The organism is Paenibacillus sp. J22P218, assembly GCF_056269195.1.
The window spans coordinates 57,672-519,044 of record NZ_JBWDNL010000006.1; the positions used below are offsets into that span (position 1 = coordinate 57,672).

At 50.0% G+C, this 461,373-nt stretch carries 401 protein-coding genes, 8 tRNA genes, 3 riboswitches and 1 other annotated feature (2 of these 413 running past the window's edge); of the genes, 106 read left to right on the top strand and 303 right to left on the bottom strand.

Annotation, left to right across the window (positions count from 1 at the left end):
• The 9 genes from aroF to liaF form a co-directional block, all read right to left on the bottom strand.
• A protein-coding gene (gene aroF, locus AC0YN0_RS23880) for a 3-deoxy-7-phosphoheptulonate synthase (RefSeq protein ID WP_475823523.1) crosses the window boundary here: on the bottom strand, positions 1-116 show its 5' portion. 946 nt of this gene lie to the left of the window's left edge; the window shows 116 of its 1,062 coding nt (coding positions 1-116); the start codon lies at positions 114-116; its stop codon lies off the left edge, out of view.
• 533 nt (positions 117-649) lie between these two features.
• Complete coding sequence (locus AC0YN0_RS23885) at positions 650-1,609, bottom strand: 4-hydroxy-3-methylbut-2-enyl diphosphate reductase (protein ID WP_475823524.1); 960 nt, start codon at positions 1,607-1,609, stop codon at positions 650-652.
• Between the two features lie 40 nt (positions 1,610-1,649).
• Positions 1,650-3,179 carry a sensor histidine kinase gene (locus AC0YN0_RS23890; RefSeq protein ID WP_475823525.1) on the bottom strand — a complete coding sequence of 510 codons (1,530 nt, stop codon included), beginning with the start codon at positions 3,177-3,179 and terminating at the stop codon, positions 1,650-1,652.
• Between the two features lie 5 nt (positions 3,180-3,184).
• Positions 3,185-3,877: a response regulator transcription factor gene (locus AC0YN0_RS23895; protein WP_442050331.1), complete on the bottom strand. Its 693-nt coding sequence runs from the start codon at positions 3,875-3,877 to the stop codon at positions 3,185-3,187.
• A 76-nt stretch (positions 3,878-3,953) separates the two neighbouring features.
• On the bottom strand, positions 3,954-5,618 hold the full coding sequence (locus AC0YN0_RS23900; RefSeq protein WP_475823526.1) for a S1C family serine protease: 1,665 nt from the start codon (positions 5,616-5,618) through the stop codon (positions 3,954-3,956).
• A 263-nt stretch (positions 5,619-5,881) separates the two neighbouring features.
• The gene (locus AC0YN0_RS23905; RefSeq protein ID WP_475823527.1) at positions 5,882-6,289 is read right to left on the bottom strand and encodes a YugN family protein; all 408 of its coding nucleotides are present in this window, start codon (positions 6,287-6,289) and stop codon (positions 5,882-5,884) included.
• Positions 6,290-6,384: 95 nt separating this feature from the next.
• Positions 6,385-7,050: a response regulator gene (locus AC0YN0_RS23910; RefSeq protein WP_475823528.1), complete on the bottom strand. Its 666-nt coding sequence runs from the start codon at positions 7,048-7,050 to the stop codon at positions 6,385-6,387.
• Complete coding sequence (locus tag AC0YN0_RS23915; protein WP_475823529.1) at positions 7,047-8,081, bottom strand: sensor histidine kinase; 1,035 nt, start codon at positions 8,079-8,081, stop codon at positions 7,047-7,049. Before AC0YN0_RS23915 ends, AC0YN0_RS23910 begins: the two co-directional genes overlap by 4 nt.
• A 5-nt stretch (positions 8,082-8,086) precedes the next feature.
• Positions 8,087-9,121, bottom strand: a complete 1,035-nt coding sequence (gene liaF, locus AC0YN0_RS23920; RefSeq protein ID WP_475823530.1) for a cell wall-active antibiotics response protein LiaF — start codon at positions 9,119-9,121, stop codon at positions 8,087-8,089.
• A 346-nt stretch (positions 9,122-9,467) separates the two neighbouring features.
• Here liaF and AC0YN0_RS23925 point away from each other — a divergent pair, with 346 nt between their 5' ends.
• Entirely contained in the window at positions 9,468-10,760 is a 1,293-nt protein-coding gene (locus AC0YN0_RS23925; RefSeq protein ID WP_475823531.1) for an ammonium transporter, read from the top strand.
• A 61-nt stretch (positions 10,761-10,821) separates the two neighbouring features.
• Here AC0YN0_RS23925 and AC0YN0_RS23930 read toward each other — a convergent pair whose 3' ends face one another.
• From AC0YN0_RS23930 to metA, 10 genes are all read right to left on the bottom strand, one after another.
• Entirely contained in the window at positions 10,822-11,205 is a 384-nt protein-coding gene (locus AC0YN0_RS23930) for a hypothetical protein (RefSeq protein WP_475823532.1), read from the bottom strand.
• Positions 11,206-11,338: 133 nt separating this feature from the next.
• A complete protein-coding gene (locus AC0YN0_RS23935; protein ID WP_475823533.1) occupies positions 11,339-12,730 on the bottom strand; it encodes a methyl-accepting chemotaxis protein in 1,392 nt (463 codons plus the stop codon).
• A gap of 180 nt (positions 12,731-12,910) precedes the next feature.
• Positions 12,911-13,042 (bottom strand): hypothetical protein, encoded by a 132-nt coding sequence (locus AC0YN0_RS23940; RefSeq protein WP_442050322.1) that lies wholly within the window; start codon positions 13,040-13,042, stop codon positions 12,911-12,913.
• 63 nt (positions 13,043-13,105) lie between these two features.
• Positions 13,106-13,696: a 3D domain-containing protein gene (locus AC0YN0_RS23945; RefSeq protein ID WP_337098030.1), complete on the bottom strand. Its 591-nt coding sequence runs from the start codon at positions 13,694-13,696 to the stop codon at positions 13,106-13,108.
• Between the two features lie 74 nt (positions 13,697-13,770).
• Complete coding sequence (gene thrS / locus AC0YN0_RS23950; protein WP_475823534.1) at positions 13,771-15,708, bottom strand: threonine--tRNA ligase; 1,938 nt, start codon at positions 15,706-15,708, stop codon at positions 13,771-13,773.
• A 414-nt stretch (positions 15,709-16,122) separates the two neighbouring features.
• Positions 16,123-17,055, bottom strand: coding sequence for a putative sporulation protein YtxC (locus AC0YN0_RS23955; protein ID WP_337098032.1), 933 nt, complete (start codon positions 17,053-17,055; stop codon positions 16,123-16,125).
• 183 nt (positions 17,056-17,238) lie between these two features.
• Positions 17,239-18,375: a cyclic dehypoxanthinyl futalosine synthase gene (gene mqnC, locus AC0YN0_RS23960; RefSeq protein WP_475823535.1), complete on the bottom strand. Its 1,137-nt coding sequence runs from the start codon at positions 18,373-18,375 to the stop codon at positions 17,239-17,241.
• 240 nt (positions 18,376-18,615) lie between these two features.
• Positions 18,616-19,776: an aminotransferase class I/II-fold pyridoxal phosphate-dependent enzyme gene (locus AC0YN0_RS23965; RefSeq protein WP_475823536.1), complete on the bottom strand. Its 1,161-nt coding sequence runs from the start codon at positions 19,774-19,776 to the stop codon at positions 18,616-18,618.
• 4 nt (positions 19,777-19,780) lie between these two features.
• Entirely contained in the window at positions 19,781-20,944 is a 1,164-nt protein-coding gene (locus AC0YN0_RS23970; protein ID WP_475823537.1) for an aminotransferase class I/II-fold pyridoxal phosphate-dependent enzyme, read from the bottom strand.
• Between the two features lie 26 nt (positions 20,945-20,970).
• Positions 20,971-21,894: a homoserine O-acetyltransferase MetA gene (gene metA, locus AC0YN0_RS23975; RefSeq protein ID WP_475823538.1), complete on the bottom strand. Its 924-nt coding sequence runs from the start codon at positions 21,892-21,894 to the stop codon at positions 20,971-20,973.
• A 105-nt stretch (positions 21,895-21,999) separates the two neighbouring features.
• Positions 22,000-22,104, bottom strand: a riboswitch (SAM riboswitch).
• A gap of 404 nt (positions 22,105-22,508) precedes the next feature.
• On the opposite strand from metA, the gene corA reads away from it, so the two are divergent.
• From corA to AC0YN0_RS23995, 4 genes are all read left to right on the top strand, one after another.
• Positions 22,509-23,444: a magnesium/cobalt transporter CorA gene (gene corA, locus AC0YN0_RS23980; protein WP_337098037.1), complete on the top strand. Its 936-nt coding sequence runs from the start codon at positions 22,509-22,511 to the stop codon at positions 23,442-23,444.
• Positions 23,445-23,591: 147 nt separating this feature from the next.
• Entirely contained in the window at positions 23,592-24,494 is a 903-nt protein-coding gene (locus AC0YN0_RS23985; protein ID WP_442050314.1) for a LysR family transcriptional regulator, read from the top strand.
• 64 nt (positions 24,495-24,558) lie between these two features.
• A complete protein-coding gene (locus AC0YN0_RS23990; protein ID WP_475823539.1) occupies positions 24,559-25,368 on the top strand; it encodes a histidinol-phosphatase in 810 nt (269 codons plus the stop codon).
• A gap of 153 nt (positions 25,369-25,521) precedes the next feature.
• Positions 25,522-26,367 carry an EamA family transporter gene (locus AC0YN0_RS23995; RefSeq protein ID WP_475823540.1) on the top strand — a complete coding sequence of 282 codons (846 nt, stop codon included), beginning with the start codon at positions 25,522-25,524 and terminating at the stop codon, positions 26,365-26,367.
• A 7-nt stretch (positions 26,368-26,374) separates the two neighbouring features.
• On the opposite strand, the gene AC0YN0_RS24000 is transcribed toward AC0YN0_RS23995, so the two are convergent.
• Positions 26,375-27,088 carry a pirin family protein gene (locus AC0YN0_RS24000; RefSeq protein WP_475823541.1) on the bottom strand — a complete coding sequence of 238 codons (714 nt, stop codon included), beginning with the start codon at positions 27,086-27,088 and terminating at the stop codon, positions 26,375-26,377.
• A gap of 28 nt (positions 27,089-27,116) precedes the next feature.
• On the bottom strand, positions 27,117-27,515 hold the full coding sequence (locus AC0YN0_RS24005) for a DoxX family protein (protein ID WP_475823542.1): 399 nt from the start codon (positions 27,513-27,515) through the stop codon (positions 27,117-27,119).
• A gap of 205 nt (positions 27,516-27,720) precedes the next feature.
• Between AC0YN0_RS24005 and AC0YN0_RS24010 the strand changes: the two genes are divergently transcribed.
• Both AC0YN0_RS24010 and AC0YN0_RS24015 read left to right on the top strand, forming a co-directional pair.
• Entirely contained in the window at positions 27,721-28,014 is a 294-nt protein-coding gene (locus tag AC0YN0_RS24010) for a winged helix-turn-helix transcriptional regulator (RefSeq protein WP_475823543.1), read from the top strand.
• Positions 28,015-28,164: 150 nt separating this feature from the next.
• Positions 28,165-28,842, top strand: a complete 678-nt coding sequence (locus tag AC0YN0_RS24015) for a DUF559 domain-containing protein (RefSeq protein WP_475823544.1) — start codon at positions 28,165-28,167, stop codon at positions 28,840-28,842.
• A 675-nt stretch (positions 28,843-29,517) separates the two neighbouring features.
• Here the strand turns inward: AC0YN0_RS24015 and sdhB are convergent.
• From sdhB to AC0YN0_RS24030, 3 genes are read right to left on the bottom strand one after another with little or no spacing between them, the layout of a single operon-like run.
• Positions 29,518-30,282: a succinate dehydrogenase iron-sulfur subunit gene (gene sdhB / locus AC0YN0_RS24020; RefSeq protein WP_442051757.1), complete on the bottom strand. Its 765-nt coding sequence runs from the start codon at positions 30,280-30,282 to the stop codon at positions 29,518-29,520.
• A 6-nt stretch (positions 30,283-30,288) separates the two neighbouring features.
• Positions 30,289-32,046 (bottom strand): succinate dehydrogenase flavoprotein subunit, encoded by a 1,758-nt coding sequence (gene sdhA, locus AC0YN0_RS24025; RefSeq protein WP_475823545.1) that lies wholly within the window; start codon positions 32,044-32,046, stop codon positions 30,289-30,291.
• 42 nt (positions 32,047-32,088) lie between these two features.
• Entirely contained in the window at positions 32,089-32,760 is a 672-nt protein-coding gene (locus tag AC0YN0_RS24030; protein ID WP_442051755.1) for a succinate dehydrogenase cytochrome b558 subunit, read from the bottom strand.
• 302 nt (positions 32,761-33,062) lie between these two features.
• Between AC0YN0_RS24030 and AC0YN0_RS24035 the strand changes: the two genes are divergently transcribed.
• A complete protein-coding gene (locus tag AC0YN0_RS24035; RefSeq protein WP_442051754.1) occupies positions 33,063-33,962 on the top strand; it encodes a LysR family transcriptional regulator in 900 nt (299 codons plus the stop codon).
• Between the two features lie 93 nt (positions 33,963-34,055).
• Here AC0YN0_RS24035 and AC0YN0_RS24040 read toward each other — a convergent pair whose 3' ends face one another.
• A complete protein-coding gene (locus AC0YN0_RS24040) occupies positions 34,056-34,718 on the bottom strand; it encodes a potassium channel family protein (RefSeq protein WP_337098427.1) in 663 nt (220 codons plus the stop codon).
• Positions 34,719-34,735: 17 nt separating this feature from the next.
• On the bottom strand, positions 34,736-36,082 hold the full coding sequence (locus tag AC0YN0_RS24045) for a TrkH family potassium uptake protein (protein WP_475823546.1): 1,347 nt from the start codon (positions 36,080-36,082) through the stop codon (positions 34,736-34,738).
• A gap of 94 nt (positions 36,083-36,176) precedes the next feature.
• Positions 36,177-36,351: riboswitch (cyclic di-AMP (ydaO/yuaA leader) on the bottom strand.
• A gap of 247 nt (positions 36,352-36,598) precedes the next feature.
• On the opposite strand from AC0YN0_RS24045, the gene AC0YN0_RS24050 reads away from it, so the two are divergent.
• A complete protein-coding gene (locus tag AC0YN0_RS24050) occupies positions 36,599-38,233 on the top strand; it encodes a lysostaphin resistance A-like protein (protein WP_475823547.1) in 1,635 nt (544 codons plus the stop codon).
• On the opposite strand, the gene uvrC is transcribed toward AC0YN0_RS24050, so the two are convergent.
• Positions 38,199-40,094, bottom strand: a complete 1,896-nt coding sequence (uvrC, locus tag AC0YN0_RS24055; RefSeq protein ID WP_475823548.1) for an excinuclease ABC subunit UvrC — start codon at positions 40,092-40,094, stop codon at positions 38,199-38,201. The genes AC0YN0_RS24050 and uvrC overlap by 35 nt on opposite strands.
• Positions 40,095-40,298: 204 nt before the next feature.
• Here uvrC and AC0YN0_RS24060 point away from each other — a divergent pair, with 204 nt between their 5' ends.
• Positions 40,299-40,445 (top strand): YqzM family protein, encoded by a 147-nt coding sequence (locus tag AC0YN0_RS24060; protein WP_337098051.1) that lies wholly within the window; start codon positions 40,299-40,301, stop codon positions 40,443-40,445.
• Positions 40,446-40,574: 129 nt separating this feature from the next.
• Here AC0YN0_RS24060 and AC0YN0_RS24065 read toward each other — a convergent pair whose 3' ends face one another.
• The 7 genes from AC0YN0_RS24065 to AC0YN0_RS24095 form a co-directional block, all read right to left on the bottom strand.
• Positions 40,575-40,814 carry a YezD family protein gene (locus AC0YN0_RS24065; RefSeq protein ID WP_475823549.1) on the bottom strand — a complete coding sequence of 80 codons (240 nt, stop codon included), beginning with the start codon at positions 40,812-40,814 and terminating at the stop codon, positions 40,575-40,577.
• A gap of 52 nt (positions 40,815-40,866) precedes the next feature.
• Positions 40,867-41,733 (bottom strand): sulfate ABC transporter permease subunit CysW, encoded by an 867-nt coding sequence (gene cysW, locus AC0YN0_RS24070; protein ID WP_475823550.1) that lies wholly within the window; start codon positions 41,731-41,733, stop codon positions 40,867-40,869.
• A 63-nt stretch (positions 41,734-41,796) separates the two neighbouring features.
• Complete coding sequence (gene cysT, locus AC0YN0_RS24075; RefSeq protein ID WP_442051749.1) at positions 41,797-42,630, bottom strand: sulfate ABC transporter permease subunit CysT; 834 nt, start codon at positions 42,628-42,630, stop codon at positions 41,797-41,799.
• A 34-nt stretch (positions 42,631-42,664) separates the two neighbouring features.
• A complete protein-coding gene (locus AC0YN0_RS24080; protein ID WP_337098055.1) occupies positions 42,665-43,789 on the bottom strand; it encodes a sulfate ABC transporter substrate-binding protein in 1,125 nt (374 codons plus the stop codon).
• A gap of 636 nt (positions 43,790-44,425) precedes the next feature.
• Positions 44,426-45,382, bottom strand: a complete 957-nt coding sequence (dnaI, locus tag AC0YN0_RS24085) for a primosomal protein DnaI (RefSeq protein ID WP_475823551.1) — start codon at positions 45,380-45,382, stop codon at positions 44,426-44,428.
• Between the two features lie 17 nt (positions 45,383-45,399).
• Entirely contained in the window at positions 45,400-46,926 is a 1,527-nt protein-coding gene (locus AC0YN0_RS24090; protein ID WP_475823552.1) for a replication initiation and membrane attachment family protein, read from the bottom strand.
• A 115-nt stretch (positions 46,927-47,041) separates the two neighbouring features.
• Positions 47,042-47,332 carry a YuiB family protein gene (locus AC0YN0_RS24095; protein ID WP_337098059.1) on the bottom strand — a complete coding sequence of 97 codons (291 nt, stop codon included), beginning with the start codon at positions 47,330-47,332 and terminating at the stop codon, positions 47,042-47,044.
• A gap of 164 nt (positions 47,333-47,496) precedes the next feature.
• On the opposite strand from AC0YN0_RS24095, the gene hemQ reads away from it, so the two are divergent.
• Entirely contained in the window at positions 47,497-48,243 is a 747-nt protein-coding gene (hemQ, locus tag AC0YN0_RS24100) for a hydrogen peroxide-dependent heme synthase (RefSeq protein ID WP_442051746.1), read from the top strand.
• Between the two features lie 83 nt (positions 48,244-48,326).
• Here hemQ and AC0YN0_RS24105 read toward each other — a convergent pair whose 3' ends face one another.
• From AC0YN0_RS24105 to AC0YN0_RS24115, 3 genes are all read right to left on the bottom strand, one after another.
• Entirely contained in the window at positions 48,327-49,310 is a 984-nt protein-coding gene (locus tag AC0YN0_RS24105; protein ID WP_475823553.1) for a phosphotransferase, read from the bottom strand.
• Positions 49,311-49,541: 231 nt separating this feature from the next.
• Positions 49,542-49,808, bottom strand: a complete 267-nt coding sequence (locus tag AC0YN0_RS24110) for a hypothetical protein (protein ID WP_475823554.1) — start codon at positions 49,806-49,808, stop codon at positions 49,542-49,544.
• Positions 49,808-51,001 carry an NAD(P)/FAD-dependent oxidoreductase gene (locus AC0YN0_RS24115; protein WP_337098063.1) on the bottom strand — a complete coding sequence of 398 codons (1,194 nt, stop codon included), beginning with the start codon at positions 50,999-51,001 and terminating at the stop codon, positions 49,808-49,810. Before AC0YN0_RS24115 ends, AC0YN0_RS24110 begins: the two co-directional genes overlap by 1 nt.
• 389 nt (positions 51,002-51,390) lie before the next feature.
• Here AC0YN0_RS24115 and AC0YN0_RS24120 point away from each other — a divergent pair, with 389 nt between their 5' ends.
• Positions 51,391-52,392, top strand: a complete 1,002-nt coding sequence (locus AC0YN0_RS24120) for an NAD(P)/FAD-dependent oxidoreductase (protein ID WP_442051743.1) — start codon at positions 51,391-51,393, stop codon at positions 52,390-52,392.
• A gap of 99 nt (positions 52,393-52,491) precedes the next feature.
• Positions 52,492-52,740 (top strand): hypothetical protein, encoded by a 249-nt coding sequence (locus AC0YN0_RS24125; protein ID WP_475823555.1) that lies wholly within the window; start codon positions 52,492-52,494, stop codon positions 52,738-52,740.
• A 34-nt stretch (positions 52,741-52,774) separates the two neighbouring features.
• Here AC0YN0_RS24125 and sda read toward each other — a convergent pair whose 3' ends face one another.
• The 6 genes from sda to AC0YN0_RS24155 all read right to left on the bottom strand — a co-directional run bounded on the left by sda (position 52,775) and on the right by AC0YN0_RS24155 (position 58,490).
• Positions 52,775-52,918, bottom strand: a complete 144-nt coding sequence (sda, locus tag AC0YN0_RS24130; RefSeq protein WP_337098066.1) for a sporulation histidine kinase inhibitor Sda — start codon at positions 52,916-52,918, stop codon at positions 52,775-52,777.
• A 390-nt stretch (positions 52,919-53,308) separates the two neighbouring features.
• Positions 53,309-53,980 carry a YheC/YheD family protein gene (locus AC0YN0_RS24135; protein WP_475823556.1) on the bottom strand — a complete coding sequence of 224 codons (672 nt, stop codon included), beginning with the start codon at positions 53,978-53,980 and terminating at the stop codon, positions 53,309-53,311.
• Positions 53,981-54,099: 119 nt separating this feature from the next.
• Complete coding sequence (locus AC0YN0_RS24140) at positions 54,100-54,561, bottom strand: DUF2269 family protein (protein ID WP_475823557.1); 462 nt, start codon at positions 54,559-54,561, stop codon at positions 54,100-54,102.
• Positions 54,562-54,577: 16 nt separating this feature from the next.
• On the bottom strand, positions 54,578-55,174 hold the full coding sequence (locus AC0YN0_RS24145; RefSeq protein ID WP_475823558.1) for a TetR/AcrR family transcriptional regulator: 597 nt from the start codon (positions 55,172-55,174) through the stop codon (positions 54,578-54,580).
• Positions 55,175-55,359: 185 nt separating this feature from the next.
• Positions 55,360-57,528, bottom strand: coding sequence for a DNA topoisomerase III (locus tag AC0YN0_RS24150; protein ID WP_475823559.1), 2,169 nt, complete (start codon positions 57,526-57,528; stop codon positions 55,360-55,362).
• A 50-nt stretch (positions 57,529-57,578) separates the two neighbouring features.
• Positions 57,579-58,490, bottom strand: a complete 912-nt coding sequence (locus tag AC0YN0_RS24155; protein ID WP_475823560.1) for a hypothetical protein — start codon at positions 58,488-58,490, stop codon at positions 57,579-57,581.
• Positions 58,491-58,707: 217 nt separating this feature from the next.
• Between AC0YN0_RS24155 and AC0YN0_RS24160 the strand changes: the two genes are divergently transcribed.
• Complete coding sequence (locus AC0YN0_RS24160) at positions 58,708-59,862, top strand: metallophosphoesterase (RefSeq protein ID WP_475823561.1); 1,155 nt, start codon at positions 58,708-58,710, stop codon at positions 59,860-59,862.
• Positions 59,863-59,939: 77 nt separating this feature from the next.
• Here AC0YN0_RS24160 and AC0YN0_RS24165 read toward each other — a convergent pair whose 3' ends face one another.
• The 4 genes from AC0YN0_RS24165 to AC0YN0_RS24180 form a co-directional block, all read right to left on the bottom strand.
• Positions 59,940-60,383, bottom strand: coding sequence for a hypothetical protein (locus AC0YN0_RS24165; protein WP_475823562.1), 444 nt, complete (start codon positions 60,381-60,383; stop codon positions 59,940-59,942).
• 121 nt (positions 60,384-60,504) lie between these two features.
• Positions 60,505-61,011, bottom strand: a complete 507-nt coding sequence (locus AC0YN0_RS24170; RefSeq protein WP_475823563.1) for a GNAT family N-acetyltransferase — start codon at positions 61,009-61,011, stop codon at positions 60,505-60,507.
• Positions 61,012-61,097: 86 nt separating this feature from the next.
• A complete protein-coding gene (locus AC0YN0_RS24175) occupies positions 61,098-61,448 on the bottom strand; it encodes a low molecular weight protein tyrosine phosphatase family protein (RefSeq protein WP_475823564.1) in 351 nt (116 codons plus the stop codon).
• Positions 61,449-61,569: 121 nt separating this feature from the next.
• A complete protein-coding gene (locus AC0YN0_RS24180) occupies positions 61,570-66,432 on the bottom strand; it encodes a hemoblobin-interacting domain-containing protein (RefSeq protein ID WP_475823565.1) in 4,863 nt (1,620 codons plus the stop codon).
• Between the two features lie 83 nt (positions 66,433-66,515).
• A riboswitch (cyclic di-GMP riboswitch) is annotated at positions 66,516-66,599 on the bottom strand.
• Between the two features lie 400 nt (positions 66,600-66,999).
• Between AC0YN0_RS24180 and AC0YN0_RS24185 the strand changes: the two genes are divergently transcribed.
• Positions 67,000-67,758: an MBL fold metallo-hydrolase gene (locus tag AC0YN0_RS24185; RefSeq protein ID WP_475823566.1), complete on the top strand. Its 759-nt coding sequence runs from the start codon at positions 67,000-67,002 to the stop codon at positions 67,756-67,758.
• Positions 67,759-67,907: 149 nt separating this feature from the next.
• On the opposite strand, the gene AC0YN0_RS24190 is transcribed toward AC0YN0_RS24185, so the two are convergent.
• From AC0YN0_RS24190 to AC0YN0_RS24220, 7 genes are all read right to left on the bottom strand, one after another.
• Entirely contained in the window at positions 67,908-69,026 is a 1,119-nt protein-coding gene (locus AC0YN0_RS24190; protein WP_475823567.1) for a hypothetical protein, read from the bottom strand.
• A gap of 119 nt (positions 69,027-69,145) precedes the next feature.
• Positions 69,146-69,721 carry a helix-turn-helix domain-containing protein gene (locus AC0YN0_RS24195; RefSeq protein WP_475823568.1) on the bottom strand — a complete coding sequence of 192 codons (576 nt, stop codon included), beginning with the start codon at positions 69,719-69,721 and terminating at the stop codon, positions 69,146-69,148.
• 122 nt (positions 69,722-69,843) lie between these two features.
• On the bottom strand, positions 69,844-70,863 hold the full coding sequence (locus AC0YN0_RS24200) for an S-layer homology domain-containing protein (protein WP_475823569.1): 1,020 nt from the start codon (positions 70,861-70,863) through the stop codon (positions 69,844-69,846).
• 200 nt (positions 70,864-71,063) lie between these two features.
• Positions 71,064-72,206 (bottom strand): response regulator, encoded by a 1,143-nt coding sequence (locus AC0YN0_RS24205; RefSeq protein WP_475823570.1) that lies wholly within the window; start codon positions 72,204-72,206, stop codon positions 71,064-71,066.
• Positions 72,178-75,360 (bottom strand): hybrid sensor histidine kinase/response regulator, encoded by a 3,183-nt coding sequence (locus AC0YN0_RS24210; protein ID WP_475823571.1) that lies wholly within the window; start codon positions 75,358-75,360, stop codon positions 72,178-72,180. Before AC0YN0_RS24210 ends, AC0YN0_RS24205 begins: the two co-directional genes overlap by 29 nt.
• A gap of 82 nt (positions 75,361-75,442) precedes the next feature.
• The gene (locus tag AC0YN0_RS24215) at positions 75,443-76,282 is read right to left on the bottom strand and encodes an SDR family oxidoreductase (RefSeq protein WP_475823845.1); all 840 of its coding nucleotides are present in this window, start codon (positions 76,280-76,282) and stop codon (positions 75,443-75,445) included.
• A gap of 38 nt (positions 76,283-76,320) precedes the next feature.
• Positions 76,321-77,223, bottom strand: coding sequence for a LysR substrate-binding domain-containing protein (locus tag AC0YN0_RS24220; RefSeq protein ID WP_475823572.1), 903 nt, complete (start codon positions 77,221-77,223; stop codon positions 76,321-76,323).
• A 180-nt stretch (positions 77,224-77,403) separates the two neighbouring features.
• Between AC0YN0_RS24220 and AC0YN0_RS24225 the strand changes: the two genes are divergently transcribed.
• From AC0YN0_RS24225 to AC0YN0_RS24240, 4 genes are read left to right on the top strand one after another with little or no spacing between them, the layout of a single operon-like run.
• The gene (locus AC0YN0_RS24225) at positions 77,404-78,519 is read left to right on the top strand and encodes an extracellular solute-binding protein (protein ID WP_475823573.1); all 1,116 of its coding nucleotides are present in this window, start codon (positions 77,404-77,406) and stop codon (positions 78,517-78,519) included.
• Positions 78,492-80,204, top strand: a complete 1,713-nt coding sequence (locus AC0YN0_RS24230) for an ABC transporter permease (protein ID WP_475823574.1) — start codon at positions 78,492-78,494, stop codon at positions 80,202-80,204. The genes AC0YN0_RS24225 and AC0YN0_RS24230 overlap by 28 nt, the downstream gene beginning before the upstream one ends.
• Positions 80,201-81,370 (top strand): ABC transporter ATP-binding protein, encoded by a 1,170-nt coding sequence (locus tag AC0YN0_RS24235; protein ID WP_475823575.1) that lies wholly within the window; start codon positions 80,201-80,203, stop codon positions 81,368-81,370. Before AC0YN0_RS24230 ends, AC0YN0_RS24235 begins: the two co-directional genes overlap by 4 nt.
• Before the next feature lie 10 nt (positions 81,371-81,380).
• On the top strand, positions 81,381-81,992 hold the full coding sequence (locus AC0YN0_RS24240) for a metallophosphoesterase (protein ID WP_475823576.1): 612 nt from the start codon (positions 81,381-81,383) through the stop codon (positions 81,990-81,992).
• Between the two features lie 78 nt (positions 81,993-82,070).
• On the opposite strand, the gene AC0YN0_RS24245 is transcribed toward AC0YN0_RS24240, so the two are convergent.
• The 10 genes from AC0YN0_RS24245 to AC0YN0_RS24290 all read right to left on the bottom strand — a co-directional run bounded on the left by AC0YN0_RS24245 (position 82,071) and on the right by AC0YN0_RS24290 (position 91,903).
• The gene (locus tag AC0YN0_RS24245) at positions 82,071-83,198 is read right to left on the bottom strand and encodes a Ger(x)C family spore germination protein (RefSeq protein ID WP_475823577.1); all 1,128 of its coding nucleotides are present in this window, start codon (positions 83,196-83,198) and stop codon (positions 82,071-82,073) included.
• The gene (locus tag AC0YN0_RS24250; protein WP_475823578.1) at positions 83,195-84,271 is read right to left on the bottom strand and encodes a GerAB/ArcD/ProY family transporter; all 1,077 of its coding nucleotides are present in this window, start codon (positions 84,269-84,271) and stop codon (positions 83,195-83,197) included. Before AC0YN0_RS24250 ends, AC0YN0_RS24245 begins: the two co-directional genes overlap by 4 nt.
• Before the next feature lie 14 nt (positions 84,272-84,285).
• The gene (locus AC0YN0_RS24255; protein ID WP_475823579.1) at positions 84,286-85,725 is read right to left on the bottom strand and encodes a spore germination protein; all 1,440 of its coding nucleotides are present in this window, start codon (positions 85,723-85,725) and stop codon (positions 84,286-84,288) included.
• A gap of 127 nt (positions 85,726-85,852) precedes the next feature.
• On the bottom strand, positions 85,853-87,808 hold the full coding sequence (locus tag AC0YN0_RS24260) for an ABC transporter permease (RefSeq protein ID WP_475823580.1): 1,956 nt from the start codon (positions 87,806-87,808) through the stop codon (positions 85,853-85,855).
• Positions 87,783-88,559, bottom strand: a complete 777-nt coding sequence (locus tag AC0YN0_RS24265; protein ID WP_442051532.1) for an ABC transporter ATP-binding protein — start codon at positions 88,557-88,559, stop codon at positions 87,783-87,785. Before AC0YN0_RS24265 ends, AC0YN0_RS24260 begins: the two co-directional genes overlap by 26 nt.
• Before the next feature lie 130 nt (positions 88,560-88,689).
• Positions 88,690-89,787 (bottom strand): sensor histidine kinase, encoded by a 1,098-nt coding sequence (locus AC0YN0_RS24270; RefSeq protein WP_475823581.1) that lies wholly within the window; start codon positions 89,785-89,787, stop codon positions 88,690-88,692.
• Positions 89,784-90,530: a response regulator transcription factor gene (locus tag AC0YN0_RS24275; RefSeq protein ID WP_475823582.1), complete on the bottom strand. Its 747-nt coding sequence runs from the start codon at positions 90,528-90,530 to the stop codon at positions 89,784-89,786. Before AC0YN0_RS24275 ends, AC0YN0_RS24270 begins: the two co-directional genes overlap by 4 nt.
• Before the next feature lie 66 nt (positions 90,531-90,596).
• The gene (locus tag AC0YN0_RS24280; RefSeq protein WP_475823583.1) at positions 90,597-90,812 is read right to left on the bottom strand and encodes a hypothetical protein; all 216 of its coding nucleotides are present in this window, start codon (positions 90,810-90,812) and stop codon (positions 90,597-90,599) included.
• Between the two features lie 202 nt (positions 90,813-91,014).
• Entirely contained in the window at positions 91,015-91,401 is a 387-nt protein-coding gene (locus AC0YN0_RS24285; protein ID WP_442051528.1) for a hypothetical protein, read from the bottom strand.
• Positions 91,402-91,540: 139 nt separating this feature from the next.
• Positions 91,541-91,903 carry a HesB/IscA family protein gene (locus tag AC0YN0_RS24290; RefSeq protein WP_442051527.1) on the bottom strand — a complete coding sequence of 121 codons (363 nt, stop codon included), beginning with the start codon at positions 91,901-91,903 and terminating at the stop codon, positions 91,541-91,543.
• A 219-nt stretch (positions 91,904-92,122) separates the two neighbouring features.
• On the opposite strand from AC0YN0_RS24290, the gene mqnE reads away from it, so the two are divergent.
• Entirely contained in the window at positions 92,123-93,226 is a 1,104-nt protein-coding gene (gene mqnE, locus AC0YN0_RS24295; protein ID WP_475823584.1) for an aminofutalosine synthase MqnE, read from the top strand.
• A gap of 62 nt (positions 93,227-93,288) precedes the next feature.
• Entirely contained in the window at positions 93,289-94,359 is a 1,071-nt protein-coding gene (locus AC0YN0_RS24300) for an NAD(P)/FAD-dependent oxidoreductase (RefSeq protein ID WP_475823585.1), read from the top strand.
• 12 nt (positions 94,360-94,371) lie between these two features.
• On the opposite strand, the gene AC0YN0_RS24305 is transcribed toward AC0YN0_RS24300, so the two are convergent.
• Positions 94,372-94,644, bottom strand: a complete 273-nt coding sequence (locus tag AC0YN0_RS24305; protein ID WP_337098102.1) for a YuzB family protein — start codon at positions 94,642-94,644, stop codon at positions 94,372-94,374.
• An 85-nt stretch (positions 94,645-94,729) separates the two neighbouring features.
• Here AC0YN0_RS24305 and AC0YN0_RS24310 point away from each other — a divergent pair, with 85 nt between their 5' ends.
• Positions 94,730-94,975: a NifU family protein gene (locus AC0YN0_RS24310; protein ID WP_442051524.1), complete on the top strand. Its 246-nt coding sequence runs from the start codon at positions 94,730-94,732 to the stop codon at positions 94,973-94,975.
• Between the two features lie 114 nt (positions 94,976-95,089).
• Here AC0YN0_RS24310 and AC0YN0_RS24315 read toward each other — a convergent pair whose 3' ends face one another.
• From AC0YN0_RS24315 to AC0YN0_RS24390, 16 genes are all read right to left on the bottom strand, one after another.
• Positions 95,090-95,866 carry an SDR family oxidoreductase gene (locus AC0YN0_RS24315; protein ID WP_475823846.1) on the bottom strand — a complete coding sequence of 259 codons (777 nt, stop codon included), beginning with the start codon at positions 95,864-95,866 and terminating at the stop codon, positions 95,090-95,092.
• 34 nt (positions 95,867-95,900) lie between these two features.
• Entirely contained in the window at positions 95,901-96,605 is a 705-nt protein-coding gene (locus AC0YN0_RS24320; RefSeq protein WP_475823586.1) for a Cthe_2314 family HEPN domain-containing protein, read from the bottom strand.
• Between the two features lie 49 nt (positions 96,606-96,654).
• Positions 96,655-97,590, bottom strand: coding sequence for a COX15/CtaA family protein (locus AC0YN0_RS24325; RefSeq protein ID WP_475823587.1), 936 nt, complete (start codon positions 97,588-97,590; stop codon positions 96,655-96,657).
• Positions 97,591-97,748: 158 nt separating this feature from the next.
• Positions 97,749-98,096: a thioredoxin family protein gene (locus tag AC0YN0_RS24330; RefSeq protein ID WP_475823588.1), complete on the bottom strand. Its 348-nt coding sequence runs from the start codon at positions 98,094-98,096 to the stop codon at positions 97,749-97,751.
• A gap of 58 nt (positions 98,097-98,154) precedes the next feature.
• On the bottom strand, positions 98,155-99,756 hold the full coding sequence (locus AC0YN0_RS24335; protein ID WP_475823589.1) for a copper amine oxidase N-terminal domain-containing protein: 1,602 nt from the start codon (positions 99,754-99,756) through the stop codon (positions 98,155-98,157).
• Positions 99,757-99,921: 165 nt separating this feature from the next.
• On the bottom strand, positions 99,922-101,586 hold the full coding sequence (locus AC0YN0_RS24340) for a putative polysaccharide biosynthesis protein (RefSeq protein WP_475823590.1): 1,665 nt from the start codon (positions 101,584-101,586) through the stop codon (positions 99,922-99,924).
• A gap of 38 nt (positions 101,587-101,624) precedes the next feature.
• Positions 101,625-102,107: a DUF456 domain-containing protein gene (locus AC0YN0_RS24345; protein WP_442051518.1), complete on the bottom strand. Its 483-nt coding sequence runs from the start codon at positions 102,105-102,107 to the stop codon at positions 101,625-101,627.
• Positions 102,108-102,113: 6 nt separating this feature from the next.
• Entirely contained in the window at positions 102,114-102,866 is a 753-nt protein-coding gene (locus tag AC0YN0_RS24350; protein ID WP_475823591.1) for a Cof-type HAD-IIB family hydrolase, read from the bottom strand.
• Between the two features lie 185 nt (positions 102,867-103,051).
• A complete protein-coding gene (locus AC0YN0_RS24355) occupies positions 103,052-104,551 on the bottom strand; it encodes an ABC transporter substrate-binding protein (RefSeq protein WP_475823592.1) in 1,500 nt (499 codons plus the stop codon).
• 173 nt (positions 104,552-104,724) lie between these two features.
• Positions 104,725-105,597, bottom strand: coding sequence for a metal ABC transporter permease (locus tag AC0YN0_RS24360; protein ID WP_475823593.1), 873 nt, complete (start codon positions 105,595-105,597; stop codon positions 104,725-104,727).
• On the bottom strand, positions 105,594-106,535 hold the full coding sequence (locus AC0YN0_RS24365; RefSeq protein ID WP_475823594.1) for a metal ABC transporter permease: 942 nt from the start codon (positions 106,533-106,535) through the stop codon (positions 105,594-105,596). The genes AC0YN0_RS24360 and AC0YN0_RS24365 overlap by 4 nt, the downstream gene beginning before the upstream one ends.
• 3 nt (positions 106,536-106,538) lie before the next feature.
• Entirely contained in the window at positions 106,539-107,333 is a 795-nt protein-coding gene (locus AC0YN0_RS24370; protein WP_475823595.1) for a metal ABC transporter ATP-binding protein, read from the bottom strand.
• A 55-nt stretch (positions 107,334-107,388) separates the two neighbouring features.
• A complete protein-coding gene (locus tag AC0YN0_RS24375; protein WP_475823596.1) occupies positions 107,389-108,357 on the bottom strand; it encodes a metal ABC transporter solute-binding protein, Zn/Mn family in 969 nt (322 codons plus the stop codon).
• 590 nt (positions 108,358-108,947) lie between these two features.
• On the bottom strand, positions 108,948-111,038 hold the full coding sequence (locus tag AC0YN0_RS24380) for a peptidoglycan D,D-transpeptidase FtsI family protein (protein ID WP_475823597.1): 2,091 nt from the start codon (positions 111,036-111,038) through the stop codon (positions 108,948-108,950).
• Between the two features lie 33 nt (positions 111,039-111,071).
• The gene (locus AC0YN0_RS24385) at positions 111,072-112,241 is read right to left on the bottom strand and encodes a transglutaminase domain-containing protein (RefSeq protein WP_475823598.1); all 1,170 of its coding nucleotides are present in this window, start codon (positions 112,239-112,241) and stop codon (positions 111,072-111,074) included.
• 69 nt (positions 112,242-112,310) lie between these two features.
• Positions 112,311-112,760, bottom strand: coding sequence for a hypothetical protein (locus AC0YN0_RS24390; protein ID WP_337098117.1), 450 nt, complete (start codon positions 112,758-112,760; stop codon positions 112,311-112,313).
• Between the two features lie 160 nt (positions 112,761-112,920).
• Here AC0YN0_RS24390 and AC0YN0_RS24395 point away from each other — a divergent pair, with 160 nt between their 5' ends.
• Both AC0YN0_RS24395 and AC0YN0_RS24400 read left to right on the top strand, forming a co-directional pair.
• Positions 112,921-114,099, top strand: a complete 1,179-nt coding sequence (locus AC0YN0_RS24395) for an MFS transporter (RefSeq protein ID WP_475823599.1) — start codon at positions 112,921-112,923, stop codon at positions 114,097-114,099.
• A gap of 385 nt (positions 114,100-114,484) precedes the next feature.
• Entirely contained in the window at positions 114,485-114,856 is a 372-nt protein-coding gene (locus AC0YN0_RS24400; RefSeq protein WP_442051539.1) for a ribonuclease M5, read from the top strand.
• Between the two features lie 20 nt (positions 114,857-114,876).
• On the opposite strand, the gene AC0YN0_RS24405 is transcribed toward AC0YN0_RS24400, so the two are convergent.
• Both AC0YN0_RS24405 and cyoE read right to left on the bottom strand, forming a co-directional pair.
• Entirely contained in the window at positions 114,877-115,479 is a 603-nt protein-coding gene (locus AC0YN0_RS24405) for an SCO family protein (RefSeq protein WP_475823600.1), read from the bottom strand.
• A 39-nt stretch (positions 115,480-115,518) separates the two neighbouring features.
• Positions 115,519-116,385, bottom strand: a complete 867-nt coding sequence (gene cyoE, locus AC0YN0_RS24410; protein WP_337098122.1) for a heme o synthase — start codon at positions 116,383-116,385, stop codon at positions 115,519-115,521.
• Between the two features lie 273 nt (positions 116,386-116,658).
• Between cyoE and AC0YN0_RS24415 the strand changes: the two genes are divergently transcribed.
• Positions 116,659-117,081, top strand: coding sequence for a cell wall hydrolase (locus tag AC0YN0_RS24415; RefSeq protein ID WP_442051505.1), 423 nt, complete (start codon positions 116,659-116,661; stop codon positions 117,079-117,081).
• A 130-nt stretch (positions 117,082-117,211) separates the two neighbouring features.
• The gene (gene gerQ, locus AC0YN0_RS24420; protein ID WP_475823601.1) at positions 117,212-117,811 is read left to right on the top strand and encodes a spore coat protein GerQ; all 600 of its coding nucleotides are present in this window, start codon (positions 117,212-117,214) and stop codon (positions 117,809-117,811) included.
• On the opposite strand, the gene AC0YN0_RS24425 is transcribed toward gerQ, so the two are convergent.
• On the bottom strand, positions 117,808-118,104 hold the full coding sequence (locus AC0YN0_RS24425) for a hypothetical protein (protein WP_475823602.1): 297 nt from the start codon (positions 118,102-118,104) through the stop codon (positions 117,808-117,810). The two genes, gerQ and AC0YN0_RS24425, sit on opposite strands and share 4 nt — an antisense overlap.
• An 83-nt stretch (positions 118,105-118,187) precedes the next feature.
• Between AC0YN0_RS24425 and AC0YN0_RS24430 the strand changes: the two genes are divergently transcribed.
• Positions 118,188-119,174, top strand: coding sequence for a metal-dependent hydrolase (locus AC0YN0_RS24430; RefSeq protein ID WP_475823603.1), 987 nt, complete (start codon positions 118,188-118,190; stop codon positions 119,172-119,174).
• Between the two features lie 126 nt (positions 119,175-119,300).
• Here the strand turns inward: AC0YN0_RS24430 and AC0YN0_RS24435 are convergent, their stop codons facing one another.
• Positions 119,301-119,516, bottom strand: coding sequence for an alpha/beta-type small acid-soluble spore protein (locus tag AC0YN0_RS24435; protein WP_337098126.1), 216 nt, complete (start codon positions 119,514-119,516; stop codon positions 119,301-119,303).
• 128 nt (positions 119,517-119,644) lie between these two features.
• On the opposite strand from AC0YN0_RS24435, the gene AC0YN0_RS24440 reads away from it, so the two are divergent.
• On the top strand, positions 119,645-119,824 hold the full coding sequence (locus AC0YN0_RS24440; protein ID WP_442051500.1) for a DUF5325 family protein: 180 nt from the start codon (positions 119,645-119,647) through the stop codon (positions 119,822-119,824).
• A gap of 45 nt (positions 119,825-119,869) precedes the next feature.
• Here AC0YN0_RS24440 and trpS read toward each other — a convergent pair whose 3' ends face one another.
• Positions 119,870-120,859, bottom strand: coding sequence for a tryptophan--tRNA ligase (gene trpS, locus AC0YN0_RS24445; RefSeq protein ID WP_337098128.1), 990 nt, complete (start codon positions 120,857-120,859; stop codon positions 119,870-119,872).
• Positions 120,860-120,933: 74 nt separating this feature from the next.
• Positions 120,934-121,193, bottom strand: a binding site (T-box leader).
• Between the two features lie 180 nt (positions 121,194-121,373).
• Between trpS and AC0YN0_RS24450 the strand changes: the two genes are divergently transcribed.
• A complete protein-coding gene (locus AC0YN0_RS24450; RefSeq protein WP_475823604.1) occupies positions 121,374-122,438 on the top strand; it encodes a permease in 1,065 nt (354 codons plus the stop codon).
• Positions 122,435-123,322: a TIGR03943 family putative permease subunit gene (locus tag AC0YN0_RS24455; RefSeq protein ID WP_475823605.1), complete on the top strand. Its 888-nt coding sequence runs from the start codon at positions 122,435-122,437 to the stop codon at positions 123,320-123,322. The genes AC0YN0_RS24450 and AC0YN0_RS24455 overlap by 4 nt, the downstream gene beginning before the upstream one ends.
• Here the strand turns inward: AC0YN0_RS24455 and AC0YN0_RS24460 are convergent.
• From AC0YN0_RS24460 to AC0YN0_RS24485, 6 genes are all read right to left on the bottom strand, one after another.
• The gene (locus tag AC0YN0_RS24460; RefSeq protein ID WP_475823606.1) at positions 123,319-124,044 is read right to left on the bottom strand and encodes an ABC transporter permease; all 726 of its coding nucleotides are present in this window, start codon (positions 124,042-124,044) and stop codon (positions 123,319-123,321) included. The genes AC0YN0_RS24455 and AC0YN0_RS24460 overlap by 4 nt on opposite strands.
• Entirely contained in the window at positions 124,044-124,760 is a 717-nt protein-coding gene (locus AC0YN0_RS24465) for an ABC transporter permease (RefSeq protein WP_475823607.1), read from the bottom strand. Before AC0YN0_RS24465 ends, AC0YN0_RS24460 begins: the two co-directional genes overlap by 1 nt.
• On the bottom strand, positions 124,757-125,680 hold the full coding sequence (locus AC0YN0_RS24470; protein WP_475823608.1) for an ABC transporter ATP-binding protein: 924 nt from the start codon (positions 125,678-125,680) through the stop codon (positions 124,757-124,759). Before AC0YN0_RS24470 ends, AC0YN0_RS24465 begins: the two co-directional genes overlap by 4 nt.
• 92 nt (positions 125,681-125,772) lie before the next feature.
• Entirely contained in the window at positions 125,773-127,194 is a 1,422-nt protein-coding gene (locus AC0YN0_RS24475; RefSeq protein WP_475823609.1) for a HAMP domain-containing sensor histidine kinase, read from the bottom strand.
• Positions 127,191-127,862, bottom strand: coding sequence for a response regulator transcription factor (locus tag AC0YN0_RS24480; RefSeq protein WP_475823610.1), 672 nt, complete (start codon positions 127,860-127,862; stop codon positions 127,191-127,193). The genes AC0YN0_RS24475 and AC0YN0_RS24480 overlap by 4 nt, the downstream gene beginning before the upstream one ends.
• A gap of 129 nt (positions 127,863-127,991) precedes the next feature.
• Positions 127,992-128,396, bottom strand: coding sequence for an O-methyltransferase (locus AC0YN0_RS24485; protein ID WP_475823611.1), 405 nt, complete (start codon positions 128,394-128,396; stop codon positions 127,992-127,994).
• Positions 128,397-128,845: 449 nt separating this feature from the next.
• Here AC0YN0_RS24485 and AC0YN0_RS24490 point away from each other — a divergent pair, with 449 nt between their 5' ends.
• Positions 128,846-130,111: a methyl-accepting chemotaxis protein gene (locus AC0YN0_RS24490; protein WP_475823612.1), complete on the top strand. Its 1,266-nt coding sequence runs from the start codon at positions 128,846-128,848 to the stop codon at positions 130,109-130,111.
• A gap of 80 nt (positions 130,112-130,191) precedes the next feature.
• Here the strand turns inward: AC0YN0_RS24490 and AC0YN0_RS24495 are convergent, their stop codons facing one another.
• Positions 130,192-131,007 (bottom strand): (2Fe-2S)-binding protein, encoded by an 816-nt coding sequence (locus tag AC0YN0_RS24495; protein ID WP_475823847.1) that lies wholly within the window; start codon positions 131,005-131,007, stop codon positions 130,192-130,194.
• Positions 131,008-131,199: 192 nt separating this feature from the next.
• On the opposite strand from AC0YN0_RS24495, the gene AC0YN0_RS24500 reads away from it, so the two are divergent.
• Complete coding sequence (locus AC0YN0_RS24500) at positions 131,200-132,024, top strand: polysaccharide deacetylase family protein (RefSeq protein ID WP_475823613.1); 825 nt, start codon at positions 131,200-131,202, stop codon at positions 132,022-132,024.
• Between the two features lie 45 nt (positions 132,025-132,069).
• Here AC0YN0_RS24500 and AC0YN0_RS24505 read toward each other — a convergent pair whose 3' ends face one another.
• The 8 genes from AC0YN0_RS24505 to yicI form a co-directional block, all read right to left on the bottom strand.
• Positions 132,070-132,711 carry a 3D domain-containing protein gene (locus AC0YN0_RS24505; protein ID WP_475823614.1) on the bottom strand — a complete coding sequence of 214 codons (642 nt, stop codon included), beginning with the start codon at positions 132,709-132,711 and terminating at the stop codon, positions 132,070-132,072.
• Between the two features lie 143 nt (positions 132,712-132,854).
• Entirely contained in the window at positions 132,855-133,649 is a 795-nt protein-coding gene (locus tag AC0YN0_RS24510; protein WP_475823615.1) for a CAP domain-containing protein, read from the bottom strand.
• A 312-nt stretch (positions 133,650-133,961) separates the two neighbouring features.
• Positions 133,962-134,912: a DUF4097 family beta strand repeat-containing protein gene (locus AC0YN0_RS24515; RefSeq protein WP_475823616.1), complete on the bottom strand. Its 951-nt coding sequence runs from the start codon at positions 134,910-134,912 to the stop codon at positions 133,962-133,964.
• Positions 134,909-135,466 (bottom strand): HAAS signaling domain-containing protein, encoded by a 558-nt coding sequence (locus AC0YN0_RS24520; RefSeq protein ID WP_442052336.1) that lies wholly within the window; start codon positions 135,464-135,466, stop codon positions 134,909-134,911. The genes AC0YN0_RS24515 and AC0YN0_RS24520 overlap by 4 nt, the downstream gene beginning before the upstream one ends.
• A complete protein-coding gene (locus AC0YN0_RS24525) occupies positions 135,463-135,783 on the bottom strand; it encodes a PadR family transcriptional regulator (protein ID WP_475823617.1) in 321 nt (106 codons plus the stop codon). Before AC0YN0_RS24525 ends, AC0YN0_RS24520 begins: the two co-directional genes overlap by 4 nt.
• Positions 135,784-135,994: 211 nt before the next feature.
• Complete coding sequence (locus AC0YN0_RS24530) at positions 135,995-137,014, bottom strand: Gfo/Idh/MocA family protein (RefSeq protein ID WP_442052335.1); 1,020 nt, start codon at positions 137,012-137,014, stop codon at positions 135,995-135,997.
• A gap of 46 nt (positions 137,015-137,060) precedes the next feature.
• On the bottom strand, positions 137,061-137,828 hold the full coding sequence (locus AC0YN0_RS24535; protein WP_442052334.1) for a sugar phosphate isomerase/epimerase family protein: 768 nt from the start codon (positions 137,826-137,828) through the stop codon (positions 137,061-137,063).
• A gap of 225 nt (positions 137,829-138,053) precedes the next feature.
• Positions 138,054-140,378 (bottom strand): alpha-xylosidase, encoded by a 2,325-nt coding sequence (gene yicI / locus AC0YN0_RS24540; protein ID WP_475823618.1) that lies wholly within the window; start codon positions 140,376-140,378, stop codon positions 138,054-138,056.
• A gap of 168 nt (positions 140,379-140,546) precedes the next feature.
• Here yicI and AC0YN0_RS24545 point away from each other — a divergent pair, with 168 nt between their 5' ends.
• The 3 genes from AC0YN0_RS24545 to AC0YN0_RS24555 all read left to right on the top strand — a co-directional run bounded on the left by AC0YN0_RS24545 (position 140,547) and on the right by AC0YN0_RS24555 (position 142,878).
• A complete protein-coding gene (locus AC0YN0_RS24545; RefSeq protein WP_475823619.1) occupies positions 140,547-141,449 on the top strand; it encodes an AraC family transcriptional regulator in 903 nt (300 codons plus the stop codon).
• Between the two features lie 148 nt (positions 141,450-141,597).
• Complete coding sequence (locus AC0YN0_RS24550) at positions 141,598-141,825, top strand: 3-dehydroquinate dehydratase (RefSeq protein WP_307206793.1); 228 nt, start codon at positions 141,598-141,600, stop codon at positions 141,823-141,825.
• A gap of 150 nt (positions 141,826-141,975) precedes the next feature.
• A complete protein-coding gene (locus tag AC0YN0_RS24555) occupies positions 141,976-142,878 on the top strand; it encodes an ArsR/SmtB family transcription factor (RefSeq protein ID WP_475823620.1) in 903 nt (300 codons plus the stop codon).
• Positions 142,879-142,887: 9 nt separating this feature from the next.
• On the opposite strand, the gene AC0YN0_RS24560 is transcribed toward AC0YN0_RS24555, so the two are convergent.
• Positions 142,888-143,511, bottom strand: a complete 624-nt coding sequence (locus tag AC0YN0_RS24560; RefSeq protein WP_475823621.1) for a hypothetical protein — start codon at positions 143,509-143,511, stop codon at positions 142,888-142,890.
• A 97-nt stretch (positions 143,512-143,608) separates the two neighbouring features.
• Positions 143,609-144,877 (bottom strand): MFS transporter, encoded by a 1,269-nt coding sequence (locus tag AC0YN0_RS24565; RefSeq protein ID WP_475823622.1) that lies wholly within the window; start codon positions 144,875-144,877, stop codon positions 143,609-143,611.
• A gap of 276 nt (positions 144,878-145,153) precedes the next feature.
• Here AC0YN0_RS24565 and AC0YN0_RS24570 point away from each other — a divergent pair, with 276 nt between their 5' ends.
• Complete coding sequence (locus AC0YN0_RS24570; protein ID WP_442052327.1) at positions 145,154-146,068, top strand: ROK family protein; 915 nt, start codon at positions 145,154-145,156, stop codon at positions 146,066-146,068.
• A 68-nt stretch (positions 146,069-146,136) separates the two neighbouring features.
• On the opposite strand, the gene rbsK is transcribed toward AC0YN0_RS24570, so the two are convergent.
• A complete protein-coding gene (gene rbsK / locus AC0YN0_RS24575) occupies positions 146,137-147,069 on the bottom strand; it encodes a ribokinase (protein ID WP_475823623.1) in 933 nt (310 codons plus the stop codon).
• A gap of 56 nt (positions 147,070-147,125) precedes the next feature.
• Here rbsK and AC0YN0_RS24580 point away from each other — a divergent pair, with 56 nt between their 5' ends.
• Positions 147,126-147,671 (top strand): hypothetical protein, encoded by a 546-nt coding sequence (locus AC0YN0_RS24580; protein WP_475823624.1) that lies wholly within the window; start codon positions 147,126-147,128, stop codon positions 147,669-147,671.
• 57 nt (positions 147,672-147,728) lie between these two features.
• On the opposite strand, the gene AC0YN0_RS24585 is transcribed toward AC0YN0_RS24580, so the two are convergent.
• Complete coding sequence (locus AC0YN0_RS24585; protein ID WP_475823625.1) at positions 147,729-148,097, bottom strand: DoxX family protein; 369 nt, start codon at positions 148,095-148,097, stop codon at positions 147,729-147,731.
• A gap of 155 nt (positions 148,098-148,252) precedes the next feature.
• Between AC0YN0_RS24585 and AC0YN0_RS24590 the strand changes: the two genes are divergently transcribed.
• Positions 148,253-148,609, top strand: a complete 357-nt coding sequence (locus AC0YN0_RS24590) for a winged helix-turn-helix transcriptional regulator (protein WP_475823626.1) — start codon at positions 148,253-148,255, stop codon at positions 148,607-148,609.
• 102 nt (positions 148,610-148,711) lie between these two features.
• Here the strand turns inward: AC0YN0_RS24590 and AC0YN0_RS24595 are convergent, their stop codons facing one another.
• From AC0YN0_RS24595 to AC0YN0_RS24635, 9 genes are all read right to left on the bottom strand, one after another.
• On the bottom strand, positions 148,712-149,488 hold the full coding sequence (locus AC0YN0_RS24595) for a YheC/YheD family protein (RefSeq protein WP_475823627.1): 777 nt from the start codon (positions 149,486-149,488) through the stop codon (positions 148,712-148,714).
• A gap of 96 nt (positions 149,489-149,584) precedes the next feature.
• Complete coding sequence (locus AC0YN0_RS24600; RefSeq protein WP_475823628.1) at positions 149,585-153,040, bottom strand: glycosyl hydrolase 53 family protein; 3,456 nt, start codon at positions 153,038-153,040, stop codon at positions 149,585-149,587.
• 173 nt (positions 153,041-153,213) lie between these two features.
• Positions 153,214-154,770, bottom strand: a complete 1,557-nt coding sequence (locus AC0YN0_RS24605) for a response regulator (RefSeq protein WP_475823629.1) — start codon at positions 154,768-154,770, stop codon at positions 153,214-153,216.
• 170 nt (positions 154,771-154,940) lie between these two features.
• The gene (gene hflC, locus AC0YN0_RS24610) at positions 154,941-155,807 is read right to left on the bottom strand and encodes a protease modulator HflC (RefSeq protein ID WP_442052319.1); all 867 of its coding nucleotides are present in this window, start codon (positions 155,805-155,807) and stop codon (positions 154,941-154,943) included.
• Positions 155,804-156,835, bottom strand: coding sequence for an FtsH protease activity modulator HflK (gene hflK, locus AC0YN0_RS24615; protein ID WP_475823630.1), 1,032 nt, complete (start codon positions 156,833-156,835; stop codon positions 155,804-155,806). The genes hflC and hflK overlap by 4 nt, the downstream gene beginning before the upstream one ends.
• A 103-nt stretch (positions 156,836-156,938) precedes the next feature.
• On the bottom strand, positions 156,939-157,592 hold the full coding sequence (locus tag AC0YN0_RS24620) for an SGNH/GDSL hydrolase family protein (RefSeq protein ID WP_475823631.1): 654 nt from the start codon (positions 157,590-157,592) through the stop codon (positions 156,939-156,941).
• 140 nt (positions 157,593-157,732) lie between these two features.
• Complete coding sequence (locus tag AC0YN0_RS24625; protein WP_442052316.1) at positions 157,733-158,359, bottom strand: FMN-dependent NADH-azoreductase; 627 nt, start codon at positions 158,357-158,359, stop codon at positions 157,733-157,735.
• Between the two features lie 177 nt (positions 158,360-158,536).
• Complete coding sequence (locus tag AC0YN0_RS24630; protein WP_475823632.1) at positions 158,537-159,250, bottom strand: response regulator; 714 nt, start codon at positions 159,248-159,250, stop codon at positions 158,537-158,539.
• Between the two features lie 29 nt (positions 159,251-159,279).
• Positions 159,280-160,920: a GAF domain-containing sensor histidine kinase gene (locus AC0YN0_RS24635; RefSeq protein WP_475823633.1), complete on the bottom strand. Its 1,641-nt coding sequence runs from the start codon at positions 160,918-160,920 to the stop codon at positions 159,280-159,282.
• A 292-nt stretch (positions 160,921-161,212) separates the two neighbouring features.
• Between AC0YN0_RS24635 and uraA the strand changes: the two genes are divergently transcribed.
• Both uraA and AC0YN0_RS24645 read left to right on the top strand, forming a co-directional pair.
• Positions 161,213-162,523: a uracil permease gene (gene uraA / locus AC0YN0_RS24640; RefSeq protein WP_475823634.1), complete on the top strand. Its 1,311-nt coding sequence runs from the start codon at positions 161,213-161,215 to the stop codon at positions 162,521-162,523.
• A gap of 145 nt (positions 162,524-162,668) precedes the next feature.
• Positions 162,669-163,007 (top strand): L,D-transpeptidase, encoded by a 339-nt coding sequence (locus AC0YN0_RS24645; protein WP_442052313.1) that lies wholly within the window; start codon positions 162,669-162,671, stop codon positions 163,005-163,007.
• A gap of 51 nt (positions 163,008-163,058) precedes the next feature.
• Here the strand turns inward: AC0YN0_RS24645 and AC0YN0_RS24650 are convergent.
• The 14 genes from AC0YN0_RS24650 to AC0YN0_RS24715 all read right to left on the bottom strand — a co-directional run bounded on the left by AC0YN0_RS24650 (position 163,059) and on the right by AC0YN0_RS24715 (position 170,282).
• Positions 163,059-163,143, bottom strand: a tRNA-Leu gene (locus AC0YN0_RS24650).
• A gap of 49 nt (positions 163,144-163,192) precedes the next feature.
• Positions 163,193-163,268: transfer RNA gene (locus AC0YN0_RS24655), tRNA-Lys, on the bottom strand.
• A 5-nt stretch (positions 163,269-163,273) separates the two neighbouring features.
• A tRNA-Glu gene (locus AC0YN0_RS24660) sits at positions 163,274-163,348 on the bottom strand.
• 639 nt (positions 163,349-163,987) lie between these two features.
• Positions 163,988-164,428: a dTDP-4-dehydrorhamnose 3,5-epimerase family protein gene (locus AC0YN0_RS24665; protein WP_475823635.1), complete on the bottom strand. Its 441-nt coding sequence runs from the start codon at positions 164,426-164,428 to the stop codon at positions 163,988-163,990.
• Positions 164,429-164,559: 131 nt separating this feature from the next.
• Positions 164,560-166,197, bottom strand: a complete 1,638-nt coding sequence (locus AC0YN0_RS24670; protein WP_475823636.1) for a glycosyltransferase family 2 protein — start codon at positions 166,195-166,197, stop codon at positions 164,560-164,562.
• Positions 166,198-166,205: 8 nt separating this feature from the next.
• Positions 166,206-167,150, bottom strand: coding sequence for a transketolase family protein (locus tag AC0YN0_RS24675; protein ID WP_475823637.1), 945 nt, complete (start codon positions 167,148-167,150; stop codon positions 166,206-166,208).
• Complete coding sequence (locus tag AC0YN0_RS24680; RefSeq protein ID WP_475823638.1) at positions 167,140-167,952, bottom strand: transketolase; 813 nt, start codon at positions 167,950-167,952, stop codon at positions 167,140-167,142. Before AC0YN0_RS24680 ends, AC0YN0_RS24675 begins: the two co-directional genes overlap by 11 nt.
• A 96-nt stretch (positions 167,953-168,048) precedes the next feature.
• On the bottom strand, positions 168,049-168,831 hold the full coding sequence (locus tag AC0YN0_RS24685) for an aldolase/citrate lyase family protein (protein ID WP_475823639.1): 783 nt from the start codon (positions 168,829-168,831) through the stop codon (positions 168,049-168,051).
• A 346-nt stretch (positions 168,832-169,177) separates the two neighbouring features.
• Positions 169,178-169,262: transfer RNA gene (locus tag AC0YN0_RS24690), tRNA-Leu, on the bottom strand.
• A gap of 62 nt (positions 169,263-169,324) precedes the next feature.
• Positions 169,325-169,400 (bottom strand) — tRNA-Lys (locus AC0YN0_RS24695).
• Between the two features lie 53 nt (positions 169,401-169,453).
• Positions 169,454-169,528, bottom strand: a tRNA-Glu gene (locus AC0YN0_RS24700).
• Between the two features lie 75 nt (positions 169,529-169,603).
• A tRNA-Ser gene (locus AC0YN0_RS24705) sits at positions 169,604-169,694 on the bottom strand.
• Positions 169,695-169,699: 5 nt separating this feature from the next.
• Positions 169,700-169,775, bottom strand: a tRNA-Asn gene (locus AC0YN0_RS24710).
• A gap of 27 nt (positions 169,776-169,802) precedes the next feature.
• Entirely contained in the window at positions 169,803-170,282 is a 480-nt protein-coding gene (locus tag AC0YN0_RS24715; protein ID WP_475823640.1) for a SprT family protein, read from the bottom strand.
• A gap of 93 nt (positions 170,283-170,375) precedes the next feature.
• Between AC0YN0_RS24715 and AC0YN0_RS24720 the strand changes: the two genes are divergently transcribed.
• Together AC0YN0_RS24720 and cmpA are read left to right on the top strand one after the other, a co-directional pair.
• Positions 170,376-170,738 carry a hydrolase/acyltransferase gene (locus AC0YN0_RS24720; protein WP_475823641.1) on the top strand — a complete coding sequence of 121 codons (363 nt, stop codon included), beginning with the start codon at positions 170,376-170,378 and terminating at the stop codon, positions 170,736-170,738.
• A 78-nt stretch (positions 170,739-170,816) separates the two neighbouring features.
• Positions 170,817-170,957, top strand: coding sequence for a cortex morphogenetic protein CmpA (gene cmpA / locus AC0YN0_RS24725; RefSeq protein ID WP_475823642.1), 141 nt, complete (start codon positions 170,817-170,819; stop codon positions 170,955-170,957).
• A gap of 96 nt (positions 170,958-171,053) precedes the next feature.
• On the opposite strand, the gene AC0YN0_RS24730 is transcribed toward cmpA, so the two are convergent.
• The 6 genes from AC0YN0_RS24730 to uptA all read right to left on the bottom strand — a co-directional run bounded on the left by AC0YN0_RS24730 (position 171,054) and on the right by uptA (position 176,701).
• Positions 171,054-171,728, bottom strand: a complete 675-nt coding sequence (locus tag AC0YN0_RS24730; RefSeq protein ID WP_475823643.1) for a nitroreductase family protein — start codon at positions 171,726-171,728, stop codon at positions 171,054-171,056.
• Positions 171,729-171,923: 195 nt separating this feature from the next.
• Complete coding sequence (locus tag AC0YN0_RS24735) at positions 171,924-172,394, bottom strand: Rrf2 family transcriptional regulator (RefSeq protein ID WP_475823644.1); 471 nt, start codon at positions 172,392-172,394, stop codon at positions 171,924-171,926.
• 94 nt (positions 172,395-172,488) lie between these two features.
• Positions 172,489-174,744, bottom strand: coding sequence for a Tex family protein (locus tag AC0YN0_RS24740; RefSeq protein WP_475823645.1), 2,256 nt, complete (start codon positions 174,742-174,744; stop codon positions 172,489-172,491).
• A gap of 63 nt (positions 174,745-174,807) precedes the next feature.
• Positions 174,808-175,440: an MBL fold metallo-hydrolase gene (locus tag AC0YN0_RS24745; RefSeq protein WP_475823646.1), complete on the bottom strand. Its 633-nt coding sequence runs from the start codon at positions 175,438-175,440 to the stop codon at positions 174,808-174,810.
• A 24-nt stretch (positions 175,441-175,464) separates the two neighbouring features.
• Entirely contained in the window at positions 175,465-176,031 is a 567-nt protein-coding gene (locus AC0YN0_RS24750; protein WP_475823647.1) for a thioredoxin family protein, read from the bottom strand.
• Positions 176,032-176,092: 61 nt separating this feature from the next.
• The gene (gene uptA, locus AC0YN0_RS24755) at positions 176,093-176,701 is read right to left on the bottom strand and encodes an undecaprenyl phosphate transporter UptA (protein ID WP_442051307.1); all 609 of its coding nucleotides are present in this window, start codon (positions 176,699-176,701) and stop codon (positions 176,093-176,095) included.
• A 167-nt stretch (positions 176,702-176,868) separates the two neighbouring features.
• Between uptA and AC0YN0_RS24760 the strand changes: the two genes are divergently transcribed.
• Complete coding sequence (locus tag AC0YN0_RS24760; protein ID WP_442051297.1) at positions 176,869-177,315, top strand: cupredoxin domain-containing protein; 447 nt, start codon at positions 176,869-176,871, stop codon at positions 177,313-177,315.
• Positions 177,316-177,394: 79 nt separating this feature from the next.
• Complete coding sequence (locus AC0YN0_RS24765) at positions 177,395-177,706, top strand: dehydrogenase (RefSeq protein ID WP_442051296.1); 312 nt, start codon at positions 177,395-177,397, stop codon at positions 177,704-177,706.
• 94 nt (positions 177,707-177,800) lie between these two features.
• On the opposite strand, the gene AC0YN0_RS24770 is transcribed toward AC0YN0_RS24765, so the two are convergent.
• The 19 genes from AC0YN0_RS24770 to AC0YN0_RS24860 form a co-directional block, all read right to left on the bottom strand.
• Positions 177,801-180,140 carry a YcdB/YcdC domain-containing protein gene (locus tag AC0YN0_RS24770; RefSeq protein ID WP_475823648.1) on the bottom strand — a complete coding sequence of 780 codons (2,340 nt, stop codon included), beginning with the start codon at positions 180,138-180,140 and terminating at the stop codon, positions 177,801-177,803.
• Between the two features lie 156 nt (positions 180,141-180,296).
• The gene (locus AC0YN0_RS24775) at positions 180,297-180,482 is read right to left on the bottom strand and encodes an H-type small acid-soluble spore protein (protein ID WP_475823649.1); all 186 of its coding nucleotides are present in this window, start codon (positions 180,480-180,482) and stop codon (positions 180,297-180,299) included.
• Between the two features lie 2 nt (positions 180,483-180,484).
• Positions 180,485-180,673, bottom strand: a complete 189-nt coding sequence (locus AC0YN0_RS24780; RefSeq protein ID WP_475823650.1) for a hypothetical protein — start codon at positions 180,671-180,673, stop codon at positions 180,485-180,487.
• A gap of 75 nt (positions 180,674-180,748) precedes the next feature.
• The gene (gene cls / locus AC0YN0_RS24785) at positions 180,749-182,191 is read right to left on the bottom strand and encodes a cardiolipin synthase (protein WP_475823651.1); all 1,443 of its coding nucleotides are present in this window, start codon (positions 182,189-182,191) and stop codon (positions 180,749-180,751) included.
• A gap of 122 nt (positions 182,192-182,313) precedes the next feature.
• Complete coding sequence (locus AC0YN0_RS24790; protein ID WP_475823652.1) at positions 182,314-183,240, bottom strand: glycosyltransferase family 2 protein; 927 nt, start codon at positions 183,238-183,240, stop codon at positions 182,314-182,316.
• A 19-nt stretch (positions 183,241-183,259) separates the two neighbouring features.
• On the bottom strand, positions 183,260-184,666 hold the full coding sequence (locus AC0YN0_RS24795) for an undecaprenyl-phosphate glucose phosphotransferase (protein WP_475823653.1): 1,407 nt from the start codon (positions 184,664-184,666) through the stop codon (positions 183,260-183,262).
• Between the two features lie 168 nt (positions 184,667-184,834).
• A complete protein-coding gene (gene rfbD, locus AC0YN0_RS24800) occupies positions 184,835-185,689 on the bottom strand; it encodes a dTDP-4-dehydrorhamnose reductase (RefSeq protein ID WP_475823654.1) in 855 nt (284 codons plus the stop codon).
• The gene (gene rfbB, locus AC0YN0_RS24805; RefSeq protein ID WP_475823655.1) at positions 185,686-186,708 is read right to left on the bottom strand and encodes a dTDP-glucose 4,6-dehydratase; all 1,023 of its coding nucleotides are present in this window, start codon (positions 186,706-186,708) and stop codon (positions 185,686-185,688) included. Before rfbB ends, rfbD begins: the two co-directional genes overlap by 4 nt.
• Before the next feature lie 99 nt (positions 186,709-186,807).
• Complete coding sequence (locus AC0YN0_RS24810) at positions 186,808-188,259, bottom strand: alginate O-acetyltransferase AlgX-related protein (RefSeq protein WP_475823656.1); 1,452 nt, start codon at positions 188,257-188,259, stop codon at positions 186,808-186,810.
• Between the two features lie 14 nt (positions 188,260-188,273).
• Positions 188,274-189,668 (bottom strand): MBOAT family O-acyltransferase, encoded by a 1,395-nt coding sequence (locus tag AC0YN0_RS24815; protein ID WP_475823657.1) that lies wholly within the window; start codon positions 189,666-189,668, stop codon positions 188,274-188,276.
• 25 nt (positions 189,669-189,693) lie between these two features.
• Positions 189,694-192,423, bottom strand: coding sequence for a rhamnosyltransferase WsaF family glycosyltransferase (locus AC0YN0_RS24820; protein ID WP_475823658.1), 2,730 nt, complete (start codon positions 192,421-192,423; stop codon positions 189,694-189,696).
• 67 nt (positions 192,424-192,490) lie between these two features.
• A complete protein-coding gene (gene rfbC, locus AC0YN0_RS24825; RefSeq protein WP_475823659.1) occupies positions 192,491-193,048 on the bottom strand; it encodes a dTDP-4-dehydrorhamnose 3,5-epimerase in 558 nt (185 codons plus the stop codon).
• 15 nt (positions 193,049-193,063) lie between these two features.
• Positions 193,064-193,807, bottom strand: coding sequence for a sugar phosphate nucleotidyltransferase (locus AC0YN0_RS24830; RefSeq protein ID WP_475823848.1), 744 nt, complete (start codon positions 193,805-193,807; stop codon positions 193,064-193,066).
• Positions 193,808-193,860: 53 nt separating this feature from the next.
• Complete coding sequence (locus AC0YN0_RS24835) at positions 193,861-195,018, bottom strand: polysaccharide pyruvyl transferase family protein (RefSeq protein ID WP_475823660.1); 1,158 nt, start codon at positions 195,016-195,018, stop codon at positions 193,861-193,863.
• An 85-nt stretch (positions 195,019-195,103) separates the two neighbouring features.
• Positions 195,104-198,055: a glycosyltransferase gene (locus AC0YN0_RS24840; RefSeq protein WP_475823661.1), complete on the bottom strand. Its 2,952-nt coding sequence runs from the start codon at positions 198,053-198,055 to the stop codon at positions 195,104-195,106.
• A gap of 73 nt (positions 198,056-198,128) precedes the next feature.
• On the bottom strand, positions 198,129-199,649 hold the full coding sequence (locus AC0YN0_RS24845; RefSeq protein WP_475823662.1) for a sulfotransferase family protein: 1,521 nt from the start codon (positions 199,647-199,649) through the stop codon (positions 198,129-198,131).
• Between the two features lie 22 nt (positions 199,650-199,671).
• The gene (locus AC0YN0_RS24850; RefSeq protein ID WP_475823663.1) at positions 199,672-200,448 is read right to left on the bottom strand and encodes an ABC transporter ATP-binding protein; all 777 of its coding nucleotides are present in this window, start codon (positions 200,446-200,448) and stop codon (positions 199,672-199,674) included.
• Positions 200,449-200,463: 15 nt separating this feature from the next.
• Complete coding sequence (locus tag AC0YN0_RS24855; protein ID WP_475823664.1) at positions 200,464-201,261, bottom strand: ABC transporter permease; 798 nt, start codon at positions 201,259-201,261, stop codon at positions 200,464-200,466.
• A 29-nt stretch (positions 201,262-201,290) separates the two neighbouring features.
• Entirely contained in the window at positions 201,291-202,259 is a 969-nt protein-coding gene (locus tag AC0YN0_RS24860) for a glycosyltransferase family 2 protein (RefSeq protein ID WP_475823665.1), read from the bottom strand.
• Between the two features lie 375 nt (positions 202,260-202,634).
• Here AC0YN0_RS24860 and AC0YN0_RS24865 point away from each other — a divergent pair, with 375 nt between their 5' ends.
• Genes AC0YN0_RS24865 through AC0YN0_RS24875 form a run of 3 tightly spaced genes read left to right on the top strand, consistent with a single transcriptional unit; the run spans position 202,635 to position 205,001 of the window.
• Positions 202,635-203,195, top strand: coding sequence for a dTDP-4-dehydrorhamnose 3,5-epimerase family protein (locus tag AC0YN0_RS24865; RefSeq protein ID WP_475823666.1), 561 nt, complete (start codon positions 202,635-202,637; stop codon positions 203,193-203,195).
• A 19-nt stretch (positions 203,196-203,214) separates the two neighbouring features.
• On the top strand, positions 203,215-204,147 hold the full coding sequence (locus AC0YN0_RS24870) for a Gfo/Idh/MocA family protein (RefSeq protein ID WP_475823667.1): 933 nt from the start codon (positions 203,215-203,217) through the stop codon (positions 204,145-204,147).
• Positions 204,144-205,001 (top strand): glycosyltransferase family 2 protein, encoded by an 858-nt coding sequence (locus tag AC0YN0_RS24875; RefSeq protein WP_475823668.1) that lies wholly within the window; start codon positions 204,144-204,146, stop codon positions 204,999-205,001. The genes AC0YN0_RS24870 and AC0YN0_RS24875 overlap by 4 nt, the downstream gene beginning before the upstream one ends.
• A 350-nt stretch (positions 205,002-205,351) precedes the next feature.
• Here the strand turns inward: AC0YN0_RS24875 and cysC are convergent, their stop codons facing one another.
• Positions 205,352-205,954 (bottom strand): adenylyl-sulfate kinase, encoded by a 603-nt coding sequence (gene cysC / locus AC0YN0_RS24880; RefSeq protein WP_475823849.1) that lies wholly within the window; start codon positions 205,952-205,954, stop codon positions 205,352-205,354.
• A 182-nt stretch (positions 205,955-206,136) separates the two neighbouring features.
• Between cysC and AC0YN0_RS24885 the strand changes: the two genes are divergently transcribed.
• The 3 genes from AC0YN0_RS24885 (at position 206,137) to AC0YN0_RS24895 (ending at position 210,040) form a co-directional block, all read left to right on the top strand.
• The gene (locus AC0YN0_RS24885) at positions 206,137-208,395 is read left to right on the top strand and encodes an O-antigen ligase family protein (RefSeq protein ID WP_475823669.1); all 2,259 of its coding nucleotides are present in this window, start codon (positions 206,137-206,139) and stop codon (positions 208,393-208,395) included.
• 155 nt (positions 208,396-208,550) lie between these two features.
• Positions 208,551-209,585 carry a peptidoglycan DD-metalloendopeptidase family protein gene (locus AC0YN0_RS24890; protein ID WP_475823670.1) on the top strand — a complete coding sequence of 345 codons (1,035 nt, stop codon included), beginning with the start codon at positions 208,551-208,553 and terminating at the stop codon, positions 209,583-209,585.
• A gap of 5 nt (positions 209,586-209,590) precedes the next feature.
• Positions 209,591-210,040: a bactofilin family protein gene (locus AC0YN0_RS24895; RefSeq protein ID WP_475823671.1), complete on the top strand. Its 450-nt coding sequence runs from the start codon at positions 209,591-209,593 to the stop codon at positions 210,038-210,040.
• Positions 210,041-210,141: 101 nt separating this feature from the next.
• On the opposite strand, the gene AC0YN0_RS24900 is transcribed toward AC0YN0_RS24895, so the two are convergent.
• From AC0YN0_RS24900 to AC0YN0_RS24925, 6 genes are all read right to left on the bottom strand, one after another.
• The gene (locus AC0YN0_RS24900) at positions 210,142-210,942 is read right to left on the bottom strand and encodes an ABC transporter permease (protein WP_475823672.1); all 801 of its coding nucleotides are present in this window, start codon (positions 210,940-210,942) and stop codon (positions 210,142-210,144) included.
• Entirely contained in the window at positions 210,935-211,855 is a 921-nt protein-coding gene (locus AC0YN0_RS24905) for an ABC transporter ATP-binding protein (RefSeq protein WP_475823673.1), read from the bottom strand. Before AC0YN0_RS24905 ends, AC0YN0_RS24900 begins: the two co-directional genes overlap by 8 nt.
• A 144-nt stretch (positions 211,856-211,999) precedes the next feature.
• Positions 212,000-212,245: a hypothetical protein gene (locus AC0YN0_RS24910; protein WP_337098211.1), complete on the bottom strand. Its 246-nt coding sequence runs from the start codon at positions 212,243-212,245 to the stop codon at positions 212,000-212,002.
• A gap of 91 nt (positions 212,246-212,336) precedes the next feature.
• Positions 212,337-212,807, bottom strand: a complete 471-nt coding sequence (locus AC0YN0_RS24915) for a hypothetical protein (protein ID WP_475823674.1) — start codon at positions 212,805-212,807, stop codon at positions 212,337-212,339.
• 10 nt (positions 212,808-212,817) lie between these two features.
• Entirely contained in the window at positions 212,818-214,080 is a 1,263-nt protein-coding gene (locus AC0YN0_RS24920) for a sugar phosphate nucleotidyltransferase (RefSeq protein ID WP_475823675.1), read from the bottom strand.
• Positions 214,077-214,565 (bottom strand): PilZ domain-containing protein, encoded by a 489-nt coding sequence (locus tag AC0YN0_RS24925; RefSeq protein WP_475823676.1) that lies wholly within the window; start codon positions 214,563-214,565, stop codon positions 214,077-214,079. The genes AC0YN0_RS24920 and AC0YN0_RS24925 overlap by 4 nt, the downstream gene beginning before the upstream one ends.
• A gap of 132 nt (positions 214,566-214,697) precedes the next feature.
• On the opposite strand from AC0YN0_RS24925, the gene AC0YN0_RS24930 reads away from it, so the two are divergent.
• Entirely contained in the window at positions 214,698-215,066 is a 369-nt protein-coding gene (locus tag AC0YN0_RS24930) for a helix-turn-helix domain-containing protein (RefSeq protein WP_475823677.1), read from the top strand.
• On the opposite strand, the gene AC0YN0_RS24935 is transcribed toward AC0YN0_RS24930, so the two are convergent.
• Positions 215,055-215,195, bottom strand: coding sequence for a hypothetical protein (locus AC0YN0_RS24935; protein ID WP_475823678.1), 141 nt, complete (start codon positions 215,193-215,195; stop codon positions 215,055-215,057). The genes AC0YN0_RS24930 and AC0YN0_RS24935 overlap by 12 nt on opposite strands.
• Positions 215,196-215,647: 452 nt before the next feature.
• Complete coding sequence (gene gltB, locus AC0YN0_RS24940; RefSeq protein WP_475823679.1) at positions 215,648-220,258, bottom strand: glutamate synthase large subunit; 4,611 nt, start codon at positions 220,256-220,258, stop codon at positions 215,648-215,650.
• 391 nt (positions 220,259-220,649) lie between these two features.
• On the opposite strand from gltB, the gene AC0YN0_RS24945 reads away from it, so the two are divergent.
• Entirely contained in the window at positions 220,650-221,966 is a 1,317-nt protein-coding gene (locus AC0YN0_RS24945) for a stalk domain-containing protein (RefSeq protein WP_475823680.1), read from the top strand.
• A 47-nt stretch (positions 221,967-222,013) separates the two neighbouring features.
• Here AC0YN0_RS24945 and kapB read toward each other — a convergent pair whose 3' ends face one another.
• Entirely contained in the window at positions 222,014-222,415 is a 402-nt protein-coding gene (gene kapB / locus AC0YN0_RS24950) for a sporulation phosphorelay system protein KapB (RefSeq protein WP_475823681.1), read from the bottom strand.
• A 199-nt stretch (positions 222,416-222,614) separates the two neighbouring features.
• Between kapB and AC0YN0_RS24955 the strand changes: the two genes are divergently transcribed.
• The 3 genes from AC0YN0_RS24955 (at position 222,615) to AC0YN0_RS24965 (ending at position 226,171) form a co-directional block, all read left to right on the top strand.
• Positions 222,615-223,730: an MGDG synthase family glycosyltransferase gene (locus tag AC0YN0_RS24955; RefSeq protein ID WP_442051280.1), complete on the top strand. Its 1,116-nt coding sequence runs from the start codon at positions 222,615-222,617 to the stop codon at positions 223,728-223,730.
• Between the two features lie 89 nt (positions 223,731-223,819).
• On the top strand, positions 223,820-225,235 hold the full coding sequence (locus AC0YN0_RS24960; protein ID WP_475823682.1) for an NAD-dependent malic enzyme: 1,416 nt from the start codon (positions 223,820-223,822) through the stop codon (positions 225,233-225,235).
• 333 nt (positions 225,236-225,568) lie between these two features.
• Entirely contained in the window at positions 225,569-226,171 is a 603-nt protein-coding gene (locus tag AC0YN0_RS24965; protein ID WP_475823683.1) for a YqaA family protein, read from the top strand.
• Between the two features lie 63 nt (positions 226,172-226,234).
• Here the strand turns inward: AC0YN0_RS24965 and AC0YN0_RS24970 are convergent, their stop codons facing one another.
• Positions 226,235-227,104: a cation diffusion facilitator family transporter gene (locus AC0YN0_RS24970; RefSeq protein ID WP_475823684.1), complete on the bottom strand. Its 870-nt coding sequence runs from the start codon at positions 227,102-227,104 to the stop codon at positions 226,235-226,237.
• Between the two features lie 191 nt (positions 227,105-227,295).
• Positions 227,296-228,534 (bottom strand): beta-ketoacyl-ACP synthase II, encoded by a 1,239-nt coding sequence (fabF, locus tag AC0YN0_RS24975; RefSeq protein WP_475823685.1) that lies wholly within the window; start codon positions 228,532-228,534, stop codon positions 227,296-227,298.
• A gap of 142 nt (positions 228,535-228,676) precedes the next feature.
• Here fabF and AC0YN0_RS24980 point away from each other — a divergent pair, with 142 nt between their 5' ends.
• Positions 228,677-229,519 carry a helix-turn-helix transcriptional regulator gene (locus tag AC0YN0_RS24980; RefSeq protein ID WP_475823686.1) on the top strand — a complete coding sequence of 281 codons (843 nt, stop codon included), beginning with the start codon at positions 228,677-228,679 and terminating at the stop codon, positions 229,517-229,519.
• 59 nt (positions 229,520-229,578) lie between these two features.
• On the opposite strand, the gene AC0YN0_RS24985 is transcribed toward AC0YN0_RS24980, so the two are convergent.
• Positions 229,579-230,577, bottom strand: coding sequence for an ABC transporter substrate-binding protein (locus tag AC0YN0_RS24985; RefSeq protein ID WP_475823687.1), 999 nt, complete (start codon positions 230,575-230,577; stop codon positions 229,579-229,581).
• Between the two features lie 189 nt (positions 230,578-230,766).
• Here AC0YN0_RS24985 and AC0YN0_RS24990 point away from each other — a divergent pair, with 189 nt between their 5' ends.
• From AC0YN0_RS24990 to AC0YN0_RS25000, 3 genes are read left to right on the top strand one after another with little or no spacing between them, the layout of a single operon-like run.
• Entirely contained in the window at positions 230,767-231,777 is a 1,011-nt protein-coding gene (locus AC0YN0_RS24990; protein WP_475823688.1) for a FecCD family ABC transporter permease, read from the top strand.
• Between the two features lies 1 nt (position 231,778).
• Complete coding sequence (locus AC0YN0_RS24995; RefSeq protein WP_475823689.1) at positions 231,779-232,825, top strand: FecCD family ABC transporter permease; 1,047 nt, start codon at positions 231,779-231,781, stop codon at positions 232,823-232,825.
• Between the two features lie 34 nt (positions 232,826-232,859).
• Positions 232,860-233,660 (top strand): ABC transporter ATP-binding protein, encoded by an 801-nt coding sequence (locus AC0YN0_RS25000; protein WP_475823690.1) that lies wholly within the window; start codon positions 232,860-232,862, stop codon positions 233,658-233,660.
• A gap of 57 nt (positions 233,661-233,717) precedes the next feature.
• On the opposite strand, the gene AC0YN0_RS25005 is transcribed toward AC0YN0_RS25000, so the two are convergent.
• The 5 genes from AC0YN0_RS25005 to AC0YN0_RS25025 form a co-directional block, all read right to left on the bottom strand.
• Positions 233,718-235,340 (bottom strand): ABC-F family ATP-binding cassette domain-containing protein, encoded by a 1,623-nt coding sequence (locus AC0YN0_RS25005; RefSeq protein WP_475823691.1) that lies wholly within the window; start codon positions 235,338-235,340, stop codon positions 233,718-233,720.
• Positions 235,341-235,465: 125 nt separating this feature from the next.
• Positions 235,466-236,065: an MFS transporter gene (locus AC0YN0_RS25010; RefSeq protein ID WP_475823850.1), complete on the bottom strand. Its 600-nt coding sequence runs from the start codon at positions 236,063-236,065 to the stop codon at positions 235,466-235,468.
• 2 nt (positions 236,066-236,067) lie between these two features.
• The gene (locus AC0YN0_RS25015) at positions 236,068-237,525 is read right to left on the bottom strand and encodes an FAD-binding oxidoreductase (RefSeq protein WP_475823692.1); all 1,458 of its coding nucleotides are present in this window, start codon (positions 237,523-237,525) and stop codon (positions 236,068-236,070) included.
• 124 nt (positions 237,526-237,649) lie between these two features.
• Complete coding sequence (locus AC0YN0_RS25020; protein ID WP_475823693.1) at positions 237,650-238,717, bottom strand: Gfo/Idh/MocA family protein; 1,068 nt, start codon at positions 238,715-238,717, stop codon at positions 237,650-237,652.
• Positions 238,718-238,831: 114 nt separating this feature from the next.
• Positions 238,832-240,022 carry an MBL fold metallo-hydrolase gene (locus AC0YN0_RS25025; RefSeq protein ID WP_475823694.1) on the bottom strand — a complete coding sequence of 397 codons (1,191 nt, stop codon included), beginning with the start codon at positions 240,020-240,022 and terminating at the stop codon, positions 238,832-238,834.
• A gap of 161 nt (positions 240,023-240,183) precedes the next feature.
• Here AC0YN0_RS25025 and AC0YN0_RS25030 point away from each other — a divergent pair, with 161 nt between their 5' ends.
• A complete protein-coding gene (locus AC0YN0_RS25030; protein WP_475823695.1) occupies positions 240,184-241,338 on the top strand; it encodes a conserved virulence factor C family protein in 1,155 nt (384 codons plus the stop codon).
• A gap of 87 nt (positions 241,339-241,425) precedes the next feature.
• Here the strand turns inward: AC0YN0_RS25030 and AC0YN0_RS25035 are convergent, their stop codons facing one another.
• Positions 241,426-242,589 carry a transglutaminase domain-containing protein gene (locus AC0YN0_RS25035; protein WP_475823696.1) on the bottom strand — a complete coding sequence of 388 codons (1,164 nt, stop codon included), beginning with the start codon at positions 242,587-242,589 and terminating at the stop codon, positions 241,426-241,428.
• Positions 242,590-243,024: 435 nt separating this feature from the next.
• A complete protein-coding gene (locus AC0YN0_RS25040; protein ID WP_475823697.1) occupies positions 243,025-244,386 on the bottom strand; it encodes an FAD-dependent oxidoreductase in 1,362 nt (453 codons plus the stop codon).
• A gap of 126 nt (positions 244,387-244,512) precedes the next feature.
• Between AC0YN0_RS25040 and AC0YN0_RS25045 the strand changes: the two genes are divergently transcribed.
• Entirely contained in the window at positions 244,513-245,562 is a 1,050-nt protein-coding gene (locus tag AC0YN0_RS25045; RefSeq protein ID WP_475823698.1) for a LacI family DNA-binding transcriptional regulator, read from the top strand.
• Positions 245,563-245,638: 76 nt separating this feature from the next.
• Here the strand turns inward: AC0YN0_RS25045 and dgoD are convergent, their stop codons facing one another.
• From dgoD to AC0YN0_RS25090, 9 genes are all read right to left on the bottom strand, one after another.
• A complete protein-coding gene (gene dgoD, locus AC0YN0_RS25050; RefSeq protein ID WP_475823699.1) occupies positions 245,639-246,787 on the bottom strand; it encodes a galactonate dehydratase in 1,149 nt (382 codons plus the stop codon).
• 146 nt (positions 246,788-246,933) lie between these two features.
• Complete coding sequence (locus AC0YN0_RS25055; RefSeq protein ID WP_475823700.1) at positions 246,934-247,788, bottom strand: SDR family oxidoreductase; 855 nt, start codon at positions 247,786-247,788, stop codon at positions 246,934-246,936.
• A 98-nt stretch (positions 247,789-247,886) separates the two neighbouring features.
• Positions 247,887-248,303, bottom strand: a complete 417-nt coding sequence (locus AC0YN0_RS25060; RefSeq protein WP_475823701.1) for an Rrf2 family transcriptional regulator — start codon at positions 248,301-248,303, stop codon at positions 247,887-247,889.
• Positions 248,304-248,400: 97 nt separating this feature from the next.
• Entirely contained in the window at positions 248,401-250,113 is a 1,713-nt protein-coding gene (locus AC0YN0_RS25065) for an S-layer homology domain-containing protein (protein WP_475823702.1), read from the bottom strand.
• A gap of 27 nt (positions 250,114-250,140) precedes the next feature.
• The gene (locus AC0YN0_RS25070) at positions 250,141-256,707 is read right to left on the bottom strand and encodes a chitobiase/beta-hexosaminidase C-terminal domain-containing protein (protein ID WP_475823703.1); all 6,567 of its coding nucleotides are present in this window, start codon (positions 256,705-256,707) and stop codon (positions 250,141-250,143) included.
• 716 nt (positions 256,708-257,423) lie between these two features.
• Entirely contained in the window at positions 257,424-258,368 is a 945-nt protein-coding gene (locus AC0YN0_RS25075) for an alpha/beta hydrolase (RefSeq protein ID WP_475823704.1), read from the bottom strand.
• 15 nt (positions 258,369-258,383) lie between these two features.
• A complete protein-coding gene (locus tag AC0YN0_RS25080; protein WP_475823705.1) occupies positions 258,384-259,022 on the bottom strand; it encodes a bifunctional 4-hydroxy-2-oxoglutarate aldolase/2-dehydro-3-deoxy-phosphogluconate aldolase in 639 nt (212 codons plus the stop codon).
• 25 nt (positions 259,023-259,047) lie between these two features.
• A complete protein-coding gene (gene mutY / locus AC0YN0_RS25085; protein ID WP_475823851.1) occupies positions 259,048-260,331 on the bottom strand; it encodes an A/G-specific adenine glycosylase in 1,284 nt (427 codons plus the stop codon).
• An 8-nt stretch (positions 260,332-260,339) separates the two neighbouring features.
• Positions 260,340-261,233 carry an AraC family transcriptional regulator gene (locus AC0YN0_RS25090; RefSeq protein WP_475823706.1) on the bottom strand — a complete coding sequence of 298 codons (894 nt, stop codon included), beginning with the start codon at positions 261,231-261,233 and terminating at the stop codon, positions 260,340-260,342.
• Between the two features lie 211 nt (positions 261,234-261,444).
• Between AC0YN0_RS25090 and AC0YN0_RS25095 the strand changes: the two genes are divergently transcribed.
• The gene (locus tag AC0YN0_RS25095) at positions 261,445-261,795 is read left to right on the top strand and encodes a c-type cytochrome (RefSeq protein ID WP_475823707.1); all 351 of its coding nucleotides are present in this window, start codon (positions 261,445-261,447) and stop codon (positions 261,793-261,795) included.
• Between the two features lie 297 nt (positions 261,796-262,092).
• Here the strand turns inward: AC0YN0_RS25095 and AC0YN0_RS25100 are convergent, their stop codons facing one another.
• The 5 genes from AC0YN0_RS25100 to AC0YN0_RS25120 all read right to left on the bottom strand — a co-directional run bounded on the left by AC0YN0_RS25100 (position 262,093) and on the right by AC0YN0_RS25120 (position 269,173).
• Positions 262,093-262,323, bottom strand: a complete 231-nt coding sequence (locus AC0YN0_RS25100) for a hypothetical protein (RefSeq protein WP_475823708.1) — start codon at positions 262,321-262,323, stop codon at positions 262,093-262,095.
• Positions 262,324-262,391: 68 nt separating this feature from the next.
• Positions 262,392-262,784, bottom strand: coding sequence for a holo-ACP synthase (gene acpS / locus AC0YN0_RS25105; RefSeq protein ID WP_475823709.1), 393 nt, complete (start codon positions 262,782-262,784; stop codon positions 262,392-262,394).
• A 52-nt stretch (positions 262,785-262,836) separates the two neighbouring features.
• Positions 262,837-264,936, bottom strand: coding sequence for a copper resistance CopC/CopD family protein (locus AC0YN0_RS25110; protein ID WP_475823710.1), 2,100 nt, complete (start codon positions 264,934-264,936; stop codon positions 262,837-262,839).
• A gap of 14 nt (positions 264,937-264,950) precedes the next feature.
• Entirely contained in the window at positions 264,951-266,036 is a 1,086-nt protein-coding gene (locus tag AC0YN0_RS25115) for a DUF4198 domain-containing protein (RefSeq protein ID WP_475823711.1), read from the bottom strand.
• A 128-nt stretch (positions 266,037-266,164) separates the two neighbouring features.
• Positions 266,165-269,173 carry an EAL domain-containing protein gene (locus tag AC0YN0_RS25120; protein WP_475823712.1) on the bottom strand — a complete coding sequence of 1,003 codons (3,009 nt, stop codon included), beginning with the start codon at positions 269,171-269,173 and terminating at the stop codon, positions 266,165-266,167.
• Positions 269,174-269,349: 176 nt separating this feature from the next.
• On the opposite strand from AC0YN0_RS25120, the gene AC0YN0_RS25125 reads away from it, so the two are divergent.
• Positions 269,350-270,489, top strand: coding sequence for an SGNH/GDSL hydrolase family protein (locus tag AC0YN0_RS25125; RefSeq protein WP_475823713.1), 1,140 nt, complete (start codon positions 269,350-269,352; stop codon positions 270,487-270,489).
• Between the two features lie 78 nt (positions 270,490-270,567).
• On the opposite strand, the gene nadE is transcribed toward AC0YN0_RS25125, so the two are convergent.
• From nadE to AC0YN0_RS25155, 6 genes are all read right to left on the bottom strand, one after another.
• A complete protein-coding gene (nadE, locus tag AC0YN0_RS25130) occupies positions 270,568-271,377 on the bottom strand; it encodes an ammonia-dependent NAD(+) synthetase (RefSeq protein ID WP_337098285.1) in 810 nt (269 codons plus the stop codon).
• A gap of 18 nt (positions 271,378-271,395) precedes the next feature.
• On the bottom strand, positions 271,396-271,830 hold the full coding sequence (locus AC0YN0_RS25135; RefSeq protein ID WP_337098286.1) for a BrxA/BrxB family bacilliredoxin: 435 nt from the start codon (positions 271,828-271,830) through the stop codon (positions 271,396-271,398).
• A 78-nt stretch (positions 271,831-271,908) separates the two neighbouring features.
• Positions 271,909-272,316 carry a DUF3905 domain-containing protein gene (locus AC0YN0_RS25140; protein WP_475823714.1) on the bottom strand — a complete coding sequence of 136 codons (408 nt, stop codon included), beginning with the start codon at positions 272,314-272,316 and terminating at the stop codon, positions 271,909-271,911.
• Positions 272,317-272,333: 17 nt separating this feature from the next.
• A complete protein-coding gene (locus AC0YN0_RS25145; RefSeq protein WP_442048266.1) occupies positions 272,334-272,477 on the bottom strand; it encodes a hypothetical protein in 144 nt (47 codons plus the stop codon).
• A gap of 89 nt (positions 272,478-272,566) precedes the next feature.
• Positions 272,567-274,243 (bottom strand): ATP-binding protein, encoded by a 1,677-nt coding sequence (locus tag AC0YN0_RS25150; RefSeq protein ID WP_475823852.1) that lies wholly within the window; start codon positions 274,241-274,243, stop codon positions 272,567-272,569.
• Positions 274,244-274,357: 114 nt separating this feature from the next.
• Entirely contained in the window at positions 274,358-275,212 is an 855-nt protein-coding gene (locus AC0YN0_RS25155) for a lysophospholipase (RefSeq protein ID WP_475823715.1), read from the bottom strand.
• Between the two features lie 225 nt (positions 275,213-275,437).
• On the opposite strand from AC0YN0_RS25155, the gene AC0YN0_RS25160 reads away from it, so the two are divergent.
• Positions 275,438-276,736 (top strand): BaiN/RdsA family NAD(P)/FAD-dependent oxidoreductase, encoded by a 1,299-nt coding sequence (locus AC0YN0_RS25160; protein WP_475823716.1) that lies wholly within the window; start codon positions 275,438-275,440, stop codon positions 276,734-276,736.
• On the opposite strand, the gene AC0YN0_RS25165 is transcribed toward AC0YN0_RS25160, so the two are convergent.
• A complete protein-coding gene (locus AC0YN0_RS25165; protein ID WP_475823717.1) occupies positions 276,737-277,180 on the bottom strand; it encodes a hypothetical protein in 444 nt (147 codons plus the stop codon). It lies immediately after the preceding gene.
• Between the two features lie 156 nt (positions 277,181-277,336).
• On the opposite strand from AC0YN0_RS25165, the gene AC0YN0_RS25170 reads away from it, so the two are divergent.
• Complete coding sequence (locus AC0YN0_RS25170) at positions 277,337-278,242, top strand: helix-turn-helix domain-containing protein (protein ID WP_475823718.1); 906 nt, start codon at positions 277,337-277,339, stop codon at positions 278,240-278,242.
• Here the strand turns inward: AC0YN0_RS25170 and AC0YN0_RS25175 are convergent, their stop codons facing one another.
• From AC0YN0_RS25175 to xylA, 3 genes are all read right to left on the bottom strand, one after another.
• Positions 278,243-279,985, bottom strand: coding sequence for a methyl-accepting chemotaxis protein (locus AC0YN0_RS25175; protein WP_475823719.1), 1,743 nt, complete (start codon positions 279,983-279,985; stop codon positions 278,243-278,245).
• Between the two features lie 271 nt (positions 279,986-280,256).
• The gene (gene xylB / locus AC0YN0_RS25180) at positions 280,257-281,756 is read right to left on the bottom strand and encodes a xylulokinase (RefSeq protein WP_475823720.1); all 1,500 of its coding nucleotides are present in this window, start codon (positions 281,754-281,756) and stop codon (positions 280,257-280,259) included.
• A 21-nt stretch (positions 281,757-281,777) separates the two neighbouring features.
• Positions 281,778-283,091 carry a xylose isomerase gene (xylA, locus tag AC0YN0_RS25185; protein WP_442048273.1) on the bottom strand — a complete coding sequence of 438 codons (1,314 nt, stop codon included), beginning with the start codon at positions 283,089-283,091 and terminating at the stop codon, positions 281,778-281,780.
• A gap of 243 nt (positions 283,092-283,334) precedes the next feature.
• Here xylA and AC0YN0_RS25190 point away from each other — a divergent pair, with 243 nt between their 5' ends.
• On the top strand, positions 283,335-284,495 hold the full coding sequence (locus AC0YN0_RS25190; protein ID WP_442956387.1) for an ROK family transcriptional regulator: 1,161 nt from the start codon (positions 283,335-283,337) through the stop codon (positions 284,493-284,495).
• Positions 284,496-284,812: 317 nt separating this feature from the next.
• On the opposite strand, the gene AC0YN0_RS25195 is transcribed toward AC0YN0_RS25190, so the two are convergent.
• The 7 genes from AC0YN0_RS25195 to AC0YN0_RS25225 form a co-directional block, all read right to left on the bottom strand.
• Positions 284,813-290,500: an Athe_2463 domain-containing protein gene (locus tag AC0YN0_RS25195; protein WP_475823853.1), complete on the bottom strand. Its 5,688-nt coding sequence runs from the start codon at positions 290,498-290,500 to the stop codon at positions 284,813-284,815.
• A 60-nt stretch (positions 290,501-290,560) separates the two neighbouring features.
• On the bottom strand, positions 290,561-291,835 hold the full coding sequence (locus tag AC0YN0_RS25200) for an S-layer homology domain-containing protein (protein ID WP_475823721.1): 1,275 nt from the start codon (positions 291,833-291,835) through the stop codon (positions 290,561-290,563).
• A gap of 12 nt (positions 291,836-291,847) precedes the next feature.
• Entirely contained in the window at positions 291,848-292,708 is an 861-nt protein-coding gene (locus tag AC0YN0_RS25205; protein ID WP_475823722.1) for an S-layer homology domain-containing protein, read from the bottom strand.
• A gap of 350 nt (positions 292,709-293,058) precedes the next feature.
• A complete protein-coding gene (locus AC0YN0_RS25210; protein WP_475823723.1) occupies positions 293,059-293,487 on the bottom strand; it encodes a GIY-YIG nuclease family protein in 429 nt (142 codons plus the stop codon).
• A gap of 27 nt (positions 293,488-293,514) precedes the next feature.
• Positions 293,515-294,285, bottom strand: coding sequence for a DUF2087 domain-containing protein (locus AC0YN0_RS25215; protein ID WP_475823724.1), 771 nt, complete (start codon positions 294,283-294,285; stop codon positions 293,515-293,517).
• Between the two features lie 189 nt (positions 294,286-294,474).
• Positions 294,475-295,713 (bottom strand): MFS transporter, encoded by a 1,239-nt coding sequence (locus AC0YN0_RS25220; protein ID WP_475823725.1) that lies wholly within the window; start codon positions 295,711-295,713, stop codon positions 294,475-294,477.
• A 38-nt stretch (positions 295,714-295,751) separates the two neighbouring features.
• Complete coding sequence (locus AC0YN0_RS25225; protein WP_475823726.1) at positions 295,752-296,852, bottom strand: lactonase family protein; 1,101 nt, start codon at positions 296,850-296,852, stop codon at positions 295,752-295,754.
• Between the two features lie 163 nt (positions 296,853-297,015).
• Between AC0YN0_RS25225 and AC0YN0_RS25230 the strand changes: the two genes are divergently transcribed.
• Entirely contained in the window at positions 297,016-297,378 is a 363-nt protein-coding gene (locus AC0YN0_RS25230; protein WP_442048282.1) for a LytTR family transcriptional regulator DNA-binding domain-containing protein, read from the top strand.
• 130 nt (positions 297,379-297,508) lie between these two features.
• Positions 297,509-298,507, top strand: a complete 999-nt coding sequence (locus AC0YN0_RS25235; RefSeq protein WP_475823727.1) for an aldose epimerase family protein — start codon at positions 297,509-297,511, stop codon at positions 298,505-298,507.
• 65 nt (positions 298,508-298,572) lie between these two features.
• Here AC0YN0_RS25235 and AC0YN0_RS25240 read toward each other — a convergent pair whose 3' ends face one another.
• A complete protein-coding gene (locus tag AC0YN0_RS25240; protein ID WP_475823728.1) occupies positions 298,573-299,115 on the bottom strand; it encodes a GNAT family N-acetyltransferase in 543 nt (180 codons plus the stop codon).
• Positions 299,096-299,704, bottom strand: coding sequence for a GNAT family N-acetyltransferase (locus AC0YN0_RS25245; RefSeq protein ID WP_475823729.1), 609 nt, complete (start codon positions 299,702-299,704; stop codon positions 299,096-299,098). The genes AC0YN0_RS25240 and AC0YN0_RS25245 overlap by 20 nt, the downstream gene beginning before the upstream one ends.
• A 180-nt stretch (positions 299,705-299,884) precedes the next feature.
• On the opposite strand from AC0YN0_RS25245, the gene AC0YN0_RS25250 reads away from it, so the two are divergent.
• Complete coding sequence (locus tag AC0YN0_RS25250; protein ID WP_475823730.1) at positions 299,885-300,370, top strand: hypothetical protein; 486 nt, start codon at positions 299,885-299,887, stop codon at positions 300,368-300,370.
• Positions 300,367-301,059, top strand: coding sequence for an AIM24 family protein (locus AC0YN0_RS25255; protein WP_475823731.1), 693 nt, complete (start codon positions 300,367-300,369; stop codon positions 301,057-301,059). Before AC0YN0_RS25250 ends, AC0YN0_RS25255 begins: the two co-directional genes overlap by 4 nt.
• A gap of 43 nt (positions 301,060-301,102) precedes the next feature.
• On the opposite strand, the gene lacZ is transcribed toward AC0YN0_RS25255, so the two are convergent.
• Positions 301,103-304,210: a beta-galactosidase, LacZ type gene (gene lacZ / locus AC0YN0_RS25260; protein ID WP_475823732.1), complete on the bottom strand. Its 3,108-nt coding sequence runs from the start codon at positions 304,208-304,210 to the stop codon at positions 301,103-301,105.
• A 230-nt stretch (positions 304,211-304,440) separates the two neighbouring features.
• Between lacZ and AC0YN0_RS25265 the strand changes: the two genes are divergently transcribed.
• The gene (locus tag AC0YN0_RS25265; RefSeq protein WP_475823733.1) at positions 304,441-305,280 is read left to right on the top strand and encodes a LysM peptidoglycan-binding domain-containing protein; all 840 of its coding nucleotides are present in this window, start codon (positions 304,441-304,443) and stop codon (positions 305,278-305,280) included.
• Between the two features lie 220 nt (positions 305,281-305,500).
• Here the strand turns inward: AC0YN0_RS25265 and AC0YN0_RS25270 are convergent, their stop codons facing one another.
• From AC0YN0_RS25270 to AC0YN0_RS25290, 5 genes are all read right to left on the bottom strand, one after another.
• Positions 305,501-307,300 (bottom strand): ABC transporter ATP-binding protein, encoded by a 1,800-nt coding sequence (locus AC0YN0_RS25270; RefSeq protein ID WP_475823734.1) that lies wholly within the window; start codon positions 307,298-307,300, stop codon positions 305,501-305,503.
• A gap of 138 nt (positions 307,301-307,438) precedes the next feature.
• Positions 307,439-308,203, bottom strand: a complete 765-nt coding sequence (locus tag AC0YN0_RS25275) for a response regulator transcription factor (RefSeq protein WP_475823735.1) — start codon at positions 308,201-308,203, stop codon at positions 307,439-307,441.
• Positions 308,204-308,295: 92 nt separating this feature from the next.
• The gene (locus tag AC0YN0_RS25280) at positions 308,296-309,126 is read right to left on the bottom strand and encodes a carbohydrate ABC transporter permease (protein ID WP_442048292.1); all 831 of its coding nucleotides are present in this window, start codon (positions 309,124-309,126) and stop codon (positions 308,296-308,298) included.
• A gap of 3 nt (positions 309,127-309,129) precedes the next feature.
• Positions 309,130-310,020, bottom strand: a complete 891-nt coding sequence (locus AC0YN0_RS25285) for a carbohydrate ABC transporter permease (protein ID WP_337098313.1) — start codon at positions 310,018-310,020, stop codon at positions 309,130-309,132.
• A gap of 93 nt (positions 310,021-310,113) precedes the next feature.
• Positions 310,114-311,436, bottom strand: coding sequence for an ABC transporter substrate-binding protein (locus tag AC0YN0_RS25290; RefSeq protein ID WP_475823736.1), 1,323 nt, complete (start codon positions 311,434-311,436; stop codon positions 310,114-310,116).
• 326 nt (positions 311,437-311,762) lie between these two features.
• Between AC0YN0_RS25290 and AC0YN0_RS25295 the strand changes: the two genes are divergently transcribed.
• The 6 genes from AC0YN0_RS25295 to AC0YN0_RS25320 all read left to right on the top strand — a co-directional run bounded on the left by AC0YN0_RS25295 (position 311,763) and on the right by AC0YN0_RS25320 (position 321,754).
• Positions 311,763-312,746, top strand: coding sequence for a glycoside hydrolase family 113 (locus AC0YN0_RS25295; RefSeq protein WP_475823737.1), 984 nt, complete (start codon positions 311,763-311,765; stop codon positions 312,744-312,746).
• Complete coding sequence (locus AC0YN0_RS25300) at positions 312,743-313,939, top strand: AGE family epimerase/isomerase (protein WP_475823738.1); 1,197 nt, start codon at positions 312,743-312,745, stop codon at positions 313,937-313,939. The genes AC0YN0_RS25295 and AC0YN0_RS25300 overlap by 4 nt, the downstream gene beginning before the upstream one ends.
• 271 nt (positions 313,940-314,210) lie before the next feature.
• Positions 314,211-315,389: a glycoside hydrolase family 130 protein gene (locus tag AC0YN0_RS25305; protein WP_475823739.1), complete on the top strand. Its 1,179-nt coding sequence runs from the start codon at positions 314,211-314,213 to the stop codon at positions 315,387-315,389.
• Positions 315,390-315,612: 223 nt separating this feature from the next.
• A complete protein-coding gene (locus tag AC0YN0_RS25310) occupies positions 315,613-317,391 on the top strand; it encodes an ABC transporter ATP-binding protein (protein ID WP_475823740.1) in 1,779 nt (592 codons plus the stop codon).
• Positions 317,391-319,208 carry an ABC transporter ATP-binding protein gene (locus tag AC0YN0_RS25315; protein ID WP_475823741.1) on the top strand — a complete coding sequence of 606 codons (1,818 nt, stop codon included), beginning with the start codon at positions 317,391-317,393 and terminating at the stop codon, positions 319,206-319,208. Before AC0YN0_RS25310 ends, AC0YN0_RS25315 begins: the two co-directional genes overlap by 1 nt.
• Positions 319,209-319,681: 473 nt before the next feature.
• A complete protein-coding gene (locus tag AC0YN0_RS25320; protein ID WP_475823742.1) occupies positions 319,682-321,754 on the top strand; it encodes a transglycosylase domain-containing protein in 2,073 nt (690 codons plus the stop codon).
• Between the two features lie 122 nt (positions 321,755-321,876).
• Here the strand turns inward: AC0YN0_RS25320 and AC0YN0_RS25325 are convergent, their stop codons facing one another.
• The 4 genes from AC0YN0_RS25325 to AC0YN0_RS25340 are packed head-to-tail and all read right to left on the bottom strand — an operon-like array spanning position 321,877 to position 326,923.
• Positions 321,877-322,956, bottom strand: a complete 1,080-nt coding sequence (locus AC0YN0_RS25325; RefSeq protein ID WP_475823743.1) for a LacI family DNA-binding transcriptional regulator — start codon at positions 322,954-322,956, stop codon at positions 321,877-321,879.
• 14 nt (positions 322,957-322,970) lie between these two features.
• Positions 322,971-324,257 carry an ABC transporter substrate-binding protein gene (locus tag AC0YN0_RS25330; protein WP_475823744.1) on the bottom strand — a complete coding sequence of 429 codons (1,287 nt, stop codon included), beginning with the start codon at positions 324,255-324,257 and terminating at the stop codon, positions 322,971-322,973.
• Positions 324,254-326,125 (bottom strand): cache domain-containing sensor histidine kinase, encoded by a 1,872-nt coding sequence (locus AC0YN0_RS25335; protein WP_475823745.1) that lies wholly within the window; start codon positions 326,123-326,125, stop codon positions 324,254-324,256. Before AC0YN0_RS25335 ends, AC0YN0_RS25330 begins: the two co-directional genes overlap by 4 nt.
• A gap of 36 nt (positions 326,126-326,161) precedes the next feature.
• The gene (locus AC0YN0_RS25340) at positions 326,162-326,923 is read right to left on the bottom strand and encodes an SDR family NAD(P)-dependent oxidoreductase (RefSeq protein ID WP_475823746.1); all 762 of its coding nucleotides are present in this window, start codon (positions 326,921-326,923) and stop codon (positions 326,162-326,164) included.
• A gap of 208 nt (positions 326,924-327,131) precedes the next feature.
• Between AC0YN0_RS25340 and AC0YN0_RS25345 the strand changes: the two genes are divergently transcribed.
• On the top strand, positions 327,132-328,082 hold the full coding sequence (locus AC0YN0_RS25345; protein ID WP_442048305.1) for an ArsR/SmtB family transcription factor: 951 nt from the start codon (positions 327,132-327,134) through the stop codon (positions 328,080-328,082).
• Positions 328,083-328,146: 64 nt separating this feature from the next.
• On the opposite strand, the gene AC0YN0_RS25350 is transcribed toward AC0YN0_RS25345, so the two are convergent.
• From AC0YN0_RS25350 to AC0YN0_RS25370, 5 genes are all read right to left on the bottom strand, one after another.
• Positions 328,147-329,031 carry an ABC transporter ATP-binding protein gene (locus AC0YN0_RS25350; RefSeq protein WP_475823747.1) on the bottom strand — a complete coding sequence of 295 codons (885 nt, stop codon included), beginning with the start codon at positions 329,029-329,031 and terminating at the stop codon, positions 328,147-328,149.
• 3 nt (positions 329,032-329,034) lie between these two features.
• Complete coding sequence (locus AC0YN0_RS25355) at positions 329,035-331,920, bottom strand: ABC transporter permease (protein ID WP_475823748.1); 2,886 nt, start codon at positions 331,918-331,920, stop codon at positions 329,035-329,037.
• 93 nt (positions 331,921-332,013) lie between these two features.
• On the bottom strand, positions 332,014-333,039 hold the full coding sequence (locus AC0YN0_RS25360) for an efflux RND transporter periplasmic adaptor subunit (RefSeq protein ID WP_475823749.1): 1,026 nt from the start codon (positions 333,037-333,039) through the stop codon (positions 332,014-332,016).
• The gene (locus tag AC0YN0_RS25365; protein ID WP_475823750.1) at positions 333,023-333,715 is read right to left on the bottom strand and encodes an ABC transporter ATP-binding protein; all 693 of its coding nucleotides are present in this window, start codon (positions 333,713-333,715) and stop codon (positions 333,023-333,025) included. The genes AC0YN0_RS25360 and AC0YN0_RS25365 overlap by 17 nt, the downstream gene beginning before the upstream one ends.
• A gap of 366 nt (positions 333,716-334,081) precedes the next feature.
• The gene (locus tag AC0YN0_RS25370; protein ID WP_442048310.1) at positions 334,082-335,032 is read right to left on the bottom strand and encodes an AEC family transporter; all 951 of its coding nucleotides are present in this window, start codon (positions 335,030-335,032) and stop codon (positions 334,082-334,084) included.
• Between the two features lie 288 nt (positions 335,033-335,320).
• Between AC0YN0_RS25370 and AC0YN0_RS25375 the strand changes: the two genes are divergently transcribed.
• Entirely contained in the window at positions 335,321-336,124 is an 804-nt protein-coding gene (locus AC0YN0_RS25375; RefSeq protein ID WP_475823751.1) for an AAC(3) family N-acetyltransferase, read from the top strand.
• A gap of 30 nt (positions 336,125-336,154) precedes the next feature.
• Here the strand turns inward: AC0YN0_RS25375 and AC0YN0_RS25380 are convergent, their stop codons facing one another.
• The 15 genes from AC0YN0_RS25380 to AC0YN0_RS25450 form a co-directional block, all read right to left on the bottom strand.
• Positions 336,155-336,445: a hypothetical protein gene (locus AC0YN0_RS25380; RefSeq protein ID WP_475823752.1), complete on the bottom strand. Its 291-nt coding sequence runs from the start codon at positions 336,443-336,445 to the stop codon at positions 336,155-336,157.
• A gap of 67 nt (positions 336,446-336,512) precedes the next feature.
• Complete coding sequence (cysK, locus tag AC0YN0_RS25385; protein ID WP_337098336.1) at positions 336,513-337,457, bottom strand: cysteine synthase A; 945 nt, start codon at positions 337,455-337,457, stop codon at positions 336,513-336,515.
• A 30-nt stretch (positions 337,458-337,487) separates the two neighbouring features.
• Positions 337,488-339,314: an ABC transporter ATP-binding protein gene (locus AC0YN0_RS25390; RefSeq protein ID WP_475823753.1), complete on the bottom strand. Its 1,827-nt coding sequence runs from the start codon at positions 339,312-339,314 to the stop codon at positions 337,488-337,490.
• Positions 339,298-341,052 (bottom strand): ABC transporter ATP-binding protein, encoded by a 1,755-nt coding sequence (locus AC0YN0_RS25395; RefSeq protein WP_475823754.1) that lies wholly within the window; start codon positions 341,050-341,052, stop codon positions 339,298-339,300. The genes AC0YN0_RS25390 and AC0YN0_RS25395 overlap by 17 nt, the downstream gene beginning before the upstream one ends.
• A gap of 25 nt (positions 341,053-341,077) precedes the next feature.
• Positions 341,078-341,992 (bottom strand): carbohydrate ABC transporter permease, encoded by a 915-nt coding sequence (locus tag AC0YN0_RS25400; RefSeq protein WP_307471201.1) that lies wholly within the window; start codon positions 341,990-341,992, stop codon positions 341,078-341,080.
• 167 nt (positions 341,993-342,159) lie between these two features.
• On the bottom strand, positions 342,160-343,026 hold the full coding sequence (locus AC0YN0_RS25405; protein ID WP_337098341.1) for a carbohydrate ABC transporter permease: 867 nt from the start codon (positions 343,024-343,026) through the stop codon (positions 342,160-342,162).
• The gene (locus AC0YN0_RS25410) at positions 343,027-345,309 is read right to left on the bottom strand and encodes a DUF5696 domain-containing protein (RefSeq protein WP_475823755.1); all 2,283 of its coding nucleotides are present in this window, start codon (positions 345,307-345,309) and stop codon (positions 343,027-343,029) included.
• Positions 345,306-347,462: a YIP1 family protein gene (locus AC0YN0_RS25415; RefSeq protein WP_475823756.1), complete on the bottom strand. Its 2,157-nt coding sequence runs from the start codon at positions 347,460-347,462 to the stop codon at positions 345,306-345,308. The genes AC0YN0_RS25410 and AC0YN0_RS25415 overlap by 4 nt, the downstream gene beginning before the upstream one ends.
• Before the next feature lie 37 nt (positions 347,463-347,499).
• On the bottom strand, positions 347,500-348,387 hold the full coding sequence (locus AC0YN0_RS25420; RefSeq protein ID WP_442048318.1) for a carbohydrate ABC transporter permease: 888 nt from the start codon (positions 348,385-348,387) through the stop codon (positions 347,500-347,502).
• Positions 348,387-349,526 carry a carbohydrate ABC transporter permease gene (locus tag AC0YN0_RS25425; protein ID WP_475823757.1) on the bottom strand — a complete coding sequence of 380 codons (1,140 nt, stop codon included), beginning with the start codon at positions 349,524-349,526 and terminating at the stop codon, positions 348,387-348,389. The genes AC0YN0_RS25420 and AC0YN0_RS25425 overlap by 1 nt, the downstream gene beginning before the upstream one ends.
• Positions 349,516-352,503: an extracellular solute-binding protein gene (locus AC0YN0_RS25430; RefSeq protein ID WP_475823758.1), complete on the bottom strand. Its 2,988-nt coding sequence runs from the start codon at positions 352,501-352,503 to the stop codon at positions 349,516-349,518. The genes AC0YN0_RS25425 and AC0YN0_RS25430 overlap by 11 nt, the downstream gene beginning before the upstream one ends.
• 27 nt (positions 352,504-352,530) lie before the next feature.
• Positions 352,531-353,646: an ABC transporter ATP-binding protein gene (locus AC0YN0_RS25435; protein WP_442048321.1), complete on the bottom strand. Its 1,116-nt coding sequence runs from the start codon at positions 353,644-353,646 to the stop codon at positions 352,531-352,533.
• A 77-nt stretch (positions 353,647-353,723) separates the two neighbouring features.
• Positions 353,724-355,097: an ABC transporter substrate-binding protein gene (locus tag AC0YN0_RS25440; protein ID WP_442048322.1), complete on the bottom strand. Its 1,374-nt coding sequence runs from the start codon at positions 355,095-355,097 to the stop codon at positions 353,724-353,726.
• 257 nt (positions 355,098-355,354) lie between these two features.
• Positions 355,355-355,942: a thioredoxin family protein gene (locus tag AC0YN0_RS25445; protein ID WP_475823759.1), complete on the bottom strand. Its 588-nt coding sequence runs from the start codon at positions 355,940-355,942 to the stop codon at positions 355,355-355,357.
• Positions 355,943-356,102: 160 nt separating this feature from the next.
• The gene (locus tag AC0YN0_RS25450; protein WP_475823760.1) at positions 356,103-357,428 is read right to left on the bottom strand and encodes an ABC transporter substrate-binding protein; all 1,326 of its coding nucleotides are present in this window, start codon (positions 357,426-357,428) and stop codon (positions 356,103-356,105) included.
• Positions 357,429-357,765: 337 nt separating this feature from the next.
• Here AC0YN0_RS25450 and AC0YN0_RS25455 point away from each other — a divergent pair, with 337 nt between their 5' ends.
• Genes AC0YN0_RS25455 through AC0YN0_RS25465 form a run of 3 tightly spaced genes read left to right on the top strand, consistent with a single transcriptional unit; the run spans position 357,766 to position 361,193 of the window.
• The gene (locus AC0YN0_RS25455) at positions 357,766-358,116 is read left to right on the top strand and encodes a ferredoxin family protein (protein WP_337098351.1); all 351 of its coding nucleotides are present in this window, start codon (positions 357,766-357,768) and stop codon (positions 358,114-358,116) included.
• Positions 358,117-358,169: 53 nt separating this feature from the next.
• Positions 358,170-359,534 (top strand): ABC transporter substrate-binding protein, encoded by a 1,365-nt coding sequence (locus AC0YN0_RS25460; protein ID WP_475823761.1) that lies wholly within the window; start codon positions 358,170-358,172, stop codon positions 359,532-359,534.
• 18 nt (positions 359,535-359,552) lie between these two features.
• Positions 359,553-361,193: an FAD-dependent oxidoreductase gene (locus tag AC0YN0_RS25465; protein WP_475823762.1), complete on the top strand. Its 1,641-nt coding sequence runs from the start codon at positions 359,553-359,555 to the stop codon at positions 361,191-361,193.
• An 823-nt stretch (positions 361,194-362,016) separates the two neighbouring features.
• Here the strand turns inward: AC0YN0_RS25465 and AC0YN0_RS25470 are convergent.
• From AC0YN0_RS25470 to AC0YN0_RS25505, 8 genes are all read right to left on the bottom strand, one after another.
• The gene (locus AC0YN0_RS25470; RefSeq protein ID WP_337098354.1) at positions 362,017-362,202 is read right to left on the bottom strand and encodes a YezD family protein; all 186 of its coding nucleotides are present in this window, start codon (positions 362,200-362,202) and stop codon (positions 362,017-362,019) included.
• Between the two features lie 51 nt (positions 362,203-362,253).
• On the bottom strand, positions 362,254-362,604 hold the full coding sequence (locus AC0YN0_RS25475; protein ID WP_475823763.1) for a 4Fe-4S binding protein: 351 nt from the start codon (positions 362,602-362,604) through the stop codon (positions 362,254-362,256).
• Positions 362,601-364,235 (bottom strand): FAD-dependent oxidoreductase, encoded by a 1,635-nt coding sequence (locus tag AC0YN0_RS25480; protein ID WP_475823764.1) that lies wholly within the window; start codon positions 364,233-364,235, stop codon positions 362,601-362,603. Before AC0YN0_RS25480 ends, AC0YN0_RS25475 begins: the two co-directional genes overlap by 4 nt.
• A 50-nt stretch (positions 364,236-364,285) precedes the next feature.
• Positions 364,286-364,939 (bottom strand): nitroreductase family protein, encoded by a 654-nt coding sequence (locus tag AC0YN0_RS25485; protein WP_475823765.1) that lies wholly within the window; start codon positions 364,937-364,939, stop codon positions 364,286-364,288.
• A 195-nt stretch (positions 364,940-365,134) separates the two neighbouring features.
• Positions 365,135-366,625, bottom strand: a complete 1,491-nt coding sequence (locus tag AC0YN0_RS25490) for a methyl-accepting chemotaxis protein (RefSeq protein ID WP_475823766.1) — start codon at positions 366,623-366,625, stop codon at positions 365,135-365,137.
• 36 nt (positions 366,626-366,661) lie between these two features.
• Positions 366,662-367,228, bottom strand: a complete 567-nt coding sequence (locus AC0YN0_RS25495) for a GNAT family N-acetyltransferase (protein ID WP_442048332.1) — start codon at positions 367,226-367,228, stop codon at positions 366,662-366,664.
• A 185-nt stretch (positions 367,229-367,413) separates the two neighbouring features.
• Positions 367,414-367,794, bottom strand: coding sequence for a 4Fe-4S binding protein (locus AC0YN0_RS25500; RefSeq protein ID WP_475823767.1), 381 nt, complete (start codon positions 367,792-367,794; stop codon positions 367,414-367,416).
• On the bottom strand, positions 367,791-369,458 hold the full coding sequence (locus AC0YN0_RS25505; RefSeq protein ID WP_475823768.1) for an FAD-dependent oxidoreductase: 1,668 nt from the start codon (positions 369,456-369,458) through the stop codon (positions 367,791-367,793). The genes AC0YN0_RS25500 and AC0YN0_RS25505 overlap by 4 nt, the downstream gene beginning before the upstream one ends.
• A gap of 396 nt (positions 369,459-369,854) precedes the next feature.
• On the opposite strand from AC0YN0_RS25505, the gene AC0YN0_RS25510 reads away from it, so the two are divergent.
• Positions 369,855-370,178 carry a YtxH domain-containing protein gene (locus AC0YN0_RS25510; RefSeq protein WP_475823769.1) on the top strand — a complete coding sequence of 108 codons (324 nt, stop codon included), beginning with the start codon at positions 369,855-369,857 and terminating at the stop codon, positions 370,176-370,178.
• 4 nt (positions 370,179-370,182) lie between these two features.
• On the top strand, positions 370,183-370,383 hold the full coding sequence (locus AC0YN0_RS25515) for a hypothetical protein (protein WP_442048336.1): 201 nt from the start codon (positions 370,183-370,185) through the stop codon (positions 370,381-370,383).
• Positions 370,384-370,465: 82 nt separating this feature from the next.
• Here the strand turns inward: AC0YN0_RS25515 and AC0YN0_RS25520 are convergent, their stop codons facing one another.
• Genes AC0YN0_RS25520 through AC0YN0_RS25530 form a run of 3 tightly spaced genes read right to left on the bottom strand, consistent with a single transcriptional unit; the run spans position 370,466 to position 371,981 of the window.
• The gene (locus AC0YN0_RS25520; RefSeq protein WP_475823770.1) at positions 370,466-371,251 is read right to left on the bottom strand and encodes a sigma-70 family RNA polymerase sigma factor; all 786 of its coding nucleotides are present in this window, start codon (positions 371,249-371,251) and stop codon (positions 370,466-370,468) included.
• Complete coding sequence (gene rsbW, locus AC0YN0_RS25525; protein ID WP_475823771.1) at positions 371,248-371,697, bottom strand: anti-sigma B factor RsbW; 450 nt, start codon at positions 371,695-371,697, stop codon at positions 371,248-371,250. The genes AC0YN0_RS25520 and rsbW (AC0YN0_RS25525) overlap by 4 nt, the downstream gene beginning before the upstream one ends.
• A 35-nt stretch (positions 371,698-371,732) precedes the next feature.
• Positions 371,733-371,981 carry a hypothetical protein gene (locus tag AC0YN0_RS25530; RefSeq protein WP_475823772.1) on the bottom strand — a complete coding sequence of 83 codons (249 nt, stop codon included), beginning with the start codon at positions 371,979-371,981 and terminating at the stop codon, positions 371,733-371,735.
• A 126-nt stretch (positions 371,982-372,107) separates the two neighbouring features.
• Between AC0YN0_RS25530 and AC0YN0_RS25535 the strand changes: the two genes are divergently transcribed.
• From AC0YN0_RS25535 to AC0YN0_RS25545, 3 genes are all read left to right on the top strand, one after another.
• On the top strand, positions 372,108-374,831 hold the full coding sequence (locus AC0YN0_RS25535) for a response regulator (protein WP_475823854.1): 2,724 nt from the start codon (positions 372,108-372,110) through the stop codon (positions 374,829-374,831).
• A complete protein-coding gene (locus AC0YN0_RS25540; protein WP_475823773.1) occupies positions 374,828-375,697 on the top strand; it encodes a CheR family methyltransferase in 870 nt (289 codons plus the stop codon). The genes AC0YN0_RS25535 and AC0YN0_RS25540 overlap by 4 nt, the downstream gene beginning before the upstream one ends.
• Before the next feature lie 160 nt (positions 375,698-375,857).
• On the top strand, positions 375,858-376,931 hold the full coding sequence (locus AC0YN0_RS25545; protein WP_475823774.1) for an SDR family oxidoreductase: 1,074 nt from the start codon (positions 375,858-375,860) through the stop codon (positions 376,929-376,931).
• A gap of 81 nt (positions 376,932-377,012) precedes the next feature.
• Here the strand turns inward: AC0YN0_RS25545 and AC0YN0_RS25550 are convergent, their stop codons facing one another.
• From AC0YN0_RS25550 to AC0YN0_RS25560, 3 genes are all read right to left on the bottom strand, one after another.
• Positions 377,013-377,399 (bottom strand): winged helix-turn-helix transcriptional regulator, encoded by a 387-nt coding sequence (locus AC0YN0_RS25550; protein ID WP_475823775.1) that lies wholly within the window; start codon positions 377,397-377,399, stop codon positions 377,013-377,015.
• Between the two features lie 20 nt (positions 377,400-377,419).
• A complete protein-coding gene (locus tag AC0YN0_RS25555) occupies positions 377,420-378,229 on the bottom strand; it encodes a sugar phosphate isomerase/epimerase family protein (RefSeq protein ID WP_475823855.1) in 810 nt (269 codons plus the stop codon).
• A gap of 184 nt (positions 378,230-378,413) precedes the next feature.
• Positions 378,414-379,889: a HEAT repeat domain-containing protein gene (locus tag AC0YN0_RS25560; protein ID WP_475823776.1), complete on the bottom strand. Its 1,476-nt coding sequence runs from the start codon at positions 379,887-379,889 to the stop codon at positions 378,414-378,416.
• A 141-nt stretch (positions 379,890-380,030) separates the two neighbouring features.
• Between AC0YN0_RS25560 and AC0YN0_RS25565 the strand changes: the two genes are divergently transcribed.
• Together AC0YN0_RS25565 and AC0YN0_RS25570 are read left to right on the top strand one after the other, a co-directional pair.
• Positions 380,031-380,900, top strand: a complete 870-nt coding sequence (locus AC0YN0_RS25565; RefSeq protein ID WP_475823777.1) for an AraC family transcriptional regulator — start codon at positions 380,031-380,033, stop codon at positions 380,898-380,900.
• A 115-nt stretch (positions 380,901-381,015) separates the two neighbouring features.
• On the top strand, positions 381,016-381,819 hold the full coding sequence (locus tag AC0YN0_RS25570) for an acyltransferase domain-containing protein (RefSeq protein WP_475823778.1): 804 nt from the start codon (positions 381,016-381,018) through the stop codon (positions 381,817-381,819).
• An 85-nt stretch (positions 381,820-381,904) separates the two neighbouring features.
• Here the strand turns inward: AC0YN0_RS25570 and rsbW (AC0YN0_RS25575) are convergent, their stop codons facing one another.
• The 6 genes from rsbW (AC0YN0_RS25575) to AC0YN0_RS25600 all read right to left on the bottom strand — a co-directional run bounded on the left by rsbW (AC0YN0_RS25575) (position 381,905) and on the right by AC0YN0_RS25600 (position 385,338).
• Positions 381,905-382,345 (bottom strand): anti-sigma B factor RsbW, encoded by a 441-nt coding sequence (rsbW, locus tag AC0YN0_RS25575; protein ID WP_475823779.1) that lies wholly within the window; start codon positions 382,343-382,345, stop codon positions 381,905-381,907.
• On the bottom strand, positions 382,342-382,674 hold the full coding sequence (locus AC0YN0_RS25580) for an STAS domain-containing protein (RefSeq protein WP_475823780.1): 333 nt from the start codon (positions 382,672-382,674) through the stop codon (positions 382,342-382,344). The genes rsbW (AC0YN0_RS25575) and AC0YN0_RS25580 overlap by 4 nt, the downstream gene beginning before the upstream one ends.
• A 40-nt stretch (positions 382,675-382,714) precedes the next feature.
• Positions 382,715-383,296, bottom strand: coding sequence for a hypothetical protein (locus AC0YN0_RS25585; RefSeq protein WP_475823781.1), 582 nt, complete (start codon positions 383,294-383,296; stop codon positions 382,715-382,717).
• Positions 383,297-383,413: 117 nt separating this feature from the next.
• Entirely contained in the window at positions 383,414-384,556 is a 1,143-nt protein-coding gene (locus tag AC0YN0_RS25590) for a PP2C family protein-serine/threonine phosphatase (protein ID WP_475823782.1), read from the bottom strand.
• Between the two features lie 152 nt (positions 384,557-384,708).
• Positions 384,709-385,107 (bottom strand): YflT domain-containing protein, encoded by a 399-nt coding sequence (locus AC0YN0_RS25595; RefSeq protein WP_337098376.1) that lies wholly within the window; start codon positions 385,105-385,107, stop codon positions 384,709-384,711.
• A 66-nt stretch (positions 385,108-385,173) separates the two neighbouring features.
• Positions 385,174-385,338 carry a DUF1328 domain-containing protein gene (locus AC0YN0_RS25600; RefSeq protein WP_475823783.1) on the bottom strand — a complete coding sequence of 55 codons (165 nt, stop codon included), beginning with the start codon at positions 385,336-385,338 and terminating at the stop codon, positions 385,174-385,176.
• A 163-nt stretch (positions 385,339-385,501) separates the two neighbouring features.
• Here AC0YN0_RS25600 and AC0YN0_RS25605 point away from each other — a divergent pair, with 163 nt between their 5' ends.
• The 5 genes from AC0YN0_RS25605 (at position 385,502) to AC0YN0_RS25625 (ending at position 389,707) form a co-directional block, all read left to right on the top strand.
• Positions 385,502-386,380: an alpha/beta fold hydrolase gene (locus tag AC0YN0_RS25605; protein WP_475823784.1), complete on the top strand. Its 879-nt coding sequence runs from the start codon at positions 385,502-385,504 to the stop codon at positions 386,378-386,380.
• 120 nt (positions 386,381-386,500) lie between these two features.
• A complete protein-coding gene (locus AC0YN0_RS25610; protein WP_475823785.1) occupies positions 386,501-387,178 on the top strand; it encodes a GntR family transcriptional regulator in 678 nt (225 codons plus the stop codon).
• A 22-nt stretch (positions 387,179-387,200) separates the two neighbouring features.
• On the top strand, positions 387,201-388,283 hold the full coding sequence (gene uxuA / locus AC0YN0_RS25615) for a mannonate dehydratase (RefSeq protein ID WP_475823786.1): 1,083 nt from the start codon (positions 387,201-387,203) through the stop codon (positions 388,281-388,283).
• Positions 388,283-389,149 (top strand): SDR family oxidoreductase, encoded by an 867-nt coding sequence (locus tag AC0YN0_RS25620; RefSeq protein WP_475823787.1) that lies wholly within the window; start codon positions 388,283-388,285, stop codon positions 389,147-389,149. Before uxuA ends, AC0YN0_RS25620 begins: the two co-directional genes overlap by 1 nt.
• Positions 389,150-389,581: 432 nt before the next feature.
• Positions 389,582-389,707 (top strand): DUF6254 family protein, encoded by a 126-nt coding sequence (locus tag AC0YN0_RS25625; protein ID WP_337098382.1) that lies wholly within the window; start codon positions 389,582-389,584, stop codon positions 389,705-389,707.
• Between the two features lie 66 nt (positions 389,708-389,773).
• On the opposite strand, the gene AC0YN0_RS25630 is transcribed toward AC0YN0_RS25625, so the two are convergent.
• Positions 389,774-390,070: a 4a-hydroxytetrahydrobiopterin dehydratase gene (locus AC0YN0_RS25630; RefSeq protein ID WP_475823788.1), complete on the bottom strand. Its 297-nt coding sequence runs from the start codon at positions 390,068-390,070 to the stop codon at positions 389,774-389,776.
• Positions 390,071-390,101: 31 nt separating this feature from the next.
• On the bottom strand, positions 390,102-390,665 hold the full coding sequence (gene ssuE, locus AC0YN0_RS25635) for an NADPH-dependent FMN reductase (protein ID WP_475823789.1): 564 nt from the start codon (positions 390,663-390,665) through the stop codon (positions 390,102-390,104).
• A gap of 237 nt (positions 390,666-390,902) precedes the next feature.
• On the opposite strand from ssuE, the gene AC0YN0_RS25640 reads away from it, so the two are divergent.
• Positions 390,903-391,313 carry a hypothetical protein gene (locus AC0YN0_RS25640; RefSeq protein WP_475823790.1) on the top strand — a complete coding sequence of 137 codons (411 nt, stop codon included), beginning with the start codon at positions 390,903-390,905 and terminating at the stop codon, positions 391,311-391,313.
• Positions 391,314-391,417: 104 nt separating this feature from the next.
• Here AC0YN0_RS25640 and AC0YN0_RS25645 read toward each other — a convergent pair whose 3' ends face one another.
• From AC0YN0_RS25645 to AC0YN0_RS25655, 3 genes are all read right to left on the bottom strand, one after another.
• Positions 391,418-391,705: a HesB/YadR/YfhF family protein gene (locus AC0YN0_RS25645; protein WP_442048361.1), complete on the bottom strand. Its 288-nt coding sequence runs from the start codon at positions 391,703-391,705 to the stop codon at positions 391,418-391,420.
• A gap of 280 nt (positions 391,706-391,985) precedes the next feature.
• Positions 391,986-392,888 carry a sugar phosphate isomerase/epimerase family protein gene (locus tag AC0YN0_RS25650; RefSeq protein WP_475823791.1) on the bottom strand — a complete coding sequence of 301 codons (903 nt, stop codon included), beginning with the start codon at positions 392,886-392,888 and terminating at the stop codon, positions 391,986-391,988.
• Positions 392,857-393,666, bottom strand: a complete 810-nt coding sequence (locus AC0YN0_RS25655; RefSeq protein ID WP_442048363.1) for a phytanoyl-CoA dioxygenase family protein — start codon at positions 393,664-393,666, stop codon at positions 392,857-392,859. The genes AC0YN0_RS25650 and AC0YN0_RS25655 overlap by 32 nt, the downstream gene beginning before the upstream one ends.
• A 176-nt stretch (positions 393,667-393,842) precedes the next feature.
• Between AC0YN0_RS25655 and AC0YN0_RS25660 the strand changes: the two genes are divergently transcribed.
• Positions 393,843-394,646 (top strand): helix-turn-helix domain-containing protein, encoded by an 804-nt coding sequence (locus AC0YN0_RS25660; RefSeq protein ID WP_475823792.1) that lies wholly within the window; start codon positions 393,843-393,845, stop codon positions 394,644-394,646.
• On the opposite strand, the gene AC0YN0_RS25665 is transcribed toward AC0YN0_RS25660, so the two are convergent.
• The 8 genes from AC0YN0_RS25665 to AC0YN0_RS25700 all read right to left on the bottom strand — a co-directional run bounded on the left by AC0YN0_RS25665 (position 394,625) and on the right by AC0YN0_RS25700 (position 405,311).
• Positions 394,625-395,509 carry an ROK family protein gene (locus tag AC0YN0_RS25665; protein WP_475823793.1) on the bottom strand — a complete coding sequence of 295 codons (885 nt, stop codon included), beginning with the start codon at positions 395,507-395,509 and terminating at the stop codon, positions 394,625-394,627. The genes AC0YN0_RS25660 and AC0YN0_RS25665 overlap by 22 nt on opposite strands.
• A 40-nt stretch (positions 395,510-395,549) precedes the next feature.
• On the bottom strand, positions 395,550-397,826 hold the full coding sequence (locus tag AC0YN0_RS25670) for a GH32 C-terminal domain-containing protein (protein ID WP_475823794.1): 2,277 nt from the start codon (positions 397,824-397,826) through the stop codon (positions 395,550-395,552).
• A 16-nt stretch (positions 397,827-397,842) separates the two neighbouring features.
• Positions 397,843-399,360, bottom strand: a complete 1,518-nt coding sequence (locus tag AC0YN0_RS25675; RefSeq protein WP_475823795.1) for a glycoside hydrolase family 32 protein — start codon at positions 399,358-399,360, stop codon at positions 397,843-397,845.
• A 111-nt stretch (positions 399,361-399,471) separates the two neighbouring features.
• The gene (locus tag AC0YN0_RS25680; RefSeq protein WP_475823796.1) at positions 399,472-401,076 is read right to left on the bottom strand and encodes an ABC transporter substrate-binding protein; all 1,605 of its coding nucleotides are present in this window, start codon (positions 401,074-401,076) and stop codon (positions 399,472-399,474) included.
• A gap of 101 nt (positions 401,077-401,177) precedes the next feature.
• Complete coding sequence (locus AC0YN0_RS25685) at positions 401,178-402,074, bottom strand: carbohydrate ABC transporter permease (protein WP_475823797.1); 897 nt, start codon at positions 402,072-402,074, stop codon at positions 401,178-401,180.
• Between the two features lie 15 nt (positions 402,075-402,089).
• A complete protein-coding gene (locus tag AC0YN0_RS25690) occupies positions 402,090-403,019 on the bottom strand; it encodes an ABC transporter permease (RefSeq protein ID WP_475823856.1) in 930 nt (309 codons plus the stop codon).
• 144 nt (positions 403,020-403,163) lie between these two features.
• Positions 403,164-404,168, bottom strand: a complete 1,005-nt coding sequence (locus AC0YN0_RS25695; protein WP_475823798.1) for a LacI family DNA-binding transcriptional regulator — start codon at positions 404,166-404,168, stop codon at positions 403,164-403,166.
• 174 nt (positions 404,169-404,342) lie between these two features.
• Positions 404,343-405,311 carry a VanW family protein gene (locus AC0YN0_RS25700; protein ID WP_475823799.1) on the bottom strand — a complete coding sequence of 323 codons (969 nt, stop codon included), beginning with the start codon at positions 405,309-405,311 and terminating at the stop codon, positions 404,343-404,345.
• 145 nt (positions 405,312-405,456) lie between these two features.
• Here AC0YN0_RS25700 and AC0YN0_RS25705 point away from each other — a divergent pair, with 145 nt between their 5' ends.
• Positions 405,457-406,644 carry a hypothetical protein gene (locus AC0YN0_RS25705; RefSeq protein WP_475823800.1) on the top strand — a complete coding sequence of 396 codons (1,188 nt, stop codon included), beginning with the start codon at positions 405,457-405,459 and terminating at the stop codon, positions 406,642-406,644.
• Here the strand turns inward: AC0YN0_RS25705 and AC0YN0_RS25710 are convergent.
• The 5 genes from AC0YN0_RS25710 to AC0YN0_RS25730 form a co-directional block, all read right to left on the bottom strand.
• The gene (locus AC0YN0_RS25710; RefSeq protein WP_475823801.1) at positions 406,641-407,807 is read right to left on the bottom strand and encodes a sn-glycerol-1-phosphate dehydrogenase; all 1,167 of its coding nucleotides are present in this window, start codon (positions 407,805-407,807) and stop codon (positions 406,641-406,643) included. The two genes, AC0YN0_RS25705 and AC0YN0_RS25710, sit on opposite strands and share 4 nt — an antisense overlap.
• The gene (locus AC0YN0_RS25715) at positions 407,804-408,610 is read right to left on the bottom strand and encodes an HAD-IIA family hydrolase (protein ID WP_475823802.1); all 807 of its coding nucleotides are present in this window, start codon (positions 408,608-408,610) and stop codon (positions 407,804-407,806) included. The genes AC0YN0_RS25710 and AC0YN0_RS25715 overlap by 4 nt, the downstream gene beginning before the upstream one ends.
• A 109-nt stretch (positions 408,611-408,719) precedes the next feature.
• Positions 408,720-409,499, bottom strand: a complete 780-nt coding sequence (locus tag AC0YN0_RS25720) for a DeoR/GlpR family DNA-binding transcription regulator (RefSeq protein WP_475823803.1) — start codon at positions 409,497-409,499, stop codon at positions 408,720-408,722.
• A 132-nt stretch (positions 409,500-409,631) separates the two neighbouring features.
• A complete protein-coding gene (locus AC0YN0_RS25725; protein WP_475823804.1) occupies positions 409,632-410,537 on the bottom strand; it encodes a multicopper oxidase family protein in 906 nt (301 codons plus the stop codon).
• Positions 410,538-410,641: 104 nt separating this feature from the next.
• Positions 410,642-412,507 (bottom strand): ABC transporter ATP-binding protein, encoded by a 1,866-nt coding sequence (locus AC0YN0_RS25730; protein ID WP_475823805.1) that lies wholly within the window; start codon positions 412,505-412,507, stop codon positions 410,642-410,644.
• A gap of 449 nt (positions 412,508-412,956) precedes the next feature.
• On the opposite strand from AC0YN0_RS25730, the gene AC0YN0_RS25735 reads away from it, so the two are divergent.
• Positions 412,957-414,720: a glycoside hydrolase family 2 protein gene (locus AC0YN0_RS25735; protein WP_475823806.1), complete on the top strand. Its 1,764-nt coding sequence runs from the start codon at positions 412,957-412,959 to the stop codon at positions 414,718-414,720.
• A 58-nt stretch (positions 414,721-414,778) separates the two neighbouring features.
• Here AC0YN0_RS25735 and AC0YN0_RS25740 read toward each other — a convergent pair whose 3' ends face one another.
• Positions 414,779-415,711: a nucleoside hydrolase gene (locus AC0YN0_RS25740; protein WP_475823807.1), complete on the bottom strand. Its 933-nt coding sequence runs from the start codon at positions 415,709-415,711 to the stop codon at positions 414,779-414,781.
• A 147-nt stretch (positions 415,712-415,858) separates the two neighbouring features.
• Between AC0YN0_RS25740 and AC0YN0_RS25745 the strand changes: the two genes are divergently transcribed.
• Positions 415,859-416,623, top strand: coding sequence for a helix-turn-helix transcriptional regulator (locus AC0YN0_RS25745; RefSeq protein ID WP_475823808.1), 765 nt, complete (start codon positions 415,859-415,861; stop codon positions 416,621-416,623).
• Here the strand turns inward: AC0YN0_RS25745 and AC0YN0_RS25750 are convergent.
• The 14 genes from AC0YN0_RS25750 to AC0YN0_RS25815 all read right to left on the bottom strand — a co-directional run bounded on the left by AC0YN0_RS25750 (position 416,618) and on the right by AC0YN0_RS25815 (position 434,028).
• Positions 416,618-417,205 (bottom strand): hypothetical protein, encoded by a 588-nt coding sequence (locus AC0YN0_RS25750; protein WP_475823809.1) that lies wholly within the window; start codon positions 417,203-417,205, stop codon positions 416,618-416,620. The genes AC0YN0_RS25745 and AC0YN0_RS25750 overlap by 6 nt on opposite strands.
• Positions 417,206-417,257: 52 nt before the next feature.
• Positions 417,258-418,490 carry an MFS transporter gene (locus AC0YN0_RS25755; protein ID WP_475823810.1) on the bottom strand — a complete coding sequence of 411 codons (1,233 nt, stop codon included), beginning with the start codon at positions 418,488-418,490 and terminating at the stop codon, positions 417,258-417,260.
• A 24-nt stretch (positions 418,491-418,514) separates the two neighbouring features.
• Positions 418,515-419,549: an ROK family transcriptional regulator gene (locus tag AC0YN0_RS25760; protein ID WP_475823811.1), complete on the bottom strand. Its 1,035-nt coding sequence runs from the start codon at positions 419,547-419,549 to the stop codon at positions 418,515-418,517.
• Between the two features lie 451 nt (positions 419,550-420,000).
• Complete coding sequence (gene rhaS / locus AC0YN0_RS25765) at positions 420,001-421,047, bottom strand: rhamnose ABC transporter substrate-binding protein (RefSeq protein WP_475823812.1); 1,047 nt, start codon at positions 421,045-421,047, stop codon at positions 420,001-420,003.
• A 70-nt stretch (positions 421,048-421,117) separates the two neighbouring features.
• The gene (locus AC0YN0_RS25770) at positions 421,118-422,110 is read right to left on the bottom strand and encodes an ABC transporter permease (protein ID WP_475823813.1); all 993 of its coding nucleotides are present in this window, start codon (positions 422,108-422,110) and stop codon (positions 421,118-421,120) included.
• 2 nt (positions 422,111-422,112) lie between these two features.
• On the bottom strand, positions 422,113-423,150 hold the full coding sequence (locus AC0YN0_RS25775; protein ID WP_475823814.1) for an ABC transporter permease: 1,038 nt from the start codon (positions 423,148-423,150) through the stop codon (positions 422,113-422,115).
• The gene (locus AC0YN0_RS25780; protein ID WP_475823815.1) at positions 423,147-424,667 is read right to left on the bottom strand and encodes a sugar ABC transporter ATP-binding protein; all 1,521 of its coding nucleotides are present in this window, start codon (positions 424,665-424,667) and stop codon (positions 423,147-423,149) included. Before AC0YN0_RS25780 ends, AC0YN0_RS25775 begins: the two co-directional genes overlap by 4 nt.
• A 436-nt stretch (positions 424,668-425,103) precedes the next feature.
• Entirely contained in the window at positions 425,104-425,430 is a 327-nt protein-coding gene (locus tag AC0YN0_RS25785) for an L-rhamnose mutarotase (protein ID WP_337098411.1), read from the bottom strand.
• Positions 425,414-427,075, bottom strand: a complete 1,662-nt coding sequence (locus tag AC0YN0_RS25790; RefSeq protein ID WP_475823816.1) for a response regulator — start codon at positions 427,073-427,075, stop codon at positions 425,414-425,416. Before AC0YN0_RS25790 ends, AC0YN0_RS25785 begins: the two co-directional genes overlap by 17 nt.
• 10 nt (positions 427,076-427,085) lie before the next feature.
• Positions 427,086-428,927: a cache domain-containing sensor histidine kinase gene (locus tag AC0YN0_RS25795; protein ID WP_475823817.1), complete on the bottom strand. Its 1,842-nt coding sequence runs from the start codon at positions 428,925-428,927 to the stop codon at positions 427,086-427,088.
• Positions 428,917-429,948 carry a substrate-binding domain-containing protein gene (locus tag AC0YN0_RS25800; protein WP_475823818.1) on the bottom strand — a complete coding sequence of 344 codons (1,032 nt, stop codon included), beginning with the start codon at positions 429,946-429,948 and terminating at the stop codon, positions 428,917-428,919. Before AC0YN0_RS25800 ends, AC0YN0_RS25795 begins: the two co-directional genes overlap by 11 nt.
• Positions 429,949-430,158: 210 nt before the next feature.
• Entirely contained in the window at positions 430,159-432,153 is a 1,995-nt protein-coding gene (locus AC0YN0_RS25805) for a hypothetical protein (protein WP_475823819.1), read from the bottom strand.
• Positions 432,154-432,171: 18 nt separating this feature from the next.
• Positions 432,172-433,050: a carbohydrate ABC transporter permease gene (locus AC0YN0_RS25810; protein ID WP_475823820.1), complete on the bottom strand. Its 879-nt coding sequence runs from the start codon at positions 433,048-433,050 to the stop codon at positions 432,172-432,174.
• A gap of 18 nt (positions 433,051-433,068) precedes the next feature.
• A complete protein-coding gene (locus tag AC0YN0_RS25815; RefSeq protein WP_475823821.1) occupies positions 433,069-434,028 on the bottom strand; it encodes an ABC transporter permease in 960 nt (319 codons plus the stop codon).
• Between the two features lie 155 nt (positions 434,029-434,183).
• Between AC0YN0_RS25815 and AC0YN0_RS25820 the strand changes: the two genes are divergently transcribed.
• Both AC0YN0_RS25820 and AC0YN0_RS25825 read left to right on the top strand, forming a co-directional pair.
• Entirely contained in the window at positions 434,184-435,941 is a 1,758-nt protein-coding gene (locus AC0YN0_RS25820) for a sensor histidine kinase (RefSeq protein ID WP_475823822.1), read from the top strand.
• Entirely contained in the window at positions 435,919-437,517 is a 1,599-nt protein-coding gene (locus AC0YN0_RS25825; RefSeq protein WP_475823823.1) for a response regulator transcription factor, read from the top strand. Before AC0YN0_RS25820 ends, AC0YN0_RS25825 begins: the two co-directional genes overlap by 23 nt.
• A 58-nt stretch (positions 437,518-437,575) precedes the next feature.
• On the opposite strand, the gene AC0YN0_RS25830 is transcribed toward AC0YN0_RS25825, so the two are convergent.
• Positions 437,576-439,261: an extracellular solute-binding protein gene (locus tag AC0YN0_RS25830; protein WP_475823824.1), complete on the bottom strand. Its 1,686-nt coding sequence runs from the start codon at positions 439,259-439,261 to the stop codon at positions 437,576-437,578.
• Positions 439,262-439,493: 232 nt separating this feature from the next.
• Between AC0YN0_RS25830 and AC0YN0_RS25835 the strand changes: the two genes are divergently transcribed.
• Positions 439,494-439,646, top strand: coding sequence for a hypothetical protein (locus AC0YN0_RS25835; RefSeq protein WP_442050942.1), 153 nt, complete (start codon positions 439,494-439,496; stop codon positions 439,644-439,646).
• A 72-nt stretch (positions 439,647-439,718) separates the two neighbouring features.
• On the opposite strand, the gene AC0YN0_RS25840 is transcribed toward AC0YN0_RS25835, so the two are convergent.
• Positions 439,719-439,913, bottom strand: a complete 195-nt coding sequence (locus AC0YN0_RS25840) for a hypothetical protein (protein WP_475823825.1) — start codon at positions 439,911-439,913, stop codon at positions 439,719-439,721.
• Between the two features lie 111 nt (positions 439,914-440,024).
• Positions 440,025-440,927, bottom strand: a complete 903-nt coding sequence (locus tag AC0YN0_RS25845) for an ArsR/SmtB family transcription factor (RefSeq protein WP_475823826.1) — start codon at positions 440,925-440,927, stop codon at positions 440,025-440,027.
• Positions 440,928-441,077: 150 nt separating this feature from the next.
• Here AC0YN0_RS25845 and arfA point away from each other — a divergent pair, with 150 nt between their 5' ends.
• Both arfA and AC0YN0_RS25855 read left to right on the top strand, forming a co-directional pair.
• Positions 441,078-442,589 carry an arabinosylfuranosidase ArfA gene (arfA, locus tag AC0YN0_RS25850; protein WP_475823827.1) on the top strand — a complete coding sequence of 504 codons (1,512 nt, stop codon included), beginning with the start codon at positions 441,078-441,080 and terminating at the stop codon, positions 442,587-442,589.
• Between the two features lie 272 nt (positions 442,590-442,861).
• Positions 442,862-443,218: a hypothetical protein gene (locus AC0YN0_RS25855; protein ID WP_475823828.1), complete on the top strand. Its 357-nt coding sequence runs from the start codon at positions 442,862-442,864 to the stop codon at positions 443,216-443,218.
• A 104-nt stretch (positions 443,219-443,322) separates the two neighbouring features.
• Here the strand turns inward: AC0YN0_RS25855 and AC0YN0_RS25860 are convergent, their stop codons facing one another.
• Entirely contained in the window at positions 443,323-443,595 is a 273-nt protein-coding gene (locus AC0YN0_RS25860; RefSeq protein ID WP_475823829.1) for a stage VI sporulation protein F, read from the bottom strand.
• 275 nt (positions 443,596-443,870) lie between these two features.
• On the opposite strand from AC0YN0_RS25860, the gene AC0YN0_RS25865 reads away from it, so the two are divergent.
• On the top strand, positions 443,871-443,966 hold the full coding sequence (locus AC0YN0_RS25865) for a YjcZ family sporulation protein (protein WP_475823830.1): 96 nt from the start codon (positions 443,871-443,873) through the stop codon (positions 443,964-443,966).
• 356 nt (positions 443,967-444,322) lie between these two features.
• Here the strand turns inward: AC0YN0_RS25865 and AC0YN0_RS25870 are convergent, their stop codons facing one another.
• On the bottom strand, positions 444,323-446,995 hold the full coding sequence (locus AC0YN0_RS25870) for a family 78 glycoside hydrolase catalytic domain (protein WP_475823831.1): 2,673 nt from the start codon (positions 446,993-446,995) through the stop codon (positions 444,323-444,325).
• A 236-nt stretch (positions 446,996-447,231) separates the two neighbouring features.
• Between AC0YN0_RS25870 and AC0YN0_RS25875 the strand changes: the two genes are divergently transcribed.
• Complete coding sequence (locus AC0YN0_RS25875; RefSeq protein ID WP_475823832.1) at positions 447,232-448,113, top strand: helix-turn-helix domain-containing protein; 882 nt, start codon at positions 447,232-447,234, stop codon at positions 448,111-448,113.
• A 121-nt stretch (positions 448,114-448,234) separates the two neighbouring features.
• Here the strand turns inward: AC0YN0_RS25875 and AC0YN0_RS25880 are convergent, their stop codons facing one another.
• The 9 genes from AC0YN0_RS25880 to AC0YN0_RS25920 form a co-directional block, all read right to left on the bottom strand.
• Positions 448,235-448,483, bottom strand: a complete 249-nt coding sequence (locus AC0YN0_RS25880; RefSeq protein WP_475823833.1) for a hypothetical protein — start codon at positions 448,481-448,483, stop codon at positions 448,235-448,237.
• A gap of 91 nt (positions 448,484-448,574) precedes the next feature.
• Positions 448,575-453,167 carry a LamG-like jellyroll fold domain-containing protein gene (locus tag AC0YN0_RS25885; RefSeq protein ID WP_475823834.1) on the bottom strand — a complete coding sequence of 1,531 codons (4,593 nt, stop codon included), beginning with the start codon at positions 453,165-453,167 and terminating at the stop codon, positions 448,575-448,577.
• Between the two features lie 319 nt (positions 453,168-453,486).
• Positions 453,487-454,335 carry a carbohydrate ABC transporter permease gene (locus tag AC0YN0_RS25890; RefSeq protein WP_475823835.1) on the bottom strand — a complete coding sequence of 283 codons (849 nt, stop codon included), beginning with the start codon at positions 454,333-454,335 and terminating at the stop codon, positions 453,487-453,489.
• Positions 454,332-455,249, bottom strand: coding sequence for a carbohydrate ABC transporter permease (locus tag AC0YN0_RS25895; protein ID WP_475823836.1), 918 nt, complete (start codon positions 455,247-455,249; stop codon positions 454,332-454,334). Before AC0YN0_RS25895 ends, AC0YN0_RS25890 begins: the two co-directional genes overlap by 4 nt.
• Before the next feature lie 102 nt (positions 455,250-455,351).
• Positions 455,352-456,704: an ABC transporter substrate-binding protein gene (locus AC0YN0_RS25900; RefSeq protein WP_475823837.1), complete on the bottom strand. Its 1,353-nt coding sequence runs from the start codon at positions 456,702-456,704 to the stop codon at positions 455,352-455,354.
• 35 nt (positions 456,705-456,739) lie between these two features.
• Positions 456,740-458,092, bottom strand: coding sequence for an ABC transporter substrate-binding protein (locus AC0YN0_RS25905; protein WP_475823838.1), 1,353 nt, complete (start codon positions 458,090-458,092; stop codon positions 456,740-456,742).
• Positions 458,093-458,143: 51 nt separating this feature from the next.
• Entirely contained in the window at positions 458,144-459,343 is a 1,200-nt protein-coding gene (locus AC0YN0_RS25910) for an acyl-CoA dehydrogenase family protein (protein WP_475823839.1), read from the bottom strand.
• A 120-nt stretch (positions 459,344-459,463) separates the two neighbouring features.
• Positions 459,464-460,300: a response regulator transcription factor gene (locus tag AC0YN0_RS25915; RefSeq protein ID WP_475823840.1), complete on the bottom strand. Its 837-nt coding sequence runs from the start codon at positions 460,298-460,300 to the stop codon at positions 459,464-459,466.
• An 8-nt stretch (positions 460,301-460,308) separates the two neighbouring features.
• On the bottom strand, positions 460,309-461,373 hold the 3' portion of the coding sequence (locus AC0YN0_RS25920) for a cache domain-containing sensor histidine kinase (protein ID WP_475823841.1). 702 nt of this gene lie beyond the right edge of the window; only the last 1,065 of its 1,767 coding nucleotides appear in the window; the start codon falls outside the window, past its right edge; the stop codon is at positions 460,309-460,311.

The window sequence follows — 461,373 nt, forward strand, 5'->3', positions numbered from 1 at the left end:
ATTACTGTGCGGTCCGTCCCAATCGATACATGCGCTTGTACGCCGGCTTTCTCAATATGAGCTACGATTTCGTTAATGCGTTCTTCTGAAATTTGCGGATTAGTAATGACGATCATCTTGAATCACTCCTATTATTTTATATGATTTTTCCTTGGTCACATCTTCATCATTCGCACTGCAACGCTTATACGCTTTTAAGCTTATACGCTGTGAAGCTTCTACGCTTTTAATCACTAAAGTAAATATACAAGAAACAGCGTTCCCCGTCAACCTAAATATTTTGCCTACTATTTCCGCTTACATTCCCTGCATGCTTCCGATTGCTTCAACCGGAGTGCTCTTACAGGGCGAGGCTGGATCTGTGAGCGCACCTGTAAGTGCGTATATGCTCTTACGGAGCAGATGTAGGGGTTCGGGTCATCCTCTTCCTCCCTGTAAGACCTTATGAGCTCTTACAAGGCGAGGCAGCATCTGTGAACGCCTCTGTACGTGCATATATGCTCTTACGAAGCGCCGCGATAATGAAATGCGTTTCATCCGCCCCCCTATTTAGTTCCCGTGCAAGCTCCGACAAAAAGAGGCCGAGGCCGCTTCGCTCCATATGTGAAGCTTGCGGCATCGACCTATAATTCCTAGCTTCGGTTCTCCGTTACTCGGCAGCGCTAGCGCTCTTAATCTTAATGTTCGGAAGCAGCTTATTCATGTTAACCGTACGCTTAATCTCCCATGTGTCGGGATTGTTATCGTCGTACTGCTCCAAGTAAGCAATAACCTCTTTCGTTAGCGGCGTCGGCGTAGAAGCGCCGGAAGTGACGGCTACTCGTTCAATACCGATCAGCCACTCCCGCTCAATCTCTGATACATCCGCTACCCGGTACGCCTTCACTCCCGCAATTTCCTCAGACACCTGCGCTAAGCGGTTCGAGTTGTTGCTGCGAGGGTCGCCAACGACGATGCAGAGCTGAGCGGTGCCCGCTTGACCTGCAACGGCTTCTTGCCGCACTTGGGTAGCCAGGCAAATCTCGTTATGAACCTCAGCAGCGGGAAACTTCTCCGACAGCTTCTTAATAATATGACGAATATCCCACTGGGACATCGTTGTTTGGTTCGTAATGATGAGACGCCCTTCAGGCACTTGAAGAGACTCGATCTCTTCTTCCTTCTCGATCAGATGCACCATATCCGGCGCAACGCCGATGGCGCCTTCCGGCTCGGGATGATTTTTCTTCCCGATATAAATAATATGATACCCTTCAGCCGTCTTCTCGCGGATCAGGTCATGCGTCTTCGTTACGTCGGGACAGGTCGCGTCAACGACGGACAACCCCTTATCACGGGCACGCTTGCGCACCTCAGGAGATACGCCATGAGCCGTGAAAATAACGGTTCCCTCTTCGATCTGATCCAATATTTCCAAACGATTCGCCCCGTCAAGCGTAATAACGCCCTCCTGTTCGAACGCTTCCGTTACATGAGCGTTGTGAACAATCATGCCAAGAATATAGATTGGCCGCGGCAATTCAAGGTTCTTCGCCGTTTGCAAGGCAAGCACCATCGCATCGACAACACCGTAGCAGTAACCTCGCGGCGATATTTTGACAATTTCCATCTATTGCACCTGCTTTCTTACCGGATACGCCCTATTATGACTACTCGATTAAATGATCCGTTCCTTCTATTATAGTCGAAGGAGCGTTCCCGGAAAAGACTACTGGCAGCCATATCGTAAACTTCGTCCCTTCGCCCTCGCGCGTCGTCACTTCCACCGACCCCTGATGCTCGTCGATAATCCACTTGGCGATCGATAAGCCAAGCCCTGTTCCCACCGTAACGCCGCGTGATTCGTCGGCGCGATAGAAGCGATCGAAAATATGCGGGATCTCGTCGGGATTCATGCCAATGCCTGTATCCTCGACCGTAATGCCGATTTGTCCATTGCCTCGCAATGCGCCAAGCTCGATATGACCGCGCTCCGTATACTTAAAGGCATTCTCGATAAATATGAACAACAGCTGCTGTAAATAATCGTGATTGCCCTTGACATATACGCCGTTCAGAGCGGATAGATCGCCAATTATCCACTCCGCTTTCCGCGGAAGCAGCTGAGCTCTCCGAGCGACCTCTTCCGCGATAGGAAGCAGCGCCAGATGTTCCTTTTCCATGACATAACCGGCATCCGCTCTCGCAAGCGCAAGCAAATCGTTGACCAACGTGCTCATTCGCTTCGCTTCCGCCGATATATCGCTCATCGCTTCCCGCGACATATCCCAATGCTCCATATCGAACGGCAGCCAATCTCCGTTTCCCTTCTCAGGGTTCGTTTCCTTAATGCGAGTCCACATCCGCTCCAGCAGATCGATATTGCCGCGAATGGTCGTGAGCGGCGTACGAAGCTCATGCGACGCATCCGATACGAACCTGCGCTGCGCCTTATATGACTCGTCGAGCTCATTGTAGGCAAGCTCCATTCTGGATAACATCATATTGAGCGTATGAACGAGCCTTCCAATCTCATCATTGGATTCGGCTGCCGGTATCCGCATATTCAGCTCCGAGCCTTTCTCGATTTGCTCCGTCGCCCGAATAACGCGTTCAATTGGGCGCAGCGCCTGGCGCGCGATGAACAAGCCGCCTGTGAAGGCTATAAGGATGACGAAAAGAGAGGAGAAAATAAGGATCGTCCGAAGTCCCCTCAAAAAATCCTCTTCATTATTGGAAAATACAGCGAGCTGCAAAATGCCGATCAATGTGCCATCCTCAAGCTCAATCGGGCGTTGGTAGGTAAGCATATCGAATTTGTCGTTATTTATTGTGACTTTAACTTTGCGAAAACCTTCCTTTGGATCCTTGTCTGCCTCTGGATAAGGAATAATCGTACCATATTGTCTTAGCTGATCCTCTTGTCTTACAACACCGTCTTTATAACTCACTATCTGCATATAAATTCTTTTTTGTTCTGGTCCTCTGCCAATACGGGCGATTTGGAAGTTCCATTCATTTTCATCCAGAAAGTTTACCGTTGGCTGTACGAATATCGTACTGTTTTGCGCCTTAAGCTGTTCCTTGGCCTCTGCGTACGTATTCCAGTTGACGAATAAATAAACGACTAGCCCTACGGCGATGAGCGTCCCGGCAAGCAATCCGGAATACCAGAGCGTAAGGCGAAGACGGATTGACATAACGCTTAACCTGCCTCTCCCCGCAACACATAGCCAGTACCGCGTACCGTTTGTATAAGCCTGCTTCCTCCGCCCTCTTCAACCTTTTGGCGGAGCATTGCAATATATACTTCAAGCACATTCGATTCGCCGCTGAAGTCATAGCCCCATATTTTTTCCATGATGGAGTCACGGGTCAGCACTCTTCGCGGATTCTGCATGAAGAACAGCAATAGATCGTATTCCTTGCTCGTCAGCTCGATGCGGCGGCTAGCGCGAATGGCCTCTCTAGCGTCCATATCAAGCGCAAGATCCTCATAGATAAGCTGGCTGGTCTGTTCCTCTAGCTTGTCCGACTTGCGGCGCAGCAGCGCGCGGACGCGGGCGAGCAGCTCCTCCAGCGCGAACGGCTTAACCAAATAATCGTCTGCGCCAAGATCGAGCCCTCTTACGCGATCATTAATATCGTCCTTCGCCGTGAGCATGAGAATCGGCACGGTGCTGCCGCCCTCGCGAACCCTCCTGCACACTTCCCAACCGTCGATTTGCGGCATCATGACATCCAATATAAGCAGATCGGGGTCTGCTCCAAGCAGAGCCTTCAACCCTTCCGCCCCATTGGATGCTGTAGTGACCTCGTATCCCTCGAACGCTAAGCTCCTCCGCAATAACGAAATGATCTTGTCATCATCATCTACGACTACAATATGTTGTCTCATACGTATTCTCCTTTTTCTCCTTGCAGCAAAAAGCGCAGAGTGTGTATGGCTCTGCGCTCTTATTTGCGATGCTCGCTTACTCTGTAACGAATTTATTTTTGTCGCCGATGACGACCTCGACATTTTGCTCTTTGCCTTGGCGGATAATATTCAGTTCCACTTTGTCGTCAACTTTGTGCTTCTTAATCGCCTCGATTAACGATTGCGTATTGCTGTATTTCTTGCCATCGATTCCCACGATAACGTCATACTGTTGAATGCCGCCCAAATGTGCAGGCGATTTGTAGTACACGTTGCGTACGATTGATCCTTCAGCCTTGCTCAGTCCAAGTTGCTTCGCGATCTCTTCTGTCACATCGGATAGCTCCGCTCCGATGAACGGAATAGCTTCCTTCGGAATTTCTACATTGCTCTTGAGACTGTCAAGCACCTCTTGGATCGTACTTGTCGGAATGGCGAAGCCGATACCTTGTGCTTGCGAACTAACAGCTGTATTGATACCTACGACTTCGCCGTTCAGATTGAGCAGCGGGCCTCCAGAGTTACCTGGGTTAATCGAAGCGTCAGTCTGCAGCAAATGCTCATAGTTGCGCTCGCCTTGCGTATCTTGAATATCGATCGGACGTTCCTTCGCGCTTAGCACGCCGACGGTTACGGTATGATCGAAGCCGTACGGATTGCCGATCGCAACGACGGTGTCGCCAATATTAATGTTATCTGAGCTGCCTAGCGGCAAGGTCGGGAATTCCTTTTCTCCTGTCACTTTAAGCACAGCAAGGTCTAATTCGTAACTTGATCCTAGCAGCTCAGCCGTGAACGGCTTATCGTAGCCTTGCACGATGACCTCGATTTTGTCAGATTCACCGACAACATGCTGGTTCGTAAGAATATAACCGGACTTGTCGAAGAAGAAGCCTGTTCCGATGCCCGTCTGCTGCATTTGATCATCATTGCCTTGCTCTGGCTGCTGCTGCTGCGAGTCAGGGAAGTCATTGCCGAAGAACTGGCGGAAGAAGGAATCATCCAGCATGCTGCCGCCGTTGCCGGTCGATACGTTCGTGAACGTCTCGATCTTCACGACAGCCGGACTTGCCGTTTCGAACAGACCGGCAACATCATCCGTCCGCGCAGCTGCCGTTGAGGCTGAACCGCCTGTCGTGCTGCCTACTCCGGCTTGCGTGCCGCTGCCCGTCGATTCTTTCACAGTCGCTTGCACTTGATCCGCTGTGAACCAGTTGCGCGTGTCTGCCGTCCACATCAGTCCGCCTACGAGAACGACACCAGCAAGGAACGAGGCGAACATCGCTTTGAAAGAGGTGCGCTTCGGCTCTCTGACCGTCCAAGGACCTTTGCCCCCTGGGCTAACCGGTGTGAATGGACGAATTTGCTGCTGAACGGGCTGAGGTACATTAACGTTATCGTCTGCATCGGAAGTTACGTAAGTCGTATCATTAGCATCAGCATTAGTAGTCTGCGCCGAATTTGCCTGTAGCTGTTCCGGCTGCGGCTGCGAACCCGCCGATTGATAACGATTCGGCTGCGAGGAATCGGATTGAGCGCCGGCTTTGAATGGTCCATATGAATAATAATAGGAAGGCTTAGCTGTCTGTTCAGGAAGGTCCGAAGCTATCGGCTCCGCTTCATACTGCTCCTGCTCATTTGTTCCGCTTGCGTCTTGCTGCTCATCATTATGATCGCGAAAAAACTCATCATAGCCTTTTTTGTTGTTTTGATCGTCCATCGTGTTAAGCCTCCTTGAAGGATATTGTTCATGCCTCTACTCTCGTATTCCATAAGAGGCGAGCTCGTTTTATTAGTTCTATCATGCACATTCTACCTTAAAACAAACTTAAAAGGAATTTAAACAGAAATAAAAAAAACTCCCATCGGAGTTATTTCGAGACTAAGATCTCTTCAAAACAAATAAATTATCTCTGTTCGAAATAACTGGAATTTCTCTTATCAGGAGAAGTTCCAGTTATTTCATTCATCTCAATTCAACAATTAAAATAACCCCTCAACCTCGGATATTGCCTGCTTCGCGCGCGTAATCCACCGGTCTTCGACCGGCGCATCGGGATTAGAAGGCGATTGGAACTGATCGAACATTGCGCCGAAGGTTCTTATTGAAGCTTCGGGATCATTGCCCTCTTGATAAATATGCTTAAGCACATATGGCTTGCCAAGTCTAATCGTTGCATCGTTCTCCGTTGTCTCGCTATCGATATAGCCGGTTACGACATCGAACGGAATACGAAGCCATACTTTATGGGATTCATCCAGTGCTCGGTCGAAGGAGCCGTTGCTATACTCCCAATTGCCTCCCAAAGTAAATTGATGCTGCTCAAGCACCGCTCTGGCTTCATTGAAGTTCTGTTCGATGGACTCTAGCGATGATGAAATAAATTTCATGACAGTCTACTCCTTTTCGCTTGCGCTTACGCCCGTATTCGCATTCGCTGCTTACGAACGCACGTTAAAAGGTAGTATAACCGCCTCATCCCATATTATGTGCGCTTCGCCCAGCCTTTGCGATGCGCAAGCACCGCAAGCTGCGTACGATCCTCTAGCTCGCATTTCATCAATAGATTGCTGACATGCGTCTTGACCGTTTTGATACTAATATGAAGCTCCTCGGCAATCTCCTTATTGGATTGACCGTCGGCAATGAGCAGCAGCACTTCCTTCTCACGCTCCGTAAGGCCTTCGTCGCCGGATTGCGCCGTCCGTTGACGCAAACCTCTCGTCAGCGCCTGCGAGACGTCCGCGGTCATGACCGGCATTCCTTTGAATGCGGCGCCGAGCGCATAGATCAGCTCTTCGGACGATACCGTCTTCAGTACATAGCTGGTCGCTCCCGCCTCGATGGCCCCATATACTTTGTCATCCTCCAGGAAACTCGTGAGCATCACGATCTTTATATTCGGATACTTAGCCAATACAGCTCTCGTCGTCTCGATACCGTCCATTCCCGGCATCATTAAATCCATTAGGATCATGTCAGGCAACGTCTCCTGCGTTCTGTTGCCAAGCACATTCAGCGCTTCTTGCCCGCTTCCTGCTTCGGCAATGACTTCAAACTTCGGCTCAAGCATCAGATAAGTCCGCAGCCCTGTCCTAACCATATCGTGATCGTCAACGATCATCATCTTAATCGTATCCGTTACGCTCATTTCCTGTTCTCTCCCCGCCATATCGTTGGTATTGTCACTTTCACTCTCGTGCCGCTGCCAGGTTTACTCAGTATTTCCGTCTTGCCGCCAAGCTTCTGCGCCCGCTCCTGCATCGTCGTCAGGCCGTAGGAACCGCGCTTTACGTCGCTAACCTTGAAGCCTTCCCCGTCATCCTGCAAGCTCATGACGACTTGCCGTTCCGTATCCGCAAGCGTTAGCGTACATTGACTTGCTCTCGCATGCTTCACTACATTCGCAATCGCTTCCTGAATAATAAGGAATAGCTGATGCTCCTTTGCTTCGGACAGCTCGCCCATCAACCGCCATTCCAGCACGCCTTGCAAACTGTTTTGCCGGCAATAATCGGGAAACCATTTGTTAAGCGCCTCATGCAGCGTTTGGCCTTCCAGCTCCATCGGCCTTAGCTGGGCAATGAAGTTGCGCATCTGCTTTTGTGCCGTGTTCGACATTTGGACAAGCTGCTCCATAACCGAATCCGCACGCTCACGGTCAACCTGCTGCAGCTTAGGCAGCGACGAGGCGCACATATGAATAGCGAACAGCTGTTGGCTAACCGTATCATGCAAGTCTCTCGCAAGCCGCTTCCGTTCCTCGAGAACCGCGGCCTCATTCGAAAGCGCCCCCTCCATGACCTGCTCCTCGCCTACCATTTGAATCCACTTCATCTTCTCTTCCATCTGTTCTGCCAGCGCATTGAATTCGCGATACAGCTCATTGAACGAGACGTGGCCGAACTCCGTAATTCGAACACTGTAATTGCCGTTAACCGCCTGCTTGAACGACAGATGAAGCGTATCGATCCGCCTCTGAATGCGCTGTGCCGCCCAGTAGCCGAAGACGACGCTGACAAGCAGGAAGACGGAGGCCGCCCCGAGGCGAACTTCCGTCATTGGTGTCTCATTCTTCAATCCGCTCCATGTAACAGCGGCGAGTACGAACGAAACGACCGAAGCTGCCACGAACATCGCGATCAGCTCCCACTTGCCGCTTCGAAGGAAACGTACCATCATCCCCGTTACCCCACCTTCGTAACACGCACATCGCCGATAAAGGTGCTGACGATCAGCTTGATTTTTTTATCCGAATCGCTGTATGAAGGGGATTGAATGTTGATATGCTTGAACATGCCGCCCTCTTTCCGATCCAATATCTTTACATCGCCGATGAACGAGCTCGTCAGAACCTGTACGCCAATCTCGTAATCGTTCGGCACGAAAACCTTCACATCGCCGATAAACGAGGAAATATGGATTCTCGTTTCTCCGACCGCCACTTGCGCCTTCGTCAGATCGAGAATGGTATCTCCGATGAAGTGCGACACGTTAAGCGGCTTAAGCTCCCAATAGTCTTGCCCGATATGAATATCGCCGATAAAACCGGACCTGCTCTGCACGCCCTTATCGCCATGATTCCACCATTCCACATGCTCCATATGGTGGCCATGCTTCATGTGATGCTTCCATTCTTTGTAGGCACGATGCTGCTGATGGTGAGTCCAGTGCTTACTATGCTTTTTTACTGGCGGATCCTCTACCCCGTAATCTGCGCCCGGCGAGAACGTCCAGCTACCTGAACGATCGTCATGCTTCACTTGCTCCGGATTAGCTTCCTTCTTTAGGTTCGGTCCTTTTAATGGATCCGGATGAAGCGGCGGCGCCGGAGGCACGTCTTCATCACTTGAGAAAGGATACTGCTCCCAATCGTCAGAAGGCGGATCATAATTGCGTCTCGGCCTCCAAAGCATCTTAAAGCCTACTACGATAATAATAATCGGCCATAAATAAGGAATAATATCTCCAAGCGACCAGTCGAACCATTCGAGGTTGCGTCCCAAGAAGACGAATCCGACGATGAGCACAATGCCGTTCCACCAGCCAGACCCTCTGATTAATCCGTGTAAGCCGGTATAAATAATGATAACCGGCCAATACGTTGAGAACACTTCGCCGAAATCAAAGCTTACATGTCCCATTTGTCGCAACAAAAACATGATGCCTATCGCTATGATGACGACCCCGGTTAACAATCGCCCGAAAAAATTTCCGTTCATCCCTATCCAACTCCTTCAAGACTGCGCCTTTGAATGTGATAGCTCTAGTATAACGGACGACATGGCATTATAAAAAGGGACGGCCGATTGAAATGTGAATCGGTCTAGAGACTGAGATTACTTACGACTTGTCGAGCAAAAATGGCTTTTTTCTACTTATCACGCCAAAAATAGCTAACATGCGTTACAAAACATAACGCAAGGACGTTGACATAGCTAACTCCTACTATTTATAATGATGAACGGATTAGGAGAAAGAGATAAGTGTTATCGGTTAATGCCATCCTGGGCGGCAATAGCTGCATATCGCGAACCATACATGACATGACGATCGGGGATGACAACAATGGACATTATAGAACTGTCAAAGGGACTGGATACGATATGGGTCGTTTTGACGGCGGCGATGATTTTACTTATGGAGGGCGGCTTCGCTTTGCTGGAAGCAGGCTTCGTAAGGCAGAAGAACGCTGTCAGTATTATTATGAAAGTATTCGTGGATATTGCATTCGGCGCACTCGTCTTTTACTTTATCGGCTTTGCATTTATGTACGGCAAGGACGCCGGCGGCCTTATCGGTACGACCGGCTTTCTAATGAATGGCGATCTATCGCATATCCAGTTGAACATTTCCAATGAAACGTATTGGCTGTTCCAGTGCGCCTTTGTTATCGCAGTTATTTCTATCGTATCCGGCGCAGTCGCAGAGAGAATCAACTTTAGAGCTTATATTTTGCTGACAATCGCGATGACCGGACTTATCTACCCGCTTGCGGGACATTGGGTCTGGTCAGGCAACGGATTTATCGGCAAACTAGGCATGATCGACTTCGCAGGCTCAGCCGTCATTCACGCGCTCGGAGGCTTCTCGGCGCTTGCCGCTGCGATCTTCATCGGCCCGCGTATCGGCAAATTCATGGCTGACGGCAAAGTCAATATCGTGCCGCCTTCCAATCTGCCGCTCGCCTCGGTTGGAGCGTTCATTCTTTGGTTTGGCTGGTTCGGCTTCAATGCAGGCAGTACGCTTAGCGCAACCAACACCGCAATCGGCCATATCGCCGTCACGACGATGCTGTCGGCTGCCGCCGGCGGGGCTACTTGTATCCTGTTCACGATGTTCCGCTACAAGAAGGCTGACCCGCCGATGGTCATTAACGGCTCGCTTGCAGGGCTTGTCGGCATTACAGCCGGCTGCGCATTCGTATCCGATGGCGCGGCAATCGGCATCGGCGCAGTCTGCGGCATCGCAATGGTGCTCGTAACGGAATGGCTGGAGAAGAAACAAATCGACGATCCCGTCGGCGCGTTCGCGGTTCATGGCATTAGCGGTAGTCTTGGCACAATCGCCGTCGGCTTGTTCGCAATGCCGGAGCTGACCGTGGGAATCGGCAAAGGCTATTACGGCCTGTTCTACGGCGGAGGCTGGAGCCTGCTAGGCGTACAAGCGCTTGGACTCGTTATTGTGTCGGTGTGGGGCTTCGTTATCACATGGGGCGTGTTATGGCTTATTCGCAAAATCATTCCCGTTCGCGTATCGAAGGACGAAGAATTGGTCGGTCTCGATGTCGGCATTCACGGCGTTCCAGCTTACAGCCAGGAGCATGACTTCCTTGATGTCGATAAACTGAAAAGCAATTGAAAAAAAGAACCGTCGGATCGCATATACGATCTGACGGTTCTTCTTCTATATATGATGTTAATTAATCGATCATCTCAACTGCAAGCTCATCCGATACCGATACGATGTCGTTCGCGGAAGCACGGCTTTGAATCGATCTTGCATTCTCAATCTCCAGCCTTAGGGCACGTACCTTCTCCATCGGCTTCTTCACGAAATGAATGTATTCGACTGCCAAGTGATGATCCGGTTTCTTGCCGGAAAGCAGCCTCTTTAGCGTAGACATGGATTGGTAGGCGCGATCCTCCATTAAGCGGCGCTTCTCGTAACGCTCGACCATTTGTTCGATTTCCGTAATTTCCTGTTCCTTCTTCGCTACGAAAGCGTCAATAAACGGAAATACTTCGCCCGCTTTATAATGATGTGACGTGCGGCTATAGGCCGTATGAATAATCGGATCTACCATGATAGTTCACCTGTCTTGTCATGTGATTATTACTTACATTGATAATCATACAACAAGTAAAGGCGGTTTGAAAACTGTTTTTTTGTCTGAATGTTGTCCATGTCAGCTATTTTTTTGTGCAAGTTGAATATTGCTATAATGAAATATCGGCTCCTATGACACCTATGATCTTAGCTCCATCCTTCACGATCGGAACGGATATGGTCAAGCATGGCTGCTTTGTAATCGCCGATACGTATATCTCCGATTGAAACGTCTGACCTGTAATCGCCCGCTTCCACCAATCACGTCCCTTTGCATTCAGCAAGCCTGCCTCCGGAAGGGAGAATAGGAAAGATCCGTCATCCCGATTGGACCATATCGCTTCTATCTCCGGCTTCGAGCGAAGCAGCTCGGTCAGTCTTGCTTCGTGCTTCGATTCGTCAAGCGATGCAAGCTCTTGATCGGCCGCCACGGCTCTTAGCCATTCCAGCAGCGACTGGACGTTGACTTTCACTGTCTTGTCCAATCGTTTAATGCCCACTTGATCGATCGCTTTCGTCAGATCGGCAGAAGAGCGCTGCAGGTTACGGCCGATACGGTTCAGCTTGCCAATCTGTTCACGCTGCTTCTTCGTCATCCTAAGCGTGCCGTCCACGCTTTGGAGCGTCTCATCGACAGAACCAACAACATCCTTCAGCATCAATGTCGTACCTGTCATATGTGCTGTCTGTTGACTGCTTGCCGCACTCGTCTGCTGCACAAGCTCATCCACTTCAATGATGCGCGAGAAAATAACGTCCATCCGTTCCTTGTTGACCGACATTTGGGCAACGCCTCGCTCAACGGACGCTTTCTCCAGTTCAACCGCGTCGACAACGCGCTTAACACCGCTCTCGATCTGTTCGACAAGCTCGGATGAGCGCTTAACAGCTTCTCCGCTTTGCTCGGCAAGTTTCTTGATCTGCTGGGCAACAACGGCGAACCCGCGTCCGTATTCGCCGGCATGGGCTGCTTCAATCGAAGCGTTCAGCGCCAGAAGCGAGGTCTGGGACACAATTTCTTGAATAAATTGGTTAATTTCATTTATGTATGAGGTCTGGTCGATCAACTGACGGATGTGCTGCTCCATATTCTGATTATGTGCGTTCAGATCGCTCATAACCTGATCGGTGCTTGTGAGGGAGCGGCATACTTCGATGACGACTTCCTTCGTTTCTTTACTTTTCTTGTTCAGATGTTCTGACGCTTCATTTATTTCCTCTGCCGCAGACGATACCTCTTGCAAGGCGGCGAATGTCTCCTCGATTCTGCTCATCGCGAGAGAACTCTTGGCGCGAAGCGACTGCTCTTGCACGGCGGACTGATCCGCAATATCAGTGAGATGGCCGATCGTTTGATCTACCTCGTCTACCGCTGCATTCAATTGGTCGGAAATGACGACCGATTCGTTCAACAGCTTCGTCATCCGTTCATGCTGTTCCCCGGCAGAAGCACCTTCTGCAGACGAGTTATTACGTGAAAACCAACGTGTGACAGCGCTCATGACAAATTTCTGCCCCTCTCAGCATCATAATACAAAAATTTCCTACATTATATACTAGCATTCGACAGGTGTAAAGCGCTTTCAGATGCACCTTCATACGAAGAAGCCGCCATAGGAAAACCTATGGCGGCATTATCGCTTTGTATCGGTTGTTTCAGTTACGCGCTTATGTCGCTAACGTTACTTCTGCGCTTTTTGCTGCACAGCGTTCGATTGTTTGCCAGCCGCATTCGAATTGTTCTGATTGAACTCTTCAGCGAATTCGGCATTGTACTGGTTGTTCTGTGCTTTGTTGTTTTTGTTCTTTGCCATTGTATTCACCTCCCCGTCCATCAATAGTATGGCAAGTTTGCACCTTATTATTCGATCATTTTGTCACGATTCAAGGTATGTTTGAGGGATCGGCTTGCCGGCTTCAACCGCTTGATTGATTTGGTTTAACCAGGACTGAGACAGCTTTCCCGTCCCCCGTCTAAGCACCTGAACGTCGACCGTTCGCTTGCCCCATTGCTCGTATACTTCTTTGATCGTCTCGAAATATAGATCGATCTTGTTACCCTTGATCGCCTTGCCCGTATCGGCTACAACGCCATAGCCGTACCCCGGAATATAAAGAAGCGTGCCAATCGGCAGAAACTTCGGGTCAGCCGCAATCGTAGAAACTTGATCTCGCCTCACCTTGACGCCGGAATACGTAATACCGTATTGCGGATGACCCGGACGCTTGCCTGTCGATTCTACTCCGGCCGTGTAACCTGTCGCTACGACCTTGACCGTATCCGGCTGCTCCTTCTGCTTCGTATATGCTTGGACTCTCGCCATTTGTTCTGCGCTCATATGCCGCGATGCGGCATCCCCTTCCGCTGAGACGCTAGCTGCAGCCGTCATATTCATAGCTACAGCAATGATCGCCATGTAGAGCAGTAACGGGATTGCTTTGATCCAATAAAAAAAGCTTGTTACCATCTGGGCTACTTCCTCCTCACAGAGAATAATGCCCAGACGGCACAAGCTTTATGCGTGATCGCTATTGATTTGGCTTATTGCTGCTTCTCGGCGATCTGCTTCTGAAGCAGACCGATCAATTCTGCGACTGGCATAGCGCCGATGTCGCCTTCGCCGCGTTTGCGGACCGAAACAGCGCCCGCTTGCATCTCGTTCTCGCCGACAACGAGCATGTACGGCGCTTTCTCAAGCTGCGCTTCGCGAATCTTGTAACCAAGCTTCTCGTTGCGGAGATCGCTCTCTACGCGAATGCCGCTTGCTTGCAATTGTTCGGCAACGCTGCGCGCATATTCCTCATACGCAGTCGATACGGGAATGACCTTCGCTTGTACCGGCGATAGCCATAGCGGCAATGCGCCGGCGAAGTTCTCAAGCAAGAACGCTGTCATACGCTCCATCGTACTAATAATGCCGCGGTGAATAACGACCGGGCGGTGCTTCTTGCCGTCGTCGCCGACATATTCGAGCTCGAAGCGCTCAGGCAGCAGGAAATCGAGTTGTGCAGTGGAGAGCGTCTCTTCCTTGCCAAGCGCCGTCTTGATCTGTACGTCGAGCTTAGGGCCGTAGAACGCGGCCTCGCCTTCCGCCTCGAAGAACGGAAGATCGAGCTCCTCAACAACCTCGCGCAGCATCCGCTGCGACATTTCCCACATCTCGTCGTTTTGGAAATACTTCTCCGTATCCTGCGGATCGCGGTACGACAAGCGGAAGCGGTATTCCTTAATACCGAAATCCTCATACACTTTGCGAATTAAGTTAACGACACGAGCGAATTCTTCCTTGATTTGATCCGGTCGACAGAAGATGTGCGCGTCATTCAGCGTCATGGCGCGAACACGGTGAAGACCTGTAAGCGCACCGGACATTTCGTAACGGTGCATCGTGCCGAGCTCCGCAATACGGACAGGCAGATCACGGTAGCTGCGCATATCGCTTTTGAATACCATCATGTGATGCGGACAGTTCATCGGACGAAGAACAAGTTCTTCGTTGTCCATAATCATTTTCGGGAACATATCCTCGCTGTAGTGCTCCCAGTGGCCGGACGTTTTGTATAGCTCCACGTTAGCCAGTACTGGCGTGTACACATGCTCATAGCCTAGACGCTCTTCCAGGTCAACGATATAACGCTCCATCGTTCTGCGAACCTTCGAGCCGTTCGGCAGCCATAGCGGCAGACCTTGACCGACTTCACGGGAGAATGTGAACATCTTCAGCTCGCGGCCGAGCTTGCGGTGGTCGCGCTTCTTCGCTTCCTCTAGGAAGTGAAGGTGCTCGTCAAGCTGCGCTTTCTTAGGGAATGCCGTTCCGTAAATACGCTGCAGCATCTTGTTCTTCGAATCCCCGCGCCAGTAAGCTCCTGCGACGCTAAGCAGCTTGAACGCTTTGATACGGCCAGTAGACGGCAGATGAGGTCCGCGGCACAAGTCAAAGAACTCGCCTTGATCGTACATGGTTATAACCGACTCTTCTGGCAGATCGCGAATGAGCTCGAGCTTCAGGTTGTCGTCAAGCTTCGTGAAGATATCCAGCGCTTCCGCTCTGCTTACAACGCGGCGGCGAATATCGAGATTTTGCTGGACGATCTTCTCCATTTCCTTCTCGATCTTAACGAGATCCTCGGGTGTAAGCGACTGCTCCATGTCAATATCATAATAGAAGCCGTCTTCGATGACGGGACCGATACCAAGCTTTACGGCTGTGTCGCCATAGATTCGCTTGATCGCTTGCGCCATTAGATGCGCCGTACTGTGGCGATATACTTCAAGGCCGTCAGCCGATTCTACGGTTACGATCTCAATCGCGCTGTCCGCTTCGATCGGCGTGTAGACGTCTACTACCTTGCCGTTAATTTTACCTGCAATCGCATTTTTCTTAAGTCCGGAGCTAATCGAGCCCGCTACTTCTTCAACGGTAGTTCCGGCTTCGTACTCGCGTACCGCGCCATCCGGGAAAGTCACTTGAATTGCCATTATCCTTCATCCTCCTGTGTGCTAATCGACTATTGCTGCAGCGAGAGCGTCATTCATAGCGTTATTTGAACGCAAAAAAAGCACGCATCCCGCGAAGGGACGAGTGCTTGCATACCCGTGGTTCCACCCTACTTCGACTGCTTGCTATTGCTTCACCGCAGTCCTTGTAAATATCCGATAACGGGGATTACCGGTACAGCTTACTGCTTTGTGCTATTCGGACAAATCCGATAACGCTTCAGGTTCAACTGTACAGCTTCAAAGGGGTATATTGTCTTATGTTCGGAAGGAAATTGCAGCCGTCGTTTCCTCTCTCTGAGCCGAGCACCGTTAGCCAATACATGTCTTTGTCGTTGCTGTTCACATCGTATATGTGAACAATTATAGCGTTGTTGGCGCTATCGGTCAAGAAAATTAAGGCTGAACGAGCTCATCGAAGCTGCTGCTGCAGGAAGCGCATTTCACACATACCGTTACTCTGGAGTCGAAGATCGTCTCAATCGTTCGTATCACCTGCATATCCGGCTGTCTCGTATGGATCGTAATATGTTTCGGCGATACGGAGATTAGCGAGCTTATAACCATGTCTTCAATATTCATCTCCGTCTCCAGCATCTCAGCTACGATTCGATCGGATGGCGGCTTTGGTTCAAGCGGTTGAAAAAACTCATTGTAGATCGAGAACTCATGTCCGCCTTTGTGAAGCAAATGCACATGCGGCACTTTCGTTTCTTGAAGAAACACGAAATACTTGAGCAGCGAGATGAACTCTTGATACTGCTTATCAAGCACGTATTCGTCGAGTGCATACTCGACCACCTCGGCAAGCTCCTTGCGATACAGCTCTAAGCGAAACGTTGCAAAGCCAGCCAAATTTAGATGCGTATGTGTCTGCAAATACGATTCAATTTCTTCGGCTACTTTGTTTTTGCGCCGTTGCCGATCCGCATCCAGAAACTTCGTCCCAAGGCCATCCCACTCTTTGCCGTGCAGCATTTCATGGCAATATTTCTCAATAACCGCTGGTTCGGCGTTCGGATTGTTCCGATATTTCTTGCGAATGATGGAGGCTAGTATGCCAGACTCCAGCTCATTCACCACATATTCGGCCAAAACGCTCGAGGTCGCCCTATAAACGCCCGGCCCATGCGACTGCAATTGAAAAGCCGGCAGTACGGCGTCGCAACGAATATCATGCCCGCTAGTCATCAGAAACTCAACTGCTGCGGCTGTTTGCGCGTTTGAGTCGATATGTAAAGCAACGACCGCTTGTTCTGTCATTGATTTGGCTAATTCGCCCGCCCTAGGCGGTGCGCTTGCAGACAACGATACAGTAAACAGCTCCATGAGCTCACCCCTTTCGTTCCTTATCAGTATATGGTCTCCCCGTGGGGGATATACGATGAAGAGATTGGAATAAGCTTGGGCATTCATGGTATCAAGACAATAAACATAAAGCGCCTGTCTGAGTTAATCCTATGAATAGGAAAAATCAGACAAGCGCTATCGTTAATGCTCATTTATCGCGTGCTAGTTCTGCATGACAAAGTCCGTTGCAGCATGCTCGGATTCTTCATACATCTTAATAATATTGTATTTCGTATCCCGTTGAGCGGGAATCTTGCCCGCTTCACGGATCAACTTAAGAATAAGTTCAATATTGACCTTGTGCGTCGTGCCTGCGGCCGATACAACGTTCTCCTCAATCATCGTGCTGCCGAAGTCATTGCAACCGTAAGACAGCGAAAGCTTGCCCATCTCCGGCCCCATCGTAACCCACGACGATTGGAAGTTGTCGATGTTATCGAGCATAATCCGGCTAGCCGCAACGATACGGAGATATTCCTCCGGCTTCGCCTTCTCCAGCTTCAGATTCGTATTGTCCGGCTGGAACGGCCATGAGATGAACGCCAGGAAGCCCTTCGAATCGTATTTGTTCGCGATGCATTCATCCTGTGCGTCGCGAATGCGAAGCATGTGAAGAGCGCGCTCCTCAACGGTCTCGCCCAATCCGTATACCATAGTAGCCGTTGTGTTCATGCCATGACGGTGGGCTGACTTCATAACGTCCATCCAATCCGTCCATGACCCTTTCAGACGGCTAATCTTGCGACGTGTTCGATCATCGAGAATTTCCGCACCGCCGCCTGGCAGCGAATCCAATCCCGCTTCATGGATCTGCTTAATAACTTCATCAAGCGACAAGCCGTCCGATACAACCTTCATCTTCTGAATCTCCGCCGGGGAGAACGAATGCATCGTTATGTTCGGGAAGTGCTGCTTAATCTTGCGCAGCAGGTCCGTATAGTAAGTGAACGGCAAGTTCGGGTTTGTTCCGCCCTGCATCAATATTTCAGTGCCGCCAACGTCGACTGTTTCTTGAATTTTGCTCAAAATCAGCTCATCGTCCAGCACATAACCTTCCTTGGAACCCGGCGCGCGATAGAACGCGCAGAAGCGGCAATATACGTCGCACACATTCGTGTAATTGACGTTGCGGCCTACGACGAATGTCGTTATCGGCTCAGGATGCTTCCTCAACATAATTTGATTGGCTACATGCCCCATCTTCTCGATCTGATCCGATGCAAGCAGTTCCATTCCCTCTTCCAGCGTAATGCGTTCGCCGCGAAGCGATTTATCCAATATACGGTCCAACGTACTCATTCCGTAGACCTCCTTCATTCCGATCTAATTAGTCTTTCAATGAATAATCCTATCATAAACGCGTCGCTAAAGTAACCCATCACGAACATATCAAAATGTCAATATTGAGAAGAATGGTGCACAAGCACCTCAATCTGACTTATCTCGGTTCGTTACGAACACAGTAGACATAACAACAAAACACGGAAGATCCCCCTTCAGAAGGAAATTCCGTGTCCATTGTAAGAAACCAAACCACAATTAAGCGCGAAGTGCCGCGTCGAGGTCTGCAATCAGATCATCGATATCTTCGAGGCCTACCGAATAGCGCACGAGGCCGTCCGTAATGCCGCGCTCCAGTCGCACTTCGCGAGGCATCGCCGCATGGGACATCATCGCCGGATAGGAGAGGATGCTTTCCACGGCGCCGAGACTTACCGCAACGAGCGGAATCTGCACGGCGTTAAGCACTTTCTTCGCTTTGTCGCCGCTGCCTACGTCGAATGACACGACCGCTCCGTAGCCAAGCGATTGGCTTTCGTGAATTTCACGACCCGGATGGTCAGCTAGGCCTGGATAATACACGGATTCGACAAGCGGATGATTCGAAAGCCATTCAGCCAGCTTACGCGTGCTGCGTTCGCTATGTTCCATACGTGCTTGCAGCGTCTTCATACCGCGCATAAGCAGCCAAGACTCCTGTGCGCTAAGTACGGTTCCCATACCGTTCTGCAACGTCTTCAAGCGGCGGCCGAGGCCTTCGTCGGCTGTAACCGCAAGGCCTGCCAACACGTCGCTATGCCCGCTCAAGAACTTCGTCGCGCTATGCAGCACGATGTCGACGCCCTGTTCGATTGGACGCTGGTGATACGGCGTCATGAACGTATTGTCGAGCATCGTCAGCAAGCCATGCTCCTTCGCCCAAGCCGTCGTCTCGGCGATATTCGTAATCTTAAGTGTTGGATTGGACGGCGTCTCCATGAATACCGCTTTCGTATTCGGCTTCAATGCCGACTTCACCGCTTCGAAGTCCGTCATGTCGACGAAGGTCGACTCGATTCCGAGACGGCTTAGTATCGTCGTCAACAGTCGGTAAGTGCCGCCGTATACATCCTCGGTTACGATGACATGCTCGCCTGCAGACAATAGCAGAAATGTCGTCGAAATCGCCGCCATGCCCGATGCGAATGCGAAACCATGCGTGCCGCCCTCAAGCAATGCTATATAATCCTCTAGCGCTTGACGGGTTGGATTACCCGATCTGCTGTAATCATATTGCGGCGGATTGAATATATCATGATGATGGAAAGTTGATGCTTGGAAGATCGGAACGCTTGATGCGCCCGTCTGTTCATCGATCTCAGCGCCGAAGTGTAGCAGCTTCGTCGCAAACTTGCGATTTTTGTTATTCTGTTCGCTCATGCTGTTACTGCCCCTCCTCGATCTCGATTTTTGCTGCAGCAAAGGCTTGCTCAAGATCAGCAATTAAGTCGTCCGAATGCTCAATGCCTACCGAGAAACGAAGGAGGCGGTCGTCAACGCCAATCGCTTGGCGAATCTCAAGCGGAATATCGGCATGTGTCTGAACAGCCGGGTACGTCATTAGCGATTCGACACCGCCGAGGCTCTCAGCGAATGCAATCAGCTTAATATGGCGCAGAATCGGCTCAATATAACGTGCATCCTTCACGCGGAAGGAGAAGATACCCGTGTTGCCAGACGATTGGCGGCTTTGAACATCGTGGCCGGGATGATGCTTAAGCGCCGGGTAGTACACATCAGATACCGCTTCATGCTCTAGCAGGTAATTCGCTATTACAGTTGCGTTATGCTGATGGCGATCCATACGAAGCGCTAGCGTCTTCATGCCGCGCATAAGCAGCCATGAATCCTGCGGCCCAAGAACCGCCCCGATCGAATTGTGCAGGAACGCGATTTGTTCGGAAAGCTCCTTGCCTTTCGTCACGATCAGACCGGCAAGCACGTCATTGTGACCGCCCAAATATTTGGTCGCGCTATGAATGACGATATCCGCGCCTAATTCAATCGGACGCTGGAAGTACGGCGTTAATAACGTATTGTCGACAATCGTAATCAAGCCTTTGGACTTCGCCCACGAGCATACGCGTTCAAGATCCGTAATCATCATCAGCGGATTCGTCGGCGTCTCGATAATAACCGCCTTCGTATTCGGTTGCCACAACGCCGACATACCGTCGATATCATTTGTGTCAACATAAGAAGCTGTAACGCCGAACCGGCTCATGATCCGTTCAAGCAACCGGTATGTACCGCCATATAGATCAAGGGAGACGATTAGGTGATCGCCTTGGCTGAACAAAGCGAATATCGTCTGCAAAGCAGCCATGCCCGAGCTACAGGCAAAGCCAGCATCTCCGGATTCGAGCTGCGCTGCTGCTTCTTCCAATACCGCCCTTGTCGGGTTCTTCGTACGGGTGTAGTCAAATCCCGTGCTTTGTCCGAGCTTCGGATGGCGGAACGCTGTTGATTGATAGACAGGGAAGCTTACTGCTCCCGTTACAGGCTCTTTGATTGAGCCGATTTGTGCCAAATGACTTTCGATTTTCATGCTTGATACGCACTCCCCTATTATTATTAAATACCGGCACCCAAATCGTACGGTGTTTGTTGATAAACGTAATAATTGAGCCAATTGGAGAATAACAGGTTCGCATGCGCTCTCCATGTCGACAAGGGTACATTGCTTGGATTATCTCCCGGGAAATAATTGACCGGAACGTCAATTTCTAGTCCTCTGGACTTATCCCTGTCGTACTCGTACTTCAGTGAAGCCGGATCGTATTCCGAGTGGCCAGTTACGAAAATCTGTTTGCCATCGCGGGAGGCGACGAGATAGACACCGGAATCAGCCGATTCCGATAAAATATCAAGCCGCTCGATCGCATCTATGTCTTCGCGGCGAACTTCCGTATGGCGCGATTGCGGTACGTAGAACAGCTCGTCGAAGCCGCGGAGAAGATTAACGTTGCGCTTATCGGTCTCAATCGAATGCGGGAAGACCCCGAACATTTTATTATCCAGATTGTATTTCGGCACGCCGTAATGATGGTAGAGTCCTGCTTGAGCAGCCCAACAGATATGGAAGGTCGAAGTGACGCGCTTCGTGCTCCAGTCCATGATTTCCTTAAGCTCTTCCCAATAATTGACGTCCTCGAACGGCATATGCTCAACCGGAGCTCCCGTTATGATAAGCCCATCGTAATACTCATGCGCGATTTCGTGGAACGTCTTATAAAACGATTCCAGATGCTCGGAGGATGTATTCTTAGACGTATGCGTCTTCGGATGCAGCAGCACCACTTCCACCTGAAGCGGCGTGTTGCCGATGAGGCGAAGCAATTGCGTCTCCGTCGTTTCCTTCGTAGGCATGAGGTTCAATATGGCAATGCGAAGCGGACGGATGTCTTGATGATAAGCGATGCTCTCGTCCATCACGAAAATATTCTCGTTGCTTAGTACTTCTTTTGCCGGCAAATGATCTGGAACTTTGATTGGCATGTCGCTCAACTCCTCTGTAGGTTGCTTACTTCAACCGGAAAATGCAAAAAGACCCTTTCTGCTGTGAGAAAAGGCCTTATGGCTCGGTAAAGAAGCCGTCCGCCTCTCTCATCTCTCAGAAACATTACTGTTTCCGCAAGAATTAGCACCGTGCTTACGCCGGTTGCCGGGCTTCATCGGGCTAGTCCCTCCGCCTGCTCTTGATAAGAAAGTTGTCTATTCGATTGTCGCGATTTACTAATTATTTTCACTTTAATGCATTACGCGGACGGCGTCAAGATTTACGTTCTCGTATAAACACATTATAGGCGCAGAACGTTGTAATTATGCTTGTATGTAAAGCGAAAGCAGGAGTATACTAGACAAGAATTATGTCCTGTAATTCCACTAAAAGAAGGAGTGAATACGAACATGGACGGCGACCCGAAGCCCGAAATCGACCGAATACGGTTGCTGCCGGTTCTCTGCGACCCGCAGGCCTGTTGATAGCGATGACGCTTGCTCATTCGCGATGATATCTAATCATCGCACGGCTCGCGGACATCGGGTTTAACCCTGCGCATCCGCCTATTGAGCCGGCAGTTCCTCTACCTTTATTGAAGGAGTGACTGCATATGAAAATACGTCTCGTGAACAATGGTGTATTTGCACCTATTGAAGACATTAATCAAACACTTTTACCGCCCAAAGAGGGTTTTTATTGGATTGACGCCGATGTTGAGGATTTGGCTGTCCTGCAGCCTTTATTCAACATGCATGATCTGGCTGTAGAGGATTGCCTCAGCGAAGAAGAGCAGCGTCCGAAGATCGAAATTTATGAAAGCCATTATTTTATCGTTATTAACAGCATCCGTTTCGACGATGAAGAAATTTTTCTGCGCGCGCTGAACATTTTTCTCGGCCGCCACTTTATTATTACCGTTACGAAGCAAAAAATTAACGAACTGCGTTCGCTGAAGCCCGTCCTATGGGAACAGGAAGTCAGCAGCCCGGACTATTTCCTCTATCATCTCGTCGATATTGTCGTCGACAACTATTTCCTCGTCGGCGATCGGATCGACGATCGGATCGAGTTGCTTGAAGAGAACATTCTGATGCATACGAAGAAATCGCATCTGAATGAAATTATCGGTCTGCGCGGCGAGATTCTCTGGCTTCGCAAAGTACTCGGTCCTCAGCGCGATGTCATTGCGACGCTTAACAAGAAAGACCTGAAGCTGATCGACGACCAGCTCCAAAAGTACTTTAGCGATATTTATGAGAATGCGCTGAAGATCGCGGAGTCTTTCGACACGTACCGCGATTTGATGGGCAACTTACGAGAAGCTTACCAGTCCAGCGTAGCCAACCGGGCCAATGAAATTATGCGCGTGTTTACGGCGATTACAACCATATTCATGCCATTGACCTTCATCACCGGCATTTACGGGATGAACTTCGACTTCATTCCTGGTCTGCATTTGCGCTTCGGTTCCTATGTGCTGCTAGGTGTCATGCTTTTGCTCGGCATTTGCATGTTCTACATTTTCCGCAAAAAAGAATGGCTCTGAACTAAGCCGTACGGCTTACTGCTCAGACCGCGCTACTCAGGCTCCCCAACCTGTAGAAGACGCGGTCTTTTTTTGCCGTTGAACGATATTTCATTTATAATAGAAAGGTCGTTATTGAACAGCCTGTAACGACTAAGGAGGATTATCGTGAACATTAGCCAGCTTGAAACGCTCCTCACCATCTCCAAGACGATGAGCTTCCGCAAAGCGGGCGAGCTACTCAACCTCACGCAGCCTGCCGTATCCGCACAGATCAAGACCCTTGAGGATGAATTCAAAACCGTTCTAATCGATCGTAACCAGCCCGTTACCTTGACTGACCACGGTCAAGTTTTTTTGGAGCATGCCGAGCAAATTTTGTCGATTGTAGAGGAATTGAAACAGAAGCTTTCCGATCTGCATGCAACCCCGCAAGGTCATATCGTGCTCGGAACAACATCATCTATCGCGATTCAAATATTGCCGCGGGTATTATCTTATTTCCAAAACCAGTTCCCATTAATTAAGACTACTATTCATACGATGTCCTCAACGCAAGTCATGGCCAGTGTCGAGAACGGCTCGGTCGATATCGGCATTTCCTACTTATTCGAGAAAAATCCGAACATCCATTCCTCCGTTCTTTATTACGATACGTTCGAGCTTGTTGTGCCGCCCTCGCATCCCATGAGCAGTCTCACGCATACAACTGTCGATAAATTAAAGGACATACCGATGATTATGCTCGCGCCGGATACGCTTGGACGCCGATTCGTGGATCAAATTTTCCGCAAATACAACATTCAGCCGAATATCGTCATGGAAGTATCGAGCAGCGAGGAAATCAAAAGAATGGTCGAGATCAATCTTGGGGCGGCCGTCGTGTCAAAGCTTTCCATCGCCAATGAGCTACGACTGGGCACACTAAAGATGATAAAGGTTACTGAGCTCGAAACGAGCCACCCCGTAGGCGTCGTCTACAAATCAGGCCGTTACTTGAATACGGCGATGCGCCAGTTCATTAGCGACTTAAAAGGGATGCCGGAGCACCATTTCATCAGCTCCGAATAACATTCGAACGATTTGCACTCGTATGTATAGTTTTATTTATCTCGCCAGTTAGGAGCGATACTAGATGAAATTTGACCTTCACACGCATCATGTTAGATGCGGCCATGCGAATGGCACGATCGAAGACTACATTATTGCCGGCATGGAAGCCGGGCTTCAGGCGATCGGAATTTCCGATCACTCTCCTTACTTTTATCACGAGCAGGATCAACCATCGCCGGGAATCGCAATGGCTCGAAGCGATTTTGCCAACTACATAGAAGAAGTGCTTCGCTTGAAGCGCAAATATGAAGGTAAAATCGAGGTGCTGCTCGGGATGGAATCCGATTTCTATCCCGAACATGCGGACGTCTATCGGCAAGCATTCGCTAATGTACCGTTCGATTATTTGATCGGGTCGGTGCATCAGGTCGGAGGTGTCAGCATTTTCAACCGCAATCGGTGGAAGGGGCTGGACGAACGGCAGCATGTGGAGTCAAAGGAAGCCTATTACGATCTTATTAAGCAATCTGCGCTTAGCGGCATGTTCGATATATTGGGCCATATCGATGCGATGAAGGGTTATTACCCGTCCTTCTCGGATATTCCGGCGGCGGCTGCGATCGATGATACGCTCCGAACGATCGGAGAATGCGGCGTATCCATTGAAATCAATACGTCCGGCAGCACCAAAGATGTTGGCGGCTGGTATCCTTCGGATGCGATATTAGAGAGGGCGCTCCACTTCGGCGTTAATGTCACATTCGGATCGGATGCCCACATCCCCAGCCGGGTAGGAGACGAACTTGAGCTCGTGCGTGCCAGGCTGAAGGAAATCGGCTTCAAGCATTGGGTGTTCTATCGGAAGCGCGAGCAGGTTATCGTACCTCTATAGGATTTTGGGCAAAAAAAAGTGGACCTGCACGTCGCAGGTCCCAAGAGATATATTAAAAAAGGGGGTCTTGTTTATTATAATAGCCCCTTAATGTAATACGTTCATAACAGAAGCATTTCAATTGTGTAACAAATTTAGGGGAGTTGGAACATCATGTGGCTCATCACGGCCATCAGCAGCGCCATATTGTTTGGACTAGCCGGCTGGTGGATGAAAGTATCCCAAATGCGCGGCGGTTCAACTGGCATGCTGTTGCTCGGCTTGTATGCAGCAGGCTCCCTCGGCTTCGGCATCCATTCAGCGATCGAAGGCAATATCGCGATGCTTGGCAGCCCTAAAGTATGGATCGCCGGTATCATAATCGGCATCGGATCAGCACTTGGCAACTCTCTATTTATGAAAGCGCTCGAGTTCGGACCTGCCAGCCTTACATCGCCATTAACGAATATGAACATTATTTTGGTCGTTGCGCTTGGAACTTGGTGGTACAGCGAACCTCTATCATCAACCGAAGCCATCGGTATAACGCTGCTGCTGCTCGCAGTCTTCTTCATCGCCCATAAGCGCAAAGAACCGTTAACGATATCGGAAAAGCGTTGGTTTTGGCTCGTTGGCATCGCAATCGTCATGTTCGCTTTGCGCAACGGCGGTCTGAAGGTGACCGAGGAGCTCGGATTGCCAAGCGCTCCCATTCTGTTCATTGCTTATATCTTGTCGATGCTATGGTTCATTCGACCGGTTGGCAAGAGCATTTCACGCGAATCTGTTCGCACGGGTTTATGGTTCGGTTTAATCGCAGGCCTCTTCTCTTATGGCGGCCTTCAGCTTTATGCAGTCGCATTATCGACGGGGCAAGCTAATCTGGCAGCTCCCATCTTTGCAACCAATAGCCTTGTTGTTGCAGCAGGCGCTATTCTCGTATACAAAGAAAGGCTATCCATTATGCAATGGACAGCCTTCGTATTAACGTTGCTCGGTTTAATCGTTATTCGTTTATAACATAAGGTTAAGGCAGATCAATCAACATGATTCTGCTGTTCTCGGATGCAGTCAGGACAAGCTCCTGCTCATCCGTGATCCTCGCTGAATCTCTTCTTCCGAGCACGATATCCCCATTCAGTTGTATGGAACCTTCTAATACGAACAGCAATCCTTTTCTCCCTTGTTCAAGCGAATAGGTATGACTGCTACCTTCCCGCGGCTCAGCGAGGTAGATGGACATGTCCTGATGAATCCGGGCAATACTGCCTAACTGCTGCTTCGACTCATCCCCGCTCACGACTAGAGTCAGTCTCTCCTTCAGCACCTCCGTATCGAACGACGTTGTTTCATAAGTAGGCTTCAGACCGGATATTTTCGGCAAAAACCACATTTGCAACAATTCAAGCGATTCATCCTCCGAACGATTATATTCCGAATGAAACAAGCCTGTACCCGCTGACATGCGCTGTATGCCGCCCCATGTCGTCTGTGCCGTGTTGCCGATGCTGTCTTTATGCTCCAAATGTCCTTTCAACACAATCGTTACGATCTCCATCTCTTGATGGGGATGCATCCCGAACCCTTTGGAAGGAGCGATCCAGTCGTCATTTAAAACACGCATCGGGCCGAACTGCATATTGTTCGGATCATAATAATCTGCGAATGAGAAGCTAAAGCTGGTACGCAGCCACCCGTGATCCGACTGATGTCTATCTTCCGCACGATGAATGTGCAACATATCAATCCCTTCCTTCCTTGCTATCTTATTATTGTATCAAAGCGTCGATCGAGTAGTCCCCAGCCCCTGTTAGCGCAACGCCGAGCAACACCGCGATCAGAACCAAGTTGTACTCGTATCCGTTGCTGGTCGACCACAGTCCGTTAGCAGCATGTACTTTAATGATAGCAACCAGCATCGTTCCGATAAGGAGCACCGCTCCCAGCCACGTAACAAGTCCTGTTGCAAACAACAACCCGCCAATTAATTCCGCCGCCCCTGCGCCTACTGCCATCAATACGCCTGGTTTCATGCCAATCGATTCAAGCCAACCTGCCGTCCCTTTAATTCCATAACCTCCGAACATCCCAAACAGCTTCTGTGCGCCATGGCCTACCATCAACAAACCAATAATAACCCTAATAATTAATAACCCCGTATCCAACATTTCAATCTCACCTTTCATCCTGTTTTGTTTGTTTCGCATGTGTTATGCTATGACACTTATAATATTATTGTTACTTACTTTTGTCAAGCATATAACCTATGTAAAGTTTTTTTGTGTGTAACCTTGAATTGCACTTACTTTTTGTTCGTACATATGCTACAATAGAAATACAAAAAGCGGGGTGATACGGTTGGATTATTCGACAATGTGCCCAAAGTATGAAGCCGCGGCCGACATATTAGGTAAAAAATGGACTGGCAGAATTATTCGGGTTTTGCTTGGCGGGCCTAAACGGTTCAAAGAAATAAAAGAGCAAATTCCCGAGATGAGCGACAAGATGCTAACGGACCGAATGAAGGAGCTTGAGACACAGAACATCATTAACCGGAACGTGTATCCGGAGATGCCCGTTCGTATCGAGTATGATTTGACGAATAAAGGTCGTGAACTTCAACCTGTTATTGAATCGATTCAAAAATGGGGAGAAGAATGGATGTAACAAAAAAACCGCGAAGGCGGTTTTTTTGTTGCTGGACTATGCTTCATTCGGCATATCCTCTATAATCATAAGCAAGAGACGAAGAACGTCCCGTAATAAGCCGAAGTGCGGCTGATGCGGGGCGTTTTTTTATGGAAAGGATGATGTTCAATGAGTATTAGTTATGAAGCAGCGCACAGTAATTATATTCAACAACATCTAGATAAACGGAAAGGCGAACGGAAAGGCCGTCTCGAGCGAGGTCATCAACATGCCGAAATGATGTTCCTTCGCAACGTCTGGTGGCCGCTCCAAGGCAGCTTCGATCAACTGCATCCCGAATATGAAGTGCCTGATTGGCGCGGCCGTTCCTACTTTGCCGACTTTGCCTGGCTTCCCGGTCATGTAAAACTTCTAGTCGAAATTAAGGGGTATGCGACACATGTGAGAGACATGGATAGGCACAAATACTGCAACGAGCTCAATCGTGAGATGTTCCTGTTTGCTATGGGTTATCATGTGCTCTCCTTCGCCTATGACGACGTTGAGCAGCGGCCTGAACTATGTATATCCATGCTTAGAATGTGCTTGAGCAGATTCCAAACGCGAAGTAGCAACGCAAGCCGAGTCATGCTTTCGGAGAAAGAGCTCGTACTTCTCGCCTTACAGAACGCACGCTCTATCAGACCCAAAGACGTTGAAAAACATTTCGAGATTGATCATAAAACCGCTATTCTAATGTTACAAAGGTTAACTGAAAAAGGTTGGTTGCAACCTACCTATGGTGCCAAGCAAGAAAGAATCGTTCGTTATTCACTGACGAAAGACGCCGTTAGCGACTTACTATAATTTAACTGGAGTTTCTCCTGTTATTTATTTAACTTTCGAGTATCCCAAACAAATAACTGGAACTTCTCCTGTAAATTTGGCCGCGAACTGACAAGCACTCTAAAAAGGTTAATATTAACAGGAGATGTTCCCGTTAATCGCGATAAATAGCTAATATATCCTGAAATAACGGGAGAAAACGGAGCTATTAACCGTGAGTAGTTTTGAAAAGCTCTGAGAGACGGGGGGTTGCAAGTAGTTTTGGTGTGCGGTGTGCGGTGTGCGGTGTGCGGTGTGCGGGCGGAGTACAGTTAAATTAGTTCAGATGTGGTGCGTGTTTGAGTCATTTAGATTTATGAGGTTAGCCTGCTCACCTCCGTTGCTAGGAGGCAATTGACAAAACGGGCCTTTATCCTTTATCATTGATAATAATTATCAATATCATACATCTGCAAGTGAAGGAACAGATTGCGAGTGCACTGCTAATGAGAAAAACTCCTATCGGAGTACTTCGATGATGAGCGACCTACAAGTTTGCACAGCAAACTCGCTTCGGAAGCAAGGAAGTTTTTATCGCCAATCTGAATGATCTCCTTTACGCTTTATCGCTGTAAAGTACTTAAACATTCTGATGTGGTAAACAAACCCCCGGCATCGCCGAGGGCTTGTGAATAAAGATAATGGCAGACCGGGTGATTACATCCCCAGCCATTTTTTGAACAGGTGCTTCGTTGTATCCTTGTTGATCGCAGCGATCGACGTCGTGAGCGGAATGCCCTTCGGACACGAGCGTACGCAGTTCTGCGAGTTGCCGCAGCCTTCGATACCGCCATCCGTCATAAGCGCGTCGAGACGCTCTTCCTTGTTCATCTCCCCTGTCGGGTGAGCGTTGAACAAGCGAACCTGCGAGATTGCGGCAGGACCGATGAAGCTGTTGCGATCGTTAACGTTCGGGCAAGACTCGAGGCAGACGCCGCAAGTCATACATTTGGACAGCTCGTACGCCCATTGACGCTTCGTCTCAGCCATACGCGGTCCAGGACCAAGATCGTACGTACCGTCGATTGGAATCCAAGCTTTCACGCGCTTGAGCGCATTGAACATACGCTCGCGGTTGATAACAAGGTCGCGAACGACTGGGAACGTGCGCATCGGCTCAAGGCGAACCGGCTGCTCGAGCTTATCGATCAGGGCGCTGCACGCTTGACGCGGCTTGCCGTTGATAACCATCGAACATGCGCCGCATACTTCTTCCAGACAGTTCGATTCCCAGCATACCGGAGCTGTTTTGGCGCCGTCCGCTTTGGTCGGATTACGTTGAATTTCCATCAGACCGCTAATGACGTTCATGTTAGCGCGGTATGGAATTTCGAACTCTTCCGTGTAAGGCGTCGAGTCGGGAGTATCCTGCCTAGTGATGATAAACTTAACCGTTTTTGTTGCAACAGTTGTTTGAGCCATCGTTAGTTATTCTCCTTTCTTCTTATCGCTGGAGTAGTCGCGTTTACGAGGTTTGATCAAGCTTACGTCAATGTCCTCATAAGAGATTTGCGGGCCTTCCTTCGTCCACTTCGCAATCGTCGACTTCATGAACGTATCGTCATCGCGTTCAGGGAAATCAGGCTTATAGTGAGCGCCGCGGCTTTCGTTACGCATTAATGCGCCAAGCGTCATCGCTTCGGACAGCTCAAGCATATTCCACAGTTGACGAGTGAAAGCAACGCCCGCGTTGTTCCAAGAAGCTGTATCGTTGATGTTAATGTTCGAATAGCGTTGTTTCAGTTCTTTGATCTTGCCGATCGTAGCTTCCAGCTTGTCGTTGAAACGAACGACCGTCATGTTGTTTGTCATCCACTCGCCAAGCTCTTTGTGAATAACGTACGCATTTTCGTTGCCGTTCATTTTTAGAATGCTGTCGTACTTATCGGTTTGGCGTTTCGCCTCGCGATCGAATACGGACGAAGAGATATCTTCAGCCGATTTCTTAAGGCCTTTGATGTACTCCACCGCTTTCGGACCAGCCAGCATACCGCCGTAAATAGCGGAGAGCAGCGAGTTAGCGCCGAGACGGTTCGCACCGTGGTATTGATAGTCGCATTCGCCAGCAGCGAACAGACCTGGAATGTTAGTCATTTGGTTGTAGTCTACCCACATACCGCCCATCGAGTAGTGAACCGCAGGGAAGATCTTCATTGGGATTTTCCGAGGATCGTCACCCATGAACTTCTCATAGATCTCGATGATGCCGCCGAGCTTAACGTCAAGCTCCTTCGGATCTTTGTGGGACAAGTCAAGATAAACCATGTTTTCTTGGTTGATGCCGAGCTTTTGGTCTACGCAGACGCTGAAAATCTCGCGTGTCGCGATATCGCGGGGAACGAGGTTTCCGTATGCCGGGTATTTCTCCTCAAGGAAGTACCAAGGCTTGCCGTCTTTGTAAGTCCAGATGCGTCCGCCCTCGCCGCGCGCCGATTCCGACATCAAGCGAAGCTTGTCGTCGCCCGGAATTGCCGTTGGGTGGATCTGGATGAACTCGCCGTTCGCGTAGTTAACGCCTTGTTGATACACGGCGCTTGCTGCCGTACCTGTATTAATAACCGAGTTCGTCGTTTTGCCGAAAATAATGCCAGGACCGCCAGATGCCAGAATAACCGCATCCGCACGCACCGAGCGAATTTCCATGGAGCGAAGGTCTTGAGCAGACACGCCGCGGCATACGCCGTCGTCGTCAATAACAGCGCCAAGGAATTCATAATGCTCGTATTTTGTAACGAGGCCGGCTGCTTCCCAGCGGCGTACTTGCTCATCGAGTGCATACAGCAATTGTTGGCCAGTCGTTGCACCTGCGAATGCTGTACGTGAATGCTTCGTACCGCCGAAACGACGGAAGTCGAGCAAGCCCTCGGACGTACGGCTGAACATAACGCCCATCCGGTCCATCAAGTGGATAATACCCGGCGCTGCGTCGCACATCGCTTTAACTGGCGGTTGATTCGCTAGAAAGTCGCCGCCGTATACTGTATCGTCAAAGTGCTCCCACGGGGAATCGCCTTCCCCTTTCGTATTCACCGCTCCGTTAATGCCGCCTTGCGCACATACGGAATGGGAACGTTTGACCGGTACAAGAGAGAACAGATCAACGTGTACGCCTGCTTCTGCTGCTTTGATGGTAGCCATCAAGCCAGCAAGACCGCCGCCGACGATGATTATTTTATTTTTTGCCACAACGTTTCACTCCTTGTCCTTAAGACTTACCTATTAATCAGACTAACCGATATTCGTAAGCGCCAATGCGGCACTTGCAGCTTCTTGGAATTCATCGCCTCTGAACGCAACAAGCGAAAGAATGAACAGAGCAGCGACAATTACGAAAACACCCATACAAATGTAGGACGAGATGCGTTGCGCTTTCGGGCCGATCGTAATGCCCCAGCTAATCAGAAACGCCCACAGGCCGTTACTGAAGTGGAATACCGCTGCCAGTACGCCGATCACGTAGAAGACGAAGTAAGCAGGATTGTTCGCAATCAAGTTCATGGTCGAGCCGAGTTCTTCATGCGTAATGTTGCCGAGGTACACTTGAATTCGCGTCTGGTACACATGCCAGAAGACGAAAATAAATGTAATTACCCCCGTTACGCGCTGCGCTGTGAACGCCCAGTTCCTTCCGTATTGGAAGCGCCCCGTATTCGAATTCGATTGGTAAGCCACATATAGGCCGTAGATACCGTGGAACAATAGCGGGAGGTAAATGCCGAAAATCTCAAGCAGCGTTACCACAGGCATGCTATTGATAAAGTGCACGGCCTTGCCGAAGCCCTCTGGCCCGCGCTCGAACGCTTGATAGTTCGCCAAACCGTGGACGACGATAAAGCCGCCTAGCGGAATGATGCCTAGAAGCGAATGAAGCTTGCGCGAGAAATACGAGTTTCCTTTCATGTTCTTCCTTCTCCTTTCAAGACTGTAGTTGCATACTTTTCCATCTGTAAATTCTAAGCCTCTAAGTTACGCCACTTATATGTACTTAGAATTTAGTGCAAAACGTACTTTCACCGCTAGTGGACGGTTGAAGCCGTTTCCGCTCATACAAACCATTCACCATTGTAACCCCAGCATGTACCTCCGTCAACAAAACTCGACACAATCTAGCCACACTTTCCATCCTACTCCTTTTCAGCTTATAATGGAATTGCTTATTTTTTATAATTTCTTATAACAAAATGACATAAGGGGATTTTGTCGTGTATGATGAGCTCCATGTATTCTCTGTAATCGTCGAGCAGTCGAGTATGAACAAAGCATCTGCCCTGCTCAATCTGTCGCAGCCTGCCCTATCCCGCAAGATCGCCAAGCTGGAGCAAGACATCGGGTCGCCGCTGTTCCGCCGTATTGGCAAACGGCTGGAGCTGACAAGAATAGGCCAGCTTACGTACGAGTATGCGATTGAGCTTAGACAGCTTCATCGCAACTATTTGCAAACGGTATCCGAATTCACCGCGACCGGCCGTTCTTCGCTAACGATCGGCGCAAGCCTCACGACGCTGCAGACGACACTGCCGGATCTGATCCAAATGTTGACGAGCGCACATCCCGAGGTGGATATCAAAGCCGTAACCGGGAAAACGCATGAAATCGTCTCGCTAGTCCGCGAGCATAAGGCCGATATCGGCATCGTCGCCTCCAGTATTGAGGATTCGACGCTGCGCTGCCTGCCTCTCTTCGATGATCATCTGCTGCTCATTCTGCCGCGCAATCAGGTCGTAACCGACAAAGGTTCGCTGGGCATTATGGATCTGGACGGCATGCCGATGATTTTATTCTCCCGCGGAACCTGGTACCGCGTATTGACCGACGAGCTGTTCGATAAGTATCAATTGCAGCCTGACGTTCGAATGGAGATCGATTCCTTCGAAGCTATCCTTCGCCTGCTGCATACATGCCGCGCGGCCACATTGCTTCCGCAATCGTATATGCGCCAACAATTAATCGACGACAACGAGCTTGTTGTCGTACCGATCCGCGAGCTTGAGGATACGAAACGCACGACATCGCTTATTCATGCCGATCCCGCGGGGCTGAGTCCTTCGGTTCGACTGTGGATTAATGAAATTGCAGCCCGCTTCCCGAGCAAGCAAGCCTAACATAATGGACAAAAAACAGCGGCGAAAAGCATTAGCCGCTGTTTTCATCATTTCCAATATATCGCTTTCGAATCCATAAGATCGGTGCTCTATTTAACGGATAACCGTCGCCTCGAATTCCTCGATTTGATCGTTCGTCCCTATAATAACCATAATGTCTCGTTCCGTAAGAACATCTGTTGCCGAAGGAGCAATAATTATACCGTTAGGCTTGTTGATCGCAACGATGCTGCACCCGAATCTTGCCCGGGGATTAAGGTCGCTCAACGACTTTCCGTTCAAGCATTTCGGGACGGCAAGCTCTGCGATCGTATAATCCTTGGACAGCTCGATATAATCAAGCAGGTTAGGCGATACGAGCTGATGCGCAACCCGAATGCCCATATCCCTCTCCGGATAGACGACCCTGTCAACGCCGATCTTCTCAAGCACGCGGCCGTGGAGCTCGGACATCGCCTTCGCGACAACCTTCTTCACGCCAAGATCCTTCAATAATATGGCAGTTAGAATGCTCGCCTGAATGTCATCGCCGATCGCAACGACACCGCAGTCGAAGTTGCGTACGCCGAGCGAGCGAAGCGTCTCCTCATCCGTGCAATCCGCCGATACGGCATAAGTTAGCACGCTGCTCATATCCTGCACCGTTTCTTCATCCTTATCGATGCCGAGCACTTCATGACCGAGCTCGATGAGTTCCCTTCCAAGGCTTGAGCCGAACCGCCCCAAGCCGACAATGACAAACTGACTGCGTTTGATAGCCACCTGTAAATCCCCTATCCAATTGTTATTTTACCTTCCGGATACCGGTACAATTCTTTATCTGTTCCAGGCCCTAGCGCATAAGCGAGCGTTAATGGACCTAGCCGACCGGCAAACATCGTGAATGCAATAATCATTTTGCTAATATCGCTAAGCTCCGGGGTCAATCCAATGGATAGTCCTACGGTGCCGAACGCGGATGTTGCTTCGAACAATATTTTCATGAACGGCTGATTTTCGATCGTTGCAAGGATCATCGTCACGACCACGACGAGCGTTAATGACAAAATCGTAATCGTCAGCGCTTTGTTGATGCGGTCCTTGGCAAGCCGATAGCGGAAGAAGACGATATCCTCACGTCCGCGAATCATCGAGATTACGGCGCCTACGAGCACCGTGAACGTCGTCGTTTTAATGCCGCCCCCCGTTGAGCCCGGCGATGCGCCGATGAACATAAGGATGATTGTAAAGAAGACGGTAGCCTGCCTTAGAGCTGTATAATCGAGCGTATTGGCGCCAGCCGTACGCGGCGTAATGGATTGGAATAATGATGCCCATATCTTGCCTCCCCAATCGAGCGAGCCGAGCGTGAGAGGGTTCGTGAATTCGAAAACAAACAACACAATCGTGCCTAAAGCGATCAGAGTGCCCGTCATGGCGAGGACGATTTTACTATGCAGCGACAGCTTGCGGTTCTTCCGATATTCCATTAGATCGGACATAACGACGAAGCCGAGTCCTCCGAATACGATCAACATCATCGCGGCTATATTAACGATTGGATCGGACACATACAGCGTTAAGCTGCGGTAATCTCCGAAAATATCGAAGCCGGCGTTATTAAACAGCGATACGGCATGGAATGCGCCGAAAAATACTGCCTTGCCAAGCGGCATATCGAACGAGAACCGGAACGTGAACAGCAGCATCCCGACGAGTTCAATAGACAGCGAGTAGTAGATGACGCGGCGAATTAGCCTAATGATGCCCTCCATGCTTGTCTGATTCATCGCCTCTTGAAGAATCAGCCTCTCGCGCAGCGATATTTTCCGCCGCAAGACGAGCGCGATTAGCGTTGCCATCGTCATGAAGCCGAGGCCGCCAAGCTGGAACAGCACCATCAGAACGATCTGGCCGGCTGTCGAGAAATAGGTGCCGGTATCGACGACGACGAGTCCGGTAACGCATGTCGCTGAAGTAGCCGTGAACAAAGCGTCTATAAAGTTCAGCCGTTCCCCTGTCGCCGAAGCGAAGGGCAAAGAGAGCAGAAATGCCCCAATGAATATAATGAGCGCGAAGCCGCTAACGAGTATCCTTGGCGGAGACCAGTTCTTCACGTCCCAAATCCATGCAAATTTCATCTTATATTGTGCACCTCAATCTTCGAAAATCTACTGCGTTATCGTTATAAGCGCACAAAAAAAAGCACTGGAAGCTCAAGTGCTCATGAAGATGAGTCCTGTTCCAATACGCCTACGAGGTTAGCTGACGGATTCGGGCCTGGACAGGCAGCCCTATTCAATCGCCTGAAGCTGCGCTCCGGCAATGTAGAAATTCACCCCATGCCGCCGGATGCCCGGCAACAATTTGGTTCCCCCGTTTTCCTAAGGAAATTCGGCTGTGCTATTCATTTGGTATGACGATAACGATTATAAGCCCAAATACGTCTCTGCATAAAGCTCCCTTTTCTCACATTAGAGGCTATATTCGACCAAAAAGACGCAGTTATGCGCTTCACCTTGCCCTACACTTCATGAACATCGTTATTTCGCGGGATTATGAAAATAAAGACCTAGTTTCAATGGATAATTCAGGGAACGTTGTGATATGGTAGTATAGTATGCTTCATCCTACTCCTATACGCATGAGGTGAACTGATGATCGATTCAATTAAGCACAAGGAATGGAAGCGTTACATATGGGCAGCCGTTATTTGTCTTCTCATTTACATGTTCGTCGATATCGTCCCGCTAATAAAGGCTAGCTCTTCAGATGAGCTAGGCGGCAGAGCCATTAGCAAAGCACAAGCGGAGCAGGCAGCCGCGTCGTTCGCCGAGAAGCTCGTAGGACGAGAAGTGGACTCCGCCAAGGCCGTCCATCAATCCGACAAGCTTATGAACGGCTACCTAACGCGCGATGAGCTGTCAGAGGCGTATGCCGATCAATACGATAAACAATTCCCAACCGATACGTACCAAGTCGAGGTGGACTTTGAAGGGGCAGGCGGCAAAGGATTTGTCTACGTCCATATGCAGACTGAGCGTATCGTGGCCTGGAATCTGCATGGCGGCGAGCCTGTTCAGGACGACAATCCGGAAATCGATAAGCTGAGCATCGCGTTGCTCGAGAAGCAAGGGTTCCGTGCAGAGGAGCTTGCAAGCGGAGCGGCCTATCCGAACGGCGAGTGGGGAGTTAGCCCAAGCGACCATTCGATCGGCGAATCGAAGCTGCAAGTGACGATTGCCGTAAGCTTGATTGATGGCAATCCCGTCATGACGAAATACAAGCCAGCCTTCATTGCGCCGGCTGAGTATAGGGACTATGTGAAAGCCCAAGACAAGTGGGCGCAATTCATGACCGGCTTCGGCTACTTCCTCATGAGCTTCATCCTGTTCGTCCTTGCAGTCATCTACGCCGTCCTTTACCGAGGACATACGTCCTTCAAGCGAGGAATCGTACTCACGATCATTTACTTCGTTACGTATGTCATCATTAATATGAACGTACTCGACGGAGTTAGAGCATCGCTTGGCGAAAACGAGCTCGGCGGTCAGACGATTCTGATTACCGCCATATTCACCGTCCTATTGTCTATTCCGATGGCCGGCTCGATCTATATCTCGCTTGTGGCGGGCGACGGCTTGTGGAAGGCGCAAGGACGCTCCTTATGGCCGCGTTTCGGCCAGCCTGGGTACGGAACGTACGTGTGGCGCAGCATGGGGCTTGGCTACTGCTTCGCTGCTATTCTGTTCGCGCTGCAGGCGGCCATCTTCATCGGCTTGAAATTCACGATCGGCACATGGTCGACCAGCGACGTGACGCAATCGCCATACAACATGAGTTATCTATGGCTCATGCCCGTGCTGGCTTGGGCGGCAGCTATATCCGAAGAAGCCGTATTCCGATTCTTCGGCATCGGCCTGTTCCGCAAATGGTTCAAAAATACGTTCGTGGCAGCCATTATTCCAACCGCATCATGGGCGCTCGGCCACGTCATGTACCCGCTATACCCGTCGTCGACAAGGCTCATCGAGCTAATGATTATCGGGCTGATCTTCAGCTTCATCTTCGTCAGATACGGCTTAATTACGGCGATGTTCACGCATGCGATATTCAACAGCGTCGGCGTAGCGCTTACTATTGTTACCGTCGGCTCGGCGTTCGATATCGCATCAGGCATCTTCTTCGTTATTTTGCCGATTCTAATCGCTTATGGGATTAAGTATTTGGATGACAAAAAAGAGAAGAAACCGCCGATTACGACGATTCCTCCTCATTTAGAGCAGCAATAATTTGACCAGCCAGCTTTTCCCCGATAGAGAGAGGCCTGAAGTCTTCGACGGAGGCCTCTTTTATTTTGCGGATCGAGCCAAAATGCTTGAGCAGCAGCTTGCGCCGCTTCTCGCCAATGCCGGGGATCAAATCGAGCTTGGATTCGACCATCGACTTGGCGCGCTGCTCGCGGTGGAACGAGATCGCGTATCGATGCACCTCGTCCTGTATGCGCTGAAGGAGATAGAACTCCTGACTGTCGCGCGGCAGAGGCACAACCTCCGGCGGATCGCCCGTCATGAGCTGCGCCGTCTTATGCTTCGCGTCCTTCACGAGGCCGCAGACCGGAATAGATAAGCCAAGCTCGTTCTCCAGCACGTCCAGAGCGGCCGATATTTGCCCTCTGCCGCCGTCGACGACGATTAGATCAGGCGGCATCAGCTGCTCCTTAAGAACGCGCTCATAGCGTCTGCGAATGACTTCGCGCATCGTTTCGTAATCGTCGGGTCCTGTTACGGTCTTCACCTTATATTTGCGGTACTCTTTCTTGTCCGGCTTGCCGTCCGTGAAGACGACCATCGCCGATACTGGATTCGTCCCTTGAATGTTCGAGTTGTCGAACGCCTCGATGCGGTGCACCTCGGCTAATCCTAACCAATCGGCTAGCGACTCGGACGCCTTCACGCTGCGTTCCTCATCACGGGCGATCAATCTGAACTTATCCTCAAGCATTACCTTCGCATTCTCCATCGCCATAGATACGACTTCGCTCTTGCGTCCGCGCTGCGGCATGAGCACCTTCACCTTAAGCCAGCTGTGCAGCGAAGCCATCACATCATCCGCACGGGAGCCTGCAGCCGCTTCTTCGGATTCGGCGTCACCTTTCAACGAGGCCGCAGACGGTTGCTCCTCAGCTTGCTCCAGCTCTGGAGGCAGCGGCAAGAAAATTTGCTTGGGCAGCGCTGGATTGTCGCTATAATATTGCGTGACGTACGTCATGAAGTCATCATACTCTTCGCCGTAATAAGGGAATGTCGACGCGTGACGCTCGATCATTTTGCCATGGCGCATATACAGAATTTGAACGCACATCCAGCCCTTCTCCACGGCATAGCCGAATACGTCGCGGTCAAGCGCATCGGAGAGCGTAATTTTCTGCTTCTCCATAACAGCCTCGATCGCCACGATCTGATCGCGGAATTCCTTTGCCCGCTCGAATTCGAGCTCCTCGGCTGCCGCTTCCATCTTCCGCTGCAGCTCCGCCTTCACGACATCCTGGCCGCCGCCGAGGAAACGGGTAATTTCCTGAACCATCGTGTCGTAGGACTGCTGTTCGACCTCGTACTCGCATGGAGCGAGACATTGACCGAGATGATAATATAGACATACTTTGTCCGGCAGCGTCTTGCACTTCCGCAGCGGATAGATCCGCTCCAGCAGCTTAAGCGTCTGCTGGGCCGCATAAGCGTTCGGATAAGGGCCGAAGTACTTCGCCTTATCCTTCACGACACGCCGCGTCACCTCTAGGCGCGGATGCTTCTCGCTCGTTATTTTAATATAAGGAAACGTCTTGTCATCCTTTAGCAACACGTTATAGCGCGGATGATATTGCTTGATGAGATTGCACTCCAGAATGAGTGCCTCCATATTGCTGCCGGTCACGATAAATTCGAAATCGCGTATTTCCGAGACGAGACGCTGCGTCTTCCCGTTGTGGCTGCCGTTGAAATAGGAGCGCACGCGATTCTTCAATACTTTCGCTTTGCCTACATATATAATGACGTCGTCGCCGTTCTTCATCAGGTAACAGCCCGGACCGTCGGGAAGCAAGGCTAGCTTGTTTCGTATAAGTTCTTTTGCTGCTATTAACTGCTGATCCATGCTTGCACCTCCGATAGCCATACAATCCTGTTCACATTTTAGCATAAACGGGCATGATTTTGTCTCATATTTGTCACGACTGGTTGCTTTACAATTGTTCGACTGTTTCGGTATACTAATATAAGTTGAAATAGCCGATACTGTAGGAGACGACCGCTTGCGGCTGTCGCTGCAGCATCCGGTCTTTCAAGGAGGACGTCTACGATGGAAAACGTAAGAGATCCGCGCGAGCACTTCAATGAAGAACCGCGCCACGACTTGATGGACGTCGTATTCGGCTTTGGCGGCATGCTCGGTTTCATGACCGTAGTATTCGCTGTAGCTGTTATCGTTAAGTTCATCATCTCGTAAAACATTTAAGGGAGGATAGGCCGCTTGGCTTATCCTCCTTTAATATGTAATTGCCGACATACAAACAAAGAGCTTCGATACCATGGCTAAGCTAGCCTTAGGAATCGAAGCTCTTCTTCTTGAATTGGGCTATTGAACAATTCGCAAGCCGTCACTAGCTGCTGCGTTGTTATCGCGGCTTTTGGTCGACTGCTGCTCGGATTGATTTTGCTTCGAAGAGGGTTGATCGTATCGTGTGCGTTCCAATCGATCAATCTGTACGATTCGGCCGTCATGAACGGTAATCGTAACATGCCCGTAGTGCAATCCGCCGACCTGCTCCGCAATTCGCTCCAGCCACTGTTGATCTACTTCCAACGGTTTCGCCATAATGAATCCCTCCAATTAAATTATAAATAATGTGCTGCTGCCGCCTTGTTGATTAATGAGAAGACGACGACTTCCACTCTACGATGCTCTTCACGATCAACGTGATGACCGCGAGCATGACGAGCAGAGAAGCTACGGCGAATGACGCCGAAAACTGGTATTCGTTATACAAAATTTCGATATGCAGCGGGAGCGTGTTCGTCTCTCCGCGAATGTGGCCGGAGACGACGGATACGGCACCGAACTCGCCCATCGCGCGAGCATTACAGAGAATGATGCCATAGAGCAAACCCCACTTAATGTTCGGCAAGGTGACTCGCCAGAAGATTTGCCAACCTTTCGCGCCAAGACTCGATGCCGCTTCCTCCTCTTGCACGCCTTGAGCTTGCATATGGGGAATAAGCTCCCGCGCTACGAATGGTACCGTTACAAAAACCGTTGCGAGCACGATGCCCGGCAGCGCGAAAATGATCTTAATGTCGTGCTCGCCCAGCCAAGGACCAAGGAAGCCTTGTGCTCCGAACAAGAGCACGTAAACTAAACCAGATATGACAGGCGATACGGCAAACGGCAGATCGATCAGTGTAATAAGTATATTTTTGCCGCGAAAACGGAACTTCGTAATCGCCCAGGCCGCCGCAATACCGAATACGGTATTTATTGGTACGGCGATCAGTGCCGTTGTAAGTGTCAGCTTAAGCGCCGACATCGCGTCCGGATCCGTAATGGAGTCGATATAAACGCTAAAACCTTTCTTGAGTGCTTCTACGAATATCGATACGAGCGGTAGTAGAACGATAAGACCCAAAAACAGCAGCGCGATCGTAATCAATATCCAGCGAACCGGCCCGGATTCCGTAACATGCTTCGGGCGTTTGGACGCTTCTTTGTCTAAATGAACGGTAATGGCACCAGCCATGCTTGACTCCTCCTCATCCGTTTTGGTGGTTGGTCGTCTGTTGCCGAGGAAGCGATCACTCGCTTATCTCGCAACAGTCCGCCGATTCATTCGCCATTGCAGCAAGTTGATGACGAGAAGCATAAGGAACGAAACGATCAACATCACCAACGCAATCGCTGTCGCGCCTGCGTAATCGTATTGTTCGAGCTTCGTCATAATGAGCAGCGGCGTAATCTCCGTCTTAAGCGGCATATTGCCGGAGATGAATACGACTGAACCATACTCGCCAATCCCCCTAGCGAATGCCATCGCGAACCCTGTTAACATCGCTGGCATAAGCTCGGGCAAGATGACTTTCCAAAACGTGCGGAGACGGTAAGCTCCAAGCATAACTGCGGCTTCTTCCGTTTCTTTCTCTAGATCTTGCAGTACCGGCTGCACCGTCCGTACGACGAACGGGAGGCCGATGAAGATTAACGCAATCGTAATACCGATTGGCGAGTACGCGACCTTGATACCGAGCGGCGCCAAGTAGGAGCCGATCCAGCCATTGGGAGCATAGATCGCGGTTAAGGCGATCCCCGCTACCGCGGTCGGCAGTGCGAACGGCAAGTCGACTAAGCTGTCGATGAGCTTTTTGCCGGGAAAACGATACCGTACCAGCACCCATGCAATAAGCAAGCCGAACACCAGATTGACAAGTCCGGCGAAGAAAGCGGTCAGGAAGCTTACACGGTAAGAGGCGAGAACCCTCGCACTCGTTACCGTCTTCCAGAACTCGGGCAAGCTCAGCTCGAACGTCTTGAACAATACGGCGCTAAGCGGGATCAGGACGATAACGCTTAGATAGAAGATGGTAAAGCCCATCGATAAGCCAAAACCCGGCAAGACATTACGGGGCTTGGAACCTTTCATGTGAAGTCAGCTCCAGTCGTATAGGGATCAAGCATTAAGAACCTGGTGTGTAGATTTTGTCGAACACGCCGTCGTCTGCGAAATGTCTCTCTTGCGCCACTTTCCAGCCGCCGAAGTCTTTATCGATCGTAAGCAATTCAAGGTCTTTGAACGTATCTTTGTATTTAGCAAGAATCTCTTGGTTTATTGGACGGTAGTAGTTTTTCGCTGCGATTTCTTGACCTTCATCGGAATAGAGGTATTTCAAGTAAGCTTCGGACACTTCGCGCGTATCGCGTTTGTCTACAACTTTGTCTACTACTGCTACCGGAGGTTCAGCCAAGATGCTTAGGGACGGATATACGATTTCGAATTTGTCCGGGCCAAGCTCGTTGATCGACAGGAACGCTTCGTTCTCCCAAGCTAGCAATACGTCGCCAATACCGCGTTCTACGAAAGTTGTTGTTGAACCGCGTGCGCCGGAATCCAGAACCGGTACGTGCTTGAACAATTCAGCTACGAACTCTTGCGCTTTCGCTTCGTCGCCGCCGTTTTGTTTCAGCGCGTAGCCCCATGCCGCAAGATAGTTCCAACGTGCGCCGCCGGATGTTTTCGGGTTCGGCGTAATGACTTCCACTTTGTCTTTAATGAGGTCGTTCCAGTCTTTGATGCCTTTCGGGTTGCCTTTGCGAACGAGGAATACGATCGTCGACGTGTATGGAGCGCTGTTGTGCTCGAACTTCGTTTGCCAATCTTTATTGATCAGACCCGGTTCAACAATAGCGTCGATATCGTAACCAAGTGCAAGTGTTACTACGTCTGCTTCAAGTCCGTCGATAACGGCGCGGCCTTGTTTACCGGAACCGCCATGCGATTGCTTGATTGTTACTTCTTGGCCCGTCTCTTCTTTCCAATGTTTCGCGAAAGCTTCGTTGTATTCTACATAAAGCTCGCGAGTAGGGTCATACGATACGTTAAGCAGTTCAACCGGCGGCTTAGGCTCTGCCTTCGGTTCTTCAGTAGCGGCATTCGTTGCTGCCGGCGTGTCCGTTGCTGCATTTGCTGGTTTATTTGAAGTTGTATTCGTGTTGTTGTTGCCGCCCGATTGGCCGCAAGCCGCGAGTACCAACGATAATGCGAGAATAATAAGGACCGAACGTACATGAGTAATCTTTTTCATAAATGATTGCACCCCTTTTTATTGTTCTTCACAGGCCATGACAACGCGTCATGAGCGATTAGGTGTCAACTCCGGTGGTCCGGTCGCAAAACAATTAATTCCTACCTGTTTAGTTGGTTATGGGAGAATTCTACCAGCGCAACCCTAATACTGTCAATAGGTTATTTCAAAAAAAATAATGCGGTACATAAGATCGGCTTATAAGAGGACTTAACAGTAAGGGATACTTGCGGTTGGATGGCATGCAGGCAAGGCATCCATAGTTGACGACGCGGGGCAACGTCTCCGTTGAGGGGATAACACAAAATCGTTGCGCTAAGACGTGAAACGACGTGTATGAGTGAAATAGCGTAATAATGTTGCGCTATTTACTCGAATATGGTGTGTTTGAGCGAAATAGCGAAACAAACTTTCGCTATTCTCGCTGCTGGTGGCTGGAGCAGCTACCTTTGTGCTCAGATGATGTGGAATAGAGCAAAATGGTTGCGCTATTTGATCGAATATGGTGTGTGTGTGCTTAAATAGCGAAAGGTTTTTGTGCTATTTCGGTCGTAAGCGCGATTTGCCTCAGCCTCCCAACATAAAAAAGCCTTGGTCAGCAGATAGTCATATCTGCCAACCAAGGCTTTGCCTGTTCTATTTGCGACCGCGCTTATTCTCGCCAGTAACCATGACTACTTCGACGTAAGGCTTAATCCGGTCCATGATCCGCTGCCCCTTATGGAGCTCCTCGCCGTCTTTGCTGGTGAAGCTGAAATGCTTCTCGAGCGCATCGAGCTCGTAATTGGACGTGTAGAAGGTTGGCTTGCGCTCCATCCGGTAGTTAAGAATCGCTCCAAGCACATGATCCCGCACCCATGGATTCAAGTTCTCCGCACCAATATCGTCGAAGATCAGAAGGTCGGTCTCCTTCATCATCTCGACGGTCTCCTTCAGCTTGCCAGGCTCATGCATAAGCGATTTCAAATCCTCGACGAAGTCAGGCATATAGACGATAACGCCCGAATGGCCTTGCTTCGCCAGCTCCTGAAGCATGTAACACATAAGGAATGTTTTGCCCGTTCCGAATCGGCCCGAGAGGAACAGCCCCTCCTGCTGCAGGCCATGCTCCTTCGTACGATCAATGTATCGCAGCAACTGCCCGACTGCCTTCGCCCGTTCCAGGTCGTTCGTCAGTATCTCGTCGGACGAGTAGCCGCGGCGAAGCGCCGCGTCGTCCACATAGAAGCTGCGTATGCGGCTGCGAATCTTCTGCTCGCTTTCGCGGGCAACGAACTTCTTGCAGGCGACCTTGCGGTCATACAACTGCACGCTATCGTTCACCGTCTCCGAGCTAAGCAACGTATAATGGCCTTCGAAGTCGTTCGGACAACGATCCAGCCCTGGACAATTGGTGCAGTTGCGATATTCCGTTACATATTGGTATACGCGGTTCAGGTTCAGACGGATCGCCCGTTCGTCGAGCTCCGGATATCTCACTAGAAGCTTCTCTACGAGCGGATCGGCCATTAGCTCGTCCATCTTCTCCTTCGCCTGTTCCGTTATCGACCTGCCTGTCGGCCAAGCTTTCAACAAATCGCCTAGCGATTCCATCCTCCGTCACCTCGTCTCTATGATTTGCCGTCGATCTTGCGGGCTAGCTTGCGCAGCTCCTCCAGTTCATCAGCCGATACTTTAGCTCCCGGCTGTCCATCTTGAACGATCGGAATCGATGGCTTGCGGGAAGTACCGCCGCCGCCCCTGCTTCCTCCGCGGCCGCTGACGCTTCTCGTTCCGCCGCTGTAGCTGTTCGCCGCTACCTTGCGGCGTTCCTTATCCTGCTCAACCTGCGCTTGCTCCCGAACGTATTGAACCGCCTTCTCGAAGCTGTCGATCTGCTGCATCAGCATATTGGATGCAACTGCATCGAGAAACGCCTTTGTCACGCGCTGAGCATCATTCGCGCCAATAACATAATGAATGAGGACATTAATAACGGGGGCTGCAAGCCGGTAGTTGAGATCGATACGCTCGAACACACGATCGATCCATTCCGGAACCGCTCCCGGGAAGAAGCGCTGCAAGAACCGCGTATGAGGCTCGTTGCGCATAAGCATATTATATTGATGAATATCACAGCGCCCGAGCAACTGGCTCGGCACCTGCAAATAAAATTCCTCATTAACCGCGATTTCCTCGTCAGGCTCTTCAGACTCCTCATCCGACCTTGAGGCTGCTTGCGAACGCGCGATAACACGCTGACGATCGCCTTCCCGCTTCTTATCTTGCCGGTAAAGCGAGTTGGCCCGAAGCTGAAGCTCGTCAATCTGAAGCTCACCGTTCGAATCGAATATGCCGTCCTCGTCAAGCAAACGGCATATATCAACGACGCTTAAGCTGTACTTGTAAGCGACGTAATTCACCTGGGCAAGCTGCTCGTTATCGTTACGCAGACGCTCAACGAATCGGCGATTAGCGGAGTTGCGCGGGAAACGCAATATGATCTCGCCATACGCGATACCCGCCGTCTCCAGCTGCGGTCTCGGCGCGGCTTGCCTTGCGGGAGCAACCTCAGTTAAAGCCTGCTCCAGCTCGTCATCCACCGATTGCATATTAAGCTTGAATAGCTCATAGAACGGTACGGAAATGTTCTCTTTGGTCAATTGCGCGCTTGCAAGCTCATCCGGTTCATTAGCTCCGAACGACTCTCGCAGCGAAATAACCGCATATTTACCGATCTTGTCACGAAGCAGCATCGTCAGATGCATGTTGCGGAAAAACTCAGCAGGAGACAACGGCTCAGACAGCTCGTATTCATAAATAACATCGGCATTATCAGGCATTCCTAGCCGGGAGGTCTGAAGCAATCCGACAGCCTCAAGCTTCGAAGCTTGCTCGATCAAGTGCTTCCTGCTTCTTTCATTCATCTCAAGTCCTAATCCAAGAAACAACTTGCGCTGGGGCTCAAGCGCCGAGAAACCAGATAGTCCATCAGCAATTCCGTGATAAAGCTGCTGGTACAATGCCACGGCAAAAGCACCGATCATCGGCTGATAGATCAGCGATAGCATTTTGTAATCCAAGCTGCTCAGCGAAAAATCACGAAATATGTAATAACGGTGGTGTTCCGTATAATGCAATATATTATTGATGCGCATTGCACCGACTCCATCCCAAACTTACTTTCTATCATTTTAGCACAAATCCCGCTCAGAAGGTCGAGTCGAAAAATAGAAAAATCCCCCGAACGAGGGATTTCTGTGAATATAGCAACTAGAACATTTTGTAGCCGCCTCTGCGCAAAGCGCGTATGGCCCAGCCGCTTATGTACGCGCCTACGAGCGCACCGATAACGGGAATATAATCGAACACGGTGTAATCCGCAAAATTCTGAATCGTCGTCTTAGCCGAAGCGTCCCATGGAGCCCATATGCCTAACGGAATAATTCCGATTATGAACAAGTATAATGGAAACCACGTTGTCTTAAGCAGCATGTTCAATATAAAGCCGATTCCGAACAACATGACCATAAAAAGCACGGTCGCAATAACTAGTTGAAGCATCTCAGACTTCCCCTTTCATACTCTCGTTTCCTAGTTTAAATAATGGCAACAGGGAAGTCAATTAGCGATGGACAAATGTCACAAGACCGCCATTTGCTCTGCTAAGAGTGATTACGATACAATGTTAGAAGTCAAGCCTAAATGGAGAGGAGCTTTTATCTATAATGAGTGAAGCCGCACAAACACTAGAGGGCTGGTATGCCCTGCATGATTTCCGTTCGATCGATTGGACCGCTTGGAGGCTCGCTGGAGAGGCTGCGAGAGCGAAGGCGCTCGATGAGCTTCAATCTTTCTTGAGCGAGTGGGCTGCAACAGAAGAAAGCAAGCAAGGCAGCACGGCCGTATACAGCATCGTAGGCCAAAAAGCTGACTTCGTTCTTATGCACCTGCGCGAGACGCTTGAAGAGCTGAATGCGATCGAAACGGCGTTCAACAAAACATCGTTCGCTAGCTTCACCAAACCTGCTCATTCCTATGTCAGCATCGTTGAGCTGAGCAACTACATGGCGCAGCCCGGCAGCGACCCGATGCAAAACCCGGACATCATCGCCAGACTGAAGCCTACGCTTCCGAAAGCGAACCATATCTGCTTCTACCCGATGAACAAACGCCGCGAAGGCAACGACAACTGGTACATGCTCAGCATGGACGAGCGCCGCACGATGATGCGCAGCCACGGCATGATCGGCCGCCAATACGCGGGCAAAGTGAAGCAAATCATTACTGGCTCGGTCGGCTTCGACGACTGGGAATGGGGCGTAACGCTGTTCGCAGACGACGCGTTGCAATTCAAGAAGCTTGTCTACGAGATGCGCTTCGATGAAGTTAGCGCGCGCTTCGGCGATTTCGGCGATTTCTACGTCGGCAACCTGCTCGACAGCAGCAAGTTCGCAGCACTGCTCAGCATCTAGACTCTTTTTCATAAAAAACCGTCTCCAGGCTTTAGACCTCGTGAGACGGTTTTTTTAGTAGGTTTCTATCCTGCTAGATAGCGCTAGATAGCGTTATTCTCCAAACTATCCAGAACACTCTTCATATTGTAAGTATAGATCGCCTCGGCGAACGTCTTGTTTGGAAACCCGCGCTGCAACAGCTTAAGTCCACCCGAAGCGCATGAAATATGATGGTGCAGCCGATAAAATCTCATTCGATCAGGATCAAGATTTCTCCCGCTCAAATAACGATTGTAAACATCGCCAAAGCGAAAAGCCAAAAAGCTATGCTCATGCTCAATGTCATGAAACGCCGCTCCTTCGATATCGATCAAATACGGCTCAAGCTTTTCGTTTACAAGCACATGATCTGGACCTAACTCGCCATGGATGAAGCCATACGTCCCCCTCCCGGCTATTCTCGTCTCCAGCTTATGAATAAGGTTAATGATCATCGTTTCCTTCATCTTTATCTCTTCCGAATGCTTCACAAGGTAAGACAACTGTTCCTTGGCGTTGCGAAGTTGTATATAATGACACGGATCCGCTCGATCCAGCTCACTAACTAAATTTCCGTATGACTTGCGGTTAACTGCATGCATACGTTCAAGTAATTCCTTTATTCTTGAGAAAACGACCTTCTGTTCAATCGCATCTGACGACATATACGCTTCAGCGTTGTGCCCCTGTACGTATTCGACGTAAGCATATTCAAAGGGATACCGAGCTTTATCCTTGCTCATGTAGTAGAGTTTAGCCGTTCGAACACCAATTCGACCTAGATAGTCGTTGTTCAACTCGAACAGATCACTTCCGTACGAGCGATCATCCTCGGCATTATCTCTTATTTCGTCCTGAAAATAATTGCTCGCCATATCCCATACGTACAGCATGCACGCAAAACCGTTCTGGCATTCGATCTTGTAAACAACCTTTTGCGCGCCCCCGTGCATTTTCGCCACGCTGCGTACCAAATAGCTGTTCCCGAATACGGACCTCATATCTCGTTCCAAATCTTCGAGCGATAAGTGACATCCTTCCACCATTTGCGTATCCGCCTCCTACACCTATTTGCCGGCCGGCAACCCAACTTTATACAATTCGTCGAAAAAAGTATAGACTGTTTATTCATCTTCGTTTATGATGTTGAATAAGGTCTTTGCAAAATGAACGACTCAAATACAAAAAGAGCTGTAACCGTTGGTTATCCAATCGGCCGCAGCTCTTTTTTGTTCAGCAAAAAAGGCTTCCGCACTAGGGCGGAAGCCTTTTTCTTATTAATCCTCGTCATCCTCTTCGTCCGCTTCAAGCCCGAGACGCTTCGCTTCCAAGTACTCCTGGGTTGCTCTGTCCCGTTCACGGCCCTTATCCTTCAGACGCTCGATAGCCGGTTGAATAAGAAGGTCAACTTCCTTCTGCACCGTATAAGCGAGGTCGTAACGCGTTTGCGATTCTAAAAATGAGCCGACCTCCATCAGCGCGTTGTAACGATCGAGCTCGTCTCTCGTTAACAAACCGCGTACTTGTACGCTGCAGTGGCGCATTATAGGAACTTTCCTTTACGAAGCACAAGCGGAATACCGCCGATAATGAACAGGTAACGCAAGTCGATCATCTTCTTCAACCAAGCAGCCATCCGGCCTTTGTATTTCTTGCCGAAAGCGATGCCGATTGCTTCGCCCTTGCCGAGCGACGCTACCGTTCCTTTATTGCTGAACGTGAACGTCTTAAGCGGCTGGTTGCGAATCGAAGCGACTAGGTTATGCGCGCATACGACACCTTGCTGCATAGCGATCTGTGCAGTCGGCGGGTATGGACGGCCTTCTTCATTGAACATCAGCGAGTTGTCGCCGACGATATAGATGTTCTCATTGCCCGGCGAACGAAGGAATTCATCCACCTTCACCCGGCCGCGCATTGTTTCGAAGCCAGCTTCCTCAATAAGACGGTTGCCGCGAATACCGCCGGTCCAAATAACGGTTGCCGACTTGATCTCTTCGCCTTCGCCGACGATAACGCCTTCCGGGGAGCATTCCTTGATAGCCGTGCCGATACGGAACGTAACGCCTTTTTTCGTAAGGACGTCCATGCCGTATTCCACCAGCTCAGGGTCGAAGCCTGGAAGCGCAGTTGGCGCAGCCTCGATGTTATAAACCTTAACTAACGACGGATCAACGTCGAATTGCTTGCACAGCTCAGGAATACGGTCGGACAGCTCGCCAACGAATTCAATACCTGTGAAGCCTGCTCCTCCGACAACGAACGTCAAGTAATCAGTGCGGTGAGGCTCGCGCTTGTAACGCGCGAATTGATATTCAATATGTTCACGGATCAGACGAACCGAGTTAATGCTGCGAATGTTCATCGCGTGCTCGCCAAGACCAGGGATACCGAATGTTTCCGGTTCTCCGCCGAGACCGATGACCAAGTAATCGTAAGACAAAGTTCCGTCTTCAAGGATGACTTTCTTGTCTTGCGGACGGATCTGTACAACCGTCGATTTGACAAAGTCGATCTTGAATTCGTCGATCAGCTTCGAGATGCTGACACGCGCATTTTCCGGATTGTCCGTACCTGCGGCAGGCATATGGAGATGCGTAGTAATGTAGTGATAGTCATGTTTGTTAACCAAGGTCACATCCGCTTCGTTGTAGTTCAGCTCTTTCTGCAAACGAAGTGCAGTCAAGACGCCACCGTAGCCCGCTCCCAGTATGACGATTTTAGGTATGTTGCTCATCGTATGATCCCATCCAATCCTAGTCTTTTTTCTCTGTGAAAAATTACACAAACCCATCCGAATATTTAAAATGATACTAACAGTTTGCGCTTAATAACGAACATTTATCAACATTCCAATGGCTTACGGCAATGCCTGAACGATTGACAAAATAGCTTATGCAATAGTTAAAAAACGCCGCTGTTCTGCTTCTCTAATCTGTCTCTACACAACACTCCGTACTTAACATACATCAGAAATATTACATAGTTTTCATGAAAAGTTCAAGGGCAAAATATACGAAATTGTTTAGAGTTCTATACAAATTAAATATTTCCTTCTTTCCCCTTGAAAGTTTATAATGAAAATCGTACGGATTAAGAACAGTCAGCAAAACGGAGGTGCTCAAATTGTCTATTTCTCAATCATCTGTTAATCCCATCGATATCGTCATCATCGGCGGAGGTCCCGCTGGACTATTCGCAGCTTTCTATGGAGGGATGCGCCAAGCATCCGTTAAACTTATCGAAAGCATGCCGCAACTTGGCGGCCAGCTTGCCGCGCTTTACCCGGAGAAGTATATATATGACGTTGCCGGATTTCCTAAAGTTACAGCCCAGGAGCTGGTTGATCGTCTAAAAGAACAGCTACAGCTTTTCAACCCGGAAATTTGCTTGGAGGAAAAGGTGCAAAACGTAATCAAGCATGATGAGCGCCTCTTCGAAATCGTGACGGACAAAGGCACACACTTTGCGAAAGCAGTCATTATAACGGCTGGCGTAGGCGCATTCGAGCCTCGCCGTCTTGAGTTGCCGGAAGCAGCCCAGTTTGAGAAAACGAACCTGCATTATTTTGTTGGCGATCTCCAAAGGTTCAAAGGTCAACGGGTGCTTATAAGCGGCGGCGGCGATTCGGCCGTGGACTGGTCGCTTATGCTTGAACCGATAGCAGAGAGCGTTACGCTTATACACCGCAGAGATAAATTCCGCGCGCACGAGCATAGCGTCGAGAACTTAATGAATTCAACGGTTAAGATCGTTACCCCTACTGAAATTACGAAACTTCACGGCGAAAGCCGCATTGATAAAGTAACGCTTACGAATGTGAAGACGCAAGAGACTACTGAACTTGATGTCGATGCTGTCATCGTCAACTTCGGCTTCGTATCTTCACTTGGACCTATCGCTGATTGGGGAATTCATATTCAGGGTGGATCGATTACCGTTGATACACGCATGGAGACGAACATTCCGGGCATCTTCGCGGCTGGAGATATTACCACCTATCCCGGTAAGCTGAAGCTGATTGCCGTCGGATTCGGCGAAGCGCCTACTGCGATCAACAATGCCAAAGTGTACGTGGACCCTAGCGCCAAGCTGTCCCCGGGTCACAGCAGCAATATGAAGCTCTAAACCTTTATTATAAATTGTACAAAAGGGTATCCTAACCTTGGCTAAGTCAATCATTCGCTTACGCATTAGCATGCGCGGCGAGCCAAGGAGGATACCCTTATGTTATGTCCGGTGTGCAACGGGCTTGCGTCCATTCAAGAAAGCTGCTCTTCCTGTAAGGGACAGTTAATCGACGGAGGCCGAGTCACCGATTGGATCGGACCTTATGCCCCGTACGAGCCCATTCAGGAGCCATTCACGAATGATTCCTATCAACGGCAGGAAGCTCCCCCCGCCCGATGCAACCATATTATATATTGCCCAGCCTGCCAGCAGACAAGCGAGGTATTGGTTAACGAGTGGATTTAAGCTGCATCTATTAGCGCCACTTGCAAGACTGAAACTATGCCGTAATTTTACTGGAATCCGGATTAACCTGACGGCGCTTCAATTCCATCGCAAGCATACGGATAAATTCTTGATCCAGATTGTACTGGATTGCTGCAAAATAAGTGTCGACGAGCATTTCGTCAGAAAGCAACTCCATACCTGCACACCCTTTCTTCAAATAAAAGATTTATAAGGGGTTATTCCTTCGTTATTTCTTCTATATAGTAGCATGGCACTATTTGAAAGGACAACAGTCCCATTTATTCACATAAGCTTGTGGATACTGTGTGTATACTGTGTGTATACGAGTCGAAATATGAGGAATTACGGCGTGGATAGTGTGGATAGAGTTATCCACAGGCGCTTTCCTTACTCTTCTTAATAAAAAACTTTAATTGAAATCTATAACTCTATTAATGGAATATATTAACGTCATTAGTTAATAGATGTATTCGGACTTTTCACCTAGTCGTCCCGACAACACAAATAAGGAAATCCGAGCTACCTACGCCCGTCCTTCCCCATATGCCCGGCTATATCCAAATGACTATTGCGGTCTCGTATTCACCTCGAAAATCCAAATCTTCCCTTGTTTATCAATACCATAGTCGTAACCGAGCCTGCTAACTCCTGGAAAACGATTCTCTATGATTTCGGTTGCAAGAATCGTAAGTTCGCGCATCTTGCTTTTCTTCGCTTCTACGAGGTTGTCAGAGAAAGAAGCGGCAATTCCTTTGGCTACCGGTATAAGAGTACCGCCTTGGCGAATATTCGTCACGAACAGTCCCGGTCTTGCCATTTTTCCAACGAACGCTTTGATTCTCCACTTGCTGCCTGTCTTCACATATTTAACCCGATAATCAACCGGCTTGCCGCTTACTTCGGCAAGAAAGATGCCTCGTTGCACGAGATACGGCCTACCCTTGCGCCGTTTGTTTATCGCCGCCAGCAAGCGCCTATAGTCCTTATAATTTCTCGTCCCTGTTAAGTAAGAGAGCGCATAACCCGTTGGGGTTCTGCTAACCTTCATAACACCTACTCCGCCCGAGCCGTTAACCGGTTTGATGACAACCATCCAGTACGTATCCAGCATCGATCTTAATTGATCAGCTCCAAACGGCTTCGTAAGCGGGATATGCGGACTCAGTCTCGGGTGCGACAGCAACGCGATCGTTTTGGCCCATTTGTCCGTAATATGCCTGCCACTGCGAACGTCCAACTCTATCAAGCTCCTTTCCTACCTTATCATCTATAGCATATGCCGCCGATACACATGTCTCTTGGATGATTGCTGTAGGTTAAGAGCCTTTCTTGCACCTTTCTATTACGGTCCTGTCATTAAGGTTTCACTACCATCAGGAACAAGACGATAATCGGTATGATCGTATTCACCGACCCCCACACATTCCAACGCCTCGATACGAGACTGTATTGCGCAGGAAGTTGACCTGTCTTCAGTCCTTGCTCGCTCAGCTTTACCATCTGCAATTGGCAAGGGAGCAGCACGGTTCCCCATAGGATGCCAGAGAGCGCGAATAGACCAATCGACATTGTAAGCCAATTCCACTCCGCGAGCGAATAGCCGTATGCATGCGCGGTTAGAATGCCGAATACAACGATCAAAGCGATACCTGGAATAGTGAATACGTAATCGGCCTTCATGACGTTTACCGCCATTCGATGAGTCGCTTCAGGTGCAGGATAACGATCCTGCGAGACTTTCCAGAAGGCAGTCGTAATAATATTGCCTAGAAAAAGCACCGCTCCAAGCACATGCAGAAATACGAATAGGTTTTCCATCGTCATCATCCTCCGCTCATTTTAACGTTTGCAGCATAAAGTTATAAAAATCTTCTTTCTCGAACGATCGTGCGGACGACTCTCCCGCCTCGCTCATCATCATATTGCGCATACACATGCCGTAGGACAACATGACGAAATGTTCGGATGCCTTGCGGGCATCCACCTTTGGATTAATAACACCTTCTCGTTGCCCCATTTCGATCCAACTGAAGGCGGCAATCGCCGAACGCTCGTGATACTGCTGGAGCAAAGCGGCAACGCCTGATTTATCCTTCTGGGCAAGCAAATAAATAATGATCTGATTTACGACGCTATCTTGCTCCTGAAGCTTAGTCAATCCTTCGGCAATCGCCGCGAGCGGCGCCGTCAGATTGCCTTGCTCTTCTACCGCCCGTTGAAAAGACTCATTGATCGCTTCGACCTGTGACGTAAGCACAAGTCCGAACAGCTCCTCCTTGCTCTTCACATAATGATAAATCGCTCCCTTGGACAATCCCGTTGTCTGCATGATTTGTTGCAGCGTCGTGTTTCGGCAGCCATGCTCTGCGATCAATCGCACTGCTGTCTCCAGCAACTGCCTATATGTTGCGTTTCCCGTAAAACCAACCATTGTTCGCTCCCCATTCGCATAAATGTTTCTTATTTCCATATTACAGACCGACGGTCGGTTTGTAAAGTGGAATAATCTTAAATCGTTGAAATAGATCAATAAAAAATCCCCGCTTCCCGCCGAGGCGGGATAACAGGGATTTCTCAACTTGCTATCTTTGTATTTGTTCAAGGCAGAAAGGTGGGCTACTCGCCCTTCTTCTCCATCGCGGCTCGCAGCTTGTCGGCCAAGCTGTTCGTAAGCGGCGCTTTGTCGCTAAATTGCTCGACGAGCTTCTGTTGCTGCCTCTTGTTCATGCGGCCGCCGCCATCCTTATCCTCCAGCATCTCGATCACGTTGCATGGTCTGCACTGCGCATATTTGCCGGCCTTGCCCGTGTGCATCTCCATCTTTTTATGGCATTGCGGACAACGCTTATTCAGCAGAACGGGGTCGGCTGAACGGCGATAGCTGCATTCCCGATCCGAGCATACGAGCGAACGTCCTCGCTTGCCTTTAATCTCAAGCAATGGCTTGCCGCAATCCGGACACTTCGAATGCGTCACGTTATGAGGCTTGTACTCCTTCGACTCAGCAATGACCTCGGATACCCATTTCGACGCTTGCTCGCGGATCGTCTTCATGAAGGCAGCCGCATTGCCTTTGCCTTGGGCAATCCGCTCCAGCTCCAGCTCCCACTTCGCCGTCATTTCCGGACTGCGCAGGGCGTCAACAACCAGCTCAATGAGCTGCTTGCCCTTGCCTGTCGGTACGAGACGATTCTGCGAACGGTCAATAGTATCGCTCGACAGCAGCTTCTCAATAATGTCCGCTCGCGTAGCAGGCGTGCCGAGTCCGTATTTCTCCATCTGCGTCAGCAGCGTCGCCTCTGTATATCTCGCAGGTGGCAACGTCCGCAACTCCTTGATTTTCCCGTGCTTCACGGCTACCGATTGCCCGGCCGTTAACGCCGGAAGCAATTGCGATTGCTGCTTATCGGCTTTGGCGCTGAAAGACCCATCGGCGTCGTCTTCGCCATCATCATCGCTATTCGCATCGGCAGCATTGCCGTACACTTCCTTCCAGCCCGCATCCTTCAGCGTCTTGCCTTTGGCATATAAGCGATGCTGACCGACAGCCAGCGTAACGCTCGTTTCATCGTACTTGTAGGGCCCATAGAATAACGAAATGAAACGTCTCGCGATCAAGTCATAGAGACGACGCTCATCATTGCTTAATTCGGATAAATTCACGAATTGCTCCGTAGGTATAATCGCATGATGGTCCGTCACTTTGCTGTCGTCGACAATCCGCTTTGTTACTGGAAGCTGTCCTCTAAGCAGCCTGCGGGCAAGCGCCGTATAAGGACCTACCGCAATACTCTCCAATCGCCCTTTGAACGTAGGCACCATATCGCTGGACAAATATTTCGAATCGGTTCGCGGATAAGTGACCAGCTTATGCTGCTCATACAGCTTCTGAAGCACATTGGACGTCTGCTTAGCCGAGAAGCCCAGCCGCTTGTTCGCGTCACGCTGCAGCTCTGTCAGATCATACGCTTGCGGATGCAGCTCCGACTTCTCAACCGTTCGCAGCTTCTCCACCTTGCCGCTGCCCGACTTCCCGATGGCTGCCACTATTGCATCGGCAGCTTCCTTGCTCCACAGCCGTCCATCATGTCCATCCTGCTCGCGCCACATAGCCGAGAAGCCATCAAGATCTGCACCCACGGTCCAATACGGCTGCGACTGGAACTGCTGAATATCGCGCTCGCGATCCATCATAATGGACAAAGTCGGCGTCTGAACCCGCCCTGCGGACAGCTGTGCGTTGTATTTAGTCGTCAGCGCCCGCGTTACGTTAAGCCCGATCAGCCAATCCGCCTCGGCTCGGCATACAGCCGATGCATACAGCGCGTCGTAGTCCTTGCCTGGCTTCAAGCTATTGAAGCCGTCTTTGATCGCTTTGTCGGTCTGGGAAGAAATCCAAAGCCGCTTGAACGGTTTGCGCCAGTGGACAAGCTCCATAATCCAGCGCGCGACAAGTTCTCCCTCGCGACCTGCGTCGGTGGCGATAATAAGCTCGTTAATATCTTGCCGCTTGCATAGCTGGGCAACAGCCTTATATTGATGTGAAGTTTCCTTCATCACTTTCAAGTTCATCTTTGGAGGCAGTAACGGGAGGTCCTCGAGATTCCAATTGCGGTATTTCGGATCGTAATCCTCCGGCTCGGCGAGTGTTACAAGATGACCAAGCGCCCAAGTTACGACGTATTTAGGGCCTTCCATATAGCTCTTATGCTTCTGTCCGCAGCCAAGCACGCGCGCAATTTCTTTCGCAACGCTTGGTTTCTCTGCTAATACTAACGATTTCATGCTGTCTAACGCTCCATTCCTAACAACTTTTAATAACGATTATGATGCAATTATCTCGTCACGATACCATATGCCTTCAGCATGCGCAACGCATCGAACGTGATAAAGCCTTTCCAATCCTGCTTCGCCTCGGGCCATGTGTCTTCATATTGTCCCCATGACCAAGTTGGCCACCATGCACCGTCATCTTGCTGCTTCGTCAACATAAAAGGCAAATACAGCTCCACGCTTTCCTTCACCTGCCCGTAATAAAGGCTCGACGGCGAACTTGCCGCCTGAACAGGCGTAAGGCAATAGCCTTCCCACTGCTCCGGATTAACGGAAACGCAGCTTCCGACCATCTCGTCCAATACCGGCTTGACCTCATTCATCACCGAGGATGGTACCAGTTCAGCGAATCGCAGACAGCACAACAGCTCGTGAAAATCTTTTCTCGTGGACTTCTCGTTTATATATGTAACGGCACGCTGCGTCAGCTCGTCGAGAAGCGCGGCAGGCACTAATTCGGAAAATCGTTGGAAGTAACCAACGATCTCGATTGCCGGATTGCCCCATCCGTCATGCTGCTCGTTATAATTCCACCACGGCGCGCGAGGCGCGGATTCAACCTCGCGAGGCACAATGTCCCATCCGCCAAGTTGTACCGTATTATACGTTTCGATTAGGAAACGTATTGCTTCCCGTACGAGTGGCTCGTTGTAATCCGCCTTGATGTATACCAAATACTGCAGCGCAACCGTAGTCGCCAAGGCAGATGAAACCGCGCAACGCGAATCCGGTTCAAGACCATGGCCGAACCCTCCGTCTTTATTTTGAAACTTGGCCAATTGCTCCGTAACTGCGCTCTTCGGTCCGTCTTCGAATTCATACGCATACAATGCTTTCTCCAGCGGGCGAGCCCCCTCATTCATGAAGTGAACCGCTGCCCTCCATTGCTCCTCAGCCATTGTCAATAAAGTCATGCCGATCTCTCCTTTATTCGTCGTAATGAATCTCTCGGCAATTGCCGGAAGCTTTATCTTTTCTGCTATAGAATATCGTATCCAATCATCCGCATATAAGCAATGCCGCCTGCTGCTCTATCCTATTTGGAGGTGGTATAGCCAATATGATATAGTAGTTTCAGTTTCATTCCTACTATTATCAATCGCCTACGGGCTCGCAGGGAGCGTTGCAAAAATGAATCGTCGTTTTATCGTTTCGTTAATCGGAATATTGTTATTCTATGGCGGCTTGTCCTTATATCTTGGATGGAACGGCTGGGTTTATCTGTCTGCCCTATACGATTGGAATCATGCGGGCATATACAGCGTAATCGTCGCTATGCTTGCTCTCGCTTTTATTATTGGAAGAGTGGGACAAACCACATTGCTGAAGCCGATCGCCGGACCGCTTAAGCTCGTTGGCTCATATTGGTTCGCGATTCTAGAGTACGGCGTACTATTATTCCCTGTTGCCGATATCGTTGCCCTCCTGCTCAAGCTAGGCGGAGCAGAGCGCGACGCTTATGTCATAGGTACTGGCAGTATCGCATTGTTCGTGCTGCTGATTCTATTGATCGTAGGTACTCGCAATGCCTGGTCACCTGTCATTCGCCATTACAAGGTACAAATTCCGAAGCAAGCTGGCAACAGGCAAAAGCTTCGCATCGCAATGGCTTCCGATATTCATCTAGGCACAACAATCGGCAATGGCCATCTGCAGCGCCTGATCCGCAAGGTCAAGCAGATTGACCCGGACATTATATTATTGCCCGGCGACATACTCGACGACGATATCGAGCCTTTCATTCGCCATAATATGGCGGATACGCTGGGCAAGCTTGATGCACCTTTAGGTGTATTCGCCGTAACCGGCAACCACGAATACATCGGAGGCAAGGTTCCCGAATTTATAGCAGCGATGGATGCGATCGGTATTCGAGTATTGATGGACGAGACAGCGCTTATCGCCGACAGCTTCTATATTATTGGCCGCAAAGACAAAGCTTCTTCCGGATTCAGAGCCGGCAGCGCTGGGCGGCTTCCGATCAGCGAGCTCGTCTCGCCTTTGGATAACACGCTGCCCCTAATTATGCTTGATCATCAGCCGTCGGATCTATCGAACGCCGCTATGAATGGCATCGATCTATCGCTTTCGGGCCACACGCATCGCGGCCAAATGGCACCGAACCACCTCGTTACGAAGCGACTGTTCGAGCTTGATTGGGGCTACCTGAAGAAAGGCAGTCTGCACGCCATCGTCTCCTCCGGCTTCGGCTTCTGGGGTCCGCCGGTCCGTATCGGCAGCCGCTCCGAAGTGCTTCAGATTGATGTTGAGTTTGTACCTGCCTAATTAAGCATAGAAGCCGAACGCCGGTCATCATTAGATGACCGGCGTTCGGCTTCTATGCATCAATACGTTCGAATGGGTTACTCATAACCAATGTAGGCCTTCGAGCCGGGAGTCGGCACGCCAAAACCGGTCTTATCAGCCTCCATCAACAACGCCTTTAGCTTCTTCGCCGACGACTTGCCTACCGTATACAAGGTACCGGACGCTTTACTGTTTATAAACTGTACCACGTCATATTTCGGCAATGCATACAGCAGATAGGTTTCTCCATGCAGCTTAAACGAGTAAGGCGGCGCGCTGATGTCGACGACACCTCGATTTTTCTTCGCGAAACGGACAGCATATTCGAACACGCGGATATCATCCTTGGAATTCCATATCATCTCTGTATCCGGCTCTACCTGTTCAAAATCAAGCATTCGGTTAGCGACAACTTCATCTTCCGTTATCCGAAACACATACATCCCTATTGCTGCTAACGCAATTAGAACGACAAGCCCCCAGGTCCACCTTTTTCTCATTCGAACCCCCGCTTTCCATACAAATACTCGATGTCATCGCCAAGAACTTGCGGGTTAATCTGACGCAAATTCCCGTACATGATTACCATTAAGACGATAGTCTGAGGAGAAAAGTTCGCACTTATAGCTTTTTTACAAAATAAAGATTGAGGTCATCGTCTACTACTGTCTGCTGTCCATATCGCAAATACTCGCCGTTCCGATAGATTCCTTGGCCATCCGGAACATATCCCCGCTTTACATACATCGATTGAGCCGCACCGTAGTCGCTGAACAACCCTACCCCAATGCCGGCAAGCTCTGAACGATGAGCGATGATTTCCTCGGCTCTGTCGAGCAGCAGCGTTCCGTAACCAAGTCTGCGATATTTGATTAATACGTTGAAATCTTGAATTTCGGGGATGGAGCGCTCCTTAAAATATTCATAGTCCGACATCCATACGATATTCACGTAACCGGCAAACTGACCATTTGCTTCCGCCACCAGCGTCTCGCGCAGTCCGCTAGCCTGCTCATTCGCATATTTTTCATACAGTTCTACGGGCTTATGCCAGCCTTGACTTGCAAAAGCATCGGATATCGTTAAAGGGTCATTGTCCTTTAAGCTTCGAATTAGGAATTGGTTCATAGACACACCTCATTTCATTGAATTCACCTTTTAGTATAATGAATAATGATTTAATGAGCTGGTAATAAACGAATAAAATTAAATATTCACTGCGCTTCTCCTCGTTCGGACGGCAACGTAACATACGTGCCTATGCTCGATTGCAAGAGGCCAATCAAATCTTCATTCATATATTCATATTCGTCAGGGATATGGAGGCATATGATTTTTTTGCCTGTTAGAGCATACGGGAACTTATCCTGCAACCGCCTAACATGCTTCTTCTCCATCGCGAAAATAACATCTGCCCAGCCAATATGTCCCTCATTCACCTTCACTCGGGCTTGCTCTTCTGTTCCTGCCGACTTGACCTCGATTCCGTCAACGCCTCGGAAGATCGTCTCTGCCGTCAGACTGCGCCATTTATTGCGACTGCATACAAAAAGCAACTTCTGCATATATCGATCCTTTCAATTGGTGATAGATACTATTCAAGTATAGACAAGCATATCAAATCCTCTCTAAGTTAAAAAGAGAAGAAGCCTCCGATTATGGAGGCTTCTTCGACGATCTTAGCGATTAGTCGTTAATCGAAACGGTGTGAGTATCCGTTACGGTTCCGATTCTTGCAGTAATAGTTGCAGTACTGTCATAGGCACTTGAAGTGACTCTTAGCTGCCCGCCTGTAGTAATAGTAACTCTGCTGTTATTGCCATTTCTTGAATCAGTTGTCGTTACGGACCAAGTAACCGTCTGACCAGTCATAGCTTGACCGTACTGATCAAGCACTTGGACTGTATAGTTCTCGGTAGCTGTACCGTTATTCGGGATACTAATCGAGTTATCACCTGAGATAATGATCGATGTGACTACTGAAGCTGCTTTGGTAATCGAGATACTCAGGGTAACGGCCGAGAGTCCATTTCTCGTTGCTCTTAGCTCTATTGTCTGAGCTGAAGCACTGCTGTGAATCGTAAGGGTTGAACTTGAGTACGTAATTCCCTGTTTATTGCCTCCAACAAGACTTAAGGTTGGATTTGCTCCACCAGTCATTACATTCCCATATTGATCAAGGACGCTAACCGTATACGATTCTGTTTTATTACCCGCTCCGGCTAGCGGTGCTGCAATACTGGTTGCTCCATTGATTCTCAACGAGGTTGCGACGGAAGCTGATTTGGTCAGATTGACCGTTAACGTTCCGCTAATCGCACCTGATGTGGCTACGATTGTAATATTGCCAGCAGCGGCCGTATTTGTAACCGTCAGCAAGCCAGTGTTGGAAATCGTAACTCCGCTCGGTGAACCTTGGATACTCCAGGATACAGCTTGACCCGTCATCGTTTCATTGTATTGATTTTTAACCGTTGCCGTGTAAATTGTTGTGGTGCTGCCTACAGCTGCCGTCGGAACAGCATACGATGTTGATCCAGCTACGGTAATAGAAGTAACCACAGGAGCAGGTCTTTGAACCACGAAGTTAACCGTCGTCACGTTGCCGGCAGCATCCGTTACAATCAAGGTATAGCTGTTGTAGTTAGTTACCGTATGCGCTGTATTCACTGCAGATCCATTCAGAGTAGCTGTCCCCTCATTGAAGTACAACGTCACATTCGACGTATAGACAGTGCCATTCGTTACACCTGTTACAATTGGTGCGACTTTGTCGATGTTCGTGATCGTTACGACCTCACTCGACGTGTTACCCGCTGCATCGGTCGCTCTAAAAGTGAAGCTGCCGTTCTCTTCGAACGTGTGGCTCGCTGCCTCCAAAGTGCCGTCTGCCGATGTTGCCGTTACGATAATCGATTGATTCGTCGGTGCGGTGTTGTACTCTCCGATCGTTATCGTCGGTGCGACTTTGTCGATGTTCGTTATCGTTACTGTCTTCGTTGTTGTGTTGCCCACCTCATCTGTGGCAGTAAAATCGAAACTGCCGTTTTCGTCGAACGTGTGGCTCGCTGCCTCCAAAGTGCCGTCTGCCGATGTTGCCGTTACGATGATCGATTGATTCGTCGGTGCGGTGTTGTACTCTCCGATCGTTATCGTCGGTGCGACTTTGTCGATGTTCGTGATCGTAACGACCTCACTCGACGTGTTGCCTACTGCATCGGTCGCTCTAAAAGTGAAGCTGCCGTTCTCTTCGAACGTGTGGCTCGCTGCCTCCAAAGTGCCGTCTACCGATGTTGCCGTTACGGTGATCGACTGGTTCGTCGGTGCTGTGTTATATGTTCCAATGGTAATCGTCGGTGCAACCTTGTCGATGTTCGTGATCGTTACTGTCTTCGTTGTTGTGTTGCCCACCTCATCTGTGGCAGTAAAATCGAAACTTCCGTTTTCGTCGAACGTGTGACTGCTCTCATTGAGCGTGCCGTCTACCGATGTTGCCTTTACCGTCACCGATTGGTTCGTTGGTGCTGTGTCGTACAATCCGATAGTAATCGACGGGCCTACCTTGTCGATGTTTGAGATCGTAACGACCTCGCTCGACGTGTTGCCTGCTGCATCGGTCGCTCTAAAAGTGAAGCTGCCGTTCTCGTCGAACGTGTGGCTCGCTGCCTCCAATGTGCCGTCTGCCGATGTTGCCGTTACAGTTACTGACTGATTTGTCGGTGCTGTGTTATATGTTCCAATGGTAATCGTCGGTGCAACCTTGTCGATGTTCGTTATCGTTACTGTCTTCGTTGTTGTGTTGCCCACCTCATCTGTGGCAGTAAAATCGAAACTGCCGTTTTCGTCGAACGTGTGACTGCTTTCATTGAGCGTGCCGTCTACCGATGTTGCCGTTACCGTCACCGATTGGTTCGTTGGTGCTGTGTTGTACGATCCGATAGTAATCGACGGGCCTACCTTGTCGATGTTTGAGATCGTCACGACCTCACTTGACGTGTTGCCCGCTGCATCAGTCGCTCTAAACGTGAAGCTGCCGTTCTCGTCAAACGTGTGGCTCGCTGCCTCCAACGTGCCATCCACCGATGTTGCCGTTACGGTGATCGACTGATTTGTCGGTGCTGTGTTATATGTTCCGATGGTAATCGTCGGTGCAACCTTGTCGATGTTCGTTATCGTTACTGTCTTCGTTGTTGCGTTGCCCACCTCATCTGTAGCAGTAAAATCGAAACTTCCGTTTTCGTCGAACGTGTGACTGCTCTCATTGAGCGTGCCGTCTACCGATGTTGCCGTTACCGTCACCGATTGGTTCGTCGGTGCGATGTTGTACTCTCCGATCGTAATCGTCGGTGCGACTTTGTCGATGTTCGTGATCGTTACGACCTCACTCGACGTGTTGCCCGCTGCATCGGTCGCTCTAAAAGTGAAGCTGCCGTTCTCGTCAAACGTGTGGCTCGCTGCCTCCAACGTGCCGTCTGCCGATGTTGCCGTAACGGTGACCGACTGATTCGTCGGTGCAGAGTTGTACGCTCCGATGATAATCGTCGGTGCGACTTTATCGATATTCGAGATCGTTACCGTCTTCGTCGTTATGTTGCCACTGGCATCGGTAGCTACGAAGTCAAAGCTGCCGTTCTCGTCGAACACATGGCTGCTCTCATTGAGCGTGCCATCTTCCGACGTTGCCGTTACCGTTATCGATTGATTCGTCGGTGCTGTGCTGTACGCTCCGATGACAATCGTCGGACCGTCTTTATCGATATTCGAGATCGTTACCGTCTTCGTCGTTATGTTGCCTGCGGCGTCGCTTGCTACGAAATCGAAGCTGCCGTTCTCGTCGAACACATGACTGCTCGCATTGAGCGTACCGCCAACAACTGTTGCCGTTACAGTGATCGACTGGTTCGTCGGCGCCGTGTTATATGCTCCGATCGTGATCGTCGGAGCGACTTTATCGATATTCGAGATCGTTACCGTCTTCGTCGTTGTGTTGCCTGCTTCGTCTGTTGCTACGAAGTCGAAGCTGCCATTCTCGTCGAACACATGGCTGCTTGCATTGAGCGTACCATCCGTAGAAGACGCTGCAACCGTTATAGATTGATTCGTTAATGCCGTATTATATGGGGCAATTACGATGACAGGGCCTTGCCTATCAATATTGCTGACCGATGCTGTCGCTGAACCCGTATTACCTGCAGCGTCTCTAAAAGTAAACGTAAAGTTTCCATTCGCTGTAAACGTATAGCTTGTCGACCCTCCATTATTCGTTACGGTTATCGGTTCGCTGCCGGTTATAGTTGCCGTTACATTACCGCTTGTAGGTGTTGTAATGGAATAACTGACTATGGCCGTCGGCGGAGTTGTATCCACCGGCCCGTTCGGTACAATCACTTGCTCCACTGTTGCATCACTATATCCGCGTGCGCTTACAGTAAGCTGATGTAATCCTTGTTTGAGCGCACCTGTTTTGAACGTAATTTTGCCTTTGCTGATCGAATAGTTTGTGCTGGGTACGTTCGCCCCGCCATCGCTAATCGCCGTAATATTTCCGCGCCAATTGGAATTGTCATTGAACGTGATCTCAATCGGATTTGATACGGTGTTCGCTGTCGTATCCGCTTGAAGAGAAGGCGGCGAAAGCACGATTGGAGCAGCGTTGATTCGTTGAGAGACACTCGTATTTTTGTAATCGTCCGCTAGAACCGTAATCGTATGAGTCCCTTTGGTCAGAATACCTGCTTGTAAAGTAATCATACCGGCACTTACCACATAGGCGGATGAATCAAGCGCCGTTCCATCCACATTGACGGAAGTGATTGCACTTCGCCAGCCTGCATCATCCCTGAACGTGATCTCGATCGGATTAGCAGTATCATTTTTTGAAGAATCACTTCGAAGCGATGGTGCATTGCGAAGCACTGGAGGTGAAGTAATCACCTGTTCAACCGATGTATCATAATAGCCTCTGGCCGCTACAGTGACCGTACGGTTCCCACGGCTAATAACACCGGCTTCAATCGTTATTTTACCTTCAACGATGCTGTACTTCGATGACCGCAGCGTTGATCCGCCGACCTTCACGGATGTAATCGCTTGTCGCCAGGCCGCATCATCCGCGAACGTAATTTCAATCGGATTGATCGTATTGTTGCTCGTTGTGTCGGCCTCCAATACCGGACCGGGCAGCGGTGCTGCCACGATCGTTTGAGACACGGCTGCATCTGTATAACCAGTAGCTTTAATTGTAAGTTCGTGCAAACCAACGCTTAGGACACCAGCGTTAATCGTCAACTTACCTGAGCGAATCGAGTAGTCGGCAGATTGCAGCTGCGCCTCGTCACTCTCAACCGATGTGATCGCGCTGCGCCACCTGGAGCTGTCGCTAAAAGTAATCACGATCGGATTATCCGTATCGTTGGTGGTCCGATCCGCACTCAGCTTAGGCGCTTTGTTAGGAGATGCTGCATTAGCGGCTGCCGGGGAAATAACTAAAGCTATCAAGGTAACGAGTAACAAATTAATGAATACATGCTTGACTTTATGTCGCAACATCAATTCCTCCTGAGGATAAATAGAATGGACAACCAAAAGTTAACAACACAAAAAAACCGACTTGATCCAATTGTCACTTAAAAATGGATTCAGGTCGGTTGCACTACTAGCTCCTGCGAGTTTAAGTGCCCAATTATGGACTCGCAATCATCGCTTCCCTATGTAATTATGTTCGTGCTTGTACTTTCCATCCCCCTAACTGGATATTAGGTAATTAAGACTAGAAACTTCGTTTGAATCTAGTAAAATAGTATTACTTGTTATGTGATAATTATAGAGTTTGCACCCAAAAATAAGCAATATAAATTTTACATTCTTTTACAACATAAACTTTTCCTATCCGCTAGGATTCGACAGTCATCCGGATTCCTTTTCGACATTCCTCCGCTTTTAAGAAATGCCTCCTTTTTATAACAAAATGATTATTGACAAATAAATATTTTTATGTTATAATAAAATATTTTACAGTTTACACAAACTTCTCTTCCTGATAAGATGTTTTATGCTTGCATGAAGACACGGATCAGCCCGTGATTCTTCAACATCTGATTAGGGAGGTTTTTTTGCATGCAACAACAAAGCGGAATACAGGCCTTATCTATTTCGGCCGAGATGATGGGCAAGACGGAAACGATCTTTCCTACTGTGTTATGGGACAAGGAGAACGTCATATTGGTCGATGCCGGGTTTCCCGGACAACTCCCGCTGCTGAGAGCCGAATTAGAGCGAGTTGGCATTCCAATCGATCGGGTGAACCGCATTATTGTAACGCATCAGGATCTTGATCATATCGGAGGTTTGCCTGCGATTAGGGCTGCACTTCCGCAAAAGCCAGTTATATATGCTTCCGCTCCAGAAATACCGTACATTCAAGGCGAACGGAGGCTAATCAAAATTACGGATGCCGCGATCGAGCATGCTATCCGTTCGCTTCCTCCGGAAGTGCCCGAAGAATGGAGATCCGCATTTCGAAAAACGCTTGAGCATCCTCCTTCGGCTTCAGTCGATTCCGTGCTGGAATACGGGGAGCAGCTCCCTTATTGCGGCGGTATCGTCGTCATCAGCACAACTGGGCATACGCCAGGTCACATTAGCCTCTATCATAGACCGAGCAAGACGCTTATCGCTGCCGATGCGCTCAGGGTCGTCGACGGACAACTGCAGCTTCCCGATCCGAATCTATGCACGGATTATGAGCAAGCCTGCAGCTCCATATCTGAGCTTGCACAATACGATATAGACACTGTCATTTGTTATCATGGCGGCATCTTCACCGGTCTAGCAGGCGAACGCATCCGCCAGCTAGCCAGCGGGACGGCTGGTTAATTTATTGCGAATGATATTGGACCCGGCTGTAACCTAGACTTCAAGCATATACAAACAAAGAGGTTACCCCTATCGTCCAATTGGACGTTCCGTTTAGGGATAACCTCTTCCTATGTTTTTCGAATTGTCAGGAGCACTGCTCTGCGCCGTTACTCTCGTAAGCCGATTTTGCGCAATTGATTCCGTTCATGGCTCAAGCCCAGATTAGCGAGCGTTCTCATGCATAATAAGAACATTTTGCGGTCATCGGGAATGATTTTTTTGTATTGGAGATTGCGAATGGTTGCAAGCTTCGTCTCCGCATCGGCTTGATCCAAAGCGGTTTGCAGCAGCTCGGCGCTTTCCGGCGTATCGTTAGCCACTGCCGATAGGCCCTGGCTGCTCGAACCGGATAACGGCATAACGCCTACCGAATCCAACGTGTGCCGCCGAACGCGAGCTGCCCGCTCAGCCTTCACCTCGTCGATATGCAAGGCAAGATCGTCCATGGCCTCGATGCCGAATACACGCTTGAGTCGGTTCACCGCATATCGCTGCCCTTCATTTATCTCCTCTGGCTCCCGCTTGTGAACGTCGGCCAAATACGCTTGACCCGATCGATAATTGTTGTACAGCACACTGCGGTCTGTACATACAATTCGGAGAAATTCCTCTATGTTTCTGGCAACTATCGCTATTTCATTGTCGAAATCCATAGGAGAGACAACGGCAATATAGGCGTTCTCCAAGTCGGCAACCGTACCGAAGTCAGTAACGAAGCAATAATGAATGCCATCCACTCCTGGACTTGCGAACGGGATAAAGTCAGGCGGCGTGCAAGCGTAACGAAAGTCCTGCTTCTGCATGAGCAGGCCCAGCTTCAAATCCATATCACGGCCAAGCTCCAGCTCGAGCTCGTAGAGACGGATTACGGTTTGCGGTACAGTATACTTGCCATATTGGCCATGAACCTCTGGGGAAGGCTCTAGTACCGGCTTATCTTCATCGCTTATCCGGCCGAATTTCACTTTGTTCGAAAGATTGTCTCTGTCTATGCTAGCGTAAGCTTGAATGATATCAGGCACATATTCCCTTGTCATCTGAATGCCCTTCATCACCTGGAACAGCGTATGCAGCTTAGGTTGCTCCCACTCTAAAAGCACCGTTTCCGTAATCTCTCCCTGCCAATTGAATTCAATTTCCAGCAGATGATCGATCTGATTCCGGTGCTTGTCGGTCAACAAATTCATTTCCTTAATGATGAGCTCGATTGCAGATTGCTTGTCCATGTGCAAAACCTCCCGGCTTATTGAATCTCCCAGCATTTGTATGACCTGTTGTTTTATTACGCATCGCGCAACAAGTTGTTTCAACAGAATGCCGGCCGCAGTCAAGCAATCCAATCCTTTTATACAATCTCTATAATATTCTCTTCCGGAATCGACAATTTCCTTTTCAAAGCCGCGAGATGCTCATCGTTCATATATTTCTCCTGCCGTTCGAACATCCCCAGATAGGAGCCCGTGATGCCTATAGCCTCAGATAGTTCGGCTTGAGTCAGCTTAGACTTTCTCCGAATCGTTCTGAGCTCCAAAACAATAAATCGGTTCGGTCTATTCGTTGTTCCCAGAATACCGTTCTTGCCGTTGCTTTCAGTTCTTGCTGCTTTGTATTGCTCAAGATCTTTGTTTGCCTTTTCCAGTCCCGCCACTCGCTGTCTTAATTCCATAATTTCTTGCTTCAGCTGTTCGATGTTGTTATCACCGTTTGTTACGGGATTGCCTTTTGCATCAACAAACAGCAGCACATCGCTAACTGGAACGCCGAGCATGGCGCAAAACCGATCGATCGTTTCAAATGATATCGGCTTATCTTTATTTATTTTTGCGGTAGTCGTCGATGACATCCCTTCTTCGTTCACGATATCTGTAATTTTAATATTTCGGTAAGCAATAACTTTCCTTAACGGTTCGAAAGATAACATTTTCCGTTCACCTCTAGTTGCAAATATTTCAACGAACTTCTTATGGTTAAAAAAGAGCTACCCCGTTCAACAAGGACCGTTGATTAGGGATAGCTCGCCAGCATCCAGGACCTGTCGCCCGCCTAGATAAGCCCGGACTTCATAAGCAATCGTCGGATGATTATGGCTGCCTCTGCTTTGGATATATAGGTTTTTGGAGCCAGCTCGGTACCCGTCATGCCGACAATAATGCCTGCTTGCAAACAGTCGATGACGCTGCTCTTCGCCCAACCCGAGATCAGGCCTGCGTCAATGAACGCACTTAATGTTTGTTCAGCGGAGGCGGAAGCGGAAGCGGAGGCCAGCTTCGCCTTAAGCCCTGTCAGCTTCATTGCTTTCGCTATGATTTCAAAAGCTTGCTCGCGAGTAATGAAGTCCGCCGGATGAAACTTGCCGTCAGCGAGCCCGCCGATCAAGCCATAGGTGTGCGCCGTGCTAGCCGAGCAGTTGAACCAATCCGCGCTGTTAACGTCCGGGAACGGAGTTATGCCGCTTTGTGGCTTCAGCCCAAGACCTTTCACGATGGTATCGGTATATTCAGCGCGCGTGATCGATTGATTCGGGTTAAAGCATCCCGAGCTATTGCCTTGGATGATCATCCGCGAGCCCAGATCATTCACGGCTTCTCTCGCCCAATGACCCGCCATGTCGGCGAATTGGGCCGAGTGCCCTACGAGCACGAACCGGCTGTTCGTCAAGCTGTTCACTTTGGCGTAATACTTGCCGCCCTCGACAACGATCTTCGTCGGCACATGGCGGGTATCCCCGTCCGCCTCGATGACGACAGCAGTCGTTATTTGCGAACAATCAACGCCTTCCGGCACTGCAATCGTTCTTTCCACATAAGACTCGAACGAGGTCACCTCGATCGTTTTGTTGCGATAGGTTGCTTTTACAGTAAAATGGTTAGGGTTCACGAGGATTGTAAATTCGCCAGCGATTGCCGCTTGTTCGGCAAGCTGTTCCGATTCCGCGGTCGAGGCGGCGATTTCAACCTCAAACACGATTTCTTGAAGTTTGGCCTTCTTCCCGAACTGATTCAATAAAGGGTCTGTCTTAATCTGACTCACCGGCAGCATATACGATGTTATATCGGAATGCATAACAAGAATTGTCTCTTTTTGTTTCCTTTGCTTGACCATTTGACCACTGAATTGACCTACCATAACATCCGCTCCGTTATTGCCGGAATCGTTACTGTTGCATGGCGGCTTACCGCCGCAAGCTTCTCTTCCAGTATCGTAAGAGCAGTATAACAAAGGTCGCTAAATGGATTCTAAAACAAAAAAAAAGGCCCTCCAACCTAATCATTTAGGTTAGAGGACCTGATCATTTTCCCTTGTTCATAGCAGCGGACCATACTTTCAGTAGGCCCAATATCGAGTTCGTCTTGAAGGAGCGCCACGAATGACTCGTAGTATCGCTGACGAGCTTGCCAATCGTCCAGTCGCTCATAGCCTTCCAGAACAAGCATGCATAGCTCCTCGGAATATGGCGATTTCTCATGCGCGGACAATAGCCTGTTGACTGCTTTCCTCACGAGGCCTTGGCTTATTTCATAGCTTGCAAGCTTGGTAACGAGATGAATATATTTGTCTAGCAATCTGCTTCGGTACATTTCCGCCCAGTCATAGTCCAGTCCGTCAAGATAGTCGCCACGATAAAGCGAAAGAGCTCTGTCGACATGAACAACTTCGATCTCGGTCATCATCGATTCGGAGCTATCCGAATGAAGGTCGAATTCAGCCGTGTCGACCTTGACTTCACCCAGCACCAGCCGATATTTGTCTAGAGCGTACTCGATCGCAAGCGTTGTCCCCCACTCTTTGAACAGCTTGCGGATTTGGGATACGGACGTATGAAGATAGGTCAACGCTTTGTCATACGGATAGCCTTGCCATATCATGTCCAATATCAATTCCTTCGCAACCCAGCGATCCGGCTGCATAAGCATATAAGCGAACAGCTCCTGCGCCTTAGCCGTCTTCCACTTCAGAACCTGCGTCTTGCCGGATTCGTATTCAAGCGACAAACAGCCGAAGCAGCGCACCATAAGCCGATCCGATGAAATCGTCTCGCGGTTCGGAACCCTTTTCTCGATCTGATTCAGCGTTTTGGCGAACCGCTCCTCCTCGATCGGCTTTAACACATAGTCCAAAGCCTGCACCTCGAAAGCCTCGATCGCATATTGGGAGTATGCGGTTATGTACACAATCCGTATGTCCCCCGGCATTTGTCCTATGTAAGCGCCTGCCTCTAGTCCATTCATCTCGGGCATCCCGATATCCAGAAAGGCTACATCGACTGGCGATTCAGCCAAATGATCCAGCGCCGCCTTCGCGGACGTATATTTCCCCTCAACCCGGAAGCGGCCGTCGGCTGCAATCAGCATTTCCAGATGGTGCAGCGCGGGCTTCTCATCGTCTACCAATATGCAGGTTAACATCTTGATCCCCCTTTGACGCTTCGTAATCTCTCATGGATGATCTAGGCAGCTTGAAGCCGACTTCCGAACCGACAAGCGGCTCGCTGGCTACATGGAGTTGTTCGCCGTAAAGCGAGAGCAGTCTTCTGTTAATATTGACTAGACCGACACCCGAGCCGAGACCAGGCTTCACTACGAATAGATTCGTAAGCTGCTCGCCCGACATCCCTACTCCGTCATCCGATATAAGCACATGCAGCGCCTCGTCCGACTCCCATACTTTAATCTTAATCGTACCGCCTGCCGCCTTCTGCATAATGCCATGCCTAACCGCATTCTCGACTATCGGCTGAATCGCAAGCGGGGGCAACAGGAGATTCGGGCTCGCCTCGATCTCGTATTGCACCTGCAGACGTTCTTCGAAACGAGCTCCTTCCAGCGTCAAATAAGCTTTGATCAACTCAAGCTCCTTCTGCAGCGGAATAAGCTTATCATGACTTTGAAAATCGAAGCTGCCTCGCAAATAAGTGCTTAATTCGGTAAGCAGCTGTGTCGCCTGGCTTGGATTTACTTTCGACATATAAATAATGGTATTGAGCGAGTTGTATAAAAAATGAGGCTTGATCTGCGCCTGCAGGAAGGCCATCTCCGTACGCACGGCGTTCTGAGCGGAACGCCGCAGCTCAATTAACGTTCGCACTCTCGCACGAAGCTCGCTTGCTTCGACCGGCTTGCTTAAGAAGTCATTGATTCCGGAACGAAAGGCGAGCTCAATCTCTTCGGCCCGCCCGCGTGCAGTCAGCATCAGGACTGGCAGCTCGGATAGCGAATATCTGAGCCTGATCGTTCTGCTAAGCTCAAGGCCGGACATTTCCGGCATCATCCAATCCGTAATGACCAATTCAACCTCCGCGCGATCGGTTTTGTCCAACATTACCAGAGCTTCGGCACCCGTCTCGGCGGCAATGACGTCGTAATCGTCCATGATCAGAATATCGCGCAGCACTTGCAAATTGATCGGATCGTCGTCAACAATAAGGACCAGTCCTCCGGCGGCGTCCTCTTTCGATGCGGCAGCTTGCTTCATGGTAACTGCGACTGATGAATCGGATTCCAGAGTCGGAACGATGATCGCCGGTTGATGGCTTTGGCTGTAGCCGCTATAGCCAGCCTCATCGACTGCAGCGGATGAAGCTGCTGGCACGGAAAACTTAAATACGGCTCCTCTGCCAAGCTCCGACTCCGCCCATATCGTTCCGCCTCCAAGCTCGACCAGTTTCTTCGTAATGCTAAGTCCAAGTCCCATTCCCGCAGGATTGTAGACGTCGTCTACGATGTGCAGCGTTTCATTAAAGGAAAGAAAAATAGTCTCCAGCCGGTCCGGCGCGATGCCGACACCGGTATCCGCTACGGTAATGACGATCATAGGTCCTTCGACATCGGCGGATATCGTAATCATTCCTTCGCGCGTGAACTTCACGGCGTTGCCCATCAAGTTATACAAGATCTGCTGCAGTCGATCCTCGTCTGCGCGCAATAGCGGCAATTCATCCGGCCATTGCTGCACCCATTCGAGCTTGCGGTTGCCGACCGAATGACGAAATACTTCTAGAATCGTGGAAACGATTGATCGGAGATCGACATGTCTTTGCTTGAGAACGACGTCGCCGTTCTTCAGCTTCGCCCAATCCAGAATATCGTTAACGAGCAAGGATAGCCTTTTGCCCGAAGCCATAATAATCGATAAATGATGCCGCTGCTTCGGATTCATGTCCCCAGCGATGCCTTCCATCAGCGACGATGCCATATTGACGATGCCATGCAAGGGCGTCCGCAGCTCATGCGACGTATTGGCCATAAAGTCGTTCTTCAGTTCGTCAAGCGTCAGAAGCTTCTGGGATAACTGCTCCACCTTGCGGAATGAACCCGCATACCGGTATGCGAAGTGAAACGCCTGTGTCATGACGAACAACAGAATGCCGTAAGAACTAAGCAATTGGCTCTCCATGAGACCGTATACGTTCATCAGGTTAACCGCGACTACGACCATAATACTGATACCGTTCATAAGCATGAACAGCACGTTTATGGAACGAAAACGCAAGCTTCCAGCCATCAAAAAGACGACATAGAGAAATAGGCCGATATTAAGCATGTATATCACGGTTCCCCACTGAGAGAACAAAAACGGCGAAATCGTAAGAGCGATGAGCACTTGAATGCCGCTTGTCCACTTCACGAGATGCATCACCCGTCTATTTGCCATCGCCGGGGAATCCGTTGCTACATAATGTACGATGAAGTAATAGACGAGTGTGGTCGCTATCAACTGCAGTCTCAGCACCCATTCGTAGGGTGCGGAAGGCAGTATAAAGCCGATCAGCTTCTCTCCATGAGTAAGCACATAGACAAGAGCCGCTACCGCGAAGCCGCCCAAGTACAGCACCTGCTTCTCCTGTCTCCGCAGTCGGTACAGCACGAAGAAATACACGATGGACACCATGAAGCAGACTGCCGTCAAAATATCGCCGAAGGCGTTCGCATCCCTGCTTCTTAATATCGATTTATAGTCGCCGAAGGTGATGGCGTACACCATGCCGCCCGACGCATAGCTGTAGTTCGCCACTTGAACGATAACCTCGACTTCGCCGCCGCTTACCGTGAACACGCCTACATAGGGAATGTTGTCCTGCGTACCTTGCTTGCTTGACTTTCCAGGCAAGCCGCTGGCGCCGACTTCCGTTCCGTTCACGAAAATCCGGTTGGAGGAGCGGATATTGTTCGTCTTAATTCCATAGACCGTCTCTCCCAGATCCTCCACCATCACACGCAGCCGATACGTCGCATACCCGTCCGCTCCCGTCTCCCCTGCCTGAGCCATGTAATGATTCCAAATACCCGGCACCTCTACGATGTCATCTGCGACCGGATTCGAAGCCGTTTCCCCATTTTTGTGAAAATCGCTCGGCGTCAACAGCTGCTCCTTATACAATTCCCACTCGCCCTTGAGAGGCGCTATTCCGTTCTCCTGAAAATCCCATTCTCGCAAATCAAGAACGCCGGCTTCGGACGATGGATACATCGACGATTTAATCAATTGATTCGTAATCCAATAGATCGGAAACGCAATAACGACGAATCCGATTAACAGCGCAAGCGCCAACTGTTTTCGCATTGAAGTCTCCTTGACGTCTTTTACATTTTACAAGTTAAAATATAGGTTACGCGTATTCAGCACGCCTTCAACACCGGGGTGGTCACTGCGCTACCTGCTGTTCGCTCCATGTCCAGAACTTAGCGGCAAGCTCCGGGTCAGCGCCCCGCTTCGATACTTGCACTGGCTTGCGATCGATGTAGTAAAGTCCCGTCGACGCTCCGCCTGCCTCGCTGGAGGCCAAGTATATCGCGGTATCCGCTCCCTTGAGCGGAGTGCGGAAGAACGGACGCACCATTCTGAGCACCGTCTTGCCGAAGCCCGTCGTCCGGTCAACGCCGATATTCGTGCCTACCGCTCCGGGGTGGACGCTATTAACCGTCACATTCGTGCCGGCAAGACGCTTTGCCAGCTCCCTCGTGAACAAAATGTTCGCCAGCTTCGACTGCGCGTACCCCTTCGCCACATTGTAGCCTTTCGTTAAAAAAGGATCGTTAAAGTGAATCCGGCCAGCCTTATGCGCTCCTGAAGAAACGTTGACGATTCGGCCTTGCGGCGCGGCCTTCAGCAAATCTAGCAGCTCATGAGTGAGCAGAAAATGTCCTAAATGATTGACGCCAAGCATCGACTCGAAGCCGTCCTTCGTCGTCGCGCGTTTCAAGGAAACGACGCCGGCGTTATTCACAAGCACATCCAATCGTCCATAACGCTCCTTGAACGCTTGCGCGAAGCTGCGGATGCTGGCCAAGTGGCCGAGATCGCATAACATCAGCTCGATCTCCGCTCCGCCGCAAGCAGCGCGCGCCTGCTCCAGCGCCTGCTTGCCCCGCTCCTCGCTGCGGCAGGCCATAATGACTTTAGCCCCCATCTTAGCAAGCTCAACGGTCGTTGCGAAACCCATGCCGGAATTTGCTCCGGTTACAATGACCAGCTTTCCGTCCATTTTCCCCAATTCTATTCGCCCCCGTTAACACTTATTTCCTACAGCTTATCATTGTCGTTCATCCGTTGTCTCATATATTCGATGAAAGCTCGCACTTGGGGCGACAATTGCTCCTCGTCACGATAGGCCAGACATATTTGCCTGCGATTAACATAGCTTGGCAGCTCGCGCATGACGAGCTCACCGGCCTTGATCTCCCGCGCTACGCTGCGGCGCGGCAGGATACCGATGCCCATATTGCACTTCAGCGCTTCCTTGATCGTTTCAATCGCGCCTAGCTCCATAACGGCCGACCACTGCAATTCGGCTTGATCTGCCCACTCATCTGACAGCGTACGCGATGTTGTTCCTGTCTCATGCAAGAGAAAGGTTTCCTCACGAAGATCATCGATTGTTATGTCCCCGTAATCCACAAGCCGATGCTGCGGAGACATGAGCAGTTGAAGCTCATCGGTCAATAACGGGAGTACGATTAATCCTGTTTCCTGCGTATGACCAAGCGAGACAATCGCCGCATCAATCTCATAATTGTGCAGCATCGCAAGCACCGATTCAGCCTGCTTCACGTTCAGCATTAAGCTCGCCTTCGGATACAAGCTGCGGAACTCGGTTAAATAGGACGGCAGCACATAGGTCGCCGGCGTATAACTGGCCCCGATCCGAAGCTTTCCTTCTCCTTGCTCCCGCCGCTCAGCCATCGTCTGCCTAGCTTCGTCCATGAGATAGACGATCCGTTTGGCGTATGGGAGAAGCTCGGCGGCGGCATCGTTCGGATGAAGGCTGCGCGAGCGCTTGCGGAACAGCTCAACACCCAGCTCCTCCTCAAGCTTGCGTAGATGAAAGCTGACCGTCGGCTGTTTGAGTCCGAGCTTGCCCGCGGTTTCGGCTAAAGTCCTCCCCCCGCATACTTCCAAAAACACTTTCAACTGCTGCACATTCATTAATTCGCCCCCCATCAGCCTTCTTCTCTTCGTTCATTTTAATATAGATAAAATCTATATGAACATCAATATTCATAGAGCATATTTAATAAAATCTGAAACTCTACTTTACGCCCGTCTAACAAACGATTGCTACATTTAACGTGTACGAAAATAGATTATCGGAGGGAAACACAGAAAATGAATAAAACGTGGAGTCGTAAATTGGGGTTCTTGTTAGTAGCAGCTGTCATGATCGTAATCGCCGCATGCGGCAACAACGGCACGAACAATACCGGCAACAACAGCAACGCTCCTGGGGGAGAGGCTGCAACAAACGCGCCGACTACTGAAGCGCCTGAAGCAAGTCCCGAAACCGTCCAAGACGCAGGAACGCTGACCGTCTACTTAAATGATTTTGATGAAATGATCGTTCCTCTGTTCGAAGAAGCGACAGGTTATAAAGTCGAGGTAGTTGTCGGCAACGGCGCAGAGATTATGTCCCGTGTCGAAGCAGAGAAAGGCAATCCCCATTGGGACGTTCTCTGGCTCGACTCCATGCCGTCCATCCACAGCCTAGGGGCTAACGGGCAGTTGCTTGAGGGCTGGACACCGAATAATGCGGCTAATCTGACGGACTTCGCGAAAGCTTTCGTCCCGGAGAAACAGTGGTACTTCCCTACCGGCGCGCATGCAGCAGGCGTTATCGTTTATAACACGGACAAAGTCAAAGCCGAAGATGCTCCGAGTACGTGGGAAGCATTCGCCGATGCCAAGTACAAGGGCATGCTCGGCATGGCCGATCCCGCAGTCGCTGCGCCTGCTTATCCGTTCGTATCGTGGTTTTTCAATGAAAAAACGTTGGATGGCGGCAAGGAATACTTTAATTCTCTCATGAAAAACGATCTGCATGTGTATCCGAAAAACCCGAACGTCGTTAGCGCGCTGACATCAGGCGAGATAACAGTAGCTGCCTTGCAGGAAAGCAATGCCTACAAAATGAAAAACGACGGCGAGCCGATCGAAATCATTTGGCCTGAAGAGGGAGCCCCTGCATCCGTTCGCGTAGCCGCAATCCAAAAGGATACGAAAAATCCGAATGCAGCCAAAGCGTTCGTCGAGTTTCTGCTTGATGCCAAGACGCAGCAGGCGCTCATCGATCAAGGCGAGGAAAGCTACTTCGAGCCGTCCGTTAACGGCGTGCAGCCGAAAGCGGATCGCGCTGCCGGAGCGAAGCTGGTAGCTACAGAAGCAGTATGGGCATCCGAGAATGAAGCGGCGATCAAGCAATGGTTCGCCGACCAGTCCGTGCAATAGCGATGGGACACATCATCAAGGATCGTCTCGGATGGTCCGTCAGCATCATCTTGTTCATTCTTGTTCTCTATCCCTTGGCAGCAGTCATGATTCAGGTGCTGCTGCCCGGGGTTTTCTTCGGCAGCTGGCAGCTAGGCGACGTTAAGCTTCTATTGGAAATTTTCCACCGCCCGCTTTGGCAGAAGTCGCTTGAGAACTCCGTTCTGCTCGGTGTCGGCACAACGGCTCTTGCCGCAACGCTTGGCGGCGTACTCGCCATGATTCGCTCGGCTTGGTCGTTCCCGACTGCCAAGCTGCTGGACGGTGCCGTATGGCTGCTGCTCATCACGCCTTCCTTTATATTGGCGCAAGGTTGGGTACTGTTTGCTTCAGGCAACGGGATCGCCGCAGGTGTGCTCGGATGGGATTGGGTAACGGACGCCGTCTTCCAGCCCATGGGACTTATTGCCATTATGACGCTTAGCAAGTTCCCGTTCGCTTATCTCAGCGTACATGCCGCCATGGAGTGGAAGGTCGATCAGCTGTCACACGCAGCAAGGTTAAGCGGAGCAACGCCCTTCGCCGTCTGGCGAACCGTTCAAGCCCCGCTGCTCATGCCATCCTTTCTTGCGGGAGCGGCGCTTGTATTCATGGATACGATTGGCGACTTCGGGCTTCCGGCCTCTATCGCCGCCGTCTACAAGTTTCCGACCTTGCCTTACTCGATCTATTCCGCGATCTACACGTCGCCAATCCGGTTCGACATGGCCGGCGTATTGTCGTTCTACCTTGTCGCGCTGATCGGAATCGCCATGTTCGTCCAGTTCTATGCGATGCGGCGCGCCCGCTTCGACTTCCTGTCTGCCCGCGCCGTGCCTTCCGTGCCGATGCCCGCCGGCAAATACGCGGCTCCGCTAGCGATCGCGAACATCTTGTTCTTATGCGTCGTTATTGGCATACCGTTCGGCGCAAACGCCATGATGTCGCTGCTGAAGCAGCAGTCTGGCGGACTAACAATGAGCAATTTGACGCTCGATCACTACCGGAAGCTGTTCGAAGGCTCGCAAGAGCTGCTGAGCGGACTTGGCCACTCTTTAATGATAGCGGCAGCAGCCGCTTTGCTAGGACTGCTCGTCGGACTAGGAGTCGCTTATGTGCTCAGCTACTCGCAGTTCCGCTACAAGCGGACGATCGAAGTATTCTCTATCGTTACGCTGGCCGTTCCGGGCGTCGTGCTTGGCATCGGATATATTTTCGTATGGAATCAACGCTGGCTCTCTTCCATCGGCCTGCTGCTGTACGGTACGCCATGGATTCTTGTCCTTGCCGCGATTGCAGGCGCCATCCCCGTCATAACGCGGCTTATGGTCGGAGCAATGGCCAAAGTACCGCATAGCTTATTAACAGCGGCTCAGCTTCAAGGCGGATCTTTCTTCAGCCGGATTCGTTTCATTCTAATCCCGCTTATTCGCGGCGCTTTGCTCTCTGCGGGACTGGCGGCTTTCGGCTCAAGCGTATTCGATCTAGCCGTTAACTCGATCTTGTTCCCGCCGAACTTCATGACGCTTCCCGTCTCTATTAATAAGGCGTTCGAAGACTTGGACTTCGGGTATGCTTCAGCCGCTACCATTGTCGGCTCTATTATTGTCATTACGATTATTCTGGCGATTGAGCTGCTGCTTCGCCGCAAAGAGGTGCGACTATGAACATGAATCTATCAGCTATTGCCATGGAAGAGCTTCCTGCTTCCACCGAAAACAATTCTAAACCGCAAGCGGCAATGCTGCTGGAAGTAAGCCAACTAACGAAAAACTACGGCTCCTTCCAAGCGCTTAGAGGCATTTCATTCGATATGCGCCAAGGTGAAATCATTAGCGTGCTCGGCCCTTCAGGATGCGGCAAGTCGACGCTGCTTCAGCTTGTCGCCGGGCTGGCCAGTCCCGATGAAGGCCACATTAAGTTGGACGGCCGCGTTATTGCGTCTAGCAAAAGCATGCTCCCGCCCGAGAAACGCGGGGTGAATATGGTGTTCCAGGATTATGCGCTTTGGCCGCATATGAACGTCACCGAAAACATCGTTTACGGTCTTCGGAGGCAGCGTATGGATCGCCGCGGCATCGAACAGCGGCTGACCGAATTACTGGAGCTGCTCCATCTGGAGGGGCTGGAGCATCGGCTGCCCCCGCAGCTGTCCGGCGGTCAGCAGCAGCGTGTTGCGATCGCGAGGGCATTAGCCACCAGACCGAACCTAATGCTGCTCGATGAACCGCTCTCCAATCTCGATATGAGGCTGCGCGTCGAGATGCGTACCGAGATGGCCTACTTGTTCCGCAAGCTCGGCATCAGCGTCTTCCATGTCACGCATGACCCGGATGAAGCGTTCGCGATGGCTGACCGGCTGCTCATCTTGCGAGCGGGCGGAATCGACCAATTCGGGACGCCGCAGCAATGCTACAGCAAGCCTGCCAGCCGCTGGGCTGCTTCGCTGCTCGGCGCCATTAACGGCCTGCGCGGGACGTTCGTCCATACGCCGCAGGGGGCTGCGATACGGATGGGCGAGCGTTTGCTGCATGGCATAACACCTAACGCTGACGAACATTTTATCGAAGGAAGCGAAGCCATTCTGATGTTCCGGCCGGAAGAAGCGACGATCCTTCAGGACGTAAATGTCGAAACCAGCAACGCCTTGCAAGCTGTCGTGCTTCATTGCACTTTCGAGGGCATACGCTGGCGGTCGGTCGTTCAGACCCAGGAGGGGCAGAGGCAGAAGCTGTACGTCTTGCATGAGGAGCCGTTGTCTTCCGGTGACCGCATCGCGGTCAGGCTAAGACCAAGCTCCGCTTTCATATACAACTTTGAGGAAGAAAGGTAGACGATCGATTTTGCCCAAAAGCAGACTGCTTGCCGTATCCGATATTCACGGACATCAAGACGCTCTTAATCAGTTATTGCAACAAGCAGACTATGACTCTAGCAGTGATCGGCTCATTTTGCTGGGAGACTACATTAACGCGGACGATGAATCCTCCTACGGAACGCTTGATCAAGTCCGTCAGCTTGTCTCTCAAGGAGCAATCGCGTTGCTCGGCAATCAAGAATTGAGGCTTGCCAAACCACGTAACGGGGAGTTGCGATTCCCTAAGCAATGGTCTTGGCTAAGCTCGCTGCCCCTATATACCATTCAAGATCACTTTTTACTAGTGCATGCAGGAATCCGTCCCGGCATTCCGCTCGAACGGCAGAGCGTCCGCGATCTGACAGAAATTCGCGACGACTTCATCCGATCCAAGGCCGAAAGGTTCGGCGAAGAGGGACGTTATACGATCGTGTTCGGACATACGCCAACCCATCGCCTGGGCGCTGTGCCCGGACAACTCTGGTATGGCGACAACCGAATCGGCATCGATACAGGCGCCAAGCACGGCCACCAGCTTACGCTCGTCAATCTGCATGATGGCATCAGCTATGGCTGCTCTACGGCGCCAGCTTTATAAGCATTGTTGTTAGCAAATGAAAACGAGCCGGACGCTCCGTTGTTTCCCATAGGAGCGGCTCCGGCTCGCGCCTTGTCCTTACATGAATTTTCCGTAATTTTTGATTACAACCTCCGTGCTGCAGCTAACCTCTATCCTCGGGTATGCCTCGTCCCAATTCAAGCTCTTCCATTCCGCATAGCTCATGCTGTTCCTGACATGCTTCCCGATGCCTAAGCTGTCGGCTTTATGCTGCTGCATGTTGGCAATCATCTTCTTCGCCTGCAGCGTTACGTACTCCGCTACCAGCTTCTCCAGCTTATGGCGGTCTTGATCTTCGCCAATCTTAAGAGCGCCGACGTATTCCAGTACCGAGCCCTTGACGACCATTCGGATTTGAACGCGTGGTACGCCGTCTCCCCCATGTGCCACCTTGATTTTCCGGCTGCTGACCATCGAGCTGAACAACAACCGTTCATTTCCCAATCCGGCTTTACTCAGATCGATGCTCATCTCGCCGCGTCTGAAGTTCTGGCGCAAAATCGCGAATATAAGCGCGTCGTCAGCGTCGACTCGGCTTACATAGCGATCCCCCTGGAACAGGGCAATGCCGTCCAAGGCAATGTTCTTGCCCTTCTGCTTCAATATGGGCGCAACCGAATCGATGCCGTCGTCATAGAAGTCTCTTGTAAAATCGTACAAGGTGACCGTCGGAATCATCATGGCGGAAGCTTCCTTATCCAGCATGCGGTCCATATACTGACCCGGCCTCGGGTGCTCCGGATATCGTTTAATGAGCAGCTCGTAGACGCTGCCGTTCACGATCGTGATCTTCACGCGCTGGGATATGGCCGGATCGCGCAAGAGCGTATCGATATGCTCCCGAAGCCCTTTCTGGGCAAGCGTGACTCCGAACAGCGTATTGCGGATTTGTCCGCTGACGAGCGAAAGTTCCGTTTGTCTTGAAAATTCGATTCTCGCTTCCTTGCTCGAAGCCACGACAGCCGACATCGTCTCCCGTTTAATTTTCCCTTCCGGATCGGCTTTCGGAACGGCAATCGTCACTCGCAGCTTATCCTTTTCGCCTTCGTTCTCCGCCGGAACGAGATCATATCCCGTGGAATGGATGAAACCCATCTTTTCCAGTATTCTCTCGTCTCCGCAGCCCGTGAGCAGCAGAAGCGCGATAAACAACAGAAGCCACGCATGCTTGCGCAGGAGGATCATTGCCTTGCTCTCTTGTTCACGAGCAGAATGGCGATCAGCATGAGAGGAAGGCCGAACGCAACGCCCGTCTCCGTATATCCCAAATATTGAAGCCACTCTCCTATCTCGGGAATTGTATCCGGTATCCAAGCAACGAAGAACACCGCAACAATGATTATCAACGTAATCAGATTATCCTTTACTTTCGGCATCATCCGTTTCACCATTTCCTGCGATGCCCATACGTACATCGCTATCGTCGCGACCGTCGTGAACAAGAAGAACGCGAACAGCAGGTTATCGATGCGTTCAATGAACGGCAGCTTGATATACGACAGTAGGTCAAGCATCGGATAGACCATCAGCTTCAACTGATCAAAGCTGTAAAATCCGAAGCATATGAAGCAAATGAGCATATAAGTAAATGCGGTCAATAAATTGCCATATTGCACCGCCCTCATAAATTTTTTGCTTTTTTCAACGTATGGAAACAATAGGATGCAAAGCTCGTATCCAATGAAAGAAGTGAATACGCTCATCCCCCCTTGTACAAAATGCGTCTCTCCGTTAAAGAAGAAAGGGGTCAATCTTGCCCATTCGAAGTCTCTTACATAAAATAATAAAATCAAATACATCCATGCTGTCACCCAATAGAAGGTCGTAAGCGCCTTGGATATGTTATAGATGCCTTTGATGACGAGAAAATAAACCAAAATATCGACCAGCAGCTTGACCAGCATGACATGTGTTGTGCTTAACGACACCATTTCGAAGATAGATACGTAGTTTTTCGCGACTATGCAGCCCGTAATTGCCCATAAGCAAGCCAAAAACGCATACAGCGGATACAACAGAAATTTCGGCAAAGACATTTCTAATATTTGAAAAATGGACTTCCCTTTGCCGAAGCGATATACGACCGAGATGATGAAGATGTTCAGAGCGGCGACACCGGTGAAACCAAGCAAGGCAGCCCACCCGTTGTACCCGAAATTTTCCGCAAGCATACGAGGCAAACTTAGAATGACAACTCCCGTTTGGGTCATATAGGTAAGTATCATGACGTGAAAAGGATAAAGCTTCTCCTTGGCCAACTCCCGTTCTCCCCCTACTGCTTCATTTTGTTTCTGCGCATATTCGGCGATCTGGATATGGTAGGTCTCTCCTTCAGCGATGCGAAGGGCGCTCTCATGAATACATCCCGCCAATCTTTAATGTTCATAGGCGCAACAGGGGACAAATAGGAGGCCTTCAAGCTCGTTAACCCCGACAAGTGGATAACGATCATGACAAGTCCCATCATGAGTCCAAGATTTCCTAGCAACCCCGCCAGAATAATCAATCCGAATCGGATAAGACGAATCGACGCGCTCATCACATAACTCGGAATAACGAAAGAAGCAATTGCCGAAGAAGCTACGGCGATGATTAATATATTGCTTGTCAGACCCGCTTGAACGGCTGCTTGGCCAATAACGATACCGCCGACGATGCCGATCGTTTGACCGATCTTGGTTGGCAGTCTCGCTCCCGCTTCCCTTAGCAGCTCGATAGTCGATTCCAGCAACAGCGCTTCGTATATCGGCGGAAAAGGCACCCTTGAACGCGATTCCGTTAACGTCAGCAGCAAATCCTCCGGAATCATCTCATAATGAAACGTCGTTACGGATACATACATCGCCGTGAACGTCACCGTGATAATAAAAGCTACAAACCTTAACAGTCTGGTCGCCGTCCCTAGCATCCACCGCTGATAGTAATCGTCCGGCGAAGAGAAAAACTCGAAAAATGAGGCAGGTGCGGAAATAACGGAAGGGCTGCCGTCGACGATGACGATGACCCGGCCGGCCACAAGCTTCGATACTGCCGCATCGACCCTCTCGGTCGTTGGAATAAGCGGGAAAATCGAGTTCGGAAAATCCTCAATATATTGAACGAGCATATTGCCGTCCAATACCGCATCGATCTCGATCTTCGAAATCCGCGAATGCAGCTCGTTCACATACTCCATATTAGCCAAATCCTTAATATAGAGAACATATACGCTCGTTTTCGTAACCTCGCCAACCTCAAGCTTCATCGTTTTCAGATGCGAGCTTTTTACCCTCATCCTTATCAAAGATAAGTTGGTCTCCGCAACTTCGTTGAACGAATCATGCGGACCGGTAATGATCGCTTCCGTCTCGGATTGTTCAATCGAACGGGAGTCAGGCTTTGAGACGTCGACCGCATAACTGCTGTTTTCAAAGAAGATGGCTACCGCTCCGTCTAATATAGCCTTTATGAAAGGTTTGTTTTCATTGATCTCAACATATTGGGAGTGGTTGAGAAGCCGTCTAGCCTCATCGCTGCTCGCATTCGAGAAGGGCACGGAAACATCTCTCGTGAATTGATCGCTCCCGACCAAATGCTCGAAGAATACCATCTCCATCCCAATATCGGAAAACGTATAATGCACGAAGTCCACACAATCATTAAACTCTTCCAACGTATGCTGAAGCGTAGGCTTCATGTTGTCCTTATCGTTCTCGGATTTCGATAAAACCATAAGTCGTCAACTCCCGCCCGTATCGCTTTTAACTACCTTAATTTGAGCTTTAGGCAGGATATTTATACCAAAGCAAATAACCGCACGGAGCAGGAAAGCCGCTCCGCACGGTTATGCAAAAGGTATATTAAGCCGTTGCTCCGCGCATCATGCTCTTCATGTAGCTGCCGCAAGCAAATAGGAAGTAAATCGTTTGCATCGCAATGTAAATGCCGATAACGACGAAAGAATAGATCCAGTTGGACGATTGCATCAAGTTGTCGAGCGACTTCATTGCGAATAGCGTATGGACAATGCCGACGACGCATGGAACGAAGAAAACGATGCCGATCTGCGTCACTACGATTTTGCGTATTTCAGCCCTAGTCATTCCGATCCGGGACAACGACTTGAACTGTGCCTGATCTTCCTGCATTTCCGTGAACAGCTTGAAGTAGATCATGCTGCCAGATGCGATAAAGAAGAGCAGCGCAATGAACATGCCAATGAATAAGGTAAGCGATATCTCCTCCGCAGAGGACGCATAACTGATTGAACGATCGAAGTCCGTCTGCGGAAGCAGCTCCTCCGGCACAAGCTGCTGCAGCTTCGCGGCTGTTTCGCCCGCTTTCTTCCAATTGCTGAGTTCGAACGCATAAGTGACAAGAAGCTTGTCTTCCGGTACGCCGGACAGCAACCCTGCGAACGACAAATCATCCATGACGACTGTGGCATAATTCAGGTTGGTCGTATTCATGACCGTATTATTGATTGCTTCGGCCATTTCGAAGCTATGCTGAACGCCGTTCACCTTGCCGGTCACCGTTCCGCTGCCGAATGGATTGACGTTGTAGATTGGAACGGATAATTTCACCGTCCCTTCTTTTAACGTTTGAATCGGCTCCCCGACGCTTGCGGCCAACTTATTGTAATCGCTGAGGCTAATGATTTGAGCGCCGCCCCAGCTGGAATCATACGTTCGTTCAACCTCACCGGACTTCACCACCGGATCGATCAGCTTCACCCCTGTGAACTTCGCTTCGCGGGTTACCTTGAACCCATCCTCATGGAGGATATCCTCCATCTGCTTCGGCTCGATAACTTCATGACTGTTCAAGCCTTCTTCGATATACACGATCGAGTACGGCGACCGCTCTACCATTTGTTCCGTCGTACCGATTTGCAAAATATAAACGGCGCCCAGCGCCGTCATAATAACCGCGCTTAACAGCGACACCGTAAACAAGATGCGGGCATTATCTTTTATTTTATAGCCTAGCTGCGCAAAGACGATCATATTCGTTCGTTTGTAATACACGCCGTGGCGCTTCTGAATGAATCGTAGAAATAGGACGCTAAGCTGCGTGAACAGAAAATACGTGCCGACGACAACCGAGACAAGAACGATAAGCGGACTCGTCAGTCCCGCGGAGGTCTCCGGGTTCATCGAGAGTGCGACGCCATAAGCCGTAATTAGACAAGCGATTGCCAGTGCGACCAGCCATTTGGAATAGGCAAGCTGTCCTTTCGGCTTACGCGCCGCGTTAAGCAAATCGATAATTTCATTTCGTCCGATCCGAAGTGCCGTCCACAATGAAATGATCATAAATAAGAGGAAGAAGCCTCCTCCCGTCATCCATACGGCCTTCAGCGGCACCGCGAATGGGATCGTCTCGTCCATATCGAGAAGGACGCCGAGCGCCATAAAGAACAGCTTGCTGAACAGCATGCCTAGTCCGATGCCTACGGCAATTGCCAATACCGCGATCGCTGCATTTTCGTAGATAACGAGGCGTCTAAGCTGCGTTTTCGTCATGCCGAACAAGGAGAATAAGCCGAACTCCTGTTTCCTCGTCTTCAGGAAAGCGGAATTGGAGTAAAGAACGAACAGGAACGAAAAGATAACGATCAAGTATTCACAGAACACCATGCCTCGGCGCACCTTCGCAGCCGCCATAATATTTCCGTTAACGACGTCCGGATGAGCTAGAAACGCTGCATAGATGTAGAAGATCAGAACGGAAAATACGCTGCTAAGGAAAAACGCGCTGTAGGATCGCCAGTTTCCTCTAATATTGCTAAGCGCGAGCGAACGGAACGTCATCGAAGTTACCTCCCAGCACGCTAAGCGCATCTAATATTTGTTGGAAGAACGCTTGTCGATTCGCTCCCCGTCTAATCTCGGAGAAGAACTTGCCGTCCTTGATGAAGACGATGCGCTGGCAGTAGCTTGCCGAGAACGGATCATGCGTCACCATCAGAATAGTAGCTTTGTAACGCTCGTTCATATCCTTCAGCGAATCCATGACATCCTTAGCCGCTTTGGAGTCGAGGTTGCCCGTCAGCTCGTCGGCTAATACGAGTGAAGGTTGATGGATGATGGCTCGCGCAATTGCGGCACGCTGCTTCTGGCCGCCAGACACCTCGTAGGTCCGCTTCTCCAATATCGATGCAATCTGTAGAAACTCCGCAATCGGAGCCAGCTTTTGTTCGATAATCTTAGGAGTCATTCCTTCAAGTACGAGCGGTAAAATAATATTTTCCTTAATCGATAAGGTATCGAGCAGGTTGAAGTCTTGGAAGACGAAGCCAAGCTCGCGGCGGCGGAACAGCGCCAGCTTCTTCTCGTTAAGCCTGCTCGGATTGACTCCATTAATCTCGATCTGCCCGGAAGTTGGACGATCGATCGTAGCGAGCAGATTCAGCAGCGTTGTCTTGCCGCTGCCCGAAGGGCCCATGACGCCGACGAATTCGCCGGCTTCAACCTGCAGCTCAATATCCTCCAGCGCTTTGTATGCCACATTTCCTTTGCTGCTGTATATTTTGCCTAGCCCTTGTGCTTTTAGTACGCTCATGCTTTGTTCCTCCCAGAAACATTATTTTCATTTGTATAACCCAAGTATAGCTGCTGGGAGTGCCCTGACCCATCGATTTACCTTTCATCTAATCGAGCTTACCTTACAAAAATGTCATGTTTATCGGCCGCTAACGTTCACTTATGACCTGGGCGATCTTATGTATACCTTGCGAAACGAAGCTGACCATGAACGTTGTCCCTTTGCCCGCCTCGGACATTACCGACAGCGTATGCCCTAATCGGGAGCACACCTGCTTCGTCAAGTATAAGCCCATGCCCGTCGATTCGCCCGTCGTCCTGCCGTTCTCCCCTGTAAAGAAAGGCTCGTAAATACGGGAAATGTCATGCGCCGGAATGCCGATACCTTCGTCTTGTATCGATAGCATCGTCCCATTGACACCCTCCGGTTCAATGCGAAGAAGCAGCGATTTCGACCCCGGCTTTTTTTTGCTGTACTTGATGGCATTGCTTATGAACTGATTCAGGACAAAGGTCATCCATTTGGGATCTGTTTCTACCCAGGCTTCGCCATCCAGACGCGGGAAGATGGAATAACGAATGCATAGCCGTTTATGGGCATTCAGCACGGAACGAGCAAGCTCATGAAGCGCCGTCCGCTCGATCCGCAGATCGAATTCGAATTTATCGATGCGCGCGGAATAAAGCATCATCTCCAGCCCGCTCGTAATACGCTCCGTTTCCTCCTGCACGCTTGCAGCGAATTGCCGCTGATCCTCCGGTGTGTGCTGAGATTGTCTTAGCGCTTCTTGTGACAGAAGGTCAATGACCGATACCGGCGTCTTCATATGATGCACCCATTGCAGCGCAAAATGATTATGCAGCTCCTGCTGGCGGCGATACTTGCCCAGCTCGTTCAAGTAAGCCCGGTGCTGCTCCTCCAATAGTTTGGCGGCCAGCCTCTGCTCCTTCGTAACGGCTTCCTGGACAATAGCGGTAGTAAATAGACCATCCGATCGTTCAATCGCGATTAATAATTGCTTGTAATAGGGGCGCATTCGCAAATAATCGAATACGAGCCATAACGTTAAGAAAAATAAAGCCAGCACGACAAAATAAATAACGGTGTTGAGCTCGATCATCTTCAGCTTCGAATAACGTTCCCGTTCCAGCAGCAGCATAAAAACGGATAATAAAATAATGAATACATTCACGAGAATATAGAAGAGCCTGTCCTTCAAAAAAACAACCAGCGTCACCCGGTTCATGACGTTACTCCTTCTGTTTCTTCCGGCAACACAAGCTTATAGCCTTGACCGCGGATCGTTTCGATCGCTCTAGGCAGTGACAGCTCCTCCAGCTTCTTGCGAAGGCGGGTGACGTTGACCGTTAACGTATTATCATCGACGAATTGAACATCGTCCCATAAGGTCTCGAGCAGTTGCTCGCGGGAAGCGATTAGACCGAAATGCCTCATTAAGCACTCGGCAAGCAGCTGCTCGTTCTTCGTTAACTCCACCCGATTCTCGTTCCATTCCAGCTCATTCCTGCTCAGGTGTAACCGCAGACCGTGCACTTCAAGCTCCGCACCGCCGCCTGATGCAGCCGTACCTGCTGTAGAACTGCTCATTCCCGCTGCCGCATATTCACCGTATGCGCGCCGCAGCACGCCCCTCACCTTCGCCATGAGCAAGTCGAGGTGAATCGGCTTCGTTATGTAATCGTCCCCGCCGTTCTCAATCGCCATCACCTGATCCATCTCGCCCGCGCGGGCGGAGATGAATACGATTGGCATGCTGGATCTTGCCCTTATTTGGCGACACCAATAGAAGCCATCGAAGTAAGGTAAGTTAATGTCCAGCAATACCAGATGGGGATCGAAAGCGACAAGTTCCGGCAGCAAATCGCGGAATTGCGAAGCGCTGGCGGCTTCAAAGCCGTATTTCTCCATGTTGTTTTTCAATATCATGGCTATCTTCGCATCGTCCTCAACGATGAATATTCGGTACATAAATAATCCTCCTGCATCATAAAAACTATTACACTTACGATAGCAGGATACATAAAGCCAAGCAAACTATTCCATCCAGCTCGTCTGCGGCTTGAAGACCGCCTCAATACCTCTGACCGGCGTCGGAAACGGCAATCGATATTCAAAGTTATAGGCAAGCACCGTCACAAGCGACAGCATAAGCACGAACACAACGACCGCCTTCTTCTTCCTTCTTACATAAAGTCTTGGCGCTTCGAACAGCAGCAGGATAACAACCGCGATACATACGAACAACAGCATTAGGGATTCCTCCTAGTCTAACGACTTCTGTAGGATGGGTTGCTACCGCATCCGTTCATCCATCAGCATCCATCTATTGGAATATCGTTAGATTGTCCACATTCCCTTGATCTATGCCTTTACGCCAAAAAAGCCCTGCACTTACCGCACTTAGCGCGCAGTTTGCAAAGCTTCTCCATGTTGAGTCTGTAGTTAGGCTATTCTATACGGCGTAAACAATGGCTCCAGCGCTTGATGTTTCTTCATCGGCTTCCTGTTGCGTGTTGCCGCTATGCTCCGCTTTATCGGTTTCTAACATGTATACCGTCTCGCTGACGAACATAACGATAATCGCACCGATAACAAGCAGCATCTTAACCGACGTCGATCGGCTGCCGACCCTTTTCACCGTGTAATCAGGGTCGAAGCTCCACTTGCTGTTATCTTTGCCCGCAGTACGGGCCGTTATGCCGCAAGCGCAAGTGACTGGGGATTGGAATTGATAGCCTTCGGCTACAGAAGTGTATTGGCTCTTCTGAACCGTATGTTTCTTACCGCATGACGTACAGCCTACTTCGATAAAATGCCCATAATCCTTAATAAATTTCATTTGCGGTATCCCCCACGATGTCTGAATGTCTACGATTATTACATTAACTTGTCCAATTTATATTTGTTCAAAACAAAAATCCTCCGGCGCGTGCATCGGTAACGATACACAGCTCCGGAAGATTATTACAGAGCGTCTATTAACATTCTCCTGCAGCTGCTGGCTTGCCTGCATCGGCTGCTGTCCGGAATGAGCTTCCGCAGCCGCAAGTTGCGCTCGCGTTCGGATTCTCGATCGTGAAGCCGCCGCCCATTGCAGACTCCTTGAAGTCAATAACGAGTCCGTGCAAATACTTGACGCTGTCGCCGTCAACAACAACTTTGAGCCCTTTAAGCTCCAGTTCGTTGTCGCCGTCATGGTGTTCATCATCGAAGCCCATGCCGTACGAGAAACCGCTGCAGCCGCCTTCTTTGACTCCGATACGTAGGAACATATCCGGTGTTCCTTCCGCATCGAGCATTTCTTTTATTTTGTCAGATGCCGTGTCACTAATCGTGATCATGCTACATCCCTCCATTTGCTTGTCTGTGCTTGCTTGGCACTTCACTTACTTATCCATAGTATACTCCTATTCATTCCGTTGCTCAAGAGCAACCCGCACAGCTAACATCATTTTGGGATTGCCCGTACTACGTATGAGGTTTATAATAGTTACAGCTTCTTCACCGGAAAATCATGTACCTTTTTTCACAAACCACCTCAAAGATAAGGAGGCTATGCAATGAATATCGTAATTCCGTCAGAAAATACGCAAATGCAAAGTATCATCGAAAAAGTGCGTCATGGCCAAAGACTATCGCTGGAGGATGGCGTTTTCTTATATCAATCGGATGATTTGCTCACCATTGGCCAATTAGCGAACGAAGTAGCAATGCGCAAAAACGGCAAGAAAGTGTATTTTATCGAAAACATGAGCCTTTATTTCACGAATGTGTGCGAAGCGCACTGCGCCTTCTGCAACTTCCGCAAGGACGAGGGCCAAGAAGGGTCTTATACGCTGTCCGGTCAGCAAATGATCGAATACGTGGAGCAGCATTTCCATCCCGGTGTCCGCGAATTCCATATTGTTGGGGGACATAATCCGCATGTGCCGTTCCAATATTATGTAGACTCGCTTGCCGCGCTGAAGCAGCGTTTCCCTGAAGTAACGCTCAAAGCCTACACCGCTGCGGAGATCGACTTTTTCTCGCGCATAAGCGGTCTTACCTACAAAGAAGTGCTGCAAGAGCTCATGAAGGTAGGTCTTGAATCGCTTACGGGCGGCGGCGCAGAAATTTTGTCCGATCAATATCGCAAAAAAATGCGCGTGGACAAAGCCGACGTTTCTCAGTACCTGGATGTGCACCGGACCGCTCATCAGCTTGGCTTACGCACGCATACTACGATGCTTTACGGATCGATCGAGACGAAGGAAGAAAGAATTCGCCATATGATGCACGTACGCGAGCTTCAAGATGAGACGAACGGCTTCCTCGTATTCATTCCGCTGTCCATGCAGCCGATTAATCCGCGTGCCGGCATTCGCCGCCGCAACTCGGCTTTCGAGGATTTGAAGACGATCGCGATCAGCCGACTCATGCTGGACAATATTCAGCATATCAAGGCGTATTTCATCAATATCGGCGTGCAGCTTACGCAGGTTGCGCTGACGATGGGCGCATCCGATGCGCATGGCACGATCGTGAAGGAAAAGATCAGTCATGCGGCAGGCGCTCTTACGCCTGAGGGCATTACGCGCGAGGATCTTATCTGGCTCATTAAAGGTGCCGGCCGGATTCCTGTTGAGCGGGACACGTTCTATAACGAAATCAAGGTGTACGAGTAAGGAAATAGACCTAAAAGGGCATACTGTATAATCATCATCTAGAAGTGTGGAGATGGAATCATATGAGAAAAATCGTTATTTTGGGTGGAGGCTATGGCGGACTCGCCATCGCGAATGAATTATTAGAGAAACAAGTACCGCATGACGTATCGATCGTATTGGTCGACCGCATGCCATTCCAAGGACTCAAAACCGAATATTATGCCTTGGCGGCAGGAACGGTATCCGATCTGGAGCTGCGGGTTAAGTTCCCTGTAGACCCGCGTATTTCGTATGCATACGGTGAAGTGAGTGATGTTGATATGGAGCAGCGTCTTGTGTATATAGACGGACATGATCCCATCGCTTACGAATGGCTTGTGATCGGGCTTGGCTGCACCGACAAGTATCATGGGATTGAAGGCGCTGAGGAGTATTCAACGAGCATTCAGACGTTCTCGGCAGCTAGAAGAACATATGCTCAGCTGAATGACGTTAAACCTTATGGACAAGTGACTATTGTCGGCGGCGGACTTAGCGGCGTTGAGGTAGCCGCGGAGCTGCGCGAGAGCCGTCCTGATCTCAACATCCGTATTTTGGACCGTGGACCGAAGGTGTTGTCTGCTTTTCCTAGCAAGCTGCAATCGTTCGTAGCCGAATGGTTTACGGAGCATCAAGTGGAGATGAGAGGTAATATCGCAATCACGAAGCTTGAATCTGGGGCGTTGTATGACTCCAATACATCGAGCCTTATTTATACCGATGTTACCGTATGGACGGCAGGCATTCAGCCCGTTCCGCTCGTACAGCGAATGAATCTTCCTAAGGACAAGACGGGCCGTCTTCTTATTAACGAGCACCATCAGCTTCCGGACTATAATGACGTATTCGTCGTCGGCGACTGCGCATCGTTGCCGCTCTCGCCTAGCGGCCAAGCAGCCGGCGCGCAAGGCAAGCAGATCGCCGAAGTGCTTCAAGCGATCTGGCATGACAAGTCGCTGCCGCATCTCGGCAAGCTCAAGCTGAAAGGCGTGCTTGGCTCGCTCGGCAAGAAAAGCGGCTTCGGCCTTATGGGCGGTACAGCGATTATGGGCCGCGTACCGCGGCTCGTTAAGAGCGGTGTGCTCTGGCGCTCTAAGCGTCATCTAGGTTAATCGCAGCGCCGCTTACAGGTCGTCTAACAGCTTGTCGAGCGCCTCGCGATCGGCTTGCTGTTGCTCCAGCGACTTCAGGATATTGTCATAGAGCTCGTCTACCGTTTCAGCAGATACGATCGTTCCGTCAACCAGCGCGAATGGGTTATTGTAGCATTCACCGCAATTGCCTAAGCAACCGTACTCGATGACCTCGAATGTATCGTCTTCCTGAAATTTTGCCATAATACGATCAGTTCCGTGATGCATGTTGCTGGCACAAAATTCAATCATTGGTTTAAACATAATAATCACCTAACTTTACTCAGTTGCTATCCATTTTCAATTGGTTCACTTTGTACTATAATAGGGGAGAAAGGAGATGATTGCAATGAGTGAACAAGTACAAGACACAATGTACGATGAGGTTCTTGACGTATTAGATAAGCTTCGTCCGTTTTTGCAACGGGACGGCGGCGACGTAGAATTGGTCGATGTCGAGGACGGTATCATTAAGCTTCGCCTTATGGGCGCTTGCGGCAGCTGCCCGAGCTCCACGATCACGTTGAAGGCGGGTATCGAACGCGCACTGCTTGAAGAAGTTGAAGGTGTCGTTGAGGTTGTTCAAGTATTCTAGGAATACTTGATCACGTGATACACCCTTGAATGTCGAAGAGTCTTATCCCGCAAGCATGGCCGAGTGTACGCTCGCCGCTTGGTGATAAGACTCTTTTTTTCATGCATATAAGACTTAGAACATTCCCTTTATATTGGCGCGGATGGGATCGAAGCCTCCCGTTACGTCAATAACATTACCGGTCAGGAAATTCGATTTCGGCTCGCATAGGAACAAAATGACGCGTGCGACATCCTCGCCTGCGCCAGGCCTGCCCATCGGCGATTCCGAATCATGTTCATGTTCAACCTCTTCGATCGACCGTTCCTTGTTCGCGCCGCGAATGTCGCCAGGGCCGATTAGATTGACCGTTATGCCGAATGGCGCTTCCTCGACGGCAAGCGACTTCGTAAATGAAACTAGCCCTGTCTTCGCTGCTGCGTACACCGCTCGGTGCGGCCATGCTCTTGCTTCTCCCGCATGACCGAAGCCGAAGTGAATGATTCGTCCCCATCTGCGGCTGCGCATGCCTGGCAGCAAACGATGGTCAAGCAGCATAACGCCAAGCAGGTTGCCATGGAGCAGCCGTATAATCGTAGCTTCGTCGTAATCGCTGAATAAGCGCCGTTCACGCACGAACGGACCGGCGTTGTTGACTAGAATGTCAACGCCGCCGGCCCATCGCTCTGCCTCGCTAGCCAGCTTCTCAACGCCCTCAGCCGTCGATATGTCGGCTTGCACCGTAATCGCCCTTACGCCAAGCTGCTCGATCTGGCGCTTCACTTGCTCGGCCTCTAGCTCGCTCTCATAATAATTAAGCACGACATTGCAGCCCTGCTCGGCAAGCTGGATCGCCGTTCTCTTGCCTAGGCCCTTCGCGCTGCCTGTCACTAATGCTGTTCTGCCCTTCAGCTCCACGAGTAATCCCCTCTCCCGCTTATGCTTGCTAATTTCTCATCAGCTTACAGCCGTATTGGAACGACAGGCGCATCGATTCCATTGCCAGCGTAACGCCGTCGGCCAAGTCGATCGCTTGCTGTTCGATATTCTCCAGCTTCGCTTCTTCCCCGTACATCCGGTGACTTTGGATCAGATCATCGTGCATCTCCGAATTCATGTAATGAATCTCCGTATTTCTGCGCTTGCGCAGCCGATTCGTCGCTTCCTTGTATTTCTCCTTCACGTCGTTAAGCTTCCACGTCAGTTCAGGATGGGCTTTGCGCTCGCGCATATTGCGAAGCACTGTGAAATACGAGAAATGAGCCTTCACCTTCTCCGTGCGCATATCGAGCAATTCATTCAACAGAGTACCGAGCTTATCCAACAGGGAGAACACCCGTATGAACCCGTTTTTGTCGTAATAGACATACCGGGAATAGTTCATGCGTTCCTCCGGAGACATCTGCTGCACAGAAACGATACGAATTTTTTGCTTATAATGGCTCGCTGCATAAGAACTCTGCTCCAGCTCGTCGAGCGCAGAGCGGAGTCCAAGCGTCCATATCTCATATTTGCGCAGCCTATGGTCGGCATCTTGGCCGGCAGCAATACGCTTCGACACAAGTGATCCGAATTCCTCCATGAGCCGAAGCGTTTCCTCCAGACAGCCCGTCGCTTGCCTTGGAGGCTCGTCAAACAGAAATCGAAGCATATCGGCAGCCTCCTTATTAGCTAGTTAGCATTTGTAATATTTGTAATGATTAGCTCGGACGCTCGTCCCTGAACCGCCATGACCGGAAGACGAGATCGAGCAGAAGTCCGAACAAGCCGGTAATAATCAAGTTATGCAATAAGCTTGTGAAAATAAACCAATCCTCATTACTCACCGTAGCCGTAAGCAACGCTCCGCTGAATATTTGCGTAATGACAAGAATGAGCGACCAACCGGCAGCTTTCGTAAGACCTGCTTCCGGCTTGCTTACTTTACGGATGAATACGTACAATCCTGCAATCACAAATCCGAGGACAAGCGCTGCCACCCGGTGGATGAATACGGCGCCTGTAGCGCCTTCGATCTCCGGTACAATCTCGCCGTTGCACAACGGCCAGCCTAGACAGCCGCCTGCCGCTTCGGTATGACGGATGAAAGCGCCTAGATAGACGACAACATAGCAGTATACCGCCGTAGCAAGCGCGATGGGAAAGATGGATGCCGGTACTTTCACAATGCCGGTCTGCCCCCGCTTCGCCCGATACGTCCATACGACGAGCAGCAGCGTTGCAGCGAATGCGATGAGCGATATGCCGAAGTGAATCGCCATGACCGGCGGCGATTGCGGCCACTTCACGGCTGCCGCCCCCATTAGCGCTTGAACGATCGTAAAGAGAAGCGCCCCGCCTGCATAGAATAGCGGCTCTTTGTAAACCCCGCTTTGCTTGTCCCTGCGATGCATGCGCAGTACGGCCACATACGTTGCAAGCACCAAGATGCCTTCGAAGCCTGTAACAAGACGATGCGAATATTCGATTAATGATTCCAGCGTGTATGAAGGTACGAATTTGCCATTGCATAATGGCCAGTCATCGCCGCAGCCGCGGCCTGAGTCTGTATTCGTGACGAGCGCGCCGGCGAGCAGTACGAGAAGCATTCCGATGCACGTAGCGATAGCTAATGTGCGAAAACGGCCGGTTACCATAATAAAATCACCTTTTTTCAGGAATTAATCACCTTTCAATTATATCGATAACAAATGTCAAAAGCCATGTTGAAAATGTGACACTTACGCATATTCGCCTTACAAAAAAGGAAAGTCCGCGTCGCGGGGCGAACAGCTCCCTTAACGCGGACTTTCTATTATTTGCTTTCCAGCGCGCCGCTAACCGCGATCGCACGATCGACGAACTCCTCGATCTCCTCGCGCGTCTTGCGCAGCTTGCTTACGAACCGCACCAGCTCCTGGCCTTTCCTGAAGGCGATGAAGCTCGGAATTCCCAAAATATTAAGCTCGGAGCATAAATCGGGCAAATCGTCGCGATCCAGCTCAATGAACGTAACTTGCCCCTTATACTTACTCTCCACATCAGGCATAAAAGGATTAATAAAATGGCAATCCCCGCACCAAGTCGTCTTGAATACGGCAATCGTAAGTCCATCGCTCGCTACGGCGGCGCGGAACGCCTCTTCCGTCGTTAACTTCTCCATACTGCCACCTCCGCTTCTTGTGTCCTAATCCAATTAACATTTGTCCCTGTCCGGCAGGTTATACTTCGCGGGCAATCGTCAACGATTTCTCCCCGTAAAAATCTTGCCACGCAAGCTTCGCATTCAGCGCATTGCTTAAGCTTCGAGCCGGAACATAGGCCGTACCGTCAACATTTGTTACCGGGAATGACCAAGTTGCACCGACACCGTTAACAAGCACCTTGTCGCTTCCGGTCTTTAGCTCAATCGTCGTTACTGTTGCCTCGTCGTACAGCGTAATCGTTTTTGTCTTCGGATCGTATTGAATTTCGCTTCCTAGTGCTTCTGCCGTAGGGCGCAGCGGTACAAGCGTAATTCCGCCTTTTACAACGATAGGAGGATTATAATAGCTGTCGACGTAGAAGCTTACGGATTGACGGTTCAAGTGCAATTTGTTTCTCAGTATATCATATACTGCCGAATCCTCCTTGAACAACTTCAAGAGCTGATAGTCGCTCAGTTCCAACAGCTGATTCTCGTCAATATACGCTGCCGGAACGACTGCCGGTTCCGCCAACACATTGCCATTCACATTCCAAAGCTCGCTAACCGAAGTTAAGGTGAAGCCTTTGATCGGAATGAAAGACAACTCCTCATCTTCTTCAGCTTGCAACGTGTACGACAGCTCGAGACCCTGTTTGCGAATATCCAGCTTGCTGTCAACATAGACGTCGGCTTTCACATTCAAGTTGTCGCCCAGCAAGGAATCGATCAATTCTGGGTCTTCACTTTCCATCGCTTTCAATTCATCCTGCAAATCTTTAAACATTATAACTGCTTCATCTATAGCTTGTTGAATGAGCTCATCCGTTGTTGGCGCATCAAGCTGTCCGCTCTCCTCGAACGGATTAACGGTGCCGAGTGCTTCCCACACATCCGGATTGCTCGAGAGTACCTCTACGATTCCTTTGATCATTTTTTCCAGACCTGCTTGATCGGCAACAAGCGCATCTACATATTTTTTCACCCATGCCCAAATGGCTTTGCCATCCATCTCGGCATGTACTTGCATGAGTGCGACGGATTCACCGTTAATGGTCTCCGTAACAGGCTTCACATCAATCTTCTCTGGATTAGGCAGGTTGTCGATCGCGTATCCCCCAACCGTATCGATAATCGCATGGCCTAGCGCCGCCAACGATTCTTCTCCGTCTGCACTCGCATTCGCTGCAGTGTCTACGCCAGCAAACTCTGCCGCAAGACTTTCACCCGTCATATCGAGCACGAAAGGCTGCTTGGCGCCTTCAATCTCCACAATCGCGTTGGACTCGTTCATTTTCATCGCGAAACCAATCGAAGTGGAATCGCCCAGCGTTAGCTTCCCGTCAAAAGATGCACGCATGCTGTCTTCCATTTTGACATGATCGAGTTGCAGCTCCACTTTAGATAAAAGTTTATAAATAGCAATCTCTTCGTCCAATAAATCATTGAGCGCTTCATCATCAAGTTGTTTCTTGAAAGTTAGCGTCTGCTTGCTCTCGCTCGATGTTACTTTAAGCGTATTCTTCAATACCGTGTTCAGGTCGACGCCGCCAATCGCCTGACAGCCTGATACGAACACTAATACAAGCGTGAGCAATAGGAGCATCAGCTTGCTTGGCCGTCCCAATTTCTTAATCAATGTAAATACTCTCCTTCATCACTCGTCTATTAAACTTAATCATTATACTAGAGTGTCTATTATATGTAAATGTATGGAAACTAGAACACTTGCTTTCTCTATGAGAAAAATCCCTCGCAGTCAGTAGGACCGTGAGGGATTTTGTTTGTTAAAGAAGTCCCATTTTTATAGCGCCTTGCGATAGAACGGCTTCAGTACCTTCGTAAGCAGTTTGCGAAGCGGCCCAGGGAAGGAACGGATATCCTCAGGCGTAATGACGCGAAGCGCAGCCAGCAGGGCGAGATACAGCGCGCCGACGACAGCGGCCGTCACGATGCCGGCGACCATATAGCTCAGCTTGTCCGCCCAGCCGTCCGTCCAAGCGAGGATGCCGTTCTCTGCTCCCCATCCAGCAAGAGCAGATACAGCAACCGCGATGATGTATTTAACCCAGCGGCGTCCGAGCACGTTAAGCTTAACAATTCGGTTAATGGTACGAACGTTCATTAGCGTGATGACGATGAAGCAGATTGAAGAAGCGATAATGAGTCCGTATACGCCGAGGAATGGGGCAAGCGCAATGCTGAACACGACTTTAAGCGCCAATCCGAAGAACGTATGGTACATCGGTGTCTTCGGTCTGCCAAGTCCGTACAGGATCGAGTTTGTCGTCATCATCGTAATTTGGAATATCGTACCTGCCGTAAGCAAAGCTACCGTACCGCTTCCGCTTGGGCTCTGAAACAGAAATCCCGTCACGGAGTATGACGCCACCGTAAGAAGCATAGCAATCGGTACGCCGGTGAAGCAGACAATCCGCATAACAAGCGAAGATTGGCGCTGTACTTCATTCATATTGCCAACCGAGAAGGCGGAAGAGATAACCGGAATAATCGATGCTCCAAGCGCAATCGCCAGAATTGGCGGGATGCCGGCAAGCGACATCGCCTTAATCGTATAATCGGCGAATACATGCGTTGCCGTCTCCAGATCATAGAATCTCTCCGTCAGACGGATGAACAGCGTGGAATCGAACGTGTATAGAAACTGTACGGTCATCGCCGTTACGACTGCCGGTATAGACATACTGAATATTTCCTTGTAAATCGAGCGGAAACGCAGCTCCGAGCCGCTTCCTTGCTGCGACCGAAGATTCGCGCCGCCCTTCCGAGCTTGTTCGGCCAAGTCCTGACGTCTAAGCTTCCGGCCAAAATAGACCATGACTACGAATGCGCCGATGCTGCCGAACACGCTGCCGAAGGTTACGGCCGCCGCTCCCCAAGCATCGCCCCAGCCCCAAGCTAAGACGATCAGGGCGATTCCGATTCCGCCTATGACGCGAAGAATTTGTTCAATAATCTGCGAAATGCCGCCTGCGGCCATGAACTGTCTGCCTTGGAAATATCCGCGCATCATCGCGATGATCGGGAACAGCAGCAAAGCAGGTGCGATCGCTCTTACCGCCAAGTCTGCTATCGGCTTCTTAACGATGTCGGTATACACCGGTGCGAGGATGAACATCGCCGTCGCCAGCAATAAGCCCGTCACCGCCCCGAACAGAAGCGCAGCCTTATATATTCGTCTTGCTTCCTCCGGACGCCCCAGCGCATAACGCTGCGAGACCATCTTGCTTATCGCGCTCGGGATGCCGCCCGTTGCGACAACTAGCAGCAGCAAATACACTTGATTGGCAACGGCGAAAGCCAATTGCCCGTCTTTGCCCAGCATGTAATCGAGCGGCACACGTTGAAACAGCCCGAGAAACCGGGCTGTGAGCGCAGCTGCTGCCAGTATGAGCGTACCTTTAATTAACGAGTCTTTTTTCAATACTTGAGAGGCTATGTCTTTCACTCCTGTCTTACACGTTAGCTTTATTGCTTAATGAAAAATTAAAGGACGAGCCACAATACGAACAATATGATCATGATCGCTTGAAGAATGACTTTCACGACTACGCTGGTGAACAATCCGACCATGGAGCCCCAGCCCGCTTTGAGCGCTTTTTTGAACTCCGTGCCAATAATAAGCTCGCCGATAACGGCGCCTGCGAACGGACCGATAATAAGACCGAAGGCCGGAATAACGAAAGGTCCGATAATGATACCGATTGTACTGCCGATAACCGATGCCCGATTTCCGCCGAACCGCTTGACGCCCCAAGCACTGACCGCATAATCGGCTATGAAGAGGACGACCAATATGATCGTTTGAATAATCCAGAAGAAGACATCAAAGTCACCGAACGAGAAGAAGAAGCCATACACAAAAAATGCGGCGTAAATCGCGAGCACGCCCGGCAAGATTGGATATACCGTTCCTGCCATCCCGATAACGAATAATAAAACGACAAGAATCCAACCTAATATTTCCATACTCGATCATCCCTTCAGAACGTAACGTCTAATCACTTCCGCGACCCCATGCTCATCGTTCGTAAACGTAACGGCATCGGCGGCATCCTTGACCGCTTGCTGGGCATTGCCCATCGCTACGCCTAGTCCCGCTTCACGGATAGCCGCAATATCGTTCAGACTGTCGCCTACCGCGACAACCGAAGACATATCAATGTGAAGCAGCTCACATAACTCGCGGAGCGCGCTTGCCTTGGACACGCCTTGCGGATTCATCTCCAGATTCCAAGGTGAGGAGTTCGTAATCTCAAGCGCTCCCCAGCTCTGAACCTCGGCCAAAATTTCGTTTCTTGCTTGATCATCCTCCGTGTAATAACCGAATTTGAGCCAATGATAGGCATCGTAATCGGTTGCCGGATTAATCCACTTTTCCTTGTTGTACACCGTGTCCGTCGTATAAGCCCAGAACCATGGCTCGCCATGCTTTAGCGCTAGCTCGTGCATTCGTTTCACGTACACGGAGCTCAGATGAGTCCGCTTATGCAGCACATGCGGCTTATGCCAAATCTCGCTCCCGTTAACGGTAATCATCGGTGTATCGAGCCCCAGCTGCTCCGCATAAGGCAATGCGCTTTGGAAGCCTCGTCCTGTCGAGAAGCTGACAATTACGCCCGCATCAAGCGCCTTCTGTATCCACTCCGCGTTCTCCGCACTGATCTCGCTTTGTTCGTTCAACAGCGTTCCGTCCATATCCAGTGCGACCAATTTGTAATTCGACATACGTAAATCCTCCCGGCAGCCTAGAAAAAAACCGCATCTATATTTTTGTACTCTAGTTGACTCAATTATTTTAGCACATTTGGCGCATATTCCAAATGAAAGTATTCACTGGCCTCGCTTTTGTATATACACAAAAGAGCTTGTACAAGCAGTCTTAACCGCTTGTACAAGCTCTCCTTATGTTGCTACTCTTCCACGCTGGCGTCCGGCGCCTGCGATGCTTCGGCGTCAGGCGACGCATCTGCTGTGCTGCCCGCTGCCGCCGAATCAGCAGGCTTAGCGGCCTTCGCTGCCTTCTCCTCCTCGACTAATCGATCAAGCAACTGCTGCCCCTCAAGCTGTACTTTGGCAAGCGCGTCCTCGATTGACACGCCTCCGTCCTTCACCTGCCCGAGCTGCTGCTCCATGACGCCGTTTATTTGCATCCAGAACTGCTGCGGAAGCTTGCTGTAATCGGACATTGAATTGCTTCTAACCGGCTTCAGCTTGTAGAAAGCATCCAGGCTATGTCCCGCTTCGTCCTTGATGTAGGTCGACCGAATCGGAAGCCCATTGTTATAGCCTGACTTCGACTTAACCCTGGCATACTCATCGCTCGTTATATACGATATAAATTGCCATGCGGCATCCTTGTTAGGCGACTCGGACATAATCGCGAATAGATTGTATGTGCCCATATTGCTGCTCTGATCCGGGGCTTGTATGCTAACGGGCGTCGTCACGACATCCCAGTTCTGCACCATCTTATCCTTAACCGTATTGTACTCGCTCGCTTGCTTAATCTGCTCTAAATAATACGCATCGCCGATCATCATCGCAGTACGGCCGGCAATGAAAGGGTCCCGCAGCAAATAATCTTCATACGTCGTTCCGTTCTCCATCTGCTGCTCCATGCTTTCGTAATAAAGCGCATTCGATGCCAGAGCCAATTGGGCGAGGCTGAGCGCCTGCTTCCAGCCCTCTGAATCCATCGTCATCTGCTGCTTTGACGCATTCACGATTCTTAATCCTTCGGTATTGCCGATCATATTGCCGAGCTCGAACAAAGTGCCGGAATAACCCGCTTTCATCCCGTAAATGCGCTCCTTCGGTTCACCCTCGGTAGGGAACTGCTTCGCCAAATGGAGCACTTCCTCCCAGCCCATCTGATCCGTTGGCGGAGCTATCTGATACTTATCGAATAAATCCTTATTATAGTAGAGCACCTGGCTGTAGAACGAAGGAGTCAATGCGTATAGCTGGCCTCCTCCCATTTCCTTCAAGTAATCGATCAGCCCGGGGATGATCGTCTCCGTATCGTACTTTTCCTGCTTCATTACCGTTTCCAGCTCGTATAGCTTTCCTTGCTCGACCAGCTTCTTCAGTTGATCTTCCTGCACCATAACAACATCCGGCTTTTCCTCGTCGATGAACTTTTGCATCGCCTCATTGTAGTCAAAATTCGGATCGCCATTGCCATTGTTCATATTCTGGGTCGATACGATCTGCAGATCGATATTCGGGTACAAAGCAGTGAATAGCATCCCAAATTCCTGATAGAAGGCTTGTTCGTTATAGTACATAACCTTCAACGACTGCGGCTTGTCCGATTCGTTATTTCCAGCGCCGAAGCTGCAGCCTGCCCCTGTCAGCATCGCACCGATCAGCCCCGCCGTCGCCGTATACTTCCACATCGATTTCAACATGTTCACTCTATCCCCCATCTCTTTCCAATGAAATATATTCCAAATATACTAAACGTTAATAGATGGGAGAAAGTTTCATAATAGATCGAAATTTGTAAATAAAAAGCACCTGGTCCTCGGCATTAGCCGATGTTCCAGGTGCTTTAACTCTAATAAGAAACGGTTACCTCCGTTTAAGCCGCCAGCTTGCGAAGTCTCAGCTTCTTCGCGACGATGCCTTGCGAAGGTGAGAAGAGCAGCGCTATCGCGAACAATACGCCGGCCGCGCATACGATACAGCCGGCGATCGATGCATCCATTATTTTAGCCGAGAAGTATCCAACTACTGTGCTTGCAATGCCTACGCCGATGCTTAAACCGATCATCATGCCTAGACGCTCCGTTAGCAAGTATGCCGTTGAAGCCGGGATGATGAGCAGTCCGACGACGAGAATCGCGCCGACGCTCTCGAACGAGCTTACCGTTGCCATCGATACGAGGCCCATGAGCAAGTAATGGAAGATCGCAACCGGTATGCCGATAGCGGCGGCAAGTGCCGGATCGAACGCGCATAGCTTGAACTGCTTATAGAACAGGCTGATTACGGTCACGATTACGATCAATGTGAAGCCTAACAGCCAGACTGCCCGAGGTCCCATATTGACTCCGCCAAGCTCCCAGATGTTCCAGTGCACATAAGCGATCTCGCCGTACAAGATTGCATCCTGATCCAAATGCACTTGGCGCGCGAACAAGCTGACGAGTACAACCCCGACTGCGAACAAAGCGGTGAACACAACTCCGATTGAAGCATCCGACTGGATACCGCTTTGCTGGAACATTTGGATGAGGAAGGTCGTTAGCAGACCAAATACGAGCGCCGCGAACATCATGAGCAGCGAATCTCTCGAGCCGCTCAGCAGGAAGGCGATAACGATACCCGGCATAACGGAGTGGCTTATTGCATCTCCGATCATAGCCATTTTTCGAAGGACTAGGAAGACGCCTAATATTGCGCAGCAGCTTGCGACGAGCGAACCCGTCAATAGTATCCAAAAGTCGCTCATACCGCTGCCTCCTTCTTCGTGCTGTCATGAATCGTAATCTCGCGTTCCTTCGCGAACCGCTCTTTCGCCCGTTGGCGCATCAACCGCTTCGCCACTAGGCCCCGCTGCGGTCCGAACAGGATCGATAGCACGAATACGACCGTAGCCGCGAGTACCGTTACCGGTCCAGTCGGCAAGTTCGATACCGATGCGCTGAATAGCGTGCCGATCGCTCCGCTTGCCGCGCCGAATATACCGGATAGGATGACCATTAAGCTAAGTTTATTCGTCCAATATCTGGCCGATACGGCCGGCGTAATGAGCAGAGCCGCTACGAGCACGACTCCGACCGCTTGAATGCCCGCTACAACGGCAACTACCATCAGCAGCATAAGAAGCTGTTCCAGCGCGGCTACCGGGTAACCGAGACCTCGTGCAAAGCCTGGATCGAATGAAATAAGCTTAAATTGCTTGAACAGCAATGCGCAGACAGACAGCAGTACGACGCAGACGATGGACATCGTAATGACATCGGAGCCGATCATCGATGCCGCCTGGCCGAACAGAAATTTATCAAGACCGGCTTGGTTGCCATAATTGCCATGTTGAATAACAGTTAGAAGCACAATTCCGAGGCCGAAGAATGAGGACAAAACAATGCCCATCGCAGCATCCTGCTTCAGCTTCGTATGACGCGTAATATAGCCGATACCGAATGTGGCCACTACGCCTGCTAGACCTGCCCCAATGAGAAATAAACCAATTGACTTAATACCCGTCAGCATGAACGCGATACAAATACCGGGCAAAGCCGCATGCGCAAGCGTATCGCCCATTAGGCTCTGCTTCCGCAAATAGGAGAAGCTGCCGATAACACCGCTGCTTAGACCAAGGAGCGTACAGCCGAGAAAGATCCATTGCATGTTCGGGTCTGTAATCATCGACCAAATGTTAGCCATCTGCTACACGCCCTTTCCGTTAGGTGCAGTTGGCAATGGGAAGCTGCGGTCAAGAAAAGCCAGTCTGCCACCGTAAGTCCGCTGCAGTTGATCCTGCGTGAACACTTGATCGGTAGGTCCGTAAGCTTGCAGCTCCACATTAAGCAGCAGCACCGAATCGAAATAATCTTGAACGGTTGCAAGATCATGATGGACGACGACAACGGTCTTGCCTTGGCGCTTCAGCTCTTGAAGCAGCGTAATAATCGCTTTCTCCGTTGCGGCGTCGACACCTGCGAACGGTTCATCCATGAAATACAGCTTCGCATCCTGCGCCAACGCTCTTGCAAGGAAGACACGCTGCTGCTGGCCGCCGGACAGCTGGCTGATCTGACGATCGGCGAAGTCGGCCATGCCGACCTTGCTCAGACATTCAAGCGCGATTGCTTTCTCCTTCGCGCCGGGCCTGCGAAGCCAACCGAGATGCCCGTATCGCCCCATCATAACGACATCAAGCGCATTCGTAGGAAAATCCCAGTCGACCGATTCCCTTTGCGGCACGTAGCCGATGAGCTTGCGCTGCTCTTTATACGGCTTGCCGTATACGAGCACCTCGCCGCCAATGCTCGGTATGAGCCCTAGCGCAGCTTTCATAAGCGTCGACTTGCCGGCGCCGTTCGGTCCGATTACGCCAATCAGCTCGCCCTCGTTAATTTCGAAGGTTACGTTCCGCAATACTGGTTTCTTCTGGTAAGCAACCGTCAATCCGTTCACGGACAACGGGGATGGTGCTGCTACGTGCGCGTTTTGCTTAGTCATGGCTTTCGTAAGGCTCATATTTATCACTCACTTTCGTTCCATTAGTCTCTTATTCTTATTTCAATGCACTTACAATCGTATCCACGTTATGCTTCACCATGCCGATATAAGTGCCGTCCTCTGTTCCTTCATCGCCCATCGCATCGGAATACAATTGGCCGCCGATCTTCACGTCATGGCCAAGTTGTCGAGCGCCTTCAATGACCGATTCAATCGACTTCTTCGGCACGCTTGATTCGATGAACACGGCCTTGATCTTGTTCTCCACCAAGTAATCCCGAAGTTTGCTGACATCCTTGGAGCCGTATTCAGACATCGTATTCATGCCTTGCAAACCCGTGACAGTTAACCCGTATGCTTCGCCAAAGTAGCCGAAAGCGTCATGCGCCGTCACTAGAATTCGTTTGTCCTCCGGTATGAGTGCAATTTGTTCCTTCGCGTATGCATCAAGCTTCTCCAGCTCCTTCAAATAATCGGCAGCGCGCTGCTTGTAATCATCAGCGTTGGCAGGATCTTTCTCGACCAGCGTATCGCGAATGACCTCGGCAGCAGACATCCAAAGTTTCACATTGAACCATATATGCGGGTCATGCGAACCGCTGCCCTGTGCCGGATTCGCGTGCAGCTGTTCCTCTTTCAAGTAAGAGGATACGGCAACAGTCGGCTTGCGCTTCTCAAGCTGTTCGAACATCTCCGCCATCTTGCCTTCCAGATGCAGGCCGTTGTAGAAAATGATATCCGCGTCATCAAGCTTCTTCACATCGCCTTGCGACGCTTTATATAGATGGGGATCGATACCCGAGCCCATTAAACCGATGGCATCGACATGGTCGCCGCCGATCTGCTTGACGACATCCGTAATCATCCCAATCGTCGCCGTCACCTTCAGCTTGCCTGCGCCCTCCCCGCCTTGATTGGTTGCAGAGCCCCCGCATGCCGATACGGCGAGTGCCGTTACGGACAGAAATATAATCGTCATAATGAACCTTCTAATTGCTGAATTGGATTTGGTATGCTTGCGCATGATGTTCCCTCCCTTTCGTGTTTGGACAATCGAATTTTGAATTTTGTGATTTTTTAATTTAAATGGTTGCGTCTTCACCTTATCGTCAACGGACAAGTTTCCCTTGCGAATATTATTTGACCTAGAGAATATTATTTAGCTTAGTGCCTCTTTGTTTATAATACACAAAAATGTTTCTCTAGTGCAACATTTATTTTTATCGAGCTCATCCATAAAGCAACAGTCGTCCTCTTACACCGCTTTAGCCTGCACATCATCCATTCAAACCGTCATCCTTTAGATATGATCACAATTTATATGATTTTTCACACAAGACCAGCTAAACAAGTTGTAATTGTAAAAACTTATACGATCTATCATACAAAGTGGTTAATCCATCCACGCAGCCGATGATTTTGTATGATTTTTCGATCATAAACCTTGATTTGACCTTTCCGTGAGGCTGGTTTATACGATATATCGTACAACTATTGGTTAGTCAACGTTAATCGGCAGACTCTGCAATCGACTCAAAACGAAAAAACTGCCCCTTCACATCCAATCGTATCGATGGATGGAAAGAGGCAGCTTATACGCTAATTTATTTATCATTATTCCGCCGCATTGCCTGCCGTTCCGTCAGCAGCATTGCCAGCATCGGCACCTTCTAGCGGAGTCCCGCCAGTGTTGGCGGCACTCTTCTTCTTAGGCACGCCGTACAACCCAACCTCTTCATCGTAAGCGTCGAAGATTTGACGCGCGATCGGCGATGCGCCGTAGCCGCCGAAGCCGCCGTCAGGCACAACAACCGCAACCGCTAGCTTCGGCTTGTCGGCAGGCGCATAGGCGATGAACACCGCGTTCTCCGCGCGGCGGCCGGCTACGTCCTGCTCGGATGTACCGGTTTTCCGTCTGTACGTGTAATCGACGCCCTCGAAGCCTTCCGACTTAACTTCGGACATGCCTGTTTCAATCTCTTTCCAATATTGCTCAGGAATATCGATCGTGTTCAAGATCTCCGGGGTGAAGCCTTGAATGACATTGCCGTCTGAATCCTTGATTTCATTCACGAACTGAGGCTTCATACGCTTGCCTCGATTAGCAAGCATAGATACATATTGCGCGAGCTGAAGCGTCGTATAACGACCCTGTTGTCCGAAGGAAGCGAATATAAGCGCGGACTGCGAGCTTCCGCTCTGCGCCTCCTTGTAATACTCGATAATGCCCTTCGATTCATTCGGCAGTCCGCTGCCCGTAAGAACACCCAGACCGAATTGCTTCATGTATTCGTCCCAAATCTCGACGCTGCTCTTGCCGTTCACATCTCCGCGCATGTACAGCTTGTTCCCGATCATCGCTGCCATGAAAGGGTTAGAGGATTTAGCTATGGCGCCCGCCCCGTCGAGACTGCCGTATACGTGGTTCAAGGAGTTTTTGATAAAACGCTCGTACCCTTTCCGGCCAAACGAGAACACACCCGTATCCGTATACCTAGTCGTCGGAGTGAACAAACCCTCGTTAAGTCCGATCAACACGGACAACGGCTTCATCGTCGAGCCAGGCGGCAAAATAGACGACGGGTGGGAGTTGCGTTCCTTCTCCGTCTTATAGTCGCCGTATACGGTCGAGATCGTACCGTTCTGCAGCCTGTTGCCGATATTCTCATAATCCTCGTTGCTGATTCTTCCGCCTGACCATATATTCGGATCGTAGTCCGGCATGCTCGCCATGGCGACAACCTTGCCCGTATCGACCTCCATCGCTACCGCATAACCCGTCTTGGCATATTCGGCGCGCTCATAGGAGTTCGACGACTCCGATATTTTTTTGATATGGTCGGTAATGGCTTGCTCCGTTTTTAACTGAACGGTTTTATTGATCGTCAGGTAAAGGTCCGAACCCTTCTGCGGGTTCGTAATTTCCATCGGTCCAATAATAACTTCTTTGTTATTAACCGGGTATGACTTCAATCCGTTCGTTCCGCGCAGAACGTCCTGATACATCAACTCGATGCCGCCGAAGCCGACATCTTCCTCTTCCAAGTATTTAAGCGTCGCATCGGTAATCTTCATCTTCTCGCTATAGAACTCGCTGTCGAGCCGCACGCCGCTATATTTCTTCAAGTAGCCGACCAATTGTACGGCAATTGAGCTTTTGTCGTAGTTGCGGATGCTTTCCTCCATAATGTCGATGCCTTTGAAGTTGCTCTTGTTCTCCATGAAATAGGCGATTTCCTCATTCGTCAGATTCGACTTGATCCGCCTAGGCGTAGAAATGAAATTTCGTTTAAACTCCAAATCCATCTGCCGAATAATATCATCCACCGTCATGGCCGAAGCCGGATCGCCATACTTAGTGAACACTTTGTCCAGTTCGACCGCCATCTGCTTCGCCTTCTCAACCGCATCGGCCTGCTTCAGCTCCGGCTGTACGCTGTAATACAGCGATTGCGTCGAAGTCGAATAAGCAATTGGATAGCCTGTCGAGTCGTATATATTACCCCGAATAGGCGGCATCGCAACGTTGCGCGTTCCTTTCGCGGCTCCTTCCGCGCTAAGCGTCGGACCTTCTACGAACTGCAAGATGGCAAGCTTCACGATTAAGACGCTGAATAATACGAATGTAACGAAAAAAAACATATTAAGCCGGAATGAAAAATTACGTCTGTTCACTATCTCCCGCTTTTGCGGATCGTCTTGCATGCTTTCACCTCTTAATCATAAATATGCCATTCATTATATCGCAGCGGCTTCTCTAATATGCGTCTGCTCAAAGCCAGGGGAATTGAACCAATCACCCGAAGAGGCCCACGTAGCATCAAGCGGAATCCAATTGTCGCCGCCATCGCCAATGTTCACTTCATTCCAAGCATGCGGTCCGAAGCCGCCGCTTCCATCGGCTCCAAGCCCCGTCACGACTCTCACATCGAGCCCTGCCGTACGTGCCATCACGGCATACAGCCTAGCTGTATCAATACATACGCCTTTGCGCGTTGCGAACGTGTCAGCCGGCGTCTGTTCTTTCCATATGCCTCGCTCGACGTAATTGTTAGCTTTGTCCCAATCATACTCAATGCGTGAACCAAGCCAGTCATATAGAAGACGTGCCTTCGCCTCGTTGTTGTCCCCGTCCTTCGTTACGAACAGAGCGGCCTCAGCGATATCATCCGGTACGGCATAGTCGATAATCTCGTATTTGCGTTGCAGGATTTGGCGGAACTCCGCCTCCACCGCCTCAGCAAGCACGGGGCCTTGACCCTCCAGCATATCGCCTGCAACCGGAGCAAGCATCGCCGCAGCCTCTCGATACAACGGTGATTCGGCGATCTTGTCTGCATACCAGCCATTAGGGATTAACGAAACATAGACGAATAAAGTTGCAATGAAAAGAAAAGATCTTCCGGCACCATGAACGGCACCAATAATTGCACCTGTAGCCTTGCTGGCATAACGGCGTCCAGGAAGCTCTTCCATTACGCCGCTGCTATTCCTCTCCCGTATGAAGCTGCTCCAAGCATAACTGAACAGCGGTTCGGCGAAGCTGGCAATCACTCTGAATATCAAGTAGATAAGCAGGAAGAGCATCCCGTACCTTAGCAGCGCGAAATCTCTCAGGCCTGTCAGCAGCGTAAACCATGCTTGCTGCGCACTTCCGAGTTCATGTGCCGGCACTACAACGGTCCGGGTGAGCCATCTCGCGACTTGAGGAGAAGCCCAGCCTGCAAGCTGTCCGGCGATGACAAGTCCCGCTATCGCCACAACGCCCTCCCATACAAAAAAGAAAAGACGCTTCGCTGATCCCGACGCGCCCCTCTTTATCCCTTGCAATAATGAAACAAGCAATAGCAGGAGAGCAATGATCGCTACGGGCTCCAGCTCATCGAACCGCAACATCCAATCGAACATAATCTCTCCTTTCATAAAGCCTTACCGGTATTAGGCTAATATACATCCCCCATATTAACGGAGAATGAATTAGCCGTTGTTCTTCGCTTGATCGATAAAGGCTTGTATCGCGCTATCTACCTCGATCGTTATCTTCGGGGCGCCGCGGAAGGATACGGTCACTTCATTGTCGCCAGGTTTGCCGTTAAGCTCTAGGTTCTTGGTCTTGATTGTATACGAGCCGTCCGCGTTGCTAATGAATTCGGCATCCTTCGCATCGCCCGCCATCGCAGTCATCATTTCTTGCTTCGCGCTGTCAACGACCTTCGTGCTGATCACTTTCAGATCGTCCATCGTATAGCCGCTATAAAGAACGACGCCGATGACGATAACCGCGACAATCGCCCATTTCACGACCGTCTGCACAATTCGAACGATTAGAAGCAGCACGACAATCGCGATAACGAGCACGAACCAGTTGTCTTTGAAAAAAGATGTCCATGTGTCTACGTCATACGCTGAAAAATCTAAAAAATCCATTCGATCCCCTCCATTATACCTCGTACAAAAAGCTATTACAAAACATTATACCCTACGTCCTATATACCGTAAACGCTTCCTTCCACTTTAGCCAGACATATCCTGTCCATTAATGACGTACAAGTAGTTAGTAAAGAGAATGAGCAAGGAGGATAACGGAGTGAAAACTGCCATCTGGCTCTATTTATTTTTGTTTGTCGCGTTCTTCGATTTGCATGCGCAATACCCGATATTGACGCCGTTCGCCATCTCGCTTGGCGCAGCTCCCTCCTTCATCGGGCTTATGATGGGAATGTATTCGATCACTCACCTGCCAGGCAATCTCATTGCCGGCTACGGCGTCGATCGATTCGGAAGCCGCTTATTTATTGTTTTCAGCCTCCTCGCGGCAGGCATTATACTCCTCTTTCAATCGCATGTGACAAACCCTTGGCAGCTGCTCGTGCTTCGCTCCATTAGCGGATTCGTGCTCGCTTTCCTGTCGCCTGCCTGCCTGGCGCTGCTGGCGCGCCTGTCGAACAATATTACCGAGCAAGGCAAGCTAATGGCCGGCAACGGTCTCGTCCATACGCTCGCATCGGTCGTCTCGCCGGCGGCGGGGGCGTATCTTGTCGCGAAGATCGGCTTCACGACCGCTTTCACGGTGCTTGGCTGGTTGCTGGTCGTAACCGCTGTATGCGCCGTCTTCTTCATCAGTGACAAGCGTATGAATGTCGCGCCTCTGCCTGTCAAAGCTAGCTCCGAGAGCGGAAGCAAGAAGCCGAAGACTGCGCAGCAGCCGCTTGGCGAGGGTACGCCGATCCCTTGGCTCGTCTTCCTGCTGCCGATTGCGACCAGCTGCTCGCAAGGTATATTGTCGTTCGAGCTTCCGCTCATGGCGAAATCGCAGGCATCCATAATGACGACCGGACTGCTGTTCTCCGTCGTCAGCATCGGGGCGCTCATTACGCTCAGCATGCTGTTCCTGAACCGGATCTCAGCTTTCCAACGAACTTTATGGGGGGCATTCCTGTTAGCCGTCATCTACTTCTGCCTGGCGGCGGGTGTCCCTGCTCCGTTCACTATGATGCTGCTGCTGATAGGCATGGCTAAAGGCATTATTCTGCCAGCGTTATCGACGCTGTTAATCGAGTTAAGCGGCGGCGCCAGATACGGCCGCACGTTCTCCATACTGTCAATTGCCTTCTCCGTCGGCGCTTTCATCGGCCCGATGGCCGCAGGCCAGCTGCGCGATCAGCTCTCGCCTTATTTCATCGCTTTCGTCGCTCTCATGCTCGCCGTAGCTGTATTGCCGTTCTACAATTCGAGAATATTAGCTTCTCGCACCTATTTTTCATAAAACTGGGTATTCGCACACGGCATTTGTTCCCTCCGCACATAGGATACATTATGTCAAATGACTATGCCGGCATGACAGAAGCCGATAAGCGTGGCTATCATGAGGGCTGAGAGCATCATTGACCTCTACCTATGAAAGAGGGGTGAATAATAAGATGTCTGGACATGTTGAATCAACTAGCCGGGGCAATGGGCATCACGGCAACAACAACATTGCAACTATTCTGGTCTTGTTTATCTTGCTCGTAATTATAGCGTGTGCTTGCATGTGGTAATGATCCATTGCCAGCAAGCGAAGAGGCGGCCCTGCAATAAGCAGGCCGCCTTTATTTTCGCACGAAAGTAACTTAATATAGGGTGGACAAGCTAAGACAGAGGTGATTAGGATGGATGTTGCCATAATTGTAGAAGGAAAAAACGACAAAAGCCGTCTGAAACGGGTGCTGACCGAGGATGTTCCCATTTACTGCACGTATGGGACGCCAGGATCGGAGCAGCTTGAGAAACTGCGCAAGCAAGCAGGCGACAAGCAAATATACATATTTACCGATAACGATGCTTCGGGCAAGCGCATTCGCGGCTTGCTGCGCGATCTGTTCCCGGATGCCGAGCATATTTATACGCGCAAGGGCTATCCCGGCGTTGAGCATACACCCGAGGATTATTTGATCGAGCAGTTAGAAAAAGCGGGCCTCGATGCGCATATTGTATATCCTGCGCCGGGTCCCGCTTTACAGTGGAATAAGGACGAGTTCTAATTACGCTGTTGCCGTATCTTCTACAGCAGCTTGTTCAGCTCGCCTAATATTGTATCTGATGTAACATTCTCATCGCTGCCGTTAATCCATTTGCGGATTTGGCCTTCTTGATCGACAATCGTAATGACGTTCATATGGGCGAACGAGCCGTCTTCCACTTTGGCTACGCTCACGCCGAAGTCTCTTGCGAGCTTGATCGTCTGCTCCTCGTCATCGCCCCGCAGGAACTTCCAACCGTTCGGCTGGGCGAAGTTTCTCTCCGCGAACGCTTTGATGACCTCAGGCGTATCCCTCACCGGGTCGAACGTGATCGATATCAGTTCTGCCTTCGTTCCGAGCTTGCCGGATTTTTCCAGCTTTTCTTGAACCTCCGACAACAGGAAGGTCGTCGGCGGACAAACGTCCGGACAATTCGCGAAGTAGAAGTAAACGATTCTCGCTTTGCCGTTCGTCGATTCAAGCGATACTTTGTCGCCGCTGTCCACATCGGTCAATTCGAAAGCAGGCGCTGCCATCTCGATCGGCAGCGGTGCTTCCGGCTTAATCACATACGTAAACAATAAATAAATGCCCATTGCCGCGCATAACGCGAGTACTGCTAGTTTAAAACTGTGTTTTTTCAAAAAAACCATCTTCGCATCACCTTCGTCTTCTATCTTCTATTAGGTCAATGTCGTATTCGCGATCATCGCGATGAACACAACCATCAAATAATTAACCGAAATAAGGAAATTCGTCTTCGCCCACTTCTCCGTATCTTGCGCTGCCGTGCCACGTAGCGTATGCACGAGCCATACAACGCCGCAAAGAATGGAAATAATCAAGAAATAAATGCCTGCATAACCGTAAGTATAGAGCAGCACGCAAGTTGGAAGAAGGAGCAGCACATACGGAATCATTTGAAGCTTCGTCCGCTTAATCCCTTTCACGACCGGAAGCAACGGGAATCCCGCCTCGCGATATTCTTCTACCCTTCTAATCGCAAGCGACCAGAAGTGAGCCGGTTGCCATAAGAATAGGAACGCGAACAGGATCCAAGCTCCCGCATCCACCTCGCCCGTTACCGCGCAATAACCGATAACCGGAGGCATGGCGCCTGATATGCCGCCAATCGACGTACTCCATGTCGAGCTCCTCTTAAGCCACATTGTATAGATGACAATATATACGAACCAGCCCAGCAATCCGAGCCAGCCTGTAAGCGGACTAACGAGCACGAACAGTACAGCTAGTCCAACTACGCCCAAAATAATTCCGTATGCAAGCACGGTTCCCGGCTTCATTCTGCCAGTCGGCAGCGCCCGGTCCTTCGTTCGTTCCATTTTCAGATCAAGCTCACGGTCCCAGTAGTTGTTAATGACGGTCGCTGAAGCTATCGTCAGCGTCGATCCGACCAACATATAAATAAGCAGCAGGAACATCTCCATATCGAAGTCCCATTTGGAAGCTACGATAAATCCGCCTAGAGCAGCAAAAATATTAAGCCGAAGCAGCCGCGGTTTTGTTAATGCAATCAAGTCCTTCAGCACAAAGCAAAGCCTCCCGAGTATGCGACAAGACGCAACTAGCGCCTATCATTCATTGATGAATCGTTCTTAATCATACCGAAAAACACTCTCAATGACAATGTTCGACGGTTTTGTTCATGAATTCGCCACTCAAATTGTGACAAATCTTTTGTAACCAATTCGCCCAGCGCTCAATACAATGGGTATGTAGTTTGATGCCTATAAGGGCCCAGCGCGCATCAAACCGTTTGTGACAGTAGACAGTATGCGAAGGGAAGTGAACGACCTAAGCCTATGGCCGTTATTAAAACGAATTCCGAGGAAACGAAAATGTTAGCCCGGCTTATGCGTGCGGAAGCGGAAGGCGAAGGCGAGCTTGGCATGCTTATGGTCGGCAATGTCGGCGTCAACCGAGTACGCGGCAATTGCTTGGATTTCAAAAACATTCGTTCGATCCCGCAGATGGTGTTCCAAAGTCCAGGCGGCTTCGAAGCAACCCAGAAAGGTTATTTCTATCAGGCAGCACGAGACAAAGATATTCGGTTAGCCGAGCGAATGATCAACGGAGAAAGACAGCACCCGGCGTCGAACGCGCTTTGGTTCTTCCGTCCTGCGGGCAATTGTCCGAATACGTGGTATGACCAAGGCAACAGCGGCCGCTACAAAGCACATTGCTTCTTCGTTCCGACGCGCGGCGATTGTCCGGCCGTTTATTAACGTTTATCTTGCGTAAACGGCCATCGCTACGCACGAACCGTTAGCTGCGTCTTTACACATCTCGGTTCTGTGCCGTAACAGTTACCGTTTCGCGCTGAAATATAAGCACACGAAAGCGAGGAAATCTCGAATGTCCAACGGTTATGGGTACAAAACAGCAGTAAGCCCGGCGAATACTGGTGCTTACGGGTACGGGTATGGCGGCTACGGCATGCAAATGCCAACGACGCTTCCTGCTCAGCAAGGTAATCAAGCTTTCCCTCTTCAAGCGATGGCTAATCAAGCGATGCCTATGCAGGCGATGGGTAACCAACCCATGCCGTTCCAAGCAATGGGCAATCAAGCGATGCCGCTTCAAGCGATGAAGGCCCAGTCGGCGATGCCGCCGGTAGGCGTGCCTAGCGGCGCAATCGTAACACCATCTGGCGGTAATATCGTATCCCCATTCGTAGAAGAGTCGTATGTGGAGAACATACTTCGCCTGAACCGCGGCAAAATGGCTACTTTCTACATGACCTACGAGAACAATAGCCAGTGGAATGCGAAGATTTTCAAAGGCGTCATTGAAGCGGCTGGACGCGATCATATTATTATTAGCGATCCAACGACGGGTATGCGCTACTTGCTGCTGACGCTTAACCTGGACTATGTGACATTCGATGAGCCAATCGCTTACGAATATCCGTTCCAAGGCGGCGTAGTCAGCTCGGCGACCCCGCTCGGACGCTAAGACTGTACAGAGGAGAAGGCCGGCTTGAACGTCCATATATGGAGCTTGCCGGCGCCGCCCTCGATCCAACCTGTGATTTGAGACCAAGAAGAACGCTCGCTGCAGCGTTCTTCTTTGATTTGCTCGGCTTGTTCGGCGGTATTCGCTGACCATAACTCGACGAATAGATGGTGCTGATCTGTTCCTTCATATATATGGACGCAATCATTGTCCTTTAGCAAAGCTTGCGTATAACTCAAATAGGTTTCTCGATGCTCGGGTTTAATGCGATATTCAGCGAAACAGATGTACATAATACGTCATACTCCTTTGTCGATTAGATCATAATAACGAATGAACCAAAAATGACTTCGCACTACACAACAGGGGGCTTCCAATGGATACAGGTACACATCTCGTTATGGGGATCGGACTGGCAGGACTCGCTGCCGTCGATCCTGTCGTTGCCGCTAATCCATCGATTCAGACTGCCGTTCTGCTTGGTACAATTGCCGGCTCTCAGGCGCCTGATCTTGACGGTCTGCTGCGATTTAAAGGCAACGCCGTCTATATTAAAAACCACCGCGGCGTATCTCACTCCTTGCCGGCCATCGCCATTTGGACGATTCTTATAACGGCCGTCCTTCAGCTGCTTTACAGAGGCTCTCTGCCGTGGCTGCACATCGGCGGCTGGGTGCTGTTAGCCGTTTGCGTCCACGTCTTCACCGATTTATTCAACACCTACGGCACCCAAGCGATGCGCCCCTTTACCGATAAGTGGATTTCGTGGAACATTATTCACATCTTCGACCCGGTCGTCTTTACGACCCATATCATTGCTATTTTACTTTGGGCTGCGGGTCTCGTAAATCCCGCACTGTTGTTCCCGTTGCTGTATTCGTTCACCGCTGTCTATTTTGTATGGCGCACATTCGTTCAGCGCGGCAAGATCGCGCTACTTCCCAAACTGGACAAGGAGCATAAGAATGGCGACTCCTACATCGCGATTCCGACCATATCGTTATCGATTTGGAACGTAGTCAAGGAGGCTCATGATGGCAGCTTTGTAATTGGTACGCTGCACGGAGGCAAGCTGAGATGGCTCGACCGCGTCAGATGCTCGGATCACCCGGCTGTAGCCTTGTCCAAGAACGAACCTGCTATTCGTTCCTTCCTCTACTTCACCAGCTTCGCATGCGCGGATGTTCGCGAGCATAGCTGGGGCTATGAGGTACGATGGTCGGATGTTCGCTACCGGCATCGCAAGCAGTATCCATTTGTTGGCGTCCTGCTCATGAATCAGAAGTACGAGACGATCGGCTCCTATGTCGGCTGGCTTAGCGACGAACGGCTTATGAAGCGTCTTCGTATGGATACGTATTAATATTGATTGTAGCCTGCCCCTTGCTGCATAATAGAAGGGGCTTTTGTTTTTGGCTTTTTGTGATTAAATAAAAAGGAGCTCAAGGTTTCCCTTGAACTCCATTTGATCCTTGTGTATTAAAAGCGCTTAACGGTAGCCGCCAGAAAGCTGTTGTTCAGCAATTTGGACTAGCTTTTTCGTGATGTAGCCACCAAGGGAGCCCGCTTCACGAGTTGAAATGTTACCGTAATAGCCATCTGCCGGGATTTGTACACCGAGTTCTTGTGCCGCTTCCAACTTCAGTTGATTAAGAGCTTGACTTGCTTGTGGAACGATCAGTGTATTGCTTCTGCTTCCTGCCATGAGGTATTTCTCCTTTCGTCTCCTGCGCTTGATTGTGTGGTGCAAACTTATTATGTGCACAAGAAGAGAAACTATGCTCTATCCCCCAAAAAAATATGATTAAAGTTTGTGAAGGAGAGAATAACGTCATGTCTAAGCAACTATCCTTATTTTTCGCCGTCGTATCCGTCATATGGATGAGCGCAATGGCTATATCCATCAGTCATAGCGGCTGGCTAGTACTATTGTTCGGTCTGCTATGGCTGTTCACGACCGGTGCCGGTTTTATCGTTAAGGCGCGCATGCGCCGCAAGAAACAACAAGGCTGAACGCCACCTGGCGTCAGCCTTGTTGCTTCTTCCTATCGTTATCCGCTAGCCGCGCGGGCGAAGGAAGCCCATTAGATCCTTCGCATCTGCCAGCGTGCGGGAAGCTACTTCAGACGCACGCTCAGCGCCTTGCTTCAAGATCGTATGAATCTCGCCTGAATTGCGAATATCGTGATACTTGTTCTGCAACGGCTCAAGCACGGAGACAACATGCTCGGCCAAATCCTTCTTGAACGGTCCATAGCCTTGCCCCTCGTAACGCGCCTCGATCTCTGCAATGCTCATGTTCGCGCAGTGCGAATAGATCCCAATCAGATTGCTGATCTCCGGCTTATTCGCCGGGTCATATTTCACTTCGCGGCCGGAATCGGTTGTCGCTCGGCTAATTTTTTTGCGGATGACATCCGGCGGATCGAGCAACGCGATGAAGCTCGCCGGATTCGGATTGCTCTTGCTCATCTTCTTGCTTGCATCGTCAAGCGACATGATGCGCGCGCCTACCTTCGGAATATAAGGCTCTGGAATCGTAAAGTACGATCCGAAGCGCGTGTTGAAGCGATGCGCCAGATCTCTAGTCAATTCCAAATGTTGTTTCTGATCGTCGCCTACCGGCACAAGATCCGCGTTATACAGCAATATATCAGCAGCCATCAGCGTCGGATACACGAACAAGCCCGCTCCGACGGATTCTTTTCCTGACGACTTATCCTTGAATTGCGTCATACGCTCCAGCTCGCCCATATTGGCTAGCGTCGTGAACAACCATCCGAGCTCGGCATGCTCACGCACATGAGATTGAACGAAGACCGTTGCCTTCGACGGGTCGATACCCGCAGCGATGAAGAGCGCCGCTACCGCTTCGGTCTGCTCTCTAAGATTAGCGGGATCCTGCGGGACGCTGATCGCATGCAAATCCACGATCATAAAGAAACATTCCTCGGAATGCTGGAGCTTCACGAAGTTTTGCAACGCTCCGATATAGTTTCCGAGTGTAAGCTGTCCGCTTGGTTGAATGCCGGATAGTACTTTTTTCAAATTCAACTCCACCTTTCTATGGCCATCAACTTTATCGATATAAGGGTTCGTAAAAACGCAAAAAAACCCTCGCCGCAAGGGACGAGAGATCGTGGTGCCACCCTAATTCGTCTGCGCCGCCCGTCACCCTAATGCAGGGGCGAATGCCGCACAAACCTTAACGCTCAGTAACGGTGAGCATCCGGATGAACATTTTCGGCAGAGCTGCAGCTACCGGTTCCGCACATCGGCTCCGGGTTCCATTCAGCTTCGAGGTTTGCACCGGTTCGCAGCTACCACCGGCTCTCTGCACGCAATTCGCCTCAAGCTTACTTGTTCCCATCATCGCATTTAAACTGATTATACTCGCGCTGACATGAATGTCAAGAAGCCATGCGCTCATACGCAAACGTTTGAAGCTGGCGGCAAGACGCCTGCAAGGAATAAAGTTGTCCTATAGCCAAAATTGGGAGCATATGCTATATTAAGTCGTGTAATCGTAATAATTACTATTAAAAGGAGAGAGACGCACCGCATGCTTAAATGGATATTCCGTTTCGGAACGCCGCTTCTCGGTGTTGGCAGCCTGATTATGCTAACCCTGATCGTCACGAATCGCGAGCTGCCTACGGCCATTTTCACGGAAGCTAACTTCCAGTCGTTCAAAATATTGTTCATTAGCATCATATTGGAAGCTTTTCCGTTCATCCTGCTCGGCGTACTCTTCTCAGCGCTGCTGCAAGTATTCGTAACGGACGAGCTCATTCAGAAATGGACGCCAAAAAATCCGATTGCCGGCGTGCTGTTCGGCGCATTGCTCGGCCTTCTGTTCCCATTGTGCGAATGCGGTATGATTCCCGTCGTCAGACGTCTGATCCGCAAAGGGATGCCCGCGTATATCGGCATCGTATACTTGCTCGCCGGGCCTATTGTGAACCCTATCGTATACACATCTACATACACCGCGTTCCGTACGACGCCGGAGATGGCTTTCGCCCGGATGGGACTCGCTTTCGCAGTATCTTTCATCATCGGGTTGCTGCTCTACAAGTTCATGAAGAGAAGCCCTCTTAAAGCAATGCCTCGGCAAAACCATGAGCATTCGAACACCGATGACCATGAACATCAACACGGCCATGATCACCATCACCACCATAGCCACGAGCACGAGCATGGAATTGGCGGCAAGGGCTTCCGCTCCAGGATGTCATCCACGATGGCCCACGCATCCGACGAGTTTTTTGAGATGGGCAAATATTTAATATTCGGCGCGTTGCTTACCGGAATCATCCAAACGGCTGTCGATCGCAGCACGCTTGCCGTATTCGCGGAGCAGCCCGTATTTTCATACGTGTTCATGATGGGCTTCGCTTTCATCTTATCGATATGCTCCACATCCGACGCTTTCATCGCTTCTTCCTTCAGCGGCATTTTTGATTTCGGCCCGCTGCTTGCTTTTCTCGTATTCGGACCAATGATCGATTTGAAAAATACGCTGATGCTGCTGTCGACGTTCCGCATTAGAATCGTGCTCGCTCTTATCGCATTAACAGCCTCGCTTACTTTCATCGGGGCTTGGTTAACGGAGGTATTCATATGATCCACCATTTACTGCGCGCAACCATACTAACCGGCTTTGCCTTTTTTATCGTTTATTTGTTCCAGACGGATGAGATGACGCTATATATCGCCCCCCGCATGGAACTGTACGTGAAGCTGTCGGCCATCGGCTTATATGCCGCAGCGATCTATCAAATATATGCTGCCCTTCAGAAGCGCATGGGCAAGCAGGAAGTCGACTGCGGCTGCGAGCATGACCATGAGCCTTCGCCTTCCATTGCCAAGAATACGCTCATTTACGGCTTATTTCTCCTGCCGCTCGCGCTCGGTTTCCTGGCACCGACCGGGACGCTTGGCAGCGCCCTTGCAGCTAAGAAAGGCGTCAGTTTATCGGGAAGCCCTTCGTTTGAACGGACTGACCTGATAACTGCGCCTGTACCTGAGGTTGACCCTGCGCCAGTATCGGAAGAAAAAATGCTCGATGCGCTTTTCCCTTACGACGAATATACGATCGACCATGCGAACTATGGGAAGATCCTCTATTCCCTGCCTGCGATAGAAGTGCCCGAGAAACAATTTATCGAGACGCTGACGACGCTTGATTTGTACCGGGAAGCCTTCTTAGGCAAGGAAGTCATCCTTTCAGGCTTCGTTTACCGAGAAGATGAAATGGGCAAGGATCGAATCGCGGTCAGCCGCTTCGCTATGAATTGCTGCTCGGCCGACGCCTTGCCATACGGGCTTATGATTGAATGGCCCAAAGCTAACGAGTATGCCGCAGACGAATGGGTATCCGTCAAAGGAACGCTTAAGACGACCAGCTACATGGATAATGAGATCATTACGCTTGAAGCTACGAAGATCGAGCGAATCGAAGCGCCGGCAACTCCATATGTGTATCCGGATCTGGAGTTTGCTTACTAGACCGCTTTTCGCTGGAAATAGGTCCAGCCTGCCAGCCCGAATACGCAGAAACCGCCTACTATTACGATAAACAACGTCTCCGTCGACATGTTAAAGGCGCCGAACCCGTAATCGTCGCGCGGCAGCATGGCCAGCATCGGCTGCGCCCACGGATAATAAGGTCCGTATTGCGAAGAATTGACGATGAGAATGTTCGGCAGCGTCAATACGACATTAACCGCGAGCGGTGCAGCAAAGCTCTGGAACGCTATCGATACGAATAGCTGCAGCGCCGCGAGCGGCAGACATGCGACCCAGCCGCCAAGCATCGATCCAAGCAGAATAGACCATGGAATATCGCCGCTGAACCCCTTCATGAAGCCGAGCAGCAGGATGAACAATAGCAATAGAAGCTGAGTTACGCCAACAAGCAGCATGACCATTCCCAGCTTGACGGCGTACACCCCCGTTCTCGATACCGGGAGCGACAGCATCTGCTTCCAGCCTCCGCCGACATGCTCATACCTGCACACGAGAGCGGCGAATATACCTACGAGCAGCGGCAGGAACAGCATGGCATGCAGCGCGGAAGCTATCGACAACACCTCTACCCAAGGAAATTGTACCCCCTTCTCCAATTCCACTATGCCGATGACTGCCACGAACAGCGGACTTACAGCTGCGAGCAGCCATACAACCGATCGTCTAAGCTTCATCCATTCCGACCGAATCATGCCGATCATCACCTCACATCCTTTCTAACAAACTGATACATGCCGAGGAGCAAGACGATGAGCCCTAGCGTCAAGCCCGCTCCTACCGAATACAGCGGCAGATCCCAAGCATTAATGAGGTACGGCCATTTCCATGGCATCCAATCGGGAAACTGGGAAGCGAACATGCCCGCAATCATACCGATAATTCCGACGGTTAACGGCAATGCCTGGTTGTGTATAATGACCGATAGCCCTACTTGGAGAGCAACGAAAGGCATGATTGCAAGGAATGGGTAATAAACGGTCGTCATCAGATCGGCAATCGGTATTCCCTCTACGCCAAAACCGAGCAAGATGCCCAGAACAACGGTGAACGGAACAAGCAGTGTGCTGGAGCACAACAGCAATAAGGCCGTTACCGCGAATTTGCCGAAGAAAATCCTCGCTTTGCCTACTGGAAGCGCCATTGTCTGCTTCCATGCATTCATCTGATGATCAATGCCAGCCGTCATGGAGGCAAGAATCGTTAGTCCGATGAACAACGTAGGCAGCATGAGCATAGAGACATTATGAATGAATCCGCCCCATAGATCTTCGGCATATATTTGCGTCAAATAATCGTAGCGAAGTCCGAAGTTGACCGCTTGCAGCGCAATTACACCGAAAGGCCCTAATAAGACAAGCAGCCAGACGAGCTTCCTCTTCAGCTTGAGGAATTCGACAGACATAATGCGCAGCATCATAAGCTCCCCTCCACTCCTGTCATATCGAGGAAAATGCTCTCCAGCGATACTTTCTCTTCTTCCACGCGGAATACTTGGTGATGCCCGCCAACGAGTCTTGCTACGATTGCGGCTATGGCCGCATTATCCGTCTCCGCGACCGTAAGCTTGCCCTCGTCCAGCGAAGCACTAATCCCGCATGCGCTTAGCAGCTCCCATGCGGCTTCCGGATCATTTACACCGAGGCGGATATGGCCTTGCGCGCGCTCGCGCAGCTTCTCAATCCGATCCTCGTAAATCAAGCTGCCCTTTGCGATAATGCCTACTCTTGTCGCCATCTGCTCAATCTCAGACAACAAGTGACTGGAAATTAGAATCGTAACGCCATGCGACCTCGGCAAGCTCTTAATCAACTCGCGAATTTCCAAGATGCCTGCCGGATCAAGACCGTTCGTCGGCTCATCGAGCACTAGCAGCTCAGGATTTCCTAGCAACGCCGTCGCAATACCGAGCCGCTGCTTCATTCCAAGCGAGTAACCTTTGACAGGGCGCTTCGCATCCTTCGTCAGCCGGACGATCGACAGCACCTCGTCAATCCGTGACTTAGGCGCATTTAGAAGTCGTCTAACCGCCTCCAAGTTCTCAATCGCATTCAGATGCCCGTAATACGACGGATACTCAACGAGCGATCCTACTTTGCGCAGAATTTCTAGTCGATCCTTGCTTATGTCTTTGCCGAAAATGCGGACCTGGCCTCTAGTCGGCTTCGCCAGTCCGAGCAGCATGCGGATCGTCGTTGTTTTCCCTGCACCGTTCGGGCCGAGAAAGCCGTATATATCGCCGCGTTCAATTCTCAGATTAACATCCTTAACGACGGGCTTTCCGCCTAATTTTTTCGTAAGCCCTCGTGTTTCCAATATCATCTCTTTATTCGTTGTCATTGCCCATCACCTCTGTAATCATCATAAAGGCGTTAGGTTAAGACAACAGGAGCAGCAAGGTTAAGTTTTGTTTAAAAAAACAAGAAAAACCGTCAAGGAGTGTCCTCCTGACGGTTCGATACAGAACCAGCAATATGAATTATCGTTCCCTCGCTGCTGCTTGCGATCTGGCTGAACAGTCCCATCTCCTCCAGCATCAAGGAAGCGATCGCAAGACCGATGCCTGCGCCTCTCTCCTCGGACGTCTCATCCATACCTGGACCATGATCCGCTATTGTCAAAATTCCGCCTTGCTCCTCGCTTATTCGAAGCGCAACATACCGCCCCGACTGCGCATGACGCAGCACGTTCTGATAGTAGTTGTCTAGCACTCGCTCCATCCATTCGGGATCGATGTGCCAATACACAGGAACATCCGGCAGGTTAATATCGATATCGAAGCCTTGCTGCTCGAACGCGGGATACCAGCCAGCAATCGATGCCCTCGCCATCCGAACAATATCAATTCGCTCCGGCCGGTACGGATATTTGCCCGATTCCAGCAGTGTGAAAGAAAGCAGATTCTCGATTAATTGGCTTACATATTCGATCTTCCGATCAATTAATTGCAGCGATTGCCGACCTACCTCGGACAGTGTCTCCTGCTTCAGGCCGAATGCATGCGCTCTGATCGCAGTAAGCGGCGTCCTTAGATCATGAGAAAGCCTTGCGATCAGTTCACGCCTTAGTCCCTCCTCATTCGCCTCGCGCTCGCGGCTTGCCTCCAGCTTCCTCACCATCTCATTAAAGGCAACTTCCAACTGGCCGATTTCATCCGGCTTGTTCGTGGCGACAGGAGCCGGTATGCCGTTGTTCGCAGGAAGCGCCATAGCCGCTTGCAGGCGAACGAGTCTCTTGCGAATGCCGTTGAAAAAAAGGACTGAAATAAATAAAAAAATCGCTAGCACGATCGATAAAACGATAAGGTACATCGGTAAGATCGACTTGGAAGCACTACCCGCGCCAGATTGCATCAGCACCCTAGGCACTTTGAATACCATAAATCCTTCCGAGCGTGAATCCCCGATAAACGCAACAATCGTAAAATCATCTCCGCCTACGCTATCTTTCATAAATTGTACGGTGTAAGATGTGCTCCACTGCACAGGCAATTGCAATTGCTCGCTCACTGGGAGCTGTAACTTCGTACGCCCGCTGCCATCCACCCAAAATAATGTCGCTTTCGGATACTCCGCTTTCTTACGAATAAGCGCTGCATCAACTTGCTCAGGTGATTGTCCGCTCAGTCTTGCCGCTTCGTCATGCCACATCGTCTCCAATTGGTTTCCGTCGCGGTATAGTCTCGACTCCTTCGTATCCGCTATCTTGCCTCCGCCCTGTAAGAAGACGATCACCGACACGACGGGCAGCGATATCGGAAGCAGCATCACCGCGCACAACACGATTAACATGTAACGCGAAAGCAGTGAACGCTTCAAACCCATCTTCCGCGAATCGTTGCTCGGCCTGTTCATCGCTTCACCCGATAGCCGATCCCACGAATCGTCTCTATAATAAGCGGATTGCTTGGATCGAGTTCGATCTTCTCGCGAAGATACCGGATGTGAACCATAATCGTCTTGTCGCCATCGATATACGGATCTCCCCATACTGCTTCATAAATTTGTTCCTTCGTAACAATTCGGTTCAAGTTGTCCAGAAAATAAAATAATATTTGAAGCTGCTTCGGAGTCAGCGGTATCTCATCCCCTGTTCGTTCATCGTACACGGCCTGCAGTTGCGGCTTAATAACCAAATGACCGATCGCCAGCTCAAGCTCGATCGGTTGACCGTATCTGCGCAGCAGTACATCCAGTCTTGCCGCAAGCTCGTCGGGATGGAACGGCTTCGTCAAATAATCATCCGCGAAGCGAAGACCTTGCAGCTTATCATCTACCGCCGTTCGTGCGGATAACATAAGAATCGGAACCTGCGGAGCTTCCTTCTTCAGTCGTTGCCCGATCGTGAAGCCGTCAAGGCCGGGCAACATGACGTCCAATACAACAATATCTGCAGCTCCAACACGACTCACAGCAGTGTCGCCTGCAATCAGCCAATCTACCGAATAGCCGCGCCGCTCCAAATCCTCCTTGACCCAAGCTCCGATTTCTTTGTCGTCTTCTATATATAGCACCTGTTTCATTAACGGATATAACCTCGATTCCGAGCATGATTGTATTTATCATAGTCCAAGGCTTCCCCGAAAGTGAAGTTAAATTTCGTTTAAAAAATAAGGGGCCGCCTGCATGTGAGCAGACAGCCGAATTCACCATTATTGCCATTCTCGCAGATCATGCTGCTTAGGAACGAAGCGGGTATTCCAATTGGCCATATTATAGTTGGATTCGTAGAGGATACTTGCAGACCAGGAACCGGCGCTAGGCCGAACAGAAAAGTCATACATGATCTCGCCATGCGTCCAATCTCTGCGAAATTTAAGCGCCTCAATCGCCATTTTACGAAATTCTTGCACTTGTAATAACGTAAGCCCTTGCCCTTGGCTTTCGAACTTGCCGTTCCTGCTTTCGATCGGGTGATGCCTGAGACCGAACTTGCCAACTGCATTATTACGAATATGAATCATTACCGTTCCTGCTGCAGCGTTCGTGAGCTCCCCCTCCAGCTTACGAAATACAAAATCGATTTGACGGGCGAGTGGCATAGAATCCATTTCCATACAAACATTCCTCCTTATTATTTATTGTAAAATTTTATATGTATAGTTCTCAAGGCATATTATATATGCGCTTCGTCCCTATTACAAGATAAAATTTGATAAAATATTACTATTTATGATTCAATTCGACTATTTATCAATGATCAAAAGAAAAGAAACCCTCTTCATATCGAAACAAGAAGTATATTTTCCCATTAAAGTCATTTTAAAGATAGTTCTATTATCCTGGTTTTGATCATATGTAATTATTGATTACTCTTGTCTAATTCTCTTTAAATGGTATCATTTTCTAATTTTTCATTCACCGAAAATAAGTTTAGTATTTTCCGAACAACATTTTGCGCTTATTACAATGGGTAAAAAGGATTCATTTCGTAATCGACAATTATAGACCTTATTCGATAGCGGTGCTATAATATGGATAATCTATTAAAAGGAGCGCTTACATTATGAGCCAATGGTACTATTCGTTATCCGTACGAAATAAACTTTTGATTACGGTTTACTTCAATTTATTGATCTTTGCTATTGCAATGCTGCTTATATTGCAGTTTTCCGGCGGATCGTTAATCGGAGGTATCATCGCTACCATTGTTGTAGCCATAGTTGCGTTCCCTCTCATTTCATTTATCGAGAAGGCGATCAACCATTCCTTCGATGAGATGTCAAACACAGCGTTCCGAATTTCCAAAGGCGATTTTACGCAAAAAATTGATATGACCTCTTCCGTTGCATTGGGCGAGCTGGGACATGCTTTTAACAGTATGATCGACAAGCTGAAGGACATATTGACCGAGACATCCAATATTACCCGTCATGTATCCGAAACAAGCAGAAGCATCTTCGATAAGAACAGCAACATTAAGATCGCGATGGAGCAGGTCGCTGCCTCTGCCAATGAGCTTGCAACGGGGGCAAATGAAATATCCGAGGATGTCGCCGATATGAGCGATTCCATTCACGAAATTGAAATGCGGGTTACATCGTACGCAAGCGCTACGAAAGAAATGAACAATCGGTCCGAGCACACACTTCAGCTGGTCGAGAAAGGCCGTCAAGCGCTTGAAGTACAGTCCGACGGGATGCGCCGCAACGTAGAGGCTACAGCTAAAGTGTCGATGACAATCGAAGAGCTTGCCCGCAAAGCTCAGGGCATATCGGCTATTACGAAGACGATCTCCGACCTCGCTGAGCAGACCAACCTGCTGTCGCTTAACGCTTCCATAGAAGCTGCCAGAGCGGGAGAGCATGGCAGAGGTTTCGCTATTGTCGCACAAGAGGTGCGCAAGTTAGCCGAAGAGTCGACGTCTTCTACCAAGCAAGTATTCACGCTCGTGAAGAGCATTGACGAAGGCATTAAACATACGATCAGCAATATGAAGGTTAACGAAGAGGTTGTACATATGCAGACTGAGCGTATTCGCGAATCGGAGCTTGTATTTGCCGACATCGTTCAAAGCGTTCAATTCATTACCGAGCAAATCTACGCATTCGCGCAAGAAAGCGATTCGATGCTTGAGAGCGCTCGCAAAATCGCAGGAGCCATTCAGAATATTTCGGCAATTACCCAGCAATCGGCTGCCGGCACTGAGCAAGTATCCGCTTCGATGAACGAGCAAATTACTTCGGTACAAACCGTCGTTACGGAAACAGAGCGTATGTTAACGATGGCTACCCAGCTTCAACGGACGATTCAAGTATTCAAAGTGAAATAATAACAGTCATTAATAGGAAAAGCCCCTCAGAGAGACCGGTGTGAAGTGCCGGGCCTCTGAGGGGCTTTTTCTCCTATATTTTATAATTGCGCTTGATTCTCCATACGATACGCCTCTCGTCGGCTCTCTCGCTCGCTTTCTTTCATGCGCGGGCATGTAAAGCAATAGTAGCCGCTGTCCACCAAGTAATACAAACAGCAAGAGGACTTCATACGCACTTGCTTGTTCGGATCCTGAAGCGATTCCGTCATGTGAAACTTAACGGCTAACGGATTTTTGTTTCTTCCGAACAACGCCGGATCAAGCTCCTTGACCAGCTTGTAATTGGCCTCCGCCTTTTGCTTAACAGAATCGCATTGGGCGGACGCCATCAATCGATCATAGCCATAGGCAAGGGAGGTAGGCAATTGTCCCCATAACATCGCGCTCTTAAGCGTTCCAGCCCGTTCAATCGAATCGTAGATCGGTCTCACCGTATGAGCGAAGTAATCGCCAAGCTTCTCCGTCTTCCAAAGCTCGAGCTCTCCCTCATCATCTGGTGCGTTGACCCAATCTGTATGATTAAGCTTCAATGCGCAGCTAACATATTTGCGATCCTGATACGTTGCTTCATGTACTTGGAACTGAATATTTTCAAGCGATAGATCGAGCGTTTTGTTCCACGCCGACAGCATATACAGCATACCAAGCATCGGACCTCTGAACCAGCCTGCCATATACACCTCGGCTACCGAAATATCGGTGCCTTTCACTAATGGCATATATGTATTAAGTACTTGCTTCATTATATTCTCATTCAACAAATCAGTTGCCGCGCAACTAAATAGGATGCTCTCTTTGTCGTGAACAGCCAAGTTAAACTCATCATTCAATAAAGCAGCTATCGCCTCATCCATATTCAAATCCATCCCCTCCTACAACCGTAAACGGCTTTCGCCGTCTAATGACGGCTGCACTATGAATGCATATGATAATCGTTTTCATTATATCGTCTCTTCCTCGGATTGACAATGCGCATGAAAAGATGACGCTCGGGAACACTAGCCGCATTGCCTGTTCCACAATAATCGATCGGAGATTGAAGCTGAATGCGCACACAACGACTCTCTATGGCAATGAAATCGGCCGTACTGCTCCTTATTTGCTTAATGCTGCATGCCGGAATCGGCACTTCTTCGTCTAGAGCATCTCTTGCGCATGCTTCCCTTAAACCGAAACAGGCCGCGAAACAACAGCGGAAAGACGACATGTCATGGGTGAAGCTGCAAAAACAATTTCCCGGCAGTTACGTGCTTAACGGACCTCGAAATTCGAGGAAGGTTGCTCTTACTTTTGATGATGCGCCTGATCCGAGATATACGCCGGCCATCCTTGATATTTTGGCCCAATATGATGTATGCGCAACGTTTTTCATTGTTGGCAACCGTGCGCAGAAGCATCCGCAGCTTGTTCAGCGCATTCAACGTGAAGGCCATACGATTGGCAATCATTCTTACGATCACGCTGTTATGTCTAAACTATCGCTTAGCGGCTACCGCAAGCAAATATGGAGCACTGACGCAATCCTCAAGAACATTATAGGTTATTCACCGCGTTATGTACGCCCTCCGTACGGAGAGCTATTGCCGCAGCAAGTGAGATGGAGCAAGCTAGCGGGTTATACGATCGTGAATTGGGATGTCGATTCCGTTGATTGGAAGAACAGTCCAAGTTCAGCCGTGCTTCGCAACATCAAGAAGACACTGCAGCCAGGCTCGATCATTCTCCAGCACGCAGGCGGCGGCGATGGACAAGACCTCTCGGGGACGGTTAAGGCATTGCCGCAACTCATCCTCCTATTAAGGAACAAAGGCTACGAGCTGGTCACCTTGCCAGAACTGCTCGGCAAGTCGGCCGATCGGCCTATACAATGAAAAAAGGCAGACCCCATGACGTATGAACGGGCTGCCTTAATTTCATTATTCCAAAATATAAATTTTCACTTGCTGAATGCCGAATTTCATCGCTTTGCTCTGACTGTCAGGAACAAAAATATCGATTCGATTGCCTTTGATCGAGCCGCCGATATCGGTTGCCGTTGCGATCATACCGCCTTGCGGCAATCCATTGTAGTCATAGCCGGTCACATAAAGTTTCGTTCCAAGCGGAATCATCTTCGGGTCTACAGCAATCGTACCTACCTTCAGGCTGTTGCCGAAGTAATCGAGCCCAGCCCAGCCGCCATTCTCGGAAGCCGCCGCCGTATAGGCTGTCGCTTTCACTAGAAGCGACTTGGAATAAGCATATGATTTGCCGCTTAGCGCCGTTACCTTAGAAGCTGTTGTATCGGATGCCTCATTCGCGGCCATAGCTGCAACCTTGTTCGCTGCAGTGTTGCCCGCGGCCGGAATAGTCAGCCTGAGGCCTTTATATATATTGTCCGGTTTCACGTTGGGATTAGCTTTCAGGATCGAATCAATGGAAACGTCGTATTTCTGGGATAGCTTCCAGAAGGTCGTGCTCTCACCTGCGATATGAGTCCTGGAGGCAGCGTTAACAGAGCTCGATGCAAATAGTACCGATAATCCAACGACTGCTGCGGCGATCATAGTTTTGTTCAAGTCGATATCCTCCTTACGCAAATCGATGCGCTAAGTATTGTTGTCGTTCTCGTCAGTATGTGCTTTCATTTCCTTGAAAAAAGGAAACGACAGGGGCGAATGCGCCCCTGTCGTCAATCTCGGGCATTCCAACTGCTTAATGCTTAGCCGATGAACATTTGAACCCATTCGCCGTTCACATAACCAACGCCGATTTTGGTAAAGCTTCCGTTCAAGATGTTGGCACGGTGGCCTGAGCTATTCATCCATGCTGTCATAACCTCTTGCGGAGTACGTTGACCCGAAGCGATATTCTCGCCTGCATAGGAATAAGTGACTCCGAATTGGCGCATCATATCGAATGGCGAACCGTATGTCGGTGAAGTATGGCTAAAGTAGTTGTTCACGTCCATATCGCGAGCTTTCTCCGTTGCTACCTTCGTCAGCAAAGTATCAACCTTAAGAGCGGAAAGGCCTGCTTTAGCGCGCTCTTGGTTCACTAGATCAACGACTTGGGATTGGAAAGCGCTAAGACCCGTGCTAGGCGCTGTCGTAGGTGCTGGTGTCGTTGTCGGCTTTGTTGTTGGCTTCGCAGTAGGAGCTGGCGTCGCAACAGGCTTTGTTGTTGGCTTCGCTGTTGGAGCTGGCGTCACCACCGGCTTCGTTGTTGGAGCCGGAGTTGGGTTAGTCACATTACCCGTTCCTGTATTGCCGCCTGTCGAAGGCAATGTAATGGTGCATCCGTTGAACAGGATCTTACCCAAATCGATGTTGCTAAGGTCAATTCCGTATTTGTTCGCGATTTGGTTAATCGCGTCTTGATTAAGTGCGAAAGTATGAACGTTGGAGTTCGTCTTCACTACAGGTGCGGCACCTGCCGTTTGAGCCGAAACACCCGCACCGATCATCGTTGCTGCGATAATGCTGGCGACACCTACACGTATTGGTTGCATCTTCATGAAATTTTCCTCCTAATAAAATATTATTATTTATACAAAACGTCTTGCGACTGTCATTCCAATAAGGCAGTGCTTGTTTTGTATGCGTTCGGTCATCCCCGACGCCACTTATCTTAACATGGGGTTTTTGGTGTTTCATGACACAAAAACTGCCAATTCGTACAAAATAACGGTCAAATCCGCACTGTCACTGCTTTATGAGAATCTGCTAATTTGCGATTCCAGCCCTTTTTCATACGAAAAAAGCCTTAAGGAACAACAAAAAAGCATACATACGGACCTAACCGCATGTATGCCTTCTACTGTCTCTACTTAATCGATTCCAAGCTTGATATTGCCCGTTTCCGACTCCGCTTCGATCTTGATTGCGCCGCTACCAAGCTTGCCGCTATACGCATGCTCGGTATCCATTGAGGCTTCAACGCCTTTCCAATCGATGTCCCGATTGCCATGCGCATGCTTCAAAACAATTTCCGCCGATTCCGGTTGTCTCTCGACTTCTAGACGGATGTTGCCATGGTTTGTTGTTAATGAGACGTTATCTTTCAATTCATCCGCGTTAAAGCGAATATTGCTGCTCTTCGTGCTTCCTTGGACAGCGCCTACTCCATCTTCGATCGTAATATTGCCATGATCGGAATGTACCTTTAATTGTCCGACATTGTATGTTTCGAGCTTAATATTGCCGCTGCTGCTCTGCAGCTCCACATTGTCGCCGGTTACGTTCTCCAGATCCATATTGCCGTGACTCGCCGTCAGCTTCACAATGCCGGCTTGCAGCTCCTCCGTATCGATATTTCCGCTTCCCAACGTAATAACAGCTTCCTTGGCCGTTAAATGCTCGATATCGATATTGCTATGCTTTGAATCTAATTCAATGCTATCCCATAGCCGATCAGGCAGTTCGATTACGAGGTCAACATCAACATAATTGAAGCCTACAAAAAAGATATCCTTATAGTCTGCATGGATCTTGGCTGTATCGCCCTCAGCTTCCGCCGTTAGTTCGAACCGATCCACATATTTTTTGCTTGCGCGGCCATCGATACTGACTTTGATATCGTTTGTCGCGCTCCGCTTTATCTCGATATTCACACTGTCCGAATCCACTTTAATGTTATGGATATCTTTCGCATCAATCGTTTTCTCCACTAGAACGGCTTCCGTTCCGAACGTCTTCAGATCCTCCATATTAAAGGTCATAAAGACGCCGATAATTCCGGCAATCAGCATAATGACGGCAAACGTCGCTAGCTTCTTCATTTCGAATTCCCCCTAACGACACGCGTGTTGAACTTCAAATATTTCAAAGTCATAATATAGAAAAGGCTCGTTAGTTTCTTTAGCCCGATCCCAAGCAAAATGGATACCGAGAAGCATATTAGCGCCAGCGACAGAGCTTGCGGCTTCGTGAAGGTCTCGACCCAGAAGCTGTCCGCGATGGTCGCAAAGCCCACAAAGGCGATTGACAGCGCCACAGCCCACATGGAGAGCAATACGGCTGCTAATGCCACATAAGGTCCGATGATAAAGATCAAATTGAACAGTCCGAGACTAACGGTTGCGAACACGGCGCGCGAGAGTCCTCTATAGGTTTTGCTCGTCTCGGCTTGCTCTACGCGATAACCGAGCAGCAGCTCTCCGGCGATATGTCTTGGGTCGCCAAGCTCAAGAGCGGCTTCTTCCTCGCTCTGACCGTTCTGAGCTGCCTGCTCGAAGTGCAAATAATAATCGTAGAGCCATTCCTTACGCTGCTCTTCGGACACATTCCTGAGCAGCCTGTTCAGCTCGTTCATATAAGACTGTTTTGTCATCATGGCCTCAATCCATCCTCTACTATTTCATTGACTGCTTTCGTGAACGAATTCCATTCCGCGATCAGCATTCGCATGTGACTCCAGCCTTCGGGCGTCAAATGATAATATTTGCGCGGCGGTCCTTCGGTCGATTCCTTCAAATAAGTGGAGAAGAACCCCTCTTGCGTAAGCCGGTTAAGCAGGGGATAGACACTGCCCACAGCGAGCTCGAACTTCTCCGATATCATCACGGCAAGCTCATAGCCGTAGCGATCACCTCTTGTCGTTAGGACGAGAACACATATTTCGAGAACGCCTTTCTTAAACTGAATGTTCATTCCGTATCCTCCAATTGCGTAATGCACGTACTTAATATTATTAGGTATTCATCAATGTAGAATAGCTTATCGCAAGCACGCGTCTTTTTCGATCATCTTCAGTAACTATACAATACCATGTAGTATTCTATAATGCAATATAGTGGTTAACAAAAAATACCACCATCAAGGGCCTAAGCCGCTTGACGGTGGTATTGCTGTTCAACGGTGATTAGTTAACGCTAACGAACTTGCCTGTAGCTTGCGATTCGAATGCGCACAAGATCACTTTAAGCGACGCGCGTCCGTCTTCGCCAGTTACCGCAGGAGTCGTATTGTTCACGATGCTCTCGATGAATGCATCGATTACACCGCTCGATTCTTGCTTATCGTTGGTCGAGATAGCGCCTACTTTGTGCTTCTCTACCGTACCGTTGCGCAGCTCAACGATAACTTGATCGTCTGGATGCGTTCCGATCTTCATAACGCCGTTCTCGCACCATAGAATCGTGCTGTTGTCTTCGCCTTTGTAGTACGTCCAGCTTGCAACAAGCGTACCCATCGTGCCGCTCTTCATACGAATCAAGCAAGCCGCGTTGTCGTCTACGTCCGTATCTTTGTGCTGTGTGCCTACGAAAGCTGCGATCTCGGAAACTTCGTCGTTGAGCATCCAACGGATAAGGTCGGACTTGTGAACGCCAAGGTCGCCCATTGCGCCCATGATTGCTTCAGGCTTGCGGAAGAACCAGCTGCTAGCGCCGTCGATCGACCAGTTGTCTGGACCCGGGTGTCCGAAGGACGTACGGAACGTAAGCACTTTGCCGAGTATGCCGGATTCAAGGATTTGCTTCGCCTTCACATGCGGAGGCATGAAGCGTTGGTTTTGGCCAACCATCAGATGTACGTTGTTTTTCTTAGCCGCTTCGATCATTGCAGCAGCCTCTTCGTCTGTTACAGCCATCGGCTTCTCAACAAGAACGTGAACGCCAGCGTTAGCTGCAGTAATGGACATAGGTGCGTGAAGCGCGTTCGGCGTATTTACGCTTACTGCGTCAGGCTTCACTTCAGCAAGCATTTGCTCATAATCAGCAAAAGCTTTGGCGCCGAATTGATCTGCATAGTGCTGAGCGCGTTCGATGATTGGATCAACGAAAGCAACAAGCTCAACGTTCGCATGAGACGCATATTCCGGGATATGACGGTATTTCGAGATGGAACCACAACCAATGACTGCTACACGAACTTTGGACATTTAGTTTCCCCTGCCTATCTTATAAGTTAAGTTAGCGAAATATCGCTTATTTCAAATAATTGCTTTTCAACCATTCCATGCTTTCGCCAACGGATTCAAGCGGCGGATTCGCGCAAGTATCTTGCTCTACGATCAACCATTCAACGTTAGCTTTCTCAGCAGCATCAATAATCGGCAGAAGCGGCAAGTCGCCGCGGCCAAGCTCAACCGTATCGATTTGCTGGCCTTTCTCGCCGCCGCGGTAATCCTTCAGGTGAAGAAGCGGCAGACGTCCTGCGTATTTAGCGATATAAGCAAGCGGATCTACGCCGGAATATTGTACCCAGCCGATATCCATCTCTACTTTCAAGTACTTCGGATCGATACGCTCGTACAAAGCGTCGAATACGATTTGGCCGTCAATCTCCACTTCGAATTCGAAATCATGGTTATGGTAAGCGAAATCAATGCCTTCAGCTTGGAAACGTTTACCGTATTGCTCAAAATTCACAAGATGAGTACGCCATGCTTCCGTGTCGCGTGCGTCAACTGGCAACCAAGGGCAGATTGCATACTTCGCGCCAATCGTTTTCAAATAAGCAATTTCACCATCAAGATTTCCTTCAAGCAGGTGCAGGCCAATATGCGAGCCGATTGCTTTCAGGTTAAGCTCTTGCAACAAGTCGCGCAGCGCTTCTGCTTCCATGCCGCCGTAACCTGCGAATTCCACACCCTCGTAACCAAGTGCGGCTACCTTGCGAAGTGTGCCTTCAAAATCTTCAGCCAATACATCGCGCAGCGTATACAGCTGCAAACCGATACTGAGTCGTGTCATGCGAGTAGCACTCCTTTATATAATCATATTGTGTTCATGGATAAGCTCATTGCTTTACGTTTTCCATTATATATAGTACCCCATTATAAAAACAGCTAACTTATTAGCATTTTTATATGCGATTTTGGTAAATGCATGTTCCAAAATGAAAGGTCCCCCTAGCAGCAGCCGCTGTAACGGCCATCGCTAGGGGGTTCATACCGCGGTTAGGCGGCGATTATACGATTATTGGATCGTGATGACGAACGATGCTTCTGCCGCTCCAGCAGCGAAGCGTGCGATTGTGCCGTCTACTTCAGCCGATGCGCCTTCAACGGAGGCAATTGCGCCAATGCCTTTTAGCGATACCGAGAACGGTTTGCCGCTCGACTTCACCTTGAAGGAAATGGAGCTGCCGCTTCTTACGGCAGAGATCTCAAGCTCAGATACGCCTTTCAGATCGCGCACAATCGTCTCCGCCGTACGTCCATCCTCCAGGTTATGCAATTGAAGCTCAACGCCGTCAGCATAATCGTAGTCCGGACGAAGATCGTTCGCGCCAAGCGCAAGGAACGAGTTCGGACGTACAAACAGCGGCAGGCTGAAGAAGTCGTACGTTTCTTTGAACCATTTGCCGCCTTCAACAACGTCGCCTGTCAGGAAATGCGTCCACTTGCCCGCTGGCAAGTAATAGGTCACTTTGCCCGCTTCATTGAAGATCGGTGCAACGAGCAGCGAATCACCCAGCATGTACTGGCGATCAAGCTGTTCGCTTGTTGGGTCTTCTGGGAATTCGAGCACCATTGCGCGCATCGATGGAACGCCTTGCTCAGTCGCTTGTACCGCCGTGTTGAACAAATACGGCATGATACGGCTCTTCAGCTTCGTGAAGTGGCGAGTAACGTCAACCGCTTCCGTATCATATGCCCAAGGCACACGGTACGATTTGCTTCCGTGCAGACGGCTATGGCTCGACAGCAAGCCGAATGCCAACCAGCGCTTGAATACATGCGCCGGAGCCGTGCTCTCGAAGCCGCCGATGTCATGACTCCAGAAGCCGAAGCCGGACAAGCCTAACGACAATCCGCCGCGGAGACTTTCCGCCATCGACTCGTAATCCGCGTAGCAGTCGCCGCCCCAGTGAACCGGGAACTTCTGCCCGCCAGCCGTTGCGGAACGCGCGAACAACGCTGCCTCGTTTTTGCCAAGCTTCTCTTCAAGAACGTCGAACACGACTTTGTTGTACTGGTACGTGTAGAAGTTGTGCATTTTGATTGGATCAGAACCGTCATGGTAGACGACATCAGTCGGGATACGCTCACCGAAGTCCGTCTTGAAGCTGTCGACGCCCATATCGACCAAATCACGAAGGTAACCTGCATACCATTCGCAAGCAGCCGGATTCGTGAAGTCAACAAGCGCCATGCCTGGCTGCCATAGATCCCATTGCCATACGTCGCCGTTTGGCTTTTTAACTAGATAGCCGTTTTGCTTGCCTTCTTCGAACAGACGGGAGCGCTGCGCAATGTAAGGATTGATCCAAACGCAAATCTTAAGACCTTTTTCTTTCAGGCGCGCAAGCATGCCGACCGGGTCCGGGAATTGACGCTCATCCCATTTGAAATCCGTCCAATGGAACTCGCGCATCCAGAAGCAGTCGAAGTGGAATACGTGAAGCGGAAGATCGCGCTCAGCCATGCCGTCAACGAATGAGTTAACCGTTGCTTCGTCATAGTTCGTCGTGAACGACGTCGTCAGCCATAGGCCGAACGTCCATGCCGGCGGCAGCGCAGGCTTGCCCGTCAGATCGGTGTACTTGCCGAGAACTTCCTTCATGCTAGGACCGTCGATGACAAAATACTCAAGCGACTCGCCCGCCACGCTGAATTGAACCTTCTTTACTTTCTCCGAAGCAACCTCGAACGATACAAGCTCCGGATGGTTGACGAATACGCCATAACCTTTGTTCGTTATATAGAAAGGAATGTTTTTGTACGATTGCTCGGAGCTTGTACCGCCATCCTTGTTCCATAGATCGACGACTTGGCCGTTTCTAACAAACGGCGTGAAGCGCTCGCCTAGGCCGTATACCCATTCGCCTACTCCAAGATCAAGCTCTTCGCGCATGAACGCGCCATTGTTTTTCTCCGTAATGTAAGCCATTGATTTTTGCGTGCTGCCCGTAATACGTTCCGAGCCGCGGTAGAAATCGACTGCCCATTCCGGACCTTTGCGAATGCGAACGCTCAGGCTTCCGCTCGTCAATACGGCCTCGTTCTCGTTTTCTTCGATAACCGCATGGCTGCCGTCAGACTTCGATAGCTCGAATGCCGGTCCGCGATCTACGACACCTGCGTGATGAATGAGCTTAACTCCGATGACGCCCGGAAGCGGAGAATGAAACTGAACCGTCAGCAGCATCGTATCAAGCATATTGGAGCGTGTTAAGATCGGACGCGGCGATGCGTATGCGATCAGCTTGCCGTCCTGTTGTTCAAAGTCATGCACTTGGACTGCGCCAAGCACATCATAGCCTTCTCGAATCAGCCAGTTGCCGTCAGTAAATTTCATGATCGAACCAACCTTTCTTCATTCATCTATTGGTATAGTGTTGCATTCTTGTATAGTTGCATTATACTGATAATATTAAGAACGAACTAACAGAATAATGCTCATCTATAGCACTATTTTGATGAAATACACGCCATTCATGCAGCCAGAGGCACAAAGGAGACTGGAATGGATCAAACAACGCGTCATGCCTTGAAAGAGGACCGGCTTCACGGCAACAATATGTTCCCTTTGGCCGCCTATTGGATCGAGCGGGATGAACCAGGCGCTCCAATTCTTGACTGCCATTGGCATGCGGAGGCTGAATTTTTCTTTGTGCTGGAGGGCGAGGTGCTGTTCCAGGTTGATACCGACTATTTTCCAGTCCGCGCGGGCGAAGCGGTGTTCATTGATGGCGGAGACATTCATGCCGGCCATTCACTGAAGGACTCAACCTGCAACTATTGTGCGATCGTATTCGACACCCATATGCTTGCGAGCGGCAGCTTCGATGCTGTTCAAGAGAAATATGTGACACCTCTGCTGGAGAAGAAACGTACTTTCCCTAGACATATTACATCGGCGACCGAATGGGAGCGCTCGTTGCTCTCTCATCTGCGTGGCATGATGGAGGCTTACGATAATGGGCAGAACGGGTTCGAAATCGCGATCAAAGGACGGCTTTATCTCATGCTTCATGAAATATGCTCCGGGAAACGCTTCGTTAACCGCAGCGAAACGAGCAATGCCGATTCTACGAAGATTGACCGTTTGAAGACTGTCATCCTTTATATGCAGCACAACTATCATCGTCCGATTCGAATTGCCGAGCTCGCCGATCAGATCCCAATGAGCGAAGGCCAATTTTGCCGCTTCTTCAAGACGATGACGAGACAGACGCCGATTGAATATTTGAATGCCTACCGCATACGGCAAGCAACGGAGCTGCTGCTGGAGCCGGAACGCAAAATAGCGGCGATTGCGTTCGATGTCGGCTTCGAGCATATTAGCTACTTCGTTAAAGTATTTCGCAAAACGATGAAGTGTACACCTTCGCAATTCCGCAAAGAGCGCACAGGAAGCGATTCCTAACGATTCATAGCGGCTTAACCCGTTCTAAGCGGTTCAAAACCGTAGAAGTTACAATATTGTAACCTTATGCTCATTCTTTTTTAAGAATTATTTAATAATTATGCGTTACACTTATGAAAAATTGCAGATCAGGATGGAGGTCCACGCAATGAAAACGATGCTTTTATTCCAAAACAAAACGATCCCCGTATATTTAACCGATACAAATAAACAAGCAATTGAGAAACTGTCCGCGGTATTGAACCGCAAGCTGACTACCGGCAAGAACGCCCTTAAGACATGTATCAAATCCTTAATCAGCGTTGAAATCGTCGGCAGCGAGGCCACTCTTCATTCGTTGTCTGAACGGGATACGCTAACCATTTCCTTATATTAATGAAGCAAACTTAATCTATAATCTTGAAGGCAGACATTCGGGCGCCAAGCCCGGTGCCTGTCTTTCTTGACGTTCAATCAACCTTGAAGTTGATTAATTAACTTTGAAGTTATATGATTATGGAAAATAATCGGAATAGAGGATATAACGATGATAATCGAGGTAAATAGCCGCAATCTGGCTTTTCTTGAATGCTTCGCCTCCGAGACGAGGGTGAAAATAATTGAATTGCTTAACGATCGGCCGATGAACATTAAAGATATAGCAGAAGCGCTTCGAATTTCATCGGCGATCGTAACGAAGCATATTCAGAAGCTGGAGGAAGCCTCTATCGTGCGAACGGAGAGCATACCAAGCACGCGAGGCCGGCAGAAGGTATGCTTCCTCGCGCTGGAGTCGGCAACGCTTCAATTCAAAGCTCGCAAAGAGACTTCCAATCAGAATAGATATGTCGTCAACATACCGATCGGACAATATTCGCAATATGAGGTTAAGCCAACCTGCGGTTTAGCTTCAGACTCCAAAATTATCGGACTCATCGACGATCCTCGCTACTTCTCCGACCCTGAGCATGTGCAGGCAAGTCATCTGTGGTTCGCCAGCGGTTTCATTGAATATCGAATACCTAATTATTTGGTCGGCAAGCAGACTGCTAAAAACATGTCCATCTCCATGGAAATCTGTTCGGAGGCTCCGAGTTATAATGAACACTGGCCTTCAGACCTGTATTTTTACTTGAACGATATATGTCTTGGCGTATGGACCTGTCCAGGAGACTTCGGAGCAGTAAGAGGTGTTCATACACCGGAGTGGTGGGATTTGGGGACGCAGCATGGCCTGCTCAAACAAATAACCGTCGATGAGAAAGGCAGCTTCATCGACGGCATATGTATGTCTTCTATAACGATTAAAGATATCCCAATGGAATTCGGCGAAGACTTCCGCTTCCGTATCAGCGCACCGGAAACAGCCGGCCACAATGGCGGACTCAGCATGTTCGGCAAACATTTCGGCAATTACGCGCAAGATATTAATGTCTACGTAGGCTATTAGCCGTAAAAATTACTTTGCGGATTCGGTTTGCTGTTGTTGATCGTTTGGACGCTGTCTTCCTCCGCCGCCTCCGAAGCCGCCGGCGCCGGTTCTAAGCGTGATCGATTCCGCTTCCATCGTGTCGTCCTTCAGGTTAATGGATAAGATGTCGTCTGCTTTCAGATCAGCAAGCGCTACCGCCTTCTCGACCATCTCGTTGTTCTCGAAGGTTACCGATACGATCTTCGTGGCATCCGTTACTTGAACCGCCATAGTCTCTTCGCTGAACATATTGTCCATATTCATCCGACCGCCTCCATCCTGCGGAGCTTCGCCGTCTGCAGGCGGCTCAGGCATATCCTCGCCTTCAGGAGGCTGACCAGTGCCGTCTCCTTGACCGCGGCCACCACCGAAAGTCATATTCGATTTGTACACGGTTATCGTCTGACCTTCAATGGATTTCACTTTGCCCATAAGATCGGCTTGCATGCCCATTCCCATCTGACCTCCGCCGCCAGCGCCGCCTTGCTGCGATCCGCCTTGTGTCTGAACCTGATCCGGCTGCTCCGCAGCAGCTTCTTCCTTCGTTCCGCAGCCTGTAAGAACGACCGCTAAAGCAAGTGCCCCCACTGCCCATTTCCAACTCTTGTTCATCCTGCTATTCCACTCCTTCTGCCTGTTCCTGTGACGGCATTGTAGCATAGCATTATGAACCAAAGATGAACAAGCAGTAACTACTTTACTTATCTTCTTAACGCAGCGGCAGACTTTCGCTTCGCTCGCGGTTGCCCCATAAGAACAGCATCGTACCTACCCATCCGCAGCATGATGCGGCGATTAGCAAAGACGACATGGATAAGCTGCTCGAAAGCGTTGTACTCAAGAGCGGACCAAGCGTCCCTCTGAATCCGAACAACATGAGATGAATGCCGAATACTTTCGCTTCCTTGCCAGGCGCGAGCTTAAGCACGAAGGAAAGAATGCCAATATCCCATATTGCCTCACCGATGCCTTGAATGAAATTGCCGATAAGGACAGCCGGGTAAGCTTCCCAGACACCATACAGCAACGGCACGACAGCATACGCTCCGATACCGACCATCAGTGTATATTTGATATCGAAGCGGTCGATCATCCAACCTGCAATCCAGAAAGTCAAGAGCAGCGCCGTGAAGTATGCGACGCGAGCATAACCGATCTGAATATTAGACATCTCCAGCACATCGACTTGAATGATTTGGTATAGCGGCCCTGCGAGCATATTGCCGAAGCCAGACAACGTTGTCGCACCAAGGAAGACGGCTAGCTTGCGATTTTCCTTCACGAGCTCCCATTGTTCCCGAAGAGGAAACCTGCTCGGTTTCTTTCCGAATTCATTGTGCTGCTTCGGCTTATTGCTCTCACCCGCTACATTCTTCGGAAGCTTTAGCGTATTGAACACTCCGATCGAGATAAACCCGGCAATCGATGCCGCGATAAGCGGACCCGAAGGACCGAATGCATCCGACCAGCTTCCAACGAGGTAAGCGAGCGGAATCATAATGATGCCCATCACGACTCGGACATACCCCATCAACCTGCCCCGCAGATCGGACGGGTACATTCGAGATAGGAGCGAAGCATAAGCCGGGGCTTGGATGCCCATCAATAATTGGAACACTATGGCGACGATCACATACACCGAAGGGTTGGCGAACAAGGCCGGAAGCAATAACAACAACCTGCCAATGGCATTCGGTATAATAACGAACGGTTTCGGATTGTTCGCCTTCTCAATCCATGTTGCCCACAATGGCGAGAACAACAGCCCAATCGCAGGCGCTGCGCTCAGCAAACCGACTTGCAAATGACTTGCCCCCTGCTGAATCGCAAAGGCGACATAAAATTGATTAATAACAACATTGAATAAACTGAACAAACTCGTCGCCCCGAAATCAATCCGGGCATTACGCCATACTCTAGCACTCATCGGCAAGCCTAAGCGGACGATACGGCGGTTGCTGTTACCTGAGGGTTCCATGTGGATAATTCCTTCTTCTCTAGTTAGTCGTTTGACAGAGTCGCGAGCATAGAGAGAGGATCCCCAGCGCCGCAAGGGATCCTCTCTCTTCTCTAGCACATCATTTGATTAGATATTACTGCACCCTTAGCCAAATGTACAGATGAAGTTATCGGCAATACATTTGCGTTCAATTTCACCGTTCCGCATTCAATTCAGCTTCGTAATCTTCCTAATCCTGCTGGATTATGATAGACTTTCAATGAATTCGCATACAGCAAATACGGAGGTAATAGAATGAGCATCGCAATCGGAATAGATATTGGGGGAACGAAGATCGCACTCGGCTTCGTTGATGAGCAAGGACAGGTGCTTGCCAAGAGCTCTCTCAAGACCGACTTGACTGTAGAGCCCAGCATTATGATCGCACGAATAGCAGATGAAGTTAAGCTGCTTAGCGAGCAGCACAACATAGCACTAGACAGCGTAATCGGCATCGGAGTTGGAGCGCCAGGCCCGCTCGATACGAAGAACGGTACGCTCACTTGCCCTCCTAACTTGAAGAGCTGGTGGGGGTTTCCTGTTGTTGACCAGCTGAAGTCGCATCTCCCGTTGCCTATAAAGATGGAGAATGACGCTACCGCAGCGGCACTAGCAGAGAAATGGCTAGGCGCTGCTCAGGATTCCGATCACTTCATCTTTATTACGATCAGCACAGGCATTGGCGCCGGCATCTACTTGCATGGCAAGCTGCTTACCGGATCGACTGGCAATGCGGGCGATGTCGGCCATATGATCGTCGACCCTGCGGCTGGCACATGCACGTGCGGCCTGCCCGGCTGCTGGGAATGGATCGCCTCCGGCACAGCCATTACACGCCAAGCGACTGAACTGCTCGGACGCCCCGTCTCCTCGAAGGAAGCATTCGAGCTTGCTGCAGAAGGCGACGCACAGATGTCTGAGCTTGTGAATCGCGTGTTCAATTACATCGGAATGGGCTGCGTATCGCTAATCAACGTACTTGATCCGAACAAAATCGTTATCGGCGGCGGCGTATCCCAGGTTGGCGCTCCATTATTCGATGCCGTTCGGTCGTATGTAGCGAAGCATGCGCTCAACCCTTCCGGAAGAGAGACGGCAATCGTAGCCGCTCAGCTGGAGCAGGATGCAGGTCTTATCGGCGCGGCCGCGCTTGTGCAACAGCCCTATTAATAGAAGAAAAAGGCGAATCGGATACAGTCCATAAGACTTCTCCGGTTCGCCTTTTCTCATTCACCTTATTAGATAAGAAACTGTTCTATTTCTTCTCTAGAAGGAATGGAGGATTGAGCGCCTTCCTTCGTCACCGCAAGCGCCGATGCCGCCGTCGCGAACAACAAAGCTTGCCGTGTTTCTTTGCCCTCTGCGCTTGCCGCGGCGTACGCCCCGATGAATGTATCACCTGCAGCAGTTGTATCAACAGCCTTTACCCGGAAGGCCGGGACGGCAATAGCCGGCGAGCGGCCATTGCAGTAGAGGCTGCCCTTCTCGCCGAGCGTAACGATTATATTAGCGACTCCTTTGCCAATGAACCATTCCGCTGCTTCCTGCGCTGAAGCTGTATTTGTAACAGCAATGCCAGAGATAACCTGGGCTTCCGTTTCGTTAACGATAAGCGTGTCCAAGTTCGCAAGCAGCTCGTCCGATATGCGCATCGCGGGCGCCGGATTGAAGAAGACGCGTGTACCGCCAGCGCTTGCGCTTCGTATGACCGACTCGGTCGTCTCCCATGGAATTTCATTTTGCAGCAAAACGATATCGATTTCGGACCAATCCTCGATCGCGGCCGCAACGTCGGCTACGGTTAACTTACCGTTCGCGCCTTTGGACAGCACGATATAATTCTCGCCTTCATGATTGACTGTAATGAAAGCCATGCCCGAGACGCCAGCCTTTCGCTGAACCAACCTTGTATCGACACCTTTGCTTTGCAGCGAGTCAATAAGCGAATCCGCATACGGATCTTCCCCGACGGCGCCGACCATTGTGCAATTCCCTCCCGCACGCGCAACAGCAACAGCTTGATTCGCGCCTTTGCCACCCGGTATAAAATCATTGCCTATGCTTGCGATCGTCTCTCCTGGCTGGGGAAAATGCTCAACTTGGTTGACGACATCCATATTCATGCTTCCTACAACGAGGATATGCTTCACCCGAAACCCAATCCCTTCCATTCCCGTATCATTAATTATTGCTCAATCCTATTTTATCAAAAGGAGTCCACTATTACATGATAACCGCATTTATTATTGGCTGCGAGATCGGTTTTTGGGTGTTTGTGCTTGCAGGACTGCTGTTCAGATACATCTTCAAGCTGCCTAAGCTCGGAGCCATACTGCTTGTTTGTACGCCCTTAATCGATCTTGCGCTTATTATCGCAGCTGTATCCGATCTAAAAGATGGCGCAACAGCTACAACGATGCATGGCGTGGCGGCAATCTACATCGGCGTATCGGTCGCATTCGGAGATCGGATGATCCGCTGGGCAGACAGCCGATTCGCGTTTCGTTTCGCGGGCGGTCCACCTCCTGAAGGTAAACCGAAATATGGCAAGGAGCACGCGAAGTACGAAAGGGTAGCTTGGTTACATCATTTACTGGCATGGGCTATAGGCTGTGCCATCTTGTACGGCATGATCTTATTCGTGGGCGATGCCTCACGAACGGAGGCCTTGCTTGGCACGATACGAATATGGTCAATCATACTCGCCATCGATTTTGTCATCAGCATCAGCTACACCTTTTCACCGCGCAAGCAGAAGACATTGGAGCAATAATGCGAAAAAACCGTCTAGCAGGAGTATAATCCTGCTAGACGGTTTTTTCATTCATAATTAGAACGGCTCGATTCCAAGTCGGCCCACAGCGATGAATACAGCCAGAAGCAACAATACGACGTTCATGCCAATCGCTTGATTTTCCTTATGCTTCACGTGGAAGGCGATAGCAAGAACCATAATGATCGCTAGGCCGATTGCCGCAATGCCTGTAAGTATTGGAGCAATGTCCAGCGCGCCGGGAAGCAGCAAGCCGAGACCGCCGAGAAGTTCGGATATGCCGACGAATAGTATATATCCCGTCGAGCCATTTTTCGCCCAAGACATCGTTTCCCTTACCTTGCTAGGATTAAATGTCTTCATAACACCAGCCATCAGAAACATCAGACCAAGCAAAATCTGAGCAACCCATAATGCAATATTCATAATAGCGCCCCCCTCATTACTTGAATTAACTTACTTACTTTATGTAATGTAGTTTATTATATTCATAAGGTTTCGTCAAGTGCCCATACTACCTTCACTCACATTGTTTCTCCTGCCTGGAAAGACTATAATGTAGAAGAGAAGAGGTGATTCGTATGGAGCATGGACCGATGTGCTCTCAGTTTGAGAAGGCGATTGAATTGCTAAGCAAGCGTTGGGTCGCTTTCATTATTTATCAGATGCTGCCCGGCCCCCAGCGTTTTACTCATATCGATCATTCCTTACCGAACTTAAGCGGCAAGGTGCTTTCGGACCGACTGAAGGAGCTTGAGCAGGAAGGTCTTGTAAAGCGCGACGTCTATCCGGAAATACCGGTTCGCATCGAATATTCGCTAACCGAGAAGGGACGAGCGCTCACGCCTCTGTTCGTCGATATAGCAAGCTGGGCTAGTCAGTGGATTGAAGCCCCCAAAGAGATTGAATGTACCGAAGATCGCGCATCCGATTGTTAGTTCCAGATCCATAATCCTGTTATATTGACGCTTTCATTATGCGTACAAAAGCCAAAAAGGAATGTTCGGCATGAGCTTATGCTCATCGAACATTCCTTTTTTTCAATCATCCTTGCGCCCGTAACTTTTTGCAAACCGCTTCATTCTCGCATACGCCTTCGGATCAACTTTCTTCAGCGGGTGAAATTGCGGATGGTTGGTGTTAACCTCCAGTACCCATAGACGCTGCCTCTTATCGTATGCAAAATCAATGCCCATCTCATGCATGCCAGTGCGATACTTGCTTAAGCTGTTCGCGATCTTAAGCGCCTTGGAGGTTAGCTCCCGCTTCCGCTTGGCTGTTCGAGAGGCCGACAGGCCTTGTTTACGCCCCAGCTTCTGCAGTGAATAAATAACGCCGCCCTGATAATAATTCGTTACAATCTTGCCTTTCGCGCCTACCTTTACGAGAAAACCGTTGAACGTCCATGAACCGCCGGGCTTTCGCTGCACCATCGCGCGAATATCATATGACCTGCCGTTAACCTTATCGAGATTAATCGCTTTTTGAATAATCAGTTTGCTGGGCGACTTCGATTTGATCCGCCGGTAGGCTTCCTTGACTGTTCGGTAATGATGGACGAGCTGCTTGCGATTGGCGATTTCCTTCAACGTCAGTCCATGGCCCTTCTTCGTCAACTTAAAGATGCCTATTCCTTGCGATCCTGTATTCGGCTTAATGTACACTTTCCCGTAATGTTCCACCAACGATTTCAGATTATTTAGATGAAACGATTCCGTGCGAGGGATCATCGACTTCAGCTTCGGATTCGCCGTTAACAGCTTGCTTACTTTGAGCTTGCCGCGAATATTCCGACTTGTGTATTTCTTCTTATACATAGAAATTCACCTCATGTTACCATATGAGACGAATTTCCCGTACACCTGTGCTAACGTATATAGGCATCAAATATACTAATTCACCATTGCCTATCGTTATTTGCTAAGCAATCGATATACAACCGCAGCCGACTCCGCGCGAGTTAATGAAGCCTGAGGATCGAAGCCCGAATCTGTTCGGCCTTTGAGCAATTCCAGCCCATAAGCCGACTTCACCGCCTCTAACGCCCAGCCGCTTATTTGATTCGAATCCGAGAATGGCAGCACGGCTTCTACAGATGCGTTCTTGCCTAGTTGAAGCTCGTAAGCCTTCATCAGCATCACGACCATCTCTTCCCGCGAGATCAGCGCATCTGGATCAAAGGATGTCTCGCTGCGGCCTTTAATAATGCCTGCATGAAACGCAGCGTTAACAGCAGACGCATACCAAGCAGATGACAGAACATCCTCGAAACGATTTGATAACGTACTTTCGCTCAGATTTAACGCGCTCACTAGCATTGATGTAAATTCAGCCCGGCTAATCGCTCGACCCGGCTCGAATGCTGCTGCCGATACTCCTTTAACGATGTCCTTGGAAGCAAGCTCCGTGATCGAGCCATATGCCCAATGTCCAGCTGGCACATCATTAAACCGTTTAATGACTTCTAGCACCCCGTATGCGCTAAAATGTTCAATCTCAGTTGTCCACTCGCCATTCGCCCATTCGCCGCCTACATACGTCAGTTTGCCATCTTCACTAACATAATAGATACCGCTGTAAGGAGCAGAAGAAGCAGATGCGATCCGCAAAACAAGGGGCTGGCTGAACTGGGTCAGCACTGCCTCATTCCCTGCCTCGCTGCGAATCGACAGTTTGAAGTCGAAGGCGCTGCCTTGCAGCTTCACATCTGTATTCGCAAGCGCCGAACCGTTCTGCGACAACATCGCATTAAGCTTGCTGCTGTCTATCGGCTGAAGTGAAATGGTTATAATGCTTCCCGTACCAGCTGCTAGCTCGCCAAGCTTATTGCGCAGCTCCGTCAATACTGATGCCGGAATCTCTAACGCTGTCTTTCCATTGCTAAGCTTGAGCGTTCCTTTCTCTAGAAGATTATAGAGACTCGATGGAATCTCTACAGAGGTAACATTCGCAGGAATCTTTACCGAAAGATTACCCTGTCCATCCTGCTGCAGCTGTTCGCGGGTAAGATTAACCGTATTCGTATCCGCATCGACAACTTCGCCGGATGCTCCATTGTCTGTGCTAGAAGGGGCTTTCTCCGTCATCATCAGCTCGACATCGTCAATGAATCCCCATGTTTCGGCTGGAGCTTCAACGTCAAAGCCGATTGTAAGCTTCCCGTTGTTAACGACGATCCCTTCGATTTCGTACTGTTTCCAGTTGTTATAACCTTCGTTGACAATATCAACGGTAAGAGGCGCTTGCGATTCATTCTTCTGGGCGAATAGTTTAAACTTCGTCTCGCCCGCTCCTCCAGACACCCATGCCTTCAATGTATAAGTGCCTTTCGGCAGCGAAGTGATCGTTTGCTTTAGCTTATAAGCATAATCTGTTCCGTACCAGTAGTTGAAAACATGGCTGCCGGAATGCGAATTCCCCGCATTTTCCTCGATTTTACCCGCATCAGGGGTAGCCTCTATCGTCCAGTGGTTTAAGTCTCCGTTCTCAAAGCCGCCATTTTTGACGTTGTTCGCAAATTGAAGTACCGTGATCTCGATGCTTGCCTGTTGTTCAAGGCCATCTACCGTACCGTTAATCGTGAATTTACCTGGTGTATTCCACTTCGAATCGTCTATCTCATCCCAAATAACGGGAGTTTCTCGAATCGTCCCTTCGTTATAGAGAACCTTCGCCGTTGCAGGCAGATTAACCGGAGCACCCTTCGGCGTCGTCAGCCCCATGGACGGATATACAAGCACCGGCTCAGCATCTCCCAGACTGCCCGGCGTATAAAGGAAAGCGTCCAGGGAATCGAGCGCATTGCCTTCAAAGTCGAACATCGCTTGATTCTCCCAACCATTTCCTTCACCCGATGTCCAGCCTACTCCAGCAAGCCATGCCGGCTCCCAGTAGAAGGCGCCAAGACCCATGCCGCCATCGACATTCGCTACTGTATTAAGCACCATCTCCGTGACGAGCTTTTGATTCGCGACCGATGCTTCGAAACCTGCGATGTCAGTCTGTGCTTCCGTTGCGATGTTACCGAGGTCATCGGCATTGTCGAGCGTGTACGGATAAGCGGTTTCCGCTACGACGATTTGTTTGCCGTAACGGGCAGCCATATCGTTCATATTCGTCTTCAACTGCTGGAAAGTTCCGTGCCAATAAGGATAATACGACATGCCGATCACATCGTAATCAAGCTCGTTTTCCTCCGCTTTATCGAAGAAATAACGGAATGCAGAATTATTTCCGCCCTCAGCCAAATGCAGCATAATTTTCGTATCATGACCATCTGGTGTCGTATCGCGAACACCCTGTATGCCCGCCTTCAAAAGCTGAGCTAATTGATCGTATCGGCCAATAGCTCCATCCGGCAGCAGCATGCCGCTGTTGATCTCATTGCCTACCTGCACCATATCGGGATATGCATCAACATCCGCCAAATCATTCAGCACGTCTTCCGTATAATCGTATACGGCAGTTTGGAGTTCGGCGAAGGTTTTGTTCTCCCATTCTTTCGGCTTCACCTGCTTGCCCGGATCGGCCCAGAAGTCCGAGTAATGGAAGTCGACCAGCAGCTTAAGGCCGGCTGCCTTGACCCGTTGCGCCATCTCGATCAAGTGCGCCTTGTCGTTAAAGCCGTCGGCTTCGACCGGGTTATTCCATAACCGCAGGCGCACATAGTTGACGCCATGGTTCTTCAAGATATCGAGCAAATCTGTCTCGATTCCTTCCTCATAGAACTTGATGTTGTTATCCTCAAGCGCCTGCAGCGTCGAGATGTCTACGCCTTTGATGAAGTCCTCGGGGTCCAAAGGCTCGCCCTCGACATCCGTTCTTACGAGCTCGAAATCATCGAAATAACCCCATGCCCCCGCTGGCGCATCCACCGCGATGCCAATCTCCACCCGCCCATTCGTAACCACAATGTTGCTTACTTTGTATTGATTCCAGCTGCCGTAGCCGTTATTGGCAGCGGGCGTGCTCAGCTTGCTGCCTCCGAAGTCGTCGGCATATAGCGATAATGCAGGATTTGCTCCTTCGTCAGCACCGCCCGATACCCATGCTCGCAGCTCATACGTGCCGTTATCTATGCCGGTAATGGTTTGTTTTAGACTGAACGTGTAAGCTGCCGCATTCCAATATTCGTAACCGTAGCTGCCGGAATGCTTTTTCCCCGCATTGTCGTTGCTAGCTTTGCTCGTCGAATGTGAGCCGGATACTACCCAATTCGTCAAATCACCGCTCTCGAAGCCCCCGTTCTGCACTTTATTCGGGCCCTCAAGCGCAGATACACGTATGCCTGGTCCCATTCCTGCAACCGTTGTAAGCGTTAGCATAAATAGGATGACTAGAATGATTCGTTTGCGCCATATCGCTTCCATTGTTATCCCCCTTATCGTTAATGCTCTAATTGTAGTTCTCCGGCAAGCCGCTTGGACATCGAGGAAAGCAACTAAAACTAATACCATTTCTACGATTTCCCACTTTTCTGCAAGCTTTTTTGCAATAAAAAAAGCCGGAGCAGGGTCATAACCTGTTCCGACGCGATTTAACTCTATATTTTGTTTTTCTTCCGGTACTCCCCAGGCGTCATGCCTGTCGATTGTTTGAATTGGCGATTGAAGTAGATAATGTTTTTGTATCCGACCTTCTCGGCTATTTCGTATACCTTAAGCGTCGGATCGGCGAGCAGCGTGCATACCTTGTTCATCCTGCGCTCATTAAGAAAGTCGCTGAACAGCGTTCCCGTCTCCTCCTTGAACAGATGACCGAGGTAGTTCGGCGTGAAGTCGAAGTGAGCCGCGACCTCCTTCAGCGTAATACGATGCTCAAGGTGATCATCCACATACTGCGCAATTTCCTCGAATAGCTTGCGCTTCTGCTTCTGCCCTTTGACATACAACAGCTCCGAAAGCTCAAAAAATCTTCTTCGCAGCCACGACAAAATATCATCCATTGTCTCGAATTGGAACAGCACGGCCGGCTGGTGCGAGTCCCACTTAAGCAAATCGTACAAATTCTCGTTCCGTTGGAGCAAATCAGCATGCAGCTTGGACGTAATTCGAATGATGAGATCGTAAATATCATTTTTGTGCGCGATGGTGACGTTGTCGTTGAACAGCCGCAGCAAGCAGTCATCAACGAGCACCAAATCATATTCCAAAATCGCTTGAAGCATCTGGTTGACGCTTTCCTCCACGTTTGGTGCGAGAGCGCGGCGGCTCGACGATTGCGAGACATCCTTAATGAGTCTGTTTTTGCCCAGCAGCCACTTCGCGCTTAGCGCTGCCTCTGCTTGTCTGTACGATTCACGAAGCTGTCCGAAATCTGCCGCATGCATTCCAATGCCTATTGTGATGGTGATCGGGAACTCGGCGCGAACCGCTTGAATGAGCTCCTGAAGCAGTGTCCCTAAACGATCGTCATGCATGCCGGATAACAGAACAATTCGAGAATTATGCGCTACAATGAGTGTCCCGATATGATGATCGCGCACGAATTGCAGCACGAATTGGGCATGCTGGGCGAGCTGTGATCTGCGCTCTTCATCCGTCAGCTTCCACTCCACATCATCTCGCTCGATAATTGCGACAGAGGTCCCTATTCGAAGCAGCTGCTCCACGAACGGTTTAATATGCTCCTGCGGCTCGTCGTGAACGGCGTCGTTGAACCAGCGCAACAGCAGCTCCTGGTTCACAAGAGACAGCGCCTCCTCTACACTGCGATGACGCTCCCGCTCCTGCTCGACCTTGCTGCAAAGCGATGCCAGCATGTCATAGAGTTCTCCATCGTCCACCGGCTTTAACAAATAGCCTGATGCGTTCAGATGCAGAGCTTCCTTCGCGTAGCTGAAATCCTCATGTCCGCTAATAAAGACGAGCTGTGCTTGCGGATTGATCTCCTTCGCCTTACGCGCAAAGTCGATCCCCGACATAATCGGCATCCTGATATCCGATAATATAATATCGATCTGCTCCGACTCCATAATCTTTAGCGCGGCAAAGCCGCTATTAGCTGTTCCAATTACGTTAAGCGGCAGCGAGCTGCCTGCGACTCTTCGCCGCAGCCATTCCAAATCTATTGCTTCATCGTCGACTAGCAGCACATTCATGCCAGACGTACCTCCTTATGCCTCATCTCAAAGTGTTCAGTCGTCTTGCCTTATTATTGCTCAAATCATATACGATCGTCTGCAATAAATAAATAGCTGCTTCAGGCAAACAACAAAAAAAGCCAAACAAAGGATATCCCTTCGCTTGGCCTCAAGATTCTAAATGCTGATTACTGTCCTAATAAAATCTTCGCGTACGGCGAATCGATCGGCAGCATAATGACCGGCTCGTTCTTCAAGGTTGTCACGTAGCTCTCCAATGTGCGATACAGGCTGTAGAACTGCGCGTCCTTGCCGTAAGCCTCATTATAAATTTTCGCGGCTTCCTTCTCGCCTTCGGCAATGATCTTCTTCGCGTCCGACTCCGCTTGCGCCAGAAGCTCGGTGGCGGTACGATCCGCTTTGGACGTGATTTTGCGCGATTCCTCGTCGCCTTCGGAAAGGTAACGGGCCGCAATCGATTGCCGGTCGGATATCATACGGTTGTATACGCTCTGCTTGTTGCCTTCCGGCAAATCGGTGCGCTTAATGCGGACATCGATCACTTCGATGCCGTAGTTGTCTCTCGTTAGGGCAGCCGTAACATCTTTCGTAATCTCGTCGTTAATGTTCCCGCGCTCCGTTTTTTCGCTAATGATGTTGTCGTAGTTGACTTCCGACAGCTTGCGGCGTACGGAGTTGTACACGGCTTCGTCTATACGCTGGACGCCTCCGCTGACCGACTGGACGGTACGAAGGAATTGCTCGGCATTCGTGATGCGCCACACCGTGTAGTTGTCGACGATAATCGGTTTTTTGTCCTTCGTCAGAATCGAAGTTGGATTGCTTTCATAGGTCATCTGATACTTTGGCAACGAAGATACGTTTTCGATGAAGGGCAGCTTGAACTTCAGTCCCGGATTGCTCTCGGCTCTGACGGCTTCCCCGAACTTCAGAACGACCTTGTATTCGCCTTCCTTGACGATAAACATGGATCCGGACACCAGTATGAGCAGCACGACCGCTGAAATGATCATGATCCACTGATTGCGCTTCATTGCGCGTCACCTCCTTGAGGAGTTTGCTGCGGCAATGTCGCAGGGTTCGTCGTTTCAGGCTGTTTGGCCGTGCTGCCGCCTTTGAGCAACTCGTTAAGCGGCAAATAGTTGACCGTATCGCTACCCGAATTCGTTATGAAAATTTGGGCATTCGGCAATATTTTCTCAAGCGTCTCCAGAATCAAGCGGCTTTGCGTGACGTTCGGATTATTCTTGTATTCGCCGTAAATCGCGTTGAACTTGGCGACGTCGCCTTCCGCGTTCAGGATCCGCGACTTCTTCTGGCCTTCCGCGTTCTCGAGAAGCGCCTGCGCTTCGCCGCGGGCCTTCGGAATGCGATCGTTCTCGTATTTCGCGGCGTTATTGATCTTCGTGTTCTTCTCCTCGCGCGCGTTCGTTACTTCGCGGAACGCTTCCTCGACCTGTCCGCTCGGCGGCTCGATGTCCTGGAACTTAATATCGATGATCTGAATGCCGGTTTTGTACTTCGACTGAAGCTCCAGCAGCTTCTCCCGCACTTTATCCTGGATGACGGTTTTGCCGTCCGTAATCGCGTAATCCAGCTTCTCCGAACCGATAACCGAGCGAATCGATGAGCTGGCCGCATTGCGAAGAAAATTTTCCGGATCGTCAATGTTGTAGAGATAATCGTGAATGTTGCTAATTTTCCACTGCACGACCGCGTCCGCGGAAACGATATTTTCGTCTCCGGTGATCATAAGCGCCTCTTCTTCAACCGGCGTAACCGTATCTCCATTCTGACGATAACCGATATGGATGCGCTGCGTCAGCTCGGCCTTTACCGTAATGACTTCCTGAATCGGATAAGGCCATTTGAAGTGGAGCCCCGCCGACTCCTCGCTCGTATACTTGCCAAACGTTAGGATGGCGGCCCGCTCTTGCTCTTGCACCGTATAAAATGACGAGAAACCAAGATAAATGACTACGATTACGGCAGCCGCGATAAGAATCGCTTTTTTCACCGTTCCTGGCTTTAGCGGCTCTGGCTTACGATTATTGCTCTCCACATTTGTATAACCGTCCAAGTTGCTCAGAATGACATCTCTCCCCTCTGTGATGTTAAGCTTATGAGGGGTAATACGGATTTAGATGCCCAAAAGTCTCATTTTTCTAATCAAAAGTAATTCCGCCATCCTTAACAGCCTTCAGCCATTCCCGGGCTATCAGATCATGCCCTGCTGTCGTCGGATGCACGCCATCCCATATCCAATACTTCGCTTCCGCGCGTTCACATGCATCGTTAAACGTCTGTTGCAGCGGTACGAATATAGCCCCGAATTCAATGGCCAGACTACGAACGATGGCTTGATATCGTTCTAACTGCTCCGTCCACACGTTCCAACGCTCTTCCGTAGCGCCTGTTTTCAATATAAACGGCTCGCACAATACAAGCTGCACATTCGGCAGCACTTCCTTCGTTTCTTCAAGCAAGTGGCGATAAGCCCGCTCGAACCGGTCGGTTACGCCCGTCGGCTCTTCGTTCACGATACGCCATGCATCGTTCACGCCGATCATAATGCTGATGACGTCCGGCTTCAAGCTGAAAGCATCCTCATTCCAACGCGCGTATAAGTCGGAGACCCGGTTGCCGCTAATGCCTCTGTTATAGAACACGGGCTGCGCTTCGGCGAACTCTCTGCCCAGCTCGGCGGCAGCAATGTAGGCGTAGCTATGTCCAAGCACATGATTTGGATCGTCGTTTCTCCCTCTTCCGCCATCCGTAATGGAGTCGCCCTGAAACAATACGACTTTGCTTTTCCCCATCCGCAATCATTCCCCTTAAACGAATATGTATTTTTCAAGATCATTATATACTAGCTGTACATTTCAAAATAGACCTAAAATACCTCAAAAAAAAACAGGCCCCGCGTCGCTTGGACGGCGGGACCCGCTTCATATCCGAATTAGAATACAAGTGCTTCTTCTTTGGCTTTGTTGATGCCTTGTTCAATAATTTCAGCCGCTTGGCCAGGCAGTTGGTTGTGGCCTTCAACGATAATCGTCGAGAAGTCAGTTACGCCGAAGAAGCTCATAATGTTGCGAACGTAGTTCAACGACATTTCTGCAGCTGCAGCAGGACCTTCGGAGTAGATGCCGCCTCTTGCGTTAATAAGAGCGACTTTCTTGTCAGGAATAAGGCCGACTGGACCTTGCTCCGTATATTTGAACGTTTTGCCCGCTTGGTAGATGTAGTCAATGTACGTGTGCAATACAGCTGGAATTGTAAGATTCCAAAGCGGGAAGCCGAATACGACTTTGTCGGCAGCAAGGAATTGATCGATATATTTGGCAGCAACATCGAAAGCCGCTTTCTCAGCAGGCGTCATGTCAATTCCGCGCGGTGCCTTGAAGTTGCCGTTGATCATGTCGGCGTTCATGTAAGGCAGTTCTTCTTGGAACAGGTCAAGCTCGATAATGGTATCCTCTGGGTGGCTTGCTTTATAAGCATCCAAGAACGCATGGTATAGTTTCACGCTGACAGCTTGCTCGATCGAACGGTCGTTTGCTTTAACGAACAGTATAGTGCTCATTTTGTAACCTCCAATAATATCTATATATTTTATTAGTTTCGTACTTTGTAGTACTTACTTTATTTTATATAGTTTGTTGGAGCGACGCATCGGCAATTAGACTGAAAATCAAGTCCTTCTTCGTCATCATCGATTAGGACTAGTCTTACGACTATCGTCTTAAGACCTTATGAGTCTCTACGGCTTCGTACCGCCGTTCATATGATGCTGGACCGCATATAATGCGGCCTGTGTCCGGTCCGAGAGCTGCAGCTTGCCCAAAATATTGCTGACATGCGTCTTGACCGTCTTCTCGGCGACGACGAGCGATTGGGCAATATCTTTGTTGCTAAGACCTTGAGCAATAAGCTGGAGCACTTCCTTCTCGCGCGGCGTGAGCGATTCGTGGCGCTCTGCTGGCTGGAAATCCGTAACGCTTCCGTCTCCCATATCCATAGACGTGCCTTCCGCTTCGTCAAGCCCTTGTCCATGTGGTTTAAACTGCGTCAGCAGCGCTCCCGCAATATCGGGATGAAGCTGAATATTGCCCTTATGCGCGCTGCGGATTGCCTCAGCGAGCTGCTCCGGCTCGACATCCTTCAGAATGTAGCCAGACGCTCCCGCCTGGAGCGCAGGCACGACATGGCTTTGATCCGCATAGCTCGTAAGAACAAGCACCTTGATATGAGGGTATTGCGCGGTTATGAGGCCGCATGCCTCAATGCCATCCATGACGGGCATATTCAAATCCATTAGAATAACGTCTGGTTGCAGCTTATCCGCCCTCTCCACCGCCTCCTGCCCGTTCCCCGCTTCCCCTACAATTTCGAAATCAGGCTGCATCGTCAAGAAGAAGGAAATGCCTTTCAATACGATTTGGTGATCGTCGACTAACAATAGTTTGATCTTCACGGTAACTCCTCATTCCTTGCTCATAATAGCTATGATTCATATTGATCAAGCGGCATCTTAACCGCGATAACGGTTGGTCCCCCCAGATTGCTCCTTACGTTGAATTGCCCCCCGAGCTGCTCCGCACGCTCACGCATCGACAGCATGCCAAGCGTCAAACCGCCCTTTCTATTATCGAGAGAAAAGCCGTTTCCCTTGTCCATTACTTCAAGTGCAACCTCTCCTTCAGCAAGCACAAGCTTGATGTAGGCGGTCGATATTCCCGAATGCTTGCGGACATTATTGAGCGCTTCCTGCCCGATGCGCCATAACGCTTCTTCAACAGCTCTCGGAAGCTGTTTCAGGCCGCTAACTTGCTCATATACGGTTAGTCCCATGCTCTGTCCATGCTGTTTTAGGGCGCTAAGCAAGCCGTTCTCAAGACCGGCCGGATGCAGCTGCCAAATAAGCGACCGCATCTCCTTCAGCGTCTCCTGTGACAACTGCTGTATTTCTTTCAACGATGCGCGAACATTTCCTTCTCTGTCCTGCAACAGCGTCTCCGCTCCCTTGGCTATGAACGATAAGGAGAATACCTTCTGCATGACCGAATCGTGCAAATCCCTTGCCACGCGATTTCGCTCCTCCATGCGCGCCAGTTCGCGCCTCTGCTCGTAGACGCGCAAATTTTCGACGCATAATGTATAGTGATCGCCCAGCGAGTACATAAAGTCCTCATGATATTCATCAAAATGTCCGCGGATTGGGCTGCTGATAAACAGTACGCCGATCGAGCGATTTCGCACGCGAAGCGGAATGGCCGCAGCCGAGGAATAAAGCGGAATGCCAACCCGCTCCAGTGAAGGACAGGCTATATGCTCCGCATTCGACACGATGAACAGCTTGTTTTGGCGGAAGGCCGTGCTAATCGGCCCGTTGTCATCGATGCTGAGCGACTTCCACTCCTCGTGAGCCTCGCCTTCGGTATAGAACGCTCGTAGGGACAACTCCTCGTTCTCGTATATGAATAGCGACACATGCGGCCAATTGAACGCATTGCCGATTTCTTGCACCGCTTTGATGGGAAGCTCATTAATGACGCCGATTGCGTGAATCCGTTGTATGACGTCGCTAAGCTTCGAATAATGCAGCGCATTCTGCTCCTGCGACTGATAAAGCCTGATTCGCTTTATTGCCGTTCCGATCTGAAAAGCAATGGCCTGCAGAAGTGCCAGTTCGTCCTCTGTAAAACATTCCTTGCCGGGATGTGCCACGTTGAGAAGACCGAACTTGTCTTTGCCCGCCTTCAGCGGCACCGTGGCATGATGCGAAATGCCGAGCGTTCCCTCCTCGAGCCCTTCGGCAATTGCGTATGTAATCCGTTTGCATTCAATTGTATTTACCGCATGATGCAGCTTGTTGCGCCTATACCGCTCGATGCACCAGCAATCCTCTCCGCACATAGCCTCCTGCCCGTTCGCCTCCAACGCCGGAGGCAGTCCATAAGCAGCTTGGCATTCGCTCTCCATCGACTCATCCATCATAAAGATCCAGCCCGTACTAAAGCCCGTCACCTGCAGAAGCTTCCCAAGCACCTCGCTCAGCATCTGCTTCATATCATTCGTCGTATTCAGCAGCTCCGCAATTTCTTTGAGCGCGGACAGCTGGTTCGTTCTATTTTCGCTAGACATCAGCAACGCACTCCTTATCGTAATCGCCGCTTACTTTATCGTATATAAGCCAGTATACCGTTTCACAACTGGCATCGTCGACGTCTATTCTTCACCTCGTACTACTTTTTTCCGAGAAGCGAAGTAACTCGATAAAACGAGAATAATGTCGAATATTATTAGAAAACGCTTGCCAAAACAATACTAACCTATGTAGAATCATCAAGGGCCATTTTTATTACCAATCTTATTGGCCTACGGAATGTTCCATTAGCGAGCTCAGCTTGCACTACAATTGAGAGGATTTTCGATTATGAAAAATGTAATTGGTGTTAATGAAAGACCGGCTATCGGCACAAGCATTATGCTTAGCCTTCAGCATTTGTTCGCTATGTTCGGCTCGACTGTGCTCGTACCGAATCTGCTTGGCGTCGATCCTGCCATTTGTCTATTGATGAACGGGATCGGCACCTTGTTATATTTATGGATTTGCAAAGGTAAAATCCCTGCTTATCTCGGCTCCAGCTTCGCCTTTATCGCCCCCGCCGGCGCTGTTATCGGCGACCAAGCGGCTGGCGGCGGCAGCTATGCGGCAGCTCTTGGAGGTTTCATCGCAGCCGGTGTCGTGTTCACGATTGTTGCCCTTATCGTTCAAGCAGCCGGGACAAGCTGGATTAACGTCGTATTCCCGCCAGCAGCAATGGGCGCTATCGTAGCGGTTATTGGCTTGGAGCTAATACCGGTAGCTGCCAAGATGGCAGGCTGGATTATGCCGGACGGACTTACGCCGGAGGAAGCGTCAAGCTGGTCGCCTGACGGCAGTATTGTTATTCTGTCCACGATCACGCTCGCAGTAACCGTGCTCGGGTCCGTACTGTTCCGCGGCTTCCTGCGCATCATTCCAATCTTGATCGGCATCGTAGTCGGTTATGTCCTTGCTTTTGCAATGGGGCTCACCGACTTTACGCTAGTAGGCGATAGCGGCTGGATTCAGTCGCCGACATTCACGGCGCCTGTTTTCCAATGGGCTGCAATATTAACCATACTGCCTGCCTCGCTCGTCGTCATAGCCGAGCATATCGGACATTTGGTCGTAACAAGCAATATCGTGGAGAAGGACCTGTCCAAAGAGCCTGGTCTGCACCGCTCCTTGCTCGGCAACGGTATCTCAACGATCATTTCCGGCTTCGTAGGCTCAACGCCGAATACAACATACGGAGAGAACATCGGCGTATTGGCCATTACGAAAGTTTACTCCACCTTCGTCATTGGCGGAGCTGCCGTGCTAGCGATCCTTCTATCGTTCTCCGGCAAATTCTCGGCGCTCATCTCCGGCATTCCCGTTCCCGTTATGGGCGGGATATCGTTGCTGCTCTTCGGGGTCATCGCGGCTTCCGGATTGCGTATGCTCGTCGAATCGAAGATCGACTATGGAAGACCGACGAATATGTTCCTAACAACCGTCGTTCTCGTTACGGGCCTGAGCGGCGTGAAGGTTACTTTCGGCGACTTCTCGCTGTCGGGCATGGCGCTTGCCACAGTGGTGGCGATCGTGCTCAGCCTGCTGTTCAAGGTGTTCGAAGTATTGAAACTCTCTAACGATACAGAAGCTACAAAACATTAAAGTAAAAGGGACGAAGCAATCATGCTTCGTCCTTTTTACTTTGTCTGACCGCATATACCACGCAAAAACAGGCTTGTATCGCCTTCGAGCGTCTAAGCCTCCTCACATATGCCTTCATACGATGAAGCAAAGGAGGGTGCAACCTATGCCCGCATATCGGATTATTGTTGACCTGTCTGACCGAATGCTTCATTTGCTGGATGATGATATCGTCGTACGCTCGTTTCCTGTCGGAATCGGTACGATGGTTACACAGACGCCGACCGGCGAGTTTACGATCATCAATAAACAAGCCAATCCCGGCGGACCATTCGGTGCCTTCTGGATGGGGCTCTCAAAGCCTCACTATGGCATACACGGAACCAACGATCCTTCCTCGATAGGCCATCTTGTATCGCATGGCTGTATTCGAATGTACAACGACGATGTCGTCGCGCTATCCAAGCTTGTCCCCGTCCGTACACGCGTTACGATACGACCTTGAAATAACAAAAAAATCCTTGCTGCTTGAGCAAGGATCGGGTTTGAATAAGTATGGTGCGGTAGACAGGATTTGAACCTGCACGTCCATGGGACACTACCCCCTCAAGATAGCGTGTCTGCCGTTCCACCACTACCGCACATATTGTGTTGCCTTCTCACTGCATTCGCTTCGAGGGAAGAAACAAATGGTGAGCCATGAAGGACTCGAACCTTCGACACCCTGATTAAAAGTCAGGTGCTCTACCAACTGAGCTAATGGCTCGTAAATGGTGACCCGTAGGGGATTCGAACCCCTGTTACCTCCGTGAAAGGGAGGTGTCTTAACCCCTTGACCAACGGGCCTTAAATTGCATTAGGAATTCACATTCCCTTGAGACAACAAAAATGATTATAGCAAACAAACTATCAACATACAAGCCTTTTTTCAAAAAAACTCTTCATCTATATTCTTCCATCAACCTTTTGCGGACTTGTTACAACGTCTTTGCGGTTTTCCTTTCATGAGCTTGCGCGTTTGCGGTCTAAGCCTTGTAGATTTGCGGTCGTAAAACTGCTAAATAGTTGCGAGGCTATACGAGCTCATTGATAATATTGAATGCTCGGAAGCCTACTTCTGTAAGTCTTTCGGACATTCGTCCTCTTCATATGTAACTAGCCAGTGTGGTGTGCGGCGTATGACGCAATATTCCGAAATGTTCGAAAACCGTCTCGACACTCATAAATTCGCTTGGTTCGTTAGTACCTAGCTCACCACGGAAAGCACGCGCCCGCCTACTACCGTGGATCGGAACCAGTACTCCGTTCCTTGCCAGTACAACTGCCAGACCTATTTGGTGCTAATTTCGTATTCGTATCGTACTGTCGAGGAATAACAAAAACCACATCATCATACTGATGTGGTTCTACATTTGGTGGAGATGAATCATGGCTATAAAGAACTGCCGCAGATCAAACTGAACATGCACAACAATCCTAGGATTGTTAACTCCAAAGATAAGGAATGGTTGGGTCATCAATAGGTAGTCTATCCTCGTCTACATTCTCAAAGTTATAAGGAACTGTATTTAAGTGAAGTAGGAGAGCCGGCTTGTCACCAATCGTTTTGAATCCATGCCAAACCCCGGTTGGAATTTGTATGAGCATAGGATTCTCTTCGTTAAGTATAATTTCCTTAATTTCATTACGAGTAGCAGACCCTTCTCTAGAATCATAAAGAACAACCAGCATTTCTCCTGATACTAAAGAGATTTGATCGGTCTGTATATGATGTCTGTACCATGCTTTAATAAATCCAGGATTAGTAGCTGTAATATAGACTTGGCCAAATCCAGGATATGTAGTTTCATCATTTCTTTGTACCTCTTGTAGGAACCCTCTATCATTTACAATCTTCTTTGTTGGTATCACGTTTACGCCTTCCATAGATATCCCTCCAATTTAAATTGTTCTACCTAGATAGTTATGTCAGCAATCAAAAACTTTACTAATTTTACCGATGCAAGCTGTGCATGTCAAGTTAAGTCTAGTGTAATTAGACATTGCGGAACCCTGGTTTATTTAAACCTTTTAATAATTCGATTACAATCTCTAAGCAATCTTGTAATTTTCCATGATCTTGATTCCAGGAACCTATTTATCTCAGTGTTCTTTTGTGCTATTTCGCTCTTCTTTTGCGCTATTTCATTGTTCATTTCTATTATTTCGCTGTTCTTTAGCGCTATTTCATTGTTCATTTTATTTATTTCGTTGTTCTTTTGCGCTATTTCATTATGTTGCCGTAATTCTTTTGCGTTAAACAGTTCAAATATCTCGTATTGCTTAATACGCTCAAGCTTAAAATTTATTTTTATATACGTAGCTTCTCTAAAATCCCCCAGCAATTCATAAATTGGGTCTATCGTTAAAAATATGTCATAACCATTTTGCTCCGACGTGGCATTATAATATCTAACCCCTTGATAAATTCCATCCGTTTCAACATGTAATATTTTACAACGAACAGCTTGTCCTTCAATCGGATCAAATCGTAAATTAAGTACTTGCTTATCAATCGATTTTTCCTCTTTAAAACTTTTTATATTGAATAACACCGAATAGTCACTGAACATAGTTTGAGAAACTATAAATTCACTTATTTTATATTCATCGGTATAGCCATTGCTAAAATTTAAATATAAATTCGTATTTAACTTAAGATCCTCGGATATGCATTTAAAAATATCATGCGTTCCGGATTCCTTTATTAAATCCATATATGTAAAATTATAAAGTTCCTTAATTTTTAACGCTTTTTCTTTATCATTCACTAGTTCTAGAAGTAAATTTAATCCGAATAATTTATGAATGTCTTGAGTATTTTGCTCTAGGCAAACCATTGCAAGCGCATATTCGATAACCATCTCATTGTTAATGTAATACTCTCTAGCCTGTGGGAATATTTCAATAAAATCAGCCGGGTTTTGTATCGCCAAAAACCGTTTTAAAATATTAAAATTTTCAAATCGTGCCCTAATAATTACTACCGGTCTTGAACCACTCGTATTTGATTCATTATTAAACACCCTGAATTTAACTAATTTTTCTTGCAGTATATGAATATCATATTTTGAACATACTTTAACCCATTTCAGAAAGTCCGGGGTTTGTGCATAGCCATAATCAAACAGTTCACATTCCTCATAGTACTCTTTCCTTATTAACACACTAGGATGGCATAAACAATTACCATGATAAAAAAAGTGGTTTAACCACTCAAACCTCGTTCTATTCACACGTTCAAAAATTTCAGAATAAAAATTGTTAGTATTTTGATAAGGTTCTCCATTCTCATCAATTATGTTTACTAAAGTAAATACTGCTGCACATTGTTCATTCTTATCAAGAAATGCTACTTGCTTTTCCAACTTCTCTTTCTCCCAAACATCATCAGAATGATGTACGGCAAGATATTTACCTGTAGCGCTTTTAATCGCATTATAAAAACCTTCATGCCTTATGTTTTTTTCATTTCTGATCGTTACGATTCTTTCATCATCGTAGCTTTCTATAATTTGCAAGGAATTATCGGTTGAGCAATCATCAACAATGATTAATTCATAATCTGTATATGTCTGGTTTAATACACTCTCGATACTTCTACCTATATATTTTTCATGGTTATATGATGTTAGAATAACTGAAACCTTTGGCATAATTCCTCCTACTGATTTTCATCAAGCTTGTTGCGAATTTTTTCATAAATTCTCAAAGAAATGGTATTTGCATCGATTCCATATACCGCTCTTAAATAATTTTGCGAACCAACGGCACTCGTATATACATCGTTTAAACCCATCCTTACAACAACTGCCTTAACAGCAGACTCAGCAATCACCTCTGAGACGGCACTTCCAAAACCTCCAACGATATTATGTTCCTCTAACGTGAAAATATAATCCACCTTGGCAGCAACTCCAAGGATTGTCGCTGAATCAATAGGTTTCACGGATGGAAAGGAATAGACAGCACAGCTCACACCTTGCAATTCTAATTTGATCGCCGCATCCAGTGCTTCATTTGCAATTGCTCCTGCTACAAAAATAGCAGTGTCCCGGCCATTCTTCAATACATTTGCCCTCAGTACATCGATACTTACATCAACACCTTCTTCGTGCAGATTTTTTTCACCACCTCTTCCAAGACGGATGTACACCGGCCCAGCCATTCCCACCGCGTACTTTGTAACTTCTTCCGTCTCAACCGGATCACAAGGAGCAAACACTGTCATTTCTGGCAACGCCCTCATGATAGCCATATCTTCTGTAGCGTGATGACTCATCCCTTGAGCTCCGTAGGAAAAACCTCCACCTACCGCAACAATCTTCACATTAGCTTTATGATAGGCTACATCATTCCTAATTTGCTCAAAGCACCTAGCAGTCGGGAAATTAGCGATGGAATACGTAAATACTGTTTTCCCCTCCATAGCCATCCCTGCTGCTACGGAAGTCATATTTTGCTCGCTGATACCTGCATTAATAAATCTATCGGGAAATTGATTCCTAAAATCGGTTAACACACCAAATCCTACATCACCAGTTATTAAAAATAAATTCGGATCGGTTTCGGCAAATTTCAAAATAGTTTCTACAAATTTATTTCTCATTGTATTGCAGCTCCAACTCCTTGATGGCATTGAAATAGTCTTCCCCTAGCGGGGCTTTATAGTGCCATAATATATCGTTCTCCATAAAAGAAACACCTTTACCCTTTATAGTGTTAGCTATAACACAGTTTGGTTTTTCATCATGCTGTCTACTTAGTGCACTTTTTAACTCTTTATGGTCATGACCATCGATCTCGGTAACATTCCAACCGAACGCTTTCCATTTAGCCGCTAAATCGATAAGTTCGATTGTATTCTCACAAAAATCTAAACTTTGCATTTTATTATGATCAATAATGACAGTTAAGTTTGATAATCTATAGTGATTCGCAAAAAGCGCTGCTTCCCATACGGAACCTTCATTGCACTCTCCATCACCAACAATAACGAAAACAGAGTGCTTCTTCTTATCACGTTTTGCTGCTAATGCCATGCCAGCCCCTACACAAATACCGTGACCCAAAGAGCCTGTGGATAGCTCCACTCCAGGCACGTCCTTATGTGATACATGTCCAGAAAGCTTACTCCCGTTTGAATAGTGGCTCTCAAGTTCACGGACATCAAAAAAACCTTTCTCTGCTAATACCGCATATACGGCTGCGCCAGCATGTCCTTTACTAAGGATAAACCTATCACGCAGATCGTTTCTTGGATTTTCAGGAAATATCGTCATAATATCATTGTATAAAACCGCTATAATATCCGCTATTGAAAACACTGACCCAATATGGGAGCCTCCTGATAAATGCGTCATTTCTATAGCATGTCTTCTTATTTTCCAAGCTAGCTGTATACTGTTCATATTAATACTCCCGCAAATAATGTTTTTACCATTATATCTGAATTTTCAAAAGTTCACTATTCCAATTAGACAATCGCATCGATAGGAACAGGAAGTTTATAACTGATTTATCCGCGTATACAAGGCCTCCTTGTCCCTCTCCATTTGTTGAAATGATCGATATTTAGCCAGTTCCAGCGCTTTTCGAATTTGTTGAACGCCTTGTTTCAGATTTTTTAATTGAACATCCTTTTGAAACGATCTTCGCAAAAAACTTATATTACACTGAAGCCTCGTTAGCTCTTCAATCAGCAATTGGCACGATATAGGGAAACCATGATTCGGTAATGTAAGTCCTCCAAAACCGAAAGGAATATCTTTGAAATAAGGTCTTATTGTCTCAACCGTTCCGTCAATCAGCGCTGTAAAAATATGTGGCGTTCTCCTTTCAATAGCTAGGTCATTCAAGCCTACGCAAACACGGGAAAGCGGCAATTGCGCTAACTCACGGGCTTGTCGAATAGCTGCTTCTGTTTCAATTAATATCCCGACATCACATCGCCTGTTAGCCCACTTCAAAATTAGTTCTACTTCTTCTACGGTCCGAACCATCGGCAGGAGTATCTCATCTGCCCCTCCCGATATGGCATTTTCAACTTCTACCGCTGAATGTGAGTAGAAACCGTTTATACGGCAAATCACTTTGGCAGTTGTCATTTGTCGCACTCTCCGCAAATCATCTACCGTATGTTGATTAATTTCAGTATCGGCGAACTGTTGTCTTTCATATTTACCAATATATTCCCAATCAACAACGATACTATCAATTCCAGCGTTTGCAGCATCAGGAATAAGCTCCGGTTTTGTTGAAAATAGTAGTAATGAAAATAAATCGTTCATCAATGTTCCCTTTCTACAGACAGTAACTTACGAGAAGCAATGAGTTCTTACTTATCTCAAAATAGTTACTTTGACGTGATTTTTTTTATTGATTTTATTGATTAATCTGTAACGGGGAAAAATAAATAGCAGCTTCTGAAGAATGGCTACAATTAATCTCTAGCATGACAGAAACCTTGACGGCTTTCCGAGTTCACGGACTACTACCCGGATATAAGGTTTATCCATTGCCATTCTCGTCAACAATTCGTCAACAACATCCCTATAGCCTTCAAAGACATTATGCATCAGAAAAAGAAAAAATAAAAAAGCCCTTGCGGCGCAAGGGCTTTATAAATGATTTGTATGGTGCGGTAGACAGGATTTGAACCTGCACGTCCATGGGACACTACCCCCTCAAGATAGCGTGTCTGCCGTTCCACCACTACCGCACATATGAAATTGTTGCTTCTTCGCTTCCTTCATTTCCATTCACTTCGAGGGTTGAAGCAAATGGTGAGCCATGAAGGACTCGAACCTTCGACACCCTGATTAAAAGTCAGGTGCTCTACCAACTGAGCTAATGGCTCTCATGAATGTTGATCAACTCTAGAGAGCTGCTTCACAAGCGATAAATCTGAAATGGTGACCCGTAGGGGATTCGAACCCCTGTTACCTCCGTGAAAGGGAGGTGTCTTAACCCCTTGACCAACGGGCCTTGTTAAGCATGAATGTGGCAAAGAAAAAAGACCGGCTGAACGGTCTTCCCGTTGCATCACTTGAAAAAAAATCGTGGCGGAGAGAGAGGGATTCGAACCCTCGCACCACTTACGCAGTCTAACCCCTTAGCAGAGGGTCCCCTTGAGCCACTTGGGTATCTCTCCAAATCTGGCTCCCCGAACAGGACTCGAACCTGTGACAACTCGATTAACAGTCGAGTGCTCTACCAACTGAGCTATCAGGGAAAAGTAAAAGTGACAAGTAATAATTTATCACGGTTCAATTTTATTGTCAAGCGTTATCATGATTAATTTTCCACGGCATTTGCCGCATGCGTATTTGGCCGGATCAAGCTTCTTCTTGCGCATATATTCAAACCCGCATTTGGAGCAGACAAGCTTATAGCGATACGGCCTAGCCTGACGTTCGGTGCGCTCCGGCAGCGACTGACAATAACGTGATCCTCCCACATGGGCAAGCAATTGCTTAAAGTCTGCATCCCGATGCTTATAGCCGCGCCTCAGAATATGCAAATGATAATGGCATAGCTCATGCTTGATGATCTTCTCAGTTTCTTCTCGTCCGTAAGCAGACAATTGATGCGGGCTTATCTCGATGTTATGCGTACGGGTAAAGTAACGACCGCCCGTCGCCTTTAATCGGCTGTTGAACGTCGCGCGGTGTGTGAAGGCTCGTCCAAAGGATGCCATCGATATTTGCTCGACCCATTGCTGCAGCGTCTCATCATTCATCGTTATTCTCCCCCTACTACTTGAATTTTAAAGGTACGATACGCTACACTGTCAAGTAGGAATGTTATAATCGAGGGGAGTCCAGAACATTTTATGGCAACAATGCGTTACGTCCTTATGAAGCAAAATGAAACAATACTCTTCGTTGAAATGCCCGAATCCCATGCTTATCAGCTCAGTGCGCTTAACCTGCGCCTTCATAAAGAAATCGACAAGCTAACGGCTGATCGCGTACCTAGTCTGCCTTACGCAGTCGCGGAATGCGACGCGGTCGAGCTCCACGACAACTCGATCTCGATCGTAAGCGGACTAGCCTACATTAACGAGCTTGAGGCTGATTTCTCAGCAGTGCAAGAAAAGTCGTACCCGCTTATTTCGCTGTTAACCGAGATTCGCGCGCTTCAAGCTCAGCTTGAGCAATGGTATGAGGAGTATGAGGAAGAGCAAGGCAATTAGTGTGGACCTGCACGGACGTCCGCCCTGCCCCATATTGTAGTATTACAACATGTTGGGCTCGGAAGGGGACGAACGCATATGCCTCAATGGCTTTGCAATCAATTAATGCGCGCATTTCAGAAGAAGGATCGCCGGCAGATCAAGCTGCTTAACGACTGCTGGTACTTCTATCGCAGCAAACAAGGTCCGAAGGAACAAGACAGCAGCACAAGCTTGTAAGACCTGTGCTTCCAGCTTGTTCGGACATAAAAACCGGCTTTCTCTACGATGAGAGAAAGCCGGTTTGTTTGTATGGGGATAATGCAAGGAGTGGAATTACATTTTGTTGAAGAACGTAATTTCGTCAATAGGAAGACGCGTAGAAGGATGGCCTTCAGCCGATGCTTTGCCGATTGGAAGCATCAAAGTAGGGATATAACGCTCAGAGATGCCGAAAAATTCTTTTAGTTGATCGCGGTTGAAGCCGCCCATTGGTACGGTATCTAGACCTTTCGCGCGAGCTGCGAGCATAAGCTGCATCGATACAAGTCCCGTATCGAATGCAACGAGCGATTGCAAACGGTCAGCAGGCAACGAAGGGTACATTTTGGTCGAGTTGGCAACAAAGTTGTCAGCTACTTCTTTAGACATATAGCCTGCTTCAACTGCAGCCCCGTAAATTTGTTCAGAAAGCTTATACATCTCCAAATCGCCGAGCACAATAACGATAGCTGATGCTTCAGCAACTTGTTGTTGGTTGAAGGCAATCGGCACTAGTTTTTGCTTCAATTCCGGGTCCGTAACGACTAAGAAACGCCAAGGCTGCATGTTGGATGAAGATGGTGCTTTCGTTGCTGTTTCCAGCAGTTCGCGAATTTCTTGCTCAGAGACAACGTGGCTGCTGTCATATTTGCGTACGGAACGGCGGCTGTGCAAAACGTTAGCAAAGGATGGCTCTGTTGCATCTTTCGTTGATACTTGAACTTGGGAATCAATTTGTGTTGTTGTCATAATGGTCTCCTCCATTTTGTATCTGTGTTTTAGGATGCACAGTTATCAACAGCATTAACTGCGCAGAATTGCGCATAGTTAGTATCAGCAATAACAGTGCTGTACTTCACATAGTTAAATGTGCATGAACTGTAACTTTTATAAGAACAGTATATGCTGGCCTTATTTATTTGTCAATTAACTTACTTTAGGAAATTAGCTTGCATTAGTTGGAAGCGTAAATGCACGTTGTGCTAAATCTGCAATCGTATAGGGCTGAAGCGCCTCGAGAGTTTTTCGTTCTACTTCGCTTGCAATTTCAGTGAAGGCTGCCTTCATCTCCAAGCCGAATTCTTGCGAGCTTGCCGTATCCAGCATATTGCTGCATAGCGGCTCACCCACTTTAAGCGCCGTATATACGTCAGCAAGCGTAATCGATTCAGGCGATCGCTTGAGACGATAACCGCCGTCACGTCCTTCTCTTGTCTCGATAAGATTCTCTCGCGCCAGCTTAACAAGCACACGGCGCAACAGCGTAGCATCTGCATCTAGACGGCTTGCAATCTCAGCACTTGGACAAATATTCGGCTTCTGAGCCAAAATGACGAGCGCCTGCAAAGATAAACCGAACCATCTATGAGGTGCTACGTTCGCGCATCGTTCTTTATCCATGTTGCTCTCCTTCATTTTCTCGTCCCCCTGCTTATTCGCTATATATAAATTATAGTGGGCTTGCCGATGAACAGGCAAGCCCACTTTATGGCTGAATTTGATTATCGTCTTATGGCTTGCGCATCGTTAAGCTGACACGGCCCTTCTTAATGTCGACACCCAGCACCCACACGGTTACATTATCGCCAACCGATACGACATCCATCGGATGCTTCACGAACTTATCGCTCATTTGGGAAATGTGGACAAGGCCGTCGTTTTTAATGCCAATATCGATAAAGGCGCCGAAGTCGATTACGTTGCGCACTGTTCCTTGAAGCTCCATGCCGGCAGTAAGATCCTCCAGGTTAAGCACATCGGTATGGAAGATCGGAGGCGGCAGCTCCTCGCGCGGATCGCGGCCAGGGCGCAGCAGGCTGTCTACGATGTCTCTGAGCGTCGGTACGCCTACGTCTAACGTGCTCGCCAAGCTTGGCAGGTCGATAGTCTCCAGCTTCGATTGAAGCGCTTCAGTGCCAATCTGTTTCAGTTCCAGCCCTAATGCCCGGAACAGCTTGTCCACGACATCATACGATTCAGGATGAATCGCTGTCCGGTCAAGCGGATTGCCCGCTTCCGGAATACGGAGGAAGCCGATACATTGCTCGTATGACTTTGCGCCAAGCCGCGGCACCTTCTGGAGCTGCGTACGTTTGGCGAATCGGCCATTGTCTTCGCGGTATTTGACTATATTGCGGGCAATCGTTGCGTTAATTCCGGCTACATAAGATAGTAATGACGCAGAAGCGGTGTTAACGTCGACACCGACATGGTTAACGGCCGATTCCACGACGCCGCCCAAGCTCTCATCGAGCCGCTTCTGGCTTACATCATGCTGGTACTGGCCAACGCCAATCGCTTTGGGCTCAATCTTTACAAGCTCGGCTAACGGGTCCTGCAGCCGTCTCGCGATCGATACGGCGCTGCGCTCCGCTACGTCTAGCTTCGGAAACTCTTCTGCTGCAAGCTTCGATGCGGAATATACGCTTGCGCCAGCTTCATTAACGATAATATATTTCAGCTCAGCGCCGGCAGAACCTGCTGCTTTACGCTTGCTAATGAGATTGGCAATGAACTGCTCTGTCTCCCGGGAAGCCGTGCCATTGCCGATAACGATCAGCTCGACCTTGTATTGGTCGATCAGACCGTTTATTAATCGCTCAGCTTCGGCAACCTTGTTGTTCGGAGGCGTCGGATAAGAAACCGCCACTTCTAGCAGCTTGCCGGTATCGTCGATAACTGCAAGCTTACAGCCTGTGCGGAAGGCAGGATCGACGCCTAATACGACGTTGCCGCGAACGGGAGGCTGCAGCAGCAGGTTGCGGAGATTTTCGCTGAAGATGGATATCGCATGCTCTTCCGCCTTCTCTGTCAGCTCGCCGCGCACCTCGCGTTCAATGGATGGCGCAAGCAGCCGTTTGTACGTATCCTCAATAATGGCTATAAATACGTCCCGTACAGCTGCCGCCGTTCCGCCACGAAGCAGCCTGCGTTGAATATAATCGTGAATGCGCTCAGCGGCAAGATCGAAGTTGACGCGAAGCACCTCTTCGCGTTCCCCCCGGTTGATAGCTAACACGCGATGCGGCGGCAGCTTGCGAATCGGTTCTTGGTAGCTGTAATACATCTCGTATACGGTTTCGGCGGAGGCATCCTTCGCTTCCGTCCGGATAATTGCCTGATCGAAGGTGTATTTGCGGACCCAAGCACGCACTGCAGCGTCATCAGCGATATTTTCGGCTAATATGTCCATTGCGCCTTGCAGCGCGTCCTGTGCGGTAGCTACGCCTTTATCTACGTTAATGTACTTAACTGCTTCGGCCAAGGGATCGCCTTGACGAGGCTGCGACCATATCCACAAGGCAAGAGGTTCAAGCCCCCGTTCCTTCGCCACGCTCGCGCGCGTCTTGCGCTTCTGCCGATAAGGCCGGTAGAGATCCTCTACTTCCTGCAGCTTAACCGATTTCTCGATGTCCGCACGGAGCGCATCCGTCAGCTTACCTTGTTCATCAATTAAACGGATGACTTCACGCTTGCGCTCTTCAAGATTACGCATATATTGCAGCTTCTCTTCAATAGCACGCAAATCGTTTTCGTCAAGCTCGCCGGTCATTTCCTTCCGGTACCTGGCAATGAACGGAATCGTATTGCCTTCATCAAGCAGGCTGACAGCCGACTTTACCTTCGATAAAGGTATCGTAAGCTGGGCAGCAATGCCTTTGATAATGCGATCGCTCTCAGCCGCCTTCTGCTCTGCTGTTAACTTAGACTTTCCAGTTGTTTCTTCCGAGCTATCCTCTACACTACGTACACTTGTATCCGCCAATCCTCTACACCATCCTCTGCAAGCTTAAAATGCTGCGCCGTCCGTGGACTGCGCAGCTGAAATTTAACTCGTATGCGGGTTGTTTGCCATTTCGAAGCCGATCTTCGTACGACCGCCATGCCCCGGATAAACAATTGTATCCGAGCTTAGCTTATACAACTTGTTCTTAATGGTGTCGTACAAATCCCGTTCACGGCCTCCTGGGAGATCGGTACGACCGACACTCAACTTGAACAGCACATCGCCGGAGAATAAGTGCTCACCGTTCAGGAAGCTAACGCTGCCCGGCGAATGTCCCGGCGTATGCATAACCTTGAATGTCTGTCCGATCAGATTCAGCGTCTGCCCTTCGGCCAGCGCGTATTCGGCGGGATCGGTCGACAACGGCGGCGTAACATCCTGCCAGCGCATCGAGCCGTTCTTGCGCGGATCGGTCAGCCAATCCGCTTCTAGATCATGAATATAGACGGGGCAATTCGCCGCTTTCCGAACTTCGTCTACCCCGCCCATATGGTCGAAATGGGCATGTGTCAGTAGAATTGCTTCAATATGTACACCTTGAATCCGATCCAGCAGCTTCTTCGGATTCATTCCCGGGTCAATAATGATGCCGCGTTCGCCCGACTCTTGCTCCTCAATCGTGAGCAGATAACAGTTCGTCTGCAATGGTCCTAACGTAAACATCTCAATCTTCATAATTGCTCCCCTAACTCTTAAGCCTTAGAACGATTCCAGCAACGCGCGGAGCTCTTTGATAATAAGGGACTGATATTCCGTACCTTCTCCGTAGCGGCGTCCGATTTCTTGTCTTGTTGCCGCCAGCTTCTCTTGATAATCCGCTGCCTCGCGGTCAGGATTCTCTTGCTTGAACGCAACCATCGGTTCTTGAATATATTTTGGCCTTGGCCCCCATGTGCCAAGCACCGCTCCACCTGTATCAGCGATAATAACGACCGGTACGGAGCGTCCGCCCATCGTCAAGAACTGATCCATCGTGTCTAAATGTTCTTCCATAATAAGAACTTCTGTTGGAATGCCGCTAATCGACAACGCCTGGAACACAACCGGAATGTTGCGTACAACATCGCCGCACCAATCTGCCATCAAGATAAGCACTCGCAGATCATCACGATTGTTCATCGACTCGAACAATTCCCGATCCGATTCGTCTGTCCACTCAAACTTGTCATACCAACCGATGAACGCTTCTTTATTTTTGGTCATGCCATCAATAAATTGCTGTGGAGTAATACCTTTGCCCAGCTTGTCTGCTACGCTTTTGCTCATCTGAATCCCTCTTTCGTGGTCATTATTGAATGACTTCCGTCTAAAGTGTTACACGTATCTATTATACCGATTTGCCACGGGAACGTACAAACTTAATAAGCACATAAACGATCAGCAACGCGAGGGCGATCAGGATCGCTGGCTGTACATAAGGAGCTGCCTCTTCACCGACATTTTCCCATTGGTCGCCGAGCGTTTTGCCCAAATAAACGAATAAAATCGACCATGGCAGCGAAGCGAGCGCCGTAAGCAGCGTAAACAGCCAAAAGTTCATTCTTGCCATGCCCGCCGGGATCGAGATCACTTGACGCATAACAGGCACGAAACGAGCGGTGAACACGATGCCCGCTCCGTATTTTTTGAACCAGCTTTCCGCTGTATCGACATGCTTGGGCTTGATCTTAATGTACTTGCCGTATTTCTCGACGATAGGACGACCGCCGTACCTACCGATTGCGTACAAAATCCAGTTCTGTCCGACAGCACCTATCGTTCCGAAAATAACGGCACCCCAGAAAGAGATATCGCCCTTCCATACTAAGTAACCTCCGAAGCCTAGAACAATTTCACTTGGAATAACTTCAATTAGCAGTCCGATTAAAATACCGAAATACCCTAAGCTTTCAACCCACAACAGCACCTCATGCAAAATATCCTTAATCCATTCCATTCCTGTTCTCAATCCGCCTTCCATCTTAATAATCTACCTTTGTCCGCTTTCACTAGCACTGAGGTTATTCTAACACAAGGCAATGGCAGCATCCACTTTTGTCATGGTCTGACAAGCCTTCGCATAGACTAGCCTATAATGATACGAATAGATGAGGTGATCGTTTCATGTCCAAAGTTTTTATCGTACGAAAAAAGCAGATTCAACTGTTAATCGCTTTTACAGCTCTAGTTGTCGTAGTCGCCGTTTTCCTGAACTGGAATGGGTCCCGTACCGTTAGCGGGCAGCCTACGCAAGCAAGAGTATTCCAGCTCGTAACGACCGAGATTAAGTCGACAACGCAAGACGGCCAAGAAATTGAAGTGTACCGTTGGGATCCCGGGTCCATTATCGTAAACAAAGGAGAGCCCATTGAACTGCATATTACCGGCGTCAGCGGCAAAAGCCATCCCTTCGTAATAGAAGGCCTAGGAGTCCGAGGGACCGTAACCCAAGGCAAAACGACGGTCGTATCGTTCACGGCCGACAAACCTGGGACATACCCTATTGTATGCTTGACCCATAGCGACATGCGCCATGATGGGCCTATGGTAGGCTACATAACAGTGCAATAGGCAATCTATAGGCAGTGCAGTGACCTTCTCTTCTTCGTCCGCATATGTATGGGGTATAGAGAGGAGTCGGTTCTTTTATATGAAGCCTAACGCCCAGAAGCATACTAACGGCTTGCCGACAGCACGCAAAATCCGCAGAGCCTGCAGCAACGAGCTCTACCGCACCGTGAAGCGAATGAAGCTGTGGGTCTCCAAGGAAAAGATGGAGGAAGCCGAACGTCTTTATACCAAAAAAGTTCTGCTCAACCTGATATGGATTGTAGAGCATCAGAGCAATCGCAAGCTTCAGTCCGATTGGTGGGACGAGAACGTGAGCGCGGACATTGCCGCCCTATGGGAAGTTGATCGCGATGTTCTGTGTGCCGCGTTTCGGGAGTCTTATGGGGGCTGAGGAAATAAAAAAGAGAGCTATTCGAAAGCAAGCGCGGAAGATCATTCGCTTCCAAGCTGCTCCTAATAGCTCTCTTCTTCGTCCATGTAGAAAACTACATAATGGATTCTTTTGTTTTCCCTTGCAATTCAACTAAACGCATAATGATAACGCTAGCTTGTGCCCGCGTAACGAGCCCATTCGGACTGAACTTACCGTTTGCCGGCGTAAGCAAGCCTAGCTTCATAACAAGTTCAACCGCAGTCTTGTTCTTGATGAGCGAAGCATCCTTCAGCGAAGCTACCTTAATCTCCGGCTTCATGTGCGCCTTCAGTTTATCGGCATTCAGCATACCATATAACAATACGGCAAGCTGTTCCCTCGTTAGCTGTTCTTCAGGACGAAGCTCTTTGGAAGGAGCTGGCGTCAACCAACCTTGGTTAACAAAAAATTGGACAGGATAGGCATAATCGCTTTGCTGATCAACGTCAGCGAACGGATTTTGCCCCCATTCCATAAAATCTTCGTTCGGTATGTAGCTTAAGTAAATCATCTCCATCCATTCTCCTTTGAGCAATGGATCGTTCGGATAAACCATGCTGTAAAGAGTTTGCGGAAATACACCATGCTTATATAATATATCCAACTGTTTACTCGCCCAGTGTGAACTAATATCCTTCGGATAAAACATATCGTCTGGATCCTCTTCTACCTCTAATTCTTTGTTTAAAGACACCAGTTCACCTGAACCTGCATGGACGAAGTATGGTTTATCTGATTTCAATATAGATAAACGGTAAGCCAGCGTACTTGCGATTCTCCAATCTTCAGGATTCCCTTTCGCATAGATCGTTGAATAGTAGCCTAGATTGGCCTCCATTGCATCTCTGTAGATATCGAGTGCCGTATCATGCTTTATATCTAGCTTCAAGTTCAAATAATCTAGCAATTCATTCACGTCATTAGCGTCATATTGATTTCTGTTATAGCCAACCAGATCGCCATGTTTGTCTATTTTTATCGTAATATTGCTGCTGTCAACCGGAATGTCCTTATAGAAATGTTTGAATTCAGCCACAAAATAATCGCCCCCGAGAACGGCTTCTTTCATATCAGTAACTTTTAAACGGTAAAATTTGTCTGCTTCCAGGTATAAACCCGTCACGAGCTTGATTGCCTTATCCATCGCCTGCTCTTTTGTAATTTCCTTCACCTTTGATGTGTCTAAGTAACTGGATTCCAAATCAGTGGTCACACGCATAATTTGACCGGTATCTGCGTATATCTGTACATTGATTTCACTTGGATCTTCAACGTTTCCGTCGCCGGGACTTCCTTTTACCCATTTGAGATGCCATGCTTTCGGTTCGCCTTCATAGCCGTTATTATCATCGAAGAAAGAATCGGATAGCTTATATCCGCTCGGTATTGAAATAATTGCTTGAACAGCCTTTATTGCTTGTTCCTTTGATAGTGTCGGACCCGAATGCGCTAGAAAGGGCTTTCCAGATGGGGCGAAAGCGGAGTAGTCCGTGGATGCTACGACACCGTTATCAACTTCAATAAATTTGCCGCTAAGCGCATCCATATCTCTTCGATTGATTTCTTCATATACTAGCGTATACATTGGCATTATTCCCGCATATGTCATTACCATCGATGTATGATCCGTAGCATACCTCAATTGAAGCTTTACTTCGTCACGGAACTTGTTAAGTGCTTCTTGCTTGGAAACAATCGAATCGGGGGAGACATAATCCGTTTGATATCTGCTCACCTCGTATTTCACTACTTTCCCGCTGCTGTCTATGGCTACATACACTCTTTCTCCTTGTGAAGGAATCCCATTAACCCAGACATCGAAAGCAAAATCATGTGCTAAGCTGCCAAACAGCGGATCTATTGGTTTGTTGCGAGGATAATTACTTACCGGAATCATTTGACTTACTGTCAAAGAGGGATTGGCTTTGGCTATGAATTGTTTGGAGAGCTTAACCGCTTCATTGCGCGAAAGCAGCATCTTCAGTGCACTGGTCGGGTGATTGGTCGTATCAAAAAACATCACTAACTCACCGTTATCTGCGCTTACACTAGTAAAATAAGTTCCAGCTTTCGTATTCCCCTTAATCTTCCATTCAAAATCCCAGATCAGCATAGTCGTATACGGCTCATATCTTAATTGAGTGTTGGTAATCTCAGCATGGTTCAGTACGGGAAACAATGCGCGAACAGCTTCATTTGCTTTCTGCTTAGACACCTTTGCTTTGCTTTCATCAATGGGCTTAACAGGTTCTTCCCCCTCCTCGTCATCCTCGGCAGTTGCTGTCAAAGATACGCCTGCCGCTTGAACGGTACCCATAACTGGCATGCATATTAAAGAAAAAGCTAATAGTATGCTAAATGCCGATCTTATTAGCTTACTCTCTACTCTACTTTTATTTTTCACCTTTCCCATAACCCCATCGCCCTCTCGTCTATGTATACCTTATCTCTAAGTTTGCACTCTCTATTTTAACGCATGATTAACATGGAAGTAACGCATTATTTTTCCATTTAACAACAAAAAGATCCCGAGTATGCAACAATGCATACCCGGGATCTTTCGTTACGTCTAGTGACTTTGTTCTTGCAGTCGATCGCAAGACACCGTCTTCGTATTGACGGGGTTTCCGCCGACTTGAACTGTAGCCATACCGTTAGCCTCGTCGACATTCTCAATCCAGACGGAGTCGCCGTCCAGCATGACGGAGAAAGTCTGATCGGAATTATAAATTTGCTTCGCGCGTGTCGTATCCAAGCTTAATCCCCTCTCTGCTCCGGTTCCATCGTATCAATTGTCGTCTCATCAATAAGACCGCCTTGAATCGTTACGTTGCCGCCGCCCAGGCCCTCATTTACCATACGGTCAATGTCCATAAAATAATCGTCCCTGCCCTCGTTTTGCGGCTCGGCTGCCGCTTGCTGCGCCTCATTGTTCGTCTCGCCCATTCGGCTCGCCTCCTAAGAAGGTTATAAAGTGTTACTCGCAAAATATGCCCTTTTAGTCCGCATTCCATTCATCTGTTACAGGAGCGGAGAAAGCATATGGAGCAGCGATTCAGCCGCCTTCTGCTTCCAAGGTCGTTTAGTAAATTGCTGGGTAAGCACCTGTCGGCTCTGCCTCAGGTCTTCGTTGAAATCGATTGATAACCGCTCTATCGCATCCGCATCAAACAGCAGTGCATTAAGCTCGAAGTTGCTGTAAAAACTTCGCATATCCATATTGGCCGTACCTACTGAAGCGAGCATTTGATCGATGATCATCACCTTGGCATGAATGAAGCCTTTCTGATACCGATAAACCTTCACGCCTGCGTCCAGCATATCTTGGACATACGATAGCGTCGTCAACAGCACAATCTTCGTATCGGCGATTCCCGGAATGATGAGTGAGACCTCTACTCCGCTTTGCGCTGCTGTTCGTAATGCCATCACAAGACTTGGATCGGGGATGAAATAGGGTGTAGATATGCAAATACGCGACCTCGCCGCATTAATGGCGGCAAAGGTTACGTCTAATATTTTCTGATCGTTGCGACCCGGCTCGCTTGGAACGATAAGCACATTCTCCTTGCCCGAGTACGAATCCACTGGCATATAGCGCTGCACGTCCAGCTGCTCCTTGGAGGCAAAGGCCCAATCATTTAGAAACAGCTGCTGCAAATCATGTACTGTGTTGCCCTGCAGCTTAAGATGCGTATCCCGCCAAAAGCCAAGACGCTTATCTTTGCCCAAGTACTCATCACCGATATTAATACCGCCCAGGAAACCAACAAGACCGTCTACGACTACGATTTTGCGATGATTCCGATAATTAAGACGACGTTCATAGAATGCAAACCGCGGTGGCAAAAAACAGCTCGTCTGAACGCCCGCTCTGTGCAGGTCTTTCAAAAAATTCTCGCTTATATGCAGACTCCCGACCCCGTCATACACGATCCTTACCTCTACACCTTCCCGTGCTTTGCGAATGAGCATGTTAAGAAATCGCCTTCCAATGCCGTCATCGCGGATCGTATAATAATCCATATGAATATGATGCCTAGCCTCGCTCAATGCCTTCAATATTGCTTCAAACGTTGCTTCTCCATTCGTTAATATTTCAGTGTGATTACCTGCTTTTATTGCAAAAGGTGTCATCGTCGACAATAATTCGAACAAGTTCCTCTGGTTGACTAGTTCTGCGTTGTCCAATTCCTCGATGCGATGCACCTGGTTATGCGACGATGATGGCGAACTAGTCGAAGCATAATTGTGATAGCTCTTGAATCTTCTTGTCATTTTACGATTTCTAAAGTCTTGACCAAGCATAATGAACGCTAGAAAACCAACGTAAGGGAACACTAAAGCAATAAGCAGCCAAGCCGTCATCTGAGCAGGCCTCCTATGCTCCATTAGCATAATTACGGCCAAAAACAAAATATACAGCAACAGTGCCGCAACTAGCCAATCGAGCCAAGCGGCCATCTTAACCCTCCATATACATTTTATTTCCGTGTATGTAGTTTGGGCGCGAGCTATTGGCAGTATACGACTTGTTCGAAAAAAAGAGCCTTACGGTCATAAATAACCGTAAAGCTCTTCTCCGTTCAAACTTTGTTTTGTTCAATGTATCGTTCAAGAATTCGTGAATGCATGCTCAGCTTTCTTCTCATACAGGATGGCAATCGCCTATGATGTATACCTAGCTTATACCCGATCAGCTTGGCACCCGATTCAATAACAAGCCTTGGGATAAGCAGCCATCGTCGAGAGCTAAGCAAAGCCTTAACCTGCAGTTTCACAAGACCCGATCCGGCTTTGCCCACACCGCTGTAAGGCATAATCCATGAATTGCATCTCATCGATACTCCGTTATCGAAATACCGGCGCAGCTGCTGCATGATCGAGTAATGATGGGAATGATAAACGAGCGCTTCCGCACAATAGGCAACCTTGAAGCCGGAAAGGATACACCGAGCCGACATAAACAAATCTTCATTGAATATAACCGGCGCTTGGAATCTCCCCATCGCCTCGAACGTATTTTTACGAATCGCCGCGCAAACGTTGGAGCAGAAAAACGTCTTTATCCCCATTTGACTCACATGCTCAAACGACTTGAATTGCGACTGCTCCGGATAATTATATTGTCTTGCTAGTTGTTCAAGCACATCTGCACCAGGTCTTGCGCATTGCTTGGCATAAGAATATACAACCTTATCCTGCGCTAGCAACGGATTAACTAGCTTATCGATCATATGCTCGTTCATCGGCTCCGCATCTTGCGTCATGAACAGTAGAATATTACCTTCCGCTGCCTCTGCCGCCATGTTGCGTGTCCCGCCATGATCAAATTCGCTTCTGCGCACCGTGATGACCCTGGCGCCTGCTTGCTCGGCTGCCCGCGGCGTACCGTCGACGGATTCAGAATCAATCACGATGATCTCATAGGGTTGAATCGTTTGTTGCTTAAGCTTATCTAGAAGTATATGTATGGCAGATCCTGCATTTAATGTAGGTATAATAACGGACACGCGGCAAACCGCTTGTTGCTCAGTAAGCATTTTTATTTATCAAGCCCTTCAGCACCGTCTTGTAAATAATCTTGATGTCGAATAGGAATGTCCAATTTTCGATGTAGAAAATGTCGTGAACGATACGTTCTTCGATCGAGGTGTCTCCACGCAGACCGTTCGTCTGCGCCCAACCCGTGATTCCCGGTCTGATCTGATGCTTAATCATATATTTTGGAATTTCTTCCTTGAATTGATTAACGAAATAAGGACGTTCCGGACGAGGACCTACAACGCTCATATGTCCTAGCAATACGTTGAAAAACTGCGGCAATTCATCCAGGCTAGTACGCCTGAGAAAGCTTCCGAACTTCGTTCGGCGCGGGTCGTTCTTCACCGTCCACTGCGTATCTGAGTCTTTGCCCGACGATAGGCGCATGGATCGGAACTTATACATATGGAAAGACTTGCGGTCGAGCCCCATTCGCTCCTGCTTGAATAGAACAGGACCACGCGACGTCAGCTTAATGCCGATCACTGCGAACAGCATAAGCGGAGACGTTACGAGAATCGCAGCAAGCGAGAACAAGATATCGAACCAACGCTTCATAATTCGGTTACTTAACTCATCAAGCGGAACATCCCTTACGTTAATGAGAGGAATGCCTGCGAAGTTATCGAAGAACGGCCTTGCTGGTAGCACATCGAAGAAATCCGGAATAATAAGTGTTTTGACACCCGACTTCTCGCAAATGGATATAATTTCACTGTACTTTCCGTAGGCAGCTAATGGCAGAGCTATAATAACATCGTCTACTGTCTTCCCATCTATGGTCTGCTCCAGCTCGTCAAGTCTCCCTATAATCGGCTTCAAATACCGATGCTCAGGCGCATGCTCGGATTGGAAATCATCGAGGAATCCAATGACTTCATAACCGAGATCTGGATTATTTTGCAGATTATCATAGAATCGCCGACCGACAGAACCGGCACCTAGAATGACGATGTATCTCTTATTGAATCCTTGGCGCCGGAACGAGATTAATACCCTCTTAAGTACGAATCGATAGAAAGAAACACCTACTATATTCATAGCAATAAAAATAGCTAGAAATTCACGCGAGACGTGAACTTCTTTGACGAAATACAATAAGCTCAGCAAGCCGAGGAAACTAATAAACTGCACCTGTAGCAATTTAAACAACTCAAAGGAAAATGCCTTTCGTCTCTTGGGCGAATAGAATTGCATGTAGATTCCAATTAACACGGTCGCAAAAGAGTAAATCGTTCCCCAGAGCAGATACGTTTTGAACGGAACAGAGGCATTATGCGGTAGCCATTCGCTCTCGAACTTAAGCCAATAGGCTGTCAAAAAAACGATCAACGTAATAAATAGGTCAGTCAGCATATAGAGCTGTGTCAGAAATCGCTGATTTTGTCGGATCATTAGCTAAAGATTCACCTGCATTCTACTATAATTCGACTCTATCTGCATTGTAGCAAAATGGAAGGAAACTACCAAACTTTTTTTTACAAATATAATTTAATTAGCGCGCCATTCTAGTCATCCGGCGCGCTAACTTAAATCGATATCATCATTTCAAGCGAATCTCAATCATGTTTCGTTCATTATAAAGTGTCTTAAAGCTTCCCGCCACGGGCGCAGATCTTGTAATCCATTCGCCAAAATCGCGCCATGTGCCATGACCGAGTTGGCAGGACGAGGAGCAGGACGAGGGAATTCGGCTGTCGTACACGGTTCTAACTTCACTTTCTGTTTACTTTCCTCAAAAATAGCTTCAGCAAATTCAAACCAAGAGCAGCTTCCCGTATTAGAAGCATGGTAGATCCCGTAATGCTCGGTTTGGAGCAGTTCGATTAGAAAGGAAGCGAGGTCATATGTATAAGTTGGTGAACCTACTTGATCGGAGACGACCGTCAGATGATCGCGCTCCCCTGCCAGGTTCAGCATTGACTTTACGAAGTTATTGCCATACTTCCCAAAAACCCATGATGTACGGACGATGAAGTAACGTTCCAATACCGACTGAACCGCAACCTCGCCAGCAAGCTTTGACTTACCGTATACGGTCTGCGGATTCGGCTGATCCTGCTCTCCGTACGGTAAACTGCTTGTCCCATCGAATACATAGTCTGTGCTTATATAACAAAACTTAGCGCCGACTGCTTCTGCAGCTTCTACCAGATTGCTTGTGCCCGCTTCATTTACAAGAAATGCACTGTCAGAATCAGACTCCGCCTTATCTACAGCCGTATAAGCAGCGCAATGGATAACGACATCCGGCTTATATCTCTTAAGGATAGTCTTGCATTGCTCGGAGCTTGTAATATCGAGATCTTCCCGACTAAAACCAATAATGTCCGCTGCATTGGTTGTCCATAAAGCAAGTTCACGACCAAGTTGTCCATTCGCACCTGTAACTAAAATCTTTAGTTTCGGAATTGTCATGCTCCTGATCCTAGACGCTCTTTGTACTGAACATCAAAGTATTCCTGATACGCTCCCGATACAACCTTCTCCATCCACTCTTTATTCGAAAGATACCAATCAATGGTAGATTTAATACCACTCTCATAGTCGAACTTAGGCTCCCAACCGAGCTCGCGCCGTATCTTATCTGCATCGATAGCATAACGGCGATCATGTCCGAGACGATCCTTAACATAAGTAATAAGTGACTCCGGCTTGCCTAAAGCGTCGAGTATCGTACGAACGACCTGTAAATTATTGCGCTCATTACGTCCACCGACATTGTAAACTTCACCGCTACGTCCTTGATGAAGAACTAGATCAATAGCGCTGCAATGGTCTTCTACATACAGCCAATCACGTACGTTCAAACCATCTCCATAAACCGGCAATGGCCGGTCGTTGAGCGCATTCTGAATCATTAGTGGAATCAACTTCTCAGGAAACTGATACGGTCCATAATTGTTCGAGCAGCGCGTAATATTCACGTTCATTCCGAACGTCTCATGATAAGCGCGAACAAGCAAATCCGCCCCTGCCTTGCTGGCCGAATAAGGACTATTCGGTGCTAACGGCGTCTCCTCCGTGAATAGCCCCGTCTCTCCAAGCGTACCGTAAACCTCATCCGTCGACACTTGAACGAACTTGCCGACATTGTATTGCCTAGCCAGATCAAGCAGTACTTGCGTACCAAGTATATTAGTCCTCACAAAAATATCTGGCTGCAGAATACTCCGGTCTACATGTGATTCTGCCGCAAAGTTAATAACCGCGTCTAAGCCGCCTTGGAAAATCGGCTCTAGCTCGTTGAGCTCCGCAATGTCAGCTTTAACAAACTGGTAGTTCGGATACTGTTCAATAGACCTCAAATTTTCTAGATTGCCCGCATATGTAAGGGCATCGACATTAATAATTTCATAGTCTGGATGCTGCTTAAGCATATATAGAATAAAGTTACTGCCGATAAAACCGGCGCCGCCCGTCACTACGATTTTCACGATTTCAACTCACCTTTCACATTGAATACGATTTTGAAACACTCTCTACTTTATTTGTCACTTTCATCAACGAAAATAATCGAGAGCCTGTACTTTTCATCATTCGTACAAGTAGGATATTTCCTTAATATCAAAGCGTAATCCGGCTTGCATACCAAAATCCAATCGGATGCTCAAAATTTCATACTCATCATCAATTTCGAAAATATATTGCTTCTGTGATGATTTTAATTCGAATCTTTGGCTTTTTTCTTCATTCTCAATATGATCCTCAGTAGTCGTCCAAAATAATTGGCCTTGCGCAATGTCAGGCAAATTCTCAAACTGGACAGCAACATATCTAACTTTCTTACTCGGCGGTAATTTCCACGTTAGAGTAGGATCAATCCCTAATGTTTCCATATGAATTATTGAACCGTTTTCTTGCAAACTCGCTTGAGTCGAAAGGGTCAAATTGTTTAGATCCAGTATTTCTTTCGTTCCCTCTTGAAAGCTGTTTAGATAGTCCAAAGTAATTGTGGAATAATCCATTTGCATAATGATAGGCAGATACCTTTCTACTACTTCATAAATAAAAATTTTGTGTTTTCTTATGTCCGACCAAAGTTGCTCGCTCAAAGGATTATCGATATATGTCACCGTTTTTATGTTGTCAATATAGTGAGACATTGCAGTATTAATATCAGCTCCAAAGCTATCGCGGTAAAGAAACGCGCTTGGCAGCTTGTTTTTAACGGCTCCATATTCAATGACTGTACCTGTATAATTCGTTTTGTAGTTTTCCGCGTCCCTGAGCCCCAATATATGATTTAAATCTGCCTTTCCTTTTTCGCTCTGTTTACCGACGATTCCAGGCTGTTTTGTGAATTCCACACCGGCATTCAAATTTTTCAAGATTTCTAGTGAAACAAGAAATCCCGCAGTCTGATTCCAATGTGTGTCTCGTTTATCGTACAGTTGGTATTCATCCTTAAATGAATATAAAAAGGGCACAAGGTCCATATGATTGACTCCGTCCAGGGTCAAACGGTCCAATACTTTGTCATAATTATTTTTTTCTTTCGGGTTCAAGCTTTTGTAAGGCATATATTCAGGATATATTGTATTTTTATTTGGAGCTATTACAAACATAAAATAAATTCCTTTTTGCTGAAGTAACCTTTGAATTTCAAGTAAATGATTTGAAAATTTTTCGACTTTCTCGTCTGTAACCGTTGGAATGCGATGATAATCATTCAACGTCCCGTGAAAAAAAACAAAGTCATTTTTACCCATAATCACCTGATTGTTCGGAGACGATTTAAATAATTTGACGTCAATTGTTGCATTCAATTGCACAAGCGTATCTCTAAATCCAAAATGGTCGTTCCAATACTCATCGAGCTGCCTCGCAAATTGTCCAGTCTTAAACGAATTATACGTTGCAGCAGGAAACTGTACCTTTTTTCTTTTCTCGTCCAGTTTTTGTTGCGGAAAAATCCCGGTAAGCATTTGTACGAATGGCAAAAACATGAGAACGGCAAAAATAACAACAAATATTTTTTTGGTCATAGCCGTCCCCTCCTTTAAAACCTAAAATATATGAATGGATTATAAATGGAATTAGACAAAAGCATGATGCAGTATATCCAAATTATCAGCAACAATACACCCCGGACGGTGTCGTTAGCCAACCATTTGTTATTACATGTATAGACGCTGAAGAACAAGGCCAATAGTGAGAGAATAATGTTTTTGAAGGATAAGGAAAGGATAAATTGAAACGGATTCGTAATGTTGGTTGGATCGAGCATCGCAGCAATGTAATACAAAGCATCAGGCAGCGTTTCAGCACGAAAAAATACCCAGCCGATCAAAACGAAAAAAAATGTAGGTAGAATCCTCCATCTCGACGGATTTCTAGTCAAGATGGAATAGTTTTTCTCGATTACAAGAAAGAAACCGTGAAACAGCCCCCATATAATGAAGTTCCAGCTTGCGCCATGCCAGAAGCCAGTCAAAAAAAATACAATCCACAAATTACGTAACGTTTTTCTCTTGCCCTCTCTATTGCCTCCAAGCGGAATATAGACATAATCTCTGAAAAACCTCGACAACGAAATATGCCATCTTCTCCAAAAATCCGTTATGGTTCTTGCAATATAAGGCATATTAAAGTTTTCTGGAATGTCGAAGCCCATCATCTTGCCTAACCCAATCGCCATATCGGAATAACCCGAAAAATCAAAATAAATTTGCATAGCATAACAAACAATGCCTATCCAAGCAATCGGCATGCTCAAATCATGATTAGCCATGCCAAAAACCTCATCCGCGATTTGACCAGCAGCATTAGCCAAAATAATCTTCTTACCGAGACCAATGGAAAATCTCCACATACCCTCGAAAAATTTGTGAAACGAGTGTGATCTCCCCTTAAATTGGGAGGCGATTTCATTAAATCTTATAATAGGCCCAGCAATCAGTTGCGGGAACAGCGCGATATACAATGAAAAATCGATATAAGAACGCATAGCGCGCTCTCTGCCTCTATAAATATCGACGATATAACTGATTTTATGGAAAGTAAAAAAAGAAATACCCACCGGCAGCGCAATATTCACCCAATGGGCTTCATTCATGCCGAACTCGACAATGAAGTCGTTAAATTGTTCGATAAAAAAATTTGCATACTTAAAATAGAGCAAAAAAGACAAATTTATTGTAACTGACAAAAAGACAAAGACTCTCTTACGCTTTAGATGTTCGGTACGATCGATGCATAATCCGATTATATAGTCCATTAATGTAGAAATGACGAGCATGTACAAAAACTCTGACGAACCCCAAGCATAAAAGATATAGCTTGCTGTGAGTAGGAAAATGTTTTTGAGCTTGAAAGGAAGCAAGTAGTAGATCAATAAGAAAAACGGAAAAAAAAACAGCAAGAACGATATTGAACTGAATACCAAGAAGAACACCCATTTCCAAAACTTTTTACGGACATTAGTTCTTTTTTATCGCGGCAATTGCTTGGTCTATGTCGAGTTGGGATATCGCTTCATCCCATTCATGAGGCCAATTTACTTTGCTGCCTTGAATTCTCTGTTTATAATTGTTCGTTTCTGATGAAAGCGCGATAAGGCAACTAGCCAGACTATCAATATGTGATTCTACAGCATGAATATTTGTCGAAATTCTTTGGAAATAATCCGCCGTTTTTATATCATAGGTATTCGTTACTACGAGCATTCCGGCAGAAGCCATTTCAATCGGCAATAAGCTTGGATGGGGTGAGTCCATAAGCGACAAACCCAAATCATGCTCTGGCAATAGTTCTTTATATTCCTTCATATTAAACTTTCCGATATGCTTGATCTTCGCTCCACTTGGCAGCAATTGATCTCCATTATCTCCTCCAATACCAATAATATCCCACTCTTCCTCCCGGAACCCCCCCATACTTATTGCTTTGTCTATAGCCATACATCCTATAGCAAAGAGGTTTCTAGCATTATTGGGCTGCGTTCTAGCGTAAAACAACAATTTTTTCTTTCTCTTATTAGCTTGTACATACAATTTCTCTGTTAAATCGAATTTCAATACTGGATTTCTAAAGAAGGAACCTTCGTTTTGTATAGGAACAATACCGTTCTTTATAAAGTATCTTTGTAAAATGTCTGTCGAGAACATCGGGTAATAATTCAGCTTGTAGCTGTGTTCCGCCAGTACTCGATATGTCCCATGATCATAAAAGATAGGTTCGTAATCTTGAGCAAGATATATAAATTTATCGAACTTGCTCTTCTTCACCGCTTCGTCAGCTATATACGCAGTCCACCAAGAAGTCGCAATGAAAATGTCCGATTCCGAGATTTCAACTTCTTGTTCAGAAGAGTAGCAAGTCTGAAATTCCACTTCGGATAAAAACTTTTTCAAACTCATATCGTGATTTTTTATTCGTTCCATGCTTTCTTTGGAAAACTCTTTTTGATCAGTCATAATGATGCGCACATCATAGCCGTTCTCATGAAATTTTTTAGCGAAATTATACATTCCAATATAGCCGCCAAAAAAGTTTTGCGGATCCACAAGTGAAATTAACATATTGACTCTTCGCTTTGCAAACGCGTTCACGATAAAAGTTCTTCCGGAAAATTTCCTTTTTATTTCATTCACATTTTGGCTTAATGTTATTAAATATTTTTCGTTCATTCCATTCGCCGCTGCGGTATGCTGATGCGTTGCGTCTTGAATGTAAGCGGCGGCAGCAGCGCTTTGTGTAAATCTACGAATCACTCTCCGCATGGGAACAGCAACTTTTTTTGTGAACACATTGGCGATATTGGATAAAAGCAATAATGTATCAATGTTATTCAATGTTTCGTTGTGCTTACGGACTTTTCTATTCACTTTCCATAAGCCGGTAATACTTCGAGTGTGCATAAGATGTTTTAAAGTCTCATGATCCACGCCTCTGACAATCGCATTTTCTCTTAACGTATTAATATGTTGCGCGTTGATATGTTTAAAGTTATATATAACGACAAATGCATTAAACAAGACTTTCATAACCTGCTTCATTCGAATGGCGAACGGCAAATCTTTATCTTGAAGAGCATCCTTCATCTTTTGGAAAAATCCTAGTTCGCTTAAAGTGGCCATCAACGATTTATGTCCAAAATCCGTATGGCCGATAACGTTATTGTCGCTTTGTATATAATCATAAAGAGGCTTATCGATATAATCGATTCCACCTCTTATGTTAGCCATAAGTGCAATCCATTGATCGTGATATACATCTCCATATCGAGGGGGAAAGGGAAGTATATCTTGAAGCAAATCAACTCTGAAAAGCGACGCAGCTCCCGTCACCGTATTCGCAAGAGTCAACAGATCCAGTTTTTCGCGCTCATAATAATTTTTCCGTTTTACCCAATAAGTATCGGACAACACTTCTCCGTTGTTTCTGACAATACGCATATCGCAATATACGAGCTTAGCACTTTCATTTTCAATCAGCGCCTCAATCGATAGTCTTAACTTATCCGGATACCAAACATCATCCTGATCGGAAAGAGCGACGAATTGTGCTTCCTTAGGAACAAATTCCAAACATCGTTCGAAATTATAATAAAATCCTTTGTTTTCCTCGTTCTCAATAAAATAAAATCTACTGTCATTGTCCAACACTTCTATAATATCCTTCTTACATTTTTCTCTTGAGTTGTCATCGCTAATAACGCAAATCCAATTTTTATATTCCTGTGCCCTGATGCTGTTGATTTGCTTTTGAAATTGTTTTTTATCAGGATTGTACGTAGCCATGCAAATAACGACCAGATTATTTTTATTGGTTACCTGAACATCAATTGCTCTCCTCGTATACGGAAGCAGAGTAACCTCACCCAGTTTTGTTCGGAAAAAGCTTCCGTTCTTTAACGTAACTTCAAGTATTACATCACATACTTCCGAAATGCTAACAGATTCTATTACAATAGGCACCCGAAATCCTGAAAACAAGGAATTCAATTTGTGATCTGTTTCAATAAAGTGTGGAAGTACATCTTGCCTATACATGCTAATCTCGCTTGCCATAAACTTTCGTTCGCCGACCTTGATTCTCGCTTTTTTAACTAGTGCACTTCCTAGCACCCAACCCTCTATTAAATAAATCGAACGGTTTTGTACACACAGTTCCTTCGGCAGCATCTTTTCAATATTAAAATGAAACAATACTCTTCCCACCTCTTATATGAAATCGCTGCCCTGCATGCAATCCGGGTCGATTCTTAGTTAACGCTTACTCTTCATATACAAAGTTGATTTCAGCCTCGGCCAGAATAGGATGCTTGCCATCCTTGTCCGAAAGAATCGGATTAGACGTCGGCCAATCAATTGCCAGGGCAGGATCATTCCATGCAATTCCACGGTCGTGCTCAGGAGAATAAAGCGCATCCACCTTATACTGAACCTCACTGTTAGGCACTAATGTACAGAAGCCGTGCGCAAATCCTTGTGGCACGAGTAGTTGACGTTTGTTGCTTGCACTCAATATAAACCCTTGCCATTGTCCAAAAGTAGGTGATCCTTTACGAATATCGATAACGACATCATATATAGCACCTGCTGTTGCACGAACCAGCTTGGTCTGTGATTTTGGATTTAACTGATAATGCATGCCGCGTATAACGCCAGATTCTACCGATAATGAATGATTATCTTGAATAAATGCATATGGAATCCCATTTGCATGGGCAACCTGTTCATTATAGCTTTCTATGAAAAAACCACGGTTATCACCAAACACCGCAGGCTCAAGCAGCTTAATACCCGGTAACTTCGTTTCGAATATTTTCATAGGACACCTTCTTACCTACAATTTTAACTTTCCGAGCTCTTCTCCAAACGCGATATCTTTTGCCAGTTCATTAGCCCTCGTCAGCGAAGCATGTGTCCCGGCATCTGTCCACCAACCATTCAATATATCGTAGCTGAGTTCTCCTGCTTCTATGTACGAATTGTTTACGTCAGTAATCTCCAGCTCTCCACGGCCTGAAGGCTTTAGCGTTTTAATAATATCAAACACTTTACTATCATACATGTAGATGCCTGTAACAGCATAATTGCTTTTCGGAAGCTTAGGCTTCTCTTCGATAGATACAATCTTCGTGCCCTCAAGTTCCGGTACGCCATAGCGCTGAGGATCATGCACTTCTTGAATTAGAATTTTAGCCCCATTTTTTTGTTGTCTAAAATTGTTGACGAACGAGTCAATGCGATCCTCAAATACGTTATCACCAAGTATAACGACCATCTGGTCTCCATTAACAAAGTGCTCCGCCAAATCTAGTGCCTGCGCGATTCCTCCCGCTTCGTCTTGTACCTTATACGTAAAAGTCACACCGAACTCACGACCGCTGCCCAATAAATTCACAACATCGCCCATATGCTCTTTCCCAGTAACAATCAGGATGTCCTGTATATCCGCTTCTTTTAGCTTTGCTATTGAATGGAATATCATAGGGTATTTACCCACAGGAAGTAAATGCTTATTCGTTACTTTCGTAAGAGGGAATAGTCGCGAGCCTGTCCCTCCGGCTAGAATGATTCCTTTCATTTGAATCATCTCATCCCTTCCACTATTAACTAATAGCTACTCAACATTCTCAATTAGTTTGTTAGGCCAAACAGTTCGTTTACATTTGACACGCCATTTTTTCTGAGAAATTCAATGTACCTGTAAAATTTACTTTCATATTCTCGATTAAATTTATCATAATCTATAATATTCATCTCTAATATATCTTTAAAAGAGTTTATCTTTGCAAATTTCTCAGCAGAAAGATGCGGTATATTACAATAAGAAGCTAATTCCGACGTTCTCGAATCATGAGTTATTAATAATGCTGGAACATGATTTTGTATCCCTACCATACATCCATGAAATCTTGAACCACAAACATAATCATATTTCTTCATATTAGAAAACCATTCTGGCATGCTATTGAACATATAAAAATGTTTCTTCAAATAGAGTTTGTATGAATTGAAATCATCAACAAAAGATTGATACAATACCCTCTTTCTATGCCAATCATTCTTCACTTCTTCTTCAGAATCAGGGAGCGTTTCACATTTATAAACCTTATCATTTTTCCAATAGTTCTCTATATACTCCATTTGCCCAATTATATCCATTTCAGTTTCATAAGCCATTTGAACTATTTTTTTATCAACTTCTTTTTCTAAATGAGTGAAATTATAGGCAATGTTAAGTTCGTCATATTTTTTAAACTGTTTTTCGTTAATTTTAAATTTTGGATTCTTATTAATATAATATGTTGGGCATCCAATGATTTCACTGTTTTTCACACCAAAATCATTGAGAACTTCTGCAGTATACTCCCCCCTTACTCCAATTGTATTACTATACTCACTTAGAGCATGAATAAAGTCCATCGTTCCTTCTTTTAATTTCATACCTCTTGCTTCAATACTATTCGCTTGAGCTCCAATGCCCAAAGTAATTACCGGAATTTTTAGCTTTCTAATATTCTGAGCAATAATTCCAAAGTCATCATAGGGGTTAATGAAATTAGAAGCTGCAATCACTAATACATTGAAATTTTCTTTTATCCTGCTCACATCATCTTCATCTAGTAAGTAACTGAAATCTAATATTCCATTAGTATTCAATTCAGTTTTTGTTGCATATCCGATAAATAAGTTACCAGTATTCCGACCTGTTCTAATCCAGTTTTCATAGATATCATTTCCGACTTCAAAATTCGGAACTGCACCAGTTTGAAGATATCTTAACTGTTCCATATCCTGCTTCTCCTTACATTTTGGAATTTTCTAAGTTGCATAAAGATAACTTTCTCTCTATTGTGTATATCGAATGACAATTAATTTAGTATTTAGTCGCTTCTAGATATACTGATTCATAATTTGAAAACAATTTATCTACACTAAATTTATCAGATGCTACAGAAACCTCGGATAATTTTGAATCATAATAGGAGGAGTCCGTGGCGTATTTTGATATTATCTTTGCAACTTCATGAACTGGTATCTTCCAATTATTCAATGAAAATAAAGTACCTGCCATATCATTTTGTCCCTTTAACATTAAAGCAATTTCCCCGATATCTGATGAAACGATAGGCTTCCCGGCTTTCAAACAAGAAATTAGTACCAAAGGATAGCTTTCCCCTTTAAATCTGGAAGGCAATATGCCTAAATCTGAAGCAGCAAAATAATTTTCAACATCGTTTTTAAACCCAAGTAGGTGGATGTATTCCGATGCTCTATCTTTTAGCCGCTCATATTCCGGGCCATCACCAACTAACAATAGATGAATATCCTTTTTAGAAAGTCTTCTTGCCTCTTTCACTGACTCTATTGCTTCTTCCCAACCCTTCTCGGGTATTGCTCTACTGACTAGACATATTACAAATGCATTATTTCGAATTCCAAACTGCTGTAAATCTACTGGTTTTATTTCATTGGTTACAATTGCATTTCCAATCTTGGTGAATTGTTCATCATTGAATAGCCCAAGTTTTTCAAAAGGCTTAAGATTCTTGTCAGCAATATAAACCAATTTACTTGTCCTAGCGACTAGTCTAGGCAGAATAGGCTTCAACATCTCTCTACTTATAGTTTCATACATACCATGTAACGTAACAACATGACCATAATTCAACTCGGGAGACAAGATATCAATTATCGTGTTATCTACCCAAGCGTGATGCGAATGAATGACATCCACCCCAAAATCAACCACTATATTATGAAGATTAGTATAATTATTTATAACAGGAATATCTTTTCTCAACATCTTTTGAATACCAAGTTCCCTGTCAACATGATCACAAGATAAGAAAGTAACCGAATACCCCTTTTCCCTAAAAATATTTGCTAAATAAATCGGGAAAGTTTCGCCACCACCTGATGAAAATGCGTAACCTACCATCAATAAATTTGGCCTTCTCTTTCTTTTAGCATCTAGAATCACATTAATGTCATATAGTTTTGAAAACTGTTCTGTGGAAAATTCACCTTTTGTTTGAATCCAATGAGTTTTTAAAATTTGTGCTTTATTATTAAATACTTCGTCATTCACATGATAAAGCTTGGCGATGTATGTAGACACAATCTCATGTTCTTTATAGTACACATCCTTTTTATAAGTATTTATAGATGTGTTATTGTTATGAATTCTGTAGTAATTTGTTGAATTTGTCGAATATGCTACTATTCCACCTAGTATTAAATGAATATAAAATACCCAGTCGCCAGCAATACGCATTGATTTCCATATCTCATCTTTCAACAAATCTAAATTAAATGGTTTCCTAAAAACTGAACTACTGGCATTCGGTAAGATGTTCTTGATTGCCCAAGCTTTATTTACTAAATTATGAGCTGAAATGATAAAAGGATTATTCCACAACTCTCGGTCAATATCAGATAGGTATTCCTGTATTGTCCATATCTGTTCTTCGTCTTGATTCATAAACGTTGTTTGACAATAAGCAAGCATCACTGATTCATCATTAAAATAAGCAACTAAATCTTCTAGAAAATTATTAGTGCACCAATCGTCACTTTCCGCAATCCAAATCAGATCTCCATTTGCATGAGATAAACCTTTCTCCCATTGATGAAATACACCTCCTGAATTTTTCTCATTAAATATAATACGAGTTTTATCAGGAAATCTATTATAATATTCCAATAGAATTTCTTGGCTTTTGTCTCGCGAGCAATCATCCATTAATAGAACCTCAATATTAGTATATGTTTGATTAAATATACTATCCAACCTCATTCTAAGGAAAGCAGCATGATTATAATTTGGTACGATCACGGTAACTAAAGGTTTGTTATTAAACTCTCCCTTAAAATGTTGATAATACGAGATTCCATTGCTACCCAAAGTATTGTCCAACAAGCTTTTATCATTCATAAATTCTTTTGATTGACGTTTTTCAAATTGACCAAACTTGCAGTAATGGTAAAACGGATTTAATTTTGACCGTATTACATCCGGATTACTTTCAACGTAAAATTCCGTATTAAAATAGGGGGTCGGATTTCTTGCTTCGTATACACCATGGAATGCATAATGCCAAATTGGGTGGGTTATCAACCTAGCAAATTTCCGCATGAACTTATTTGTACTGTCTACGTAAGTCCACATTGGATTTTTCAGTGCCTGTTGAAATACATCTTGATATGATTCCCAGTACCATGTTTTATTGAATTTCCTGGATTTTTGCATTACCCTTACTTGGTCAACAACCTTTATTAACTGTATAACATTCCATTTGGATTTTCTCTTATATTGATGACGATACATTTCGAATAAATTAGGATCTTCAATAGGCTTCCTACCTTCCAATAAACCAAACTTTATAAAATGATACAGAGGATTTATATGAGTCATTTTCACATCTGAATATTGTCTTAAATAATACGACACACTAAAGTATGGACTCGGGTCTCTTTCTTCCCTCCATCCATGCACAATAAAATGTTTTAACAAATCCGAGCAGTTTATTGCTACATCAGGATTGTTTGATAGATAGTGTAACTCGTCAAACAGTTTCGACTTCTTTATTAACAACTTTATATTAAAATACCGAACACTTCTAATAGGATGTATAAATATATTCATAATCATCGCAATTAACTTAAAAGGAAATAAAAATCCATCCTTTAATATTCTTTTTTTTCTTATTTTATCTATTTTCATCAATTCACTCGAAGTCACATATTGAGGTAACGACTTTTCCAAGTGAAATAAGTTATCATCTTCTTTTAACACAGTCCCATCGCCTTCTAATTCATTACCCACTTTTTGCCACCTCTATTTTATCTAGTATTTCATCTCTTCTTTTATAAGACGAAAATGCTCTACGAAAACAATTTCATGGTTTTCGCTTTGTCTTATTCATCATCCATGTAATAAATCTCAGTGGTTTTGTTACCCTCCATGAAATAGTATTAAAAATAGTAGTAATATACTCTTCTTTTTCAGTAATCAATGTATCTAAGCGTACTTTTTCTTTTCTGAACTGACCTATTTGAGTTTCCTGCCGGTTGAGCAGCCTCTGTTGTTCTTCGATTATTTCTCTATACCGATCATTTTCTCTTTGTTTTTCGGATACTACGCGGTGAATATCGGCTATCATAAACTCGTGTTCTACCTTATCTAAGTTTCTTAGCAGTGACTGCGTATAATCATCAAGAGGATAAATAATGAAGTCAACGTATAGTTTGGAAGCCTCTATATCTTCGAATTGAAACCATAATTGAGGATCATTGTGATCGAATATATAGAGCTCGTTGCAATGTTTATAGTAATTACCTTTCAGATCACTGTAGTCTAATTGAATTTGTTGACCTTGTTTCTCAATACCAACCCGTTTAATTTCAACCATGCATCTATAGCGGCTGGGATCGAATCGCAACTGTTTAATAGTCTGATCCAATTCTAAACATATATCATTATGGTAGAGGGTGATCTCTAGTTTCTTTGAATTCTGTTTTGTAATTCCATTTCCTGAATCATAGTAAATTCGAGCAAAATCACCATAAAATTGTTTCGTCGTGAAGTTCAGCGTATCTGTACACGAACCTGCGTTACGCTTCACGAAATCTTGAATCTGATCTACGTACAAAACTTCTAGTTCAGACCACTTAAAAAGCGTTTGATACAATGCGACCGAAAAATGGTCATCTCCCAATAATTCCGTTAAATTGAAAAAATCCTCATTATGGTGCTTTAACGATTTTTCCAAAAACCGGCTCTGATATTCTCGAATGCCACTGACTTCATTATTTAACTTAATAAACCGATTTAGTCGTTCCAACTCTCTTCCCGGTTCCTCTACTAGCCTTGAAAAAGAGCATAAAATAATGTCCTTGTTCAAATTTACTAGGGCTATAAAATTATAGTAAGTCCACAGCCTAATTCCTTGTTCAATCTGCATATTATCTCTTTTCAATAAGGATTTAGCGGTTTCTAGCGGATTCCTTATTACTAAGACATATTGTGCTTCTACTCCTATACATGCAAAAACCTTTTCCCAAAATGGTAATAAGACGCTAATTCTCGGATCTTTGATGATAATCGTATCAGACTTGTTTAATTGATTTCGAACAATATCAATGGCATCTTGCAGAAATTGACCTTCATATAATGGAAGGAATTGTTCAAACCGATTTAACATAGGATTATCGATTGAATACCACTTCATATTAAATTTACTTAATATTCTATTGTTTATCGCGACAATATTTATATCTTCCCAATAACCTTTTTCATTTTCTTCATTTTCAGGAATCAAGTTGTCCCCAGGATATGCCCCAAGATCTACTATCGCTTTAGCAAATGCACTTGTCCCCGATCTATGCATACCTAATACAACGATTATTTTCTTGTCCAAGCCCTGCTCTCCTTTTAACTGACTAAGATTTACTCTTCATCATCGCTTCGTATCTGTCACATACTTCTTCCGTCTTGCCTATTGCTTGCAACGCACCTTTATTAAGCCAAATAACCCTATCCGTTAGTTGTTTGATCTGCGATATACTGTGTGAGACAAGTATTATAGTCTTCCCACTATTCATCAGATTCATCATCGTTTGCGTACTTTTCTTTTTGAACTGCTCGTCCCCTACGCCGAGCACTTCATCGACGATCAGGATGTCAGGATCTACATGAACTGCAATGGAAAACCCTAACCGCGCTCTCATGCCAGAAGAGTAGTTCTTCACAGGTGTATTGATAAATTCACCAATATCAGCATAAGCGACAATCTCATCATATCTACTTTCTATATACTCTTTTGATCGCCCCAAGATAGCTGCATTTAAATATATATTTTCAACTCCAGAAAGATCATTATCGAAGCCCGCTCCTAGTTCCAATAAAGGAGCAATACTTCTGTGCACAATAACTTTGCCTTCTGTCGGCTTCATCACACCTGATATAATCTTAAGCAAGGTGCTTTTACCGGCTCCATTATGTCCGATAATACCTATTCGTTCCCCAGCATGAATAGCAAAATCAACGGACCGTAAAGCAATGAAATCATTATATTGGATATTTTTTTTCAGACTCTTAAACAGGAATTCCTTAACGCTGTCAACTTTCTCATTAGCAAGTCGAAATTTCATCGTGATATTGTTAACTTCAATATCGATTCTCTGAGTTTGCTCACTTTTCATTTGAGTTTGTTCCAAAGGTATTACCTCTCTTCATAAATGGAGGATAAATTTATCCTGATTCCTTTCAAACACAATAATCCCCACTACCATACTGATCAACGCAAATACGGTGCAGATAATCAGATTGTACATACTTGGCGCTTCACCTAAATAAACAACATCTCTGAAGCCTTTGATATAGTTATATATAGGATTATACGTTAGAATAAATTGATATTTTTCAGCTATAATACTAGATGGATAAAATATGGCAGACGCAAAATGCAAGGCTGTAATCAATATACTGTATATATGCTCTATATCTCGAAAAAACACTGTAATCGTTGCTAGTAATAAGCTGACTCCACAACTAAAAAGAAAAAGTAAAACCAAATAAATAGGTGCATACAGCAGGTTAAAGGTAAAGTCCGATTTTGTTATTATCATAATTAAGATCAGATCAATTAATGAAATAACAAAAAACACAAAATTTGAAATTATTGAAGCAAGAGTGATGATATACTTGGGAATATATATTTTATTAATTAAACTCGATGCGGAAATAATGGATTTCATTGAAGTCATTGTGCTGGACGAAAAGAAGTTAAACAATAAAAAACCAGTTAGCATATACACCGGAAAATTATGAATGGTTGTACCGAACAAAGTTGAGAATACAACCATTAGAACAAGCATATGCAACAAAGGATTCAATAAACTCCACAAAACCCCAAGAAAAGAACCCTTATACTTCTTTTTAACCTCTTTCTTGACGAGTAAAGAAAGCAAGTACGAATATTTATAAAAAGTTTTTAAATATGTAATATACCTGGTCATAATAAACTCCATTCATACTTTTTCTCATTCGCAGAATTGCCCTATTTCTTCACAAACAATTTAGATCCAATATAGCAACACGTAGACACAATCATCCTATATTCGATACGTATGATATTACTAAAGGAAAAGCTCGGTTTGGTTCTAGTTATATTTCTTATAGTCCGAATTCCTTCAGCCGTTCCACTTAAATACGACTTGCCGAGTCCTTTGACAGCAAAAAATAGTGCCTTGATCAGGAATCCTGCCACAATAAATACGAAATTAAATAGTTGCAGTATAATCGGCAGATTTTTCGCCAGTAACCAAACGTTATTCCTTGCCGATAGTTTTACCTTAAAATCATTATACTTACTTCCTGTAGTCGCACTTCCTATATGTTCCACTTTTGCCGTTGGACAAAAAACATTCTTGTATCCATACAGATTCGCCCTAAAACCTAAATCAACGTCTTCCAAGTATGCAAAGAAGCTCTCATCGAAATATCCAATTAACTCAAACACTTCTCTACGATATATTGCCGCTCCGGCACATGCGCTGAATATTGTATTTTGTTTTTTGTAAGCTTCACTAGATACGCCATCGCCATTTTTATAAGCCCATCCAAAAAGGGTCAATTCGTCTCCTGCATCATCAATAAGCCCCGGTTGTGAATACCTGAGCATTTTCGCCGAGACAGAAAACACTTTCGGATCAGACTCAATGCAGTTATAAAGCTCCTGTACAAATCCTTCTCTTGCAAAAGCATCATTATTAAGCAGGATCACATATTTCGACATCGACTCTTTAATACCCTGATTCACCGCCGCTGAGAAGCCGAGGTTTTCACTGTTCATAATAATAGTGATATCAGGGAAACTTACTCTGATTAGGGAAATACTGTCGTCAATAGAATGATTGTCTATCACAATAATTGAATGTTTATTAGTAATTTGTTTATAAATACTACTGATACAATCAATAATATATTTTTCTCCATTATAATTAGGAATTACGATCGAAACACTCATCAGATTGCATCCTTCTCCTTAAAGATTACATACATAAATAATTGTACCAGAACTCGACATCTATATCTATGAATCTACAAGATTTGATCTATCCACTTATACGCATGTTTCACTGTGAAGGGAGCCTTGCATGTGGTAACGCCCATATATTGCAGGAGTCTCAGGGGATTATCGAGCATGATGGACATACATCGGTCAACTTCGATTTTAATAAATCGGAGCTACATAGTAACGAATATTAACATATTCAGCAGTTAATAAATGATGATATAATGCTATCTGTAGTCCTAACCACACCATGATTTAGGGTATGTGTTGAAGGATTAAATTGATTCTATCACTGTCTTTAACTATTTTTAATTGGAGGCTAATCTTATGAAAGAAGATCTAGCAGTAGATCTGCCGCATGGCGTACGTAAATTACCTTTGAAACGAATTGGTGATTCACGTGGATCACTAATGGAACTTTACCGCGCAGAATGGTTAGCCGATGCTCCATTCGCCTTGCAATGGAATGTAAACACTAATAATGCTGGAACATTTCGCGGTTTCCATGTTCACTCGGCGCATCATGACTTCCTTAGCGTTATTTCCGGCAAGCTGCACCTTGGCTTACAAGATATGCGTCCATGGTCCCCAACCTATGAAATGTCCGTATTGATGACCTTAAATGCAGAGAAACCTGAGCTCATTCATATCCCTCCGGGAGTCGGTCATGGGTTTTGGTACGATCAGGACGCAATTCATATATATGGTGTTTCTGAATATTGGAACCCGCGGGACGAGCTAGAATGCCGTTGGGATGACTCGAGTATTAAGATTCCTTGGCCTTTCACTGAACCAGCAATGATATCTGATAAGGATATAAATGCAGGAACTTATGAACAGATGAAAAGTAGCCTGGTAAAGCAATTACTACCACCTGAAATGGTATAGCCTGAGGGGGCATATAGCTTTGAAATCATATTCCAACTTACATATAGGACTCGTTGGATGCGGAAACTGGGGCCGATATATTTTACGGGATCTTAAAGAATTGGGAGTTAGAACAAGTGTTGTTGCGCGATCCGAACAAAGTCGGAATCATGCAACAGCTTATGGCGCAGATTATATTGTAGAATCAATAGAAACATTGGATGAGGATATCAATGGTTTTATAATTGCAAGCAGTGCCAGCACTCATGTTGCAAATATCCGGTCTTTGTTGCCACGCAACAAGCCTATATACGTAGAAAAGCCTTTAGGCATCGACTTTCATGATGTCAACAAGATTGCCGCAGAGTCACAAGGATTAGTGTATGTCATGCATAAATGGCGTTATCACCCAGGTATCGAGGCACTTGAAGCATTGGTCCAATCTGAAGAATTAGGCCCGATCACGGGCTTGAGACTGCAGAGGACGAATTGGGGAAAACAACATAATGATGTAGATTGCGCGCTTCAGCTATTACCCCATGATTTGTCGATAACTCTTCAAATTTTGGGGTATATCCCTCCATTAGACACCGTCATTCGCAATCCATTGGGAGATACCCACTTTGGGTTATTCGCTTCATTGACAGATAGGGAGCAAAACGTTCATGTTACTATCGATGTCAATAATATCGCACCTGGTAATGTGCGCTCTGTTGCAGTCGGATTTAAGAAAGGCGTAGCGGCTCTAACGGATAGCTTCGCTGAGGGAATCACGATCTACCGAGAATACGGTATGACCCAGATGCCGGAGGTTCGTCAGATCTCGCCGGACATGCCTCTTATGCGGCAAATAAAAGCATTTCTTGAGTATCTTTGTGGAGGAGCTCCGCCTTTAAGTACAATCCAGGACGAATTACTCATTCTAAATCGTATACACGCTATACGAAATAAACTTTATGGTGACCTCTCATGACGTATTTCAAACAATTATTCACTAACGCTAACAGTAAGTCCTCCGCCAAGATACTAATTTATAAGACAGTTACTTTACTCCGTAATGGGTTCAGGTGGCCTTCAAACAAAAATCCGACTTTCACAATTGTGGTCCCAACATATAATCACGGACCGCTGCTCAAGCATGCCCTGGATAGTTTATTACAACAAACTATACAAAGCTTTGAAGTGTATATTGTCTGTGACGGCGCTGTCGACGATGGAAGAAAGATTGCTTGGCAGTACGCGAGTAAGGATAGCCGAATCCATGTTCTCGATCGCCCGAAAGGTGAACGTCTAGGTGAGGTTCATAAGCATGAAGCTCTGCTGGCTGCCAATGGAAAGTATGTCTGTTACCTTGGAGATGACGACTTATGGTTTCCCGATCACTTGCAATATATGGAACAAGCACTTGCTAGTAGTGATTTTGCACATAGTCGATATGTATCTGTCAACAAAGAAAAAATAGATATTATAAACGAAACTCTAGAGAACTTCTATACGCGAAAACGAATGCTTATTAAAAAGTTCAATATTTTCGGTCCTACTATCGCGGGGCATCGATTAGAAGCTTACCACCGACTACCTGAAGGCTGGTCTCCAGCCCCACTCGATGTATGGTCTGACTTACACATGTGGAGAAAATTTTTACGATATGATGGTTTAACGTATTCAACGATACCTATGGTAACCGCCCTCTTTCTCCCCTCCCTTATAAGACCTGACCTAACCTTGCAAGAAAGAGAGCAGGAGATGATCTACTGGTTTGATAAAATAAAGAATCCTACCTTCCGAGACTCTCTACAGGATTTATTTGACCAACCATCGACTTAACCGTATGTACATTTAACGTAAGGGTGAAGGAACACTAAAAGCCATCATAGAATACATTTACTTTCAATGTAATAATATGGTGGCTACCCCCCACTATAACGAAAATCAACAACATCAAAAGCAAATATTTTACTACTGGTAACAAATAGGAAACAGCATGTAACCATTTTACAGGTGAAGCTTCAAGGTTTGTTATAATTAACATCAATATAGTGAACCTCATTACGATCAGCAGCATCAAATTTGATCATGTAGAGTTAAATAATTATAAAGTGAACTAGTGCCTGCTTTCTGTGCGCCTCCTATCAAGAAGTCCGGCATTTTTTTCATATCCTCTTTTACTCCCACACTTATTCCATGAATTGATTTTCTTTCAAATATTGAATTACTTGCTCGACAGATTGTTCCAATGTTTGTTTATCCGACTCTATAACGATTTCTGGTTGTGATGGTTCTTCATAGGGTGAAGATATGCCAGTAAATTGCTGAATTTCGCCACTTCTCGCTCTCTTGTACATGCCCTTAGGATCTCTGTCTTCGCATACATCCAAAGGGCATTTCACATATACTTCTATAAAGTCTTTCCCCAAAAAAAGTTCGCGAACCATATCACGATCTTCTCTATACGGCGAGATAAATGCAGTCAGAGCAAACAATCCAGAATCAACAAAAAGCTTAGTTACTTCACCAATTCTACGAATATTTTCTTTCCGATCCCCCGGACTAAAACCAAGATTTCTGTTCAACCCGTGACGAATATTATCCCCATCCAGCACATAGGAACGAATGCCAAACTCATATAATTTCTTCTCAACGGCCATCGCCAATGACGATTTGCCGGCGCCAGATAAACCTGTAAACCATATTAGACAACTCTTATGATCATTTAATATGTAGCGATCTTCTCTAGAAATCTTGGTTTCTTGCCAAATGATATTTGTAGCCTGATTTATCAAAGAAGTTCACCTCAAGATATCATTAATAGAAAATATATTCGCCACCAATTGTAACACATTTCGACAAGCTTATTTACAGAGCCTTGATCATTTATAGTAATATATCGTCATATTTGATAGAATAAAAAGGATTTCTCTATTAATTTTCATCATTCAAACAAAAGAGGAGTTCTACTTAAATGAGCGCAAGAAAGAGCACAACGAGCGGCATGAAACCGCTAAATGCGACAAATATTTCAATATGGAGCTGGATCGGCGCCATCGGCATCGCTCTGTTTCTACTTATTACTCCGTACAATCAGGCTTTATTCAACGGCTATTCCTTCAACTTCGAGTCGTCGATCTACAAGGCGATATTCTTCGGACTCGTTTTATTGCTGCTAACAGCGATTTACTTGCTTAAGCACTGGAAGCTGGACGATTACCGAGGCATTCTCTCGATCGCTGCTTTACTGCCCCCTTTCATCTACTGGTTAGCTTCATTCCAGGCGGTTTCCAGCTATTACGCTTCATTCATGACCTTCATATTTGTACTGCTTGCTGCTTTGTTTATCGCAGGACTGTACTTTGCGGAAACTGTGCAGACTCGTAAATTGATCGAATATGCGCTAATGCTTTCCTCTTATATCATTGTATTGTTCGGTTTGTTCAATTTGTTCGGTCAAACGTATTATCGCGATGCGTTATGGCTTGCCCATGATGGATACAGACTTACAGCTGTCTTCCAATACTCGAATACATATGCAGGTTTCCTTGTCGCCGTATTTCTAGCCGCCCTCTATTATGCATCACACTGCACAAGATGGCAGGCAAGATTGGCTCATTCGCTTATGCTTGTTCCGATATGGATATCTTTCATGCTGACCTACTCGCGCGGCGCTATCGTCATTATTCCGGTCATGGTGCTCGCTGTTCTTCCATTCCTCCGTTTGTCTCGTCAGATTACATATATCGTCTATATGGCTCTATCCGTTGTAGCTGCAATGGCCGTACTTGGATCTATAACGACGAAAGCCGATGCTATTGCTAAACTTGTTCAGCCCACAACTGACAAACAAGTCGATACGATCTCATTGTTCAGCTCGTTGCCGTTGCAAAGCTGGGCACTGCTTATTACTGCATCCGCTGTCGTTGCCGGCATTATACTGCTACTTGAAGCTAAAGCATCCAGCTGGTTTGAAGCCAAAACAACGAAGCTTGCATCGTTCAATTGGTCTTTCATTGCCGTTCCCGCTGCGATAATCGTTTTAGGCGCAATTGCGGCTGGCGCTCTGTTAGGAAGCAGCGCCGTACGAAGTTTGCTGCCGGATAAGATTGCCGAGCGTTTCGAGAGCATTAACTTCCAGCAGCATAGTGTGCAGGAACGCTTCACCTTCTATAAGGATGGCTTGCGCTTAGCTGAAGACTACCCGTTGCTTGGCGGAGGAGGCGGAGCTTGGCAATCGCTATTCGAGCAATACCAGAACAACCCGTATTGGAGCAGACAAGCCCATAGCTTCTTCGTACAGGTGCTCGTTGAGACCGGTTGGCTCGGTCTAGCATCGCTCGTCCTGTTAATTGGCGGAGCCTACTGTTTCTATATTTGCTCCTATATCCGTCATCCTGAGCGTAGAGGAAGTCATCTTATTTTCTTCATCTTCTCTCTTGCGCTTCTCATGCATAGCGCTCTCGACTTTGACATGAGCTTTGTATTTATAAGCAGCATCGTATTCCTGTCACTAGGCTGTATGGTTGCCCCTTTCGGCAGCAAGCTTCCTATTGCGCGTTTGCAAAAGATAAAGCCCGCAAGCTGGAGCCGTCTCATCTATCCGGTTGTCATCAGCCTATCAGCTATCGTTCTGCTAGTCATAACTATTTCCAACAATAGCGCCAATCAGCTGTATAACAAGACGATTCGCCAAGCATCACAGAAAGGCGCAACACTTGGCGATGTGCTGCCGTCGCTCGACAAAGCAATCAAACGATCGCCGAACCAAACGACGTTCAGTCTGACCAAGGCGAACTGGCTTAAGCAAGCCTATGACAATAGCAAGGACGGGGAAGTGCTTGCCGGAGCGTTGTTCACCTTGGAAGAGGCAAAGGAGCATGATTCCAATAATCGCAGCATTATCGCGATGCAGTTGGACCTCTACCAGCTTAACAATCAGCTGTCTACTTCGATTGAATTGTTGGAGGAAGGCATCACTAAGTTCCCTTGGGATATTCAGTTCTACGACAAGGCAATTCTCGCCTATGGAGAAGGTATAAAGGATGCAGATGCCAAACAAGACAGCGATTCTGCGGACCAATACAAATCCCGCCTGAGCGAAATCGCGCAGGAAGTCGAGCGAAGAACGGCACAGCTTGCCGATCTGCCGCCTGAACAGCAGCAAGGACGCTCCTTCAGCTTGTCTGAAGCGGCCCAAGAAGCACTTCAGACACTTCTAGCAAGCAAATAACTTACCTTTATAGAAAGACCGCAGAAGCGCATCCAGATGCGTCTCTGCGGTCTTTCTTCCTCCTACGGTCATAATTTTAATGGTATGTTTCGAGGCTTCCAAGAATAAATAGCAATAGTACGCCCAAATCTATTCTGGCAGGAAGGAGAAGCCAATTGAAACGAGCGCGGAATCCCAAATGGTCTTTTGTGGTGATGCGCGGCGCTGACAAAACCGTTAAACAGTTTCACGTATCGAAGCGGTCGGTCGTCGTGATACCGACTGTCGCCGTACTCGCGGTTTCAGGCTGGATTGCAAGTCTCCAGATGCAAGCGACCGATGAAATCGACGGTCTGGAGGAGCAATTGTCTAATCAGACTGCACAGTTCACACAAACCGTCTCCGGAAAGGACGAGGCGATCGTCTCATTGCAGCAGGAATTGCTCCAACTGTCGCGCCAAGCGCAAGAAATGAAACAAAAGCTGATTGAGCTTCAAGAGCTGGAGAATAAGCTTAAGCAGTTCATCGAGAAATACGGCAGCGGAATCGCTCCATCGAGCGGCGAGGCTAATGTCGTTGAGAAGGAAGTAAGCACGCTGTCCGGAGCAACTAGCAGCCCAAGCTCAACGAATCTCTCCCGGACCTCTTACTCTTCCGCTCTCATGGGAGGCAATGCCCGTCAGCTTGCTTCGCTTGCTCAGTATACAGGCCTTGATCTTCAGGCGCTTAGCGGTATGGTCGATGCCATGGAAATATCGATGGAGCAGACGCTGAGGCATGCGCAAGCGAGAAGAGAGACGGTCGACGGATACCCCTCCGGCTGGCCGACGCGTTCCCGGCAATTAACATCAGGCTTTGGTTATCGCAAAGACCCTTTTAGCGGGAAGACCGCCTTCCATGCCGGCATCGATATAACAGGGAAGCTCGGAGACCCTGTATTCAGCGCGGCCGAAGGAACCGTGACGGAGACGGGCATCGACGGCGTGTTTGGCAAATATATTGTCATCGAGCATTTGGGCGGCTTAAAAACTACTTATATGCACTTGAAACAGATTGAAGCAAAGGAAGGTGATCTCGTCGTTCGCGGCGAGAAAATCGGCCTGCTCGGCTCGAGCGGCAGAAGCACGGGCCCGCATTTGCATTTTCAAATCTTACAGCAGAGCGAACCGGTGAATCCACTGAAATATCTCGCTCTCGTAAAGGAGAATTGAAGCTTATGTTCAAGGAGAACAAACGGGTCATCGCTACTGATACGCTAATCGGTCAGGGTACCCTGACCGAAGGTAAAATGGTATGCGAGGCAAGCCTCCGCATCGAGGGGGAATATCGCGGCGACATTGAATGCAAAGGCAATGTCATCATTGGCGAATGCGGCGTGGCGCGCTCGAACATTACAGCTCAAGACGTTACCGTTGCCGGGAAAGTCATTGGCGATATTACGACGAAAGGTCGGCTTATTATTACCGCATCCGGCCAAGTGAACGGTAATCTGTACGCGAACATACTCATTGTCCAAGACGGCGGCATCATTAACGGCAGCTGCCAGATGGAAGTGCCTAAGGAAGCCAAGGGCAAAGGCGCTTCCGACTCAGACAGCCATCATGCCGCTAATAACAAGGATCAAGGCGGCAGAGAAGGCAAGGAGAAATCGAGGCAAGCCGGTTAATAGGGCGAAGTCTTATACTTACTTTTTCCAAAAATAAAAACAAGCCGTTTACGCACACTCTCCTCCCCGAAGAGACTGAGTTGCAGAAACGGCTTGTTGACTTAACCGGCCACGTCCCGCTTGTTGAATATGTACCAGGTGAGTGCGATAAACAGCGCGTAATAGATACCGAGTATTCCCAGCGAGAATCCAAGTGTCATGTCGCCATCCGTCGTGTGCCCGATGTATCTCGTAAGATCCAGATGAGTAAACAGCAAATAGTCGATCCATGTGTAATTCAGCAGGGAGAACAGAGAATTAATGATATCCATGGCCAGCAATAGGAACAGGGCAAGACCAATGGCGAGTGCGCTGCTGCGGAATATCGTTGACAGCATGAATGCCAGTGTAATCATAACGACCAGCGCAACAAACTTCATCACATAGAACTGGAAGAGGAACTGCAACGATGACATGTTCTCTTGTCCGGGCAATTGCTCCTGAATCGCGTTAGCAGTATCGGATGGAAACAGTCCGAAGCACAGCCAATTCACCAGCCATACACTTCCGAACAGCATTACGGTCAACAGAGCAGCGAATAATACCACTGAAATATATTTGGACAGCAATATTTTTGATCTCGACCACGGTCGAATGAGAAGCAGCTTTATCGTTCCTGAAGTAAACTCCTCCGCTACGCTTACTGCCGCTATGACCACAGAGAAGATAGTCACGAGCAGAAATAAAATAAATGACTCCCAGTAAGCAACCGTCCACATCGTAGTTTCCCGGCCATCTAGAATGAGCCACATGACCGAGATCAGTATTACTGCGCCAATCAGTAAGCCTGCCATGATATAGGTCCGCGGTCGGAAATAGATTTTAATATTTTCGTTTCGTACAAGCTGCATAAAATCACCCAATTCGCTCGCCTCCTGTCACTTCCAAGAACTGATCTTCCAGCGACTTGATCTGTGCGCGGATACCGAATACTTTAATGCCTGCCGAGACTAATAGCGCATTAATAGCAGCCGTCTGCTCGCGATCAACTTCTACTGCGATCGCAACGATGCCCTCAGCTTGAGCAACGAACTCAGCAGCCGTAAGGGCTTCAATCGCCGCTTCTACTTGATCGACCTCAATAAGCGTACGCACGCTATCTAATGACGGCTTGCTGCCCTGCAGCACTCGGACGTCGATTAGTTTACCGTTCTGGATAATAGCTACACGGTCGCACATCAGTTCCATCTCAGCAAGCAAGTGGCTCGATACGAACACCGCAATCCCTTCGACCTTGGACAGCTCGCGCAAATAATCGCGCAGCTCGCGAATACCGGCCGGATCGAGACCGTTAGTAGGCTCATCAAGAATAAGCAGCCTCGGTTTATGTAGAATGGCCTGCGCTACGCCAAGTCGTTGCCTCATGCCAAGCGAGTACGTCTTCACCTTATCATGAATCCGTCCCTCCAGCCCGACGAGCCGAACGACCTCCTTCACTCTTGCTTCCGTGACGCCTGGGAACATACGAGCGAAGTGCATCAGATTCTGATAACCGGACAAATATTTGTACATTTCCGGGTTTTCTACGATTGCGCCTACATGCTTAATCGCTTTCTCGTATTCCTTCGTGATGCTATGGCCTTCAATCCATATTTCACCTTCAGTTATGGAAATCAATCCAACCATCATACGGATGGTTGTCGTCTTGCCCGCGCCGTTAGGACCAAGAAAACCAAATACTTCCCCAAGCGGCAATTCCAAGGTTAAGCGGTCGATGATCGTACGGCCGCCAATTTTCTTCGTTACATTTTGCAATCGGACTACTGGCTGCTCCACTCTATTACACTCCTTTGTACTGCAATTAATCAATCTAATCATTATAAATGATATAGGAAACAAATGGAAGTTAATGATTGGTACAATGAAAAAAGCCTTCATCTACAACTTTCCGTAGAGTGAAGGCCTTCAATGTCGTCCGCCTTAGTAGATATGCTCGGAATGCTCGGCAACCTTGGCATCTGCTCGAAGGAACACTTTGTAGTCATAATGATCGAATTTCGCGTTTATCGTATTGGCCGTCTTCTCTTCTTTCAGACTGCATGCTGTGCAGAAGCACATCGGATGCACGACTCTGTAGAACCCGGTTCGGAATTGTACATTAGTCTTCGGACTTGGGACCAGTTCTCCGCATGTTACGCAATAATAACGCTGATCAATTCGGTTCATTGGCTAGATCGCTCCCTCTCGTCTATATGTATAATGGGTCAATCCTCCACCTCATGCTACAATATGTATCTTTTTAGCGTAAAATTTACGATCAGATTACCTCTCTTCGTCGATATCGTCTTTTTGCAGCAAATCTCGCCAGTTTGGGCCATAGGGGCAGCTGCAGTGCCGCAGCTTCCAGCAATCTCGCTTGCCATCCATAAACGTAGACTATTCTGCCATCACGATGTATAGCTTTTAACCGGCCAATAATACTCGTAAAGTCGATCGGAGCTCTCCTCAGCTTGCTGGTATCACCTCGAAAAGTATACCGTGTTGCATTCACCGCTTTCTCCACATTAACGATTCGTTCGATGAGCAGCTCCCCATCCACGCTTGCGTATAAGCATACATCGCCAGGTCGAAGATCTTTCTCGTTTACTCTTGAGAACGTTGATATATTACCCTCGCGCAGCAGTGGAAACATGGCATCCCCATAACAAGTAACATCGATCTCACCTTGACGTTCAACGATAGCCGCTATTATTGCAGGCAGCCCCATACGCTTCTCTACAGCTTTCATAAATCTGCTCCTACACCAAGTTCGATTGACTTATGATTTCATCCCATTTGATGCCTAAGTTAATGACATCATCTTCGGCCAGTTCAGCCCCGCTCTGCACCTCAAGCAGTTCCAGGTCGGTAATCGCACGCAGGCTATGACGGGTACGTCCGGGTATCGTTACGGCATTGCCCGCTGAGACCGGTCTCAGCTCTTCATCAATAATAGCTACTCCTTCGCCTGACAAAATCGTCCACGTTTCGTTTCTATTAAAATGAAGATGATAGCTCATGTTCTCTCCTGCCGCGATGAAAACTCTCTTGGACACGACCTGCCCTCCTGACGCTAGACGCGCCTTATCGACAATGATCGTATGCCCCCAATGCTTTTCCTCATAGTTGGGTTTTGCATTCATCGCCTGCAGCATCTCACTGATCTGATTGCTATGCAATCGATCGGCAATTAAAATGCCGTCGGGACTCGCCGCTACGAGCAGGTTGCTTAGACCGATAATTTGAATGGGAATATCGAGATGATTAATAAGCTGAGACTGGTCATGAGAACGATCGATCTTCTCCTGCTCCTTCAGAGGAAACGCGATTTCCTCCGATATCGTCCGCCATGAGCGAAGATTTTTCCATACGCCGTTGTAGTAGACGACCGAACGGGATGTCTCGCATTCCAATAACGCAGTCTCGATGCTAGATTTAGGCAGCTTCGAATATTGCTTATACAACTCGTCGTAATGAATAGGAAGACTCAGCGCGATTAACTTCGAGATCATATAATCGAGAGAGAAAGCGTATATTCCGCTGCCCAGTGGCCGCTGTTGCTCATTTCCAGACTTCGGCGCCATCCCGATTAACATAAGCTGCGAGCCGCTTTCGCGAAGCCGATCCGGAAGCTCCTGGACCCATTCGAAAAAATCACTTTCAACATATGCATCAACCGGCATAATTATGACGGTCTCGGCGAGCGAGACACCTGCGATTGAGTAAAGATACGAAGCAGCCAGCGCAATGGCGGGAAAAGTCCCGCGTTGCTCCGGCTCTATAATAAGCGGCGTCCTCTCGCCTGTCTGCCGCTTCAGAAGCTCCATCTGCTCTATGCTTGTTGCAAATCTCGTATGCTCCTGAAGACCGGCGTCGCCAAGCTGACGCCATAACCGCTGCACCATAGACTCGAGATCGCCATTAGGCGCCTCCAATACGGATAAATATTGCTTCGCCCTCGTGTTGCTGGACAAAGGCCACAAACGCTTGCCCGAGCCTCCTGACAACAATATAATTTTCAATAGCCTCGTCCCCCTGCCTGCGCAGGTTGTCCGAGTATGGGTTGACCGAGAACCCGTCTCCAATGATTCTGATGAACGAGCCGTTGATAGGATTGATGAATTTTGAACTGCTGCGGCTGCTGGGCAAGCAGCTCTTGATTCATGACTCTGACAAGCAGAGAGCGCAACAGACCAGATGACTGGAAGGACATGCCATGAAGATATGTATCCTGGACCTTCTTGTTCCACTGAATCGTCCCGCGCAGCACAATTGGAATTTGATTAATCGTCATGCGAATATCGACCATGTAATTCTCTTGAACCGGAAGCTGAACCTTGCTTGAGAAACACAATCCTTCATGACTTAAGTTCATTAGAACAACCGTGCTTACTCCGCGCGACAGCAACTGTCCGTGCTTGTCCATCAGACGAAGCTCTGCTTCTACACCTTCTTGAAAACGCAAACGGATATGTGCCCTGGAATTGTCTTTGTCATGCAGCGACATAAAGCATTCCTCCTATTCTATGAAATGTTTTTTTCGTCATTTTCAATAGAAAAGCATGCAAATCGTGCGATTACGTATTAGTATTATAAGTAGCAGACAGCGGATCATTCAGACATTTCGGGGGGAAGAGAAATGAATATCGGCGACCGAATCGCTCAATTGAGAATTGTACGGGACTGGACACAGGAATTGACCGCAGCTAAGCTCGGTATCTCTCGCGCCTCATTATCACATTATGAGAAAAATCGGAGGGAAGTCGGCAACGAATTGTTGGCCAAATTCGCGGACTTATATGAGGTCACAATCGATTATCTGGTTGGACGGACGTTAATTCCTAAGCAAGTTCTGACGGAAGAGATTCGCAGCTTCGTTGATCGACTTGAACTGACGGACGAGCAGTTGTTAAGCAAGTACAGTCTCACTTTAGATGGCAGAATGCTCACGCTAGATGAGACGAAACATTTCATTGCCTACCTCAGAGCGAGACGTTCAACCTTCTAGATGCCTCTCAGCCCAGTTCTCGTCTTGAATGCCCAATTCCGCTAGTATCTCTGAAACCTCTAGCAGCACTTTAGTAGATGCTGCGTTCATTTCTTCATCGGATTGATTCATTAGGTCACTCACTGCCACAATCGTCTCCCACATCTATTAATAGACCTTTAATGCTGCAATATATCCATTATAAACCAGTCCGTAGATGGAGACTGTCGGATAATGGTTGCGGCTTTTTTCTATTTTGGGGGCATTTTGTCGAAAAAGCAGCTGCCGGACTAACGTTTGTTGCCACATTGCAGTTTCTGCAATAGATTCGCTTATTTCATCCCAAGTAATCAATCCTCATTGCACTAACTGCAACAGATATAGGTTTTGGGGTCCCGACTCCCTTCGTGAAGGACGAATCAGTTGCAAAAAGTGCAACCACATAGCCTATTTCTGCCTCTTCCACTCTATTCTGTTGCAATAACTGCAACGCGAGCTCTTCAGCAGCAAACCGAACTTGAAAATTGTTTGTATAGAAAAAAGGGACTGCCACCAAAAAAGCTTTATCAGCTTCTTTGGCGCAGTCCCTTTGTCTATGCGATTTATTTGCCGCCTGAACGAGCGAGCTCTTTCTTATTCGCTTCGAATGCAGCAAGCAATGCCGCTTCACCCTGCAAGCCCGTATCTTCGGCCTTGCGGATCTGTTCGAGCATACGTTTGTAGTCCTTCGGAATGACTTTCACGAACTTAGCAAGCGATCCGTCCCAGTCGCTTAGAACGCGTGCACCGATAGCACTATCCGTATACTGGACATGCTTCTCGATCATGCCGCGAAGCTCAGCAATGTCAGCTTCCTCTTCTACGCGCTCGAGCAGCACCATCTCGATGTTGCAGTGCTTGTAGAAGTCGCCGGTTGCATCGTATACATAAGCGACGCCGCCCGACATGCCTGCCGCGAAGTTACGGCCCGTTGCGCCTAGAATGACAACACGTCCGCCTGTCATGTATTCACAGCCGTGGTCGCCAACGCCTTCAACGACGACGCTGACACCGGAGTTACGAACCGCGAAGCGTTCGCCCGCGATACCGCGGATATACGCCTGACCGTCTGTACCGCCGTATAATGCCGTGTTGCCGATAATAACGTTCTCTTCGGCAACGAAGGACGCCTTCGGCGATGGAGCGACGATGACCTTACCGCCGGAAAGACCTTTGCCGACGTAGTCATTGGAGTCGCCTTCGATCGAGAGCGTAATGCCCTTCGGCAAGAATGCGCCGAAGCTTTGGCCGGCTGTTCCTACGAAGTGGTACGAGATCGTATCTTCAGGCAAGCCTTTCGCGCCGTAGCGGCGAGTTACCTCGCTGCCCAGAATCGTTCCGACTACGCGATTCGTGTTCAGAATCGGGAACGTTCCGCTTACGCGTTCGCCGCTCTCCAGAGCCGCTTGTGCGCCAGGCACCAGCTTCTGCATATCAAGCGACAGCTCAAGTCCGTGGTTCTGCTCTTGTACACAGTGTCGAGCAGCATCTTTCGAAACTTCGGACTGATACAACAAGCCGGAGAGATCGATGCCTTTCGCTTTGTAGTGCTCAAGCAATTGTTTCGTTTCCAATAGCTCAACGCGTCCAACCATCTCTTGGATGGTGCGGAACCCAAGCTCAGCCATAATCTCGCGAAGCTCTTCCGCGATGAAGCGCAAGTAGTTAACCACATGGCTAGGATCGCCCATGAACTTCTTGCGAAGCTCAGGATTTTGCGTCGCTACGCCGACTGGGCAAGTATCAAGCTGACATACGCGCATCATGACGCATCCAAGTACGATAAGCGGAGCCGTCGAGAAGCCGTACTCTTCAGCGCCGAGCAATACAGCGATCGCTACGTCGCGGCCCGTCATCATTTTGCCGTCTGTCTCAACGGTTACGCGGTCGCGCAAGTTGTTGAGCATAAGCGTCTGATGCGTCTCAGCAAGACCAAGCTCCCAAGGCAGACCCGCGTGGCGGATCGAGCCCATTGGCGATGCGCCTGTACCGCCGTCATAGCCGCTGACCATAATTACGTCTGCGCGGCCTTTGGCAACGCCGGCTGCGATTGTGCCTACGCCAACTTCGGATACGAGCTTCACGTTAATGCGAGCGCGCGGGTTAGCGTTCTTCAGATCGTGGATCAGCTCAGCCAAATCCTCAATCGAATAAATATCGTGATGCGGAGGAGGCGAGATCAGACCTACGCCCGGCGTAGAGCCGCGAACCTCGGCAACCCATGGATATACTTTGAGGCCTGGCAATTGTCCGCCTTCACCCGGCTTAGCGCCTTGGGCCATCTTGATTTGAATCTCATCGGCATTAACCAAGTAGTTGCTTGTTACGCCGAAACGTCCCGATGCGACTTGCTTGATCGCGCTGCGGCGGGAATCGCCGTTCGCGTCCGGAATGAAGCGCGCCGGATCTTCGCCGCCCTCGCCCGTATTCGACTTGCCGCCGAGACGGTTCATCGCGATTGCGAGGCTTTCATGCGCTTCCTTGCTGATCGAGCCGAACGACATCGCGCCCGTCTTGAAACGTTTCACGATCGATTCAACCGATTCAACCTCATCCAGCGCAACCGCTTGGCGGCCGCCCTTGAATTGAAGCAGCGAACGAAGCGTCAGATGTTTCTTGTCTTCGCCTTGAATAAGCGCGGAGAACTTCTTGTACAGCTTGTAGTCGTTCGCACGCGATGCCATCTGCAGCGTGTGGATCGTCTGCGGGCTGAACAAGTGGTCTTCTCCATCCTTGCGCCATTGATAGTCGCCGCCGGAATCAAGCTCTCTCTCAGCGCCTTCTTGTTCGGCGTAAGCACGGTTGTGATGCTTCAGCGTCTCTTCGGCAATGACATCGAGACCGATGCCGCCGATACGGGACGGAGTCGTCGTGAAGTATTCGTTGATGACTTCTTCCTTCAAGCCGAGCGCTTCGAAGATTTGAGCGCCGCGGTACGATTGAATCGTCGAAATACCCATTTTGGACAATATTTTTACAACGCCCTTAGTCGCTGCTTTAATGAAGTTCTTAACGGCTTTCTCATGCGATACTCCGCGCAGCATGCCTTGGCGGATCATATCGTCAAGCGTTTCGAATGCCAGGTACGGGTTAACTGCGCTTACGCCGTAACCAAGCAGCAAGGCGAAGTGATGAACTTCACGCGGCTCGCCGGATTCAAGCAATAGAGCAACCTTCGTACGCGTACCTTGGCGGATCAAGTGGTGATGCAGCGCCGATACGGCAAGCAATGCCGGAATAGCTGCATTTTCTTTATCTACGCCGCGGTCGGATAGAATAAGCATATTATGACCTTTGTCGATAACGCGGTCAGCCGCTTCGCACATTTGTTTGAGTGCTGCGCGCAGACCAGCTTCGCCTTCGCTTGCAGGGAAGAAGATCGGAAGCGTGATCGACTTGAAGCCAGGACGGCGCACATGGCGGAGCTTCGCGAACTGTTCATTGGACAGAATCGGCGTATCCAGCTTAATGTGACGGCAGCTCTCAGGCTCTGGGTTAAGCAAGTTGCGCTCAGGTCCGATTGTCGTACCTGTTGCCGTAATGATCTCCTCGCGAATCGCGTCGATCGGCGGGTTCGTTACTTGCGCGAACAATTGCTTGAAGTAGTTGTACAGACGCTGCGGACGTTCCGACAACACTGCTAGTGGAGCGTCGTAGCCCATCGAGGCGATTGGCTCCATGCCGCTTCCAGCCATCGGCTCAAGCACTTTGCGCACGTCCTCGAATGTGTAACCGAATGCTTGCTGGCGCGTTTGCACCGTTGCGTGATCCGGCTCCGGCAATTCCGGCGCCTCTGGCAGATCTTCCAAATCAACGAGATGCTCGTCGAGCCAATCGCGGTACGGATGCTCGGCAGCGATCTGAGCCTTCACTTCCTCATCGGAAATGATGCGGCCTTCCTTCGTGTCGACAAGCAGCATGCGTCCTGGACGCAGACGGTCTTTGTATAAAATATCCTCAGCCGGAATTTCAACCGTTCCCGCCTCGGAACCTAGAATGATATGATCATCTTTCGTTACATAGTAACGAGCTGGACGAAGACCGTTACGGTCTAGCACAGCGCCGATTTGGACGCCATCAGTGAAACCCATAGCTGCTGGTCCGTCCCACGGCTCCATTAGGGTGCTGTGATATTCGTAGAACGCTTTGCGATCATCGCTCATGCCTTCATGGTTGGACCAAGGTTCTGGTACCATCATCATCGCAACGTGCGGAAGCGAGCGTCCCGACAGATGCAGGAATTCAAGCGTGTTATCGAACATCGCCGTATCGGAGCCATCCGGGTTGATGATCGGTTTGATCTTCTCGAGATCGTCGCCGAACAATTCGGTAGCGAACAGCGTCTGACGCGCATGCATCCAGTTGACGTTGCCGCGCAGCGTGTTGATCTCGCCGTTATGAATTAAATAATGGAATGGATGCGCGCGCTCCCAGCTTGGGAACGTGTTCGTGCTGAAACGGGAGTGAACAAGCGCCATTGCCGTAACAACCGACTCATCGCCCAGCTCCGTATAGAACGAACGAACCTGCTCCGTCGTAAGCATTCCTTTGTATACGATTTTTCTGGAGGAAAGGCTGGAGAAGTAGAACATATTCCCGCCTTCTTTGCCGGCAAAACGAATAGCAAGCTCCGCGCGTTTGCGGATTACATACAGCTTGCGTTCGAATGCAAGAACTTCCTTACCTTGAAGCTCCTCGCTCTTGCCGATGAAGATTTGGCGAACGTAAGGCTTAACAGCCAGTGCCGATTCGCCAAGCTTCGAGTCGTTCGTAGGAACGGTACGCCATCCGATAAGCGGCTGGCCTTCCTCCGCTACGATCGATTCCAGCTCGCGCTCAATCGCATTGCGCGCAGTCTCGTTCTGAGGCATGAAGATCATGCCTACCGCGTATTGTCCCTCTTCAGGCAGTTCAATCTCTTGCTTCTTCATCTCGTTCGAGAAGAAAGCATGCGGGATTTGAAGCAGAATACCTGCTCCGTCACCTGTGTTAGGCTCGCTGCCTTGTCCGCCGCGATGCTCCATGTTCTCGAGCAGCGTCAGCGCCTGGCGAATGATTTTATGCGATTTTTTCCCCTTGATGTTGGCCACAAAGCCCATGCCGCAGGCGTCTTTCTCAAATTGCGGATCATAAAGACCCTGCTTAGGCGGCAATCCCAAAATACGTTCTTTCATTGTGCGCAACCTCTCTATCAGAAGATTTTTGGGTAAGCATGTTCGTTTCTCACTTAGGAAGATGAAAAAAAAGCTCGAATGAAGACGCGGTTGGCTTCATTTTTGGCTTGTTTTATCATAGAATGGTAGTCAGCGAAGCGCATCGGCTTGCTCCTTGCCATCCTTGTTAAACGGCTTTGCGACTCTTATCCTGGCGCCTCCGTTTAATGTTGACCATATCCCGGGCCGTATACCGCCATTACGCGATTATTATATTATTTTAACATCAGGCCAAAACGGAATCAATTTAATATTTTTATGATTGTGATAAGAGTTGTTTACCACCAGGGGGAGTTGCCTGCTTTCGCGGACAAGCTTCTCCATATCATATTAGCAAAAGGACGTGGATTTTTTGTATAGCAAATTAAGGAATCATTCGCGCAATATGAAGCTGGCTCTGCTCGCAGCGGTGATGCTGGCCGTCATTATTGCTGCTACTTCACCGGGAACGGCAGTACCCGCACAAGCGGCGGAAGGCAGCTCGTCCTCCTCGGTTAACGAGTATAAAATCGTTGCGATAGGCGACTCATTAACGGCGGGATACGAGCTCGGATTCACAGAAAAGTCAGTCCCGTACGGTTTCGTCGAGCATGTATACGAGCAAGCATTGTTTCATGGCTTACGCAGCGAAGTCGCCAATTACGGCGTCATCGGACTCAAAACTAATGGACTCAAGAAATGGCTTGAAGCTGCTGCCGGCGGGGCAGACAGCGTCATGGCAAGCAATATGCAAGAGGGCTTGCCAGATCCAAGGGTCGACCTGCTCTTCGCAGGAACGAAGCAGCTCCGCGAATCGCTGACGCAGGCTGACCTTGTCATTATGACGATCGGCGGCAACGACTTCTTGACTGTCGTTCGGAAAGAAGGGAAAGACGCGGTATCTGCTGAGCTGAAGATCGTACTGGATAATTATAAAACCGATCTGCTTGCAACGCTCCGCCTCGTCCACAAGCTAAATCCGAATGCGCAAATCGTTATAGCCGATCAATACTTGCCTGTTCCGACTCCGTACAAGATTGGCAATACAACGATCACCAAGTTCGATGAAGAAATACGACAGATTCTTCTAGAAGGTGTTAAGGAAATTAAGGACATATTGGCCGGCACGGCCGAGCTTCTAGCCAAGGAAGGCTTGCAAATCAAGATCGCTGGCATAGCGGACGGCTTTGCAGGCAATGAGCTCGGACTTACCGCTATTGCCAAAGGCGACATTCACCCGAACCGACTTGGCTACTCCGTTATCGGCAAAGCATTCACCAGCACGATCTGGGGCGATTATCGAACAGTGAAGCCAAGAGCAGCCGGTGTACCGCTATCGATCATTGTCAAAGGCACGGAGCTCTCGACATCGAATCCGCCTCTGCTCATTAAGGGACGCACCTACGTTGCCCTGCGAGATATTATCGACGGCTTCGGCGCTAAGCTCGACTGGAACGCCAAGGGGCAGATCGCTACGATCAAGCTTGCGGAACGAACGGTCGACATTCAGATCGGCGCAACGTCGATCAAGGTGAACGGCCAGTCGATTAAGCTTAACGCCGATCCCGCATTTATCTACAAGAATAACGGCACTGGCAAGACTTATGTACCGCTAGCCGCATTGACTGAAGGACTTGGCTTCCAAGTTGTCTATCGCGATTTGCTTAAAACAATCTTTATAAATATGTAGCCGATTTTTACGATATAATGTAGAACGACGTAACGATGCTATCATTCTTACTTATCATAATCCTGCTTCAATTGAATCAATTGCTCCAAGCCTTTGGCGGCCCAACGCTGCAAACGGTCAAGACCCGCGATCTCGGCTTCAGCCGCAGCAAGCAATGATTGCTTGTAATCGGGGACTTGGCCGTTATATTTATTCAAGTCACGAAGCAATACATTTGTTTTCTCTGTATAACTAAGCGCGCGGCGCTCGTGAAACATCGGCACGTCGGGATTGTACGGGTTATGCAGATCTCCCTGCTCCGGATGCTTCAATACCGCCAGCACCTTCACAAGCGCACGCGGACCGCTCAGCTCCATCAGCTCGCAGGCATATTGACCCGTCCGTACTTCTGCGCGTACAACATCTCCAATCTTGAAACCTGGCTCATTGCGATTTATCGTTTCCATCATTATACTCCTCCTTAACTGTATTGCGGAGCAAACACACTTCGTAAGCATTCGCCTATTAGGCCGATTAGTCAGCTTGACCTTGCTTGCGTATGCCATTAAGGATAGTTTATTGTCCATAATATTAGCAAGCCTGACCGGATAAAACTTGTGTTAACAGCGCTTGCATCGTAATATGGAAATAGAAAAGAAGGTGACATGTATGCGTAAGAAAAGAGTGCTGCTGCTCTCAGAAGGCTTCGGCTCCGGCCATACGCAAGCAGCATACGCGCTTGCAACCGGGTTAAAGCAGCTCAGCCCGGATGTTCAGACACGCGTCATTGAGCTTGGCAAATTTTTGAATCCAGTGATTGGCCCTTTGATTGTCTCCGCCTATCGGAAAACCGTCAGCAAGCAGCCTAAGATGGTCGGTCTTATGTATCGCAGCGGTTATAAGAAGTCACTGAATCGATTAACGCAGCTCGCTCTTCATCGTGTGTTTTATACCCAGACTTCCCAAGTCATATCGCAGCTTAAGCCAGACGTTATCGTATGTACCCATCCCGTTCCCAACTCGGTAGTCGCTCGCCTCAAGCGGCTCGGACTCGACATAAAGCTGCTTACGGTCATTACCGATTACGACGCGCACGGCTCTTGGGTTAATCAGGAAGTAAACAAATACCTTGTATCTACGCAGCAAGTAAAGCAGCTGTTGGTTGATAAAGGCATATCCATAGACCAAGTAGAAGTTACGGGCATCCCCGTTCACCCTAACTTTTGGCATACATATGAGAAGGCTGAAGTTCGAAAGCAATTCGACTTGAAGGCGATGCCTACCGTGCTCATTATGGGCGGCGGCTGGGGCATAATGTACGAGGATAACGCGCTTGAATATATGACCAAATGGCGTGAAACGACCCAGCTTATTTTTTGCGTCGGATCTAACGAGAAGATGAAGGAAAAAATGCAGGCGGACCCGCTGTTCCAGCATCCGAACGTCCGCATCATGGGATTCACCCGCGAGGTGAACAAGCTTATGGACGCCTCCGATCTGCTCGTGACGAAGCCGGGCGGGATGACCTGTACGGAAGGCATGAGCAAAGGCATTCCGATGCTGTTCTACGAACCGATTCCAGGCCAGGAAGAAGAGAATTGCGAATACTTTATAAGCAATGGCTTCGGCGAAATGCTTGATTCCAACGATACGGTAGACCGCTGGTTCAAGCTGATCCATGAGCCTTACGCGTCAGGACAATTCCGTGACAGCCTGCTAACGAAGCGCAATCAACAATACGATCCGAAGAGCTGTCCGAGAGCCGTACTGCAATTAATGCAGTAACGGCTTTTTTTTATTTCGGCGAGACATGGTTAGCATAAATACTATCTGGTTAAATGCATAGTATAACTGAAGAAGGGAGCTGTTGCAGGATGAAGTCACAGATGGCAGACGGCAAGACGATTATTTTAAGACTCGAGATTGATACCAATGCGGCTCAATTCGGCCGTGCGGCTACAGCCATAGAACAAGCGAAAGGCGATATTATCGCCATTGACGTCATACATACAGACAAAAATAAGAGCATTCGCGATCTTACGGTGAAGATTGCCGAGCACGGCGCAGCGGAGCGCCTAACTGAAGCGCTGGGGTCACTTCCCGGTATAAAGCTTGTTCATATTTCCGACCGGACGTTTCTGCTCCATCTAGGCGGCAAAATAGCTATTCAACCGAAAACCCCCATTCAGAATCGCGACGACTTGTCGCGCGTCTATACTCCGGAGGTCGCCAGAGTATGCCAAGCCATTTATGAAGAACCTTCCAAAGCTTATACGCTGACCATTAAACGAAACACCGTAGCAGTCGTCTCCGACGGCAGCGCCGTGCTTGGCCTCGGGAATATCGGGCCCTATGCGGCAATGCCGGTCATGGAAGGCAAGGCGATGCTGTTCAAGCAATTCGCGGATGTTGACGCCTTTCCGATCTGCTTGGACACGCAGGATACGGAGCAGATTATTGCGGCGGTCAAGCATCTCGCGCCGGGCTTTGGCGGCATTAACCTCGAGGACATATCCGCGCCGCGCTGCTTCGAGATCGAGCGGCGTCTGCGCGAGGAGCTCGACATTCCGGTATTTCATGACGATCAGCATGGCACGGCCGTCGTGCTCTACGCCGGCCTGCTGAACGCTCTTAAGCTGACGGAGCGAACCTTAGGCGAAGCACGGATCGTCGTCTGCGGCATCGGCGCTGCGGGCACAGCCTGCACGAAGATGCTGCTTGCCGGCGGGGCGAACCATATCGTAGGCGTAGACCGAGAAGGCATCCTGACGGCCGATCGCAGCTACGACAATCCGATGTGGCAATGGTATGCGGACAACACGAATCAAGAGCGCCGCAGCGGCGGATTGGCGGAGGCGCTCGCAGGCGCTGACGTATTCATTGGCGTATCGGCGGGCGGCATTCTTACGAGAGAGCATATCGAGACGATGGCGCCGCAACCGATCGTATTCGCCATGGCTAACCCGGAACCCGAGATTCGTCCTGAGCTCGCGGAAGATATTGTGGCTGTATTCGCTACGGGCCGCTCGGATTATCCGAATCAGATCAACAACGTATTGTGCTTCCCCGGCATTTTCCGCGGCGCGCTTGACAGCCGCGCTACCGTCATTAATGAGGCGATGAAGGTTGCGGCGGCGGAAGCGATTGCTTCTGTCATAAGCGACGATGAGCTTAATAAAATGTACATCGTGCCAAGCGTATTCAACGGCCGTGTCGTCGAGGAGGTTCGCCGCCGCGTCATCCAAGCGGCGCAGCAGAGCGGCGTATCGCGCAGACAGACGAGAGAGTAGCGGTAGATAGCGAATATAACTTTAGGAGCTGAGACCACATGGTCCGGCTCCTATTTTTATGAAACCTGAAGCGCTCTAAGCCGTATTGCTATGACCACCGGCCTCGGGTGGCGCGCATTGAACAGCTGTTTACTTTATACCTAGGTTTGTGTGCTATAATGAAACTGTATGCATGACTTATGGCTTATGCCGTGTGAAATTCTTATCAAGCAATGGAATATCCAAGCCAACTCATACTATGATTAAGCATATAAAGTCCTTATTTCAGTCTTAGCCATTTCATTGTTAAGCTAGCTTTATGTGCAGGTCCGCTAACGGTAAAGGAGCCTGTTAATGTTTCAGAACATTGTCGATTTTTTGGCCGACTTCGGTCCTTGGGGATTAGCCGTTCATGCTTTCCTCGATGCAGTCATCTTTCCGATACCCGCATTTTTCTTGCAAGTAACCCTTAGTCTTATGAATCCCGCTACCGCGCTTTGGCTTGCCACGGTCGGTTATATCGCCTGCCTCATCGGTACGCCTGTCGGATATTATCTAGGCAAAGTAATGGGGAAATCCGTCCTCTACAAATTTCTCAAAAAAGAATGGATCGACGCGGCAACCGACCGGTTTCAAAAAAACGGCGAGGCTGCTATTCTGATCGGTTCGTTCACGCCAATTCCTTTCAAAGTATTCACCATCCTATCCGGATGCTTGAATTTCCCTTTATGGAGGCTGATCGGCTATGCTGCAATTGGCCGCGGTCTTAAGTTTTATATTGTCGGCTGTTTGTTCTATTTCTACGGCCGTGCCGCGGAGCATATGGTCAAGGACGTCTCGCTTTATATTTTCCTCGTCGGCGTTCCGCTTATCATCATCTTCCTGCTTATTCGCAGACATCGCAGTAAGAAGCGCGCAGCAGCCGACAATCAGGAGTCAATCAGCAGCGGCAGCTAGCATAGCCGTTAACAATAGAAAGAGCTGTATCCTTGCATGAATGGCAAGGATACAGCTCTTTCTTTATTCGTCCATCGGCTCGACATGGACATGAACGCTCATAATATTGTGCTTCTTGCCCATCCTCTTCTCGATCTCGTCGCTAATGCGATGGCTCTCAATCAATGATAATCCGGGATCAACCTGTACGATCACATCAATCAGCACATTGCTTCCGTGCACGCGGGCTTTTATATCTTTGATCGACTTGACCCCTTTCGTCCCGGCAACCATCGATCGAAGCGTAATCAGCTCCTTCGCATCGAAGCCGTCAGTAAGCGCATGCGTCGAGCTGTAGAAAATTTCCCAAGCCGTCTTGCAGATGATGATGCCTACCGCGATTGCCGCTACAGTATCAAGCCATGGCAGACCGAACTGCGCTCCAATAATGCCTATCGCAGCGCCGATACTGACAAGCGCATCGGATAAATTATCTTTTGCTGCTGCTAACAACGCCTGATTGTTGATACGCAGCGCGAGCTTGCGATTGTACATGTACACACCGCCCATGCAGGCTGCCGCGAATAACGCCACCCATGCTGTGATCAAGTTTGGTATATGCTTCTCCGCTCCAAACAATGATTTCACCGCATCGATCAGCACTTGTAAGCCTACCGTAGCCATAATGAAGGACGCGATCAGCGCTGCAATCGTCTCCGCCCGAAAGTGGCCGTACGGATGATCCTTGTCCGGCGGCTTCTGCGAAATCCGAAGTCCGATCAACACCGCAGCCGACGCTACGATGTCGGTTAAGTTGTTGTAACCGTCCGCAACGAGAGCGCCCGATGCGAACCAATACCCAGCTCCGAGCTTGAGCGCGGATAGAACCAGATAAGCACCGATGCTGACCCAAGCGCCCTTCTCGCCCTGCTTAATATCATCGTACCCCGTCAAAGCATGCCCTCCCACTGTTTCATCAGCCGTTACCGCCGCCACCAGATCGCACCCTATATTAACATACTGGTATCATACCCGAGCAATTCGATTTGGGTCTAGAGAAACAGTGTTTACCAGGTGCATACATTTATGCATGCCGCCAAGTTTTTTGACCTTATCCAAGCGTAAATGTCATCTATCCCCAACGATTAATCTCTATATTTCTTCAGCAAAATAACAGCGTTGTGTCCACCGAAGCCGAATGAATTGGACATCCCAATGTGTAAATCGGCGTGACGTGCATCGTTCGGCACGAAATCCAAATCGCATTCCGTATCGGGCTGCTCCTGATTAATCGTCGGCGGAATAATGCCGGTTCGAAGGCTCATCGCCAAGGAGATCGCTTCCGCACCGCCCGCGGCACCCAGCATATGACCGGTCATCGATTTGCCTGCCGTTATCGGCACTTGCTTGGCGTACTCGCCGAACAGCCTCTTAATCGCAACCGTTTCCGACTTATCGCCAATCTCGGTGCTTGTTGCATGGGCATTGATAACATCCACTTCCTCCGGTTTAATCCCTGCATCCTGAAGCGCCGCTTTCATGGCAAGATAAGCGCCTCTGCCTTCAGGATGAGTCGCGACCATATGATAAGCGTCGGAGCTTGCGCCATAACCAATGACTTCCGCTACAATAGGTGCATTTCTCCTTAGAGCATGCGATAAAGACTCGAGTACAAGGATGCCTGCGCCCTCTGCCATGACAAAGCCGTCTCTACCGGCATCGAAAGGTCGGCTTGCTCGTTGCGGTTCCTCGTTCCTCGTCGATAGCGAAGTGGCATTGCCGAAGCTCGCTAGCGATATTTCCGATATAGCCGCCTCTGCGCCTCCAGCGAACATCACGTCTGCATATCCTCCCTTGATGAGCCGAAACGCTTCGCCGATGGCCGTATTGCCTATCGAGCATGCCGTTACCGGTGACATCGTCGGGCCGAGCGCGCCATACTTAATGCTGATCATTGCGGCAGCCATATTCGAAATCATCATTGGCACAAGCGTCGGACTTACCCGCTCCGGCCCGCGTTCGCGAAGGACGCCGTCCTGCTCAATCAGCGTCTGGATTCCGCCAATACCTGATCCCACATAGACGCCCATTCGTTCGAGATCAATCCCTTCCAGCTGAATTCCGGCGTTAAGAAGCGCTTGATCTGCCGCAGCAAGGGCATATTGCGTAAACCGGTCCATGCGGCGCGCTTCCTTGCGCCCGAATAGGCTATCCGGATCGAAGTCTCTCACTGCTCCTGCTATTTTGGACTTGAACCTTGCCGTATCGAATTGATCGATATGCGTAATACCGGAAGCGCCTTTGATCAATTCGCTCCAATAGCTGTCAACGTCATTGCCAAGCGGCGATACGATGCCCATCCCCGTCACTACAACTCTCTCCATCCTAGTTCCTCCTCGAATAACGATTATGGAGGTTATCATGTCATAGAAGTTATCCTATTACAAGTTGTCATTTATTATAGTATAATCAGTACCACGATAATGATAATGATAATGATAATGATAATGAAGGATGAAGCCAGCCGTGAATCATTCTACAAGACTGCAAGTACTGTCCCTATTTCTCAAAACACAGCGGGCGAAGCTGCAGCCCGAAGCTGTTGGCCTGCCCGCCGGTACTCGACGCAGAACGCCTGGTCTTCGCAGGGAAGAGGTCGCTCAGCTGGCAGGCGTCAGCTCTACCTGGTATACATGGCTGGAGCAAGGACGTGATATCAAAGTATCAAGCTCGGTCTTAGACGCCATTGCGGCTGCTCTGCAGCTAACGGTCGATGAGCGCAAATATTTGTACGCGCTGGCGCTTGATGCTGGACCAGGCGCGACCTCCTTCAAGCAGGACGAACTGCCTCAGCCGGAGCTTAGTGCTCCCTTACAATACATGCTGCGTGAGCTTCGTTATTGTCCTACGATTATATCGGACAGACATTGCCAGATCGTCGGCTGGAACGAAGCGGCCTCCCATGTCTTCTTGGACTTCGATCAGATCCCGCCCGATCAGCGCAATATGATCAGACTATTGTTCACCCGCAAGGAGTTTGAGCGGCTGGCGGTCAATTGGGAACAATTCGTTAGCGGCTACCTCGCTATCTTCCGTGCGTACTACGGGCAATATTTTGAAGATGAGTGGTATGAGCAATTCCTTGAGGAGATGAGTGCGATTCATCCGAATTTCAATGCGCTATGGGAGCAAAGCCGAGTTAGCTCCGCACCGGAAGTGCTGCTTCAATTCCGCCATGCCAAAGCCGGCAAGATGCTGTTCCATCTCACCTCGCTCCAAGTGCACGGCAGCGCCGACCTGCGCTGCAGCGTCTACACCCCCGCTCTCGAATCCACGACGGAGAGCAAGCTGAAGCAGCTTATGGACTAAACAATAAAAAAAAACAGCCGAAGCTTTGATAGCCCGGCTGTTTCTACGTACTTATGCATTTATTTCGCGATTTCGTAAATATCGTATAGCTCATCCAGCATCAAGTTAGCTGCAATTACGCCGCCAGCCGTATTCCAGATCGCATCGTTCACTTGAATCGCTTTATTGTTTTTCACGACGTTAAGGCTTTGCCAGAGCGGATCCTTCAACATCTCTTCTTCCATTTGCGTTCCTTTGCCGTCGCCCGTCTCATACGTGAAGTAGAATAGCATATCGGCATCTACTTCCGGAATGCGTTCCTTCGTAATTTCCTCTACGAACGTATCCTTATAGCCCATTTGGCTGTCGGGACGAGTTATGCCGAGCTTGCTGAACGCAAGTCCTGTAAACGTATCTCCCAAATAAATACGCGTTTTACCTGCCATGAATCGAACAACGGATACTTTTTGATTTAGCTTGTCGCCGGCTTTTCCTTTGAAATCCGCCGTACGAGCGTCGTATTCAGCGATAATTTTGTTGCCTTCCTCCGACTTGCCAACCGCCTCTGCATAAAGCTTGAAGTTGTCCTGCCAAGCGCCGCGAAGCGTCTCGGAAAATACGGTCGGTGCAATTGCCTTCAGTTGGTCATATACTTCCTCTTGACGCAATTTGTTGCCGATAATAAGATCCGGCTTCAGACCTGCAATCAATTCCAGGTTAGGCTGGCTCTCTTCGCCGACAACCGTTACGCCTTCCATATCCGCTTTGATATGATCATACCACGGCTCGCCTGTCCAAGATTTTACCGCCCCAACCGGCTTAATGCCAAGCGAAAGAAGAGCTTCCGTGCCCTCATTCGTAAGCACGACTATACGAACTGGATTTCCTTTGATTTCCGTTTCGCCCATTGCGTGAGTAACTTTTCGTACATCAGCCGGCTGGCTCTCACCGGATTGCTCCGAACCTGCTCCGTTTGCATTATTGTTAGCGGACTGACCGCAGCCTGATACGATAACTGCCAATGCTAGCAATGCCGTAACGGCAGTCCATGTCAATTTTCCCTTCAATAACCGTAACATAAAATTCCAACTCCCTTTCGTTTTTGAAAATCATTCTCAAGTTGCACTTCACGAACTATACCAAGGTCGTCCAAGGATGTCAACGATTAATTGATAATGATTTTCAGATTCATTGACAGAGCCATATCGATCCCCTAAAATGACCTAGTATCCTAATTCGCATTGTAAACATCAAGGAAAGAGGAAATTATGGACACGCTATTAACAACACGAACAGCCAAGTTTGCCGGCCTACTGTTGGGCCTTCTCATCCTCGCGGCTTGCTTCATCTGCAGCATCGCTTTCGGAGTGGTCAATATTAAACCGCAAACGATTATTGATTCGTACATATCGTATGATGCAGCGTCACAACAGCATCTCATCATTCAGACGGCTAGAATGCCGAGAGCGCTAATCGCAGCGACGGTCGGCGCAAGCTTAGCCGTAGCCGGCGCTTTAATGCAAGGCATTACGCGCAACCCGCTTGCTTCGCCGAGCATCTTCGGCATTAATGCCGGAGCAGCCTTCTTCATCGTAACCGGCTCCGCTTTCTTTGGCGTAAGCGGCTTCTCAACCTTTGCTTCGCTTGCGTTCATCGGTGCAGCGGTTACTGCCGCCCTCGTATACATTCTAGGCTCGATCGGCAACGACGGACTGACTCCGCTTAAGATTACGCTCGCAGGCTCGGCTATCACCGCTTTCTTCTCTTCCTTGTCCATGGGCGTACTGCTTACCGGCGGTCAAACGTTCGACCAAGTGCTTTATTGGTTCGTCGGCTCCGTTGCGGACCGAAGCATCTCTATCTATCAAGCAGCAGCGCCATTCATGGTGCTTGCGCTAATCGGTGCTTTTATTTTAGCCAGACATATGAATGTGCTCGCGCTTGGCGACGATGTGGCCGTAGGACTTGGTCAGAAAACCATTTACATCAAATTGATTGCGGGCATTCTTGTCGTATTGCTGGCAGGCGGTTCCGTCTCAATGGCTGGACCGATTGCCTTCATCGGAATTATCATCCCGCATTTGGTTCGTTACATGGTCGGCATCGATTATAAATGGATGATCCCATATAGCGCGGTTTATGGCGGCATTCTGCTGCTGGCAGCCGACATTGGCTCTCGTTATATCGCTTTTCCGAAGGAAGTTCCCGTCGGCGTTATGACCGCCATACTCGGTATCCCTTTCTTTGTGTACATCGCTAGAAGAGGGGGGCGCTCTTAATATGAACCCATGGTTAACCATTAGGAACCGTATCATGTCTTACCAAATCAACCGCCGAACAGTCTTCGTCATCGGCATGCTCATCATCGCCAATCTAGCGGCTATCGTCATCTGCACCGGGCTTGGAAGCCTCTTTATCAGTCCGCTGGAAGTCATTCGGACGATATTTGGAATCGGCGATGACACGAATTCAATGATCATTTTATCGCTGCGATTGCCACGGGTTATTATAGCCGTATTGGTCGGATCTGCGCTTGCGGTAGCCGGGGCACTGCTTCAGGGCATTGTGCGCAATCCGCTAACCTCGCCGGATGTTATCGGTATTTCCGGAGGCGCATCGCTAGGCACCGTCGTCTTCATCTTATATTTCTCGCATGTGAGCATTCGGTTTATGCCGCTAAGCGCGATGGCAGGCGCGTTCGCGACCGCTTTTCTCATTTATCTATTCGCCTATCGCAAAGGCATTACGCCTATGAGGCTCGTTCTAATCGGCATCGGTATGGCTACCGCGCTATCGGCGCTTACGTACATGCTTATCCTCACCGCATCATTCACGCCGACCGCAGTTGCCGTTAAGGCGTTCACTTTCATGACTGGCAGCATATACGGCGTATCTTGGGAGAGAGATGTCATGACGCTTCTTCCTTGGCTCGTCGTTCTGCTCCCTATAGCACTGCTGTATGCAAGGCATCTCAACGTGCAGGAGCTTGGGGATGAAGTCGCAACAAGCCTTGGCAGCCGGGTTAATGCCAAACGGACTGTATTGCTAATTATTAGCGTTGCGCTAGCCGCAGCGGCAGTAGCTATCGGGGGCGCTATTAACTTCATCGGACTTATGGCGCCCCATATTGCGCGCAAACTCGTAGGTCCTGCGTATGGCGGAGTCATTCCTGTCTCTGGTCTCATCGGCTCGCTTGTCTTGTTGCTATCGGACCTTGTCGCGCGAACGGCTTTCATTCCGCTCGATATTCCGGCTGGCGTATTTACGGCTGCCGTGGGCGCACCGTTCTTCATTTACTTATTGTACCGACATCGCAACAGAGCTTAATCGACGTTCACATCAAGAAAGGGAAGTGAGTCTCATGACCGCCATACAAGCCAAAAACCTAACGTTAACCTACGGTCAAAAACCAATATTCAGCGAGCTCGATCTCGTTATTCCTAAAGGCAAAATCACGGTATTCATCGGCAGCAACGGCTGCGGCAAATCAACGCTCCTCCGCTCGCTCGCAAGGCTGCTCAAACCGCAAGGCGGTGCTATATTGCTTGACGGCAGCGAAATCGCCAAGCTCTCGAGTAAGGAGGTTGCAAGGCGCCTAGCCATCCTGCCCCAAGGGCCGATTGCCCCTGAGGGGCTTACGGTCCATCAGCTTGTGAAGCAAGGCCGTTATCCTTATCAGAGCTGGCTGCAGCAATGGTCCCACGAGGATGAGAAGCTAGTCAAGCGAGCGCTAGATGAGACGCATATGGAAGAGTTCTCATCACGCTCCGTCGACTCGCTCTCTGGCGGCCAGCGGCAGCGAGCATGGATTGCGATGACACTCGCGCAGAACACGCAAACGATATTGCTGGACGAGCCGACGACTTACCTCGACATGACACATCAAATCGAAATATTGGATCTATTGTTTGACCTAAACGAACGGGAACAACGGACGATTGTCATGGTGCTGCACGACATTAACCTCGCCTGTCGCTACGCGCATCATATCGTTGCCGTCAAAGACGGCGGCATCCATGCTCAAGGCGAGCCAGAAGCGATTATGAATGAGCAGCTCATTCAAGACGTCTTCGAGCTGAAATGCCAGGTAGCTGCCGATCCGATATTCGGCACGCCTATGTGTATCCCTTATGGCAAAGGACGTCAGCTTGCGTTGAAATAGCAAAAAAAAAAGCGCCGCTCGAAGAGGTGAACCTCTCTGAGCGGCGCTTCTTGTTATTTATTGTACCGAGTACATACGCTCGCGAATCGCTTTAATCTCAGGATTCTCAAGGTATTCGTCGTATGTCGTCATACGGTCGATCACGCCGTTCGGCGTGAATTCGATAATACGGTTCGCAATCGTCTGTACGAACTGATGGTCATGCGAGGTGAACAGAACGGTACAATCCGTATCTGTCAGACCGTTGTTGAGCGCTGTAATGGACTCGAGGTCCAAGTGATTCGTCGGCTCATCCATGATGAACACGTTCGCGCCTTCGAGCATCATCTTCGACAGCATGCAGCGTACTTTCTCGCCGCCGGACAATACGCTTGCTTTCTTCATCGCGTCGTCGCCGGAGAAGAGCATGCGGCCAAGGAAGCCGCGGAGGAACGTCTCATCCGGATCCTTAGAATATTGGCGAAGCCATTCCACAAGGTTCATGTCTACTCCGTCGAAGTAAGCCGAGTTGTCCTTAGGGAAGTAAGCGCGAGTCGTCGTAACGCCCCACGAGTAGCTGCCCGCATCGGGCTCAAGCTCGCCAGTTAGCAATTGGAAGAAGACCGTCTTCGGCAAGCCGTTCGGACCGACGAAAGCAACCTTGTCGCCTTTGTTGATCGCAATCGTCAGATTGTCGATCAGCTTCTCGCCGTCAATCGTCTTCGTCAAGCCGTCAACGAGCAAGAGTTGCTTGCCCGCTTCACGCTCGCCTTTGAACAGGATGAACGGATATTTACGGTTCGACGGACGAATGTCGTCGAGCGTAATTTTCTCAAGCAGCTTCTGACGCGACGTCGCTTGCTTCGCCTTCGACTTGTTCGCGCTGAAACGTTGAATGAACGCTTGCAGTTCTTTGATCTTGTCTTCCTTCTTCTTGTTCTCGCCGCGCATCAATTGAAGCGCCAATTGGCTGGACTCGTACCAGAAGTCGTAGTTGCCCACGTACATCTGGATCTTGCCAAAGTCGATGTCTGCGATATGCGTACATACCGTATTCAGGAAATGCCTGTCATGGCTGACTACGATAACAGTACCTTTGTAGTCGCCCAAGAAGTCCTCGAGCCAACGAATCGATTCGATGTCCAAATGGTTGGTAGGCTCATCGAGAAGCAGGATGTTCGGCGCGCCGAACAATGCTTGCGCCAGCAATACGCGAACCTTCTCGTTACCGTCAAGCTCGCTCATCATCTTGCTGTGCATATCCGGCGTGATGCCAAGGCCGTTCAGCATCTCAGCCGCTTCGGACTCGGCTTCCCAGCCGTTCATGTCAGCGAATTCGGCTTCCAGCTCGCCTGCGCGCATGCCGTCTTCATCCGTAAAGTCGGCTTTCGCATACAGCGTATCCTTTTCTTTCATAACCTCATACAGCTTCTTGTAACCCATAATAACGGTCTCAAGCACAGCAAACCCATCGTATTCATAATGGTTCTGCTTCAATACGGCGAGTCTCTCGCCTGGTGTTATATGAACTTCTCCGCTTGACTGCTCAACTTCGCCGGACAATATTTTGAGAAACGTCGATTTACCTGCGCCGTTGGCGCCGATCAAGCCGTAACAGTTGCCTGGCGTGAACTTGATGCTTACATCTTCAAAAAGCGGACGCTTCCCGTAACGAAGCGTAATGCCACTTGTACTAATCATTTCTATAATCCCGTCCTTCACTACATGATCACTTTATCTCGAACTATTATAGCACAGTATGCGGCGAAACGAACGTCCAATTGGGCTTTGGTGCAAAAAGACAATTAAAAATGCTTGCTCTTCGACTACTCCGGCATGGGTAGCCCGCCATCGGTTCTCTTCGGCTTCGGTGTCTTGCGGCTGCGGCTCGGACCGCTTGCCCTTGCCCGCCATACGACCCAAGCACTAACCCCGTACAGCAGAGCGCTCATATAGAACAAAGCGTTGATCGTCAGCCAATCGATCAGCAAGCCGCCTAGAATTACGGCAAAGCCTGAGGCAACCGACGTCCAGAAGTGATATGAGCCAATCGTTATCCCTCTAGAACCGGACTCCGTGCCCTCGGCGAGCAGCAGCCGTTCGCTCATCCGCTGCATCGCATTGCAAGTTCCCATAATAAGCTGCAGCAGCAGCACGAGCATGTAAGAGCTTGTCCATGGGAATGCCAGCATGGAAACCATCATACCAAGCGAGCTGGCGACAAGAATGCGCGTGCCATGCTTGTCTAGCCTCGGCCCCAACCAAGTGGATACGGCAGCCGAGCTGATCGTGAATACGGCGAACGCTAAGCCATATTTCGAATAGCTGTTGCCTAAGTTTTTGAGAAACAACAAATAATAAGGATAGATCATGCCCGCCGCTAACGTAACGACGCTTTGCGACCTAATGAGCCATTTGACGTTCATGTTCAAGGTGCGGCCTCCTCTCTCAACGGTTCAGACCCATAATTTTCGTAAAAATAGTTCATAAACAGCCCGCCCTCGTCATACTTCCGTTTCTGCTCGAAAAAGGTTTTGTAGTTCGGATAGACGCTCTGGAACTGCTCGACCGTCGGGTAAGCAATATAAGGCAAATAATAAGAACCGTCATGCGCAATCACTTCATCGATAATCCGCTGAACGCTCTCTTTCATCTTCCGCTGCCCCTTCTCCGATAACGGAGCGTTGAATAGGCAGACAAGAGCGAGCATGTCGTCCTTCGCATAGGAGAGAGAGGCCTCGTCATCCTTGCTGACATATCGAATCGTTACATTGAGCAAGTTCAGTTTGTCTTCCTTCACAATCTCGCTTAGCCGTTGGGCGAAGCTGTCGAACTGGTTGAGCGGAACAAAATATTCCTGCAGCTGATCGTTTGCGCCAGGTTGACTGTAGTCCATGAATTCATAGGCGGCTCGCATCGCGTTATTGCGGCTCATGATTTTATCCGATTGCTCAACGAAAAAGTACGTTTGCAAGTTCCACTGCAGCTTCTTGCCCCATTCGGTCGATCGGTTCAAGTTAAACAGCAGCTTGCCCGGAGCGACCCACTTCTCATTGCTTTCCAGCTTGTTATACTTGCTAAGCGATAACGAACGGTCGACTGTATAGTTCTTGGCTAGCGCCTCGGTAAAGTAGCTGTCCTCGGCAACCGAAATACGCCCAATATGCAGCTTGATATCCGGATTCGCAAGCACCTCGTCACGGAAATAGCCGACGTATTCGCTTAAGTCCATCAGCACGGTTGACTCGCGGTACACCTCGTCCTCCGTCAGATTAAGCGTTACGTCCAGGATGATGCCGAACAGGCCGTAGCCACCAAGCGCTAACGGGAACAGCTCTGCATTTTCCGTGCGGCTCACATTCTTAATTACAGCGTCGGCGGTCAGGAGACGGAAGGAATCAACGCTGCTTATAAGCGAGCCGTTACGGATGTCTCTGCCGTGAGCGTTAATGCTGATCGAGCCGCCAATCGTGAACGGATTGAGCGACTGCATCGTTCGGACGGATAGACCGTATCGATTGATCGCCTTCTGCACATCCTCCCAAGTCGCACCGGCTTGCACGGTGATTTGCCTGGTAGCTTGATCCACTTTAATAATCTTGTTATAGCTCGTCATATCGACGACAATGCCGTCCTTGTAATAGGTATGGCCCCCTTGGCTATGGCGCTGGCCGGCAATGGACAAAGTCAGACCTTTGCGCTTCGCGTCCTTGACAAGGGAGATGAGCTGCTCCTCTTCCTTGCCCTCCACCACTCGCCCTACCTTAACGGGATGCAATCTGCTGTAATCAGTCACGGTATAGGGGTCTTGATCGGGCGTGCTTGTTCTTATGTACTGAAATATGCATAAGCCGATGAGCAATAGAAGTACGATTGTTTTCTTCATATGCCCTCCTTTGCAACAAATAAAGCCGCCTCAAAATAATAACGGAGGTTATTACCTAGAGGCGGCTTCGTGCTATTGATATGCGGTTAGCTGATTATGGCTGCGACAATGGCGCTGACGGGTGTTAATCCCAGTTCAGCTTCACTTCATTGCCCGTACGCGATGATTCATAGATGGCGTCAAGAATGCGGTTAGTCGTGTAGCCGGACAAGCCCGATGTAATCGGCTGCTTGCCTTCGCGAATACATGAAACGAAGTGGCTGCCCATAAGGATGCGGTCTTCTTCACCTTCAAGAGGGGCAATGTCGCTAAGCACAACTTCGCCTTCCTTGTGAGTCACGTAAGTGCCGCTATTGCCGACAACCGACACGCCGCCTTCCGTACCCATGAGGTGAATGAACGGATCCTCGGACAAGCCGGCTGCATGAGCCGCCCAGCTCACATCAAGCGACAGCGTCGCTCCGTTGTCGAGCTTAATAAGCGCGGATGCCAGATCCTCGACATCATAGTAGCCTTCCCAATTCGGCGTTCCCCAGTTGCCGATGCCCTCGCGCTTGGGTCCAAACTCCGAATACGTCGTGCCGAATACGGATACCGGCTTCGGATTGCCCATCAAATACAGCGACAGATCGATCATATGAACGCCGATATCGATCAGCGGTCCGCCGCCGGATTGATCCTTGCGCGTGAACCAGGAACCCCAGCCTGGAATGCCCTTCTTGCGAAGCCAACCTGTCTTCGCGTTATAGATGCGGCCTACATCGCCGCTGTCGATGCGCGCTTTTACTGCACGGCTAAGGCCTGTCCAGCGCATTTGATGCGACATCATCAGCACCTTGCCGGATTGCTCGGCAGCTTCTACGATCGTACGCGCGATCTCGGAATTGATCGCCATCGGCTTCTCAAGCAGCACATGCTTGCCTTGCTTGAATGCTTCGATCGCCAGATCGGCGTGGAACTTGTTCGGCACGCCGATAATGACGGCGTCGATCGATCTGTCTTCCAGCAGGCTCTGCGGCGACTCATGCACGGTCGTTATATTATGCTCCTGAGCGCGCTGCTCGGCGAGCGGCAAATAAACGTCGGTAATAGCCGCTAATTCGGCCCCCTCGACCTTGGCGAAAGTTTGTGCATGAACAGCGCCGATTGCTCCTGCGCCAATAATGCCAATACGAATAACAGACTGACTCATTAGTTGCTAATCTCCTTCAGTATCGTTTTGATACCTTCAAGTATATACGTTGCAGCATATATCGTCACTGCTCGTATTTGGCGCTATATTATTCTCGTTTGTTATGGATGTTATTTACTTGCCGGCCAGTCGCCATGATTCGCCGTGCGGAAGAACGACCAGGCGCGACGAGTCGATGCCTTTCGATTGACGAGCCGACTCTAGTCGGCATAGCGCCTCGCTCGGCGTATCGTCAGCAAGCTTGAATGCGCCGTAATGCATCGGAACGAACCACTTCGCGCCTGTATCCTCGAACGCCTGCAGCGCCTGCTCCGGCGTCACATGCTGCGGGCCCATGAACCATTCCGGCTCATATGCGCCTATCGGCATTAAGGCGACATCAATCGGGAAGCGACTGCCGATTTCCTTGAAGCCTTGAAAGTATCCGCTGTCGCCGGCGAAATAAATCGTCGGTGAGTCCGAGACGACAGGACGATCCGAAACATCCGATGCGAACGCGTCCTCTGCGCGGAAGCCGGATTGCCGGCCATGATCATGAACAGCTGCAGCTTTGGATATATGAGCTTTGGCTTCATCTCTTCTCGCTGCAGGGACTTCACCGCTTCGAGAGCCCTCTGAAGCTGCCGCCCCCTCATCAGTTGCCCTACCGAGCGAAGGCTGTAACAGCTGCCTCGTCTTGCCGCCGTCATAACCGACAAGCCGACCGCTTCGCGAGCCAACCGGCTCGATGACCCAGCCTCCCCAATGCGAGCTGTTCGTGTCCCAAGGATTGCGGCGCGTCCAATGCTGCGACGGCACGAACGTGAATTTGATGCCATGAATATGGAGCGATTCCCACCAGTGCAGCTCTGTGACGCGCATGAAGCCCTTAAGCTTCAGCTTCTGGCTAAGGCCGGCAGGCACGATAAGCTGCTTCGGTCCGCCTAACCTGCGCAACGAATTAATGTTCAAGTGGTCGTAATGGGAATGCGAGATGAGAACGATGTCGATAGGCGGCACGTCCTCAATTTGAATGCCGGGTGCCGTCAATCTTTTTTGAAAAGCCATCTGCCCGGCCCAGACCGGGTCCGTAATAATATTGAGCCCTCCGATTTGAATCAGGAAGGTCGAATGTCCAATCCATGTAATAGTAGGCTGCTTTCTATTCGCCTGAAGGAAAGCGATGTCAGGCTGGGCGTTCGGAACGGCAAACGAATAATCTTTCATTTTCAGCTTGCGAATGCGCTCTTGCCGCCACCTCTTGAACTGCTTCAATGAATTATGCTGCTCTACATGATCTAAGTTGGCAAATCGTTTTAACCGCAACCGCTCATCCCTCCTCGCTGTCGTATTCGTCTCCTTAAAGATACCAAGCCCGCAATATGAAATGCAAATGGCATTCTCGCATCCGCGTTCGAAATCAGGTACACTTAAAAATACGATAAAGAGCTCCAATGGGTGAATATTTTTTTCGAGGAGGCTAATGAATGAAACTCATTTCTATAGAACCAACGCCAAGTCCCAATTCCATGAAGCTGAACGTGGACGAGTCGCTGCCGCGCGGTCAGCGGTTGACCTATAAGTCGAAGGAAGCCGAGGACGCACCAGAGCAGCTTCGGCAATTGCTTCGTATCGAGGGCGTCAAGAGTGTATTCCGCACGGCCGACTTCATTGCGCTGGATCGTCTGCCAGGCGCAGATTGGGCGCGTATTCTAGCCGAAGCCGGCCAACTGCTGCAAGCCGAGGACGGCGACAACCGTGCAGGCGGCGGACCTGAGTCCTCCGCCAGCTTCGGCGAAGCGCAGGTGTTCGTTCAAATGTACCGCGGCATTCCGATGCAAGTGCGCGTTCGAATGGCTGGCGGAGAGGTGCGCTCGGCGCTCCCGCCCGCATTCGGCGAAGCCGTTCAGCAAGCGGCTGGCTCGGCAATGATCCGGGAGCGCAAGCTGGAGGAGTTCGGCATCCGTTATGGCGAACCCGAAGAGATTGCCGCCGAGATCGTCCGCGAGCTTGAGGCGTCTTATACGCAGGAGAGACTGGATTCGCTCATCGCCCACGCGAAGGAGCAGGGTAACGACGCTGCGGCAGGCGATGCCACAGCAGCGCCAGTCAGACCCGCTCCGTTAACAGCGGAGCAGGTGCTCACGCAATTCAAGGAAAGCGACTGGAAGCTGCGTTATGCCGCTTTCGAGCGGTTCACCGCTTCGGTCGAGACGATCGAAGTGCTGTCGGCGGCGCTTCAAGACGACAATGCATCGATCCGTCGCCTAGCCGTCGTATACTTAGGCGATCTGCGCTCGCCAGAAGCGATGCCGCTGCTGTTCGCCGCCTTGCGGGATGCTTCGTCGTCCGTCCGCAGAACGGCCGGCGACACCTTATCCGATCTCGGCGATCCGGCCGCGATCGCTCCAATGATCGAAGCGCTGCGCGACAAGAACAAGCTTGTTCGCTGGCGCGCGGCGCGCTACCTGTACGAGCTTGGAGACGAGACGGCAATCGAAGCTTTGCGCGAAGCAACTAACGATGCCGAGTTCGAGATCAAGCTGCAAGCGCAGATGGCGCTTGAGCGCATCGAGCGCGGCGAAGAAGCTGCCGGCTCTGTCTGGCAGCAGATGACCGCAGCCCGAAATCGCGAGCAATAAGCATCCGTCCGCTAACAACGAAGAAGGCTGTCCCTCCGAAGCGAGCATATATAGCTCGTCGCTTCGGCCGGACAGCCTTCTTTTCGTTTATTCATACTCCAGCTTTAAGCGAACGAGCTTCGAGCCGTCATTTCGATACGATTCATAGCTGGCTTTATAGCCAACCGCTGTATTCAAGCCTTCGAACGCTGCCTTCAGCGCTTCTGGAAACGTCTCACCTTCTACATACCTGAACTCCAAGCTTCCGCTGCGCGAGCTGACAGCCGAATGAATGACGGTGCGCAGCTGATCTGCGCTTGACACTGTATTTTCCGCGTCGAGCCAATGCAATCCAAGCTCAATCTTCAGCTTGTTCGCTTTGGCCGCTTCGGACTGGCTGCCGGATTGTTCAGCTAGCTGCAGGGCGCCGAGGTAGCTGCTGCTTGCAGCGGGGTACGTCTTCGTCCAACGATGATCCTCTCGAAGCTCCTCATCGGTCTTCAAGTAATAGTTATAACGGATTACGTTGTCTGAAGTAGAATCATTGCCTGCAGCTCCGCTCATAACAGGGTCATCCCATGTCAGGTCCAGATGATACCAAATACCGTCAAGCTGAACCATATTCCAAGCATGCTCGCCCGTATCGACCGATCCGTCGGCAATAAGCACCGGGATTCCCGCTTGCTTCAGCATTTTGTAGCCGAGCAGCGAATAGCCCTGACAGACAGCATTGCCGAGTGCAATTGCGTTATAGGCTGTATAGTGTTTCAGCGACTGGTCGTATTCTACATGCGTGACGATCCAGTCGTGTATCGCCTTCGTCTTCTCGTGATCATTCATATCAGGCGCTATAATATCGTGCAGCGCTCTTGTCACTGCCGCATCCACAATCGCCGTCTCTTCCACCGACTCCCGATACCTTGCTTCCATCGAGATCGTAGAACGCCCGCCCCAGCTTCGAATGGTGTATACGTAGGAATCAAGTATATAGGCGATATAATCGTCCTGCTTAAGGGCTTCGCGAATCAGGTCAGGCAGGCGATCGGACATCTCCTGCTTGTCACCTTCAAAAGTAACGGTGAAGTGCTCGGCACGGCTTTGGAATCGTTCAGCAAGCTGCGCACGAAGCTCGCCCAGCGCATCCCTCTCCGCCGCCGCTGCAGGCTCGCTAGATTCCGAGGAAGGCGGAAATAAATCAAGCTTCAATTCAAGACTGTATGCAGCTGCTATAATTACGACGAGCATCAATAGTTTGCTAGTTGCTTTGCGCATGCATACCTCCCCTGTTTACTCGTTTTATATAATGTCTCAAGATTATCCCATTATATTATAAAGGATACACCACTATAACTGATTCCTAAACATATTGTGCGCAATATATGTAAAGAAGCAGCCGAGAACAAGACATATGAGGATCGATCAGCCGGAAAAAAAGAACCTGAAATCACGAAGTGATTTCAAGCTCTTTGCACCTATATAAAGGAACTCCTGTTATGGTGTTTGAACAGAATAGAGCTAGAAATTAGCTCTATTCACACGCCTAAGTGTATTTTGGCAAAATAGAGCTAGAAACTAGCTCTATATGCCGCCAAATCGTCGAAAGGAGCTCCTGCGGTGGTGTTTCGGGAAGAATAGAGCTAGAAATTAGCGCTATTCCTCACACCTAATTGTGTTTTGGCGAAATAGAGCTAGAAAGTAGCTCTATACTCATTGAGTAATACCAAGACTCTCATGGAGTTCTTCGCCCAGCCATGCCTCCTGCTTAATAAGCAGCCGCTGCAGCTCGTCAATCGCTACTTCCCTTGTGGTAAGTCCGTTCAAGCCGGCTAAATAGGCTGCCGTTCCCGCAGCTTGGCCCATGGCGAAGCAATTCGGCATGACGCGCAGCGAGCCTTGAACGACCCGATCGGATGAAGCTGCGCGTCCCGCTACCCATAGATTGTTAATGCCGACCGGCAGCAAGCAACGGTATGGGACGCCATGCGATCGACCCGGCGGCAAGTGATGGATCGCCATCTTATCTCTGCTAGTCGCCATATGAATATCTATAAAATACGCATTCCTCGCGATATCGTCCGGGAAGCTGCGCATCTCCATGAAGTCCTCCTGCGTCAGTACATAATCGCCGACGATTCTTCTCGTCTCCCGAATGCCGATTTGCTCGCCTGTGGAGATCAGATGCGCATTCTCGAAGCCTGCTACGTAAGTCTGCAGAAACCGCAGTTGCTCTTTCACTTTCCTGCGGCCCTCAATCGCTCCGCGAGTCAGATCCTCTGCCTTCGTACCATCGATATGGAAGATATGGCCGAAATTAACGCCTACCAAATAATCGGATACCCATGCGAAGCCGGATACCTCTTTGCGCCCCTCCGGCAGATCGCCATTCGCTTGCGCCTTCTGAACAGCGATTGGAATTTGGCCCGTGTCCCCGCTCTTCGCGAGATACTGATTAAAGCGATCACGATCAACGTTCGTTAACAGGTAACACATCGTTCCCGGCTGCAGCTCCCCCTGTTCTCCGCCTTTGTGGAAAGGAACGCCTGCCATGGACGCGATGTCCGCATCGCCTGTCGCATCAATTACATAGGAGCATTTCACGAATGATCTGCCCGACTTATTCACGATAACGACACCTTCAATTACAGTGCCGGATGGGTCCATGCAGATTTGGCCGACGAAGGTGTGGTAGAGCAGCTCAGCGCCGCTTTCTAGAACGGCGTCGTCATAGACTCGTTTCAATACCTCGGCGTCGATCGGCACCCAATCCAGCAACTCTTCATATAGCTCGCGGTACTCTTCCTTGCAATTCTGTTTCATTCGCTCCATCAATTCCAGACCAATTCCCCGAATGACAGGCTTCACTTTATCTGTAAACGGGCAAAAGGCCGGCACGAGGGCGACCGTTCCCATTCCCCCTAGAAATCCGCGCTGCTCGATCAGCAGCGTTCGAGCTCCATTCCTTGCCGAGGCTATAGCTGCAGCTATGCCTGTCGCCCCTCCTCCAACGATAACGACATCTATTTCCTTGCTGACCGGAATGGCTTCCTCTTGCAGTCGATACGTATTCATAGCCTAACCCGCTCCCCATATTCAATATTGTTTAGTTCCATGTATAATCAGTATAAGCTTCAATTTTGCTTAGTTTTAGTTTCATTTTAGTTTCATTTATAAACCCGCCAATAAGGAGCATAATGGATGGCCATTCGCAAAAAAGTGACTTTACAGCATATCGCCGACAAGCTTCATTTAACCGTCCATACGGTATCGAAGGCGCTTAGAGGCTTGCCCGGCATGTCAGAGGAAACCCGGCATGCCGTCAGGCAAGCCGCTAATGAATTAGGCTACCGGACCAAAGAGCAGGAGCGGAGCATGTCGCTTGACGGCATTCCGCTTTTCCCATCAAAGTCACGCCGATTTATTATGTTGCTTGCCACCGGACAAGACATTGCATTAACGATCCATCAGCCCTTGCTGGAAGGCATTCAGAGCAGACTTGCCGAGGTTGGCCACAAGATCGAGCTTTGTTTTGTACCCGATGGCCTAAGCAGCGATGAACGCTTCTCGTCGTGGTTATTGCAAAATGAAATCATGTATGCAGACGGGATCTTTATTTCTCCGCTGATCCCAGCAGCGATTGAACGCCAACTCATTGCACTTGCGCTGTCTCGGATTCTGTTGAATTTCCCGCCGTTCGGCGCGAAGATTGACAGCGTAATTTGGGATGTATTCAACGCTATGCAGCAATCTGTCGATTACTTAGTTAAACGCGGACATAACAAAATCATGTACATAGGGGATGTGAAGAGCAGGCGAGGATATAAGCTTAGATGGATGGCGTTTCGCGACAGCATGGACGATCTCGGAATCGAGGTCAACCCGGATGAGCATATGCTTCGTTCTGACGTTTCGTTAGAAAGTTGGACGGAAAGCTGGCTTGATCATGTAAAACGATACGAGCCTACAGCGTTCATCTGCGCAACCGAGCTAGCCTTAACTCGGACTTATCTGGCGTGTCACGCGGCTGGCAAGCGGATTCCCACCGATTACTCGATCGTATGCCTAGAACCTAACGTGCAGGGTGGACTGCCGGATATTGCTAGGCCTGACCTTCCGATCCGTGAAACCGGCTGCCGTGCAGGCGATCGGATGATTTGGCGAATCGCCAATCCATCGCTCCCCTACGAGCATATCCGTCTGCAAGGCGACTTCGATCCAGGCAGCAGCATTCGGCATTTAAACAAATAAAGAAGAGCCATCCCGGCTGCCTGCGGCAGTCATCGGAATGGCTTTTTTTCGCGTCGCTATTGGGTAGAAAAGCTCATCACCATTCGGCGATGCTGCCGTCTTTGTGGCGCCATACGGGGTTTCTCCAATTATGCCCCACGGCTGCCATTTGCCTAACATGTTCCTCGTTGATCTCGATCCCCAAACCCGGTCCCTGAGGGATCTTCACATAACCGTCCTTATAGTCGAACACGGAGGCGTCTGTAATATAGTCGAGAAGATCGCCGGTTTCATTGTAATGGATGCCGAGGCTTTGCTCCTGAATAAACGCATTATGGGCCGTCGCATCCACCTGCAGACAAGCTGCGAGCGCGATCGGGCCAAGCGGACAATGCGGCGCCAATGCGACGTCGTAGGCTTCCGCCATCGCGGCAATTTTTTTGCATTCGGTAATTCCGCCTGCATGAGACAAATCCGGTTGTATAATATCGACAACGCCGTCGGCAAGAAGCGTCTTGAAATCCCAGCGAGAAAACATCCGCTCTCCGGTAGCGATAGGAATGGAAGTGTGCTTAGCCAGCTCCCTAAGCGCCTCGTTATTTTCGGAAAGGACCGGCTCTTCAATGAACATCGGGCGGAACGGCTCCAGTTCCTTCGCCAAAATTTTGGCCATCGGCTTATGCACGCGGCCATGGAAGTCGATGCCGATGCCAATGGACGTGCCGCAGGCTTCCCGTACCGCTGCAATCCGGGCGACCGCTTCGTCGATTTTGTCATAGGAATCGATATATTGCAGCTCTTCCGTTCCGTTCATCTTAACAGCCGTGAATCCGGCGGATACGACCTTCTTCGCTTCTTCCGCAACCTCGGACGGCCGATCTCCGCCAATCCAGGAGTAAACGCGGATCGAATCCCGGCAAGCGCCTCCCAGCAGTTGATAGACGGGAGCATTATAAAATTTTCCTTTAATATCCCAGAGCGCTTGGTCAATCCCTGCAATAGCGCTCATGAGGATCGGGCCGCCGCGGTAAAAGCCGGAGCGATACAGCATCGACCAATGATCCTCGATTCGCATCGGATCTTTGCCGATCATATATTCCATTAGTTCGTGGACGCAGGCTTTCACCGTGTCTGCACGTCCTTCCACGACCGGCTCGCCCCAGCCTGCTATCCCTTCGTCCGTTACTATTCTTAGAAAAAGCCAACGCGGGGGTACTTGGAACAATTCATAGCTTTGAATTTTCATAATATCCTCCCAAAAATAAGTTTGTAGGCTTGCAGATGCTGAATAGTCTCAAATCTACTTTATGATTAACAGACCGATTCTAGCAATAGATAACTACAAAAAAAACCGGCCTTTCATCACGAAAGGTCGGTTTCCTAAACAACATATTATTTAATGATTTGAGCGAGGCCCTCGCTGATAGGAGTAAGCGGACGGCCGAGCAGCTTCTCGAAATCATCGCTTTCAATCTCAAGCGTGCCTTCGCGAATGCCTTGCTGGATGCCTACGAGAATAGGGAGGACGAAGTCGGGAATGCCCGCGCCCTTCATGATTTCCGCATATTTGGCGTCGTCGACTTGCAACACAGGCACGTCTTTACCCAGGACATTGCCTAGCACGGACACGAACTCTTCCTGCGTCAGCAACGGACCCGACAGCTCATAGACGGAATTGTCGTGTCCAGTTCCCGCCAATACGGCTGCGGCTGCTTCCGCGTAATCCTGCTGCAATGCCCAGCCCGCCTTGCCATTACCCGCGGATGTGACCCACGGCGCGCCGGCGATTACGCCTTGAATGCTGCCGATTTCATTTTCTAAATACCAGTTGTTTCGCAAGAAAGAATACGGAATGCCCGTTCGGATGATAGCCTCTTCCGTGAAACGGTGTACTTCGGCAAGGAACAGCTTGCTTTCCTTCGCATTTGGCGCGCTCGTATAGGCAATAAACCCGACCTGTGCACGCTCTGCTGCAGAAACTGCATTCGTATGCTGGCGAATTCGAGTTTCGGTATCCCCGTCTGCGGATATAATGAGCAAACGATCGATTCCCGCGAATGCCGTGTCCAACGATTCCGGTTTGTCGAAGTCGCCGTATCGAACGTCTACGCCTTTCGCCTTCAAGCCTTCCGCTTTCTCAGGATTGCGGACGCTGACCGCCAGCTCGTTTGCCGGTACGGTTTTCAACAGCGTATCTACGATTTTTGCTCCCAATTTCCCTGTAGCGCCAGTCACTAATAGTTTCATCTCATATTCCCTCCAAAAATGTATTGTTGTAATTACACTTGTTATAACAAAACTAGTTACAACAAATTCAAAAACAAAAGCTCCTAAAGAGCTTCCATCTAAGTAAACCTTGCGATAAGATCGTTCAAGCTCGTTTGAGCGAGCCTTTGTTCCAAAGCAGTCTGTGCTTCAATCAATTCCGATTGGAGCACAGCCTCAATATTCCGTCCAACCTGGCAGCGTATATTCGCATCATTATGAATCCGGAATAATTGATTTTCTTCGGTTACGTGAACAGCGCGATAAACATCTAGAAGCGTGATGTCTTCGGGTGCTCTTCGCAATGAAGCTCCTCCAACGCCCGGACGAACGTCGACTAACCCCGCTTTTTTTAGCATGCCCATAATCCTTCGAATCACGACCGGGTTCGTATTTACGCTGCCTGCTATGAAATCCCCCGTCAATTCGCCCGGGCTAACCGCAATCAGGGAAAGAGTATGAACAGCCATCGAAAAGCGCGTGCTAATCTGCTTCATGTTTACCACCACCGTTGTAATCATTATAGTTACAACTTTTCGTTTTGTCAAACGGGATGGAACAGATCTGATCTCTGCTCCATCCCGTTGCTTTTTCTTAAAGATTTAGAAGCTTGTAAATGACGGCTGCCGCTTGCGCGCGCGTCGCCGAAGCTTTCGGCTGGAAGCTGCCGTCCTCAAATCCTTGGATGATGCCCGTTGCGAACAAGCGATCTACCGCCTCTTTCGCATAAGATGCAATCTTCTCCTCGTCGGAGAAGGTTTGCCCAGAGGAATGGCTCGTATCGATTGCTAACCCGGCATACTGGAATGCGCGGGATAGCATAACCGCCATATCTTCGCGGGAAATCTCTTCTTTCGCTCCGAAGCTTCCATCCGACTTTCCGCTCACGATGCCAAGCCTGGAAGCCGTCGTTACGGCGTCAAAGTACCAATCGTCCTGATCCACATCGGCAAAGCCGCTTTCTGCCGAAGCGTTCTCTTTCAACTGCAGCGCATTGAGGATCAGCTCCACGAATTCGGCTCTCGTGACGGTACGCGATGGAGCGAAGCGATCTTGGCCGACGCCTTGCAGTACTTCCCTTGCCGCTAGCGATTCAATCATCGTGCGAGCCCACGCCGCTTGATCCAGATCAGTGAACGATACGTCTACATAGGCTGCCGCATAACGTCCGCCCGATCCCGGCTGGAACTTTAGAACGCCTTGCTCGTATTTGACGTTTTTCACAATTTCCAGTTCCCCGTTATCCATGATGCGGTATACGATCAATTGATGCGTTTTCTCCCCTTGTAGCGGAGTATAGTCAATTTCCACCGTAACCGGATGGCTCGGACCGAACGTTTGAACGTCCTTTCCATCTACTTTCATGCCGATATCGAATACGATATCCCCTTTGATTCGTTGTTTGGCCGAGTCCGCTATTTCCGTCTCATTGACAGAATGAATAGCAACTTCAACCGTTTGCGAGTCAGCCCCTATAACGCCTTCGTTCGCTTTGGCGGGTAATCGCACCTTTACTCTGCCCCACTTGACAGCCAGCTCCCTATTGCCGGTATTGTCAGCCAGCTCCTTCACCGGGATCACGATCGTTGTTCCTTCTGCTTCCGTTCCCGACTCCGACTTCACTTCAATCGTAATCGTATCGGATTTCGCCGACTTAATTGCTTCCGCGATATCCTCGGGGGAAAGGCTCACGACGAGCGTTCCATCCTCATTTGCCTTGCCGGTAGCTGTGATGGCTCCGTCCTTCACTTCGACAGGAGCCTTATCCGGTTCAGGCTCGGGGGACGAATCGCCCCCGACGCTACCGTTGCCGCTGTTACTGGCAATCTGTACGCTAGCTTGAACATTCAGTGTATAGGTTGCCCATTGGTCGCCGGTTTGACCGACCTTTATTTGATCCAGCGTAAAGGCGGCCGTACCTTTTGCCTTGGAGGTAAATTTAACTTTGCCTAATACGAGATCTCCATTGTCGCCTGCGGCATTGCCAAGCTTTGTATATACTGCCCGCAGATGCCCGCCGCTTAACAATTCGGGATTCACTATCGTACTGAAACCGCTCAAATTCGTTGTGAACGAGCTGCCGACCGGCGTCACCAACGCAGGATCGAAGCTTAGATTAAGCTCGTAGGCAACCATGGCCTGAACGTTGCGGGCCCGAATCTCCACCTCGATTTGGTTCCCGACAGTTACTTTCGATTTAGAAACGGCGATATAAAAATCGGGTCCCTGCGCTGCGAAGGATGCTGTCGGCCATAGGGTGCATAGCAATAGCATAACTAGTCCGATTGTCGATATTCTTTTTTTCAATCCACTGCACTTCCCTTCTAATTGCGTTTATCCCAAAATCAATGCTGCCAATGCACGCAAATCTTCAATGTCGATGGCGTTGTCATGGTTCAAGTCCGCTTTCTTGTACGAGTCCCAATCGGCATCGGAATTGTTTTTTCCATAGTAGGACGCTGCCAATAGGGCCAAATCCCCAACCGTAATTACACCGTCGCCGTTCAAATCGCCTGTCAGTCGCGAAATAACGAGTGCTTCAAATGTTTCAACCGCTTCATTCAATTCAACTAGCACTTGATCCACTTCGGTTTGTGTCGCCGCGTTATTGTTTTGCACCTCAATCGCATTATCGATTGCCGTCTCCAGAACTGCCCTTGAGCCTGCCGGATATTGCCCTGCCTCGTTCCCCTCAACAGCGGAATCATGCAGGATTTGAGCATTCGCGATTGCTGCTTCCAAGGCTGTTTTCGAAACTACCTCGATATCAAAGTCGTAGATGATGTCATCCGTTACCGCAGTTTCAAGTCCTGCTCCGTCCGCTAAAATAACATTCGATAGGAACACGCTGCCGGTCGCGGCTTGATCCAGTTGCTTCGCCTTAAACCTCACCTTCAGAATATCGATAGGACTGCTCTGTCCTTGTTCCTCCAATAGATCAACCGCGGTAAATCTGATTTGTCCCGGCGTATCCGTATTCGCAGCCAGGATGGAGAAACCTGCCTTCAACGGTTCGTAAGAAACAAACTCGATCTGCTCCGGATCATAATTAAAGGTGAAATCTTGCGCATAGACGCTTTCGGTTACCGTATTTTGTCTCAGTGCAACGTCGAACTCTTGATTGAAAACAACGCTTCGCGGTCCCGATAAAAATACGGGTGTTGTCGCCGGAAGACTAAGCTCCAAAGCGTCAACCGCTGCTTGCAAAGCGTCCAAAGCTTCGGTAACCTGTTGCTCCGTCGCTGCTGTGTTATCGCGAACAATAATAGCTAGAATCAACGCTTGCTCGAGATCGCTCCAACTGGCTGCCGTGTAATCGTCCTCGTAAAGCTCTTCAGCAGCTTCTATAGCCGCCTCCAATGCGGTACGATCCACCGTAATGACATACGCTTTCTCCAGCACTTCGCTGCTTTCGCCGTCTACGACGGCAATGGCCTTAAGCGTTACTTCCCCGATAGGCAATGCAATCGATTCCGTATAAAACGTACTGGAAGAGTCAGGCGTGCTTCCGTCCAATGTATAATAGATCTCCGCAGCTTCAATCTCGTGAGTGAGCGTCACTTGCTGCGGATAGAGATACGCGCCCGATTCCAAATCAGCGCTTGGCAAGATCACCTCTAACGGCTCGGCCGACTTGGCGTAGATTTCCACCTCGACGAGCCCGCTTCCCCAGCTGTTGCTTATGGCATTGTTGTTGACGCGCCTTACCTCGTTCACTTTGAGCTTCACGTACCGATAACTGCCGCTTAGCTTATCGGAATTGAATCCTGCCCATGTATTGGCATTGTTGTCGACGAGCTCCGTCCAGTTCGTATGATCAGTGGAGCCGTAGATCTGATACTTATGGTACATTTCCGAACCGTTGTATAGCCTGTAAGCTACGTCGATCCGCGATAAGTCGTAGATATCTCCCAGATCTACCGTGTATTCGTAAGGACCGACTAACCCGCCGAAGAAATGGGTCGAATCGCCGGAGGTCCTTAAATTGTAGGCAATGCCGTCATTGGCGTTTTCGATTCCGCCCACCGAGTCATTGTTCGTGATTGTCGCGCTCTTGCCTTGCGATACGAGCTGTACCTGCGGGAACTGCACGCTTCCGGTCGTCGCATTCAGTTTCCAGCCCGTCGTGTACGTAATCGAAGCTGTTTGCTCCGACTCGTCGAACGAAATCGGCAGCCACACGTAGCGCGAGTCGGACAGCTGTCCCGAGCGCCATCTGTCTCCCATGTAAACGTACGTATTTTCACCAGATTCATTGACTAATTTCATAATGTTGGTCGGCTGGCTGTAATACGTGCTGTTGTTGCCGAACGTGTATTTCTCAAGAATCAAACCGTTTTCTTTGACGGGAGTCCAGCCATTGGGATCTTTAAGATCCGCCGTATAGCTGATCGTTCCTTGGTTAGGCAGCCATCCCGATTGACCCGAGGCAGCCATATAGTATCCGTCATCGCCGCGCACGACCGCCGGCGCTTCCCGTCCTACATCGTTGTAGAAGCTGTACGATTCGAATTCGACTGCTTTCGTTGCAGGGTCGCTGAAGTCGTAGGTCGTAAAGTCGACGTCCGTATACTCATCATTGAGTCGGTGAACCCTCATCGAATGTCCTTCCGCCGATACGAGATAAGCCGTGCCGTCATCATCGGCGAATACCGTGAAGTCGCGCGATAAATAACCCATTTGAGTCTCATCGTTTTGCACGCTTGTCGGAACCGATACCTTCACGCCGCTCGTCTTGTAATATTCCGAATCGGAGAAGATGCCGCCGTCGCTGCGCCAGTTGCGCAAAGTGCCGCCCGGACGCCAATGCCCCAGGAACGTGTACGGTCCTGCCGGAGAATCCGCGGTCGCTACCGCGATTTGACTGCTCGCGTAGCTGTTCGCCGTTTCCCAATGGCCATAAAGAACGTATTTACTCGTTTTTTCGTTGTATAGCAGCTTTGGGCGCTCCCATTTGTTATCCAACAGACCGAATTCCGCGCCCTCTACCGTTTCGTTGAAGGAATCGATAATGTCGCCTTCATAAGTCCAGTTGACCAAGTCGCGCGATGAATACAATGCCACGGCGTGGAAGACGGCGCTGTTATGAATCTTGTTTTCTCCCACCCAGTAATAGATCGGCTTGCCGTCGCCGGCAGTCTGCTGCAGGAAACCGCCGCCATGAGCTTGGATCGGATTTCCTTCGGTATCGTACCACGTTTCCCCTACCGGCACGCCTGCGGAGGAATAATCAACCACATTGCCCGGCTGAACGGTCAGAGCCCATTTGAAAGCTTCTTCGATCTGCAGCACTGCGCGGTCTACGGTCCACTGCGTCGCGGAATTATCCGCCAATACCGCCTCCGCGTTATCAAGCGCACGCGTAATCTTTTTCCAAGTTGCGTTCACATAATCGGCTTGCACCGTATCTTTTTTGTCGTCGTATTTTGCCTGTAGCGCCGATTTATCGATATGCGGGGTTCCATACACCGCCAGTTCGATAATACCGTCGGCCCAAGTCGCGACTTGTCCGTTATGCACGTTGATAATGCTGCTTACGGTTAAGCGGACATACCGGTAATGGCCAGTGTCGGTTATCGGATTCGTAACGAAGCCGACGACATTGTTGGCCGATCCGTCAACGAGCTGCGTCCAGTTCGACTTGTCGGCGCTGCCTTCCAGCTTGTAGCGATAGACGGCGTCCGAACCGAGCACCACGCGGGTCGTCAGATTAATTTCGGACAACAAAGCATTTTGCTCCAAATCAATGACGATATTGTAGCCAAGAGCGCTATGCTGAACGCGCGGCGCTGTCGCCAAGTCAGAACCGTCCGTCACTGCTTTCGCATCAAGTCCTTGCGAATCGGTCGCATTTTTCCCCAGGGAGAGATATTGCCCCGCTTGAACCGGAATCATCCCGTAGACAGGATCCAGATCCAGCTGCTTGAACCAGTCGGCTGTCGCAATCCCGTTATGGAACACCATAGGGGCCAACCTCGCATAAGTGCCCATCGGATCCTTATAATTGGTTGCATACTGCGCTCCCCAGTGGAATCCGTTCTGAGCGTAGGCGACTTGTCCGCTCGTCCCCGTCCACTTCCCTACTCCATTGGCTTGGGTAGCGAAGGATGAACCATTCCCGATCGGGCGCAGCGGCGTCCACTCCCCGTCTAAAGAAACAGCTGAAGCGTATTCGCCCTGGCTCGGATACCAGCCGTTGGCCGTGGAGCCGAAGAAATAATAACGTCCTTCGTGCTTAACGACAGTAGGCGACTCTTTATGCTTATCAATGAAAACCGTATTTATGATTTCAACGGGCTGCTCCCAACCCGAGTCCAATTTGAGAATCGCGATATCGCTGTTATTGCGCGTGGCGAACAAAATATACGCCGTTTGGTCATCGTCCACGAAAATCGACATGTCCCTCGAATCGTTGTCAAACGGACGACCTCTGTAAGTAGAAGCAAAGTCGCCGCCGCCCGGAGTGACCGAACCGATGAAAATGTGCGCCCTCGTATAGCCGCTGCTTGCTTCCTCGTGGGCGGTCAAAATCACTTTGCCCGTATTCGGATTCCATGTATACCCGGCACCTTCGACCCGCATATCTTCGAAAGAACCAAGCAGGCGATCGTTGCCGTAAGTTCGTCCATCGATTCCCGTCATCTCGTAGATGCCGGTCGTTACAATGCCCGTTTCTTGGTTGGTCGATGCTCGATACGCATAGTGGTACCACGTATCGCCGACTTTCACCCCGTAGGTATCGCCTGCGCCCAGACTGTCCGCTCCGGTATAGTTGTTCTTCTTCTTCGTGATTGCCGAAGGATCGTACGAGAACGTATGCACCGTATTGGTATCGGCAAGTCCCACTTGGGCGCCGCCGCTGATCGCCTTGACGGTATAGACGTAATCTTGATCTGCTTCGAGACCATAATCATCCATCGTATCGCCCGTCGTCCGATCGATCCATTTATTGCCCCGATACACTTCGTAATAGCTTGCTCCCGCGATCTCCGGCCAAGAAACTTTGACGTTATTTACCGTTGTCTGACCGTCCAATCTGAACGCGTTCGCTGTAGCCGACCACTGGCTGCCGTAATAATTAACGGTTACGGTTTCGCTGCTGTTCCCGTTCGGAGCTATGGCGGCCGCTTTAACCGTCGCGCCGCTTACCACTTCAAAGGGGCCCGTGTACGGCGTGCTCTCGAGGGTAGGCTCCGTTCCGTCGGTCGTGTAATAAATAAACTTGTTGCCTGCCGGATGAGAAATCGTAACGGGACCATAGATTTGTCCCGAGGCAGGCGATATTCGAGGTAAAATATTCGTCACTCTGTACTCGATAAGATCATCCTGCGTGAGCGCTTTGTTGAAAATTTGGTAGTTATCGATCAAACCCGCGTAATATTCGCCCGAGCCCCAGTTGCCTTTCCCGATCTGGAGGATGCCGCCAGTCGCCGTCAAAATATTCGTCAAGCCGTAGCTGCTTGCCACCGTTGATTTAAGCTCGCCATCGATATAAATTTTGCTGTCGGTCGCCGTGAGCACCACATCCACATGCTTCCACTCCGTGCCGCTGCTTCCTTGCGCGCTCGCCGGACGCGTGCCGCTGTTAGAATAACGTTCCACGGTTAAGGAGGACGTTCCGTCAATAATGGCAACGTAACGCTCGTTCTGGTACGTCTGCGCCGTCGTGTTCGGGGCGGCGAAGAACGTCCAGCCGCTGCCTCCGGCCGTCTTGCTGTCATAAGAAATCGTCAGCTCGCTAAGTCCGGCAAGGAGCGGCGATCCATCGGTTTTGGTTGCATTCAGCCAGAAGCCGCTGCTGATATTGGCAGCCTTCCCGTTGCCTTCAAACGAATCGGCATAACTTGCCGTGCCTTGAGCAGCCGCTTTCGCTCCTCCTCCCACAAGCCCGTTAGTTGCGTCGTCGAAATTAAAATTGGCAATGATCATATCGCCGGCATCATATGGCGGTACCGTTACGTTGTAGGACTGGCTGTAATCAAACCAATTCATCGTCAACGTTACATCCTTTGGAGTCGTGCCCTTTGCCGGGCGCGTCACCGTGCCTGTGCTTGCGTCGATCACAGCGTTGTCGCTTGAGGTCCAGGTCAGATTGGCATCGCGAACGAGCGATAGATTGCCGCGAACGACCTGACCATCTGTCAGCGGCTTCAAAGCGAGCAAGTCGTTCCATGCAAAGCTCCGAATTTCATTCGCCAAAACAAGCGCGTCATCCCCATCCAGAACATCGTTGAACACGCGAACATCGCGGTAGTGCGAGTCCAGATTGGAGAAAGTGCTGATCGTGCGGTTGAGACGGAATTGCCCGTTGCCGATCTCGTCGGCCCCGATTCCGTTCGATGCTACCTCCGCTGCCTTTACCCCGTCAACCCAGACAATCAGCTTGCCAGTGCCGACCGTACCATCCAGCGAAATGGCATAGTTGTGCCACATATCGACTGCCGGTGCCGGGAATGACGCCACTACGGAATCCGTTCCGTTCCGCTTCAGGACGACGGCGGCCGTTCCGTTGCCGTAGTAAGGCCGGAGCGTGATATTGGTATCATTGCTAGCGCCATAGGAAAAAAGCGTGTTTTGCGCAGTAGTTGTACGCGTCTGCGTCTTGTTCAGCTTAATGTCCAGCGAAAAAGACAGTTTTCTTCCCGTTACGGGTGTTCCCGGATTGGTCCCCGCTATATGTCCATTATTCGCATTCCCCGGATTCACTAAGGAAACATAATCCGTGCGCCAGACTACCTCGCTGCCGCTCAAGCTCTGGCTTGCATTAAGCTTGTTCGTATATTGATAGGTACTATTGAGCGGGTAATGAGCCACCATGCCCGCCAGCTCGTCCGCTTCGGCCGCGCCGACTTCATGCAGCGGCGGCAACGTGCCTAAGACTATGCTCAATATGAACAGCATAAGCATTTGCCTTCTAAGCTTTTTCCTAGCATTTTTCCATCGTCCAGATTTCATAATCATTCTCCTCGTTTTGTTTTTTCCCCGCGAAGGCCGGGATTTTGACTACGGACACTTACCTCCAATACTCAACTGAAAGCGTTTGCAAATATAATGCTAGCAAATATGCCGTTCGCAAATATAGTGAATATATAGAAATTGAATATACAAATCTTACTTTTCGCGAATGAACAAATGAGGCACGAGTGAACAATACCGTTAAACTTTTTGTTGGCTAATTCGGATTATGTATACTGTCTCTTTTATTTACTTGTAATCAAACTGTAATCTTTCTCTCAGGTAGCTTTCATCTTGCGCCTATATACTTATCCCATGACCCCCCTTATTATATATTATCTCTTGTAGCCTGCGGCTTCGTGCCGCAGGCGTCTTTTTTTAGTATGATCCCTACACTAGAGTCAAGTGAATACGATGGTAAATACCGCTTATGCCAAATAAACACGAAACATTTCACATGGTATACGCTGAAAAACACATCTTATTTCTCCACATAAACCACGCAAGCCGTTCAATTTACCTCACAGTCGAAAAATAGGATACAAAACCCCGCTTAAGCAAGCAAGCCCAGCTGCTTCGGAAAGATTAGGATGTAAAAAACCGCCTAACGTAACCTGTGAAAAGTTACGAAGACGGTTATTGGCGAGATCTATTTTTACGAATCACTTCGTGTTGTCGTTTAAGAAAGGCAGCACTGTATGCCAGAAAGCAGGGTCCTGCTCGGATGCGCTATGTCCGTTTGACTGTACGAATAACGTCTCGATCGTTCCCGTCGGCAGCTCGCTCTGTAGTTGCTTCAAGTCCTCCGAACGGATGAAATCGTCGCCCACCGAATGAATCATAAGCACCGGGGTTTTCGTTTTCCTGCCTCTCGTAGTGCCTGCCGTCGCTGAACTGTCCCCCGCATGCTTCTCTAATACGGTTTTAATATCAGCTTCCTTGAACTGCTGCCTCGTAATGCCTGCGCGAATAAGCCATATCGAAGGTATCGCGTAAGCGAGCGGGAAGATCGGCATCTTCTTTCTTCTGAGCTCGGCCTTCAGCATCGTATCGAAGCGAACGGGCATTGAATCGGTCACTACGGCGGATACATCCGCGCCATGATCCAATGCGAGCAGCGCTCCGAAACCGCCAAGCGAATGGCCGAGGACAACTACGCGCTCGGCGACGAGACCCGGCGTTCCCTTCGCTGCGGCGATAGCCGCCAGCATGTCGTCGCGGAACATAAGCGCCGACGGCGCTTTGATCGATTCGCTGTTCCCATGGCTGCGCGCATCGTACATGAACACAGCGAAGCCCGCTTCATATAGCGGTCTCGTATAACGCAGCACGCGCGTCCGGTTCGAGCCCCAGCCATGCGCCACAATAACGACCGGCAGTCCTGCTTCGCCTGACTTGCTTAGCGTAGTCGGCTGCAGCAGCCAGCCTTCGATGCGCGATCCGCCGCTTACGAACGATAGCGGCTGCCATTTTGTCGCCACATCTGGCGACTCAACATTCGCCAGCTTGCGCGGCTGCTGGCTCTTCGCGCCAATGCTCCAAATGACGTATGCCGCCAACGCCAAAACAATAACGACAACCATCACAATCCATACTTCGGCTCCCATACGTATGGCCTCCGTCTATTGATCCAACTGACGGACGGCGTCCGCGAACAACTTCGCCCGTTCCGTCACTTGATCGAACTTGCCTTCTCGAACCCATTCCAGGTTAATGAGCTTGCCGCCCATCCCAACCGCGTTCGCTCCCGCTTTGAAGTAATCGGCAATGTTGTGCAGATCCACTCCGCCTGTCGCCATGATCGGAACCGAATCCAAAGGACCGCGGATTTCCTTCAAATAGCCGACTCCGAGCGTTCCCATCGGGAACAGCTTGACCGCTTCTGCGCCGGCCTTAACCGCCTTCACGATTTCCGTCGGCGTCATGACGCCGGGCCAAACCGAGATGCCGCGCTCGCGTCCGAACGCGATGACTTCCTCGTCCAGGTTGGGAGAGATGATGAATTGCGCGCCAGCGTCAACGGCTTGCTTTGCAAGCTCCACGTCTAGCACCGTTCCAGCGCCTACAGCCGCCTTGCCATCGAACTTGTTCCGCCACCGCTCGATCATCGCTGCCGCGCCGTCCGTATTCATCGTAATTTCCATCATATGAATGCCGCCGTCGATCAAAGCTTGAGCCGCGTTATCCGCGTGTTTATTTTCAATCCCTCTTAATATAGCCACAATTTTGTGCTTAAGCAGCAAATCAAGCATTTCGCTCATCGATCTTCCTCCGCTCTTTATTCAACTATTCCCAGAATTCACGTAAAATCCGCAAAAATAAGTTCGGAAACGGAAGGGTATCCATATCCTCCGGCCCAATCCATGCATATTCCTTCGGCAGCTCCTGCTCGGCTACAGCCTGGGCTGTATTAGCGTAGGCTTGAGAGACTTCAGAGGCTATACGGATTCCCGTACCGGCAGCACTATTACCGAACGCTGAAGGCAGACCCTCTTGATCCATATACCCGCTTGCCGCTTCGGCAGCAATGCCGTAAGCCTCCGCCGTATCGGCCGTTAAGCCTTCTCCGCCCAAGTCGGTCAAGTATACGCGCATCTTCCAATGTATATGGCTGAATACGTGATCGGCATCCATGAACCATCGGCGCGGGCGTATGAGCATCCCTGTCTCATCCAGCAGCATTCCGCCAAGCTCGGCGGCCAGCGCCTCCTGCTCCTTCGGCATATCCTCGTTCAGCAGTCCAGACTTGTCCTTGGATAGAAGCAGATGCGGAAGCTCCCACATTTGCGCCAGCAGTCCAGTATCCGGCCGTCTTCTTACGAGCACTTTGCCCGCATTCGGCCCGCTTCCGAGCACGATTGCGGCAACACGCTGTTCTGGCCGCGGAGGCTTGGCCTTCGTCTTAATCGGCAATTCGCCTTCCCGGCCTTCCAGCCTGCCCTTGCAATGCTCCATCACCGGACAGGTCAGACAGCCCGGCGACTTCGGCGTGCATACGAGCGCACCCAGCTCCATTAAAGCCTGATTAAAGTCGCCCGCAGCTCCTTCGGGAATAAGCGATACCGCCAGCTTCTCGATGGATACTCTCGTGGCTGGCTTCGCAATGTCATCCTCCAAGCAGAAGTAGCGCGACAGCACCCTCATAACGTTGCCGTCTACCGCCGGCTCGGGGCGGTTGAACGCGATGCTCATGATTGCCCCGCTCGTATACGGACCGACACCCTTCAGTCCGGCTACGGCTGTTTTATCATCAGGCACAACGCCTCCGTACTTTTGAACGACCTCTCTAGCTCCGGCCTGAAGATTGCGCGCACGCGAATAGTAGCCAAGACCTTCCCAGCACTTCAGCACCTCTTCCTCAGGTGCTGAAGCCAGCGCTTCAGCGGTCGGGAACTTGTCCATGAACCGGTTGTAGTAAGGAATAACCGTATCCACCCGCGTCTGCTGCAGCATAATTTCGGACACCCATATCCGGTAAGGATTGCGGTTCTGACGCCACGGCAGATCTCGCTTCTGACGACGATACCAGACGAGCAGCTCGCGGCTGAAATATGAACTTGCTTGCTCCATATCTGTCACTAGCTTAAATCCCCCTTTTCATGATGTGTTGTGCGCTCCTGCTCCGCAGTGGACTTGCCAGATGCGCATGACCTTGCAATACGGCGATATTGAATAGGCGAAATGCCTGTGTACCGTTTAAAGAGTCGGGACAAATAATGATTCTGCATTCCTACAAGACGGGCAACCTCGGCGATCGGCTCTGCCGTCTCGACAAGCAGCTGCTTCGCAAGCGCCAACCGGCGATTCGTCACATATTGGATCGGCGAGCAGCCCATCATATTTTTGAACGAGGTAATAAAATAGTTTGGATGCAGAAAAGCAACCTTAGCCAGCTCTTCAATCTGAATGTTGCGGTCCAAATGCGCCTCAATGTAAGCCACGACTTCATTCCATTTGATATCGGGGCTCTCTATGCTCTGCTGCTCCTTCTGGCTGTAGCTCTCCTCGAAATATAAAGCGAGAAGCTCAAGCAGCACCGCCTTCATTCTAAGCTCGCGAGTCACACCTTGCGTCGTTTGGAGCTGGATGAGCTTCATGAACAACTGCTGCACATACTCGTCATCCTTAATCTCTATGAAAGCCGGCAATTGCTGCAATTCAATGAACTGCATATCCGCCGGATCCAGACGATAATGGCACCAATAACGTCCGAACGACTCGTCGCCCTTCGTCCCGAACGATTGCACCTTGCCGGCCGGCATAAGAAACAGCTTACCGCGCGTTGCGCTATAGCTGATCGAATCCATCTCCAGCCAACCCTCGCCCTTATCTACATAGCAGAAGCGGTAGAAATCAGGCTCTGTGTTGTTCTCACACCATCCTACGTTGCTCGTGGAATAAGCCGTCATAAGCACGTCGGCATGAATGCGATTTAATTGATTTTGCATTATGGTTGCGATTGTCGGGTTCATTGTTTCTCCTGTTGTCTATACCGCAAATAACCCGGATAGAAAAGAACGGGCAAATGATTTTTGGCAGTAAAGTATGTATAAGATGATTATACTTTGGTATATTTTTAGATATAGCTGAAAGACTACCTATCTATTATACGGATTTACGCAATAAATGCATATGAATGTTAACGAATTGGCAATTGGAAAGTATAGAGAGGGGATATACAGCATGAGTAAACAACTTCAAAGGATCGCTATCCTATGCAAAATAGCTGTTGCAGCGGCCTTGCCGCTTGCATTGGCGGCTTGCGGAGGCGGGGATGATAAAGGAGCCGGCCTTCGAGATGCGCCTCCTAAGGTCGCGGCTGTCTACAAAGCGAACTGCGTCAGCTGCCACGGCACCGAGCTGCAAGGACGCATGGGGACGGTGACGAACCTGCAGCAGGTTGGCGCTCGAATGGAAGCAACCGATATTGTAAACCAGATTGAAGAAGGCGAAGGCTCAATGCCGCCGTTCAAAGAGCGACTAACCGCGGAGGAAATTACCGGGTTGGCGGAGTGGCTGGCGGGTAAGAAATAGCCGATACGGCTGAATATCAAAAAAAGAGGCTTGGCACTCGTGCCAAGCCTCTTCTTGCCTGTATTTCATACAGTCTAATCATGCCCAATAACCTGTTAAGCGACTTTTGCGTGGAAAGCATACAGTCAAATCCGGCATTCTTGCCCTCAGCAGTAGCCTTCCCCCGTCCATCTGACTGTATAATTTCCAATCAAACTCTGATATCGTCTCGTTACTAGCCTTTTGACTGCACAAAATCCACTCAAAAGGCTAGTAAATACATTCGGTTTAAACGAATGAATCAACGCTCTCTCATGACTAGTATCCGATGTGATGTCCGTTCAGCTTCGGCGCTTTGCCGCCATAGTCGAGCACTGACGGACCTGTGTAGGTCCAGCTCGTATCTCCCATCTGAGGGTGCGAAGGAAACAGCTCGCCCTGCATCAACACAAGATCGCCGCCCCAATCGTCGGAATAAAGCCCATCATATTGAACCCATTGTCCGGTCTTGAATCTGCGCTTTGTTTTCCGCTGCCGATCTTCTCTCATCGCCGTCAACTCCCTCTCACCGCATAAGCTTGGTATATTACATTCCAAGTATGGGCAAAAGGTTACAGCTATATGCGTTCCACCACCGCGAAAGCCGAAGCAAGCGTCCGCTCATGCGTGATCGTCACATGAATGCGAATGTTTGCTGCCGACAAACCGAGGCGTCTCCAAGCCTGCTCCGATAACACGCATTCAGGCTTGCCGCAACCGTCTCTACCAATCGTCATATCGGTAAAACCTACCGCCCGGCCTATTCCGCAGCCTAGCGCCTTCACCACCGCTTCTTTGGCCGCGAATCTACCAGCCGTGAACTGCTCCAGCCGTTCCCCCGAATAACCCGCCGACAGCTCCCGTTCTTCCTCCGTGAGTACACGCTCTACGAATTTCGCACCGGTTCGTCCGTTCATTATTTGCTTAACTCGACCTATATCCGTTAGATCATGCCCGATGCCAATGATCATCCTCACACCTGCCTTTATATGATGGTGAGATTAGCAGATGCAGGTAGGGAAGTCAAGAACTTGTCTCTCGCTCAAAATGAATAGAATGGGCTAACCCGTCTATTACATCCACCGTAATCACGTTGTTGACCGAAACATCGATTAAAGCCCCGGTTGCCTTATACGTATATTTCACAAAGCCGGGATACGAATCGGCATCCGAATCAGCGGGTTGCGGCTCGAACGGAATGGTTTGAGGCTGTTGCGAATTCGGTTCTCCATCCGACTGCGGCGCTGTCGATACGTCTATCTTACTTGGAGGTCCGCTGTCTTCAGGCAGCCATAAATATAGGATCGCCTTCTGACTGCTCGAGCCGGAGTCGCTGTCCTCGTCGATTCGCAGCGTCATATGAGCTTGCTCCCCCATCACATGCCAATACAAAGGAATTCCAGCTGCTTGCTCTGCCGCTGCGGATGGCGGGGAAGTTGTCGAGAGCATTCCTGCCAACAGGAACAAAGCAACCGCTAGCAAAATTTCGATTCGTACGCCGATCAACAGTCCTCTCACAGAAGCAGAAGCCGCCGCTTTGCCATCCCTCGCTTCCTCCGCCTGCGCAAGCCTCGGCATGAAGACGAGGCGGTGCAGCGCTGCAAGAACGAGCACAAGCAGCAGCAAGCCCGATTTGATTAGGATAAGGTTGCCGTAATCTTCAGTAATAAGCTGCTTCCAAGAGTCGAGCTGCTTAACGGTCAGCCATACTCCGCTCACTATGATAAGCATCATGCTTGGCAAAGCCCAGGCCGCGAATCGCTCTGCTGCGAGCTTCAAGGCGGCCGCCGCCTGCTTCCGATAAGTAAGCGCAGCAAGTCCGGCGAGACCGCCAAGCCATATAGCGGCCGATCCCATATGAACCGCATGCGCAAGGATAGCCGATCCGGCGTCCGTCAGTTCCGCATAAGCATGGCCCGTCAACGGGAACGTGACGATGATTGCCGCCGCCGCCGCGGCTTTCACGATATTCGCGAAGCGCTGCTCGCGAGCGGGAGCGAATGCAAGCAGCAGCAAGAGCACTGCCGCTAAGGGACGGAGAACGGCAATCTTGCCAACCATCGTTCCGTTAGCAATCTGTCCGATCGGGATGCCGCCGAGATCGTTCGAAAGCATCGTCAGCCTCCACATCCCCGTAGTCAGCCACACGGCAACGGCAACTGCCATCACGATTCGTTCTGCTCGCAGAGTGAAACCGGTAGGAGCATCCTCGGCGTAATCTCTCCATATGCAGTAGCGGAAGAAGAGCAGCGCTGCAAGTATGGCGGACACAAACACATCCGCAATCCGAAGCGCTGACATTAGCTTCTGACCGCCCGCATGGTTATGCTCGCTATCCTCCGTGTCCGTTCCCAGCATCTCTTGCTCGATTTCCGAAGCTTCGGCTTCCGTGGAATTCGTTGAAGTTAAGGGGTCCGTCGGTTGGCTGCTTGGCGGCGAACTAGTTGGTTCGCTGTTCGTTTCACCAGTCGCCTGAGGTATCTCAGTCGCTATTGCTGAACCTGTCTCCTGACCGTCCGCATCCGCCGAGCCAACGCCCGTATTGTCGTTTTGTTTTGGCGGAGACGTTGCAGATGGCTTAGCCGAAACGCCTACGTCCTTGTCTATCGTGTCGCTAGGCGTAGGCTTTGGCTTCACAGTCGGCAACGGCTTGCTGCTGGCTGAAGGCTTCTCACCGCCGCTCTGCTCACCCTGCCCCGACCCGGCTTGCCCGCCGCCATCAAGCGAAACCGTCTCGTCCGGCTTCGTCTGCGTCAGCTTGCCGCCGATCGCGAAGCGGAACGAGCCGTCCGTAATATGCGTATCGAGCGACAACACCTGCCACACTACCTTATACTCGCCGCTTTCCAGCTTCGGTATTGCATAGACAAGCGTCATTTCTCCGTCTGCGCTCAGCTTGCCGGCTATGCTGCTGCCGTCGCTTGCTTTCGTAAGCGTAACGCTGCTAAGCTTCGAATCGATTTTCTCCGTGAACGTAAGCTTAATCGCCTCCGGCGAGGCTTGCAGCTCCGCATCCTGCAGCGGCGTCGAATGCGAAAGATAGGCATGCGCCGAGACGAAGCTCGGCAAGCATGCCCACATGAACCAAATCGTTATCGTTATAAGGCTAAGTCGTTTAATCATCGATTTTCGAACCATTACTTCGTATAGATCGCAATGGCTGCCCGATTATCGCCGACTGCTGGGAAATATTCAACGATCGCTCCAGCTCCTTCAGCCGAGCCGCGCAGCGCAACAAGCCCATTGCCTTTGAATGAAGCGTTCACGTATTGGCGGATGAAAGACGCATCGACCATTGTTGTCCCTTTCTTCACCGTTACGGAGGCTGCCGTCCCATCCGTCACCGCATTGCCGTTCACATATAGATGCGGCGCGGCGGACGCTGCTGTTCCTGGCAGCTTCGGTGAACGATTCTGAACAGTGAACGTCATCGTCGCTTCATAGTTCGTGCTCGTATACTCGCCTTCCTTGCCTTCAGTTGTAACAGGCTTAGCGCGAAGCAAGTAATAGTCCGCAGCTCCCGTCGTGAACGTAACAATCCCCTTAGCGTCGGTCGTCAATTCCAGTGATTCCGAGTTGCTGCGGCGAATGAGATCAACGGCCGTATCCGCCAGCGGCTTGCCTTTCAGCAGCAATTGCACGGACACCTGCTCCGAAGGGGCAACGGCCGCCGGATTAAATTGCGGAACAAGCTCCGCGCGATCCGGACTAACCTGCTTCGAGAACCCTGTCAACGACTTCACCCGCTCGGCGACCGGAATATCGCCAACCGCTACGAACGACTTGGCGCTTCGCAGCGTACGGCTGGCTACGCCGCCATGGGCGAATACCGTATCACCCTCTGCAGAAACAACATAGGCTCCCGGCACATTCGATTTAAATGAAGTGACAAAATAATTGTTCACTGCCGGCTCTGTCTCCGTTGCCGCTTCCCCTGCATAGAAGCGCGTACCTGTAATATCCGACTTAACGCCAGCTGGTGTCGTTACGAACACCTTTGTCGTATCCTGACTCCACTGGCCGGCAATGCGGTAGCTTTTATGATCGTTCGAGTGATTGCCAAGCATAAGCTCGACATAGGATACTTGTCCCGGTGCGACGATTGGCGTGTTCGTCTGCGACCAGCCGTCATGCGCGAAGACGGGAACGGCCGCTCCGAGCGTTAATACGGCAACGAGAGCCGCGCCTGCAAGCTTTTTTCGGAAACGCAATGTGTTCTTCATAAAATGAAACAACCTCCGTCGATTTGGATTTGATGTCCAAATTGTATCAACGAAGGTCGATAAGCGCATGACTCGATCGGGCTATACGCTTGTGAACGATGTATGAACAAGAACAAAACTCTAGCTTGCTATGTGCGGGAGTACAGGAAGGACTCAATCTGCTCGGCCGGCAACGGCTGGCTAATATAGAAGCCTTGCATGTAGTGGCATCCTAGCTCCTGAAGCAGCTCATATTGTTCAGCCTGCTCGACTCCTTCGGCGACAATTCGCAGATCAAGGCTATTCGAGATCGAGATGATTGCTTTCACAATGTCGATATCTTGCCGCTCGCAGGACAACTCTTGAATAAAAGATTTGTCGATCTTCAAGCTGTTAAGCGGCAGCTTCCTAAGCATGGATAACGATGAATAACCCGTCCCGAAATCGTCCATCGCAATCTGAATGCCGATGCTCTCCAGTTCTCTTAACAAAGAGATCGTGTAATCAAGATCGTCGATGACGGTGCTTTCCGTTATTTCGAAGCATAAATAGTTCGGATCCATCCTCGTCTCATTGACAATGGACTTCACGGACTCAATGAAATCAGCCTGCTTAAGCTGGCGTCCGGATATATTGACCGACAGCTTGAGCGGCCGATGCCCGGCTGCCAGCCATCTGGCGTTCTGCGAGCAGGCTTCTCGCAGCACCCACTCGCCGATCGGAACGATAAGACCCGTCTCCTCGGCCAGCGGAATGAACGTCATGGGCGAGATGCATCCAAGCGTCGGCGAGTTCCAACGCAGCAGCGCCTCGAATCCATAAAGCTGACCTGTCGCCATGTCTATCTGCGGCTGATAATGCAGCACGAACTCATCGCCAAGCACCGCTTGCTTCAGCTCGCTTTCCAGATTAAGCCTCCACATCCTTTGCTCAATCATCTGCTCCGAGAATATTTCAAAATGATTTTTGCCCGTTTGCTTCACATGGTACATCGCAATATCCGCTTTCTTGAACAGCGAATCCGCATCCGTCCCGTCGCGCGGGAACAAGCTAATGCCTGCGCTTGCTGAAATGGTCAGATTAACGCCTTCATCGAATATGAGCGCAGACAAATAGGTAGCAAATGCGCAAGTGAACGACTCGATCTCGTCTATATGCCGGAAGCGGTAGAGGACGACGAACTCATCGCCGCCGAATCTAGCAATATAATCCCCCTCCCGCACAAGCTCCCTGAGTCCAGCAGCAACAAGCTGCAGCAGACGGTCACCCATATGATGCCCGAAGCTGTCGTTCATTTTTTTGAAATGATCCAAATCAAGAACGATAAGCGCGAACGGCTGATCGGGATGCGCCGTTGCCGACGACACTTCCTCGAAGAATCGGCGTCGATTCATCAGTCCCGTCAACGTGTCGTGATAAGCTAAGAAACGCATTTTCTCCTCTGACTGCTTTCGCTCCGTAATATCTCTTACCGAACCTACCATTCGAATCGCAGTGCCACACGAGTCATATAAGGCTTCACCCGATATCGCCGTCCATACATATTCTCCTGAATGCTTGCGGAGCCGCACGTCAACGGAGAAGGGAACATGCTCGTTAATATGGGCGCTTAGCGCCCGCTTATAATATGCTTCGTCATCGCTATGTACAAAATAATCCAGTGTCTGAGCATCAGCGCACTGCAGCAAGTCATAGAAACGCTGGTTCCATGCTACTTCGCCCGTTACCAGATCCCAATCCCAAATGCCGTCGTTAGTCGTTCTCGAAACGATCTCAAGCTGCTCGGCAATTTGACGATATTGCATGCCCTGCTCTCTGACCTCGTCAAGCAGAGCCTGCTTGTCGAGCGTATTTCCAATAAGGTCCAGATAATGAACGACTGACATGTAATCGTCCATATTCTCTACCGTATCCGAAAGCCGAGTGCCTGCTGCAAGCACACTCCAGTTGTCCGGTTCAGTCCGATAAGGGATGATATAGATCATCTCGCCGTCTTCTTCCTTCTGAATGCTTTCGATAAGCTGAAGCGGCGGGAAGCTCTCAACGGGCATGCTGCCTGCATGCAGCCGCTGCTCATCTCGCTGGAAATGATAGAGTTCGCTTAACGATATATGTTCCCCGGGAGAAGCATCAAAGTTCCATTTCCCCAGACAGCCCCATTGGAAATGCGGCGCTAGCGCCCAAGACAAGCTCTTCAGCTGCTTAATGTTGTAATTAAGAATAAATTTATTGAATTCGTAGTGAACGCCTAGCTGCGTTACTCTTTTTTTATCATCGCGGTGATCTTCAAGAATCTGCTTCGTCGTCGTTTCCCGCTCAAGATGCGTTGAACAGCCGCATGTGCCGCGTGCAATAAGCGTACACGCAATCCGATGGATGGATGACGGAATGGAATCGGCTGGATTGTTAATTTGGCGCAGCAGCAATTCCACCGCGAGTTGGCCCTTACGCGCAATATTCTGATCTATGCTAGAGAGTCCGCTTCGCTGCGACCTGGCGGCAATCGTATTATCGAAGCCGATTATCGCCATATCCTCGGGAATACGAACACCAAGCTCCTCGAACCGCTTAATCATGCCAATCGCCATCATATCCGTGCAGACAACTACGGCGCGGAAGGGAAATCCCGCTTGGGCAATCTGCTCCGCTGCACGCCTGCCTCCGTCTACGCTTAAATCGTCCGGATCGATTACGTAAGACGGATCAAAGCGAAGCCCGCATGCTTCAAGCCCCTTCTTATAACCACTCAATCTATACTTCATATCGTCAAGCGCCAGATGGCCCACGAATCCGATGGAACGGTGACCATGCTCATACAAATGCCGTACTGCGGCCATAATCCCGCCTTCATTGTCGCAGATTACCGTTTGTCCATTCGCATTCAACGCTTCAAGATCCTTCGCTACGCCTACAATCGGCTTGCTCCATTCATTCGACAATTGCTGTATATAGGAGTCTGTAACGGCATTGTTCAATATAATCCAGCCGTCCACGTAGTCAAGCGCAATCGGACAATCGAATTTTTTTCCAGCTGTTCGAATAGCAACTAATCTTGTTTCATTTTGCAAAGCTGCCCTTTGGATCGAATTCATCATTTCACCAAGGTAATTGCCGCCTAGGAAGGACGTCAATAATCCGATCGTTGGTTTACGTTGCATCGATAACAGCTCCCTTAATGTCGAATAATGTATGTAACCGAATCATATCATTTCGACTATGAAAGCGCTACCCGTAATTTGGGAATGTATGGGTTATAACTGTATTAGTGACATACCTTTCGAAAAATGATAGTTTGAGTTAGCAGCAGTTATTATGACTCTAGGAGTTGAAAAGCGTGACCAGCACTTATACATCCGTTACCGCCTTGTCGTCTGCAGCCAACTTTATGTACAGACCGACCGGCGAGACAACGATTACTTTCCGAACCTATGTGAAGCCGCGCGAGTATGGCGCGCTTCGCTTGAAATTATGGCATAGCAACGCCGTTGATTCCACTTGGTCAGACGGCACTGAATCCAAGGCTTCCGATAAAGGCGGCGCTTGGCGAATCGAGAGCTGTACGATTGGCGATGGCGGCCTTCTCCAAGGCGGCGCAGCTCAGGCTGGCAGCCTGCACACGATCACCTTCAATGGCGACGCTTCGAAGCAGGTGCTGCCAGGCGAGCGCTTCTGGAGCGATCCGGTAGACTTATTCATTCCTGAGGGGCATTCGCTTGTATTTACATGGGCGATTGCAGCGAACGGTCCGGAGGACGGTATTCCTTACAATACAGAGACACTGCTAGCCTCTGCTTATGAAGCTGCCGGCAATCTTGCGGCGCAACATAGCGCGGAAGGGTTCTTGCCCGCCGGCAATCGGCAGGTGTTGCCATCCATGATCGCTTACGAACGGGCGACGGATAAGCATCTTGTGTTTCTCGGCGATTCCATTACGCAAGGCGTGCGCACGGAAAAGGATGGCTACTCGTTCTGGTCAGCTCGAATCGCGGAGGGTTTGGCGCCGTCCATCGGCGTGTGGAATATCGGCAGCGGTTGGGCCCGCGCCTATGATCTTACCCCGGAAAGCCCATGGCTATATAAAGCAAAGCAAGGTAACGAGGTCGTGATATGTCTTGGCGTCAACGACATTGGAACAGGCAATTGCAGCGCAGAGCAACTAATTGGCGACCTAACCTCGATCATTGAGCAAGTGAAAGCCGCTAATCACGATACAGCCATCATTCTTTTCACCTTGCCGGCCTTCAACTTCGAAGGCGCTCATGAAGAGGTGTGGCGGAACGTTAATGAATGGATCAGGCAGCAAGCGCCGTCGCGCGTAGAGCGCGTGTTCGATATCGCGAAGGTGCTCGGGCAGGCTGCGCCTCATGAGAACAAGCTCAAGGACGAATATATGAGTCCTGGCAATGACCCTCATCCGAACGGCAGAGCGGGAGCGGACGTCGCTGAAGCCTTTTTAGCTTGGTATCGCTTATAGCATTTAACGAGAAAAAAGGCAGCAAGAAACGCTAGTATAGCGTTTTCTGCTGCCTTCTCTCTATGTGCTGCAACCAAATTAGATGCCTGGAATCGGCGATCGTTTGTGCTCGGTTTTCAAATATTGCTTCTCAAGCTTCTCGCGCGCCTCTTCGCTAATTTCTTTGCCTTCGAGGTAAGCGCTATTCTCATCGTACTTAATGCCAAGCTCGTCTTCGTCGGTCTGACCGTCCCATAGACCTGCGGTCGGCGCCTTGTCGAGGACGCTTTGCGGTACGCCGAGATGCGATGCCAGCGAACGAACCTGGCGCTTGTTCAGCGAGCTAAGAGGGGTAACGTCTACAGCCCCATCGCCCCACTTCGTATAAAAGCCGGTAATGGCCTCCGAAGCATGATCGGTGCCAACGACAAGCAAATTCATATCGAAGGCAAGCGCGTATTGCATGACCATACGCGTTCTTGCTTTCACATTGCCTTTGCCGCCGCGGCTAAGATGACGGTGAATGCCCAGCGACTTAAACCCATGCTCGACTTCGAGCGCGATCTCGTCAACCGCTTCGCCGATATTCGTCTCCACCTTATGCGTAAGCCCGAAAGCTTCAGCGACGGCGTAGCTGTCGTGAATATCCGCTTGGTCACTATACGGCTGGAAGACGCCGAGCGTAATGTATTCTTGGCCCGACTCCTCGCTGAGCTCGTCGGTAGCGCGTTTGCACAGTCCTGCCGCTACAGCGCTGTCAATGCCGCCACTGATCGCGATCAGCAAACCCGTTGTTCCCGATTGCTTGACGTATTGCTTCAGGAAGTCGACCCGTTTACGGATTTCCGCTTCCGGCTCAATTTCCGGCTTTACGCCAAGACGTTCAATGATTTCGCGCTGCAAGCTCATAAGTATCGTCTCCGTTTCTTATTTGCAGAACCGGTCGAATGCATCGGTCAAATCTGCTGCGATGTCTGCTGCCGAGCGGTTCTCGATTTGGTGGCGTTCAATGAAATGAACAAGCTCTCCGTCCTTCATCAGGGCGATCGAAGGGGAAGATGGCGGGTATGGCGCGAAGTATTCGCGTGCTTTCGCCGTTGCTTCTTTGTCTTGACCTGCGAACACCGTGTACAGGTGGTCAGGCGTTACTTCGTTCTGAAGCGCTTCTGCCACGCCTGGACGGCATTGGCCTGCCGCGCAGCCGCATACGGAGTTGACTACGATAAGCGCTGTTCCTTTGGCGTTCGGAACGGCTGCCTCAACTTCCTCCGGTGTACGAAGCTCTTGAATGCCGATACGAGTAAGATCGTCGCGCATCGGTTGAACCATATCTAACATATATCTTTCGAAGGACATAGACATTGTAGAACACTCCCTTAAATTACATGATTTTAGCTACTATTATACCGTCCCTTACGAAAATAAAGCAACCGGAGCTCATCACTCCGGTTGCTCATTTATCGCCTTATCCGTCGATTTATCCGGCTCTCCTGCACCGTAAGCCGCATTTTTGTCAAGATGCATAAAAATGCCTGCCTGCGGAGCGATTTTCCGTTCGAAATAATCTCGGTTCTCTGCCGTTTGGAAGCCTACGTCCTTGAACGGATGCACCCACTGATCTCCCGCCATGATGGCCGGATCCGTCTCCACGCTCCATTGCGACAGCGGAGAATGATCGGATTCATAATTGTGATCGCCGATCACAACGCCATGTTCATTGACGAAAGGGGCACGCTCGCCTCTTCCTTCACGGAATTCTGGCTGAAACTCGATCTCATACGGATCTAGCGCGGGATCATCCTTCATCGCGCCTTGTTCGGGATGACGTTGCTGCTCTTCACCAGCCATTCGCAAACGCCTCCTTGCTAGATCGAAGGCCGATTCGGGCCGTTCAGCTTCTTATCGTAGCCTGCTTCTTCAGCAGCCTTGCCGGATTTCGCCGTATTGTTAGCTGCTTGCTGCCGCTGCTCGCGTGAGCTGCCTTTGTCGCCCCTATTGTTTTGCGCCATGCTTGCTCTCCTCCTTCCAGCTTCCGGCTCGAAATCATTCAAGCCAGTCCTGTTGGTTTCGAAGCTAGTATGCGCATAGACTGCTTACCTTATGTCGTTATTCCGACCTCTTGCGTATGTATATTGAAGCTTACAACGAATGTTGTACCTTTGCCTTCTGTGGAATAAGCATCAATTCGGCCGTTATGCCGTTCTGCAATACTAAGGCATAGCGGCAGCCCGAGTCCCGTTCCTCGCGTCTTAGTTGTAAAGAAAGGCTCGAACAGCTTATTCATCTTCTCCTGCGGGATCCCTACGCCAACATCGACGATACGAAGCTCGATAACGTTGTCCTTGTATTCCGTTGTAATCGTGAGAATGCCCTTCTCGTCCATGGCTTCCATACCGTTTCGTGCAAGATTAAGCAGCAACTGCTTAATTTCTCGATCGTTCACCATAATCGATGGCATATCCTCGCCTAATTCAACCAGCAGCGACTGCCCGCGCAAGTTCGCATCGGCTTCCAGCAACGGCTTCATATCGCTAATGATGTCATTAAGCGAACTCATCCTCATTTCGAGCGCTCTATTCTGCGCGAGCGATAAGAAGTCGCTTATAATGCTGTTGACGCGATCCAGCTCCTCCATCACAATCCGGAAATAATCATGATGGGTCTGCCCGCTGCGCTCCTGGATGAGTTGAACAAAGCCGCGAATGACGGCCATCGGATTCCTAATTTCATGCGTTATGCTCGCGGCCATCTGCCCGACAAGGCTCAAGCGCTCCATACGGCCAACCTCGTCGCGCAATTGATTAATTTCAGTTACGTCATGCGCAAGCAGCGCAGCCCCAGCGATTTGTTCGTTAACCGTAGATCGAATCGAGAACGCGGTTTTGAGCAATATTTTATCGCCTTCGATGTAGGGTTGGAGTGTTTCTCTATCGCCGTTCAACGCTTTCTGCAATAGCTCCTCGCACGCCGACGCTAACTCAGGAACGAATATATCGCGGTATGACTCCCCAAGCAATAGCTTCACGTTATTGAACTCCGGCTTCAACCTAAGGAGCTTGATCGCTAGTTCATTAATATGGGTAACAATACCCTCCCGATCGAGCAGTACAACCGCAAACGACGTCTCGTCAATGAATTGCTGAAGCTTCTCGACCTCGTTGCGATAATTGGCCGACACGCGCGTCACTTCATCGTAAAGCAACTTCTTCTCCCTGACGCTTTCGATCATATAGATAGACAACCACATCGCAAGCAAAGTTCCAACAATGCTTATTAATAATGAACTTATAATCTCTGCGTTCAATTGAATTTGCTGAACTGAAAAATATAAGATGAAGGTTAAAACGTAATAGAGGCATATCAAAGACATGATAAACAGCCCGATCCGTTTCTTGCGAAGCGAAGATACGCGATGAAAATGACGTAATGTCGCCGACATCCCCATCATGAAAATAATGATGAATACGCTGAAAATTACGAATTCGGACAGGTTGTCAAGCATCGGTATGCGGAACGCGGCATATACGATGGTCAATACGACTAAGGTCGGAAGTCCGCCGTATAGAGAAGCAACCGTATAAGGAATGAGACGAAAATCAAGCTCATAACCGTGCACGCTCTGCGAAGTAATCATGCATAGAGCCATTGCGCCTCCGCCCAGCAGCGACATAATAAGCGATGTGTCTTTGCTGCCGCGATCTTTGTCATACCATAGCTGATAAGCAAACACCGGCAATAAGGATAAGATGAATTGTAGCAGCAGCTCCTTCAACACAGACAATCAGATCCCCCTAGCGTCTAAACTGCTATTCAAATGTCTCAAGCATGTCATTTCCTTCGGACGCAACGTAACATAATCTATCATACTATCATTCCCAAAAAACATAAACTACCTGTTTTGACATCTGTGGTCAATCCAGTCTATCATTTGCACAATTGTATGTTCCCCATCGATATCATTGTGCAGCTCATGATACCCGCCTTCGACCGGAAGCCAAGCGCATCGTTCCCCGAGCCGTGCCGCTAGCTCCTTGCTCGCTTGAAAGGACGTTATTCGATCCGCCGTACCGTGGATAATCAGCACAGGAACGTCAAGCTCATCGATATGCTCGATCGCCCATTCCCCAGCCCGCTGTATTTCCAAAAAAGTTCGAACTGTAATTTTCTTATGATACAGCTCGTCATTGACGATGGAGGCTGCGTGCGGATTGCCGCTTCGATACAAGTCCTCCGCCTTCAAGCCCGTTGACTGCTGCAGCGCAGGGACAATCGACGCCAGCCTGCGAGCGAGCCACAACTTCACTTCCGGTGGTTGAAACGCCAGTCGCAGCCATGGGCTGGACAGAATAAGTCCTGTAAGCATCGGATGAAGGCGAAGTACGCAATTCAGCGCAATATTGCCGCCCATGCTATGCCCATATAAGAACAGAGGCAGCCCTGGATGCCGTGAGCTTGCGTCGGCGATCATAAGCCCTGCCTCGCTGACGGTCGCTTCAATCGACAGCATATGGCCCCGCTTGCCTGATGAATGTCCGTGGCCGAACTGATCCATGGCCACAACAGCGAAGCCATGGGACGTCAGCCTCTCGGCAACATGCGAGAAGCGCTCGCCGTGCTCCCCCATGCCGTGCAGCACACAGACGACACCCTTGACCTCAGTGTCATCGGCAGCATCCGGCAACCACTCCCTCACGTACAATTGTGTTTCCCCTACGCCTTTCAGACGCCTTTCCAATCTCAGCATCCGCATCGCCGCCCTTCTTAACTTTTCATTTGGCTTCATTATAACGCATACCTATGCGGTAAAGAATGATACAATGAAGGGGAAACGGCAAAAGCCGTCCTTTGGCGGCGTGACTCGTTTCATTCCGGAGAAATATAGGCATAAAGATAAGAGTGAAACTGATACTTTCCTATATTTGAAGAAATGATACCATCCGAGGGATCAGACAGAAAGGCAGCGTGCAACATGTACGACATTATTATTATTGGCGGCGGCCCATCCGGCTTAATGGCAGCAGCCGCAGCAGGCAGCGGGGGAGCAGACGTACTGCTCATCGACAAAGGAGACAAGCTCGGCAGGAAGCTCGGCATATCCGGCGGCGGCAGATGCAATGTGACAAATGCGAAGGAGCTTGACGAGCTCGTTAGACATATACCCGGCAATGGCCGTTTTCTATTCAGCGCTCTGAATACATTCAGCAACCGCGACATCGTCGCGTTCTTCGAAGATATGGGGATCGCGCTTAAGGAAGAGGATAACGGAAGAATGTTTCCCGTTTCGGACAAGGCGAAGACCGTCGTTGATGCGCTCATTCGCAAGGTGAAGGAGCAGCGCGTCACGGTAAGAACGCTATCCCCCGTCAATGAGGTGCTTTATGAGAATGGCACTGTAAGCGGCGTTAGACTTGCAAGCGGTGAAACCATTAAAGCGAAGGCGGTCATTATTGCTACTGGGGGCAAATCCGTACCCCATACCGGCTCAACAGGCGACGGTTATCCTTGGGCGAAGATGGCTGGGCATACGATTACGGAGCTATATCCCACTGAAGTTCCGCTTACTTCCTCCGAACCTTGGATTCGATCCAAGGAACTGCAAGGGCTATCGCTTCGCGGCGTCATCCTTACCGTTTGGAGCCATAAGGGCAAACGTCTCGTCTCGCATGAAGGGGATATGATCTTTACTCACTTCGGGTTATCGGGTCCGGCCGCGCTTAGATGCAGTCAGTTCGTCGTGAAGGAATTGAAGCAGACGAAGGCAGCCGACCCGAGCAATGCTGCACGAGCAACCGTTTCCTTAACAATCGACCTTCTTCCGGGTAGCACCGAATCCGAGGTGTACGAGGAAACGCTTCGTATGGCGAAGCTCGAGCCCCGTAAAGCGATCCGCAACGTCCTGCGCGGCTACCTGCAAGAAAGGCTGCTCGAGTTTCTATTGGATCGCTGCGGTATTTCCGGCGACATTACGTACGACAACATACCGAAGGAGCCTTGGCTTGCGCTCGCGGCGCAAATCAAAAGCTTCCCCGTAGCGATAAATGGTACGTTATCGCTAGAGGAAGCTTTCGTCACAGGCGGCGGCGTCCATTTGAAGGAGATCGATCCGCGCACAATGGAATCCAAGCTCATGCCTGGATTGTATTTTTGCGGTGAAGTACTCGATATACACGGTTATACAGGGGGCTATAATATTACAGCTGCCTTTACGACCGGCTACAATGCAGGCACGAGCGCCGCGCTTAGCATTGGAACGGCCGACTTAGGCTAGCTAGATCCGCACATCGCCGGAGAAATGATCGTACGTTCCCGCATCCGGCAGAAACTCATCGTCATAATCAGCGTCATCGTCACGGTTGCGGAGGAGGTCAGCCTCCTCCTGCCCTCCGGCGGCGTAGGAATCTACCCAATCCTCGTTAACGACATGCGCTGGAATCGTAACCGCATCAAGCGCGTAAGCGCTGCTCGTTACGGCCCACTCCGCAATATGCGACTGCTCCACCAGCTTCCCTCCATTCGCTTGCGCAATCTCCAAAGCCGAAGTTAAATCGCTGCCTTCAATGTGAATATGTATACGATTATTATCATGTAATACGGGTGCATAACCAAGCTCCTCTAGCGTATCAGAGGCAAGCGCCGCGCTGCGCGCATCGCTGAATTCGAACAAAATAGCGGATTGATCGGTCAAATTCATCTTCCTTTCCTGCGTTTCCATTAGTATGCCTATTTGTACGGCTAATCATGTTTCCATTGTTGTTTTTTGCTAAGGACATCAATATTTCAAATTTAACTATGTCTTTATGTTAGCTTTTGTGACATAATTAGTTATGATTATGTTTGAAACATGTGAACTGATGGGAGGACGTCATCGATGAATCATTTATTTTATTTACTTACGGATCCGATGCTTATCATTGAAATAAAGGAATCCCGCCTGTATATTCGCGATGTTAATCAAGCATTTACCGAATTCTCGGGCTTTAAGAAATCCGATCTGCTCCATTTGGATCCTTCTTCGGCCATTTCGACCGCTGATACAGGCAACTCCTTCTACGATGTTATTCATAGCCTCTCCGAGGATGAATGGTCATCGCCTTCGATAGAATGCGCTTTGGTTACCAAATCATCTACGCCAGCCCCGATTCGCTTATCCAGCCGCAAGCTTCAAAGCGACGGTCTCACCTTCTACGTTCTTATTTGCAAAGATCTTAGAGAAACGAAGTGGATTGACGATTATATCGTTCAGAACAAAATTATGATATCCACCATCGTCGATGACAAATATAACATCAAGACTTTGAAACATTATTACGCTCCCGTCCAGGAGCCCGCCTCGTCGTATATCGGAACTTCCATCTACGATATGGTTCTAGAGCATGACCGCAGCAAAGCAAAGCGCGTACTCGAATACGCCAAAAACAATCGCACGGCAGAGAAAATCGACTTCCAGCTCAAGCTAGGCGACCGCAGCTACTCCACGAGCGCTCTCATTCAGCCTTTCTATAACGGCAACCGCAGCTTCAAGAACTTCGTCGTTATACTTATGAACATGCAGCTTAGCTCGCAAGAGGAGGATCCTTCCTACAAGCTGCGCATGCTGATGCTGAGCAAGAACGTATCCGTCACCTCGCTGGCGCAGTCCACGCTTATATCGCTGACGACGATTTCCAAAATTCGCAACGGAAAAATCAAAAAGCCCCAGCGGCTCACCGCCGAGCTGATCGCCGGCGAGCTTGGGGTTAGACCTGAGATGATATGGAGCAACTTCAAACGGTAACTACAACTTGAATTGCTGAACGACCTGCTGCATTTGAACCGAAATATCGGCTAAATCTTGCGCCGCAGAGGATATATCCTCTGCGGATTTGTATTGCTCCTCGGCCGATTCCGCAACGGCACCGGCAATATCCGATGTCCTTCTCGCAATATCAGTCATGTGCATGATCGAGGAGGTTACCTCCTCCGAGCTTGCCGCAAGCTGCTGAGATGCGGCAGCAACCTCTTGAATTTTGCTAAGCACATTCATCGAAGCGTTCGAGATCTGCTCGAACGACTCTCCCGCTTCCTTCATGCTCGCTAGTCCTTCCTTCGTCTCATGCTCACTCGCCCGCATCGCTTGAACCGTCACGGTTGTATCCTCCATGACCTTGCCAAGAAGCTCCGTTATACGTGTGACCGATTCCGCAGATTGCGTCGACAGCTTTCGTACCTCCTCGGCTACAACCGCAAAGCCTTTGCCATGCTCGCCTGCCCTTGCGGCTTCAATCGCTGCATTCAAGGCGAGCAGATTCGTCTGCTTCGAGATGCTGCCGATCAGATCAGAGACGACTCCGATGCTGCGCGTATGAGACTCTAGCCGATGGACCTGCTCTGCCGCTTGACGAACGGTCTCGTCGATCGACGTCATTTTGAAGACGACATTTTGAACCGTTCGACTGCCTTCCTTCGCTTGTTCCGTTGCGGCTGCCGACATCTCCGATACGTATGAGCTTGATTCCGCAATACGCGACACGCCGACGGCCATTTCTTCGCTTGCCCGGCTAATTTCCTCGAACCGATGCATCTGCTGCTCTGAGCCTGAAGCAACTTCCTTAAAGCTGTCTGCGGCTGCTTTGGACGAAGAGCGGTTACTGTCCGATACGGTCATAAGAGCATCCGATGCGCCTGTAATGTTCAGCGAAGCGTGCTGGACCGCATTCATCGAAGCGCGCAATGCACTCAGCATCGTATCTGCAGCCTGGACCATCTGTCCAACTTCATCACGATTACGAACCGTGGGGACTTTCACTTGCAGATTGCCTTTTGCCACTTCTGCCAGCACCAATGCCGTCTTCTGAATAGGAGAAGAAATTGCCCTTCTTATGTAGAGAATGAACATGACTATAACGACGCCCGCAATTACAAGTCCAATCAAGATCGACATGTTGCTGCTGTCGTACGTCTCCTTGCTAATCTGCTTCGCCGCTTCCGCGCCTTCATTATTTGTGCGAATCAGCGTATTCGTATACGTCATCATCGTATTAAACGATTGATCCGATTCGGCCAGCGCCGCTTCAATCTTCACCTCGTTGTCCCACTTGGCTGCTTCAAGCATTACTTTACGGTAAATCGCGATATATGACTTCCATTCGCCGTCGAGCGATCGGAACATGCTCTCGTCTTCGCCCTCCGACTTGTTCGCGCTGTAATCCTTCATCAGTTTGTCGATCTCCACTATCGCGGCATCGCCTTCAGCCAGAAGCATTTCCTTCTTAATCGCTATGCTTGTCCGCGCCACCTGCATCTGCAGCGTATAAATATGCTCCATCATATAATTGATTTGATGGATCGTGTCGATATTGGCAAGCCACGTATCGGTAATTTGCGCCGTTTGGCTATTCATCTCCTTCGTCATTTTGAATACAAGGACACCGTTAGCCATCAATATGATAAAAATAGTCAGGAATGAAATCGTCAGCTTGCGGCTCACCGTCATACTTAGATCGAACTTGAAGCTCTTCATATTCATTTTCTTTTTCATATTCAGCACCTCCAAGATGAATGTCGCACCAATTCCACAAACCCTTTATGTCAGTATATCTCACATGATGGTGAGTCCAAAGACGTATACAGGTTATGAAATGGGGACTAGAGGCATAGTTTCCTTGTCCTTATATCCATTTCTCAACCTTTATGGAGAAAAGTTTAAAACTTTAAATCAAATGACTCTTTCTCAGCATTTGTCGAAAAATAGCACAAAAAGAAGCAGCAGCCGAGACGATCTCGACTGCTGCCCTATCTAACCTATTTTGTTATTTCGTACGGTAAGGCGCCAATGCCTCATTCAAGCTGCGTGTCTGAGCATATACCTGTTGGTACACCTTGAAGATGCCTTCATAGGTTTGGACCGCTTCAGGCTGCGGCTCGTAACGATCCGCGTGCTTCACGAACTTGTCGGCGCATGCCTCCAAGCTTTCGAACCAGCTAGATCCGTATGCAGCGAGCATAGCCGCACCAAGTCCCGGACCTTGCTCGTTCTCTAGCGCAACAACTGTCGCTCCGAATATATCGGCTTGCATTTGCAGCCATACCGGATTTTGCGCGCCGCCGCCGATCGAGACGATCGTATCGACCGTCTTGCCGGCTTTACGGAACATGTCGACAGATTCGTTAAGCGAGAACGTAATGCCTTCCATAACCGCACGGGCAAAATGCTTCCGCTCATGCGCGCCGTCAACGCCAACGAAGCTGGCGCGAATGACGGCATCCGCATGAGGCGTCCGCTCGCCGACGAGGTACGGCGTGAAGAGCAGGCCGCCAGCACCAGGCTGAACGTCGCCAACGCCTTCAAGGAACTGATCGAATGATTCGTTCGGCGCGAATGTTTTCTTGAACCAGCTCAGGCTATATCCTGCTGCCAGCGTAACGCCCATCGCGTAGAAGGCGTCTTGCTTGCCGTGGTTGAAGAAATGCACCTTGCCTGCGAAGTCTTTCGATTTGTCGTTTTCATAGGAAAGAATAACGCCGGACGTACCGATACTGCAAAGCGTAAGCCCTTCGGACAGGATGCCAGAACCGATTGCGCCGCAAGCATTGTCTGCGCCGCCTGCGAATACTTTCGTCGCCTCGGTAAGACCCGTTGCAGCTGCAACCTGCGGTAGAAGCGTACCTACGAGACCATGCGACTCAATAAGCGCTGGGCAGAAGCTTGCTGGCAGATTGAATGCGTCCAGAACATCAAGACTCCATTCCTTGCCCGCAACATCTAGCAACAGCGTTCCTGCTGCGTCGGAATAATCCATATGAAGCTCGCCCGTCAACCGATAGCGTACATAATCCTTCGGCAGCAGGAACAGCTTCGCTTGCTCGAAGGCTTGCGGCTCGTTTTGACGAACCCATAAAATCTTCGGCAGCGTGAAGCCTTCAAGCGCCGGGTTGCGCGTAATGCTGAGCAGCTTGCCGCCAAGCGTGCGCTCAATCTCACGGCATTGCTCCGTCGTGCGCGTATCGTTCCACAATATCGCGTTGCGAACCGGATTGCCTTCGCCGTCCAGCAGCACGAGGCCGTGCATTTGTCCGGAGAAGCTGATGCCTTCGATTTGTGTTTCGTCGATGCTGGAGGAGGAGGCGAGCTCGCGCAGCGCCTCGATCGTAGCATCAACCCAGTCATCCGGCTTTTGTTCGCTCCAGCCGGAATGTTCATGGAACAGCGGGTAGCTGCGGGATGCTTCCGCTGCTACCGTGCCGTTCTTGTCGACGAGCAGCGCTTTAACCGCGCTCGTCCCTAGATCTATACCGATAACGTAGCTCATTCGTAAGAGAACCTCCCCAGCTTATACGCTGAAAATAACTTCGCTAAGCATGAGGCGGATGCGCTCTTGGCGTCCGGACTCGTTTTTGATTGGGTTGTTTTGAAGCGCGTATTGCTCAAGCGATGCAAGCGTCGCTTTGCCGGATACGATCTCCGCGCCGATACCTTCTTTGAAGCTGCGGTAACGGTTGTCTACGATGTTGTCGAGAATTTTCTCGTCGATTAGTTTCGCAGCAGCCTTCAAGCCCCAAGCGAAGCTATCCATACCAGCGATGTGCGCCAAGAACAGATCTTCCGCTTCGAACGAACCGCGGCGTACTTTCGCGTCGAAGTTAACGCCGCCACGGCCGATGCCGCCAGCTTTAAGCACTTCGAACATGGTAAGCGTCGTGGAGTACAGGTCAGTCGGGAACTCATCCGTATCCCATCCAAGCAGCAAGTCGCCTTGGTTCGCGTCAAGCGATCCAAGCATGCCGTTGATTGCAGCTGTGCGGATTTCGTGCTCGAACGTGTGTCCTGCAAGCGTTGCATGGTTAGCTTCAAGGTTCAGCTTGAAGTGATCTTTCAAGCCGTATTTTTGCAAGAATGCAATTGTTGTAGCCGCGTCGAAGTCGTATTGGTGCTTCGTTGGCTCTTTAGGCTTAGGCTCGATCAGGAATTGCGCGTCGAAGCCGATTTCTTTCGCATAAGCGATAGCCATGTGGTACAAGCGAGCAAGGTTGTCAAGCTCGAAGCCCATGTCCGTGTTAAGAAGCGTCTCGTAACCTTCGCGGCCGCCCCAGAATACGTAGTTTTCTGCGCCAAGCTCTTTGCCGACTTCAAGACCTTTTTTCAATTGAGCGCCAGCGTATGCGTATACGTCAGCGTTGCAAGTTGTGCCTGCGCCGTGTACGAAGCGTGGGTTCGAGAACATGTTAACCGTGTTCCAAAGCAGCTTTTTGCCGGAAGCTTTCATGCTGTCCTTCAGCAAAGCTACGATTACATCAAGGTTTTTGTTCGTTTCTTGCAGTGTAGCGCCCTCAGGAGCGATGTCTACGTCGTGGAACGCATAGAAAGGAATATTCAATTTGTTCATGAATTCGAAGTTAGCTTCTACGCGAGCTTTGGAACGATCAAGACCATCGTATTGATCCCAGCCGCGAACCATTGTTGCGTTACCGAATGGATCAGTGCCGTTAGCGTTGAATGTATGCCAGTAAGCAACCGCGAAGCGCAGGTGCTCTTCCATTGTTTTGCCGAGAATGACTTGCTTAGGATCGTAGTGTTTAAATGCTAGCGGATTGTCCGAACCTTTACCTTCAAACTGGATTGTGTCGATGCCTTTGAAATAAGTCATTGAGAACAAAATCCTCCTTCACGAAATTCGATAATTTTTTTGAAAACGTTCTATTCACAGAATAACACGCCTTAACTTAGTTTGTCTATTAAACAAACTAAGTTTTTGTGTTAAAATGATTAAAACTTTGCTTGCTCTCAATTTCACCCTATTCAGTATGCGATTCAGGCAAGCTGTATATTCGATTTTTCATCACACATGATACAATAGAAGTTATTGTCAGGCGGACGGAGGCTTACTTGATTGAAACAGAAACCAACCGGAGACTTAGCGTTAATCAAAAAAATGAATACATCAATCGTACTCGAAGCCGTAATCAAGCACGCACCACTGTCTCGGGCTCAAATATCGGAGCTGACTGGACTTAACAAAGCAACCGTCTCGAGTCTTGTTCAAGACTTGATTGACAGCAATCTGGTGCTTGAGATCGGTCCGGGCGAATCGAGCGGCGGACGCAAGCCGGTCATGCTGCTGTTCAACGGTACAGCCGGCTATGCGGTCGGCATCGACCTTGGGGTTAACTATATTCGAGGCGTTCTCTCCGACCTGGAGGGCAATGTCGTCTCGGAGCTGCAACGGCGCATGAAGCGCCAAGATCCCGACTTCGCGCTGGAACAGCTTGCGAGCTGTATCGAGGAACTCATGGGGAAAGCGCCGGAGAGCGCCTACGGTATTGTTGGCATCGGCGTAGGCGTGCCGGGCATTGTCGACGATCATGGCAGCATTCTGTTTGCGCCGAACTTGAAGTGGCGGCAAGTCGAGCTGCAGCGCTTGCTAGAGGAGCGCTTCGAACTGCCTGTCACGATAGATAATGAAGCGAATGCCGGCGCGCAGGGCGAGCAGAAATACGGCGCGGGTCGCGGTATCCGCAATCAGATTTATGTCAGCGTGGGCATCGGTATCGGTACGGGCATTATTTTGAACAAGGAGCTTTATAAAGGAGCTTCTGGTTTCTCGGGAGAGCTCGGCCACCTATCGATTGAATACAACGGCAAGCCATGCAGCTGCGGCAATCAAGGCTGCTGGGAGCTTTACGCATCGGAGAATGCGCTATTGGAACGTGCTGCTTCGCTCGGTTTCGACAGCTTGGAAGATCTGCTTGCCTCCGCAGAGGAAGGGAACGAACAGGTGCGCGAGCTCATTAGCTCAATCGGAGATTATTTAGGGGCAGGGATTGCGAACATCGTCAATGTCTTTAACCCCGACGTCGTCATTATCGGCAATCGGATGAGCCGTGCGAAGACTTGGCTGGAGCAATCCGTACAAGCTGCCGTAGACCGCAGAACGCTCTCCTACCACCGAGAACGGCTGCTTATTTTATTCGCGGAGCTGCAGGACCAATCGGCGGTTCGCGGAGCTGCTTATTACGCGATCAGCAAGTTTTTCACGAAAATTAAAAGTTAAATGGCATGCAGGTGCCAAGCGACTCTGGCTTCTTCGATCGTATTCCCTTTCACCTTTTGTCATTTGGGTGGAATTTATCCAGTCAAAACAGCGTCTTTTGGGGTCTAAGCTGCTTTTGACTGGAAAACCTCCACTCTAATTCCACGCTGTAGACCTTTTTCACCACTTTCACTATTTTAGGCTGTATGAAATCCAATCAAACAACGAACTTCGGGTAAATTAGCTTTCTTGGCTGTATGAAATCCATTCAAATTTCTCGCAAACGGCAATAAGGCCCGCTACGTTGCCGCAGCGAGCCTTATCTCTTATAAATGCTTTTACTGAACTCGATGAACGCCTACAATTTCGATCATGTCTCCTTCAATAATGACGGTAACCGTTGCTGATTTGATTGTTCCATTATTGTAGAAAGCGGTAAATGTAAAGGTCAGCGGTCCATCGTCAAGCTTCGCAAGCTCTTCATTCCATAGCTCGCTTCCCCAGCTAGTCCCGCTTCCATTCAACTTGGACAAAGACACCGTATATGCACCCATCTTCACTTCAACACGATCCGCTTTCGTAGCCGTTGCGGTCACCGTGGTAGCGGACTCCAGCAGGAACTTCTCTCCCGCCCAGAATACATTATATCCGCGAGGCGACTCTGGATTGCCGCTCTCCTTCTCATTAGAATTGCGGCGATGCTCGTTCCACAGATCCGTATGCTTCACTGAGCCATTCACCGTTAACGGCAGCACGGTTACGGTTTTGACTGTCACGACCGGCGGCGCTTTGCCATCGCTGACTGTCATCGTTACCGTCCACGAGCCTGCATCGACCATTCGGATTAATGGCGCAGTTGCGGGATATGGAGAGGTTAGCGTATAACTGTAATTTGTTTTCGTCCCTCTAGGATTAACTAACTCGTACGATACTGCCAACGAATCACCGTCCGCATCTGCGACGATCGACTTGAATTGTACCGTATCGCCTTCGTAGACAGGCTTCGGAAGCCAATCGAAATCCGCAGTCGGCGGTCGGTTATTGACGACCTGAACCGTCTTTACGACCGTCTCTACATTGCCGTTCGGAGTTGTGGAGCGCCATTCGAACGTATACGTACCGCTTGGCATCGTGCCGACTGTAAGGCTTCCCGACCAGTTTTTCTGTCCATATCCAAGAGTGCTCGCAGTGACAGGCGTAAGCGTAATGGTTTTCTGATAGGAAGATCCTTTGAACGCTGTTACCGTTGTAGTTGTAGGGTATTTGGTCGTTGACGCAATAAGCTGATACGAATCCTTAACGACAAGCATACTGACATCATTCGCAGCTGGTTCACCAATAACAGCATCTATGCGACCGGTTAATTCTATCGGTGTTAACACTCTGACGTTGTACGAATGAGCTGCTGTCGAACCAGCTACAGAACCGTTGGCGCGAATAACGAATGAATAGTTTCCATCCGGCGTCGTTGCAGGTATCGTGAAGCTTTCATTTGCCCAGCTAATATCATTAACCGACTTCGTACCCGTGTAATAAGCAACATTACGGGAGAGTTGCGTCCCCATCGACATGGCAAGCGATATGGAGTACGGATAACGCGTCCATAGATCATAAGCAACAAGGCCTTCGCTAGCGGGAATGCTCGTTAGCGAGAAGCCGCTATAAGCGGTCTTCAGGTTGCTTTTGAATTGGACGGGAACCGTGCTCGGCAGCACGAATGTCCTCTGAATCGGATCACTCCAAACGCCTTCGATGTCTTGCGCTGCATAATCCAATACATAGATGCCTGGCTGCAATTCATTAGGTATCTTCGTAAATACTTCTCCTGTTTCTTGATTCGTGAACTTAATAGTGCGATCTTGAATGCCTCGGTCGGAAGCCGCTCTTGTCACGTTATGATCCAGATCATAGCTCATATCTATCCATGTGGTACGATATGTATTCGATGCCGAGAGATAATCGAAGTCCATCGTCACATCGGCGATCGGCTTGCGATGGACGTACACCTCGATTGCGCTTTCGTTCGAATTGTAAGCATAACCGGAAAAGTTCGGGTCGGTTGTTGGCAAATCTTTGATTTTACGATAGAAAACATACTTCCCAGGTTTATGGAACGTCACTTGCGATTGATATAATCTCCAATGGCTCCCAAGCTTCGCCGATATGAGCGGCTGCCCCGCGAATGAATCGTATCCCATCGCATTATCGTAATAATTCGGATCTTGTGTAATTTGCAGCAGATCGGTATCGGCAGGCGTCGGATCATCCTCGTAATCAAATGTCGCCGTCACCGTCTCGATCGGTTCTCCAAGCAGCTTCAGCACCTTCGGTATTTGCGGATTACTCTCGGCAATATACGCAATAACCGCTTCTATAACTTGATCGATCGGCTTGTTATTGAGAATATGCTTATCGTGCTGTAATTGAGCCGCTATATCATTGCTACCAACCAGGATTAACTTCGCATTATGCCTGCTCATGAGATATTGCAGATCCGTTAGTTCAGTCACATTGCCATCCGATATATAGATTACATATTTGAACGGCACGGTCCTCATGAACGAAGCGTCATACGGCTGACGAATATCCTTGTAAACCGTACCTGAGTAAAAACCGGTATAACTATTTTTTGACACCATATTAGGTACCCAAACATTATGTGTCCAATACACCGTACCCGCATAACTTGCTGTCCAAGTGTTGGAGCATGATCCGTTCGGCGTACCTCCGGTGGATGGACAAGAACCACTAGGCGACTGACCTGTTCGACTTAATGTTCCAGAATATTTACCATCGCTGTAAGACAGGGTGGAAGGGCATGTTGACCTTGATGTTTGGCTAGACATTTTGCCGTCCTCATCGTAATAGGTTATTACATCATTACTGCAAGAACCCGTACCCGTCTTATGATCTGTTACTGATACATACTCACCTTCATCAACGCTATACGGAGAATTGGATACGCTTGTTCGAGTCAGAGTCCCGGAATATCCCCCGCTTGTCGTATAGCTAATCGTTGTTGACGGATAAGCCGTGCCTGTCGCTTTTGACGTACTGGCTGGTTGATCGTAGGTATAGGTCTTCATATCCCATACGCCGATATTGCTCATCATATTGCTGAGCGTGAAGGAGTTCGTGATCGCTACCTTTTGGTTTTTCACATAGTCCGTTGATGCTTGGGTCAGATTCTTATCGAGTAGGAAAAATACGTCCATGTCCGGCTTCTCCGTCGGAACATCGATGTACAAATCAGAGGCCGGAGCGTAGTTGTCGATGAAAAAGTGCGACCTTGACGTATTGGCTTTATCGTCCGCAGCTGTAATAAACTCCATTAACCGTTCTTCGTTCGTACCCTCTTTCGCTTCCACAACGATCTCGTATTGTCCAAGCTTATCGAGCGTCGGTAGCTCTGTAACATCTCCCGTACTCTCAAATACCTTCGTATCGAAAACACCTTGGTTTTTGGAGTCGAAGAACACTTGCAGCTTCTTCTCTGCGATGTAGTCGCCATCGGTGCTCTCAACTTGATAGTTAAGCTGCAACTGCTCCAATCGGCTGATTTGGTCGCCATATGCGTGCGCGATAATGGCTGGCTTATGATCTTCGATTATTTGGTAATCGACGATATATGGATCGCTGTAGCGCGTATAGGTTTTGCCATTATGAACTATGACGCGTTTGGCCGCTATGCTGAGCTGGTAATTACCTGTCGATTTGTACATGTACATCTTTTCGCTAAGATTGTTCTCGCAATAACCTGTCCGGCATTTCAGATTAGGATCTGAGGAGTCCACGAAACTAAAAGATGTGATGGTAAGCGGCGCTTGCTTCTCTGTCCATTGGTCGTTGCTCTCCTTCGATCGGTCATAAGCTTGCATCGTCCTGTTTTCTTTGAACAACCCCTCAAGCGCTATGGAAACACGGGGCTTCGTCTCATGCACAACTACATGGCGGCGAAAGATGGATTCCGTTCCATCGGGTGCTGTGAACGTTATGTCCACCTTCACCAGACCAATCTGCTCCTCGCCAAACACATATTCACCTCGAAAAAAAGCTTTAGAATCCACCTCTGCACCCGCGACAAATACCCGTTTGGTGAAGTCCACATACTTTGCAGCTTCATCGCACGGTTTATGAGGGATATAATCAGGATCTTTCTCTGTTACTGGCATTGGCACAACATCGTACCAGTCAAAGGCAAATTCCACATTCGGCATAATGTACTGAGGCGGAGCAGGTCCGGTATCGGTCTCAGGCGTCATTGGAGGGCATCCAATTATTATTGGGTCTGAGATAGGAAGCTGACTAACATTTATATTTTTCACTGCAATAGAGCTGTTGTTGTTTGTCTGATCCTTGTCGACAATCGTCTGCGTGATTTGAAACGATTGATAGACTAGAGCTTCTTCAACCAGTTCGTTCGGAAACTTAGCAGCAATGAAATCATACAAAAACTTTGTCACGGCAGCTTGATCCAAGTAACCCGTATTGGGCGACTTCACTTCCGGAATAGCAGGATTGTATGTCCTTGTCACTTTCGTGCCGTCTTCAATATTCTTAATCTCAAACGTATAGTAATCTACATCCTTACCGTAGGACATATCTTTGTACATGATCTGAGATTGCAGGAAAGCAGATTTATTAACGAACTGTATTTGCGGATTAACACTAAAATCTGAAAGCATCGGTCCGGTCGTTGGTTTGAACTTCAGATTGAAATGACAACCTTTCTCCGCACTAGACGGATTCGCCGATGTATGATTATTATAGTAAACCGTAGCTTTGGCGTTAAGATCATTATTGTTATTTGTGCCGTATATCCACTCATCCGGATTTGTCTTAATAAGCTTGTCCGTATCGATGGTCATCGTTACGATCCCGCTGGCCGTATTATCCTTCGATACGACTCCGCTATTTTTATTAGAAGAAGCGAGTTTAAGCTCTTGGCCGTTTTGATCCATTACGGATAAATGCCAAAACGCGATATCCTTCCGCGTATAATATATCGTTTCGTATTGGAGATCCCCGATTTTCGTCGTGTCATCAAGCGTCCCGGTGATTTTCACCTGCACCTTCACCGTTCGCTCTTTCCCAAGCGGGTTAGGCTCGCCGTTTAACGATTCTACTTTGCAGGCTGCTGCTGAGGGCAGTTTTTCTAGCGGGTCAAGCTTTTCCATCGGAAACGATTGATACCAAACGGAGTCCGTATCCCAGCTAAAGTGAAACAACCTGCCGACCCCTGCCTCTCTAGTTGTTGGGTTTTGTTCGATGGCGAAGTAGTTGCGTGGGTCGTTGTTACTTTCATTCCTAGGCAAGACTTCATAACGATTGGAGTAAGACACACCTTTATAAATCTTGAAATCGATTGAGCGATTTATATTGTTTCGGACTTGCAGAAATTTATCTAACATGACACTTTCATAAAAACCATCACGATTTTCATAAACATAACCTGGACTTGCTGGTTTATATTTGTAGCTTGAGGGCAAATTAAGCCAGGGTTGGTAAATCCAATGTTTATCTGCTAGTTTCGTGCTCGTAGAATCATCTCGAACGAGCCAGTTATTCGAATAAAGAGATCCATCTTGTGTATAACCTAAGAACCGATATTCCCCCCAAGCCATATCCCCTGTATCTGCATCTTCACCGTAAAAATGGCCTTCATTTTTTCTTACCGTGCCGAAATCCCCAGGCTGCCACCCCTTAGTAAATGATTGTACTGTATCCCGAACTACCTTTGGATTTCCGTAGATAATAAATTTCATTTGTCCACTATTACTTACTGGTGTGTTGCCACTGGATGAACTATAAACAGCCCATTGTTGATGATAATACTTAGAATTGAACTTAAAGTTATCTTTATTACATGGTTTAATTTCGGTTGGAATAGGGCCATCTACATTCGGATCAGGATTATATTTACAGGTATTTTTCTCACCATTGATATATTCAGGTGTAGCTGTTGCAGCAGCTTTGGTCTGATCTGGATTGATTATTAACGAGCTATATGAAGCAATTAAGCACATGATAAGTACGACTGAAACGATCCTCTTAGGTTTTTTCAATTGAGCACCTACTCTCAAATGTTAGTATTTCATGGTCAGTGTAATATTACTTTTCTCTGAATACAGTTCGAACTTTCTGTTATTGAACGTAAATTCAACAGGTTTAGAACCTAGTGTGATCTCCAATTCGGCTAATTTGGTTTTTAATTCCTTCCCTTTGCTATTGCCAGCAAACAAATCTAGTAATGCATCAAAATACGCAGCGGCAAATGGCATTTTTTTATTAATCGGATAGGCTACCCCCATGCGCTGCGACGTCCCTTCTGCGACTCCTACTGATAAATCCCTTGGAGCTAACTTTTCAAGATCACCTATGCGAACAAGGAAATCATTTTTTTTAGCAGTATCTTGACTGTCGTAAACTCCGAAACCTAAACCCTCTTGCGATATATAACCTTTCGTAACGTGCTTCTTAGCAAGAGCAGCCATACTGTTATACATATCGTATTTGAACTTGTCGCTTATGAGGTAGATGTTCCCATTAACCTCTGCATAATATTGTCCAGTTAGATCCGGTTTGTATGGCGTACGAAGCGTTTCATCACGCAGTCGTTGCACCATCGTAAGTGCTTCGGCACGGGTTACGAAGCGATGAGGATAGAAATTCCCATTCGGATAACCAGCCATGAGCCCAGCTAACAGTACATGAGCGCGATAGTTTTTGACAGACGTATTCGTAAACGTATTAAAGTCTTTTAGTCCGCTGTGTGTAGTAACAAAATCTGCGTAATAAGGATCGAGCGTATTATCGTATTGTGTATACCATTCACCAAGAAGGTAGGATGCTTGTTCTCGTTTTATTTGTTTTTTATACACCTCGTAGTTTTTCGGGAAAATCTCATCGAAAGTTGGCAAGTAATCTACCTCGTAGAGCAAATCAATAAACGGCTTTGCCCAATAGCCTGATTTTGCTGGTTTGAAGTCAAAACCATTTCGGACAAGTGAACCAAGTTTCATTGCAATATCCGGTCGCTTATCAGCCAGCTCCATTATCCAATCTTCATCAAACTCCGTTTTCCCGTCTGTTGTCGTTTTTGAAAACGCCTTAAGCATCATGACCACAAACTGATCTGCTTTCACCACATCATTCGGACGAAATGTGCCGTCAGGGAAACCGTCGACGAGACCGCTGTTATACGCGCTAATAATATTATCCTTGGCCCAATGCTTCTCAATATCCTTAAACGGGAGCTTCGCTTCAGCAGCCTCTGCTTTCGGTGCAGTATCCTTACCAACGAAACCAACTCCAATAATTAGCGTTACCGCTATTGCAAGATTGAGCATTTTTCTAAACATTCCATTTCCCCCTTATTCATTCAAAAAATCTGCAAGTCGTGACAATACCGATACCGCTTCTGCTCTTGTCACTTGGTTCTCCGGCTTAAACGAACGATCTGGATAACCGTTAAAAATGCTATAGTTGCTGACTAGTCCAATCGCTTTCTGATAATCCACCGAAAGCTGCTGTACATCAGTGAAGCTTGACGACTTGTCCTCTTCCTTGACCATTCGCATAACGTTCGCCACAAGCAGCGCTACATCTTTTCGCTTAAACGGCCCGGTGAAGTCGCTATCCTTCCAACTAGCTACTATACCGAGATCATTAGCAGCTGCTATATAAGGTTTCGCCCAATGTTCAGAACCCCCACTTGTGAATTTATACTGGCTAAACCCTAGCTCCTTACTTAGCTCTTGATCCGTCACTCGCCAGCGGAAAGCCTTCAACCATTGCCGCTGCCCGTTCGGCATCTCTTCCGTAATCGATAGCACCATCATTTTCAAGATCGCTTCTCCCGTAACCGGATCATTCGGGCCAAATAAACCGTTGCCGTACCCCGATACGATTCCTTTCTCAACGAAGGTATCAATCGCTGCCCGAGCCCAATGGTTCGAAGTATCGGAGAACAGCGGCAAATCAATCAGCAGGTTGTAATACGACATCCTTGGCGCTTGTATCGTAAACACATATTTCCCTTTCGGGGCAGACTTCACGGCATAAGTATTCGACCAACTTGCCTTGCCGGTAGCATCCGTCTTTTTCGTGCTCTTCGCACTCCCTATCGCTTTGCCATTCGGCATCGTCATTATCGAAGCAAAACTTCCATCATCCCCTACAAGCTCGAATGATATATAAGCTGCATCCTCACGCAGCTCGTACGTTTTAGTCATAACAACTTCCTCCGCTGCTGCACCCCTACCTCCGCTATAATGGAGCACAATACCTGCAATAATGAACGCTAGAATTATCCTCAACAGAGGAACTTTATACCATTTCTTCCTCATCACAACTAACTCCTTCCTACCCAATCGCTAATTATTGTAAATTAATTGCTTTTTCGACATAGCTCAACCGCAAACAACCACAAAAAAAAGCACGCTTCTCCCTCGACTGAGGGAATAAGCGTGCTTCGCTATTCTTCATCCATATTATTGCTTTATCTACACCGATATTACTTCACTTGGAATTGTCTGTCAATATAAATACGCCACTAACAGCTGCATCCGTAGAGAGGCCTCGACTATGTTCCTTCCACTTGCTTGTGGTAGCCTCTATCTCCGTATGGCTGAAGCTCACCTATCCACTTCTCCTTTAACTTGTCGATTTCTCGTTTATAACTGCGGACAACATTGCCTGCATCCGCTCCCTCGGCCAAGAATACGTCTTTATAATCGTAACGAACCTCATGATCGAATTTGATGGTCTCCAGGATGAGGAAAGAGAATTTCTCCGCACCGAATTGCTTCCACTCGCGCTGGAGCTCCTTATTCATATGCGATCCAAGATCGAGGATAAACGTCTCCTTATTCCACAGCCCTTCCAAATTCGTCGACCCTCCGATAAAAAGCTTTTCGTTAGCCTCGTTTTTGATCTGGTATATCCCCATCTTGCGCTCCCGCTCCTGGTACTCCGATACCAGTTGCTTGCGCTTTTCTTTATTTCGTTCCATGTTTTTCTTCCCCTTCCTAATTTGTGCCTATTCCTTCACCCAATATTCACTGCAATCGTCTTCCCTGTCTAGAAATCCATATTCAATCATATAACGGCGCAGCGTTACATAATCATCCTCCCAGAATACGCGAAGCTGCGCGTTCACTTCCTTCTCCTTATACTTCACGCCACTCTTAAAAAATGAGGCAATGTGCCGCAAAATAACGATTTTCCGCTTCTCCTTACGGGGAAACGAGGCCAACGGTCCGGTTGGTCCATTCGGAAAATATTGCTTCATCCAGCTCGCGTTCTCCGCTTCGGTAATCGCGTATCGTTCATCGACTTGGGTCGCCGTCCGATGAATCGGCACGAACTTTGGCGCATCGACCGCCCCGCCATCCATTAGTTCCATAATGGCTAGCAGCAGCTTCGCTTGCTTTGCCTTCTCCTTCAATACGAAACGGTGATTGCGAATCGTCGAAGCGCTGCCTGCGCCCGTTTTCTTAACTATCTCGTTATCTGACAGCCCTTCGGCAAAATCGCGCACGAGCTCCTTCTGCAGATCAGTCAGTCCGGTCGCCTTCTTGTCTAAACCGAGCAAATAGGTCAGCATTGTGCCATGCACCGTCTGAACGTGATGCGCAGCGAACTTGCGCGCCTCAAACCATCGATTCGAATGAGGCACGGCGAACACTTCGCCATCTTCGAAGCTTTCTCCACATACAAGGCAAATATAAGCAGCCGCAGCCTCATCGTATACATAACCTTGCTTCATATCGTTAAGCGTAGCAGACCAGAATCGTTCGTTAAGCTCCATCACCAAACACCCCGTAGATTTATCTAGTTATTTTATAGACATTATATAATTACGTTTGTTATAAATCAAGACACATTCGCCAACCGTCTAGAATTTTCAATTCCGCGCATACATAAAAGGATCATCCTCAGCCAACACTCCAGCCGAAGATGATCCTCACACGCACTCACTTAATTATCCATCCATAACTTATATCGATTTGCGATCTTTCGGTAACATAATTGCAAGCAGACCTAACATAAGGAGCGCACTGCTTGCCACTATAACGTCTTCAAGCGAGTATGCAACTGCAAAATGTCCCAGCACAACCGAGCCAAGCGCTCCCATCCCGAAGGCAAGACCGGTAATAAGTCCGGAAGCCGTTCCGACTTTGTTCGGCATAAGATCCTGCGCGTACACAACGCTGACCGAGAAGCCGGATTGCAGCACGAGTCCTAGCACCGCAATAACAGGGTACACCCAGCCAAGCGGCAAATGCGGCAAAATAAGGGCGATCGGAGCAGCGCCGAGCAACGAGATCAGCATCATTTTTTTGCGGCCAATCCGGTCTGCGATCATTCCTCCGAAAAACGTGCCTACAACGCCGGCCGCCATGAACAGAAACAGCGGCACTTGCGCACCTTTGGTCGACAGTCCGTATTGCTCTTCCGCATAGAACTGATAAAAAGTACCGATGCCCGCCGCATACCAGGAACGAGCGAATACAACGATGAACAATATCGTCAGCGCGAACGCTACCGTTCGCTGACTGATTGGAGCCAAGCTTGCTCCGCCTGCAGCCGCCTGGCCTTTCTTCTTAGGCAGTTGGTTCGCATGCGCGGCAAGCTGTGCCGAATACCAAGGCACAACCTTGAACAGCACGGCGATTGCGGCAGCCGCAAGCAGCATGCCCCACGCGGCGCCGCGTTGCCCTAGCGGCACGAAGATGAAGATCGTCATGAGCGGCGCCAGCGTACTGCCGAAGTTGCCGCCCACCTGGTAGATCGATTGCGCGAACGCCCGGCGGCTGCCCGCTCCAAGATGCACGACTCGCGAGCCTTCCGGGTGAAATACCGCCGAGCCTAAGCCGACGAACACGACCGACAGCAGCAGCAGCCAGAAGTTGGGGGCGAAAGCAAGACCCGCCATCCCGATCATGCTGCATACCATCCCAAGCGGCAGCATCCAAGGCATCGGCTTCTTGTCGGAGACGAGCCCGACTACAGGCTGCATGACCGATGATGTCATATTAAGCGTGAAGGCAATCCAGCCGATCTGCCCATAATTCAAATTCAATGAATCCTCGAATATCGGAAATAAAGCCGAGACGACCGCTTGCATCGAATCATTTAACATGTGTACCGAACTTATAGCGAATAAAATGGAATATACGGTGGCCGATCTAACGGCATCAGACTTAACCCCCGTTTGCGATTGCTGCCCAGACATGATGATAGGACCTGCCTTTCATAGTTACGTACTTCGAGCTACAGCGACTTCCCGAAGCGGATGCATACGGGGCTTGGCACTTCCAGCACCGTGCCGAGAGCAGTCAATTCACCGCTTGCCTCGTCGACGCTGAACGCTGCAATGTTGCCGCTCTTCTGGTTCGCCGCAAGCAAATACGAGCCATCCGGCGTTAACCCGAAGTTGCGCGGAGCTCCCCCGCCGCTTCCGATATGTTGAACGAGCGTCAATTCGCCATTGCTCTGATCAATGGCAAATACCGCGATACTGTCATGCCCGCGGTTCGAGCTGTATAAGAACCGACCGGAAGACGCGATATGAATATCCGCCGCATCGTTGTAGGCGTCAAACCCTTGCGGCAGTGCCGATACAAATTTGATTTCTGTCAGTTTACCTTGCTCTGAATCCACCTTCAGCGTTGTGATCGTCGAATCCAGCTCGTTCATGACATAAGCAAAAGGAAGCTCCCCATGGAATACGAGATGGCGAGGACCTGCGCCGCGATGAATGGAACAGCTGCTATGCTTCGTTAGTGAGCCGCTCTTTGGATCAACTAAATATACGATGACCTCATCAATGCCTAGATCCGCAACGCTTACGTATGCCGTGCCTGGAATCGGCACGATCGAGTGAGCATGAGGCGCATCCTGCCTAGCCGCGTTCGGTCCAAGCTGCCCATTGTCCTCCGCGACGGCCGCAGTCACGGTTAACTCGCCTTCAGCATTAAGCGAAAGCAAAGCGACATTGCCTCCCGTATAGTTGGCAACGAAAGCCGATTGTCCCTCTGCATCAACGCTTATGTAACAAGGATGTGCGCCATGGGTCAACGCTCTGCTCGTCTGTCCCAGCAGCCCTCCTGTAACAGGATCCACTTCATAGGCAATGACTGCACCGCCAACTGCGCCGTTTGTTGATTCCGTCTCACTAACCGCATAAAGCTTGTTTCCTTGCGGGTGAAGCGCCAAGTAAGACGCATTCTCGGCGTTCGCGAATGCCTCCGTTACTTGCAAGCTCCCATCGACACCGTTGAAGCGGCAGACTCGCACCGTCGATTCATCGGCACTCCCATACGATCCGATATATACCATTCCTGAAAAAAGCTCTGTTTGCCGTTTACTCATTACGTTCACTTCCCTTTCATCAGCTTGCCAATAATTTGAACATAGCACAAGGTTTACGTTCAAACAATGACTTTTAGAATATACTTCCCAAACCCATCCAATGTGTGTTACAATGTAAGCGCTAACAATTCAGGTGTTCACATTTCTGAAGGGGGACGATGGAATGATGAATTTAGCACTGAGCGAAAGGAATGTTTATGAGGATTTTGATTTGGAGTCGGATGTGCTTTATTTCAGAATCGGAATGCAAGGACTCGTCAGCTTCCACGGCAGAAACTACAATATAAAGAAGAGAATGACTGCCGAGCTCATCACTCAGCTAATTGGCAAGAGCAGCTTCTATCAGATCAGCTCCAACTGCTACATTAACCTTGGCAAAATCAAATCGATCTCCGGCGGCACCATTTATTTCGGAACGGACTGTTCCGAATCGAAACAGCTAACCGTCAATCGCCGCAAACAATACGTCATTCAGGAATTGTTCAGACAGCGTTCGGCTGACAGCCAATTACGCCAGACGCCATGATGTCTACACAACCGCCTTATTTCCGCGAATAGCGGAATAAGGCGGTTGTTTGTTGTGCCGTGTCCTGCTATTCTTAGGTTGAATATGACGTATCGCTACATAACTCTCACTATTATTCTAGGAGGAACTTATGTCTACTCAAGGACAAGCATTCGAGCAATTATTTCACCAAGAGCCGGCCGTTTGGCTGAAATGGGGCGCTTATGAAGCGGCAGTGTTGCCGAAGGTTGGCGCTAACCTGATCGCATTCCGCGATACAACGAATAATTATACCTTCCTGCGCGAGCCCGCGGCAGACGAAATGGAAAGCTTCAAAGCAAACCCCGGCATTCACGGTATTCCGGTCTTGTTTCCTCCGAACCGATACGAGGACGGCACCTTCACTTGGAACGGCAGAACGTATCAATTCCCGGTCAATGAAGCGAAGACCGGCAACCATTTGCACGGCTTCTTCCATACAGCTGAATGGTCTGTCGAGGATTTCGGCGTAACGAAAACGGAGAGCTACGTCGCTCTTAACATTTCAATTGATGAGAACCACCCTATCTATACCTACTTGCCGCACAAGTTCTCGATTAAGCTTCGCTACTCGCTTAGCGATCTCGGCTTGCAGCAGAATGTGCTTGTTCATAACGAAGGAACAGATGCTATGCCTTGCATGCTTGCATTCCATACGGCGATTAATGCGCCTTTCGCACCGAACAGCACAGTGGACGACTGCCGCTTCACGCTGACGACAGGCAAGCGCTGGGAGCTTAACGAGCGCATGCTGCCAACGGGCAACTTCCAACCGCTATCCGCAGAAGAGGAAGCCATGAAGACGACAGGCCTATCCCCGATCTGGGAGTCGATGGACAATCATTACACGAGCGAGCCTCAGAACGGCCGCAATGCAATGGAGCTTACCGATTCACGCGCAGGCGTTACGCTTGTCTACGATGTCGGTACAGCCTACAAGCAATGGATGATTTGGAACAATGGCGCGACGCCGGGCTTCTTCTGTCCTGAGCCGCAGCTTAACTTAGTCAATGCACCGAACGTCAATCTGCCAGCCGATCAGATCGGTCTCGTATCGCTTGAACCGGGCAGCATCTGGGAAGAGACAAGCCGTCTGTATGTAAGATCCTAGTCCGAGAGCAATGAATAGGCTGCTTGAGGCGTCCGATGAGACGCTTTAAGCAGCCTGTTTTGTCGTTAAACCAACCTTTTGTGGAATATAAATATAACCTCGGTCGCGCTTCGATATTGATCCCGCAGTTGCTGCTGCAACGCCTTGCCGCTCGCATAATCGTCGACAACTACGCGTGTTAGCTCTTCATAGTCCGCATCCTTGGCAACCAGCTCATACGGCACATAACCGTTTTTCAAATAAAACCGCTCCACCTTCAGATCGTCAGCCGAGCCAAGGTCAATTCGAGCATAACCACTGCTCCGAGCACTCTGTTCGAAGGCCGCATTGAGCCTAGACCCTATTCCCGTCCTCACATAATTGTTGCTTGTATCTAAGCTCACCGCAATGCCCTGCAACGCCATCGTATTGGCATCTCTGGACGACTGGCAACCGTAGCATACGCCAACCACTTCGTCGCCGTCGAACGCCGCCAAATAATGCCCCGTCGCCTCAGCTAGCTTTCTGTCGAACGCTTCGAGACTCTCCTGATCCAAGTATTCGCACTGAAACGCATGGACACGCGGGTATTCCGCTGTATCCGGTCTTCTAATTACGATCTCCGCCATCCGATTCTGCCCTCCCATGTTCCGCCAGTTTTTTTTCGAGCCGCGCCTTAACGCCCTCGTCGCCATACCAATCCTCATCAATGATGCTGTAGACCGCATAATCGAGCCCATTATATTTTTTGCGCAAAATACCTTCCCGCACTGCGCCTAACCTCTCGATTGCCCGCTGCGAACGGGAATGACTCGTTGTCGTAATGAGTTCGACGCGCACAGCCCGCCAAACCTCAAAAGCTTGCGACAGGAGCAAATATTTACACTCCGTGTTCACTGAGGTTCTCCATACGTCCGGCGTGTACCAAGTCCAACCGATATTCAAATTGCGGTTCGGGCGCGATATTCTCAAATATCGGGTCATGCCGACGAAGCGACCGAGCAGCTTGTCATAAATCGCATAAGGAAATTGCTCACCGCGCTCCCTCTCGTCAATTGCCGACTGTACGAAGCTCCTCATCTCATCTAAATTCTCAATCTTCACGGGAAGATACTCCCATATTTCAGGAGAGCGCGAACATTCGAATAACGATTCCGCGTGCTCAGCCTCAAGCGGTATTAACGCAACTCTTTCACCCTCAATACGAGTAAACAGCATACTAGCCCCTCCCTGAACCTTCCAAAATTACTCTTCAATGCTTTCGTTACCGAATGTCGTTATCCCTCCCTACTCTTTAATCCAATTGCTATAACATGAAAGGTGACTACTGTCGAAAAAGACTGTAAAATGGAAACAGCAGCAATCTATTGTCGATCATTCGCGAAAGGAGATCTTATCATGAAACGACTTTATTATACGTCCTCCCTTCTAATCGCACTTATTATTCTACTAACCTTATCGTTGCCGCAGCCTGTCGCCCATGCCGGCATGTTCGACCGTATTAAGGACATATACAACACGCCGGAGAAGCTCGACGAGCTGCAGCAGCAGTACTCCGATGCGCAAGCGTTGCTCGAGAGTCAAGCCGAGAAGCTGGAGCAATCTCTGATCGTAACCGAGCAGCTAACGCAGAAGCAAGCTGAATTGACCGAACAGAACGAGCAGTATCGCCAGCAAAACGAGGAGCTGCTCGCGCAGAACAGCAGCCTTCAAGCCGAGATGGAGCAGATGAAGCAGCAGCGTCAATCGCTCGTCAGCAAGCTCATCACGGCGGCTGTCGTCGTTGTATCCCTTATCGTGCTTTATTTGGCCTCGGTTCGCATCTGGCGCTTCGCCGTTTGGCGCAAGCAGAGAAGCGCAGCGGCACGCGGAATTAGCGGATGAAAACGACCGTCCCCGCTCCATACGGCCATGTGCATGTAACGCTCGAAACGGCGGACAAGCTTCATGTGCTGCATCCGAAAGCCATTATCGCTTATCAAGGACTGCCTCATCTGCGTGAGGACCGGTTCATGGACCTGGCCGGTCTGTACCGCAAGCGGAAGTGGATACGCTCGCTACTAAGCGGGCCGTCCGAATTCGTGCTTGGCTTGCCGCCAGGCTGCTCGCTGGAGTCGGTCCAGATTGAGAAGGATAGCGACCTATTATTCGATTTGCGGCATATTATTTTTTTCTCGGACGGCATGCAGCTGAAGCCCAGAATACAGAAAATGAAAAACGCCTGGATTACGCGCGAATTCGTACGCATGCGATTCACCGGCCCCGGGACGCTTGGCGTCATCACAGCTGGCGACGTGAAGGCGATACAGCTCCAGAAGGATCGACCGCTCTATGTTGAAGCCGGAGCACTCATCGCTTATCCCGAGCATGCGTCCATTAAGCTGTCCGTATATGGCAACCAATTGGCCAGCCAGCATATGCAGGTGCAGTGGGAAATAATCGGAAGCGGACCGGTACTCATTCAGACGGGCTCCCACGATGCCGAACTCATGCAGCAGCTGCAGAGCAACGGAGGAATTATTAAGCGCGTGCTGCGCGAACTGCTTCCATTCGGAGGCGTATATATTAAATGACAAAGGCTTGCCGTCCCATATGGATAACGGCAAGCCTTTTGCGTTAAATGCCTCGGAACGAGAAGCGATGCGAGTACTTCCGATTAGCGAACAACGTATACTCCTGCTCCGCCTTCTGTCCCCAGCTGTCATTCCCGCCGACGCCCATTTGCTTGTAATTGACGCGTACGACTGTTTTGTCGCTTGCAGGCAGCTTATAGAAATGATCATAAGACTCCAGCTCGGAAGGCGTGTAAGGAAGGACATTCAATTCAAAATGCGGCTGTCCAGTCAACTCGATGCCTTCGCCCTGCGCATTCGTTATAGCGGCGCTGCGCACATCCGTTTTGTTGCCGCATTCCTGCGGACGGATGTAGGGAACAAGCTGATCCTTCACCGTACCTGAATAACGGCCGAGCTTGCCGCCCGTCTGACGATCCCAATACGTCTCATCAGGCCCGTTGCCGTACCAGCTTAATCGATCGAACTCTGCCGGCAACGAGAACATGATGCCGACCTCCGGAATTTCAGGCAAGCCGTCTCCCGGCGTCAGCTCCTCATACACGTCTACTGCACCGTCTCCATTTACCGTGTATACGATGCTTAGATCCGACTCACTTGTCGTCGGTAAGCTAAACTTCGCCCGAACGATAGCAATGCTGCCCGTCGCTTCCCACTCCAGCGCTATCAATGACCGTTCGGCTCCCGCTTCTCGCCATGTCGCACAGCGTTCATGATGCTTATTACCGCGGTCATTATCCGTGTAAGCGCGCCAGAAGTTCGGCGTCAGCGCCGTCCGCAGACGTTCCTTGCCTCTCCAAGCATAAGCGGCCAAGCTGCCAGTTGCTTTGTTAAAGCTTGCCGCGAAAGACTCGCCTGTAATCGTCAACAGCTCGGCTGTCTCCTTCAACGTGACGTCTGGTTTCTCAGCAGCAGGACCGACGCGAACGATGGCATGCGCCGGCAGCACGAACTGCTCGAACGCGATCTCATGGCCTTCCGTTGCCCAAACCGTATCTTCCTTAAGCAGCAATTGAACGGTCAGTACCGCTTGCTCGGATGCGTTAGCGAGAATTGGCAGCTGGTAGCCGATCGTGATCGTCTCTTGCGATTCAGGAGCGACTGCAGCAGACACTGTTCCCTCCTCCACCTTGCGCCCGTCGACCGATACGCTCCACACAAACGCATACTGATCAAGCGCGTTAAACAGATGACGGTTCGTTACTTTAATCGTACCCGCAGCCAAGTCGACCGCTTCGAACTTCACATTTTGATACACCTTTTTCACTTCCTGCAGCTTAGGCGAGACCGTCCGATCCGCGAAAATAAGGCCGTTGCCGCAGAAGTTGCCGTCATGCGGCGATTCGCCGAAGTCGCCGCCGTACTGCATCTTTACCGTGCCGTCCGCATCTACAATGCGGATCGACTGATCGATCCAATCCCAGATGAAACCCCCTTGAAGCACAGGATATCGTTCGAAAACTTCCCAATACACATGCAGACCGCCGCAAGAGTTGCCCATCGCGTGGCTGTATTCGCATAGAATGAACGGCTTCTTCGGATTGCTCTGCGCATAGCGCTCTACACCTTGAGGCGACGTATACATGTGGCTCTCGATATCAGAAGCGGCGTCAGACGCCCGGTAATGGAAGGCCCCTTCGTAATGAACGATTCGCGTAGGATCAACCTCGCGTAAGAAATCATGCATCTTAATGAAGTTGTCGCCTCCGAATGACTCGTTGCCCAGCGACCAGATGACGATAGACGGATGGTTCTTATCGCGCTGGAACATCGTGTTGCATCGGTCAAGCACCGCCGCCGTCCATTCGGGGCGGCTGCCCGGTACGGTCTCGAGCAGCTCCTGCTGCCCGTAATACCAAGAGCCATGCGTCTCCAAATTCGTCTCGTCGATCACATACAGTCCGTATTCGTCGCACAGCTTATACCAGAGCGAGTCGTTCGGATAGTGCGATGTACGGACGGCATTAATGTTATGAAGCTTCATTAATTCAATGTCCTTGCGCATATCCGCTTCCGTAATGGAGCGTCCCGTATCGCAGTTGAACTCATGGCGATTAACGCCCTTGAACATAATCCGTTTGCCGTTTATTTGCATGAGGCCGTCCTTAAGCTCGAAGCTCCGGAAGCCAACCTTGCAGCTGACTGCCTCAAGCAGCTCTCCGCTCTTGTTTTTCAAGCTTAGCACAAGCGTATATAAGTTCGGCTGCTCGGCGCTCCATTTGAGCGGATTGGATAGGCTTGCTCCGAGCTGAATTTCCTTAAGCTGCTCACCAATGGTCGAGATGCTAACGGTTAACGGCTCTGCCAGAACAGGCTGGCCAGCAGCGTCATACAGAACGGCCTCGACGGTCACGTTAGCCGCGTCGCGAGCATAATAATCGAGCAGCTTCGCATCAATAACAAGCTCCGCATCGCGATACTGCTCATCGAGCTGTGTCCGTACGAAGAAGTCGTAGATATGTACATCCGGCGTCGTATACAAATACACATCGCGGAATATACCGCTCATCCGCCAGAAGTCTTGGTCCTCCAGCCAGCTCGCATCGCTCCAGCGGTATACTTCAACCGCGAGCTTGTTGTCGCCTTCGATCAAATAAGGCGTAAGGTCGAACTCCGACGGCGTGAACGTATCTTGGCTGAAGCCGACCAGTTCACCGTTCAACCATACGTAGAACGCTGACTCAACGCCTTGGAAGCTAATGAAGACGGGTTTGCCTTGCCAATTGTCCGGAACGTTGAAAGAGCGTACGTACGATCCGACAGGATTATAAGCAGTCGGGGCGAAGGGCGCCTTCACATCCTCGTTGCCATGCCATGGGTAGGTCACATTCGTATATTGCGGGTAATCGTAGCCCTGCAACTGCCAATGACCTGGCACAGCAATCTCATCCCAATTGCTATGATCGTAATCAGCCTCGTAAAAGTTAGCGATACGCGCCTCTGCATTCGTTGCGAAAGCGAACTTCCATTTACCGTTCAGCAACAAACGATTCGCGGATGAAGCATGATCCCCCTTTAACGCTTCCTCTACCGTGTCGAACGGCATTAACGAAGCATGAGCATCCATTCGATTTAACTGAAAAATATCCGGATTGTTATTCCATTCGGGATAACCGTTCGCCGGAGGGGAATAAATGAATTTTTTACGCATTTATGTCGACTCCTCACTTCGTAGTAGTAGAACTATATTCACATTATAAAACAATTGGATTTCAGTATTCCTTGTATAATATTCATATATCCTATCAAAATTTGAACATTTCCAATCCTGCAATAAAACCTGTACCTTCGCTGCAGCCCAATATTTACCGCTAAATATGAAGCGCTTTCTCTACTAATATGGAATAGAAGATCATTCCACGTAAGAGAGGTCGAGACAGCATGAAAGGTAGAATGAAAAGGTTAGCCTGCAGCGCCGCGCTTCTCGCTTTACTAACCGCAGCCCCGGGAATCGGCTCCGCCGCCTCGTACACCGTACAGCCGAATGATTCGCTTTGGCTAATCGGGACGAAATACGGCGTTACCGTGGAGCAATTAAAGGCGTTAAACAGCCTGACAACCGATGAGCTAACGATTGGTCAGACGCTTCAAGTGCCGAACCCGCCGGAATATGCTTCGGTCAAGGTTCAGCAGAACGACACGATGTGGAAGATAGCGCAGCGTTACAATATCCCGCTTACTAAGCTCATAAATGCCAATCCGCAACTATCGAATCCAAATAACATATGGATGGGGCTAGAGATCCGCATACCTAAGAAGCCAGACAATTACTTAACAGGCGTTTTTCCTCTTACGGAAGGAAACTATACGCCGTTTACCAATACTTACGCGGACTCGCGCTCTTGGTCGCCCGATGGCATCGCTGCTCGTTCGCACGAAGGCGTCGATATATTCGCGGACAAAGGCACTCCCGTATACAGCGCGCTTGGCGGCACGATCGTCAAAGCCGCATGGAACGAATACGGCGGCTGGCGCGTCACGGTGCGCGTCGATGAAACGACTGAGTTTTATTATGCGCATCTATTCAAGTATGCGGCCGGCATCAAGGAAGGCGTTATTGTATCCGCAGGACAGCTAATCGGCTATGTCGGCAGCACGGGGTACGGACCCGAAGGAACAGAAGGAAAGTTTCTGCCACATCTGCACTTTGGCATTTACAAGCGTACGCCAGTATATGCCGCCATCGATCCGTTCCTGTACTTGAAGTGGTGGGAGTTGTGAAGCTTCTCACTCATTAGTGAGACTAAGCTCACAAATTTACGTGTAATAAACTCCCTACTAACAAATAATGAGGCAAACCTCACTCGCCATGAACCTTGGTTCACGCGCAGTGAGGTTTGCCTCATTCAAATTCCATATATTCCGAAATACGCCGTAATAAGTGAGTTTTGGTTCATTAATTAGTGAACCTCATCATAACTTAACCCTCGACGCATATCCCCTACATTGACAGCTGCCTTAAGCTATAGAACTCGCCTTTGCCTGCCATCAACTCGTCGAATGTACCGATCTCGGCTACACGCCCGTTCTTCATGACGACGATTATATCCGCATCGCGGATCGTAGACAGACGGTGCGCAACAATGAACGTCGTCCGATCCTTGATAAGCTCCTGCATCGCCTTCTGCACATGGAACTCCGACTCGTTGTCGAGAGCCGATGTCGCTTCGTCGAGCACGATTACCTTCGGATCGCGAATTAACGCGCGCGCTATCGCAATCCGCTGACGTTGGCCGCCGGACAGCTTGCCTCCGTGCTCGCCGACCATCGTGTCGAGCCCTTTGGGCAGCTTCTGAATGAACTCGGACAGGTTCGCCATCTCTACGACGCGGGCAATGTCCGCCTCGTTTATCTCTTTCAATCCGTACGTAATATTATCGCGTATCGTACCGGAGAATAAGATATTCGTCTGCGGCACGACGGCCAGATGCTTGCGGTAGCTGCGCAGGTCGATATCATTCATATCGATGCCGTCGACGCGCACCTTGCCTCCCGTCGCCTGCAGGAAACCAATGACGAGATTAAGCACCGTCGATTTGCCTGCGCCGGACGCACCGACGAACGCGATACATTCGCCCGCCTTCACCTCCAGCGTGACGTCCTCGAGCACATGATGCTCGCTGCCCGGGTAGGAGAGCTCGACGTTCTCGAAGGAGAACGAACCTCTTACATCAGCCATTTTCTGCTTGCCGCGATTGTTCTCGATGTCCGTGGACACTAATATTTCTTTGATCGAGCGAATCGACTCGAGACCCTTGGCAATCTGCGGATAAATATTAATAAGACCGGTTACCGAGCCCAATATCATCGAGAAGAAGCCTTGATACATGACGACGTCTCCAACCTGAATCTCGCCTTTGTAAGCGAGATAAGCAGTGAACATTAAGCAAAGCACCTGGAAGATTTGGAACGTTACCCAGTTCGATGCGCCGAAGTACGCTTCAACGAGGTCGAGGCGATAGCCTTTGCCTTGTATATTGCGCAGCGTCGAATCGATTCGCGCAATCTCCACTTTCTCGAGGCCATGCGCCCGCGTAACCGGAATCATCTCGACCATCTCCGATACGCGCGATGACATTTGCTCGATCTCCTTGCGGAATTCGCTGTTCGATCGGCGGATCTTCCTGCGGAACGCCGTTACGATAGAGATCGACATCGGAATCGTAAGGACGAAGAACAGCGATACGACCCAACTGCTCTGTACCGTTATGATGAACGAGACGACGATGTTGACGACTGCCGGGGCAAGAGCGATCATAAACTGCTTCGACATCGCCTCGACCGCTTCGACATCGCGAAGCACCTTCGACTGCAGCTTGCCGGCCGGAAGCTCGCGATGCGAGTTGATCGACAGCTGCTGCAGCTTGCGTACCATTGCGCTGCGAAGTCCCGCCTCTACATGCCGGACAGCACGGCTGAGGAACGATATGTACGCCGCATGAGTCGGTATATTTTGCAAAATAACGATGACCACAACGATAAAATTGATCCACATGCCGCGCATGGAATGTGCCGAAGGATTCGTGGCGATATTGATGATATTCGCCGTAACGATCGGCAGCACATAGATCGGCGCGCTTTTCACAATCAAAAAAACAAACGAAATAAACAAATTGCCAAAGTTCCCTTTGTATAACGATAACAAAAACTGAAACGGGGTCGTTTCTTCTGCAAGCGCCGCGTTCTCGAACGTGCTGCCTAACCCTCTCCGTGCCTTAAGCTCTGCGGCACTCTCCAACATGATAGTCTCCATCCTTCTGCAGCCCATAATCTTTAGGTATCATCATTTCGTGCTGACGCCAATCATCTTAACTCCTAACGGGATGTTATGTAAATGAGTGAATTTGCAAAAAAATTATTGATTTTTGCTGCTATCCGCTCAACGGTGCTTATCCTTATAATCCTTCGGCGTTACGCCGACCATCTTCTTGAACAGCTTGTTGAAATAGACCGGATCGCTGTAGCCGACCAGCTGCGAGATTTCATAGTTTTTTAAAGAAGGATGATCGCTCATGAACTGCTTCGCCTTCTCGATCCGAATCCGAATGAGGAAGTCGGTCACCGTCTCTCCCGTCTCCTGCTTGAACAGCCTGCTTAAATAGTTGCCGCTCATGCCAACCGTCTCCGCAATGCTCTCCATCTCGAAGTTTTTGTCATACTGCTGCTCCAGTATCGCCTTCATCCGTTCAATGACGTGATGCTCCTTGTCGGCAGACAGGGACTGCGACGACGCTTCATCGGCTAGCTGCTCCTGCTCCTGCTCCTTCGCCGTTTGCCTCTCGCTCTTCAGCCTTGTGAGCAGTTCATAAAGCTGCGCTTTATCGATCGGCTTCAGGAGATAGTCCCTTACCCCTTGCCTGAGCGCCTTGCGGGCGTATTCGAATTCGCTGAAACCGCTAAGCACGATCATAGCGATCGACTTGTCGCGTATATGTTCGATGAGACGCAAGCCGTCCATCATCGGCATCTTTATATCGGTAATCAGGACATCGAGCTCACCGGGAGCAAGCTTGGCAATATGCGTCCAAGCGTCCATCCCGTTGCTGAACGAGCCGATCACTTGTATGTCGAGGTCCATTTTCAGCAAAATCTTTTGCAAACCGAGCCTAATAAATTCTTCGTCGTCTACGATGATGATGTTCATACCACTTCAGCTCCTCCCTCGTAGTTTGAGCCAAAATCCGCGAAACTTCAATCTTTCCTTCGTCAGCGCATGCAAGAAAAACAAGCGGGCGGTTACTTCACCGCGCCGCTTGTCACACCTGCGAAAATATATTTTTGAAGGAACATGTAGAGGATTGCCGTAGGAATCATAATAATCAGGATCGCCGATGAAATCATCTGCCAGTCGCCGCTGTTGACGCCGAAGAAGCGCATAAGCGAGGTCGATACGACGACATGCTCGGGCCGTGGCAAGTACAAGTACGGAATGAACATATCGTTGTAGATGCTAATTGTCTTCAAGATCACGATCGTCGCTGTCGCCGGGGCAAGCAGCGGGAAGATGATCGAGCGGAAGATCCTGAACAATGAAGCTCCCTCCAGCATGGCGCTCTCATCGAGCTCATAAGGGATGTTGCGAATGAATTGCAAGAAAATATAAATTTGCAAAATATCGGCGCCGACATAGATCAACACCGGCCCCATCAGATTGTTCGTCAGCTCCAGCGCTTGAATCGTCTTGTAGTTGACAACCTGCGTCGTAATGGACGGAATGATTGTCGCGAACAGGAACAGTCCGACAAGCGCGCCTTTGAACTTAAAGTTGAATCGTCCGACCGCATAACAGAAAGCCGAGCCGATCAAAATATTAAGCACGAGCGTAACCACGATAATAATAATCGTATTGCCGAAGGCCGTCGTCATGTCCGCGGACTTGAATGCCGCGCCGAAGTTGCTGAAGTTAAGGAAGCTGTCCGGCAAGGAGATGGAAGACTTCGTTTGGAACTCTTCCTTCGTCTTGAACGCATTGACGATAATAATATAAGGCGGGAACAATATCGCAAAGGCGGCTGCGAGGAGCGATAAATATTTGACGCTATCCCAGATTCGGCTAGATCGCTGCATCCTTTATTCCCCCTTTCTATTCAGCAGGAAGCGCTGAATCGATAACACGATGACTACAAATAACAACAAGACTACACTCATTGCCGATGCTAGGCCGTAGTTGTTGAACTGGAATGCGGTCTCGATAATTTTCATAACGAAGGTTTCGCTTGCTCCGGCCGGTCCGCCCTTCGTCAATACGAAAGGTAGATCGAATACTTCCAAAGCTCCCGTAACGGTTAAGAACAAGTTCAACTCGATAATCTTATAGATGTTCGGCAGCGTAATATGCAAAAATTGCTTCCAGCCGTTCGCTCCGTCGATCGATGCGGCCTCGTATAGGTCACTAGGGATCGATTGAAGCGCTGCTAAGTAAATAACCATATTGAAGCCCATGAATCTCCATAGGCCGATAGAAGCCAGCGTATAGTTAACGAATGAACCATTGCCAAGCCAGCTCGTTTCGGACAAAGCTCCGAAGCCCAGCTGTCCCAATAAGTAATTAAGCGAGCCGTTCGTCGTATCGAATACGTATCCGAACAAGTAAGCGACGGCAACGCCGTTAAGAATATAAGGCAAGAAGAGCAGCAGTCGGAAGAAATTGCGTCCCTTCAGCTTGCTGTTAAGTACAACCGCGAAATAAATAGCCAGGATGTTCTGAACGATACCGACGACGAAGTAAGCAAGGTTATGCTTGAACACGCCGAAGATGCCCGGATTGGAGAAAACCTCCTTATAGTTGTCAAAGCCGATCCATGACCGGTCCGGACTTAAGCCGTCCCAGCTCGTGAAGCTGATGCGAAACAGCTCGAGTGCCGGGTAATAAGCAAATGTCAGAAGCAGCAGCAGCGGCACCGACACGAACAGAGTGATGATGAGCTTCTTCTGCGTATTAAAAGAAAGCCTGCTGAACATACGGTATCCCTTCCTTCCCGAAAGACTAGGACGGATGACCCCACAACCCGATCATCCGCCCGCGCCTCGTTATCTAATGAATAATAATTACAGTTACAGACCTAAGTCCTTCTTCGCTTTCGCCCAAGCCGTGTTCACTTTATCGAATACTTTCTGCGGATCCTTCGACAATACGAACTCTTGAACGACAGCCGCTTGGTCAAGCTGCGCTTTGTTCTGGATTTGCGTAGCCGCATCCACTGGTTGCGCCGGCTCGAAGTACTTCGGCGAGTACGTGTTGAATTCCGCAAGCTGTGGCAATTTTGGTTCTTTGCCTTTGAGCGTCGGGATGAAGCCGGCGAAGTCGTCGAAGCCGGATTCTTCAATCATCCATTTCACGAACGCTTTAGCCGCTTCTACGTTGCCGTTTTTGTTAACCGCGTAGAAGAAGTCCGGGTTAAGAGGCGCTTTCGCTACGCCGCTGTTGTCGGCAGGGAATGGGAAGAAGCCTACGTCCTCGGCAGCGGCGCCGTTCTCGATAACTTGGTTGATAACCCAGTTGCCAAGCAGATACATGCCGAAGTTGCCCGATGCGACGTCCTTCTTCGATTGCTCCCAGTTCGTCGAGTTAACGTCTTTCTCAAGGAAGCCTTTTTCGTACAGTTCGCGCAGGATGCCCCATGATTTGCCGTATGCGTTGTCAAGCGTGTAAGGCGTATCCGTTTCAGCGCGTTTGTTCTGGTGAGCCGGGTCCTCGCCTACGATCGTAGTCACGTCATATACCCATGCATCAAGCGGCCATTTGTCCTTGAAGTTGGAAGCGAGCGGCACGATGCCTGCATCCTTCAGCTTCTGCGCAGCCGCAAGGAACTCGTCGTACGTTTTTGGAATCGCCGTAATGCCGGCTTTCTCGAACGCTTTTTTGTTATAAACGATACCTACTGTAGAACCGCCGGAGGATACGCCGTACATTTTGTTTTCGAACGATTTCAAGTCTTTGAAATAGATCTCGTCGGAAAATTGAATGTCGTCAAGCGGAGCGAAGTAGTTCGACAGCTCGTTGTTCGGAATGGTTGGCGTGAATACGACGTCCGGGAAATCGCCGGAAGCGATACGGATCTTAAGCGTTTTGTCGTAGTCAAGGATCGCTTCGAACTTCAGGTCAACGCCGGGGTATTTCTCTTCGAATCGTTTCTCGTAATCAACGTACTCCTTGTCAACCATGTCCGTACGGTTTGTTAGGAACACAACCTCGCCGGTAATGTTGGAAGCAGCCTCCTCGCCCCCGCCGTTGCTCGGCTTGTTCGTTGCCGTGTTCTCGCTTGCCGGTGCGTTTGTCGCTTTGTTCGTTTCATTGTCCCCATTGTTTCCGCCACATGCAGCCAATGTTGTTAGCATAACAGCAGACACTAAAGCTAACGATGCAATTTTCTTCATTTCGTATTTCCCCCTGTTCATCGTTTGGTAACGCTTGCAAATTGAGTTTACCTCACTCGTAAGCGTTCGCAAATGGTTTAAAATGCGATTTATAGTCTTCAAATGACATCTTCACAAATTTCATTTCTAACTAACATTTATTAAATGTAATCGCTTTAAGTGGGATTTTAGCTTCCATTTCGCTTCGTTTATTGAAGAAAAAATAAAATTCGCTCGTTTCGCGACTAAGGTATTGCCAAAACGCCTGTTTATCATGTTTACTTGTTATATAACAAACTAATTAATTATGATAACAAACCTACCTAATAGCAAAGCGAGGCGATTCTATGTCAACTTTGTCCACTTTACCCTCCTACATCGGAGGAATGACCTGGGGTTGGACCGGCGTTCGCGGCACTTGGACTGGCGAGCAAGCCGATAAATCGATGGAGCTTATGGCCAGCCGCCTTAACGTGAACTGGACGGCTATCACGCTCGGGGCATTGCAAGATCATCCTCAAGCAACTGAAATCAAATATAAGGAAGCGCCGACTGTAACCGATGATGAGGTGCGCTCTGCCATTCGCAAAGCGAAGGAGCTTGGTCTGCAAGTTGTAATGAAGCCTGTCGTGAACTGTGCCAACGGCACTTGGCGCGCCCATATTAACTTCTTCGATGTCGACGTGCCCTGTGAACCGAAGTGGTCGGAATGGTTCGCCTCCTATACCGCATTTATCGTTCATTATGCAAGGATCGCCGAGGAGACGGGCTGCGAGATGCTCTGTATCGGCTGCGAGATGGTACAGACGGATCGCCGTGAGCAAGAATGGCGTAAGCTTATCGCCGAGGTTCGAGGTGTTTATTCCGGCATCATTACTTACAACTGCGATAAATATCAGGAAGCCAATGTGAAATGGTGGGATGCCGTCGACGTCATCTCTTCGAGCGGCTACTACCCGATTGACAATTGGGAGGAGCAGCTTGATCGCATCGAGCGTGTTGTGGCCGCTCATGATAAGCCGTTTTTCTTCATGGAAGCGGGCTGTCCGAGCCGCGAGGGCTCGCCTTATATCCCGAACGACTGGGGACTTGCAGGGGCGCCAAGCGAGGAAGCGCAGCGCAGCTTCTACGAAGCGATGTTCTCGGCTTGCGACAAGCGCGACTGGGTAGGCGGATTCATGTTGTGGGATTGGCCGGCACAGCTTTATGAAGAAAGCGAAGCCGGTGCCAACGACGATTACTGTATGTACGGCAAGCAAGCGGAGAGCACGGTTCGTTCATATTACACAGTCAAAACAAAGCAACCGGCGAAAGGGGCGGCAACTATATGAGCGACTGGAAACAGCAATGGCTGCCTGCCATTGAGACGGAGCTGAAGGATAATATTCTCGGGTTCTGGATGAAGCATTCCATTGACGAAGAGAAAGGCGGCTTCTACGGCTACATCAGCCGCGAGCTTGAAGTGGATGCCTCGGCCGACAAAAGCTCGGTTCTCAATACTCGCATTTTATGGACATTCGCTTCCGCTTATCGCATTTACAAAGACGAGCAATATTTGCGAATGGCCGAGCGTGCATATGCCTATGTAACCGAGCATTTCATCGATCGCGAATACGGCGGCTTATACTGGATGGTGGATGCGGAAGGTAGCCCGTCCCAGTCTAAGAAGCAGATTTACGGTCAAGCGTTCGCTATCTATGCGCTGTCCGAATATTATCGCGCCACCGGGCACGAGCCGGCGCTCGCACAAGCCATCGAGCTCTTCTCGGTGCTGGAGAAGCACGGCTACGATCCTATCCACAAAGGTTATGTCGAAGCGTTGTCCCGCGAATGGGAGCAAACCGATGATCTTTCCTTAAGCAACAAAGATTTGAACGAAAAGAAATCAATGAATACGCATCTGCATGTGCTGGAGGCGTACACGAATCTGTACCGCGTATGGAAGTCGGATGACCTTAGCGCGAAGCTGCAGGAGCTAATCGAAGTCACGATCAAGCATATTATCGATGCCGACAGCGCGCACTTCCTGCTTTTCTTCGACGAGGAATGGAACAGCAAGTCCGAGCACGTCTCTTACGGGCATGACATCGAGGGCAGTTGGCTGCTCGTAGAAGCAGCCGAGGTGCTTGGCAACGAAGCTCTGCTGGCCGAGTCGAAGGCCATCGCGCTGCGCATGGCGGAAGCGACGCTGAATGAAGGCGTCGATAAAGACGGCGGGCTATGGAATGAAGCGGACGCTCACGGACTCATCGACGCAGACAAGGACTGGTGGCCGCAAGCCGAAGCCGTCGTCGGCTTCTATAATGCTTATCAGATGAGCGGCGACGAGAAGTACCGCGACGCTGCGCACCGCTCTTGGCAATTCATCGAGAATTACATCGTCGACAAACAGTTCGGCGAGTGGCATTGGAGCGTAACCGAAGACGGCAAGCCGAGCGGCAATGTGCAGAAGGTAAGCGCCTGGAAATGCCCTTACCACAATGGCAGAGCTTGCTTCGAAATGCTTGAGCGACTGCAGCACTAGACGGGTAGCCTTGGTATCGTAATGAAGGTGAAATAACAGGATTTACTACCATTAATTTCCTCTCATTGTTCGACCTAATCGAATTAACGGGATTTCCTCCCGTTAATTTCCTAATAGGAGCTTCAATTCGGCAAGTAGGCTCGAATTAGCGGGAGTTTTTCCAGTTATTCTTTAAATAGAGTAATATCGTTCGAAAATAGCTCCAGTTTTTCCCGTTAATCAGCACATCCCGACTAAAAAATTGGCAATTAATGAAACGGAGGCCATCCTAATGTTAACTTTTGAACAACGCAAGCAGCTACTTACGGAGCGTTATGAATCTCTCGTCGGTCGCAAAAACAGTCCGATCGAGCTCGGCAACGGTATTTTCGAACGTTACGAGCACCCTGTTCTAACTGCTGAGCATGCACCGCTTCACTGGAAATACGACTTCAACCCGGAGACGAATCCGTATTTCATGGAACGTATCGGCGTTAACTGCGTCTTCAACCCAGGCGCAATCTTCTTGAACGGCAAGTTCTTCCTTGTCGCCCGCGTAGAAGGCAATGACCGCAAATCGTTTTTCGCGATTGCCGAGAGCGATAACGGCGTAGACGGCTTCCGCTTCTGGGATCATCCGATTCTACTGCCGGAGACATCCAATCCGGACGTTAACGTCTACGACATGCGTCTCGTTCAGCATGAGGACGGCTGGATCTACGGCTTGTTCTGCACCGAGCGCAAAGACACGGAAGCCCCAAGAGGCGACCTCTCCAGCGCCGTTGCGCAATGCGGCATCGCAAGAACGAAAGATTTGAAGACGTGGGAGCGACTTGCCGATCTGAAGACGGCTTCCAACCAACAGCGCAACGTTGTTCTGCACCCTGAGTTTGTCGACGGCAAATACGCGTTCTACACGCGTCCGCAAGACGGCTTCATCGATACGGGATCCGGCGGCGGCATCGGCTGGGGCTTGTCCGACACGATCGAGAATGCCGTTATCGATCGCGAGATCATTATCGACGAGCGCCACTACCATACGATCAAGGAAGTGAAGAACGGCCAAGGACCCGCTCCGATCAAGACGGACAAAGGCTGGCTTCATATCGCTCATGGCGTTCGCAACACCGCTGCCGGCCTTCGTTATGTCATTTATGCGTTCCTATCCGAGCTTAACGATCCTAGCAAAGTGACGCACCGCCCAGGCGGTCATCTCATTGCGCCGGAAGGCATCGAGCGCGTAGGCGACGTATCCAACGTAACGTTCTGCAACGGCGTTATCGCGCAAGAAAACGGCGATGTGTTCATCTACTACGCATCCTCGGATACGCGCTGCCATGTCGCTGCGACAACTGTTGATCGTCTGCTAGACTATGTGATCAACACGCCGGAAGATCCGCTCCGCTCGTACGCATGCGTGGAGCAGCGTATCGAACTCATTGACCGTAACTTGCAGTTAGCATCGAAGTAATACGTTTTAACATAACGAAACGAGCCTATCCTCGCTTTTATTAGCAGGATAGGCTCTTCCTTTTATCAGCGTAAAATCCCCCCTCCGCCTCCGCCCCTAGACGTAGGCCGCTCTATTCCATAGGCCGATTGCCAATCGATTCCATATACGAAATAATAGAGAAAATAACATATATTTAATCCATTATTCATCAGCTACATTCACGGTTGGAGGAGGAAACGTATTGACCACCCAAGAGCAAGCTACAGAGTTAGATAAGCCTATATTGGTAGTACTCAAAATGCTGCGCTGGGCCAAAGCCTACTGGCTCGCCTACTTAGGCATTATTGCCATCGTTCTAGTTGCATCGTTGCTACCTGTCGGCTGGGCCGAAGCGATGCGCCTATTGTTCGACGCGACTTCGCAGCTCAATATGGACGGCTTGCTGCAAGCCTCGATTTGGTTCGGCTCCCTGTTCGTTATCGAGGTTGCCGTCTCATTCCTGCAAGCGCTGCTCAATCAGCGGCTAAGCAATCGTACCACGCTCGATATGCAGCGAGGACTGCTTGGCGGGCTTTTCACAATGAAGCTCTCTCGTTATATGAAATGGCATACGGGCGATAAGCTCCAGCGGCTCAATAGCTCTGCACCGACCGCGCAGGAGGGAATCAATAAACGTATCCCCGAGCTCATTCACAACGTCCTTTCGATTCTGTTCCTATTCGTCTACTTAACGATTCTGTCTTGGGAGCTGATGGCCGGGGCGATCGTCGTCGCCTTGCTGCTTCCGCTGCTTAGCAATATGCTCGCGAAGCCGATCCGCAGATGGCAGGACAAGACGAACGAGGGGCATGGCGAGCGCGACGCTATGCTGCTCGATCAATTGCAAGGCGCTGAGGTTGTCCGCAGCTACGGACTTCGCCCTTCCTTCAACAAAGCGTGGAGAGACAAGGTCGAGACGACAAGGCATCGTTGGCTGCGAACCGAGCTGCTGCGCGCTGTGAACGGCTGGGCTGTGTTTATCGGTTTTTGGCTTGGCCAAGTGTATATATTCAGCATGGGAGCTTCGATGGTCGTTAATGGGAGCCTCGCCGTCGGCGCCATAGCCGCTTTCATGTTGTCGTATGAACGGCTCGTTTTCCCTCTTGCGCATCTTATTCAGACTTGGTCCTCCGTCTCGGACTCCGTCGCACATGCAAAGCGAGTCTATGAGATGATCGATCCATCCGAAGCAGAAGCAGCAACCGTTATGGATGCCGCCTTGCCTCAGCAGGGCGATATCGTCTTGGATCAAGTCACATTCGCCTACAACGATCAAGACATTGTCCTTAATCAGCTCTCGCTCACCATTCGGCAAGGTCAGGTTACTGCCATTGTCGGTCCTAGCGGGAGCGGCAAGAGTTCTCTTATTAAGCTCATTCTCGGTCTTCATTCCCCTTCTTCGGGGACGATTCGATATGGCGCACATGACCTGAACGAACGCAACGCTGAGTCGTGGAGACGGCTAACCGCCTATGTCCCTCAGGACGCCGCCCTGTTCGATGCAACAGTCATGGATAATATCCGCATCGGCCGACTGGACGCTACGGATGATGAGATTGCCGAGGCGGCTCACTACGCAAACGCTCATCCTTTTATAGAGGCGCTGCCTGAGGGGTATGCAACCCGTCTTGGAGAGAGAGGACAGCGTCTATCCGGAGGCGAGCGGCAACGTTTGGCACTGGCAAGAGCGTATTTGCGCAATCCTCGTATTTTGCTGCTGGATGAGCCTACCTCGGCATTGGACGGCATTAACGAGCGTCTCATGCAGGATGCGCTTCAAAGCGTAATGCAAGGAAGAACCGTACTCGTAGCGGCACATCGGCTATCAACCGTTGAGGACGCGGATTGTATCATTTATATGGAGAATGGCAGCATCATAGAGAGCGGGACGCATGCCGGGTTGCTGCAGTTAGGCGGCAAGTACGCTGCGCTTGTCAAAGCGGGCGACTGGTCCGACCTGCGAGAGGAGAGTATGGCCTGATGAATTCACCTATCCCATTACGTACAACACCAACGCTCAGGCAGCTTATTGCTTTGCTGTGGTCGAAGCTGGGCAAAGGGAAAGTTCCTTTTACAGCGTCGGTCATCTTAACCCTCGGCGAAACGGTTGTCATGCTGCTCGTTCCACTGCTGATGGAAATCTACTATAACCGACTAGAGTTAGGACAGTTAACCTATATTAACAATCTAATGATCATTTCTACCGTTATCGTGATCGTCCTTCTCGGGCTCACTATTCTTGGATTCTACTATAAGCAAAATAGTATGAGCGCACTTCAACGCGACGTTAGTCTAGAGCTCGCCGACGAGGCGCAACGGCTGCCGCTGCAAGACGCCGCGGCATCGCACTCCGCCGATCTGGCCCAGCGGATATGGGCCGATGGAGACCGAACAAGCTGGATTCTCTCCACCTTGTTCCACGGCATTGGCAGCCAAGCGATTATGCTTGTGCTCGCCGCCATCTACATGCTGTGGCTGCAATGGGAGATTGCTTTGGCACTGTTCATCCTTATGCCGATTGGCATTATTGGCAGCCACTTGCTCCGCAGAAGGCTCGGCGTCATCGGCCTTGCCGTAGCGGAGCAGGAAGCTGCCGTGCGGCAATGCCAGCAGGATGCGCTGCAAGGCATGGAGACACTGCGCGCCTTCGGCGCCGAAGGCTGGATGATGGATCGCTTCGTGGAGGAACGCCATACGCTGAACAGGCTGTATATGCAGCGCATGTGGTGGAACGAGCTTGTGAACGGACTAACCGTCTCGCTCTCCCTTCTCCTCACCTGGGGTTCTGTACTTGCAGTCGCTTGGTTAGCCGTACAAGGAAAGCTTCAGATCGGCGCGTTGATGGCCTTCTTCGTGCTCGTCTGGAGGATCTACAATCCGCTCGTCAATATCGGCAGAATGTGGGGCGAGGTACAGCAGAACTTAGGGCAGACCGCGCGTATATTCGCCCTTTGGGGGGCGAAGAAAGAGCCTAGCCATGCCGCCGATAGCTTCAGCGGCAAAGATCAGCATGGAATACGCTGGAGCAACGTATCGTTTCGTTACGATGAGCATGCAGGCGTTCATACCGATCAACAAACAACCGATTCAAACACCAATGCCGGCATGTCCGTAGCCGGTCAACCTTTGCTGCAGCGTTTCAGCCTGGAGCTGCGTCCAGGTTCATTCACCGCTATCGTTGGACCAAGCGGGTCCGGCAAGTCAACAGCTGCCAAGCTTGGCGCGGGGCTGTTATTTCCCGACGAAGGCGAAGTAACCATTTACGGTGCGAATCCAAGCCACCATGCGGAATTCGCTAGGCAATTCGTCGCTTATGTTCCGCAATCCCCGTATCTGTTCGCGGGTACGATCCGCGACAATCTGCTCGTCGGCAAGCCTAACGCTTCAGACTCCGAGCTCGTTGATGCAGCCGTTGCCGCAGCCGCTCACGACTTCATCATGGCTCTGCCGGACGGCTACGATACGCCATTGAAGGAGCATGGCAGCTCTTTAAGCGGCGGACAGAAGCAGCGGCTGGCCATCGCCCGCGCCATGCTCTCAGGTCGGCCGATCTGGATCTTCGACGAAGCGACCTCGGCGCTCGACACCGATACGGAGCGCTACGTGATGGACCGTGTTCGCAAACGCACGCTGCTGCAGGGAAGCACGCTGCTCGTCATCGCCCACCGGCTGACGACCGTGCAGGACGCAGACAACATTATCATCATGAAGAACGGCTTGATCACCGAGCAAGGCGACCACGAGCAATTGCTGATGCTAACAGACGGCACCTATCGCAAGCTGTGGAATAAAACTTAACGAGTTTAATCGGACTGGGATGGATCAGCTCTATTAGCTGCTCCGTCCCATTTCTTAACGGTCCGTTGATGCCCACCCCAGCTTCACACCCGCTTCGCTCCTTAGCAACCTGAATGCCTCCCCCTCAACCTTTCGCTGCACTTTATGCAACCGATCATCCTCTACACGGTGCTTTTACAAGTCCTCGTTGCACATTTTGCAACTGAATACCCAGTTACCTATTCCTTCATGCCTTAGTGAACAGTCATCCGTTGCATATTGTGCAAGCAGGACTTATGAGCGAGTGTTCCTCAGCTCTATCCGTTGCATATTGTGCAACGATCCCTCCAATATGGAATTATGCAAGCTCGCCCATTCACGCCAATTTACGGTTACTCGTCCCCTCCCCCTGCCGAACGTACTAAAAATCGCTCCCCCTCCCGAAAGGTATAAAGGATGAAATTCAGCATGAATACGATCATGGGGGAACAGGGATGGAGACAGTAAAGAAAAAAACATACACAAGAAAAAAGGTCATTAACATCGTAACCGTTTTGTTATTGGTTATCTTTATGATGGCTGTAGCCGCATGGGTAGCTTTCCGGCTGCTCGTCGGCGCTCAGGATATTGGTCAGCTGGAGACACCTCTTCCGGCTGCGACCATCGTTTATGACAAGGACGGTAAGGAAGCGAGTCGAATATCGTTTAATAAAATAGAGGAAATCGATTACGCAAGTATTCCGGCCCATCTCGTCCATGCGGTTATTGCCATCGAAGACAAGCGGTTTCTAACGCATGACGGCATGGACGTCCGGGCAATCGGACGCGCCTTTTGGACGAATGTATCAGCGGGCGGTACGATGCAAGGCGGGAGCACGATTACGCAGCAGCTTGCGAAAAACGTATTTTTGTCTCACGAGCGAACATGGTCGCGGAAATGGAACGAAGTGCTTTTGGCCAAAAAAATCGAGGAAAACTACAGCAAGGAACGTATCATGGAAATGTATCTGAACCAAATTTATTATGGAGAAGGAGCCTGGGGAATTAAACGGGCGGCATACACCTATTTCGGCAAAGAGGCCGATCAGTTGACCGTCGCCGAGGCAGCTTTGCTGGCCGGTCTTATTAAAGCGCCTTCGGCACTTACGCCCTATAAACATTTAGAGAAAGCCACGGAGCGGCGAAACCTTGTTCTGGAACAGATGAAGGAGCAAGCGTTCATCGACGTCAATACTTACAATGAAGCGGTTAAGGAGCCGGTTACGTTATTAAGCGCTAAGCCTAACCGCGTCGACGATATCCGGTTTCCCTATTACGTGGATCAAATGATTCGTGAAGCAATGACGCAGTACGGCTTATCGGAAAATGAAGTGCTCCTCGGCGGTCTTCGTATCTACACCGAGCTGGATCAAGGCATGCAGCAAGCAGCCGAGCAAGTGTATGCGGAGGAGTCGTTGTTCCCGCAAAGCACGGAAGATCAATTGATCCAGAGCGGCGCATCTTTGATTGACCCGAGAACAGGCGGAATTAGAGCGCTCATAGGCGGCAGAGGCGATCAACCGTTCCGCGGCTTTAACCGCGCTTCGCAGCTTAAGCGCCAGCCTGGCTCTACGATCAAGCCGATCGCCGTCTATACGCCGGCATTGGAAGCGGGCTATCGTCCGATGGATACAATCGTTGACGAGCCGATCAATATTGGAGGGTATGAACCGCAAAATGCCGGCGGGGGCTATCACGGGAACGTTACGCTGTACGAAGCGCTCATTAACTCTTATAACATTCCGGCCGTCAAGCTGTTGAACGAGCTTGGTATCGACAAAGGTCTGGATGCGGCCGGTCGCTTCGGCATCCCATTGACCCCGGAAGATCGAACGCTCGGTCTTGCGCTTGGCGGTCTGCATGAAGGCGTGTCGCCGATGCAAATGGCGGAAGCGTTCGGCGTATTCGCAAATGATGGCGTGAAGATGCAGGCACATTCGATAACGCGTATCGAATCCGCAGACGGCATTCTGCTGGCCGAGGCAGCTAAGCCGGAAGGCACGCAGGTAACGGAGCCCGGAATTGCTCGAACGATAACCGCCATGCTCGAAGGTGTCATTCAAGAGGGAACAGGCACCGCCGCTGCATTGCAGGGACGCCCGGTTGCCGGCAAATCGGGTACGACCCAAATGTCGGGAGCTACCGAGCAGGGAGCCAAGGATAACTGGTTCGTCGGTTATACGCCGCAGCTTGTCGGGGCTGTGTGGTTAGGCTACGACCATAGCGACAGCACGCATTATTTAACGACAACTTCGAAGGCGGCGGCTGCCGTATTCCAAGCTTTAATGGAGCAAGCGCTCAAGGATGAGCCTGTACTGGCCTTTCCGCCCGCGCCTTCCGATATGTGGGGCAAGAAACAGAAGGAAGAGAAAAAGGAGTCTAATTCTGACAAACCATCCAAAAATAAAGAAAAGAATAAAGAGAAACGAGATAGGAACAAGGAAAATAAAGACGACAATAAAAAATCAGACAAAAACGATAAGCAGAAGAAAAAAGAGCGTGAGCGTGAACGAGACCGCGATCGCTAAGCTCGTAACGGCATTTCGTCGAACAACCGCTATGTTAGCGGACCGAAATCAACAAAAAACAGTGTTGGCCGAAGCAGCTGCTTCATGGCCAACACTGTTTTTCCGTGCAGCAGCTACAACAACTACTGCTGCTTCACTCCGCTCTTCACGTGCGCAGTCGAATCGCGATACAGCAGCTCGCTCGAGAGCAATATTTTCTCGATCGGCGCTCCCTTCTTCACGATTCGTTCCATCAATCGCTCGACCGCGCGCCTTCCAAGCGCCTCCTTCGGCACATGCACGGTCGTCAGCGCCGGCTCCATCCGATAGGAGTCTTCGATATTATCGAAGCCTGTAACGGAGATGTCGTCAGGCACGGATATGCCAAGCTCCTGCAGGGCTTTGACCGCGCCGATAGCGATCATATCATTGGCGCATACGAGTGCGGTAGGCAGCTTACGGAGTTTCTTGCGCTTCATGGCCCACTGCTTAATCTGCTCCTCGAACGCCTCATGCTCATATCCTTCAACTCTTAGCAAATAATCGTCGCGCTGCTGCTCGGCGCCCTCCTGCTCCTCAATCGCATTGCGGAAACCGAGGAAACGGTCTTGGAAGCTGCGCGAATATCGGATATCGCCTACGAAACAGAGCTGCTTATGGCCGATGCCGATTAGATTCTTCGTCAGGCGATACATGCTCTCGAAGTTGTTGGCGAATACCGCATCGCTTGGAATAAGCATATCCTCATGATCGACCAGCACCATCGGCAAGCCGATTCGATGCACCTCAAGTAACAGCGACGTCGAGATTTCACCTACACCGACCAGTCCTAGAATACCGTTCGGGTTCAGAAAATGAAGGAAATGCTCGACGCTTTGCTCGGATACGATCACCATGCCGAGGCCATCCTCTTCCAAGCAGGTAGAGATGCCGTCGAGGATCCGCCCCCAATATAACGACTCCTTTGTCTGAAAGCGGATATTAGGCATAAGGACGAGCACCGATTGTTTGCCAGAAGCAGGCACCTTAGGCAGCTGCTCCAAGTTCATCGACTTCACGTATGCATTCTTTTGGGCAAAATACCCGAGCTGGGATGCGGCACTGATCACCCGCTCCTTCGTGGCGTCGCTAACGCCCCCCTTGCCCGAAAGCGCTTTGGATACGACAAACTTTGATACGCCTAAGTGATCGGCGATTTGCTGCATAGTTACCTTCTTTGACATCGGTTATGCTCCACCTAACTTTTTGATATGTTGCGCGCTTCCTTCCAGCGCTTGTTGTACTCGTCGAATGCCGATTGCAGGCTAGGAGCCGCAATCCATTCCTGAATGTAATCGCCGGACCAGAACGTCATCTGGGCGGCGGAGGCAATTTCGAGCAGAGTATCATTCGGGACGCTTTTCTCCAGAAACTCGATGTTGAACGACAGGAACTCCTTGAATTGCGGCAGCATCGGCTCCTTCGAATTATCGACGGGCAAGAAGCCGGAATCGTCCACGTATCCTGATTCATGGACAAAATAATCGACCCATGCCTCGGCCAGCTCCTTGTTCGCGCTGAACTTGCTGACGCCTACGAACCAGTCGGGACTTAGCGGTGCGAACCTCTTATCGCTATTGTCGTAAGGGAACGGGAATAATCCGATGTCCTCTGCATCCGCACCTGCAGCGACGACTTGATTAATGACCCAATTGCCCATCAGATACATGCCGGCGTGGCCCTCGGCAAGCTCGCGCTTGGAAGCTTCCCACTGGTTGGACAGCAGCTGCTCCTCGACATACCCTTTATCAATAAGCGTCTTAACGATCGTAATCGCTTGACCCCAAGCATTGTCGATCGTCCACGGCTCATCGGTCAATACCATTTCGTTCAAATATTCCGGGTTGCCCGTCATGTAGCTGACGAGATCCTCCCCCCATGTCATGAGCGGCCACTGCGCGCCATAGTTCAGGAAGACGGGCACAACGCCAGCTTGCTTCAGCTTCTCGCATGCCGCATAGAACTCATCCAGCGTCGTCGGTGCCTTCGTAATGCCTGCCAGCTTGAACGCTTCTTTGTTGTAGACGATTCCTGTCGTCGATGCGCCAGTCGCAATACCGTACCTCTGCCCGCTATATGCCTTGAAATCGGCGAACCGTACATTCTCGAACAAATCCATGCTGAGCGGTTCAAAATAATCAGGCAGCGCCTCATTCTTAATGCTGTTCGGCACTAGCAGCACGTCGCCGATCGTCCGCGTCGACAGCCTGACCATAATGTCGCTGGCATAATTGGTAATGCCTTCGAACTTGACCGTGACGCCCGGATGCAGCTTGGCGAAGTCATCGGCATATTGCTGGAATACGCCGTTCTCGATCAGATCGACGCGATTGGTCAACACCTGAAGCGTAACGGGCTCCGTCTCTGTCTTCGACTTGTCGGTTGGGGCGATATTGTCCGGATTGCCGGATGTCCCTTGCCCGCATCCTGTAACGAATACGCCTAATAAAATTGAGATAACGAACAGAAGAGCGTATTTATTCATTCCGCTTCTCTCCCAGGTTCAAATGGAAGCTGCAGCACGACTTCCGTACCGTGCCCTAGCTGGCTGTACACTTTCAGTCCATAGCTGATGCCGTAATGGAGCTTAATTCGTTCATTCACGTTCTTGAGTCCGATGCCTCCGGACGTGCGCATAGACACGACCTCATCGCCGCCTGCGAGCGAGCGGTTAAGCCGCTCGAGCGTATCGTCATCCATGCCGACGCCGTCGTCCTTAATGTGGACAAGCATCCCCTGCATCGTCACCTCGACATGAAGGGCAATCGTCATGAGCGGCTTGGAGTCGTCCATGCCATGGTAGATCGCATTTTCCACGATGGGCTGCAGCACAAGCTTAATGATCGGATATTGCTCCAATGGCTTATCCAAGCCGCATTCGAGGACGAACCGGTTCGGATATCGGTAATTCAGCAGCTCTACGTAATTCCGAACATGGCCGAATTCTCTCGACAGCGTCACCTCTTCATGCAGATCGCTTATGCTGTAGCGCAGCAGCTTGCCTAATATGGATATCATATCAGCGGCCACCTGATCGTCGTTCAGCTCTGCAGCCATTCGGATCGATTCCAAACTATTGTACATAAAATGCGGATTGATCTGACTCTGCAGCGCTTGTAGCTCCGCTTCCTTCTTCTTCGTCTCCATCTCGTAAATGTCGCTAATGAGCTGACTGATTCGCACGATCATCCGATTGAACTGATTGCCGAGCTGACCGACCTCATCGCGCGACTTAACCGGAAACTGAACGTCGAAGTCACCTTCCTGCACCGTCTTCATTAGCCTCATCATCTTGCGCAGCGGATTCGTAAGCGCGAAGGAAAAGAACGTCGAGATGAGCAGCGCCACCAGAATGGTAATGAAGGTAGCGATCCAGGTCACGTTGCGAATGACGACGGCATCCTTAGTCAGCTCGCTGACCGGTATGGAGGTCATCACTTTCCAGCTTGTATTGGGCGATGTTGTATAAATGTTGAGTCGCTTCACGCCTTCCTGCTCATCGTAAAAGCTGCCCTTGGCTCCGACCGCTTGCAGGACGGCAGGGTCGTCCTTAATGTTGGTTGAAATGCGCTGCCGGTCGCTGTCGTAGATGACGTTGCCGCTCTCGTCGATAATAAGCGACTGGCCGCTCGTCACCTTGTCCAGCTCGATGATTTGGTCCTCGATTACGCTAATATTGGCGTCAACCGCAATGACCCCGATCGGCTTAAGCGACTTGTCGATAACCTTGCGGACAACCGAGAACGCATATTTCTCGCTTTGCAGATTGCTCGTATACTTCTGCGTGCTGAACAGCATCGCTTCGCCTCCCGATGCCTCAACCGCTTCGCGCCAGTAGTCGTAGCTCTCCTTGACGTTAGACCGGATGCCGCCCGCCGCCGCCTGGAAATAGCTGTTGCCGAACTGATCAAAGATATATACAGAGTTTGCGCCGCGCTTAATCGTATTAATGAAAGAAATATTGCTTTCGATACCCCGCTGAATGGATAGCAGCGTATTGAAATCCTCAGGAATCGATTTGCCGCTTTCTCCGGCCGCCTGCTTCCGCTGCTCGTAATAACTGTTTGAGCGAATTAAATTTTGCTTGATATCGTCCTGATAGGCTGGGATTGAAGTGATGCGAATCATATCCTCAATGTAGTCGTCGACCCGCACCATCATGTTTTCGAGCATTTTCGTCGAGTATACGATCGTCTTCTGCTCGATCGACAGCGAATAATTCGTATAAGAGATATAGCCAATGAAGGCTAAAGGCAGCGTAACAACGAGCAGAAAGACGACTATCAGCTTGCGCTCCATTCTCATATCGCCAAAAATCGACCCGACGCGCCAGAAGCGCCTGTTCAGCCTCATTGCTCGATTCCCCCGTTGCTTTGCTTAGATGATAAGTTAGATGGCTGGCATTACGTTTCCGCCGTTCACAGGGATGTAAGCGCCTGTTATGAAGCTCGCCATATCGGATGCCAAGAACGCAACCGCATTGGCGATTTCCTGATCCGTTCCTCTGCGCTTCAGCGGCACCGTCTGTTCATAGCTCTCGCTATGCTCCGTATGGTTCTCCCGGTCGCGGTCGCTGATCGTCCAGCCCGGCGCGATCTGATTGACCGCAATCTGGTGCTCCCCTACCTCCTTCGCGAGCACGCGGTAGATACCATCCATGCCGCGCTTGCCTGCTGTATAAGCCGACTGCCCTGCGAAGTTCTGCATCGCGCACTCGGTGTTGATCCCGATCATACGGCCATACTTGCGCTCGATCATAGCCGGAACGAACGCCTTCGCCAAATAAACGCTTTGCATGACGCATGATTCGAACTGGCTGACGTAATCAGCCGCCGCCTGCTTCAGAATGCTCGTCCACTCGTATTGAATGACGGCATTTGCGACGACGATATCGACATGCCAGCCCTGCCCATCCAAATAGTCCTTCATATCATTAATTTGCTTCTCGCTCGTCACGTCAGCCTTTACGATGAGCGACTGCACGCCAATTTCCGACATTTCCCTTTGAAGCTCTTTTGCCTTTAACTCGTTACTGTTATAATGAAGAACAATGTTAGCTCCGCATTTGGCAAGCGTTCTAGCCATTACGCGTCCCAGATCGCCGGTCGCTCCTGTTATTAATGCGGTTTTGTTTGTGAGATCAAGCTTCATATCGTACGGACACCGTCCCTTTATTAGTTTAGTAAGTAATTTGTTATATATTTTATTATTAGTTATGCTATCAAAAAGTCAATGTTTTTATGTTCAAATCTCACTCTTTCTGTTCCCCTCGCGTTTCCTTACATCCATCGAGGATCGATCTACCGAAACTCAAACGCCCTATTACCGACAAATATATCATTTTTTTGGAGGAATTCCATTGAAAATCGAACTGTCCGAAGAGCATCTGCCTATCTTCGAGGCAATCTCCAGCAATGTTCGGATTCAAATCGTCCATTTGCTTTCTAAGAAATCGATGAATATCCGCGAGCTTGCCGAAGCGCTTGGACTAAGCAGCGCCATTATGACGATGCATGTCAAGAAGCTCGAGAAAGCGAACATCATTAAGTCCGAAATGACGCCCGGCAAAGGCGGCGCGGCGCAGAAAGTATGCTCGCTTGCGATGGACGGCCTGGAGATTGAATTTCCGCATAAGGAGGTCATCCCCCGCGAATCGAGAAGGAGCGAGGTATCCATCGGTCACTACACCGATATCAATATCGTTCCTACCTGCGGCATCTGCACGCCGGAGAAAGTAATCGGCTTGTTCGACGACCCGCGCTATTTCCTCGATCCCGAGCGGGTCCATGCCAAAATATTATGGTTCACGCAAGGTTATATCGAATATAAGCTGCCGAACTTTCTACTCCACAGCGAGCAGCCGGAAGAGCTTGAAATATCGATGGAAATATCGTCGGAGGCTCCCTTTACGAACCGGAACTGGCCGTCCGATATTACTTTCATATTCAATGACGTGAATGTAGGCATGTGGACAAGCCCCTCGGACTTCGGCGGCAAAGGCAAGCTTAACCCGTCCTGGTGGTTCGAAGAGGTCAACCAGTACGGACTGCTTAAGCGGCTCTTCATCCGGCGAGACGGCACTTATATGGACGGGGTCAAGCTGTCGAACGTGACGATCAACGACATCGATATCCGCAGCAAAAACTGGACGTTCCAAATTGCCGTGCTGGAGGACGCCAACCATATCGGCGGCGTCACGCTGTTCGGCGACGGATTCGGCAATTACAGCCAAGACATCGTCTTCAAGCTTTTCTATACGAAGCTTACGCCAGAGGATCAGCCCCAGCAGCCGCTTGCTGATAACGAATAAATGCAACAATGGCAGTCAGGAGTCTCGAACACGAGCTCCTGACTGCCATTGTTTTCGTTTAGGCTTATTCCTTTTCCTTCGTTTCCGGCGGCAAAAGGACGATACGTCCTTCTCCCAACTCCAGACGCAGCTTATTCGAGTTTTTGACGCCGATCGATTCCAGGTAGCCCGCAGGAACCTGCAACCTTCCAGCTTTGTCAAGAATCGCATACTCCACATGCGTCTCTTCCGCTTCAGCCTCTTCGAGCTCGGCAAGCTCTTCCGCGTATGAGCGTCTCCGCAGCATTTCGGACGAGATTTTACCATCTCTTATCGCCGCTACGCGGTCAACCTTCTTCGCCAGCTCCGGATCATGCGTGACGATTACGATCGTAATGCCGATCGTCCGATTGAGCTCGCGGAACAGATCAAGGATTTGGTTCGACATCTTGGAATCGACCGATCCGGTAGGCTCATCGGCAAGCAGCAGCTTCGGATGGTTAGCCAGCGCGATTGCAATGGCAACCCGCTGCTGTTCACCGCCGGAGAGCTGATACAGCTTATTGTTAGCGCGGTGGCTTAAGCCTACCGCATCGAGAAGCTCCTTCGCCCTCCAGCGCTTGCGCGCACCCGTAAGCAGGATCGGCAGCTCCACGTTCTCCTGCGCCGTTAAGTACGGAATGAGGTTTCGAGCGTTGTTCTGCCAGACGAAGCCGACGCTCTCCCGCTTGTATTTGACGAAATCCTTCTCCTTGAACTTCAACATATCTTTGCCGTCGACCATCAGCTTGCCGGCGGTTGGGCGGTCTAGACCGCCCAGCATATTAAGCAGCGTCGACTTGCCGCTGCCGCTGTTGCCGATAATCGCCATCAGCTCGCCGCTCTCGACGTGCAGATCAAGCCCTTGCAGCGCGAACACTTCCAGATCGGCTGCTTTGTATATTTTCACTAGTCCCTCGCAATGAATCACTCGTTAGTCCTCCCCTAGCTTGATCGCTTGATGAATACGCAGACGGGACAGCATATAGGCTAGTATAACGAGGCCTACTAGGAGCATGATGCCGACCAGCGTATAAATACGAACCAAGTCCGAAGCTTCGAACATCACTTTGAAAGGCGGAACGAGACTGCTCGGATTGAACGCAATTTGGAAATTCGGCACATACAGCTTGCTCGCCAAGTTGCCGATGCCAATGCCGATAAGTACGGCCACCCCAGACGTGAACAGCTGCTCCACGGCCAGCATCGTAATAAGCTGGCGAAGCGATAGTCCAATCGCTCGCAGAATGCCGTTCTGCAGCGTGCGGCCGCGCAAGGAAAGCACCCAATACAGCAGGAAGCCGATAAAGCTGACGAGAATCGAGAGCACGAAGCCGAGCGTCAATACACCGTTAAGCGCCATTAGGAACGGATCGTTTTTGGCCGTTGCCAGCTCCTCGCGCGTGTTGACGATTTTCGTAATCGACATCTTCTGTTCAGTGATTCCTTCATAGAATTCGGCGGTCGGCGTTGCCGTATCGAGCTTGATCCACACATCGTAAGGCTCAAGCGCAAGCTGCACCTGAATTCTAGGCAGATGGCCGACGATAAGCATCGGACCGTTGGTAAACGAGTCTTCCTTGCTGGCGTCGACGCTGCCGATCGGCGGGTTCGGATTGAACGTCGGGAAGTATTCGATAATGCCGTACACCTTGAACGGCTGCTGCGGCACATCCTCCCAGCCTACCCAGATCGTGTCGCCTGCCTTCACATTCTTCTGCTTCGCCAGCGTGCTTGAGATAAGGACCGCCGTAGGATCAGCGGCAATCAGATTTAAGTAATCATTCAACGGATAGTCCAGCAAGCTGTCTCTGAACCAAGTCGTATTGCCAAAGTCGAACGTATCGATGCCCATCAGCTTCGCTACGCCCGATTGATCGTTGACGGAGAAAGCAGCTTCGTTCTTCGTGAACACTTTGGCTGCATGCTCCACGCCCGGAAGCTTCGTGAATGGATCGAATGAAGGCTCTAAGTAATGAATGACCGGATCCGTTACCGCTGCCGCCGCACCGCCCGAAGGTGCGCCAGGCGGTGGCGGTGGCGGCGCATCGTTGATCCACTGCTGGGTAAGCACCATCTCCGCGCCGTTGCCGTATTGAATGCGGTCTTCCGTATTATTGTTGATCGTTCTTGCCGCCGACGCGCTGAACACGCCCGTTGCAATCGTCATAATAAGGAAGATCATTAGAAATTGATACTGGCTGCTTGAGCGTCCGACCTGAATAAGCGTCGCGTAGACCGAAGGCGGCCACCACTTCTTCCCGATCCAATAAACAAGCCGCAGTACCCATGGGTACAGACGAAGCAGCAGCAAGCCGCCGCCCATGATGAATAAGGCAGGAACGACGAATTGCAGCGGATCGATCGTCAGATCGCTAGCATTCAGACCAAGGCTTTGAAGATCGGCGAGCCTTTTCTTGAACGTATTAAGTCCATACAGCGCCAATGCGATGGCAATGACGTCAAGAAAGATTTTGTGCCATAGCGGCGACTTCGTCAGCCTTGCCATCTGCTGCTTGTGACCGACAATCGTTACTCTTGTCGCAAGAATAATCGGGATGAGCATAATGAGGAAGCATGCCCCTGCCGCAATCGCGCCGTATTGGTAAGCCTCATTCGTTACCCGAACAGGCAGTCTTACCCGCTGCACGAATTCCAAAAATCCGCTTGATGCGCCCAGCACCTCTGTGAGCACCATGCCCAGCCACGGCCCAAGGCCAAATGCAATCCCGCTTAGCAGCAAGCCCTCCACAGCATAGGAGGTAACGACCTGCCATCTTGCCGCGCCACGGCTGCGTAATACGGCAATTTCATTTTTTTGACGATCTGCGATCAGGTTCGAAACCATGAACATATAGAAGCCAAGCATAATGAGTACCGGAACGTTAAGCGACCACATAAGCGTACGCAGCTGTTCGGCTCTCTCCATATAGGTCGCGATCGCTTCAAGCGCCCTTGATTCAGATACCATCTGGTACATCGTCACATTCTTGAGCATCGTATCGCGAATCATGTTGCTCGTCGCAATGAAGTCATCCACATGCTGGAGCTCCATCTTCGAGTAATCGACGACTATGAACCAGCCTGCTCCTGCTATAGGGATAATGTTGTCCTTCAACATTTGCTGGTAAGCGAACTGATCATTGATGACGAAGCTATTCGTCAAGTCGCTTAAGTCGGTATCTCTGAAGTAAGCATCGTCATCCGCAAGCTTCTCGAACGTGCCTACGACCTTCAGCTTGATCGGCACCGTTATTTTGTCGTCTTCAATAATGAAGATCGAATCAATGACGGTCTTATACTGAATGAGCGCTCTCTCCGTCAACAGCACCTCGTACACGCCGTCAACCGGCTGCGCCGAAGGCATACGCCCGTCCGAAATTTTGATGTGTTTCTCGAAGTCGGTGAAAGAGCGAAGCGCCACGCTCTTCACATTGCGCTTCGTATCCGGCTCGGGATCGTTCTGAGGCCGGATCTTGAACGACTTCGATTGCAGGTCGGTGACAACCTCCTGAATAGGAAGCTGGAAGCCCGGAGCTCCTTCCTCCTTAATAAACTTGCTGACGCGGTTGTAAATTTGATTCATCTTCTCAGGCGTTTCTTTCGTGAAAAACAACTTGGAATAATGAGTCCCGGGATAAGTGCCCGTCTTCGTCTGCATCGTCTCCAGGTCCTTGACGAGCATGCGGGACAGAATCGCTTCCGAATAGATCGGCATGCTGCTGACCAGGGCGACGGACATTAACAAGCCGATGAATAAGCTTGCGACGAGCCACTTGTTCTGGACCATCTTGCGTAATATCATGACAAACAAAGCCACTCGAAAACCTCCCACAAAAACAAGCGTTCACGGGCTAACGCCGTGTTACATCGGCAAAGCCGTCTCTCACCTTACATTCTTCATCACAGCAAATTACTGCAACACAACGATAGTCCCTTCTTCAAGACCTTTCGTAATTTCGATCTCTGTCGATCCCTTAATGCCTGTCTCGACGTCGATCTCACGTACTTTATTGTCCTCGTCCAGCGTCCGGACGAACGTTCTGCCTAGGAAGTTGCGCAAGCCGCTGCGCGGAATCTTCAATATATCCTCGCGGTGCTGCAGGATGATCTTCACGTCCGTTAATGAGCCGATCTTAGCGCCTTCCGGCAATGTTGGCATTTTGATATACACGGTCTTGGAATACCGCTCCAGCAACTGAGGATTAAGCGTCTCCGGCGCAGATGAAGGCGTTTGCACGACTTCCGCGTCAATGGTCTGCGAACCGAAGATCACTTGTGCCGGGTAGCCGACGTCTACGCTGCTCATCGAAGTCGCATCCTCGACACGAAGCGCTACACGCAATTCATTCGGATCGGAAATAATGACAAGCGTTTGATAAGGCTCGACATAATCCCCTTCCTTCAATTCCTCAACGAAAGTGACTTGACCGTCCATACCCGCAACGAGTTGCTTGCTATTGAACGTGCTTAGAAGCCGTTCATACTTAATCGTATCGATCTCGAGCTGCAAGCTAGCCAGCTTCTGATCGTCCGTATTGTTATTTAACGTAGCATTCTTCACCCATATCTTCGTCTTTGCAAGCGCAAGCTCCAGCTCCTTCAACTGCACATCGAGTCCGTCGAGGTTCAATTGAATGAGCACATCGCCCTTCTTGACCTGATCGCCTGCATTAACGTTTACCTTTAGAACTCTTCCGCCTTGACCATTGAACTGGACAAGCTCTGTATTCGTCGACTCTAAACTTCCGCTACCGTTTATTTCCTGAGAAATACTGCCTTTCTCCACGGTCACCGTACGGTAATTTTCTTCGGCTGGCTTGACGAGCGGCGGCTTCAGCGCCTCTTCCTCTGCAGGCAGCAGCGAGCAGCCCGTTAACGATGCGCCGAGCAATAGCGTACAAGATATACCTAGCAAAGGTTTAAGCTTTTGCAACAATTTGTCCATCCTCCAATTCGTAGACATGATCAACGATTTCCATAATGGCAGGGTCGTGCGTCGTCATAATAATCGTCATTCCGGCGTCCTCGACCAGGTCGCGGAACACCTTCATAATCTGCAACCCCGTTCGGCTATCCAGCTCGGCCGTAGGCTCATCCGCGAGCAGCAGCTTCGGCTTATGAGCGATTGCCCTGGCAATGGCTGTACGTTGCTGCTCGCCGCCCGACATCTCGAAAGGACGATGGTGCATGCGCGACTTCAAGCCGACTTGATCAAGCGCTTGCACGGCTGCGTCCTTGCGTCCGCTCGCCGGAAACCCTGATACACGCAATATAAACTCGACGTTCTCGTAAGCGGACATTAACGGAATGAGCGCGAAGGACTGGAAGATCAGTCCCATCTCCGTTCGCCGCACTTGATCACGTTCCCGATTCGACATAGCCGTCAGGTCGCGCCCTGCAAAATGGATCTGTCCTTCCGACGGACGATCAAGCGCGCTAAGCAGGTTGATTAACGTCGTTTTGCCCGAGCCAGAGCGGCCCTTGAAGGCAATCAGCTTGCCAGAAGGAATGTGTAGGTCAACACCCTTCAATACCGTAACAGCTCCCGTACCCTTTCCGAAGGTACGTTTTAAAGCGTTTGCATGAATCATAGCGTCTGTTGCAGCCTGCATCGTTCTACTTACCTCCACATTCCGAGATTACTAGACATTATTTTGCTATAAAACGCTTTCAGTATTGTCGTTTCCATTTTAAACCTATTCTAGTAATCCAACAAGCTAAAATAGCCGCCCTTGAAGTATAAACGATCGATTAACCAAAATACATGTCACAATGCTGTATATTTATGTCATAATAGAGGTTTTGCTAGGCCCACTTCCCCCTCTCCCATCCCTGTTGATTACATCCTATCATCGCTTAAATTGGAAATAAATAAGAATTTCCCAGCTTATCATGTGTTTTTTTAACCACTTATTCAAAAAAAGAAGCCGCCAAAGGGTGTGGACGCTGCCCTTGGTTGCTTCGATTGCGAGTGTTAATCATATTTCCAGATTCAAAAAGAAGATGACGACCGTCACGGTAATCATGCTGATAAGAGTAGATACGAATACCGACTGCGAGGCGAACTCGGCCTCATTGTCGAACTCTACCGCCAGCAGAACGCTGCTAAGCGAAGTCGGAACAGCCGACGATACGATCAGCGCCGCCGCCATCAGCTTGTCGAGCTCCATCGGCTTAATGAGACCCATCGTCCATACGATCAGCCAAGCGAGCAACGGACCCGCGACGAGACGAAGAATGCCGGATATGCTGACGTCGATCGCAAGCGAGCGGCTAATTTTCCACTCCATATTGCCAAGCTGTACGCCTAGCGTAATGAGCGCCGTACCGATGAACGCCTTAGATAAATAGTCGATCGGGGTTGCGATCGGTCCAGGAATCGGAACGTGGAAGCCTCTTAGAAGGAAGGCGAGCGGAATGATATAGATGATAGGCATAGAAAGAATCGTCTTCATAATAGCCCGCATATCCGCTTTGTGAGCGTTAACGTTATAAATGCCGTACGTGTTCGGCACAAGCGATTGCATCATCATGATAAGCACCTGAATGGCCAGCGTTCTCTCGTTGCCGGAGAAAGCCAATTGATTCAGCGGTATGCCGTAGTTCGCGCTATTGTAGAACAAGACGCTGTTGCGCATCGCGCTTTTCATGCTTGGCTTATAGCCTCTGGCACGCACAACCGCCTCTACGATGATATATTGCGCCGCCATGAAGACGACGAAGAAGGCGAGCACCTGATAAATGACTTTAGCTGAAATTTCCGTCTTATAGAGGAGATCGAACATAATCGCAGGCGAGAACAAATAGAAGTTCAGCTTGGACAACGTCTTAATATCGAGCGAGAAAGCCCTTTGGATAATGATGCCCAGACCGATCATAATGCCCATCGGCAACACGTTCGTCAGTAATATATGTATGAAAATATCCATAGCTGCATCTGCTTCTTTCTATTAGGTACTCGCATGCCTCCATATCTTGGGAAGCAGCGACCGCGCATGGCGTGCTTCTATTATTCTAGGGGCAGCGGTCTGATTAGGCAAGGATTCGGGTTACAATAATCCCGTTGCCGTGCTCCGCCGTTTCTCGTATACTGGTAAATACGAGAGTTATTTATACAATTTATGGGCAATGCTTTTCCGGTTCTACCGGAGACAACCCCTCTAATCTAGAGGGGTTGTCTTTTTTTGTGCCCAATTCAAGAATGGAGGAGCTTATTCATGAAGGAAACTAGCACCGCTCGATCAATCCTAACGAAGGAACAGCTTACCCGGCAATTGATAGACTGCGGCGTAGCGGAAGGACAATCGATCATCGTCCATACGTCCTTAAGCAGCATCGGTTTTGTCGTAGGAGGGGCCGAAACGTTAATACGTGCGCTCCTTGAGATCGTCGGAGAGGAAGGCACGCTCATCATGCCTTCCCAAACGTGGAAAAATCTCGATCCCGAGAGCGGCGTCCACTGGGAAGAACCGGCCGAATGGTGGCCGATCATAAGGGAGAACTGGCCCGCGTACGATAAGCATATTACGCCGGCCATCGGCATGGGCGCGGTCGCCGAGATGTTCAGAAAGTGGCCGGAAGCCCATCGCTCCGATCATCCGGCCAGATCATTCGCGGCCATAGGCAAGCACGCCGAATACATAACCAAGGAACATGATTTAAGCAATATATTTGGCGAAGGCTCCCCGATCGCCAAGCTTTACGAGTTGGATGGTTTCGTGCTCCTTATCGGGGTCGGCCATGACAAAAACACGTCCTTGCACTTGGCCGAAACGCGGGCGAGCTTTCCATCCAAGCGGTTCGTCGACGAGAGCAGCGCTATCATGACAAGCGATGGACGAAGATGGACGACCTACAGCACCCAAGCCGTCGTCGATGACGATTTTGTCCCGCTTGGCTTAGCGTATGAGCAACAACACGGCATCCCTATTCATAAGGTCGGTGACGCCTCCGTCCGCTTGCTCAAGCAAAGGCCGCTTATCGACTGGGCCGTTGACTGGATGCAACTGCATCGACGTTAACTCAGGCAGCGATGCACTCATCCAGATTCGCTACCCCACAGCCGGCGCCGCAAGCGACCAGAGGTAGAGCAGCAGGCCGAAAAGAAGCGCGTATTGCTTCGACTTCCGATTCCGCTTATTCGGCCTTGCCACGATAAACAATCCGATGAAGAAGCCCAAGGGCAGCTTAATGTCGTTCAAACCTAAGGAAAAAGCGCCAATAAAGGAATATACGAGCAGCTTCAGAAACAAGCCGTTCTCATCCTCCTGGCGCTTGCGATAAATTAAATAGACGACGAATACGCATAGCGCTAATGACAATAGCCATACCATCATCAACATCACCCATCCCTCCTACGCAGTAACTGAATGACCACTACTTACTACTACGTATGGGAGAGGGTGGAAATTACAATTGTTGTTCTTCTTGGTACAATACCGTCGACAAATAGCGCTCTCCGTTGCTTGGAATAACGGCGACGACTCGTTTGCCTTTGCCAAGCCTGCGGGCAACCTCGAGTGCCGCATGGACCGCGGCTCCCGAGGAAATACCGCCGAGAATGCCTTCCTCGCGAGCGACGCGGCGCGAAGCCTCGAAAGCTTGCTCGTTCGTCACTTGTATAATTTCATCGTACACATCGGTATTCAATATCGAAGGGACGAAGCCGGCTCCAATGCCTTGAATCTTATGCGGACCGCTCGCTCCGCCCGACAAGACGGGAGATGCGGACGGCTCGACCGCTACGATATGAATGGACGGGAAGCGCTCGCGAAGCACCTCGCCCGCGCCCGTAATCGTGCCGCCCGTGCCGATGCCGGCCACGAAGGCGTCCAGCTGTCCGTCAAGCGATTCGATCGCTTCGATAATTTCCGGCCCCGTCGTCTCGCGGTGGATTTTCACATTCGCTTCGTTATCGAACTGCTGGGCAGGATAGTAATGCGGATTGCGTTCCCGTATTTCCTGGGCGACCCGAATCGCCCCTTTCATCCCTTCCGCGCCAGGTGTGAGCACTAGCTCCGCGCCGAAAGCTTTAAGCAGGCTGCGCCGTTCCAGACTCATCGTCTCCGGCATAACGATGATCGATCGATAGCCGCGGGCTGCCGCGACCATCGCGATGCCGATTCCCGTATTGCCGCTTGTCGCTTCGATAATCGTATCGCCGCGCTTCAGCTTTCCTTCCTTCTCCGCCTCGACAATAATGCTTAGCGCAATCCGGTCCTTCACGCTGCTGCCGGGATTGAAAAACTCCAGCTTCAAATAAATTTCCGCGCTATCCTCCGGAACGATTCCATTCAGCTTGACGATCGGCGTTCCGCCGATTAGCTCTGTAATGTTCTGTACGGCTTTCACCATGCTCTTCCCCTCCAAATTCACATTAATTGATCAGCCAGCCTCATGCATCGACTTTCCTTGCGAATGCCGGTACAGCTCCTCATAATAGCCGCCGATATCGACCAATTCCGTATGCGTGCCTTCTTCCACGATCTCGCCTTTCTTCATGACGATAATACGATCGGCTTGCATGATCGTGGATAGCCGGTGGGCGATAACAATCGTCGTCCGTCCAGCCGATACGAGCTGAAGCGCCGACTGGATCAACTGCTCCGTATGCGAATCAAGATTGGCGGTCGCTTCGTCCAAAATTAATATTTTCGGCTCGAATACGATAATGCGGGCGAAGGAGATAAGCTGCCGCTCCCCTGCGGACAGGCCGCTGCCGCGCTCCGACAGGCGCGTATCGTAGCCGTCTTTCATTTGCCGGATCAATGAATCGGCCCCGACGAATTCGCATGCTTGAATGACGGCCTCGCGAGTGATCGTTTCATCAAATAATCGGACGTTATCGAGTATCGTGCCGGAGTATAAATACGGCTCCTGCTGCACTAGACCAATGACGCGATGCAGCGATGCTTGCGGAATATCCCGAATATCGGTGCCGTCTATCGTCACTTTTCCTTCAGACACGTCGTAGAACCGGCATAGCAAACTGATTAACGAGCTTTTGCCCGCTCCGGTCGTGCCGACGATGCCGATCATGCTGCCAGCCTTAATATGAAGATCAAGATTACGTATAACGGGACTGCCTCCTCCGTAACCGAAAGTTACGCCGTCAAAGCTAATATGTCCCTCAACGGATGCAGGATCAAGCGGTTTAGCGTCCTTCCGATCGTCCACTTCCGGATCGATCGCGAAGATGCCCCAAATCCGGTTCACGGCCACCGTCGCCGATTGCAGCGTATTCCACTGCTGCGTGATCGTATTAATCGGTTGGAAAAATTGGCGAATATACGTAATGAACGCATACAAGACGCCGAATTCAAGATCCGATCCGAGCACCGCTTTGCCGCCGAGCCAAGTGACGAGCGCTATCGAAATATTGCTTAAGATTTCGAAGGATCGGTTGAACAGCACGTTCGTGCGAATCTCGCGCACGTTCGCTTGGAAGTAAGAATCATTCCGTTCCTTGAACTGCTTGCCTTGCTCCTTCTCTTGGTGGAACACTTGGATCAGGTTCATGCCCGACAAGTTCTCCGCCGTGAACGCGACGAGGCGGGACAACCGCGTCCGCGCCATCTGGTACGTCTTGCGCATGTAAGATCGGAAGCCGATCGCGATAAGCGCGATGACGGGAAGCAAAATCAAGCAGTACAACGTGAGTTGAACATCGAGCTGGAACATGAGCACGATGATGAACACGAGCGTCATGCCGTCTCTCAGCAGGCTAAGCAGCACCTGGTTGAAAAACTGGTTGATCGCCTCCGTATCGCTCGATACATGCGTAATCAAGCTGCCGCTCGGCACGCGGTCGAAGTAGGACATGGACAGCTTCGAAATATGCTCGAACAGCTGCTTGCGAATGCGCGCGACAATGCTTTGTCCTGCGTACTGCAGCACGTTGTTCTGCATGTAAGTGAACAGCAAGCTAAGCAGCGACAGTCCAAGGTAGACGCCGCCAATGACCAGCAAGCCGCTATAATCGCCATTGCCCCCGATCAGCTTATCGTCTATGGCGATCTTTACAAGGTACGGCTGAAGAAGCTCCGCCGCAATCGCAATAATCGTGAACAAGAATACACCGAGAAAAGCGAGCCAGTGAGGCTTCGCATAACCCCCAAGCGCCCGAAACGTCGATATATATTTGGGTTTCGCTGCCGGCTGGCTAAGGTCGGCCTTCTGATCCATCTGCCAGTTGTTAATGGCCTGCGGCATGCTGACTTCCCTCCTCTTGTATCGCATGAAGCGTTTTGTACAAGCCTTCCTGCGCAAGCAATTGCTCATGCGTCCCGCGTTGAACGATTTCTCCGTCGTCCATCACAATGATTTCATCCGCATGCTTAAGCGCGCTGATACGATGGGCGATTATAATCGTCGTCTTTCCTTTGCGCCCTGCCCGGATTGTTTCAATAATATCCGTCTCCGTCACTGCGTCTACGGCGCTGACGCTATCATCGAGGATCATGACCGGCGAATCCTTAATGATGCCCCTTGCGAGACTTGTACGCTGGCGCTGGCCTCCGGACAGTGTGACGCCGCGCTCCCCGAGCTTCGTCTCGAAGCGGTCAGGGAAGTCGATGATGTTGTTATAGATTTGTGCTTGCTTCGCAGCTGCCTCAACCTCTGCAAGCGAAGCTTCACGACGGTAGAACGCGATATTTTCGCGGATCGTCGTGCTGAATAAGAAGCCGTCCTGCGGCACGTAAGCAATCTGACCGCGCAAGCTCTCCAGCGTCAGCTCGCGAATATCCGTACCGTCGAACCAAATCGTGCCGGGAGGCGCATCGTAGGTACGAAGAAGCAGCTTCATGAGCGTCGTCTTGCCGCTGCCTGTTCTGCCGACGATGCCAAGCGTCGTTCCCGGCTTAATTTCTAGATCGATATTGCGCAGAGCCGGCCTTGAGGACTCCTCGTACGCGAACGTAAGGTCGCGAACATAGATGCCCGATTCGCGGAAGTCGAGCGACAACGCATCCTCAAGCTGCCTGATGTCCGGTTCGTTGCCAAGCAGGTCGTTCAGCCGCGCCAGCGACGCACGCGAGCGCTGCATCGTATTGATGACGTTGCCGATCTGCTGCAGCGGGTTCATCAGCATCCGGATATAAAGCGTCAGCGCAACGAAGCTGCCAAGCGAGATTTGTTTCGTAATCGTCAAGTAACCGCCAAGCGCAAGCGCGATCACGAGCGACAGAGAACCTAGGAACGGAATAAGCGCCTGGAAGATCGACGATACCCGTACCAATCTCAACTGGTTGTCGCGAATCCGGTCTACCGTCTCGCCGAAGCGGCGGTTCATAATGTCCTCGACGGCGAACTTCTTCGTGACGCGAATGCCGCCGAACTGCTCCTCCGCCGACTCCGTCATCGTCCCGAGCGACTCCTGCACGGACATCGACCGTTTGCGAATGACCGGACCGAACTTCGTCACGATGACCGGAATGCTGAGCAGCGGCACAATGCAAGCAATAATTAAGTAATAAGGAATATCGCTCAAGAACAGCATCGTAACGGTAGATATGAGTAGAATCGTTGCGCCAGCCGTTTGGTTGACGCCCATCGAAATCGATTCGCGCACGCTCGTCACATCGTTCATGAAGTAGCTGAGCAGCTTCCCTACGCCGTTCTTCGAATAGAACCTTTCGCTTAATCCCGTAAAATGCGTGAACAGCCGGCGCCTCGTCAGAAACTCGAACAGCCTGCCGACGTACATGACAAGGTATTGAGCGAGGCCTCCGATTAGCGCGAAGCCTACGCCGATGCCAAGCAGCAGCCAGCTGTAGCGGATGACCGAATCGGTCGTCAAGCTTCCGCTCTCCAGCTCGTTCGTAAAGTCGCCAAGCACCTTCGGAAAGTTAACGTGAATGATGTTGGCAATGAGATGGAACAGAATCGAGAACATGTAAATATGCCAGGTCTGTCTGAAAAAATCGGCTAACAATCGCGGTGATTTCAATTCCGTATCACTTCCTACCTTCGAATTACTCGACTAGCCCGGTACGCTCCACGCCCTCGACGAACCAGCGCTGCGTGAACGCGTAAAGCACGAGCAGCGGCAAAATAATGAGAAAAGAAGCGGCCATCTTGAGCGGCTCCACGAATACGCGCAAACCGCCTTGATCCGACTCCATGCTAAGCGAAGCATTAAGCTTCGCCATCCCGACCGACAACGGTACATCCGACGCGCCGAACATATACATCGATGGAAAATACGCGTCATTCCACGTCCATACGAAGGAAAATAAGAACACGACGATGATAGCCGATCGCGAGATCGGCAGCATGACGCGAAAGAAAATGCGAAATGCCCCTGCTCCATCTATTCGCGCCGCTTCCTCCATTTCCTTCGGAAGCGTCCCAAAAAACTGTCTGAAAATAATGACGAACAAAGCTCCCTTCAGTCCGTGCCCGAACAACGCAGGCACAACCATCGGCAGCACCGTATTGATCCAGCCGAGGTCCTTGAACATGAGAATGGAAGGCAATATCGTCACTTGGGGCGGCATGATGAACGTGAACAGCAGCGCGGCGAACCACAGCTTCTTAAGCGGAAAATCGAGCCTTGCGAACGCGTAGCCCGCCACCGCGCACGACAGTACCTGCAGTACAGCCACTAGCAGCGATAGCCCCGAGCTGAGCGCGAAGCTGCCCGCGTAATGCAGCATCCGGAACGCTTCGGCAAGATGCCCCCCGTAGATTGCGCTTGGCACCCAAATGACAGCCGGGTCAAGCAAGTCGCCCGCATTTTTCACCATTGTCGTTACCATATAAAATACGGGCTTCAAATAAATAAATGCTACATCGATGAGCAGCACGTACATAAACAGCCGGAACAACAGCCCTCTATCAGCTTCCCGTCCAAGCAGCCTCATCCTAAGCCGAGCCAGCTTCCCCATTCTGATCCACTCCCTTCATAAACGGTTTTAAAATATGTGCGGTGTCTATAAGAGCATAGGTGCTCTTACAGACAGTAGCTAGTTTTGTGAACGTGTCTGTAAGTGCACATATGCACTTACAGTTCGGTTACTGTTGCGCACTCGCACACTTAATTCCGCTTTCCCCGTTACCGCCTCGCCGTCATCGACTTATTGACTCTTCCGTATAAGAACAGCGCGATGCCGATGAAGAGCAGCACAATCATAAAGTACACCCATGCCAGCGCGCTTGAAACGCCGTAGTTCTCCGTCGTCACTTTGCCGATGATCGGATTCGAAGGGAAGGTGAACAGATCGACGATCGTGTAGATCACGTTCAGGAAAATAAACGGCGCGAGCCCCGGCAATGTGATTTTCCAGAAGGTGCTCCACGGGTCAGCGCCGTCGATGCGCGCCGCCTCGTATACGGAAGCGGAGATCGTCTGACGCCCTGCCAGGAAGATTAGAATTTGTACGCCGGAATACCAGAGCACGAGCACGAACGAGCCGATAACGTTTTGGATCGGTCCGGCCCAGGACGCTGGAATATACTCGGCAAGGAACGTATCGATGCGCAAGTTCTGAATGATCGACAGTTCGCCCTCGCCCTGCGAAATGAACTCGGTAATGATCTGACCGGAAGAGAAGATGACCGGCAGGAAAAAAATAACCCGGAACGCCGTTCTCCCGTAAAACTTCAAGTTCAACAAAATCGCGATCAGCAGCGAGAAGACGATAATGATTGGAATCATAACGAGCGCCTCTCGCAGGAACGGGAACAGATCGTCGTAGAGCAAGCCGCCGTCCGCGAACAGAATTTCGCGGTAGTATTGGAAGCCTACCGGCGTCGTCTGAACGCCCGTTACGGTAATGCGCACTTGATGGAAGCTCATATAGAACGAATAGCCAAGCGGGAATGCGACAAACGCAAGGAAGCCGAATACCCATGGAGCGATAAAGATGGAGCCTTCGATTTTGCGAAGCATGGCTGAATTCGGTTTGCGTCTCTTGCTCATCTATGCGCCACCTCCCGTCGTCACGATGAAGTCCTGTGCGGGCACGGTCACGCTGCCGCCTGCAATCGTGTACGGCTTCTCGTTGTAGTTAACGATAATCGTCTTGCCATTCTCGTAAATCGTTTCCTTCACGCCTTCGGCGAGCGTCCGATGACCCACGATATATTGGTCCTGCACGTCCCCGAGCGCTTCGTTCAGCCGCTTATACTGCTCGGCAGCCGACTGCTTCCAGTCGCGATAGCTCATGCTGTAATACCAGATCGAGTACGCGCGCTTGAACTTGCCCGATTCCGCCGCCGTGAACACGTAAGACGGGTAAGCGCCATACTCGACGCTGCGCAGAAAATCGGCATTGTACTCGTCACTGAGATTTGCCCAGTCCGAGGAGTACGTAACGAGACCATGCAGGACGATCTGCTCGAACGGTATAGCCTCATCGACGAAAATATCGTAGGAGTAGTCATCCGCAATTCGGTGAATATGATCCACATTCGCGAGCGAGTAGAAGCTGCCATTCGCAACGCCTATCGAGCCAAGCTCTTGATCGGCTTTCTCGAGCAGCTTCTGCTGCCCTTCCAGCACCTCGGATCGGCTCGCCTTATGCCGATTGTTGAAGTCGGTATTCAGCGCGCTTCCGATTCCGCCCTCCAACAGCAGGCCATCGGCGCCAAGCGACTTGTACGCCGCGAGGTCTCCTTCCGCCTCGCGAATGCCGTACAACGGACTCGTCAACGTAACCTTGTCATCGTTGTTACGGCCTCCGTACTGTTCCTGCAGAGTGCCGGCCAAATTGCGCAAGCCGTCATTCAGCTTCCAGAATCCGCCGCGGCCGCTGCTGTTCAGCGAATAATTCGCGGACAAGAATACCGACACATCCAGCTTATGAGCGGCGTCTATGAACGCCTTCATGCCGCTGTTGCCGCCAAGCCGCTTATCGACCGGGAACAAACCGCCGTATGAGCTATAGCCCCAGCGCTGCCAGCCGGCATACAGAACGGACAAGTTCGCGATGCCCGCTTCGCGCAGCTCCTTCACCATCGTCTCCGCCTGCTTCGTCGTCGTGCCTTCGATATAATCATCCCATAAAAGCCCTTGCTTCAGATCCGCGCCGATAATATCGACGTACAGCGGAATGTTCTCTTTCGCCTGCTCCAGGCGCGCAAGCCCGTTCTCTTCTATTAAATAACTCCGATAACGTTCGGCCATTGCGGCATAGTCCGCCTTCGGGCCGTCAATCGGATAATAACGGGTCGTACGCTGCCCTGCTACGAAGCGGTCTTTGCTGTACGTATAAAACCCTTGATCCCCCTGTTTATTCGTGCTTTGGAAAAACTTGATCCGATACTGCCACTCCGGCGTAATCCAGTTGGAAATGCCGAGTGCTCCGGCAGGAGCGGCGAACAGCTTCGCATACTCCTCGCCATCCGTCATAACGGCAAGAAACGATTGGTCGCCCGACTTCAAGCCGAAGACCGGCATCTTCACTTCCTGCCTGCCGGTCTGCTCGTTATAAAACGATAGATCGGCGCCATACACATTTTCACGGTAAATCGATTTGTCGTTGCTGCGATTTTCATCGAACTTAATCAATGCGCCCGAACCGTCGGGTACGAGCATATAACCTTCCTGGCCGTGCGACGGCTCTGCCCCGAAGAGCGGATACAGCTTCAGATTAAGCAAGCTTAAGTTTCCTTCGGCAATGCCTTCATCGATGACCTTCGTTTCCACATGATCGCCGTTCAAGGCTACTTCTACGGGAATGGTGAACTTCGTGCCCGGAAAATAAAACGTCGCCTTGAAGCCGTCGCCCGTCGACTCATAGTTTTCGAGTACGCCCTTCTCTTCCATCCAGTTCGTCAGCTTCGATTGCGACTTTGAATTGGAAGCATCGATGTATTCGAGCATAACCGGCGATAGGAAGCTGCTCTTCCAAGTACCGGTAGTCTTCTCCAGCTCCCAGTATTCCGGATTCGGATAGGAGCGCCACACTTTTCCCGTTTCCTTGCTTTCGATCTTAAAATGAGCCGTTACGGCGTCCGCCCACAACACGAAGCGTTCTGATTCCGCCGCTTTCACGAATGCGGCTTCTACAGGAAGCGCCGCTTCGACCGGCGAACCGCCGCTAGCCCCGCCCGCGCCGTTATTGTTGTTCACGGCGCCATTCCCTTCATCCGCCGGCACAGCCTGCTGATCGGCATCACGCTGCAGCAGCAGGCCCCATCCGATCAGCAGCAGCACCGTAACTATGGCCGCCGAAAGCTTCACTATCGTTTTGCGTTTCATCGGATGGTCACCTCCTGATACACCGAGTAAATGAAATTGAAGAGCTCCGACGTTAAGCTGAATACGATAAATACAAGAACCGCGCAGATCGCCATCGTAATGATCGACAGCAGCAAATTAATGAGCGTCTCGCCGACGCTGTAATTCTGAATGCCTTGCACCATCCAGAAGAAGAGCAGCGCGACCCACACGTAGAGGCCGTACTCGAGAAACGTGAAGATCGACTGCTCGCTTAGCGTCATTACGTTCGAGATAAGCGTAATCGGTATGCCGAGCAGGATGAACGGGAATAGCGCGTACGCGCTGCCGTACAGCACATCGCGGAAGCGGCCTTCCCCGTGGTACAACGAGCTGATCAAATAATTAGCGATCACGAAGCTCAGCCATACGACAACGAATTGGATAAGAATCGTGACGATTTGAACTTCTACAATAATAGATGGGTTGAAAATAAAGCTTATTGCCGCCCTCATGATGGCATATGACACTAGCGCCAGAACGAATAGAATCGTGCTGCTAAGCAAGCCGCCCTTCTGCTCGTAACGAATCGAATGGAATCCGTCAATCGGATGCTTAAGTACATAGAAGGCATGACCAAGCTGGCGAAGGAGCGGCCTCGAAGCTTGCTTTTGTTCACTTCGCGCAGCCTTGCGCTTCGCTCCGCCGAAGCCAAGTCTTCTAGCCGTGAACCTCGCGGCGAAGAAGATAAGCAAAGCCCCGATCACTACGTTCATGAGCAGCCCGAAATTGGATTGAAACCACAGCAGCCGATTTTGCCAGAATGAATCCGAATAGCCCTGCGCCCAGCCCGCTTGCTTGAATAGCGCCTGCGCCCGTTCGTATTCGCCTTTCTTATAAGCGGCTTTGGCGAGGCCAAGCACGGCTGGCGCATAATAAGCGTTCAACCGATTAACCTCCAACCATAGCGGCTCGCTCTCTTCGTAACGGCCATCCTGTGTCAACTGATTAGCCTTATGTACGAGCGCGCCGAATTCGGACAAGCGATACTTCTGCACGATATTGTTCTCGCTATCCAGAATGAACAGGTCGTTCGCCGAATTCGTCTCGATGGCCGCCGGAATCTTCACGATGCCAAGCTTCGTCGTCGTATCGCCTACCGCTCCGCCCCAGAAGAACAGCAAATTGCCGTTGCCGTCATATTGGCTCACGATATTAAGCTTCGAATCGACGACCGTCATGTTCCCGTTCCCGTCGACGGTCAGATCGTTAAGCTGAGGGTAGCCGGTGCGTCCGGCCCGGTGAGTATATTCGCCGAAGCTGCCGTCCGTCATCGTATCGGCGAACTCGCCCTTGCCCGCGAGCTGGTCAAGCCCCGCGATATTGAGCTTCTTCAATTGCTTCGTGCGGACTTCCTTCGTCACCGTGTACACGAAGCCGTTCTCGTCCTTGTCGACGCTCGCGATCGAGCCCGGCAGCTTGCTAATCTCCCGCTCGTACATCTCGCGGGTATAGAGCAGCCGCTTGATCGAATCCGAAAAGGAGAAGCCGGTTTTGTTAGCGCCGAAGAAGCTTTGGAACTCGCCTTGCGGATCAAGCTGCAGCAAGCCCTGGTAACCACCAAGCGTAGCGATGTACATGAAGCCGCGCTTGTCGACGACCAGCTTGATCGGATCGTATTTGAACGCTTCGGGAATGAGCTTCGATTCCGGCCTGCCGAACTCGGCAAGCAGCTCCCCTTCGCCATTCAATCGAACGACACGCTGGTTGCCCGTGTCCGCGACGTAGATATCGCCGTTCGTGTCGACGAACACGCCCTGCGGCCGATTGAACGGGCTTCCCTCCAATGTCAGCAGCCCGGCAAGCCGCCCTTCCGCATCGAGATGCACGATGCGGTTATTGCCCGTATCCGCGATATAAATATGATCGCGGCTATCGATATACAGATCCTGCGGCTGATTCAGCGGGGAGTATACCGTTTGGCCCGGATTCGCCGGATCCGGAATGAACAGATCTTTGCCGAGCGCGCCAGCCGGCGTGTACGCCGCTTGCATTTTGAACAGTTGATTGTAATTGTCCTTGTAATAGGTTTGGTATGGCACATCCGCGGATACCGATTCCGGGTGGATGGTTGCAAGCGCGGCTAGAGCCGCAACGAACAACAGCATCAGGCGTAACGTCAGCCGCTTAGGCATTCGCCCCCCTCCTTTCTCTCTCTTTCTCGTATCTGCATCACTTGATGCCGGAATGCGCCATCGTAGCAATCACTTTGCCCTGCAAAATAATAAAAACAATCAAGTTCGGAACGAACATTATGAGCGAAGCAACGGCCGCTGCGCCCTGCATCGCCACATTGCCCGCGAGGTTGTTCGTCAGCGTCGACAGGAAGAAGGCGAAGCTCTTCATCTCATCGTCAAGCATGAACAGCGAAGACGTCTCGACATTGCCCCAAGAGTTCTGGAACGCAAGAATGGCTACCGTCGCAATAGCCGGCATACAGACCGGAATGACGATCCGGATGAATACATAGAACTCGTTCGCTCCGTCGATTCTTGCCGCCTCCAGCAGAGCATCCGGAATTTGATCGATGAACTGCTTCAGCAGAAACACCCCGATCGGCATCGCCAGCATCGGCAGCAAATGTCCGAAATACGTGTTCATAATGCCGAGATTGCTGACGACCAAATAGCGTGGAATTTGGATCACTTCCGGCGCGAACATAAGCGTTAGCAGAATCGTCGAGAACGCGAGCTTCGCCCCTGGGAACTTATGCTTCGAGATCGGGAAGGCGCATAACGCGCTCACGCCTGTCACGAAGACGACTGCCAGCCCCGATATGAAGACGCTATTGAACAAGTAGCGGATCATCGGAACGGTCGATCTGGATGTTACCGACAGCAGCTCGTTAATATTTTGGAAGCTGGGCTCTCGCACGAAGAAGGTCGGCGGGTAGACGAACAGCTCATGGTACGGCTTGAATGCATGGTTGAAAATGTAGACGATCGGCAGCAGCATGAATACGGACAGCGCGATCATAAGAAGCGTCAGCAGCTTCTGAAAGCCGTCCATCGCCTGCAGCCTCGAGCCTCTCCATCGCAGCCCAAGAAGTCGTTGCACCATTACTCATCTCCCTTCGAGCCGAACAAGCTCCAGCTCAGTTTATTGGAAGCATACATAAGCAGAAGCAGAAATACCGATATCGCCGCCGCATACCCCATCTCGAAGCGGATGAAGCCGAAGTCGTCGATATGGTTAATAATGAGATGCCCGGCGTAACCCGGTGTCGGATTGACGCCGGACAGCTCAACGCCGATTGCGCCCGTCTTGAAGGTCGTTACGATCGCCATGACGGCGCCGAACAGCATTTGCGGCTTCATCGAAGGGATCGTAATATACCAGATTTCTTGCAGCCTGCTCTTCATGCCGTCGATCTTGGCCGCCTCGTAATAGTCGCGGTTTACATTGAGAATGCCGGCCAGCATCGCGAGGAATCCGACGCCCATGCTAGACCATAACGTAACGACGATCATCGAATTCATCAGATAAGACGGATCGGTCACCCACAGCTTCGGCACATCGATTAGGCCGAGCCGCAGCAATACGCTGTTGAGATACCCGATCCGATCGCCCGTCAGCATTGGAAGCCAAACGATCGACATGGCAATACCGATCGTGAGCGAAGGGGTATACATCGCAAGCGCGAACCATTTGCGAAGCTTGCCCGGAAGCTGCGAGATGAGCCAAGCGAGCAGGAAAGCGGCGATATAACCGCCAGGCCCGACGATAATGGCGAACTTGAACGTGTTCGGCAGCGCATACTTGAGGAACAGCAAGTCTTGCGAAATCAAGTATTGAAAGTTCTGCCACCCTATGAAACGCGGGCGGCCGATAGCGTTAAAGTAGGTGAAGCTAAGAACGATGGCAGCTCCTACAGGTACAAGTATGAAAGCGGCGAAGCAGAGCATGAATGGAGCAACGAATAGGTAGCTGAGGCGGAACGACCATATTTCTGCTAGCAGCCGCGCGAACCTGCCTCTGTTCCTGCGCTGCTGGGCCGCTTCAAGCGCGGCGAACGCCTTCGCTTGCGCAGCGTCAACATGAGGCGCTTGCGCCGGTGATGCTGGCGATGGCAAGGCAGTTACTCCAGCATCATGCGCTATCTCTATACTTGCCTCAGCCCGAGTATTCTCAAGCTCGGGCGAAGCTGCAGTCGACTGCGGAACAACCGCGACGCTGGCGCCGGTTCCTTTACCTGACATATTCGTTCACTCCTTCCCACGGCTTATCGATGTGCGGGAAGTCCAGCGTCTTCAGCGGCTTGCCCGTTTCGTCGATAAATCCGAATTCCTGCTGCTTGCGGCGCAGCTCGCGATTAATGTCCAGAATGGCCGTCTCGAGCGACGCCCGGTAGTTCATTCCGTCGATAACCGCGCGAAGCCATGCATTGTTAAGTTCCCTGCCCATGAAGTAGCCTCCCGGCGGGTTCGGCTTTTCCTTGTACCACTTCCACTGCTCCAGGATGACATTCGCATCCTCGGTCTTCCACGGCAGTCTCACGAACGCTTCCACGTTCGACGTATTCCAACGGAACGAAACGCCGTTGATCGATTCGAGGTCGGAGCCGTAACGCTCTTGCGTCTCGGTGCTGATCCACCATTTCATGAATTGCCACGCTTCATCTTTTTTATTGGAAGCTTCGAAAATGACGCCCGTTGTCTGGTCGCCAGCCGCCCAGCGGCTGATCGTCCCGTCCTGCTCCGGCATGCCCGGAATAAGCGCGATGCCCCAGCGTCCGTTAAGCTCGGGCGCTGCCGCGGCCAGCTGAACATACATGTTGTAATCCGCGATGCCGATCGGCATCGTCCCTGTCCGGAAGTGCTGATAGAAGCTCGGCACCTGTTTCTCCAGCGCATACGTATTGAACAGATCGGTCCATTGTTTGAACGCCTTGAACCCTTCGGGCGAATCAAGCGCCGTCGTGAAGCCGTTCGGCTGGAAGAATTCGACGCCGTTCTGATAGATGAACGGCAGGAACATTTGCGGATTCACATAAAAGTTCATGAAGTTCTGCTGCAGCGTCGGCAACATGTCATAGACATCCTGCCATGTCTGCGGAATGTCGAGGCCAAGCTCCCGCATAATATCTTTGCGATAGTAGAGCACTTGGAACGACTGCGTCTCCGGTACCGCATAGTAGCCCTTATCGTAATAAAGCGCCTGCCAAGAACCTGGACTGAATCGTTCGTACACTTCATTGAAGTCCGGGAACTTGCTAAGATCGTACACGCTGCCCCGAATCGCGTAATCGACAGGCAAATCCTGCGACAATCCCAGCGCCACATCGGGCTGCAAGCCTGCCGCATTGGACATGACGAGCAGCTGTGCGTTCGGCAGCAGATTAACCTTCACCTTGATGCCGGTTGCCGGCGTGAACAGCTCGTCGGTCAGCTCTTGAAGCTGCGTCACGTAGTCCCTGCCCCGCTGCACCCAGACGTTAAGCTCCTTGTCATCCATATCGCTTAAGCTCTCGCGGGAGTTGAATGAATAAGCGAAGTTCGCCAGCAGGCCAACGCCTTTATCCACAACGGATGCCGTCATATCGGGGAAAGACTTCTCCGCAGGGACGATATAGATCTCATCGAGCAAGAGCGGCTGCTTATACAAATTGACGACGAAATTGTTGATTTTCTCATCAATCGAAGTAATCTCATCGATATGGTAGGGAATATCGTCAGGCGTCTCCAACAAGGAACGAATATCGGAGGCGGACGATCGGAAGCCTTCGCTCGCGCTGTCCTTGCGCCCGTTCACTTCGGCCATTTCGTCAGCAAGCACGTCGAGATTCCCGGCTGCGACTTCCAGCCGCTCCTTCAAATCCGGCAAGTCGCGATCGATCTTCCACGTCCGATTACGGTCCAATTGACCGCCGGTGAGCGACTTCAAATCTTGATCAACCGTGCGCAGCAATGCGCTTAAGTTCTCGATCCCTCTAACAATCGGACTTACCGTCGAATGGGTTAGAGCAAGCGACAGCGTATGCGTCCCTTTCTCCAAGTACAGCTCATACGGCTCGCCATCGTCACCTGATAGCACCGTACCCTTCCACGAGGCCGCATACGGGAATCGATAGGTTAGAAAAGCATCGAATGGCACTTTCCCGTCGATTCGTATCGTACGGAACGACGCCTTCTGCGAGAAGCGGTTTTGCAGCGTCCGCAGCGCGATTTTGTACAGCCCCGTCTCGGGCGCTTCGAATGTCCACGCCACCTCTTGGTTCGGCCAGTCCCAGCTCACGCCGCCGACCGTATTGTACGTAATACGTCCTTTCGCCAACGGTTTCGTACGCCTGTCACGGTCCGACATCATTTGTACGGAAGCGTCGTTTTTGCTCGTCATCTGCTCCGCCTGCAGCGTAATTCCCTGAGCAGCAACAGGTTCGTTTGACGGAAAAGCCGCCGCTACTTCCTCGTAACTAGGCAGCGTCTCCGGCGGAACCAGCGATATCGTATTCAGCGCAACCGGTTCATACCCTTCGAAGCGCAGCGTATGCTTGCCTTTCGTGAAATGCCATTTCAACGGCCCGGCGTAGTTGGCACCAGAATCGATGAACGGCATGCTCGACCACGTCGAGATGTCCACCGAAGTTGGACGAATCTGATCCCCGTCGTCGTTAACCTGCGGCAATCCTTTATCCTTGAACTGACGGTATAAAGTAATCGAAGACGCTTCGCGGAATGGCCGCGAGCCGTCGATCGTCACATCCCATATGACCGGGCGTGTATACCCTTTGCCGAGCAGAGGATGGTAATCGGCGAATATCGTGTATATGCCATCCTGCTCCACATTGAACGTATATTCCACCCAATTCGTGTCGGTTGACTCCCAGATCAACACATTGCTTTTGCCTTCGTAATCGCCCGTACGAATGACCGAGCTATCCGACTGTCCGGAAGGAGCGGCCGCCTCGATGACAATCTCCTTATCGGCAGGCTTCACGCCCTGTTCTTCCAGCCCCTTGAGCACTTTCTCATAATAGGGCTCAAGATCGGCTGCGGCGAGCGACGTATCCTCCCACTCTACGAAGCCGGAATCAAAGCTGCTAAGCTTGAAAGGACCGGCATCGACCGTCGCGGTCGCGCTGGACGTCCATGCAACGAAAAACACTAGTAGTACGGCTGCCGCCCCTATCGGAAATAGCAGCTTGAACGTCTTAGAATGAATGATGGCGCGCAGCATCAGGCAGCACACTCCTTCCCGCCTTAATTAGATCTGAAAACGCACGCCGCTGTCCGCATCGAAGAACAGCGCCTTCGACATATCGGGAACGATGCGAATTTTTTCGTTTTCCTCGCAATGGTAATAAGCGTTCACCCGCACGACGAGCAGCTTATCCTGCCCGATGTCGAGATGGAGGAAGCGGTCCGCCCCCATGAGCTCGCTCACTTTGTATACGCCGGTAATAATCGCGTCCGAGAACAAGCCCTCAAGTCCGATGTTTTCCGGCCTAATGCCAAGCGTGACGCGCTTGTTCACCTTATTGTGGTGAACGAGTACGCGCGCCGCTTCTTGGGGAATCGGCAGCGAGAAACGCGATGTTTCATACTTAAGCCTGCCGCTGCCCGGAATATCCTCCACGACTTTGCCTTCTATGAGATTAATTTGCGGCGAGCCGATGAAGCTTGCCACAAATGTGTTATTCGGGGTCGTATATACCGTCTCCGGCGTATCGATCTGCTGGATAACGCCGTCTTTCATGACGACGATCCGATCCGCCATCGTCATCGCTTCGATCTGATCATGCGTAACGTAAATAAACGTCGTTTCGAGCGTCTTATGCAGCTTAATGATTTCCATCCTCATCTGCACGCGCAGCTTCGCGTCCAGATTGGACAGCGGCTCATCCATGAGAAATACTTGCGGATCTCGCACGATAGCGCGGCCCAGCGCAACGCGCTGCCGTTGTCCGCCAGACAGCTCCTTCGGCTTGCGGTTCAAATACGCTTCAATCTCCAGCACGCGCGCCGCGCGTTTCACCGACTGCTCGATCTCATGGCGCGGCAGCTTACGTAGGCGAAGACCGAATGCGATATTTTCAAAAACGGTCATGTTCGGGTAAAGCGCGTAATTTTGGAAAACCATCGCAATATCGCGATCCTTCGGCGGCAAGTCATTAACGAGCTGGTCGCCTATGTAAATCTCGCCCTCCGTGATATCTTCAAGTCCGGCGATCATGCGCAGCGTTGTTGATTTGCCGCAGCCTGACGGGCCAACGAAGACGAGAAACTCCTTATCCTTAATATCGAGGTGAAAATCGTTCACGACCGTTTGCTTATCCTTGCCGTATCTTTTGTACAGATGCTCAATGCGAATACCTGCCATAAGCCCACCCCCTATATTTCAAAAAAACGAAGGGGACATCCGCAATTAAGGAGACGCCCCTTCCTTACTATCGTTTGTTATTGCGTTTTGCTAAGCGTTTCGAGTTCTTTCTCGATTGCCTCTTGCGCCGTTCGCAGCGCCGTATTGACGTCCTGACCGCCTACGGCAACATTTTTCGCCGCTTCGTTGATGAATTTGCGCACTTTGCTCTCGAACTTATGAGGGCGTACGATGCTGCGCGGCTCAGCCTTGAAGATGTTCTCGACCTTTTTGCCTGCTAATACCGGAATATCCGCGCCATACACTTTCTCCCAAGCTTCGTTCTCTACAGTCGGAACGCGTCCGCCGCGGGACAGTATTTCCTGCGATTCATCGGACAGTACGTTCGCGATAACGTTGAACGCCTCTTCCTTGTGCTTGCTCGACTTCGTCACGAACAACGAGTGAACGTTGATCGCTTTGCCCGTTCCGAGATTTTCGGTGAAGTTCGGGAATGGCGCGAAGTCCCAGTTCAGCTCCGTGCCTTGCTGGCGAAGCTCCTCGAGCGGGCCTAGCAAATGCGCAATATTATAAGGAAGCATCGCTAGATTTTGTTCGTTGAAGAAAATATCGTCGTCGTTCGCATATTCGAATCGGCCGTCTTCGCCGATATAATTTGGCACCTCGTAGCTTTTCTTTAACGTCTCGAACACCTTTTTCCAACCGTCCGTTGTCACGTCTGCCTTGCCCGTCGCCGGATCGACGATGTTCAGATCAAGTCCTGTATTGATGTTGGTAGGACCGAACAAGTCAATGCCGATATAGTTCACGCCGTTATCGTTTCTCGTCACTTGCTTGCCAAGCTCGATAAGCTCATCCCAGGTCGATTGATCGTCTTTCGGATATGAAACGCCGAACTTATCGAAAATATCTTTGTTGTAGAACAATACCGGCACGTTGATCGAGAACGGAATGACCGACAGCTCGTTTTCCGGCGAATATTTGGTGATCGCATCTAGAACAGCTGGCTTCAGGCGGCTTAGATCGACTCCGTTTTTGTCTACGTATGGCTTCAGATTCTCGACCAGATCCAGATCCTTGTAAGTCGTTGAAACTGCCGATGTCGATGCGAAAATAATATCTGGCACAGTGCCCGCTGTAATGAGCGGCTCGAGCTCTACATCCTCTGGCGCATCTACCCATTCAAGCGTAATGTTTGGATATTTCTTCTTCGTCGGTTCTACGAGAAACTTCTGAAACTCCGTTTCCGTTACGGTAATGCCCGCGCGAAGCACCTTCAGCGTAATCGGCTCCGTGCTGACTTCCTCGGTTTTCTCTGTTTCCTTATTTGTACTAGAGCTTTGATCACCGCCGTCAGTCGCTGCCGGCTTATTGCCGCTGCCCGAAGCGCATGCCGTCAGCGACGTCACGACAACCATTATACTGATAAGAAGAACAACAAATTTTTTCATTCCCAAAACCCCCATTTTTCATTTTCGATGTTTGTGGACAAATAAAAAGAAGACGCACTTCGTTTCGAAGCGCGTCTCCGTTTATACGGTCGACTCACATTACCAATAATTCATATTGTATTAGTCGGTTTTAAATTAGGCTTATAATAGCATCCTGCACGAATCGTGTCAAAGCCTTTTTTTTGCGAAAAAAATCCGCTACCGAGGCATTGTTCGCGTCAGTAGCGGATGTCCTCACATGCTGCTGTTCACTAGCCTTAGTTTAATACGAGATCACATGCTTCTTCCGGCATCCAACGCTTGTCTTTGCCTTCCCACTTCACATTGCAGCCAATCGGATTAGTGAGCGGCACCGCTACCTCGCGGCCTGCCAAGTAATCGTTAAGCGCGTTTTCCAAATCATAGGACGTAATTTTGTCCGCATCCTTCGGCGAGTCGACAGCGCGGCCGGTGTAGATCAGCTTGCGCTCTTGATCGAACACGTAGAAGTGCGGCGTTCTAAGCGCACCGTAGGCAAGTGCAGCCTCTTGCTTCTCATCGTATACGTAAGTCCAAGGGAAGCCATGCTCCGCAATTCGCTCTACCATTTTCTCGTAAGAGTCATCCGGATATGCGGTAACGCTATTGGAACTAATGCCGACGAATGATACGCCCTGCGGCGCGAACTTCTCCACTGTTGCGCGAGTCACTTCATCCGAGCCCTTAACGAACGGACAATGATTAGCCGTGAAGAACACGACCAACGCTTTTGAAGCTGCGAAATCCGCTAAGCTGTAATGCTTGCCATCTGTAGCCAGCAAGTTGAAATCCGGCGCCTGCTCGCCAATTTGTAACGTAAAAGCCATGAATACGTTCATCCCTTCTGTTATGAAATAAAATAAAAAAAGGAGACACTCCTTTGGTAGGAAAGTGTCTCCGGTTGACCGGTAGGCTGTGCTAATCCGATAATAACACATTATCCCTACCTGTCAAGTATGGTTTTAATCATCGCTATCGTGCTTTTTATTAAGACTTCGTTGTTTCCAGCGTCTCCAAGTCTTTGTCGATTTTCTCCTTCGCCGTTCGGAGCGCCGTGTTAATGTCGACGCCTCCTATGGCCACCTCTTTAGCAGCATCGTTAATATATTTGGTGATCTTGCTCTCATAAATGTTCGGCTTATGAATTTGGCGCGGCTCGGTTTTGAAAATATTCTCGATCGTCTTGCCCTTCAGCACCTCGATATCCGCGCCGTATTCCTTCTCCAGCTCCGGCAGATCGAGCACTGACACGCGGCCGTTGCGAGTTATGATCCGCTGCACTTCTTCCGACAGCATATATTCAATCACCTGATAGGCTTCATCCTTATGCTTGCTCGCTTTCGACAGCGTTAACGTATGAACGTTGATCTCGATGCTTGTGCCAAGCGCGTCCTCGAAATTCGGATGCGGCGCGAAGTCCCAGTTGAGCGTAATCCCCTGCTTGCGCAGCTCCTCAAGCGGACCTACAAGCTGAGCTAGATTGTGCGAATATAGCGCCAAGTTCTGATCGTTGTAGAACACATCGTCCTTATCCGCGTATTTGTACTTATCGTCTGTGCCGATAAACCCAGGAATGCTGTATAGCTTCTTGAGTGTCTCGAATACCTTCACCCATTCGGGCGAAGTGACTGCCGCCCTATTCGTAGCAGGATCGATAATATCGAGCGATAGTCCGCTAGCCAGTCTCGTCGGCTGCAAATCAATGCCGATATAGTTAACTCCAGCGTCCGCTCTTGTCAATTGCTTTGCCGTATCAAGAATTTGATCCCAGCTCTGCACCTCTGTCGGATACGGCACGCTGAATTTATCAAAAATATCTTTGTTGTAGTAGATAACGGGCAGATTAACCGAGAAAGGCACCTGATTGCCGCCGCTCTTCAGCTCGATCGATTCGTTCACGCTCGGCTTGATCTTCTTGTCATCGTACCCGAATTTTTTCTTGTACGGGGCGAGTTCTTCGGCTAGACCAGCCTCCTCAATTGCGGTGTACGAGCCGCCGAAAATAATGTCCGGGATAATGCCTTGCGTAAGCAGCGGTTCGATTGGATCGCCCTCCGGCACGTCGATCAGCTTCACCTTGATATGGGGAAACTTTTTTGCGATCGGCTCATTAAAATACTTATCGACCTCCGTTGCAGTAAGCGTCACTCCGCCCCACTTGAATACAAGCAACTCGACAGGCTCTTGGGTCGGTTTATCCGTAGCGGCCGGCGTCGGCGTTTTCTGCGTCCCTTGCGCGCAAGCCGTTCCCCCTATAACAACCATCACGATTAGGATAGGCATTAACCATTTTGCAATCTTACTTTTACCCATTTCTCAACACTCTCCTTTTGGCCAAATACAAACAAAAAAAGACGGAGGCATACTTCCTGCTAGGAAGCACATCTCCGTCCGAACGGTCGAAACCGTATGCCATTTGGTAATACCAAGTTCTCTTGTGGGATTAAATATAGTTTCTTGGCAAACGAATTGTCAACCACAAAAATTATGCTTGACCTTCCAAAACTCGGGATGCTACGATTGTTGTCATAAATTCCAACTAAACAACTATGATTAATAATGTTTAGTTTCATAATCGACCGTTCTAACGGAGAAACACGATCCTTGTGCTTCTCCGTTTTTTTGTGTTACTAAGGGAGGTGATGACAACATGATAGAGCTGGTTAGCGCCGAGCGCTGCATCCAATGCGGGCTCTGTGTGAAGGTATGCCCAACGAACGTATTCGATGAGGACGATAACGGCTTGCCTTATATTGCACGGCAGGAAGATTGCCAGACCTGCTTCGTATGCGAGGCGCATTGTCCAGTAGATGCGCTATATGTATCGCCTCAGGCTGATGTGCAAGAAGCAGTCGATGAGGAGCAGCTTATAGCATCCGGTTTGCTTGGCAGTTGGCGCGCAACGATTGGCTGGGGGCCCGGGAGAACGAAGCTCGCATCCGTCGATACGACGGAATTTATCAATCGGATTTTGCCTCCGCGACCTGCCAGACCGAATTAATACAATTAAACTTGAGAGATGAAACGATCTATTAGAGAGGGGCTATATGCCATATGAAACTGCGTTTGCTGACTGTCATTTCTTTAGCTGCAATATTGCTTGTAACCGGATGCTCCGCGAAGAGCGGAACTACAGAGGGACAGGCGTCGAATAAGCCCGCTGATGCCGCTGCTGTCCAGACCGATAAACCTAAGGAAGAAGCTCCTGCCGCTGCCGAACCCGTAACTCTATCGTTCTACGTAGGCGGAGGCACGCTTACCGATACGGAGTTCAAAATCTTCTTCGAGGAGCCGGTGAAGAAGAAATTCCCTCATATTACGCTCAAGCTCGTCAAACCTGCGGAAGGCGTTACGCCTGCTGAGGTGCTCACTTCAAGCGACGTTCCCGACATCGTTTACTTGACGAGCGGCTCCTATCACGCTTTCCAGGATCTTGGCGTCATGGAGGACTTAACACCTTACATCGAGAAAAATAATTTCGACACGAAGCGCCTAAAACCGGTGCTTCTGGATACGATCATCAACTTCTCTAAGCAAGGCGAAATCTTCACGCTGCCGTTCTCATCCAATGTCGCCGCTCTGTTCTATAACAAAGATATTTTCGATAAGTTCGGAGTGCCTTATCCTGGCGACGAGCAATTAACTTGGGAGCAAGCGCTTGAAATCGGAACGAAGCTGACACGTTCGGACAACGGCGTTAATTATATTGGCATTGACGTACAGAACGGCCCAGCCTCGCTGCAGCGCAGCTATGGTATCGCCGCTCTTGATCCGAAGACGGGATTGCCTGCGCTACAATCGGAGCAATGGCAGAACGTATTCCGGATTTTGAAACAAAACTATGACATTCCGGGTTTCGTCCAAGGAGACAAATATACGTACGACCGCGATGCGTTCCTCGTCGACCAGAACGTAGCGATGCGCCCGACGCTGCTGGCGAATCTAATCGGACCGCTCGAGGAGCTTCGCGCACAAGGCAAACCGCTTAACTGGGACATCGCGCCGATTCCGAACTTCAGCGATAATCTCGGCGTGAACAAGGAAGCGAACGTTCACTCGCTCGTCATTTCCAGCGTCAGCAAGCATAAGGATGTTGCCTTCCAGGTGCTTGATTATATTCTGTCCGACGAAGTGCAGCGCATCGTTGCACGCAACGGCCGCGTGCCAGCTATTGTTGCGCCGGAGCTGGAGAAGGAATTCGGTGCGGACATCGAGGTGCTGAAGGATAAGAAGATCGCTAATATTTTCACAACCCAGCCTTCGGTTCTTCATCTTGATCCTAACGAGAACTACGTTTCCCAGCATCTGAACAAAGCGATTGAGGATATTGCGCTGCGCGGAGTCGATATCAATACGGCTGCAAGAACAGCGGAAGATCTCATTCTGAAGGAGCTCGAAACGGTTAAAAAGACTAAATAACAGCAGGAGGCGATAAGGATGAGCTCGAACGTTACGAAGCAACTAACGGCCGATGTGCTCGTCATCGGCGGCGGTCCTGCAGGGGCTTGGGCGGCGTGGAGCGCCGCCTCGAAGGGGGCGAAGGTCGTGCTCGCCGACAAGGGTTACCTCGGGACGAGCGGCGCGACGGCGCCCGGCGGGACGAATCTGCTTTACTTGCCGCCGGATCAGGCGCTGCGCGATCAAGCGGTCGAGCACCGCTTGAAGGGGGGCGGCTTCCTATCGGAGCCGTCCTGGACGTATCGGGTGCTCGATCAGGTCTATATCAATCTGGAGCGGATCGAGAAGTGGGGTTACCCGTTTGTCCGCGACGAGAACGGCACCCCGATGCGAGGTCATCTGCAAGGACTGGAATATATGAATCTGATGCGGAAGGTCGTACTGAAGGCAGGCGTGAAGGTGCTTGACCAGTCGCCGGCGCTAGAGCTGCTAACCGATGAGCACGGTGTCGGCGGGGCGCGGGGCATCTCGCGCCTAGACGGCAAAGAGTGGGAGGTACGAGCGAACGCCGTCGTCATCGCGACCGGCGGCTGCGCCTTCCTTAGCAAGGGTCTCGGCTGCAACGTGCTCACCGGAGACGGTCTGCTCATGGCCGCCGAACTTGGCGCTGACTTGTCGGGCATGGAATTCAGCCGCGCTTACGCCCCAAGCGCCGCCTTCGGCACCATCACACGCGGCCGCTTGCTCGGCTGGGCTACTTATTCCGACGAGGAAGGCAATATATTGAACAGCGACGGCAATCGTGCCGGCATTCTGCAAAAATATATAAGCGAGGGCAAGAAAGTATACGCCGTCCTCGACAAAGCGGACACCGAAGAGAAGCGCAATATTTTGCGCCACTCCCACGCCGTCTTCTTCCTGCCGTATGACCGTTCCGGCATCGATCCTTTCACGCAGCGGTTCCCGTTGACGCTAAGGTTCGAGGGAACGGTTCGGGGCACGGGCGGTATCCGCATCGTCGGCGAAGATTGCAGCACGACCGTGGCCGGGCTCTATGCGGCCGGCGATGCCGCTTCGCGCGAGCGATTAATGGGCGGCATGTCCGGTGGCGGCGCCTTCAACGCTTCATGGGCGATTTGCTCCGGCACATGGTCGGGCGAGGCTGCTGCCGCTCACGCGCTGCGCCAAGAGCACGATGCAGACCAGCGCAGCCTTCGCGCTGCCGGTCGCTATGGAATCCGCCAAGCTAGCGACGACAGCGACTCCGTTAATGAGCGTACACGCTCGTTATCGCAAGCGGAGCAAAATGAGCTAGTGAAGGCGTTGCAGCAAGAAGTATCGCTGAACATCAACTACTTCCGCAGCGTACCTGGACTACAGGCATCGCTTGCACGATTGCAACCTCTTTGGCAATCAGCTTCAGCCCGCTATGCAGGATCTACCATCCAACAGCGTCTCCGCTCGCGTGAGCTCGCTGCGATGGCCGCAACGGCACGATGGATGCACACAGCCTCCCTCGAACGCAAAGAGTCGCGCGGCATGCATGCATTGAAGGAATATCCCGAACAAGATCCTAGCCAGCTTCATCGCATCATCTTGTCCGGAATCGAAACGATAAACATCAGCCACGAGCCCGTACCCGGCTCCATCAAAGATAGAGTCATCCGAAGCATCGGCTAACCCAATCCCCTCGAAGTCACGCCGTCTTCGAGGGGAAACTCACAGACTGATATATCCTCCTTCTGCACACCTCTCAACGCAGACTAGCGCTCTCTCTTTTTAACCCTTTAGCGCACTCTCCCCTCTACTCAGGCTTCTTCCTTTACACCCTTTAGCGCACACTCTCCCCTCTACTCAGACCTCTACCTTTTACACCCTTTAGCGCACTCTCCCCTCTACTCAGACCTCTACCTTTTACACCCTTTAGCGCATCTCCCCTCTACTCAGACCTCTACCTTTTACACCCTTTAGCGCACTCTCCCCTCTACTCAGGCTCTTCTACCTTTTACACTCTTTAGCACATTCCTCCTGATCTAACGGGAGAGTGTGAGAAAGGAAATAAAAGCATTTTTATTTGTAATACATCAATATCCAGAAGTGAGAAGCATTAAGGAAGAGGACATAGCGAAACTTGCGTCCCATTTCTGATCTAACGGGAGAGTGCGAGAAAGGAAATAAAAGCACCATGTTTTGTATTACTCCAATATCTAGAAGACAGAAGCAGCAAGGAAGAGGAGACAGCGAAGCTTGCGTACCATTTCTGATCTAAGGGGAGAGTGTGAGAAAAGAAATAAAGGCGCCTTATTTTGTAATACTTCAATAGCTAGAAGACAGAAGCAGCAAGGAAGTGGACACAGCGAAGCTTCCGTAATATTTCTGAGCTAACGGGAGAGTGTGAGAAAGGAAATTGTGAAGCATGAACGTTAAACAAGGATGTTCCGGGGAGTCTTCGATCTTGCGAAGACATGGAACATCCTTGCTCTGTTATTGATGGGTTGGTTCGTTAGCGGCGTCTGGATTGCGAGGAGTGAGAGGTTTGAGGCGTGTCGTAACGTTTGCGCTCTGAACGCTCGATTTGTATGATTTTTCCGTCATGCACCGTAATGACAATCGAACCATACTCCGTTCCGTCCACCTGTGCTTTGACCCGTCTCAACCACTCGTCTGTCACTTCAAACGGTTTCCCCATTAGCTATTCCTCCTGAACGTAAAATAAAGGCTCTCTCTCCTTGCTTCCAACTTACTCCGAGGCCGCTCTTGCCGGTCTTATCGATCGCAAGATTGGCGTCGTATCATATGAAGCCATCGATACTTTGCCGTTGGAGCCAAATCCGATCGCTGCTCGCCAACTGCCGAGCAGTCCTTTGTCAATAAGCTCCTGCTCATTCACTTCAATCGGCAGATCGGCATGATGGGCAACGAACAGCGCATCGGCTGGACAATACGCCTCGCACATGAAGCAGGTCTGGCAATCTTCCTGCCTTGCAATGACGGGAATACCGTCATCGCCGCTGTCGAATACATTCGTCGGGCATACTTTGACGCACAGATTGCATGATATGCAACGCTCCGCACTTACGAGCTCAATCACAGCCTTGCCGCCTCCTTCTCGACTACCACTGGAGAAACGATGTCATAGGAGCGCGGAGGCACTTGTTCCGGACGTATCGTAATATGCTCGATACCCGAAAGCAGAAGACGATGCGAAAGCGCTGGGTTCAGATTCGGATATTCGCGAAAACCTTGCATCCCTCTTGTCTCCTTGCGTGCGAGCGCAGCCGTATACATCCAGCGGGCAGTAGCAACCATTGCTGCCGTCTCCCGCGCTCGCACTCTTCCTTGAATCGTATTCGGTACAGACCCTTTAATAGCGGGCCAAAGCGAGTGAAGTCTCTTCAGCGACGCTTCCAACACCGGCTCGCTTCTGAAGTAGTTAATGTCCAGCGGGAACACTTCCCGCTGCACTTGCTCAACTACTGCCCTCGTATCAATCAACTCGGTGGACTGCGCATTTCGCTCTAGACCATAAGCTCCGGCAGGGCTCAATTGCCGTACTCTCGCATCTTTCCCTTGCGCGAGCGCAAAGTCGGCCGCTCCTTTGCCTGACCATGTGCCCGACGCGATGGCCCATGAAGCGTTATAAGCGCCGCCGCCCGACCTTGCGCCGGCAGTCTTCTCGCGCGAAGCCGCATCGCCGGCCGCGAACAGTCCGGCAACGGTAGTCGAACAGTCATAATCGATTAGCCTTAACCCGCCTGTCCCGCGAATCGTTCCTTCAAAGCGCATCGTTAGCGGGAACCGCTGCGTGAATGGATCGATACCGGCGCGATCGAAGGGCAGAAACCATACAGGCGTGGAGAGCCTTAAGATGCGGCGCTTCTCCTCGGTATCCGCATGATTAAGGATGGCGTATACCGGTCCCTTCAGCAACTGCTTCGCCATAAAATCAGATTCGCGCGGCCCGCCTTCGTGCAGCACTTGACCTTCTTCATCGTAAAAGGTCGCCCACCCGAGCATCCGATTGCGAGTTATGGTGCCGAATGCTGCCGTCGTCGCATACTGTCTGCTGAACTCCATGCCGGATAGATCCGCGCCGAGCTCGGCAGCCATCAACAGCCCGTCGCCTGTCTGTACGTTGCACCCAAGGCCTTTGCTTAGAAATGCGCAGCCTCCAGTCGCAATGACGACAGCGTTCGCGCGGACCTCCCAGTCTTTACCGTCCAGGCGCGAGATGCCGCGTGCTCCGCCTACGCCATGCTCATCCGTCAGCAGCTCCAGCGCGGGACATTGATCCAATATCCGCACGCCTGCCTTCAAGACCACCTTGCGCATAATTTGCATATATTCAGGCCCTTGCAGATGCGCTTTGAATAGATTTCCATTACCATCAAGAGGAAAACGATACCCCCATTGCTCCAGCAGCTCGATATTCAGGTACGCTTGCTCCATTAAGCGGTGGATCCACGGCGCTTCCGACAGATTGCCTCCGCCTTCAAGCCGATCCTCCACCGCCTGCTCCCGCTTCTCCTGATTCGGGGGCACATACAAGAAGTTCGTTCCGCCCGGGGCGGTAGCGCCGCTAGTCCCTAAATACCCTTTGTCGACTAACACCGTGCGTGCGCCATGTGATGCCGCGCTCCATGCAGCCCACGCTCCCGCAGGACCTCCGCCGATGATCAGAACGTCCGCATCCAGTTTTACCGCAGCTTCTGTGGCTCCCATATCGTTGTCCCTCCTCCCCAGTCTGAATATAAGTTGCCGATAGCCTACTTCTATTCTTGTTCAGACTGGCCTTCGCCGCTCACCAATATCGGTAGAATGCTCTCACCTAGAGGACGGCGCGTATTCGGCTTCTCCTGCTCGTGGAATGAAGGATCCAGCGAGTCCAAATCTCCACGATAGCCTAGCGCTATAACGGCGTGTAGCGAAATATTCGCAGGCACCTGCAGCAATTCGCGGGCTGCTGCCTGATCGAAACCGCCGATCGCACGCGTCGAGAGGCCAAGCAGCCTCGCTTGAAGCGCGATAGACGCCCAAGCTGCGCCCGTATCGAACGCATGAGCGCCGTTCGGATCTCCGTTTTCCTTTACATTTTGCGATGCGACTAAAATAAGAACCGGCGCGTTAACCGACCATAGCTTATTTCTCGGCTTAAGGAAGGACTGGAACACCTCATGCTCCGCTTGCTCCTTCGCCACATAGAACCGCCATGGCTGCTGATTGCTTGAAGATGGGGCCCACCTGGCCGCTTCCAATATCGTGTGTAGAACCTCTTCGCTCACGGGACGGTCTGCATATGATCTTGGAGACCAACGATTTAGGAATAGTGGATGAACCGGGTATTCCGGTTGTCTCTTCTTCGTTACATCAGGGCTATATGCCTGCTCAATGGTTTGATCCTCTGTTGTGATAGGTGTTGTGCTCATTTCCTTCATCTCCTGTTCGATTAAAAATGCAAAAAAGACGCATAACAATCGAGAAGAGTCCCGATTCTCATGCGCCTCCAGTTTACTAGCGAGCGCTAATGCTTATTCACTTCATATATCCGACTAATACAATAGGATTAAATATAATTTATCATGAGACTACGAATTCGTCAATAGTCCGAGACGCCTGAACCATTAGTTTTTGCCAACCATTTGCTTCAGTTCGGATAGAAGCTGATCCAACTGGGCGTACTGCTCAACCATCGTATGAATCTTCAGATCTTGCGTCTCCATGCTTGCATGTACCTCTTCTACGGAAGCCATATTCTCCTCCGTCGTTGCAGCGATATTGACCATTTCGTCTGCCATGGCGGCATATTGCTCGTTCAAGCGCGTTGCAGAGCTGCCCACCGTAATGGAATGCTCCTTAACGAGGCCCGAATTCTCATTAATTTGACCGATTAGCGACTGTACCTGTTGTGAAGCTTCCTTGCTTGTCTGCACGGCGGACTGACCGCGCTCTACCTGCTCATGCACTGCGCTGATCTGCGTCCGTATGCCCGACAAAATATCGGCGATCTCATTCGTCGCCTTGCGGGAATTGTCGGCCAGCTTACGTACCTCTCCCGATACGACGGCAAAGCCTTTGCCATGCTCGCCTGCTCGTGCTGCTTCTATCGCGGCGTTAAGCGCAAGCAAGTTCGTCTGCTCCGAAATGTCGCTGATCGTGCCCACGATTGAACTGACGCGATCGTTCTGCTCGCTTAGCAGCTTCATCATCTCAACCGTATGACCGATAATGACGCGAACCCGCTCAACCTCTGTGCTAAGCGACTCCATCTGCTCGCTATTCCGTTCAGTGAGCTCAGCGTTCTCAGTGGAATAACGCTCCAGCAGCGTGGTGCCGTCTAGCAGCAGCTTCACGTCATTGTCCATCGATTGGGTCGATTCATTAATATTCAGAATCGTTCCCGTCTGCTTCTCGATTGCCGCCGACATCTCGCTGAAGGTTGCCGTTACTTCGCGGGATATATCTCCCGTTGAACGAACGGTCGATTGCTGGCTGCTGCTGAATTCAGTAAGCAGCATGATCGATGATTTCATTTTATTCAATAGCGCTTCGGCCATGTCCTTGGATGCTACTGCTTCCTTCTGCTTCTCCATCACCTGGAGCTGCAGACGTCTGCTGAAATTCGACGATACCGCAAGCGCCGCCGTAGCGAAGATGAGATACAGATATAAATAAACGAGCGACTCGTCCGGGAACAACCGAGGCTGCAATTCCGAATCGAGGAAGATATATGTACTGAGAGCTGCACCTAGAACACCAGTCAATATAATGGCTTTGTAGTCCGCATACAGCGTAATTACGGCGATATTGACATACACCATGAAGTAGGTGCTTACGATCGGATTAGGGTCTGAGACAATCAGCATCGTAACGAGGAGCGTCATAATGAACGGAATGATGTACTTGATTTTGTCAGGCATAATTCGCTTGTAGGTCATGAACGTCGTCCCGCCGCATGTGATCAAGCCGACGCCAGCCAAAAGCAGCACTAATTGCGCCGATAGTCCGATGGCTAGATCAGTCAGAACGCCTAAAGCGAGCAACCCCCACAAAATTTTAATTAATAATCGGTTACGCTTGTCCAGATCTGTTAGCTCAACAACTGATTGTTTCATAACTTTTCCGCCTTTTCGCTATTTGCTAGTATTGTACTATTCTGCGACTAATCTTCTTCTCGGCAGAATGTCTTGCGGACTAATCATCCATTCGAATCGATGTTTATTTTGATAGACTTGCTCCACGTCAATTAACACCGGATTCACATAATCGCCTTTATAAAAAATTTTGTCGCCCAGCTTCTTCAGAGGCACTTGGAACGTGACCCTAAGCGCGCGCATGAATACTGGTTCCATTAGAGAAACATAATATTTGATCCGCTCTCCTTCGGCAAAATATACGCAAGCGGATAGCAAGTCCGCAATATATCGTCCTCGAAAGGAGCGCAGAATAGCCATTTTATCGATTTCGGCTACCTCGGATGCCGCTGCTATAACGTCGGGATGCTCATGAAAGGGAGCTGTTGCATTAATCTGGCTGTCAGTAATGCTATACGGCTTAAATTCGGTAGTGCCTACATATTGGCCTTCATCGGTTACGATGATGTATTTGGCAAGCGACTTGTCCGAAAACTCAAGTTCGTAACCTTTCTCTCGCCAGACGGTTGTCCAGATCCCGTTGAACATGGCCAGCTCCAACTCATTTTCCACACGTTTAAACATGGTTTACACTCCTTTATGTCTATTTCCCTACTTTTTCCACATATTTGAACCCACAACAGGTTTATCGGAATAAACAACTGAAAATTTTACCATTTTACAAAAAGAAAACCCCGCCTTAATTTGGATAAGCAGACCTATCCAAACCAAAACGGGAGTAATTCGTGTACGTTTCTATGCATCAATAACTAGGTCGTTTGAACTTTCACATCCGAGATACCCGCCACCCGGACTGGGCGCGGAGGAAGAATACGGTCGATGAACGGCGTCTGATCAAGTGCAGCAAGCTTCTGCCTGCCGGGTCCCCAGCCAATCGTCTCACGCCAGCTGCCGAGAATGCCTTTGGATGCCAGTTCGCCCTCATCTACCTTTATCGCTTCATCCGTGAAAGGGGATACGTAGAGTGCGTCTACCGGACAATAGGCCTCGCATATGAAGCAGGTCTGGCAATCCTCCTGCCGCTTAATGACGGGAGCCCCGCCTTCCGTCTTGTCGAATACGTTCGTTGGACATACCTTCACGCATAAATTGCACCCAATGCATCGTTCTGCGCTTACAAGCTCTATCATCCTGCCTGCACCTCCTTAACTGCGCTCTGCACGGCAGCCGTATGGTCGGTTGCAGCCTCATTCGCAGTAATTGCCGCAGCAGGAGCAGCCGATTCCGGACGCGTCACTATCTGCTCCAATCCCGATACGAGCAGCCGATACTGCTGATTCGGATCGACCTCCGGATATTCGGCCAGCACATGGAGACCTGCGCCGCGCGACTCTTTTCTAGCGAGAGCAGCGGTGTACATCCATCTGGCCGTTGCGGCCATCGCTGCCGCCTCGCGTGCTTGAACGCGTTCCGTAGCCGTCTCCGGCTGCTGCTCGTTCACCTTCGGCCACAGCTCATTCAACCGGCCCAGCGACTCGGTCAATCCCGCTTCCGTGCGGAAATAGTTGATCTGAAGCGGAAGCACCTCGTCCTGGATCGCCTTGACAAGCTCGCGCGTATCGACCGGTTCTCCTTCGTTCGCGCGCTGTTCCTCCTTCCGCAGGCCGTATCTGCCTGCTGGCTGAAGATTGCGTTCGCTCGCGCTGCGGCTCTGCGCCCGCGCATACTCTGCCGCTCCTTTGCCCGACCATGTGCCGGAGCAGATCGCCCAAGAAGCATTGAACGCGCCGCCGCCGGACGCGGCGCCCGTAATGCGCTCGCGTGTCGCAGCGTCTCCGGCCGCATACAGGCCGTTCACCGACGTTGCGCACTGCTCGTTCACGATGCGGATGCCGCCCGTACCGCGCACCGTTCCTTCATAACGAAGCGTGAGCGGGAACGGCTCGGTGAACACGTCTATTCCAGCACGATCATACGGAAGGAAGAAGATTGCATGCGACTTGCGCAATATCGCCTGCTTCTCCGGCGTATCTGCCTTATTCATAATGGCATAGACCGGTCCTTCAAGCAGCTTTGAAGCGAGAAAATCGCCATTTCGCTGACCGTTCAACGGGTTGCCGTCTTTATCATAATAGGAAGCCCAGCCAAGCAAGCGGGAGCGCGTATTAGAACTGTAAGCCGGACTTGGCGCATACCGCCGAGTGAACTCCATGCCAGACAGCTCCGCGCCTAGCTCGGACGCCATAAGGTAGCCGTCTCCCGTCAGCACGTTGCAGCCGAGCCCCTTGCTCAAAAAGGCGCAGCCGCCGGTCGCAATAACGACCGCGTTCGCCCGCACTTCCCATTCACCTTCGTCCTGCCTCAGGAGACCGCGCGCACCGCCGACGCCGTGCTCATCGACTAACAGCTCAAGAGCAGGCGCTTGGTCTAATATTTTGACTCCGGCGCGCTTCACGACCTTCCTCATGAGAGCCATATATTCCGGCCCTTGCAAATGATCGCGCATCGGCGTTCCGTTCTCATCGCGTACGAATGGATAACCCCATTGCTCGACCAACTCCAGATTGATATACACCTGATCGAGCACTCGGTGAATCCAATCGGCCTCAGCCAAGTAGCCGCCTGACTTCAGCCTCGCCTGAACAGCCGCTTCCCGCAGTTCCTTGTCTGGAGGCAAATACAGCAAGTTCGTTCCTCCCGGCGCCGTAGCTCCGCTCGAGCCCAAGTAGCCTTTGTCGACGAGGACGACTTTTGCTCCTTCCTTAGCTGCGCTCCATGCAGCCCATGCGCCGGCCGGCCCGCCACCGATGACAAGTACATCCGCCGTTACATTCACGTTTTTTTGTTTGCTCATTGCTATGCCTCCGTATCGTTTGATGATTGCGGGTATGAGTCATGTTGACCAAGCCATGAGAAAAGCTCCTATCGGAGTATCTCGAGGATGAGCGACCGCGTTTAAGCGGAAGTTTTTATCGCCAACCTGAATGATCTACTTTACCCTTTATCGCTGTAAAGCACTTAAACATTCTGATGTGGTAAAAAAAAAAGAGACGTACATTCGCCGTAACGAATTGCACATCTCCATTTGTATGGTCAATGACTAGAAATCACATATAATCCCTAGTGGTATAGTATGAAATTAATTTGTATTTTATCATCTTGCCTCATGGTTGTCAATGATTCAAAACAGCGAATAGCGGTTATATATAAGCAGCATTACTATTTTCTAACGATAAGGAGTGGGTGGCAAATGGCTAAGATGAATGCAAGCAGCGGTGTGTTGATAGGATCACTGGTAGGTGGCGCCATTGGCGTCGTATCCGCATTGCTCTACGCGCCAAAATCAGGCGCGCAGACGCGGGAAGCGCTAGCGGGGAAGATCCAGACTGTCAAAGAAAAGTCGATGAATCTCGTCGCCGCCGCTGGCAACCACACGAAATCGATTGGACGAAGCGTAGCCGAGGAAGCTACGGATTTAGCCAGTCATGCGAAGCAATCAGGCGAAAAAATAGTAGAGTCGATCCACTCTTCCAAGGAGGAAGTCAAGCATGCAATGAACGCTAATGGGAGGTAATCGAATGAATAGCTTATATTTTCTTCGTGCACGAATTAAGCACGAAATCGACAAAGAGAAGCAGGCAGCGAAGGTGAAGTCCATGCCAATGAACACCATGGCGCCCAATGAGCAGGAGATCATTCGACTAGGTCTGGATATGAAGCATATGAAGACGAACAGTGAAATTATGGAGGAAGGATTGGTCCCCGATCCGATCCAATAACTTTCCGATAATCATAAGAGAAAGCTCCCTTTGGAAATGCAACATGCATTCCCAAAGGGAGCTTTCTTATAGAGGGGACGAACTACTTGCCGTCCTGTCCCTCTTCCTGCTCCTCCAACAGTTCCTTCAGCTTCCCGATTGCACGCTTCTGAATCCGGGACACGCTCATCTGCGAAACCCCAAGCCTGGCAGCGATATCGCGCTGCGGAAGCCCGTTGTTATAAGCGAGAAGGAGCACTTCCTTCTCCTCGTCCTTCAGCTGTCCCAGCGCTTCTTCCAGGTCAAGCCGCATGTCAACGGTTTCATATTCATTCTGGTCGGTAACGATAAAATCACCAATGGTGGCGTTGCTGTCTCCTTCGTTCGAAAGAGGCGTATCCAGCGAAACGTAGTTGTACGCTTCTCTGCTCGAGAGCACCTCGATCGTCTCTTCAACCGTCAGCTCCAGATGAACGGCAATCTCTTCGATCGAGGGGGAGTGTCCGCGCTCTACCGTAAGCTGATCAATAGCCTGCTGAATAAGCAGGCCTTTCTCTTTGATCCGCCGCGGTACTTGAATATACCAAGATTTATCGCGCAAATAATTTTTTAGATGACCAACGACGCTTTTCATCGCATACGCTTCGAACGGTATCTCTCTGCCCGTATCGTATTGCTGGAACAAGCGAAGCATCGACAATTGGCCAACTTGAAATAGATCCTCATATAAATCGGGACGACTGCGCGACAGCTTGGCTGCCGCCATCCTCACAATCGGCTCGTAATGGGCCAGCAGAAGCGTAGCCGTATCATTGCAAGCCGTAGCCTGGTAAACCAGCATTTTCTCAATAGCTTCGTTGGCATCCAGGCTGGATGAATTCGAATTCATGCCATCTCCTCTTTCCTACCAATCTGCTTGGTGAGAATAACCTCCGTACCTCTATCGGTTCGCACCTCAACATTATCCATCAGCGCATGCATTAGAAAAAGGCCGAGGCCGCCCGCCTTGACGTCGTTCAAGCTTTTGAGGTGATGGGATACAAATTGCTGTGTGACATTGTCGTAATCAAAGCTGTTTCCATCGTCCTTGACACGGATGCAAATGCCTTGCTTGTCAAGTTCAATTCGAATGTGGATCATTCCCGACTGTCCGCTCTCATAGGCATGCAAAACGGCATTCGTGCAAGCTTCGGTAACGGCCACCTTCATATCTTCCATTTGCTCAAACGAGAATCCGGCTTTCTCTGCAATCCCATACAGGGCAAGCCGGACTATATTGATGTATTGTGCTTCAGCGGGTATCGTAACCGTTATGCTGCATGGAGTCGTATTCATTTCTTCTCCCTTTCCTTTATGAATTCTATTATAGCTCATATTTTTTTGATTTTTGTCCATATTCTGACCGTCGAGGCAATTCCGTCGCATACGGCGCCAACGATTCCTTCCTCTGCCCTAGCCTCCGTGCTCATAAGGGCAACCTGTGTTCCCAATCGGCTTATCGATAGTCTCATATCCTCGAGCGCAGCTCTTACCAGCTTCAACGTTCGATACAGCGCGTACAACAGGATAACGAAGGAAACAGCTATAACGGCAACACTGATCGATAGCAGCAGATCCATCCTATTATCACATCCCTTCTATCAGTAGTTACCCTCTCAGGGATGTTCTGAAACAAGGTCATGCTATAATAGATACAACATACGATCTTGTAAGATCATAAAATCACAAACAAGAGGGTGTTAATGATGCTACAAGCTATACGATTTCCTATTCGATTGAAAATTGTCGTCGGCTATTTTCTCATCGTTTTATGTCTGGGCGTCTCTATCGTAATCGTCACCGACAGAATCTCTTCCTTGCAGCATGAAATGGAAACGATAACGAGTCATGACATCGAGGTTCATAACCTCATTAACGGGATCGAGAACGATATCATCAGTATGGAGACGGCGCAGCGCGGCTTTATCATTACCGGCAACGAGTCGTATCTCAAGCCTTATCAAGACAGTATTACGACATGGAAAGCCAACTACAATAGTCTCACCGGGCTCATCGCATCGAACCCTAGCGTGAAGAAGGATTTGGAAGGCTTAGGGATTTCCATTCAGCATTGGATCGACACGTCCGGCGAGCCCGTCATCGCGCTAAAGAGAGCGGGTGACGAAGAAGGCATCCTTGCTTTCTTCCGCAATGACATCGGCAAGCAGGATATCGACCAGCTTCGGATTCTTTTCGATAAGCTGCGAAGTTCAGAGATCGAAGCAACGAAGACGCATATCATGCAACTAGATAACCGCAACGATCTGCTTGCAATCGGCCTGTATGCCATGCTTGTTGTCGTTGCCGCCGTCGCCTTCCTTATCGTTTATATGATTTCCGGATCCATTGTAAAAACCATTAAACAGGTATCCCAGACGATTACGGAAATCGCTTCAGTAGGCGGTGATCTTACGACGCGAATCAAAGTGAAAACCCGTGACGAAATAAGCGAATTAGCAGATGCCACCAACTCGCTGCTGACAAGCCTGGATATGCAGAATTGGATTCAGAAGATGGTTGCGGAAGTTGCGACCATGACGCAAGGCATTAACGATATGCAGACGCTTGCCGGGTCGTTCATGACCAAAGTCGCTCCGATGGTCAATGCTGCCTACGGCGCTTTCTACGTTCGTCAAGGGACGGGAGATAGCGGGCGGCTTGTGAAGATTAGCACTTATGCTGCTTACGGCGAAGATCAGGCGATAGAAAGCTTCCGCATAGGAGAAGGGCTTGTCGGTCAATGCGCGTTAGAAAACCGGACGTTCTTGCTTAATCACCCAGCCGAATACGGAGCTAAGATTACTTCGGGACTGACGCAGACCTCTCCGCAAAGCGTCCTGCTCGTACCGGTTGAGTATGAAGGTAAGGTCGAGGCCGTCATTGAATTCGCTTCGCTTGAGCCATTCACATCCGCGCACCTCAAGCTGCTTGAACAGATCGAGAACCACTTCGGCGTGTCGGTCAACAATGTCGGCGGACGCATGGAAGTCGAGAAGCTGTTGCGGGAATCGCAGTCTCTGACCGAGGAACTGCAGACACAAACCGAAGAGCTGCAAGCGCAGTCCGAGGAATTACAGATGCAGCAAGAGGAAATGCGCATGACGACGGAGCATTTGGAGGAACAGAACTTATTCGCTGAACAGAAGACGAAGGAATTGGAGCTGGCGAAAAAAGAGCTCGAGGAGTATGCGGACAAGCTGCGCACAAGCTCGCAGTACAAGACGAACTTCTTGGCCAATATGTCACACGAGCTGAGAACGCCGCTTAATAGCATCCTGATCCTTTCGCAGATGCTGTCCGAGAATGACAATGATACGCTGACTGCCGAGGAAGAAGGCTACGCGCGCGTTATTCATACGTCCGGCAACGATCTTCTAATGCTGATCGACGATATTCTGGACTTGTCCAAAATCGAGGCTGGCAAAATCACGCTGATGATCGATGAAGTGAACGTAACCGAAATTCCCGAGCTGATGAGGCTGAGCTTCGATCCCATTGCGGAGAAGAAGGGGCTTGCTTTCTCCACCACGATCGAAGGAGCCGTTAGTTCCATGCTGCATACGGACGGGCAAAGGCTTCAGCAAATATTGAAGAATCTGCTATCCAATGCTTTCAAATTCACCGATCGCGGCTCGGTTGCGTTGACAATTCGAGAAGCAGACATCAAAGAGGTCGGCGAGCTGCTTCCCGAGTATCATCATGCCGAGGTGCTCGCAATCTCGGTTACGGATACAGGCATCGGCATCCCTGCAGACAAGCAGCGGCTTATCTTCGAGGCGTTCCAGCAGGTCGACGGCAAGACGAATCGTCAGTATGGCGGTACGGGGCTCGGCCTCTCGATTTCAAGCGAGTTCGCGAGGCTGCTAGGCGGATGCATCACGCTGCATAGCGTACCGAATCAAGGCAGCGTATTCACCTTATATTTGCCGAACCTTCAGCATGCCGAAGTCGGGCAAGAGGTTTTGGCCGCATACGAGGAGGTTGCTGTCGCTATAACGGAAGAGCCCGTTCTGACAGCAGCGGCTAAGGAAGATATAGACGTGCTTGCAGGCAAAAAAGTGCTGCTCGTAGAAGACGATGCCCGCAACGTGTACGCCCTCAGCAAGTCGCTCGAGCAAAAGCAGCTTACGGTTACCGTTGCCGGCAACGGTAAGCATTGCTTGGAGCTGCTTGAGAAAGATAACAACTTCGATCTTATTCTGATGGATATTATGATGCCGGTCATGGACGGCTTTGAGACAATGGAGGCGATTCGTAAGCTTCCTAATCTGAAGGATACGCCAATCATTGCTTTAACGGCAAAGGCAATGCGAAGCGATCGCGACAAATGCCTGGAGGCGGGAGCCTCCGACTATATCAGCAAACCGATTCAGACAGACCAGCTGTTCTCCTTGATGCGAGTATGGCTGACGAGGCAGGTGGGACAATGAGTCATGAGCTCGAGCAGTCCGATGAGCTGCAAGAGGAACTGGCGCAGACCGAAGAGCTGGCATGCATCGAAACCGAGCTCCTCTTGGAAGGCATCTATCGAAAATACGGCTTTGACTTTCGCCATTACTTGCGGTCGTCACTGCTGCGTCGCATTTACAACCGCATGAGCTTGGACGATCTGCCGACCATCACCTCATTATTGAACAAAGTGCTGCATGAGCCGGACTATTTCGGTGTCCTGCTTAACGACTTCTCAATCAAGGTGACGGAGATGTTCCGCGATCCCGAATTCTTTTACGCTTTCCGCCGGGATGTCATTCCGCTTCTGAAGGATTTGCCGGAAATCCGGATATGGAGCGCGGGCTGCGCCACCGGCGAGGAAGTATACTCGCTTGGCATTCTGCTGCACGAAGAAGGATTGCTGGACAGAACAAAGCTGTATGCAACGGATATGAGCGAGCAGGCGATTCATACCGCGAAGCAAGGCAAGTTCCCGCTTAAGCGAATGCAGTCGTTTACGAAAAACTATATGCAAGCCGGAGGCGACAAAGAGTTTTCCGCTTATTATACCGCCGACCATGAATATGCGCATTTCCATCCCTTTATGAAGGAGCATCTCGTGTTCGCGCAGCATAATCTCGCGACGGACTGCTCCATCAACGAATTTCACGTCGTCCTGTGCCGCAATGTACTCATCTACTTCGATTCCGTCCTGCAGCATCGCGTGCACGGTCTGATCCATGACAGCCTCAGTCCGTCTGGCATATTGGCGCTAGGCGCCAAAGAGTCGTTCCTGACGCCGTTCAAATCGCGTTACGAGGTGCTGTCGGCAACCGACCGAATCTTTCGCAAGCTGGAGGACTAGCACGGAGATCGCTAACAGTAAGGAGCAGACCAAAGCGGTCTGCTCCTTTCGTTACTTTGAAGTTACTATATCACTCTAAAGTGCGTACTTTTTATTTACGGCTGCTCGGTGCACAATGATGTTAATTCATTTAACACATCATATAGAGGAGTGGTACTTAATGAAAAACACAGAAGCTTTGGTACGCAAAAAAGCGCTTGTAGTCGGAGCAAACGGCGTTATCGGCAAAAATTTGATCGACTATTTGGAACAACTCCCCGACTGGGATATTGTCGGCTTGTCGCGCCGCGGCGGCGTCTCAGGCAGCCGCACCCGTTACGTTGCCGTCGATCTGCTGGATGAATCGGATACAAAAGAAAAGCTGAGCACACTTACGGACGTTACCCATATTTTCTATGCCGCCTATCAGGATCGTCCTACTTGGGCCGAGCTAGTCGCTCCGAACGTCGCAATGCTCGTCAATGTCGTGGATGCGATCGAGCCCATTGCTCCGGGACTACAGCATATTAGCCTGATGCAAGGCTACAAAGTGTACGGCGCTCACCTTGGCCCGTTCAAGACCCCAGCCAAAGAAACGGATGCCTACCATATGCCTCCTGAGTTCAACGTCGATCAGCAGCAATTTTTGGAACGCAGGCAGCTAGGAAGCAGCTGGACATGGTCGGCGCTTCGCCCTTCTGTCGTATGCGGATTCGCGCTCGGCAATCCGATGAATCTGGCCATGGTCATCGCCATTTATGCTTCTATATCGAAGGAGCTGGGACTCCCGCTTCGGTTTCCCGGAAAGCCTGGCGCCTACAACAGCTTGCTCGAAATGACGGATGCAGGGCTGCTAGCCAAAGCTACCGTCTGGGCAGCGACGGATGAACGCTGCGCGAACCAAGCGTTTAATATTACGAACGGTGATTTGTTCAGATGGAACGAGCTATGGCCTAAGATTGCTGCCAACTTCGGATTGGAAACCGCGCCTCCGCTGCAAATGTCATTGGAATCGGTTATGGCTGACAAGGAAGAGTTGTGGAAGGGGATGGTGGAGAAACATGGCTTAGCGAACAACAGCTACAAGGACGTGTCCTCATGGCATTTCGGGGATTTCGTATTTGGCTGGGATTACGACTTCTTTGCCGACGGCACGAAAGCGCGCCGCTTCGGCTTCCATGAATTCATGGATACCGAAAGCATGTTTCTGGATATCTTCGAGGATTTGCGGAGACGTAAAGTTATTCCCGCTTAAGTGAACAATGGCAGCAGAACAACCGGTCCTGATCCATAGCGATCGTGGGTCGATTGTTCTGTTGCCATCCTACATGTTTACTTATGAATGGTCGTCGTCCTCCTGCGCCGTCGGCGCTGCGGACAATATTTTGATTCGTCCGCCCAACGCGCGCTCCGCATGCCGGTCTCCCCATCTGCACAGAAGATGAAGGATTTCTTTCAAGCTCCAGCCATACTCCGTAAGCTCGTACTCGACTTTTGGCGGCACCTGATTGTATGTAATCCGGTTAATAATGCCGTCGTCCTCCAGCTCGCGCAACTGCTGAGTAAGCACCTTTTGCGTCACCCCTGGCAGCAGGCTCATTAACTCGCCATTTCGTTTCTTGCCGAACGTCAAGTGGAACAAAATAACCTGCTTCCACTTTCCGCCGATTACATCAAGCGTTACCTCAACGGCAGTATTGTATGTTTTTCCCGCTTCCAGCATCGATCGATCTCCTCCCTTCGTTATAGTTCGATACCTATATCCTTAGCCGTCCTTCGGATATATTGCGCAGCTTCAAGGTACTGCTCGTTCGTTGACAGATGCTCGATAATCAGCGTCGTATCGGGGTGCAGCTTGTTCAGTTCTGCAAGGAACGTCCGGTAATCGAGCAGGCCTCTGCCCGGAACGACTTCATCGAGACGAACGGTCAACTTGCCTCCCAGCAAAATATCCTTCGCATGGCAATTCCGAATATGCGGTCCGAGCTTGGCGAAGAAATCTCTGATTATTGCCCCGTTGTTATAATAAGCCCGCGGGCTGCTGATGATGTTGACGGGGTCGAAGTGGACCCCGAACCCCTGACGGTCGATTGCCTTGTGCAAAGCAAGATACGTATCCGCGGAATCGGGAAACACCCACGGCATCATCTCCAGCGCAAACACAGTGCGTTCCGGCTTAACCGCATCAATAATTTCTCGCGTCGTTTCCACAATAAGATCGAATGTTTCGTCGCTGAAATTATCCGGATCCGGTCCATCCCATTGCTCGCCGCGAGAGCCTGCAATGTTCACGCAAGCCTGCGCGCCGATCCGTTCGGCAAGCTCCAGACGCTGGATGCAATAAGCGATCGCTTCGCGCCTTGTCCGCTCGTCCCGGCTAATCGGATTGCTCCAGGCACCGACCTCGGAAATCAATATATCGTTGTCGCTGGCCGCTTTCAGATAATCGTCCAGCGCAGAAAGGTCATCATCTACCGGGCAAGTCGTTGCGCGGAAGCCTGCCTCCCGCAGCGCCTTCGCCCAGCTGTCCGGATTTTTTTGATCCAAAAACACTTGTCCTCCAAGCCGCATTCCTATCCCGCCTCTTCGTCAAGGTTATTCACATCCCGCTGTTGCTCCAGACTTGTGAACACGCGACAATTATAGCATGAACGCGGCGGCGAGCGGCACTTTCCTTCGCAACAAAGCTTATGCCGCGAGGGATGGCGTTAGCCGTTTACGCTTGTCTATGAGATGGTTAGAATGAAGAGTCCTTGTGTGTATCGGGGCACCAGCGGGCCGTCCGGTGATACCGGAGCAAGACGTCTACCGCCTCTGCCGACCGCAGGAAGGTCAAGGCTTCGAAGGCATACGCGCGGACATACCGGTCGGAACTGTCGAGTGCCTGCTCCAAGGCCTTCACTACGACGCCCGCATCCCCGTATTTCCCGATGCGAAGTAGCGATAGAGCTGCAGTATACCCGATCTTATTATGAATGTAATCCTGATTGGCGACAAAATCCTTGTCCGCGTGTATGCTGGCCGACTCTTGCGTCTGTCCCGTCGTTTCTTGCCATACCGACTCTTGGAGCGTCCGGGTTAGCGACTCGACTGCAAGAGCCGATGGCGACGCAAGCAAACCGAGCGCTTCGGCGGCGTTCCGTCGTACCCAAATGCTTTCATCAGCGAGGGCGAGAATGAGCGCTTGCTCCGTACCGCCGTCCTGACTGCCGATCATGCCAAGCGCAAAGCAGGCAAGGGCGCGTCTTCTCTCCTCCGAATGGTCAAGCAATGCAATTAAACCGTCAATTGCTGCGGAGCCTGCTGCCGGGAGAGCGTAAGCAGCGCGGAGCGCGGATACGTTCGTTCCGTCGCGAAGGACGCCCAGCAGTGCCTGAACGCCCGCATCGCCCATTCCCGCAAGACGATAAGCGGAATCCAGAGCGTCGTCTTCCGACGATTCTCCGAGAAGACCCGCGATCTGAGACGCGTTTCCATCTGCCTGTCCTGCTGCTTGCATCTCTGCTCCACGGAGCCACTGCCATACATCCGACCAGATGCGGGTGAACGGATATTCCTGTTGTCCGGCAGGAACCGTGAATTCCGATTCCTGATTGTTCCAGCTTGGAGAAGCCGGCGGTCTCAGTCTGGCGAATTGGAATTTCAACATATAGCGGTCCGTTGTGGACGTGTTCAACGAAGCCTTATGCCAGAGGTCGAAATGAACGAGCACCATCGTGCCCGCAGGACCGGTCGGCAGCGAAAAAGGTTTGTCCTTGCCCGGGAATTTCTCCTTGTATTGAGAGCCGGGCATAATAGCGGTCGGACCGAGCTGCTCGGTGACAGGCTGCGTGTAGTAAAAGATCATCGCCCACCAAGGGCGGTGGCTTCGCATAGCGCTCCAGTAGCCGTCCTTGTGCCATTCGCCGCCCCCCGGCTTTTGATTGTGCGGCTGGTTGTAGTGGCAATGCCGATGCGGGTGCAAATAATAATCCGGGCCGAGAATGCTTGTTAAAGCCCCTTGGACGACCGGCGTTTCAAAAAACTTCTGGATGTCCGGCACTCTCGGCAATATGTTATTGCCCGGGTTGCCTTCCTCCATCAGCGTATAATGAATTTGATTCATCACTTTCTCGTGAAGCGTATTCGGAAGATCGTTTCGCAGCACTAAATACCCCTGCGTAATAAACTGTGCCATTTGTTCGTCAGTCAGCAAATGCGAAGTTTCTTGCAAGTTGATCACTCCTTGGATAATGTTGTAGTTGATGTACTTATCTTAGCCGAGCGGCTTTTTATTGTATTTAGCAGAAGGTCATACTTTTGCACAATCGTCGGGTGAATTGTCGCCAATTTATCGTTCTGAGGGGGGAGTGAAGTGGACTTTTCCACGTTAAATCCGTATGTGTACTACGCAACGAGATATCCGTTCGCCAAGGGGCAGTCAAGCCTTCCGCGGATTTGTTATCAAAGCTCCATCTATCTGATCAGCGAGGGACACGGGGTTCTGCACACCTGCGGCCGAACCTACGAGATTGGTCCTGGTTGGCTCATCCATATCTCCGCCGGACAACCCCATGAGTGGATTGCCGACGACCTCGATCCGATGGTTCATGTTTGCTGTTATTTCGACTGGCATTACGTAGACCGAAGAGATTTATTGGATGGGGCATCTCCGATTTGTTACCAGTTGGACCGGCTGCAGCACGCATATGTCGGACCGGCTTTTCCCTATCCGATTCTCGAGATAGTGGAGGTTGATTCCCTCCGTCCATGGATTGATCTGTTCCAAAGCTTCTACAAACCTAGCGAATACACGAATGAACGGACCTACATGCGGAACTTGACGACGCAGCGGAATTTCCAGGCCTTTATCGAATATTTCCTGTCGTATATGCTGAAGGATGAGCATATCCCTGACCCCAGAATAAGCCGTATCATTGAACGGATGGAAAAGGATTTGCTGGACGGTACCGCGAAGCCGTTGAAGCTTTATTACGAAAGCATTCATATGAGCCGAGGGCATTTTTTCGAAACGTTCAAAAAAGCAACGGGATATTCCCCGGTTCAATACATGAACAGGTTCATGATTGGCCGAGGGATGGACGACCTGCTCCATACGCGCTTAAGCGTTACGGAGATTGCCGATAAATATCACTTCAGCTCCGTCCATTATTTCTCCCGATTGTTTCATAAACAAACCGGCTATTCTCCCCGCGAATTTCGGGCTGCCGGACAGCTCAAATAGGTAGCGCCTAATAGGCAGGAAAGGTTAGCAGCTTCGCGAATAGAAAAACATAGGTTTTTAAATCCAAAATGAACCGTTCGCTCGGTCATCAAGTTCTCTGAAGGAGATTAACGCAATGAATGTGGATCAATTATGCGAAGGCATCCGCTTGGATGAAGGCGCCAGACAAACGATCAAACAAGTGGACATCGACGATAATCGATATAGCAGCCTGAAGCGGTTATTAACAAGCGATAAGCAAGCTTTTTATGCGGCCGTCAAGCAATCGCCATCCTATCGTCAACTCTTTTTGGCCTTATTCGCCAAGTTCGCGGTTGACGCCTATGCGGATTATGCCGCCAAGGGCATATCGGACGACGTTTATTACGATACGTTCTCCGACTTGCAAATCTGGAGCAGGAAATGTTATCAGGATTACGGGGTATACGGCATTGAAGAATATGGGTGGCTGCAGGAACATGTGCAGCTTGCCTTGTTCCGCTTGGGCAGACTGCAATTCCAGCCCATTGCGCTGGATCATGACGTTGAGGCCGGTGGGAGAAGCTTTGGCAAAGGCCAGCTTGTGCTTAACGTTCATATTCCGGAGGGAGGGCCTTTGGATGAGCAAAGCGTTGGGCAATCCTTCGAACAGGCCAAGACGTTCTTTAGGGGCATCAGAGCGGTGTTCGTATGCCAGTCTTGGCTGCTATTCCCGCAGCTCAGCGAAGTCTTGCCGCCTGATTCGAACATTCTGAAGTTCCAGCGAAGTTTTACCGTATATCAGACGGATATGGCCTCGAAGCAAGCAGAGGAACGGATATTCGGCCAAGTATGCGCAGACCCGTCGCTTTACGAAGAGAGGACCTCTCTGCAGCAAAGCTCGAAGGCGTATCTCATGGCCGGCAATAAGCTTGGTAGTGGATACGGAATTAAATTTTAAATAGACATTGCCGTTAGAAAACAAAAGAGAAACCCAACGTTTTGAGAAAAACGTGGGTTTCTCGACAATCTAACTAGCTGACCAGCTAGCCTTCTTCCGTAGCAGCAGCCAAAAATTTGGTCATGACAACCTCGGTAACATTGCCCGTCGTATAGATGGCGACCTCATCCATTAATGCTTGGATCAGGTAGATGCCTAATCCCCCGACACGCAGGTCGCTAACCTGCTCAGCGGCAAGCGGAGCGGACATATCGAGCGCATTGGGATAAACAAAGCCGGGGCTGTTGTTTTTGATTCTGATTTTCAAACTGTCGTCATCTGTTTCGTAGCAGACGTCAATAACCTCGTCTCCCGTATTATGGCCGCCATGGAGCACCGCATTGTTGCATGCCTCCGATACCGCTACCTTCATATCCTCGATGTCTTCATAGGAAAACTTCATCTTCGAGGCAATGCCGTAGAGACAGATTCTAACCATATCAATGAAGTCCGCATGGGCCGGTATTTGTAAACGAATGGCTTTCATGCTTCACCCTCTATCCCTTCTTTTAAATATCGGGAAATGCCTGTTAGATCGAATAATCGTTTGATGGCAGGCGGTATTTCTCTTACGAAGAAGGGCGCCTTCAATTCATCGCGATACTTCAATACCGATACAATGATGCCGATACCCGTACTGTCTATATAAGTTAAGCCTCTCAAATTCAGTATAAGCGCCTTGTCTGAACGGTTCATGACCTGCTCCAACGCCGACCGCAGCTGCGGCACGATCGATAGATCAAGATCCCCGCTCAGATGGAGGACGTAAGCATTCGGATTCTCTTCCTGCACGACTTGAAATGGATCTGCTTTCATTCATTCACTCCGCTCCGCTATAATTATTGAATCGTTACACTTAGACGCTTGCGATATGAAAATAATGAATCGCGTTCAACTGTCCGCTCGACTCGCCGAAAAACAGCTTCAATACGGCCTCGCCTCGCTGATACCCTATGCCGTCTTCCGTCTCGAAGTCAGACTCGCCGAAAGCGTCCTTCATTCCTTCGAACGACGCCGAAACCCGCACGCCGTCGATCAGCACCGAGCCGATGCTCGGCAGAACTTCCACGAAATTAACGACACCGTCCGTAAAAACGATGTTCATGCGCTCGTAGTGATACGTTTCAGATCCGGCATTATAAGGATCTGTCGTGATCTCTAAGGGCTGGCCGAGCTTCGTTATCGCATCCTGCTGGCTGTCGTAAAGCGTAATGCCCTCTACGCTGCCTAGCTGTAACTGCTGCTTCTCTACAGGTGCCGCTGGACTCATGGATGCTGTCGTTACCTTGTTTGCTGCCGCAGTTAGCGTCACTACGGATTCTTTGTTTGCTTGGTTCGCTTGCGCCTGCGTATCGATTGACGCCATGGGCAATTGTCGTACGTTTGCAAATCCGATTAAGCTTCCTACTATACAGCCAATCAAAATAATGTTTTTCATATGAGCTCCCTCCCGCAAAAAAAAATCGGTTACGGTTACGTTAACGTTCCTCCCTTTACTCTTACCCCCGATTACGAGCTTTGAAACAGACAACCGCATTTTTATTAAATTATCGATTTATTTTTTGGCCGCAATCATCACAAGGCATATATCATCCCGTTGATTGTCGCCGATCCGCTCCGGAATGAGCGCTTCGCACATCCCTTGAATCCCCTTGCCGCTATGCTCTGCGAGCAATTGTTCGATTCGGTTCGAGGCCTCTTCGCTTCCTTCATAATCTATCGTATCCAAGAGCCCGTCCGTGAACAGGACGAGCTTCATACTGTCGTCGTATTGAATTATGCCTTTCTGAATATCGATCGTATCGAACAGGCCGATTGCGCAGCAGCCCTCCGTCAGCCTAATCGTCTTGCCCTGCTGAAGCATAATACCGGGAGGATGACCGGCGTTGACATATTCAATCGTCCGCTCTTCCGTATCCAGTACTAAATAGATCGCCGTAAAATAGTAATTCAGCAGCTCGTCCTTCATATACAGCCGCTTCATATAGCGGTTCAGCTCGCGCATCACCTGCTCCGGATCCGAAACTCGCGTAATCATATCCCTCAAGACGGATGAGATGTACATGCACACGAGCGAGGACGCGATGCCATGACCCATCATATCGAGCAAAATGACGCCGTACCTCGTTTGATCGATGCGATACCAGGCGTAGAAGTCGCCGGCAAGCTCCGAGGAAGGCTGATAGATGGCGTTGATCTCCACATTGGCGTCATCGATTGGCTGACTGAGCACGTTGCGCTGCACCTGCTTGGCAAGCTCCAGCTTGTATTTAATTCGCTTGTCCCGCTCCTTGTGCCAATCAATCTCTTTCTTCAGCCTCAGCGCGGAGCGGATGCGCGCGAGCAGCTCCATCTTATTGATCGGCTTCATTACATAGTCGCTGGCTCCCGCATCCAGCGCCTCCGCCATTTTGGAGGAATCACCGACTGCGGTGACAAAAATGATCGGAACATCGCGATAACGCTCGTCCGCCAAGATGCGCTTGCACGCCTCCAAACCGTCAATCTCCGGCATCATCAAATCCATTAATATTAATTCGGCTTGCGCCTCCGGGTCAACGTCATTTCCGATTCCGAGCAGGCCGTACAGCTCCATCGCCGAAGAAGCCATTCGCAAATCATCGTATCCCGCTTTGTTCAAAATTGCCTTCACGATAAGCTGATTCGTAGCATTATCATCTACTATTAAGATACTCATGCGTGCGTGCCCCTTATCAAGTGGTATCCAATATATTCTATACCATTTTCTAGTCGGATGTCGCCCTTAGGAAGCAGCTTGCAGCCCAAGAGGCCTATCCGTTAGGATAGGCCATCTATGTTATATGGCGGCCATGCCGTTATGGCCCGCTATTAAAAGACATAGTTAGGGTAATAGTACACATAAGGGTCATAATCTTCCCCGTCGTATTCCCTTCCTCCCCAAGCAATGACTAATATTTTATCTTGATCGAGCTCCCGTTCAAGGCGCTCCGCATCCGTCTTGGAGAGACCAAGCGACCTCATCTTCGCGCGCAGCTCATCGCCGCCTGAACGGAATATGTTCGCGATCGCCGTGCCGAGCCCTTCCTCCGCAACGCCGATCTTCTCAGCATCCGTCCTTTCCGCAAGCCGGTTCGTTCTGCCTTTGTCATGGGTCAGTACGAAAATATTTTCTTTCGCATAACCTTCAGTTTGGAATCGATACACCTGCTCTTGAACCTCCACCGCGTTATTCACCGTATGAACCTTCGTTTTCAGATCAATAGTCATTGTAAATTCCTCCCTTGATTCGTTTGAATTTGAGTTGCTGGCGTTAGACTTCCTAGTCCGTGTTAGTTAGCCCACTCGTCTTCGACCAAAGATAAGCGATGCCACAAATAAGATAAGAAAGACAACGAATAAAATTTTGGCGATACCCGCCAGTGCAGACGCAATGCCCATGAAGCCGAATATCCCTGCGACGATCGCGAAAATAAAGAAGATAAAAGCCCATCCTAGCATTGAAACCACCTTCTCTCACAAATTGTTTTGGCGAGCTTGTTACGTTATTAACCGGATCAAGGATAATTGAATCAGCTTACATGCATTTGTTTCAAAAAAGAGCCATGCGTTTAAGAACAATCACGCAAGCGCTACTAATAAATGAAAAGGCTGGTGAGGATCGATGAGTAAACAGCGTATTCACGTAAATGGCATCGATTTAGTCTATGAAGAGTGTGGAAGCGGCAACGCCATCGTCTTGCTTCACGGTTTCTGCGGCTCCTCCCGATATTGGCAAAAAATATGTCCCATGCTGGGCGACAACTATCGCGTCATTATGCCCCATCTGCGCGGGCATGGCGAATCCGAATCGCCGGAAGGCGTCTATTCCATGGAGGTAATGGCAGATGACATCGCTGCCCTGCTGGATGAGTTGGACATCGGACGTGTCGTGATGTTCGGACACTCGCTCGGAGGATATGTGACTGCCGCATTCGCGGAGAAGTATCCAGATCGACTGTCTGGCTTCGGACTCATCCATTCCACCGCCCTTCCTGATTCAGCTTATACGAAGCAGAAACGGCTTAGCGATATGTCCGTTATTCGCGAACAAGGGCTATCGGCCTTCATGAAGGAGCGCATCCCCGGGCTGTTCTCGAATGCGAAGCTTCGTTATATGGATGAAGAGATCGGACAGCTCATCGAGGTCGGACTCCAGATGACGCCGCAGGGCGCGATTTCGGCTTTGGAGGGCATGCTTCAGCGTCCCGATCGAAGCGATGTCCTTACCGGGGCGAAGTTCCCCGTATTGATCGTCGCCGGAGGAGAGGATAACGTTATTCCTCCCGAACGGTCTTTCTCCGTTACCTGCAACGGTGCGCCGCGCACGACGTATGCGTTTCCCCATATCCTGGAGACGACGTTCGAAGGCGCCGCCCATATGAGTCTCGTCGAGGTGTCCGACCAGCTCGCCCGGGTCATGGCTACCTACCTTCGCACCCTTGACGAACGGGAGCGGACCAGAGACGACGGAAGCAGAGAAGCCGCGGCTGGAGAAGCTTAATGGTGAGTTAGATAACCGGAGTCCCTTATGGGGGCTCCGGTTTTGTATTGAGCAAAAAAATATTCTCTTTTTACAACTTGTATGGTAGTATGGCAGTATTGAAACAAAGGAGGCGAGCGCATGAATTATATGATACGCACGCAGCCCGCTTCTACAAGAGATGCTGTCTATCTGAAGCTGCGGGAGCAGATTATGAAGCTGGAATTGCCGCCCGGAACGCCGCTGTCGGAGAATGAAACATCCACCTTGTTCCAGGTAAGCCGGACACCGGTTCGCGAGAGCTTCCTGCGGCTAGCGCAGGAGGGGCTTGTACAAGTACTGCCTCAACGCGGCACATTCGTATCGCTCATCGATACGGAGCTCGTCGAGGAAGGCCGCTTTATGCGGGAGCAGCTCGAGCGTTCGGTCATTCGGCTGGCATGCGACTATTTTCCAGAGGCTTCACTCGCACAGCTTGAGCTGAACCTTCAGCAGCAGAAGGACTGCATGACCAGACAGCAGGACAAAGATATGTTCGAGCTTGACGAAGCGTTCCACCGCATACTGTTCGAAGGCTGCCGCAAGAGCAACATTTGGGGTGTCGTCGGCCAAATGAATATTCACTTGAACCGAAGCCGTATGCTTCGGCTTGCGGACGACCATCACTGGGAGCATCTGTACGATCAGCATGAACGAATGGCCCAAGCGATCCGGGAGCATGATGCGGACAAAGCGGAGCAGCTCATGAAGGAGCACCTCAGCCTTAACATCACCGATCAGGCGCTGCTCAAGCAGAAGTACCCGAATTACTACAAATAACGATGACAGGAGAATGTCCACGATGAGAATGACGTTCAGATGGTTTGGCGAGAACAACGATACCGTCCCGCTGCGTTACGTAAGACAAATTCCCGGCGTAGAAGGCATCGTCTGGTCTCTGCATGACGTACCGGCCGGCGATGAATGGCCGATGGAGAAAATTCTCGAGGTCAAACGTCAAGCTGAAGAAGCCGGTCTGCACATTGACGTTGTTGAAAGCGTTAACGTACATGAGGATATTAAGCTTGGTTTGCCATCGCGCGAGCTGTACATCGACAATTACAAGAAGACGATTGTGAAGCTTGGCCAAGTTGGCGTAAAAGTGATTTGCTACAACTTCATGCCAATCTTCGATTGGCTGCGCACCGACCTGCATAAGGAAATGGCTGACGGCTCAACGGCGCTTTTCTACGAAAATGCCAAAATCGAAGGCGCAGACCCGTTCGAGCTCGTCGAGCGAATCAATGCCAATTCGGCGTTGACGATGCCGGGCTGGGAACCCGAGCGGCTGCAGCATCTGTCGAAGCTGTTCGAAGCTTATCGCGGCGTTACAGAGGAGCATCTGTGGGAGAACCTTCGCTACTTCTTGAACGAAATCGTTCCCGTCGCCGAAGAGAACGGCATCCGAATGGCCATTCACCCGGACGATCCGCCGTGGCCAATCTTCGGCTTGCCGCGCATCATGACGACGCAAGACAACTTCCGCCGTTTCTTGAAGCTGTATGACAGCCCTTATAACGGCATTACGTTGTGCAGCGGCTCGCTAGGCGCCAATCCGAATAACGACATTATCGGGATGATTCGCGAATTCGCGGATCGCATTCCATTCGCTCATATCCGCAACGTCAAAGTATACGATAACGGCGACTTCATCGAGTCTTCGCATCGCTCGCAGGACGGTACGGTCGATATCGCAGGCGTCGTAGCCGCTTATCACGAGACCGGATTCACCGGCTATGCGCGACCTGACCATGGCCGCCATATTTGGGACGAGCAATGCAGACCTGGTTACGGCCTCTATGACCGTGCGCTCGGCATTATGTATTTGTGGGGCGTATGGGATTCACTTGTGCGTGAGGCAGCGGTGAAAGGAGCGAATTCATAATGGCAGAACAACAACTGCAATTGCCGAAGCATGAGGCTCTGAACGGCAAAGTAGCCGTCGTCACGGGCGGCGCGGGCGTTCTATGCCGAGTAATGGCTATTGAGCTTGCACGTCAAGGCGCGAAGGTCGCGATTCTGAACCGTACCGCAGCCAAGGGCGAAGCGGTCGTCGAAGAAATTCGCGCCGCAGGCGGCACGGCGATTGCCGTTGCTTGCGACGTGACGAGCATCGAAAGCACGCAGGCTGCTGGCCGCAGCGTACTCGAGCAGCTCGGACCTTGCGATATTCTTATTAATGGCGCAGGAGGCAACCATCCAAGCGCCAATACGACGCATGAGACGTTCAAGCCGGAGCATCTCGGCGCAGAAGGCATTACGACAATGTTCAACCTGAGCGTCGAGGGCTTCCGCAACGTCATGGACTTGAATTTCGTCGGCACGCTTATCCCGACGCAAGTGTTCGCGGAACAGATGCTTGGCCGCTCCGGCGCAACCATCATCAACATATCGTCGATGGCCGCTCCGTCACCAATGACGAAAGTGCCTGCATATGCCGCCGCCAAGGCTGCTATCAACAACTTTACGCAATGGCTTGCCGTTCATCTCGCTGAATCCGGCATACGTGTGAATGCGATCGCTCCAGGCTTCTTCCTTACGGAGCAGAACCGTAAGCTGCTCACGAATGAGGACGGCTCGCTTACGGAGCGCTCGGGCAAGATCATCTCGCATACGCCGATGCGCCGCTTCGGCAAGCCGGAGGACTTGCTCGGCGTGCTGCTCTGGCTCGCCGACGAGACGACGGCCGGCTTCGTAACCGGCACAACCATTCCGGTTGACGGCGGCTTCCTCGCTTACTCCGGCGTTTAGGAGAACCTGCACTTCATACGACAGCCTGCACGCTATGTACGTGCAGGCTGTCTTTTTTATAACGAGTAACTTACAATAACTGCCTACTCTCACCTGTAACGTCTCCCCCTCCAGCCCTCCGTGCACGTGTCACCCAGTTGCCCCGGTTGCACTTTCTGCAACAGAAATGACTTCTACTCGTTTAATCTCTCATCCTTATTGCACAAACAGCAACTGACCCGCGAATGCCGGCCCAAGAAGTCTGCCGTATCAAGGATTCCGTTGCAAAATCTTCAATGACAAGGAGTATAGGAACAAATTATTCGCCATTCTGTTGCATACAGTACAACGGACGAAATCTTTAGCACCGGTACAAAGCCTCAACCACATCTCAATTATAATTCTGCCGATACTGCGACACACTACTCCTTGGAAGGAAGGTGAGACGCAGCTATGACATCATCGCAAAATCGCCGAGAAAACGCTTGGAACCAGCGCAAGCATAGGCAACAGCCGCACGGCAAAGTGAAGTCGCTGGAGGAGCTTAGCAAGGAAGCCGAAAGCAAGGACAAAGAGTAGAACCATCTATAACAACAAAAGAGCAGTCCAAACGGCCCATAAGGCGTTTGAATTGCTCTTTTTCCATTAGCTCTCCACGAAAAGATCGTCGAATTCGGCGGCCGTCTCGAAGTCAAGCTCGGTTAGACCGCCTGCATGCCATGAGGTTAACTTTAAAGTAATAAGCTTGTATTCAATAACGATGAACGGATGATGATTCAACCTCTCCGACGCTTCGGCTACTCGATTGACGAACGAAATGCCTTCCATATACGTCTGAAATCGATACTTGCGAATGATCCACTTCCCATCAGCGAGCTTCCAAGCCGGTCTCACCTCAAGCAACTGTGCAACTCGCTCTTCCGATAATTTCGCAGCAGCCATATTCAGCTCCTCCCATCGCCATGCCCTTTAATTATTGATTCGCGCGGCTCTCCGCACGGACAGTCTGCCAATGCAATTCCTCAATGAATTCGCCTGTCGAACGATCCAAGCGTTCGATCAGCTCCTCGGACAAGCCGTACCCGCCGCCTTCCAGACGCTCGATCCATGGATCGATCGCGTAAACGCCGCCTAATACGACACGGCCGCCTAATGCTGCGATAACCGGCTTGAGCGCAAAGTCGATGCTAAGCAGATGAGCGATTGTTCCGCCAATGAACAGCGGATAAGTAATTTTGCCCTTCAAGCCAGTCTGCGGCAGCAAATCAAGGAACGTCTTCAGCAGACCTGTGTACGAAGCCTTGTAGACGGGACTTGCAATCACAACACCGTCTGCATCGTTGACTAAGGCTGTAGCCCGCTGCAGCTCCTCATTGCCGAATTGCGCTTTCACCAGCGCTTCAGCAGGCAGGTCGGCTACGTTGATGCGAATAACTTCATGACCTTCCGCAGTTAGCTTTGCTTCTACGTATTCAACGAGCCCATACAGACGCGAGTTTGACGTTGGACTACCGGATATGACAGCTATTTTACTCATGAATAATTCCTCCGCTTGGTTCGTATTTTTATTCATTTTAACATATTTCATTATGAAGTAAATGCATTTGGCACAAAAAAACATACTAAATAGGTATGAATTATAAGGATTATTCAAATGGATGCCCAAACTGCCGAATAGACGATGAATTGTCCCTTTTAACGCAACTAAACCTACTTACTTGCGTCTTCATTATCGGCAGATGTTGGTAAGCATGCAAGGAAAGGGCGGAACAAGGTGACACGGCAAAGTAAAAGGATCATATTGCTTGGTTCGATATTCGTGCTTGGATTCATTATTTTCTCGGCCTACTCCCTATTGAAGAGCAATATGGATTTGATCAGGCAATTCCAGCGCTTCTCAGTAACGGTAAGCAATCAGACAGATAGTGATATTATCGCCTTAGAAGCAGGCATCGTGAACGGCGACTCCAAGCAGCAATTCGAGCAAACGATTCGAAGCGGCGAGGAAATTAAGATTAAGCCGAAGCTCAGCTTAGCTGGGGAGGGCGGTATCTATATCAAATACAAGGATGCCAGCGGCGAAACGAAGCAACAGGCCGTCTGCTCGTATACCGAATCGCTGTCAGGTTATTCAATCGTTACGATTGAGCCGGAAAAAGTGATCGTAAAAGAAAAATGCATGTAGGTTAAGACATGAAAAAACCTCCGCGTCAGGTCGCCTAATCGGCTGCCTGACTCGGAGGCTTGTTTATGTTTATCGGCTTTAGTGGCTGAATCATCAAGCTTCGCTTACTGCACTTTCATCATAATTTCTTCGAACTTCTCGTTGAAAGAGATTCGGAGCTCTTTGTTATCCAAGTACCATAGGTTGTCTTCTTCCATATAGAAGGTTACGCCGTCCACCGTATGCGACAGTCCAACCTTTCTCGGAGTCTCCTTCGTAATCCCTAGCGACAGTCCCGGATGCACGCTGCCGCAGCCGCCCAGCCGCACGAAAATTCGTACGTGATCGCCCTCCGATAAACCCATCTCGCTCTTATACCAGCTAGCCGCCGGCTGCTCCACTACAATATTCATTGTTGTCAGCTCCTTATTGTGATCATTCCTAATTGTATGGATAGTTTGTTCTATTCATTTAGATGGATAAAGTTATCGAACTATTATCATCCATCATTGCGAATTAACGTCTTTCTGTCAATCCTTCGCTTGAGCGAGATTGGACAAATACGCTTATATACTATTAAACGCAGGTGAAGCCGATTTGGCTTCAAGCTTGCCATTATTTTTTTACAATAAATTAAAAATAAACAAAAATAGGACCATCTCGCAGTTTGGATGCTGCGGGACAGTCCTGCTTCTATTCGCTTAATGCCTCCGACCATGCTCGGCGCAATATGTCCTTCAATAGCAGCGATTGCTGCCAACGGTCGCTTATTTCCTTCGTTCGCCCCGCGTGCTCGTCAATCGTTATCGCATATCCGGGTGGACCTAGCTCGCACACGGCTGTCAGCGTAACTTCCTGGTTATTCCTGGATCGCAGCCAATGCTTCATGCCTTCCTTCCACCACCGCTTGAAATGCGGAGCCATCGGATGCTCGCCATTGTCGCCAATGCTGACCTGTACCTGCTCGCCGTTCGAGACGCGAGCATGTATGCTCGCCGTATGGACGAGCAACTCACCGAGCAGCGCCTCTGCTTCGTCAGAGATCGTATGAAGCTCCCCAGCGACAACGTAATGGGAAAAATCGATCGTCAGCGGCAGACCGCTTAATTGATGGACATAATCGGCAGTGCGGATCAGATCCTGCGTAATCGTACCGCGATGCGTTTCAATATGGACGGGGAGCTCATACGCTGCTCCAAGTCGCTTCAGCTCGCCAAGCAACGATATTGCTGGTTCGTCAATCAGGAACGGTGTCATCACCTGGGCATTGATGAACGCTATATCCCCATCATAAGCGCGCACCTTTTGCAGAAACTGTTCTAGATCTGCAGCAGTCCTTGGATACGTGTTGACGCTTAGCGCCAGCTCGTACTTGGCAAGCAGCCTGCGCCACTCCGCTGCTTCTTCGGGCGCTGGGATGAAGCCGTCAATGCCGTCGAAGCCTGCCTCCGCAATCTGAGCGAACCTCTCCTCAAGCGACCATTCGCGATCACCTTCGCCCAGGCCGCTCATTCCCCACCATGACATATGAACGGCGAGCGTAGGTTTCTCCCAATGTGCGTGATCAGTGTGGATAGACGTTCTCGAATTCGACACCGCAAGGTCCTCCGTCCGGGTTGTCTTCCAAAATAACCTCCGAGCCGTCGGCACGGAACAGCGGTTTGTAGTAATGTGAAATTTTCGTAGCCGACTGGTTCGCATAGTGACAAATAAAGGCGCGGCGGAAACGATCCTTCGTTTTGTTACGGTAAGAGCCGTGTATCAGATTGCCATTGAAGAACAGCACGTCGCCTTTGTCCATAATGGCGGGGATTGCTTTCTCATCCTTCGGCGGCTTCACGTAATGCGTCGTGAATGACTCTTTGGAATCTGCGATGTCAGGGCAGACGATCTCGTAATCATTCGTCTTCGGCACGATAAGCAAGCCTCCGTTCTCCTCATCCGCAGCATCGACCGCCGTCCATGCGGCAATGCAGTTGCCCGGTTCTACCTGGAGGTAGAAATTGTCTTGATGGAGCGCCTGACCGCGCGAGCCTGGCGGCTTATAATAGAACATGCTTTGGGCAGCGTATGCTTCCTCGCCGTACAAATCCGCCAATATGTCAAGCACCGGCTCGTGAAGCATATAACGCTTCGCCGCTTCATTGAATCGATGCGGATGCATGACTCGCGGATAGCGGGTAAGCGGATCTGTCACCTCTGAATCAAGCTTAGGCTCGAAATACCCTGGAATCGTCTTCTGGCTAATATCCTCGAAGGTTGTCTCGATCTCCGCGAGTTCCTCTGGCTTGAACAATCCTTTCACAATCAGATAACCCTGCTCCTCGAAAAACTGTTTCTGCTCCTGCGTCAACGCTCGTAAAGCTGTACTCATTGTGTATCCCTCCATCGTTTTGCTGGTATGCTCTCAGTATAGGAAATTGAAGCATATCGATGAAGTAACAATGATGCTCTCTTGTCACACAATTCTGCTATCACACTAGTTTTTAAGAACAAACAGCGTTATGCTTTGAATATAAATTCTGTTGTGAGAGGAGAGGAGCTGTGGCCATGCTTAAATTGAACGTTCCAACGGAATATAACGGCTCTGCGGCAGGAATTGTGTTGTCCGGTCACTTCGATGAGCCGGATACTTATGCAGCCTCCCGGCCGGCAGGCATGGGCGATTGGCTGATTACGTATACGATCGCGGGCGAAGGGTACTTCCATATTCCCGGTGAGGAGCTCAAATGCAAGCCCGGCGATGTCACTTTGATGAGACCGGATACGCCTCATCAATACGGAACGGCAAAAGGGATGCGCTGGCACTTCATCTGGGCGCATTTTCCCGATCATGCCATACAGGCGAATCTGCTGCCGGAAGCGAAGCTGTTTAATGAAACGGTTGCGGGGGATTCCGCTCGCAAGCGAATATATAGGGCGTTCTCCCGAATACTATCGGACTCCAGGGAACGCAGCAGCTATTGGAACGAGCTTTGCCTCGCCTCGCTTAGCGAAGTGCTTATTCTGCTCGCGCGCAGACGGAAGCAGCACTTCGACAGCCGCGTCGAGGAAACCTTGAATCGCATCTCGCAAGGGATGCGCGAGCCTCTCAAGATCGAAGAGCTGGCTTCAGCCGTCCAGCTCTCGTCATCGCGCTTGTCGCATCTGTTCAAGGAGAGTACCGGACTGTCGATCATTGATACGCTGAATCAAATGCGCATTCGCCAAGCTGCGCTGCTCCTGGAGCATACGGATAGAAGCTTAGCCGACATCGCGTACGACGTCGGCTATCAGAATTACAATCATTTTATTAACCAGTTCCATAAGTGGCAGGCAGTTAGCCCCAGCAGTTATCGCAAGGAAAGACGATGAGCTTCTAACCCGAGTGCGAGCGAGCCGCATAATCCGGCATTGTCGCCAAGGCCTGGAGGAACGATATAGCTTTCGATACCGCCAAGCAGCGGCTCTGCGCTCACATACCCGTTCAGATTACGCTGCACCTCGGCGCGAATTAGCGGGAATAGCTGCTCCTGATGCATGACGCCGCCTCCGAGTATAATCTTCTCGGGGGACAGCAAGAGGATCGTAGACGTCAACGATTGGCCGATATAATAGGCTTCCATCGCCCATGCCTCATGATCAGCGCCCAGCTCGCTGCCCTTGACGCCCCAACGCTTCTCGATGGCTGGACCGGCTGCCATTCCTTCCAGGCAGTCTCCGTGATACGGACAGCAGCCCTCGAAGCGATCATCACCATGTCGGCGCGTCAGTATATGGCCGCCCTCCGGATGAACAAGGCCGTGAATGGGCTTGCCCTCGGCATAGACGCCCACACCGATCCCCGTCCCTATTGTGTAATAGACGCAGCTGTCCAGCCCTTTCGCCGCACCCCACTTGGCCTCGCCGTAGGCTGCGGCATTCACGTCGGTATCCCAGCCTAGCGGTACGTCGAACTCCGCTCGCAACGCTCCCAGAAAGTCGAAGCCTGACCAACCTGGCTTTGGTGTCGTCGTAACGTATCCATACTGCCCGCTGTGCGGATCAAGGTTGATCGGACCAAAGCTGCCGATACCGATCGCCTCTACGCCTTTGCCGCTAAAGTAAGCGATCGCCTGGGCGAGCGTCTCCTCCGGCTGCCCGGTCGGGAAGCTGATTCGATCCGAGATGGCGCCGTTCTCGTCGCCTATTCCGCAGACGAACTTCGTCCCGCCCGCTTCTATCGCACCTATTCGCATTGCCTTATCTCTCCTTCATTTCATGACAACGTCGCTGCGATTACGATGATTCGTACGCGGACGCCATCCTCCAAATATCAATCGACTTTATCATTATGGAAGGTTCGCCCGAAAGCTGCAAGCCAAGTGAGTCTTCACGGCTCGGATACGCTCTCGTCGTCACGCTCTTCAACCCGTTCGCGTACGCTTCGATCATCGAGCGGTCCAAGTAAACCCGCAGCCGCAGCGCTTCGCCGGCCAGTTCCAGCTTCCCGCTTTGGACGCCTCTCGAACGCGCCTCGGGATCTAGCGTCGACTTCGTGCGATCCACTCCGAGCTCGGACTGATTCCTATCATAATAAATCACCGTCTCTTCTTCTCCGTCCGGTGATCTCCTTACGCCAATCCCGATATCGTTTTCTTCCGCCTCGGCAAGCTCGAACACAACTTCAAGCATATCGCCCTTCACATTCGCAAGCCGCTCGTTGACCTCAGTAAGCGATACGTTCGCTAACGATACCAGATGCTCGCCGCGCAGCGACTGCAGCTCCTCTATAGGCTCAACGCCAAGCTGTCCATCCTCTCGAAGAGACAAGCAGAGCGGCAAACCCGCATTATGCGCCCAGCCCGAATCATAGTCTACCTGCGGCGTCCGTTCGCCCTGCGCAATCGTGAACACGATATTGCGCCCCGTCCTCGGATCTACCATGCCGCTTGGCCCGGTAAAATGGAAGTCACCGACATCGATAAGCTGCGGCTCTTCGCGATCGGGCTTGAACCGAAATGCTTCCGTATCGAATGTCCCGATCCAGTAGAACACCTCTACGTCCGCCCCAGGTCCTAGCGGGCTGATAAGAAATACATGCTTCTCCTTGCCCCCGCCATCCTTGCCAAGCGGCAGCAGCACGGGCAGCTCCCACATATTGCCGAGATACGGATAGACGGCCGGATCAACCGTGAAGAACTCGCCCTTATAAGACCAATCCGTCATGTTCCGAGACGTGTAGGCCAGCGCCGTTCCTCCGCGCCCGTCGTCCGTTCCCGTACCGATGAGCAGATACCACAACTCGCCTTCCTTCCATACGAACGGATCACGGAAGTCGCCGAACATGCCCTGGCCCTTCTCCTGCACGATTAAAGGCGCCGGATGCTTTACCCACTTCGCAAGATCGGAATCGCCGTCCTGCAAGAACGTACTGCGAGCTAGACCGACACGCTGATTAGGCGACGCGCTATCGTCCCCCGCCGTGAAGAAAAGCGCGGGCACGCCGTTCCCGTCATATGCGGCGCTGCCCGACCAGACGCCATCGGGATCGACTTGCCCCTTCTCGGGCGTAAGCGCAACCGGCAAGTCCCGCCAACGCACCATATCGTCGCTCACCCAGTGACCCCAATGAATTTGCGACCAATAAGGCCCTTGGGGATTGTGCTGATAAAAAAGATGATATTTCCCTTCAAAATAGATCGGAGCATGCGGTTCGTTCATCCAATGCGCCGGCGGACTCGCATGATACTGCGGCCGGTGCCGGTCCTTCAGCAGCGGCGTGCGGTCGAGCCGAATATTCGCTTCCGCGATCGCAGGCACGACTCCGCCGTAAGGCGCAAGATCCAGCTCAACGGAATACGCGATCTCCTCTGCCGTCAGAGCTCGTCGGTATATCTTCACCTCGTCCATCAGGCCGCCGAATAGATGATGCCGGAACGCTTCCGCCAGCACCTTAGCCTGATTATTCCGGCCGATGAGCAGATCAGTACCGCACGAAGTAATCGGCGCATGTGCCGGCGTAGGATGAGCGGCTGCTTGAACGCCGTTCAAATAAAGCCTCATCATCGATTCCTTCCTGTCGAAGGTGGCCGCCACATGCGACCACTTATCCTTCTCAAGCGGCTGATCCTCGCACCACAGTTCGATCCAGCGTCCCTCAATGCCGACCTGAAGCGACCACGAGCCATGCCGGTACATGCCGAGTATAAAACCTTCTCTCGCTTCCCGGTCATGCCGGTTCACGATCGCCGAAAGCCGCTGATCCTCCCCCCACTCGTAAGAACGCGGAGCAACCCATGCCGTAATGGTCAGCGCATCAAGCGGCTGCTCTACGGCATCCGCCGTACGGCTAATCCAGGTTGAATAGCCGTCGAACAGCAATGCGTTTCCCGAAATGCCTGCCACGCGCTTCGGATCGGCAGATTCCGTAAACCTCGCATCCAACAGGGCATATGAAATCTCGTCTTGCCTTCCGCTGACGACATCCAGTGCGGTTCTGCCATCCGTCTCATCTAACGGCCAATAACCGATTAGATCGCCATCCAGCGTCGCCTTGTCTCCTTTTTGAACCATAAATGCTCCCCCTTGCTTATTTTTGTACCGTTTCCTTTGTCGTTGACGAGGCATACACGGAATGCAGCGGATAGTACTGCAAAGAAACAACGCGTACACTTCCCCCTGCCGCGTACAGCTCGATACAGTCATTCCCGGCATGAGGGAACAATTGGTCCGTCATGGCCAATCCTCCTTCGTCCGCGAATAGCTCGACAGACGACCGGTCTACCCATAAGCGAAGCTTGACTCGCCCGTTCGAAGCCGCAAGGGGGGCGCCATGCTTGCAAGCGAACTGGGGATGAAACGCCGAGTCGCCCGCCTTCGTTCTATCGATAAACAGTTCGCCGGCCGCTACATCGTAGCCGACGATCGTTTCATATTCTACGTCGTCGCGGGTACCGGACTTAAGCTTAATGCCGAATTCGGCTGCTGTTCCGAGCTCGAACTCCACTGCCATCTCTAGCAGCTCACCTTGCTCTGCTATAAGATGATTATGACCCGGCTCTATCGTCAGATCGCTCCATTCGGTTCCGCCTAGACGAAGTCCGTCAAGCGCATCAAGCGCGTGCTGGATCAGGCGAATGCCTCCAGCCCGTTGCTCCAGCGACAGCTTGCGGGGAAGCGTCATCGCGCCGCGCCATTCGCCCGTCGGAATAAGGTTCGCGTATTTCCAATTGTTCATCCAGCCGATAAGAAGCCGATCTTCGCCATTGCCTGGCGCATCTGACCACGTCACGCCCGCATAGTTGTCGCGGCCGTGATCCATCCATAGGATCGTCTCCGGCGTATTGTCGTTCACGAAAGTTCGACCGTCGAACTCTCCGACGAAATATTGCGTACGGGAGCCTTCCGGCATCTGCTCGTTGTCGCCGATGCTTACAATCATAACCCACTTCTCATTGCCCTTCCGACCATCGACGGGCAGAGCGAACAGATCGGGGCACTCCCAAACGCCGTCATGCGATCCATCGGCAGCACCGAATTCGCTCGCGAATGTCCAGTCCTGCAAATTGTTTGACGTATAAAGAAATAAACGATCGCCGGCCGCAAGTACCATGACCCAATGCTTCGAAGCTTCATGCCAGAATACTTTCGGATCGCGGAAGTCGGGGCATCTCGTGTCCGTCAGCACCGGATTGCCCGCGAATGGTATCCAAGTACGACCGTTATCTCTGCTGTACGCGATGCTTTGTCGCTGCTTGGATTGGTCCGAGCCTTCGATCATCTCGGTCTGCGTATAAATCGCAACGAGCCCTGCGCCGCCTTCAAAAAATCCGCTCGTATCGTGCCAATCGACTACCGCGCTGCCGGAGAAAATCGTGCCGTTGCGATCGGGGGAAAGCGCGATTGGCTGATGCTCCCACCTTACAAGATCGCGGCTTATCGCATGACCCCAGTGCATCGGTCCCCACACCGTGCTCTCCGGATGATGCTGGTAGAACAAATGGTACTCGCCATCGAAGTACACCATGCCGTTCGGATCGTTCAGCCAATGGGCCTCGGGCGTAAAATGAAATTGAGGTCTTAGCGGGTGGTTATACGTATGCTTCATTCGGTTCTCTCTCCTCTTTATCCATCATGCACGCATTCATGTGCAGGGCGATAGATAAACATCGACGGAACATTCGGATGGAATGCTCCGTCGATGCCCATCATTATCTAATTATTTTTGAGCTTCTTTATATCTGTCTAGCGCCGTTTGGTAGATCGTCATCAGCTTGCTAAGGCCCATATCCTCGACCTTCTTCACATAGCCGTCCCATGCTGCGTCCGTCACGCCGTCGACGATAAACTTCGCTCTTTGCGTATTGACGTATTTCATTAGCTCCGGCTCGATTTGGTTAATTTGATCAAGCTCTTCCGGCTCGAAGAAAATCGTCGGATAGTTTTCCTTCTCCATGAACGGCTCGTAGGTTTGCTCCAGATCCTTCTTCCTCTGCTGCGCGCGCGGCTCCATATCCACGATCGTCTTGAAGTGGTCCTTCGTGATCACGCCCGCGCCGTTCGGAGCGACCTTCTGGCGGAATTCGCCCATCGATACGCCTTCCTCAAGCGGGAGGTTGACCAGCTTGCCGCTAGCATCCTTCTCGTAAATGACGCCGATCGGGCCCCAGTGAATTTGCGCCGCCATGTACGGCTCGTATTGCTGGTCGATCCAGCGCATCGTTACTTCCGGATTTTCGTTGTCCTTCGTAATAACGAATGCGTTGCGGCCAGGTCCGCCGCCATTGCCGCGACCGATCGTCTTGTCACCGTTAGGTCCCGTAAGCGGGGGTACAAGAGCGTAATTTTTAGCCTGCTCCGTGCCTACAACCTCTTCGATTTCCCACCATACATAAGAGCCAAGCGTAGGCTCCGGCGTCTTGCCTTTGGCCAAATATTGCGGAGCGTCCTGCGTGAACGATTCGGGATCGATGAGTCCTTGTTTGTACCATTTTTCGTTGAAGTAAGTCAGCGCTTCTTTGTACTGCGGCTGCGTAGCCGTGAAGATGACTTTACCGTCGCGCACAATGCGGTGATCCAGATTATCAGGCATGCCGAACGCGCCGAACAGCCCGCCGATATCCATGCACCATTGCATATGCATGAAGCTGAGCGGTACTTCGTCAGCTTTGCCATTGCCATTCGGATCGAGCGTCTTGAAGGCGACAAGCGCAGCCGTATACTCGTCAAGCGTTTCCGGGAATTTCAAGTTCAGCTTGTTCAGCCATTCCGTATTGATGACATGGAAGAACGGATTCGTTCCGAGCTCGTTCTCCTCCCAAGTCGGCAATCCGTAGATATGCCCGTTCGGAGCGGTGATCGCCGCCTTCACATCCGGTCTTTCTTCAAGCAGCTTATTCAAGTTAGGCGCGTATTCTTTGATCAAATCCTCGAGCGGAATGATCGTGCCGTCTTCCCCGTACGTAATCAATTCATAATCGGAAAATTGCGAAGCATAGAACGCATCCGGCAGATCGCCGCTTGCCAGCAGCAAGTTTTTCTTCTCCCCGTAATCGGTGTCGGGAATGTTATTCCATTCAATATGAACGTTCGTATCGGTTTCCAGCCGCTTGAATATTTCCATCTCGTTATATTCCGGAGCAAGCTGAGCCTTCGGCGACACGATCGACAGCGTTACTTTCTCGTTTACGATCGGTAGCCCTTCTTTGTTGATCTCTGTGCTCGGCGTTTCTTTGCCATTGTTCGCATCGTTGCTTCCGCAAGCGGAAAGCAGCATTCCGGCGCTCAGCATGACGCTTACGGCAATCGACCCTGCTTTTTTCATTTGATGAGATCCTCCCTTTTTAGTATCGCTTTTTATCTATTATCAACCGAGTCCGATCCGCGGAAATACGGAGCCCGGCGACAACCGCTAATGCAAGGGCGTTAGCCCTTGATGGAGCCGATCATGACCCCTTTGACAAAATAACGCTGCAGGAACGGATACAAAATAAGCAGCGGAAGACTGGCGATGATAATGACGCCGTATTTGATCAGCTCGGTTACCCTTAGCTTGGCGGCATACGATTCCACGTCGATCATCATGCTTCCGTTCACTTGATTTTGCACAAGAATATTGCGCAGGACGAGCTGGAGCGGATACTTCGACTCCTCGTTCAAATAAATCATGGCGTCGAAGAAACCGTTCCAGAAGCCGACCACGTGATATAGCACCATAACGGCAATAATCGGCTTCGACAGCTGAAGGACCATGCTGAAGAAAAAGCGCGTGTTCGAGCAGCCGTCGATGAAAGCAGCCTCCCGCATTTCGTCGGGAATCGTGCTTTGGAAGAAGGTGCGCACGATGATGATGTTGAACACGCTTCCCGCGCCCGGAATAACGAGCGCCCATATTGTATTGATCATGTTCAGATCTTTGATCAGCAAGTAGGTCGGTATAAGTCCCCCGCCGAAAAACATCGTGAACATGAAGAACCACATAAACAGCCCTCTGCCGACAAAGTCTCTGCGTGCCAGCGGATACGCGGCGAGCAGCGTGACGGCCACGCTAATTAGCGTGCCGACAACGGCATACAGCAGCGAATTGCCGTACCCGATCCATATCGTCGCATCCGCGAAGATCCGCTCGTAGCCGTCAAGCGTCAGCCCCTTGGGCAATAGCCAGATTTGGCCGGAATAAATCATATTCGGATCGCTGAACGATGCAATGAACACGAAATAGAGCGGATAAAGGATTAACAGCATCGCGATCGTAAGCAGCGTGTAATTGGCGATATCAAAAGCAAGATCGCCTTTGGATTTTCTTCTAAGCAGCGCATTCATGTCTAGTTAGCCTCCTTACCATAAGCTCGTTTCCGTTAGCCTCTTGGCTACGCGGTTCACCGTTACAAGCAGTACGACGTTGATGATTGAATTGAACAGTCCGATTGCGGCGGAGAAGCTGTACTGCGCCTTCTGAATCCCGAGCTCATACACGTAAGTCGGAATAATGTTGGAAGTTGCATAGTTTAAGTCGCTTTGCATCAGATAGGCTTTCTCGAAGCCGATACTCATAATATTGCCGACCGCAAGAACCATCAGGATGATGATTGTCGGAAGTATGCTAGGGATATCGACATGCTTAACCCGCTTCCACTTGCTCGCCCCGTCCATAATCGCCGCCTCGTGCAACTCGGGGTTGACGCCGGCCAGCGCGGCCAAGTAAATTATCGTTGCGAAGCCGGTCTCTTGCCATATGCCGGACAATACGTACAGCGGTCGGAACCAGCCTTCGTCGGCCATGAACAGGATTGGATCCCCGCCAAAGAAAGCGATGACGTGATTGACGAGACCGCTGTTCGGAGATAGAAAGACGTTCAGCATGCCGATCAATACGACGGTGGAAATAAAATGCGGTGCATAGATAACGGTTTGCACGAACTTCTTGTACCGCTTCGCCATCATCTGATTGAGCATAAGCGCAACGAGTATCGGGACAGGGAAGCTGAAAACGAGCGAGTATACGCTTAGAAGCAGCGTATTTTCCATAATAGGCCAGAAGTTATACGCCTCGAAAAACCGCTGAAAATGATCGAAACCTACCCATTCGCTGCCCCAAATCCCTTTGCTTGCGCGAAAATCTTTGAAAGCGATTTGAACGCCGTACATCGGGTAATACTTAAATACGAGATACAACAAGACCGCCGGCAAAATGAACAAATACAGCTCATAGTTTTGCCGGATCTTCGGCCATAATCGATTGCCCTGCTTGTTGGTCGGACGATGCATGCCTTGCGGCAAAGCAGCGGTGTTATCAGATTTCTTCATACGTCGTTTGCACCCACCCTCTCACACGTAATCGTTTGCGTAAACGATTACGTGATACTTATAGCTTTCAGCTTAATCGTTTAAAGACTAGAGTAGGTTCTTCGTTTAAGAAGAACCTCTTATGACAAGCTCGGTCGGAAGCCTGACTTCCTTGTAATCCGCATCGGGATTCTCGATCCGCTCCAGCAAAATATTCGCGGCTGCCTCTCCAAGCTCGAAAGAAGGCTGTTTGACCATGGACAATGCCGGCCTTGTTACTCTGGCCCATTCATAATCGTCGAAGCCGATGATCGCGATATCGTCCGGAACGGCAATGTTATTTTCCTGCAGATAATGGAGCGCTCCCATAGTCATGACGTTGTTCGCTACGAATAATGCCGTTATCCGATGATTCGTAATGAGCGTCTGCGTCAGCCGATATCCGCTGTCAAAGCTGGAATTGGTGGAATCCGCTACCTGTATTAATTGTTCCTCGATTGTCAGTCCGTTATCCGACAAGGCTTGTTTATAACCCGCTAACCGTTCATCGCTTGTCGTTAACCCCAGCGACCCGGTGATGAAGCCGATTCGTTCATGCCCTTTGCCGATTAGATGGCTGGCCGCCTCGTAAGCCCCTCTCGCTCCTTCGGTCAACACGCAGTCTCCTTGTGCTTCTGTTGGCTTGCGGTCGATGAAGACGACTGGATAGTCGCCGGTTCTCAGCGTATCCAAGTACGCGTGCTCCTCGTAGGTCGGAGCCATGATCAGCCCGTCGATCAATTGAGAATTGAACATCTTCACTTGCGCCTGTTCGGTTGCGATATCGTCCTTCGTATTGCTTAGGATCAAGCTGTAGCCCTTCTCCGTAAGAACGTTTTCAATCCCTTGCGCAATGGACATGAAGAAGAAGCTCGCCGTATCGCCCGGCATAATCGGCACCATCAATCCGATAATCTTGGACTGCTTGCTGCGCAAGCTTCGCGCGACGCTGTTCGGCTGATACTTTAATTCCTTCATGACCTCCAGCACTCTCATCTTCGTCTCGTTGGCGACGTAACGGGTTCCGTTGATCACATGGGATACGGTGGCGGTAGATACATTGGCTCGTTTGGCCACTTCCTTAATGCTCATCGGTATGTCTTTGTCCCCTTAGGTAATCGTTTACGTAATCGTTTAACTGGATTATAAGCGTTTTCATCATCAGTCGTCAATACCAAAATAAAAAAGGTTGTCCCGATATCGCGCCATGCAGTTTGCACGCCTTTCGAAGGACAACCTTCCCGGAATGAAATCACTCTTCTCCACTTAATGGCCAACCGTGTTCAACTCAGTCATAATTTCCTCCGGCAGCTTCCTGGAAGCGCTCGGCACTTCTCGCGGCTTGTCGTTGACGGTATCCGAGGAATAGATCATGATGCTGACCGTTCCGTTCCTTGCATATGCGCGGATCAGAATCGGCTCGTTATACCTGTTTTTAAAAACAAAGTCGGGTCCCTGCCAGCTTACCGTCGCGTCGCGGCCAGGCGGCACGTAAGGAACATTGCGGCTATGAGAGTAACGGTTCACGATCTGCAGTCCAGCGCGATCAGCGGCGTTGAACAGCGTGGAAGAGATTTGGCAAATGCCGCCTCCGATTCCTTCCGATACCTCTCCCCTTACGATGACAGGGGCGCGCAAATAGCCTTTGGTTTCGGTGCGCTTGCCGACCGTTTCATTGAACGAGAAATTTTCGTTCGGGAATACGACGCGGTTGTTAATCGCATTGGTTGCAAGCTGGATGTTATGCGAACGGTTTTTGTTGCGGCTATTGTAATACGTCGTATAAAGTCCGATTTGCTTAACCCGAATAGATGACATCAATTCACTGTCAACACGTGGATAGACGGGCTGCATGGGAACTTCCAAGGTGAAGTTTGCCCCTTCGAAAATGTAGCCATAAAATTGCTCTTCGAATAAACCTCGATCAAGTTTGTAACCCGTCTTCTCCGGAACGATTCCGCCCCATCCGTCAAGCGATGCATCGACAGGCGGGGTGAAGGTGCGCTTGTCCACTTCATCCATAAGCGAAATAAACTTCGATTCATTCACGATCGGTACGCCGGGCAATGGATGTGTATATTCCGAGCTCCTGGCCTCCTTAACTTGTTGACCATGACGCTCGATAGACAAAGGCGCTTGCCGCTCGGCTTGCGAGCCTGCATCGGAAATATAATGTTCCGCGATACCAACGGGTTGAATAAGCATCAGAATAGCTAAAGCCATATGGTACAACAATTGTATGCTCCCCCTCTTAGCTATTTATCCGACATAGTATGGTGAAAAAATCGGCTCTTCATGCATAATGACTCGTCACATAAATAAGAGCATCGCAGCCGATTCTATAAACGGACATTTATGAAGCGGAACGGAGGCAGCATGTGTGAGACAATGGACAATTACTTCGCGATTAGCGATAACTATAGGTACTGCTGCCCTACTGCTTGCGTTGCAGCTTGCAGTTGTGTCGGCTCCTGTTGAGGCACTTGGCTATGCAGGCAAAAAAACGCAAGTATTAGCATCTTTAACGATTGCGGTTCATGCCAGTCGGCAGGCTGCTTTGGAGAGCACGCTCGATATAAGCAGCCCTGAGTTCACGAAGGCATTGAAGCAGTCGAAGGTCGAATCGGCGGAAAAAGTCGTACTTGTGCCTGATGTCGAGGTTAAAGTGCAGCTATCGCAGGAAAGTAATCCCGTGCATTACCGGTTGGAGGAGACAGGCAATCTGTGGCGAGAGGATGCACACACAAGGCTGCTTCTGCCATCCGGTAGTTCGGACATGCTGCTGCGGCTTGCCGCAGGTCTGCGCAAGCACCATTACGGCGGTATGACATCCTGGGATTCAGTGAAGCAGACACTCCCTAACAAAAGTATCTTTGCCGTGACCGATCTCGAATCGGGCTTATCATTCCGCGTGCAGCGCCGAGCCGGCAGCGATCATGCCGACGTACAGCCGCTAACGAAAGCCGATACGGCAACGATGAAGCAAATTTACGGCGGCAGCTGGAGCTGGAAGCGCAAGGCTGTTCTCGTCCAATCCGAGCAAGGTTGGATTGCGGCATCCATGAACGGCATGCCGCATGGCGGCGACGGCATTCCGGAGAACGGCTTCTCCGGCCACTTCTGCATCCATTTTCTCGGCAGCAGCACGCATAAGTCAGAATTTCCGGACTTGGCCCATCAGCTTATGGTGCATAAGGCAGGAGGAGAGCTGCAAGCTTTGTTCGACGCCGCTTCCCCTGCTTCGCTTGCCAAGTTATTCGTTGTCGTATTGAATCATCAGGACGAGCATATGTTGAGGCAGCTTGCCAAGGAGATGCCGGAAGAAGAAGTGACGAAATGGGTCGAATTAATGGGGACTCTCGTGTCTATCAAAGAACCGCTTCGGAAGAAGAGTGAAGGAGGCGGGCTTCATTCGGATTCGTCCGAGCAACCCGCCCTATCCGCCCAAGTGACGCTGCCGATTACGATAGTGACGAAGAACGTGCCGGAGCGAAACACTTCCTACTCCTTCACCTTTCAGCGATCAGCCAAGGATTCGCCATGGCGATTAATCGGCGTCGTCAATTAGAGGATTGATTCATTGTAAAACTTCAACATTGTTGAGCGGTTGGGGCGTATGCGGTGCGCTTCTCCCAACCCAGCGGCGAGCAGAGCCGCGTCGATGCCGATATCGGATGGCCTCGAGGGGCCGCCTACCTTCGTTAACAAACGGCGAATCTCCACCTCATCCGGTACTTTCGCGAGCTCCTGCTTAACCGCTTCCTGCTGATCGGCAGGCAGCTTCGCCAATACATCGCGAAGAATACTGCGATAATAGGCAGATATTTCTGCGCAAGCCACGCCTACTTTCGCACCGTGCAGAATCTGCCTTCGATCCTCGCGCAGGAATGTCATCTCCCAGAAGTGGGACAAATGATGCTCCGCGCCTGAGGCAGAATGGGATTGCCCGAATATAAGCATCGCGAAGCCAGAGTTCAGCAATGCTGCCGTAAGCAGCCGAATCCCTTCCTCCTTGCGCGCTGCAATCTCATCGACATGCTTTACGCAATCAAGTAGCGCCTTCATCGTAATATCCGCTATGACTTGCTCATATCCCTCACCGGACGTGATGCTGCCGAACTTCCAGTCGAATAGCGACGTATACTTGCCCAGCATGTCCCCGAAGCCGGCTGCAACAAGCTCGGGCGGTGCTTCGACGAGGATATCCAAATCGGCAAAAATCGCTTCCGGGCCGATCGTCCGTATCGTTTGCTTGTCTCCACGGATAATAAGCGGAGCTCCTTTGGAATTGAAACCGTCGACCGATGGGGCAGTCGGCACGGATATGAACGGAATACCGGTCGTGTAAGCCGTAAACCTAGCAATATCATGCAGCGTCCCAGACCCGACGGCGACGATGACTTCCGCTTTCTTAGCTTTCGTGTCCAGCATCAACTGCACGACGGAAGCTTCGTCAGCGATCACATCGCCTTGCTTGTTCGGCGTAATCTTCGTCACTTGCGCCGAAATGCCTTCTGTAACGATTGCATCATATAGTCGTCGGCCTGCAACTTCGTAGGTTGTATCATCTACGACGATCGCTGCTTGCTTATAGCCGCGTTCCTTCAAGTAAGGAGCGACTTGCCGCGAAGCACCAGCCGCAAGAACGATTGGCCCCAACTCAAGCGTCTTCGGGTCGAAGCCCTCGATCTGTGCCGCCGCCTCTCTGATTTCACTCAAAAAATCGCTCATGCGCTTAGCTCCTTCCGCTCGAGCTCTAGCTTCAGATCCGCTAGCGAATGCCATATCATATCCGGCTTATCCGCCGCGTTCTCCCCTTGCTCTCTCGTCACGGAGCCCGTTAGCACAAGTGCAGTCCGCATGCCGGCACGCTTGCCCAGCGCGACGTCCGATGCGAGACTGTCGCCTATAACCAGACAGCGCTCCGGCGGCAAGCCCAGTGCCTGCAACGCCGCCTCCGCCATATAGCGCGACGGCTTGCCGATAACAAGCTTCACCTGCTGGCCGGTCGTCGCTACGATCGCGGCAATCATGCCAGCAACGTCAATCGCTTCGCCGAACTCACCGGGGAACGACTTGTCTTCGTTCGTGGCTATGATCTCTGCGCCGCTGCGTGCAGCACGAAAGGCATCGTTGAGATCCTCGTATGTCAACGTTTCATGAAGCGTGATAACCAGCTTATCCGCATCCTCAGGCTGTTCCGCCAATGTAACGCCTTGCGCGGCAAGCTCCTCCCGCAATCCGCGATCACCTAAGGTCCATACTTTCGCATTTGGCTCATGCGTCTGCAAGTATTGACCCACGACAGTCGAGGTCAGCAATATTTCCTCCGGCCTTGCTTCAATCCCCATTCGCGCAAGTCTTTCCTGGCACATCGCACGGGATATATTTCCGCGATTGCTCAGGAATACGATGGGCAGCTGTCGCTCGCGGAGCGCGGCAATCGCCTCCCGCGCACCTTCAATGGCGGCGTACCCCCTGTATACCGTTCCGTCCAAATCGATAATGTATCCGTCAATATGATCAAGCAGCATGATTCATATCCTCCTTCGTTATATGCTGCCTCTATTGTCCTGCCGTTTGCCTTCATATGTCAACGATTGTGTTCGGTTGTCGCCATTTGCATTCGTGATTATATGATCGTTATTTATCGCCGTTTGCTGCCGCTATCAAGACCCGTACGCCGCTAATCCGTTTCAAGTATACGGAATCGGCCTTCGCATCCGTGATGAGCGTATCGATCTCATCGAAAGCTACCGATGTCGCAATCGCCCGCCGGCCGAGCTTCGTATGGTCCGCAAGCGCGATCGTTTTGCGTGCGTTCGCAGCCATCCTTTTCTTAAGCTCGGCCTCGTATAGGCTGAAATCCGTCATCCCTTCCTCGATGCTGACCCCCTCGGCAGAAGTAAAGAACAAGTCGCCATGGATGCTGTCCAATATGCCTTTGCCGAGCACGCCTTCGATCGACCTTGAGCCGGAACGAAGCACGCCCCCGATCAGAATGACGTTAATGCGCGGATTCTGGTTCAGAACCATCGCGGCATCGAGTCCGTTCGTGACAACCGTAATGTAATCCAGTCCAACAAGCGCTTTTGCAACCTCGAGCACCGTCGAGCTGGCATCCAGCAGGATGCACTGCCCCTTAGATACAAGCGTCGCCGCCAGTGCTCCGATCGCAAGCTTCTCCTCATAATTCATCTCGCTTCGCGACGGTGCGCCGCTTTCCCGGTAGGTCGGCTTCCGCTTCGCGAGCACGGCCCCGCCATGCGTCCTCTCGATCGCTCCTTCCTCCTCCAGCATGCGAAGGTCGGTCCTAAGCGTTCCCTCCGATACGCCCAGCTCCTTCGCCAGTTCCTTGACCACTAGCTGCTCATGTTGTTGTAACCAAGCCATAATTTTATCCCTTCTTTGCGATGCGAACATAACGCGGCCTCCTGCAAATTCTTATTTCTATGAGTCAAACAAACAATAAACGTATGTATTCAAAACTAATCGACAATCGATATTGATCATTTTGACACAGCGCAGGCTGCTATTTCAAGCTCGTGCGGCTAGCTACCGTTCGGTGCTTCCCCCTACATATACTACCGTTGTAAACATCCCGCCCGTTTGCTTCGTAAAATTATTCGACGTATGATGCGGCATATGGCAATGCAACGGCCACACACCCGGATTATTGGCTGCAAATTCGATATCGTAAGTCGTACCGCTAGCTACCGCGATCGTATTTCTCCTCCACTGCGCGTTTCGCTGAATCGGATTGCCATCCGCTGCCGTCACCCAAAACTGATGGCCATGAAGATGGATCGGATGAGCGTTCATGCCGATGCTGCCAAGTCGAATACGCACATACTCTCCATACTTGACCGCAAGAGGCGTCACATGCGGATAGCAGCGGCCGTTCATAGTAAAAAAGTTAAACCCGTCCATTAACGGAGCAACCTCATATGCCCCCGTCTTTAGCTCCCCTTTGGGCAGGCCGGCAAGATGAAATTCTTGCAGCATAATGAAATAGTCGCATCCAAAGCGGTATTCAGTCGGATCCTCGATAATAAAAGCGCCGCATAACCCCATTAGCTCTTGAATAATCGTTTCATAATGACTGTGATACATATGCGTGCCCGGCGGATTCGTTACTTGAAACGTGTAATCAAAATAATGGCCAGGCTCGATCTTGGGTGAAGGCTCGACGCAAGGCACGCCGTCCATCCCATTCGGCACATCAAGGCCATGCCAATGAACGCTTGTCGCTTCAGGCAACCGATTATAGACACGAATAATGACCCAATCACCTTGTACAACCCGTATCGTTGGTCCAGGCAACGAGCCGTTATAGCCCCAGCCTTTCATGAACAACCCAGGCAACAGCTCTCGTTCGACCGGCTCGGCAATCAACTCGAACATTTTGCAGCCTTTGACCCATTTATATGGAAGATCTGGCACGTCTGGCGTTACAACCATCTTGGATTCCCCCCGTACGGTCACATTGTCATTCCCTATAGTGTATGGGGACAATGAATAAAAAAGCCTGAAGGGCTGCTTACCCTTCAGGCTTTCTATCTTGTTTATTGAGCCAGACCTGTCAGTTCTTCCGGCTTCATCGCCTTTAGCTGCTGCTCGTAAAGCTTGCGGTAGAGCCCGCCTTCGCGAAGCAGCGCGCGATGACTGCCTCTCTGTACAATCTCGCCATGATCGATGACGAGTATTTGATTGGCGCGTACGACGGTTGCTAGCCGATGGGCGATGATGAACGTCGTTCTTCCTTCCATCAGACGCTCAAGCGCTTCCGTCACCATGGCTTCCGATTCCGAATCGAGTGCGGAGGTCGCTTCGTCCAAAATCAATATTTTCGGATCCTTCAGAATGGCTCTCGCAATCGCCAGCCTTTGCTTCTGTCCTCCCGACAGGCGCATGCCTCTCTCGCCAATGATCGTATCGTAGCCATCTTGAAATTCTCGAATGAATGCATCGGCGTTTGCTGCCAGTGCAGCTGCAATAACCTCTTCCTCGGTCGCTTCAGGCCTGCCGTAAACAAGATTTTCCCTAATCGATCCGGAGAATAAAATATTGTCCTGCAGCACTAAAGCGATATGCCGGCGAAGATCGTCCAGCTTGTAGTCACGCACATCGTTGCCGTCGATAATGACTGCGCCTTCGGTTGCGTCATAGAATCTAGGGATCAAATTAATCAACGTCGACTTGCCGGCTCCGCTCGGTCCGACAAGCGCAATCACTTCGCCGGATTTCGCTTCGAACGTAATATCCTTTATGCCCTGCCTTTCTTCATATGAAATTTGCGGCGGGAGCGGATTCACGTTCGTAGGTTTCCAAAAAAATCGTTTCGGCGCATGTTCCCGCTCAATCAAATCCGGATTGTTCGTTCCGCCTCCCGGCTGCTGGAAAGTAACGTTCCGGGTCATATAGTTGTAAGAAGCGTTAATGAACACGACATGCCCCTCACAAGTCGGCATCGGCAGCGCCTTCTCCGACTCTACGATTGCGGGCTTCTCGTCCAGCACCTCGAAGATTCGCTCGATATTCGTAATCGAGTTCTGAATTGTTACGTTCACGTCCGCGAAACGCTGGATTGGACCGTACAAATTGCCAAGTAACATCTGAAAAGCAATGATTTCGCCTGCCGTCATTTTGCCGGCCAGCACTAGGCTTCCGCCGACAAGCCAGATCATAACGCCGCCGACATGGGCAAAGGTCTCGCTAAGTCTGCCTAATACATTGGAGAAGAAATGGGCCGACAACGTAAGCTTGTAGTGCTGCTTCCCTTGCTTGCCGAACCGCTCCCGTTCCTGCCGCTCGCCGTTGAACGCCTGCACGATTCGAACGCCCGCCATCCGCTCGACAAGCGTTCCCGATATGCGCTCCATCTGTCTATGGACGGAACGCCATGCCAGACGGATATGAACATTCATATTCGTAAAGGACAAATAGTAGAAAGGCAAGATGGCAAGAGACAATATAGCCAGGAAGGCATTCATTCGAAATAGTAGAAATCCTGCAAAAAGGACCATTAACAAATCGAGCACGAGGTTGATAATACCTCCGCCAATCAAGTTTTGCGCGCCACCGATATCATGAATGACTCTGGAGGAGATGCCGCCTACCTGACGTTGGTCGTAGAAGCTTACGGGCATCTTTTGCAGATGATAGTAGAGCTGATCCCGAAGATCCTTCATCATCCGATTGCCAAGAATGGCCGAGTAGTAATGTCTGCCGAAATTGACGATTACGCCGATCAACAAAATTGCGAGCATGATGCCAATAATTGAATAGAGCCCCACCCCGCCTTCTCCGGCGAGCACGTCATCGATTAAAATTTGCGTATAAATCGGAGCAGAGAGCGGCGCGATAAACTGAATGATGCCGAGCAGAATGATAAAACCGATCGTCCCCCAATACGGTTTGGCCCAAACCAAGTAACGCTTAACCGGACTAATTCGAATCCCTCCCCTTCACATCTATAAACTTTTTCCATCTTAATTCATGAAGAAAGGGTTTACAAAGTCCATTGGGCAACGGATATATCCGTTAATCGTCAGGAAATGGAGAAATACTCCTATGCCGCCCTTGAGGTGAAGCCATTTCAAGTAATTCAAGGGTTTACAGGGAATACCTACCTATTTTTCGATTTACATCAGCCGTCAAATAAGGTTTAATATAAGATTGCTCTTTTGCAGAATCGGCGCGTGTTCAGTCGGATTTCTTTAAATTAACGTTAAAGTTAATCATATAGACGGAATTCGCTTGAATTTTACTGATTGACAGCTATGCAATCGTTTATTTATACTCTTTTTAAGTAGAAACCATTTAATATGCAGTTTTATATTAACTTTTAAATTAAGTATTTATTTTAAGGAGGATTATGATGTCAGCAACCAGTTATTCCATACCCCGACCCGAATATCCGCGTCCGCAGATGGTCCGCTCCGAGTGGCTGAACTTGAACGGCGAATGGGAATTTGAAATCGATCATGGCAAAAGCGGGAAACATCGCAATCTGTTCGAAGCTTCCGCGTTAAAAGACAAAATTATCGTTCCTTTCTGTCCGGAGAGCAAGCTTTCGGGCATTGAGAACAAGGACTTCATGCCTGCCGTCTGGTATCGCAAGGCAATCCAAGTTCCAACGGAATGGGAGGGCAACCGCATCCTGCTGCATTTTGGAGCGGTTGACTACGAAACCGAGGTTTGGGTGAACGGCAAGTCCGCCGGCACGCATCGCGGCGGTTACGCCTCCTTTTCGCTGGAGATCACGCATCTGCTTCATGCCGGCATCAACGTATTGACCGTATGCGCAGAGGACGATGTGCGTTCCGGACTTCAGCCTCGCGGCAAGCAATCGAGCATGTATCATTCGCATGGATGCGACTATACGAGAACAACGGGGATTTGGCAGACTGTGTGGCTGGAGTCAGTGCCCCAGCAATATATTCAGTCGTTCAAGCTGACTCCGGACGCCGACAATCAAGCGCTTCATGTTGAAGGCGAATTCATTGGAGCCGATGGCCTCACGTTTGCCGTGGAAGCGCAATTCGGCGGCCAAACGGTAGGCAGGCAGTCTGCTGTCGTGAATGGCAAACAAGGACGCCTAACGGTACAACTGTCGGAAAGCCATTTGTGGGATATCGGTTCACCGAACCTTTACGATCTCACCTTGTCAATCCAGCATAACGGCAAAACAATCGATGCGGTAACAAGCTATTTCGGTCTGCGCTCCGTGAAATGGGACAATAACGCGATCCTCATTAACGGCAAACCTGTATTCCAACGTTTGGTGCTGGACCAAGGTTTTTACCCGGAAGGGATTTATACCGCTCCTACGGATGAACATTTGAAGAGAGACATTGAATTGTCCATGAGCCTGGGCTTTAACGGCGCACGCCTTCACGAGAAAGTATTTGAAGCGCGCTTCTTGTATTGGGCCGACCAATTGGGTTACATCGTATGGGGCGAGCATGCGAACTGGGGACTTGATATTTCTACGGCAAAGGGGCTGCAGCAATTTTTGCCGGAGTGGATTGAAATTGTTAAACGCGACTATAACAGTCCCGCTCTCGTGGGCTGGTGCCCGTTCAATGAAACATGGGATGGTCCGCAGGGAACACGCCAAAACGACGAGGTGCTTCGCATCACTTATCAAGTGACGAAGTCGCTGGATGCTACCCGGCCGGTTATTGATACAAGCGGCAACTTCCATGTCGTTACCGATATATTCGACGTTCATGACTATGATCAGGATCCAGTCGAATTTGCCAAACATTACGAAACGATGCGAAGCGGCGGAGACCGGTATGTCACCTTCCCGGATCGCCAGAAATACGATGGCCAGCCTTACTTCGTTAGCGAGTACGGCGGCATATGGTGGAATCCGGGTCAGACCGATCAGAAGAGCTGGGGCTATGGCAACCGTCCGCGTACGGAGGAGGAATTCCTTAGCCGTTATGAAGGCTTGACGCTGGCACTGTTGGAAAACCCTTATATTTGCGCTTTTTGCTATACGCAGCTTTATGATGTCGAGCAGGAAGTTAACGGCCTTCTCACTTACGAGCGTCAGCATAAATTCGATCCCGAGCTCATCCGCCGTATTAATGCCACTGTGGCTGCAATCGAGAAGCAGCCGGTTCGTACGTAACGATACTAGACCATCGAAAAAGGGCGGTACAGGTAAGCACCCTGTACCGCCCTTTCTCTCATTTCCGGCTGGCCAGCTCCAGCTTCCTGAACAAATCGCTGAACACGGCATCGCGATCGATATAGGAGGCGTAGCGGATCAAATGCCTTGTCGTATCGAAACTCCAGCGATAGTCGTCCGATATGCGAGGACTCTGAATCAAGTGCGATGGAACCCACTCGGGTTGAACAAGCCAAGCGACGACGGAAATATCCCAAATCACCCTCGAGTAGCCGTAGTGATCTTCCTTGCAATTGCGATAGGTTTCGTAGAGGTACTCGCCGACTGAACCGGACGGTCTTACATAATCCCGCACCTCCGATAGCGTCGTCCGCAAGTTGGAAGCAACGCCCATACATGGTATGACAACGAGCGGAACGCCGCAATCGAATACGATTCTGGATGCATGCAAGTCCTGCTGCAGGTTGAACTCTCTCGTATCCGGCCATTCCAGCGCATGTCCGCCAAGCCAGACGACAACGATTCTTTCGATGATGGACGGCTCTAGCAAAATCGCGCTAGCGATATTCGATATCGCCCCGATACCCACGACGTAGAGCGGATCACTCGGGTCGCAAGCCATCGCACGACGGACAAGATCATTTGCCGCGTCGCTGATAACAGGGGTATATGACTCCGGAAGATAGCTCTCCGAACCCCGATATACGGGTACATCTTCACGGTCCATCAACTTCAAGATGCGTATGATTTCATGATAGCTCTTCTCCATGCCGTCCTTCGGTCCCGTGGACAGGTCATTATAGAACGGAGCGGCATAAAGCGCTTGCAATTGTATCCGTTCAGGCGACAGCAAGGAATAGATGACCGCGAATTGGTCGTCGATCTCGTTGAACGTGTCGGTGTCGAGCACCATTTTCACCTTGCCGCTTGGCCATTCGAGCTTCCGTACGCGTTGTTCCGTAGATAAGTCAGGGAATTTTTTTTGCATCATTGCAACCTCCATTCGTATCATGAACGATCCCATCCAGCTATGGTATACTGATCTCATTCTACGAATATTTGGGCAACGGCAGTAGTATTAACAGGTTACGATCTATCACGAATTGGCTAATTCGTACGGAGATGGGAGAAACGATCTATGACAGTGTCGTTTGATTTTTTTTACCGGGCTATACGGGCCAAGCAAGAGTTTATCGGACCGCATTACCATCCCTGTTACGAAATTGTTTATTATGTGAACGGGCATGGGACAACGAGGATTGGACAAGAGGAATATAGCTTCTCCTCCGGAGATTACGCCATTATCGCTCCCTGCACGGTCCATGAGGAGCGTGCAACGTCTCAACTGCATGTGATGTTCACCGGTCTTATTAGCAGCGATTCGCCGCCGCTCGTTGAGGGAGTCTATCGTGATGCGCCGTCGAGGCCCATCCTTCACTTGCTTCATAAACTCGACTTTGAGCTTCAAAACAAAAGAAGCATGTATAAGCAGATGTTAAATACGATAGCTTCCGAGCTATTCATAGAGCTATTCCGCACGCACCCTTCCGAGGAAACGGATGATCGCGGAGATATTATCCGTTACGCGCAAGCGTACATGGATGAATATTCACTGCAGAAGATCGATCTGCAGTCGCTGGCCGCGCAATACGGCTATAGCTATGACCGCTTCCGCCATCTCTTCAAGGAGAAGCTTGGCGTCTCGCCGACTCAATATATTTTGCTGCGCAGGCTGGAGCGTGCGAAGACGTTGCTGCACCATTCCCCGCTTCAGGTGTCGGTCATCGCGATGGAATGCGGATTTTCTACCGATGCTCAATTTTGCAGCTTGTTCAAACGCGAGATCGGTATCACGCCGGGGCAGTACCGTATGTTAGCCGAGCCAACAATCTCGTACCTATAGCACGTCAGATAACGGAACGATCGTCTCGGTATCGCTCTCGATAATGACGACTTCTCTGATAGCCTTCGATTGCTCCTTATTAAGCTCGATCACGAACGTCCTTGGCCTTGCATCGGCGGTGCAATAGCTCCCTGTTCCAACGAGCATGACAACGAGCGCCTGTCCGTCTGCGCGAAGCGAAACCTCGCCTGTCTCGTATGGACAAGTTCCCGATTCGTGAACGCCGATGAAGTAGGTATCGTTTTGCTCATGGTTCACTTCTGGCTGCTTCTCTTCGAACCTATAGTAGCTCCACGCCTTCTCATATTGCGTTTCATCTGTTGATTTCGTCGCCATATATTCGTAGTGCGGCGCGATTTCCCTTCTGAATGAAGCCTCATTAAAGTCCGCAGGCAGCACCTTCTCGCTTGCCACGATCTTCGTTGTAACACTCGTTCCTTCGATCGCCCGATTGTCCTCTGCCTGCTTCGGCTTCGGCTCATCCGATGGCAAGATCGATTCATTATGATTCGATGCACAGCCCGCGACGGTCAAAGCTGACCATAGAAGAACAACGATACTTATCGTTCTGAATTTCAACATGAAGCCACCCCCTGCATTCAAAGACGACTTAGCGACAAATTATGTTTCATGCCTACGTGGTGATACTATTGCGGTTATTCGCTCTAGTGTGGCGTTTCTTCTTCAGCATAACGTTCAGCCGCTCCGAGAATAACAGCATCGCTAGAGCGCAAATGACGATATACGCTGGGAAAATGCCGATTGTCGCGAAAGCGGCCAGAAACCCGAGCAGCGGCGGCATAAAGGTGCTTCCCGTATAAGCTACGGCCATTTGGTAGCCCATAATCGTCTGGGAATTTTTCTTCCCGAACCGTTCAGGCGTCTCGTGCAGCATGCATGGATAGATCGGCGCAAGACCGAGGCCTACGATCATAAATCCCGCAAGCGAGAACATCGTCGGAAGCGGCAGGAACATGAGCGCCGCACCGATTACAGCGGCTGCCTGCCCTACCCGGATGAGCATGCGGTTACTTATCTTGAACGTGATGAAGCCGGTTATAAACCTGCCAATCGTGATGCCTGCGTAAAACAAAGAAACCCATTGCGCCGCAGATGCCGCGGTCATGTCCTTCACATTAACTAAAAAGCTGGCTCCCCATAGACCCATCGTTGATTCCACTGCGCAATAAAACAGGAAGGAAAGCAGTCCCAGCTTCACTCCCTTTACCTGCAGCGGCTTAACGGGAGCTTCGCCTTCTTCATTCTCCTCCGCCATTGCATGTTCTGCCTCTTCATGAGACGCTTCAAGGCCGTCTTTGCCTGCGCGTTTCCACAATGGCAATGTGACAAAGAGGATGATTACGAGTACAAATTGAATGCCCGCAACCATAAAGTACCCTTGTCTCCATTCATTCTGCCCAGCGATAAAGGGAGCCATAATGATCGGCCCAAGCGTTGCTCCTACTCCCCAAAAGCAATGCAGCCAGCTCATATGATGAGCCTTATAATGGGCTGCCACGTAGTTGTTCAGCCCGGCATCTACCGAACCTCCGCCTATTCCGAGCGGTATCGCGCACAGCATTAACCATACAAGCGATGGAGATACGGCGAAGCCAAGCAGTGCGCCAGCCGTCATAATACAGCTGACAAGCGTTACTTTGCCCGTTCCGAATCGTCGCAGCACCGTCCCGCTTATAAGGCTGGACACGATCGTGCATGCCGCTATAACCATAAAAATGACGCCTGCCGTTTCAAGCGGCGCTCCAAAGTCCTTCTGCATAATCGGCCAAGAAGCGCCGAGCAAGGAATCAGGCAGTCCCAAGCTGATGAAAGCCAAATATATAATAATCAAAAATATCGTTGCCATAATGTTTTCTTCTCCTGTTATCTATTATCCTTTAGTTCTGGAAATCATAAGATCAAGTCCTAAGTGCTGCAAGCCGTACAAATAATCTTGCCGCCAATCGCTTGCCGCGAGCTTAGGGAGATGCTCTGCTGGAATAAATGCCGCGCTGCTTGCCGCAATGCGGCTAATCATCGCTTCATTTACTTCGTCATCGCAGAAAATAAACGCATGCGGGTTAAGAATCGCCGAGAACGCCGCAACAAGCCGACTAATCGCATCTACTCTTGCTGTTTCTCGCTCTTCTTCCGTCTCCAAGCCGCTTCCCTTATCCAAAGCTTGCAGGAAGTTGCTTTTATCATACTGAGGTACAAAGGATACTTCCCCTGAGAAATAGGAGCTGCCACGCACCAGTGCGCCATTCATCATAATACCGGCACCGGGGCCGTTGTTGCCAAGGTACAAGTAGACCAAGGAGGAGCCATCATCCTTCACTCCCCGAGTGTCGTTGTAACCAAGCACAGCCGCGTTCATATCGTTCTCTACGACGACCGGGATGGATAAACGATCCTCGAAATGCTTTTTCAGATCAAAATCTTGGAACTGCGCATAGCCGGGAATATAGATAAGCCGACCATTCCGAACCGAAGCCGGCACGCCGATGGACAGTGACTTTATTCGCGGCTCGCTGCGCACGATCTCCTCGATCCGGAGAGTCAGACTCTCGATATTATCAAGCAGGAAGCTCGACGTTTGCCCTTGTTCCTTCACTTCCCCTATACAATTAAAGATCATGTAGTTCGTCTCTGTTCGCTCTAGAAAAATCGCCAGCCCAAGCATATGCTCCGGATTGTACGCATATCGCTGCGCTCTTCTTCCGCCGCTGGAATCGTCAAGACCGACGGCCAGCAGCTCCCCGTCCCGCTCCATCTGGGTCAGAAACTTGCTGATGGTCGGAAAGCTTAATCGCAGCTTGTCGCTCAGCTCTGCTTTCGTGGCACTTCCAAGCGCCAACAACGTGGAGCGTATTCCGCGCAAAATCGTTTTTTTCGTCTCTTCTGGAGTCGCGAGCAACTCGTTCATAAGGATCACCGCCTTCTATCACGACACTTATTAAACGCATTTAATAAGTCGTTGCCATCCTATCATAGCAGATCATGTACGCTGAGGAAACCATTTTTTCGCAAGCAGATTTGATGAATTTGCGTGGGAATGTAGCCCGCCAGCGGGTATCAACGTCGGACACCGTTCGATAGTTGCATTTTGATCAACTAATACATCGTTTTCGCATATATCACCTCATTTAGTTTGATTTCAGGAAACTAATGAGGCGGTTTTAGCTTCCTGGGTTCAATAAGGCTGATTAGTTTGACGAAACGCAACTAAATGCGACCTTGTCGGCAACCTTACTATATTAGTTCGACGAAATGCAATTACACGCACCTTAGACTTCCCAGCATGAAAAAAAACAGGCTGCCTCTGCAGCCTGTTCTTTGAAATATAGGAAAGTATATCGTTCACTTTGATACTCCTATTAATAAACGGTTTTCCATTCCGCGATATTGCTTGCATCGAATTTGAACGGATCGCCAAGCATAATTTGCGTGCCGTCGCCGTCTTGTACGATCTCTTTCTCGCCAAGCGTACCCGCGCTTACTTTCTCTCCTACTTTGCCCGTAATTTTGCCATTAACAAGTCCGTCTGCTGCATAGCCTGCCAAATAACCTACATCGATCGGATTCCACAGGTACATCCATTGGCAGATGCCCGTCTCAATGTATTCCGCCATCTCGCTCGGCAGCCCAAGACCCGTTAGCTGTACCTTGCCTTTCAATCCTTTGTCCGTAAGCACTTTGCCTGCTGCCGCGATACCAACCGTCGTCGGTGCAATAATGCCCTTCAGGTTCGGGTACGACTTCAGCAGCGCTTCCGTCTCGGATACGCTCTTATCGCGCAGGTCGTCGCCGTAAGCTACCTTCACAAGCTTAACATCCGCGTACTTCGGATCTTCCAGTTCCTTCTTCATCCATTCGATCCAAGTATTCTGGTTCGTTGCTTGCGATGTTGCGCTAAGAATCGCGATCTCGCCTGAACCGCCGATCATCTCTACGACACCTTGAATGAGCGTGCGGCCAATACGTTCCGGATCGGCTTGATTGACATGGACGAGACGGCTTTTCGCATTGACCGCGGAGTCGAGCGACAGCACTTTAATGCCGGCTTTCATCGCTTTCTCCAGCGCTGGCTGAAGCGCATCGGGATCGTTGCCGACAATTGCAATGGAATTCACTTTCTGCGAAATAAGCTCATCGATCATCGTAATCTGCGCTTCGGCAGTCGGCTGATCAGGCGCCTTCAAGATCGCTTCGTAGCCAAGCTCTTCGATCGCTTTCTTGTAGCCATCCATTTCCTTCTCGCCGTAGGGGTTGCCCGTATTTTTGAATATAATGGCATATTTCTGTTTGCCCCCTGCGCCTTCACCCTCGCCATTCGAAGAGCCTTCCCCGGAGTTGTTGCTGCATGCTGCGATAAGAGTCATTAACATTACGGTAGCCACGATGATGGATAATGCCTTTTTCACATTTGTTTCCTCCCTTTTTCTACTCTTATTATATATACAATCGGCTGCAATAGCCGAATCGTATCGCGGATCAAGTCGTCTTGCTGCTGGCGCCGACGCGCGTCTTCAATTGCGGAATGGCAACCGCGACGATTAACAATAAGCCTAAAATAATGAGCAGCGACTGGGCCGATACGTTGACAAGACCGAGCCCGTAACGAAGGAAGCCGATCAGGAACACGGCAAGTATCGCGCCGATCAGCCTTCCTTTGCCTCCAGCCGTGCTTATCCCTCCGAGTACAACCATCGCAATAACTTCAAGCTCATAGCCTGTTGCAATGTTAGGGCGAGTACTGCCCATTCGGGAGGTAAGGAACAAGGCAGTAACAGCAGCCATTAGTCCGGCCAAGGTGAATACGATAACCTTGATTCGGTCTACGGGAACGCCGGAATACAGCGCGGCCGTCGGATTGTTGCCAATGGCGTATACTTTCCTGCCGAACGTTGTCTTGTGCAGCAAATAAGCGAATATAATAACGGCTGCAGCAAACGCAATAAGGATGAACGGGATGCCGCCGATATAGTCCCAGCCAAGAAACTTGAACCATGACGGGAAGCTGCCCGACGCCTGGTCTTCGAGCAAAATATAGGCGATGCCGCGATAAATAATCATCGTTGCGAGCGTGACAATAACCGAAGAGAGCTCCTTGAACCTGACGATCAGCATGCCGTTAACCCAGCCGCAGAGCGCGCCGACAGCGAGACAAATCAGTACGGCCAGCTCCATCGGAACGCCGTGGTTGTACAGATCGGCCATAATAACCGACGACAACGCCACGATCGATCCGACGGAAATATCGATATCTCCCATTAAAATAATGAACACCATCGGCAGCACGATGAACGCTTTATCCAGAAAACCCATCGTCGCGTCGCGCAGATTGTTATAGTCCAGGAAATATTCCGATAGATTCATGTTCATAATGAACACCGCTATTATGATCAGAACAAGCAACCACTCCCATTGGAGGAAAAAACCCTTCAGAGAAAAATCTTTTTTGCCGGCAATCACTCGAGGTTCCATCGCTAGATTTTCCTCCTCATCAGGTTATTTCGGTCAAGCCCGCGCTTTACCATGGCGTTGATCAATACGGCGATCAGGATGATCGACCCTTGTATGAACATTTGCCAGAAGGGAGAGATGTTGATCATCGGCATCGCGTTATTCAGAATGCCAAGCAATATCGATCCAAGGATAATGCCCGATATTTTGCCGACGCCTCCAGCGATGCTGACACCGCCAAGCACACATGCCGCAATGACGCTGAGCTCATAGCCCGAAGCCGTATCGCCCTGCGCCGATGCGAACTTGGATACCCAGAGAACGCCGGCAAGTCCGGAGAGCCCGCCCATGATCGTGTAGACGAGCCACAGAATTCGTCCCGTACGAATGCCGCTTATCATTGCCGAATCGGGGTTGCTCCCGATCGCATAAATTCTTCTTCCCGTCCGCGTGTAGCTTACAAAATAGTAAGCGGCGATATAGATGACAATGGCTATGGCTATGAGGTTATTGATGCCAAGCAAGCTTCCTGTAGCGATCTCCTTGAAGCTGGCAGGCATTTGATGGGCACTGACCCACTTGCCTCCGCTCGTCTCGAAGGTTAAACCGCGGAATACGTTCATCATTCCGAGCGTCGCGATAATCGGAAGGATATTAACCCACGCTACTAGGAAACCTAGCACCATGCCGCATAAGAGCCCAACTCCAATACCGATTGCTAATACGAGCGCTGGATGCATATCCGGCATTTGCTTAACCGTAAGCGCGGCAACCATGCCCGATAAGGCAAGCGTTGCGCCTATTGAAAGGTCGATTCCGCGCGTAATGATGACGAGCATCATGCCTACGGACAGAATAGCGAGAATGGCCGTATTCGTTGCAATGTCATTGATGTTCTCCCAAGTGAGGAAGCTTGGATTACGAAGCTGTACGCCAAGCGACATCAGAATGATGAAGAGGAGCAGACCTAGCTCCCTGAACTTCGCAATCATAGCGCTTACAGATGTTTTCTCAGGATGGGTTTCAGCAATGGGGGCGGCAGGTTGTGTTATTGGTTTCATGCGCTCGCCTCCTCGTCCGCTGTTCCGTCCATCGAGGCCGACAGAATGGCCTCCTGCGTCAAGCCCTCGCGGTCAAGCATAGCTGTAATGCGTCCTTCTCGCATCACTGCTACCCGATCGCACATGCCGATGATTTCCGGCATTTCGGACGATACAAGGATGACCCCGTAACCCGAGCATGCGAGATCGCTGATCATTTCGTAGATTGCCGACTTCGCCCCTACATCGACCCCTTTGGTCGGTTCATCAAGGATGAGCACGTCCAGTTCGGCATTCAATAACTTGGCGAATACGACCTTCTGCTGATTGCCTCCCGATAGCGAGCTGACCAGATCGAACACGCTCTTCGCCTTGACGTTCACCTTCTCTGCCAAGCGCTTCGCAGACTCCAGCTCCTTGCGGAAGTTAATCGCACCTTGAGCGGCGAACTTCTCAAGCGTCGGCAGCGATACATTGCGTCCGATCCCCCATTGCAGGACGAGCCCTTGCTTCTGCCGATCCTCCGGCAAATAGCCGATGCCGTGGCGCATGGCTTCGCGCGGATTTCGAAGCTGCAGCGGCTTTCCTTTGTACTGGATGTTGCCTTTGTCATGCTTCTCGATCCCGAATAGCGCTTGGCATACTTCCGTTCTCCCTGCGCCGACGAGCCCCGTCAAGCCGAGTATTTCTCCCCGGCGAAGCGCAAAGGATACGTCAGCGTAATAGCCGGTTCTCCCAAGTCCCTCCACGCGCAGCAGCTCTTCGCCGAGTACGGCTTCCTTCTTCGGGAACAACTGCGAAATCTCTCTGCCTACCATAGCGATAATTAAGTCATGATTCGAAATTTCATCGACATTCCATGTGCCGATATATTTGGCATCCCGGAATACCGTCACTTTGCTGGCAAGACGGTACATATCCTCGAACCGATGCGAGATGAAAATAATGGCTGCGCCCTTATCCCGCAGGCGCTCCGTTATCCGGTATAGCTCTTCGCTCTCATTCTTGGTCAACGCCGCAGTCGGTTCGTCCATTATAATAATCTTCGCATCCACCGACAGCGCCTTCGCTATCTCGACAATCTGCTGCTCCGCAACGCTAAGCGCGCCCATCATCGTCTTAGGACTGAAGGCTGCGCCAAGCTCCCCCAGCAGCAGACCCGCTTCCTCATGCATTTCCTTCCATAGGATACGGCCCGTTCCTCGCTGTACCCTCTCGTGACCCATGAATATATTTTCGGTGACGCTCAGATCAGGGTAACATGTAACATGCTGATAGATAGCTGCGATTCCCCGTTTCTGCGCATCCGTCGGGTGGTGAAACTCCACCTTCTCACCGTCTAAGTACATCTCGCCGCCGTCAGGCGAATAGACGCCGGTTATCACTTTGATGAACGTTGACTTGCCCGCTCCGTTCTCCCCCATTAAGGCGTGAATTTCACCCGGTCTCAGCTTGAAATAAACGTCATTAAGCGCCTTAACCCCAGGAAATACTTTCGTAATTCCACTCAGTTCAAGTACATATTCTGTATTCGCCATCCCCGGCTTACCCCCTTATGTCTGTCTTTACGCTTGGCACTCCGGCCCTTATGGCTACATCTTATCAGCAACAAAGGAAGGTCATAAGGTGACAATGCTCGGGTTGGGGGGAGAGGATTCGGGTTCTATTTAGTGCTTAGTTGTGATTTTTATTCCACGTAACGAATTATAAAAGCGATATTTACTGTTTCTCTCTCTAAAACGGTTCATTACGAATCGAGCGATTCTTATTCCAACCTAATCCTTGCCGTTACGCTTCATTTTGGTTAAATAAGGTTTGCTGGATTCGTTAGAAGGCAAATAACCGTTTAAATTCGCAAATAAGATGTTCTAGATTCGTTAACCAAGGTGAATCGGATGTCGCCTTACTTCCTATAAATTAAATAGAACCAAAGTCAGGCATCGGCCCGTCTTTGGTTCTGCTGGCTGCTATCGCTTATTTCAAGTAAAATACTTCTCTCATCGGCTTGATCGGCTCTGCCTCATGGAAGTCGAATGATCCCTCGACCATCGTCGACGTAATCGCGTTCCAGCGATTGCATGCCTCGCTCTCCGCGATGAGCCGGAACGCCTCTTCCACATCGTCGCATTCAAAGCAATAGAAGAACTGATTGCCGTTCTGGAAGATCGAATAATTGCGTATGCCTGCTCGGGAATGCTCGCTCATGATTTCCGGCCAAGGGTCCAGATGCATCCTCACGTATTCCTCCAGACATTCCTCCTTGATCTTCCATGTCCATGCGAATTTATTGCTCGTCGTCATCTTTGCCTGCTCCCTTCGGTTCATCATTGGTAGATTCTCTATATTGGGATGGCGTCATCCCTAGCTTCTGCTTGAACAGCTTGCTGAAATATTTGACGTCTTGATAGCCTACTCTGCCGCTAATATCATGCAGCTTAAGCCGCGTGTCCCGCAGCAGCTCTTTCGCATGATCAATACGAAGCCGCGTGAGAAAATCGAGCACCGTCTCTCCGGTCTGCATCTTGAAATATTCACTGAAGTAAGTCGGATTCATATAGACGTGATCAGCGATTTTTTTTATCGTAATATCCTCAGCAACATGATTAGTGATCCAACGCTTAGCTTGATCGATCACCTTGACGTTGCTTGTCTGTCGCGACTTGATGATGTCATGAATGACCGACTCGGCCAAATGCCAGGTGCAAGACTTCAGTTCATGAAGGCTTGCGGCTCTCTTAACCATCTGAATCTCATCCATAATCGCTGACGAATCGGGCAAGCCCCTCGTATTCTCCAGCAGGGCCGAATGAATCAATATAACCGCATGGAGCACAGCCGCCTGGATACGGGAAGGACTCTCCATCATCTCTACCTGTTCAAAAAATTGCTTGCAAGCCTTCAACGCTTCAGCCTCGTTCGCTTGATCGACCGCCCGCTTCAGCTTCTGAGAGAGAATGGCCGCTTCCTTCCCATGCTGATCGGCATCGCCTTCCTCGGACCGTTCGATCGAATGGAATATTTGGTTGCCGCCATACACATAACGGTAGTTTATACGCGCGAGTGATTGGCGCTTAGCCTCCGGAAGAAGATAAAGCTCCTCGATGGTCTGACCATAAGCGATCGATACCGTGAAGGGAGTGTACGATCGAATCGAGGTTCGTATTTGCTCTGCCAACTGGTTGGCCGTTGCCTCTATCGCAACATCCGACTGCTCGCCCTGAACGAGCACCCAAAAGTCTGATTCCCCGCCGAAGTAACACCAGCCTGTTCGACCGGAATGAGCCAGCTCCGTCTCAACGACCTCCGAAATAATATTTTCGAGCGCATAGAAGTACGCTTTCCAGTCACTGGTCGTATACGTTCTCGTCTTGACAGGCAGCGCGTCCAGACGGACCAGCAGAAGAATATATTGACCGCTCGGGAACTCATCCACCCAACAGCCCAGATTCGTCATGTTAATATCCGCCGACGTAATATAGCTTAAGGTCTGAATTTGACGTGTCTTCGCCAGCTTTTCCGTATCCCGCTCCAGCTCGCCTCTTGTCAAGGCATGATAGCGATCCCGTGTAATAATGTCGCGCAGCTCCAGCATCCGGTTGCGGAACTGCTCCCGGTCGAGCGGCTTCAATATATAGTCGAGAGCCCCTTCCCGCAGGGCGGTCTGCAAGTAAATGAAGTCGTCGAAGCCGCTTATGAGGATCGGATAGATCGGGTATAACTTCTTCGCTTCCTTGATTAAGGTAAGGCCGTCCATCTCCGGCATCTTCACGTCGGTAATTAACAGATCGACCCCGCCTTCATGCTCCTGCAGAAGCTGCAGCGCCTCACGGCCGTCCCCCGCCGTCGCTACGACCTCCCAGCCTTCCCCGAGAGACTGGACATGGCGCTCGATCCCCCTCCGAATGCGGGGCTCGTCATCCACAATTAACGTTCTGATCGTTCTCATCGTTCATCTCTCACCCCGGAAGCTCATTCTGACCGTTCTCATAAGGCTGCGTGTTCATCGGTATACGGATGATGATTTCTGTTCCAAGCCCTTCTATACTATGCATTTGCAGACCGTGTTCCGAACCATGCATCATCTTGATTCTCGCATTCACATTGCTTAAGCCGAATTGCGAGCTCTTGTGCTGGAACGATTCGTTCTTCAGCAGCTTCTCCAGCTCCATGAGGCGCTCTGCCGATATGCCCGGCCCATTATCTCGAATGCGGAATACCATTTCCACATTGCCCGACTGCGCGCCGAATTCCTGTCCGATCGAAATTTGGATTTCGAGCTTTCTGCGTTTTTCCAGCCCGTGCTTGATCGCATTCTCAACAACCGGCTGAAGGATGAACTTGGGCGAATACAGGTTCTGCAAATCTCCTGCGCGCTGCTCGACGATCTCGAAGGCCAGCCGATCCTCGAAGCGGAACTTCTGAATCGTCAAATAATCCTTCACATGCTGCACTTCTTCCGCAATCGTGACCGATCTGCTTAGGTTGCTGACGGAGAAGCGCAGCATGCGGCCAAGCAGCGTAACCATATCGACAACCGCTTCGGTCTCGCCCTCTTCCACGGCCATGCCGATCGTTTCCAGCGTATTGTACATAAAGTGGGGATTGATCTGCGATTGCAGCGCGTACAATTCCGCTTCTTTTTGGCGAATTTCGATTTGGTAGTTTTTTTGTATCAAATCCCGGATCGTCGTGATCATTGAGTTCAGGCTCGTTGCGAGCGTGCCGATCTCGTCCCTGCTTTGCAATTCGTAATTGACCTGGAACTTGCCCATCTCCACGTTCTTCATCATGCTGCTAAGCCGTTTAAGCGGCTGGATGAACTTCCACGAGAAATAGACGAAGACGACCGCCGTAAGCAGGAAAATACTGAGCAGGAGTACGGCGTTCCGCTTATGAATCGCGTCCACCCCGCTCGTCAGCTTCTTTACCGGAAGACTGTGCGCTAGTATAAGCCCGCGTGAGGACTGATTGAGACTAATTAATGAAGGAGTGTCCGAACCTTTCGTTCGGAAGCTTCCGTTCAGCAGCGGATAGGACTTCTTATTCGTATCCACCATTCCGATCATAGCTGGATTCGTATGATAGACGATCAATCCCGATTCGTTCATCAGCCACATCTTGCCTTCGCCTTCTTCATCGCTTTCGATGTTGCGGAAGATGCGGTCGATAAACGAAAGGTCGATGGCAATGAACATGCTTCCTAACATTTTGCGATTATCGGTATCGAACAGCTGCTTCTTAAGCATGACGTACGGTATTTTATTGGCAAAGTGAAGCTTCACTTCCTCCTGCTGAATAAGCCTCCCCTGCCACTGCGTCGGTTCAGATCCGCTATAGCGCCTAAGCTGCCATTTCCAATCCTGCTCTTGAAATACCCATTTGGAGCTATAATAGAGTTGATCGCCCGAGAGCACGTACACGCCGAGCACATCGGGGTTGCTGCCGTTCACGTACGTTTGGCTCAAGTAATCATTCATATAGGCGGTGTCTCTTTCCAGCAGCGCCCTGTCCGATTTATCCTCGCGCCTCAGTATCGCAAGTGCTTGCTCGGAGTCCGATATCCATTCCGAAAGTCCGCTGAGCTGCTGAATATGCTGTTCGATATCATGGTTCGCCTGATTCAAAAACTTAGGCATATATTCACCAAGCGGATCTTGGACCGACTTGGCATAATGCGAATACGAAAACAATCCGATCAGCGCAATAGGCACGACTGTCAGCAGCATGTAAGTGATTAGCAGCTTGGAGCTTAATCTCAGCTCGCGAATTCGAAACTTCCTCATCCTATTAAAAATCATATTGATTCACATTCTCCCGGGTAAAATCAATCGGCTCATCCATAATGACCGTATTGCCGAGCATCCGTATAGTACCGACACCTGGAACTTCCTGACCGTCTGTCGGATATATACCGCTTGCCAAACCATTGGCTAGCGCTACCGTAACATAACCCAGCTTCTTGGGACTCCATAACGTCGCTGCCTGCACTGAGCCGTCCCGCAAGTATTTGCTAATCACTGACGGTGAATAAAGTCCGGTTACTTTCACATTGCCGGCTTGGCCCGCTTGCTTAACCGCCTCCGCTGCAGCCGCTTCGTCCATCGAATAAAGATCGATAACGCCTCCGATGTCAGACTTGCTAGTCAGCACATCCTTGAGGTCTGCAGCAACCTTTACAAGCTCAAGCTTCATATCGGGATAGTACTCGTCAGCTTGCGCTTCAATCCACTTGAGGAGCTCAGTGGATTTCGCATCGTTATGCGTTCCGCTAAGGACAACAAACTTCCCTGTCTCTCCCATTGCCTGTGCCATATTATCCATCAGATGTCTGCCCAGTGCTTCTGTGTCAACTTGATTGACGAAGAACTCCCGGCCCTTCAGCATCGTATCCGCATCCCATGTCACTACCCTTATTCCATGATTCTGAGCTTTCACAAGGACGGGAATAAGCTTCTCCGGGTCTATGGCTGAGATCGCGATGACATCAACTTCCTTCTTTATTAACTGCTCGACAACTTCAATCTGCTGCTGCACAGTTGGCGGCTCTGGATGATCGAACGTTACCTCTACATTTAGTTGCGTTGCTGCCTCCCTAGCCCCTTCTTCGGCATTGGCGAAATAAGGTCCGTTATTCCTTCCTACCATCGCAATCCTATGAAGGCCTGAATCGTGTTGGTCTTCAGGTTCAATGGCAGCCGGGCGAGAGTGCGATTCCAGCGTGTATACGACTTCATAGCCGTTAGCAGAATGCGCAGCGCAGCCTGTGATCATAGCCATGGCAACGATTAGCCAAATAAGTCGCAGGGGTTGGTATCCCAACTTCCACTCCTCCCTCTTAAAGCTCCGTTTAAACCTCGAAAATGTAAACGCTATCAAATACATAAGCACGTTTCCTTGTTATGTCTAATTATAAGAGCATGATTGAAGACGTAAAGCTTTTATTTAATTCGTGAGAAAAGACCCGCAGCGAAGAGGCTGCGAGCCTTTGTCTAGGTGAATGAGCAAATTGCACAAATCCCGTCTAATACATTAGAAACCCGTTTTCGGTATTTCTTTCGGACAGACCGAGCTAGGAGACATTTGGCCAACTCGTATATCGTACATCCTCTCATGCGTCCGCTGCATCGCTTCTACGAATGGGCGATACGGCTGCTGACAGCCGTCCACGGCGCCGATCTGATAGTTCTCGCCGTCGAAGCGGCCTAGCACGGCTTGATCGTTCAACTGGAAATAATGAACGCCGATCAACTCTGGTATGGATGCAGCCTGCTCGACGAAATACTGATACGCCAGCCCCCGATCATCCTGTGTAGGCACGGCGCGAATGCCGTATGCCAACATGCCGGCATCCGCCGCGCCGAAGTGGAATTCGCCGATCATAAGCGGCTTATTCAGCTTACTGCCGATACGCTCGATGAACGCCCGATCCGGTTCGAATTGATAGCAATTAATCGAGAACACGTCGAACGCCTCGCACCCTTCCAATATATCGTCGCTTCCTACCCAAGCATATCGCATGCCAAGATTCAAATGATGCGGATCAACTTCCTTGCAATACTTGGCCGGCACTTCCACGTATCGCCGAATCATTAGGCGATTAAATGCCGCGAAATCCGCATTGCGATCAGCGCTTTCAGGCAACGAGTCCATGTTTACGCCGTCGTACAACTGCTCGAAATTCCCGAAGCTGCTGCCCCATGCCGTGTTCAATGCAGCGACAGATGCATTGTATTTCTCCTTCAAGCCTTCTACGAACCGTATTTTGGAAGCGTATCGATCGGGCGTTCTGAGCATTTGCTCAGTTAGATTTAACCCATCAACGAACGCCCACTGCGGCTCGTTCCGCATGAAGTACCCGATAAGCCGGCGATCGTCCCGCATTCCAATTAACTGATTAGAGAACAGCGCCGCATTGGCATCGTACTCCGGATCGAATACATCCGGGAAGTCTCGGAATATCGTCTTCGCCGTCGAAGGGAAGCCTTCCATTGGATACACGTAAGGCAGCTCCGAGCTGCGAATATACTCGGCGCTCGACCAGTTGCCAATCGTATTCATTCCCCACGATTTCATCCGGTATTCCGTCAGGTCCGTCCATCTGTCCCGCCACTGCGCGCCGAATGCGCGAATCAAATTGGCGATACCGAAGCTGTACCCGCGGCTGGACCAAGCGTCGCGGAACTCCCCCTCTCGTGCAGGAAGCTCCGGAACGAGAGGCTCCATGCCTTCGAGACGAGCAGTTTCCGCTGGATGGATGCAGTCCATGCCTGTGCTGAACAAAGCATAGCCCTCCGGATCGACGAACCACCACCGCTCTCCGTCATGCTCCGTTCGGAAAAATCCGGATGCTTCGAATCGCAGTTCCTTCCAACCGCCGTAAGGCGAAAGATTCGTGCGAAGCGCGGATTCCTCGCTTGATTGCGATGTTTCCCATTCTTCTCTTAACGCGCGAATAAGCTGCTCTTCATTTTGCATCTTCCCTTCCCATTCCTTACCCAGCAGTTGCCCCAGTTCATCGATATAAGGCGAAGGTTCATATGCAATCGGCTCTACGGCATGGCGCAACGTTAAACCGGATACTTCCACCATTCGCGGCGTAACGGATGCAATCGTCGATAACGCGAATCGCACGATTCGGTTTCGGTCGACGAATGCATCCCCGCGCAGTACTGATTGCATAACGCCCGGCGAACGATCGAGGAACAGCTTCTCGCCGTTCAGCGCCGACAACGGCAGCGCTATTCTCGTTGTTACCCGCGGCAATATGCCGTAATGAACGGTAATCCATCTGCCGGATGCATCCTCGAACGTGAACAATAAGACGAGTACGTCATGAGACTCATGGTAGACGTCTGCAGCCAAATACGCATAGTCCTCCCACACATTAGCGGGACAGACCGCCGCATCCAACTGCAAACCGCCGCCATTCGGCGACGTTTGGATTCGAAACCCGCTCTCGCCCGTCATTTCCATAACCGTACCTGGTTCCGGACGGAACGCCTCTGTCGGAATTTGAAAGTCCATTCGCGATCAGCTCCTTGTCTATTCTTTCACCGCGCCGAGCACGATGCCTTTGACGAAATATTTTTGCAGGAACGGATAGACAAGCAGGATCGGCAGCGCCCCGATAAAGATTTGCGCGGCTTTCACCGTTCGCTGCGACAGGTTCTCCATATCCTGCGGATTAATGCTCATTTTGCTGAAGTCCTGCTGGACAACGACGGTTTGCAGGAAAGTCGCGAGCGGATATTTTTTCGTATCCATCATATAGATCAGACCGTCGAACCATGAGTTCCAATGCCCGACCAGCGTGAATAGCGTAATCGTTGCGAGCGCAGGCATCGACACGGGCAGGTGAATGCTGAACAAGATCCGGAACAGTCCCGCACCGTCGATCAGCGCGGCCTCCTCCAATTCGGCAGGTATCGTTCGGAAGAAGTTCATAAGCAGAATCATATTGTATACGCTAAGTGCTGTCGGCAATATAAGCGCCCAGATCGTGTTAATGAGATACAGCTCGGTAACAAGAATATAACCAGGAACCAAGCCGCCCGAGAAAAGCATCGTGAATACGAAAAACCACATGTAAACGTTGCGGCTCTTGAACGCGGTATTTCGCTTGGACAGCGCATATCCGGCAAATACGATAACCGCCATGCCTATTGCAGTCCCGAGTACAGTCCGGTATAGGGAATAAAACAAAGCCCGAATGAAAGCCGGATTATTAATCGTTTTCTCATACGACTCCAGCGTGAAATCGACCGGCCATAGATTGACGATATTCGCCGTTGCCGCCGACTTCCCGCTAAACGATACGGCTAGCACGTGCATAAGCGGCAAGATGCACAGCAACGATAACGCGATCAGGAAGAGATGATTGAAGATGCTGAACATTCGATATCCGGTAGATTTGTGATACATTCGCTCTCTCCTCTTTCTTTAGAAAATCCGATAGTTGCCGAACCGGTAAGCTAATCGGTACGAGACGATAATCAGAACGAAGCTGATGATCGATTTGAACAGTCCGACTGCCGTTGCGAAGCTAAAGTCTCCTTTGAGCATCGCCGATCGGTAGACAAACGTGTCGATGACATCGCCTTTGCTATAAACGAGCGGATTATACAGGTTGAATATTTGGTCGAAGCCGGCGTTAAGCACATTACCCAGTTGAAGCGTGGCCACGACGACGATAATCGGCAGCATGACAGGAAGCGTTACATGGATCGTTTGCTGGAATCTCGTCGCTCCGTCTACTTCCGCCGCCTCGTACAAAGCCGGATTTACGCCTGCGATTGCTGCCAAATAAATGATCATCGCGAAACCGAATTCTTTCCAAATATCGCTGACTACAATGATGAATCGGAACCAATCACCATCTCCCAGGAAGAAGATCGGCGCCATGCCGAACCAGTCTGTCAGCATTCGATTCACCAAGCCGCCCTTGACCGACAACAGATCGATCAAGATGCCGCCTAGAATAACCCATGATAAGAAGTGCGGCAGGTAGACAAGCGTTTGGATGCTGCGCTTGATTCCGACCTTGCGAACCTCGTTAAGCAGCAAGGCGATACCGATCGGTACGAACAATCCGAATACGATCTTAAGTATGGAAATAATTAGCGTGTTCCAGATCACTTGCACGGACTCGTCGAACATAAATAAAGACTCGAAATGCTTGAATCCTACCCAATCCGACTTGAAGAAACCAAGCCATGGCTTATAGTCCTGAAAGGCCATTACGAGCCCGAGTATAGGAAAATAATGAAAGACGATCGCGATAACCGTAGCCGGCAAGATGAGCAAATGCAGCGGCCATGTTTTTTTAAGTCCCCTTAACCATTTCGACTCCCTATTGATCGCGGTAGGCGTTGCCGCCTGCTTTCCAATCCCGCTTTCCATGCGTATTTCCCCTCTCTCATTTCCCATGATTGCGCATTCATCTACTTCTGCTACTATTATATCAACGGGCCTAGAGCCCACCTATGATAAGGTCTTAACATCTATAACCACTCTCATAACCTCTTTGGTTAAATCCGAAATAGGCGGTGCCCAGCGTGATAAAATATAAAATATTTCAAAAGCTGCTCATTATGCTTGCACTGCTTCTTATTCCTTCAACTCTATTATTTGCCTATGCGAATGAAGCAAGTAAACAAGTAGTCAAGCATACGCTCGAGGAATCGGCGGCCAAGCAGTTGGAATTCACAATGGGGCAGCTTGAACAGTCGCTTCGCCAGCTCGAAACCCAGACGCTGATGCTTGTCAACGATTCCACGATCAGAGGTTATGCCAGCTCATCGGATTTCCCGGAATATTTGAACCACCTGTTCATGCGCAAAACGATCGAGGAAAAGCTGGTGCTGCAAAGCCAGGCCGAGCCTCTCATTTCCGAACTAACGGTGCACTGGCCGTCCATTGAGGAGTCGATTACATCGGAAGGTACATTGCCCTACAATTACGAGCAGCTCGCCAACAAACCGATGAACCGGTGGATCGTAGACAACAACGAGGGCTTGCTTTCATTCCGCTTATTGTTCTCCTTCCCGGCGATCGCGGCGCCCGATCTAAGCAATACCGTATCCGTCGTCGAGACTGCGATATCAAGCCGTTATTTGACCTCCGTATTGACCGGGCTTGACGCATCCGGCAACGGCACGTCGTTTTTCTATTTTCCTGGCGCGGACATTATTCGGAGCAGCAACGTTGATATGGATTTGGCCAGGCAATTAATCGAACATGGCGAGCTCGATACCGACGCAATCACTCATCCGAAGCTTTCCGTTATGGGGGCGGACGGCGAGCAATATTTGGTTCAGTTCGTGTTCAGTCCTTCGCTCGGCGGTACGCTCGTCAGTTACATTCGGCTGGACGAGTTTCTTGGGCCTTTGCAAAAGGTGAACTGGCTTGTCAATGGCAGCCTCGCCTTCCTTGCCGTCGCGGGCATCATGATTTCTTATTTGTTTTACAGCCACTTCCGCAAGCCGTTCGGCTATCTGGTACGGAAGCTCGAGGCGCTGGGCTCCGGCGATTATGCCAGCAGAGCCACGGTAAGGACCAACAACGAATTCGACTATTTGTTCGAGCGGTTCAACGAGATGGCCTCGCGCATACAGTCGCTGATCGAGAACGTGTACGAGGAGAAAGTACGGACGCGGGAAGCCGAATACAAGCATTTGCAGTCCCAGATCAATCCTCATTTTCTGTATAATTGCTTGTTCTATATCGTGAGCATGGCGAACAAATCGCCAGCGGCCGTCGTTTCGATGGCCAAGAACTTGTCCGAGTTCTACCGGTATATCACCCGCAAGGCGGGATCGATAACGACGCTCGAGGACGAAATCCGGCTCATCGAAAGCTATTTGGAGGTGCAGTCGCTCCGCAACAAGCGGCTGTCTTACGAAATCGATATCCCTTCCGCCATGCTTAACCTTTCGGTGCCGACCCTTCTACTGCAGCCGATCGTCGAGAACGCGATCGTGCACGGCATCGAACAGAAAAGGACGTCCGGAAGAGTTCATATCGAGGGCATTGCGCGCGGCGACCAGTACTTGATTCACGTCGACGACGACGGTCACGGGTTGCCGGGAGAGAAGCTTCAGTCGCTTATCGATAGCGTACACGGCAGCAGCGTTGCCGGCGATGGAATGGGCTGCGGACTAAGCAATGTCCATAACCGGTTAATAAACCGATACGGCGGCCATTCCGGACTAACTTTCTCGGTCAACGAATGGGGCGGTTTGCGGGTTACGCTTCATCTACAACTATCGCACAGGGAGCTGGGTCAAAGAGATGAACGTCTTATTAGTGGATGACGAGGATTACGTGCTTGATTTTTTGGAGGAGCAGATCCCTTGGTCACGAATTGGCGATATAACCATATATAAGGCAGGCTCGGCCGAGGAGGCTCTCGAGATTTCCCGGAACACCGAGCTGCAAATCGTCGTAACCGATATTAAAATGCCGGAGACGAGCGGATTAGAGCTGCTCGCGGTACTGCGCGAAGACTATCCTGACCTTAAGGTTGTGCTGTTATCCGGTTATTCCGAGTTCGAGTATGCCCGGAAAGCGCTGCAGCACGGGGCTGCCGATTATTTGCTTAAGCCCGTGACCGAGGATGAGGTCGTCTCCTGCTTGCAGAAGGTTCTCGTCCTCATAGACGAGGAGAAGAGGCAAAGCGAGCACTTATCGGCCGCTAACGACATGTTGAAACTGGGCATTCACCGCATGCGCGAGCATTTGCTGCTTGATCTGCTGCTGGGCCGTAAATACGGGCCGGATGAGATGCAGCGGCATCTGCATGCCCTTCAGTTGCCAATCGGACCGGATGAGGAGTGCGCGCTTGCGTTGATTCGAATCGAAACGGGAAGCGAGGAAGCAACCCGCGAGGACTTCGAGCTGTTCAGCTACGGCTTGCTCAATATGGCGGAGGAAATTTTATACGGCAAAATAAACGGCATTCCGTCCCTTTGGTCATGCAAGGATTCCTATCGATTCATTGTCCTGCTGCTTCCCATACAGCGATTCGGTTCACATGAGCATCTGCAGCAACGTACCTGCGACCTGCAGCAGGCCGTTCTGCAATACATGAAACGGCCCGTTTCCATCCTGCTCACGAGCGCTTTTCCCTACCGGCACGAACTGTATCGTCAATACCTGCTAGCACTTAACGGCTTCGGCCGTTCTATCGGAACGCGCAGCGGCGTCATGCGGACACTCGATCAAGATGAGCCACGGAAGGAGCTGAAGCCGCTCGTGCAGCTTCATCAGTCGCCTACCATCCAGCAGTTGATGGAGACCGGGCGCTGGGAGGAAGTGAACGGCAAGCTGGAGCTTATTATGGCGGAATTGAACAGTCCCACTTGCCAATCGCAGCAGCAGCTTATGGAGATCGTTTATTACTTGTTCAGCAGCTTCTCTTACATTGCGCACAAACAGGGAGATTCGTTCGCCGACCTTGTCGGTCATCCCCTGCAGCCCGAATCGTTTTATTTCAAATCGACGGAAGCGATCATGGAGTGGGCGCTGTCGATCATCGACCAGTTCAAGCGCTCGCTGCAGGAATCAACCCCTAACCGCAACCGTATTATTCGCCAGATCCATGAGTATATCGCGCTTCATCTGCACGAGGACGTCTCTCTCACAAGGGTCAGCGAGCATGTCTATCTGCATCCCGTCTACTTGTCCCGATTGTACAAGAAGGAAACCGGCGAAAGCTTGTCTACTTACATTCTGCGCGTTCGAATGGAGAAAGCCGCGGAGCTGCTCATGGGCACGAACAAAAAAGTTTCCGATATCGCCAAGGAAATCGGTTATCAGAAAACGCAATATTTCATTCATATTTTCAAAGAATTCCATCAGCTTACGCCTCAGAACTTCCGCAATCGATAATATGCAAAAGGGCTGCCCCCGAAGAATCAACTCCTCCGGTGCAGCCCTTTTTTTGTCTTTACGGATTCACGCTCTTATACCATTCGTTGATCTCTTTCTCGATTTGGTCGCCGCCTTTGCTCTTCCAATCCGCTACGAAGGAATCGAATTTATCGATGGACTCGTTGCCGTAGATGATTTTGGCGAACGTCTCAAGCTCCATCGTCTTCAGGTTGTCGCCTTTGTTTCTCATCGTCTCGGTCGGCGCTCCCAAAAATTCGGTTGGCGCGTTGATGCCGGCCATTTGATAATTGAGAGCTCCGGCACGAACCATCTCCGGATCTTGAATCATAATTTCTTTATGCGCTCTCGTGGTCGGCTCTCCGCCGTTAAACATGTAATCATAATTGGCTGATCCTTGGAAAGGAATAGCGGGTACGTTCCAGAACAGGTTGTATTTGCTCGACGATGCGGCTGCCTCGAGCGGCGTCGGGAACTTCTTCGAATCGTATTCCGGCTTGCCGTCGACGATCGCGTAATCGTAGCCCTCGAAAAATCCGTCCTTGAAGTCGCCGGTTTCGAATTGATTGTCGTAAATTTTATCCATATACAAGAAGAATGCGTCCATATGTTCGAAATCCTTGTTGAACATCATCACTTTGCCTTCGTTGATATAGCCGGTATAACGAGCCGATTTGCCGTCCGATCCCGTCGGCAACGGGTACGCTCTTAGCTTCGCGTCCGGGTTCGTTCCTTTTACGTCTCCGAGCGGCCAGCCCATCGCCCAGAATGGAGCGGCAATCATGCCCGACTTGCCTTGGATGAAGCTTTCGGTCGCTTTCACTTCATCAATGGCCGCTAACTCTGGATCAAGATATCCCTTCTTGTACCAATCCTGAAGCTTGCCTAGGCCGCTCTTGATTTCCGGTTGCACGGACCCGTATTTCAATGTGCCGTCGCTTCCTTGTTGCCAAGTGCCGGGAATGAACTTGCCCGTATAAGCACCGAAGACAAAGCTTACGTCGGACATCCAGTTGGAGAAGCCGTTCCGTCCGGACAAGCTGAAGCCGAACGTATCCTTCGTGCCGTTGCCGTCCGGATCTTGATTGGTGAACGCGTCCATCACCGTTTCGAATTCTTCGATCGTTGTCGGAGCCTTCAGATTCAGCTTGTCGAGCCAGTCCTGACGTACCCACAAGACCGGATTCGTTCCGTCGCCAGCCGAGAAGATCGGAAGACCTAGAAGCTGATCGCCCTTCTTCACTTGATTCAGCGAAGCGTTGTTTTCCTCATACAGCTTTTTGATCCGATCGCTTGCATACGCTTCGAAATCCTTCGAGATATCCTTCACCTTACCCGACTGAATGAGATCGGCTATCAGGTTCTGATCCTGTACGATGAACACGTCCGGGAGTTGATCCTGCGTCGTCAGGGAAAGTCTAAGCTTCGTATGATAAGCGCCATTATCGGTCGTGTTCCACAGATCCTTGATTTCGATGCCCAGCTTTTCCTTCGTCCATTTGTTGTGCACGTTGTTGTTAATATCCTCGCCGTTAATGAACGTATAGTCGGAGCCTACCGGACGAGCGGTCGTGATCGTAATCGGCGGTTCGAATTTGCCGTCGGCGTTTTGCGCGGATTCCGTACCTTCTCCGGTCGCATTGGAATTGTTTCCGGCATTATCGTTTCCATTGCCTGATGAGCAGCCGATTACCGTAGTCATAACACCAATCATCACTAACGCGATCCATTTATTATTTTTCAAAACGATTCCCCCTCATTTCATTTCTGTGTACAAAATAATCGTAGCAAAAGAGGCGAAATCGCGTATATGCCCTAATCTAAACAATCATAACCTCTATTCTATCATAGTTCGTTAACCCGCTATTTTTTGTGCCTTTACGACCGATTGCTATGCATAAATAACGCTGCGATTTGGAACAACAATAAAGTTGTTCATGAATCAATCTGCTTTAAGAACAGGGGGTGAAAGGCAAATGTCAGGAAGAAACAATAAGCCCGATAACGACGGACCGTCCAGCAGCCCAGACCGCTTGGATCAATACGGCGACAAGCTTGCTTCCCGCAATGAAGAGGAATTCCAATCCGCAGTCGATGAAGCATGCGAGACGGAAAACAAATCCGAATAATGAAAGCAGGAAAACCTCACTGCCCGTGAACCCAGGTTCGTAGCGAGTGAGGTTTTCCTCTTTTTTTTCATGCTAGCCAAACGACACATCTTTAACGAAATCATTTAAGTCGAAATGACCGCTTTGCGCATCCGTTACGAGCCGATCGTTGATGCGCACGTTGATGAAACGGATGTCTGCAGCGATCCGCTCTTCGTCAAATCCGTAAATGCGCGATGGATTCTCGTTGCGGCCGTTGTATGTAATATCGCGGTAACGGACGAACAAATCGTTATGGCTTTAACAAATAGTTTTAACATCTCTCTGATTATAGCAAAAAATGAACCATAGTATTTACATGCATCTTTTCAAGGCTCATAGAGAGTCGATTTTTTTGCTTCATTCGTAATAGCTTTTTACGACGATATCCTGATCATAATTGCCGAAGCCTTTGCCATAAATCGTTAGTCCGCCCCGTCCGCGCTGGGAATCCTGCGCGCTTAGACGAAACGTCCAGTGGCTGGCATCCAGTTGCAGCTGACCGATGCAGGTGTCTGAAATCCGCAATCCGTCAATAAACGTGCCGCTCTCATTAATGCGCAATACTTTCATCAGTCCGTATTGATTGACGTCCGAATGCCACCATCTCGGGCTCAGTCTTCCTCTCGTTTCACCGAAGTCGCCCGGGCTTGTCCATGCTCCGATCGGCTGGCCATTAAGCGAGAATCTAATCTCGGATGGCCAATGCTCGTTAATATGAGGAGCCTCAGAGCCGATTTCCATCGAAATCTCGATCTCTCTCAGCATCTGATCCTTGAACAGATAATTAGGTATTTTATACTCAACGAACCCGCGCGCAAACCATAGAATGCCCGCGCTAACCCGTTCGGGATCCATGAAGTAAGCCGGGTTATCGTATTGACCGATCATTCTCTCTGTCGTTGCGATACCGCAGGTCGGCCATGCCTCGTAGTCGGTATAATGGCCAACGGGAACGGACACTTCCTCATAGCCGCCCGAGACTTGTTTGGCAGGAGTGAGCTGTATTTGCATGAAAGCCGTATTCACGAAGCAATACTTATACGTCCCTCCGCCTACCCGCCTCATTTTGCTGCCGACGATTCCCGCCTTCTCCAGCTTGCTCACATGGCTGCTTACAATCGCATTGCTTAAATATAGCTCGGACGCCAGCTCCTTGATATGCATTTCCCTTATGAACAGCTTATCGATAATATGCAGCCTGACCTCACTCGCGAGCGCTTCATACACCTGAAGCGAAGCAGCGTTTGTCGATAGATACATGGATTTTATCGCCCCTTTAGAATACGCAATTTAGTTAATCCTAACGAATCGTATTGAAACATTTAATTCATTATGATACATATTAATTGTTAATTCAATCTTTTAGGATTCGTATTTTAATTTATTCAATATTTAGGAGGATGCATGATTATGTCCCTGAAATCAACTATGCTAATCGATAAAGATTTTGCTATATCGCCCGTGGATCCAAGACTCTACGGATCATTCATCGAGCATCTAGGACGCGCTGTGTACGGAGGCATTTACGAGCCGGGGCATCCGACAGCTGACGAGAACGGTTTCCGCCGCGATGCAATCGAAGCCATTCGCGCGCTGCAAGTTCCGATCATTCGTTACCCGGGCGGCAATTTCGTATCAGGCTATAACTGGGAAGACGGCGTCGGACCGAAGTCCGAACGGAAGCGGCTGCTAGACCTTGCTTGGTGGACGACGGAGACGAACGAAGTCGGTACGAATGAATTCGCCGATTGGGCAAAGCTGGTCGGCTCGGAGGTCATGATGGCCGTCAATCTCGGCACGCGCGGTGTCGATGCGGCAAGAAACCTCGTCGAATATTGCAATCATCCATCCGGTTCATTCTGGAGCGACCTGCGCATCTCACATGGCTACAAGGATCCTCACAAGTTCAAAACATGGTGTCTGGGCAACGAAATGGACGGACCTTGGCAGATTGGCGCCAAAACAGCCGTTGAATACGGCCGTCTGGCCAATGAAACCGGCAAAGCCATGCGCTGGGTCGATCCTTCGATCGAGCTGGTCGCTTGTGGCAGTTCATCCAGCGGCATGAGTACGTTCGCCGACTGGGAAGCGACTGTGCTTGATCTGACTTATGATACCGTAGACTATCTGTCTCTGCATGCTTACTACAACAACAATGCGGGCGATACGGCCAACTTCCTTGCCAGCTCGCTGAACTTTGACGCATTCATCGACAGCGTAGCATCGATCTGCGATTACGTGAAAGCGAAGAAGCGGAGCAAGAAGAAGATCATGCTCTCGCTGGATGAGTGGAACGTTTGGAACACGATTGGATCAAGCCGCGCGGATGAGCGCTGGCAAGTAGCACCGCCGGAATTCGAGGACGTATACACACATGCGGACGCACTCGCGGTTGGCTGCTATCTGATAACGCTCATGAAGCACGCGGATCGCGTAAAAATGGCATGTATCGCTCAGCTGATTAATGTCATCGCGCCAATTACGACCGAGAACGGCGGACCTCTCTGGTTGCAAACGACATATTATCCGTTCCTTCATGCTTCGGTTTACGGCAGAGGAACTGTCCTGCATGCCATTACCTCTTCGCCGAAGTATGATTCCAAGGATTACACGGATGTTCCTTACCTGGAAGCGATCAGCGTGCACAATGAGGAGGCTGGAGAAGTGACGATCTTCGCCGTTAACCGCCATCTCGGCGAGAGCATGGAGTTGGACGTCGACCTTCGCAGCTTCGGCGCAGTCAGCTTGATCGAGCATATCGTGCTGGAGAGCAACGACCTAATGGCCGTAAATACGAAAGAGAACCCGAACAATGTCGCTCCTCGCAGCGGCGGCAGCTCCTCCATCGACAACGGACGAGTGAAAGCGCAGCTTGCGAAAGCTTCTTGGAACGTGATCCGTCTGCAGACGAAAGCAAACTAAACTCAATATTATTGCTCCAATATACGGTATAACAAACAAATAGTGAGGCAAAACTCACTGCCGTGAACCTAGGTTCACGGCAGACGAGATTTGCCTCACTATTTTGTGTGAATGGCATCAGATTCGACGATTGGGATATTCGGACTCCATATGCTTGGCAAAATTATTAAGCCTGAATGGTTATTTTCGGGTTATATGGCCTCTATCAAATTATTAAGAGGATGCATAGTATAATTCTAGATTTATATTCTATCTTTAGAAGGGAAGCGGCTATGATCAAAAACAAACTTGTAATCAAACAATCTATTGCTCAGGATGTAAAGAAGAGAGGCGTCGATCAGTCTATCACGAATAAATCGAGTTCCTCAAGCAAGAAAGCTGATTCAAGATCTGTAGCAAAAAGTAAAAACTCATCCGATCTGGGAAGTTTGATCGAGAACCTCGGCGGAATTGAAGGCATTGCGAGTAATATTGAAAAGATTCAGCCATTGATTACAGCTATTTCCCCCATATTGCCGCTTTTAGGCGGTTTGTTAAAAAACAAAAACAAAAACAAAGGAAAAACAAGAACAATAACAAAAGTTGTATATGTATATCCTAGATCAAGAAAGAGATATATACGCAGATAGTTAATACCTTGATATGCAAAAGCAGCTCGCTCCTTATCCAGGGAAGGGCTGCTTTTTATTAGACAACAAACCCAGTACCAACTCGTACCGGGTTCCATTTCGCCTTATTTTTTTATGGATGCTTTTATCAATGATTCCAGAGAACCCAAATTGCCGCCGCTTTGCTTGACCGCTGCAATGATTTGATTGACGGTCGTTTTCGAAACCGGCACATTAACAGCCTTGGAGACTTGCATAATCAAACTTCGCAACTGCGCATCGCTTTGCAGAGTGCCTGAAGATACTCCTTGCGCAATTCTGTTCAGTGCTTGTTTGGGCACTTGCTTGCCTGTTTTCCCCTCAACTGCTTTGAAGACGTCTTTCGAAATATTATCCATGCCTATCCCAACCTCTCTATTCGATTTCAATAGAATATGAGCGTACAGAATGAATGGATTGAGACAAGCAACCATCGTCAGAAACAATTTTATAGAAACGTTTAAACGATCAATCTATGAATATAGCACAATACACTATTTTCATAGAGTATGACACTTCACACAATCAAAGAGATACATAAATTCATATGTTACTAGGGTAGAGCTAGTCTTTAGGCATAACGATTGGCCATACTCTTTCTCATCCATCATGCAATCAGAAGGAGGTGCTGAACATGGCGGCTGCTAACGGTTACGGTTTTCTCGGCGGGATAGGCTTTATTTTAGTTCTTTTTATTCTTCTTGTTATTATTTTAAGATTTGTTGGTTAAGCGCAGGTTCTATTTCGGCATTCTGTAAAGAAAAGGGGGTGCTGAACATGGCAGCTAACGGCAGCACGGCTTTCATTCTCGTTCTATTCATTCTACTTGTTATTATTTTAGCACTCATTTGAATATAAGCTTATGAGTTGCAGGGCTTTGGCGAAAGGGGGAGTTGAAACATGGGAGCTCGTTGCGGTAAAACAGGCTTTATACTCGTTCTTTTCATTCTGCTTGTATTAATACTAACTTTCGTGCCGACAGGCACAGTTGAACCTGCGTAAAAACCATATTATTATGAACAGGCCTCAGCCCCGGACCTCCGTTAGGTGCCGGGGCTGTTTGCTGTGCGCCAAGACATGCTTAGACTACTGCCGGTACGTAAAGCTGTAGCTGCCGGAACCTAGTTCGATGCTAACCCCTTCTTCGGTAGCTTGAACGGCATGGATGCCCGCAGACTGTCCGGCAAGCACATCGCCTTCCAGCACTCCACCAAGCTGCGCTGCCGGAAGTACAACGACGCCGGTCGCATTCGCCGGCACAGTGACCTGCACCTCCATCATGCCGTCCTCCTTCCGTGTCCAGGAAGAAGCTACGCCTCCATACATGGTTTCGACGCTCGCCCGCACGAAGTCCAGCCCCGCTCCCGGCTGCGGCTTAATATGCACCCGCTTGAAGCCGGGCAGCGCTTCGTCCGTTCCGATACCGGCAACATAACGGTACAACCATTCGCCGATTGCGCCGTAAGCGTAATGGTTGAACGAGTTCATATCCGTGCTCCAGAAGCTGCCGTCCTCCTTGATGCCGTCCCAATGCTCCCAGATCGTCGTCGCGCCTTTCGTCACCTGATACAGCCATGACGGGTAATCTTGCTGGAACAACAGCTTATACGCCAGCTCGTTATGACCGTTCTCGGTAAGAACGGGATTGAGATAAGGCGTCCCGACGAAGCCCGTCGTCAAGTGATCGCCCGATTCGGCGAGCAGCTCCTTCAGCTTCTTCACCGCTCGCTCCTTGGCTGCGCCTTCCACAAGTCCGAACTTCAGAGCAAGCACCTGCGCTGTTTGCGTCGATACCGCCAGCCTGCCGGACGGGGTAACGAATTCGCCTTGGAACGCGCCGACGACTCGCCCGTGCAGATCGCGGTAATATTCCGCATCCTCCGAATGGCCAAGCACTTCTGCCGCCTTCCGTGTCAGCTCAGTCGAGTAGGCGTAAAAAGCGGTCGCGATCAAATCTCTGTCCGTTGCCCCGATATAGCTGTCCGGCTTGGAATCGAGACCCAGCCAATCGCCGAAGTGGAAGCCCGTATTCCATAGATACGCATGCTCGCCTTGCTCTTGCATATAGGAAATCCACTTCTTCATGCTGTCGTACTGGTCGGCCAGAAGCCTCGTATCGCCGTACATCTCGTAGATCGTCCACGGGCAGATCGTCGCTGCGTCTCCCCAAGCGGCAGAGGAATGGTTCTTCTCGAGCGAATCTTCCGTATACGACCGCTGCAGATCCGGTATGAAAAACGGAATGCCTCCCTCGGGCGTCTGATTTACCTTCAAATCCCGCAGCCACTTCGTGAAGAACGGCGCCGTGTTCATCAAATACGAGGCCGTACGGACGAACATCTGCGCATCGCCAGTCCAGCCAAGCCGCTCATCGCGCTGCGGACAGTCGGTCGGCACGTCAAGAAAATTGCCTTTCTGCCCCCATAAAATATTGTGATGCAATTGATTGACCAATGGGTCGGAGCACTCAAAATCCCCCGTACGCTCCATTTCCGAATGCAGAACAACGCCTGTAAAATCGTCTGCCTGCACATTGTCGCCGAATCCCGTCAGCAGCACATATCTAAATCCTTGGAACGTGAAATGCGGCTCATACGTCTCCTTCTCTCCGCCCTTCAACGTATAGCGAACACGCTGCTCGGCCGTACGCATATTGTCCCGGTAGAAGTTTCCTTCGATATCGAGAACCTCTGCATGCACCAGCTCGACCGTTCGGCCTGCCTCTCCCTGTACCGCGAAGCTCAGCCAGCCAACCATATTTTGTCCCATATCGAGAACGAGCTCGCCCTTCGGCGTCGTGATCAGCTCGATCGGCTTCAGCCTTTCAATCTTCGTGACCGGAACATTTTCCTGCGCGACGATGATGTCCTTCGAATGGTTGATGGTCACCGCTTGCTGCCACCCGTCTTGCGAACGATTCGTCCAATCGAGCTCCAGCCGCGCATCGTAATGCTCGCCCATGTAGATGTCCGACATTAGAATCGCGCTTTCCGCAGCCTGCCAGCTGTCATTGGATAATACATGCTGCTCCGATCCGTCTTCATATCGGATATGAAGCTCCAGCAGCAACGCCCGGTTCGGGCCGTATATATCCTTCTGCTGCCGAAAGCCCAGATAGCCCTTATACCAGCCGCTGCCGAGCAACGCGCCAAGCGCATTTTGCCCGTTCTTCAGCAATCCGGTCACGTCATACGTTTGATATTGCAGACGATTCCAGTAACTGGTCCAGCCCGGCGTAAAATAATGATCGCCTACGCGTTCGCCGTTCAGCTCCAACTCGTACAGACCAAGCGCCGTCACGTATATTCGCGCGCTTGCGATGCGTCCGTTCACCTCGAAGAACGTGCGAAGCTGCGGCGAGCGGTCGTCGTTCTGCGGCATGAGCTGCTGCGGTGCGGTAATCCACTCCGCCTGCCACTGGCTTGCATCCGCCAGCCCCGTTTCGAAGAAGGCGGCAGTCGACCAATCCGTTCCATTGCCCTTCGCATCCCATGCCTGAACGCGGTAATAATACCGATTACGCGCTTCTAACTTCAAATGATTCAGCTCGACATGGATGGACTGTGCGGAGTTCATTTTGCCGGAATCCCATAAGACGTTATCGAAAGAGCTGCCTCCCGCAACTTGAATCTGATAGGCTTCTTGCACGCAATCTCTTTCGCCCGACAACAGCTGCCAGCTAATACGCGGAGTAACGGACCAATCGATGCCAATTGGGTTTTCTTTGTACTCACAACGAAGTTTGGTTATTTGGAACATGTGAACGACTCCCTCACATAGATTTTTGAAAATATAGGAAAGTATAAATTCGTACTTTTATACTGGCCTATATTTCATCCGCGAAACGAAAGCTTATGCCGCCAAGGGACGGCGTCAGCCGTTTACGCTAGTACGCTTTCAATTTATAATTATAAGGATCGTTGTCTCGCATTCACCCGCCAATGAAGACATCATATCCCTGAGATCACGCCATCTATGCAAGAGGGGGAGCGCTAATGAACCGAACGACTGAGCTTTTCAAAAATGAGCACTATTTGCAAAACCATTTGCATCTGTTCGTTAATCGAGCGACCGAGGACTTCCACGTTCCGTTTCACTCGCATGAATTCATTGAATATTGTTATGTGGCTCAAGGCAGGGGCTATCATCATATCGAGAATGAGACCTTCTCCGTTCATAAAGGCATGTTATACGTCATACCTGTCGGCGTCTCGCATGTGTTTCGTCCAAGCACGCCCGACTCCGCCAGCGAGCCGCTCATCGTATACAATTGCTTATTCGATACCCGCATGACCGAGCGACTATCGCCTATTTTGCTGGATCGACCTGTTCTAGAACATTTAGAAGCGCTCGGCAGCAACGAAAAAATCAACACTTCCTCTTACTTCAAAGTGTTCGATCGTGACGGATCGGCTGAAAGCATCATGCAGCGGCTGTATAGAGAAATGTCCGTGCCAAGCGTCGGATCGGCTACGATGCTGCTCTCGCTTGTCGGCCAATTGGTCATTACGGTATATAGGCTGAAATACGGAGAAGCGGATAAGAGGACGGTCGATGCTACGGATTTTACGAGCGTCATTCAATATATCGAGCAGCATCTTTCGGAACCAATCACGCTGTCCGATTTGGCTCATATGTCCAGATGGAGCAACCGACATTTGCAGCGATTATTCGCGAAGCATTCCGGTCAGTCGTTTGGCTCTTATTTGCAAAATGCACGCATCCATAAGAGCTGCGAGCTTCTTCGCGAATCGTCGCATAAAGTGAGCGCCATCGCCGAGCTTGTCGGCTACCGCGACATCGACTCGTTCAATGCCGTCTTCAAAAAAATCGTCGGGCAATCCCCTTCGGAATATCGCAGCCTTCAACGCGGCTAGTTAGTTAGGTGCGCAAATCGGGCGTATGTATCCCGTTCATTCGCCAACGCCGGTAAGGATGACCGAACATAGCATGGAGAGAGAACGAGCTGTGCGCTTAATTGGCGCAGGGCGCCTAACCTTAGGAAGGGATGCTGCTCTCTATGTTTTTTTGCTGGATCGGGAAGGTCGTCATTGTGAAGAATGAAGGCAAGATCATCTTTGGCAATTCGAAAATACTGAGCGTGAACGACACCTCCACCTCCACTACCGGCGCCGGAGAATCGACTGAAGAAGAGGAAGAGACGACTAACCAGGACGCTGTACAAATACTTGCCAGCAGGAGATCAAAAAGGAAGAGGGCAACGAAAAGGAATGCATCGACCAACAAGTCATCGGTCCCTTATCTTGCGCCGAGGCTCCGAGCGAAACCATACAAATAAACAACGCCCCGAATCCGATTCGGGGCGTTGCTTATTGTATTACGGCGCTGCTGCTCCCAGCTCCGCAATCTGCTCGGCTGATAACGCCGCGTTATAAATCAGAAGCTCGTCGATCATGCCGGTGAACGGCGTATCCCAATAATTGACGCCTAGCGCGAACACCGCATCATTCGATGTGAATACATCAGGGAAGCCCGTTCCCGTGAATTTCACTTCGCCGTTCACGTATACCGTAATGCGTCCGTCTTCAACCGTGAACGCAACATGTGCCCATTCCCCGATCGGAATCTGCATGCCCGTGCTCGCGTCGTACCATGACGTGCCGGACCATAACATCGTCGGTTGCGAACTGCCAGGACCGCGCGGCACGAGACTAATCCAGCTGTTGCCCGACTGAGCCCCGAAAAATGCTGGCGTATGCTGGCTTCCCTGCTGGACATATACGGACATCGAAACCGTATAGCTGCCGCTTGCAATGAGGCCGTTCGGCAGACGTATGCCCGAGCTGCCGTTGAACACTGCGGCTTGACCGGAGACGCCGTCGTCATAGGTGATCGTTCCGCCCGTATTGTCCGCCTTATTGCCCGTTATCGTACCTGACGAGCCGCCTTGTTCATCAGTCAAATCGCCCTCGAAGCTGTAATGGGCAATCGCTTCATCGACAACCTCTAAGGTGTAGGTCGCGGTTGCCCCGCTGCCGTCCGTCGCAGTTGCCGTAATGTCCACGAAGCCGGCTTGAACAGCCGATACCGTTCCTGTGTCTGCATCAACCGTTGCGATGGTGTCATCCTCCGAGCTCCACAGCAACTGCTGATTGCCTGCGTTTATCGGGGATACCGATACGCCAGACGGCGTATACGTATTTCCTGCGAATACTTTTTTGCCGGTAAAGCCGAGCTGAACGCTCTCGACCACAACGCTGGAATCGAATACCAGCTCATGAACCTCTTGCTGCGTTAAGATGCCTTCATAAATCCGAAGATCATCGATCAGACCTCGATACGGCGTATCCCACCAGTTCACCCCAAGGCTGAACGAGCCGTCATTGCCCGTGAAAATATCGGGGAAACCCGTGCCGCTGTATTTCAGTATACCGTTCACGTACAGCTTGGCGGTGCCGCTCTCTACCGTGAAGGCAATATGCGACCACTGCTGTGCCTTAATCGTTAATCCCGCAGTCACGTCGTACCATACGGTGCTGCCCGACCATAACATGGTCTGATTGCCGACGGGACCTTGCGGCAGAAGACTGATCCAGTTGTTGCCGTCTCTTGCCCCGAAGAACGCAGACGTATACGTATTTAACGTCTCCGGCTTCAGCCACAACGAAACGGAATAGCTGTTGCTCGCGATGAGTCCGTTAGGCAGCTTGACGCCGGAACTGCCGTCGAATGCCGCCGCATCGCCGTACATGCCATCTTCATACGTAATTGCGCCGCCTGTATTATCGATCCTATTGCCAGTAATCGTTCCTGCACCGAAGCCAGCCAGCGATTCCGTTAAATTGTCTTCGAATTCGTAACGCGCTGCAAGTTCGGAAAGTTGGGAAGGAAGCACGTTAACCGTAAATACTCTCGTCCCTGTCTCCTCGCCTTTCGTAACTGTAGCGGTAAGCTGTGCCGTCGCTGATCCCGCATCCGCTTCCGGTCGAGTAACAACGCCTTGCTCGGTTACGACTGACGAATGACTTGTCGACCAGCTAATCTGCGAATAGCGTGCGCCTTCGAGCGGAAGCGTTAAGTCCGAGACCACTTTCGTAAGATCCCCTAACTGAATTCCCTTCAGCACATCGTTCACAAGCTGCTTGTCGGTGCGGTCACGAAGCTTGCTGCCCCAGATCGATGCGCCTTCGCCGGACATCGCCGTGAAAGTCATGACATAGCTTTGCGAATCCGTATCCCATAACTTCGCATATACACCTTTGTAGACGGTGCCGCCAATCGTCAATTCCGCGTAATAATCGCTCGTCAATTGCCAGCTTCCCGTCACGTCGCCGCTAATCGTGTTGTCTTCGTTCAAGCGAATGAGGATAGACTTCACCGTCGGCACCGCATTCGTTTTGCCGTGATTAAGGAATCGATATTCCCCTGCGATCTGTTTCTCGTTCACTTTGCCCAGCTTCTCGCCCGTATAACGATAAGGCGCCACGACCGGCCAGTTATCCTCGTTCATGAAAAGCTGGTGAACGCGAACTTCATGGAATTCGCCCGTACCCGGGAAACGCGTATGGAACACAATAAATTTTTTTCCCGTCTTCTCATCGAAATAAAGCGAGTTATGCCCGGATGATACATAACCGGTGCCGATTCCCGTTCCTGGATCGCCTACCTTGCGTTCGAACAAATAATTGCCGATCAGCTTGTTGCCATAAGGATCATTATCCGTATTGCTCGGCAGAACGGCATCCTGATTCATTGCATCCGTGTATGGGCCTTCAGGCGACGTGGCTCGGAATAGACGCATATTGTAAGCACCGTCCGCGCCAAGCCAGCCATAGGTCACATTCAGGAAATAATAGCCGGTCGCCTTGTCGTAACGCACATAAGGACCTTCTCCAGACTTGCCGTAACCTCCCGCAATCTTCGTTCCGAAGTAGCGGTCGATCAATCTGCCATCCTCCGTCGTGCCGTCCTCGCCCGGATAGATCGGCCTTCCGGTCGCCTTGTCGATATCGAGCAAGAAGATGCCGCCCGACCAAGAGCCATACGTCATATGAAGCATGCCGTTCGCGTCGTAGAATAGGTTCGCGTCGATCGCGTTCGGGTACATGCTGTTTTTGTAAGAGCCGTCCCCGTTATACCACGCAGTCGACTCCGTTAACACGCCATCCTCAATCAATGACGGAATGTTCGTGTTCGTCCATTTTTTATTAATAACACTGTCTTCGTCCGTAGCGTCTTCTTGGGTAAAGCCGGAATAAATAATCGTATCGACATATTCATATGGGCCTTCAATGTTCTGAGAAGCCGCAATCCCGATAGCCGAGCGGATATAGGTAGACGATACCGAGTAGTACATCAAGTACGCACCCTTCGAACCGTCTTCATTGACATAGTCCGCATTCCATAATACATCCGGCGCCCAGACGGAGAAGCCGCCCAGATTGTCGGCGTCGTTCTCTCCCGCCCAGTCGAACGATTCCGCAAGATTGGCGGAGAGATCGCCGAACAAGGCATTGCCTGTCGTCGCGTACCCGTTCGTGAACCGCGTCCAGTGCTGAAGATCGGTCGACTTCGCCGCTTCAATATGAGAACCGAAAACATAATACGTGCTGCCGGCCTTCACGATCGATGGATCGTGAACGGATACTTCCCCGAACGTTGGAGCGGATGCGCCAGGCGTTGACGGAAGGTCGGTCGGCGTCTCGGATTGTTGATCCTTGAAGATCGGTTTCGACTTCGACCCGCTGTTCACCGTTACGGTACCTAAGCCTGTAATGGTAATAATCGAATCCGTATCGATAAGCAGATCCTGAATGGTCGTTCCTTGCTCGGCATGAAGTTTGATTTTACGCTCGATGACGAGCTTGCGAATGAGTCCTTTCAGCAGCTTTAACTCAGGCTCATTTAGCGATCGAGTGACGACTTCACCGAAGCTGCCGGACAATTCCACGGCTGCATTCTCGGTTAGACGCTCCTCCAAAATAACTCTTTCATAACCGTTTCCCGTAACGTTACCGCCATTCTCCAGCTTCACGCCGCTAAGGACGAAGGTTTGCTTAACGTTCGTAGCGCCGTTCACAACAATCCGAACCGTACCGTTCTTCTTGTCCACGATAATCGCCTCGATATCGGAGTCGTTAACGTGAATGCTGTTCGGCCCGCCGCCCGAAATGCGAAGCGATCCTTTGACCGTTACGTTGTTAAGCGTAATATCGCCTTCGCCGACACCTGCGGTCACGAACAGATCGCCTTCTATGACACTGTCCGAAAGTTCGACGCCAGCTTTGCTTATAACCGCGTTGCGAGTCGTCAGATTGCTGTAAGTACCTGCTTGATTTATAATCTCGCCGGATAGGCTGCCGATCAGCTTGACCGCCTCAGCTCTCGTAATCGGGCTTGCTGGCCTAAACGTTTTGTCCGGGTAACCGCTTACAAAACCTTGCTCAACTAAAGCTCGAACGCTCCCCCTGCTCCATTTCGCAAGCTGCTCGATATCTGTAAGCTTATCGACCGGCTGCTCGGAAGGCGGAATGGCGAATACGTTCGTAAGGATCACCGCCGCTTCCTGGCGGTTGATCGTCATGTCGGGGCGGAACGTACCGTCATCGTAGCCTCGAACATATCCTGCGGCAACCGCCTTTTGAATATCGCTGTAGTAGCTGCTATCCGCCGCTGCATCCTTGAACGGAGCATTTCCCGTAGCCGTGAAACCGAAGACCCGATTAACGAGCGTTATGAATTCCGCTCTCGTAATCGATTGATTCGGCTTGAGGCTGCCATCTCCAAACCCTTGAATGAGTCCCTTCTCCTGCCACTCCGTCAACTCCTTCTCTGCCCAGTGATGCTCGCTGCCTGTAAGCCCGCTAGACGGCGAAGCGCCGATCAAAGCGGTCGGAAGCATCAGAACAATCGCAAGAAATCCGATGAATAGCTTTACAGCACCTTTTCTCATGCTTTTTCTTGTCATCATCGTTCTATCGTTCGCCTCCTTTATTAGTGTGCGAAATGCTAGTATGACGCCTCGTTCATTCGAATCGGCTCACGCATCCGCTCCTTTCTGCTAGTTAAACGCTTACATATTAACAAAGATGTTATTCCGATTATGTAAATTCAAATGTCAGGCGTTTAACGGCATGAAACAAGTTAATAAAAACATTAACTTGTTATTATTTATATTACTGATTCATATCATAATCCGCCCCGCCTATCTTCGTCAAGAAAAAAAGAACAGCCCATTAGGTCTAAGATAGACCTAATGAACTGTCCTTCTTGCGCGTGCCCGAACGACTCTAACCTTTGATTCCCGTCGTGCTGATGCCCTCGACGATATACTTCTGGAAACCGACGAAAATGGCAAGCACCGGAATCAGAGACAAGACGGACATCGCGAACACCGCTCCCCAATCGGTTTCCATCGTGGGGTTCGACATCGATTTGATTGCTAGCGCCACCGTCGCCAGCTTCTGCGAATTTAAGTACAGGAACGGGCTGAAATAGTCGTCCCACGTCCAATAAAACTTGAAAATAGCAGCCGTGACGAGTGCCGGGACGATAAGCGGAAGCATAATACGGATGAAGAAGCCGAATCTTCCGCACCCGTCAATCCGTGCCGATTCATCCAAGTCCAGCGGGATGCCCCGCATGAATTGAATCATCAGGAAGATGAAGAAGGCGCCTCCGGCGAAAGACGGTACGATCAGCGGCAGATGCGTATCGATCCAATCAAGCTCCTTGAAGAGCAAATATTGCGGAATGATTAGCACCTCGCCCGGCAGCATCATCGTAAGCATCATGCATACGAACCATAACGAGACGCCTGGAAAGCGGATCCTTGCAAACGCATAGGCGGCTAGCGCCGACGATGCAACTGTTCCGATGACAGACAGAATAGTGACGATCGCTGAGTTTTTGAAGAAAGTAACGAACGTAATGTCCGCAAAGCCTTTCAGCCCTTGGGCATAATTGTCTGCATGCAGCGTATGCGGTATGAGATTATGGGCTTGGACGAAGATATCGCTTGTCGGCTTGAACGAGCTTGAGACGAGCCATAACAGCGGATAGATCATCGCAAGCGCGAATAACCAAGCTCCCGCGCTGAGCGCGATCGAGCCTATCCGCCATTTGTAACGAACGGTCATGAATTCCCCTCCCGATGCTCATAGTAGACCCAGAATCGCGATGAACGGAACAAAATACCCGTCAGCACCGCGACTGTAAGCAGCATCACCCACGCCATCGCCGATCCATAGCCCATATGAAGGAAGCGGAATGAATTCTCGTACAAATAGATGACGTAGAACAGCGTCTGATCATGCGGTCCGCCGCCTGTCAGTATCATCGCCTCCGAGAATACTTTGAAGCCGCCGATAATGCCCATAACGAGGTTGAAGAAGACGACAGGCGTCAGCAGCGGCAGACTTATTTTCCAGAATCGCTGGACCCCGTTCGCCCCGTCTACCTCGGCTGCTTCCAGCAGGCTTGCCGGAACTTGCTTTAGACCCGCCAAGAAAATAAGCATCGAAGCGCCGAACTGCCAAGTCGCAAGCAATATAATCGAATACAGCGCCGTCGAAGGGTTCGTGATCCAGGAGATGCCGACGTCTATGCCCGTTATCGCCTCCACGGCCGAGTTAAACGCCCCTTCAATTCCGAACAGCTGCCCCCACATTACGATGATTGCCACACTGCCGCCCATAAGCGTCGGCAAGTAGTACATCGCGCGAAGCCAGCTTGAGCCCGCAAGCTTCTGATTCAGCAGAATCGCGACGGCAAGCGCAAAACCTAAACGGATAGGAACGGATAGCAGCACGTACATTAACGTGACTGCAATAGACTTCGCATAACGAGGATCGTCTCCGAACAATTGCTTGAAGTTACCCAGTCCGATCCACTTCGGCGCGGACAATATATCGTAATCGGTGAATGACAAATATAGCGAAGCCAATATCGGGAATAGCGAAAACAGCAGAAACCCGACCAGCCATGGCAAAATAAACAGATAACCCGAAACCGTATCGGAACGGTTCAATCGCGATTTTACAACCGCCTTCATCTTAAGCACTTCCTCTCCGAGCGATGTCCTGGAATGAAATCGGCCCCTTCCCTTAATGGGCAAGAGGGCCGATGACCGCCAAGCAGCGCTATTGTCAGCTGACTACTTGCTTAATATTTTGCTCGCTTCCTCACGGAATCGTGTTGCCCCGTCAGCCGGTGACAGCTTCTCGTAAAAGATTTCGGAGGCGATGTTCTTGAACGCCGCGCTTACCTCGCTTCCCGCTGCCGGAGCCGGCGGGTCGATCGGAGAGCCTTGCTTCTCCACTTTCGCCAAGAAGTCGACGATATGCTTTTGATTTTCGCTGAACGTACCTTCCAGTCCCGCGAGCACCTTCGGATTATAAGCGAAGCCGAAGTAGCCGTTAAGCGACTTGGCCGCTTCGATATTATTCGTATAGAACTCGATGAACGTCGCTGCCTCGACAGGATGCTTCGACTTCGACCATACCCCGTGGAAGAAGCTTGGTTTAATGTAAGCGCCCTTCGTCGGACCCGGGAAGAACGAGAAGCCGACTTGCTTGCCGAGCTGCTTCACGAATACGTCGCTATGGCTGTTGCTCCAGTAGCCGTAGCCGCCGAACGCCGCTTGGCCTTTCGGGAACGGTCCGTCCTCAAGCGCCTTGATTTCCGATTCAACCGCAATGCTGGATAGAAGCCCCTTCTTCTGCAGGCGAAGCTGCGTATCGAAGAAGGTCGTGAACAAGCCGTCATCCTCGTAGCCTAAGCTTTTGCCGTCAGCGGCATACAGTTTGGCGTCATTTTGGCGCAGCCAAATTTCGAATTGGGATTGGCCATAATGGGAATCGCCCGCAATGTCCAGCTTGTCCTTGACCGTCTGCAAGTCTTTCTCGTATTGCTCCCATGTGTACTCTCCTTCCGGCAGCGTCACTCCGGCTTCCTTCAACTTATCGGGATCGTAATAGAGCACGAGAGCGTTGTTGCCGATGTTAATGCCGTACAGCTTCCCGTCAACCCGGCCAACGTCGATATGCATCGGATTAACGCCTTCGAGATCGATTGTCTTATTCGCCACGAAATCGTCCAGCGGCGCAAGCAATCCTTTGCTCACATAGTTGTTGATTTGGGAATAGTCGGTCCGTATGACGTCCGGCAGCGTATCCGATGCCGCTTGAACGAGAATCTTGTCGTTATACTCGCCGCCCGGCGCATATTCGGATTCAACGTCAATATGCGGGTATGCTTTCTCGAACAGCTCGACCACTTTGTTATGCGCGTCGATCGTTAGCTGCGTGCCTGCCCAATAACTTACGCGGATGGTGACGTCCTCCTGGGGCTTCTCCGTCTCGGCCGCGGCGTTGCTTGCAGCAGGATCGGAAGGCTTCGGCGAGGATGCGCTATTGGCGTTGCCTCCGTTATTTTGACCGCAAGCGGTAAGCGATAAAGCTATAAATGCCGATAAGGCAATGGATATGAATTTGGATGCTCGCTTCATAAATACCAACACTCCTCTTAATCTAGTGATATGGTTTAGTTGTTATAGAATTCAACCGCGCCCCGCTTCAATATTACGGTAGCTTCGTTTCTGAATCGCGTCGCGCCCTCTTCGGGCGTAATTCGTCCAAACAATATTTCGTTATGGAGCGAGCTGTACAAGCTGCTCACCTCGCCCCCGACCGATGGCTGCGGCGGGTCGATCGGATTTCCTTTGCGTTCCACCAAAGTTAAGTATGCAAGCACATTGCGCTGCGTCTCGGAGAGCGAATCCTTGATGCCCTCAATGACACGAGGGTGATAGGGCAGCCCGAAATAGCCGTTCAATGACTTGGCAGCTTCCATGTTATTCGTATAGAAGTTAATGAACAGCGCAGCTTCGTCGGGATGCTTCGATGTGCTCGCAATGCCGTGGTAGAAGGAAGGTTTGATGTACATGCCTCCCTCGCCCGAGCCTGGATACATCGCAAGTCCAACCGGGAAGCCTAGCTGCTTCTCCATAATATCGATATGATTGCTCCAGTAAGACAAACCTCCGAACGCGCTTAACCCTCTCGGGAACGGTCCGTCATCCAATCCCCGCACGTTTTGCTCCAACGCCGTTGGCGTCGTCAGCTCTTCCTGCTGCAGCCGCAGCTGCCTTTGGAAAAAAGTCGTAAACAAGCCGTCATCGTCGTATCCAAGACCGTCCTGCTTCTCGTTGTATAAGGTCAAACCGTGCTGCCTAAGCCATATTTGAAAATGGTTGAAAGTTAAGTGGGTATCTCCATACACGCCTCCGACTTGCTTCAAAGCTCGCAAGTCTTCCTCGTATTGCTCCCATGTATAATCCGGTCCCGGTGCAGCCACTCCCGCCTTCGCGAGCAGCGCCGGGTTATAGAACATGACAAGCGCGTTATTCCCTATATTGAGGGCATACGTCTTGCCCCTTTTCGTTGCTCCGGCATTATGCATCGGGCTTACGCCTTCCAGATCGATCGCTCCCGAATCGATATACTCATTCAGCGGAAGCAGGAGTCCTTTGTCGATATACCTGGAAATATTCGAATAATCAATACGGATTACGTCCGGCAAGCTGTTCGAAGCTGCCATCACGGCAAGGCTTCCCGAGTAAGCGTCGCCCCAGAAGTACTCCGCTTTGATTCGGATATTCGGATAAGTCTCCTCGAACAGCCGTATGACGGCGTCGTTTTTGTCCACGGTAAGCTGAGAACTCGCCCAATAAGTCATGCGTAGAGTGATTGGCTCGCTCTCCTTGGACGTCTCGATAGAAGACATGCGGCTAAGGCCTGCGCCCGATTCCGTGTCCTGATAGTCCGTGCATGCGGCGAGAGCCGCAGCCAGTATTAGCAAGATGAAGATACCTACAGCTCTCTTTGTCACGACCATAAGATTAAGTTCCTTTGCGCCTTGCGTTTGGACTCTCGCTTGGGCTTGCTTCTAGCTGTTCGAAGGCGGAGTCTGCGGCAGTTCCCCGATTGCGTTATTGGCTAAATTCGTTAGTACGGCATCATCCATCGGCGGATTATGCAACCCTGCCCTAACGTCGCGATACATCCGCTCCAGCGGCAAGCTGCGCGACAAGCTCAGCGCGCCGACGATTCTCATCGCCTGATCGACGATTCGTATAGCCGCGTTCGTCGCCGTATACTTCGCAAGACCAAGCTCATGCTTCATATACGCGCGATTGTCCGGCTCCTTGTCCCAGCGGTCCGCCGTATGGAACAAATAGCTTCTAGCGGTTAACAGATCCGCTTCGATCTGCCCGATCTGCCGCTTAATATGCGGGAGCTCTGCGATCGGTACCGTCAACGAATTCGGCTTGTGCTTGCGAGCGAATTCGAGCGCGAAGTCACGCGCAGCGTGGGCAATTCCGAGGTAACAAGCCGGAATGTGCAGCAGCGTCGCTTCTGTCGGAACAGGTGCGGCCGTGACCGGATCAAGCCCTCTTATCGTGTCCTCGTCCGGAACGAATACATCCTTCAGCACGACGTCATGACTCCCGGTAGCACGCATTCCAAGCGTGTTCCACGTCTCCTCAATGACAATGCCGGCACCTTGGCGAACGAAGAAGAGGCCTACCTTATCGCTGTCCTCGATAGCTGCCGATACCGTGAAAAATGTAAGTACCGGGCTCAGCGTGCTATATGTCTTTCTCCCGTTAATCCGCCAGCCTCCGGCAACACGGGTTGCAGTCGTTTCCGGCCTGCCTCCGCGGCTCGGGCTTCCTGTCGCAATCTCGCTTATAAGTTCGTTAATAACAGCACCGCTAGCCACAGTCTCCCGGCATAATTCCGCGAACAGCTTCTCTGGCCAAGCCCTGGATAGGCGCAGTTGAAGAAGCAGACCGATATGCCAGCCGACGGCGAGCGCCGTCGAGCCGTCTCCTCTTGCCAGACGTTCCTGAGACAACACCATTTCGTAAGCTGACCCTTCTTCACCGCCGAATGCATTCGGGACCGTCAGCTTCAGGTACCCGGATTGCTTCAGGTCCTCGAAGTTCTCGAACGGGAAAGATCCCTCCAGATCATGTTTGGCAGCTCTCTGGGCGAACCGCTCCGCAAGCCAGTCTGCCCTTGAGGCTATATCTTCTTCGCGCTTGTTGCGTAGGAATGGATCTGGACGATCTAGTCGGGTCATAATTGAACTGACCACCTTTCTTTCTTTTCTGATGTGTTTACTAGGGTTAAGCTAATCATAGTAACTTTTCCGACTCCGTTATAGGTAAAAACCCGATCACTTTATTGTAAAAAACCGATTTCATTTCGTCTGTATGCCGAATCTCTTACGGTATTGCGCGGCGGTATAACCGGTCGTCTTCTTGAATACGTTGGCAAAATATTGCGGGTCTTGCTCGAAGCCGCAACGCTCGGCAATTTCATACATTTTCAGTTCTGCCGACATCCTGAGCAACTGCTTGGCTAGGTCGATTCTGAGGTTCGTCAAATATTGCGTATACTTCTCCCCCGTCTCGAGCCTGAACTGCTTGCCCAAATATTCGGAGTTCATGAAGAGATAATGCTGGGCCAGCCATTGCAGCGACAGCCTGCCATCTTGCAAATGCTCCGCTGTCAGACGCTTCATATGATCGATCAGCTTCGACTTCTTGTCAAGCTTGCCCGGAGGCGTCTCTTGCTGCTGCGTATCATCCGTTCCTTGTCCGGATTGATCCAGCTTGCGCAGCATGCCTTCGATCTCTTTCTCCCTTGCATGATAAACGCGCAGCTCCGCAATAACCTCCCGGAGCGCATCCATTATTTCCTGTTCATTGCTTGGCTTAAGCACATAGTGCTTGACGCCGTATTTCATCGCTTGCGCAGCCAGCTCGAATTCGCCGTATCCCGAGAGCACGATGAACTTCGTATCCGGCAGCGCGGTCTGCGTCCGCTCTATTAATTCCAAGCCGTTCAGCTTTGGCATTCGAATATCCGTAATGACGATGTCCGGCTTCAAGCTTCTGATCTCTTCATATGCCTGCAGGCCATCCGGAGCCGTCCCTGCGAGCGTGAGACCAAGCTCCTCCCATGCGACCGTATCCGCCACTCCATCGCGAATATGCCTCTCGTCGTCGGCCAAGTACACCTTATAACCGTTCATGGCTCCCTTCACCTCGCATTCGTCCTCATAGTCTGCTGCTCATTCCTAACGGGCACCGAAACGCGAACAATCGTCCCCTGATCGATCCCGTTATGTATACTTATGCCGTATTCCTCACCGAATAACAGCTGAATTCGATTATGGACGCTGCGAAGCCCTATGCCGCTGCCTTGCGGGCGCGCGCTTCTGGACTCCGATTCCGCATCTGCCAAGTAATCGGGGTTCATGCCCGGCCCATGATCGGCAATCCATAAGTCCAGGCGATCTCCGAATTGCTCGCCGCTTACGGATATGTCGCATACTCCCGTTTCTTCGTCGACGCCGTATTTGACGGCATTCTCGACAAGCGGTTGAAGCAGCATGCTTGGCAGGCGAAGGTCCTGCAACTTGGGCGGAATATCGATCCGATAACGCAATCTGTCCTCGAAGCGAAATTGCTGTATGGATAAATAGTTGTGTAGCAGCGTAATCTCATCCTTCACCGTCACCATTTCTTCGCCGCCGATCGTGCCGCGGAGCATATCTCCAAGCGCTTTGACCATATGCGAAATGTCCTGCTGGCCCTTCCTTCTCGCGAGCCAGTTGATTGAATCAAGCGTATTGTAAAGAAAATGAGGGTTAAGCTTAGCTTTCAACGCCTCGTACTGCGATTCCTTCAAATGAATTTGCTTAATATAATTTTCTTTAATTAACAGATCCAAGCGATCCGTCATCTTCGCAAAATTTATCGTGAGCAGCCCGATCTCGTCCACGTTCTTCATCGTCTCGGAGCGTCTAGTCGCGAAATCTCCTCTCTCGACTTGCGTCATTCTACGCGTTAATTCCTCTAGCGGACGCGTAATGCCGCGGGAGAACGAGAGTCCGAACACGATTAATGCGAGCAAAATGCAGCCATATAGAATAAGCAGTATTTTTTTCATATATACGGCTTGAGCGAACACCGACTCGTAAGGGACCAAATGAATGAACGTCCACCCTGTATAGCTCATTGTGAAATAAGCGGCCAAATAGTTCCGATCCCCGGCACGCAGCTTGCCGTATCGATTCGCCATTCCTTCCGCCGAGTAATCTCT

Bases quoted from the DNA above. Each gene is read 5' to 3' on its own strand.
- AC0YN0_RS24875 (WP_475823668.1), top strand. From the start codon at position 204,144: ATGACGTATTTCAAACAATTATTCACTAACGCTAACAGTAAGTCCTCC.
- AC0YN0_RS25170 (WP_475823718.1), top strand. From the start codon at position 277,337: ATGAATCATTTATTTTATTTACTTACGGATCCGATGCTTATCATTGAA.
- AC0YN0_RS24265 (WP_442051532.1), bottom strand. From the start codon at position 88,559: ATGAGCGTACTAAAAGCACAAGGGCTAGGCAAAATATACAGCAGCAAA.
- AC0YN0_RS23990 (WP_475823539.1), top strand. From the start codon at position 24,559: ATGAAATTTGACCTTCACACGCATCATGTTAGATGCGGCCATGCGAAT.
- AC0YN0_RS23955 (WP_337098032.1), bottom strand. From the start codon at position 17,055: ATGGAGCTGTTTACTGTATCGTTGTCTGCAAGCGCACCGCCTAGGGCG.
- AC0YN0_RS25495 (WP_442048332.1), bottom strand. From the start codon at position 367,228: ATGTTTAAACGTGTGGAAAATGAGTTGGAGCTGGCCATGTTCAACGGG.
- AC0YN0_RS25500 (WP_475823767.1), bottom strand. From the start codon at position 367,794: ATGATAGAGCTTGTAAGCGCAGAACGATGCATTGGGTGCAATTTATGC.
- AC0YN0_RS24425 (WP_475823602.1), bottom strand. From the start codon at position 118,104: ATGTACATCTGTTTCGCTGAATATCGCATTAAACCCGAGCATCGAGAA.
- AC0YN0_RS25090 (WP_475823706.1), bottom strand. From the start codon at position 261,233: ATGAACCCGACAATCGCAACCATAATGCAAAATCAATTAAATCGCATT.
- AC0YN0_RS25420 (WP_442048318.1), bottom strand. From the start codon at position 348,387: ATGGTGCAACGACTTCTTGGGCTGCGATGGAGAGGCTCGAGGCTGCAG.
- AC0YN0_RS25080 (WP_475823705.1), bottom strand. From the start codon at position 259,022: ATGAGCGAAATGCTTGATTTGCTGCTTAAGCACAAAATTGTGGCTATA.
- AC0YN0_RS25210 (WP_475823723.1), bottom strand. From the start codon at position 293,487: ATGGAACGAAATAAAGAAAAGCGCAAGCAACTGGTATCGGAGTACCAG.
- AC0YN0_RS24605 (WP_475823629.1), bottom strand. From the start codon at position 154,770: ATGAATGTGCTGCTAGTCGACGATGAAGCAATAGATTTGGAATGGCTG.
- AC0YN0_RS25075 (WP_475823704.1), bottom strand. From the start codon at position 258,368: ATGGGAGCCGAAGTATGGATTGTGATGGTTGTCGTTATTGTTTTGGCG.
- AC0YN0_RS24565 (WP_475823622.1), bottom strand. From the start codon at position 144,877: ATGGAACCCTCAGGTAACAGCAACCGCCGTATCGTCCGCTTAGGCTTG.
- AC0YN0_RS25900 (WP_475823837.1), bottom strand. From the start codon at position 456,704: ATGAAGCGAGCATCCAAATTCATATCCATTGCCTTATCGGCATTTATA.
- AC0YN0_RS25020 (WP_475823693.1), bottom strand. From the start codon at position 238,717: ATGAGTCAGTCTGTTATTCGTATTGGCATTATTGGCGCAGGAGCAATC.
- AC0YN0_RS24270 (WP_475823581.1), bottom strand. From the start codon at position 89,787: ATGAACCGGGTGACGCTGGTTGTTTTTTTGAAGGACAGGCTCTTCTAT.
- AC0YN0_RS25460 (WP_475823761.1), top strand. From the start codon at position 358,170: ATGAAACTGCGTTTGCTGACTGTCATTTCTTTAGCTGCAATATTGCTT.
- AC0YN0_RS25365 (WP_475823750.1), bottom strand. From the start codon at position 333,715: ATGCAGGCTGCAACAGACGCTATGATTCATGCAAACGCTTTAAAACGT.
- AC0YN0_RS24600 (WP_475823628.1), bottom strand. From the start codon at position 153,040: ATGGAAGCGATATGGCGCAAACGAATCATTCTAGTCATCCTATTTATG.
- AC0YN0_RS25040 (WP_475823697.1), bottom strand. From the start codon at position 244,386: ATGAATACGTATCGACTGCAAGAGGAAGCCATTCCGGTCAGCAAGGAA.
- AC0YN0_RS25280 (WP_442048292.1), bottom strand. From the start codon at position 309,126: ATGCAGCGATCTAGCCGAATCTGGGATAGCGTCAAATATTTATCGCTC.
- AC0YN0_RS25605 (WP_475823784.1), top strand. From the start codon at position 385,502: ATGAGTAAACAGCGTATTCACGTAAATGGCATCGATTTAGTCTATGAA.
- AC0YN0_RS25215 (WP_475823724.1), bottom strand. From the start codon at position 294,285: ATGGAGCTTAACGAACGATTCTGGTCTGCTACGCTTAACGATATGAAG.
- AC0YN0_RS24525 (WP_475823617.1), bottom strand. From the start codon at position 135,783: ATGAACATTCAGTTTAAGAAAGGCGTTCTCGAAATATGTGTTCTCGTC.
- arfA (WP_475823827.1), top strand. From the start codon at position 441,078: ATGTCCCTGAAATCAACTATGCTAATCGATAAAGATTTTGCTATATCG.
- AC0YN0_RS24765 (WP_442051296.1), top strand. From the start codon at position 177,395: ATGAAGCCTAACGCCCAGAAGCATACTAACGGCTTGCCGACAGCACGC.
- AC0YN0_RS25465 (WP_475823762.1), top strand. From the start codon at position 359,553: ATGAGCTCGAACGTTACGAAGCAACTAACGGCCGATGTGCTCGTCATC.
- AC0YN0_RS24895 (WP_475823671.1), top strand. From the start codon at position 209,591: ATGTTCAAGGAGAACAAACGGGTCATCGCTACTGATACGCTAATCGGT.
- AC0YN0_RS25915 (WP_475823840.1), bottom strand. From the start codon at position 460,300: ATGAACGGTTATAAGGTGTACTTGGCCGACGACGAGAGGCATATTCGC.
- AC0YN0_RS25250 (WP_475823730.1), top strand. From the start codon at position 299,885: ATGAAACGACTTTATTATACGTCCTCCCTTCTAATCGCACTTATTATT.
- AC0YN0_RS25670 (WP_475823794.1), bottom strand. From the start codon at position 397,826: ATGGTTCAAAAAGGAGACAAGGCGACGCTGGATGGCGATCTAATCGGT.
- AC0YN0_RS24735 (WP_475823644.1), bottom strand. From the start codon at position 172,394: ATGAAGGAGAGCAACATGGATAAAGAACGATGCGCGAACGTAGCACCT.
- hemQ (WP_442051746.1), top strand. From the start codon at position 47,497: ATGAGTGAAGCCGCACAAACACTAGAGGGCTGGTATGCCCTGCATGAT.
- AC0YN0_RS24300 (WP_475823585.1), top strand. From the start codon at position 93,289: ATGAGAAAAATCGTTATTTTGGGTGGAGGCTATGGCGGACTCGCCATC.
- AC0YN0_RS24780 (WP_475823650.1), bottom strand. From the start codon at position 180,673: ATGGGCGAGACGAACAATGAGGCGCAGCAAGCGGCAGCCGAGCCGCAA.
- AC0YN0_RS25740 (WP_475823807.1), bottom strand. From the start codon at position 415,711: ATGATGCAAAAAAAATTCCCTGACTTATCTACGGAACAACGCGTACGG.
- AC0YN0_RS24465 (WP_475823607.1), bottom strand. From the start codon at position 124,760: ATGATGCTGCGCATTATGTCTGTCGAATTCCTCAAGCTGAAGAGGAAG.
- AC0YN0_RS25340 (WP_475823746.1), bottom strand. From the start codon at position 326,923: ATGAAGCTTGATCTCACAAACAAAACCGCATTAATAACAGGAGCGACC.
- AC0YN0_RS24865 (WP_475823666.1), top strand. From the start codon at position 202,635: ATGAAAGAAGATCTAGCAGTAGATCTGCCGCATGGCGTACGTAAATTA.
- AC0YN0_RS25490 (WP_475823766.1), bottom strand. From the start codon at position 366,625: ATGAAACAATCAGTTGTTGAGCTAACAGATCTGGACAAGCGTAACCGA.
- xylA (WP_442048273.1), bottom strand. From the start codon at position 283,091: ATGACTTATTTCAAAGGCATCGACACAATCCAGTTTGAAGGTAAAGGT.
- AC0YN0_RS25520 (WP_475823770.1), bottom strand. From the start codon at position 371,251: ATGAATTCGAATTCATCCAGCCTGGATGCCAACGAAGCTATTGAGAAA.
- AC0YN0_RS25810 (WP_475823820.1), bottom strand. From the start codon at position 433,050: ATGTATCACAAATCTACCGGATATCGAATGTTCAGCATCTTCAATCAT.
- AC0YN0_RS24155 (WP_475823560.1), bottom strand. From the start codon at position 58,490: ATGACTTTATTGACAATGGCTGAGGAGCAATGGAGGGCAGCGGTTCAC.
- uvrC (WP_475823548.1), bottom strand. From the start codon at position 40,094: ATGGATCAGCAGTTAATAGCAGCAAAAGAACTTATACGAAACAAGCTA.
- AC0YN0_RS25855 (WP_475823828.1), top strand. From the start codon at position 442,862: ATGATCAAAAACAAACTTGTAATCAAACAATCTATTGCTCAGGATGTA.
- AC0YN0_RS25330 (WP_475823744.1), bottom strand. From the start codon at position 324,257: ATGAATAAATACGCTCTTCTGTTCGTTATCTCAATTTTATTAGGCGTA.
- rfbC (WP_475823659.1), bottom strand. From the start codon at position 193,048: ATGAAAATATTCGAAACGAAGTTACCGGGTATTAAGCTGCTTGAGCCT.
- AC0YN0_RS25285 (WP_337098313.1), bottom strand. From the start codon at position 310,020: ATGTTCAGCAGGCTTTCTTTTAATACGCAGAAGAAGCTCATCATCACT.
- AC0YN0_RS25455 (WP_337098351.1), top strand. From the start codon at position 357,766: ATGATAGAGCTGGTTAGCGCCGAGCGCTGCATCCAATGCGGGCTCTGT.
- AC0YN0_RS25655 (WP_442048363.1), bottom strand. From the start codon at position 393,666: ATGAGTACAGCTTTACGAGCGTTGACGCAGGAGCAGAAACAGTTTTTC.
- AC0YN0_RS25060 (WP_475823701.1), bottom strand. From the start codon at position 248,303: ATGAAGCAGATTAGCACGCGCTTTTCGATGGCTGTTCATACTCTTTCC.
- AC0YN0_RS24985 (WP_475823687.1), bottom strand. From the start codon at position 230,577: ATGTTACGGTTATTGAAGGGAAAATTGACATGGACTGCCGTTACGGCA.
- AC0YN0_RS25590 (WP_475823782.1), bottom strand. From the start codon at position 384,556: ATGAGTATCTTAATAGTAGATGATAATGCTACGAATCAGCTTATCGTG.
- AC0YN0_RS24560 (WP_475823621.1), bottom strand. From the start codon at position 143,511: ATGAACAAGAGTTGGAAATGGGCAGTGGGGGCACTTGCTTTAGCGGTC.
- AC0YN0_RS25220 (WP_475823725.1), bottom strand. From the start codon at position 295,713: ATGTCTGGGCAGCAATCGCAAACGGGGGTTAAGTCTGATGCCGTTAGA.
- AC0YN0_RS25695 (WP_475823798.1), bottom strand. From the start codon at position 404,168: ATGAGCATTAAGGAAGTGGCCAAACGAGCCAATGTATCTACCGCCACC.
- xylB (WP_475823720.1), bottom strand. From the start codon at position 281,756: ATGAGCTACGTTATCGGTATAGATCTAGGGACGAGCGCGGTTAAAGCG.
- AC0YN0_RS25265 (WP_475823733.1), top strand. From the start codon at position 304,441: ATGAAAGGTAGAATGAAAAGGTTAGCCTGCAGCGCCGCGCTTCTCGCT.
- AC0YN0_RS25145 (WP_442048266.1), bottom strand. From the start codon at position 272,477: ATGGCGCAAAACAATAGGGGCGACAAAGGCAGCTCACGCGAGCAGCGG.
- AC0YN0_RS24010 (WP_475823543.1), top strand. From the start codon at position 27,721: ATGTGCCCAAAGTATGAAGCCGCGGCCGACATATTAGGTAAAAAATGG.
- rsbW (WP_475823779.1), bottom strand. From the start codon at position 382,345: ATGAAAGCCATTCGTTTACAAATACCGGCCCATGCGGACTTCATTGAT.
- AC0YN0_RS23900 (WP_475823526.1), bottom strand. From the start codon at position 5,618: ATGGACGATCAAAACAACAAAAAAGGCTATGATGAGTTTTTTCGCGAT.
- AC0YN0_RS24620 (WP_475823631.1), bottom strand. From the start codon at position 157,592: ATGGGGAAAAGCAAAGTCGTATTGTTTCAGGGCGACTCCATTACGGAT.
- AC0YN0_RS24015 (WP_475823544.1), top strand. From the start codon at position 28,165: ATGAGTATTAGTTATGAAGCAGCGCACAGTAATTATATTCAACAACAT.
- AC0YN0_RS25375 (WP_475823751.1), top strand. From the start codon at position 335,321: ATGAAGGAAACTAGCACCGCTCGATCAATCCTAACGAAGGAACAGCTT.
- AC0YN0_RS24330 (WP_475823588.1), bottom strand. From the start codon at position 98,096: ATGGAGAAGTTAACGACGGAAGAGGCGTTCCGCGCCGCCGTAGCGAGC.
- AC0YN0_RS25625 (WP_337098382.1), top strand. From the start codon at position 389,582: ATGACATCATCGCAAAATCGCCGAGAAAACGCTTGGAACCAGCGCAAG.
- AC0YN0_RS25000 (WP_475823690.1), top strand. From the start codon at position 232,860: ATGACCGCCATACAAGCCAAAAACCTAACGTTAACCTACGGTCAAAAA.
- AC0YN0_RS24140 (WP_475823557.1), bottom strand. From the start codon at position 54,561: ATGGAAAACCTATTCGTATTTCTGCATGTGCTTGGAGCGGTGCTTTTT.
- AC0YN0_RS25760 (WP_475823811.1), bottom strand. From the start codon at position 419,549: ATGAACGAGTTGCTCGCGACTCCAGAAGAGACGAAAAAAACGATTTTG.
- AC0YN0_RS24535 (WP_442052334.1), bottom strand. From the start codon at position 137,828: ATGACACGACTCAGTATCGGTTTGCAGCTGTATACGCTGCGCGATGTA.
- AC0YN0_RS25530 (WP_475823772.1), bottom strand. From the start codon at position 371,981: ATGGATCTGCTGCTATCGATCAGTGTTGCCGTTATAGCTGTTTCCTTC.
- AC0YN0_RS25735 (WP_475823806.1), top strand. From the start codon at position 412,957: ATGTCAGCAACCAGTTATTCCATACCCCGACCCGAATATCCGCGTCCG.
- AC0YN0_RS25320 (WP_475823742.1), top strand. From the start codon at position 319,682: ATGGAGACAGTAAAGAAAAAAACATACACAAGAAAAAAGGTCATTAAC.
- AC0YN0_RS25255 (WP_475823731.1), top strand. From the start codon at position 300,367: ATGAAAACGACCGTCCCCGCTCCATACGGCCATGTGCATGTAACGCTC.
- AC0YN0_RS23910 (WP_475823528.1), bottom strand. From the start codon at position 7,050: ATGAGCGTAACGGATACGATTAAGATGATGATCGTTGACGATCACGAT.
- kapB (WP_475823681.1), bottom strand. From the start codon at position 222,415: ATGATGGAAACGATAAATCGCAATGAGCCAGGTTTCAAGATTGGAGAT.
- AC0YN0_RS24365 (WP_475823594.1), bottom strand. From the start codon at position 106,535: ATGGCTAACATTTGGTCGATGATTACAGACCCGAACATGCAATGGATC.
- gerQ (WP_475823601.1), top strand. From the start codon at position 117,212: ATGTCCAACGGTTATGGGTACAAAACAGCAGTAAGCCCGGCGAATACT.
- AC0YN0_RS25665 (WP_475823793.1), bottom strand. From the start codon at position 395,509: ATGCGAATAGGTGCGATAGAAGCGGGCGGGACGAAGTTCGTCTGCGGA.
- AC0YN0_RS25815 (WP_475823821.1), bottom strand. From the start codon at position 434,028: ATGGAAAGCGGGATTGGAAAGCAGGCGGCAACGCCTACCGCGATCAAT.
- AC0YN0_RS25835 (WP_442050942.1), top strand. From the start codon at position 439,494: ATGTCAGGAAGAAACAATAAGCCCGATAACGACGGACCGTCCAGCAGC.
- AC0YN0_RS24125 (WP_475823555.1), top strand. From the start codon at position 52,492: ATGTTATGTCCGGTGTGCAACGGGCTTGCGTCCATTCAAGAAAGCTGC.
- AC0YN0_RS25205 (WP_475823722.1), bottom strand. From the start codon at position 292,708: ATGACTAAAACGTACGAGCTGCGTGAGGATGCAGCTTATATATCATTC.
- AC0YN0_RS24245 (WP_475823577.1), bottom strand. From the start codon at position 83,198: ATGATCCTCCTGCGCAAGCATGCGTGGCTTCTGTTGTTTATCGCGCTT.
- AC0YN0_RS25515 (WP_442048336.1), top strand. From the start codon at position 370,183: ATGAATAGCTTATATTTTCTTCGTGCACGAATTAAGCACGAAATCGAC.
- AC0YN0_RS24275 (WP_475823582.1), bottom strand. From the start codon at position 90,530: ATGTACCGAATATTCATCGTTGAGGACGATGCGAAGATAGCCATGATA.
- AC0YN0_RS25295 (WP_475823737.1), top strand. From the start codon at position 311,763: ATGTCAACTTTGTCCACTTTACCCTCCTACATCGGAGGAATGACCTGG.
- AC0YN0_RS25110 (WP_475823710.1), bottom strand. From the start codon at position 264,936: ATGATTAAACGACTTAGCCTTATAACGATAACGATTTGGTTCATGTGG.
- AC0YN0_RS24030 (WP_442051755.1), bottom strand. From the start codon at position 32,760: ATGAAAGGAAACTCGTATTTCTCGCGCAAGCTTCATTCGCTTCTAGGC.
- AC0YN0_RS24510 (WP_475823615.1), bottom strand. From the start codon at position 133,649: ATGAAGATGCAACCAATACGTGTAGGTGTCGCCAGCATTATCGCAGCA.
- AC0YN0_RS24080 (WP_337098055.1), bottom strand. From the start codon at position 43,789: ATGAAAAAGATTACTCATGTACGTTCGGTCCTTATTATTCTCGCATTA.
- AC0YN0_RS25865 (WP_475823830.1), top strand. From the start codon at position 443,871: ATGGCGGCTGCTAACGGTTACGGTTTTCTCGGCGGGATAGGCTTTATT.
- AC0YN0_RS25010 (WP_475823850.1), bottom strand. From the start codon at position 236,065: ATGAACGTCAAATGGCTCATTAGGTCGCAAAGCGTCGTTACGTTAGCG.
- AC0YN0_RS25755 (WP_475823810.1), bottom strand. From the start codon at position 418,490: ATGGCAACGATATTTTTGATTATTATATATTTGGCTTTCATCAGCTTG.
- AC0YN0_RS25570 (WP_475823778.1), top strand. From the start codon at position 381,016: ATGAATGTGGATCAATTATGCGAAGGCATCCGCTTGGATGAAGGCGCC.
- AC0YN0_RS24165 (WP_475823562.1), bottom strand. From the start codon at position 60,383: ATGAGAAAAAGGTGGACCTGGGGGCTTGTCGTTCTAATTGCGTTAGCA.
- AC0YN0_RS24200 (WP_475823569.1), bottom strand. From the start codon at position 70,863: ATGCATTCCGATATAACATCGTATATGCTGCCGGTGAGTCAGATTAAG.
- AC0YN0_RS24210 (WP_475823571.1), bottom strand. From the start codon at position 75,360: ATGCGAAAACAGTTGGCGCTTGCGCTGTTAATCGGATTCGTCGTTATT.
- AC0YN0_RS24585 (WP_475823625.1), bottom strand. From the start codon at position 148,097: ATGAATATTGCATTATGGGTTGCTCAGATTTTGCTTGGTCTGATGTTT.
- AC0YN0_RS25720 (WP_475823803.1), bottom strand. From the start codon at position 409,499: ATGTTCGCATCGCAAAGAAGGGATAAAATTATGGCTTGGTTACAACAA.
- AC0YN0_RS24745 (WP_475823646.1), bottom strand. From the start codon at position 175,440: ATGAAGATTGAGATGTTTACGTTAGGACCATTGCAGACGAACTGTTAT.
- AC0YN0_RS24835 (WP_475823660.1), bottom strand. From the start codon at position 195,018: ATGGAACAGTTAAGATATCTTCAAACTGGTGCAGTTCCGAATTTTGAA.
- rbsK (WP_475823623.1), bottom strand. From the start codon at position 147,069: ATGGAAGGGATTGGGTTTCGGGTGAAGCATATCCTCGTTGTAGGAAGC.
- AC0YN0_RS24205 (WP_475823570.1), bottom strand. From the start codon at position 72,206: ATGTTAACCTGCATATTGGTAGACGATGAGAAGCCCGCGCTGCACCAT.
- AC0YN0_RS24320 (WP_475823586.1), bottom strand. From the start codon at position 96,605: ATGCTTCGATTTCTGTTTGACGAGCCTCCAAGGCAAGCGACGGGCTGT.
- AC0YN0_RS25480 (WP_475823764.1), bottom strand. From the start codon at position 364,235: ATGGGAGCCACAGAAGCTGCGGTAAAACTGGATGCGGACGTTCTGATC.
- hflC (WP_442052319.1), bottom strand. From the start codon at position 155,807: ATGAAGCGCAATCAGTGGATCATGATCATTTCAGCGGTCGTGCTGCTC.
- AC0YN0_RS24475 (WP_475823609.1), bottom strand. From the start codon at position 127,194: ATGAACAGGCCGAGCAACGATTCGCGGAAGATGGGTTTGAAGCGTTCA.
- AC0YN0_RS24180 (WP_475823565.1), bottom strand. From the start codon at position 66,432: ATGTTGCGACATAAAGTCAAGCATGTATTCATTAATTTGTTACTCGTT.
- metA (WP_475823538.1), bottom strand. From the start codon at position 21,894: ATGCCAATCAAAGTTCCAGATCATTTGCCGGCAAAAGAAGTACTAAGC.
- AC0YN0_RS24375 (WP_475823596.1), bottom strand. From the start codon at position 108,357: ATGCGCAAGCATACCAAATCCAATTCAGCAATTAGAAGGTTCATTATG.
- AC0YN0_RS25580 (WP_475823780.1), bottom strand. From the start codon at position 382,674: ATGAAAGCAGATCCATTTCAAGTCGTGCAGGAAGAGAATCCGAATGCT.
- AC0YN0_RS24810 (WP_475823656.1), bottom strand. From the start codon at position 188,259: ATGACCAAAAAAATATTTGTTGTTATTTTTGCCGTTCTCATGTTTTTG.
- AC0YN0_RS24860 (WP_475823665.1), bottom strand. From the start codon at position 202,259: ATGAGTGTTTCGATCGTAATTCCTAATTATAATGGAGAAAAATATATT.
- AC0YN0_RS24435 (WP_337098126.1), bottom strand. From the start codon at position 119,516: ATGGCAGGAAGCAGAAGCAATACACTGATCGTTCCACAAGCAAGTCAA.
- nadE (WP_337098285.1), bottom strand. From the start codon at position 271,377: ATGAGCTTGCAGCGCGAAATCATTGAACGTCTTGGCGTAAAGCCGGAA.
- AC0YN0_RS25175 (WP_475823719.1), bottom strand. From the start codon at position 279,985: ATGAAAAAGAAAATGAATATGAAGAGCTTCAAGTTCGATCTAAGTATG.
- ssuE (WP_475823789.1), bottom strand. From the start codon at position 390,665: ATGAGTAAAATAGCTGTCATATCCGGTAGTCCAACGTCAAACTCGCGT.
- AC0YN0_RS25875 (WP_475823832.1), top strand. From the start codon at position 447,232: ATGAACCGAACGACTGAGCTTTTCAAAAATGAGCACTATTTGCAAAAC.
- AC0YN0_RS25115 (WP_475823711.1), bottom strand. From the start codon at position 266,036: ATGAAGAACACATTGCGTTTCCGAAAAAAGCTTGCAGGCGCGGCTCTC.
- AC0YN0_RS24500 (WP_475823613.1), top strand. From the start codon at position 131,200: ATGCGCACACAACGACTCTCTATGGCAATGAAATCGGCCGTACTGCTC.
- AC0YN0_RS25225 (WP_475823726.1), bottom strand. From the start codon at position 296,852: ATGAGTAAACGGCAAACAGAGCTTTTTTCAGGAATGGTATATATCGGA.
- AC0YN0_RS25610 (WP_475823785.1), top strand. From the start codon at position 386,501: ATGAATTATATGATACGCACGCAGCCCGCTTCTACAAGAGATGCTGTC.
- AC0YN0_RS24190 (WP_475823567.1), bottom strand. From the start codon at position 69,026: ATGGACAAGCAATCTGCAATCGAGCTCATCATTAAGGAAATGAATTTG.
- AC0YN0_RS23895 (WP_442050331.1), bottom strand. From the start codon at position 3,877: ATGAGACAACATATTGTAGTCGTAGATGATGATGACAAGATCATTTCG.
- corA (WP_337098037.1), top strand. From the start codon at position 22,509: ATGAAAATACGTCTCGTGAACAATGGTGTATTTGCACCTATTGAAGAC.
- AC0YN0_RS23970 (WP_475823537.1), bottom strand. From the start codon at position 20,944: ATGAAAATCGAAAGTCATTTGGCACAAATCGGCTCAATCAAAGAGCCT.
- AC0YN0_RS24345 (WP_442051518.1), bottom strand. From the start codon at position 102,107: ATGGAAATATTAGGTTGGATTCTTGTCGTTTTATTATTCGTTATCGGG.
- AC0YN0_RS24480 (WP_475823610.1), bottom strand. From the start codon at position 127,862: ATGAAACAGGTGCTATATATAGAAGACGACAAAGAAATCGGAGCTTGG.
- cysT (WP_442051749.1), bottom strand. From the start codon at position 42,630: ATGAAAGGTTCCAAGCCCCGTAATGTCTTGCCGGGTTTTGGCTTATCG.
- cysW (WP_475823550.1), bottom strand. From the start codon at position 41,733: ATGGCTGGTGCCATTACCGTTCATTTAGACAAAGAAGCGTCCAAACGC.
- AC0YN0_RS25200 (WP_475823721.1), bottom strand. From the start codon at position 291,835: ATGTTTAGAAAAATGCTCAATCTTGCAATAGCGGTAACGCTAATTATT.
- yicI (WP_475823618.1), bottom strand. From the start codon at position 140,378: ATGAAATTTACTGACGGCAACTGGCTGATTCGAGAAGGCTATGATGTG.
- AC0YN0_RS24415 (WP_442051505.1), top strand. From the start codon at position 116,659: ATGGCCGTTATTAAAACGAATTCCGAGGAAACGAAAATGTTAGCCCGG.
- lacZ (WP_475823732.1), bottom strand. From the start codon at position 304,210: ATGCGTAAAAAATTCATTTATTCCCCTCCGGCGAACGGTTATCCCGAA.
- AC0YN0_RS25380 (WP_475823752.1), bottom strand. From the start codon at position 336,445: ATGTTGATGATGGTATGGCTATTGTCATTAGCGCTATGCGTATTCGTC.
- mqnC (WP_475823535.1), bottom strand. From the start codon at position 18,375: ATGAGTACGTTGGACCGTATATTGGATAAATCGCTTCGCGGCGAACGC.
- AC0YN0_RS24965 (WP_475823683.1), top strand. From the start codon at position 225,569: ATGTTTCAGAACATTGTCGATTTTTTGGCCGACTTCGGTCCTTGGGGA.
- AC0YN0_RS24730 (WP_475823643.1), bottom strand. From the start codon at position 171,728: ATGACAACAACACAAATTGATTCCCAAGTTCAAGTATCAACGAAAGAT.
- AC0YN0_RS25910 (WP_475823839.1), bottom strand. From the start codon at position 459,343: ATGACCCGACTAGATCGTCCAGATCCATTCCTACGCAACAAGCGCGAA.
- AC0YN0_RS25775 (WP_475823814.1), bottom strand. From the start codon at position 423,150: ATGAAACCAATAACACAACCTGCCGCCCCCATTGCTGAAACCCATCCT.
- AC0YN0_RS25440 (WP_442048322.1), bottom strand. From the start codon at position 355,097: ATGAAAAAATTTGTTGTTCTTCTTATCAGTATAATGGTTGTCGTGACG.
- AC0YN0_RS25890 (WP_475823835.1), bottom strand. From the start codon at position 454,335: ATGACCGTTCGTTACAAATGGCGGATAGGCTCGATCGCGCTCAGCGCG.
- AC0YN0_RS24460 (WP_475823606.1), bottom strand. From the start codon at position 124,044: ATGATCGGCATGATTCGGTCGGAATGGATGAAGCTTAGACGATCGGTT.
- AC0YN0_RS24715 (WP_475823640.1), bottom strand. From the start codon at position 170,282: ATGAATGATGAGACGCTGCAGCAATGGGTCGAGCAAATATCGATGGCA.
- AC0YN0_RS25485 (WP_475823765.1), bottom strand. From the start codon at position 364,939: ATGAGCACAACACCTATCACAACAGAGGATCAAACCATTGAGCAGGCA.
- AC0YN0_RS25195 (WP_475823853.1), bottom strand. From the start codon at position 290,500: ATGTGCTTAATTGCTTCATATAGCTCGTTAATAATCAATCCAGATCAG.
- AC0YN0_RS24175 (WP_475823564.1), bottom strand. From the start codon at position 61,448: ATGCAGAAGTTGCTTTTTGTATGCAGTCGCAATAAATGGCGCAGTCTG.
- AC0YN0_RS25435 (WP_442048321.1), bottom strand. From the start codon at position 353,646: ATGGCAGGTATTCGCATTGAGCATCTGTACAAAAGATACGGCAAGGAT.
- AC0YN0_RS24440 (WP_442051500.1), top strand. From the start codon at position 119,645: ATGTCTAAGCAACTATCCTTATTTTTCGCCGTCGTATCCGTCATATGG.
- AC0YN0_RS24570 (WP_442052327.1), top strand. From the start codon at position 145,154: ATGAGCATCGCAATCGGAATAGATATTGGGGGAACGAAGATCGCACTC.
- sdhB (WP_442051757.1), bottom strand. From the start codon at position 30,282: ATGGCTCAAACAACTGTTGCAACAAAAACGGTTAAGTTTATCATCACT.
- AC0YN0_RS25870 (WP_475823831.1), bottom strand. From the start codon at position 446,995: ATGTTCCAAATAACCAAACTTCGTTGTGAGTACAAAGAAAACCCAATT.
- AC0YN0_RS24550 (WP_307206793.1), top strand. From the start codon at position 141,598: ATGAAAACGATGCTTTTATTCCAAAACAAAACGATCCCCGTATATTTA.
- AC0YN0_RS24065 (WP_475823549.1), bottom strand. From the start codon at position 40,814: ATGGCGAAACCGTTGGAAGTAGATCAACAGTGGCTGGAGCGAATTGCG.
- AC0YN0_RS25230 (WP_442048282.1), top strand. From the start codon at position 297,016: ATGATGAATTTAGCACTGAGCGAAAGGAATGTTTATGAGGATTTTGAT.
- AC0YN0_RS24685 (WP_475823639.1), bottom strand. From the start codon at position 168,831: ATGAACGATTTATTTTCATTACTACTATTTTCAACAAAACCGGAGCTT.
- AC0YN0_RS25770 (WP_475823813.1), bottom strand. From the start codon at position 422,110: ATGGAACCTCGAGTGATTGCCGGCAAAAAAGATTTTTCTCTGAAGGGT.
- AC0YN0_RS25415 (WP_475823756.1), bottom strand. From the start codon at position 347,462: ATGCCTAAGCGGCTGACGTTACGCCTGATGCTGTTGTTCGTTGCGGCT.
- AC0YN0_RS25425 (WP_475823757.1), bottom strand. From the start codon at position 349,526: ATGTCAGGTAAAGGAACCGGCGCCAGCGTCGCGGTTGTTCCGCAGTCG.
- AC0YN0_RS24625 (WP_442052316.1), bottom strand. From the start codon at position 158,359: ATGAGCACTATACTGTTCGTTAAAGCAAACGACCGTTCGATCGAGCAA.
- AC0YN0_RS25100 (WP_475823708.1), bottom strand. From the start codon at position 262,323: ATGAGAGAAGATCGGCAGCGGAAAACAAAGCGCAGATTCAAGACCGGA.
- AC0YN0_RS25885 (WP_475823834.1), bottom strand. From the start codon at position 453,167: ATGATGACAAGAAAAAGCATGAGAAAAGGTGCTGTAAAGCTATTCATC.
- AC0YN0_RS25450 (WP_475823760.1), bottom strand. From the start codon at position 357,428: ATGGGTAAAAGTAAGATTGCAAAATGGTTAATGCCTATCCTAATCGTG.
- AC0YN0_RS24005 (WP_475823542.1), bottom strand. From the start codon at position 27,515: ATGTTGGATACGGGGTTATTAATTATTAGGGTTATTATTGGTTTGTTG.
- mqnE (WP_475823584.1), top strand. From the start codon at position 92,123: ATGAATATCGTAATTCCGTCAGAAAATACGCAAATGCAAAGTATCATC.
- AC0YN0_RS25780 (WP_475823815.1), bottom strand. From the start codon at position 424,667: ATGGCGAATACAGAATATGTACTTGAACTGAGTGGAATTACGAAAGTA.
- AC0YN0_RS25055 (WP_475823700.1), bottom strand. From the start codon at position 247,788: ATGAAACTATTAGTGACTGGCGCTACAGGGAAATTGGGAGCAAAAATC.
- uraA (WP_475823634.1), top strand. From the start codon at position 161,213: ATGAAAAATGTAATTGGTGTTAATGAAAGACCGGCTATCGGCACAAGC.
- AC0YN0_RS25660 (WP_475823792.1), top strand. From the start codon at position 393,843: ATGCTTAAATTGAACGTTCCAACGGAATATAACGGCTCTGCGGCAGGA.
- mutY (WP_475823851.1), bottom strand. From the start codon at position 260,331: ATGGAGCAAGCAAGTTCATATTTCAGCCGCGAGCTGCTCGTCTGGTAT.
- AC0YN0_RS25390 (WP_475823753.1), bottom strand. From the start codon at position 339,314: ATGCCGCAGGCCATTAACAACTGGCAGATGGATCAGAAGGCCGACCTT.
- AC0YN0_RS23925 (WP_475823531.1), top strand. From the start codon at position 9,468: ATGGACATTATAGAACTGTCAAAGGGACTGGATACGATATGGGTCGTT.
- AC0YN0_RS24665 (WP_475823635.1), bottom strand. From the start codon at position 164,428: ATGGAAGGCGTAAACGTGATACCAACAAAGAAGATTGTAAATGATAGA.
- AC0YN0_RS25325 (WP_475823743.1), bottom strand. From the start codon at position 322,956: ATGTCAAAGAAGGTAACTATGCAGCAAATCGCCGATCACTTAGGCGTA.
- AC0YN0_RS25235 (WP_475823727.1), top strand. From the start codon at position 297,509: ATGTCTACTCAAGGACAAGCATTCGAGCAATTATTTCACCAAGAGCCG.
- AC0YN0_RS25445 (WP_475823759.1), bottom strand. From the start codon at position 355,942: ATGGCTTTTACGTTACAAATTGGCGAGCAGGCGCCGGATTTCAACTTG.
- AC0YN0_RS24145 (WP_475823558.1), bottom strand. From the start codon at position 55,174: ATGGTTGGTTTTACGGGAAACGCAACATATAGGCAGTTGCTGGAGACA.
- AC0YN0_RS25600 (WP_475823783.1), bottom strand. From the start codon at position 385,338: ATGCTAGGATGGGCTTTTATCTTCTTTATTTTCGCGATCGTCGCAGGG.
- AC0YN0_RS23995 (WP_475823540.1), top strand. From the start codon at position 25,522: ATGTGGCTCATCACGGCCATCAGCAGCGCCATATTGTTTGGACTAGCC.
- AC0YN0_RS24720 (WP_475823641.1), top strand. From the start codon at position 170,376: ATGGCAACAATGCGTTACGTCCTTATGAAGCAAAATGAAACAATACTC.
- AC0YN0_RS24760 (WP_442051297.1), top strand. From the start codon at position 176,869: ATGTCCAAAGTTTTTATCGTACGAAAAAAGCAGATTCAACTGTTAATC.
- cls (WP_475823651.1), bottom strand. From the start codon at position 182,191: ATGGCCGCTTGGCTCGATTGGCTAGTTGCGGCACTGTTGCTGTATATT.
- AC0YN0_RS25785 (WP_337098411.1), bottom strand. From the start codon at position 425,430: ATGACGACGAGCAATAAATTCGCATGGACATGGAAGATCAAGGAGGAA.
- AC0YN0_RS24090 (WP_475823552.1), bottom strand. From the start codon at position 46,926: ATGCGCATCAATAATATATTGCATTATACGGAACACCACCGTTATTAC.
- AC0YN0_RS23890 (WP_475823525.1), bottom strand. From the start codon at position 3,179: ATGTCAATCCGTCTTCGCCTTACGCTCTGGTATTCCGGATTGCTTGCC.
- AC0YN0_RS24060 (WP_337098051.1), top strand. From the start codon at position 40,299: ATGGAAAACGTAAGAGATCCGCGCGAGCACTTCAATGAAGAACCGCGC.
- AC0YN0_RS24115 (WP_337098063.1), bottom strand. From the start codon at position 51,001: ATGAGCAACATACCTAAAATCGTCATACTGGGAGCGGGCTACGGTGGC.
- AC0YN0_RS25120 (WP_475823712.1), bottom strand. From the start codon at position 269,173: ATGCAACGTAAACCAACGATCGGATTATTGACGTCCTTCCTAGGCGGC.
- AC0YN0_RS24910 (WP_337098211.1), bottom strand. From the start codon at position 212,245: ATGAACCGAATTGATCAGCGTTATTATTGCGTAACATGCGGAGAACTG.
- AC0YN0_RS24355 (WP_475823592.1), bottom strand. From the start codon at position 104,551: ATGTTGAAATCGATGTGGAAGTATACGGCGACGGCGGGGCTGATCGGT.
- AC0YN0_RS24750 (WP_475823647.1), bottom strand. From the start codon at position 176,031: ATGAGCAAAAGCGTAGCAGACAAGCTGGGCAAAGGTATTACTCCACAG.
- AC0YN0_RS25070 (WP_475823703.1), bottom strand. From the start codon at position 256,707: ATGCTGTTCATATTGAGCATAGTCTTAGGCACGTTGCCGCCGCTGCAT.
- AC0YN0_RS25335 (WP_475823745.1), bottom strand. From the start codon at position 326,125: ATGAGGCTGAACAGGCGCTTCTGGCGCGTCGGGTCGATTTTTGGCGAT.
- AC0YN0_RS24350 (WP_475823591.1), bottom strand. From the start codon at position 102,866: ATGTCGAATTACAAATTGGTCGCACTGGATATGGACGGAACGCTGTTG.
- AC0YN0_RS24110 (WP_475823554.1), bottom strand. From the start codon at position 49,808: ATGCGCCACTGCAGCGTACAAGTACGCGGTTTGTTAACGAGAGACGAG.
- AC0YN0_RS24310 (WP_442051524.1), top strand. From the start codon at position 94,730: ATGAGTGAACAAGTACAAGACACAATGTACGATGAGGTTCTTGACGTA.
- sda (WP_337098066.1), bottom strand. From the start codon at position 52,918: ATGGAGTTGCTTTCTGACGAAATGCTCGTCGACACTTATTTTGCAGCA.
- AC0YN0_RS24450 (WP_475823604.1), top strand. From the start codon at position 121,374: ATGCTTAAATGGATATTCCGTTTCGGAACGCCGCTTCTCGGTGTTGGC.
- cmpA (WP_475823642.1), top strand. From the start codon at position 170,817: ATGCCTCAATGGCTTTGCAATCAATTAATGCGCGCATTTCAGAAGAAG.
- AC0YN0_RS25315 (WP_475823741.1), top strand. From the start codon at position 317,391: ATGAATTCACCTATCCCATTACGTACAACACCAACGCTCAGGCAGCTT.
- AC0YN0_RS24855 (WP_475823664.1), bottom strand. From the start codon at position 201,261: ATGGAGTTTATTATGACCAGGTATATTACATATTTAAAAACTTTTTAT.
- AC0YN0_RS24490 (WP_475823612.1), top strand. From the start codon at position 128,846: ATGAGCCAATGGTACTATTCGTTATCCGTACGAAATAAACTTTTGATT.
- AC0YN0_RS25245 (WP_475823729.1), bottom strand. From the start codon at position 299,704: ATGCTGTTTACTCGTATTGAGGGTGAAAGAGTTGCGTTAATACCGCTT.
- AC0YN0_RS23940 (WP_442050322.1), bottom strand. From the start codon at position 13,042: ATGGCAAAGAACAAAAACAACAAAGCACAGAACAACCAGTACAATGCC.
- AC0YN0_RS25470 (WP_337098354.1), bottom strand. From the start codon at position 362,202: ATGGGGAAACCGTTTGAAGTGACAGACGAGTGGTTGAGACGGGTCAAA.
- AC0YN0_RS24280 (WP_475823583.1), bottom strand. From the start codon at position 90,812: ATGCTGTTGTTCGTATGTATCGCGGTTGTTATCCTGCTGCTGTTCGAA.
- dgoD (WP_475823699.1), bottom strand. From the start codon at position 246,787: ATGAAAATTCAAAGCTATGAATTGTTCCAAGTACCCCCGCGTTGGCTT.
- AC0YN0_RS24185 (WP_475823566.1), top strand. From the start codon at position 67,000: ATGCAACAACAAAGCGGAATACAGGCCTTATCTATTTCGGCCGAGATG.
- AC0YN0_RS25095 (WP_475823707.1), top strand. From the start codon at position 261,445: ATGAGTAAACAACTTCAAAGGATCGCTATCCTATGCAAAATAGCTGTT.
- AC0YN0_RS24290 (WP_442051527.1), bottom strand. From the start codon at position 91,903: ATGATCACGATTAGTGACACGGCATCTGACAAAATAAAAGAAATGCTC.
- AC0YN0_RS24160 (WP_475823561.1), top strand. From the start codon at position 58,708: ATGAATCGTCGTTTTATCGTTTCGTTAATCGGAATATTGTTATTCTAT.
- AC0YN0_RS24000 (WP_475823541.1), bottom strand. From the start codon at position 27,088: ATGTTGCACATTCATCGTGCGGAAGATAGACATCAGTCGGATCACGGG.
- AC0YN0_RS25675 (WP_475823795.1), bottom strand. From the start codon at position 399,360: ATGAAGCATACGTATAACCACCCGCTAAGACCTCAATTTCATTTTACG.
- AC0YN0_RS24680 (WP_475823638.1), bottom strand. From the start codon at position 167,952: ATGAACAGTATACAGCTAGCTTGGAAAATAAGAAGACATGCTATAGAA.
- AC0YN0_RS24955 (WP_442051280.1), top strand. From the start codon at position 222,615: ATGCGTAAGAAAAGAGTGCTGCTGCTCTCAGAAGGCTTCGGCTCCGGC.
- fabF (WP_475823685.1), bottom strand. From the start codon at position 228,534: ATGGAGAGAGTTGTAGTGACGGGGATGGGCATCGTATCGCCGCTTGGC.
- AC0YN0_RS25410 (WP_475823755.1), bottom strand. From the start codon at position 345,309: ATGAAACGCAAAACGATAGTGAAGCTTTCGGCGGCCATAGTTACGGTG.
- AC0YN0_RS25595 (WP_337098376.1), bottom strand. From the start codon at position 385,107: ATGACTATTGATCTGAAAACGAAGGTTCATACGGTGAATAACGCGGTG.
- AC0YN0_RS25895 (WP_475823836.1), bottom strand. From the start codon at position 455,249: ATGAAGGCGGTTGTAAAATCGCGATTGAACCGTTCCGATACGGTTTCG.
- AC0YN0_RS23885 (WP_475823524.1), bottom strand. From the start codon at position 1,609: ATGGAAATTGTCAAAATATCGCCGCGAGGTTACTGCTACGGTGTTGTC.
- gltB (WP_475823679.1), bottom strand. From the start codon at position 220,258: ATGAAAGAACGTATTTTGGGATTGCCGCCTAAGCAGGGTCTTTATGAT.
- AC0YN0_RS24385 (WP_475823598.1), bottom strand. From the start codon at position 112,241: ATGTTCGATTGGATGTTGCGGTTCGATGAGCTGGAGCCCGTAGCGATC.
- AC0YN0_RS25715 (WP_475823802.1), bottom strand. From the start codon at position 408,610: ATGCTGCTTGATCATATTGACGGATACATTATCGATTTGGACGGAACG.
- AC0YN0_RS24530 (WP_442052335.1), bottom strand. From the start codon at position 137,014: ATGTCCAAAGTTCGTGTAGCAGTCATTGGTTGTGGTTCCATCTCGAAA.
- AC0YN0_RS24595 (WP_475823627.1), bottom strand. From the start codon at position 149,488: ATGTATAAGAAGAAATACACAAGTCGGAATATTCGCGGCAAGCTCAAA.
- AC0YN0_RS24545 (WP_475823619.1), top strand. From the start codon at position 140,547: ATGGATCAAACAACGCGTCATGCCTTGAAAGAGGACCGGCTTCACGGC.
- AC0YN0_RS25535 (WP_475823854.1), top strand. From the start codon at position 372,108: ATGCTACAAGCTATACGATTTCCTATTCGATTGAAAATTGTCGTCGGC.
- AC0YN0_RS24260 (WP_475823580.1), bottom strand. From the start codon at position 87,808: ATGACGTTCCGTTCGCTCGCGCTTAGCAATATTAGAGGAAACTGGCGA.
- AC0YN0_RS25750 (WP_475823809.1), bottom strand. From the start codon at position 417,205: ATGTTGAAATTCAGAACGATAAGTATCGTTGTTCTTCTATGGTCAGCT.
- AC0YN0_RS23935 (WP_475823533.1), bottom strand. From the start codon at position 12,730: ATGAGCGCTGTCACACGTTGGTTTTCACGTAATAACTCGTCTGCAGAA.
- AC0YN0_RS25165 (WP_475823717.1), bottom strand. From the start codon at position 277,180: ATGGAAACGCAGGAAAGGAAGATGAATTTGACCGATCAATCCGCTATT.
- AC0YN0_RS25140 (WP_475823714.1), bottom strand. From the start codon at position 272,316: ATGGCTGGTGAAGAGCAGCAACGTCATCCCGAACAAGGCGCGATGAAG.
- dnaI (WP_475823551.1), bottom strand. From the start codon at position 45,382: ATGGAATCGCTAGGCGATTTGTTGAAAGCTTGGCCGACAGGCAGGTCG.
- AC0YN0_RS24590 (WP_475823626.1), top strand. From the start codon at position 148,253: ATGGAGCATGGACCGATGTGCTCTCAGTTTGAGAAGGCGATTGAATTG.
- AC0YN0_RS24045 (WP_475823546.1), bottom strand. From the start codon at position 36,082: ATGAAATTTGCATGGATTTGGGACGTGAAGAACTGGTCTCCGCCAAGG.
- AC0YN0_RS24915 (WP_475823674.1), bottom strand. From the start codon at position 212,807: ATGAAAGCTGTAGAGAAGCGTATGGGGCTGCCTGCAATAATAGCGGCT.
- AC0YN0_RS24400 (WP_442051539.1), top strand. From the start codon at position 114,485: ATGGATGTTGCCATAATTGTAGAAGGAAAAAACGACAAAAGCCGTCTG.
- AC0YN0_RS24930 (WP_475823677.1), top strand. From the start codon at position 214,698: ATGAATATCGGCGACCGAATCGCTCAATTGAGAATTGTACGGGACTGG.
- AC0YN0_RS24670 (WP_475823636.1), bottom strand. From the start codon at position 166,197: ATGCCAAAGGTTTCAGTTATTCTAACATCATATAACCATGAAAAATAT.
- AC0YN0_RS25135 (WP_337098286.1), bottom strand. From the start codon at position 271,830: ATGTCTATGTCCTTCGAAAGATATATGTTAGATATGGTTCAACCGATG.
- AC0YN0_RS24960 (WP_475823682.1), top strand. From the start codon at position 223,820: ATGAAGTCACAGATGGCAGACGGCAAGACGATTATTTTAAGACTCGAG.
- AC0YN0_RS25300 (WP_475823738.1), top strand. From the start codon at position 312,743: ATGAGCGACTGGAAACAGCAATGGCTGCCTGCCATTGAGACGGAGCTG.
- AC0YN0_RS23905 (WP_475823527.1), bottom strand. From the start codon at position 6,289: ATGAAATTTATTTCATCATCGCTAGAGTCCATCGAACAGAACTTCAAT.
- acpS (WP_475823709.1), bottom strand. From the start codon at position 262,784: ATGATCATTGGCATCGGGCATGATCTAACGGATATAGGTCGAGTTAAG.
- AC0YN0_RS24370 (WP_475823595.1), bottom strand. From the start codon at position 107,333: ATGACTAAGCAAAACGCGCACGTAGCAGCACCATCCCCGTTGTCCGTG.
- AC0YN0_RS25370 (WP_442048310.1), bottom strand. From the start codon at position 335,032: ATGGATATTTTCATACATATATTACTGACGAACGTGTTGCCGATGGGC.
- AC0YN0_RS24645 (WP_442052313.1), top strand. From the start codon at position 162,669: ATGCCCGCATATCGGATTATTGTTGACCTGTCTGACCGAATGCTTCAT.
- AC0YN0_RS24485 (WP_475823611.1), bottom strand. From the start codon at position 128,396: ATGGAAATGGATTCTATGCCACTCGCCCGTCAAATCGATTTTGTATTT.
- AC0YN0_RS25745 (WP_475823808.1), top strand. From the start codon at position 415,859: ATGACAGTGTCGTTTGATTTTTTTTACCGGGCTATACGGGCCAAGCAA.
- AC0YN0_RS25015 (WP_475823692.1), bottom strand. From the start codon at position 237,525: ATGAAGAAAACAATCGTACTTCTATTGCTCATCGGCTTATGCATATTT.
- AC0YN0_RS25620 (WP_475823787.1), top strand. From the start codon at position 388,283: ATGGCAGAACAACAACTGCAATTGCCGAAGCATGAGGCTCTGAACGGC.
- AC0YN0_RS24520 (WP_442052336.1), bottom strand. From the start codon at position 135,466: ATGATGACAAAACAGTCTTATATGAACGAGCTGAACAGGCTGCTCAGG.
- AC0YN0_RS25805 (WP_475823819.1), bottom strand. From the start codon at position 432,153: ATGGACTTTCAAATTCCGACAGAGGCGTTCCGTCCGGAACCAGGTACG.
- AC0YN0_RS25725 (WP_475823804.1), bottom strand. From the start codon at position 410,537: ATGGTTGTAACGCCAGACGTGCCAGATCTTCCATATAAATGGGTCAAA.
- AC0YN0_RS25790 (WP_475823816.1), bottom strand. From the start codon at position 427,075: ATGAGAACGATCAGAACGTTAATTGTGGATGACGAGCCCCGCATTCGG.
- AC0YN0_RS24285 (WP_442051528.1), bottom strand. From the start codon at position 91,401: ATGAAATTTATTAAGGATTATGGGCATTTTATCGAAGTAGGCTGTACG.
- AC0YN0_RS25005 (WP_475823691.1), bottom strand. From the start codon at position 235,340: ATGATTAGTACAAGTGGCATTACGCTTCGTTACGGGAAGCGTCCGCTT.
- AC0YN0_RS24195 (WP_475823568.1), bottom strand. From the start codon at position 69,721: ATGTTATCTTTCGAACCGTTAAGGAAAGTTATTGCTTACCGAAATATT.
- uptA (WP_442051307.1), bottom strand. From the start codon at position 176,701: ATGGAATGGATTAAGGATATTTTGCATGAGGTGCTGTTGTGGGTTGAA.
- AC0YN0_RS24235 (WP_475823575.1), top strand. From the start codon at position 80,201: ATGAACATGAATCTATCAGCTATTGCCATGGAAGAGCTTCCTGCTTCC.
- AC0YN0_RS23945 (WP_337098030.1), bottom strand. From the start codon at position 13,696: ATGGTAACAAGCTTTTTTTATTGGATCAAAGCAATCCCGTTACTGCTC.
- AC0YN0_RS24455 (WP_475823605.1), top strand. From the start codon at position 122,435: ATGATCCACCATTTACTGCGCGCAACCATACTAACCGGCTTTGCCTTT.
- AC0YN0_RS24995 (WP_475823689.1), top strand. From the start codon at position 231,779: ATGAACCCATGGTTAACCATTAGGAACCGTATCATGTCTTACCAAATC.
- AC0YN0_RS24555 (WP_475823620.1), top strand. From the start codon at position 141,976: ATGATAATCGAGGTAAATAGCCGCAATCTGGCTTTTCTTGAATGCTTC.
- AC0YN0_RS24675 (WP_475823637.1), bottom strand. From the start codon at position 167,150: ATGAGAAATAAATTTGTAGAAACTATTTTGAAATTTGCCGAAACCGAT.
- AC0YN0_RS24580 (WP_475823624.1), top strand. From the start codon at position 147,126: ATGATAACCGCATTTATTATTGGCTGCGAGATCGGTTTTTGGGTGTTT.
- cysK (WP_337098336.1), bottom strand. From the start codon at position 337,457: ATGGTGAAAGCCGTACAGAACATTACAGAGCTAATCGGCGGAACGCCG.
- AC0YN0_RS24150 (WP_475823559.1), bottom strand. From the start codon at position 57,528: ATGAAATCGTTAGTATTAGCAGAGAAACCAAGCGTTGCGAAAGAAATT.
- AC0YN0_RS24430 (WP_475823603.1), top strand. From the start codon at position 118,188: ATGGATACAGGTACACATCTCGTTATGGGGATCGGACTGGCAGGACTC.
- AC0YN0_RS25510 (WP_475823769.1), top strand. From the start codon at position 369,855: ATGGCTAAGATGAATGCAAGCAGCGGTGTGTTGATAGGATCACTGGTA.
- uxuA (WP_475823786.1), top strand. From the start codon at position 387,201: ATGAGAATGACGTTCAGATGGTTTGGCGAGAACAACGATACCGTCCCG.
- AC0YN0_RS25545 (WP_475823774.1), top strand. From the start codon at position 375,858: ATGAAAAACACAGAAGCTTTGGTACGCAAAAAAGCGCTTGTAGTCGGA.
- AC0YN0_RS24495 (WP_475823847.1), bottom strand. From the start codon at position 131,007: ATGGATGAGGCGATAGCTGCTTTATTGAATGATGAGTTTAACTTGGCT.
- AC0YN0_RS25270 (WP_475823734.1), bottom strand. From the start codon at position 307,300: ATGTTGGAGAGTGCCGCAGAGCTTAAGGCACGGAGAGGGTTAGGCAGC.
- AC0YN0_RS24230 (WP_475823574.1), top strand. From the start codon at position 78,492: ATGGTTCGCCGACCAGTCCGTGCAATAGCGATGGGACACATCATCAAG.
- AC0YN0_RS25645 (WP_442048361.1), bottom strand. From the start codon at position 391,705: ATGAATATTGTAGTGGAGCAGCCGGCGGCTAGCTGGTATAAGAGCGAG.
- AC0YN0_RS25795 (WP_475823817.1), bottom strand. From the start codon at position 428,927: ATGATTTTTAATAGGATGAGGAAGTTTCGAATTCGCGAGCTGAGATTA.
- AC0YN0_RS24515 (WP_475823616.1), bottom strand. From the start codon at position 134,912: ATGAAGAAGCTAGCGACGTTTGCCGTCATTATGCTGATTGCCGGAATT.
- AC0YN0_RS25550 (WP_475823775.1), bottom strand. From the start codon at position 377,399: ATGCTGGAAGCGGGAAAAACATACAATACTGCCGTTGAGGTAACGCTT.
- AC0YN0_RS24770 (WP_475823648.1), bottom strand. From the start codon at position 180,140: ATGGGAAAGGTGAAAAATAAAAGTAGAGTAGAGAGTAAGCTAATAAGA.
- AC0YN0_RS25030 (WP_475823695.1), top strand. From the start codon at position 240,184: ATGAAACTCATTTCTATAGAACCAACGCCAAGTCCCAATTCCATGAAG.
- AC0YN0_RS25405 (WP_337098341.1), bottom strand. From the start codon at position 343,026: ATGAGCAAGAGACGCAAACCGAATTCAGCCATGCTTCGCAAAATCGAA.
- AC0YN0_RS25585 (WP_475823781.1), bottom strand. From the start codon at position 383,296: ATGAAAAACATTATTTTGATTGGCTGTATAGTAGGAAGCTTAATCGGA.
- AC0YN0_RS25690 (WP_475823856.1), bottom strand. From the start codon at position 403,019: ATGCATCGTCCGACCAACAAGCAGGGCAATCGATTATGGCCGAAGATC.
- AC0YN0_RS24390 (WP_337098117.1), bottom strand. From the start codon at position 112,760: ATGGATTTTTTAGATTTTTCAGCGTATGACGTAGACACATGGACATCT.
- AC0YN0_RS25860 (WP_475823829.1), bottom strand. From the start codon at position 443,595: ATGGATAATATTTCGAAAGACGTCTTCAAAGCAGTTGAGGGGAAAACA.
- AC0YN0_RS24325 (WP_475823587.1), bottom strand. From the start codon at position 97,590: ATGGTAACCGGCCGTTTTCGCACATTAGCTATCGCTACGTGCATCGGA.
- AC0YN0_RS23965 (WP_475823536.1), bottom strand. From the start codon at position 19,776: ATGAGCGAACAGAATAACAAAAATCGCAAGTTTGCGACGAAGCTGCTA.
- AC0YN0_RS25240 (WP_475823728.1), bottom strand. From the start codon at position 299,115: ATGGCGGAGATCGTAATTAGAAGACCGGATACAGCGGAATACCCGCGT.
- AC0YN0_RS24225 (WP_475823573.1), top strand. From the start codon at position 77,404: ATGAATAAAACGTGGAGTCGTAAATTGGGGTTCTTGTTAGTAGCAGCT.
- AC0YN0_RS25685 (WP_475823797.1), bottom strand. From the start codon at position 402,074: ATGAATGCGCTGCTTAGAAGAAAATCCAAAGGCGATCTTGCTTTTGAT.
- AC0YN0_RS25845 (WP_475823826.1), bottom strand. From the start codon at position 440,927: ATGTATCTATCGACAAACGCTGCTTCGCTTCAGGTGTATGAAGCGCTC.
- AC0YN0_RS25710 (WP_475823801.1), bottom strand. From the start codon at position 407,807: ATGAGCGATTTTTTGAGTGAAATCAGAGAGGCGGCGGCACAGATCGAG.
- AC0YN0_RS24635 (WP_475823633.1), bottom strand. From the start codon at position 160,920: ATGTCTAGCGAAAATAGAACGAACCAGCTGTCCGCGCTCAAAGAAATT.
- AC0YN0_RS24305 (WP_337098102.1), bottom strand. From the start codon at position 94,644: ATGTTTAAACCAATGATTGAATTTTGTGCCAGCAACATGCATCACGGA.
- AC0YN0_RS24990 (WP_475823688.1), top strand. From the start codon at position 230,767: ATGGACACGCTATTAACAACACGAACAGCCAAGTTTGCCGGCCTACTG.
- AC0YN0_RS24470 (WP_475823608.1), bottom strand. From the start codon at position 125,680: ATGACAACGAATAAAGAGATGATATTGGAAACACGAGGGCTTACGAAA.
- AC0YN0_RS24215 (WP_475823845.1), bottom strand. From the start codon at position 76,282: ATGGACGGAAAGCTGGTCATTGTAACCGGAGCAAATTCCGGCATGGGT.
- AC0YN0_RS24830 (WP_475823848.1), bottom strand. From the start codon at position 193,807: ATGAAAGGAATCATTCTAGCCGGAGGGACAGGCTCGCGACTATTCCCT.
- AC0YN0_RS25275 (WP_475823735.1), bottom strand. From the start codon at position 308,203: ATGAACATCATCATCGTAGACGACGAAGAATTTATTAGGCTCGGTTTG.
- AC0YN0_RS25045 (WP_475823698.1), top strand. From the start codon at position 244,513: ATGGCCATTCGCAAAAAAGTGACTTTACAGCATATCGCCGACAAGCTT.
- thrS (WP_475823534.1), bottom strand. From the start codon at position 15,708: ATGGCAATTCAAGTGACTTTCCCGGATGGCGCGGTACGCGAGTACGAA.
- AC0YN0_RS25825 (WP_475823823.1), top strand. From the start codon at position 435,919: ATGAACGTCTTATTAGTGGATGACGAGGATTACGTGCTTGATTTTTTG.
- AC0YN0_RS24255 (WP_475823579.1), bottom strand. From the start codon at position 85,725: ATGGTTTTATCGAAATCCGAGAACGATAAGGACAACATGAAGCCTACG.
- liaF (WP_475823530.1), bottom strand. From the start codon at position 9,121: ATGAACGGAAATTTTTTCGGGCGATTGTTAACCGGGGTCGTCATCATA.
- AC0YN0_RS24795 (WP_475823653.1), bottom strand. From the start codon at position 184,666: ATGATCCGACAAAATCAGCGATTTCTGACACAGCTCTATATGCTGACT.
- AC0YN0_RS24380 (WP_475823597.1), bottom strand. From the start codon at position 111,038: ATGCAAGACGATCCGCAAAAGCGGGAGATAGTGAACAGACGTAATTTT.
- AC0YN0_RS25630 (WP_475823788.1), bottom strand. From the start codon at position 390,070: ATGGCTGCTGCGAAATTATCGGAAGAGCGAGTTGCACAGTTGCTTGAG.
- AC0YN0_RS25505 (WP_475823768.1), bottom strand. From the start codon at position 369,458: ATGAGCAAACAAAAAAACGTGAATGTAACGGCGGATGTACTTGTCATC.
- AC0YN0_RS23915 (WP_475823529.1), bottom strand. From the start codon at position 8,081: ATGATGGTACGTTTCCTTCGAAGCGGCAAGTGGGAGCTGATCGCGATG.
- AC0YN0_RS24105 (WP_475823553.1), bottom strand. From the start codon at position 49,310: ATGGTGGAAGGATGTCACTTATCGCTCGAAGATTTGGAACGAGATATG.
- rsbW (WP_475823771.1), bottom strand. From the start codon at position 371,697: ATGAATACGACTCCATGCAGCATAACGGTTACGATACCCGCTGAAGCA.
- AC0YN0_RS24050 (WP_475823547.1), top strand. From the start codon at position 36,599: ATGATCGATTCAATTAAGCACAAGGAATGGAAGCGTTACATATGGGCA.
- AC0YN0_RS25905 (WP_475823838.1), bottom strand. From the start codon at position 458,092: ATGGTCGTGACAAAGAGAGCTGTAGGTATCTTCATCTTGCTAATACTG.
- AC0YN0_RS24925 (WP_475823676.1), bottom strand. From the start codon at position 214,565: ATGTCGCTGCATGACAAAGACAATTCCAGGGCACATATCCGTTTGCGT.
- rfbD (WP_475823654.1), bottom strand. From the start codon at position 185,689: ATGACAATTCCGAAACTAAAGATTTTAGTTACAGGTGCGAATGGACAA.
- AC0YN0_RS25400 (WP_307471201.1), bottom strand. From the start codon at position 341,992: ATGGGGAAGCTGGCTCGGCTTAGGATGAGGCTGCTTGGACGGGAAGCT.
- AC0YN0_RS24360 (WP_475823593.1), bottom strand. From the start codon at position 105,597: ATGAGCGACTTTTGGATACTATTGACGGGTTCGCTCGTCGCAAGCTGC.
- AC0YN0_RS24170 (WP_475823563.1), bottom strand. From the start codon at position 61,011: ATGAACCAATTCCTAATTCGAAGCTTAAAGGACAATGACCCTTTAACG.
- AC0YN0_RS24220 (WP_475823572.1), bottom strand. From the start codon at position 77,223: ATGAATGTGCAGCAGTTGAAAGTGTTTTTGGAAGTATGCGGGGGGAGG.
- AC0YN0_RS25155 (WP_475823715.1), bottom strand. From the start codon at position 275,212: ATGCTGAGATTGGAAAGGCGTCTGAAAGGCGTAGGGGAAACACAATTG.
- AC0YN0_RS25305 (WP_475823739.1), top strand. From the start codon at position 314,211: ATGTTAACTTTTGAACAACGCAAGCAGCTACTTACGGAGCGTTATGAA.
- AC0YN0_RS24885 (WP_475823669.1), top strand. From the start codon at position 206,137: ATGAGCGCAAGAAAGAGCACAACGAGCGGCATGAAACCGCTAAATGCG.
- AC0YN0_RS25540 (WP_475823773.1), top strand. From the start codon at position 374,828: ATGAGTCATGAGCTCGAGCAGTCCGATGAGCTGCAAGAGGAACTGGCG.
- AC0YN0_RS25160 (WP_475823716.1), top strand. From the start codon at position 275,438: ATGTACGACATTATTATTATTGGCGGCGGCCCATCCGGCTTAATGGCA.
- AC0YN0_RS25035 (WP_475823696.1), bottom strand. From the start codon at position 242,589: ATGCGCAAAGCAACTAGCAAACTATTGATGCTCGTCGTAATTATAGCA.
- AC0YN0_RS24095 (WP_337098059.1), bottom strand. From the start codon at position 47,332: ATGCTTCAACTAGTTATTGCGACCGTGCTTTTTATGGTCATGTTGTTC.
- AC0YN0_RS25680 (WP_475823796.1), bottom strand. From the start codon at position 401,076: ATGAAAAAAGCAGGGTCGATTGCCGTAAGCGTCATGCTGAGCGCCGGA.
- AC0YN0_RS25290 (WP_475823736.1), bottom strand. From the start codon at position 311,436: ATGAAGAAAATTGCATCGTTAGCTTTAGTGTCTGCTGTTATGCTAACA.
- AC0YN0_RS23930 (WP_475823532.1), bottom strand. From the start codon at position 11,205: ATGGTAGATCCGATTATTCATACGGCCTATAGCCGCACGTCACATCAT.
- AC0YN0_RS25430 (WP_475823758.1), bottom strand. From the start codon at position 352,503: ATGCTGCGCGCCATCATTCATTCTAAGACGTTCAAGCTGCTATTTCCG.